This window comes from Leisingera sp. ABM4_060 (genome assembly GCF_056158765.1).
The window spans coordinates 1,456,437-1,898,686 of record NZ_JBSWTX010000001.1 but is presented as its reverse complement, the minus strand read 5'-3'; the positions used below and the strand labels follow the sequence as shown (position 1 = coordinate 1,898,686).

Genomic DNA, 442,250 nt, shown 5'->3' with positions numbered 1-442,250 from the left:
CGGAACTGAGCGCGGCGACGATCACGCCGGCCACGGCCAGCGGCGAGCAGCGCCAGGCCAGCTTGGGCTTGAGCCGCGGCGCGTTGGGGGTTTCCGGCTGGCTGGCCCTGGTCAGCGTCAGCGGCAAGAGCGCCGCGCAGCACAGCACTGCCAGCAGGTTGTAGGACACATAGACCGCAGGCGGCAGCACCGCGATGATCAGCTGCGCCGCCAGCGAGGACCCCATGTCGACAATCCGGTAGGTGCCCATGGCGCGGCCGCGGTTCTCATTGGTGACCTTGGCGTTGAGCCAGGCCTCGATCACCGTGTAGGCGCCGGCGATGCAGACGCCGGAGGCGATGCGCATCCCGGCCCAGGCATAGGGGTTTTCGGTCAGTGTATGGCCCAGGAGGCCCATGGCGCCAAGCGCGGTGCAGACCGCAAAGGCGCGGGAATGGCCGACATTGCCCATCAGCCGCGGCGCCCACCAGCAGCCGATGAAAAAGCCGACGAAATGGCCGGTGCCCAAGAGGCCGATCTGGGTGGTGGTGAAGTTCAGCACCGAGCCGGAAATGGCATCCAGCGGGCCCACGCCTCCGGAGGACAGCTGCAGCAGGATGACGGAAAGGAACAGGGCGGCAAAGGAGATGATCAGGCGCATAACGGGCCGACCATGACAGGCTGGGGCGCCATTGCCAGCCGGTTTCCGCCATTGCCGTGTCGTATTTTTGCGGGGCGGTATTTTTGCCGCGCTTCCCGGGTGCAGCACGGCCCGCCATGCAGCCTGCCGTGCCGCCCGTCATGCGGCCCATCATGCGGCCTGTCACCCAGCCTGCAGCAGGCGGGCCCGGATCGCCAGGCCCACCTGGTCTGCGACCAGCTCGGCAAAGCCGGTGGCGCCGAAGGCTGCGCGGCTGAGCCGGCCGGAGAGATGAACATCCAGTTCGCGCAGGTCATCCGGCGCGCTGCCGGGACGGCGGTAGAGCGCGGCTTGCAGGGCGAGGGGGCGGGTGATGCCGCGCAGGGTGAGGTCTCCGTTTATCCGGGCACCGCCGGAGAGCCTGCCGTCCGGTCCGAGGTGCACCCGGGTGGAGCGGAAGCGGATCTCGGGGAAGCGGCTGGTGTCGAGCACGCCAGGACCTTTCAGCGCTTCGGTGGCAAAAATCAGCCCGGTTCTGGCACCGCGGGCGTTGAGGGTGATGTCGGCCTGGCTGCGGGCCAGGTTCTGCGGGTCGATGCGGATACGGGCGGCGCGGACCGGGATCCGGCCGTGCTGCGGCTGGCCGCTGAGCCGGAAGGTGAAGCGCACCTCGGTGGCGTCCGGGTCGAGCCGGTAGCGGACCGGTGCCGCCGGCAGCTGTTGCGGCGCCAGCAAGGCTGCGGTCAGGCTGGCGAGCAGGGCCCGCCGGTGTATCCGGGTTTTGCGCATGCGGGCCTTCCTGTCCGGTTTTCTGGCTGCGGGGTGAGTTTACCCGGATTTGCGCGGCGGTCCTGTCACATTCCCGCGCGGGGTTGTGAAGCGGAGGGCTCCCGCCAGGCGCCTGCTTTTTGGCAAAAGCCTCTGCCTGTTGGGCCCGGCACCGGGCTTTGCCCGGTGCCGGGCCCAAGGCCGCTAGGGCGGTGCTGGCGCAGCCAGGGCTGCCTGCGGGCGCGGGAGAGCGCCGGGATCTGCGGGGCGGGATGAGGCCGGGGCTGCCTTCAGCGGGCGGCCTGCGGCTGCTTGGCTGACCTGCCAGCGCTGCGGTGGCAGGGTGCGGGCGCGCAGGCGCTGCAGGATCCAGCAGTTCCGGCTGCCGAGCGGGCGGGGGCCGCCCGGAGGGCTGCCGCTCCGCAGGCCGCGGGCGGGGAGATGATGGGCGGGGGCCAGGTGCCAGCGGCTTTCGATCCCCTGGGCGCCGCCCTCTCCGGGGGTCAGCAGCAGGCCCAGCGGCGCCGGGCCGAGCCTGCCGCCGGCCTCAGCAGCCAGGTGCAGCCGCCGCACCGGGGTCATCGCGGGCGGTTCCGGCAGCTCCGCCACCACCAGAGGGGCTGCGCCGCTGCGCAAGGCTTCTTCCATTGCCCAGAGCAGATCCGCAGCGGTGGCGGCATGGATGCACAGCAGGCGGGCGGGGCTGGCGCAGTCTGCCAGCCCGTCCGGGTTCAGCCGCCGGCCGTCCCGGATATTGCTCCCGGGCGGTGCAAACCACAGCACCGGCCCGGCAGCTGCCGCCTGGGCCGCGGCGGCCAGCCAGAGCGCAAAGCGGTGGCGGGCGGGGCCGCAGGCCTCATGCGTGCGGCCGTGCTCCAGCGCGATCCCTTCCATCAGGGAAAGCGCGGGGCGGGGTTTGTGGCGGCGGCGGGCGAGAAGATGAGTCGGCATGCGGGAAGATTAGCATGTTCGCCATTTGTTCTCAAATCGAAGTGTGGCAGAGAGGCGGCCTGCTGCCCGCTCCGCCCTGCTGCCGGCACAGGGTGGCTGCGGCAGGCCGGGAGACCATGCAAGGGGGGGCGTCAGGCTGGGGGCAGGCTGCTTTCCAGCAGTTGGAAGAACTCTGCCCGGGCATGCCGTTCGATCCAGGGCTTGTGGCCGCAGCGCTGCAGGAGATGGAAGCGGAGCCCGGGCAGAACCTGCCGCAGGGGCTGTTCAACACCGGCGGCGGGATGCGGGTCGCAGGCGCCATGAATGGCGGTCACCGGGCAGCGGATCTGCGCGGCCTGGCGCAGCAGGGCGCCGGAGCGGCGCATTGCGGCGGCTTCGGGCCAAACGCCTTCGAAGATGCGCCGGTCAAAGGAAACGGGCGGGCGCTTTCCGGCTGATGGCGCAAAGGCTTCGGCCTTTTCCAAGAGCTCCAGTGCCCGCGCCAGCCCCTCCGGGGTCTCCATGCCGCCGCCGTGGAACAGGGTCTCTAGCTCCCGTCCTTCCTCCGGCTGCAACCGGGCCTGCCGGGCGGCGCTGATGCCTGCGGCCTGCTCAGCCGTGAAAGGCCCGCTGCCCACCAGGACCAACCCGGAAACCTGCGCAGGATGCCGGGCCGCCAGCCGGCAGGCCAGCCAGGCGCCCCAGGAAAAGCCGATCAGAACGGCAGGGCCAGGGCAGGCGGCTTCCAACTGCTGTTTCAACTCGCGGATCTGTCCGGCAACGGAAGTTTCCGACTGCCACGGCTCCAGCACGCCCCAGCCGCGGGCGGCCAGCTCTTGCGCCACGGGCGCCATCTCCCCGGCGGCACCGGGGCCGCCATGGATCACCGCAACCCTGTAAGGGCCCGGTCCATGCCGCCTGGGCGCCGGGCAGGCCGCCGCCATCCCTTCACCCGCCGCCCGCGCTCAGCCCTCGCGCGGCACCACCGGGCCGCCCTGCTTGGCCCATTCGGTGAAGCCGCCCTCCAGATGCACAACCGGCTTCAGCCCCATCTCCATCGCGGCCTTGGCACTGAGCGCGGAGCGCCAGGCGCTGGCGCAGTAGAACACGTAAGTTTTGTCCTGGTTGAACACCGGCTTGTGGTAGGGGCTGTCCGGGTCGATCCAGAATTCCAGCATGCCCCGCGGGCAGGAGAAGGCGCCGGGGATCATGCCGGAGCGCTGCAGCTCGCGGATGTCGCGCAGGTCGATGAAGACATAATTCTCGTCCAGTGCCTTCTGCTTTGCCTCCGCGACACTCATGGTCTCGACAAGGCCGTTGGCCTCCGCCATCAGCGCCTTGACGCCCTTGGTGATGTTTTGCGGCATGGGATGTCCTTTCGATGGGTTGGGCGCAGGCTGGCCGGAAAGCGAAGCATGTGCAAGCCGCTTGCACTTTTCCGGTGCGGCTCTAGGGTCGCGGGCAAATCCGGAACGAGGGGAGCTGCGAGATGAAAATGAACCCGTTGGGGCGCACTGGCATGATGGTGTCCGAGCTGTGCCTGGGCACGATGACCTTTGGCACCCAGACGCCGGAAGACGAGGCGCACGCGCAGATCGATAGGGCGCTGGCTGGCGGCGTGAACTTCCTTGACACCGCCGAGATGTACCCGGTGAACCCGGTCAGCGCAGAGACCCTGGGCAACAGCGAGCGCATCATCGGCAATTGGAATGCGCGGACCGGGCGGCGCGGCGGCTACATTCTGGCCACCAAGCATTCCGGCGAGGGGATGCGGCATGTGCGGGACGGGGCGCCGATTTCCTCCAAGACCATCGCGCCCACCATCGAGGCCTCGCTGAAGCGGCTCAAGACGGATTACATCGACCTCTACCAGTTCCACTGGCCGAACCGGGGCAGCTACATGTTCCGGCAGAATTGGGGCTATGACCCCTCCGGCCAGAACCGCGAAGACACGCTGGCCAATATGGAGGACTGCCTGGAGGCGCTGCAGCGCGAGGTGGAGCGCGGCACCATCCGCGCCTTTGGCCTGTCGAACGAGAGCGCCTGGGGTACCGCGCAGTGGCTGCGGTTGGCGGAAGAGCGCGGCTGGCCGAGGGTGGCCTCGATCCAGAACGAATACTCGCTGGTCTGCCGGATGTATGACACCGATCTGGCGGAGCTGAGCGTCAATGAGGATGTGGGGCTGCTGGCGTTTTCGCCGCTGGGCACCGGGCTGCTCACGGGCAAGTATCAGGGCGGTGCGGTGCCGGAAGGGTCGCGCAAGGCGATCAATCCGGAACTGGGCGGGCGGCACAGCCCGCGGGTCTATGATGCCGTAGGCGCCTATCTGGAGATTGCGCAGCGCCACGGGCTGGACCCGGTGCATATGGCGCTGGCCTGGTGCCGGACGCGGCCCTTCATGGCCTCGGCGATCTTTGGCGCCACCCGCCTGGCGCAGCTGGAGCATCTGCTGCAATCGGTGGAGCTGGAGCTGAGCCAAGAAGTGCTGGACGAGATCAACGCAGCCCACCGGGCGCATCCGATGCCCTATTGATGCAAGCGGGAGGCGCTCCCGCCCGTCCTGCGGGCATTTACATGCCCTGGGCCGGTTGGGCCGGGCGCTGCTGGCGCAGCGTAGAAAAGAGTTTGCTGAGAAGCGTTCAGGGGCAGGCCTGCCCCTGAAGCGCGTTTGCAATTCTATTCAAGGGGTGCGCGCCAAGGGTGAACGGTGCTGCGCACCGCCGCTGCGCGGCCCTTGACCCGCGGTGTGCCTAATGCGCCGTCGGCCGGGCCTGTTCCTGGCGCAGGTCGCGGGCAGAGGTGCCATGTGCGGTGCGGAAGGCGCGGGCGAAACTGGATTGCGAGGTGAAGCCGGTGGCGATGGCGACATCCATCAGCGGCATGTCGGTGTCGGTGACCAGGCGGCGGGCCTCGGCCAGGCGCAGCTGCAGGTAGTGGTCCTGCGGCGTGGTGTTGAGGCGCAGGCGGAACTGCTGCTGCAGGCTGCGCGGGCTGGTGCCCAGGGTCTCGGCAATGGCGCTGAGCGGCATCGGCTCGTCCAGCGCCGCCTCCATCAGCGCATTGGCCTTGGCGGTCAGCGCGTTGTGCTTGTGGCCGCCAAGGCGGCTTTGCGGCCGCGGTTCGGATGCGGCGCCGTCGTAGAGGAACAGCCCGGCCACCCGGGAGGCAAATCCGGCGCCGTGGCGGGCGCCGATGATGTGCAGCATCATCTCGATCGCCGGGGTGGCGCCGCCGGAGGTCAGGCGGGCCTCGGAGACGGTGAAACGGTCATTGCGGACCTCAACTTCGGGGAAGCGGCTGGCGAAGTTCTCCAGGTCCTCCCAGTGGTTGGTGGCGGGGTGGCCGTCCAGCAGGCCGGCCTCGGCCATCAGCCAGGGGCCGCCGTCGATGCCTGCGATGGTGGCGCCGCTGGCGGCGATGCGGCGCAGGCCGGCCAGCAGGCTGGGGGTGGCATGGCGGGCCAGCTGGAAGCCCGCGACGATGATCAACAGCTCGCACCCCTCCAGCCGTGCCAGGGGAAACGAAGGCACGGTCAGGCCGCTGGTCAGCATCGGCGGCTCATTCGTGGCGCTGACGTAATCCCAGTCAAACGCCGCGCGGCCCGCCAGCCGGTTGGCGGCCCGCATCGGGTCCACCGCGGCCGCAAAGGACAGTGTGTTGCATTCATCCAGAACCAGCACCGCTGTCTTGAGCGGCCGGTTCTCGGGCTGAAGGATGTTTTTTGCGGATTTCATCAACTTCAATTCGCCTGGTGTAAACTGTGCCGCAAAAGGCTGCGGCAGAGTCGGTCGCAGCGCAAATCAGAATCTGGGGAGGAGCCTGGGGATAACCCATGGCAAAACCCTGTACATCGAAGGGAAAAGCGAAATGCCTCTGGAAATGAACCGGGAAGTCTTCATCACCTGTGCCGTGACCGGGTCCGGCGGCACCCAGGACCGCAGTCCGCATGTGCCGCGTTCGCCCAAGGAAATCGCCGACAGCGCCATCGCCGCGGCCAAGGCCGGCGCCGCGGTTGTGCACTGCCATGTGCGTGACCCGGAGACCGGCGTGCCGTCGCGCCGCCTGGACTATTACCGCGAGGTGACCGACCGGATCCGCGACGCCGAGGTCGATGTGGTGCTGAACCTGACCGCGGGCATGGGCGGCGATATCGTCTTTGGCGGCGTCGAAAGCCCGTTCCCGGTGAATGAGGCCGCCACCGACATGATCGGCGCCAGCGAGCGGGTGGCGCATATCGCCGAATGCCTGCCGGAGATCTGCACCCTCGATTGCGGCACCATGAACTTTGCCGAGGCCGACTATGTGATGACCAACACCCCCGGCGCGCTGCGGGCGATGGGGCAGATGATGACCGATCTGGGGGTGAAGCCCGAGATCGAGGCGTTTGACACCGGCCATCTGTGGTTTGCCAAGCAACTGGTGAAAGAGGGCATCCTCGACAGCCCGGCGCTGGTGCAGCTGTGCATGGGGGTGCCGTGGGGCGCGCCCGATGACCTCAACACCTTTATGGCGATGGTCAACAATGTGCCGGATGACTGGACCTTCTCGGCCTTCTCCTTGGGGCGCAACCAGATGGCCTATGCTGCGGCGGCGGTGCTGGCGGGCGGCAATGTGCGGGTCGGGCTGGAGGACAACCTGTGGCTCGGCAAGGGCCAGCTGGCGGAAAACTGGCAGCTGGTCGAGCGCGCCAACACCATCGTGTCGAACATGGGCGCGCGGGTGATCGGCCCCGCCGAAGTGCGCGAGAAGCTGGGGCTGACCAAGCGCGCGCCGGTGGCGAAGTAAGCGGCAGAAACGGGGGGTGCTATGCGTGCACCCCCTGTACACCCCCTGTGCACCGGTTAGGCAGCAACACGGCGATGCGTCTCCTCCCGATCAGTCTCTCCTTCTGTTTGGTGATTCAGGCCTGTTTGCCTGAGACGGAGCCTGCGGGGCCTGCGCGGGATGTGCGCGAGCAAAAGATGTGCGAGGAGCAAGGCGGGAGCTACCTGTTGCAGCATCCGCATGTTTCCTACGAATGCATCCTGCCGTTTGCCGATGCGGGAAGATCCTGCACGCGGGCTTCGGACTGCCGCGGGCAATGCATGGCTGAGACCAAAACGTGTTCGGCGCGGAATCAGCTGTTTGGAATTTGGCAAGAACTGGATGACCAAGGGAACGTCATCACGGTTGAAGGATACTAGGGTACTCAGATGACAAAGACAGCAGCAATCATCGGCGGCGGGGTTATTGGCGGCGGCTGGGCCGCGCGGTTCCTTTTGAACGGCTGGAACGTGCGGGTGTTCGATCCGGACCCGGAAGCGGAACGCAAGATCGGCGAGGTGCTGGGCAATGCGCGCCGCTCCTTGCCGGGGCTTGGCAATGTGGCGCTGCCTGCGGAAGGGCGGCTGACGTTTCACGGGACCGTTGCCGAGGCCGTGGAGGGTGCGGAGTGGATTCAGGAGAGCGTGCCGGAGCGGCTGGACCTGAAACAGAAGGTCTATGGCGAGATGCAGGCGCATTGCGCGCCGGATGCGGTGATCGGCTCGTCGACCTCGGGCTTCAAGCCGTCGCAGCTGCAGGACGGGCGCGAGGCGCCGGGGCAGATTGTGGTCACACACCCCTTCAACCCGGTTTACCTGCTGCCGCTGATCGAGCTGGTCACCACCGAAGCCAACCCGGCAGGTGTGGTTGAGCGCGCCAAGGAGATCATCTCCGGCATCGGCATGTACCCGCTGCATCTGAAGAAAGAGATCGACGCCCATGTGGCCGACCGCTTTCTGGAGGCGGTCTGGCGCGAGGCGCTGTGGCTGGTCAAGGACGGCATTGCCACCACCGAGGAGATCGACAACGCGATCCGCTACGGCTTTGGCATCCGCTGGGCGCAGATGGGGCTGTTTGACACCTACCGGGTGGCGGGCGGCGAGGCCGGCATGCGCCACTTCATGGCGCAGTTCGGGCCGTGCCTGAGCTGGCCCTGGACCAAGCTGATGGATGTGCCGGAGTTCACCGATGAGCTGGTCGACCTGATCGCAGGCCAGTCGGATGCGCAGTCGGGCCATCTGGACATCCGCGAGATGGAGCGGATCCGAGATGATAACCTGGTGGGCATGATGCGGGCGCTGGGCGCCAACAACTGGGGCGCGGGCGCGCTGCAGAACGCCCATGACACCGCCCGGATGGCCGATGCAGGCCTGCCGCGCGCGATGGATGAGCTGGAGGATCTGAGCCAGCCGGTCCTGACCCAGAACCGCGTGGTGCCGCTGGATTGGACCGATTACAACGGCCATATGAATGAGGCGCGTTATCTGGAGGCCTTCTCGGAAGCGACCGACCGGATGATGGAGATCATCGGCTGCGATGCGGAATATGTCGCCAACGGCGGCAGCTATTTCACCTTGGAGACCCATGTCCGTTACCTGGACGAGGCTTTGGCCGGCGATGCGATCCAGGTGAGAACCCAGGTGATCAAGGGCGAAGGCAAGAAGATGCACCTGTGGCATGCGATGTATGCGGGCGAGCGGCTGTTGTCGACCGGCGACACGCTGCTGGTGCATGTGGATCTGAAGACCCGCAAGTCTTCGCCGCCTGCCGCCCATATCGAAGCCAATCTGGTGAAACTGGCCGAGGCCCATGCCGCGTTGCCTGCGCCTGAGGGGCTGGGGCGTGCGACGGGAGCACCGCGATGAGCCGGGTTTTGATCACAGCCGGGGGCTCCGGCATTGGCCGCGCCATGGCAGAGGGGTTTGCGGCCGCCGGGCACCAGGTCTGGGTGACAGATGTGAATGCAGAGAGCCTGGCGGATATTCCGGCAGACTGGCGCAGCACGGTGGTGAATGTGACCGATGAAGCTGGCATGAAGGCGCTGTTTGCGGAGATCGCCGGCGTTTGGGGCGGGCTGGATGTGCTGTGTGCCAATGCCGGCATCGCCGGGCCGACTGCTCTGGTTGAGGATGTGGAACTGGCCGATTGGCGGGCCTGCGTCAGCGTCAACCTGGAAGGGGCGTTTCTGTCCGCCAAATATGCGGCACCTTTGATGAAGGCGGCGGGGGCGGGGTCGATCGTCATCACCTCGTCGACCGCGGGCCAGTACGGCTATCCGAACCGGGCGCCCTATGCGGCGGCGAAATGGGCGGTCATCGGGCTGATGAAGACGCTGGCGATGGAGCTGGGCCCCTTTGGCATCCGTGCCAACGCAATCTGCCCCGGCGCGGTGGAAGGCCCGCGGATGGAAGGGGTGCTGGAGCGCGAGGCGGCGGCCAAGGGCATGACCCGGGACGAGGTCTATGCGGGTTATGCCGCGGGTACGTCAATGGGCAGCTTTGTCGAAGCGCGCGACATTGCCAATATGGCGGTGTTCCTGGGCTCTGATGCGGCGCGTCTGGTCTCGGGCCAGGTGATCGCGGTGGATGGGCATACGGTGAACCCGGACCCGAAAGTGTGAGGCAGAGGTGTGGCGGGCGGAAGCGCCCGCCCTGCCTGAGAGGGGCAGTTTGCCCGGTGGCGGGCCACGTTTCCCGGCGCGGGAAACGTCCCGGAAAACACGTGTTTTCCGAGCCGGAATTCGCGCCGAATTCCGGCGCCCCTGGCGGAGCTGTCAGGAAATTGCCGCTCTGAGCGCCCGCAGCCGGCCGGGCAATTGCCGGGCGGTGATGTCGGCCTCGCGCACCAGGTTGTCGAAATGGCTGGTGAAGGTGGCGACCCGCTCCTTGTCGCGGAAGGCGAGGTAGTGGGTGCCCGCATAGAACACGCAGAGGAGCGGGCCGAAGACGGTGAGCGGTGAGGAATAAAGCCGCTTGGCATCGAACAGGTAGATCCGCAGGCGCGGGTAGAGCTGCTCGCAGAGGCGTTCGAACTGGGTGAGCTGTTCGAGGCGCACGTCCAGCGGCAGGCCTTCGTAATAGCCCACCGCATGGGCAAAGCTGTCGAGCTCATAAAGCGGCATGGCGATTTCATAGTCCGACGGCGACTGGCGCATCCAGGTGAGCCGGTCCTCGGAGGCGCCGATGGCCTGGTCGGCGGTGCGGCCCAGATGCGGCGAGTATTCCCATTCCAGCAGAGCGCGGGTTTTCAGCATGTCGGGCAGGGCGGCGGGCACATGGCGGATCTTGTAGCCCTGCGCCTCCTGATGCCAGTCGAAGATGCGTTCATCGACCAGCGCCCGGGGCGCCTCGGTCAGGGTGAGGCTGGAGGCCAAGAGTTCAGCCGCGCTTTCGGGGCGGTCGGAGAGGCTGAGGAGCCAGTCGGCGGAGACACCCAGGGCGCCCGCGCAGGCGCCGACCACATGGGCATTGGGCAGGCGCGCGCCCTCATCGGTCAAGAGCTGCGAGATGGTGGAGCGGTCGACGCCGATGGCGCGGGCCAGGGCGCTTTGGCTGAGGCCGCTGTCGCGCAGGGCCTTGTTCAGCCTTTGCCGGAACTGCTCGGCACGCACCCGTTTGTCGATATTTTCTATCATGGTGTGAGAAATATCACGATTGATGGATTTTGTTAACTGCATTCGGAATTCTGCACCGGTGCTTTGCAAGCTACTCTGGTTTCAAGCACTTATCCAAGAATTTCAGGAGGCAGTATGGAAACGCGCAAGCGCTCCATTGTGAAGGCGGTGATTTGGAACATCATGGGGCTGGTCTCCATGACGCTGGTGGGGCTTGCGGCCACCGGGTCTGTCAAGGCGGGCGGGGTGATGGCGCTGGTCAATACCGGCATCGGCTTCACCATCTACCTGGTCTACGAGCGGGTCTGGGCGCAGATCAACTGGGGGCGGCGCCATGTCTGAGAGCTGCCGTGACTACATGCCCCGCAGCGTCGAATGGGGCACCCTGGCGCTGATGCTGGGCTGTTATGCGGTGTGGCTGGCGGCCTTGTGGCTGCTGCCCGCTGTCAGCCTGGTGCTGGCGATTGCGGTGATGGGGCTGATGGCGGCGCTGCATTCCTCGCTCACGCATGAGGCGCTGCACGGGCATCCGTTCCGCAGCCGCTGGCTGAACGAGGCGCTGATGTTTCTGCCGCTGACGCTGTTCATTCCTTATGGCCGGTTCCGCGATACCCATCTGGACCACCACCGGGACGAGCTGCTGACCGACCCCTATGACGACCCCGAGGCCAATTTCCAGGACCCGGCGGTCTGGGCGCGGCTGCCGGCCTGGCGCCAGCGCCTGCTGCGGATCAACAACACCATGCTGGGGCGGGTGCTGATCGGGCCGGTGCTCGGGCAGATCAGCTTTATGCAAGGTGACTGGCGGCTGGCACGCGATGGCAATCACGCGATAACCCGCGACTGGATCCTGCATGCGGTTGGCCTGGTGCCGGTGATCTGGGTTGTGCTGCAATCGCCGGCGCCGTTGTGGGCTGCGGTTCTGGCCGCCTATATCGGGCTGGGGCTGATTAAGGTGCGCACCTTCCTGGAGCACCGCGCCCATGAGGATTGCCGCGGCCGCACCGTGGTGGTCGAGGACAAGGGCTTTTGGGCGCTTCTGTTCCTCAATAACAACTACCACATCGTGCATCACATGCATCCGGGCGTGCCCTGGTATGCGCTGCCGCGGCTCTACCGCGCCCGCAAGCCGGAGTTCGTGGCGGCCAATGACGGCTATGTCTACCGCAACTACCTGCAGATTTTCCGCAACTACCTGCTGCGGGCCAAGGACCCGGTGCCGCATCCGCTCTGGCAGCAGGGGGAATAAACCCGCATAAGCGGAGGCATGTTAGCCTGGATTCCCGTTTCCATCGCCGCCGCGAGTTTTCAGACCGTGCGGTTCATGCTGCAGAAAGTTCTGAGCAGCGTCACCCTGTCGCCGGGCGGAGCCACCTTCGCCCGGTTTGTCTATTCCGCGCCCTTCATTCTGGCCGGGCTGGCGGGTTATCTGGCCATGTCCGGACGTGACTTGCCGGAGCTGGGAGTGAAGTTCTGGATGTTTGCCGCCATCGGCGGCACGGCGCAGATCCTGGCAACGGTCTGCGTGGTGGCGCTGTTCAAGCAGCGCAATTTTGCGGTTGGCATCACCTTCAAGAAGACCGAAGTCATTCAGACTGCCATCGTTGGCCTGGCAGTGCTGGGCGATCCTGTCAGCCTTGGCGGCTGGGCGGCGATCCTGATCGGGCTGTCGGCAGTGCTGGTGCTGTCCAAGGCGCCCGATGCGGAGGGGGCCTGGTGGCGGCATCTGACCAACCGGGCCTCGCAGCTGGGGCTGGGCTCAGGCGTGCTGTTTGCCTTTTCCGCCGTCAGCTACCGCGGTGCGTCCTTGCAGCTGGGCGAATTGGAGCCGGTGTTCCGGGCGGCGGTGACGCTGGCCGCGGTGGTCAGCCTGCAGACGCTGTTCATGGGCCTATGGCTGGGGCTGCGGGACCGGGGCGAGATTGCCCGGGTCTGGGCGGCGCGCCGGGTGGCCATCTGGGTGGGGCTGACCAGCCTGGGCGGCTCGTTCTGCTGGTTCTGGGCCTTCAGCCTGCAGAATGCGGCCTATGTGAAGGCGGTGGGGCAGGTGGAGCTGCTGCTGTCGCTGCTGGCCTCAGTGCTGTTCTTCAAGGAGAAGGTCGCCGCCCGCGAGATTGTCGGCATGGGGCTGCTGGTGGCGTCGATCCTGGCGTTGGTGCTGGCCATCTAAGGCGCTGCGCCTGCGGCAAGCGGGCCGGAATTCGGCGCGAATTCCGGCTCGGAAAACACGTGTTTTCCGGGACGTTTCCAGCCTGGGAAACGTTACCCGTCTGCGGGCATCGGGTAGCCTTTGAGGCGCAGGAACAGGCTGGCCTCGTCATTGTTATGGAAATAGGGCACGCTTTGCGGCGGCTCTGCGTCCCGGACGCGGGCGGTGACTTCGGCCAGGACCACCTCTGTGATGAAGGGCAGATCAAATTCCCGCACCTGGCTGAGCGGGATCCATTGCAGATGCGACAGCTCATCCGAGGCTTGCGAGAAATCGTCCAGGTCGCCGGTGACCTGATCGGCATCGACCAGAAAGAACCGCGCATCAAAGCGGCGCGGGCGGCCCGGCGGGGTCAGGGCGCGGAACACGAATTGCATGGCGCGTGCTGAGGGGACATGGCCGGTGGCGGCAAAGCTCTGCCAATCCGCCGGGATGTCTCCGGCCCAGGTTCCGGGTTCCCCCAGGATCAGGCCGGTTTCCTCCCACAGCTCGCGCACTGCGGCGACGGCGAGGGCATGGTGCACGTCTGCCGGTGCCTTGTCCGCCAGGCGTTCCTGGCAAACCGGCGGGATGGGCGAGGCCAGAGGAACGTCCGCGTCGGCCGCATCCACCGCGCCGCCGGGAAACACAAACTTGTTCGGCATGAAAGCCGCCTTGGCGCCGCGCTGGCCCATCAGCACCTGCGGGTCTTCGGCCATCCGGCCGCGCATGGCGATGACGGTGGCCGCATTGCGGATGGCGGTCTTGTCGGTGGTGGTCTCGCCGTGCAGATGCGTTTCGGTCATGGTCAATCCTGCTCTTTGCTTGCTGCCTGGGGGATTGCCGGGGCCGGGGTGTCCTTGCCGAACCCGTGCATCCGCCGCGCCCATTGATAGGCGATGACGATCCCCTTCATCCGCGGCAGAAGATAGAGGGAAGAGGCCAGGCAGCCAATCGTGAAAACCGTGAACATCACCAGGGGCTCAGGCCGCCAGGAGAAATAGACCACATGCATCAGCGGCGCCATGATGTGGCCGACGATCAGGATGGTGAGGTAGGCAGGCCCGTCGTCGGCGCGCGCATGGGTCAGGTCGAGGCCGCAATGGCTGCAGCTTTCGTTCACCTTGAGATAGGAATGCAGCAGCTTGCCCTCGCCGCATTGCGGGCATTTGCAGCGCCAGCCCTTGGCCAGGGCGGGCCTGGTGGGGCGGTCGGTCTCGGCATCGGGGGGCGGTGCGGTCTGGGACTTGGTCATGGGAAATCCTGTGTGCTTGCCGTATCTTTGCGCGCTTCACGGCCGCGGCGAAAGGGGAAAGCCCGGTTTCTGCGCTTGTTTGCCGCAACGTGCGGGGCTTCGGAAAAAACTTGCGGTTTTTGCGACGGATCTGCGGAGGGGCTGCGTTTTTCCTATGCATCGGGCAGCAAGAGGCTGCCGCAGGACAAGGGAAAGATGACATGAAACACGTCAAGTTCATCGCCGTGATCGTTGCCGCAGCGGGTATGGCCGCAGGCGGTGCTGCGCTGGCCAAGGGCTATGGCCATCACGGGCCGAAGATGTCCTTTGAGGAGATTGACGCGGACGGCAGCGGCGAGGTGACCCAGGCTGAGCTGCAGGCGGCGAAGGAGGCCCGTTTTGCCAAGGCCGATACAGACGGCGACGGCAAGCTGACGCTGGAGGAAATGCAGGCGCATGCGCAGGAGCGGGCCAATGCACGGGCGGCGCGGATGCTGGAACGCTTTGACAATGACGGCGATGGCGCGTTGAGTAAGGACGAGCTGCCAGAGCCTCGCCGGGCGGGCAAGATGTTCGACCGGATGGATGCCGACGGCAGCGGCGGGATCTCGAAGGAGGAATTCGAGGAAGCGCGGATGCATCACCGCGGCAAGCACCGCCATGGGCATGGGCACGGAAACGGGCACGGGGAAGAAACGGAGCAGAACTGATCGCTGAAGCGTGCTGCATAACGCGGAAATATCGCGGCGCCGGGTCCCTGGGCGGGATCCGGCTGCCATGAGCAGGGCGGCGGCGGAGGAGGCCTCCGACGATGCGCTGCTGGTGCTCTATGCCAATGGCGACGGCCGTGCGGCGGCCGAGCTGACGGCGCGGCTGAGCCCGCGGGTCTTTGGCGTGGCGATGCGGGTGATGGGCAGCCGCGCCGAGGCCGAGGACGTCACCCAGGAGGCGATGCTGCGGCTGTGGAAGATGGCGCCGGAGTGGCGGCCGGGGGAGGCGCAGGTGTCGACCTGGCTCTACCGGGTGGCGATGAACCTGTGCATCGACCGCAAGCGCCGCGCCCGCGGCGGCCATGTGGATCTGGACGCGGTGCCGGAGCCGCCGGATCCGGCGCGCTCGGCGGCGGAGGCAATGCAGGAGGGCGCGCGCCACGATGCGCTGCAGGCGGCGCTGATGCAATTGCCGGAACGGCAGCGGCAGGCGGTGGTGCTGCGGCACCTGGAAGAACTTTCGAACCCGGAGATTGCCGGGATCATGGACATCAGCGTCGAGGCGGTGGAAAGTCTGACCGCCCGGGGCAAGCGGGCGCTGGCCGCGGCTTTGGCCGGGCGGCGCGAAGAATTGGGGTATAGCGATGGCTGACACGGACAAAGCACTGCAGGAGCTGGAAGATCTCTTTGCCGCTGCGCGCGCTGAGCGCCCCGCGGTGCCGGACCGGCTGACCGCAGCCATCCTGGACGATGCCGCGCGGGAGCAGCCCGGGACGGCGCCGGCGGCCCCGGTGCGGGAGGCAAGGCGGCCGTTCTGGCGGCAGCTGGCGGAGGCGGTCGGCGGCTGGCCTGCGGTGGGCGGGCTGGCGGCGGCCAGTGCGGCCGGTTTGTGGATCGGCATTGCGCCGCCGTCCTTTGTACCGGATCCGGCAGCTTTGGCGGGGTATGAGGACAGCAGCACCGCGGTGCCTTTTGAAAGTTTTGAGATGGCAGTGGTGCTGAGCGAGGACCTGCAATGAGTGCAGAGGGCAAACCGGGAATGAAGCTGTGGCTGAAACTGCTGCTGGCGGGCTCGCTGGCCTTGAACCTGGCGGTGATCGGCCTGGCGGCGGGGGCTGCCTGGCGGTTCTCGGACAAGGACAAGCACTGGAAGCGGCCGCCGGATGTCGGGGCGATGATCTTTCGCGAGCTGGACCGGGACACCCGCAAGGCGCTGCGCCGGGAAGCGGGCGGCGAGCATGGCAGCTATTTCAAGCGCAAGCACGCAGAGGGCGCGCGGGTGATCGAAGCGCTGCGCAGCGAGGAGTTCGATGCGGACGGCCTGCTGGCGCTTTTGCGGTCCCAGTCGGAGGCGCGCCATGCCTTCCACACCAAGGTGCAGGGGGCCTGGGTGCAAAGGCTTGACGGGATGACGCCGGAGCAGCGGGGAGAGCTGGCGGACCGCCTGGAAGAGCGGTTGCAGAACCGCGCCGGGCGCGGACGGGGCGGCAGGCGCGATTGAGGCTGAGGGCCGAAGACGGCCGCCGCAATGCCAGAAAGGCAGCCGGGTGCGGCTGCCTTCTTTCGTGAAACGGGTGGCACCAGCTGTCAGGTGGGAGCTGTCAGGCGGCCTGGAAGCATTCCTGCGCCAGGGTCACCTGATTGCGGCCGGCATCCTTGGCGTTGTAGAGCGCCTGGTCGGCCTTTTCGACCAGCGCCGCGGTGCTGTCGCTGTTGCCGCCGCCGCCCATCACCGCGCCGATGCTGATGGTGACCGTGACAGGCCCGGCAACACCGGGCACCTGGAAGGGGGTGCTGTTGATGGCGTCGCACAGGGCCGAGGCGGCGATGGCGGCTTCGATCTCGGTGGCGCCGGGCAGAACGGCCATGAATTCCTCGCCGCCGACCCGGGCCAGCAGGTCTGCCGGGCGCAGAACCGCCTGCATGCGGCGGGCGGCCTCGATCAGCACCGCGTCGCCGGCCGGATGGCCATAGAGATCGTTGATCCGCTTAAAATGGTCGAGGTCGGCCAGCATGACGGCGAATTTATCGCCGGTCTCGGAGGCGGAATGCGCCACCCGGTCCAGGAAAGGCTTGGCGTAGCGGCGGTTATAAAGGCCGGTCATCGGGTCCAGGTTGGCCGCGCGCAGGCCGTTGCGGACGCTGTCGCGCATCAGGTCCTTGCGGGCCTTCTGCTGCAGCTGGGCGGTGAGGCGCAGGGCCAGTTCCTCGACAGTGAAACCCGTTTGCAGCACGTCATGGGCGCCGCGGTCCAGCGCTTCGGCGGCGATATGGGGATCAGCCGGATTGGGCACCGCAATCACCACCGACTGCCGGGTGGCGGCGCGGGCGCGCAGATCGGCCAGCAGGCGCAGGCCGGGGCCTGCCGAAGCCTCGTTCAGCTCGATGATGATGGCGTCGGCCACCGGTGCCTGCATCAGGCCCTGGATGTCGCTGATGGCGTGGGTGTGCAACGCGTACGGCAGGCGGGCCCTGAGCTTGTCGCGCCAGGCCAGGGCGGTGCGGGGGTCCTGGGCCACAATTGCCACGGAGGCGTTGCGCAGTTCTTCGGTGCAGATGCGGTCGCAATGCGGCAGGATGAAGCCATGTGAGGCGTCGCGCTGCAGGTTCAGCTCTTCGGTGGCGTTGCGGGCGCGCAGCAGGCTGCGGATGCGGGCCTGCAGGATCACGTCGTCCACCGGCTGCTGCAGCACATCGTCGATGCCGGCGGACAGAGCCGCCAGCCGGGCCTGGGCGCCTTCCCAGTCGGAAACCGCAATCACCGGCAGATCCGCCAGCGCCTCGTCCCGGGACAGTTCGCGTTTCACGTCGCAGGCGGAGCCGTCTGGCAGGGACATGGCGGTGAGCACAAGATCGGGGGCGCATTGGCGGGCCGCCTGCAGCACTTCCGAGACGCCGCCGGCCTGGACCACATCGTAGTAGGCCGCCGCCAGCTGAACCTTCAGCATGATGCGGTTGGTGGAGACGCCGTCGATGACCAGGATGGTGCCTTGCACGCTGTATCCTTTCGCCCCTTGCAAATCTTATGCTGTAGAGTTTTGCTGAGACTGGTTAAGAAACTCTTTCGGATTTTTACTAAATTGGCCGCAATGCGGCAGGAAAGTGGGCAGTATGCGGATTTCCGCCGATGGTGCAGAGACGCTGGCGCTGAAGGCTTTGGCCTGGCTGGCGGGAAATGATGAGTTGTTACCGGTGTTTCTGGGCGCAACCGGCGCCAGCGAGGCGGACTTGCGGGCGCGGGCGGCGGAACCGGAGTTCCTGGGCTCGGTGCTCGATTTCTTAACGATGGACGATGGCTGGGTGATGCAGTTCTGCGATTCCCAGGGGCTGGCCTATGAGGTGCCCTTGCAGGCCAGGATGTCGCTTCCAGGCGGTGATCAGGTGAACTGGACTTGAGATTGCGGGCCCGCGTGCCTAGGGTCCGGCCCGAATCCAGCGGAAAAAGGACCTGCCATGCCCGTTGATGCTTTGCTGTTCGACAAGGACGGAACCCTGTTTGATTTTGCCGCCACCTGGAACGGCTGGGCTGCGGAGCTGCTGGACACTCTGGCCCAGGGGGACCAGGCCGCCAAAGCAGCGATGGCTGAAGTGATCAGCTATGACCTGGAGCGGGCGGCCTTTAATCCGGACAGCCTGGTGATTGCCTGCTCCAACGATGAGGTGGCAGCAGCGCTTGCGCCTTATGTCACGCATATGAGCCTGGCGGAGCTGACGGACTACCTGGCGGCCAGCGCCTCGGATGCGGAGCTTGCCCCGGCGGTGCCGCTGGCGGATTTCCTGGACAGCCTGCTGGCCCGCGGCAAGGTGCTGGGGGTGATGACCAACGACGCAGAAGTTTCGGCCAGGAGCCAGCTGCATCGGGCCGGCGTGCTGGACCGCTTTGCCTTTGTGGCGGGCTGCGACAGCGGCCATGGCGCAAAACCCGACCCGGACCCGCTGCTGGCCTTCTGCAAGGCGGCGGGCGTCCGTCCGGAGCGCACCGCGATGGTGGGCGACAGCCTGCATGACCTGGAAGCGGGCGCTGCTGCCGGCATGCGGCGGATCGGGGTGCTGACCGGCATGGCGCTGCGCGAGGAGCTGACACCGCATGCCGATGTGGTGCTGCCCGACATCGGCCATATCCCGGCCTGGATCGACAGCTGACCGGCACGTTCCCAGCTTGAATTTTATGCAATGCCGGCGTGCCCTCTTGCACGCCGGTTTTTTGTGCTGCTAACTGGGCATAAGTGTCTAGTGTTTGAGTTTTCCGCCGTTTCATGCGGAAAATGCGACAAAACGGGTCGGGAATGGACATTTAGCGCGGTCCGGGATTGGGCCAACTGGGTGCTCACAGCGGGAATCTTTTTTTACTGGCCAAGGGGAGGTCAACATGTCGGAAACAGGTGCGCGCAAGCGGCGCGGCGGAGGCAGGGCAGGTGCAGCGGCCCGGCGCGGCAGCGCGGCGCTGGAGCAGATGCCCTGGCAGATCCCGGTCAACATCGACCGGCCGGTCGAGCCCCTGAGCGAAGAGGGCGTGCAGGCGATCCACGAGGGCGCGATGCGGATCCTGGAGGAGATCGGTGTGGTCTTCCTGAACCCGGAAGCGCTGGAGATCTTCAAACAGGCCGGCGTCAAGGTCGAGGGCGAGCTGGTCAGGATGGACCGGGACTTTGTGATGGAGATGGTGGCCAAGGCGCCCCGCGAATTCTCGATCACCCCGCGCAACAAGGAGCGGGCGATCCCCTTGGGCGGCAATCATATCCTGTTCGGCAACGTATCCTCGCCGCCGAACTACTGGGACATGGAGCTGAACAAGAAGGTGGCGGGCAACCGGGAGCAATGCCGCAACCTGTTGAAGCTGACCCAGTATTTCAACTGTATCCACTTTGCCGGCGGCTACCCGGTGGAGCCGGTCGACATCCATGCCTCGGTCCGGCACCTGGATGTGCTCTATGACAAGCTGACCCTCACCGACAAGGCGATGCACGCATACTCGCTTGGCAAGGAGCGGGTCGAGGATGTGATGGAGATGGTGCGGATTGCCGGCGGGCTCAGCCATGAGGAATTCGACGCCCAGCCGCATATGTATACCAACATCAACTCCACCTCGCCGCTGAAGCACGACTTCCCGATGATCGACGGCTGCCTGCGGCTGGCGCGGCGCGGTCAGGCGATTGTGGTCTCGCCCTTCACGCTGGCGGGGGCGATGGCGCCGGTGACGATGGCGGGTGCTGTGGCGCAGTCGATTGCCGAGAGCCTCTGTGCGATTGCGCTGTTCCAGTATGTGCGCCCCGGGACGCCTTGTGTGATCGGCACCTTTACCTCCAACGTGGATATGAAGTCGGGCGCGCCGGCCTTTGGCACGCCGGAATACATGCGCTCGACCCAGATGACCGGGCAGATGGCGCGGTTCTACGGGCTGCCGATGCGCTCCTCGGGGGTCTGTGCAGCGAACGTGCCGGACGGGCAGGCAATCTGGGAGACTTCGAATTCGCTGTGGGCGGCGGTGCAGTCGGGCACCAATATGGTCTATCACGCGGCCGGCTGGCTGGAGGGCGGGCTGATTGCCAGCCCTGAGAAGTTCATCATGGACTGCGAGATCCTGCAGCAGATCGAACGCTACATGCAGCCGCAGATCTCGGCCACCGGGCCCGATGAGATTGCCCTGGATGCAATCAAAGAGGTGGGCAACGACGGTCATTTCTTTGGCATTCAGCACACCCAGGACCGCTATACGGAGGCCTTTTACCAGCCGTTCCTGAGCGACTGGCGCAATTATGAGGCCTGGGAAGCCGCTGGCGCCACCTGGACCGCGGAACGCGCGCATAAGATGTTCAAGGAAATCATCGCCGATTTCGAAGAGCCGCCGATGGACGCGGGCATCCGCGACGAACTGGCGGATTTCGTCGCCCGCCGCAAAGCCGAAGGCGGTGCGCCCACCGACTTCTGAGCGGGCAGGAATGCTGGAATCAGAGGTGGAAAAGCGGAGGTGCCCCCTCCGCTTTTTTGCGTGATGCGGGCGCTGTTGCACCAGTTTCAGGAAAGAAGCCGCCGGTTTGCCGGTGCAGCCAAGCGCGGTCTTGCCTCCTGCGGCGGGCCGGTCCAGTAGGGAGGGGTGCCAGCTGCCGCCCGCCGGGCAGTCTGCGGGCGCGTGCAAACTGAGTATTTGTTCATCGGAAGTGAGTGGCCAGGGGCCCGGTTGCCGGATTATGATTGCTAAACGCACATGGGCGGTTGCCGCTGCTGAGGGCGCAGAGTTCGTGCAAGAGTTAAAAATTACGAGGGAAATGCACGCGATTTTTCACGCAAGCTTGCCTTGTTGGGCCTTTCTTAACCCGCAGATGCCAAAACTGGGGCATAGGCAAAGAGGGGCCATTGCATGCACGGTCTGATCAACAGGGCGATCCAGGCTTTTGTGACCAGCACCTACGGGGTGGAGCGCTGGAACGAGATCATGGAACAAGCCGGGCTTGGGTTCACCGAGTTCGAGGCCATGCTGTTTTACACCGAAGAGCAGTCCGGCCGGATGCTGGCCGCGATGGAGGGTGTTCTGGCGCGCCCGCTGCCGGAGATGCTTGAGGATATGGGAACTTTCCTGGTGTCCAACCCGCAGGTGGAGGCGCTGCGCCGCCTGCTGCGCTTTGGCGGGGTGAATTACGTGGAATTTCTGCATTCGCTGGACGATCTGCCCGACCGGGCCCGGCTGGCGGTGTCGGACCTGCAATTGCCGGGGCTAGAGCTGGTGGAACAGGCGCCGGAACAGTTCGAGCTGATCTGCCAGCCAGGCCTGCCGGGCTATGCGCATGTTCTGATGGGGGTTTTGCGCGCTATGGCCGATGATTACGGTGATCTGGTCTTTATGGACTACAGCGGCAAACAGGATGGGGCCGAGGTGATTTCGATCACCCTGGTCGAAACCAAGTTTGCAGCCGGGCGCGAATTTGATTTGGGGGCGCATTCCTTATGATGACACTCCAGCAGCTGACCGAGATGGCGGGCGTTGTCTGCCCGATGTATGCGGTGGTCGATTCCAAGGGGCGGATTGTCTCTGCGGGGCCGACCCTGAAAAAGCTGCGGCCGCAGTTGGAGTGGGAGGGGCGCCGGTTCTTCCGGGTGTTCGACCTGTCGCGGCCGCGCTCGGTGCGCTCGGTCGAGGACCTGCAGCGCACCTCCGGCAGCAAGCTGCACCTGCAGTTCCGGGATGAGCCGCAGACCGGCCTCAAAGGCGTCTGCACGCCGCTGCCGGACGGGCGGGGCGTGTTCATCAACCTGTCCTTCGGTATTTCGGTTCTGGAGGCGGTGCGCGACTATGACCTGACCAGCGCTGATTTCTCGCCAACCGACCTCACCATCGAAATGCTGTATCTGGTGGAGGCGAAATCGGCCGCGATGGAGGCGTCGCGCCAGTTGAACACCCGCCTGCAGGGGGCCAAGATCGCGGCTGAGGAACAGGCCTTTACCGACACGCTGACGGGGTTGAAGAACCGCCGGGCGATGGATCATGTGCTGGGGCGGCTGATCAGCAGCGGCCGCGAATTTGCGCTGATGCATCTGGACCTGGACTTCTTCAAGCAGGTGAACGACACGCTGGGCCATGCGGCAGGCGATGCGGTGCTGCAGCAGGCGGCGCGGATCATGGTGGAATGCACCCGCCAGTCCGACACCGTGGCCCGCGTGGGCGGCGACGAATTTGTGATGATCCTGGAAGGGGCCATGGACACGGCCCGCCTGGCCTCCATTGCCAAGCGGCTGATCGAGCGGCTGGAGGAGCCGATTCCCTTTGGCGCCGAAACCTGCCGGATCTCCGCCAGCGCAGGCACAACCCTGTCGACCTGGCAAAAGGAGCCTGACGCCCAGCAATTGCTGAATCAGGCGGATCTGGCGCTTTACGCGGCCAAGCGTGCGGGGCGGGCGCAGCATTTCTTCTACCGTGCCGGCATGGAGGAGGAAGAGGCGGGCGGCGATGCCGCAGTGCTTCAGGCCGCTGGGCGCGGCCCGGCCCGCTGAGCAGAAGAACGCTGTTTTTCAGCACTGTCTGCATGCAGCTTTCGGGCTGCATGCCCTTGCAGCTGATCCGGCTGCACAAACCCGCACAGCGTGCGCAAGCAGCCTGTCTGCAAGGCCGCGATAGTTTCGTTTCCGGGAGAAAAGTGGCAGCCCGTAGGGGAATCGAACCCCTCTTTCCAGGTTGAAAACCTGGCGTCCTAACCGATAGACGAACGGGCCACTCTGTCTGTGAGGCGGTGTTTACTGATTGCATTGGCCGGGCGCAAGAGGGTTTTTGCAGAAATGCGAAGTTTTTCCGGGCCGTAGGATTGCTGGCTAATTCGATGAAAACGAACGAAAAAATCCGCATGACTGCGGCGAAATTCCTGGCGGTGCCTAAGCTGGAGAAGTGGCAGCCCGTAGGGGAATCGAACCCCTCTTTCCAGGTTGAAAACCTGGCGTCCTAACCGATAGACGAACGGGCCACTCAGTGCGTGAGCGGGTATTTAGTTATAAGCGCCGGAACCCGCAAGAGAAAAAATACGGTTTTGTGAAATTTCTTATCCACAGAGTGCAAGCGATTGAAATCTCAGGCTTCTGCGGCGTCTTCCAAGCGCAGTTGCGGGCTTTGGCGGCCGCCCCAGGTGTTCACTTCCAAGCGGCCGGCAAAGTGGAAGCGGGCGCCGCCATGCTCCAGCAGCTTCGGCCCCAGCGCGGTGTCGAAAGCGCCAAAGCAGATCGCATCGACGCCGCCGCCCATGCCGTCGCTGAGCGAGAGCTTCAGGTGGCTTTCGCCGACCTTCTTGGCAAAGCGCACCTGCAGGTCCGGCAGCGCATAGCGCGGGGCAGGGGCGCCGGCGCCAAAGGGGCCTGCCTGTTCGATCTGCTCGATCAGATCGACGCTGGCCGCCCCCGGCATCAGCGCGCCGTCCAGTTTCAGGTCCGCCGGGCCGCCTTGGCCGGCGCCCTGCTTGGACAGCAGTTCCGTGAGGCGTTCCATTGCCGGTTCCAGTTTGTCGCGCATCACGGTGAGCCCTGCTGCCATCTTGTGGCCGCCGCCCTTGACCAGCAAGCCCTCGGCCGCCAGCCGTTGGATCGAGGCGCCAAGATCGACGCCGGAGACGGATCTGCCGGAACCTTTGCCCTCCTCGCCGTCAAAACCGATCACGATGGCAGGCCGGTTGGCGGCTTCCTTGAGGCGCGAGGCGACGATACCGACCACGCCGGGGTGCCAGCCTTCGCCTGCGGCCCAGACCAGCGGCGCCTCCAGGCCGCGCTCTTCGGCCTGGTCCAGGGCTGCCGCGCGCACCGCGTTTTCGATGTCGCGGCGTTCGGTGTTCAGCTCGTCCAGCCGTTCGGCCAGGGCGGCGGCTTCATACGGGTTGTCGGTCGACAAGAGCCGTGCGCCCAGATCCGCCTTGCCGATCCGCCCGCCCGCATTGACCCGCGGCCCCAGCAGAAAGCCGAGGTGATAGGTGGAGGGTGCTGAATCCATGCGGCTGACATCGGACAAGGCAACCAGGCCGGGGCGCTTGCGCGCGCCCATCACCTTCAGCCCCTGGCGCACCAATGCCCGGTTGGCGCCGATCAGCGGTGCCACATCGGCCACGGTGGCCAGCGCCACCAGGTCCAGCAGCGCCATTAGGTCCGGCCCTTTGGCACCCGCCTCGCGCATTTGGCGGCCGGCCTCGACCAGCATCAGGAACACCACGCCTGCAGCGCAGAAATAGCCCAGATCGCCGCTTTCATCCTGGCGGTTGGGGTTCACCACAGCCACGCAGTCCGGCAGCGTCTCGCCGCCCAGGTGGTGGTCCAGCACGATCACATCGGCGCCTTTGGCGGCGGCGATCGGCTCGTGGCTGAGGGTGCCGCAGTCAACGCAGATGATCAGATCATGGGCTGCGGCCAGCTCCTGCATGGCGGGCACATTGGGGCCATAGCCCTCGTCGATGCGGTCGGGAATATAGAGCGTGGCCTCAAGCCCCATCTGCCGCAGCCAGACCAAGAGCAGCGCGGCAGAGCTGCCGCCGTCCACATCATAGTCGGCAAAGACCGCAATCCGCTGCTTGCGCTGCACCGCTTGCAGGAACCGCGCGGCGGCGGCTTCCATGTCTTTCATCTCGCGCGGGTCGGGCAGCAGTTCCTTCAGCTTGGGCTCCAGAAACCCTGTGGCCTCCATCGCGGGCACCCCGCGGCGGGCCAGCACCTGGCAGACCGAGCGGGGCAGGCCGGTCTGCTGCGCCATCATCTCCGACGCCCGGTCCACCTCAACCCCGGGACCCACCCAGCGGCGCCCGGTCAAGGACTGTTCAACACCCAAAAAGCTCATCATCTGCCCTCATATGCAAAGGCCGGACCCAATACGGACCCGGCCCTTCTTCTGGCTCTAAATATCCCCGCCGGAGGCAGCGGCGCAAGCCGCAGCTTGGCGCAACGCTTAGTCCTGATGCGGCGCCAGCGGCGTGCGGTAGGTCATGCGGCGCACGGAGCCGGTTTTCGAGCGCATCAAGAGGGTGGTGGTCTCCACCCAGCCCGGCTCGCGCTTGATACGCGGCAAGAGCGAGCCGCCGGTCACGCCGGTGGCGGCAAAGATCACGTCCTGGGTCACCATCTCGTCGCGGGTGTAGATGCGGTCCAGATCGGTGATGCCGGCCTTGGCGGCGCGCGCCTTTTCGTCTTCGTTGCGGAACACCAGGCGGCAAAAGATCTGGCCGCCCATGCATTTCAGCGCGGCTGCTGCCAGCACGCCTTCGGGTGCGCCGCCCTGGCCCATGTACATGTCGATGCCGGTGGTCTCGGATTCGGCGCAATGCATGACGCCGGCCACGTCGCCGTCGGTGATCAGGCGGATCGAGGCGCCGGTTTCGCGCACTTCGGCGATCATTGCCTCGTGGCGCGGGCGCTCCAGGATGCAGACGGTGATGTCGGAAGGCGCGCAGCCCTTGGCAGCGGCCAGGGCCTCGACGCGTTCGCGCGGAGACATGTCCAGCGACACCACGCCGTCCGCGTAACCCGGGCCGATCGCCAGCTTGTCCATATAGGTGTCCGGCGCGTGCAGCATCGAGCCGCGCGGGCCCATGGCGATCACGGTCAGCGCGTTCGGCATGTCCTTGGCGGTCAAGGTGGTGCCCTCCAGCGGGTCCAGGGCGATGTCGACGCCGGGGCCGTTGCCGGTGCCGACTTCCTCGCCGATATAGAGCATCGGCGCTTCGTCGCGCTCGCCTTCGCCGATCACCACCACACCGTTGATGTCCAGCAGGTTCAGCTGCTCGCGCATGGCGTTCACGGCGGCCTGGTCGGCGGCTTTTTCGTCGCCGCGGCCGATCAGCGAGGCAGAAGCCAGCGCGGCCTGTTCCGCAACGCGGGCCAGGCCCAGCGACAGCATGCGGTCATGAAAGGGCGCGTCAGAGGTGTTCGAAGTCATACCGGAAATCCTGTCTCAACGGGAAAGATGTGAATGGGCGTTTCACGCCGAATAGCGCGGGGCGGGGCTTGCTCGCAAGGGCCGATAGCGCTCGCCGCGGCAGGAAAGCCCCGCCGCAGCGCAGTATGTTGCGCATTTCCGCCGGTTGGCGCGGCTCAGAGCTCCTCGATGCGGAGCGCAACCGGATCGCCGTCGACCACATCGGTGGCGGCGAGGCCTTCGAGTGCTGCGTCCAAAGTGGCGCGGGTGCATTTGTGGGTGACGATCAGCACCGGAGCAACCGGGGCGGAATGGCCGTACTGGCGCATCCGGTCGATGGAGACGCCGGCTTCGCCCAGAACCGCGGCCACTTTGGCCAGCGCACCGGGTTTGTCCAGCAGCTCCATGCGCAGGTAGAAGGGGGCGGGCAGGCCGGTTTGTGCGGCAGGGACTTCCTGGAGGGTTTCCGCAGGCTGGCCGAAGGTTGCGATGCGCAGGCCGCGGGCCAGGTCGAGTACATCGCCCATCACCGCGCTGGCGGTCGGGCCTTCGCCTGCGCCGGGGCCGCGCAGTACCACTTGTTCAATCGAGTCGCCTTCGATCACCACCATGTTGGTGCCGCCTTCCAGCTGGCCCAGCGGCGAGTTCGCAGGCACCAGGCAGGGCGACATGCGCTGTTCCAGCCCGCGGGCGGAGCGCTGCGCCACACCCAGCAGCTTGATGCGGTAGCCCATGTCGGCGGCGGCGTGGATGTCTTCCAGCTGGATGCGCTGGATGCCTTCCAGTTCCACGTTATCAAAGGCTGGTTTGGTGCCGAATGCGATGGAGGCCAGCAGCGCCAGCTTGTGGCCTGCGTCAATGCCGCCGACGTCCAGGTTCGGATCGGCTTCGAGGTAGCCCAGGCGGCCGCATTCCTCGAACAGCGCGTTGTAGCCCTGCTCGGTGGCCTGCATCTGGGTCAGGATGTAGTTGCAGGTGCCGTTCATCACTCCCATGACGCGGGTGATCTCATTGCCGGCCAGGCCTTCGGTCAGCGATTTGATCACCGGGATGCCGCCAGCCACCGCTGCCTCGAAACGGATCACCCGGCCTGCGGCCTCGGCCTGTTCGGCCAGCGCCTGGCCGTGGATCGCCAAGAGCGCCTTGTTGGCGGTGACCACGTCCTTGCCCGCGGCCAGGGCGGCCTCGGTTGCGGCCTTGGCGGCGCCTTCATGGCCGCCCATGAGTTCAACAAACACATCCACGTCGTCGCGCACCGCCAGCGCCACCGGGTCGGTCTCCCAGGCGTAGTCCTTGAGCGAGACGCCGCGGTCCTTGTTTGCGTCGCGGGCAGAGACCGCCGAGATCACAACGGGGCGCCCGGTCCGTGCCTCCAGCAGCGCAGCATGGCGGCGGACGATCTTCACCACACCGATGCCAACCGTGCCCAAACCTGCAATCCCAAGACGAAGCGGTTCTGTCATAGCTGGAGGTCCTTTGTTCCAAAATTCTCAGCCCCGCCTTAGCCGGTTCGGCGCGGGCGTGCAACGCTGCTGCGGGGCAAGGAATGGTGATGCAGGCGGGAAAGCCGGGAACGGGTCAGAATTCGGCGTTTTTCACAGCCTCGGCGCGGCGTTTCAGCCGGGCGGCGCGGGCGTCGAGTTCGTCCTGCAGCTCGTCGCCTGCCTGTTGCGGCGGGTTCAGCGGTTGCAGTGCGGTGTCCAGCGGCAGCAGCTTGGGATAGTCCGCACCGCGCAGGTCCGGGGTCAGCCGGTCTTCCAGCTCTGGCACGCGGGTGCAGGCGGCGGTTGCCGTCATGGCCAGAAGGAGTGCGATCCGTGTCCAAATCTGCATTGAAGAGTTCCCGTTGCTTATCCTGCCGGTTTTAGGGGGTCCGGCGCCGCGGCACAATTGAATTCCCGCCGGGACGCAGGGGATTGGCTTGGCCCGGCCTTGCGGGTAAAGGGCAGGCTGGCTTTCGGGCAATCTCTCTCTTTTTTCTGAACACATGTTCAGTTACGGTCGCATCATGGCACGTACCCAAGGTTCCCATTCCGGTATCACCGGCCCCAAGATCCGCGAAGCCGCTTTGCGGCTGTTTGCGCAGCAGGGCTATGCCGCGGTCTCGATGCGCCAGATCGCCAAGGAGGTGGGGGTGCAGGCCGGGGCGCTGTACAATTACACGCCCGACAAGCAAAGCCTGCTGTTCAACCTGATGGAAACCCACATGGTGGAGCTGCAGGCAGCCTGGGACGCGGTGCCGCGGGCCGGCAGCGCGCTGGCGCGGCTGCGCGCCTTTACCGGTTTCCACATCCGCTTTCACCTGGAACGCCCGGATGCGGTCTTCATTGCCTATATGGAGCTGCGCAACCTGACGGAGGCGAATTTCACCGTCATCGAATCCCTGCGCCGCGACTATGAGAACGGCGTCGAGGGGATCCTGAAGGAAGGTGTGGAGCAGGGGGTGTTTGCCATCCCGGACACCAAGATCGCCACCCTGGCGGTGATTGCGATGCTGAACGGGGTCAACACCTGGTACCGCTCCGAAGGGCGGCTGTCGCTGGATGAGGTGGAAACCGTTTACTGGGGCATGGTGCAGAAAGCGGTCAGCGCATGAGCCTGCTGGACCTGCAAACCAGCCGGTTGCGGGCGGCTCCCTGGCAGGGGCTCGCGGACAGGGAACTGGCGGCGCTGTTTGCGCCAAAGGTGGTGCAATGGCTGCCCGCCGGGTTCCAGTCGCCGGCAGACGGCCCTGCGCGCCTGGCGTTTCTGGAAGCGGTCTCGCAGCAGGCCGAGCTGATAGCCTTGCGTAACGCGGCGGGGCAGGGGATCGGCCTGGTGATCCTGTCCTTTGCCGAAGAAGGCACCTTCACCCGGAACCTGGGTTATCTGTTTGCCGAAGCTGCCTGGGGGCAGGGGCTGGCAAGCGAGCTGATTGCTGGGCTGCAGGCCCAGTTCCGTGGCAGCGGAGTGACCCTCAGCGGCGGTGTGATGCAGGAGAACGCGGCCTCAGCCCGGGTGCTGGTGAAAGCCGGGTTTGCGCCCAAGGCAGCAGGCAGCGAGACTGTCTACAGCTGGCGCGCAGACGGCTGACGCTTGGGTCAGCTGAGCAGGCCGATCATGTCGTAATGGTCGATCTGACGGCTCAGCACCATCGGGTCCTCCTCGGGCAGCACATGCGGCTGTTCCCAGTCTTCGCCGGCAAAGGCCTGCAGCGCCTCGACGCTCTCCCAGACCATGACAACGCAGAAGGTGGCGGGTGAATCCGGTCGCGGCAGCCCGGCGGTGACCGAGACCAGCCCTGGCTGGCGGCGCACATGCGGCACCGCAGTATCGGTCAGAAAGGCCTTGAAGTCCTGGATCTTTTCGTCGCGGACGGTGGCACGGAACACCCGGATAATCATCACTCCCCCCATCGGTCTTTGGACAGGGGGAGTATAGCATATCAATGGCCCGTTTGGGCGGGCCAATCCAGTCAGTGCGCGGGCTTGATGAATGTCCCGTTGCGCAGATCGCGGAAGGCCTGGTGCAGCTCGGCCTGGGTGTTCATCACGATCGGCCCGTGCCACGCCACCGGCTCATTGATCGGGGCGCCGGAGATCAACAGGAAGCGCACGCCCTCGGGGCCCGCCTGTACGGTGATCTCGTCACCGGTGCCAAAGCGGATCAGGGTGCGGTCGCCGGACAGATCGCGAATGTTGACCTCCTGGCCTGCAACTTCCTTTTCCAGCAGCACGCCCTGGGGCGCGGAGGCATCGGCAAAAGCCGCCTCACCTTCAAACACATAGGCAAAGGCGCGGCGGTAAGTGTCGATGGGCAGGGTCTTCTTGACGCCGGCGGGCACGAAGACATCCAGATACTGCGGGTCGGCGGCAATACCGTCCACCGGGCCGCGCTTGCCCCAGAATTCACCGGTGATCACTTTCACCCGCGTGCCATCATCGTCGATCACCTCGGGGATGTCGGTACCGCGCATGTCCTGGTAGCGCGGCGCGGTCATCTTCTGGCTGGCGGGCAGGTTGCCCCAGAGCTGGAAGCCGTGCATCTGGCCCTTGGCGTTGCCCGCGGGCATCTCCTGATGCAGGATGCCGGAGCCGGCAGTCATCCATTGCACATCGCCCGCGCCCAGGGTGCCCGCATTGCCCAGCGAGTCGCTGTGCTCGACTGAGCCTGCCAGCACATAGGTGATGGTTTCGATGCCGCGGTGCGGGTGCCAGGGGAAACCGCGCAGGTAATCCTCGGGATTGTCGTTGCGGAAGTCGTCGAACAGCAGGAACGGGTCCAGCTCCGACGGGTCCTGAAAGCCGAAGGCGCGGTGCAGTTTGACCCCGGCGCCCTCGGTGTGGGGCTGGGCAGGGCGGGTCTCGATGATAGGTCTGAGGGACATGGGCCTGTCTCCTGGTTTCCGTTGCTTGCGGGTAAAATAGGATGTGCGGCGGCGCCGGAAAACCGGCTGCGGGCCACGTGTGCTGTGCGCTGGTGAACAGAGCGCCCCGCAGCCCGCAGGGCTGCCCGGCCCAACGGGACGCAGGCCGCCAAAGGCGGCAAGGACGGGCGGGAGTTCCCCCGTTGCCGGGCGCCGCGCAGGCGGGGTAGCTTAAAGGCATGACACAAGCACCTGATCTGTTGCAGCTCTTGCCGCCTGAGCGTCTGCAAGGCGCTCTCAGCCTGATCACCTACATGCTGGGTGAGGCCCGTGCCGCCAGCGATGCCGATGATGTGCTCACCCGGATGTCAGAGCTGATCCGTGCAGGCGGTGTGCCGTTGGACCGGGCCACCTCCATTGTGCCGCTGCTGCATGCTGAGGCGGTGGCCAGCGCTCGCTTCTGGGAGCGCGGCGAGGGTGCGCGCAGCTACTTGTTTCCGTTCAGCGAGGAAAGCGGCCAGGGCTATGCCCATTCCCCGGCGGCCGATGTGCACCGGACGGGCGAATGGGTGATCCTGTGGCTGCCGGACACGCCGGACGAGCGTTACGGCATCGTGCCGGAGCTGAAGGCGGACGGCTTTACCCACTATGTCATGGCGCCGGTCTTCATGCGCAGCGGCATGGCCGGCACCTTCAGCTTTGCAACGCAAGCGGCTAAGGGGTTTTCGCAGGAGGACATCACCTTTCTGCGGGCTGTGTTCCCGGCGTTGTCGGCCTGCCAGGAGATCCTCACCACCGCTCGCGCCATGCAGGAGGTGCTGCGGATCTATGTCGGCGAGGAGCCGCAGCGCAGGATCATCTCGGGCGACGTGCACCGGGGCGAGGTGATGCATATCCGTTCCGCCATCCTGTTTGCCGACATGCGCCGGTTCACAGAACTGACAGCGGGCATGAGTGCCGAGGAGGCCACCGGCCTGCTCAATGCCTATTACGACTGCATCGTGCCGCCGATTGAGGAAGCGGGCGGCGAGGTGCTGAAATTCATCGGCGACGGTGTTCTGGCGATCTTCCGCGCCGAAGGGGACGGGGTGCAGACCTGTGCTCGGGCGTTGGAGGCCTCACGCGAAGGGCTGGCGCGGGTGGCTGCCCGCTCTGGCGTGCCGGGTTTCGAGGTTGGCATTGCACTGCATTTCGGCGAGGTTGCTTTTGGCAATGTCGGCTCCGGTATGCGGCTTGACTACACGGTGATCGGACGTGACGTGAACCTGGCGGCGCGTGTGGCCGGGCTCTGCGGTTCCAAGGGGGAGGTGCTGCTGGTGTCGTCGGAGTTCAGGAAACGGGCTGGGCTTTCGGGGCGCTCACTAGGCGCGCAGAGCCTGAAGGGGCTGCAAGGCCGGGAAGAGGTGTTTGCGATCCCCGCGCGGTGAGCCCGTTCTGGGTAACCCTCACTCCACTGAGGAATTGGCGGCCTTGTTCCACCACTCGGACGGTTTGATGCGCTGACCATGTTTGCCGGCCAGCCGCAGCGCCAGCTTGCGCAAGGGGCTCAGCGCCAGCTTCAGCCACAGCCGGTTGCGCCGCTTGGAATAGTCGCGGTTGAACGGGCAGACCCGCATGCAGATGGCGCAGTCAGAGGCCATCTTGGCCCAGAAGGAGAAGCATTTCTCGGCATCCGAGGTCCATTTCCTGACGCCCTTGATGGCCGAGACATTGGCAGTGTCCGTTGACGGCGGCCCGTAAGGCAGCGCCTTCACCGGGCAGGCATCGGCGCATTTGGTGCAGATGCCGCAAAACGCCCTCACCCCCAGTGGCTGCGGCGCATCATGGGCCAGCGGCAGGTTGGTGAAGATCTTGGAAAACCGCAGGCGCGGCCCGAATTCCGGTGTGATCACCATCTGGTTGCGGGCGTATTCGCCAAGGCCTGCCTTGACCGCGTAAGGGATCACCAGGCCTGTGTCGTTCATCGACGGCACCGCCTCATACCCGAGGTTGCGGATATAGGCGGCGAGCTGCATCACGATAGAGGCCTCGTGGCTGTATTCGCGGCCTGTTGCGGCACCAGCCAGGGCAGAGGGGTAGGTGGCCACCAGTTCCTTGTCCATCTCATGGCCCAGCACGATGACGCTGTTCAGCCCTTCGGGCAGATCATGCGGCGCTTCCGACATGTCGCGGGCATCGACGCGGGACGTGTAGAGCCAGCGTTCGTCCATGTCGGTGATGCCGCAGAGGCTGGCGCCAAAGAAGTTTGCAATGCGCTTCACCTCCGCCGACATCTTGGCGGGGTCGCCGATCTCCAGCGCGTCCTTGGCCACCGGTGTGTCGGGGCGGATCGCGGCCTGGAAACCCTCGCGGATGCCTTCCTGCGCGCGGCGGCCGGAGACCACGTCGGAGATCAGCCAGGCGGCATTGCGCAGGGCAAAGTCGCGCTGGGAGAAACCGTCGCCGCGGCGCGGGGCGGCCTCCATCCGGTAGGAAGAGAAGAATTTCGCGGTGTGCTTGGATTTGACCCGCTCGTCCCAGAAGGCGCGGGTGAAGATGTCGTTGCGCTGCGAGAACCGCTCGAAATCATCGGTGACTTCGATCCCTGCGGCTGCATCGCCGTCGCGCTGAGGCGGGGTGTTCTGTGGCCAGGGCATGGGCGGACGCTATCTGCCCTTGCCAGCGCCGGCAAGGGAGATTAGCTGAACAGGGAAACGATCCAATCGCGGACCATGGCCACCTCGGCGCTGTTAGGGGCCTCGCCGGCGGCTGGCATCAGGTAGTGGCCTTGGCCCATCGGGATTTCGGCCTGCAGCACCGGTGCCAGCCGTCCTTGCAGAAGCGGCAGCTCAGCGTAGCGGTGCATCAGCATCGCCACGCCGGCGCCGGAGGCGGCCATCTCGATCGCTGCCAATGATGTGTCCACATAGAGCGGCGCGCTGCGGTCCTTCAGCGGTACGTTTTCCTGTTCTGACAGCCGCAGCCAATGGTCCTGGTAGCCGTGGATATGGATCAATGTCTGATCAAACAGCTGGTCCACCGAGTGCAGTTGTTGCGCCAACTGCGGCTGGGCCACCGGGATCACGCTTTCGGTCGAAAGCAGATGCGCGCGCCGGTCGAACCAGCCGGAGGGGCCAAGCCGCAGGTCGATGTCCACGTCCTCGTCCTGGGTGCTGTCGGCCCAAACGGCTGAAATCAGCCGGATGCGGATATGCGGGTTGGCTTGATGAAACGCGCCGAGCCGGGGGGCGATCCAGAGAACGGCGGTGGAAACCGGCGCGCGGATCGTCACTGTCCGGGTCTGCACATGGCCCAGCAGTCCGCGGGTGGAATAGGCTATGTCGGTGAGGGCCTGGGCGACCGACGGGTAATAGGCGTGCCCCAGCTCTGTCAGCTCCAGATGGCGGGCGCGGCGGATGAACAAGGTGATGCCAAAGCTTTTCTCCAGGCTGCGGACCTGATGGCTGACGGCGGCCTGGGTCAGCCCCAGCTCCTCGGCCGCGGCGGTAAAGCTTTGCAGGCGGGCGGCGGCTTCAAAGGCGCGCAGCCAGACGAGATTTGGCAGATCGGACATTTGTGTTGCAAAAAATTATGAGGTCAGACCGCGTTATTATTCGTTTTGGTTTTGGCAAAGGTCAAGCTAGCCATAATGCAACGACATACCCCGGGAGGAGACACTCGACATGGCAACGGACATGAAAGTCGGCTTTATCGGCCTTGGCAATGTTGGCGGCAAGCTGGCGGGAAGCCTGGTGCGCAACGGTTTGGATGTGACGGTGCACGATCTGGATGCGGATCTGGTGCAGTCCTTTGTGGATCGCGGCGCCAAGGCGGGCGGCAGCCCGGCACAGATGATGCAGGATTGCGATGCGGTGATCACCTGCCTGCCGAGCCCGGCGGCCTCGGACGCGGTGGTATCCGAAATGATTCCGCATGTGCAGCCCGGCAAGGTCTGGATGGAAATGTCCACCACCGACGTGGAAGAGGTGAAACGCCTCGGCGCGCTGGTGGCAGAGCGCGGCGGCGAGCCGGTCGACTGCCCGGTATCGGGCGGCTGCCACCGGGCGGGCACCGGCAATATCTCGATCTATGCAGGCTGCGAGCGCGCCACCTTTGACCGCATTCTGCCGATCCTGACCACCATGGGCCGCCGTATCCTGCATGTGGGGGAGATCGGCAACTCCTCTACCCTGAAGGTGATGACCAATTACCTGGCCAACATGAACCTGCTGGCGGTCATGGAGGCGCTGACGGTGATGAAGGCCTGCGGCATGGATCTGGGCATGACGTTCGAGGCGATCTCGATGTCCTCGGGCACGTCGTTCGCGCATGAGACCGAAAGCCAGCTGATCCTGTCCGGCTCGCGGGATGTGAACTTCACCATGGATCTGGTGATGAAGGACATCGGGTTGTTCCAGACCCTGGCCGACCGCCACAACGTGCCGCTGGAGCTGTCGCCGCTAATGATCGAGATGATGAAGGACGGTCAGCGCCGCTATGGCGAACGGGCGCAGTCCGACCGGATGATCGAACGCCTGGAAGAGGCCACCGGCCTGTCGATCACCGCGCCGGGCTTTCCGCAGGAACTGATCGACGATGAGCCGGAAGAACCCGGCTACGAGGTGGTCGTGCGCCGCGCTGCTGCGGAATAAGTTTCCCCAAACTGCACGGCTTCAAGCAGCTCCCGCATCTGCGGGGGCTGTTTTCTTTTGCGCTGCCGGTTTATGCCGGGCGGGCAAGCAATGGGAGCAGGTGATGAGCAGCGAAGTCCTGGCAGTAATCGAAGCCTCGGCGCCGCGCCGGGTCATGGGCACGGCGATGCTGGGAGCGGTTGGCTGCATCCTGGTCTATGTGTCGTTCTCGGCACCGCCCTCGCCGGCCTGGCTGGTGTTCCTGCTGGGCGTGGGCGCGGCGGCGCTGTGGCTGGCGGTGCGGATGTGGCAGGCCACGCTGCACCGGATCGAGCTGACGGCAGAAGAGCTGCGCTGCTCCAACGGGCAAGTGATCGTGAAGGTGGCGGAGATCGAAGCCATTGACCGCGGCTTCTTTGCCTTTAAGCCGTCCAACGGCTTTCTGATCCGTACAAGGGCAAGCGGTGCCCGGGCCTGGATGCCGGGGCTGTGGTGGCGTGCGGGCCGCCGGATCGGCATTGGCGGTGTGACGCCGGGATCGCAGGGCAAGGCAATGTCGGAAATCCTGGCCGCACTGCTTGCACAGCGCAGCCAGGATTTGTAGCGGGCCCCGGCCCGTTAATCGATGCCGTCTCCACCGTCATCGTGGTCGCCCGATCCGGTGGCGGTGCCTTCAAAGGCGACCAGCGGCGCAAAGCGCGGGCGGGTGAAGATGAAATTGTCCAGGTCCAGGGTCGGCAGGCCGATGTTGAAGGCCGGTTCCATCTCATTGAAGGTTTCAACAAGGATGACCCGCTCCTGATCCGGCATGTCCGGCAGCTTGCTGGACACGGTGTTGATGGTGCCGTCCGTCCAGATCGTGTTGGCTGTGCCGCGGACTGAGGACCAGTCCACATAATACTGCTCGTCACCCTCGTCCCAGCGGATCACTGATACCCGCAGGCCAAGCTGTGAGTCCGAGCGGATCAGCAGTTGGGCCATTTCGAACATGCTGTCGAGATAGTCGTCGTTGATCGCCGTGGTCTCCCGCGAGATCAGGTCGGAGATCGTGTAGGCTGCCTTGAGGTTGACGCTGTCGCGGCGGAAGGCGTCAAAGAAGGTGTAGATGGAGGCAAACAGGGCCAGCAGCAGCGGCGCGTAGAAGGCAAACTCGATGGAGACGTTGCCATCGGTGCGGCGCAGGAAGGCCTGCAGCCGGCCGGGCGGGGTGTTTGCGGGACGATTGCGTGTCAGGGCTGTCAGCATGGCTTACCTCGGTTCCTGAACAAATGCGGAAGATGCAACCAGGCTGATCCGGCCGTCGGCGTCCTTGTAAAGGCTGTCGCCCAGACCCCAGGTGGGGAAGATCGGCTTGAACTTCATGCAGGCGCGGATCAGCATCAGCTCGTTGGACTGGCCGCTGATGAAGTTGCGGACGGGCTGCACGTCCTCGATGCGGTTGACGCAGTCCGGGTCGGCGTCAATGGGGGTCCAGTTGAACGGGTCGACCTGAACCATTTCCAGCCGCAGCGAAGTGTTGCACTCCTGGATGAAGCCGGAGCGGTCGCAGACCTCGTCGCGGATGTCGTCATGCTGCTGGTCGGCGCCGGTGGACAGGCGGATGTTGCGCACGGTCTGGTCCAGTGCCCGTTCCAGCTGCGAGTGGCGCAGGTTGATCAGTCCGAGCTCCACCGTCGACATCAGGATCATGATGAAGGCGGGGACAAGGATGGCGAACTCCACAGTCGAGCTGCCGTCCTCTTGGGCCCGGAAACGGCGCAGGGCGTTGATATAGCGGCGGGTCATTGGGTCAGCCTCAGCTGGCGGATGGAGGTTGCGATCGAGGCAAAGGCGTCAGCGATCTCGAGCCCGTCCACATCGAAGTAATGGGAGTTGGAGCTGGCGCAGTCCTGCAGCACGGCGACGCCGTTGCTGGGGGCCTCGAAGCCGATGGTGTAGACGATGATCCCCTCGTCCTTGGCTGCCTGGCAGATATTGCGGGTGCGGGTGTTCTTGGTCGAGTTGCCGTAATAATCGTAGACACCGTAGTACCAAACGGACTTTGCGGAACCCAGCCAGCTGAAGATGTTTTTGTATATGTACTTCAGCGGTGTTTCCGCGAATAGGTCAGGGTAGCTGAGCTGCTCCGACTCGTTGCCTTTGTATGGGGTGTTTTTCCAACCGCTGTACCCTTGCCAGCGGTATTGGCCATAGGGCGCGTAATAGCTTGAGTAGACGTCGTCCCCGGCGTGATACCAGACATCAGTGGCACCCTCGCGGTGATCGCTTTCGACATAGTATTGCGAGGTGTTCTGGCCGTCTGTCATCAGTACCAGAACTTTGACGGTGTCGGAGTCCGTATAGGCAGACGGGCGGGCAGAAAAGTCGTTTGGCACATCCCCACCTGTGGCTAGTGCGCTAATGGCCGGACGCGCTGACGGATCCAGCAGCGCTGTGCCCCATTTCATGCCGATGTCGATCGAGGTGTTCCCCCGCGCTTCAAAAGCGTCGATGTAGTTCTTGAGCGTCGTTGCGTCTTTCTGAAACGGCAGGATTTCCCGGCTTGAGTTGTCTTCGCAGACGGGGCTGCCAACCAGCTGAGAGTCATCATCCCGCCGATCCCAGCTGGACCAGGGCGAGAAATGCATTGTCTGTTCCAGCGTTGCGGTTGTCGATAGGCTGGCCGAATTGAAATCCGAAGCGGAGAAGTTCACGCAGTTCGAATAAGAGTGGACGCGCGTTAGGCCGTATTGATTGATCAGGTTCTCCGGCACCGACACTTGGGTCGCATAAGGGATGATGGAGATCGACATTTTGCCGTCAGTGGTGTTGGCCACCATCGTGTCGACAAAATCCTTGGCTGCGATTTGGAGGTTGGTAAGACGGCTGTTGGAGCCCATCGAGCCGGATACATCCAGCACCAGCGAAATCTCGACCCCGTCGATGCTTTCCTCGGCGCGCGAGGTGGCTTTGATCGGCATGTCGCTGCCGCCGGCGAACTTCAGCAGATGGGTCGGGAAGGTGGCGTCGATTGTGGCCTGCACCTTTTTGAAGCCGAGGCCGGATTCCCACCAGGGGGCCTGGTAATAGTCCTGCAGGCCGGATTTGGTGAGATAATCCAGAACCACCGCATCGGGCGAGCTTTGCTGATCAAGGTCGGCCGCGGCCAGGGCGGCGCGGTCCAGCGTGTATTGCAGCATGGTCCGGTCGCGTTCCATCCGCATCAAATCGACGCCGATGCCGCCGACGGCCAGCATTGCAAAGAAGGTTGTGATCATCAGCTTGGCCATCATGCCGTCTTCTTCCTGGCGGAAGGCTTTTGCCTTGGCCAGGCAGCGCAGCACGAGCGGATTGCTCAGCGCTGTGGAATTCTTGTGGCGTGTACTCATCTAAATACCCCCGCCGGCTGCGGAACGGTTCAGCACGGCTTTTAGCAGCGGAATTTACACTTATTAATGCTTGGTAAAGGTGGCGGAATTGGGGCGCCATTGGGCCGAAAAAGCTTCAATTATAATGGTTTAAGTTTTCAATCCGCGTGTTTTCTGTTGTGTTGTTGTGCACATGGCGACAATCGCCTATGCGAAAGCGGCGAATTGTGAACCTTTGGCTAAAATGCGAATCTTTTCGGCTGAAAATGGTCAAAAAGGTCGCACTCCTTAATCTTCTCTGCATAGAGTGAACCCATCATCGGCAGCGAGTTGATGTTTGAGCACGGAGAGAATTTTACATGACCAGCCGCACAGAGCCGAGCTTCCGCGAGAGCGTGGACCTGATGTTTAACCGGGCCGTCAAGCTGATGGACCTGCCGCCCGGGCTGGAAGAGAAGATCCGGGTCTGCAACGCGACCTACACGGTGCGTTTCGGGGTGCGCCTGCGCGGCGCCATGCACACGTTCACCGGTTACCGCTCGGTCCATTCTGAACATATGGAACCGGTGAAGGGCGGCATCCGCTATGCCACCGGGGTGAACCAGGATGAGGTCGAGGCGCTGGCGGCGCTGATGACCTATAAATGCGCCCTGGTGGAGGCGCCGTTCGGCGGCTCCAAGGGCGGTTTGTGCATCGACCCGCGCGAGTATGAAGAGCATGAGCTGGAGCTGATCACCCGCCGCTTTGCCTATGAGCTGGCCAAGCGCGACCTGATCCACCCCTCCCAGAACGTGCCTGCGCCCGACATGGGCACCGGCGAGCGCGAGATGGCCTGGATCGCAGACCAGTACGCACGCATGAACACCACCGACATCAACGCCAAGGCCTGCGTCACCGGCAAGCCGCTGAACGCCGGCGGCATCTCGGGCCGGGTCGAGGCCACGGGCCGCGGGGTGCAATACGCGCTGCAGGAGTTCTTCCGCCATGAGGAAGACAAGGCCGCGGCGGGCCTCACCGGCAAGCTGGATGGCAAGCGGGTGATTGTGCAGGGCCTCGGCAACGTGGGCTATCACGCGGCCAAGTTCCTGTCCGAGGAAGATGGCTCGCGGATCATTGGCATCATCGAACGGGACGGCGGGTTGTTCAACGCCGATGGCCTTGACGTTGAGGCCGTGCGCAACTGGATCGTGAAGCATGGCGGCGTGTCCGGCTATCCTGACGCGCAGTACATGGAAGATGGCGCCGTGCTGCTGGAGGAGGAGTGCGACATCCTGATCCCCGCGGCGCTGGAAGGGGTGATCAACCTCTCTAATGCCGAACGCGTCAAGGCGCCGCTGATCATCGAAGCTGCAAACGGCCCGGTCACTGCCGGCGCCGATGAGATCCTGCGCAAGAAGGGCTGCGTGATCATTCCCGACATGTATGCCAACGCGGGCGGTGTGACGGTGTCCTACTTCGAGTGGGTGAAAAACCTCTCCCACATCCGCTTCGGCCGCATGCAGCGCCGCCAGGAAGAGGCGCGGCACCAGCTGGTGATCGACGAGCTGCAGCGCCTGGACGATGTGATGGGCGATACCTGGTCGATGTCGCCGAACTTCAAGGACAAGTACCTGAAGGGCGCGGGTGAGCTGGAGCTGGTGCGCTCAGGTCTCGATGACACCATGCGGGTGGCCTATCAGTCGATGCGCGAAGTCTGGCACGGCCGGGACGACGTCACCGACCTGCGCACCGCCGCCTATCTGGTGTCGATCGACAAGGTGGCCAAGAGCTATCACGCCAAGGGCCTCTGACCACCAGCAGGCACAGACAGGCATTAAGGGGCAGAGGGGAAACTCTCTGCCCCCTTTCACATGCGCGGCCCGCAATACGTCATCCGGTGTCGCAATTATTACTAGACACAAGTGACCAGTTTGTGTGAATTGCGGCAAAGCCATGCTGAACCGCCGCAAATTGAACCTTGGGGCTAGGAGCGGCAGGCGAAAGCAGTTAGCAATGCCGCCAAGGCCCGGGCCGCAGATTTTCCGGGCAGCGGAAAGCGATTTGACGGGGAGGGACGACATGCGGTTTTCGGGCTGGCGTGTGCTCAAAGAGGGGCTCACCGGAAACAAGGGGTGGAAGCCCCATTGGCGGGACCCTGAGCCCAAATCCGAATATGACGTGGTGATCATCGGCGGCGGCGGCCACGGGCTGGCGACCGCTTACTACCTGGCCAAGGAGCATGGCATCACCAATGTCGCGGTGCTGGAGAAGGGCTATCTCGGCGGCGGCAACGTGGGGCGCAACACCACCATCGTGCGCGCCAACTACTATCTGCCGGGCAACTCGGAGTTTTATTCCCACTCGCTGAAACTGTGGGAAGGGATGGAGCAGGACCTGAACTACAATGCGATGATGTCCCAGCGCGGCATCCTCAACCTGTTCCACAATGACGGCCAGCGCGATGCCGCGGTGCGCCGGGGCAATTCGATCGTCAACCAGGGCGATGATGCCGAGATCCTGAGCCGCGAGCAGGTGCGCGAATTGGCGCCGTTCCTGAATTTCGACAACAACCGCTTTCCGATCATGGGCGGGCTGATGCAGCGCCGGGCGGGCACCGCGCGCCATGACGCGGTGGCCTGGGGCTATGCCCGCGGTGCCGATATGCGCGGGGTGGATCTGATCCAGAACTGCGAAGTGACCGGCATCGACGTGGAAGGCGGCAAAGTCGTGGGAGTGCAGACCGCACGCGGCCCGATCCGCGCCAAGAAGGTGGCGCTGGCCGCTGCGGGCCGCTCCGGCCAGGTGGCGGCGATGGCAGGGCTGACGCTGCCGATCGAGAGCCATGTGCTGCAGGCCTTTGTCTCAGAAGGGCTGAAGCCGATTGTCGACCACGTGATCACCTTTGCCGAAGGGCATCTGTACATCAGCCAGTCCGACAAGGGCGGCATGGTGTTCGGCAGCTACCTGGATTTCTACAGCTCTTACGCCGCGCGGGGGAACCTGCCGATGGTGGAGCACACGATGGAGAGTTTTGTGGCCATGGTGCCGGCGCTGAGCAAGGCGCGTTTGCTGCGCAGCTGGGGCGGCATCATGGACATGACGCCGGACGGATCACCCATCATCGACCATTCGCCCATTGACGGGCTCTACCTGAATTGCGGCTGGTGTTATGGCGGCTTCAAGGCGACGCCGGGCTCGGGCCATGTTTACGCGCATCTGATCGCGACAGACCGGCCGCATGGCGCAGCCACGAAACTGAAGCTGGACCGCTTCCGCAGCGGCGTGGGCCTGATGGATGAGGAGGGGACCGGTGCGCAGCATAACCTGCATTGATTTCGCCTCTGCCGCGGCAGGGGGCGCTGCCCCCTCGGCCTTGCGGCCTCACCCCTGGAGTATTTTTGGAAAGATGAAAGGGCGCTGGTCATGAGGATCACTTGTCCGGTCTGCGGTGAGAGGGATCGCCGCGAGTTTTATTATAAAGGGGCTGCGCTGGTGCGCCCGGCGGAGGGCGCGGATCTGGATGCCTGGCATGAATATGTGCATCTGCGCGAGAACCCGGCAGGGCCGCTGGATGAGCTGTGGTATCACGAGATGGGCTGCAATTCCTGGCTGAAGGTCACCCGCAATACCGCGACCCATGAGATTCTGGACGTGCAGCTGGCCTCCGAGGCTGGCTTGGGAGGTGAGAAATGAGACTTCCCGGCAAAGGTTTGAATCAGGGCGCCAAGCCTATCACCTTTGGCTTCAATGGCCGCCACATGATGGGGCTGGAAGGCGACACGCTGGCCTCGGCGCTGCTGGCCAATGACGTGCATCTGATGGGGCGGTCGTTCAAATACCACCGCCCGCGCGGGGTGCTGACCGCGGGCAGCGAGGAGCCGAATGCGCTGGTGACCGTTGGCACCGGCGGCGAGCAGGACCCGAACATCCGCGCCACCCAGCAGGAACTGTTCGAAGGGCTGGAGGCGCGCAGCCAGAACTGCTGGCCTTCGGTTGAACGCGACGTGATGGCGGTGAACGACCTGGCGGCGCCATTCTTTGGCGCGGGGTTCTACTACAAGACCTTCATGTGGCCGGCGGCCTTCTGGGAGAAAGTATACGAGCCGATGATCCGCAATGCGGCCGGATTGGGGGCGCTGTCGGGCGAGGCGGACCGCGACACTTATGAGAAGGCCTTTGCCTTCTGTGATGTGCTGGTAATCGGCTCCGGGCCTGCGGGTTTGATGGCAGCGCTGACCGCGGGCCGTGCCGGGGCGGATGTGATCTTGTGTGAGGAAGACAGCCGCATGGGCGGGCGCCTGCTGGCGGAGCGTGAAGAGATTGGCGGCAAGCCGGGCTATGAGTGGGCCGCCGAGGTGCTGGCTGAGCTGGAGGCGATGGACAATGTGCGGCTGATGACCCGCACCGCTGTCACCGGCGCCTATGACCAGGGCACCTATGGCGCGCTGGAGCGGGTCTCGCACCATCTGCCGCGGCGGCATTCGTTGAAGGGCAGCCATCTGCCGCGCGAATGCTACTGGCGGATTGCGGCCAAACACGCGGTGCTGGCGGCAGGCGCGATCGAGCGGCCTGTGGCGTTCCGCAACAATGACCGCCCTGGCATCATGATGGCCGGCGCCGTGCGCGCCTATCTGAACCGCTGGGGCGTGGCGCCGGGCGAGCGGGTGACGCTGTTTGCCAACAACGATCAGGCACACCGGACGGCGCGGGATCTGCATGACGCAGGCGTGCATATCGCCGCCGTGATCGACAGCCGCCATGACGCGCCGGTGGACGGCCCGTATCAGGTAATCAAGGGCGCGCAGGTTTGCGGCAGTTCGGGCCGCCAGCGTGTCGAGAGCATCACCGTGCGCTCAGTGAAAGGCGAGGAGAAGATCCAGACCGACTGCCTGGCGATGTCCGGCGGCTGGAACCCTTCTGTGCACCTGACCTGCCATTTGAACAGCCGCCCGCAGTGGAACCGCGAAGCGCTGGCCTTTGTACCGACCGAGGGCGCAGTGCCTGGCATGGTTACAGCAGGCGCCTGTAACGGCACCTTCTCGACCGCTGGTGCGCTGCGCGAGGGCGCTGAGGCTGCTAGCAAGGTGCTGGAGGCGCTGGGCCTGAAATCTGGGGCTGCCGATCTGCCGGATGCCGAGGATGATCCCTACCGCATCGCTGCCCTTTGGGCGGTGCCGGGCAAGGGGCGCGCCTGGCTCGATTTCCAGAACGACGTGACCGTCAAGGATGTGAAGCAGGCGGCCACCGAGAATTTCCGCTCGGTCGAGCATATGAAGCGCTATACCACCCAAGGCATGGCGACCGATCAGGGCAAGAACTCCAACGTGGCGGCGCTGGCGGTGCTGGCGGATGCCACCGGGCGGACAATCCCCGAGACCGGCACCACCACCTTCCGCCCGCCTTTCGTGCCGGTGTCGCTGGGGGCAATGGGGGCAGGGGCCACAGATGAGGGCTTCAAGCCGCAGCGGTTCCTGACCTCGCATGGCGAGAGCGACAATCGCGGCGCGCATCAGCTGGAGGTGGGCCTGTGGTACCGGGCCGCCTATTTCCCGCAGCCGGGCGAGACCAATTGGCGCCAGTCCTGCGACCGCGAGGTGACGCTGGTGCGCAATGCGGTGGGCATCTGCGATGTGTCCACCCTGGGCAAGATCGACATCCAGGGCGCCGATGCGGGCAAGTTCCTGGATTTCCTCTACACCAACACCTTCAGCACGCTGAAGGTCGGCAAGGTCCGCTATGGGCTGATGCTGCGTGAAGACGGCTTTGTCATGGATGACGGCACGACTGCGCGGCTGGGGGAGAACCATTTTGTCATGACCACCACCACCGCCGCGGCGGGGCAGGTGATGGCGCATATGGAGTTTGTGTCCCAGGCGCTCTACCCGGAATGGGACGTGCGCTTCACCTCGGTGACAGAGCAGTGGGCGCAGTTTGCCGTCGCCGGGCCGAAGTCGCAGGAACTGCTGAACGGCCTGCTGGACGAGGATGTGAACGGCGAGACCTGGCCCTTCATGGGCTGCGGCGAGGCGACTGTGCTGGGCGTCAAGGGCCGCTTGTTCCGGATCTCCTTCTCGGGTGAGCATGCCTATGAGGTTGCGGTGCCTGCGCGCTATGGCGAGGCTCTGTTCCGCGAGCTGCTGAAGCGGGCCGAGGCGATGGGCGGCGGTGCCTATGGCATGGAGGCGCTGAATGTTCTGCGGATCGAGAAAGGGCTGATTACCCATGCCGAGATCAACGGTACCGTGACCGCCTTTGACCTGGGCCTGCAGGGGATGATGTCCAAGAAGAAGGATTTCCTGGGTAAGCCTATGTCCACCCGTGAGGGGCTGATGGCCGAAGACCGGATGCGTCTGGTGGGCCTGAAACCGGTGGGCGCGGCCAAGGAAATCACCGCAGGCGCCCATCTGTTCACGCCCGGCGACCCGGTGGAGCGGATCTATGATCAGGGTTATGTGACCTCGGCCGGCTATTCACCGACTTTGGGGCATCCGATCGGCCTGGCGTTTCTGAAGGAAGGCCCGGACCGGATCGGCGAAACCGTGCGCCTGGTCGACCATATGCGCGGTGTCGATACCCTGTGCGAGGTTGTCTCGCCTGTGTTCTTTGACCCGGAAGGAGGGCGTGCTCGTGGCTGAACTGATTGCAAAAAGCCCCTGTGAAGGGCTGGTTCCGGCAACCATCGGCGGCATGAGCCTGACCGAAGAACACCCCGGCAACATGTGGGCGGTGGCGCCTTTCAAAGGCCAGCAGGACAAGCTGAGCAAGGCGCTGGAGGCGGCCCATGGCATGGCGTTTCCGGCCCCGAACCGGGCGACCGGCAAGGCGGGCAGCCGGGCTGTCTGGTTCGGCCGGGACATGGCGCTGCTGATGGGGCCGGTGCCGGATGCCAAGCTGGCAAAACATGCAGCGCTGACCGATCAGAGCGACGCCTGGGCGGTGGTGAAACTGGAGGGCAAGGGCGCCGAGGAGGTGCTGGCGCGGCTGGTGCCTGTGGATCTGCGGAACCAGGTCTTCAAGCGCGGCCATACGGTGCGGGCGGAGCTGAAGCATATGATGGCGTCTGTCACCCGCACCGGCCCGCAGGTGTTCCAGATCATGGTGTTCCGCTCGATGGCAAAAACGCTTGTGCATGATTTGAAAACAGCCATGGAAGCCGTGGCGGCGCGGGGGTAATCTTTCGGGAATCACCAACTGATTCCCGGAGCGCATCTATGATCCGCATCGCCCTTGCAGCCGCCTTGCTGGCGGCTCCGGCCTATGCTTCTGAAACCAAAGAAGAAAGCTGCAAATACCAGGGCCAGGTCATGGCCGCGGTGCAGCAGGCGCGGCTGGACCGGGTGAAGCAGGAAGAGGTGGAGCAGGTCATTCTGGACAGCGAGCCGGAATGGCCCGAAGCCTTCTCCAACGCGATCCCGCAGCTGGCCTCCCACGTCTACGCGATGAAGCGGCGCGACCTGAAAGGCGTGGACCTTGGCGCGGCTTTCGAGGAGCAGTGCCTGCAGAACTGGGACCAGATCCAGGCGATGCAGCAGCAGCTGCAGTCGAACTGACATGTCGCTGCCGCCCGGTTTTCTGGATGAATTGCGCACCCGCATCAGCATCTCTGATGTTGTCGGGCGCAAGGTCATGTGGGACCAGCGCAAATCACAGCCGGGCAAGGGCGATTACTGGAGCCCGTGCCCGTTCCACCATGAAAAGACCGCCTCCTTTCACGTCGAGGACCGCAAGGGGTTTTATTACTGTTTCGGCTGCCACGCCAAGGGCGACGCGTTGAAGTTTGTCCAGGAGACCGAGAATGTCGGTTTCATGGAGGCGGTGGAAATCCTGGCGCAGGAAGCGGGCATGGAGATGCCCAAGCGCGACCCGCGCGCGCAGGAGAAACAGGACCGCCGGGCGCTGCTGGCAGATGTCATGGAGCAGGCGGTGCAGTTCTTCCGCCTGCAACTGAAAACCGGGGCGGCGCAGGATGCCCGCGCCTATCTGCAGCGCCGGGGGATGATGGTACAGGCGCTGGACCGCTGGGAAATCGGCTTTGCCCCGGATGGCTGGCAGAACCTGTGGGATGCTTTGCGCGGCAAGAACGTGCCAGAGGATCTGATCATCGGTGCGGGTCTGGCCAAGCCCTCGAACAAAGGCGGCAAGCCCTATGACACCTTCCGCAACCGGATCATGTTCCCGATCCGCGATGCGCGCGGCCGGGCGATTGCCTTTGGCGGCCGGGCGATGGACCCGAACGACAACGCCAAATACCTGAACTCGCCCGAGACAGAGCTGTTCGACAAGGGCCGCAGTCTTTATAACCACGGGCCTGCGCGCGCCGCCTCGGGGCGCGGTTCCACGCTGGTGGTGGCCGAAGGCTATATGGATGTGATCGCGCTGGCGGAGGGCGGTTTCCAGTCTTCGGTGGCGCCGCTCGGGACCGCAATCACTGAAAACCAGCTGCAGATGCTGTGGCGGATGTCGGATGAGCCGGTCATCGCGCTGGACGGCGACAAGGCAGGCCTGCGTGCGGCCATGCGGCTGATCGACCTGGCGCTGCCCCTGCTGGAGGCGGGCAAGTCGCTGCGCTTTGCCATCATGCCTGAGGGCAAGGACCCGGACGATATGATCCGCTCCGAAGGCCCTGAAGCGGTGCAGGCGGTGCTGGATCAGGCGATGCCGATGGTCAAACTGCTGTGGCAGCGCGAGACCGAAGGCAAGGTCTTCGACAGCCCGGAGCGCAAGGCGGCACTGGACAAAAGCCTGCGCGAGAAGATCAAGCTGATCCGCGACCCCTCGATCCGCAAACACTACGGCGAAGACGTCAAGGAGATGCGATGGCAGCTGTTCCGCGGCAGCCGTGACAGCGGCAGCTATCAGCAGCGGGGCGGCAAGGGCGGCGGCTTCCGTGACGGCGCCCGCGCGCCCTGGAAACCGGGCAAGGGCTTTGGCCCGATCCCGCAGCCGCGGGCAACCACAAGGGCCTCGCTGGTGGCGGGGGCGGATGATGAATCATTTGCATCTATGCGCGAAGCGGTGATCCTGGCCACGGCCATCACCACGCCGGATGTGATCCCGGAGTTTGAGACCAGCCTGGAGCGCTTGCACTGCGCGGACCCGGACCTGGCGGCCCTGCGCGATATGGTGCTGCGCCACGGGATCAGCGCTCCGGACCGGCTGCGGGAGGAAATTGACTGGTCTTTGGGGCCCCATGCCCTTGAAAACCTCTTTGCCCTTCGCCATGTCGCAATCATCCCCTGCCTGCGCAAACCCGGCGACACTGAACTGGCCAGCATGACCCTGGCCGAGGAGCTCGCAAAACTCGAAGCGCGGCGCGGGCTGGACGCGGAACTGGCGGAAGCCGAAGAAGATTTGGACGGGCTTGCGGATGAGGCGCTGACCTGGCGGCTGCGGCAGGCGGCTGAGGCCAAGAACAAAGCCGTGCGCAGCGAAAATGAGGACAAGGCAACCTATGACGTGGGCAAGAATGGCGCGCGGCTCAACCGGGATGAGCGCGACGCCTTCGGCGCCCTTTTGGACCGGATCGGCTTCTCCGAGAAGTAACACGCGGGGTGATTCTGCGTTTTGCTAAGGAAGAGCACAGGAAAATTGGGTAAACGGGGTGACGAATCAGATGATCGCGCTAATGATTCGCCTCAGCGAATCGACCCCCGCAGCCCCTGATATGGAGCAATGAATGGCCGCCAAAGACACCGACGACCGCAAACCTGACGATCAGGACGCCGAAATCTCGCTGGATATGAGCCAAGCCGCGGTCAAGAAGATGATCGCCGAGGCCCGCGAGAAGGGCTACATCACTTATGATCAGCTCAACCAGGTGCTGCCGCCGGATCAGGTCAATTCGGAACAGATCGAAGACGTGATGTCGATGCTCAGCGAAATGGGCATCAACATCATTGAGGACGAAGAAGCCGAAGAGGAAGAACAGAAGGGTTCGACCGAACTGGCCACCACCGAGGGCCCGCGCGAGGTTGCGCTGGCTGGTGCTCAGACCGAAAAGCTGGACCGCACCGACGACCCTGTGCGCATGTACCTGCGCGAGATGGGCTCGGTGGAGCTGTTGTCCCGTGAAGGCGAGATCGCGATTGCGAAACGCATCGAGGCGGGCCGCAACACGATGATCGCGGGCCTCTGCGAAAGCCCGCTGACCTTCCAGGCGATCACCATCTGGCACGACGAACTTCTGTCCGAGGACATTCTCCTGCGCGACGTCATCGACCTGGAGGCCACCTTTGGCAACCAGATGGATGAAGACGGCGAAGAGGAAGAGCCGGTTGTTGACACCTCCGCAGTGCAGGCGGCCAAGCCTGTCGCCAAGGAGGAAACCCAGGAGCTCGACGCCGACGGCAACCCGATTGCCAATGATGACGACGATGACGACGACGATCAGGCCAACATGTCGCTGGCCGCGATGGAAGCTGCGCTGAAAGACCGGGTGCTGGTCACCCTGGAGCGGATCTCCACCGACTTCGCCGAGCTCAGCGAAATGCAGGACAGCCGGATTTCGGCCACCCTGAACGAGGACGGCTCCTTCAGCGCGCAGGACGAGGCGCGCTATCAGTCGCTGCGCTCGGAAATCGTCGAGCTGGTGAACGGGCTGCATCTGCACAACAACCGTATCGAAGCGCTGATCGACCAGCTCTACGGCATCAACCGCCGCGTCATGCAGATCGACAGCTCGATGGTGAAGCTGGCCGACCAAGCCCGCATCAACCGCCGCGAGTTCATCGACGCCTACCGCGGCCGCGAGCTGGACCCGAACTGGCTGTCTGAGATGGGCGAAAAGCCGGGCCGCGGCTGGCAGATGTTCATTGAACGCTCCACCGACAAAGTCGAGGAACTGCGCGCCGACATGGCGCAGGTCGGCCAGTATGTCGGTCTGGATATCTCGGAATTCCGCCGCATCGTGCAGCAGGTCCAGAAGGGCGAAAAAGAAGCCCGCCAGGCCAAGAAGGAAATGGTCGAGGCCAACCTGCGCCTGGTGATTTCGATTGCCAAGAAATACACCAACCGCGGGTTGCAGTTCCTGGACCTGATCCAGGAGGGCAACATCGGCCTGATGAAGGCGGTGGACAAGTTCGAATACCGCCGCGGCTACAAGTTCTCGACCTATGCGACCTGGTGGATCCGCCAGGCCATCACCCGTTCGATTGCCGACCAGGCCCGCACCATCCGGATTCCGGTCCACATGATCGAGACCATCAACAAGCTGGTCCGCACCGGCCGCCAGATGCTGCACGAGATCGGCCGCGAGCCGACGCCGGAGGAACTGGCGGACAAGCTGCAGATGCCGCTGGAAAAGGTCCGCAAGGTGATGAAGATCGCCAAGGAGCCGATCTCGCTGGAAACCCCGATCGGGGACGAGGAAGATTCGCAGCTGGGCGATTTCATCGAGGACAAGAATGCGGTGCTGCCGCTCGACAGCGCCATTCAGGAAAACCTCAAGGAAACCACCACCCGGGTTCTGGCCTCGCTCACCCCGCGTGAGGAGAGGGTCCTGCGGATGCGTTTCGGCATCGGCATGAACACCGACCACACGCTGGAGGAAGTCGGCCAGCAGTTCAGCGTGACCCGCGAACGGATCCGCCAGATTGAGGCGAAGGCGCTCAGGAAACTGAAGCACCCCAGCCGCTCGCGCAAGCTGCGCAGCTTCCTGGACCAGTAAATTTTAGGGCGCCCCGCGGGGCGCCTTTTCATTTTGAAGAGGCAATTTTGAGGAATTTATGGCGAATAACGAATATTGGGCAAAGAGAATAATCCATGCATATGCTGAACTGAGGCAATCCAGTGAACAGGTTTTTGTCTCATATGGAGAAATGGCTGAGCTGATTGGGCGTAAGGGTGAGCACAGGCTGCTTGGCGCTCCTCTGGATTTGGTGCGCGCGATCTGTGAGCAGGCAAACTTGCCTGACGTTGCAACCGTTGTGGTGGATCAGAAGAGTTTAAGATCAGGGGAAATGAAACCCTCGCCGAAAGCCATGGACAAATACGGCGGGTGGCCCGGACTGAGATCAGAGCAGGGACGTGTTTTGGCGTACAATTGGAGTGCGGCTGAAGTTGAAGAAGTGGTCGCTTGAAGTGGTATTGAACGGTGGGAAACACTCGGCTGACACATAGCAATCTCATCGTCTTCGACGGCGAATGCGTGCTGTGTTCGCGGTTTTTCCAGTTCATGCTGCGGCATGACCGCGAGGAACGGTTTTCCTTTGCCACCGCGCAATCGCCGCTGGGGCAGCGGCTTTACCGGGAGCTTGGCCTGCCCACGGATGAGTTTGAGACCAACCTGGTGATCGTCGATGGCCGCACCCATCAGCGGCTGGATGCCTTTGCCGCCGCGATGCGGGTGCTGCCCTGGCCCTGGCGGCTGCTGTCTGTCTGCCGTTTCCTGCCAGGGTGGTTGAAGGATCCGCTCTATTTCAGCGTCGCCCGCAACCGGTACCGGCTGTTCGGCCGGTTTGGCAGCTGCATGATCCCCGGCCCCAAGGTCCGCGCCCGCTTTGCCGAGGGGGGATTGGGGGCATGAGGGACGCCTTTGGCGACATCATTGCTGCTGGAAAGCTGGACGTGCCGCCGGTGCTGATGCGGTTTCATGCGGAGCCGCCTGCACATTGCGAGGGCATCGTCACAGTCGAGGGCGGCACCCGCTGGGCCCGGCTTCTGGCCGCCCTCGCAGGCTTCCCGCCGCCGATGGCGCAAACCCGGTTCCGGCTGGACGTCACGCCGCAGGGCAGGGGTCATATCTGGCAGCGCAGTTTTGGCAATCACCGGACCCGCTCACACCTGCGCTTTGATCCGCGCAGAGGCCGGGCCTTGGAACGGTTCGGACCTGTCGAGCTGGAACTCAGTGCCAGCTTGCAGCAGGGCGCACTGCTGGTTTCGGTGGAATACGTGCGGCTGTTCGGCCTGGCTCTGCCCCGCGCGCTGTGCCCGCACAGCGCGTCGGTGGAATATGAGACGCCAGAGGGGCATCTGGGCTTTGATATCTCCGCCAGCCTGCCGCGCATTGGGCTTCTGGTGCGGTATCATGGCTATCTGGTGCTGCCAGACCTGGATCTCAGGCGTTAACCATTTGGTAACCCCGCCATTGTCCGGCCAGTGTGCAGCCCATAAAATTGCACGCATCGCCGTTTACCACTTCCGGGGGGAAGAAGATGTCTGCTCATACCGATCTGAACGAGGCGCTGCTGGCGCTGACCGGCAAGCTCCAGTCGCTGAACGACCTGGTCACGGCCAACCGGTTCATGGTCGAGGCGCTGGCGGAACAGGGCGGCACGTTGAAGCAGTTGGATGGCCCGGAGACCAAGGATTTGCTGCGCAGGCAGGCGCGGGACAGGTTTCATCCCGAAACCGGCTCCGCGCCCAATGCAGCGGCGCTGGCCATCCTGGAAGAAGTGCTCGGCCGCCAGCCGCAAAGCGCCGAGATCATCCCGTTTCCCGCACGCGCCTGAGCCTGCGTTCCACACATCTGCGAGAGGCCGGGGCAAAACCGGCTCATGCCTCTTGGAGCCCCTGCATGCAGTCCCTATGTTGAGGAGAACACAGGGATATTTTCGCATGAAAAACCTCATTTCCGCATTCGGCCTGGCCTGTCTCACCGCGCTTCCCGCCACTGCTGCAGATGCTTTTACCACCAGCCGCGGCGTACGGGTTCTGCCGGTCAACGACGTGGTCTATGAGGTGGTTCCGCGCGGGGCAGGCGGCACTTGGGACTATTGGTGCGCGGCTGCAGAATATGCCCGCCGTGAGCTGGGGGCCGGCTGGGCTGACAAATTCTACGTCGTGCGCGGGCGCGACGTCAGCGTGACCACCGGCCGCCGTTCTTCGGTCCAGTTCACTCTGTATCCGGAGCGGGCCGGCGTGCCGCCCAAAAACGGCTGGCTCTCACTGGGGTTCCGCCCCGGCGAGAGCATGTCGGTGCAGCGCGGATATGGTTACTGCGCACCAAACTCTGTGCTGTAGGCGGGGCGGGATTCAAAAGATCCGCCTTCAGGCTGCATGGGGCGGCCGCCACAGAGCTCGCGTGGTGGCATACCGCGCTTCGCTGCCGGATGTTCTTTCTGTACTGCCGCAAGGGGGAGGCGTGTCCGCCGATACCTGTCATGATGCGCCTGAAGGCGGCGGAGCGTGTTCGGGCCAGGACTTCGGCAAGCATCTGTGAAACCATACCTTTTCATCCGGTAAAGTGACAGTGGCGGTTTTGTGATGCCGCTGCACGGCAGTGTGACTGGTATGTGTTTCCGGTCTTCTTACTTTTTTCAGTACCTGCCTGGGTGGCAGGCACCACTCACAAAGACTGAAAGGGGTCTGACATGAAAACCTGGATTGCTGCCCTGTCTCTTGCCGCTGCGCTGCCAGTTGTGCTGCCGGAGCCGGCCGCGGCCTGGAATGACCGGCGGGCGGCACGTATCAACACGGTTTCGCAAGATGTTTTCGAAGTTGTTCCTGGGATCGCTTCCGGACGGATATTCTGGTGCGCTGCAGCCGATCACGCGCAGCGCACGCTCAAGGCGCCATGGAACGCCGACCTGTATATCACCCGCGGGCTGGGGCCCAGCGAAACCACCGGCAGGGTCTCCTCCGTGCAGTTCACGCTGAACGCGGATTTGGCACCGGCGGCGAGCCGTGGCAATATCAACAGCCTGGAGGCCGGCCAAAGCCTGAGCGTGCAGCGGGCTTATGATTATTGTTTCCGGCTGCCGGGCAGGCGTTGAATGCCGTCCCGCTCATGGGCTGGGCGCGGTGCAGGAAAGGAGAACAGAGATGAATTTCCGCAGATGCTTCATTGCCGGGCTGACTGGCGCTGTTCTTCTTTTGCCCGCGGCGGCCTCAGCCTGGCGGGCACTGAACCGCCATGAGGTGCTGCCGGTGTCGCAAGGCGTGTGGGAAGTGGTAAGCCGGGTCGGCTCCGGCGCGCAGGACTACTGGTGCGGGATTGGCGATTTTGCCATCCGGCAGCTGCGCGCGCCGGTCAATCAGCGCATTTATGTCTGGCGGGGCGTCGGCCCGTCGGTGAACCGCCCTGGCCGCAAGGCGGTGCAGTTTGCCTTTGGCGCACCGCCCGGCGCGGACACTTCATCGCGCCTGTCGCTGAATATCCGCGAGCCGGGTGATAACCTCATGGTCTCCTCGGCGCAGACCTATTGCTACGACTATCTGCCCGGGAAGGATCCCTTCCGCTGGTAAGCAGCCTCTGCGGTGCTGACCCTGCCCTGACTGGCTGGTGTTGCCAGGGTGGCCCTGTCTGACCCGTCTTGCCCGCCGGGGTGCTTTCGGCCACAAAGGCCTCATGCAGCATGAATTCACCATCCAGACGCGCGGCCAGGGGCTGTATGAGTTCACCCGCGAAGTGCGGGGATGGCTGGCAGAGGCCGGCAGGCAGGACGGCCTTCTGACACTTTTTGTCCGCCACACTTCCTGCTCGCTGCTGATCCAGGAAAATGCCGATCCCGAAGTGCAGACCGATCTGCAGGCCTTTTTCTCCCGCCTGGTGCCGCCCTCCAGCGACCCTTCGATGGCTTACCTGCGCCATACCTATGAGGGCCCGGACGACATGCCTGCCCATATCAAGGCAGCCATGATGCCGGTGAGCCTGTCCATTCCGGTCAGCCGCGGCGCACCGGTGCTGGGGACTTGGCAGGGCATCTACCTGTTTGAGCACCGCGACGCGCCGCACCAGCGGCGGGTGGCCGCCCATCTGGGTTGAACCTCTTTATCTAGCGGCAAAAAATCCCCTCTACCCAAATTCTGGAGGGTGGCCTATAGTTGTGGATAACCGGGCAGGCCCGGGCACTAAGAATAGGCTGACAGGATTGAGGGAGCAGGCGGATGCGCTGCCCATTTTGCGGAAATATCGACACTCAGGTCAAGGATTCACGTCCTGCCGAAGATCATGTTTCGATCCGGCGGCGCCGGTTCTGCCCGGCCTGCGGCGGCCGGTTTACCACTTATGAGCGGGTGCAGCTGCGGGATCTGGTGGTGATCAAGTCCAACGGCAAGCGCGAGGACTTTGACCGCGACAAGCTGGAACGCTCGATCCGCATCTCGATGCAGAAGCGGCCGATTGAGCCGGAGCGGATCGATCAAATGATTTCCGGCATCGTGCGGCGCTTGGAAAGCATGGGCGAGACCGATATTCCCTCCAAGCGGATCGGCGAGATCGTTATGGAGGCGCTGGCCCGGATCGACACTGTGGCTTACGTGCGCTTTGCCAGCGTTTACAAGAACTTCCAGGCGGCAGACGACTTTGAGGACTTTGTCCACGAATTGCGCCCGCCGGTGGCGCCGGAAGAATAATGGACACCGATCACCGATTTATGGCGCTGGCGCTGTCCCTGGGACGGCGCGGCCAGGGCAACTGCTGGCCGAACCCCTCGGTCGGATGTGTCATTGTGCAGGGCGCCCGGGTTGTCGGGCGCGGCTGGACCAAGCCGGGCGGGCGCCCCCACGCCGAGACCGAGGCGCTGGCCCAGGCGGGCGCGGCAGCACGTGGTGCGACGGCCTATGTGACGCTTGAACCCTGTGCCCATCACGGGAAAACGCCGCCGTGTTCCCAGGCGCTGATCGATGCAGGTGTGGTGCGGGTTGTTGCCGCCATGGAGGACAGCGACCCGCGAGTGTCCGGCCAAGGGTTTCAGATGCTGCGGGACGCGGGCATCGACGTGGTCACCGGGGTCTGGGGCGCACAGGCGGCGCGCGACCTGGCGGGTTTTTTCCTGAAGACCGAGCAGGGCCGCCCGCTGGTGACGCTCAAGCTCGCCAGCAGTTTCGACGGCCGCATCGCAACCGGCTCGGGGCAAAGCAAGTGGATCACGGGGCCTGAGGCCCGCCGCGCCGTGCATGCGATGCGGGCCCGCCATGACGCAGTGATGGTTGGCGGCGGCACCGCTCGGGCCGACGACCCTTCGCTGACGGTTCGCGATCTCGGTGTGGAACGCCAGCCGGTGCGGGTGGTGATCTCCCGCCATCTCGATCTGCCTCTGATGGGGCAGCTGGCCCGTACCGCCAGAGAGGTGCCGGTGTGGCTCTGCCACGGCCATGGGGCTGACCACGAGCGGATCCAGGCCTGGGAGGGCCTGGGCGCCAAACTGATCCCCTGCGCCTCGCATGGGGTGCAGCTGGATGCAGGCGATGTCCTGCAGCAGCTGGGGCAGGAGGGGCTGACCCGGGTGTTTTGCGAAGGCGGCAGCGCGCTGGCGGCCTCGCTCCTGGCATTTGATCTCGTGGATGAGCTGATCGGTTTCACCGCGGGCATCGGCATCGGTGCCGAAGGGCTGCCGTCAATCGGCGCACTGGGCATCGGACGGCTGGAAGAGGCGCCGCGCTTCGAATTGGTCGAAACCCGTCCCGCCGGCAAGGACATCCTGCACCGCTGGACCCGCGCGCTGCGCTGAGCGCCCGTTTCTTGGAACAGCTCCGGAGGGGGCTCCCGCCCGTCGCCGGCGCATGAAACATGCTCCGCTCCCGTTGGGCGTGGCCCGGCGCTTGCGCGCCGGGCCACGCCCAAGGCCGCCAAGGTTGCGCTGGCGAAGCCAGGGCATCCTGCGGGCGCGGGAGTGCCGCCGGTGCTGGCTCAGCGCCACAGGTGGGCGCAGCTGGCAAACAGCCCCTGCAGCTTGGAGAGCAGCCGGTTGCCAAGGCCGGGATGCGGCAGGCGGCCCTGGCGCAGCCGCAGCACCGCAACTTCTGCTGGGCAGGGGCGGCCGGTCACCGGATCGAAATAGCGCGGGTAGTCGATCAGCGCCGCATGGGCGAGCCCCAGCAGCGGCACCGGCGCCTGCCGCCAGGGCGGCACCGGCGCCAGGTCCCGTGTCAGCCCCCAGCCTGCATAAAACGGGGTGCCTGCCGTGGTCACCTTCACGCCGCGCAGCAGCGCTTCGAAACCCAGCAGAGAGGTCATGGTCCAGACTTCCTGCACCTCGCCAAGCAGCGCCATCGGATCCGCATGGGCGGCCACCGCATCGGCCAGGCCCTCTGCCGCGATCTCTCCGCTGCGCAGCCCGGCTTCCACATCCGGATGCGGCTTGTAGATGATCACCGCGTCCGGATTGGCCGCCCGCGCCGCGCGCAGCAGGTCCATGTTGGTGCGGATGCTTCCGGCGCCGCAAAGGATCGAGGCGTCATCCTCGACCTGGCCCGGCACCAGGATCCGGCGGCCCGGGGGCAGGGCAGGGCTGCTGCCGCCCAGATTGTACTTCGACACACCCGCCTGCACCAGGGACCGCACCAGGCGTTCCGCCCGCAGCTCCTGCGCCTGGGTCATCACCGCGCGGGCCGTGATCAGCTGGTCCAGATCCGACGGCTGGCGCGGATCGTAGTAGATCCCCTGCCGGTCGGTCACCAGCGACAGCGGCGGCACCAGTTCCGCCCCCAGCCCGCGCGAGCGCAGAAAGCCGTCCTCGACCCGGACCGCGCCGGCATGCGCCCTGGTGGCCTTGCTGGCCCAGACCATCCGGCTGCGGCCGCTGTCCCGCGCCCTGGCGGCGTCTTCGGTGAACAGCACCCGTTTTTCAGCGCCAAAGAACTTCTGCAAGGGTTTGCGCTTCCACAGCCGCATGCCGGAGGCCGCCCAGCCGTGCCGGTCCTGCCGCCAGGTCCGCACCTCGGCCTCCAGGTTGTCCAGCACCGTTTCCAGCCCGCATAGCTGATCGCGGAACGGATCGTACCATTTCGGGTAGAGGATCATCGCCGCCGCAAAGAGCTGCGCCCGGGTCAGCCGCCGCTGCCGCCGAGCGGGCGGCGCTTCGTCAATGCTGAGGCCCCAGCCTGCGTAGAAAGGCTGCCCGAAGACCCGCGGCTTGTGGCCCGCAAGGATCGCCTCGAACCCCAGCTGAGAGGAGACCGTGTAGACACCCACCGCGCCCTCCAGCAGCGCCCAGGGCGATACGCTGCCAGTGAACAGTTCCACACGGCCCCGGGCATCAGAGCTGGCGAAATAGCCGGCCCGGAAACCGCGAAGCGTCTCGGGGTGGGTTTTGATCAGCACCCGGGCGCCGGGATGCTCCTCCTGGGCAAAGGCCAGCATCTCCAGAAACCTGCCCCGGTCCGCGCCCGACGCCGTGACTGACGCGTCCTCCAGCGCCTGGTCGGCCACCAGCACATAGCCGGGCTCCGGTACCGGATCTTCGGGGTCAAAGGCATTGTATTTGCTGAGATGCGCCTCCTTCAGCCGGGCAATCGCATCACGTGCCCGGCGCATCAGATGCGCGTCGTCCAGCGGGTGGCTGGCCAGGAGCTGTTCCAGATCCGACGGCACCCGCGCGCCGAAATGCACGCCCGCGCGGTCCAGCAGCAGCCCGGCCGGCGGCTCGCCCGCGCGCCCTGGGTGCACCGAGCGCAGAAAGGCATCCTCTACCCGCAGCAGGCCGCAGCCGCGCCTTTCCGCCACCGCCAGACCCCTATGCGCCGTGGGGGAGGCGCCCCAGATGCCAACCAGGTCCTGCGGCTGCGGCAGCCCCAGCCGGATGCCGTACCCGGACAACTGCAGTATCCGCCGTACCCGGCGCTGGGTCAGAAACCCGCCGTTGTAAACAAAAAGCCGGGATGCTGCGCTCCCGGCTTCGTTGCCGCCCGTATTCAGGCGCATGGCAGATTAGCCACCAACCGCAGAGGAGACGCTCGACAGCGAACCCACCGGGGTCACGAGCAGCGAGATGGTCTTGGTCCACTGGGTATAGGGCGCTTCGGTGACATAGAGCGTGTCGTCGTCGCGGATCACAAAGTCGCGGGCGACAAACAGGCCGTTCGGCTGGGTCAGGTTCAGCACATAGACCAGACGCTGGGCACCGATCAGGTCGTCGCGGCCCAGCACCTGGTTGGCAATCTCGGCCGGCTCATTGCGCAGCACAAACACGCCGGTCGGATCCGACGCAGTGGAGATCAGCCCGCCCACCTGGGCAATGGCTTCCAGCGCTGACAGGTCCTGGCTTTCAAACGGCACCCGCGCCTGGGCCGAGGTTGCGCCCAAGGCGGTGAAGGACCGTGTGTCCTCCTCGACCAGGATGCGGTCGCCGCCGCGCAGGGCCACGTCCAGCTTGGGGTCGTCGAACAGATCCTGGAACCAGATCTTGCCCTTCTCACTGCCGCGGATCACGGTGACCTGGGCAATCTCGGGCTGGATTGTCACCCCGCCGGCCTGGGCCAGCATTGCGGACAGGGTGCGGGTCGGCCGCTCGATCGGGTAGACTCCCTGGGCGCCCACGGCGCCGGTCAGGCTGACGGTGGCCCCGTCGCCGGCCAGGCGGCGCACCTGCACCTGCGGGTCCGGTGTCTGGTCTTCCAGCTTCTTGGTGATGGTCTCGCGCAGCTGCTCGGGCGTGTTGCCGGAGGCGCGCAGGCGGCCTGCATAGGGCACAAAGATGTAGCCGGCGCTGTCAACCTGCACCTCCTCCAGCACGGTGGAGTTGGTGGTTTCGGCTGCCAGCAGCCCGTCATCAACGTTTTCCCAGACCGTCAGCCCCAGCACATCGCCCGGGCGGATGGTGTCGGAGGTCAGCCGGCCTGCCGTGGTGAAGCCGGAAGAAAAGCCGAGCGCCGGCACCACGGCGGTTGCGCGGGCCACCCGGTCATTGACTGAGACGATGAAGGCATCGCCTTCCCGCTGCACGGAACCGGCGAAGATCTGGCGTTTGTTGGGGCCGACCTTGGGCAGCCCGCAGGACGCCGCAAGGGTCAATGCCGCCAGCATTGCCACGGGACGCGCCCAGCGAAGGGGAACGGATTTCACTGCTCGGTCTCCTCGACCAATTATTGTTTGCCTCAAGTTTTAGGGGCAACCTAACCGGCTGGCAGGGAAAAATCCAGTCTTTGGGCAAATCTGCGTCAGGTCACCAGGCGCAACTGTTGCCGCGGTGCCGCTGTGCCCAGGCGCAGCGCGTCATAAGGATCCTCGGGCGTCAGCATCATGTCTGCCACCTGGCGCAGCAGCTGGCGGCGGCCCTCGCGGGAATAATAGCCGCCTGGCACTTGCGAGGTTTCCAGCAGGAACCGCCGGTAATCCTTGTAGGCGCGGCTGTCGGGGCGGCTGGCTGCGGCAAAGAACTCGGCCAGCGGCTGCTCTGAGACAAACTCCGGTTTGCCGTATACCGCGCGTCCGAACACCCGCAGGGGAATGCCGCGCCACAGGACCTGCTGGCCTGCAGTGGAATTGACGGTCACCGCGGTGCGCGCCTCGTTCAGAAGCTGTGCCAGCTTGCCGCCGCGCACGTAATGCACCCGCTCTGCCAGCCCGTGTTCGCGGGCCAGGCGCCGCAGCGTGCGGCGCACCTGGGCACGGCCGTCTTCCAGAGGATGCGCCTTGATCACCAGGTGATGGTGGCGCGGGGCGCCCTCGGCAAAGCCGCGGATCACCTCCTCCAGGAAGTCGCGCATGCTGTCAAAGGGCGAGTGCATCTGAAAGGAACTGTCATGCTCCAGCTGCAAAAGCGCCAGGTGGTAGGGAAAACCGCCGTGGCGGATCCGCCGCTCGGCCAGCCGCCGTTCCATCGCCTGGGCAGGCATCAGCATCAGACGTTTCAGATAGAGCCGGAATTCCTTGGTCACGGTCAGCGCCCGGTGCGGGCGGAAATTGCTGTACTTGCGGTTCCGGAACATCACGAACCAGTGGTAGAGCGCGCCGTAGAACACATGCTGGCGCATGTCGCCCCAATGCGCAGGCGGCAGCGGCGCCTCCATGTCCGAAAGCGCCAGCGCCGCTTGCATGTCGGATACGCTCATTTCCATCAGCCTGGAATGGCCGTTGGAGCCGCCGCGCTCATAAGTTACCCAAAAAGGGCGCAGATAGCCTTCCTCAAAGACATGCACCGTGATACCGCGGTTTTTTGCGGCTTCGATCGCGGTGGCATGAATGGGGCGGGTGTCGCCGTAAAGCACGATGTCGGTGATGCGGCGGCTGTCCAGCAGCCCGGCCAGCACGCCGGGCCAGCCGTCCTGGCTGCCGGTAAAGGGGATGTAGCTGTCCTTGCGGCGCCAGAAGGCCTGATCGCCTGCATTGAAGCCCACCCGTGCCACGTCGCAGCCTGCGGCCTTCAGCATCTTGCCAAGGGCCGCAAAAAACGGCCCGTGCGGACCCTGCAGAAACAGGAAGCTGCGGTGTTGGGCTGGGTGATTTGGCATGGCGGCGGCAGAATATCCTTGGCGGTCTCAAGAATTGATTAACATTTGACTGGGGCAAAACTATGGCCGCCGGGGCCTGGATGGCAAGCGGGGGCTTGTGAAGGGCGCGCGCCTTGGCTACCTCTGCCTCAGGTAAGGCATTGCACCGGCGGGGAGCGCACTCATGTTCACAGGCATCATCACTGACGTTGGCACCATCTGCGAACTGGAGCAGCAGGGTGACCTGCGGGCCCGCATCCGCACCGCTTATGACACGGCCACCATCGACATCGGCGCTTCGATCGCCTCCGATGGTGTCTGCCTGACAGTGATTGCTCTGGGCGAGGACTGGTATGATGTGCAGATCTCGGCCGAAACCGTTTCCAAGACCAATCTGGACGGCTTGACCGTGGGCAAGCGTGTGAACCTGGAACGTGCCCTGAAAGTCGGAGATGAACTGGGCGGCCATATCGTCTCCGGCCATGTGGACGGGGTCGCCGAGGTGGTGAAGATGGAAGACGAGGGCGGCAGCACCCGGGTCACCCTGCGCGCGCCGGACGCGCTGGCCCGTTTCATCGCACCCAAGGGATCGGTGGCGCTGAATGGCACCTCGCTGACGGTGAATGATGTCGACGGCTGCGATTTCGGCATCAACTTTATCCCGCACACCAAGGAAGTGACCACCTGGGGCGATGTAAGGACCGGTGACCGCATCAACCTGGAAATCGACACCCTGGCCCGCTACGTCGCGCGCCTGCACGAGGCCGGTTGATCACCCGCCCTTCCGCTTCTTTCTGGTTGAAAATACTCCGGGGTGAGGCCCGTCAGGGCCGAGGGGCAGCGCCCCTCATCCCCCCTCAGCGAGACACTCCCGCCCCCTTGATCAGCATCAAAGATGCCGCTCAAGGCGTTGGGCCGGGCGCGCCGCTGGCGCGGCGCGGATCACCACATGTCGCCGACGGTGTAACCGGCCGGGAACGGGTCGCTGGGGTCCAGCGTGTAATGGCTCAGCCCGTAGATCCAGCCCTGGCCGGAGAGCGCCGGGACGATGGCCTTGTACGGTCCCACATGGGTTTCCTCCAGGATGCGGCCCGTAAAGGTCGTGCCCAGCGGCCCGGCATTCACATAGTCCTGCCCCACGCCCAGCAGCCCGCGGGCGTGCAGCACCGCCATCTTGGCGCAGGTGCCGGTGCCGCAGGGCGAGCGGTCGAGGATGCCGCTGGCGTCCTGCGGGCGCGCCGGATCGAAGGGGCCGGTCGAGATGGTGATCGCGCCGCGCCCATGGGTTCCCTCCGCCACCGGAGCCCTCCAGAGGTTGGTGATCGTCGGCCCGGTGATTTCAGGGTTCCCGGGATGCGCCACCGGCAGCTGCTCCGCGGTGGCATGGCGGATCGCCTCGGACACCCGCACGATTTCGGCGCCATTGTCCGCGTCCAATGAAAGGCCAAGCCTTTCCGCCTCGGCCAGCACAAAGAACATGCCGCCCCAGGCCACATCCACGGTGACCGTGCCCAAGCCGGCGACTTCGACCTGTGCATCCAGATGCACCGCAAAGGCGGGCACGTTCTTGAACTCCACCCGCGTTACCTTGCCGTCCTTGCACGCGGCGCGGACCCGGATCAGCCCGGCCGGCGCCTCCAATGTCAGCTCGGTCACCGGCTCCACCATCGGCAGCATGCCGGTCTCCAAGAGCACGGTCACCACGCAGATGGTGTTGGAGCCGGACATCGGCGGGTATTCCGACTGCTCGAAGATGATGAACCCCGCATCCGCTTCCGGATGGCAGGGCGGCACGATGGCATTGCCGCAAAGGCCAGGATTGCCGCGCGGCTCGCGCAGCATTTGCAGGCGGATATCGTCATGGTTCGCCGCCATGTCCTGCATTTTCTCAAACACCGAATTGCCCCTGAGCAACGGCATGCCGCCGGTGATCACCCGGCCTGGCTCGCCCTCGGCATGAGCCTCCACCGCCTGCAGTATGCGGGATGCGCGCATCTTGGTCCTCCCAAACCCTGTTGCCTTTGGATCCTGGGATTGGATCCAATCCCACTTGTGCACGGACGCACAGGGCGCGTCCAGACCCCTTGTTGCCGTTTGCGGGACTGGCATTTGCTGCATCTGTGGGCTATCTGGCAGGGAAAGAACCCGCAGTGCCAGGCGTACTGCCTCAAGCCCATCGAAAGGCTGCCACATGAGCTTTGAAACACCGGGGCCGGTTGAAGCGCAATTGCGCGGCGCCATCAGCCCGATTGAAGAGATCATCGAAGAGGCCCGCCGGGGCCGGATGTTCATCCTGGTCGACCATGAAGACCGTGAGAACGAGGGCGACCTGGTGATCCCGGCGCAGGCTGCGGATGCGGCGGCGATCAACTTCATGGCCACTCATGGCCGCGGGTTGATCTGCCTGACCCTGCCGGCCGAGCGGATCGAGGAACTGGGCCTGCCGATGATGGCGCTGCACAACTCCTCGCGTCATGAGACCGCCTTTACCGTTTCGATCGAAGCGCGCGAAGGCGTCTCCACCGGCATCTCCGCCGCTGACCGTGCGCTGACCGTGGCCACTGCCATCGACCCCGAGAAGACCGCGGCGGATATCGCCACCCCGGGCCATGTCTTCCCGCTGCGCGCGCGCCGGGGCGGGGTGCTGGTCCGTGCCGGCCACACCGAGGCCGGCTGCGACGTGGCCCGCCTGGCAGGTCACTACCCGTCGTCAGTGATCTGCGAGATCATGAAGGAAGACGGCACCATGGCGCGTCTGCCTGATCTGGTGGATTACGCGCAGAAACATGATCTGAAGATCGGCACCATTGCCGATCTGATCGCCTACCGCTCGCGCAACGACAACCTGGTGGTCGAGACCGCGTGCAGCCAGGTCGCTTCCGAATTCGGAGGCGACTGGGAAATGCGGATCTTCACCGACCAGACACATGGCGTCGAGCATGTGGTGCTGATCAAGGGCGACATCACGGCCCCGGGCCCGGTGCTGTGCCGGACCCATGCGCTGCACGAAGCCTCCGACCTTTTGGGCCTCGGCCCGAAACCGGCGGGCGAACTGCCCAAGGCGATGGAGCTGATTGCCGCCGAGGGCAGGGGCGTTGTCTGCCTGTTCCGCGAGCCGCGCCATTCGCTTTATGCGCCCGAGGACGAAGGCCCGCGCACCATCAAACAGACCGGCCTGGGGGCGCAGATCCTCTCCAAGCTGGGCCTGCATGAGCTGGAACTGCTGACCGACTCGCCAGAAACCACTTACCTGGGCCTCGATGCCTATGGCCTTTCCATTGTGGGCACCCGCCCGATTTTGAAGGACGCTTGATATGGCTGGACATGAAACCCACTACACCCTGCCGCGCGCGGAATTCGACAAGCCGGTGAAGCTGCTGATCGTGGTGGCGCCCTACTACAAGGATATCGCCGACAATCTGGTGGCGGGCGCCGCGGCCGAGATCGAGGCCGCAGGCGGCACTTTTGAGATCGCCGAAGTCCCCGGCGCGCTGGAAGTGCCGACCGCAATTGCGATTGCTGACCGCACTTCGAATTTCGACGGCTATGTGGCGCTGGGCTGCGTGATCCGCGGCGAGACCACCCATTACGACACCGTCTGCAACGACAGCTCCCGCGCGATCCAGCTGATGGGGCTGCAGGGCCTGTGCATCGGCAACGGCATCCTGACCGTGGAAAACCGCAAGCAGGCCGAGGTGCGCGCCGATACCGCCGACCAGAACAAAGGCGGCGGCGCAGCGGCTGCGGCCTTGCATCTGATCGCACTCACGCGTAAGTGGGGCGCCCAGACCAAAGGCATCGGTTTCAAGGCGCCCACCGGGGCGTACCAGGTCGCCGGTACAGACAACGGATCCACCAGCGCATGAGCACCCAGGACAGCCGCCCCAAGGGCAACGGCAAGAATCAGATGAGATCGGCAGCGCGGCTTTACGCCGTGCAGGCGCTGTTCCAGATGGAACACAGCGGCCTTACCTTCGACAAGGTGATCGTTGAATTTGAGGACCACCGTTTTGGCGCTGTCTATGAGGGCGACGAGATGGCGGAAGGCGATACCAAGGTGTTCCGCAGCCTGGTGCGCGAGGCGGTGAACCATCAGGCGCAGATCGACCAGATGACCGACCGGGCGCTGGTCGCCAAATGGCCGATTGCCCGTATCGATCCGACCCTGCGGGCCTTGTTCCGCGCGGCCGGCTCCGAATTGGTGCAATCCAGCACCCCGCCCAAGGTGGTGATCAACGAGTTTGTCGACGTCGCCCGCGCTTTCTTTCCGGAAGGCAAGGAGCCGAAATTCGTCAACGCGGTGCTCGACCATATGGCACGCGAAGCCAAGCCGGAAGCGTTCTGAGGCATTCGGAACCGTGCTGAGAGAATACAGGCGCGCCCTCGGGCGCGCTTTTTGTGTTTAAACAAAGGTTTCGCAAAGCCTCCGGCAAATTCCGCCGATGCGGCAAACTAGCGCTGGACGGCGCTGGAAAGGCTGCTAACCTCCTCTTGAAATTCTGGAGGTCAGTGATGCCTGAACTGGTGAAGATGTACATCCGCAACGTTGTGATCGGCTTTGGGATTGCCGGCGCCTTTGTCGCCATGCTGTTGTGGTTCAACGTGATGAACCTCTGGTCTCTCGTCTCCACTTCCGATGCCGGGCTGCTGGCGGTGTTCCTCCTGTGGTTCATGCACGGCATTGTCTTTGCCGGCGTGCAGTTTGCCTGGGCGGTCATGGCGTTGGCAGAGAAAGACAACGGCCCCCGCGGCGGCACCCCGGTGGCGCATCTGCTCCAGCCGGTGCGGGTCCGGGCCGAAGCACCCTCGCAGCAGCAGCGCCAGCTGCGCCGCCGCTGATCCCTTCAAAGGCTGAAACTTCCGCCGCGCGTTCCACCCGGAAGGCGCGGTTTTTCTTTGCGGTGTGGGGAAAAGCGGCGGGACCACCAGTCAACCGTGCGGCTTTGATTCCCGAGGACCTGTATATACAGGTGGGCGCCAGGTAAACGGACCAGGATCCGGACAGAGCCAGCTCCCTCGGAATTGCTTAAGGCCACCGGAATGCTGCCTGTCACGAGAAGGGCAGAACCCGCCAAGGGCGTAAGTAAGCTGCCTGCGGCCTCATGACAAGGGGCGGGGCGCCGTGGCGCGTCAATTCCGGATAAAACCGCGGCATTGCAATTTGTTCTCCAATTGTTCACATTCGGGCCATGATGGACGATTTGCAGCCCGGACAGAAACTCGCCCGCGGAGTGTCGCGCTATTTGCGCTCTCTCGGCTATGCGCCGCTGGAGGAATTTGTGCCTGCGCGCGGCTTGCGGGTGGACGTGATGGCGCTAGGCCCCAAAGGCGAGCTGTGGGTGATCGAATGCAAGTCCAGCCGCGCCGACTTCCAGTCCGACCACAAGTGGGAAGGCTATCTGGAGTGGTGCGACCGCTATTTCTGGGCGGTGGACATGGAGTTCCCGGCCGAGCTGCTGCCCGATGGCACCGGGCTGATCATTGCCGACCCCTATGATGCCGAGATCATCCGCATGGCGCCGGAGGGCAAGCTGGCACCGGCGCGGCGCAAGAAGCTGACGCAGAAATTTGCCAGGGATGCCGCCCGCCGCTTGCAGGTCTTGCGCGACCCGCGCCCGGGCCGGGACGGGCAGCTGCTGGGCGCTGAAGAACAGGAGATCTGAACGCCGGAGAGCTCCCGCGCCTGCAGGTGCCCCGGCTGCGCCGGAGCCCCATGGCAGCCTTGGGCCGGGCAGCGCACCTGTGGTGCGCTGCGGCTGGCGGCCTGCTCAGGCGATGGCGTTCAGGGGCGGCGGCTGGTGCAGCAGTGCGATGGGGGCGCCGGGCTCCGTCGCTACGCCAATGGCGCCGCCCTGCGCGACATTGGTGAAGGTGATGCTGCCGCCGGTGTCAAAACTCAACGTCAGGGTGTCACCGTCCCGGGCCATGCTATAGGCGCTGGCGCCCATGTCCTTGAGCTGCACCACCGCATTGGCGCCCGCCGCCAGCTCCACCGTGTCATTCCCGTCTCCGCCGCTGTATTGCAGCGCCACCGTGCCGCCGTTCAGTGCGAAACGGTCATCGCCCGCCCCGCCGCGCGCGGTCAGGGTTTCCCCGACCTGCAGTTCGATCAGATCATTGCCGGTGCCGCCATCCACCTGGGCATAGCCGCTCAGTGCCTGGCGCATCTTCGCAGCGGCAGAGGCACCCGGGGCGAATGCGGCGGCAGGGGCTGCATCCGGTTCGCGCAGCGCCCGCTGCGCGGCAACCGAGATCCGGTCATCACCGGCACCGCCCTTGATGCGGGAGACAAGTGTTGCAGCCACTGCGATACTGTCGTCGCCCTTTCCGGCCCGCAGGCCGCGCAGGGTGCCCGCCTGAACGGCGATTGCATCATCGCCGCCGCCGGTACTGATATTGCGGGCGTGGCGGGCGCGGACCGAGAGCGAATCCGCATTGGCATATTGCTCCGGGCGCCGCCGCCGCCCGCCCCCGGCGCGGCCATGGTCATCCGCACGGGCTTGGTCGCGGTCCGTATGAATGCCGCGCACGATGCGCCCTTCCAGCGCAACTGCATCAGCGCCGTCGCCGGTGGCGATATGGCGGATCACATCGCCGCGCTTTTCCACCGTGTCATCGCCGGAGAGATCCGGCACTGCGTCCGGTGCCGTTTCCGGCGCCGCTTCCACCGCCCCGCCGGGCAGGCCGGTGATCAGGATCAGCGCCACCGAGTTCTGCGGCCAGGGCAGCGAAGCCAAAGCGGCAAGCGCCTTGGACATCTCGTAGATGCGTTTCTCATAATAGGAGGCTTCCGGGCTGGCCGCGCTGGCCTGGGTGACTTCCGCGGCGGGCAGGGCGGCAGGCTGCAAACTGTCTTCCGCCAGCGCTGCTGCCTGTTCCTTCAATGTCATTCCCCGCGGCGCCGGTTCCGGCTCTTCAGAGGCAGGCTCAGGCGCCGGTTCCGCCGGTGCTGCGGCCAGATCGACGGCTGCCTTTGGCGCCTGGGGCTTGTCCCAGCCTTGCGCCGCAGGCGGCTGGCCTGCGCGGGCCCGGCTGCCGTGCTGGGCATCCGCTTCTCTCTGCAATTCCTCTGCGGACAGCCCCAAGGCTGGATTGATCCCATTCAGCGTGGCACTTGCGCCGCCGGTCACGGCACTCAGCTGTGCCGAATAATAGAAGGGGATTGCTGTACTGCCGATCTGGCTCACCATGTCACTCACTCCACAAACTGGTCGAGCACAAGGGTGAGCCCAGGGGCTTTAGATAGAGATAATATGTAAAATTGAAGTTCTGAAAATTCCGCTAAAGAAGGGCGCGCATTTTCAGAAAAATCGGGGTTACTTGACGCTGCGCGCGGCCTGGGCTGCGGCGCGGATCTCGTCGGCGATCTCCTCCGCTTCCTCCGGATCAAAGTCCATCGGGATCTCGGTGCCGCCGGCTTCGATGAAAATCCGCACCATGCCCTGGTCGGTCGGGCCGATTTGCAGGTTTGCCTCGACATCGCGTTCGGTATTGATACCCATTTTGCACTCCCAAGCCGGTCAGCGGATTGCAGCCGGTGCTAGCCCGCCGCAGGCTGAAAGGCAAGCGGGCTTTGCGCTACACTGCGTCCATGACACATGTGACCCTGCGCCGATTTGCCCCGAGTGACCTGCACTGGCTGGTGGCACGCCACCAGGATCTCTATGCACGCGAGGCGGGGTTCGATGAAAGCTTCGGACCGCTGGTCGCGGACATCCTGCACAGTTTCTGCGCCAGCCACGATCCGGCCTGCGAGCATGGCTGGATGGCGGAAAGCGGCGGCGAGCGGCTGGGCACGGTGTTTTGCATGAAGAAGGATGCCGAAACCGCACAGCTGCGGCTGTTCCTGCTGACCCCCAAGGCGCGCGGCAAGGGATTGGGCAAGCGGCTCTTGCGCGAATGCATGGATTTCGCCCGCGCCGCAGGCTACCGCGGCATGATGCTGAAGACCCATGAGAGTCATCGCACGGCCTGTGCGCTCTATCAGGCGTTCGGCTGGCAGCTGAGCCAAAGCCGGCCGGTGCACAGCTATGGCCAGGACCTGATAGAGCAGACCTGGCAGCTGACTTTCCAGCCTGTGGAGGCCTGACAGGCAGCTGCAGGGGCGGCGGGAATTTGAGTTTGATTGCAAGCGCTTGTGGATAACTCTGCGCTCTTGCCAGGTGCCTGGCCATGGCGCCTGCACCGGGAAATGCCGTGCCGCGGGTTTCTGCGGCGGAAACGTAAAAAAACCTCTTGCGTGCCCTCGGGGCGTGCTATAAATGCCCCCTCAGTGCCGCCTTAGCTCAGTTGGTTAGAGCGCTGGATTGTGGATCCAGAGGTCCCCCGTTCAAGCCGGGGAGGCGGTACCATAAAATCATTGTTAATCAGTGTGTTGCGAATGACTTCTGGCCGTGCCTCTATTGCGGGGGAGCTTGTGTAGCCAATGACCGAGACCACAGTTCGTCCGGCAAACTTTGTGCAAATATTTGCATAAAGCTATTTTGAAGTCCGTCATTGATGACCTCGTTTGCGTTCAGCTTCCGCTTCACCCGGATCGCAAGGTATTCCCGGCTGTACTCATCCAGAATGTTCAATGTCCTGAAAGCCCTGCCATCATCCGTTCGGTGATGAACGAAGTCGTATGCCCAGACATGGTTGCGATACTCTGCCCTATCAGAACTTCAACCTGCCTTAACTTCACGACTATCCCTTCAGGCTTGGGTCTCTTCGTTGCCATCTATGGCTCTCCGTTTCCTAATCTTAGGAGCCGACTACTTCTTTTGGGGGCTCAAACCGTTCGCAGACGAACCTCGACGGGCTCACGCCGTGAAAGTATCACCAATGACCTGCCCCCGCTGGTCCCTCGCTCATGACGAGAGTTTGCGGGTTTGATTTTGGTAGTCGCCGGTCTCGGTCTCGGGCTTGGCAAGCGCGGCGGGCGCGGAGCCCTCAAGTAACTTAAGCGCCTGCCGCGCTTGCCTGGGTGTTTTGCTCCTCGGCGAAGAGTGCGGCCTGACGTTGTTGTAATCGTAGCGCCACAGCGCCAGCTTGCGGTGGGCATCGTCCAGGGTATCGAACAGCTCTTCATTGAGGAGTTCGTCCCGCAGGCTGCCGTTGAATGACTCGATGAAGGCATTTTGCTGCGGTTTTCCGGGGTCGATGTAATGCCAGTCCACGCCGTTCCTGTCGGCCCATCTCAGGATTGGCACCGTTCGCGTTCCGCTGCACATGCGAGACGCTGCCAGCTGATAAATGAATGCAAAGGGCTCGAATCGCCGCCGGTACTCATCACAATGCATGGCGCAATCGAGCCTTGATTTGCCGACCGTATGGAAGGTGCCGATTTCGAAAAAAGTAGAGCTGAAGCGGGCTTCGAAGCCCGCCGCAGCCTTACTTGCATCGGCAGTACAAGAGCGACTTTTTAAAGGCCGCTGTTCAGACTTTGCCTGAATTTTCAAGCTTGTTGTTCTGGCAGGTATGTTCGCGCCCGATGTGTTCGATATAAGTTATTTTGGTCATTTCATTTGTCCTGTTTGCCGGAAACCTGGATAAAGCGGGACACCCACACTGATAGCGTTCGTTTCTTGCTTGGCGATGAGGGGCTGTCCAGTCTCTCAAGACTTTGGCACCGGCGCGGCTTTACCCGCCGTTGCAGCTGTTTACTTCCTGCACATCTCTTTCAGCCTCACGCGTGTGCGCGCGGTGGCTTCTTCGGTGCCGTCATGGAAGGTGCCGAACCACTTGTCGCAGGGAACTTCCGGCTCGCCATAGTTGCACTCAAAGTACCTGTGATGCAGCTGATGGAAAAAATCCCCAACCTTCAGCCCTTTATCGCTGCCTTCTCCGGTCGTAACCGCGTCGTATCCGGCGTGCGAACTGACAGCGAGGAGCACTTTCTGCTGCAGTTGAAAGATGAAATGGATCGGGTGTGAAGCAAGTACGAGATGGATCAGGACCGAGCTCAGATAACCGATATGTTCAACCGGGTGCATCGACATGCCAGACCAAGGGCCGACATTGACGTTGCGGTGATGCAGCGCATGCACTTGGGTGTAGAGCGGACCCCAATGCAGCAGCCGGTGAATCCAGTAGAAATGGGACACGCCGTAAACCGGCAGGATGACAAACCACAGCACAAACCAGACCGGGCTGCTGGCGAACTCCATCACCGGCATGAACCCGTTGGCATAGGCCCACAAGCCAATGACTTCATAAACTGTCCAGACTGTCACGCCGCTGGCAATCGACCAGAACACATTATCGCGGAACTGGCTGTTGAAGGTAAACAGCGCACTCTTTTTGTGGAACGGACGCGTGTCATAGCGCAAATGGTTGCCCTGGCGTTTGAACGTATAGAGATAGAGATGCATCCCGCCTGCCAGCAGCACCATCAGTGCGAGGTTGCGAAAGTAGACGGCGGTCACCCAATCCACAGCAAAGGTCTGCGCAGTCTCCAGGGAAGGAGACAGATAGAACCAGGTCAAAAACGAGAGCGCTACAACAATCAGACGATCAGAAACAGGCAGCCAGGACCCCCACAGGACTTTCAAAGCGGCAAGGGGTCCACGCTTCAAATTGAAGATTGAATGATCCTGAAGGGGCAGCTCCGGATGCCAATTCCAGGTGGATTTGCGGGGCAGTGTGGCGCCGGGCGCAGCGTTTGCGGTTTCCTGTGCCATGCCGGTCATCCTTTGCTCTCGGCCCCTAGGGGGGCAGCTTCTGCCAGCCGGGCGCGGAACGCCTCAAGCTCATCGGGGTTCATCCGAACGGAGACGTCCTCATACGGAAGGGCACCGCTTCGCACGGCAGATTGGAAGGTGCTCATTGCTGCGATGCGTTCCTCCTCGATCTGCTTTTGCAGGCGCAGGACATTGCCATAAGCGCAGGCGTGGCACGGCGGGTGTGCGGTCTCGCCGCAGATGTCTTCGGAAAACAGAAAGGTGACATCACCGCCGGACCCGGATCCGATTGAGAAAGTGACCAGGCTGGTCTGCTTGTTGATCTCCTCCAGAACCTGCTGGGGAACCAATTCAACCTCGACGGTAAAAGCGCCTGCGTCTTCCATCGCGCGGAAGTGTTCCAATAGCTTCATGGCTTCGCCGGCGGTGGTGCCATAAGCGCGCAAACCGCCAATCCAAGTGCTGTAGGGCGGAACCAGGCCAACATGCCCCATGACCGGGAAATCAAGATCGGCCAGCATCTTGACCGTGTCTAGGCTGCGGGTGGTGTAGAGCGCGTCGGCGCCCTGATCCATTGCCCGCATTGCCCCTTCGAGCACGCCCTGTTCTGTCGGATGGTCTATGAGCATCAGCGCAGCAGTAACAAAGGTATTGGGCGCAGCTGCCCGGACTTCGCCCAGAGTTTGAACACGGGTAATCAGCGTATCGATCCCGGCGGCGGCAGCCCGCGCTGCCTGCCCGGCATTCATGGCCGTCACTTCTGTGAGCTGAAGCTTGCCCTTGTTGGCGCGCAGGCTTGCAACGGTCCAGTTCCGCTGCGCTGGCTGGTGGCCGAAGGTGAATATGTTGTGCATTCCTTGGGTCTTCCTGGGTGTGGTGAAGGGGCAGGCTAAACAGCCTGCACAAGTGGCCCGCACAAAATGCTGGTTGAAGCTTGCGTTCTCAAATGAAAGCTGTTGCCGTTTTGCATTCCTTGGAGGAATACAGCCGCTGCGATCAGAGCGTGGATGCCGGAGTGGAGTCTACGGGAGAGGAGCTGGTTCTGAGGGCGGGCAGCCACCGAATTGCCGGTTCAGCCAGTCTTCGAAGGGGGCCGTGTCGAACGCCGGGTGCTGGTGCGCGGGCCAGGCTAGGTGGTACTGGTCTTCAGTTTCCAGACGCTCAGCCATGTCTGACGTCAGCGCCAATGGGACAGTTTAGGCTGATTTGATAAGAGAGGGTTTCTGGCACATCGTAACCGCCAAGGAGTGGAGATGAGACAGAAACCCGGAACCAAGCAGAGCCACGGCGAGAGGGTCGTCAAGGATATCCGCCGGGCCACCCGCAAGCAGTATTCAGCGGAAGAGAAGATCAGGATCGTTCTGGACGGCCTGAAGGGCGAGGACAGTATTGCTGAGCTGTGCCGCCGCGAGGGCATTGCTCAGAGCCTCTATTACAGTTGGTCCAAGGAATTCCTCGAGGCTGGGAAGAAGCGCCTGGCGGGCGACACGGCGCGTGCAGCGACGTCGAGCGAGGTCAAGGATCTGCGAAGTGAGGCGCGCGATCTTAAAGAGGTCGTTGCCGAGCAGGCATTGGAACTGCGCCTTCTGAAAAAAAGCATACTCGGGGATGGGGGCGATGGCGAATGAGGTACCCCGCATCCGAGAAGCTGGAGATCATCCGGCTGGTGGAAGGATCGCATTTGCCAACCAAACGCACGCTGGACAAACTGGGCATCCCCAGAGCGACCTTCTACCGCTGGTATGACCGGTATCTGTCTGGCGGCCCTGAGGCGCTTGAGGACCGCCGCCCCAGGCCGCCACGGGTCTGGAACCGCATTCCCGAGGCGGTCCGGGAGAGGATCAAGGACCTGGCCCTGAAGGAAAGCGAACTGTCGCCGCGCGAATTGGCCGTGCGCTTCACTGACACGGAAAAGTATTTTGTGTCAGAGGCTTCGGTCTATCGCATCCTCAAGTCCTATGATTTGATCACCAGCCCGGCTTACGTGGTTCTGTCGGCGGCAGACGAGTTCCAGGACAAGACAACGCGTCCCAACCAGCTGTGGCAGACTGACTTCACCTATCTCAAGGTCATCGGTTGGGGTTGGTTCTACCTATCCACGATCCTGGACGATTACAGCCGCTACATCATCGCTTGGAAGCTCTGCACGACGATGAAGACGGGCGACGTGACCGACACCCTGGATCTGGCGCTGCAAGCCTCGGGCTGCAACCAGGCGAAGGTTCTGCACAAGCCACGGCTGCTATCAGACAACGGTTCCAGCTACATCTCTGGCGAGTTGGCTGACTGGCTGGAAGATCAGCAGATGCATCACGTTCGCGGTGCGCCATATCACCCGCAAACCCAGGGCAAGATCGAGCGGTGGCACCAGACCTTGAAGAACCGCGTCCTGCTGGAAAACTACTACCTACCGGGCGACCTCAGGCAGAAGATCGGCACCTTCGTCGAGCACTACAATCACCACCGTTATCACGAGAGCCTGCTGAACCTGACACCCGCTGACGTCTACTTCGGGCGAGGGCAAGCCATTCTAAAACAACGAGAAAGGATCAAACGAAAGACCATCGAAACGCGGCGCTTGCTTCACCGCAAATCCGCAGCATAATCAGACCACCAGATGAGCCAGACCCTCTCTTAGATCACGCCGCAATCTGTCCCAAAATCCCTGACAACGGACAAATTCGGACAACAAAGGTACGTTCAGATGACCAAAGTGAACTTCCCCATTCGATGCAGGTTCGTTGGAATACCCTTCATCGACAACCTCGGCACGGTTGGTAAAGTAGATCATAGACGGAGCTTCACAGGGGCCACCATCTCGACCGCCATAGGCCGCACATAGGTTCCGCTCTTGCTGGGCAGCAATTGCTCGTTCTTGTGGTGTTTCAGCCTGAACTAGCGCTTGAGCAGTCGCGGCAATTATCACAGCATTTGGTGTATTCGGATAGGAACTAAGATCTTCCAGCGCCTCAAAATCACCACCCACAAAACCATCCAAGTAAGTACGGACAATTTGCTGATCTGAAAGGACACCCGGCAATTGCGGATTCTGAGCGCTAAAATTCGCGAAATCCGTCAGTGCAGACGCGGGCGGGTTTTCGTTTGAAACTGCTTGGTTGAATGCAGCAAGAGCGCCTTCGAAGTTACCTTGATCTCTTTCAATACGGGCACGAAGATGGTCAGCCAATGGGTCCGTGCCAAGGGGTGCCAAACGAGAGAGCGTTTCCTCGACCGTTAGCTGTGTCAGGCCAACTTGAGGCAATGAGAACCCCTCATAAGACCGGTCGTACAGAGCCCCCAAGGCACGAGGGTCGGAGGTGGTGGGGTTTGCATTCAGCCATTCCGTCATCAGCTCATCGCGCGAAGATGAATCGGATTGCGCTAGCAGTATGCCAAAACTCTCACTTACAGGCTCAGGCGCAAAGGCCATTGAATTGGCGAGGCCAATGTCTGCATAGCCACCACTATTTTGATTGAGAAATTCGGACCACACAACAGCTCGTGCGGTATCCGTGATCTGTGGTTGTTGAGCAATGATTGCGCGTATGTCATTAGGTGTTAGTGTCGATATTGGTTGCGATTGGGTGACTTCTAGACCTCGCAAGATATCATCGATCGGCACATCGGGTCCAAACTGATCGATCACCTCTTGCCGCCCTGCAATTGCCGCCAACCCGTCAAGGTCGCGGTTTTGCGCGAAAATCAGTGCCTGCAATGCCGGGTCCAGCTCCGTGACCGGTCGATTGTCACGAAGCGGATCGTTTAGGTCAAAAGTGAAGTCATCATTTATTGTTGTGCTTGGTGATAGCATTGTCTCAGGCAACTCACCTGGCGGAAACAGTTCCAAAGTTTCATTTTCAATTCGGACGCCAAAGCCATTCGGTAATGCTGGGATTGCTTGTTGTGGCCTGAGCAGCTCACTACGCAGGTTGAGATCAATTCCGTAATCTGATGGCCCGACATCTTGGGCACTCAATCCGGCCGCAAACGAGACGAAGAAAACGGCAAAAACGGTCCAATAGCCATGCTTGAACATCAGAACACCATTAGAGTTAAATCAATGGTTCAAAGGATAGCTACTTGGATGAGTTTCAGTCAACGTAAGCTTTGTCCCGCTCTGCCGACCTTCTTCCTCCGAAAATGCTGCGACATGGATGAATGGCCGGTTTTGGGAAGCTGCACCGCGGCGAGGGGGACTGTGACAAAGGTCTGGTATGGGCCGACTGTGCCAAAGGCACTTGGTAGATAGGCGAAACCGTCTGCCGCAATGGTGCATGGCCTCTGCGAGCCTAGAGGGCACGCGCTACCAGTTCACCTAGCTTCCGCATCCGTAGTGCCCACGCGGTTTCAGTCATGGCTCAGACCAGATAAGGTCGGAAGCAGAGTTTCGCCGCGATCTATTCCAGCGACCACTTCCGTGGCCGAGCTTCATCAGGCCAATCCCAAAGGACCATGCAGCACATCGCGGCTCGAACATGAGACGTTTGCGGACAGTGTGCCAGAGAGCATCCAGGGCACACCCTCAGCCTGGCTGTCCCAAGTCAGGCGGCGGCCAATTAGTCCAAATGACATCGCAAAGGAAGATCCATCCCTGCTTTGACTGCAAACCAATTCCGCAGGGTTGGTTGATCAACCTGTGGCTCATTTCAGCCGTTACAGACGGAGGACATGAACCGAACAATGAGCGTGGCGAACTACGAGAGCGGCGGTCGAACCCAGAAAGAATTCCTTCATCCCGGGTCTGTGCGAGGCAAGGACGATACAGTCGATTTTGTGTTTGTTGGCATATTCCGTTATCGCGCGGCCCGCTGACTGGCTTTCCAGAATGACGGAGTTCACATCCGCTTCACCCTGCAACCGGTCAGCCAGGCTTGCCTGGGCTTTCTGGTAGGATTTTTCGACAACATTTTGCTCCATGTAATACATGATCTGCTTGTTCGGCGGCTCGTGAATATGGGCTGCGGTGATCTTTCCACCCTCGGACAGGAGGGCACGTGCTGTGGAGAGTGCCTGTTCGCTGATGCCATGTTCCAGGGACAGCGCTACGAGTATGTTGCTATACATGGTGTTCCTCTTGTGTTCAGTTTCTGGGGCTGAAGGTTCGCGGCTGCCTGTCCGGCATCCGCCGCCGGCAGGGGAACGCCCCCGGTCCGGCGGCGCAGGAATAGGTGGCCCCCTTATTTGCTGAGCAGGAGGTCGGGCAGGAAGAGCGCCAGTTCCGGGACAAAGGTCGTAAGCATCAGCGTCGGCAGCCAGGCGAAGATGATAAAGATCAGCGTCGGCCACAGCATGCGCGAGACCGGTTCGTCACAGACCTGGGCACCAAGATAGAGAAGCGGCGCCGTGGGTGGTGTGATGTTCGCCATGCCCAGGTTCACGCCGATCACGGCAGCAAAATGGATCGGGTCCATTCCGGTGCTCTGCGCGATGGGCAACAGGATCGGGGTCGCCAGAAGCAGGCCCGAGATGTCATCCATCAGCATCCCGATCAGGATCATCACGATGTTGATCATAAGCAGGATCACAATCGGGTTGTCTGAAACCGAATAAACCAGATCTTTGGCCAGTTGCGGTGCGCCTTGAGAAATCAGGTTGTCCGACACGATCAAAACCATGAAGATCATGACCATCACCACGCCGATTGTGACGCCGGAATTCTGGATGGTCTGGGCCAGCGTTTTCCAGGTCAGACCGCGGTAGAAGTAGATCGCAATCGGGATCGAATAGACCACGGCGATGCCGGCGGCTTCGGTCGGGGTCATGATACCGCCGTAGATCCCTCCCAGAATGATCAGCGGCATCATCAGCGCAGGTCCCGCCAGGCGCGCCTGGCGGCCAAAGGTGGGCAGAAAAGGCCTGGGGCGTTCTGTCAGGTTAATGCCATCGTATTTCCGCAGCATGAACTGGTTCACGACGATCAGCAGGGTGATCAGGATGAACGAGGGGATCACGGTGGACAGAAAGCATTTCAGCACGTGCTGCTGTGCCACCCAGCCATACAGGATGTGCGACGAGCTTGGCGGGATCAGAAGGCCCAGAGGGCTTGCCGCCACGATCAGAGCGGCCGACTGCCCGCCGGGATAGTTGGCCTTTTTCAGGTGCGGCATCATGATGCCGCCGATGCAGGTCAGGGTGGCGTTGGCGCTGCCGGAAATCGAGCCAAAGACCCCGCAGGCCAGGACGCCCGCAGCGCTCAGTCCGCCCTTGATATGGCCAATGAACATTTCGGCGAGTGAAACCAGAGGCGCCGCGATCCGCCCTTTTTCCATGATGCCGCCCGCAATCATGAAGAGCGGGATGGCCAGCAGAACCAGTGACCGGATTCCCGTGGACCCCGTCGGCAAATACCCTGTGATCGACTGATCACCGACCATGGCAATGAAAATCAGGACGGCCCCGAAGGCCACAAAAACGCTGACCCCAAGAAGCAGCATGGCGCAGACGATAAGAAGACTACCGGTGATGATCATTTTGCAGCCTCCTTGGCAGCAGCTGATTTGAGCGGGAGACCGAGACCCTGACGGATATGCACGTACAGATACGCGGTGGTGAACATCGCCATGAAGCCAAAGGCGATCATGATTCCGATCCGCCAGGTGACAAAGGGTATGCGCAGCACAGGGGTTGCGCGCAGCCGAGGGAACGAGAAGTCGTCAAGCAGCGAGACATAGCACGCGTACATGAGAAACAGGATCACCAGCAGCTCGACCGTCAGCACGATGAACCCGCGCCACCAGATCATCCGCGGGTTTTGGATGACGATGCCCAGAATATCCGCGTTGATATGCAGATTGCGCGCAGAGGCCAGAACAGCGCCTGCAAAGAAGCCCACGATGCTAATGCCCAACAGCCATTCTTCGTAGGCAAAAAGGTCGCCGCCAAAGCCGTATCTGATGACAACAACCGCGCCAAAGGTGAATGCCATCAGGAACCCTGACACCATTACAATCTGTCTCATGACAAATGCGATCGCCTTCATCGGGTAGCCAATGATGACCGGCAATTCGTCGGTTATTTTGTTCCGAATGCCGTGAACTTCGTTCCCGGCGGCTGGTGGTTGTTCGCTTACCGAAACGGACATCTTTCTCCCTCCCATTGTTTCGCTCAAGAACAAAAAAGGGCCAGCTGGTCTGCCGGCCCTTTTCCTGATCAGTTGTTCTTGGCTGCCAGCAGGCGGTCGATGATGTCCTGACCAACGCTTTTTGCCATCTGCGGCCAGACCGTTTCCTGAACATGCGCGGCCATCGCAGCCTGTTCTTCATCGCTCAGGCGAAGGATGGTGTAGCCCTTATCAAGCAGCTTCTGACCGAAAACCTCGTCGTTTTCGCGGTTGTAGCTGAAGAAATCATTCGACGCTTTGGTCAGGGCTGCCTGCAGCGCGTCACGCTGTGCGTCATTCAGCTTGTCCAGCGTCCGCTGCGATGCATAGAACGTTGTCAGTTCGGAGATCGAGTTGTACTCGACGAAGTGGGTGCCGACATCCGACTTGGCGAAGATGGAGTAGGTCGCGGTTTTGGTGCAGCAGATCGCACCATCGACGATACCGGCTTGAAGCGCGGGGAAGATGTCCCCCCATGCCATGGTTGTTGCCTGGTAGCCCAGTTCTTCAACCATCGACTTCACAACGCTGGACGACCAGACACGAATGTTCATGCCTTTGTCTTCAAAGCTGCTCCAGTTCTGGGGCTCTTGCGAAGCAACGATGCCGATGAACCCTTCAGGGTTCTGAGCCATCACCCGGACGCCGTATTCGTCGGTGATCTCCTGCAGGATGGTGTTGAACTCGGAATCCATGTTGAGCAGCGTATTTTCCATGTCGTCCCATCCTCCAAGCAGGAACGGCATGGACAGGAACTCAAGGCGCGGATCGGTGTCGGCGTAGATAAAAGCGGAAGCCAGATCGATGTTGCCGCGGGCGACATCTTCGAACAAGGCTTCACCGGAACCGAGCTGGTTTGCAGGGAACACGTCGATCTTCAGGCCAACATTGGCTGCTGCAACATCTGCGGCAACCTGTTCCATCATTTTTGTGCCCTGGTGGTCGATCGGGAACACGCCTGCAAAACGCAGGGTCATGTCTTCGGCGAAAGCCGCGGTCGACATCAGAGTGCTCAGCGCGCCAGCGGCCAGACCTTTGGTAATCTTGTTGAAACTCATCGGGTAGTTCTCCTCCTGTTTGACGAATATCGCCCGCACAGCGGTATGCTGTTGCGGGCGCGGATTTGCTTAAGTCAGCAAATTTCTGGGATCCTCGAAGCCGTATCCGAGGTCATCGGCCACAGCCTTGCAGGTCACCTCGCCGTAGGCCACGTTCAAGCCATTCTGCAGGTGATGGTTGTCGGCCAGCGCTTGCTGCCAGCCCTTGTTCGCAATGGCGATGGCATGCGGCAGGGTCACGTTGTTCAGCGCATAGGTCGAATTCCGGGCCACCGCGCCGGGCATATTGGCGACGCAGTAATGCACAACATCATCAACGACATAGGTCGGGTCTGCGTGTGTCGTTGCCTTGGAGGTCGCAAAGCAGCCGCCCTGGTCAATGGCAACATCCACGACCACTGCACCGGGTTTCATTTTCGCAATCAAATCACGCGAAACAAGCTTGGGTGCAGCGGCGCCGGGAATCAGAACCGCCCCGATCACGAGGTCGGCATTGGAAACCTCTTCCTCCAGCGCGGCCTGGGTTGAGTAAACCACCTTGGCGGATGCCTCAAAATGGTTTTCGAGCTTTTCCAGAACTGCCGGGTTACGGTCCAGAATGGTGACGTCAGCGTGCAGGCCAACGGCCATCTGCGCCGCGTTGAAACCGACAACACCGCCGCCGATGACAACAACCTTGCCGGGCTTCACCCCAGGCACACCGCCCAGGAGAACCCCGCGCCCGCCCTGGGCCTTTTCCAGGGCACCGGCACCGGCCTGGATCGACATCCGGCCTGCAACCTGGCTCATCGGCTTCAGGAGCGGCAGACCGCCATTGTCGTCCGTTACTGTTTCATAGGCAATGCAGACCGCGCCAGAGTTCACCAGATCTTTGGTCTGCTCCGGATCTGGAGCCAGGTGCAGATAGGTATAGAGGATCTGCCCCTCGCGCAGCATCGCACGCTCCGCTGCTTGCGGCTCCTTCACCTTTATGATCATTTCGGCGTGGGCAAACACCTCGGCTGCGTTTGTTGCGATCTCCGCACCAGCAGCACGATAAGCATCGTCATCCGCGCCAATGCCCAGGCCCGCACCGGTTTCGACCAGCACCGCATGACCGTTCGTGATCAGCTCAGCCACGCTCTCGGGCGTCAGCCCGACGCGGTATTCGTGGTTTTTAATTTCCTTGGGAACGCCGATGTACATTGTATTCACTCCAGGAAAGAGAGGCTCACTTGGCCGTTGGCATGACGAATTCAGCACCTTCCGAGATGCTTTCAGGCCAGCGCTGCATGATGGATTTCTGCTTGGTGTAGAAACGGACGCCCTCTTCGCCATAGGCGTGCATGTCGCCGAACAGGCTCTTTTTCCAGCCGCCGAAGCCATGCCACGCCATCGGCACCGGGATCGGAACGTTGACACCGACCATGCCGACCTGAACCTGTTTGCCGAACTCACGCGCGACGTTGCCGTCCCGGGTGAACAGCGACACGCCGTTGCCGAACTCGTGGTCGTTGATCAGCTGCAGGCCTTCGGCAAAGTTCGGCACGCGGACACAGGCCAAAACCGGGCCAAAGATCTCTTCTCGGTAAATCTTCATGTCCGGGGTGACGTGGTCGAACAGGGTGCCGCCCAGGAAATAGCCGCCTTCGTGCCCTTCGACGGTGTAGTCGCGGCCATCGACCAGAAGGTCGGCGCCTTCTTCGACGCCGCTATCAATATAGCCCTTGATCCGGTCGCGCGCGGCGGCGGTGACGATCGGGCCCATTTCTGCGTCCAGTTTGAGACCGTTCTTGATCTTCAGGGTCTCGGCGCGTTCTTTCAGCACCGGCATCAGCTTGTCTGCGGCATCGCCAACTAGCAGCGCAACCGAGATGGCCATGCAGCGCTCTCCGGCCGAACCATAGGCAGCGCCGATCAAGGCATCGGCTGCCTTGTTCATGTCGGCATCAGGCATCACCAGCATGTGGTTCTTGGCGCCGCCCAGGGCCTGGACGCGCTTGCCGTGGCGGGCGCCGACTTCGTAGATGTAATTGGCAATCGGGGTCGACCCGACAAAGGACACAGCCTTGACGTCGTCGTTTTCAAGAAGCGCATCCACAGCCTCTTTGTCGCCCTGCACCACGTTGAACACGCCATCGGGGAAGCCTGCCTGCTTCATCAGGTCGGCATAGAGCAGCGAAGCCGAAGGATCGGTCGGCGACGGTTTAAGAATGAAGGTATTGCCTGCGGCGATGGCGATCGGGAACATCCACATCGGCACCATGACCGGGAAATTGAAGGGCGTGATCCCGGCCACGACGCCCAGGGCCTGGCGTGTGGTCCAGTTGTCCATGCCGGTGGACACCTGCTCCGTGTAATCACCCTTAAGGAGCTGCGGGATGCCGCAGGCAAACTCGATGATATCAATGCCGCGCTCGACCTCGCCCTGGGCATCGGTGAAGACCTTGCCGTGCTCGACAGTGATGGCGCGGGCCAGGTCGTCCTTGTGCTGACGCACCAGCGCCAGGAAATTGTTCATCAGCCGGGCCCGGCGGATCGGCGGCGTGTTCGACCACGCAGGAAAGGCCGCCTTGGCCGCGGCGACCGCAGCGTTCACGGTTTCGACGGTTGCCAGGGACACATCGCCGGTGTGTTCGCCGGTTGCAGGGTTGTAGACAGCCTGGGTGTTTTCGCCGTCGGGAGCTGTGTTTTGGCCACAGATATAGTGGCCGATCGAAGCGATCGGGGCAGCATCTTTCATGATTGCAGTCCTTTGGATTTAGAGAGGAAAGGTCACGGAAGCTCAGCCAGAACTTCGCCAAGTGTCTGAACAAGCGTGTTGATTTCAGGTTCCGAGATGATCAGAGGCGGAGAAAGTGCGATGATGTCGCCGGTTACCCGGATCATGATCCCAGCGTCCCAGGCGCGTTTCATCGCCTCATAGGCTCGCTCGCCCGGCGCGCCTTCGCGCGGGGCCAGTTCGATGGCGCCGACCAGCCCCAGGTTCCGGATGTCGATGACATTGGGCAGATCCCTCAGGCTGTGGAGCTGATCCTCCCACGGTTGCGACAGCAGAGCGGCGCGGCGGAACAGGTCGTTCCGTTCGTAGCTTTCCAGCGCCGCCAGTGCGGCTGCGCAGGACACCGGGTTGGCCGAGTAGGTGTAGCCGTGGAACAATTCGATCGGCGCGTCTGCATTTTCCATGGCGGAATTGTAGATCGCGTCGGACACGATGACCGCGCCCATCGGGATGACGCCGTTTGTTAACCCTTTGGCGGTGGTGATGATGTCCGGAGTAACGCCGAAGTATTCCGACGCGGTCGATGCACCCAGCCGGCCGAAGGCGGTGATGACCTCGTCAAAGACAAGCAGGATGCCATGCCGGTCACAGATCTCGCGCAGCCGTTGCAGATACCCCTTGGGCGGCAGCAGCACTCCGGTGGACCCTGCCATCGGCTCGACGATGACGGCCGCGATGGTCGAGGCATCATGCAGCGCAACGATGCGCTCCAGATCATCGGCCAGTTCGGCGCCATGCGCGGGGCAGCCGCGGGTGAATGCGTTCTTTTCCAGATCATGAGTATGACGAAGGTGATCGGTACCGGTCAGGAGAGTGCCGAAATGCATGCGGTTTTTCACGATGCCCCCGACCGAGATGCCGCCGAAGCCGGTGCCATGATAACCGCGTTCGCGCCCGATCAGACGTGTGCGGGCGCTGTCGCCGCGCATCCGGTGGTAATGCAGCGCAATCTTGAGCGCGGTGTCGACCGACTCGGACCCCGAGTTGGTAAAGAACGCATGGCTCATCCCCTCGGGCATCATCGCCGTCAGCCTACCCGCCAGCTCGAACGCCGGTGGGTGGGCAAACTGGAAATTCGGAGCGTAATCCAGCTCGTGAACCTGCTTCTGCACTGCCTCTACAATCAGCGGATCCCGGTGGCCTGCATTAACGCACCACAACCCCGCAGTGCCGTCCATAATCCGGCGGCCGTCCGAGCTGGTGTAATACATCCCTTCGGCAGAATGGATCATGCGGGGCTCGCGAAGGAAATCACGATTGGCTGAAAACGGCATCCAGAAAGATGACATGGTATTTGACTGAACGGGCATGTCCATTCCTTGCAAGGCAGATTATCATTTGATGAGAGATACTTGCAAAGTTTCGACTTTTCGCACACCCGGCTTTGTAGGAATGTGTAAGTCATTGAAAAACTGATCGGGCCGACCTAAGGTGCTTTCGATCAGAAGCAGGAAATCACAATGGGCGACTCTTCGGCACCGGATCTGGAAACCGCAAGACGCCTGCGATTGATTCGAACCTCAAAGGGTCTCAGCCAACGCGAGATGGCCAAGCGTGCGGGGGTGGGAAGCGGTACGATTTCCCAGATCGAGAGCGGATCGACCCAGCCTTCAGTGGCATTACTTAAGAAAATTCTCGCAGGTGTGGACGTTAATCTGGGTTTTTTCTTCAGCTTCGAATTGAAGAACGAGGACAACTTTTTCTTCCCCCGCACCGGCATGCGGGATCTGGGGTCTCCGGGTGTTTCCTACTTGCTGGTCGCAGGTGAGCGGCGGAATTGAAAGCTGCAGATGCTGATTGAAGAGTACGGTGTCGGTGCAGACTCGGGCCGTGGAGCGCTGTCGCATGAGGGAGAAGAATGCGCGGTCGTAATTGAAGGGCGTCTGGAAGTTACAGTGGATGGGCAATCCAGAATTCTGGGTCCGGGTGACGCCTATTACTTTTCCAGCATCCTGCCACACCGGTTCCGCAACGCCGGGGACGAGGTTTGTAAAGTTATCAGTGCGTGTACGCCTTCATCGTTCTAGGCTGACGCGGCTGTCTGTCGACAACGATGCTACAAATTACGATTAATCCGATTTAACCAGTTAAATTGCGCGGGTCATTTATCGGACATTCATGGACTGCCCCAAATACGCAGGATCTCGGGCCGCAATGCCGCGTCACGCCGGGCACGGTCCGACAACCGGGCCGGATCAGCCCGCTGCGCCAGATGCTCGTAATACGTGGAAGGGGCAATCGGCAGGAATGAGCCATTGGAACGCCATTGGTCCGAGAGACAACGGCGAATGCAGATCGGCTCGACCCCATGCTCACCGCGATGCATGCCGATAAATGACACCATCACTTCGACCGGCGGTCGAGCTCCGCCATCGCAAAATAAGCCGATGCCTTGCGGAGGATCCCGTTCGCCTGGCGTAGCTCGCGGTTCTCCCGCTCCAGTGCCTTCATCTTGTCGGCGGCATCTTTTGGGACGCCCGCACGCTTGCCGCTGTCGACTTCTGCCTTCTTGACCCACTCATTCAGCGTATGCGCCGAACAGCCGATCTTTGCGGAGATCGACATGATCGCCTGCCAGCGGGAACTGTGCTGGCCGTTCGCCATTGGGCTCGAACCAATGGCGCCTTCAATGGCTCGCTTGTCCAGCACCAGCCGCACCGCGCGCTCGCGGACCTCAGGAGAATATTTGTTTGTTGTCTTGCTCATTGTGGCTTCATCCTACTCAGGAGTTGAAGCCTCCGGCAAATCCGGTGCGGTTCAGTCCTCAAGAGCAGTATGCGGCCGATTTAGGGGTTGTCTAATCGCTTCTGGTTTCATTACGCTCATTGCAATGATTATGAACCATACGCCAGACTGCACTCAGTTATTCTTAGGGCCGTCAGTGCAGGGTGCAAAATTGCGGCGACTAGCGCAGCAGACGCGTTGGTAGATTACTTGCTGGCTCTAGCGATTAACGCGCAACAGTCACTCCCCGCAAATGGAATTGACTAAATTGCAGTCCAATTCTCGGGTAAGGAGTGCTGACGTGCTCCCCATGGAGTTTGCATTCCTAGTTTGCTCTGTACAGTTCCCCACCAGTCGCCTTCATCTGCGACGGCCAAATGCTGCATGATGCATCAATGGCCGGTTTTGGGAAGCTGCACCGTGGCGAGGGGGACTGTGACAAAGGTCTGGTATGGGCCGCTCCTGGACCGAGCGAGAATCCACGTCCGGTGAGTACTTGGATGCATCCGAAGCCGGTCTCGAGCCCTAAGCGGCCGTCGACTGTCTGGCAGCTCTTGGCCGCTACAACATGCAGCAAATGCTGCTTAGCGGGCGCTCTCCCTTCGGGCCGCCTGCAATCTTCACAATGCCCAGTCAAAAGCACCGTTTCTGCATATGGGGTGCCAAAGTCAAATCCGCGCTTTTTTGGAGTGGTCTGGATGCAAAGCCGTGCGGAATGGCGCTGTATCTTTTGGCGCAAAATCAAGTGTCGGTCCAGTGCTCAAGCATTGCGATCACCTCTATCTCGATCACCATGTCTTTGTAGACCAGATTGGGCACCGGGATGCCGGTCGTTGCAGGTCCGGGCTCGGTGTAGGATTTGGACCGGATCAGCAGGTTTTCGTGCAGCGCTTCGGCGGAGGCGCTGCCCTGATAGAAGGTGGTGACCTTGACGACATCATCCAGAGTGGCGTCGAATTCGCCCAATACGCGGGCTACATTGTCCATGGCGATACGGGTTTGGGCGACCATGTCGCCGGGTTCCAGCACCTTGGCCTGCGTATCCAATGCCACCTGGCCACCCACATGGATAAGCCGGCCGGAGCCGACACCGTGTTTGTAGGGCAGCGCGGTGGTCCAGTTCCAATGTCCGTCGGGCCAGACATGGCGGGTGCGGCGCGCGCCGGGTGCGCAAGCGGTGGCGGCAATGCGCGTGGTCAGCCCGTCATGGGGAAAGGACGGCACGGGAATGCCGGTGGGCGCTGGGCCTGGATCCGGGAAGTAATCAGCGCGGATGCGGGCCGAGCCCTCCCAGTCTTCTGCTGTGCCGTTGCCCAGATAGAATGTGTTGACCTTGACCACATCTTGCATCCCCGCACCTGCGGCCTGAAGAGCGCGGGAGAGTTGCTCCATCATCAATCGGGTCTGCGCCAAGATATCGCCGGGATGGCTAACCGATCCGTCGGCGGCGCGGGCGGTCATGTCGCCGGTAAAGATCATACCGCCGGATGTCACCACATGCGAGAAGGACCCAGGCAGGGGCGGCAGGTCATCGAGGTGGTAATTCTGGCGGGGCAGGGCGCTGTCGTCGGGAGCACGCATAGCGACGCCTTCGATTTCGCACAGCATGTCAGGGTAGCAGAGTTCGGGCAGGTTGATCAGATTGACAACCGGCTTAACTTCACGCCCGATGATGCCGGCCAATTGGTCCAGCAACCGGGTCTCGTCAGCCGCGTCGCCGACGTAATAGACCACCAGCCGCACCAGATCGGCGAAACCTACGCCAAGGTCGGCCAGCAGATCCTGCATATAGGCCATCGAATTACGCACTTGGGCATCCAGATCGCCGATGTTGCGCACGGCTCCCTGGGAGTCCAGATCTACCTGGCCGCCACTAAAGATCATGTCGCCCGCACGCACTGCATGGTGGTGGGTCAGCTTAACCGGCCAATCCCAGTGCCCCTCGGGAAAGCTGTATCGCCTGGTCATGGGGCGCCTCCTGGATGCTCGATGCCTGTATGAGCGCAGGTAATCATGGCGCCGAAGAGCTGGCCAGTGGTTTTTGAAACGCGCATGTGCCTACGGCAGAAACTGAGGTTTGAGCCCTTTGCAGTCATTCCGGCCTGGCCTGAGTACTGCAAGCAAGAGTTGTTTCAGGACTCTCCCTCAGGGTTTGGGATACAATTCACCTAAGCAGCCGGCATCTCCTTCGCTTGCTCCTTCTCAGGGCCTACATCTGGCAGCAATATTCGGAAGCAGGCGCCGGGCCCCTCATTCGTGACAGAAATCACCCCAGACATATCCCGGATAGTACCAAAGCTGATCGACAAACCCAGGCCAGTTCCTTTGCCGGGATCCTTGGTGGTGAAAAATGGTTCGAACAGCTTGTCCAAGAATTCCTCCGGCACACCGCCGCCAGTGTCGCGGATTTCGATGACGTGGCCTTCTTCCGTGGCAAATTCAGCAGCGATGGAAATCATGCCCTCGCTTGCCCCGCTGGCTTCAATTGCATCGCGGGCATTACTGACCAGGTTAAGCAGAACTTGCTCGAAAATAACTTTCTCACCCAGCACAACCGCAGGCTCTTCGGACATCGCCACCTCTAGCGATATGTCCTGCGTATGCAGCTGTGTCCGGGCGAGAGCGGCCATTTCCTCAAGGCTGCCGCGCAGATCAAACGGTTCATTTGTGCCTTCGGCTTTGCGGCCGAACACCCGCATGTGATTGATGATCTGAGAGGCGCGCTCGGTTTGCTCGCCCATGCGGACAAGCTTGCCGCGCAGGTAGTCAAGCTCAGCCTTGCCTTTGTCGATCCGCTTGACGCAGTTGGTCGATGCCATGCGGATCACCCCAAGCGGCTGGTTGAGTTCATGAGCAATCCCTGTGGCCATTTCCCCCAGGGTCGCCAGTTTCGACGCCTGGATCAGCTGATGCTCTGAGTGGCGCAGTTCAGTTACGTCCTTGGCGGACAGCACTGTTCCAATGCCCTCTACCTTAGACTGGACGGTCAGCAGGATCCGGTCCGGCGCACGGCGGATTTCACGCGGCGTGCTCTGTTCGCGGCTAAGCTGCTCTTCAATCCAGCTTTCACGATCCTCCACGGCAGGGAAGGCGCCTTGGTCCAGCCCTTCTTTCAGGAAGCTGCGCAAAGTAAATTCTTCCGGCAGAACATCCAGCAGCGTGCGGTTGAACGATCGGAAAGCTGCATTCACGAACAGGACGGTTCCATCCATGCCGAAGATTGCAACCTGCTCGTCCACTTGGTCAAAGGCCGAAATCAGGCGCTGTTGCTCAAGCCGGGCATGCTCAATGGCCAGCATTGCTTCGCGGAAGGCAACAGTCGCACGGGCCATGTCGCCGATTTCATCTGGGCGCTCTGTGTCCGGAACCTCGATGATCTCACGCTTGCCTGCAATATCTCTCAGACACCCCACCAGCACTTCAACCCGGTCCTTCTTTTCCAAAAGCTCGTCCTGCTGGCTTTGCAAGACGTTGCGGTCATGAGCCAGGGTGCGGGCCATATTGTTGAAACAGCGCGCCGTGTCGGCCAGCTCATCCTTGCCGCGTACATGGATTTGGCAGCCTAGATTGCCGCCGGCGATGGAGCGGGCGCCTTCGCGCAACCAGTGCAGCTGGCGGGTCAGCATGGTGCCAAGCCCAAAACCGAAGACTGCTACCAGCGAAATTCCCAGGATGGCGACAATCACGTTCCAGCGCAGCGCCTGGGCAATTTCCTCTTCGACCGACAATGCTGACAGGCCAAGTTCAATGTATCCGTAGGTCGTGCCATTGACGGCAATGGGCAGATCAATGTCGATCAGATGGTCGCTGCGGGCGGAGTCAAAGTCCGCATCTCGCTGAAAAGGCATGGCCAGAGCCGCTTCGTCGCCGCCTTGCGACAGAACAACTCCGTTGGGGCTTTTGACGCGCAGGTAGGTAAGTTCTTCACTGGAGACCGCTGTGGCGATGGTTGCGTCCAATGTGGCCAGATCCGTCGAAATGACTGCGTCTGAAACTGCGTTGGCAAAAACACGCGCCGTTGCTTCGGCCCGCTGATAAAGCTGGGTGGCCGCAGAACCGCCCAAAGCAAATTGGTTGATCCCGATGAGCACCGCCATGACCGTAAGCTCGATCAGGGCGATGCCGAGAATAGTCTTCAGCCGGAAGGACATTCAGCATCTCCTTGTTTGGAAATCCCGGTGTCTTCCCGGGCCATGCCAAGTGCGCGTACGTCGTCCCAATCGCTGTCCTTGGCTTGCACAAACCCTCTCATGCCGATGCCTTTGACAAGCTCCGGATGGGTTTCCGGCAGGAGAAGCATTTCCTCCTGCACGACCTGTGCCAGCCCCTCCGCGACGCTATGATGAACGGCAATGGCATGAGGGGTGTACCCGTCAGTTTCATAGATGACCCTCAGTTGCGCACGCACCTTTGGATCCACTGCGTTCCAGGTCCGTATCACACCGCCGCCAGCCGCCATCAGCCCAGCCGCAACTGTGCGGTATACGCTATCATGGGATTTCACATAGGCCGGCGTGAACTCCACACCGCTGTTCAGCAGCGACGCCCGGTTCAGGATGCTGGCGCCAAAAGCCCCCGGTGACGGAAAGGCAATTTTCTGACCGGCAAGGCTGCCGAGGTCCGAGAAACCTGAGTCGGCCCGCACCACCATCACCCCTTTCAGGCGTTTGCCTTCCTGATGCGCAATTGCCCGATAGGCTGCCTCCTGCGAGAAGATCGTGTAGTGCATCGGGTTCATATAGGCAAAGTCAAATGCGCCGGCGGCCAAGCAGGCTTCAAACGTCGGGATATCCTTGGTGGTGCGGAACCGGAAGGACACCCCAGTGCGGATGCTCAATTCATCCAGCACAGGCCCCCACATACGGGCCAGGCGACTGGCGGACTGCTGCGGCACAATGCCGAAGGTAACTTCCGGGTTCGCGTCATTTTCGCTGGAGTGGATCGGCGAGCTTTGAGCAAAGGTCAGGGCCGCGGTGGCTGCAAGAAGCAATTTCATGCCGAACCTCCTGCGGCACGGACCCGCGCATCATGCAGTTCCTGAGTGACGTCTTGCACCCGCTTCAGCAGTTTCTGCCCGCTCATGGTGCAGTGCGGCGTTCCGATACCAACCCCGGCGCCAGCCTTGATTGCTTCGACCAGGAGGTCCGCATCCAACGGTTTCGACAGGAAGTCGACCGCGCCGATCTGCTGGGAGGATATTGCGGCGGAAGGATCGCCGCTCAGCACCACAAAATTCAGGTCCCGGTCCGGGAAACGGGCCTCGGCTCTGGAAATCAGCTGAATCCCGGTAGACGAGTTGCCGGAAGGGTCAGCAAAATGAACGTCCGTCACGACGACACCGATGAACGGGTACCATTCCAGAACTTCCAGGGCCATGTCGACACTGTCGGCAATGATGGCATTCCAGCCTTCCAGATCGACAATGTCCTGCAGTTCTTCCAGCGCTTCCTTGTCGTCATCAACAACAAGAACGGTCATCGCTTGGATGTCTTGGGGGATGTCTTGGTCGGTCATCTCACTCTCCGCTGGCTGTTAAGGTTACGAGCCAAGCATGAGGTATGTATACCGTTGCACACAATGAGTTTGAGGGTGACCTATCCGTCAGAAACCGGCAGAACTATCCTAAAGACGCGCGAACCCTACCTGTTTGAAAAGTGGTAGATTTTCCCGGGGAAGGTTAGGCCTGCCCGCTAATGATCTCAATTAAGTCATCAATATCAAGAGGTTTTGAAAAACAGGCTGCAGCCCCAAGCGCCATTGCTTCCTCTCTCGAGGATTCTGCACCATGACCGCTGACGACAACGACGGTTCCCTGATAGCTGATCTGGTTCAGGTGGCGAATCAACTCCAGCCCGCCCACCTTCGGCATTTTCAAATCAGTAACCACTGCGTCGAAGGCCGCGTTTTCAAGCTGCTGGAGCGCATCAGGAACCGACTCCGCAGTGGATACGTCAAAGTTTTCCAGCTCCAGAGACTCCTGAAGTTCTTCCCGCAGAAGGGGTTCATCGTCAACAATCAGAACGCAGGTCATAGGATGTCTCCAGCAGTTGCGCGAACAGTATGACGCAGAATTTATTAACTTGTGGATAACTCAATAGTTGTGTCTTGGTAGCAGGAGGATCATCTGATGTAGCAACTGCAGCGAACGGCCGGTTGTCCCGCAGCCGTCTCATCGGAGCCAGGCGTTGAGTGTTTGCTATGCGCCGAATGCAGTAGCATAGTCAAAACAGAAGGCCCGCGGGGCTATCATCGAACAGGTTCGCCAACCGCACATACCTTTCCATTGACGTAACGGATGCGTGACCTGTCTGCCTCCGTATGGAGAGCTCCGAGGCTCCTGCCTTTATGGAGCTTGTTACGAAGCCAGCTCTCAGCGAATGCCCTGAGTAATTTACCGCATCAAGGCCGATACAGTCAGCATGCATTTTGACGATCTTTGCAACAGCCTCGGCCGATAAGCGGCGGTGCCTCAACTTTCCGTCTTTGTTGCATGAGCGGAACACGGGCCCCTGAAGCAGTTCGATTTCGCTGCACCAAGCGTCTAGGGCCTTGATTGGACAGTAGCGTGTCCGGCCATTGGGAATTGCGATCAACCTGCCAAAACCAGCTTGGTCAGTCTTGCTTCGCTTGATCGTTATCCTAAGCCCTGCCGGAAGCCAGACAATGTCCTCAAAATCTATTGCGACCAGCTCGGACCTGCGCAACCCTCCCGCAAAACCGATCATCAATAAGGCGGCGTCGCGTTTGCCGACGGTATTCCTCGGCAGGCTATCCAGGATTTCTCTTAGATGCTCGATTAAAAGGGGTTCCACAGCCCGTTGGGGTTTTCCGTGAACCCGGGCCAATCCTCGGACAGTAGAGGAAACTAGGCGGTTTTTAACAGGGTTTGGTGTGTGCCCCAGGGTTGAATGCAGGAACGAAAGAGAGCCCAGCTGCCGTCTTATGGTAGCGACCGTGCAATTGTTCGCACGGAAGGCAATGAACGCGGCAATCTCTTCGGGGGAAGATGGGATGGAACCGCCCCAGTTTAAAAAGTTTGCGATATCGGAACTGTAGGCCCGACGAGTATTCGACGAATAGGCCGCTTCAAGCAGGTTCTCAGGTCGAGTGATCTCCGTCGAGTTTTCCACTGGCAGCTCGGGTTTCTTTCCCATGAATTTGCCTCCGATAATGGAAGGTTATCGGAGGTAATCCCGCAGGGCTTCCGCGCGGCATTCGTTCAGATGATAAAACTCCTCCCGCAAGACTGCCATGGCATCTGAAACAGCGCTGTCCGGGATACCCCATCCAATCCCCGTAGCCCGTCGTTTCAGTTCGGAACCAAGCCGCCAATCGACGTGTCGGCGCAGCTGACTGCAATCGATCCGGAACACCAGCGCCCCAACAACCTTCGACCTCGACACCGAGCCGTCCATAGCCTGTGAGAGCAGAGTCTTCATACGGGGGGATCTGCTTGCGAACTTCCTGAAGCCGGTCAATCCAACCCTCGTATGCTGACCGAGCGCCCAAACCGGAAAAGGCGTTTCAACCTGAACTCTCATAAAGCCGTCGTCATTAACTTCTGATGGCAGGGGGAGCTTTGCTCCTGCCGCGAAGATCATAGGAGCAAGAATGGAGCCGGTACGTTGCAATCCCAGCCTAGCAGTTTCGTGGACAGCGTTGCTTACTGAGCCAAGGCTGCTTGCCTCGATGGCTTCCAGCCAATTCTGCTTATTGAGCCCAGTTGCTGGCATCTCTCCCGTGCAATCGGCATTCAGAGCCAAACGATTGGCCGCAAGTAGCACCTCACCATCTGGATGTGTTCGCTCAAGCGAAGCTACCAGGTCAGGTTCGTCTGCCAATGTTGCGCGGAGACCCGATTTTTGGCTAAGTCAATGTTTTATATTGGTAAGTAAAAGCATCGCGGATCATGGAAAAGAACTGCAAAAACCGATGGTAAGGATTGTGGATCCAGTGGTCCCCCGTTCAAGCCGGGGAGGCGGTACCATCCTTCCTCAGTTTCGCGTCTTGAAATGCAGCGCCTGGAACCCTCATTTGCGTGGCGTTCTGCAAAGACGCGCCTGCACTGCCAGGTGCGTAGCCGGGCTGGCAACCTCCCGCCCCCAGCATTGCCGGGGGCAAGGATCATCAGCAGCCAGCGGTGAGCGCAGCCAAATCAATGGGTTCTGACCGTGGCCGCTGCGTGTGCCGCAGCTCCGGGACGTCTTAGCCATCGCAGCGCGGCATAGATTCAAAGAACCCCGCAGGCAGCCATTTGGCGTTGACCAGATTGTCGTTCAGCTCCGGCATGTCCGGAACCACATTGTTGAACTCCAGCACCAGGACCCCGTCCGGCGTCACTTCGATTGCCTGACCCTGCTCGGGAATGGTGATCAGGCGGTTGCCATTGGGCAGCAATTGATGTTTGCCGCGGAACTCGGTTTTGAATGGCCCGTCAAATGCAGGCAGCGCATTCACCGTCCGGCGGCTCTCCGGGTCGACCGCAAAGATCGAGGAGCGCGGCCGGTACAGGCTGTTGTTGAACACCGCAATCCGCCCGTCCGGCTCGAAATCCGGGTCATGCGGCGTCATCCAGGGGCCGCTCTGATACCATTTGACCTCCCCCGCCGGGGAAATCACCACCACCAGGTTCATGGTGTGCAGCGACAGCATCAGATCGCCTGCCTCGAACATCGGAAAGGCCGGGGCCAGCTCCGGCGATAGCTCTTCGACATCATTGGGATGAAACAGATCCAGCGCCCCGTTCCCGTTCCGGAAGGGGAACTCCGGGAACATGGAAAACACCAGTGCCGACTCAGGCGAGCGGGCGATCACGTCCTTGTCGAAGCTGATGCGGCGCAGGTCCGCGCCGGTGTAGGGGTCGAATTCCAGAATGTCCTGGATCTGATCCCGCATCGAATGGCTGCCGTACCAGGTCCACAGGCCGCCTCCGGCCGAGGGTGAAAAGGAATGGTGGAACGTTCCCTGCCGGGTCCAATGCGCCTTGCCGCAGGGGTCAAGGCGGGCCATCAGGTCCAGCTTGTCGAAACTGACCACCACCGACCCGTCCGCCAGCACCTCCATCGCATGCGGGCTGTTCTGCCGGTGCTTCGCCCGCTCCGTCAGCGCCATTTCGTCGACCGGCCAGATGTGGACCAGGCTGCCGTCCGCCGCATGCAGGAACACCGAATAGGCCTTGCGCGTATTGTCCCAGGCCATCAGCGCATAGTGGCCGGCACCCATTGCCCGGGCCGGATCATGCAGCATGGCAGGCACGCGCGCGGCGCCCTCCGGCGCCGGATGCCGCCGCCCTTCGGCAACAAATTCGCCATAGACCAGGTAGGAACGGACGATCTGCGCCGCCTGCTTGACCTGCGCGTAAGGCCAGATCTTCTTGTCATAAATGTAAAAGCCGGCAAGGGCGCTGAACAGGGCCAGCAAAACCAGCCCTGAAAGCGCCGAAATAACTGCCGGAAGGCTGAGCCGTTTTCCCATGCATGTCCCCCGAATGCTAAAAGGTTCCCAGTTGCGTGATTTTAATGTATGGTTAACAAATGTTTTTTCTATCGCGAACTTGTTACGTTCAGCCCGCCACCGCCCTCAGCCGCCGCCGTCTGCCCCGCGCAAAGGCGTCCAAGGCTGTGCAGGCATCCACTCACAAAACAAGCTTGGCCCGCGCGCTGCACCGGCGCTTTAGGTGCCCCTGCGTGAAACTCGCGCCCGCTGCCTTGGCCATGCTGTGGCTGCCCTCGGCAGCCCAGGCCTATGTCGGTCCCGGTGCCGGGCTTGGCGTCCTTGCCGTGACCCTGGCGGTTGTGCTGGGCGTGTTCCTGATCCTGGCGGGCTTCCTGTGGTATCCGCTCAAGCGCCTGTTGGGCCGCAGCAAGAGCCCGGCCGGGCAGAACACCGCCGCAGCCCCCAAGGACGAGTGAAGGCCCGCCCGTGATTGAGGCCGCCGCAACCCTGCTTGTCGCGGCCGCAGGCGTGGCGGGATTTGCCGTGGTGCTGCTGCGCTCAGGCCTGATCCCCGTTGCCCGCAGCCTGACCGGAACCCTGTCCGACGGGGTCGGGGCAATGCTCGACAACAGTCTCGGCGACAGTGCCAAGGAGCAGGCGGTGCGCGCTGCGGGCCTGTCTCTGCTGGCCGGCGCCTGGAAGATCGCCTGGCGGTTCGCGGCGGCATTGGCTGCGGTGGCACTGCCCGTGCTGCTGGCCGATCTCGCCGGGCTGGTGCCCCAGGCCGACAGCCTTGCCATGCTGCTGCATCCCGGGTTCATCATCGCTGCCACGGCGCTGGCCTTTCTGGCCGCCTGGGCATCAAGCCGCCGTTCCCGCGCAGGGCGGTCCGCGGGGGAGGCCTCCACGCAGATCACCGATTCCGGCGCCTATGGCGCAGGCAGCAGAATGGTGCATGCGCTGGCCTTTTCCGGCCCCGGCACCCAGCGGGCGCTGGCAGCGCTTGACGACCGCCTGTTTGCCCGCCGCATCGCCGCCGTGCCGGACACCCCGCCCATCTTCATCACCTCGCTGGCCCGCGGCGGCACCACTGCGCTGCTCAACGCCCTGCACGGGCTGCCGCAGGCGGCGGCGCACCGCTATTGCGACATGCCCTTCATCAGCGCGCCGCTGCTGTGGTCGAAATGCGCAGGGTCCCGCAGCGGCCAGCCCGCGCGCGAACGGGCGCATGGCGACGGCATGACCATCAGCCTGCAAAGCCCCGAGGCCTTTGACGAGATCTTCTGGCGCCTGCACTGGCCGGAAAACTACCGGGGCAGCCGGATCGCCCTGTGGCAGGCTGCGGACCGCAAGCCGGAGGCCGAAGCTTTCTTCCGCCGCCATTTCCGCAAGATAATCGCGCTGCGCCATCCCGGCAGCACCGCCTCAGACCTGCGCTACCTGTCCAAGAACAACGCCAATATCGCCCGGCTTGGCCTGCTGCCGCAGATGTTTCCCGGCTGCGGCATCATCCTGGCGCTGCGCGAACCCGCCGCCCATGCCGCCTCGCTGCACCGCCAGCACATGAATTTCAGCCGCCTGCACACACAGGACGCCTTTGTGATGCGCTACATGCGCGACATCGGCCATCTTGAGTTCGGCGCCTTGCACCAGCCCTTCGGCTTTGACCCGGAAAGCCTGGCCGCCTGGCAGCCGGAAGATCCCAATTACTGGCTTGCCTATTGGATCGCCGCCTTTGGCCACAGCCGCCGCCATGCCGGGAACCTTCTGGTGGTGACTCAGTCCGGCATGCGGGCAGCACCCAATAGGGTGATACCGGCCCTGATGGACCGCCTGGCGCTGACCGAAGGCCGCAGCCGCGATTTCTCGGTTCATTTCCGTGCCACACCGGACCCGCAGCCGGCGGAGCTGTTCGACCCGGCCCTGCTGCTGCAGGCACAGGGCGTCTACGCCGAACTGGCTGCCGGCGCCCTCGGGTCCTGACCCCAAGCTGATGCTCTTCTTTGCGACTAGCCGGGCTAGCGGCCCGGGCTTACTCCGACGCGCCGGTTGCGGTGGTCGTGGTGGTGCCTGTGCTGTTGTCGTCATCGGCGACGACCACCAGAAACAGCGCCCCCGCGGCAACCCCGGCCGCAGCGCCCGCGGACAGCCCGGTTGCAGGCAGGCTTTGCCCGGTGACCTGGGTCAATGCCTCAGCGCCCGGCGCCTGGCAGGTGACTTGCAGGGAGCCGTCCGGCAGGTAGCTGGCAGAGATCGGCGTGCCCGCGCCGCAGGCCAGCCTGCGCTGGGCTTCGTCAAGCGCCGGGTTCGCTGCCTGGCCAAAGGCTGCCTGACCAGAAAGGGTAAGCGGAATAATCAGGAATGCGCGCTGCAAGATACTGGAATACATGGAAAAACAGCCTTATGCTTGGGAACAGGTTCAGGTTAGTTAACGTCCGCGCATCGGGCAATACGGCGATAGGGCAAAAGGCGCTGATCCGCGGGATGCCGCTCAGGCGCCATGCGGCCCGCCCTCCGCGCGGCCAGGTCAATTTGAAGGGTACTGAAATGTTCAATACAGCCATCAAGTGTTTGACTGCAGGGGTTTCTTGCCTGGGGCTGGCCGCCGCGCCGGCCTTGGCGCAGGCGCCGGGCGCCATTGTCTATACGGTTGTGGTGCCGTCCGGGGAATTCGGCTCGGCGGCGTTTCTTTCGCAGCTGCTGGGAACCCTGGCCGCTGCCAAGGCCTTCTGCCGTGCCACCGGTGATTCGGCGCTGCAGGTGGATTGCCTCTCCGAACGGCTGGAGACCGCGGCGGCGGGTATCCCCGGCGGCACCGACTATGACGAGGTGCGGGGCGTGCTGCAGGACACCTCCGGCCGGCTGAAACGGCTGGCCCGCCAGAACCGGGATCCCGGGCGCGGCCGGGTCACCGTCACCAGCTCAGCCAACCCGTCCGAGCGCACCAGCAGGCCGCTCACCCCGGTCAGCGCCGCTGCGCAGGCCGAGGTGAACCGGCAAGCGGTGCTGATCCTGGAAGAAGCGGCGACAATCCTGCTGCGCAGCGCGGAAACGGCGCAGGAGCGGCAGAACCAATATGCCCAGATCGCCGAGGCGATCGATTCCAACAAGGTGCTGCTCCGGTCCTGAGCCGCCGGATCACTGTTTGATCTGGATGTCCTGACGCAGCGCGCCGCTCTCGCGGTCGAAAATCAGGATGCGGTTGTCCCGGCTGACCACCGCAATCCAGTCGCTGCCCAGGGTGACCGCTTCGGCCTCGATGCCGGCGGGCAGGGCGATTTCCGCGGGCAGGGGGGCATCACCCGCTTGCAGGCGGATGACAAGCAGCGAGATTATCACTACAAGCCCGCCAATCATCACCACGGTCAGCGTGGTCACCAGCCGCCGCAGGAACCGGATCTGCGGCGGTTCCACATTGGTTTCGGTCTCGGAAGGATCAGTCATGGGCAGCCGCCGGATTGAGTTTGTCATCGCGGAAAACCCGCCTAAGCGGCTTGATAAAGCGGTTTCGCGCGATGTGCCAGAGGCGGCGTCGCTGTCGCGCACCCGGCTGGCGCGGCTGATCGAGGAGGGCGCGCTGACGGTGGACGGCGCCGTGGTGCAGGATGCCAAGGCCCGGGTCGAGGCCGGGGCTCAGATCGCCATCGTGGTGGAAGAGGCTGAAGACAGCCACATCGGCCCCGAGGACATCCCGCTGGACATCATCTTTGAAGACGACGACCTGATCGTCATCAACAAGCCTGCGGGCATGGTGGTGCATCCGGCGCCAGGCTCGCCCTCGGGCACTTTGGTGAACGCGCTGCTGCATCACTTCGGCGGCAATCTGTCGGGCGTCGGCGGGGTCAAACGCCCCGGTATCGTGCACCGCATCGACAAGGAGACCAGCGGCCTCCTGGTGGTGGCCAAATCCGACGCCGCCCACCAGGGGCTGGCCACGCAGTTCGAAAAACACACGGTCGAGCGCTACTACCAGGCCGTCTGCTACGGTGTGCCGGACGGCAACGATCCGCGCCTGCGCGGCGTCAGGGGCGCCAGTTTCGAGCCCGGCAACATTCTCAAGCTCACCACCCAGCTGGCCCGCCACAAGACCGACCGGCAAAAACAGGCGGTGCTGTTCCAGGGCGGCCGCCACGCGGTGACCCGCGCCCGCATCTGCGAGGGGTTTGGCAATCCCGCCTGCGCCGCGCTGATCGAATGCTGGCTGGAAACCGGCCGCACCCATCAGATCCGGGTGCATATGGCCCATGCCGGCCACAGTCTGATCGGCGATCCCACCTACGGCGGCCGCCGCAAGCTGCCCGCCAAGGCGCTGAGCGAGGCCGCGCAGGCCGCGGTGCGCGCGTTCCCGCGCCAGGCGCTGCATGCGGCGGTGCTGGGGTTTGAACACCCGGTCAGCGGCGAAAACCTGCGCTTCGAGGCGCCGCTGCCGCAGGATATGGCGGATTTGCTGGCAGTTTTACGCCAGTAAATTACCAGCAAATAGGCGTGTTCTCCCCTGTGATGCAATTCACAGACGGTCCGCACCCAGCTAACATAGAAGAATTCCTTAAGCGGTCCTTGAAAAGGGCTTAGCGCTATCACATATGCGCTGATGTTAAGTCCTTATACATTTTGGGAGGGACACTTTATATGGCGAATTATGCAAACCTGCCTGCTCCGACGCCCGAAGGCGGCCTGAACCGGTACCTGCAGGAAATCCGCAAGTTTCCGCTCTTGGAGCCGGAAGAGGAATACATGCTGGCCAAGCGCTGGGTCGAGGAGCAGGACGCGCAGTCCGCCCACAAGATGGTGACCTCCCATCTGCGGCTCGCGGCCAAGATCGCCATGGGCTACCGCGGCTACGGCTTGCCGCAGGCCGAAGTGATCTCTGAGGCCAACGTCGGTCTGATGCAGGCGGTGAAACGCTTTGACCCGGAAAAGGGCTTCCGCCTGGCAACCTATGCCATGTGGTGGATCCGCGCCTCGATCCAGGAATACATCCTGCGCTCCTGGTCGCTGGTCAAGCTCGGCACCACCTCGGCGCAGAAAAAGCTGTTCTTCAACCTGCGCAAGGCGAAGGCCCGCATCGGCGCGCTGGAGGAGGGCGACCTGCGCCCCGAGAACGTTGCGCAGATTGCTCACGACCTGGGCGTGACCGAGGACGAGGTGATCTCGATGAACCGCCGTATGTCCGGCGGCGATGCTTCGCTGAATGCCACCGTCGGCTCCGAGGGCGAGGGCACCATGCAATGGCAGGACTGGCTCGAGGATGAAGATGCCGACCAGGCCGGCGATTACGAGGCCCGGGATGAGCTGGAGGCCCGCCGCGAGCTGCTGACTGCTGCGCTGGACGTGCTGAACGACCGCGAGAAGGATATTCTGACCCAGCGCCGTCTGATGGATCAGGCAGTGACGCTGGAAGAGCTCAGCACGCAGTATAATGTCAGCCGCGAACGCATCCGCCAGATCGAAGTGCGGGCGTTTGAAAAGCTACAGAAGAAGATGCGCGAGCTGGCAATGGAAAAAGGCATGCTGACCGGCGCCTGATCCGGCGGCCATGCGAAGGAATGAAAGGCGGTGCTGGGCACCGCCTTTTTTGTCATCTGGCAATGATGCTGGCTTTACGGCAGTGCTTCTGCCGTAATGTTTCGCGCGCGAAACATTGGGTCAGCGGTACTGACCTGAAAGGCTGGCGGATGCTGGCGGAAAACCTGTCTGGCACGGGCCTGGCAAATCGCTGGGTGCGCGGCGGGATAGGGGGCTGGCAGAAACGCTGGCACGGTCGCTTTAGCGCGGCTGGCTGAAATCACTCTGGGTGCTGGCGATGCTAGCTGTCTGGCTGTCCCGAAGGAGGGCTGGATCGCTGGCTGCTTGCGGCCTGGTGATTCTGGCTTGCTTGCAATTTCTGTATTCTGTTTATGCGGCCTGCGGGTGCAGGTCAATGGAAAATGTAATGAAATCAAATAGTTGATAGATTTACTCGGATATTACCGCCATGCCGGGCTGGCCAGGGCGCCGGCGCGGGATTAAACTCAGGTCTCTGGCACAGGAGGAGGAGCCATGGCAGGCGGCTGGGCGCAGGACGGCGCGGTGAATGAACAGATCGAAGCCTCGATCAATGACGAGCTGGCGCGGATGAAGGCGCAGAAACGCCCGGTGGGCGAAAGCCTCACCCATTGCGCCGAATGCGAGGAACCCATTCCGGAGAAACGCCGCATTGCTCTTCCCGGCGTCAAGCTCTGCATCGACTGCCAGCAGGAACGCGACGGCGCCCAGCAGGCGCGCGGCGGCATCAACCGGCGCGGCTCCAAGGACAGCCAGCTGAAATGACACGGGCCTAGCAGCCTCTGAATCGTCTTCCCCGCATCCCCTTTGGCTGCTATATCGGGCGCCGGGCGCACAGGCGATGGCGTCGCTGGAGAGCGGTTTGCTCTCGCCCGAAACCCACGCTCCTGTACGCCGGGACTTTCAATCGGGAGATTGAAGGCCCCGCCTTGTCTCCCAGAAAATGAGGAGGCATCCATGGCCTGGTCGCCGGAAAAAACCGAAGTCAAAAGCTGGAATGAATGGGACACGCTGCGCCATGTGATCGTGGGCCGCGCCGACGATTGCCACATCCCGCCGGAAGAGCCCGCGCTGGATGCCAAGGTGCCGGAAGACAGCGACATGCGCGGCCAGTGGGGCCGCCGCCCGCAGGAAACCATCGACCGCGCCAATGAACTGCTGGACAATTTCGCCGATCAGCTGCGCGGCCGCGGCATCCGGGTCGACCGCCCGGTCTCGATCGACCATGCGCAGCCTGTCACCACGCCGGACTTCCACACCGACAGCCAGTTCGGCTGCATGCCGCCGCGGGATGTGCTGCTGACCGTCGGCCATGAGATGCTGGAAGCGACCATGTCCTACCGCTGCCGCTGGTTCGAGTACCTGAACTACCGCCCGCTCTTGAAGCAGTATTGGGAGGAAGATCCGAACTTCCGCCACGAGGCTGCGCCCAAGCCGCGGCTGACGGATGCGGATTACCACCCGGATTACCTGAGCGACAAGATCGGCGAGGCCAAGCGGCTGGAGTGGGCGGCAGAGAAGTTCTTTGTCACCACCGAGGAAGAACCCTTGTTTGACGCGGCTGATGTGCTGCGCTTTGGCAAGGACCTGGTGGTGCAGCACGGCTTTACCACCAACCTCAAAGGTATCGAGTGGCTGCGACGCCACTTCCCGGACCACCGCGTGCACACGGTGAACTTCCCGGGTGATCCGTACCCGATCCACATCGACGCCACCTTCACGCCGCTCAGGCCCGGGCTGATCCTGAACAACCCGCAGCGCCGCCTGCCGGAGGAGCAGCGCGAGATGTTCAACAAGAACGGCTGGGACATCGTCGACGCAGCACAGCCCGCCCACAACACCCCGCCGCCGCTGTGCTATTCCTCCACCTGGCTGTCGATGAACGTGCTGGTGCTGGACCCCAAGACCGTCTGTGTGGAGAAATCCGAGGTCTATCAGGCCGAGCAGATGGACAAGCTGGGCATGGAAGTGGTCGAGGTCGAACTTCGCGACGCCTATGCCTTTGGCGGCGGCCTGCACTGCTGCACCGCGGATGTTTACCGCGACGGCGATTGTGAGGACTACTTCCCGCATCAGTAAGGCCCGTTAGGCCCCCCCCCGCGCCGTTTCCCGGCGCGGGAAACGGCTAGGAAAACACGTGTTTTCCTAGCCGGAATTTTCGCAAAATTCCGGCTGCCCGGCGAGAGCCATCCGCAGAACATATTGCGGGCCGACGATCCCATGCGTGTTGATGCCGCCGGTGTCCTCAAATCCGCCCCTGCGGTAGCAGCGGATGGCGCCAAGGTTCTGCATGTTGACCGTCAGCACAACCGCGCACCGGCCCGGATAGTGCGCAGGCAGATAGGCTTTCAGAGCGGCCACCGCAGCCGTGGCATAGCCTTTGCCCTGGTTCTCGCGATCAATCATGAATGCGCGCAGGCCCAGCTCATCCGCTGCGGCAAAGCTGTAAGTCTCATGATACAGCCGGTCGATCTTGAAGAAGCCCACCGCGCGGGAGCCGTCGAGGATGGCATGGAAATCCACGCCGTCCTCGTTGTCTGCAAACGCCTGCGCCACGGTCCCGGAGTAGCGGACCTGATCCGGTTCCACCTGGATATGGGAGACCAGATCAAACTCGCTGCGGGCAATGGGGCGCAGGGAGAGAGGCATCAGTCCTCCATCGCTTCCAGTTCATCAATGAAGCCGGAGATCATGGAGAGGCCCTTGTCCCAGAACTTGGGGTCGGTGGCATCCAGGCCGAAGGGGGCCAGCAGTTCCTTGTGGTGCTTGGAGCCGCCTGCCTTGAGCATCTCGAAATACTTGTCCTCGAAGCCCTCTCCGCCTTCCGCGTAAACCGAGTAGAGCGCGTTCACCAACCCGTCTCCGAAGGCATAGGCGTAGACGTAGAAGGGCGAGTGCACGAAGTGGGGGATATAGGCCCAGAAAGTCTCGTAGCCTTCCATGTACTCGAAGGCTTCGCCCAGCAATTCTGCCTGCACCGACATCCAGATGGCGTTGATGTCATCCGGGGTCAGCTCGCCCTCGGCGCGGGCGGCGTGCAGCTTGCATTCGAAGTCGTAGAAAGCGATCTGGCGCACAACCGTGTTGATCATGTCCTCGACCTTGCCCGCAAGCAGGACCTTGCGCTGTTCCTTGGTTTCAGCGTTATCGAGCATCTTGCGGAAGGTGAGCATCTCGCCGAACACGGACGCGGTTTCCGCCAGGGTCAGCGGGGTGGAGGAGAGCATTTCGCCCTGTTCCGCGGCCAGCACCTGGTGCACGCCATGGCCCAGCTCATGCGCCAGCGTCATCACATCGCGCGGTTTGCCCAGGTAGTTCAGCATCACATAGGGATGCACGTTGGTGACAGTGGGGTGGGCAAAGGCGCCGGGTGCCTTGCCGGGTTTCACGCCCGCATCAATCCAGCCATCCGAGAAGAACGGCGCCGCGATCTCACCCATGCGGGGATCAAAGGCGTTGTAGGCGTCCATCACCGTCTTTTCGGCGTCTGCCCAACTGACCACCGAGGTGTCCTCCAGCGGCAGCGGCGCGTTGCGGTCCCAGACCTGCATTACGTCCAGCCCCAGCCATTTGCGCTTCAGCTCATAATAGCGGTGGCTCAGTTTGGGGTAGGCGGCAACCACCGCCTCGCGCAGCGCCTCGACCACTTCGGGCTCCACATCGTTGGAGAGGTGGCGGCCGGTCTGCGGGCTGGGCATGCCGCGCCAGCGGTCGATGATTTCCTTTTCCTTGGCTTGCGTGTTGTGGACGCGGGCAAAGGTCTTGATGTTGTCGGCAAACACCCGCGCCAGCTCGCGCGCTGCGGCCTCGCGTTTGCTGCGGTCCTGTTCGGTCAGCAGGTTCAGAGTGCCTTCGATGTTCAGCTCTTCGCCGTTCACGGTGAAGGTCAGGCCCGCAATGGTCTCGTCAAACAGCTTCTCCCAGGCGTCGCCGACGATGCCGAGGTCGTGCATGAATTTCTCCAGCTCGTCCGACAGCTGGTAGGGTTTCATGGCGCGGATGCGGCGGAACACGCTGTCATAGCGCGCCAGCTCTGTATTGGCGGCCAGATGCGCGTCCATCACGCTGTCTTCGATCCGGTTCAGCTCCAGCGTGAAGAACACCAGCGGGGTGGTGGCGATGGTGACCTTTTCCTGGCAATCGGACAGGAAGGCGGCGCGGTCTGCGTCGGTGGTCAGCTGGTAATAGCGCAGGCCCGCAAAGGACATGACGCGGCCGGCGATATTGTTGATCTTCTCGTTGCGCTGCACGCAGGTCAGCAGGCCATCTGCGTCCAGATCCGCCAGCTTGCCCTCGTAATCGGCGGCGAAGGCGGCGCATTCCTCATGCAGCCAGTCCAGGTCGCGGGCCAGTTCGGGGGCGTCCTCAGACGCGTAAAGATCGCTGAGGTCCCATTCCGGCAGATTGCCAAGGCCATCGGAACCGGCAGTGGCGTTTGCGTCGCGGACGGGGAAGGGAAGCTGGAACATGGGGGCTCCTGTCATGAAAAATGCGTTGACCCAACATCTAAGGGCGGGCTTCAGGGATCACAAGCCGAGGGCCGCGGAACCGGGAGAGAATGACAGATGCGGGTAAGAGCAGGGTAAACGGTGCGTACACTGTTCAGGCAACGGGGATCAGCGGCTGTACTGCTCAAACAGGCGGCACATGCGGGAAAATACATGGGCGCGGATTTCCGGGGTTTCCATCATCACCTCGTGCTGGCCGCCTTTGACCACGTCCAGCTCGCCGCCGGGCCAGCGGGTCATGCGGTCGTGGATGGCGTCCGTGTTGACGATCTGCTCTTCAGAGCCAAGGAAGGTGATGCAGGGCAGGGCGGGCGAGGGCTGCTGCGCCAGCCAGGCGCATTCCTGCAGGCTGACGCGCAGCCATTGGATGGTGGGGCCGCCAAGCGCCAGATCGGGCTGCGCCGCGAGCTGGGCATGCATCATCATATACATCTCCGCGTCCGTGGTCAGCGTGTTGCCCTCAAACGGGGTGATCTGCACATATTGCTCCAACGCGGTGGTCGGCAGCAGCATCTCTTCCATCCGCAGATAGGGGGCGATGCTGCCCAGGAAGCTGGCAAAGGGGCGCAGCAGGGCCGGGATCTGGATGCCCCACATCGGACCGGTAAAGCAGCAGGCCCTGACGTCCAGCCCTTGCATCGCCGCCCGCAATCCAATGGCGCCGCCCATGGAATGGCCGGTCAGGAACCATGGTTTCGGCAGCTCCAGCTGTTCTGCCAGCCGGATGAGAGCCGCGACGTCTTTCTGAAAATCGGTGAACTCTTCCACATGGCCCAGCCGGCGCTCGTCCAGCATCCGGTCGGCCAGCCCCTGGCCGCGCCAGTCGACGGTTAGGGTGGCAAAGCCCCGGGAGGCGAATTCACCCGCCGCAAGCCCGTATTTCTCGATATATTCGGTACGCCCCGGGAACAGCAGGACCGTGCCCTTTGCCTCCCCCGCCGGGCGCCAGTGGCCCGCGCGGATGCGCAGGCCGTCTGATGTCTGCACCCAATGGGCCGCCCCGCCGGCCGGGCCTTGCGCAATATCCGCATACAGCGGCGCAGGCTGCAGTTCGGCCAGGGCGCCGTCCATCAGGCCAGGACCGACGCGAGTTTCATGGCGGTGCCCATGTCGCCATCCACCGACAGCTTGCCGGACATGAAGGCGGAGGTCGGGTTCAAATCGCCCTCAAGGATCGACTGGAATGTGTCGGCGTCGGCTTTCAGCGTCACATCGGTTTCTTCATCGCTGACCCGCACGCCGTCGGCATCCAGCACGATGGCGCCCAGGCCTTCGATTTCGAATTTTGCGGAAGCGTCAAACGCGCCTGCCTCCAGCTTTGCGCCCAGTGCTTCAGCCGCCTGTGCCAGAATATCGCTCATATCAGGTCCTCAATCGGTTTTGCGCGCTTATAGCACAAAGCTGTGAATTATCTGCAGCCCATACTGGAAAATGCAGCGCGCGGGATTACACTGAGGGCATCATGATGGCAAATCACCCAAAGCTCAAAGCTATCGTGGCGGCAACGGCGGCCACAGTCATGTTTTCCCTGCCCGGGCAGATTTTTGCGCAGGTTTTGTCTGCCGAGAGTTTGTTGCAGGATCTGGCTTTGTCGGAGGCGCCCGAGGCTGCGGCGATTGACCGCGAGCTGCAGGCGTTGTGGGCCAAAAGCGGCTCGCCCTCGATGGATCTGCTGCTGCGGCGCGGCACCGATGCGATGGAGCGCGGCGATTTGCAGGCCGCGGCTGAGCATCTGACCGCGCTGACCGATCACGCACCGGAGTTTGCCCGCGGCTGGTATGAGCGCGCGCGCACCTATTTTGCAATGGGGCTCTATGGCCCTTCGGTGGCTGATTTGGAACGGGCCTTGGCCTTGAACCCGAATGACTACAACGCCATCTATGCGCTGGGCGTGCTGTGGGAGCAGTTCCGGAACCCTGAACGGGCCTATCAGGCCTACCAGCGTGCCAAGGCTATACATCCGCACCACGAGGAAGTAAGCAGCGCCCTCGAACGATTGAGGCCCTTGGCTGAGGGTAAGGAACTGTAAGCCCCGGCGGGGCGGGGGCGGACATCATGGCAAGCGCATCGCGGATCGTGGCCGTTCTGGGCCCGACCAATACCGGCAAAACCCACTATGCCATCGAACGGATGCTGGGCTACCGCACCGGCGTCATGGGCTTCCCGCTGCGCCTTTTGGCGCGCGAGGTCTATGATAAGGTGGTGGCTGCCCGCGGGCCATCCGTTGTGGCGCTGGTTACGGGCGAAGAACGGATCGTGCCGCCCCGCGCGCAATACTGGATCTGCACCGTCGAGGCGATGCCCGAGGGCATGGGATGCGATTTTCTGGCCATTGACGAGATCCAGCTGTGCGCCGACCCGGAGCGCGGCCATGTCTTCACGGACCGGCTGCTGCGTGCCCGCGGCACTTCGGAAACCCTGTTCCTGGGTGCGGACACCATGCGCGGGCCGATCTCGGCACTGGTTCCAGGCGTTGAATTCGTGCGCCGCGAGCGGATGTCCGATTTGGCCTATGCAGGTTCGAAAAAGATAAGCAGGTTGCCGCCAAGAACGGCAATCGTCGGGTTTTCGGTTGATAATGTCTACGCGATTGCCGAGCTGATCCGCCGCCAGAAGGGCGGCGCGGCGGTGGTGATGGGGGCGCTCAGCCCGCGCACCCGCAATGCGCAGGTGGAGCTTTATCAGAACGGCGAGGTCGACTATCTGGTGGCCACCGACGCCATCGGCATGGGGCTGAACCTGGACATCGACCATGTGGCGTTTTCCTCGACGCGCAAGTTCGACGGCCGCCGGATGCGCGACCTGGCCGCCAATGAGCTGGCGCAGATCGCAGGCCGTGCCGGCCGCGGCATGAGCCACGGCACCTTTGGCGTTACCGGCGACGCGCGCCCCCTGGATGAGGGCACGGCATCGGCGATCATGAACCACCAGTTCACGCCGTTGAAAAAGCTGAACTGGCGCTCGGCCAACCTGCAGTTCGGCACGGTTGAGGCGCTGATCCATTCGCTCGAATCAAGCCCTTTGGACGAGAACCTGATCAAGGCGCGCGAAGCGGACGACCTGGGCGCGCTGAAAATGCTGTCGCGCGAATCCGCGGTGATCTCGCGCACCACCAACGCGCAATCGGTGCGCCTGTTGTGGGATGTCTGCCGGATTCCCGATTTCCGCGGCATCTCGCACGGTGAACATGCCTCGCTTCTGGGGGTGATTTTCGAGCATCTGCACGGCGGCGGAGTGGTCCCGGACGATTGGATGGCTCGCCAGATCAAGCGAATTGACCGCACCGACGGCAACATCGACACATTGTCGAAAAGATTGGCATTTATCCGCACGTGGACATATGTCGCGCAAAGGAATGGCTGGCTTCGTGACGAAAGCCATTGGCGCGGGGAAACCCGCGCTGTAGAAGACAGGTTGTCAGATGCGCTGCACGAGCGCTTGACTCAGAGATTTGTGGACCGGCGCACATCCGTGCTTTTGCGCCGGCTCAAGCAGAAGGAGGCCCTTTTGGCCGAAGTGAATGACAAGGGTGAAGTGACGGTCGAAGGAGAATTCGTCGGCCGTCTCGAGGGGTTCCGGTTCAGCCCGGACAAGAGCGCGCAAGGCACCGAGGCAAAGGCTCTCAAGGCGGCCTCGCTGCAGGCTTTGGCGCCGCAATTCCATCTGCGTGCGGACCGGTTCTATAACGCGCCCGATACCGAGATCGATTTTACCGAGCAGGGCGGCCTGATGTGGGGCGAGCATGCGGTGGGCAAGCTGGTGGCCGGCGCGGATGCGCTGAACCCGCAGATCGAGGTGTTTGTGGATGACGCCGCAGGCCCGGACGTCGCCCAGAAGGTCGAACGCCGCCTGCTGCATTTCATCACCCGCAAGATCAACGCGCTGTTCGAGCCGCTGTTGAATCTGCAAAAAGACGAAGAGCTGACCGGCCTGGCGCGCGGCTTTGCCTTCCGCATGGTCGAGAACCTCGGTGTGCTGCCGCGTGCCAGCGTTGCACAAGAGGTGAAGGATCTGGATCAGGACGCCCGCGGCGCGCTGCGCAAGCATGGTATCCGCTTTGGCCAGTTCACCATCTTCATGCCGCTGCTGCTGAAGCCCGCGCCGACCCGTCTGCGCCTGGTTCTGTGGTCGCTGGCCAATGGCCTGCAGGAGTTTCCCGAGGCGCCGCCCCCGGGCCTGGTCACCGTGCCGTCGGTCAAGACTGCGGCGGAGGGTTATGACACTATGTCCGGCTACCGTGCGGCAGGCGAGCGGATGATCCGCATCGACATGCTGGAGCGCCTGGCCGACATGCTGCGGGCTGAGGACAGCCGCGGCGGCTTTGAAGCCAAGGCTGACATGCTGTCGATCACCGGCATGACGCTGGAGCAGTTTGCCGATCTGATGCAGGGCCTGGGCTACAAGGCTGAGAAGGGCGAGCGCCAGAAGGTGAAGCCGGTGGCGGCTGAGCCGGAAGCGAAGCCCGCGGAAGCAGCCGAAGAAGCTCCCGCGGCGGAAGAGGCTGCGGCTGACGCACCTGCAGCGGAAGCTGCCGCAGAGGCAGCGGCGGAGGCGCCTGCTGAAGACGCGGCTGCCGAAGCTCCGGCAACTGAAGCCGAAGCCGCGCCCGCGGAAGAAGCAGCAGAAGCCAAATCCGAAGCCCCCGCTGATGCGGAACCGGAAATGGAAGTGTTCTTCACTTTCACCTGGGGCGGCAACCGCGGCGGACGCCAGGGCGGCGGCCAGCGCCAGCAGAACCGCCGTCCCCAGGGCGACGGCAAGCCTGGCGGCAAGGGCAAACCGCGCGGCGCCAAGGGCGGCGACCGCGACGGCGGCCGCGGCAAGCCGGGCCGCAAGGGCGGTCCGCGCCAGGACCAGGGGGCCAAGACCTATTCCTCGCGCCCCGCGAAGAAGGAAAAGCAGATCGATCCGGACAACCCCTTTGCCGCTGCGCTGATGGGGCTGAAACAGGGCGACTGACCCGGCCATGACCGGTGGGGCGCCCAAGATCCGCATCGACAAGTGGCTGTGGCATGCGCGGTTTTTCAAGACCCGCAGCCTGGCCGCAAAACAGGTCAGTGCGGGCCATGTGCGCCTCAATGGCAGCAAGGCACTGAAACCGGCTCAGAACGTCGCCCCCGGCGACGTTCTGACCTTCGCTCAAGGCAAAGTGATCCGCGTGGTGCGGGTCGAGGCCATCGGCGAGCGCCGCGGCCCGGCGCCGGAAGCACAGGGGCTGTACTTCGATATGACGGAAAAGCAGGAAAATGTTCCAGCCAACCCGAAATTCGAGGGAAAAGGCCGCCCGGACAAAAAAGCCCGCAGGGCGCTTGATCTTAAGCGCAATGAGGGTACCCTTTGACGGCTTGAAGACTTTGCCCGACTGGATTAGCTAGGCGCCAAACGCAAGACGGGACTCGGTACAATGACCTATGTGGTGACGGACAACTGCATCGCCTGCAAATACACCGACTGTGTCGAGGTATGCCCGGTGGACTGCTTCTATGAGGGCGAGAACACCCTGGTGATTCACCCCGACGAATGCATCGACTGCGGCGTCTGCGAACCGGAATGCCCGGCCGATGCGATCCGCCCGGACACTGAGCCGGACATGGACAAATGGGTCGAGTTCAACCGCAAATATGCTGAACTGTGGCCGGTGATCGTCTCCAAGAAGGACCCGATGCCGGGCTACGAGGAGCGCGACGGCGAAGAGGGCAAGCTGGAGAAGTATTTCTCCGAGGCGCCCGGCGAGGGGGGCTGATTCTCTTCCTCACGCGGCAATGCCGTATTTGTGCGGAAAACCGCCGTAATCTCAGGGGTTTTTACGAACCCTTGCAAGCAGGCCGCCTTTCGGGCGGCCCTTTTTTATGGTATACTTAACAGACAATAGACATAAACAATCGGAGTCCGCCCCCGGCGCACGCCTTGAGCAGTGCGTGTCTTGGGCGGTATTTCTGCGGAGATAATGTCCTGGGGGCTGGTCACGATCCACTGACCGGAACCGGGCGTTTTTTTCGCCAAAAACGCCGGAGCCGCCCGGCTGATGAGTGAGGAAGAACCTGTATGACCAAGTCGAAGAAGCTCGAATTCCGCCCCAATGATTACGTGGTCTACCCGGCGCATGGCGTTGGCCAGATCATCTCGATCGAGGAGCAGGAAGTGGCCGGCTTTGCGCTGGAGCTTTTCGTGATCACCTTCGAAAAGGACAAGATGACCCTGCGGGTGCCGACCAACAAGGCCACCGAAGTGGGCATGCGCTCCTTGAGCTCGCCGGACGTGATTGCCCAGGCGATGAAAACGCTGAAAGGCAAGGCCAAGGTGAAGCGCGCCATGTGGTCGCGCCGCGCCCAGGAGTATGAGCAGAAGATCAACTCCGGCGACCTGATCTCGATCGCCGAAGTGGTCCGCGATCTGCACCGCACCGACGATCAGCGCGAGCAGAGCTACTCCGAGCGCCAGCTCTATGAAGCAGCGCTGGAGCGGCTGACCCGCGAAGTGGCTGCTGTGTCCGGCAACGACGAGATTGCCGCAGCCAAGCAGGTGGACGAGGTGCTGACCTCCCGCGCCGCCTGATCTGCCGGAGCATTGTTTGGAAAGGCCGTGCCTCCAGGGGCGCGGCCTTTTCCGTTGCGGGTGGCCTGGCTCAGGCGCAGATGGCCAGCATCGTAAGAAGGCCCGCGATCTCAGCCACTTGCTGCGAGGCGCCCAGGATGTCTCCGGTCTGGCCGCCGATTTTGGCTTTGGCCAGCAGGCCCAGGCCCAGGGCGGCAGCACCCATCGCCAGCGCGGTGGCAAGGGCTGCAGGGCCAAGCAGCGGCAGCGACAGGGCAAGGGCCAGCAGGGCGGCCAGCCCGCAGGGCAGGGTGCCGGGGCGGCCGACGGTCTGCGACAGGCCGGCACTGCGGGCATTGGGCAGCGCTGCCATCAGCGCGGGCATCGCCGCGCGGCTCAGCATCGCCAGCGGCAGCAAGACCCAAGGGCCTGCAACCGGGAGCAATGCGGCAAGCGCGCTCCAACGCAGGCCGAACCCCAGGACCAGCGCAATCACCCCATAGGCGCCGATGCGGCTGTCCTTCATGATCTCCAGCCGCCGCGCGCGGGTGAAACCGCCCCACAACCCGTCCGCCGTGTCTGCCAGCCCGTCCTCATGCATGGCGCCGGTCAGCATCACTTGCACCGCCAGTGCCAGCCCCGCAGCCACGGGAGCCGGCAGCCCCAGGGACAGCGCCAGGGAAGCCAGCAGAGCCGCCGGCAGCGCCACCGCCAGACCCGCGAGCGGAAAGGCCCAGGCAGCCTTGGCCTGACGCTGGAAGGCGTCAGAAGGCAAGTGCGGCAGCGGCAGCCGGGTCAGCAGGACCAGTGCCAAAGCTACGTCTTTTGCCTGAATGTCGTTTTTTCGCATCTGCGGGCCTATTGGAGGGCTTGCGGCGTTGGGGCCAGCGGGTAAACAGTCTGAAACCCGCTTTATCCGCGTCACCCACTCAGATGCAACGAGGCAATGCCATGCTGCCACAGCTTTCCTCCCTTGATGATTTCCGCGCCGCACTGTCTGGCGCGCCTGCGCAGGACCAGGCGGCGCTGGATGCTGCCGCGGCGCGCAACACGCAGCTGACCAAGCCGCCGGGGGCGCTGGGGCGGCTGGAGGATCTGGCAATCTGGTACGGCGGCTGGCGCCGCAGCGGCCGGCCGGAGATCACTGCACCGCAGGTGATCGTCTTTGCCGGCAATCACGGGGTGACGGCACAGGGGGTCTCGGCCTTCCCGGCGGAAGTGACTGCGCAGATGGTGATCAACTTCGAGCATGGCGGCGCGGCGATCAACCAATTGGCCAGACTGGCCGGCGCCCGCATGGATGTGCATGCGCTGGAGCTGGACCGGCCCACGGCCGATTTCACCCAAGGACCGGCGATGAGCGAGGAAGAGCTGCTGACAGCGCTGCAGGCTGGCTGGTCGGCAGTGGATCCCAGCGCCGACCTTCTGGTGGTTGGCGAAATGGGCATTGGCAACACCACTCCGGCAGCAGCTCTGGCCTGTGCGCTTTATGGCGGCGATGCGGGGGAATGGACCGGCCGCGGCACCGGTGTCGATGATGCGGGCCTGGCCAACAAGACCCGCGTGGTGGCCGAAGGCCTCGCCCTTCATAAAGAGACGATCAAGGACGGGCTTGACGCCCTGGTCTGTCTCGGCGGGCGCGAGATTGCCGCCATGGCGGGCGCCATTGCCGCGGCGCGGATCCTGCATATTCCGGTTATCCTGGACGGTTTCATCTGCTGTGCGGCGGCCGCGTGCCTGGCGCATACGGCAGACGGGGCGCTGGACCACACGGTTGCAGGCCACCAAAGCGCTGAGGGTGCCCATCCTGCGCTGCTGCAGAAACTGGGCAAACAGCCGCTGCTGTCGCTGGGCCTGCGGCTGGGCGAAGCCTCTGGCGCGGCGCTGGCCATTCAGGTTCTGAAGGGCGCCGTTGCCTGCCACAGCGGCATGGCCACCTTTGCCGAGGCCGGGGTGACTGACGGCTGACCTGCAGCCGGCCAGGCTGCTGAAACCAAGAGCCCCGGCCTGTGCCGGGGCTTTGTTATTCGGCGGCTTCCGAGGTCTTCTTGCGCTTGCGCTCGGCCATTTCGAAAATCGCGCTTTCGATGGCTTTCTCCAGCTCCTGCGCCCGTTCGATATAGGCAGGGTTCTGACTGGCGGGCACGCCGGGGATCCAGTGCTGCGCCAGATCGCGCAGGTTGGCGCGGTCATGGGCATAGAAGGTCTGCGCCGCCTGCGCCGCCTCATATTCGCTGAGGCCCGCATTCTCCAGCACATAGCGGCCCGCACGCACCGAGGCGTCGAACATCTCGCGCACGATGTCGTCGGCGCCGGCCTTGTACAGCTCGTAGACGTGGTTGCGGTCCTTGGCGCGGGCGATGATGTGCAGGTCCGGGTAGGCGCGGCGCACATAGGTGACCATCTTGACGACGCCCTCCGGGTCGTCCAGCGCCACCACAAAAACCTTGGCCTTGGCGATGCCCGCGGCCTTCAGCAGCTCCGGCCGGGTCGGGTCGCCCAGAAAGCTTTTGACCCCGAAGCGGCGCATCAGCTGCACCGCCTCCATGTCATGGTCCAGCACCACCGTCTTGAAGCCGCTGGCTTGCACCAGGCGGTTGACGATCTGGCCGAAGCGGCCAATGCCGGCGATGATCACCGGGCCCTCTTCGTCGATCTCGTCGGGCTCAAACTCCTGCCGCGCTTCTGCCATGCGCTTGGACAGCAGGTCGTAGACGATGAAGAGGAGCGGGGTGATCAGCATCGACAGGGCGATGACCAGCAGGAGTTTTTCCTGCAAGGCTGCCGGGATGACGTTGAGCTGGGTCGAGAAGGCCAGCAGGACAAAGCCGAATTCGCCCGCCTGGGCAAGGCCGAGGGTGAATAGCCACAGATCCCGGCGCCGGAGGCCAAAGGCATGGCCGACCGCATAGAGCACGGCGCCCTTGGCAAAGATGACCAGCGCCGCGAGGCCAATCAGGTCGCCGGGGTCGGCGAGAAACTGGCGGTAGTTGATACCAGCGCCGACGGTGATGAAGAACAGCCCCAGCAGCAGCCCTTTGAAGGGGTTGAGGTCGCTTTCCATTTCGTGCCGGAATTCCGAGTTGGCCAGCACCACCCCGGCCAGAAAGGCGCCAAGCGCCGGCGAGAGGCCGACCAGCGTCATCAGGAAAGAGATCCCGACCACGATCATCAGCGCCAGCGCCGTGTACATCTCGCGCAGGTTGGAGGCGTGGATGAAGCGGAACACCGGCCGGGTGAGGTAGATGCCGGCCAGGATGATGGCGGCAATCGCGGCCAGGGTGACCAGCGCCACCGCCCAGCCGGGCAGCCCGTCGACCAGCGACAGCGAGTGATGGCCGCCGCCATGGCCTGCGCCTTCGCGGGCGATTGAGCCATCGGCGGAAAACTGCGGGATCGCATAGGTGCCCAGAAGCGGCAGGAAGGCCAGGATCGGGATCACCGCGATATCCTGGGTCAGCAGCACCGAGAAGGCGGAGCGGCCGCCGCCGGTGCGCATCAAGCCTTTTTCCGACAGGGTCTGCAGCACAATTGCGGTGGAAGACAGCGACAGCGCCAGGCCCACGGCCAGGCTGACATGCCAGGGCTGGCCCATTGCCATCGCGGCGCCCATCAGGGCGAGGGTGGAGGCAAGCACCTGCATGCCGCCCAGACCCAGGAGCTTGTGCCGCATCGCCCACAGCGCGCGCGGTTCGAGTTCGAGACCGATCAGGAACAGCATCATCACCACGCCGAACTCGGCAAAGTGGCGCAGATCCTCGGTTTCGGTGCCGGTCAGCCCCAGCACCGGGCCAATGGCGATACCCGCGGCCAGGTAACCCAGAACAGAGCCCAGCCCGAGACGTGCAGCAAGCGGTACGGCGATGACGGCGGCGCCCAGATAAATGGTTGCCTGATAAAAAAATTCTTCCATAGGCAAGTATCGCAAGCCCGCCGGTGCCTTGGCAATGGCTTTGGCGGCTGCGCCCGGCTGCAAAGGCAAAACAGCGCCTGCATTTGCGGGCGCTGCTCAGTTTCCGTTCAGAAAGGCCGGGGCGCTTACTGTTCCAGCATGCGGATTTCTTCGCTGAGCTTGCCGATCCGGTCCAGCCGCCGGGAAATCCGCTCCTGGAAGCCGCCGAGCTGATCGATGATATCGGCCAGGGTTTCACCGGAATCGGTCAGCCTGGCGCTTTCGATCTTGAGCAGCACCCGGGTTGAGCTGAGCCCCAGGAAGTGGCGGTGCATCACCTGGCAGGCGCCGGTGATGCGCGCGGCCTCCTCATCGACTTCCTTCATGCCTTGCTGGGCGCGCTGGACCTGGGACTTCACCAGGTCGCCAAGGATCTTGCGTTCCGACTCCATGTCGGCATTGCCGAGGTCGCGGCGTTCCTTTTGCAGCTGGTTGTCGCATTCGATCAGCACCCGGGCCATGCCCTCGACAAACAGGCTGCTGTTCACTGAGGATTTGATCTTGGCGAAATTGCTGTTCTTGCCCATCACATGGGCGCCGAACCAGTCCGACATCTCCCGCGACATCGAGCCGTAATTCTGCGACAGCACCGTGACCGGGCCGCCCGAGGGTTCGATCCGCGAGGCCAGCACACGCAGATTGTGGGGAATGGTGTGCATGGCGTCGAAGTCGGTGATCAGCCCTTCGGTCTCCTCGACCAGGGTCTCGGCATTGCGCAGCATGCCGGTCAGCTCCTGGATCCGGGCATCCGGCTGGTGGCCCAGCCCCTTATCGCGGGAGATCAGCTCCTGGCTGAGCGCATGTGCGGCAAACTGGTGGTAGTTTTCGAAGCCCTGGCCGTTCAGCCAGTCCAGCAAATACGCAGCGCTGTCTTCCGGGCTGAGGCCTTCGTCCTTTTCCAGCTTGAGCATTTGCGCATAAAGTCCGCGGACCTCGTCAAACAGCGCGCTGCTGGGCTTGATGCGGGCGGAGAGATAGCCATCCTGGCAGGGCACCACTACCGCAAACACCCAGTAGTACAGCCCGTCCTTGGACTTGTTCTTGACGTAAGCCCCCATGAACTCGCCGCGCTGGATGGTGTCCCAGAACAGCCAGAACACCCCCTTGGGCATGTCCTGGTGGCGGATGACCTTATGCGGTGCGCCGATCAGTTCTTCCCAAGGATAGGCGCCAACCCGGCGGAACACATAGTTCCCCGCCTGAATAACGCCGCGGTTGTCGGTCCTGGAAAAGAATACTTCGTTGAGGCCAAAGGGGGCCTCGCCGCTTGTGGGGCGTGTTTCTACTCGGCGGTCAACAAAAGACACGGGCACGTTCCATTTATAGTTACGGAAGTTGTTGCCGCATGATTACGCTCAAATCCTTCCCGGTTGGTTAAGTCGGCAGCGGTGCGTCCCGTTTTAATTGTGCCATTACGATCTGGCTTTGAACCCTGGCAACGGCGGGATGGGGCAGCAAGACGTCGTGAATGAGCGCATTCAGCGCCTCCAGCCCGGCACAGTAGACCCGCAGCAGGTAATCGGCCTCGCCGGTCATCGTCCAGGCGGAGGTGATTTCCGCCCGGCTGGCCACCAGCCGGGCGAATCCCTTGGACTGCTCGGGGCCGTGGCTGCCCAGATGCACTTGCACGAACCCTTGCACGGTCAGCCCCAGCCGGGCCGGATCCAGCCGCGCCGAATAGCCCTGAATGTAGCCCTCAGCCTCCAGCCGCTGCCGCCGCCGCCCGGCCTGGCTGGGCGAAAGATTGAGCATTTCCCCCAGCTGCTGCGCGGTCAGATGGGCGTCCTTCTGCAAGGCTGCGAGGAGTTTTGTGTCAGTCGGGTCAAGCATGCGTGAAATCTCCGTTCTTTGTAAAGAATACGCGGTGTTCACGCGCACTTCAATTGCATTGCGCGGAATTATGCGGAAACCCTGCAGGAAATATGCGGTATTCTTGATGCAAGAATTGATCTTGCCCCACCTGACCTCAAGGAGACGCGCAATGGGCCCGTTCCCGCATAACACCCCGAAATCCGAAATCACGCCGGAGAACCCGGCCGGCACCGACGGCTTTGAATTCGTGGAATTTGCCAGCCCCGACCCGGAAGAGCTGCGGGCGCTGTTCATCTGCATGGGCTATGAGCTGGTGGGCCGCCGCAAGGGCAGCCCGCTGGTGGAGCTGTGGCAGCAGGGCGATGTCACCTATATCCTGAATGCCGATCCGGACAGTTTTGCCGCCAGCTTTGTTGATGAGCACGGTCCTTGCGCGCCGGCAATGGGCTGGCGGGTGGCCGATGCGCAGCAGGCCTTTGACCATGCGGTGTCCAAAGGCGCCGAAGCCTATGACGGCCCGGGCAAGACCATGGATGTGCCAGCCATCAAGGGCATCGGCGGATCGCTGATCTATTTCATCGACCAGTATTACGACACCTCGCCCTACAACGCGGAATTCGACTGGCTGAAACAGTCCAAGCCACGCGGTGACGGGTTCTATTACCTCGACCACCTGACCCACAATGTGTTCAAGGGCAACATGGACAAGTGGTTCAAGTTTTACGGTGACTTGTTCAATTTCAAGGAGATCCGCTTCTTCGACATCCAGGGCAAGTACACCGGTTTGCTCAGCCGTGCTCTGACCTCGCCCTGCGGCCGGATCCGGATCCCGATCAACGAGGACCGGGGCGAGACCGGGCAGATTGTCTCATACCTGAAGAAATACAAGGGCGAAGGAATCCAGCATATCGCCGTCGGCACCGAGGATATCTATGCCAGTACCGATGCGATTGCCGCGAAGGGCCTGACCTTCATGCCCGGCCCCAATGATGCCTATTACGAGCTGTCCAAAGAGCGGGTGCAGGGCCATGATGAGCCGCTGGAGCGGATGAAGGAGCACGGCATCCTGATTGATGGCGAAGGTGTTGTGGATGGCGGCGAGACCCGGATCCTGCTGCAGATCTTCTCGAAAACCGTGATCGGGCCGATCTTCTTCGAGTTCATCCAGCGCAAGGGCGATGACGGCTTTGGCGAAGGCAACTTCAAGGCGCTGTTTGAATCAATCGAACGCGAGCAGATCGAAAGCGGCGAACTCAAGGCTGCCGGCTGAAGCAACTGCGCTGAAAGCATGTTTTGCACCGAGCCGGTCCTGTTCAGCAGGGCCGGCCTTTAGCCGTTGGGCATCGTCAGGGTGCGGTTGCGGCCGCTTTTCTGATATTGCAGCTGGCTTTCGCCAATGGCGATCACCCGGCCGCCGTCGATGCGGTCGCCGACCCGGACTTTCTTGTAGCGGCCCGAGGGCAGGCGGACCAGGGCGCGGCGCTCGGCTGCGGTGCCGTAGACGCCGATCAGGTTCAGCTTACGCAGGTTGATGGCGTTGCTGACCGTGGCGCGGCGGGCAACGGAGGCGGCGGTCGGGATGCTGGGGGCAGCCGCGGCAGCCGCGGCCGGTACCGCAGCGGCGGTCTGAACCTGGTTCTGCGGGTTGCGGCGGGCGCGGTCGACCAGGGCGGCAAAATTGGCGGGGCGGGTGCGCGGCACCACAGACGCGGCGATGGCCTGGGCAGTGGCGGGCTGCTGTTCGGCCTCTGCGGGTTTCAGGCTGGCGGGGCGCTGGCGCGGCCGCAATGTGGCCAGCTCGGCACGGCTGAGGCCGCCAAGCTGCGCCCTTTCAACCTGCTCCGCCAGGTCGGAGGGGCGCGCTTTGGGGCGTTTGCGGGACAGCACCTGGTTCCGGGCCACTTCCTCGGCCAGCGCTTCGGCGGCCGGGTCGCTGCGCTCCGGCGCGCGCGGCGGCACCACGCCGGGACGGCCCAGGTAGATCATGATGCCGTCGGGGTTCAGCGTGCCTTCGGGTGTTGCCTTCACCAGCCCGCGCGCGTCCAGATCAAAGGCGGCCCCTGCGGCCGCGGGCGAGGCAACCGCCTCAAGCGGGTTGTCGCTGGCAAAGCTCTCGGACTGCGGCAGCGCCACCGCATCCGGTGCCGCCCCGTTCTGGTCGATCGAGGCGGTATAAAGCGGTTCGAGACCTGTTGCGGCGGGGCTGCCTTCCAGCTCCGGAGCAACCGGCCAGACGCCCGTGGCGGCATAGCGCGCGGCCTGGGCAAGCGGGTCCAGCGGCGCTTCTTCGGCAACCGGGTCCTGCAAGCTGTCTTCCGCGGCGCCGGGCTGCAGGCTGTCCGGGTCGAGGAAAGCGGTTTCTGTGCCTTCCTCCGGCAGGTCGACCCCGTCCGCGGCAGCTTCATCTTCCACCGACGGCTCCGGGCCGGAGCTGTCTTTTCCGGCCGAAACGGTTTCTGCATCCGCGGGGGGCGCGTCCTCCAGGCCCGGATCGGGCTGATCGGCCAGCACGCTCACCTGCGGTGCAATAGCGGCGGGCTCTGTCCCGGCTGCGGGATCAGCAGCCGCCGGTGCGTCCGTTGCTGCCGGAGCCTCCGGCTGGCCGGCCGTGTCTTCCCCGCCGGTGCTGACCGGCGGCGCTGCGGACAGGCCTTGTTCCTTAACCGGAGGCTCCTCCGGATCAGCAGAAAAGAAGCCGCCATCGCCGAACACGGCCCAAACCGCGACCGTGGCCATGAACAGAAGAAGCACGGCAGTCAGGACAGCCCCCAGATACCTGGGCTTGCCTTTGGCGGTGCTGCCAGCCGCTGCGGCCTCCGGCCGGGCCGGGCCGGGGTCTTTGCGCGGGGCCGCCGGGGCCCGGGGAATATCCTGGTGCGCTGCGGCTGCGGCGGCTTCCGGCCCGGCCGGAGCAGGCGCGGGTACAGCCGTTCCCAACGGCTTTGATGGCGCCGGCACCGCTGCCGGAGCCGCCACTGGGCGCGGCGCCGCGGCCGGCTCCGAAGCCTCCTTCCCCTGGTCCGGAGCTGCCAGCTTTGCCGTGGCAGGCACAGGCCTGCTGCGGCGGCTGGAAAAACCCGCGGCTTCAATCGGTTCCGCCATTGCCGGCGGTGCAGGCGGGATTCTAACGGCCGGCTCCGCAGCCTTGGCTGCCGGCGGCTCAACCTTCGCTGCGGCCTCGGCCGCGACGACTGTCTCCAGTTCGGCGATCGGCGGGAGATCTTCTGCAGCTTCCGGTTCAATGGGGAGGGGTTGGGGTGCTTCCGTTGCTGCGGGCGCGGGAAACTGGGCCGGGCCGACGACTGCAACAGGTTTGATGTCGGGCTCAACACTGGTGCCACGGACGGCCCGGGTGGTGCCAAAGAAGGGCATGCCCTGGAAACCGCAGTTCTGCGGCACCGCGACAAAGCTCACCGGGCGGAAGCCATGCTCGGTGGCAAAGGATTCGGCCTCGTCCAGCGTCTCCAGCGCGACCGCGGCGATGTGGGTCTGCCCGCCCTCGGCGGAGATGTCGAAGGCCAGTTCCTCCACCGCGTATGGGGTGGCGCCTTCCAGTGCCTGGCGGGCGGCGGCAATCCGGTCCTCCATCGGCAGTTCGCCCGTGTCCGCGGTCAGATAGCGGATCTGGTCATTGGGCAGGATCAGCTTGCAGAACACCCCCTCTGGCGCCAGCCGCAGCCCGTCTTCGCGCATCGCTGCCAGTGCAGCGGGCAGGTCGCCGGTGTCAAACGGGGTTTCGGCAACACTGCGCCAGCCGTCCTTGGCGCGGAACAGTAGCGCGATGCCGTCAGCGGAAAGCGAAAGAGCAAAAGCCGGTTTCATGCTTTGGGTCAAACCATACAAATCCATACTGCCCGGGGCACGCGGCGTGCCCGGTGTTTTGCCGCGGACCTTAAAGCAGAAACCTGCCGGGTGAAAGGAAAAGACAGCCGCTGGGGCTTGCGGGCGGCAGTTTGCCATCCCCATCTAAGGGCCATTGCAAGAGGAGCTTTTGAGCATGAAGGCAAAGAGACTTCTGGCGGCTGCACTGCTGCTGTCGATGAGTGCGGGCGCTGCTGCTGCAAGCGAGGCTGCGGCGCCGCGTCAGATCACTGTCAGCGGCGAGAGCAGGCTGCAGGTGGCACCCGAATTGGCCACCATAACCCTGGGTGTGACCGAGGAGGCTGAGGAAGCGGCCATCGCCATGTCCGCGGTGTCGGATGCCATGGGGGCGGTCATCGCACGGCTGAAGGAGGCGGGCATCGCTGCCGAGGACATGCAGACCCGGCGGATTGCCATGCATCCGGTGTGGTCGCAGGAGCGGTCCTATGACAGCGGCGGGCGGCGTGAAATCACCGGCTTTCAAGCCTCGAATACTCTGATGGTGCGGGTGCGCGACCTGGAGAGGCTGGGGCCGGTCTTGGATACGGTGCTGACCGCTGGGGCCAATCAGTTCCAAGGGCTGTCGTTTGGCGTAGAGAATCCCTCCGCAGTTCAGGACCAGATCCGGGGTGCGGCGGTTAAGGATGCCATCCGCAAGGCGCAGCAGCTGGCAGAGGCGGCGGGCATGAAGCTGGGTCCGGTGCGCTCGATTAACGAGCACGGCAGCGGCGGTGGCCGCCCGATGATGGCGATGGAAATGGCCCGCAGCGACGCGATGCCCATCGAGGCGGGCGAGCTGACCTTCAGCCACAATGTGTCGGTTGTTTTCGACATGAGCGTGCCGGGCGGCGAATAAGCCCCGGCGGCAGGAAAAAGGCCGGGCAGCACGCCCGGCCTTTCCGTTCATCAGGCATGGGGTCAGCCGCAGGCCTTGGCCAGCGCCTGGTCCAGATCGCGGATCAGGTCGTCCGCATCCTCGATCCCGATCGACACCCTCACCACATTCGGACTGGCGCCCGCTGCTTCCTGCTGTTCCGGCGTCAGCTGGCGGTGGGTGGTCGAGGCGGAGTGGATGATCAGCGAGCGGGTATCGCCAAGATTGGCCACATGGCTGAAGATTTCCAGCGAATCCACCAGCTTGATGCAGGCCTCGTATCCGCCTTTGACGGCAAAGGTGAACAGCCCGCCGGTGCCTTTGGGGTAACAGGCCTTGGCGCGTTCGCTGTAGGGCGAGGAGGGCAGGCCCGCGTAGGTTACATAATCGATCCGGTCATCGTTCTCGAGCCAGGCAGCAATTCTCTCGGCGTTCTCGCAATGGCGCTGCATGCGCAGGGACAGGGTCTCGATGCCCAGCAGCGTGTAATGCGCGGCCTGCGGGTTCATCGTCATGCCGAGGTCGCGCAGCCCGATCGCGATGCCGTGGAAGGTAAAGGCCAGCGGGCCGAAGGTCTCGTGGAACTTGAGGCCGTGGTAGGCGTCTTCCGGTGCCGACAGCGATGGGAACTTATCATTCGCCGACCAGTCGAATTTTCCGGAATCGATAACGCAGCCGCCAGTCACCGTGCCGTTGCCGGTGAGGTACTTCGTGGTGGAATGCACCACCAGCGTCGCACCCTGGTCGATCGGGCGGCAAAGGTAGGGCGTGGCGGAGGTGTTGTCGACGATCAGCGGGATGCCTGCGGCGTCCGAGATATCGGCAAGGGCCCGGATATCAGTGACATAGCCGCCGGGGTTGGCCACGGATTCGCAGAACACAGCGCGGGTGTTTTCGTCGATGGCGGCCTTCACCGCGTCCAGGTCGTCGGTGTCGACGAACTTGGCCGACCAGCCAAAACGCTTGATGGTCTGGCTGAACTGGGTGACGGTGCCGCCGTAGAGCCGGGTGGAGGCAATCACATTGCAGCCTGGGCCCATCAGCGGGAACAGCGCCATGATCTGCGCCGCGTGGCCGGAGGAACAGCAGACCGCGCCAACGCCGCCTTCCAGCGTTGCCAGGCGTTCCTGCAGCACTGCCACGGTGGGGTTGGTCAGGCGGGAATAGATAAAGCCGACTTCCTGCAGGTTGAACAGGGCGGCGGCGTGTTCGGCGTCGCGGAACACATAAGCCGTGCTCTGGTAGATCGGGGTCTGGCGGGCGCCGGTGGCCGGGTCGGGCTTGGCGCCGGCGTGAATCTGCAAGGTATCAAAACCGTAGGACGGGGCGTCGGTCATCACTATGTCTCCCTGAAAGGTCTTTTGTCCCGCGCACCACAGCATGAAGGCGCCCGGAAGGCAATCACGTGAATGCCGCAGCCGGCGGCTCCCGCCCGTCGCTGGCCGCCTGGCGGCAGCCGCTCCCGTTGGGCATGGCGCCAGGCTGCGCCTGGCGCGCGCCGCGCCCTGCGCGGCGCTAGGCCCAACTGTGACGGATGCCCTGCAAGGGCGCCGGGAGCAGGCGGGAGACCCTGGCTGCCCATCGCTTGCGGTGCGGTTCAGCGCATCCAGAAGCCGGCCGACTTGATCCGGTTGCGGATTGCCTGCTCGCGCCGGGGCAGGTTGTCCTGGTCGAACAGAGCCCGCACCTTCTCCCCGCGGCCCTGATAGATCATGCGCTTGGCAGGTTCATGGCCTTTCAGCACCTTCTTGATCCGGTTCGGCGCCGTGATTTCATGCAGCAGCTCCACCACCCGGCCGCTTTCCCGCGCATAAAGCAGCGGAAGCAGCCGGTAATGGCAGCTGACTGCTCCGTCCAAATAACCCGCAGGCAGCGCATCGCGGCCGCCGCCGAAGGAGTGGATCACCAAGGGCAGAACGATCTGGTCCAGCCAAGGGTCCAGCGACTGGCAGACCAGTTCGGGCGGCGGGTCGTTCAGCACTGATTGCGCATAGACCAGGAACCGTTTGCCAAAGGCGCGCGGGCAGGCGCCGTAGAAGAACCCGGCGTTGAAATAGAGATAGCGCTTCCAGAACCCGGCGGGCTGGCTGAGATCGAGACTGGAGTGGAAGTCCAGCCCGAACCGGTTGTAAAGAGACTGCCAGATGCCATCGTAGCCCGGCCCGTAAAGCGTGGGTTTGGGCCAGGTGCCCTCCACCCGGAGCGATGCGGAAGGCCGGGAAAAATCAAACGGCACCTCCGGCAGCTCGCCGGTAATCAGCGTGTCGGTGTCGAAGAACACAAACGGCTCGCCCTTGGGCAGCGCCTGCAGCGCCTCGATCTTGTTGCCATAGGGATAGGCGGCGCCGAACACCTTGCTGTCGAACGGCAGGATTTCGGCATCCAGCTCCGTCAGTGCCTGCAGCACCTCCTGATTGCGGATGCTGGGGTCCTTGTCCCACAAGGGGCCCGGCTGCGGCACCGCGACGAACAGCCGCCCGGCAAAGCCCGGCGCGCAATGGCGCAGGGAGGCGGCAAACAACAGCGCCTCATACTGCAGCCGCAGGCCTGGCCGACAATCATCACGTTGAAGGGGGCTTTTGCCATAGTTTTCCCCGTTTTCCGTCTCTTCCGGGCGGATAGCACTGCCTGTTAAGGTAGCTATAAGCCGGCCAAGCGCCGTGCAACAGGCCTGGCAGCAATTTCCAAGCGCTTTGTGCTGTGCGGGACTCATTTTGCGGGAGAGAGAACATGTTTGACGTGATCCTGGCCATCATTGCCGCAACCGCCGCGCCGGAGGCAGGCCCCGGGACTGCAGACACAGCTGATGCGGCCGCACCGGCCCCGGCCGTCCAGGCGCAGCCGGTGGCGCAATCCGCTCCCGCCGGCCTGGCGGCAGAGCCGCAGGAGGCCACCGGCCGCTTTACCACCGCCACCGAGGTGAAGCCGATCCTTGCCGCCACAAAGGCCAATTGGATCCAGGTGCGCGAGTTCGACGGGCAGGACCTGCTTTATGTCACCCATCTGTGGTCCTGGCGCTGCGGGCTGGCGCAGGTCAAGCTGGGGGTGAACGGCCATGCGCTGGAAATCTGGCCGCTGCCGGACTGCCACCTGGACGAGGGCTTCCCCAACATGATCAAGGAAGAGGACGGGCTGCCCTACCGCAGCTATCCGCTTGGTTCGATCCAGCAGATCGCAGTGGAGGTCACCTATGACGACCTGAGCACCGAAGGCTACGTGTTCGGCCGCAACGGCCAGCCCTTGCCGTGACCTGAGGCAGACGGCAGGTGCCATATGTAACGGGGGCCGGGTTCGGCATGGCCATGATGGCGGGGTCTGGCGGCTGGCCTGCGGCCCAGGCCCCGCAGCCGGCCGGGGGGCTGTCTGCCCCCTCTTGCCCCGGACCGGGTCCGGAGCAATTCACCCCCGAGGATGTATTCAGCCAGGTGAAGAGGCGGGATGAAGAGGCGGGGGCGCCGCCTGGAGTCAGGGGCGCGCGCGGCCGCAAACCTGCAGCGGGCTGACCCTATGGCGTGATCAGGGTGACACCGGGTATCCGCTGGATGGTGTAGAGATCCTCCTCGTAGGTCTCGGTCATGTCGCCGACCAGCGCCTCTGTCCAGCCGGGGAAATCCAGCTCCTCTTCCAGTGCCTCTTCCCGTGCGAATTTGTCCAGAAAGGCGGCATAGACCCGCCGCCTGTGGACCCCGGTCATGTCCGGATGCGCTTCCAGATAGGCGCGCAGCCGTTCGATACCCGCAGGCTGCATGATGGCGGCCAGAAGGTCGAGCCGGCCTTTCAGAGGGGCGGCGGCCTCAAGTCCCGCCAGTTCGCGCAGCACCTGGCCCCAGATCAGCGGCAGATCCTCGTAGCACCAGACCGTGACCGGCAGCTGCGGCACCGCATCCCGCATCCGCGCCAGCAGCCCGGACCAGCGCAGCTGCAGCGGATCACACTCCTCCATGATCTTGCGCACGGTGCTGCTTGCGGATTTGGCAAACAGCGCGGGCAGAAACGTGGCCGGGTTGCGCAGCGCCATGAAAATCTCAAGCTGATCATGGGGAAACAGCGCCTGCAGCGCCTGCAGCCGCGTTTCGGCCTCCGGGTAGAAGTTCTGCTGCTGCAGCGCATGGCGCGGCGAGCCGAAGAAATGCGGGTTGGACAGAATCACCCGGCTGGCCTGGCTGTCGTCGAGGATGGCGTCCCACAGCACCTCCGGCGCGTCCTCGGCGGCGGTGCCGTTCTTCATCGCCGCCATGCAGTCTTTCAGCAGCGACCGGTAGCGGCCGGGGCCGGGTGCGGCGGTGCCGTGCAGCGCCAGGCTGCCGGCATTCTTCAGCAGGCTTTTCAGCAGCAGGTCTTCTTCGGTGGCATGGGCGCCGCAGTGGATGATGACCTGCATGAGCGGACCTGTGGTTGCGGGCGGTTGCTCCAGACCTACTGCGGCGGCGCAGCAAGGTCAAACCCGGGGCCGGCACGGGCGCCATGACCGGATCTGCCCGGGGGCGAATTGACAGCTTGTACCGGCTTGACGGTCTTTGCGGACTTTAGTACGTGTCCGGCAACAGGTTCGAAGGGAAACGGTTTTTCCTTTCGGGCCTGCCAGGGAAACGGCGGATTTTAAAGCCGGATCCTTGGGAAGCTTATGTGTGCCCCTATAGCTCAGCTGGTAGAGCAACTGATTTGTAATCAGTAGGTCCGCGGTTCGAGTCCGTGTGGGGGCACCATTTTTTCAATATAAATCAAACACTTGCAGGACTTGCTCCTTCGCGCGATATGCGCAGCTTTCAAGTCCGGAAGCATATAGGAAGCAGCGGCAAGCAGATTTCTGGCGTGTCATCTCTGCATCGCTACAGAAAACTTTTTCACAAACGAACGCTGTGGGTCAGGCGCTGTGAGGTCCTTGGTCTGTGTGAAAGGCAAGGTTCGAAAGCGGGACCCAACGGGACTTTCCGGCCATTCGCCGCAGGTGCGAAAGGGGCGACAAAGAGCGACCAGTTAGGCGCGGCCGACGGATAGTGGAAATTCGCAGCAGGTTGAACGAAAGTCCGCTTAGCCAGTTTGCCAAACTTAGCCTCGGATGAGGATATCACGACTGAAGTAACGGGTGGTGCCTGCTGGTTTCTCGCGGAGATTGCCGGAGAGGACGCAAAAAGATCCCCAAGTCAAGACTTTCCTGGGTGTTTGAGCCAATAATCCACACTCTTCGCCACTAACGAATACACACCATACTGCTACCCTCCACAGGAAAATCGACTGGACGGGTTCACCCGGTTAGTTAAGATCAACCCAAAGGAATCTTAGCTTTTGCATCGGAATGGTCCAGTTGAGCGCCGCAGGAGAATACAATTTATGAAGTTCAAGTCATTTGTCGTTAAGAACTTTAAAGGAATCCAGGAGGCAAAACTAGAGCTAGGCAGCGGCGAGGCATCTATCCACACTCTAGTTGGGTTAAATGAAAGCGGAAAAACCACCATTCTGGAAGCGATAAATATGTTCCAGCCTGACGTAGATGGTATGCACGCAATCGCTCAGCAGTCCACTGTGGATATTAGCAAAGATCAACTAATCCCCAAAAACCTAAAAGGCGATTTCACGGGGAAAATACGAATCGAGGCAACTGTTCTAGTCACTGAAAACGACTTGTCAGCTGTCGAAGATTACTGCAAAGAGACGTTTGGGCTTCAACTGGACAGGAGTGAATTTCCATCTCAGTTTCGCATTGTGACCGAGATGGTTTACGACAACTCAAAGTATGTTAAGTCAAATAGTTTGTGGAGCATATGGCCCCATCTCAAAACCAGTCGGCAAAAAAAAGTTCACGAGGTACACACATCCGTCAAAAGAGTGGCATGGCGTTGTCAACCTGCTACGATCCAGACTCCCCAGGATCATCTATTTTCCAAATTTCCTATTTGACTTTCCGGATAAGATTCTGATTTCAGGACCACTTGACGGCGCGACGGAAACCGCATCGAAGACGAACGAGTATTTTGTGCGAATAGTAGAAGACGCGATGGCCTCCCTTGACCCACCTATGGAACTGAATAAGCACATAGTTGACCGAATAACTGGAACTAAAAAAGATCACCCTTTCGCTCAGTTCATGACTTTTTGGTTTGGGTCTCCAGAGAAGGAAAGCGTCGATGATGTCTTGGAGCGTCTTGCAGGGAAAATAACGGAGGAAGTATTCGGCCGTTGGCAGCAGATACTTGGAAAAGAAATCGGAGATGCGGAAATTGAGGTTGCGTCGACCATTGAGCCTCACCCTCAAACCGGAAAAAGACAAGTATTTCTGACATTTAGAGTTAAACAAGGTCGCCCGAGATATCGTATCTCGGAAAGGTCACTCGGGTTCCGGTGGTTCTTTTGCTTTTTGCTGTTTACAAGATTTTCACGCGGAGCGTTTGACGACCAATCTGTGGTTTTCTTGTTCGACGAGCCAGCTTCAAATTTGCATAGTAAAGCTCAAGCCAAACTTCTTGATAGCTTCGAAGTTATTTCCGGTAAAAAAAATAGCATTATCTTCAGCACCCATAGCCACCATCTAGTGAACCCCTTGTGGTTGGAGAATGCACACGTTGTGACCAGTGGCCTGGATACAGAGGGGGAACTTGAAGGTAAGTTTCCTGACGCATCTAACGGCATCAGCATCTCGGTAACTCCCTATAAACGTTTCGTCGGCGAGAACGAAGAAAAAGGACACTACTTTCAACCAATTCTTGACCGATTGCAATACAGTCCGTCTTCCCTAGAGGCCAAAGACAGCGGCGTCTTAGTCGAAGGGAAATCAGACTTTTACATTTTGAGTTGGTACAAAAAGTATCATGAACCGGACCTGGCACTAAACTTCCTACCTGTGAATGGAGTAACCAATGCTTCTGCCGTTATTTCTCTTATGCTCGGGTGGACAAACAACTTTGTGTTTCTGTGCGATAGCGACAAAGAAGGCAAGGCGGCAATAAAGAGATACAAGGCGGAGCTGCCAGTAAACGCAGAGAGGTTTATTGAATACGAACACATCTTCGGAAAAGCAAAGACAGCACCAAAGGAAATTGAGGGTCTTCTGTCGACACAGATGAAAGCAAATATTTCGGATCATTTTGGCGCAAAACGCTGCTCAAAATCTCAAATTCAAAAGTACTTCTCCGCTGCCATGGTAGGCCCAGATACAGTTGAAATGGATGAAGAGAGCCTGGCCCAAATAAAAATACTCACCTCGCATTTGGCGAAGCACCTGATTGAAAACGCTTGAGCATTTTTGGACTGAACCTTCACCAAACTTCCTTTGGAGCGGAACAAAAAATGCCGCCGCAACGTCGGCAGAACTCAGGAAACCACCATTCTGAAGTGTATGAGGCGAACAAGTGGCAAGGTATTCATATGCTGGAATGTCCCGTTCTCTACGTTCTGCACCCGCGAGGGGCAACCTGCCGGCCAACGGCAGCAGTGGGCTCAGTTGGCTGCCTACTCTCATTATCGATGACTGCAAGGTCGAGCCCAGTTCAGACACAGATCGTCAACTGGTTCCTCTCGACCTCGATGCATCTCGAGCAGGACCAAAGGAAACGGTTGTTTCCCTCCATCCAATGAACGTATTGGTTGCGCACGCGGAAGGAAGCCCGACTGAGGAGCAGTAACTTTGAAGCCTACAAAGCGTCTCTATTACTTCACCCCCCCACAGCACGCTTTGGATAACCTAAAGAACAAGCACTTAAAAATATCCAGGTTCTCCAAATGCAATGACCCTTTCGAATTAGCTGCTTTCGACTTCAGCAATCGAAAAACGCGGACCCTCTTCAGGAAGTGGATCCAGGAGACAGATCTGACCACGGGAATGATATGTTTTTCTAGGTCGTGGCGAAATCCGGTGATGTGGGGACACTACGCAGGAAACCACACTGGGATTTGTTACGGATTCGATGTTCAAGTCGACCAAAGCATCCAAGAAGTTCGTTACGTTTCTGAGAGGATGTACCCAAACTCATCCCCAAGGGAGGTAATTGATAGGATCGGTGAGGATAACATTTCTGAGTTGTTCTCAACGAAGTTCATTCACTGGAGCTATGAGGAAGAAGTCCGAATGTTGCGTTCCTTCTCCAAGCCAGTGCCCGACAATGAGATACTCTATCAAGAGTTTGATGAGAGCATGAAGCTGAAGCAGGTTATTATTGGCGCAAAGTCCAAAATAGACTTCAAAGAAGTGGAGGCGCTTGTAGAAGGGGACAGTGTTGAAGTCTTCAAATCTCGCCTTGCATTCAAACGCTTTGAAGTTGTTCGGCAAAATAAGAAGTCACTGTGGTAATCCGACTGGGGCGCTGTGATCATTGCTTAGGATCAAGCAGCCATACTACAGAGAATGACCGCTTCACGCCATCAGTGTCTTTAGGAGAACCTTTCAAAGACCGCTTGGCGATGCTTCGCGTCGTGCTGCGCTTGCAGAATTCAAACTAGGCTGTGGCGGCAGCTATGGGCTCTTGATGGCCAGGGCAACGTGGGGGCCTTCTGGGGGAGCAAAGAAAGCGCCGCCCTATGGCAGCGCTTCAAGCTTGGTTTACTTGGTCTATAAGTGCGTTACTAGTCTAGGCGGGACCATCCAGAAGCATGCAGATCCTGTCACATTCCAGCATTTTCTATCATTTTCTAGCACTTTCGAGCGCCTGCATTTCCTGACATTTCCGTACATTTCAGGCTGTAAAGTGCGAGAAAAACCGTGAATTTCTGTGCATTTCAGAGAAAAACATAGCGGTTCCGCGCGTCTTCCAGTTGTTTCGCTACCTTTTCCGGGTGCAGGCGTGACCTGTGGGTCAACTCGTCCGCCGTTGTCTGGAAAAATCCGGGTAACTCTGAATACTGGACGCCGCGCAGTGCGGCCAGTGTGACCGTGCATCCGAGAACATTCCGCAGGATCATGGATATCTGCTGTTCCTTATGCACCTCTTTGAGCGGGTTTGGGTCACAACCGCTACGCATCTCCATCAGGTCGCCATTCATTTCAGAGCAGGCAAGTTCCCAAATGAGATGGTTTGGCCATCTCGCGCGGTTGCAATCCGTTGCATTAGGCTCCGTGTAGCGGACAACTTCGCCTGTTTCCCGGCAAAGGTCGCCGAAGCGGTCAAAGAACTGCGCCCAGGTGCGGATGTTCCAGCGGTCTTTCAAAAGGTCCTTGCCTGCGCGGAATTCGACACGCCAAACCCTGCTGCTGTCAGCGCATTTCGGATCGACCTCGCTTAATCCATTGCGGCGTAGTTCCATGTTCCAGATCTCCCACCAATGCGCTTTGCCTGAGTGGATGATTTCGGCCCGCTTGTCATAGACAATGACCTGCCGGTTGCGGGAACTGCCGACCGTTACGGAGGTTGTGCGGCCTGAACGGCCGTGCACGGCTTTGTCCGTTTCTTTCACAAAGTCCCTGCGGCCAGCGCTTGAGTGCATGACGAATTGCTCCGGGTTCAGTTCGAAATGCGGAGCCAGAATATCCACGCAGAAGTCAGCCCTGGAGATGCTGATGTCGTCCGCGCCATAGCGGATGCCCAAGGCCTCCGTCACCATCTCCAGGTGGGCTTTGGCGGCGCCCAATCCATTCAATGCGAGGAAGGTGGAGCCGAAGTTGACGCGGATGCCCCAGGAGTTTTTTGGGTTCGGTTTCTTGAAAAACCACGTGGCCCCGTGCGGGCCGCCGCTGGCAATAAAGCGGTAGCCATGCCCGCCGTGTGACTTAAGGTGCAAGTGGATGCCGTTGTACTCGACAAGCACGTCCTGGCGTTCCTGTTCCGCACGTTCCCTTTCAGCGTCCAGATGGTCAAACAAAACTGGGGGAATGTTGGCCTGAACCGCCAGCGTCAGCGTGTCAAAGCCCCGGTGGAGAATGGTCATGTCGGCGGGTTTTGATTGATCTGTATTTCTGGAGGGGGGTGCTACAATCACCCCCCTTTGCCCGTACTGGGTGCCAGTTGCGCCTCCGGCGGGGTAGCTAAGGTTTTGGGGCCGGGCAGAATGCCCGGCATCGATGTCATTTCGCAGCATTGACCTGCCTCCCGATCCAGATTTCAGCTCGCTCAGCGCATTTGGCAACGTTGAGCAAGTCCGCGTGGGAGAAGCTGGTAGAGCTCTGCCAGTTGCCGTCACTGGCCCTGTAGGCCCGCGTAACATCGACGGAATAGAACCCGTCATTGTCCCAGATGGCGGCTGTTATCAGGCCGAGTCTGATTTTATGGATAGGCTGGTTTGCCATGTTGTTTTCCTTTTGATGATGGTTCCTGGCAGCAGACAAAGAGAGGGCGCGAGGTGCGTTTACCCCGCGCCCTGCAAGAGCCGTCCGGCCCCAAAATCCCTTGAAGTGCTACCAACCCTTCAAGGGCAAAACTGATTGTCAGATGGGTTGCGACGTGTGGGAGACTGTTCGCTCAGCAATCCAGTCCAAAAGGTCAGCGCGCCGGTAACGGACAGAGCGCGAGGATACTTTGACGAAGCGCGGGCCGCCGCCACGATGCCGCCAGTTCTGAAGAGCGCGCACGGAATAGCACAGGATCGATGCGGCTTCGCGCTCGTCTACTAGGGTGTCGGGATCATGCCCGTTCAAGCGATTGTTGATCATTTGGTGTCCTCAGATTGCAGATGCAGTGTTTGTGAGGACAAGGTAGATGGGCGCAGAAGGCCGAAATAGACGCCGGGCCTTTTTTCTTGGGCGGGAAATGCCGGTCAGTATTTTTTTGCTGATATATTTCAGCGTTTTAGGCGGCTTGTAAAAAGTTTCTGAGTGCTGGTGAAAGGAAATGCTAGGCGGACTTTTTTGTGCGCCCCACCTTACGGATTTCGTCCACCGCCAGCAGCTTCCAAACCGCTTCAAACTTGCGTCCGAGATCATTGCGCCCAAAGTGCTCTTCGCACATCGCTCTAACATCTTCCTGACGAGCTTTTCGGCCTTCAGCTAAGCAAACCGCTCGGTACTTCAGGAACCATTCGATCATTCGCTCTTCAATCGGGGCAGCTTCGTAAGGAGTGAGCTCAGCCTCTTTGGGCTCTGCCCATGCATTAAAATCGCGGAGCTTAAAATAGGCAGGGAAACGGCGGCGGCTACCGTAGCTCTTGGGTGCAATGACATAGCTGAACCCGAAACTCATCTCGAAATAGCGGTTGTCAGCCTGCCAGTCGCCTAGCCTTATGCCGGTACCCGTTCCAAAATGGAGTAGAAGCTCCCGTTTCTCCATCGCCCGGCAGAGCAGACCCTCAACTTCGGTACGTCTAGCGTACGCCTCGGCATCTATAAAACGAGAGTCATATGCTCTTCCAAATTGGCTGAGCTTGTTTCGCGCCTGTTCCCGCTGAGCAGAAGCATCTTCTGCAGCTTGTTGAACCTGTTCCTGCTGATCAGCGTCCATACCGAAAGTATCCATCAGATGCAGATCAGTTGCCCTCTTGTTCAGCCTCTGGAACTCCTTCTCTAACTCTTCACGCTCATCCCTGAATGTTTCAGGCGCGGCTTCAGGCCACGCAAACGCTTCTTCGCCTGTCCATTCGAGCGGAAAGGTGAAACGCCCGGCCCGGTCGAACCCTTCGTTTAGGGTAATGAACTGGTCCCTATGAAAACGGAGCTTTGGAAGGTTATGACGCATATTTTGCAGTTCTGTGTGAATTCAGTTTGGGCTTTGATGCGGCTTTATCCCACGACACGCAACCCATGCGGACGACCTTCGCTCCTCTGCATGGCGCTAGCCAGACGTGATGCAATCGACCCGGCAGCTCGTTGAACTGCGTCGTCTGCGAGATGCGCGTACCGCAGTGTTGTGGACAGGTTTTTGTGTCCCATGATTTCTTTGAGCATGAATGGGTCAATCCCATTTGTGACAGCAACCGAAGCATAGGTATGCCGCAGATCGTGCAGTCGCACGTCGTGCAGACCGGCCTTTGCTCTGATCTTGCGCCACGGCTTTTGCAAATCGTTGTAGTGGCCTTCAGGACTGTCCCCCAGAATGACGTAAGGGTTTCCCTCACGGCGGGGCAAGGCGTCCAGGACTGTCTGTGCCTCTCTGGGCAGAGGAATGCGCCGTCTGCCTGTTTTGCTGTCTGGAAGCTCTAAATGTGTCGAGGTGACAAAATCCCACTGCAGCGTTTGAATTTCTTTGAGACGGCACCCTGTGAGCATCAGCAGGTAAATGGCGGCGACAACGTATTCTGAAAGCTCACCTAAATCGAGGCCCTCAAACAAGGTTTCCCCAAGCTGTGCCTGTTCGGAGTCGTTCAGGTAGCGCTTCTTTTCAACTTCGCGATACTTCTTGATCCGAGTGGCTGGGTTCGAGCCCTGCGGACGCAGGCCCCAGTCCTCGGCCACATTGAACATCTTAGACAGCAGGGCGACAGCACGATTTGCCTGATATGGAGTATCCCTTTTCTGGTGGTGGAAGTTGGCAATGTCGGCGCGGGTGATTTCGGTGATTTTAATCGGCCCCAGGGCAGGGTTGATCGTACCTCGAACGGTATTGGAATAATCGTAATGCGTGGAAGGCTTGCAATGCAGTGCAACGTGCTCCGTTAGGAACCGTTCCGCCAGTGCGGCCACTGTCAGGCTGCGCAGCTTTGCCTTACGCTCCGCAGAGGGGTCGCCGCCCCGCGCGACGTCGGCTTGTACAAGCTTTGCCTCTTTGCGTGCTTCGTCTGCCGTCAAAACTCCGTGCTGTCCAAGGTTCTTGCGCCGCGTCCTGCCACTGCTGCGGTATTGCACGAGGTAGACCTTGCGGCCAGTAGGATAGATGCGGATGCCAAACCCGGGCAATTCCTGGTCCCAAATGATCCGTTCTTTCGCCTCTGGGGCAAGCCCGTCCACGATCCGTTTTGTAAGTTTTGTCATCTCAGTTTCTTCACTCTCGCAACGTTCGATCTTAAAAATCCGGAAGCATATAGGAAGCAGTGTGCTTCGGAATATGGCGTTGAAAATGAGAGGAGAGCGTAGCGGCCGTCAATAATAATCAAGCAATAACAGTCGTTTATGGGTGGTCAGCGAAGTTTGGCGAAATCCGGAGAAATGCCCTGAGGAATTTTTGTAATCAGTAGGTCCGCGGTTCGAGTCCGTGTGGGGGCACCATTTAACCGCTTGAAATTGCGCGAAAAATATCACCTTTCAGAGCGTCTAAGATGCGTTCTCTGCAAAGTGTCTGCGTTAGTGTGTACCCTTGTTTTGCGTGTGTGCGGCCTTGCGAACGGTGTCCAGGGATTCGTATTTGGCATGCTCGGCGGTCTGCTTGACCGATGAGTGGCCAAGAAGCTGCTGGACTTCGCAGGCCTGCAAACCGTTTTTCAGCATCCGAGTCGCGTATGTGTCCCGAAGGGAGGGGCAGCCTCTTGCCGCCGCCCCCGCGCTGCTTCGGTTCATGGGCGCAGGCGGGACCAGCGTGGCCCGCGCCTGCGTTGCGGATCATCCGGCCGGGTCCGCTTTGCCGGCAGGCATGTACAGCTCGCCGCCTTCGCGGAACTTGGCGGCCATCGCCTCCATCCCCTCTTTCTGCGCCTCGGCGCGGATGTCGTGGGAAATCCGCATGGAGCAGAACTTCGGCCCGCACATGGAGCAGAAATGCGCCACTTTATGGGCCTCTTTCGGCAGCGTCTGGTCGTGGTAGTCGCGGGCGGTTTCCGGATCCAGAGCCAGGTTGAACTGATCCTCCCAGCGGAACTCGAACCGCGCCCGCGAGATCGCGTCGTCACGCCGCTGCGCCCCCGGCAGGCCCTTGGCCAGATCCGCCGCATGGGCCGCGATCTTATAGGTGATCACCCCGGTCTTCACGTCATCGCGGTCGGGCAGGCCCAGGTGCTCTTTCGGGGTCACGTAACACAGCATGGCGCAGCCGAACCAGCCGATCATCGCCGCACCGATGCCGCTGGTGATGTGGTCATAACCCGGTGCAATGTCGGTGGTCAGCGGCCCCAGCGTATAGAAGGGCGCCTCGTGGCAGCACTCCAGCTGCTTGTCCATGTTCTCCTTGATTTTGTGCATGGCGACATGGCCCGGGCCTTCGATCATCACCTGGCAATCCTTGGCCCAGGCAATCTTGGTCAGCTCCCCAAGGGTCTCCAGCTCGGCAAACTGGGCCTCGTCATTGGCATCGGCAATCGAGCCGGGGCGCAGACCGTCACCCAGCGAGAAAGCCACATCATACTTGCGGCAGATGTCGCAGATCTCGTCGAAATGCGTGTAGAGGAACGACTCCTTGTGGTGATGCAGGCACCACTGCGCAATGATCGAGCCGCCGCGCGAGACGATGCCGGTGACCCGCTTCACCGTCATCGGCACCATGTGCAGCCGCACGCCCGCATGGATGGTGAAATAGTCGACACCTTGTTCCGCCTGCTCAATCAGCGTGTCGCGGAACACTTCCCAGGTCAGGTCCTCGGCGATGCCGTTCACCTTCTCCAGCGCCTGATACAGCGGCACCGTGCCGATCGGCACCGGCGAGTTGCGCACGATCCATTCGCGGGTGTTGTGGATGTTGCGCCCCGTCGACAGGTCCATCACCGTGTCGGCGCCCCAGCGGATCGACCAGACCAGCTTGTCCACTTCCTCTTCCATCGAGGAGGTGACAGCCGAAGTGCCCATATTGGCGTTGATCTTGACCAGGAAGTTGCGGCCGATGATCATCGGCTCAGATTCCGGGTGGTTGATGTTGCTGGGGATGATGGCGCGGCCCGCAGCAACCTCGTCACGGACAAACTCCGGCGTCACGTAATCCGGGATGTTGGCGCCCCAGTCGTGGCCGTCGCGCGCGGGCGCCACAGCCTCGCGCAGCTGGTTTTCGCGGATCGCGATGAATTCCATCTCCGGTGTCACGATGCCTGCGCGGGCATAGGCCAGCTGGGTCACGGCATTGCCATCCTTGGCGCGCAGCGGGCGCGGCTTCACCGGAAATTCCGGCACCAGCCGCTCGCCGGAGGCAAAGCCGTTGTCCTCGGGCTTCACATCGCGGCCGTCGTATTCCTCGACGTCGCCGCGGTCCAGGATCCACTGGCGGCGTAAGCCGGGCAGGCCCTGGCGGATATCGGTCAGCACGTCGGGATCGGTATAGGGGCCGGAGCTGTCATAGACCGGCAGCGGCTCTTCGCCTGCGGTAGGGTGGACCGAGATCTCGCGCATCGGCACGCGGATGTCCGGAAAGCGCTCGCCTTTGACGTAAATTTTGCGGGACGCGGGCAGGCCGCCGGTGGTGATCTTGGGATTGGGGACGTTCATTTTGGTGCTCCTCGAAGCCTAAACTCAGAAAAGACACCAGATGAGGTTTGGCTTGGGAAACCGGCAGGCGGGGCCTGCTTGACCGGAGTGCGCCCGTTTTCAACGGCTGTCCCCGCGGGGACAAGAGGCCAAAAGGCGCGTCCTAGCTTCCTACGCCAGTATCAACTGGGTCAGGTTCAAAGGGTCGCGCCGCCGGCTTGGGTTGCCCCGCACCTAAACGCCTCTCAGTCCCCTTGGCGGGACTCCCCTGCGTGGCAATAGGGCTAGGGGAGGAGAGCGGTTTGCGTCAACCGGAATCTTTGCAGATTGTTTTTTGGCATTAAAATCAGATTGATATTGGACTTATTGGCGCCAGTCCGGGGCAAATCGCTGCAGCGCAGCTTTGGTGCTTGATCGCAGGTGGAAAAATTATCTATAAAATCCTGAACCGCCATCCGCGCATGGCCAACTGGTATACGAGAACAGGAGACAGCATGCTGGACGCTGCACCCATCCGCACCGACTGGACCCGCGAGGAAGCGGAAGCGATTTATAACAAGCCTTTCATGGACTTGCTGTTCCAGGCGCATACCGTGCACCGGCAGTATTTCGACCCCAACCAGGTGCAGAAATCCAAGCTGCTCAGCATCAAGACCGGCGGCTGCGCCGAGGACTGCGCCTATTGTTCGCAGTCGGCGAGGAACGGCGCGCAGCTGTCGGCCTCCAAGCTGATCGAGGTGCAGCGGGTGATTGCCGAGGCCAAGAAAGCCAAGGAAGGCGGCGCGACCCGCTATTGCATGGGCGCGGCCTGGCGCTCGCCCAAGGACCGCGACATGGCAGCACTTGAGGCGATGGTGCGGGGCGTCAAGGATCTGGGCATGGAAACCTGCATGACCCTGGGTATGCTGGACGAGGAGCAAGTGTTCCGCCTGCGCAATGCCGGTCTTGATTACTATAACCACAACATCGACACCTCGGAGCGCTATTACTCCGAGATCATCACCACCCGCACCTTTGCCGACCGCATCGACACCCTGAACCGAGTGCGTGAAGCGGGCATCAAAGTCTGCTCCGGCGGCATCGTCGGCATGGGGGAGCAGCAGCTGGACCGTATCGACATGATGCTGGCGCTGGCGACACTGGAGGTGCACCCGGATTCGGTGCCGGTCAACATGCTGATCCCGATCGCCGACACGCCGCTGGCCAATGTCGAGAAGCTGGATCCGATCGAATTTGTCCGCTCCGTGGCGCTGGCCCGCATCCTGATGCCGAAATCCCACGTGCGCCTGTCGGCAGGCCGCACCGACATGTCGGATGAGATGCAGGCAATGTGCTTCTTTGCCGGTGCCAACTCGATCTTTGTGGGCGACACGCTCTTGACCGCGGACAACCCCGAAGAGGACAAGGACCAGCAGCTGTTCGACCGTCTGGGCATCACCGCGATGGCGGCAGGCTGCGACGGCAGCCGCTGATGGCGGGCGCCTTCCCGAGGCATGAGAAATCGCTGGAAGCGCTGCGCACGCGCGGACGCTACCGGCAGCTGATGCCGCGGGACGGGCATGACTTTGCCTCCAACGACTACCTTGGGTTGGCGGGCAGCGATGCGCTGCGCGCCGCCGCCGCCGATGCGCTGGCCCGCGGGGTGCCGGTGGGGGCAGGCGGCTCGCGCCTGCTGCGCGGCAATGATGCGGAACATCAGCTGCTGGAGGCTGAGGCGGCTGCGTTTTTCGGCACTGAGGCGGCGCTGTTCATGGGCGGCGGGTTCAATGCCAATCAGGCGATTTTCTCAACCCTGCCGCAGCAGGGCGATCTGGTGCTCTATGACACGCTGGTCCACGCCAGCACCCATGACGGGATGCGGCTGGGCCGGGCGGAGACGCGCAGCTTTGCCCATGGTGACGCGGAGGGCGCGGCGCGGGTGCTGAAAGGCTGGCGCTCTGAAGGCGGCACCGGTCAGGTCTGGATCGCAGTGGAGGCAGTCTATTCGATGGATGGCGACTTGGCGCCGCTGGAGGCGCTGATGGCGCTGGCGGATGCTGAAGGCGCGGTACTGGTGGTGGACGAAGCGCATTCCACCGGCGTGTTCGGCGATCTGGGCCGCGGGCTGGCGCATGAAATCGCGCACCGTCCGAACGTCCTGTCCCTGCACACCTGCGGCAAGGCGCTGGGCGCCTCGGGCGCATTGATCTGCGGTCAACGGGTGCTGATCGAGACGCTGATCAACAAGGCGCGCGGCTTTATCTTTGCCACCGCCCCGTCTCCGCTGAACGCAGCGCTGGTGCGTGCGGCGTTGCTGGAATTGCAACAGAACCCGGGCCGCCGGGAACAGGCGTGGTTTGGGATCATCCATGCCCAGGCCGAGGCCAAACGCCTGTGCGGGCTGGAGGGGTTTCAAAGCCAGATCCTGCCAGTGGTGATTGGCGATGACAAACGCGCGATGGCGCTGGCTTCCGCCATGCAGGCCCGCGGCTACGACATCCGCGGCATCCGCCCGCCGACGGTGCCGCGCGGCACATCGCGGCTGCGGCTGTCGATCACGTTGAACACGGGGGCGGGGGTCATCACCGCGATGTTCGAAGACCTCGCCCGGGAATTGGAGAGTGCAGCATGAGCGCGCTGATCGTCACCGGAACCGACACCGGCATCGGCAAGACCATCTTTTCCGCCGGCCTGGTGCAGGCGCTTGGCGCGACCTACTGGAAGCCGGTGCAATCGGGGCTGGAGGAAGAGACCGACAGCCAGGTTGTGGCGCGCCTCTCAGCCCGTCCGGCATTGCCCGAGGGGTATCTTCTGCAACTGCCCGCCTCGCCGCATCTGTCGGCCGAGGCCGAGGGGGTGGAGATCGACCCGGACGCGCTGCCCTTGCCCGAAGTTGATGGCGTTCTGGTGGCCGAAGGCGCAGGCGGGCTGATGGTGCCGCTGAACCGCAAGGTGCTGTACCTCGACCTTTTTGCCCGCTGGGGCGCGCCGGTGATCCTCTGCGCGCGGACTCAGCTGGGGACGATCAACCACACGCTCTTGTCGCTGAAAGCCTTGCGCGATGCAGGCTGCAGCGTCGCTGGTGTTGCCTTCATCGGCGACCCCGAGCCGAAAGTGGAGGAAACCATCTGCCAGTTCGGGCAGGTGGCGCATTTGGGCCGACTGCCGGTCTTGGGCGAGCTGACCTCTGACGCTTTGGCGGTGGCCTTTCAGGCCAGCATCCGGGTGGATCTGATCAAGGAGGCCTTGGCATGAGCGCGTACAGCCTCACCCAGCTTGAATTCGACCAGCAGCACCTCTGGCATCCTTACACCAATGTCGCCAAGCCCGGACCCACCTTTGTGGTGAAGGAAAGCGAAGGGGTGCATATCACGCTGGATGACGGCACCCGTCTGATTGACGCCATGTCGTCCTGGTGGTGCATGATGCATGGGCACCGCAACCCTGCAATCACCAAGGCGATCCACGACCAGCTCGACACCCTGCCGCATGTGATGTTCGGCGGGCTGACCCATGATCCGGCGATCGACCTGGGCCGCAAGCTGCTGGAAATCACGCCGGAGAGCCTGACGCGCATCTTCTACTGCGACAGCGGTTCTGTTTCGGTCGAGGTGGCGATGAAGATGGCGGTGCAGTACCAGCACGCCGCGGGCCAGCCCGCGCGCAAGGAATTTGCCACCATCCGCTCGGGCTATCATGGCGATACCTGGAAGGCGATGAGCGTCTGCGATCCGGACACCGGCATGCACCACCTGTTCCAGGGCGCGCTGAGCGTGCAGCATTTTGTCTCCCGCCCGCCGATCCGCATCCATGAGGAGTGGGTGGACGACCCAGCACGAAACGGCCTCGGCGAGCTGCGCCAAGTGCTGGAAGCCAATGCACAAAAGATCGCGGCCTTCATCCTGGAGCCTGTGGTGCAGGGCACCGGCGGCATGTATTTCTACCACCCGGAATACTTGAACCAGGCCCGCGCGCTGTGCGACGAGCTGGGCATCCTGCTGATCTTCGACGAGATTGCCACCGGCTTTGGCCGCACCGGAGAACTCTTCGCCACCAATTTCTGCACCGTCGAGCCGGACATCATCTGCCTCGGCAAGGGGCTGACGGGCGGCCATATCTCCTTCGCCTGCACCATGACCAACGACCGCGTGGCGGAGGGCATCGGCGGCGGCAACCCCGGGCTGTTCATGCATGGGCCGACCTATATGGGCAACCCGCTGGCCTGTGCGGCGGCCAAGGCCTCTCTGGATCTGCTGACCGGGCAGGATTGGCAGGGCACTGTGGCCGCGATTGGCGAACAGATGCAGGCTGAGCTGGCGCCGGCCCGCAATCTGCCCAATGTGGCGGATGTGCGGGTGCTGGGCGCCATCGGGGTTATCGAAATGAAGCACCGGGTCTCGGCGGACGAGGCCCACGCCCGTGCCCATGAGATGGGCGTGTTCCTGCGCCCCTTCGGCACCAACATCTACACCATGCCGCCCTTCATCACATCGCCGGACCAGCTAAGCGAGATCACCGCAGGCATGCTGCGGCTGGCGCAGGAGCTGTAAGCCATGGAATTCCGCTGGCTCAAACAGGATCAGGCAGCCGAGGCCATCGTGGTCTTCGGCGGCTGGGCCGTGGGGCCGGAGGTGTTCTGGCATCTGGGCGGCCCCCAGGACATTCTGTTTGCCAGCGGTTACAGCAATTTGGACGCCGATCTGCCGGAGGACCTGTCAGGCTACGGGCGGGTCAGCCTGCTGGCCTGGTCCTTTGGCGTTGCCGCTTATGCCCATTGGCAGCAGGGGCGGCCGGATCCGTTCCAGCGCAAGGTGGCGGTCAACGGCAGCCTGCAGCCGGTGAACCGGGGTGCGGGCATCCCGCCTGCCGTGTTCCGCCGCACCGTGGAAACCCTGAGCCTCGAGAGCTACCAGAGTTTCCTGGCCCGTGCCTTTGGTGCGCCGCAGGAGGCGGCGGCGCTGGATGTGGAGGCGCGCCGGGCCGAGCTGCTGGCCGTGGAGCGGCGGGGCGATGCGCCGCAGATGCGGTTCGGCCGGGTCTGGCTGAGCTCCGGCGACAAGATCTTCCCGCCCGCCAACCTGGCGCGCGCCTGGGCCGGGCAGAATGTCACCACCATAGACGCTCCGCATGCGCCTTTTGACCGCTTCAATGACTGGGAGGCACTGTTCTGATGAAAGATGTGCTGCCTCAGGACCCGGATCAGGGCCGCATCCGCCAAAGCTTCCGCCGCGGGCTGGAGAGCTACCACCGCAATGCCTCGGTGCAGGCAGGGATTGCCGCGCGGCTGGCGCAGATGCTGCAGGAGCAGGGTGCGCCCGGGCAGTTCGGGGCGGCGCTGGAGTTCGGCTGCGGCACCGGCCATCTGACCCGTCAGCTGCTGCAGCGGTTCGCTGCGGACAGCCTGCTGCTGAATGACCTGGTGCCAGAGGCGACGCTGATCCTGAAGGATCTGCCGCAGCCACCCGCAAGGGCCCGGTTCGAGGCCGGGCCGGTCGAATCCCTGATGCTGCCGCAAGAGCTGGACCTGATCGCCTCTGCCTCTACCGTGCAGTGGATCACCGGCCTGCCTGCGCTGCTGGCGCGGCTGGCGGCGCATCTGAAGCCCGGCGGCTGGCTGGCGCTTTCTGGCTTTGGCCGCGGCCAGTTCCGCGAACTGGCGGCGCTTGGCTCCGGGGCGGCAGCGCCGGCCTATCTGGATGCGGAGGAATGGCCCGCGGTGCTGCCGGAGGGGCTGGAGCTTCTTGCAATCGAACAGCAGCCGGTAGAGTTGGAGTTCGAGGGCGCGCTGGCTTTGCTGAAGCATCTGCGTCAGACCGGGGTCAACGGCCAGGCCCGGCAGAACTGGAGCCGCCGCCGCCTGCAGGAATTCGAGACAGCCTACCGCAGGCAGTTCGGCCGCGGTGGCAAGCTGCCGCTGACCTATGATCCGGTGCTTTTGATCGCCCGCAAGGCGGGATGAGCAGAAGGCGGCATCTCACGTGCGCATTGCGCGCATGGGGAGAGTTTTAAGTTTTTTTCCATCCGTTTGCCCCGCCGTCCCGCGCTGCCGTTAATCTTTATAAACCCCCTGCTGCTATCCCGGTCACGGGGCTGCGCCCTTTGCGCGCGGCATATGGAAATACTGGCAGTACGGGAGTGACGCCATGACAATCAAAGCGTTTGCGGCAGCGCTGGCAGCGCTGGCGGTTTCGGGAGCCGTTGAAGCCGCTGACTTGGGGGACACCGGCACTCCGATCCGGCTGTCCCTGAACAATTGGACCGGCCAGCAGCTGTCGACCTATATCGCGGGCGGCATGCTGGAAGAGGCCGGCTATACCGTCGAATATGTAGAGGCCGACCAGGGCACCATGTATGAGCAGATCGCCTCAGGCGAAGTGCATGCAATGGTGGAGATCTGGACCACCAGCAACCCTGCGGATTACTTCGCCGTCCGCGACGAAGGCCGGGTCGAAGAGCTGGGCGACCTGGGGCTGGATGCGCGTAACGGCGTGGTGTTTCCACCCTATGTGGCGCAGATGTGCCCGGGCCTGCCGGATTGGACTGCGCTGCGCAACTGCGCCGGCATTTTCTCCGAGGATGGCAAGGGCAAGCGGGGCATCTATCTTGCCTACCCGGAATCCTGGGGTTCGCCGGGCGCCGACCGGATCCGGGCGCTGGATCTGCCTTTTGATGTGGTCGCAGCAAACTCCGAAGCCGCGATGATCGAAGAATTCCAGAAGGCCTACAAGGAAAGGCGCCCGGTGATCTCCACCTTCTGGGCGCCGCATTGGGCGATGTCCTCTTATGCGCTGCAGTTCGTGCGCCTGCCCAAGCCGGAACCCGCCTGCTACACGGATCCCTCCTGGGGGCCGAACCCCAAAGCCACAGGCGACTGCGATTTCTATCGCGGAGGCGTGGTCAAAGCGAGCTGGACCGGCTTCAAGGAGCGCTGGCCTGCGGCGCATGAAATCCTCAAGAACTACGAGCTGAGCATCTGGGACCAGCAGCCGCTGATCGGCCTTGTGGACGTCCGCGGCGAGACCGTGCAGGGCGCTGCCCGCGGCTGGCTGGCGGTGAACCGCGCCAAGTGGGTGCCGGTGGTCGAGGAAGCTGCTGGCAAGGGCCGCTCCTGATCCGGCCGCCGCCACCGGTGTGAACAACAGCGCTTCCGCCAGAGCGGGAGCGCTTTTCTGCGTCAGGCAGCGTCTTGAGCGCGGCTCAGGTTCAGGGCTAATCTGCGGACAGCCCGGCGGCCCGGGCAGGGTCGGGTGATTCCGGAACTTGTCTGTTTGGACAAAAACTTGAACCGTCAATCAAAATATTTCGCCATTTGCGCCGCATTTCCTCGACAAAGTGCCGCAATATGTTCCAATACTTGCATTGTCCCCGGCCACACTTGGCTCATGGGCACCAGCTGACAAGAACAAGACCGGCCGCAGGGCCAGGCAAGTGCCATGAACCGCCGGGTTCCAAAAGACGCGCCAGCCCCATCAGGGCGTGCGGCGCAAATGATAATGACAGGGAGAATTGCGATGAACTTCAAGGGATATGCGCTGGCGCTGGGCGCCGCCACGATGACGGTTGCTGCAGGGATCGCCTCGGCGGCTGAGCTGGGCGACACCAGCAAGCCGATCAAGCTGGCGGTGAACGAATGGACCGGCCAGCATGTGACCACCCATATCGCGGGCGAGATGCTGAAGGCCGCGGGTTATGACGTGGAATATGTCTCGGCCGGCATGATGAACCAGTTCCAGGCCATCGCCGATGGCGACATCCATGCGACGCTGGAAATCTGGTCCTCCAACGTGTCCGACGAATACGCCAAGAAGGTGGAAGAGGGCACCGTGGTTGAACTCGGCGATCTCGAACTGAACGCCCGCGAAGGCATTGCCTATCCGGCCCATGTGGCCGAGATCTGCCCCGGCCTGCCGGCCTGGGAGGCGCTGAAGGACTGCGCCATGCAGTTTGCCACCGCAGAAACGCTGCCGAACGGCCGCCTGGTCGACTATCCGGCCGATTGGGGCACCCCGGGTGCGGATCGCATGACGGGCCTCGAGCTGCCGTTCAAGGCCGTGCCCGCAGGCTCCGAGGCGGCGCTGATCGTCGAGCTGCGCGCCGCGACGGAGCGCAAGACACCGCTGCTGATCACCTTCTGGCAGCCGCATTGGGCGATGTCGGCCTATGATGTGCAGTTTGTCGACCTGCCGGCCGGTGAGGACGCCTGTTTCAGTGATCCGGCCTGGGGCCCGAACCCCAATGCGGTGAACGACTGCGACTTCTCGCCCTCGCGCATCTTCAAGGCCGCCTGGTCCGGCACCGCGGAAACCTGGCCCGCGGCCTTTGAGATCCTGTCCAACTACACCCTGGCCGTGGAAGACCAGCAGCCGATGATGGGCGCGGTCGACGTGGACGGCGGCAAGGTCGAGGAAGTGGTCGCCGAGTGGATGGCCGCAAACGAGGCCAAGTGGCGCCCGGTTGTCGACGCCGCCATCAAGTGAGCTGCACGCAGTGACGGGCTCTGAGACGCCTGCCATCACCTGCCGGAATGTCTGGCAGGTGTTTGGCAACAATGCAGACAGCGCTTTGAAAGAGGCGCTGGCACAACATACTTCGCCGCATAACGCGGCCGGCGAGCTGCGCCGCAAGGGGCTGATCCCGGCGGTGCAGAATGTCTCCTTCGAGGTGAAGGAGGGAGAGCTGTTTGTAATCATGGGCCTGTCGGGCTCCGGCAAGTCCACCCTGATCCGCTGCATCTCGCATCTGCTGCACGCCACTGGCGGCGAGATCCGCATCGACGGCGAGAACATCGTCGAGGCCAGCCCCAAGCGGCTGATCGAACTGCGCCGCAAGAAGCTGGGCATGGTGTTTCAGCACTTTGGCCTGTTCCCGCATATGACCGTGGCCGAAAACGTGGCCTATCCGCTGCGGGTGCAAGGGGTGAAGAAGAAACAGCGGCTGGCCAAGGCGCAGGAGGTGATCAAGCTGGTGGGTCTTGGCGGCCGCGAAACCAACTACCCGCGCGAGCTGTCGGGCGGCCAGCGCCAGCGGGTCGGCATCGCCCGTTCGCTGGTGGCGGATTGCTCGGTCTGGTTCCTGGATGAGCCCTTCTCAGCGCTCGATCCGCTGATCCGGCGGCAGCTGCAGGATGAGTTCCTGGAGATCCAGGCGAAGCTCAAGACCACCATCGTCTTCATCACCCATGACATCAACGAAGCGCTGAAGCTGGCCGACCGCATCGCCATCATGCGCGACGGCCAGGTGGTGCAGGTCGGCACCCCCGCCGACATCGTGCTGCACCCGGTCAACGACTACGTGCGCGAGTTCTCCAAGGACGTGGCCAAGGGTCAGCACGCCCGCGTTGCTTCGGTGATGCAGGCGGGTGAGCACCATGTCTACGGCGCCGACGATCCGGGCTTGCGCGAAGACATGACGCTGGATGCCGCCCTCGCACGCTGCATGGAGCTTTATGAGCCGGTGCCGGTGCGCACGCCGGAGGGAAAATTGGTGGGGGTGGTAAACCCGGCAGATCTGGCCGCCGCTTTGCAGGTGGAGCAGGGCTGATGGCGGGACTGTCAAAAGGCGCCGTCGCGGCGCTGATTGCAGCGGCGGCAGGCGCCTTGTGTCTTCTTCTGGAAAACAGCGTGCCGTGGCTGGTCAAGTTTCCTGCTGCCTGGGTGCTGCCCGCAACCGATTGGGTGGGGGCAGGGCTGGAGTGGTTCCTGGCGTTGATCAAGCCCGCCGCCCGCAGCTTCTCGGCGCTGATGTTCTACCCGATGGAAGCCGCCAACTATGTGCTGAGCAGCACCCCCTGGCCGCTGGTCATCTGCGCCACCACGGCGCTGGCCTGGATCCTGGGCGGGGTGCGTATGGCACTGATGGCGGTGGTGGGCCTCGGCTTTGTGCTGGCGTCGGGCTACTGGCCCGAAAGCATGAACACCCTGGCGCTGGTCGCCGTCTCGGTTCCCTTGGCGCTGATCATCGGCGGCGGCATCGGTATCCTTGCCAATGAATACCCCCGCATCCGCCAGCCGGTGCAGGCGGTGCTGGACATCATGCAGACAGTGCCGACTTTTGCTTATCTCACGCCGTTGCTGGTGCTGTTCGGCTTTGGCCCGGTGGTGGGTCTCATTGCCTCGGCCATCTACGCCGCGCCTCCGATGGCGCGCAACGTGCTGCTGGGCCTCGAACGGGTCGAACCCGAAATCAAGGAAGCTGCCATAATGGCCGGCGGCACACGCCTGCAGCAGTTGTTCCAATGCGAGATCCCCTCGGCCGGGCAGCAGATCATGGTGGGCGTTAACCAGTGCCTGATGGCAGCGCTGTCGATGGTGATCATCGCGGCGGTGATCGGCGGCTTTGACGACATCGGCTGGGAAGTCCTCCTCACCATGCGCAAGGCGCAATTCGGCCAAAGCCTGCTGGCGGGGTCGGTGATCGTGATCTTTGCGATCCTGATCGACCGGATGAGCGGCACTCTGACTCAGGATCGCCGCGACAAGCATGACCCGCGCGTCGCCTGGGGCATCCTGGCGCTGGGCGCAGCCGTCAGCGCAGCCTTCTGGAGCCAGGTCCAGCAGCCCGGCACCTATGCGCTGTTCAATCCGGTGGCGGACCGCGTCGACGCCGGGCTTTCGGCCTTCACGACCGCCAATGCGGACGCGCTCACCGCGCTCAAGAACAATGTGCTGTTCTACGTGCTGCTGCCGATCCGCATTGGCCTCGACCAGGCGGTGCTGCCCTTCACCTGGGGCTTTGCCTGGACACCGGCGATGAGCCTTTGGCTGTTCGCGGCAGGCGCCGCGGCCGGAGCGGTCTTTGCACTGCGCGGCCGGCTAGCGCTGGGCGTGATGCTGCTGATCGCGGCAGGTATTCTGGAAACCGGTGTTTCGCAGCTTCCGTGGCCCTTTGTGCTGGTGGGCGCGGGGGCCCTGGCCTGGGTTGCAGGCGGGCGCAATCTGGCGGTCCTGACGGTGATCCTGCTCGGCACCATCCTGCTCTCCGGCCTCTGGGAGCGGGCGCTTCTGTCGCTTTACCTCTCCGGTGCTGCGGTGTTTGCCTGCGCGGTGATGGGCGGTGCCGTGGGGCTGGCTTCGGCGGTTTCGCCCGGGGTCTGGCGCCTGGTGCGGCCGGTCTGCGACATGCTGCAGACAATCCCGCTGTTCGTGTTCCTGATCCCGGTCCTGATGGTGTTCCAGATCGGCGAGTTCTCGGCCTTCCTGGCGATCATCGCCTATGCCATCGTGCCGATGATCCGCTACACCCGGCATGGGCTGGTCTCGACCCCTGACGAGATGATCGAGGCTGCGACCGCCTCCGGCGCCACCAAGTGGCAGATGCTCAAGGACATCCGCGCGCCTTATGCGGCGCCGTCGATTCTCCTGGGGCTCAACCAGACCATCCTCTATGCCTTTGCGATGCTGGTGATTGCGGCGCTGATCGGCACCACCGGCCTGGGCCAGTCGATCTACCTGGCGCTGGGGCAGGCAGATGTGGGGCTGGGCATCTCGGCCGGTGCGGCGATGGCGATCCTTGCCTTGATCGCCGACCGCATGGTGCAGGGCTTTGCCGAGGAGCGGCGCAAGGCGCTGGGGCTTTAACCGCCCCCGAAACCACGAAAAGGGGCGCCCCAGCGGCGCCCTTTTTTGATCTGGGGCAACGTTCTACACTGCCCGTCCGCATATAGCTGCAACCAAGACTGATCTACGACTGGAGAGACGCCCATGGGCTGGCTCGAATTCACCTCTGCACTTTTGTTGTTCCTGGCCAGCCATGCGATCCCTGTGCGCCCGCCGGTGCGGCCCTGGCTGGTCGCCTGGCTGGGCCTGCGCGGCTACATCATCGGCTACAGCGTCCTGTCGCTGGCTATCCTGGCCTGGCTGATCGTGGCGGCGGAGCGGGCGCCCTTTGTCGGCATATTGCCCTATTGGGAGATCCTCCGCTGGACGCCGTTGCTGCTGATGCCGCTGGCCTGCCTGCTGGCGGTCGCGGGCATGATGCGGCGGAACCCGCTCAGCTTCGGCGGGTTGGGCCTGCGCGCCTTTGATCCGGCGGACCCCGGCATCCTGGCCGTCAGCCGCCACCCGCTGCTGGCGGCGATGGCGCTCTGGGCCGGGGCCCATCTGCTGGCCAATGGCGACCTGGCCCATGTGATCCTGTTCGGCCTGTTTGCGGGTTTTGCGGTGATGGGCATGAAGATCATCGACACCCGCAAGCAGCGGCAGCTGGGGCAGGCGGAATGGACCCGCCTCAGCCGCAACACCGCCCGTTTGAACCTGGCCCGCCTGCGCCCCTCCGTCAGCGAAGCGGTATTGGCCGCGGCGGTGTTCCTGGCGCTCTTGGCTCTGCACGCGCCCATTATCGGCTACCGCCCGCTGCCCTGGTAGGGGTTGACCCCGGCCGCCGCATGACCACCTATGAACCGACACGAGACTGGAGAGACAAACCGATGCACCTGGCCTATGTGATGACCGAAGAACGCGGCGCCACCGACCGTCTGCTGAGCGAGCTGGCCGAAAAATTGCAGGCCAAGGGCATCCGCCTGGCCGGCATCGTGCAGACCAATGTGGAATGCTACGACAAGGAGCTTTGCGACATGGATGTGCGGGTGCTGCCCGCAGGAGAAACCATCCGCATTTCGCAGTCCCTGGGCGCCGGTGCGCGCGGCTGCCGCCTGAACCCCGAGGCGCTGGAACAGGCCGTGGGGCAGGTCTCTGCATCGCTTCAATCGGACCCGGCGCCGCAGCTGCTGATCGTCAACAAATTCGGCAAGCACGAGGCCGACGGGCGCGGTATGCGCCCCATCATCGGCGAGGCGCTGGCCCTGGGCATCCCGGTGATTTCGGGCGTCAACAAGATGAATGTGGAGCCGTTCCAGGCTTTCGCTGACGGTATGGCCGTGGCCGCTGGCCCGGATCTGGATGCGCTTGCCGCCTGGGCGGAACAGGCCGTGGCCGAGACTGCCTGAACAGGAGATAGTCTTTAGAAAACAAAAGAAAGGCCCGCAAAGTTCACGCGGGCTTTTTGCGGTGCTGAACAGCGCGCGGCCTATTCAGCCTTGCTGCTGAACCACCATTGTCTATCTGCAAAAGAGAGAAAATGGTGGGCGACCCTGGAATCGAACCAGGCGTGCGTCTCCGCGAGGGAGTTACAGTCCCCTGCCACACCTTGCGGCCTGTCGCCCACTGTCAGTTGCGTGTTGCACCTGACGTGGGGGCGTGATTACTAGCAGGCCAAACGGGCGTCAACAGCAAAATCGCAAGTTTTTCAGACAGTCCGCAAATTCTTTCTGCCGGAGAGCAAAATGACCAGGAAACCCAAATGGGTCGTTGAAAAAGAACAGGCCAAACGGGCCGCCGCAGCCGAAACCGTCTGGCTGTTCGGGCTGCATGCGGTGCGCGATGCGCTGCTCAATCCGAAGCGGGAAAAACTGCGCCTGATGGTGACCCTGAATGCGCAAGCCAAGCTGGCCGATGCCATCGAGGCCTCGGGTGTCGAGGCCGAAGTCATTGACCCCCGCAAGTTCAATCCGCCAATCGACCCCCAGTCGGTGCATCAGGGCGCGGCGCTGGAGGTGAAGCCGCTGAACTGGGGCGGGCTGGCAGAGAACTGCATCGGTGCCGAGGCACCGCGGGTGCTGCTTTTGGACCGGGTGACCGACCCGCATAACGTCGGTGCCATCCTGCGCTCGGCCGAAGTGCTGGGCGCCAGCGCGGTGATCGGCACCCGTCACCACTCGGCGCCTGAAACCGGTGCGCTGGCCAAAACCGCCAGTGGTGCGCTGGAACGCCAGCCTTACCTGCGGATGCGCAACCTAGCCGACACCATCACCGAACTGCAGCAGATGGGCTTCATCGTGCTGGCGCTGGACGGCGAGGCGGAAGAGACCATCGAGACGGCGCTGGAGGGCAAGAAGCATCTTCCGGTGGCACTGGTGCTGGGCGCCGAAGGCCCGGGCCTGCGCCAGAAGACCAAGGAAACCGCCGACAAGCTGGTCAAGATCGATGCGGCAGGCGGATTTGGCTCGCTCAATGTCTCCAATGCCGCGGCCATTGCGCTTTACGCCTCCATCGCCCGCTGAACCGGTCAGCCCGCCGTCACAGGCTGATCACATCTGCGTATGTTCCCTTTGCAAGGCAGCGGGGGTCGGGCAAAGTCGGCGGGCTGCTGTAAGAAAAGAACGGAGAAACCTGTGATCCTGCGCCTGGTGCTGACGGCTGCTGCGGTGATGTTCCTGTCCCTGCCGGGCTTGGCACGGGCGGAGACGGCTGTGTTCTCCTCCCGCGGCGGCGTTGCAATCGGCGGCTTTGATCCCGTGGCCTTTTTTGTGGATGGCGTGGCCGAACAGGGGCGCCGCACCCATGCGGTGATGTGGAAGGGCGTTGTCTGGCGGTTTGCCTCCGCCCGGAACCAGGCCCGGTTCGAGGCCAACCCCCGTGCCTATGCACCGGCCTTTGGCGGCTATTGCGCCTATGCGATGTCGCAAGGCCAGCTGCATGACGGAAACCCGCAGATCTGGGCGATCGTGGACGGTGAGCTGTTTTTGATGAACAACCGCCGGGTGCACCGCCTGTGGCAGGCCGATACCGTGCAGATGATTGCGGACGGGCGCACGCATTGGCCGGTGATTCTCAGGAAATAGCGCGTCACCTCACAAAATCGAGAGGGGGGCTTTTATTTTTCTGACTGTGGCCCATATTCAATACAGACTGCGGAGTGGAACCACCGCAGATCTTTTTCACTGTCCCTCGTTCCATACCTTGCGCCCGGTTCGTCCGGGCGCATTTTTATTTGCGGGACCCGATGCCCTGAGCCGAATCCGGCTTTGCTGCGGCAGTTGCCGGGGCTAGGGTGCGCAGCATGACTGATTACAGTGACGAGCATCTGAAAGCCGTGCTGCAGCGCACCAAGGTGGTGGCTGTGGTGGGCGTCTCAATGAATTCGGTGCGCCCCAGCTATTACGTGGCGCGCTATCTGGGCCTCAAAGGCTACCGGGTGATCCCGGTGAACCCGGGCCATGCCGGCAAGATGCTGTTTGGCGAAAGGGTGCGTGCCAGTCTGACGGAAATCGATGCGCCGGTGGACATGGTCGATATCTTTCGCCGTTCCGAGGCGGTGCCGCCGATCGTGGAGGAAGCGCTGGAAGCCTTCCCCAAGCTGCAGACCATCTGGATGCAGATCGGGGTGGAGCACGCCGATGCCGCCGCCAAGGCCGAGGCGCACGGTATCACGGTGATCCAGAACCGCTGCCCCAAGATCGAATATCAGCGCCTGTTTGGAGAACTGCGCATGGGCGGCTTTGCCACCGGGATCATTTCCTCGAAACTGTGACGCCCGTGGCTGTTCGGGGCGCTCCCGCCCGCTGCTGACGCCCTGAAGGGCGTCCTGCGCGGTTGGGCCGGGCGCCGCTGCGCGGCGCAAAAGAACTTGCTGAGAAGCCCTGACGGGCAAGTCTGCCCGTCAGGGCCTGGCCAACTGTAATATTGAGAGCGCGTCAAGGGCAAGCCGCGCTGAGGCGCGGAGGCGGCGCCTCCCTTGACCCGCGGTTCTGGGTGCGGGCTTGGAGTCAGACCTCGGGGCGGCTGGCTTTCTCGGCAATGCCGCTGAGGCCCTGGCGTTCAGCCAGCACCTGCAGCACGTCGTCCAGCGCAACATCGCGGGAGGCCAGCATCACCAGGAAATGATAAAGCACATCGGCGCCTTCGGAGGCGAGCCCTGCCTTGTCATCCTTCACCGCCTCGATGATCGCCTCGATGGCTTCCTCGCCAAATTTCTCGGCGCATTTTTCCGGTCCCTTGGCCAGCAGCTTGGCGGTCCAGCTGGTGTCCGGGTCGGCGCCTTTGCGGGCCAGGATGGTGCTTTCAAGATCGTGCAGCAGGCTCATCGCAGGCCTCCTCAGTTCAGCCGCATCGGGATGCCGGCGGCGGCCATGTGTTCTTTGGCCTCCTGCACGGTGTATTCGCCGAAGTGGAAGATCGAGGCCGCCAGCACCGCCGAGGCGCCGCCCTTAGTCACACCCTCTACCAGGTGGTCCAGGGTGCCGACGCCGCCCGACGCAATCACCGGCACGTCCACCGCATCGGAAATCGCCCGGGTCAGCGGGAGGTTGAAGCCCGATTTGGTGCCGTCCCGGTCCATCGAGGTGAGCAGGATCTCGCCCGCGCCCTTGGCTGTCACAGTCCGTGCGAATTCGACCGCGTCGATGCCGGTGGGCTTGCGGCCGCCATGGGTGAAGATCTCCCAGCGGCCCGGCGCCACTGTCTTGGCGTCAATGGCGCAGACGATGCACTGGCTGCCGAACTGGTCTGCCGCTTCGGCAATCACATCCGGGTTGGCCACCGCGGCCGAGTTGAACGAGACCTTGTCAGCGCCTGCCAGCAAGAGTGCCCGCACGTCGTCCTTGGTCCGTACCCCGCCGCCCACGGTCAGCGGCACAAAGCACTGTTCAGCCGTGCGCTGCACCATGTCGAACATTGTGCCCCGGTTTTCATGGGTCGCGTGAATGTCCAGAAAGCAGATCTCATCCGCACCCGCAGCGTCATAGGCTTTGGCGCATTCCACCGGATCGCCGGCATCGCGCAGGCCGACAAAGTTGACACCCTTGACCACGCGGCCGTCGGCGACGTCGAGACAGGGGATGATACGGGTCTTCAGCATGCTGCTCTGCCTTTCAAGCTGCTTGGCCCTGTGGGTACGCAAACCGCATGAAAAGCGCAACAGATATGGCGGCCCATGGGCGTTTTGGCTCAATGCAGCAGCCATGGTACGCTGCGAGGGGATTTTCGTGAAGAATGGAGTGTTTGCCATGTCCTGTACCGCCGGTTTCCGCCTGTTCCCAGCCGTGTTGTGCGGGGCCGCCCTGGCCGCGGCGCCGGGTGCTGCCGGTGAAATGATGGACGCGGAGGCGCTGCTGGCCACCATCCCCGGTGCGACGCTGACCGGCATTTCAAATGAAGACTTTCAGACCCGCTGGGTGCAGACCTACGACGCCGGCGGGCGTTCCGGTACCGGCCATGGGCGGTTCGGGGCGCGGGAATATGTCTCGCATTGGTCTATCCGGCACGATCTGTGGTGCGAGAACTGGGGTAGCCGCGCGGGGTGCTGGCGGCTGGAACGCATCGATGCGGTGACAATCCAGCCCTATCACGGGGACACCAAGCTGCCGAATGTCTGGCAGATCGTGCAGCCCGCAGCGGCGGAGTAGAGGCTGAGGCTCAGCTCGCGCTAAAATTTTTTCTGCGCCGCCGGTAGGCAAAATCCGTTCCGGCAAAGAGCACAATCGCTGGCAGCACTGCGGTGACAAGATAGATAAATCCGAAGAACATCAGAAAAAATGCGTAGTTGCCTATGCGATTGGAGATCAGGGAGCAGTAAGGCCCGTGTTTCAGTCCTCCGGTGCAGCCCCCGAACGTATAGATGATCCAGGAACAGCAATAGAGGATCAGAAGAAGGAGGATCCAGGATCCGCCGTAGCCGGTCCAGCGGTTGGCAAATGGCGGGAGCACTGTTTGGCTTGGCAATCTGAACGCCGTGTCGTGCAATGCAAAGAGGAAGCAGAAAAGCATAGGCAGAGTTGCAAGGATGAAATGCGCGGTCAGCATCAAGTCCATCAGCAAACGTTCTCCAAATTCAGCGTCAACTAAGCGTCTTGAAACATAAGCCTGCTGGCAGAACGCGCAAGACAGGCGTTCCCGGCCCTCGAGTGCTGATATGCGCAGGCAAGTTGTTCCTGCACTGCGCAAGGGGCGCAAAGGACACCGGCCCCGCAAACTCCCGCCGATGCCGGAAACGTGACTTGATCGCAGCGCCCGGCTGGCTTGATTTCACCCCATAGTCTGACGATTTGGAGTTTTCGAGATGAAACCAACCTTTCTTTTCGCAGGAGCCATCGCCCTCATGTCCGCATTGCCCGCCGCCGCCGAGCTGATCAAGGTCCCCAGTCAGAAACCGGTCGCTGAGACCATGGACGCGCTGCAAGCTGCTGTAGAAGGGGCCGGTGCCACCGTCTTTGCCCGGGTTGACCATGCCGCCGGCGCGCAGAAGGTTGAATTGGAACTGGGCGGTTCGCAGCTGTTGATCTTTGGCAACCCCAAGCTGGGCACCCCGGCGATGCAGGCGGACCCGCGCGCTGGCCTCTATTTGCCGCTCAAGGTGCTGGCTTACGAGGATGCCGATGGCCAGGTCTGGCTGACTTACGAGGATCCGGCAGAGATGCTCTCGGGCCTGGAGGTGCCGGCAGACGCCGGGTTCCTCGCCAAGATGCAAGGCGCCCTGGGCAAGCTGACCGCGGCGGCAGCAAGGTAAGCGCTTTGCGGTGAGGGGCAGGGGGCGCTGCCCCCTCTGGGCCTTTGGCCCATTCACCCCCGGAGTATTTTGACCAGAAAGAAGCCTAGGCTTTGAGAGTGGCCAGCGCCTCGGCCAGGTCGATGGCGCCGTCATAGAGCGCGCGGCCGGAAATGGCGCCGTTAAGGGTTGCGCCGCAAGATTTCAGCGCCGTGAGATCGTCCAGCGAGGAGACGCCGCCGGAGGCGATCACAGGGATGCTGACCGCATTGGCCAGCTCCGCGGTGGCCTCGACATTCGGGCCTTTCATCGCACCGTCGCGCAGGATGTCGGTGTAGATGATGGCGGCGACGCCTGCGTCCTCAAAGCTCTTGGCGAGGTCGGTGACCATGACATCGGTTTCCTCGGCCCAGCCTTTGGTCGCGACCTTGCCGTTGCGCGCATCAATGCCGACGGCCACCTTGCCAGGGAATTCTTTTGCCGCTTCGCGCACCAGGTCCGGGTTTTCGACCGCCACGGTGCCAAGGATCACCCGCGCCAGCCCCTTGTCGATCCAGCGCGCGATGGTGGCCATGTCGCGGATGCCGCCGCCCAGCTGCGCGGGCACCTTGGTCTGTTTCAGAATCTCCTCGACCGGCGCGGCATTGACCGGCTCGCCGGCAAAGGCGCCATTGAGGTCGACCAGATGCAGCCACTCGCATCCCGCTTCGACAAACTCCAGCGCCTGGGCGGCGGGGTTGTCGTTGAACACGGTGGTCTTGTCCATCTCGCCATGCAGCAGGCGCACGGCCTGGCCGTCTTTGAGGTCAATCGCGGGGTAGAGGATCATCCGGGCGGTCCTTCGTGAAATCAAGCAGGCGGTGTTTCGCAAGGTCTTTTGCACAACGCGGGGGCAGATTGCAACGCGACCCGAAGTCAACCTTGCCTCAAGGCGCGCATCAGGGACAGGCTGCCTGAAAAACAGGGAGGAAGCGGAATGAAACACCTGATGGCGGGCGCGGCTGTTGCGCTGGGGGTCGCGGGCGCCGCGGCTGCGGACCCGGCGGCTGGCCTGTGGCAAACCGAAGCCGGCAATACCGGCGGCTATCTGCATGTGGCGCTCAGCCCCTGCGGCGCAAATCTTTGCGGTATTATTCAGGCCGCCTACAGCGCCGGCGGTGCCGAACAGGCAGGCTATGCGCACAAGGGCAAGCGGATGATCTGGGACATGGCCAGCGCGGGCGGCGGCAGCTATTCCGGCGGCAAGATCTGGGCGCCGGATTCCGGCAAGACCTATGCGTCGAAAATGTCCCTCAGCGGCAATGCGCTGACGGTGAAGGGCTGCGTCGCGGGCGGGCTGATCTGCCGCGGTCAGACCTGGTCGCGGGTCAAATAGGCTTAGAACAGCCCCAGCTGCACCGGGATCGGCGCATAGCCGCGTTTCAGCTGCCGGTCCCGGAAGCGCTCAAAGATCGCCACTGCCTCGCCATGGGCGGCGAAATAGCTGCGCTTCTGCACGCCCCCCGGGGCGTTCAGCGGTCCGGTCGACCGTTCCACGCACCAATCCCCGAACAGCGTCGGGGTCAGGCTCAGCAGGCAATAGCGGTGCTTGCCTTCGGCGTGGTCGTATTTCTCGAAGCGGATGTGCAAATGGGGGACCCCGGGGCGCGAAAAGGTCCGCCCCATATGCATGGAAGCGGACCACTTGTCCATCGCCGGACGCAGCCGGTTTTACCGGCTGGCGGCGGTGTTACACGTCGCCGGTGTATTCGCCGCGCGCCGGGTAGTTGTTGGGAATGGCAAAGTCCAGCGCCGCCACCAGCTCGGCAAAATGCGGGCGCACAAACGGCATGGTCTGCACCGCACCGTAATAGAGCGTCTGCTCCGGCGTTACCAGGAACAGCCCCGGCTCGGAGAACAGCGCGGGCTCTTCGATGCCGATCGAGGTTTTGCCGCGCGAGGTGGAGATATAAAGCCCCCATTCCTTGGCCACGGTGAGCGGCAGATCATAGCCGAACCGCAGGTCCTTGGCCTCGATTTTTTCCGCCATGGCGCGGGTGCGCTCCTCGCCGTCCGAGCTGATGGCGATGCAATTGACGCCGCGCTCGGCAAAGGCTGCGACTTTCTTTTCGAACTCTTTCAGGTAGGTGGCGCAGAGCGGGCAGTGCAGGCCGCGGTAGAAACAGACCACAGTCCCGCGCTCCGTCTGTTCCGACGACAGGTCGAACCGGCCGTGGTTCAGGGTCGGCAGTGTCAGGTCCGGTGTTTTCTGGCGGGGGATCAGCATGGGGGTGCTCCATAAGAGTGGGGTGAATGGTGGTGCTTGCCTAGAGGTATTGCGCAGTTTACTGTCTCATAAATCCGAAAAATCTGATGGAAACACCGAAACCATGGATCGCCTCACAACTTTGATGGACCGCTTTCAGCTCGCCGTGCAGGCTGCCGGGCCCGGAGAGGCCAATTTGATCGCCCTTGCAGACGCCGCAGGAGAGCCGGTCCGGATCCTCTATTGCACCCGCGGGCTGCCGCCCCGGCCGGCATCCGGGGCCGTTTTGTGGGCGGCGCGGGTAGAATGGTCGGGGCAAAGCAACCCGTTCCTGGCGGCGCTGCCCGCAGTTGTGGATTACGAAGTCTCCGGCAATGCTGAGGCGCAGGGGCTGGTGCGGCTGATGCAGGAGGAAGCGGAGGGCAAACATTGCGGCGCGCAATCGGTGATCAACCGGCTGGGCGAGGTGCTGATGGTGCGCCTCCTGCGCAACCAGATCCAGAAGGGCACGACGGAACCCGGGCTGCTGGCGGGCCTTGCCGACCCGCGCCTCAGCCGCGCCATCGTGGCAATGCATGACCATCCGGGCAGGCTGTGGACCAATGCCGACCTGGCGCAGGCGGCGGGGCTCTCGCTGTCGCGTTTTGCCGAACTCTTTGCTGCGCAAGTGGGCGAAACCCCGATGGGCTACCTGCGCCGCTGGCGGCTGATCCTGGCGCATCAGGATTTGCTGCGCGGCGACCGGGTGGAGGCGGTGGCGCGCCGCTATGCCTATGGTTCCCCTGAAGGCTTCACCCGCGCTTTCCGCAAGGCCTATGGCGTTGCTCCGGTGTCCCTGCGGACCGCCGCAGCCTAGGCACGCCCCAGGCTTCTTCTTTGCTTAAATACTCAAAGCCGAAGGCAACGGCGCGTCAGCGCCGTGCAATCACGGCTTCCAGGTCAGGAAGTTGCCGATCATCCGCAGCCCGGTGGCCTGGCTTTTCTCCGGGTGGAACTGCATGCCGACCATGGTGTCCCGGCCGATCACCGCAGTGACGTCGCCGGCATAATCCACATGCGCCAGCCGCTCTGCCGGGTTGGCGGCGCGGAAATGGTAGGAATGCACGAAATACACATGGTCGCCGGTGCTGATGCCGTCAAACACCGGGTGCTCCGCCTCGATCACCAGATCATTCCAGCCCATATGCGGCACCTTCAGCGACGCATCCGCCGGGGTGATCTTCACCACATCGCCGCCGACCCACCCCAGGCCCGGGGTCTCTTCATATTCATGGCCCGCCGTGGCCATCAGTTGCATGCCGACGCAGATGCCCAGGAAGGGGCGGCCCTTCTGCTCCACCGCCTCGGCCATGGCGTCATAGATGCCCTTGTGGCCGCGCAGCTCTGTCGCGCAGGCCGGAAAGGCGCCGTCGCCGGGCAGCACCAGCCGGTCGGCCCGCGCCACCACATCCGCGTCAGAGGTCACCACAACCTCACCCGCATCCATCTCCCGCGCCATGCGCTGAAAAGCTTTTTCGGCGGAGTGCAGATTGCCGGATTCATAGTCGATGATGGCGGTCAGCATGCTCACAGCGCCCCTTTGGTCGAGGGAATTGCATCTGCCTTGCGGGGGTCGGTTTCCACCGCCAGCCGCAGCGCACGCGCCACCGCCTTGAAGGCCGCCTCGGCAATATGGTGGCTGTTGAACCCATGCAGCTGATCGATATGCAGGGTGATGCCGCCATGGGTGCTGAGGGCCTGAAAGAACTCCCGCACCAGCTCGGTGTCGAAGGCGCCGATCTTCTGGGTGGGCAGTTCCACATTCCAGATCAGGAAGGGGCGCGCCGACAGGTCCAGCGCGCAGCGCACCTGCGCGTCATCCATCGGCAGGTGGCACTCGCCATAGCGGCGGATGCCCTTCTTGTCCCCCAGCGCCTGCACCAGCGCCTGACCCAGTGCGATGCCGGTATCCTCCACCGTGTGGTGGTCGTCGATGTGGTAGTCGCCCTTGGCGCGGATGGTCATGTCGATCAGCGAATGGCGCGCCAGCTGGTCCAGCATGTGGTCGAAAAAGCCGACGCCGGTCTGGTTGTCGTAAACCCCGGTGCCGTCGAGGTTGATCTCGACCGAGATATCGGTTTCCGCGGTTTTGCGGGTTACGCTGGCTGTACGCATCTGCGGTCTGTCCTTCGTCATGCTGCGTGGCGCTTATAGGGCGGGCAGGGGGCGCGGCTCAAGTGCGCCATTGTGCAATGGCGGCAATCTGTTGCAGCAATCCCGGACTTTGCGCCCCGCGGCAGCGCGTGCGAGCTTGGGTGCAAATTCCCATTCAGCCACAAGGGGCACCCATGTCCACCTGCGTCTTTGTCCAGATCCGCTGCAAGCCCGGCACCACCTACAAGGTGGCCGAAGAGATTGCCCTGCGCGAGATCCACTCCGAACTTTACTCGACCAGCGGCAATTTCGACCTGCTGATGAAGCTCTACATCCCCACCGGCGAAGATGTCGGCAAATACATCAACGAGCAGCTCTTGCCGATTGATGGCATCGAACGCTCGCTGACCACGATGACTTTCAAGGTCTTCTGAAGGACCAAAAACCAAGCCCCCCGCGGCGGTAAATGCCGCGAGGGGCTTTGAGGGTCCCCGGTCCCCATCGGAACTCATGACCGGAACAGGCGCACGGTCAGCGTTTCAGCAGGGAGAGATTCGCTGCAAAGCCTTCACAGGTTCAAAAGCAGAACCTGGCGGCGGTGTGTCTTGCGGAAGAGCCGGCAATGCCGGAACGGCGCGTCATTGTGAAAATCTCGGTCTGAAACAAACTGCGCCCAGTGTAGCGGATTTTGGCCGGAATTTCAGAAAAATCTGCCATCCTGCTTGCAATCGCCTTTAGTGCTTTGGTTTCAGCCGCTTAAAGGTCAACGCCCCGGCGGAACCGGGGCGTTTCACGGAAACTTGTTTGCTTCAGGCGGCCACCAGACCCTTGTCCTTGAGGTCCGCATAGGCGGCGTCGATGGCCGCCTTCATCCGTGACAGCATGTCGTCCACCTCATCCTTGGTGATGATGATCGGCGGGCACAGCGCCACCGCATTGCCGGCCACCGCCCGGATGATCAGGCCGTTTGCCTCGCAAGCTTTCTGCGCCGTTGCGCCGGCGATGCCCTTGTCGAAGCTGGCACCGGTGGTCTTGTTCGACACCAGCTCCAGCGCCGCAATCAGGCCTTTGCCGCGCACTTCGCCGACCAGCGGGTGATCGGTGAAAATCTCCCGCAACTGCGCCTGCATGTGCGCGCCCACTTCCGCGGCATGCTCAAACAGGTTGTCGCGCTCGTAGATCTCCAGCGTTTTCAGCGCCGCTGCACAGGCCGCCGGATGGCCTGAGTAGGTGTAGCCGTGGCCGAACACGCCGACCTCGTTGGTCTGGTCGATCATCGCCTCATACATGTACCCCGGAATGACGGAAGCGGAGATCGGGAAATAGGCCGAGCTCAGTTGCTTGGCGAATGTCATAAGGTCCGGCTTGATGCCCATGGTGGTGCAGCCGAAGTCCGCGCCGGTACGGCCAAAGCCGCAAATCACCTCATCGGCCCAGACCAGGATGCCATGCTTGCGCAGCAGCGCCTGCAGCTTCTCGTAATAGCCCTCCGGCGGCACGATCACACCGGACGCGCCGGTGATCGGTTCGACAATCATCGCGGCGATGGTATCGGGGTCCTCCGCCAGAATCTGCTGTTCCAGATTGTTGATGATCCGGTCGACAAATTGCTCCTCAGTCTCATTGCCCTGACGCGCGGTGTAATAGTGCGGCGAATCCGAACGCAGGATCGACAGCGCCTCCAGCGGTGCATCGAAATGCGCGAGGTTGGCGGGCAGGGAGGTCAGCGAGCCTGCCGCCACCGTCACCCCGTGATAGCCGCGCTCGCGGGTGATGATCTTGCGCTTCTCCGGCTTGCCGATGGCGTTGAAGTAATAGCGCAGCATTTTGTAGTGGGTGTCGTTGGCGTCCGAGCCGGAGTTGCCAAAAAAGATATAGGCATCCTCTACCGGCACCATCGCCTTCAGCTTGTCGGCCAATGCCATGATCGGCTCATGGGTCTTGCCGCCGAAAGTGTGCGAGAACGGCAGCCTGTGCAGCTGCTCAGTGATCGCATCCATCACCTCGGTATTGCTATAGCCCAGCGAGGTGCACCACAGGCCCGCCAGCCCTTCGATGTATTTGTTGCCGTCGGTGTCATAGACATAGATGCCTTCGCCGCGGTCCAGGCACAGCTGCTCGGTCGCGGTGAAATTGGTGGTGGGATAGATGACTGGGGCCATGGCCAAACTCCTTGCGCGAACCGCCCCTCAAATGACCTAAGGGGCGCCTTTTCCGGTAGCATTGGCCGGCTTTGCATCGCAGGTCAAAAGGAATTTGATCAAATTAGATTGGGGAAGCTGAAAAAGCGAAAAGCCGCCCCGGAGGGCGGCTTTTTCGGTTTCGAATGGAGCGGGCGATGAGATTCGAACTCACAACCCTTACCTTGGCAAGGTAATGCTCTACCCCTGAGCTACGCCCGCGCTGCCATCCGGTGAGGCGGTGAATAGGAAATCCGGGGCTGCACCGCAAGCGGAAAATGACAGGAAGGTAAAGAAAATGCCGAGGGTCCGGAGGCGGTCCGGCGGCGGCCTGAAAACTAAAAAGCCGCCCCAAAGGGCGGCCTTTTCGGTTTCGAATGGAGCGGGCGATGAGATTCGAACTCACAACCCTTACCTTGGCAAGGTAATGCTCTACCCCTGAGCTACGCCCGCGCTGCCATTCGATGAGCCGGTATGTAGGGCTTTCCCCGAAGGCCTGCAAGCGGAAAAATGAAAGCCCGCTCAAGTATCTGTGGATAAACCTAATTTTGCTTGCTCAGGAAGGTGCGCAGCCGCGCCTCCAGCGCCTCCGCATCCTTGGTCTCGCATTCCCAGACGGTCAGCACCTGCCACCCTGCACCTTCCAGCGCGGCCAGATGCTCGGCGTCGCGTTCCACATTGCGCAGCAGCTTGGGTTCCCAATAGTCCCGTCGCGAGGCGGGGATGCGCCCGTCGCGGCAGTCGTGCAGATGCCAGAAGCAGCCATGCACAAAGATCACCTTGCGCCGCGGCCCGAACACCAGGTCCGGCTTGCCGGGCAGGTCCTTGCGGTGCAGCCGGTAGCGGTAGCCCATTCCATGCACCATCCGCCGCACCAGCATTTCCGGCTTGGTATGCTTGGCGCGGATCTTGGCCATATTGGCGCTGCGCTGTTCAGGTGTCAGGCTGTCGGCCATTCCACGTGATGCCTGGATTGTTCCACCATGCGGGCATGGTAGCTGCTTTCAATCCGGCAGGAAATGAAGGCGCTGGCCGGGCAGGGCGGCAGCTCCAGTGCCTTGATCAGCTGGGCATCCTTCTGGCCCTCCAGCAGCACGATCCGCTCGCGCGCCAGAATGTCCCGGGTGCCATGGCCGCCGTCGGCGCGGATCCGGCGCATGAAGTCCTTCTGCTGGGCCACCGCCTCCACCACGTCGCGCGGCACCGGGCGGCCCTGGATCAGCCGGAACAGCCGCGCCATCCTCTCGTTGCCGGTCTCTCCCGCAAAGATCTGCTCCACCGCGGCCTCATCCGCCGTGCGCCAGAAATTGGCGGGGTAGGGCTGGTCTTTCAGCAGCCACAGGATATGCCGGAACCCCTCGGCGGAGATACTGCGCTTGGCATCCTTGTTCTGGCCGTGTGTCAGGTATTCGGGCCGTGCGATGATCAGGCCGAGGTAGCAGCGCGCCCGGACCTCATCGGCGGCGACCAGCAGGCAGGCGCAGTCAATCGCCTCGGTCGGGATCATCCAGTTGGTGCCCATGGTGTGTTTGATGTCGACATCCTGGCCCAGGATTTCGGTATCCAACCGCCCCTTGCGGAGTTTCAAGAGCGCCCGCAGCTCAATCTCGACCCTTGTGCCGATATAGGTCTTCTCGGTCTTCTCCAATTCCTCATAAGCACGCCGGCCGGTCTTGGGTGTCATGATCACATCGTCGATGCACTGGCGCAGCATCTGCGGCACATCGTATTCCAGCGCCAAGGCGCCGCCCGCACGGGTGGTGATCTCCTCTACCAGCGGGAACAGGAGGCCGAAGTCGGGATGGCCCGGCAGGACCAGGCTGTCTGGGAGCTTTTGTTTCATAGAGAGGAACTTCGTTGGATGTCCCGCCCGGCCGACAGGCCGGGCAGCGCCCAACCGCCCCCACGGGCGGGCGCTACGCTTCCGCCCGCGGTTGCGCGCTGCCCTCCGTGTGTCATGGAAGGGGGTGTTGACAGGGGGGAGGCTTTACGCCCGCACAGCATGCAGGTTCGGCTTGGCAATCGCTGCCTTCAGCTCCCGCGCCACCGCCTCTGCCACCGGCGGCGGGAAGGCGTTGCCGACCTGGCGGTAAGCATTGGTCTTGGCGCCGGTGAAATGCCACTCATCCGGAAAGCCCTGAATACGCGCCACCATCCGCACCGTCAGCCGCGGCATGTCGTTGTGGAACGGGTCCGGTGCCTCATTCGCGATGGTGCGCCCCTCGACCCCCAGCGCCGCCCAGGCGCGCCGCGCCCGGGTCGGGCCCAGATCCGGCCCGCCATGTTTCTTGGAGCCGCCAACGATGGTCGGAGCAATTTCATCTGCCTTGGCGGCCCAATCCTCCGCCCCGCGCCAGCCGCGCTCCTTCATCAGATCGATCAGCGTGGCGCCAACAGTCGGCGGGTTATGCGGCAGCGGCTCGGGCCAGTTGAACTGCCCGGCGAATTCCTTGCGCAGAGCGACAATCGCCACCCGCGGCCGCAGCTGCGGCACGCCAAAGTCAGAGGCATTCAGCAGCCGCCAGTCGGTCTCGTACCCCAGTTTCGCCAGCTGCTTCTTAAGTTTTTCCCGGTAGTCGGAGAACACCGCATCCAGAAACCCGCGCACGTTTTCGATCATCACCGCGCGGGGGCGGGTGGCATCAACGATCCCGATCGCGTCGTCGAACAGGTTGCGCTCGTCCTTCTCGCCCAGTTGCTTGCCGGCCACCGAAAACGGCGGGCAGGGCAGGCCGCCTGCCAGCAGGTCGATGCCTTTGTAATCGCCCGCAACCTCCTTGAACTTGCGCACGTCCTCTTCCAGCACGTTCCACTGGGGGCGGTTGTGGCGCAGGGTGGCACAGCAATGCTTGTCGATCTCCACCAGCGCCGTGTGGTCAAAGCCTGCCTTTTCCAGCCCAAGGGCCTGGCCGCCCGCACCTGCGCATAGTTCTACCGATGTCAGCATTCTGCTCTGCCCGTCCGTTCGCGTTCTTGCTCTGTTCCTAAGCGGTAAGGTGATTCCGCACAAGGATTTCCGCCCCGGCCAGACTATGCGTAAATGCTGAAAAGCGAAAGGCCGCCCCGAGGGACGGCCTGTTCGTTTTCCGATGGAGCGGGCGATGAGATTCGAACTCACAACCCTTACCTTGGCAAGGTAATGCTCTACCCCTGAGCTACGCCCGCGCTGCCATCCGGTGAGCGGTGGAATAGGGTCTCGGAGCGCAGGCTGCAAGCGGAAAATCATGCGATCGGCAAAAAATCTGTCAACGCCGCGACGGAATGTCCGGGCGGGGGCGTTTCATCCCCGAACAGCCGGATTTGCAATCAGAGGATTGGCGGGATGCAATTGAAAGACGGTGCCCGGATTGGCGGTCTCAGCGCGGCAATTGCCTTGGGGATGGCCCTGCAGGCCGCCCCGCAGCAGGGCGAGCGGACCGGCCGGATCGAAGACATCAAGCCGGTGCAGGTGGAAACCGCAAAACTGCCGCATGTGCCTGGGCGCCCGGTCTGAGGCTGCGCCGTTTTCTTGCAAAGAAAACGGCTCGGAAAACATGTGTTTTCCGGGACGGAGTTCGCGCCGAATTCCGTTTCCTCGCAGCCCGCGCCTATTTCGCTTCGATCTTCAGCTTCTTCATCGCTTTCAGCATCTCGGCATCGACCAGCTTCTGCAGCTTCTTGTCCTTCTCCACCGCCTTGGCCGCCATGTCGGTCAGCTGGCTCTCGCTCTCCTTGCCCGACGCCGCACTGATCACCGCGCCATAGCCCGCCTTCAGCATCTCGTCGCTGACCTTGTTGGACACTTCCGCCCACAGTTTCGCCTTCAGCGTATTGGGAATCTTGTTGTCCTTGGCCAGTTTGGCAAAGCGGTCGGGAAGGATCTTGCCTTGCAGCATGTCCTTGTTCTTATAGGCCCATTTCTTCTGGAACCCGCCCAGATTCTTGACCAGCCCGCCCAGCAGCGCCGAGTACAGCACGCTTTGAACCGCGTCGTTGAAATCCTTCTCGGTTGGCGCCTTGCCCGATTTGGCGATCTTGCCCACCACCTTGATGGCCTCGCCAATCGCCGATTTGATCACCTCCTGGCCGGAGCCCGCGATGTAGTTGGCGATGAATTTCTCCAGCTCCTTGGTTGCCATGAACGGCACCTTGGACGCGAGCCGCGGCGCCACCGCCTTGGCCATGTCATCGCAGAACCCCAGCGGGATCTTGCTGCCGATGCCGGCGGTCAGCCCGCCGATGGTGCCGTCGATCACGATAGACTGGACCGAGGACCACACCGTCACCTTCTGGCCGCTGGCGTGTTTGCCCAGCTCCTGGCTGGCGCTTTGCAGCACGCCGACGCCGGCGCCCGATACAACCGTGGCCGTTCCCACGCTCATGCCCGCGCCCGTGACCAGCACCGGCGTCGCCAGCGCCCCCACCACTGCAAAGCACACGGCTGAGCTGACCATCAGCACCGTGCCGGTGGTCTGAGCCGAGCCGGTGAATTCCTTCAAAAACCGCAACAGATCGTCGCTGAACGCATTGATCGCCTTCTCCGCTGCCGGCAGCGCCTCGTCGATCAGCTTCAGATCCTTCGACGACATCGCCCGCTCCAGCTTGCCCGCCGCGCTGATTGAGCGGGTCGCCAGCTTGTTGTCGGGCATCTTGACCGATCCCGCCTTGATGATGATCGCCTGCGCCACCGCGTTCAGCACCCCGTCCTTGATCATCGCGGTGTCGAGATAGCTCTGATAGGTTTCCAGGCAGGATTTCTGGTTCTTGATCAGCGACTTCATGTAGGGCGTCAGGTTCTTGATCACCTCCGCCTTCAGCTTGTCGTATTCCTTCTGGGTGACCAGGATCTTCTTGCCGCGGAAGGTCACCTCCAGCTTGGGCTCCTTGGCGGCTTTCTCCTCTGCCGCCACCTGCGCCTTGAACTTGGGCAGCAGCGCGGTGACGGTGCGGCCGCCCGGGTCCACCACCTGATCAGGACGTTTGAACCCGATCTTCTTCTGATAAGTCCCGATTGCCTTCAAAAGCCCCGCGTCAACCTTCTTGGAGGTGCCCAGCGGGCCGATCTTGTTGGCCTCCAGCATCCGGCGCACCAAGAGCACGTCGTCGCCGTTGTTCTTGACCGGTTTGCCTTCACTTTCACGCGGGGATTGCCCCACAGGGGCAGAGAGCTTGGGAACAGCCATCAGAAACCTCAAAACAAATCAACTGCTTTGAGTTTTGGAGCGCCGGGCCTGCAGGTCAAGTTTAAGGATAATAAAATGCTCCGGCAGGCCGGAAGCCGGCGCAGGCGCGGTTCAGCTTACCAGCCCGCCGGCAGGGGATGCTTCGACAGCAACTGTTCCATCTGTGCCCGGTTTTCCTCGTCCAAATGCGGCACCATCACCCGGGTGGTGAAATTGCCGTACAGCTCCGAGCCGGTAAACAGGCTCCAATCGCGCAGGTCTGTCCGGTCGAAATTCACAATATCGCCAAAGTGCTTGCCAGGGAGATCATTGGGTTCATTAGCCAGTCTGCCGGTCATCCCGCCATCTGCTGCAAGGGTAATTTGGTCCACCCAAATGTTCTCGTGACCATAGCTGGTTTTCAGCGCCACCTTGACCATGGCGCCGCCGGCCGCCTTGCCTTGGCTGTCGAGGACATGGGCAAAGAAGGAGTCCATAGAGCCCTGGGCCGAGGCGATAGCGGCATTCATTTCCGCATCGCTCGTTTCGAATTGAATGACCGGATCACCGGCTGCAGCAGCGGTCGCGCCAAGGGCCAGAGCGGCCGACAAAAGCAATGGCTTAATCATTTGAAACTCCCAAAAAGAAAAGCTGCGGCCAAAGGCTGGCCGCAGCTTGAACTTTAATGCTGATCCGCTGGCTTATTCCAGCTCGATCAGCAGGTCCTTGGCGTCGATCTGGCCGCCTGCGGTGACGTGGACGGCCTTGACCACCGCGTCGCGCTCGGCGTGGATGCCGGTTTCCATCTTCATCGCTTCGATGGTCAGCAGCATGTCGCCTTCATGCACCTGCTGGCCTGCCTGAACCGCCACGCTTGCCACCACACCCGGCATCGGCGCGCCGACGTGGTTTGCGTTGCCCGCTTCCGCCTTGGGGTTGGCTTGGGTCGAGGCCTTGACCAGGCGGTTCGGCACCCGGATCACGCGGGGCTGGCCGTTCAGCTCGAAGAAGACCTTCACTTCGCCCTTCTCGTCGGTCTCGCCCACCGCCTGCAGGCGGATTTCCAGGGTCTTGCCCGGGTCGATCTCAGCGGTGATCTCGTCACCCGGCTCCATGCCGTAGAAGAAGGTCTTGGTCGGCAAGCTGCGCACCGGGCCGTACTGGCGGTGACGGCCCATGTAATCCAGGAACACCTTCGGATACATCAGATAGCCGTTCAGATCCTCGTCATCGACGGCAAAGCCTTCCAGTTCTTTGCTGAGCTCCGCGCGCACCGCTTCCAGGTCGACCGGCTCCAGATGGGCGCCGGGGCGCTCGACATTCGGGGCTTCACCTTTCAGCACCTTGGAGACGATCCCTTCCGGGAAGCCGCCCGGAGGCTGGCCCAGGTTGCCGCGCATCATGTCGACAACCGAGTCCGGGAAGGCCACGTCGGTTTCCGGGTTTTCCACCTCATCGCGGGTCAGGCCCTGGCTGACCATCATCAGCGCCATGTCGCCAACCACTTTGGACGATGGCGTCACCTTGACGATATCGCCGAACATCTGGTTCACATCCGCATAGGTCTGCGCCACATCGGCCCATTTCTCTTCCAGACCTAGCGAGCGCGCCTGCGCCTTCAGGTTGGTGAACTGGCCGCCCGGCATCTCGTGCAGGTAAACCTCCGAAGCCGGGGCTGCGAGGCCCGATTCAAAGGCCGCATACTGGCCGCGCACCTGCTCCCAGTAGCCGGAGATCTCGCGCACCTTGGCGATGTCGATACCAGTGTCGCGGTCGGTGTTGCGCAGGCCCTCGACGATCGAGCCCAGGCAGGGCTGCGAGGTGCCGCCCGAGAAGGCGTCCATCGCCGCATCCACTGCGTCGACACCCGCATCCGCGGCGGCCAGGATGGTGGCGCCGGCAATGCCGGAGGTGTCATGGGTGTGGAAGTGGACCGGCAGGCCGACCTCTTCCTTCAGCGCCTTGATCAGCACCCGCGCTGAGGCCGGCTTCAGCAGGCCCGCCATGTCCTTCAGACCCAGGATATGGGCGCCAGCGGCCTCCATTTCCTTGGCCATGCCGACATAATATTTCAGGTCGTACTTGGAGCGGTTCGGATCCAGGATGTCGCCGGTATAGCAGACGGTGCCTTCGCAGACCTTGCCGCTCTCGACCACCGCATCCATGGCGACGCGCATGTTCTCGACCCAGTTCAGCGAGTTGAAGACGCGGAACACATCAACACCAGTCTCTGCCGCCTGGCGCACGAACTCCTGCACCACATTGTCCGGATAGTTGGTGTAGCCCACCCCGTTAGAGGCGCGCAGCAGCATCTGGGTCATCAGGTTCGGCATCCGCTCGCGCAGGTCGCGCAGGCGCTGCCAGGGGCATTCCTGCAGGAAGCGGTAGGCCACATCGAACGTCGCACCGCCCCAGCATTCAACCGAGAACAGCTGGTTCAGATGCTGGGCATAGGCCGGCGCCACCTTGATCATGTCGATCGAGCGCATCCGGGTGGCCAGCAGCGACTGGTGGCCGTCGCGCATGGTGGTGTCGGTCAGCAGCAGCTGGCGCTGCGCCTTCATCCAGTCGGCAACAGCCTGTGCGCCCTTCTGCTCCAGCAGATTGCGGGTGCCATAGGGCAGGTTGCCCGGCTCCGCGTGCGGCGCGCGCGGCTCTTTCAGGTCGGCAGCGGGGGCTGCGCGGCCTTCGGTCTCCGGATGGCCGTTCACGGTGATGTCGGCGATATAGGTCAGCACCTTGGTGCCGCGGTCGCGGCGTTTCTTGAAGCTGAACAGGTCCGGGGTCTCGTCGATGAATTTGGTAGTGTATTCATTCGACAGGAAGGTCGGGTGCTTCAGCAGGTTCTCAACGAACGCGATGTTGGTGCTGACACCGCGCACCCGGAATTCGCGCAGCGCGCGGTCCATGCGGGCAATCGCCTTCTCGGGCGTCGGCGCCCAGGCGGTCACTTTGGTCAGCAGCGAGTCATAATACCGGGTGATCACGCCGCCCGCATATGCGGTGCCGCCGTCCAGGCGGATGCCCATGCCGGTGGCCGAGCGGTAGGCAGTGATGCGGCCGTAATCCGGGATGAAGTTGTTCAGCGGATCCTCGGTGGTGACACGCGTCTGCAGCGCGTGGCCATTGAGGCGGATGTCGGCCTGGCTGGCTTTGCCGGTGGCTTCGGCAATCGGTTTGCCCTCGGCGATCAGGATCTGCGCCTGCACGATGTCGATGCCGGTGACCTCTTCGGTCACGGTATGCTCCACCTGCACCCGCGGGTTCACTTCGATGAAGTAGAACTTGCCCGATTCCATATCCATCAGGAATTCGACGGTGCCCGCGCATTCATAGTTCACATGCTGGCAGATCTTGCGGCCCAGGTCGCACAGCTCGGCCCGCTGCTCTTCGCTCAGATAGGGGGCAGGGGCGCGCTCAACCACTTTCTGGTTGCGGCGTTGAACCGAGCAGTCACGCTCCCACAGGTGATAGATCTCGCCGTGCTTGTCGCCCAGGATCTGCACCTCGACGTGGCGGGCACGGGTGATCATCTTTTCCAGATAACCCTCGCCGTTGCCAAAGGCGGCTTCCGCCTCGCGGCGGCCTTCCAGAACCTTCTCCTCAACCTCGTCTTCGCCCAGGATCGGGCGCATGCCGCGGCCGCCGCCGCCCCAGGAGGCTTTCAGCATCAAGGGGTAGCCGATTTCGGCGGCTTCCTTGCGGATCGCCTCCATGTCGTCGCCCAGCACCTCGGTGGCCGGGATCACCGGCACGCCGGCCGCAATCGCCACTTTCCGCGCCGAGGCCTTGTCGCCAAGCGCCCGCATGGTTTCCGCCTTGGGGCCGATGAAGGTGATGCCGTTGCGCGCGCAAGCATCGACAAAGTCCGGGTTTTCGGACAGCAGGCCGTAACCGGGGTGGATCGCATCGGCGCCGCTTTCCAATGCGACGCGGATGATTTCGTCGATCGACAGATAGGCCGCAACAGGCCCCATGCCTTCGCCGATCCGGTAGGCTTCATCCGCCTTGAACCGGTGCAGGCCGAGCTTGTCTTCCTCGGCATAGACGGCGACGGTGCGTTTGCCCATTTCGTTGGCAGCGCGCATCACGCGGATCGCAATCTCACCTCGGTTGGCAATCAGGATCTTTTTGAAGTCGGTCATTTCACCCTCGGGGTCCGTGCAAGTTGGTGCAGTGTTAGGCGGATAATAACGGCAGAGACAACCGTAGTTCTGGGTAGAACCGGCATGATTGCGCTCTCATGCGGCCTGTTTTCGGCTTTTTGTTACGGGTCCGGGCGGGATTTTCGGCCATCCGTAACGAAATTTTATTGCTTTGACTTCCGCCGCTTCCGGCCCCCGGGGCGCTTTGCCTGAACCGATGCGCGCGGGGCTATTCTTTTGCCATCAGGCCGTATGGCGCCCGCGCTGCTATCCTTAGGAACAGGCTGAAAGATGTCCGTTTGCCCGGCCGCCGCCCGGGGCAGTTGCAAAGGAGACCTTGAATGCACCGTATTATCTATGTGAGCCAGGCCGCCCGCCCCATGTCCAGCCCGGAGCTGGCCAGAATTGTCGAACGCGCCCAGGCCTCCAACCAGGCCGCAGACCTCACCGGAATCCTGGTGGGCCACAAGGGATGGTTCCTGCAGGTGATCGAGGGGCCAGCCCAGGCGCTGGCCGCCATTTTCCAGCGGATCCAGTCCGACAAGCGGCACGGCAATATCCGGGTTTTGGTCAGTGAACCGGCCGGCGCCCGCGCTTTCCCGGCCTGGCGGATGGCGTTTTCAGAGCCGCAAACCCTGCCGGAGCCGGCGCGCAAGCACGTGTTCTCGCTGCAGGACCTGATCCCGATCAACAGCCCCGACCGCGGGGATGAATCCACAGTGCGGCAGGTGGTGCGCGACTTTCTCGCGGCCTTCGACCGGCTTGAGCGGACTGCCTGAGCCTAGACGCTGCGCGGTGTCAGTTCGCGCAAGGCGGCCAGGTCCGCAGTGCCCAGCTGGCTCATGTTGGCCTGCATGTCCTTGGCCAGCATGCCGCACAGATGCGCCGGGCCGGCTGCGCCCAGGGCAGCCAGCGCATAATGGAAGGCGCGGCCCAGCATGATGAAATCCGCTCCCAGCGCCAGCGCCCGCAGAATATCCAGCCCGCCCTCGATGCCGCTGTCGAACACCAGCGGCAGGTCCGCCGCCGCGCGGATTTCCGGCAGCAGGTCAATTGCCGCCGGGCAGCCGTCGAACTGGCGGCCGCCATGGTTGGAGACCCAGATGGCATCCGCGCCGGTCTCCTGCAGCCTGCGGGCATCCTCTGCGCGCAGCACGCCTTTGACAATGAAGCGGCCCTCCCAGTTCCGGCGCAGCCACTCCACATAGGTCCAATCGGGCGAGGTGCGCAGCAGATAGCCGATGTGGGCGGTGGGCGGCAGGTTGGCCTGCGGCGCAGTCAGGTATTTGTCCAGCGTGCGCATCCGCGGCATTCCTTGCCGTGCCATCCCCAGCGCCCAGGCCGGGCGCCGGGCGATCTGCGCCAGCAGCCGCGGGGTCAGGCGCGGCGGCTGGGTGAGGCCGGACCGCGTTTGCCGCTCCCGGCGCGAGGCAGCCGGCACATCCACCGTCAGCACCAGTGTCCTGAACCCGGCATCCCGGGCCCGCGCCAGCAGATCGGCGCGCATCCCTTCGTCCTTGGGCGGGTACAGCTGGAACCAGGCGTCTTTGCCCAGGTGCGGTGCCAGGTCCTCGGGCGCCTGGCTGGCGACGGTCGAGAGGCAGAAGGGGATGCCTGCTGCGGCGGCACTGCGGGCCAGGATGGCTTCGGCATCCGGCCAGATCAGCCCGGACATGCCCACCGGCGCGATGCCGAAGGGCAGGGCGTGGCGGCTGCCCAGGAAGCTGCACGCCAGCTCAGGCGCCATCTCGCCATGCAGGACCGACGGCAGCAGGCCGATCCGGTCCAGGCCTGCGCGGTTGCGCGCCCGGGCCGCCTCCGCCCCGGTGCCGCTGTCCAGGTAATCCCAGACAAACTGCGGCAGCCGCGCCTTGGCGCGGCGTTTCAGATCGTCGAGACCGGGGTAGCGCTGATGCAGATCCATCCGCGCATTTGGGCGGGCAGGGCGGCAAATGTCCAGCCCCCGCGCAGTGTTAGCGGCCCATGCGCCCGGGCCTTACCCGGCCGCGCGCCGGTCCTGCGGGGCCGCCTGGGGTGCGCTGCTATCCTCCGCACCGCCGCGGTCCTTGCCGCGGCTGGCCACGCAGACCTGGTTGCGCCCCTTGGCCTTGGCCGCATACAGCGCCTCATCCGCGACCCGCAGCAGATCCTGCGGCAGCAGCCCATGCGCCGGGTAATGCGCCACCCCGGCCGAGATGGTGATGCCCGGCAGGTTCTTTTCGCCGTAACGCACGGTCACTTCCTCAATCGACTGGCGCAGCAGTTCAGCCCGGGTCAGCGCATCCTCCGGCGTGATGCCCGGCAGGATCAGGGTGAACTCCTCGCCGCCGGGCCGGCAGGCAACCTCGTCGCCGTCGCAGGCCTGCTCCAGCGCGGTGCTGACCGCGCGCAGCACCATGTCGCCGGCGTCATGGCCGTGATTGTCGTTGAATTTCTTGAAGTGGTCGACGTCGATGGCAACCACGCTCAGCCGGTTGCAGTTCAGCTCGCTGTTGTTGAGGAACTTGCGCAGGCTGTCGTTCATGTGGCGGCGGTTGAACAGCCCGGTCAGCGGGTCGCGCACCGACTGCTCATGCAGCTGGTCGCGCATCCGCACATTGGCAATCGCCATGCTGATCTGCTCGGCGCACATCTGCGCCAGCGGCTTGCAGGTGGCAAAATCCCCGGCCCGCGCCGGCCGTGCCCGCAGATGCATCAGCCCGACCGTTTCGCCATGGGCCAGGATCGGGAAGCAGAAATAGGACCGCCCGTCATGCGGGGCAGCGTGGTTGCAGGTGAACTCCACCTCCGAGGCGCCGTATTCATAGGTGCGGCCGCGGCGCAGCCCCCAGCACTCGTCCGGCTGGATATGGTCCTTCATCTCGCCGCCGTTCCAGCTGACGCAGCCGTCCAGCACATCGCGGGAGTTGGAGAACACATAGATGCTGCCTTCCGCATCCGGCAGCAGGTGGCTCATGAATTCCGACACCATCTTGAACAGCTCGTCCAGCGTGCGGCAGGACTGCAGCCATTCGTTCAACTCGCCCAAAAGCTTGACCTCGCGCGCCAGCTGCATCTGGCTGGCCATGACCTCCTGGTCCTTGGCCGCCCGCGCCTTCAGCTGGTTCATCCGCATGCGGTTGGTCCGCAGCACCACCAGCACCGCAATCGCCATCGCCAGCATCGCGACCGACGTCAGAACCACCAGCGATATGCGGGCCCTGTCGACGAAGGTTTCCCGCAAATCGGTGATGTCCGTGTAAAAATCGATGGCCCCGTCGAAATGCCCGTTGTGCATCAGCGGCATATAGACCCGCGCCACCTCCCGGGTCAGGGTGCTGTCAAACCCGCTGCTTTGCAGGGGAAACCCGTCGACGTCATAGGCGGGGAGCGTTTCATGCATGTAATAAACATGCCCGCGCGCCACCTGGGTCGAGAAGAATTCATTGCTGTCGAACTCGCCGATCTCGTCATAGCGCGTGGACCAGAACACCTCTCCCGCGCTGGTCAGAAGACGGAACCGGAACACGTCCGATTCCTCGGGCACCAGGGCAAGCTCGCGGGCATCCTCAGGCTCAATGGCGCCGGTTTCGAACGATTCTTCGCCATGTTTCATATGCAGCATCACCCGCCGCTGCCAATGCTCCGCCTGTTTGCGGATATCCGCCTCCAGCATCCGGTCGACGATCGGCTCCGGCACGGCAAAAACCGCCCAGCCAGAGGCGGCCGCGGCAATGATCAGCACGAAGATCAATGTCATGCTGCGGATCTTGTCTGCGATGGTGGACCTGAGGCCTGGGGTCATGCGGGGTGCCTGCTCAATTGAGTTTCGCTGCGATGATGCAGCCTTCTGATTGTGCCAGAGAGAAATTTCGGTACCGTTAACCTGACGCAATAGACCGGAAAGATTGATTAAAATGCTGCCGGCCTGCCCTGCCGCGCCATCCCTGGGGCGAGGCCGGAAATTGCCGGAACAGACTGTGAACGTCCTCTTTCCGCCGGGCTTGAATCAGGTTAGGATCGCCGTCATGAGCAGTTTCGACGAAATGGACGCCTTTGAGGGCGCATCGCTGTCGTCCCGCGCCATGGCAGCGCGGCCGATGCCCTATCTGGACACGCTGAACCCGGCGCAGCGCGAGGCGGTGGAATGCCTCGATGGCCCGGTTCTGATGCTGGCAGGCGCCGGCACCGGCAAAACCAAGGCGCTGACCACCCGCATCGTGCATCTCCTCAGCACCGGCCGCGCCCGCCCGAATGAGATCCTGTCGGTGACCTTCACCAACAAGGCGGCCCGGGAGATGAAAGAGCGGGTTGGCGGCATGCTTGGCCAGGCGGTCGAGGGGATGCCCTGGCTCGGCACCTTCCACTCGATCTGCGTGAAGCTCTTGCGCCGCCACGCCGAACTGGCGGGGCTGAAGTCGAACTTCACGATTCTGGACACCGACGACCAGATCCGCCTGCTGAAACAGCTGATCCAGGCTGCGGGTGTCGACGACAAACGCTGGCCAGCGCGGATGCTGGCGAACATTATTGACGACTGGAAAAACCGCGCCCTGACGCCCGAGAAGGTGCCCGCAGGCGATGCCAGCGCCTATAACAGCCGCGGCACCGAGTTCTACGCTTTGTATCAGACCCGCCTGCGCGAGCTGAACGCGGTGGATTTCGGCGACCTGCTCCTGCACATGGTGACGATTTTCCAGAACCATCCGGACGTGCTGGAGCAATACCAGCGCTGGTTCCGCTACATCATGGTGGACGAATACCAGGATACCAACGTTGCCCAGTATCTCTGGCTGCGGCTCCTGGCAGGCGCGCATAAGAATGTCTGCTGCGTCGGCGACGACGATCAGTCGATCTATGGCTGGCGCGGCGCCGAGGTCGGCAACATCCTGCGGTTCGAAAAGGATTTCCCTGGCGCCATGGTGGTGCGGCTGGAGCAGAACTACCGCTCCACCGGCCATATCCTGGCGGCAGCTTCCAACGTCATCCGCGGCAATGCCGGCCGCCTGGGCAAGGAGCTGTGGACCGATGCCGGCGATGGCGAGAAGGTCCGCCTGATCGGCCATTGGGACGGCGAGGAAGAGGCCCGCTGGATCGGCGAGGAAATCGAGGCGATGCAGCGCGGCACCCGCGGCCAGGCACCTATCGGCCTCAACAGCATGGCGATCCTGGTCCGTGCCTCGCACCAGATGCGCGCGTTTGAGGACCGCTTCCTGACCATCGGCCTGCCATACCGGGTGATCGGCGGTCCGCGCTTCTATGAGCGGATGGAGATCCGCGATGCCATGGCCTATTTCCGGGTTGTGGTCTCCCCCGACGACGACCTGGCATTTGAACGCATCGTCAACACCCCCAAGCGCGGCCTTGGCGACAAGGCGCAGCAGACCATCCAGGGCATTGCCCGCGAGCACGGTGTCTCCCTGGTCGAAGGCGCCCGGCTGGCGGTCGAGTTGGGCCAGATCAAGGGTAAGGGCGGCGGCGCCCTGCGTCAGCTGGTTGAGGGCATTGCCCGCTGGGGCCACATGGCCGGCGACGCGGACATGACCCATATGGAACTGGCCGAGATCATCCTGGATGAGAGCGGCTACACCACCATGTGGCAGAACGACAAAAATCCGGATTCGCCCGGCCGCCTGGAAAACCTCAAAGAGCTGGTGAAGGCGCTGGAGTTCTTCGAGAACCTGCAAGGCTTCCTCGAGCACGTCAGCCTGGTGATGGACAATGACAAGCAGGACGCAGACGAGAAGGTCTCGATCATGACCCTGCACGCCGCCAAGGGCCTGGAGTTCCCCGCGGTGTTCCTGCCGGGCTGGGAGGACGGTCTGTTCCCCTCGCAGCGCTCGATGGATGAAAGCGGCCAGAAAGGTCTCGAGGAGGAGCGCCGCCTTGCCTATGTCGGCATCACAAGGGCAGAGGAGATCTGCACCATCTCCTTTGCCGGCAACCGCCGGGTGTTCGGCCAATGGCAGTCGCAGCTGCCCTCCCGCTTCATTGACGAGCTGCCAGAGGAGCACGTCGAGGTGCTGACCCCGCCGGGCCTCTACGGCGGCGGCTACGGTGCTGCGGCGCCCGGGGCAGGGCAGGTGAAATCCACCATCGACGAGCGCGTGGCGCAGGCCGATGGCTACAATTCCCCCGGCTGGAAAAGGATGCAGGCGCGCGCCGGGCAATACGGGCTTTCCCAGCCCAAGGAGAGCAAGCATTCGGTGATCGACCTCACCGCCACCTCCAGCTTCACCCTGGGTGAGCGGGTGTTCCACCAGAAGTTCGGCTATGGCGCCATCATTGGCATTGAGGGCGACAAGCTGGAGGTGGATTTCGAGAAGGCCGGGGCCAAGAAAGTGGTGGCCAAATTCGTGACTGCCACCGACGACGTGCCGTTCTGAAGTCTTGTATCACGCCGGTTTGACCGGCGGATCGGATCGCTGCGCGATCCGATCCGGGCGCGGGCGCCGCGGGCAGCTCTGCTGCCCGCGGCGCCCGCGCCACCCCCTCCTTCAGAAGTTTGCGTGAAGAAGCGGGGCGAAGGCTGCGCCGTCAACGCAGTGCAATCATCGCAATGCCCGCAGCTATCAGCACCGCCCAGCCCAGGCGGCTGAGACCGCGCGGCTCCTTCAGCACCAGCGCCGCCAGGATTACCGAGACCGGGATCGACACCTGCCGCACCGCACTGACCGCGGCAGCCTCCGCCCCCAGTTGGAACACCCGCAGGATCAAGAGGTAGGAAAGATAGGAGCTCAGGCCTGCGAACAGGATGCGCCAGGGGTTCTCTGCCCAGCCGCGCACCACGCCCAGCAATGGCGCCGATCGCCCCCGGTCCTCCCAGGCGCGCAAGGCGCCCATTGCCAGCGTCACCAGGATGTAGGTCCAGAACAGAAACGGCGCGCTGGCGGCGCCCTGCATCGCTGCCGCATCGGAGATCGAATAGGCGGCGGATCCAAGCATCGCCGTCACAGCCATCGCAAAGGCGCGCGGATCATCCAGCAGCCGCCCCTTGCCCTTCTGGATCATCAGCCCGGCCCAGATGATCAGCCCCATCCCCAGCAAGGCCGCACCGCTATAGCTGCGGTCCAGCATCAGCCAGCTGAACGCGGCGATCGCCAAGGGTGAGGAACGCACGATCGGGTAATAGGCTGAGACATTCCCGCGCCGCAGCGCCGACAGCGTGCCGTAATAGTAAACCGTCAGACCCAGCGCCGAGGTCAGAACCATCGGCCACACGTCAGAGGGCAGGGCAGGGCTGTGCCCTGCCAGCGCCATATGAATGCTGGCAAACACCACCCATGACAGGCACACGCCGGTGTAGCTGGACACCGGATGCGCCACGCCTTTCAGCGTCAGATCCCGAAGCGGGTGGGTGACTGCCGACAGCAGTACTAGCAGAATCCAGAGCAGTTCCACTTAGGAGGCAGCCCCCTGGCCTGGCCGGTCCAAATAAGCGTCGAAATGCACCGTCACCTGATCATCGCTCACCTGCACCACGCCATAGGCCATCGGTTCGACGCTGTAGTCGCCTCCGGCCCGTTCCGGCACCAGCGGGATCTGGTGGTTGGTGCTGGGCAGCGAGGTAAAGCTGTAGCCGCGCCAGTTCACATAGGTCATCCGGTGGATGTGGCCGTAGAAGATGTGGCGGATATTCCGCCCCTTCTTGAGTGCCGCGTGAAACGCTTCCGGATCCCGCAGTTTGATCTCGTCCACATAAGGCAGGCCGATGTCAAACGGCGGATGGTGCAGGAACAGGAACACCGGCGCATCGCCCGCCGCTTCCAGCTCCTCTTCCAGCCAGGCCAGCCGCTCTGCGCACAACTCGCCGTCATGCACGCCTGGGCCCCCGGTCAGCGTGTCGAGGAACAGGAACCGCGCACCGCCCGCCGTATGGCTGTGCTGCACAAACCCGCCGCCGTCGCGGGGATGGTCCGCAAAGACGCTCAGGAAATTCTCCCGTACATCATGATTGCCCAGCATCAGAAAGACCGGCAGAGGAAACGCCGCCAGCTGCTCCTGCAGCCAGCCATAGGCTGCGGGGGCACCCTCATCCGCCAGATCGCCGGAGATCACGCAGAACGCGGCGTCCCGGTGCCACTCGGCAATATCCGCCAGCACCCGCATCAGATTAGCGGCCGGATCGCTGCCGTGCAGCGCCGCGCCGGGGCGGGTTAGATGAATATCGGTGAGGTGGATGAACTTCATGGCGCTATCCTGCAAAGCCTGCTGTCCGTCCGGACATAAAACCAGCCTGACATGCCATCCGATAACAGGAAACCGGCACCGGCGTTGCAAGAGCGCGACAATTTTTGACCATGCAAACAAAAACGGCGGCGCCCAGGGAGGAGGAGGGGCGCCGCCGTTCTGTCAAACACCGGAATTCAGGGAGGAGGAGATCCCGGTGATTTAAGCCCGGCTTTGAGGCCGGTATAGGGTGCGGCGGCATCAGGGAGGAGGAGGATGCCGCCGCGTAAGACAGGCTCTTCAAGGGAGGAGGAGAAAGAGCCTGATCTCTATCAGTTGTTTTCGTAAGCCGCCTGATAGGCGACGCGCTTGATTTCCGAGCGGTTCAGGCCCAGGTCCGCCAGCTCGCGGCCCGACAGCGCCGACAGCTCGTTGACGGTCTGGCGGTACAGGCGGTAGCGGACAAACTTGACCAGCAGCGCATCCAGGAAGCCCACCGGGGATGCCACGTTCACCGCGGAGATCTGATGTGCTGCTGCCATGGGTCCGTTCCTTCGTCTTACCGTCTCGTCCTGCGCCTCATCAGCGCTTGCTTGAGGGGTAATTTAGGGATCCCGCGGCTGGGTGCAATCCCGTGCTTCGTCATTGCTGCTATGCAGCATTTGCATGGGTGCGGATCTTGTATCTTAATGATAAGTGACAATATTTTCCGCACCTCCTTAATCACTTGTATAATTTTGCGGCACCGGCACGCGCGCAGCGGATGGCGGCGCGGGCTTCTGTTGACGGCAGCACAGGCCCCTGTTCCGGCCGGGTGCCTGCGGCAATCCTGCATGGCGGGTTCCAAGGCGGGAAAGTGCTGCATATATATGTGCCGGAACACAGGCAGGAGAGCAGCCATGGCAGCCACAAAGGAACAGATTCACGCGGCATTGGAGCGCCTCGCCCTGCCGGACGGCGGCACTTTGGTATCGCGCGATATGCTGCGCGCCCTGCGCATCGAGGGCAGCAAGGTGAGCTTTGTGATCGAGGCGCCCAGCCCCGAGATCGCCAAGCTGATGGAACCCCTGCGCAAGGCCGCCGAGGCGGCGGTTCTGTCCTTGGAAGGCGTCGAAACCGTCTCCGCCGCGCTGACCGCCCATGCGCCGCAGCAGCCTGCGCCCAGCCTCAAGGTCGGCGGCCATCCGAAACCGCAGGCGGAGCCGCTGAAACCGGCAGGCGTCAAGCGTATCCTGGCGATTGCCTCCGGCAAGGGCGGGGTGGGGAAATCCACCGTGTCTTCGAACCTCGCGGTGGCGCTGGCGAAACAGGGCCGCAAGGTCGGCCTCTTGGACGCCGACATCTATGGCCCCTCCCAGCCCCGCATGATGGGCGCCAGGGGCCGCCCCGCCAGCCCTGACGGCAAGATCATCGAGCCGCTGCACGCCCATGGCGTCACCCTGATGTCGATCGGCTTCATGGTGGATGATGCCAAGGCGGTGGTCTGGCGCGGCCCGATGCTGATGGGGGCGCTGCAGCAGATGCTGGGGCAGGTGAACTGGGGCGAGCTGGACGTGCTGCTCGTCGATCTGCCGCCCGGCACCGGCGACGTGCAGCTGACCCTTTGCACCAAGGCAGAGCTCTCTGGCGCCATTGTTGTCTCCACCCCGCAGGATGTGGCGCTCTTGGATGCGCGCAAGGCGATGGACATGTTCAACACCCTGAAGACCCCGGTGCTGGGGCTGATCGAGAATATGTCCTTCTTCACTTGCCCGGATTGCGGCGGCGAGCATCACATCTTCGGCCATGGCGGTGTCGCGGCTGAGGCCGAGACCCTGGGCCTGCCGCTCCTGGGCGCTTTGCCGATCGACTTGGAAACCCGTCTGGCCGGCGACAGCGGCACCCCCATTGCGGCGGGCGAGGGGCCCATGGCCCAGGCCTATGCCCGCATCGCCGAGGGGTTGGTCAAGGGCGGCATGGCCTGAGGCCTCCGGACGGCCTCAAAAGCAGCCCTGTATAATATGTGTGCAGGCCCGCCGCTTTGGCGGGTCTTTTCCGTTCCGCGGCCCTGCGGATGGGCGCCGATGGGAAAGCGGCCGGATTTGGGACCGGATGGGACCTGCGGCCAGGCGCGGGATCTCATGGGACGTCCGGGAATTCACGGGACAGCCGGGAATTCATGGGCGCCATGGGAAATTATGGCCCAAACCCCGCAGCTCACCCCTTGAAGTTGCGAATCACCGGGTGTTGAAACGGTGTTAGCGGGCATTTCCGGTGCTGGCGTGGGGAGTGTTGCGGGAACGTAGGGGGAACTTTTGCCGGGTTAGGGAGTTTTTCGGCGGAATCACGGGAAACTATGGGAAAAAATTTGCAGGTGCAACTCGCATCTACATCTAGTGTCTGACCTGAAACTGATCACAACTGGTCCGGATTCTTGCCCTGATTTTGCCCCGAATCTCCCTCGAATCCTCGGAATCCCTGTCAAGGATTCGGCGGCTTCCCGCAAAAAACAGTTGCAGGACCATCAATTCCCATAGTATCCCTAATTCATCGAATGAGACGAGGGACGGGGCGCCAAACGACCCCAAGCCAAACTAAAAGAGCAGGTTTCATACAGGCCTTCGCTTTCATCGACCAAAGAGATCCGGCGCGCGGGCGAGCAGACATCCCCCCAGGTGGCGCGCGCAGTCGGACATCCCGCAAAGCGGGCCAAGGCGGCGGGTTGATCAGTGGCAGCAGATCAACCCGCCCCTTTTCATTCTGGGGGACGGATTAACGCGAGGGACACGCGAAAAGGACGGTAACTTGGGCCGCAGGTTCAGAGGCGAAAGCCACCATAAGGTGGACACAAAGGGGCGGGTCTCGATTCCGGCCTCCTTTCGCCGTGTGCTCGAGGCCGCCGATCCCAACTGGCAGCCCGGCCAGAACCCGGAACTGGTGATCGTCTACGGCGACAAGCGCCGCAACTTCCTGGAATGCTATACTATCGAGGCGATCGAGGAGGTCGACGCCAAGATCGACCAGCTCCCGCGCGGCTCGATGCAGCGCAAGATGCTGCAGCGGATGTTCCACGGCCAGTCCTTTCCGACCAATGTCGACGAGACCGGCCGCCTGGTTCTGCCCGCCAAGCTGCGCCAGAAAATCGACCTCGATGCCGAGGCCTTCTTCATCGCCGCGGGCGACACCTTCCAGATCTGGAAGCCCGAGACCTACGAGGAAGAAGAGCTGGCCAAGGCCGAAGAGTGGATGGAAGACCTGCCCGAGGACTTCGATCCGATGGAATTCCTAGACGGCGCTGGGGGCGCTTAAACAATGACCCAGGACCACCAAGCTGCCAATGGTCCCCACATCCCGGTTCTTCTCCGCCCGCTGCTTGCCGCCGTGGCGCCCGTTTCGGGCCGCTGGCTGGATGGCACCTTTGGCGCGGGCGGCTACACCCGCGGCCTGCTGGAGGCCGGCGCCGATCAAGTCACCGGCGTTGACCGCGACCCGCTGGCTTTCGAGCTCGCCAAACCCTGGGCAGGGGACTACGGCGAACGCCTGATCCTGCAGCCCGGTGTGTTCTCCCGCATGGATGAATATGCGCAAGGCTTGGACGGCGTGGTGCTGGACCTTGGCGTCTCCTCAATGCAGCTGGACCTGGCCGAGCGCGGCTTTTCCTTCATGAAAGACGGCCCGCTGGACATGCGCATGTCGCAGTCCGGTCCGTCTGCTGCCGATCTGATCGCCGAGCTGACCGAGGCGCAGATTGCCGACATCCTGTTCCACTACGGCGAGGAACGCGCGAGCCGCCGCATCGCCAAGGCGATTGTCAAGGAACGCACGATCGAGCCGATCACCACCACCCTGCGTCTCGCAGGCATCATCGAGAGCTGCCTGCCGCGCCCCAAGCCCGGCCAGTCGCATCCGGCGACCCGCAGCTTCCAGGGCCTGCGTATCGCGGTGAACGCGGAATATGACGAGCTGTTCGAGGGCCTTCTGGCTGCTGAGCGCGCGCTGAAACCCGGCGGGCTGCTGGCGGTGGTTACTTTCCACTCGGTCGAGGACCGCATGGTCAAACGCTTCTTCCAGCACCGCGCAGGCAAGACCGGCCGCGCCAACCGCTGGGCGCCCGAACAGGAGGAAACCCCCTCGCAGTTCGAACTGGTCACCCGCAAGGCCGTTGGCCCGGATGATCAGGAACTGGCCGAAAACCCGCGCGCCCGTTCCGCGCGCCTGAGGGTCGGGCGCCGCACTGACGCCGCGCCGGGGCCGATCTCGGCCAAGGAACTGGGAATGCCGCAGCTGAAAGAGGCGCGCAAATGAAGACTTTGCTGTATATCGCAACCTGTCTTGCCGTCTTTGGCCTGGCTTTCTGGGCCTACCGCGAAAACTACGCCACCCAGCAGGTGCTGAAGGAAACCCGCCAGCTGCAGCGCCAAATCGGCGCCGCGCAGGTCCGCCTGGGCGTGCTGCGCGCCGAATGGGCTTATCTCAACCGCCCGCAGCGCCTGCGCGAGCTGGCAGAGATCAACTTCGAAAGCCTCGGCCTGCTGCCGCTGCGCCCCGACCAGTTCGGCCGCGTGGATGAGGTCTCCTACCCGGCGCCGCCGGAACTGGAGATCACCAACGGCGTTGAGGTCTCCGGCCTGAACGCGGAGGACTACCCATGATCCGCACCCCCCTCCGCCCGCTGGCCCGCATCCTGCACGCGCGTGCGAGCGGTGAAAATCCGGATGCGATCGAACGGGAAAACATCTCCCTGCGCCATCAGGAAATGCAGGTTCAGGCCCGCCAGCGCTCCGAAGGGCGGCTGCTGGTGCTTGGCCTGTTCTTTGTCTTTGCCTTCGGAACCATTGCCGCGCGCATGGGAACAACAGCGGTGTCAGAGCCGGCCGAACCGGTGGCCAGCGTCCCTGGCAGCGCCATCGCCGCGCAGCGCGCCGACATCGTCGACCGCAACGGCAGCCTGCTGGCAACGAATTTCGAGACCCATTCGCTTTATGCCCAGCCGCCGCAGATGATCGATCCGGTGGGGGCTGCCGAAAAGCTGGTGCAGATATTCCCGGACCTCGACCTGGAACAGCTGACCAAGGATTTCACCGGCAAGCGCAAGTTCCTGTGGGTGAAGAAGAAAATCAGCCCTGAGCAGCTCCAGGCGGTGCATGACATCGGTGATCCCGGCCTCTTGTTCGGCCCCCGCGAAATGCGGCTCTATCCCAATGGCAGCCTCGCCGCCCATGTGCTGGGCGGCGCCGGTTTCGGCAAGGAAGGCGTGAACGCCGCCGAGGTGATCGGCGTCGCCGGTGTCGAGCGCCAGTTCGATGGCTACCTGCGCGACCCGGCCAATGCGGGCAAGCCGCTGCAATTGTCGCTCGACCTCACTGTGCAGGCCGCAGCCGAGCAGGTGCTTTACGGCGGCATGAAGCTGATGAACGCCAAGGGCGCCACCTCGATCCTGATGGACGCCCACACGGGCGAGGTGATCTCGGTGGTCTCCTTCCCGGATTTCGACCCGAACGACCGGCCGCGCCCGCCCACCTCCGGCTTTGACCCGTCGGCCAGCCCGCTGTTCAACCGCGCGGTGCAGGGGGTGTATGAGCTTGGCTCCACCTTCAAGATCTTCACTGCCGCCCAGGCGATGGATCTCGGCCTGGTCAACGCCGATACCGTGATCGACACCCGGGGCCCGCTGCGCTGGGGCCGCTTTGCGATCCGCGATTTCCGCAACTACGGAAACGAAATGTCGGTAACTAAAATTATCGTCAAATCTTCCAACATCGGCACTGCGCGGCTGGCACAGCAGATCGGGGTGGAGCGGCAGAAAAGCTTCCTCGAAACGATGGGGATGCTGGAGCCGACACCGTTTGAAATCTCTGAGGCCGCAGGCGGCAAGCCGCTCTTGCCCGCTAACTGGTCAGAGCTGTCTGCAATGACCATCTCTTACGGCCACGGCATTTCCACCACGCCGATGCATCTGGCGGCGGGCTATGCCGCGGTGGCCAACGGCGGCCGCTACGTGGCGCCGACGATTCTGAAGCAGAACGGCCCGCAGCTGGGCCAGCGGGTGATGAGCGAGGCCTCCGCCGCCGCCGCGCGCAAGATGTTGCGCAAGGTGGTCAGCGAGGGCACCGCGTCCTTTGCCGAGGTCGAGGGCTATCAGGTGGGCGGCAAGACCGGCACCGCCGACAAGCCCAAGCCCCGCGGCGGCTATTACGATGACAAGGTGATCGCCACTTTTGCCTCTATTTTCCCGGCACATGACCCGAAATACGTGCTGATCGTGACGCTGGACGAACCCTCCATCATCGCCCATGGCGAAGAGCGCCGCACCGCCGGCTGGACCGCCACCCCGGTGGCGGCGGAAATGATCGGCCGCGTCGCGCCGCTGTTGGGCCTGCGTCCGCAAGTTGAACCCCCAGAGGTGACTGGTATAACCCTCACTTCGAACTGAACCAGGGAACTGAACCAGGCAGAGGGCCGCCATGAGCAGCAGACCAGACCAGCCCCAGAACCAATTGAGACTGAGTCAACTGGGGCTGACCGCCCGCGGCGGCGCCGATCCGCAGATCAGCGGCTTGGCGGTGGACAGCCGCGAGGTGCGCGAGGGGTATCTGTTTGCAGCCCTTCCCGGCAGCCAGGTGCATGGCGCCAAGTTCATCCCCGGCGCTTTGGAGAAAGGCGCCACCGCGGTGCTGACCGATGCTGCGGGGGCCGAGATTGCCGCGACAGTATTGGGCGAAAGCCACGCAGCACTTGTGGTGGTTGAGGACCCGCGCCAGACGCTGGCCTATGCCGCCGCCCTGTGGTTCGGCGCCCAGCCGCAGACCGTGGTGGCGGTGACCGGCACCAACGGCAAGACCTCGGTCGCGACTTTCGTGCGCCAGATCTGGGCTGAACTGGGCCATCAGGCCGTCAACATGGGCACCACCGGCATCGAAGGCGCCTGGGCCTATCCGCTGGCCCATACCACGCCCGAACCCATCACCCTGCATCGTGCATTGGCCGAGGCCAGTGCCGCAGGCGTCACCCATGCGGCGATGGAGGCCTCTTCCCACGGCCTTGACCAGCGCCGTCTGGACGGGGTGCAGCTGGCCGCCGCCGGCTTTACCAATTTCACCCAGGACCATCTGGACTATCACGAGACGTTTGAGGCCTATTTCGCCGCCAAGGCGGGCCTGTTCCGCCGGGTGCTGCCGGAGGAGGGCGTCGCGGTCATCAACATGAACGATCCCCGCGGTGCCGAAATGCGCGCCGTCGCCGCCGCCCGCGGGCAGGAGGTGATCAGCGTTGGCCGCGGCCTTGGCGATCTGAGCCTTCTGGGCTTGCGCTATGACGGCACCGGGCAGGACCTGCGCTTCTCCTGGCATGACAAGCCGTATCAGGTGCGGCTGAACCTCATTGGCGGTTTCCAGGCGGAAAACGTGCTCTTGGCTTGCGGGCTGGTGATTGCCGGCGGCGAAGACCCGGAGCGGGTGTTTGAAACCCTGCCGCATCTCACCACCGTGCGCGGGCGGATGCAGCTGGCGGCGGAGCGGGACAACGGCTCGGCGGTCTTTGTCGACTACGCCCATACGCCCGATGCGGTAGCCAGCGCCATCAAGGCGCTGCGCCCGCATGTGCTGGGCCGCCTTGTTGCGATCGTCGGCGCCGGCGGCGACCGCGACACAACCAAGCGGCCCTTGATGGGGCAGGCGGCGCATGAAAATGCCGATGTGGTGATTGTCACCGACGACAACCCGCGCAGCGAAGACCCGGCCATCATCCGCGCCGCGGTCAAAGGCGGCGCGCCGGACTGTATCGAGATCGGCGACCGCGCCGAGGCGATCCTGCGCGGCGCTGACATGCTGGGCGCAGGCGATGCGCTGATTGTCTGCGGCAAGGGCCATGAGACCGGCCAATCCGTGGGCGATACGGTGCTGCCCTTTGATGATGTGGAACAGGCCAGCATTGCCGTGGCCGCGCTGGACGGGAGGCTCGCATGACGCTTTGGACCGCATCCGAGGCCGCCGCCGCCACCGGCGGCAAGGCGCAGGGCGACTGGGCTGTCACCGGCATGTCCATCGACACCCGCACCCTTGAGCCCGGCGACATGTTTGTCGCGCTGAAGGCTGCCCGCGACGGCCATGACTTTGTGGCGCAGGCCTTGGAGAAGGGCGCGGGCGCCGCGCTGGTTTCCCGGATTCCTGAGGGCGTCTCGGACGATGCGCCCTTGCTGATTGTTGACGACGTGCAAGTGGGGCTGGAGGCCCTGGGCCGGGCGTCACGTGCCCGCACCGATGCCAAGGTTGTTGCGGTGACCGGCTCGGTCGGCAAGACCTCGACCAAGGAAATGCTGGCGCGGATGCTGTCGGATCAGGGCCGCACCCATGCCGCGGTGGCCAGCTACAACAACCACTGGGGCGTGCCGCTGACATTGGCGCGAATGCCGCGCGATACGGAATTTGCGGTGATCGAGATCGGCATGAACCACCCGGGCGAGATCGCGCCGCTGGCCAAACAGGCGCGCCCGCATGTGGCGATGGTGACCACGGTAGCGGCGGTGCATCTGGAAGCCTTTGACAACGTCGAAGGCATCGCGGCTGAGAAGGCCGCGATCATGGAAGGGCTGGAGCCCGGCGGCGTGGCGGTGCTGAACGCCGACATTGCCGAGGCGCATGTGCTGCGCGGCGTGGCTACGGATCTGGGGGTAACGGCCCGCTGGTTCGGCGAGAGCGCTGGGGATTTCACACTGCACTCAGCTGGGATCGAAGGCGAGGAAACCGTTGCACGCGCCACCGCAAGCGGCCGGGAGGTTGAGCTGCATATTCAATCCCTTGGCGCCCATTTTGCGATGAATGCCCTGGGCGCGCTGGCCTGTATCGAGGCGCTTGGTGCAGACGTCGCGAAAGCAGTGGAAAGCCTGGCGCTGTGGTCGCCGGTCAAGGGCCGCGGCGTGCGCGAGACGGTCCGGCTGGCGGGCGGGGACATCACCCTGCTGGACGACAGCTATAACGCCAACCCGACCTCGATGGCTGCGGCGCTGGAGGTTCTTGCCGCAACGCCAGGCGAAGGCCGCAGGATCGCCTTTCTGGGCGACATGGGTGAGCTGGGGTCGGAGGAGCTGCAATTGCACGCGGGGCTGGCGGATCTGGACGCGGTTGCCGGCGTGGACAGGATCCACTGTGTCGGGCCGCTGATGCAGGCGCTGCATGGCGCGCTGCCCGCAGAAAAGCGCGGCGGCTGGCATGAGACGGCGGCGGCGGCCTTGCCGGATCTGGCGCAGCAAATCCAAGGCGGCGACATCGTGCTGGCCAAAGGCTCCAACAGCATGGGTCTGGCCAAGATTGTTGACGGCATCCGCGAAATGGGCCACTCCGGCCCCAAATCTTGAATAACCCATAAGGATCGGGGGAAGGGCACAATGCTCTATTGGCTGACCGCTTTGTCGGACGGAGGGGATGTTTTCAACCTCTTCCGCTATATCACTTTCCGTGCAGGCGGCGCCTTCATGACCGCGCTGATTTTCGGCTTCCTGTTCGGCAAGCCGCTGATCAACGTGCTGCGCCGCCGCCAGGGCAAGGGCCAGCCGATCCGCGACGACGGGCCGGAGGGGCATTTCTCCAAGGCGGGCACCCCCACCATGGGCGGGCTCTTGATTGTTGGCGCGCTGCTGACCGCGACACTGCTCTGGGCGCGCTGGGACAACCCCTTTGTCTGGCTGGTGCTGTTTGTGACCATGGCCTACGGCCTCATTGGCTTTGCCGATGACTATGCCAAGGTCTCCAAGCAGAACACCAAGGGGGTGCCGGGCAAGGTGCGGCTGCTGCTGGGCGTGCTGATTGCGGTGACTGCGTCGCTCTGGGCTGCGGCCTATCACCCGGAGCCGTTGCAGCACCAGCTGGCGCTGCCGGTGTTCAAGGATACGCTGATCAATCTCGGCCTGTTCTACGTGCCGTTCTCGATCTGTGTGATCGTGGGCGCCGCCAATGCGGTGAACTTGACCGACGGGCTGGACGGGCTGGCGATCATGCCCTCGATGATTGCGGCCGGAACGCTGGGCGTTATCGCCTATGCGGTGGGGCGGGTCGACTTCACCGAATACCTGGACGTGCATTACGTGCCCGGCACCGGTGAGATCCTGATCTTCACCGCGGCGCTGTTCGGCGCGGGCCTGGGGTTCCTGTGGTATAACGCGCCGCCTGCGGCGGTGTTCATGGGCGACACCGGCTCGCTGGCTTTGGGCGGGGCGCTGGGGGCGATTGCGGTGGCCACCAAGCACGAGCTGGTGCTGGCGATTGTCGGCGGGCTGTTTGTGGTCGAGGCGCTGAGCGTGATCATCCAGGTCCTGTACTTCAAACGCACCGGCAAACGGGTGTTCCTGATGGCGCCGATCCATCACCACTATGAGAAGAAGGGCTGGGCGGAACCGACCATCGTGATCCGCTTCTGGATCATCTCGCTGATCCTGGCGATGATTGGCCTGGCGACGCTGAAGGTGCGCTGAGCCACGCCGGCCGGCCGCCGCGCCATGTCAGTGGCGGGACGGTGCGAACTCTTGGATGATTGGAACCGCTCGGGGCTGAGGCTCTGGGCGGTTTTTCGTTGATAAGGAAGGCGGCGCCGCCAAGGGAGCGGAGCACCGGATGGCTGTTGTCAGCAGCCATGCCCGTCTATCGGCCTTTTGCGGACCCGCCCTGCACCCGATGAAGAGGTGGTCTTTGGGGGCCGGTCTCCTGGTCTTGGTGTTGCAACGGGGGGAGATTAGCGCAGAGATATGAAGCCCAGGTGTGGGCAGCGTACGCTGGCTGCGCAACGGGCGCGCTCCCGCCAATTTCGCCAGGCTGCGCCTGCCTGCCAATTGTTGGGCGCGGCACGGGCCATGCGGCCCGTGCGGGGCGGCTTCTTGCAGGCGGGGCAGCTCCTGTGCAAAGTGCCGCCGGAAGTGGTTCAGCAAGATGAGGGCAGGCGATGATCCCGGTCAAAGGATATGAGGGCGCCAAGGTGGCGGTGCTGGGGCTGGGGCGCTCGGGGCTGGCGACGGCGCGCAGCCTTCGCGCAGGCGGGGCCGAGGCCATATGCTGGGACGACAACGCGGCCGCGCGGGAGGCGGCGGAGGCGGAAGGGTTCGCTTGCCGTGATCTCCATAAGGGCGGTGCGTTTGGGGGTGTGGCGGCGCTGATCACCTCGCCCGGGATTCCGCATCTTTACCCCAGGCCGAACCCGGTGATCCGCGCGGCACTCCTGGCCGGGGTGCCGGTGGACAATGATATTGGCCTGTTCTTCCGCTCCTTTGCCGATGCCGCGTGGCAGATGCATGACCAGCCGCCGCGGGTGGTGGCGGTGACCGGCTCCAACGGCAAATCGACCACGGTGGCGCTGCTGCATCACATCCTGCAGGAGGCGGGCCGTGAGAGCCAGCTGGCGGGCAATATCGGCCGCGGTGTTCTGGACATCGGCCCGCCGGGCGACGGCGGCGTGGTGGTGCTGGAGCTGTCGAGCTATCAGACCGAACTGGCGCGCGCTTTGACGCCGGATGTGGCGGTGTTCACCAACCTCTCGCCCGATCATCTGGACCGGCATGGCGGCATGGGCGGCTATTTCGCGGCCAAGCGGCGGCTGTTTGCCGAGGGCGGCCCGGACCGGGCTGTCATTGGCATCGACGAGGAGGAGGGGCTGTTTCTGGCAGGCCAGCTGTCGGAAGGCCTGGGCGATGACCGGGTGATCCGGATTTCCACTGCGCAAAAGCTGACCGGGCCGGGCTGGCAGGTCTTTGCCAGGAAGGGGTTTCTGAGCGAGTACCGCAAGGGGCGGCAGGCGGCCTCAATTGATCTTCGCGGCATGACCGGCCTGCCCGGGGCGCATAACCACCAGAACGCCTGCGCGGCTTATGCGGCGGCGCGCTCCCTGGGGCTGGCGCCGCGGCTGATCGGCGAGGCGATGGCCACGTTCCCCGGCCTGCCGCACCGCAGCCAGACCATCGCGGAGGCCGGCGGCGTGCGGTATGTGAATGACAGCAAGGCCACCAATCTGGACAGCGCGGCAAAGGCGCTGGGGGCGTTCAGGAACATCCGCTGGATCTGCGGCGGGCTGGAAAAGGACGGCGGGCTGGAGGCGCTGCAGGGACAGACCGGCAATGTGGTGAAGGCCTATGTCATTGGCCGCGAGGCGGCAGGATTTGCGCTGCAATTGGATGTAGAGGCGGAGGTCTGTACCACTATGGCGGCGGCGGTGGAGCGTGCGGTGGCAGAAGCTGAGGACGGCGACACCGTGCTGCTGGCGCCGGCCGCGGCGAGCTTCGATCAATATGACAATTTTGAACAGCGCGGTGATGATTTCACGGCGGAGGTGAAAAAGCGGCTGGGGTAGGCGGGGCTTCAGGCTCACCCAAGCGGAAAATCCGCCTCTGACCCGCTTTCGCAGGATCTTTGCCTGCCGGAGCCATCCCCCGGGCGCAAGCAGAATGGCCGTCTCCCCGCCGGGGCGGGGCCCCTCGGCAATTCTGCTTGCCCCCGGGCGCTGCCCCCGGCTGTTCAAGCTCAAGCGAAGGCGGCTCCGAAGCGGAAAACCCTGAGGGTCAGAGGGGCGGGCGGCTCAGGTGCTGGCGGCGATGGCACTGCCTGCGGCATGGCCCGAGGCCCAGGCCCATTGGAAGTTGTAGCCGCCAAGCCAGCCGGTGACATCCACCGCCTCGCCAATGGCGTAAAGCCCGGGAGCGGCTTTCGCCTCCATGGTCTTGGAGGAGAGGCCATCGGTGCAGATGCCGCCGAGGGTGACTTCCGCCGTGCGGTAGCCCTCAGTGCCCGCGGGCAGCAGGCGCCAGGTCTGCAGCGCCTCGCTTAAGCCTTGCAGCGCCGCGTCGGACTGGTCGGCGAGGCGGCCCTTGAGATCCAGGTCCGGTTTCAGGAAATCCACCAGTTTGCCGGGCAGGTGGCGGGCAAGTTCGGTGGTCAGGTCGCGGCGGCCCTCGGCCTGGCGCTGGTCGCGCAAGAGATCGTAAAGGGGTGTTTCGGGGATCAGGTTCACCGTGATCTCCTCGCCCTCGCGCCAGTAGGAGGAGAGCTGCAGCACCGCAGGCCCTGAGAGGCCGCGGTGGGTGAACAGGAGCGCCTCGTCGAAGCTGGTGCGCGCGTTTGACAGGCGCGCGGGCAGGGAGACCCCGGCCAGCGGCTGGAACCGGCCATCGGGGAAGGTGAAGGGCACCAGGCCTGCGCGGGTTTCGGTGACGTCCAGCCCGAACTGGCGGGCGAGATCGTAGGCAAGGCCGGTGGCGCCCATCTTGGGGATCGACTTGCCGCCGGTCGCCAGCACCAGGTTGCGGCAGGTGACGGTGTGCGCCTTGCCTTCGCGCAGGAGTTTGACGCGGTAGCCGCCTGCGGCTTGCTCCACCGCCTCGATGGAGGTGTGCAGCCAGAGGTCTGCGCCGGCCTGGTGCATCTCTTCCACCAGCATGGCGATGATCTGTTTGGAGGAGCCGTCGCAGAACAGCTGGCCCAGGGTCTTCTCGTGCCAGGCGATGCCGTGGCGGTCCACCAGCCCGATGAAATCCCATTGGGTATAACGCGCCAGCGCCGATTTGCAGAAATGCGGGTTGGCGGAGAGGTAGTTCCCCGCCTCCGCATACATATTGGTGAAATTGCAGCGGCCGCCGCCGGAGATGCGGATCTTCTCGCCCGGCGCCTTGGCGTGGTCGATCACCAAAGTGCTGCCGCCCGAGTAGCGCGCGCACATCATGCCGGCCGCACCGGCGCCGAGAATCAGAGTGTTTACCTGCATGGCGCGCATCGACCACGGAACGGGGATTGGCGCAAGAGTGTTGCGGGCAGGCGCGGACCTGCCGGCGGCGGCCCGCGGGCAGCGGCATCCTGCCTGTCAAGACGGCCCGCTGCCCCGGCGGTGGTTTTCCGCCGAACTGTGTTCTTTTTCTGGCGCGAAGGCTCACGATTTGTTACAGTTTCAGGGAGACCCCGAAAACGGGGCGGAGCGAGGCATATAGTGGCGGTATTCCCATGACTGAGATGGTCTATGGCGCGGTTCCTGTGCAGGCAGGGGAACCGATTCTCCCGAAATGGTGGCGGACGCTGGATAAATGGACGATGTCCTGCATCCTGATGCTGTTCGTGATCGGTTTGCTGCTGGGGCTCGCCGCCTCGGTGCCGCTGGCGGAGAGGAACGGGTTCGGCAATTTCCACTATGTGCAGCGGCAGGCAGTGTTTGGCCTGACGGCGCTGGCGGCGATGCTGATCACCTCGGTGATGTCGCCCACGCTGGTGCGGCGGCTGGCGGTGCTGGGCTTTGCCGTGGCCTTTGTCGCCTTGGCGTTTCTGCCGATCTTTGGCACCGATTTCGGCAAAGGGGCGGTGCGCTGGTATTCGCTTGGGTTTGCTTCTCTGCAACCGTCAGAGTTCCTGAAGCCGGGCTTCATTGTTGTCGCCGCGTGGATGATTGCCGCCAGCCAGCAGATCAATGGCCCGCCGGGCACGCTGATGTCTTTCGGCCTGTGCATGGCGGTGGTCATGATGCTGGTTTTGCAGCCGGATTTCGGTCAGGCCAGCCTGATCCTGTTCGGCTGGGGGGTGATGTATTTCGTGGCAGGCGCGCCGATGCTTTTGCTGGTGTGCATGGCCGCCGTGGTCGTGATGGGCGGTATCTTTGCCTATAACAGCTCAGAGCATTTTGCCCGCCGCATCGACGGCTTTCTGAACCCGGATGTCGATCCGACCACTCAGCTGGGCTACGCCACCAATGCGATCCGCGAGGGCGGTTTGTTTGGCGTTGGCGTCGGCGAGGGGCAGGTGAAATGGTCGCTGCCCGATGCCCATACCGATTTCATCGTGGCCGTGGCTGCCGAGGAATACGGGCTGGTGCTGGTGGTGGTGCTGATAGCGCTTTACGCCTCGATCGTGGTGCGTTCGCTGTTCCGGCTGATGCGGGAGCGCGATACATTTATCCGTCTGGCGGGCACCGGACTGGTGTGCATGTTCGGGGTGCAGGCGATGATCAATATGGGCGTTGCAGTGCGTCTTTTGCCTGCCAAGGGCATGACGCTGCCGTTTGTGAGCTACGGCGGATCCTCGCTGATTGCCACCGGCATCGCGGTGGGTATGCTGCTGGCCTTTACCCGGACCCGGCCGCAGGGCGGGATCGCCGACTACCTGAACGGCCGCGGCCGCTGAGAGATGTGAAAGAGACCCCCTGGGATGGCACAGAAACTGCTCTTGATGGCGGCGGGCGGCACCGGCGGCCACATGTTTCCGGCGCAATCGCTGGCCGAGATGATGCTGGCCCGCGGCTGGCGGGTGAAGCTGTCAACGGACGCGCGCGGGGCGCGCTACACCGGCGGCTTTCCGGACGCGGTTGAGATTTCCGAAGTGTCTTCGGCCACCTTTGCCCGCGGCGGCCTGCTGGCCAAGGCGCTGGTGGGGCCGAAGATTGCCGGCGGCGTTCTGTCGATGATGATGCAGATGCGGCGCGAGCGGCCGGATGCGGTGATCGGCTTTGGCGGCTACCCGTCGATCCCGGCGCTGGGCGCGGCGACGCTCTTGAAACTGCCGCGGATGATTCATGAGCAGAACGGGGTGCTTGGCCGGGTCAATCAGATCTTTGCCAAACGGGTGGCAGGTGTTGCCTGCGGCACCTGGCCAACCACGCTGCCGGATGGTGTGCCGCATGAGCATGTGGGCAACCCGGTGCGCGGCGCGGTGATGGAGCGGGCAGGGGCCGGCTATATCCCGCCGGGCGATTACCCGATGTCGATCCTGGTGATGGGCGGCAGCCAGGGCGCGCGCATCCTGTCGGATGTGGTGCCGGGAGCCGTCGCGGCCCTGCCCGAGGCGATGCGCCAGCACCTGCGGGTGTCGCATCAGGCGCGCAGCGAAGATCTGGAACGGGTCAGCGCCTTTTACGCAGAACACGGTATCGGCGCTGATGTGCAGACCTTTTTCACCGACGTGCCCACGCGCATGTCGGAGGCGCAGCTGGTGATCTCGCGCTCGGGTGCCTCTTCGGTGGCGGATATCTCGGTTATCGGGCGGCCCTCGATCCTGATCCCCTTTGCTGCCGCTGCCGGCGACCATCAGACCGCCAACGCCCGCGGGCTGGTGGATGCCAATGCCGCGGTGATGATCCCGGAAAGCGCCCTTGATGTTCCGGCGCTGGCAGAGCATATGGGCGCGATTCTGAGTAACCCGCAGGCTGCCGCCCAGATGGCAACCGCTGCACTGAGCGCCGGAGTTCCCGATGCTGCCGAACGTCTGGCGGCACTGGTGGAGCAGCTGGCCGAGGAAGGATAAACGTTATGAACCCTGCAACCAAACTGCCCGGTGACGTCGGCCCGATCCATTTCGTGGGGATCGGAGGCATCGGCATGTCGGGTATTGCCGAGGTGCTGTTGAACCTTGGCTACATGGTGCAGGGATCGGATCTGAAATCCTCCAAGATCACCAAGCGGCTGGAAGAGCTGGGCGCGCGGATTTTCGTGGGCCAGAAGGCAGAGAACCTGGAGGAAGCCGCGGTTGTGGTGATCTCTTCCGCGATCAAGCCGGGCAACCCGGAACTGGACGAGGCGCGCCTGCGCGGGCTGCCGGTGGTGCGCCGGGCCGACATGCTGGCGGAGCTGATGCGGCTGAAATCCAACGTCGCCATCGCCGGCACCCATGGCAAGACCACCACCACAACGATGATGGCAGAGCTGATGGTGGCGGGCGGCTTTGACCCGACCATCATCAACGGCGGCATCATTCACGCCTATGGCTCCAACGCGCGGATGGGGCAGGGCGAATGGATGGTGGTCGAGGCGGATGAGAGCGACGGATCGTTCAACCGGCTGCCCGCGACCATTGCCGTGGTGACCAATATCGACCCCGAGCATATGGAGCACTGGGGCGACTTCGACACTTTGCGCGACGGATTCCTGGAGTTTGTCTCCAACATTCCGTTTTACGGCATTGCGGTTTGCTGCACCGACCACCCGGAAGTGCAAGCGCTGATCGGGCGGATTTCGGACCGCCGGGTCGTGACCTATGGGTTCAACGCCCAGGCCGATGTGCGCGCGGTGAACCTGACCTACAAGGCCGGTGTCGCCCATTTCGACGTGCATCTGCAAGCCGAGGACCGGGTGATCGAAGGCTGCACCCTGCCGATGCCCGGAGACCATAATGTCTCGAATGCGCTGTCCGCGGTTGCCGTCGCCCGCCATCTGGGCATGAACAGCACCGAGATCCGCGAGGCTTTGGCAGCCTTTGGCGGGGTGAACCGGCGCTTTACCAAGGTGGGCGAAGTGGACGGCGTCACCATTATCGACGATTACGGCCACCACCCGGTGGAGATTGCCGCGGTGCTGAAGGCGGCGCGCCAGGCCTGCGAGGGCCGGGTGATCGCGGTGCATCAGCCGCACCGCTACACCCGCCTGTCCAGCCTGTTTGACGATTTCTGCGCCTGTTTCAACGAGGCCGATGTGGTGGCCATAGCCGAGGTCTTTGCTGCCGGCGAAGAGCCGATCGAGGGCGCCAGCCGCGATGATCTGGTGGCGGGGCTGATCCGCCACGGCCACCGCCATGCCCGCGCCATCCTGAGCGAGGATGACCTGGAGCGCCTGGTGCGCGAGCAGGCCCGGCCCGGCGACATGGTGGTCTGCCTTGGCGCCGGCACCATCAGCACCTGGGCCAACGGTTTGCCGGAGCGGCTGCAGAAATGAGTGGTGCGGGCTGGGCAGGGGGCGCTGCCCCCCGCCGCCCTTGGCGGCGCCCCCCGGGATATTTCCGGCCAGAAGAAGCTTACGGGCTGAGGGGCGAGAAATGACGCTTTCCCTCACCCTTGCTGCCGTCTGGGCGCTGGCGGCCAATGTGCTGGCGATGATCCCCAGCCGCGACAACCATTGGCGGCGTGCCTATGTGCTGATTGCGCTGGGCATTCCGCTTTTGGGTTTTGTCACCTATGAGAACGGCCCCTGGTGGGGGCTGGCGGTGCTGCTGGCGGGCATGTCTGTGCTGCGCTGGCCGGTGATCTACCTGGGCCGCTGGATCCGGCGCAGCCTGAGCCGCTGAGCTGCCATCCGCGGCGGATGGCCTTCGGCGTTTCCTAAAAGGCGCTACTTCCCGTTAACCGGGCATTTTCGTTATCCTGTTATGGCTATGGGGGTCTTGAGCGGTTTTCTGCCGCCGGGGCGGATTTTCGTGAGTGGGCGGCGGCTGAGGATGGGTCCTGGCGGCCGGGGTGGTTGGTTTTCTGCCGGAGGCAGGCTGTGGTTGCGATTTCTTTGATTTGGCTGGTTTTCGGCCTGGTATGGCTGCTGGCCGCATATTATCTGGGCCGCTTCCGGCGCCGCCGGGTGATGCTGGGGCTGATGCTGTGCTGGCTGCTGGTGCTGTGCGGGCTCTGGCTCGTCCTGTGCGATGAGGATCATGTCCACAGCAGCCGCGAAAACGCGATGTCCCTTTATTTCAGCGGCCATCTTGTTTACGGACTGTGCGCGTTCATAGGCTGGAACTTGGGGCAGAAACGACGATGGCGGCGCAAAATCAAATCAGTCTTCCGGCGGCGCGCGGGCGGCTCACCGGGGGCAAACCGCTCGCGGAGCTGACCTGGCTGCGCGTTGGCGGCCCGGCGGACCACCTGTTTCAGCCTGCCGATACCGCGGATCTGGCCGCGTTCCTGGGGCAGTTGGATCCGGTGGTGCAGGTGTTTCCGATGGGGGTTGGCTCCAATCTGATCGTGCGCGACGGCGGCCTGCGGGCCGTGGTGGTGCGGCTGGGACGCGGGTTCAACACTATCGAGACAAATGGCGATACGGTGACGGCGGGGGCCGCGGCGCTGGATGCGCATGTGGCCAGGCGCGCGGCGGATGCGGGCATTGACCTCACCTTCCTGCGCACCATTCCCGGCTCGATCGGCGGCGCGGTGCGGATGAACGCGGGCTGCTACGGCAGCTATACCGCGGATGTGTTTGTCTCGGCCACGATTGTGACGCGGGACGGGGAGATCCGTGAGATTTCCGCCGAAGAGCTGGATTTTCAATACCGCCAGACCGCTTTTCCGGAGGGTGCGGTTCTGGTCTCGGCCACGCTGCGCGGACCCAGGGGCGATCCGGCGGAGCTGCATGCGCGGATGGAGGCGCAGCTGCAAAAACGCGACGAGACCCAGCCGACCCGCGACCGCTCGGCCGGCTCCACCTTCCGCAATCCGGCCGGGTTCTCCTCGACCGGGCAGGAAGATGATGTGCATGATCTCAAGGCCTGGAAGGTGATCGACAATGCCGGCATGCGCGGTGCGCGGCGCGGCGGCGCCCAGATGAGCGAGAAACATTCCAACTTCCTGATCAACACCGGTGGCGCAACTGCCGCAGATCTGGAGGGATTGGGCGAGGAGGTGCGGAAAAAGGTTTACGCCAATTCCGGCATCACGCTAGAGTGGGAAATCATGCGGATTGGTGATCCGCTTCCCGAATAACTGGAATTCCTCAGCGCTGACAAAGGCTTCTTGGGCCGCAGCTTGACGGAGGCCTGTGCGCCATCCAGGGTCCGGGCGGCGGCAATTGTTAAACGTGGTAAAGGCATCGTTAACACCCCGGTAATCATTTGGGCGTTAGGGTGCCAAAGAGGCGGCAATGATCTGCCGGTTAAAGGGGCGCAGCCCCAGACGGATACAGGGGCCTGGTGCTCCGCAAAAATCAGCCGGGATCAGCCCGGTGCAAAGAGATAAGGCGGGCTCTGCGAGGGGCTCCAAAAACCAGGGGCGCAAAGCCCCGCATATTGAGGCGCGTGTGGTGAGTCAGTCGAGCAGGGCACTCCCGAAAGTCGCAGTGCTGATGGGCGGACCATCGGCCGAGCGCGAGGTATCGCTGTCCAGCGGCCGCGAATGCGCGGCTGCTTTGCGCGGCGAGGGGTTTGAGGTTGTCGAGGTGGACGCAGGCCAGGACCTGTGCGCGCGCCTTCAGGAGATCAAGCCGGATGTGGTGTTCAACGCCCTGCACGGGCGCTGGGGCGAGGACGGCTGCGTGCAGGGCATGCTCGAGTGGCTGCAGATCCCCTATACCCACTCCGGGGTGCTGGCCTCGGCGCTGGCGATGGACAAGCAGCGCTCCAAGGAAGTGTTCAAGGCCGCAGGCCTGCCGGTGTGCGACAGCGGCATTTTTCCCAAGGATGATGTGAGCGCAGGCCATGTGATGGCGCCGCCTTATGTGGTGAAGCCCAATAACGAGGGCTCCAGCGTCGGCATCTATATCGTGCATGAGGCCGCCAACGGCCCGCCGCAGCTGGCGCCGGAGATGCCTGCCGAGGTGATGGTCGAGACATTCGCACCTGGGCGCGAGCTGACCACCACGGTGATCGGGGACAAGGCGCTGACGGTGACCGATATCCTGACCGACGGCTGGTATGATTATGATGCCAAGTACAAGCCCGGCGGCTCGCGCCATGTGCTGCCGGCGGATCTGCCGCGGGAAATCTTCGACCTTTGCCTGGACTATGCGCTGAAGGCGCATGAGGTGCTGGGCTGCCGCGGTGTCAGCCGCACTGATTTCCGCTGGGATGAGGCCCGCGGCGCAAACGGCCTGATCATCCTGGAGACCAACACCCAGCCCGGCATGACGCCGACGTCGCTGGTGCCGGAACAGGCGGACCATTGCGGCATGAGTTTCGGCCAGCTTTGCGCCTGGATGGTGGAGGACGCCTCATGCAATCGCTGAAGGACCGGTTCCGGCGCCGCGGCGAGGAGCGCGCTGATCCGGCGCCGTCGCGGCTGAAGTACCGGCTGCAGCGCTGGATGCTGACGCCGGGCATCCGCTTTGGCCTGCGGTTCGGCGTGCCGTTCTGCCTGATCTTTGCGGCCGGCAGCGCCTATCTGGCGGATGAAGGGCGGCGCGACGCGCTGCAGGGGCTGGTCAACGATGCCCGCGCGGCCATCGAGGAGCGGCCCGAGTTCATGGTCAATGTGATGGCGGTTGACGGGGCCGGCGCCAGCGTGGCGCAGGACATCCGCGAAGTGATGCCGCTGGAGTTTCCGGTCAGCTCTTTCGATCTGGACCTGGAGCAGATCCGCGACGTGATCACCGGGCTGGATCCGGTGAAGAAGGCCAGCGTGCGGATCCGCCCGGGCGGCATCCTGCAGGTGGATGTGGAAGAGCGTGAACCGGCGCTGATCTGGCGCAGCCGCGAAGGCCTGGCGCTGTTGGATGAAAACGGCATTCACGTGGCCGAGCTGGGCCGCCGCAGCCTGCATCCCGATTTGCCGCTGATTGCCGGCGCGGGGGCGGACGGCGAGGCGGCCGAGGCGCTGCGCCTGTTTGCGGCGGCGCGGCCGCTGGGCGCGCGGTTGCGCGGGCTGGTCCGGGTCGGCGAGCGGCGCTGGGATGTGGTGCTGGACCGCAAGCAGCGGATCATGCTGCCGGCGGACAACCCGGTGCCCGCACTGGAGCGGGTGCTGGCGGTGAGTGAAGTGCAGGATTTGCTGGAACGCGATGTGGCAGCGGTGGATATGCGCCTGGCTGGGCGCCCGACTATCCGCATGACCGAAAACTCAGTGGAAAACTGGTGGCGGATCCGGCAGCTGAACGGGGGCGGGCAGTAACAATGACAGATCTTTATCAGTCGCAGCGGGCGATGCGGCAGATGCGGCGCCAGGCGATGCAGCGCGGCGTGGTGGCCATTCTGGATGTGGGCAGCTCCAAGATTGCCTGCCTGGTGCTGCGGTTCGACGGAACCGGCCGCCTGAGCGAGGACGGCTCGATCGGGGCCTTGGCCGGGCAATCCGGGTTCCGGGTGATCGGCGCCGCCACCACGCGCTCGCGCGGGGTGCAGTTCGGCGAGATCAATGCCATGCAGGAGACCGAACGGGCGATCCGCACTGCGGTGCAGGCGGCGCAGAAGATGGCCGAGGTGCGGGTCGATCACGTAATCGCCTGTTTCTCGGGCGCCAATCCGCGGTCCTATGGCCTCGATTCCAAGCTGGAGCTGGAGGGGCAGGTTGTCTCCGAGAATGAGGTGGCGCAGGTGCTGGCCTCCTGCACGGTGCCGGAATACGGCGCGGGCCGCGAGGTGCTGCATGCGCAGCCGGTGAACTTTGCCCTCGACAACCGGTCGGGGCTGGGTGATCCGCGCGGCCAGATGGGGCAGACCCTGGCGGTCGACATGCATATGCTGACGGTGGATGCCATCGCGGTGCAGAACCTGGTGCGCTGCATTCAGCGCTGCGACCTGGAGCTGGCGGGGATTGCGTCTTCGGCCTATGCCTCGGGGTTTTCCTCGCTGGTCGAGGATGAGCAGGAGCTGGGTGCGGCCTGTATCGACATGGGCGGCGGCTCCACCTCGATTTCGGTCTTTATGAAGAAACACATGATCTATGCCGACGCGGTGCGTCTGGGCGGCGATCACATCACCAGCGACATTTCGATGGGGCTGGGGGTGCCCTTGGCCAATGCGGAGCGGATCAAGACCTTCTGCGGCGGGGTGCATGCCACCGGTGCCGATGACCGGGACATGATCGACATCGGCGGCGATACCGGCGACTGGGAGCATGACCGCCGCACCGTCAGCCGGGCGGAGCTGATCGGCATCATGCGCCCCCGGGTTGAGGAAATCCTGGAAGAGGTGCGGGCGCGGCTGGATGCGGCGGGGTTTGAATACCTGCCCAGCCAGCAGATCGTGCTGACCGGCGGCTCCAGCCAGATCATGGGGCTGGACGGCTTGGCGAGCCGGATCCTGGGCCAGCAGGTGCGGCTGGGGCGGCCCTTGCGCGTCCATGGCCTGCCGCAATCGGCAACCGGGCCGGGCTTTGCCTCAGCCGTGGGCCTGTGCCTGTTTGCCGCCCATCCGCAGGATGAGTGGTGGGACTTCGACATGCCCGCCAGCCGCCATCCGGCGGGCACTTTGGGCCGCGCGGTGCGCTGGTTCCGCGACAACTGGTAAGCCTGAAATCAATTCCGCCCCGGCGGCGAAAGAGGGCGTGACAGCGTCCTTATGACCCGTTAGGTTGTTCTTAACGTCCGCGGAAAACGCGGCGAGTCAGAAGGCCGGGCAGTGGCCGCCACTCAAATCGAAGACCTCCTCCGCGGCTGTGGTTTTGCGGATGGCGGAGCTTTGTTGTGTGTGGCTTGTGCTGTATCCCCAATATCTGCTAGGGACGGCGAAATACCGCGTGTTAACCTCAGAATGAGGCCTTATTTTGTGGCGTTTGGCGCTTTTTTGGATGACGCAACATCCTCTGCGCGGTAGGATTATGTGAATAGGACAGGAATAAGCCCTTTGCGGGAAGGGCGGGTAACACAGGCGGTATGAGCATGACGTTGAATCTTTCGATGCCCGGGCAGGAAGAATTGAAGCCGAAGATCACGGTGTTTGGTGTCGGCGGGGCCGGCGGCAACGCCGTCAACAACATGATCGAAAAGGAATTGGACGGCGTTGAATTCGTCGTGGCCAATACCGACGCGCAGGCGCTGCAGCAAAGCGCGGCCAAGAGCCGTATCCAGCTGGGTGTGAAAGTCACCGAAGGCCTGGGCGCAGGCGCCCGCCCGCAGGTGGGCTCGGCCGCGGCTGAGGAAAGCATCGAACAGATCGTCGATCACCTGGCCGGCGCGCATATGTGCTTTATCACCGCGGGCATGGGCGGCGGCACCGGCACCGGTGCGGCGCCGATCATCGCGCAGGCCGCGCGCGAGCTGGGCGTGCTGACCGTTGGCGTTGTCACCAAGCCGTTCCAGTTCGAAGGGCTGAAGCGGATGCGCCAGGCCGAGGCAGGCGTCGAAAGCCTGCAGCGCGTGGTCGACACGCTGATCATCATTCCGAACCAGAACCTGTTCCGTCTTGCCAATGAGAAGACCACCTTTACCGAGGCGTTCTCGATGGCGGACGACGTGCTGTACCAGGGTGTCAAAGGCGTGACCGACCTGATGGTGCGCCCGGGCCTGATCAACCTCGACTTTGCCGACGTCCGCGCCGTGATGGACGAGATGGGCAAGGCGATGATGGGCACCGGCGAGGGCGAGGGCGAGGACCGCGCGGTGCAGGCCGCCGAGAAGGCGATTGCCAACCCGCTCCTGGACGAAATCAGCCTCAAGGGCGCCAAGGGCGTGCTGATCAACATCACCGGCAGCCACAACCTGACCCTGTTCGAGCTGGACGAGGCCGCCAACCGCATCCGCGAGGAAGTGGATCCGGACGCCAATATCATCGTCGGTTCGACCCTGGATACCGGCATGGAAGGCAAGATGCGGGTGTCCGTCGTGGCCACCGGCATCGATGCAACCGACGTGAACACCGAAATGCCGGTGCCGCGCCGTCCGATGTCGGCGCCGCTGCGCCAGACCGTGACTGTCGAGGAAACCCGCGCCGCCACGCCGCTGGAGCTGGAAACCCCGGTTGAAGCGCCCGCCGCAGCAGTTGAGGCCGCACCGGCCCCGGCAGCCGAGGTCGCAGAGACCGCGCCCGCGCTGGAAGAGCCGTCGCTGTTTGCCGAGATGAACACCGAGCAGGCCGCCGCGCAGGAGCAGGCTGAGGACATCTTTGAAGCGGTTGAGCCGATGGGCGACGACGGCCTGCCGCCGCCCGCCTACCAGCCGCAGGTGCCGGAATTCCGCCCGCAGGCAGATGCGGTGGATGCGCAGCCGGAGGCCTCCTTTGTGGCGCCCAAGGCACCCGCACCCGGCACCCCGTCGCCGCAGGCGCTGGAACGTCTGCAGGCCGCAGCCCAGCGTGTGCAGGCACCGCAGGCTCAGCAGCCGCGCCCGGCAGCCGCGGCCCCTGCCGCACCGGCACCGCAACAGCAGCAGCAGGCCCAGCAGCCCGAAGGCCAGCGCCGTTTCGGCCTCAATTCGCTGATCCACCGGATGACTGGCAGCAATGAAGCCCCGGCCGCCAAACAGCCGCCGCAGGCGGTGCGCCAGCAGCCCGCGATGCAGGCGCCGGCCCCGGCTGCCCAGCCGCAGCAGGCCCAGGCACAGCAGGCGGATCCCGACCAGGAGCGCATCGAAATCCCCGCTTTCCTGCGCCGCCAGGCGAATTGAGGGTTCACAAAACCGATTGGAAAGGCCGCCTTCGGGCGGCTTTTTCTTTTTGAAAACCATGGATTTAGGCAGTTCTGAGCGGTGTTTTGCCTATCTGTTACAGCCATGTTTCAATCCGTTACAAAGATTGAGTTGTGCCTGAATTCGCAAAACCTTAACTCTCATCCGCAACACGGCCCCTGAGGCCGGAAACAGTGAAACGAGGCGCAACGTGCAGAATACGCTCAAGGCATCGGTGGCATTCGAAGGGGTCGGCCTGCATTCCGGCAAGCCCGCACGCATGGTTCTGATCCCGGCTCCGGCGGGGCACGGCATCGTCTTCAAGCGCACCGATATCGCATTGGGCAACACTGTGCTTCCCGCCCGCTGGGACCTGGTCGAGCGCAGCCCGCTGTGCACCCGCCTGGTCAACGAAGCCGGTGTCAGCGTCTCTACCATCGAACATATCATGGCGGCCCTGGCAGGCTGCGGCGTGCACAATGCGCTGATCGAGATCGACGGGCCGGAAGTGCCGATCGCTGACGGCTCCTCGGCGCCGTTTGTGCGCGGCATCATGAAGTACGGTGTGCAGCGCCAGGGTGCTCCGATCACGGCTTTTGAAGTGCTGAAGCCGGTGACGGTGGAACGGGACGGCGCCCGCGCCACCCTGCTGCCGTCCGACCGGCTGACCATCGAATTCCACATCGACTTTGCCGAGGCCGCCATCGGCCGTCAGAGCAAGGTCCTGGACATGCGCAACGGCACCTTTGCGCGTGAGCTGTGCGACAGCCGCACCTTCTGCCGCCAGGCGGATGTTGAAACCATGCAGGCCAATGGCCTCGCTCTCGGCGGTGTGCCGGGCGAGAACGCGATCGTGTTCGACGGAGAGCGGGTCGAAAGCGGCGCAGGGCTGCGCCACATGGATGAGCCTGTACGCCACAAGATGCTGGATGCGCTTGGTGATCTGGCGCTGGCCGGGGGGCCGGTCTTGGGGCGTTACGTTGGCGAGCGCGCGGGGCACGCGCTGACCAACACCTTGCTGCGTGCCTTGTTTGCAGAGCCGGGTGCGGTCCGGGCCGTCGCCTGCGATGCAGCGATGACCGCACGGCTGCCGGGACAGGGGCTGATCTGGTCGGAAATCCCGGCCGAGCAGCGCCGCGTGGCATAAGGCAGAGACCATAGAACGAGCGGACAGACTGGCCCGGGACCTTTGTGTCCCGGGTCTTTTCCTGTGTGCCCCTCCGGCAGGGGGCGGCTGGCCTTGACCAGCCCGATCTTTCTCTGCCATGTGAACGCGGAAGTGGCAAAAGGCGTTTTGCGCCCCAATTGAATATGCTAGAGACGGCATAACCGGGGCGCACACCCGTAAGGCAATGACGGTGAGGTTAGGCACTATGAACGGCATCAGGGCAGGAGCCAAAACCCTCGGCGCAATCCTTCTGATGGCGGCCCTTGCGGGCTGCGGCGGGGATGGCGGCGCCGTCAAGCGGGGCGAGTCGCTGGAAGCTTTCTCTCCGGAACAGATCTATGAGCGCGGCGAGTTCGAACTGGCCAACAGCCGCCCCAAGGACGCGGCCTATTATTTCGCCGAGATCGAGCGCCTCTACCCCTATTCCGAATGGGCCAAGCAGGCAGTGATCATGCAGGCCTTTGCCCATCATGGCACCAAGGATTACGAGAACAGCCGCGCCGCTGCGCAGCGGTTCATCGACTTCTACCCGGCGGATGAGGATGCGGCCTATGCCCAGTATCTGCTGGCGCTGAGCTATTACGACCAGATCGACGAAGTGGGCCGCGACCAGGGGCTGACCTTCCAGGCGCTGCAGGCGCTGCGCACGGTGATCGAGGTCTATCCGGACAGCGAATATGCCAATTCGGCGATCCTGAAATTCGACCTGGCCTTCGACCATCTGGCGGGCAAGGAGATGGAAATCGGCCGGTATTACCTGCGCCGCGGCCATTATCCCTCGGCGATCAACCGCTTCCGGGTGGTGGTGGAAGAATTCCAGACCACCAGCCACACCGCCGAGGCGCTGCACCGCCTGGTCGAGGCCTATCTGTCGCTGGGCCTGACCGGCGAAGCGCAGACCGCCGCTGCGATCCTGGGCCACAACTTCCAATCCACCGAATGGTATGAGGACAGCTACCGGCTGCTGACCGCCAATGGGCTGAAGCCCAAGGACCGCGGCAACAACTGGCTGAGCCAGATCTACCGGCAGACGGTCAAGGGGCAGTGGCTGTAACGGCGCTGCGGCACGGGAGCAGGGTAATGGAACTGGGCGATGCTGCGCGCGCTTGATATCCGGGACATCCTGATCATTGATCACCTGGAGCTGAATTTTCAGCCCGGGCTCAATGTGCTGACCGGCGAGACCGGGGCGGGCAAGTCGATCCTGCTGGACTCCCTGGGCTTTGTGCTGGGCTGGCGGGGCCGTGCCGAGCTGGTGCGCCAGGGCGCCAAACAGGGCGAGGTGCTGGCGGAGTTCGAACTGGGCGAGGGCCATCCCGCCCATGCGATCCTCGAGGAAGCCGGGCTGCCGGGCGGCGATGAGCTGATCTTGCGCCGGGTGAACACTGCCGAAGGACGTAAGACGGCTTGGGTCAACGACCGGCGCTGCTCGGGCGAGGTCTTGCGGGCATTGTCGGAGACCCTGGTAGAACTGCATGGCCAGCATGACGACCGCGGTTTGCTGAACCCGCGCGGCCATATGGCGCTGCTGGATCAATATGCGGATGTGCAGGGCTTGCTGGGTGACGTGCGCGGCGGCTGGGCTGCGGCTGCCAAGGCACGCAAGACGGTGGAGGCCACCCGGGCGGCGCTGGAGGCTGTGCGGGCGGAGGAGGAGTTTCTGCGCCACGCGGTGGGCGAGCTGGACAAGCTGGACCCGCAGCAGGGCGAGGATGAGGCGCTGGACACCCGCCGCCGCCAGATGCAGGCGGCGGAACGCATCCGCGGCGACATCGCCCGCGCCCATGCGCTGCTGAGCGAAGGCGCCGAGGGCGCCATGGGCGAGGCGCAGCGCTGGCTTGAGGGTGTTGCGGGCCAGGAAGACGATACCGGGCTGGAGGAACCGCTGGCCGCGCTGTCCCGCGCGATGATCGAGCTGGGCGACGCTCAGGACGGGGTCGAGCGGGTGCTGGGCGCGCTGGAGTTCAACCCGGGCGAGCTGGAAGACTGCGAAGAGCGGCTGTTTGCGATCCGGGGCCTGGCGCGCAAACACGATGTGCAGCCGGATGAGCTGGGGGAATACGCCGGGACCCTGCGCGCCAAGCTGGCGGCGCTGGATGCGGGCGACCAGAACCTGGCGGACCAGGAAGCAGCGCTGAAGGCGGCGGAGGCGGGGTATATGCAGGCCGCCAAGCAGCTGGGCGCGGTGCGCCGCCAGGCAGCGGCTGCGCTGGACAAGGCGGTGATGGCAGAGCTGGCGCCGCTGAAGATGGAGCGCGCGGTGTTTGAAACCCGCATCACCACTGCTGAACCGGGGCCTGAGGGCATGGATGCGGTGGCCTTTACCGTCGCCACCAACCCGGGCGCGCCGGCCGGTGCTTTGAACAAGATCGCCTCGGGCGGCGAGCTGAGCCGGTTTCTGCTGGCGCTGAAGGTCTGCCTGCGCGGCGAAGACGTCAGCAAGACATTGATTTTCGACGAGATCGACCGCGGTGTCGGCGGCGCTACGGCGGATGCGGTGGGCCGCCGCTTGCGCAGCCTTGCGGGCAGCGGCCAGGTGCTGGTGGTGACCCATTCGCCGCAGGTGGCAGCGCTTGGCGGCCATCATTGGCAGGTGCGCAAGCAGGTGGTCGACGGCATGACCCTGTCGCAGGTGGTGCCGCTGGCCGAGGGCGAGCGGGTGGATGAGCTTGCCCGGATGGTGTCAGGTGATACCATCACCGACGAGGCCCGTGCAGCGGCCCGTGCCTTGCTGGCCGGCTAGCCTGCTTAAAAACGGACCCGGAATCCGGGCCCGGGTGAGGGTTCCTTAACTGGCTTTATGGCAGCTTTACGCCATTGAAAACAAACGACCCGCTGGCAGGCTATGGTAGAAGAAATCCGTTCGTCCCTTTCCGCAATGCTTGTCCAGTGGCTGGCGGGCCTGAAGGATGTCTGGCGGGTGCTGCGCCACCGCGGGCCCAGCCAGTTCCAATTCTGGCTGATCGCCCTGGCCATCGGCATTGCTGCAGGTTTTGCCGCGCTGTTCTTCCGCAAGGGCATCACCGCGCTGCAGGGCTGGATCTATGGCGCGCCGGATGTGCACTACCTGCATTCCTTTGCCCAAGGCCTGCCCTGGTACACGCTGGTGGCCATCGCCGCCGGCGGCGGGCTGGTGGTGGGGCTGATCCTGGACCGCTTTACCCCCGATGGACGGGTGCGCTCGGTCGCTGATGTGATCGAGGGTGCCGCGCTGAACAACGGACGGGTCGAGCATAAGGAGGGGCTGGCCTCGGCGCTGGCGTCTTTCATCACGCTGTCGACCGGCGGCTCGACGGGGCGGGAGGGGCCGGTGGTGCATATGGCCGGCGTGATCTCCACCTGGGTGAGCAACCGGATCAATGCCGACGGCATCACCGGGCGCGACCTGTTGGGCTGTGCGGTGGCAGCAGGGGTCTCGGCCAGCTTCAACGCGCCGATTGCGGGCGCGCTGTTTGCGATGGAGGTGGTGCTGCGGCATTTCTCGGTCAATGCCTTTGCGCCGATTGTGGTGGCCTCGGTGGCGGGCACCGTGATCAACCGGCTGGAATACGGCGATGTCACCGAATTCACCCTGAACACGCCCGGCGCGCTGCAATTCTATGTGGAACTGCCTGCCTTCCTGATCCTCGGGCTGATCTGCGGCCTGGTGGCGGTGGCGCTGATGAAGGCGATCTTTTTCGCCGACAAGGTGGGCAACACGGTGCAGCAGCGCCTGCATCTGCCACGCTGGCTGCGCCCGGCGGTGTCCGGCGCCATGCTGGGTGTGATTGCGGTCTGGTATCCGCATATCATCGGCGTCGGCTATGAAACCACGGTGCTGGCGCTCACTGGCGGGCTGCTCTTGGGGCAGGCGGTGGTCTTTACCGCGGTCAAGACCGCGGCTGTCGCCATCACCATGGGCGGGCGCATGGGCGGCGGCGTGTTCTCGCCCTCGCTGATGGTCGGGGCGCTGACCGGGCTGGCGTTCGGCCTGATTGCCACCGCGGTGCTGCCGGATGTGTCCGGCACCCATACGCTTTATGCTTTTGCCGGCATGGGCGCTGTGGCCGCCGCAGTTCTGGGCGCGCCGATTTCCACCACGCTGATTGTGTTCGAACTGACCGGCGACTGGCAGATCGGCCTTGCGGTGATGGTGTCGGTGTCGATGTCCACCGCGCTGGCCTCGCGGCTGGTGGACCGGTCGTTCTTCCTCACCCAGCTGGAAAAGCGCAATATCCACTGTGCTGCCGGCCCCCAGGCCTATCTGCTGTCCTTGATCCGGGCAGGCGCTGTGATGCGGCCGATGGGCGACAGCCGCTGCGCCACGCTGGAGGAATGCCGCGCGTTGCACGGTGAGGGACTGTGCATCCGCGCCTCCGCCTCGCTGGAGGCGGCGATGCCGGTGTTTGAACGCGCGGATGTGCCCTATCTGCCCGTGATGATGGAGGAGGGCGGCACCGAGGAAATCATCGGCGCGCTGTATCACGTGGATGCGCTGAAGGCCTATAACCGGGCGCTGGCCGCCACCGCAGCAGAGGAACACCGCTGAACCCGGCGGCGGCAAATTACCGCCGAAGGGGGAAAATTCAGGAAATCTCCCCTGACCTGTGAGAAATCCGCTACAGGTGCCGGAGTGCGGTAAAGAGATTATTAAGAATTTAGTTGCCCTGCAGTAACGGCTGTCTCAACACTATGTGAGCGACATAGCAAGACTTACTCACTTCGGTTGGAAAATCATGCGCAATTTCGAAATCGGCCCAAAAGAGGCTGGTACGAACATGAAGGCGGACGAGCGGGCAAACGAGCGGGCGGCACTGGAAGCGGCGATCAACTACGCGATCCAATGCGCCCGGGAAACGGATGTATTGGGCGCAGGCGATGCGCTGGAGGAAGCCAGGCTGAACCTCAGCCGCGCAGTGCTTACCTGATCCGGTCTCTTACCCCAGGACGATGGCTGGCATCCGGTTGAGGTGCCTGGCGGGCATTCTATGCCTGCTGCCCGATCCGGTGCTGCCGGACCCCGGGCTGCTGTCACCCTGAAACGCAAGACACCGGCGCCCAAGCGCCGGTGCCTGTTCAGTCCGGGTCCTTAGCTTTCATCTGACGCCGCGCCGGCAGTGCAAGCGGTCAGACCTGTTCCACCTTCACGGAATCGCTCAGCACAAAGGCCAGATGGCCTTTGATTTTGGCCACTGCCTCGATCGGGTCCTCATAGCTCCAGGCGGCGTTTTCGGTCACCGAGGATTTGTTGGCGATCGAATAATAGCTGGCGTCGCCCTTGTGCGGGCAATGGGTGGTCTTGCCGGTCTTGTCGAAGAAAGCCATTGCCAGGTCTTCGCGCGGGAAATAGATGACCGGATCCAGATCGCCCTCCGACAGCTCCAGTGCATTGGAGGTTTCCCCCAATACGGCGCCGCCGGAGCGGACAGTCCAGGTGCCTTCGGCCTTGCGGATACGGATAGTGGTCATGCGTGTTTTCCCATTCTCTTCGGTCTTGTCGTCTTTTGCTCAGTCTATGTAACAGCCTAGGTAACAAAGGCGTGTCATAACGGGGCGGTTGCGGCATCAAGCCACGCCTTTGCGGCGGGGCTGAGCTGCGCTGCGGTCTTTTCGGCCACCTCTTGGTGGTAGGCGTTCAGCCAGTCCCTTTCGCAGGGCGTCAGCATTGCCACGTTTACCAGCCGCCGGTCAATGGGGGCAAAGGTCAGCGTGCGCCAGCAGAGCATGTCGCGCTCCGGGTCGCTGGCCGCCAGCGCCGGGGCTTCTTCCACGACGATCAGGTTCTCGATGCGGATGCCAAAGGCGCCCTCGCGGTAGTAGCCGGGCTCATTCGACAGGATCATGCCGGGCTCAAACGGCACATGGCTGGTGCGGGCCAGGCGCTGCGGGCCTTCATGCACACTCAGGTAGGCGCCGACGCCATGGCCAAGCCCGTGATTGAAGTCCTGGCCCGCAAGCCACAGCGGCATCCGGCCGATCGCCTCGATGTCGCGGCCTGCCAGCCCTTTGGGCCAGCGCAGGCGGGACATGGCAATCATGCCCTGCAGCACCCGGGTGTAGGCGTCGCGTTCCTCAGCGCCCGGCGTGCCGATGGCGATGGTGCGGGTGATGTCGGTGGTGCCGTCCAGATACTGGCCGCCGCTGTCCAGCACCAGCAGGTGGCCGTCCTCCAGCCTGGTGTCGGTCTCCTCGGTCACCCGGTAGTGCATGACGGCGCCGTTCTCGCCGGTGCCTGCGATGGTTTCAAAGCTGATGTCGCGCAGCGCCGGGTCCTGGCGGCGGAACTCTTCAAGCTTTTTAACCACATCTATCTCGGTGAGGGTGCCGGGCGCCTGGGCATCGAGCCAGGCCAAGAGTTCGATCACTGCGGCGCCATCGCGCAGATGCGCTGCGGCGCTGCCTGCGATCTCAGCCGCGTTCTTGCGCGCCTTGGGCAGGGCGCAGGGGTCGCCCGCGGGCACAAGCCGGTCCCCCAGCGCATCGGCCACGATTTGCGGCACGGTGCCATTGTCGGCAGCCACAGAACCGTTGAGGGCGGCGGCGGCCTGCAGAAAGCCTTCAGGCGCGTGCAGCGTGACCGAGGGGCCGAAATGGCCCTCAAGCCCTGCGCGTTTCTCTGCCGCCATGAACAGATCCACCCGGGCGTCCTCATGCAGGATGGCAAATCCATGCGCCACCGGGTTGCGCGCCACGTCGCCGCCGCGGATGTTGAGCAGCCACATGATGCTGTCAGGCAGGGTGATGACGGCCGCCGCCTGGCCTGCCTCCTGCAGGTCCTTGGCGAGGCGGGTGCATTTGTCCGCGGCGCTTTCGCCAGCATATTCAATGGGGTGGGCGGCCACTGGCTGCATCGGCGGTGGCGGCTGATCTGCCCAGATCCGGTCCACCAGGTTTTCGCATTGCACCAGGGTGATGCCGCTACCCTTCAATTCGCGGGTGAGCGCGGTGATCTGACCTGCGGCATGCAGCCAGGGATCGAATCCCACCTTGCCGCCTTGCGGCAGCTGTTCCTTCAGCCAGCCCGCCAGCTGCACCTCGGGCCAGGGAACGGGCGTGTAATCAGATGCCACCTGCCGTTTCACCTGGGTGCGGTAGCGGCCGTCGATGAAGACGCCGGCGATGTCCTTGAGCACGGCGCAAAAGCCGGCCGAGCCGGTAAAGCCGGTGAGCCAGCCCAGGCGCTCGTCGCGCGGCGCCACATATTCGCCCTGATGCGCGTCGGCGCGCGGCACCAGGAAGCCGTCGAGGCTCTCGGCAGCCAGTTCCTTGCGCAGCGCGGCCAGCCGCGGCGGGCCTTGCTCCGGGCGCGCGGTCACGTCGAAGGTTTGATACATGAGGCAACTCTCCTGCTTGACGGGCGGGGCGGCTGGGGGCGGCGGCCCCGGGCGGCGGCAAAGAAAAGGCGCGGAAAGCTCCGCGCGCCCCTTCTTGTCCCAAATCGCCCCGCGGCTGGCAAGCCCGGCGGCCGGAGAAAGGTAAAGACCTCGCGGCACGAAGGCAAAGGGAGGACGGCAGCAGAGGGGGGGCGGGCTCCCGCCCAGGCTTGGGGCATCAAAGATGCCCGGCGCCCGGTTGGGCCCAGCACCGGAGGCCCTGGCCTCCGGTGCCGCCGCGCGCGTCAGCGCGCGGCCATGCCCAAGGCTGCGGGCGGCATCTTTGATGCAGGCCGAAGGCGCGGGAGCGCCCCTTGGCCCAGGTTCGGCCTGCTGGCGTCAGCCGGCGCGTTTTATGCCCATGACACGGGCGCGGGCGCGCGGGTCGCTGTCAAACAGGGCGGCCAGCTGTTCGGTCATTGCGCCGGCCAGCTGCTCCACATCGGTGATCGTCACCGCGCGCTGGTAGTAGCGGGTGACGTTGTGGCCGATGCCAATGGCCAAAAGCTCCACCTGCTTCTTCTTCTCCACCATCGCAATCACGTCGCGCAGGTGTTTCTCCAGATAGTTCGCCGGGTTCACCGAGAGTGTCGAATTATCCACCGGCGCACCATCGGAGATCACCATCAGGATCTTGCGCGCCTCCTGCCGGTGCACCATGCGGCGGTGCGCCCATTCCAGCGCCTCGCCGTCGATGTTTTCCTTCAAGAGCCCCTCTTTCATCATCAGGCCCAGATTGGCGCGGGTGCGGCGCATCGGGGCATCGGCGCCCTTGTAGATGATGTGGCGCAGATCATTCAGGCGGCCGGGCTGCTGCGGGCGGCCCTCGTTCAGCCAGGCCTCGCGCGCCATACCGCCCTTCCAGGCGCGGGTGGTGAAGCCGAGGATTTCGACCTTCACGTTGCAGCGCTCCAGGGTGCGGGCAAGAACGTCGGCGCAGATCGCCGCGATGGAGATCGGGCGGCCGCGCATCGAGCCCGAGTTGTCCAAGAGCAGTGTCACCACGGTGTCGCGGAATTCGGTGTCTTTTTCGACCTTGAACGACAAGGGCGTGGTCGGATTGGCCACCACCCGCGCCAGGCGGCCTGCATCTAGGATGCCTTCCTCGCGGTCAAACTCCCAGGAGCGGTTCTGCTGCGCCTGCAGACGGCGCTGCAGCTTGTTCGCCAGTCGCGAAACCGCGCCTTTCAGCGGCTCCAGCTGCTGGTCGAGATAGGCGCGCAGACGCTCCAGTTCGGCGGGCTCCGCCAGATCCTCGGCGTTGATTTCCTCGTCATGGGTGTCCAGGAACACCTTGTAATCCGGGTCGGCATCCGAGACCGGCGGCGGCGCGGGCGGCTCCAGCGGCGCCTCGCCGTCGGGCATCTCCACATCCTCGGCCAGCTCCTCGTCAGCCATCTCATCCATCGAGACCTGGGCCTGGCTCTCGTCCTGCTGCTGCTCCTGGCTCTGCTCGGGGGAGGCGTCGGCCTGTTCCTCTTCCGAGTCGTCCTGGCCGGTGCTGTCCGGGTCCTGCTGCTCCTCGGCGTTGTCCTCGGCTTCGTCGTTTGCGTCGTCGTCCAGCTCGTCCGGGTCATCGCCCAGCTGGTCGCCGTAGCCAAGGTCGGAGATCACCTGCCGCGCCAGCTTGGCGAATGCGGCCTGGTCGGCAATGGTTTCGTCCAGGTTTTCCAGCGTGCCGCCGGCCTGGGATTCGATGAAGCCGCGCCACAGCTCCATGATGTTGCCGGCACCCTCGGGCAGCTCGCGCCCGGTGGCCAGATGGCGCACCAGAAAACCCGCGGCAGCGGCCAGCGGCGCCTCGGAGGAGGACTTCATCTGGTCATAGCCGCGGCGGATCGACTCGTTGCGGATCTTGACGTCGATGTTCGATGCAGTGCCGGGCATGTGGCGTGCGCCCATCGCCTCGCAGCGGGCAGTTTCCATCGCCTCATAGAGGTCGCGGGCCATTTCACCCTGCGGCACATACTTTGCGTGGGTGGCGTCGTCGTGGAACTTGTGGCGCAGCGCCAGCGCGTCCGCGGTGCCGCGGGCCAGCAGCACTTCCTCGCGGGTCATCCGGCGGGAGACTTGCGGCAGCCGCATGGTGTCGCCCGACAGGCCCGAGGGATCGACCGTGTAGCTGACCGACAGCTCCGGGTCGTCGGCCATCACCTTGGTGGCCTCAGTCAGGGCCTTCTTGAACGGATCGGCTGGGTTGTCGTTTGGCTTTTTCATGGTCGCACCTTATCCGCTTGTCAGCATCGCCTTAGCCTCCGGTAAAGTCCAGTGGGCGGGCTGCGGTTAGGGCAGCGCCCGTCCCGGCGGGGCAGGAAGCGAAGCGCCCGCCCCGTGGGGGGCGGGTCGGGCGCTGCCCGGCCTTTCGGCCGGGCGGCACGTCAAAATCAGCCCAGCGAAACGCTGGCGGCGCTTTCCGGCAGCTCTTCGTCAAAGCAGCGCTGGTAGAACTCGGCCACGGTCTGGCGCTCCAGCTCGTCGCATTTGTTCAGGAACGACAGGCGGAAGGCATAGCCCACGTTGCGGAAGATCTCGGCGTTCTGGGCCCAGTTGATCACGGTCCGCGGCGACATCACGGTCGACAGATCGCCGTTCATGAAGGCGGTGCGGGTGAGGTCGGCAACGGTGACCATCTGGCTGATGGTCTTGCGGCCTGCCTCGGTGTTGTAATGCGGCGCCTTCGACAGGATGATCGCTGCTTCGGCGTCGTGGCTCAGGTAGTTCAGGGTCGAGACCAGCGACCAGCGGTCCATCTGGGCCTGGTTGATCTGCTGGGTGCCGTGATAGAGGCCGGTGGTGTCGCCCAGGCCAACGGTGTTGGCGGTGGCAAACAGGCGGAAGAACGGGTTCGGAGTGATGATCTCGTTCTGGTCCAAGAGGGTCAGCTTGCCGTCGTGTTCAAGAACACGCTGGATCACAAACATCACGTCGGCGCGGCCCGCGTCGTATTCGTCGAACACGATCGCAACCGGGTTGCGCAAGGCCCAGGGCAGAATGCCCTCGTGGAATTCAGTCACCTGCTTGCCGTCGCGCAGCTTGATCGCGTCCTTGCCGATCAGGTCGATCCGGGAGATGTGGCTGTCGAGGTTCACACGCACGGAGGGCCAGTTCAGGCGGGCGGCGACCTGTTCGATATGGGTCGATTTACCGGTGCCGTGGTAGCCTTGGATCATCACGCGGCGGTTGTGGCTGAAACCTGCCAGGATGGCCAATGTGGTTTCCGGGTCGAACTTGTAGGTCGGGTCCATTGCCGGCACCCGGTCGGAGCCCTCGGCAAAGCCCTTGACCGTCATGTCGGTGTCGATCCCGAACACATCGCGCACCGAAACCGCCTCGGTCGGTTTCGCATTCATGTCCACAAAGCCGTCGGTCATCCCAGTCGATCCTTATCCCGTTTCCCTGCGTTCAGGGTCCAATCCGCGCGATTGGTGCCCGATCTGGCGTCCGCGTGCAAGGGAAAGTCGCGCCTCAATCCAGCTGAAGATGCGATTGAACCGGAACTGGACAGGCGGCGGGGGGCTGGCAACGAAACTGCGCCCCCGGCCGGGCAGCAGGGGGCGCGTATCGCCGGCTCTTGTCAAGCTTCGGGGGGGTAGGCTGCGGCCGGCTCATAACTGCCTAGCCGGCGGCGGCAGGCTGCGTCAAAGCAGAATGTTCGGAAATGTAAATTTTCGGCAAAAGACCGCCCATGGCCGCGGCGGCCGGGTCGGCAATGCAGCAGCGGGGGCAAGCGGCATCAGGCCGCCAGCGCGGCCGCACCGAACTCCAGCCCGGTGAGCATGGTGATCTCCCGGCGCATATTCTGTGGCAGGTTTTCGGGCTTGGCGTAGGCCAGGCAGATCTTGTCAAAGGCGCGGAAGCGGATCGGCATCGCGCCGGCCACCTCGGCCGCGTCGAACAACTGGCTGGCGCGGGCCCGGGCAATGGTGTCCTGCAAGGCCGCTTCAGGGCCTTCGAGGATGAAATGCACAAGATCCCCGTCGCGGATCATCAAGCCGGTGACACCGCCGCTGCGGCACTGCGGCCGGGTCTGGCTGATGAATTTGCCAATGTCCTGGTGCGAGAGGCCGGCGGCGGGGGTGGCGGCGAGGATGAGGCGGTTCATGATCTGTCTCCTTTGCAGGGCGGGCGGCGGCTGTGAGCGTGAACAGTTTCGATAAGTTCAATCTACACGGGTTCCGCGCTTCCGGCTTGCCTGCAAAAGGATAGGAATGGCTCCGCAGCCGGGGCAAAGGCGCAGGCGGCTATCCCAAAGGATAGACCGCTGGCTGTCCGGGGCAGCCGGCCGGCTGCCGGCAGCGCGGGCGTCAGGCGCCGGCCGCCGGGGCGGAGTGGCGGTCCGGGCTTGCGGCAAGCTCCGCGCCCAGCCCGTGCAGCAGGGCGCGGACCGCGTCCTCCGCCTGAGCGCGGGACTTCTTGCTGCGCAACTTGCGGGCCAGTGCCGAGCCGCGGGCGGCGGCCTCCTGCACCAGCAGCAGCAGGGCTATTTCGCGCAGGTGGTGCAGCACCTGTTCCGCATCGTCCCCGGGCGGCAGGCCCTGCAGCAGATCGGGTGCGGCGCATTCCGCGAGAATCTCCTTGAGGGCAGGCCCGTGTTTCGAGGCCTCGGCCCGGGCGATGCAGACCTCGCTCATGGCGGCCATTTCCGCCAGAAAGCTGGTGGCCGGAAGGCGGGCGGATTGCTGCGAATAGCCAGCCTGCCGCGCAACCTGGATCTCCTGCGCGGCCGGGTCGAAAGACAGCACAAGCCCGTCAAGCGCCACTTCGGCCGCGGCCGGCAGCCCTGCGGCGCCGCGCAGGCACAGCGCTTCGGCAAACAGCACTAGCTGCACCAGCCCCTCCGGCGGCACATCGCAGGAAATACGTTCGATGCCGCTGCGGCCGGCAGGTTTGAGTTTGAGCGCGAGACGGGCACTGCCGTCCTCCCGCGCCTCCATCGAAAAGATCTTGGCTGGCATGGCGCGAGTTAGCTGCAAACCGCAGGCGCCTGCAAGCGGATGGCGGCGGCCGCTGCAGGGCTGGGCGGCTCTGTGCCGGTGCCGGTCGGAGAGAGGCCTGTTTCCGGCTGGCGCAGAACCCCGGGCAGAAGGCTGGCAGGCCGCCCCGGTCTCTGCTGTGAGTGAATTGGCTCAGCCGGAGCCCGGAACGGCGTGCGGGCTGATGCGGGGCAAACCCGTTGCTAGGCGAAAATATCCCGCACGATTTCAGGCAGATGCGGATGGGAGGCCAGCAGGGGGCTCCATTCGGCCAGTCTCTTCAGTTTCTCCGGGGGCGGGGTGTCGAAGTCCTCCGGCCTGGTGAAGCCGATGCCTTCCAGCATCCGGCGGAAGGACTGTTGCTTGCGGGGGCTAAGCTCCCATTCATCGCGGAAGGCAACCGCGTTTGCCTCGTTGGTTACCTGCGCGCCGGTTGCCGTGTTTATGGTTGTGTAGGCTTCATCGTAGTTCGCGGCCATTGCGCTGGCGTAAACCGTGATCTCGATGTTCAGCTCACCGCGTTTGTATTGGGCCCGGCGGTGCGCCAGCAGGTCTGCGCGGGCGGCGGCTTCCTCTTCTTCCGTCATCGGCGGCACTGACCGCGGAACGGAACCGTCCCGGGCCGCAAGCTCCAGATACTCCGGCGAATTGGTCAGCTCAGAAACCTTTTTCATGGCGTCAATCTGCCTGTCGACGCCGCGGGTGATGACCCGGTCAACCAGTTCCTCGCGGGTCATCTGCACCTTGTCGGTGCCAAAGGTCCAGGATTTGACCAATGTTCCCAAGCCTCTCGTTGCACGGTTGGTCAGAAACTGAAGCCGGTCCAGCAGCCTGCTTGCATCCAGGGTTTCCTGCGAAGCCTGCCTGCCGGGGCCATCATGCGCCGAAAGCTGTTCCAATTTCACCGTTTCCAGCGATGCCTCCAGCTCCTGCCGCTGCTTTGCCGTCATTCCCTTGCTCAAATCGTCAACCAGGAAGTCAAAGACGTTCTGCTTCAGCGCCGCCTGCTCGGTTTCAATGATCGATTGTATCAGGTCCAGCGCCGCCTGGGTCTGCGGCGGCAGAGTGAGCGTGAGGGCCATAGGCGGGGCATAGCCCGGAGCGGACAGGGTTTGTCCCGGCTGGTAGCGGCTTGCCTGATCCTGAAGCGGCGCCCCGCCCGTCCCGGCCGCGGCGGACGGCTGAAACAGCGCCGCTGTGTAGGACGGTGTCTGTGTGCTGACCTGCATGGCTCACCCCTTCATGGCTCAAACATCCATGGGTTGAGCATGGCAGTCAGAAATTAAGCCCTGCTTTGCGCTGCCGTGAACCCAAGGTGAAATCGCCCGGGCACAGCGCAGCCCGGCAAAGAAAAAGGGCGGCTGCCCGCCGCCCTCTGCCATTTCTGCTGGCTGCGCTTACTTGAAGCTCTTGCTGTCCTTGATCTGGTCCCAGGCCCACATGACTTCCTGCAGCTGCTCCTCCTGGCTGCGGTCGCCGCCGTTCATGTCGGGGTGCAGTACCTTGATCAGCTTCTTGTAGGCCTTGCGGATATCGGCCTTGGACCAGTCGTCCTTGGCCTCCAGAATCTCGACCGCGCGGCGCTCGGTCGGCGGCAGGCGGCGGCCCGCCTTGGCGCTGCGGCCCGGGTTCTGGGTCGCATTGGCGCCCAGCACCTGATGCGGATCCTCGATGCCCAGCCGTGCCCAGGCGCGCGCCTCGGGGTCGCCCATCGGCTTGGTCTCGCGCTCCCAGACCTTGTCCTTGGAGCGCTGGGCGTTCATTTCCGCCTCGGTGGTGCCTTCGAAGAAGTTCCACTGGTTGTTGTATTCGCGCACGTGCTCCTGGCAGAACCAATAGAAGTCATCCAGCACATCCGGCGCTTTGGGGGCGCGGAACTTGCCGGCCTCCTCGCAGCCGTCCTTGTCGCAGATGCGCTGGGAGGTTTCGGAGGCGCCGGTGGCCGCCCGGCGCCCGCGCGGGTTCTTCTTTTTCGCGGAGCGGACGGACATATCAAAGCCAAAAGGATCGGACTTGCTCATGGGGGTGCACCTTCTAGACGCATCTGTTCGACTCGGAGGCAGCAGTTTAATCTAAGGCGCGCCAGATTGAAGAGGGCGCAGGAAAAATTTCTGGGGATGAGCGGAAAATGAGCGTGAAAGACGAAATCGAAGCGGCGCTGCAAGAGGCCTTTGCGCCCGCAGCGCTGGAGGTTGTGAACGAAAGCGGCAAGCACGCGGGCCACGCCGGCGACGACGGCTCGGGCGAGAGCCATTTTGCCGTGATGATCCGCGCCGAGGCCTTTCAAGGCATGAACCGGGTGGCGCAGCACCGGGCGGTGCACAAGGCGCTGGGCGGCATCGTAGCGCGCATCCACGCGCTGGCGCTGGATATTGGCGTCTGAATAGATGCGGGGGAGGCTCAGTCCTCCCCGTCGCCTTTCTGCGCGGCGCGCTGTTTCAGCGCGGCGGTCATGCCGGAGACCGGGCTCAGCTCCTCGACACCGTCGTCGGCCTGCATTTTCGCGGCGCCGGGGCCGGGCACCTGGGCTGCATCCGGCGGCGCCTGCGGGTCGCCCGCAGCCGCGGTCAGCGGCGGCTCGCTGTGGCGGAACTCGGGCGCTGGGGCCGGGGCCTCCGCCGGGGCCGCGGCAGGCTGGGCCGCAGCGACGGAGCGGCGGAACACCATGACGTTGCGCCAATTGGTGGTGGAGCCGGTCAGGCCGGACCGCTCCTCGCTCGGCAGCAGCTCTGCCCGCTGGAACTCCCAGCCCTCGGCGGCCATCTCGTTCAGCAGGATCTCAACCGAATTGGCAAAGCGCGCCTCCGGGGTCTTCACGCCCTTGGCTTTGGTGCCTTTGGCGGGGGCGGGGACAACTTTGTACTCGTAGGCTGGCATGCGGGCTCTCCTGTCTCAGGGGCAGGTTTAGCGGATAAGGAGGAGGGGTCAAGGCGCGGGTTGTGGCGGTAGGCGGGGTGCTGCAGGGTGCCGCCATTGTTGTGGCAAAAAAATGGGGAAGAAATTGGTTCAGCCAGTCACGGGTGCACAGATAGGGATTCGCGCCAAGGAAGTTATTCAAGCGGGCGAAGAGCTCTACCTTGCCGTCGCCTACTGGAGCGGTGGTACGGCGAAGTTTCTGGGGGTCTCTGCGCGGGAAAATGTCAATGTGGTTCTCGACGTGCAAAGCGGTGGTACTCAACCAACAGAACTAAGAGCGCTTATGGGGTGTCCCGGCGTGACGGTTAAGGTTTTGGATGGATTACATGCCAAGATATTCGCGTCCAGATCCAAAGCCCTGGTTGGCTCCGCGAATGCTTCCCTGCGGGGATTACACTTCGGAGGCAGTGGAAACCATGAAGCATGTGCATATTTCGACAAGCCAAAGCATGCGAAACCGTTCTTCGAATTGGCCAAGTCAATGTTTGGTCAAGGCGTGGAGGCAACCGAGGACCATGTCCGCATCTGTGAGGAACGGTTCGGGAAGGCGCCGGTCAGCGAGCAAGAGTTCGGGGAGCCAGAAAAGCTGTCCCTCTACGAAACTTTGACTCAGCAACCGCATGTGCTCCGCAATATGCCGGTTCTAGTTACAACGGCAACTGTTCCCCCGAGTGTGGTGCGCGAAGACTATAAAAAACAACGCGAAGATCTTGGCCCCGAGGCAGCGGAAAAAGAATACGATAAGACCAAATGGGAATACTTCGGTTGGAAGTTGAACGAAAAATACCGGGAGAAAGCTTGCCTGGCTTTTCACGTGGGAGAGCAGGGGGGATTATATGTAAATTTGGTCCGGCCTTCTTCTTATGAGGCCGAAGGCGCTACCTTTGCCAAAATCCTTTGCTGGGAAGAAGTTGAAGGTTTGAAATACAAGGCCGGTGGAATGCGACGCATTGTGAACACGGGAAAAGTCCACCAGGACTTGATCAGAGCGCTAAAGGAGCTTGCCAGCTTTGGTGAAGAAGATTTCGAAAACTGGTTTGTAAGCTGCAACGAGCTTGCGAACAGGGTGAAGAGTTCCGGGCGGGCGTAACGCTGGTTCGCCAAGAGCCGCAGGCTGCGTATGTTCCGCCCGGCGGCACGCCGGGCATTGCCCGGCCGCCCCCATGGGCGGGCACTTCGTTTCCGCCCGCGGCCGGGCAATGCCCTCAGTGATTGGCCGCCACCCGGTGCACAGGGGGTGTACAGGCGGTGCACGCATGTCACACCCGGATTAGACATGAAAAAAGGGCGCCGCAGGGGCGCCCTTTTGCAATCCAATTTTCCGCTGATCAGCCGCCCAGTTTCTTGGCAACCAGCTCGTTCACCGCCTTGGGGTTGGCCTTGCCGCCGGTGGCTTTCATCACCTGGCCGACAAACCAGCCAGCCAGTTTCGGGTTCACCTTGGCCTTCTCCACCTGCGCCGGGTTGGCGGCGATGATTTCGTCCAGGGCGGTCTCGATGGCGCCGGTGTCGGTCACCTGTTTCATGCCGCGTTCTTCGACGATCTGCGCCGGGTCGCCGCCTTCGGTATAGACGATCTCGAACAGGTCCTTGGCGATCTTGCCGGAGATCGCGTCGGAGGCAATCAGGTCGATGATGCCGCCCAGCTGCGCCGGGGAGACCGGGAAGTCGGTGATCGCGTGGTCTTCTTTCTTCAGACGGCCGAACAGCTCGTTGATGACCCAGTTGGCAGCCAGCTTGCCCGAGCGGCCCTTGGCGGTTTCCTCAAAGAAGGCCGCCGATTCCACATCCGCGGTCAGCACTGACGCGTCATAGTCGCTGAGGCCGAAGTCACTGATGAACCGCGCCTTTTTCTGGTCCGGCAGCTCCGGCAGATTGGCGGCGATACCGTCCACCCAGGCCTGCTCGATTTCCAGCGGCAAGAGGTCGGGATCGGGGAAATAGCGGTAGTCATGCGCTTCTTCCTTGGAGCGCATGGAGCGGGTTTCGCCCTTGTCCGGATCATAGAGGCGGGTTTCCTGGTCGATCTTCCCGCCGGCCTCGATGATGGCGATCTGGCGGCGTGCCTCGACCTCGATCGCCTGCTGGATGAAGCGCATGGAGTTCATGTTCTTGATTTCGCAGCGGGTGCCGAGGTGGGAGAAGTCCTGGGTTTCCTGGTACTTCTCATACTGGCCCGGCAGGCAGACCGAGACGTTGACGTCGGCGCGCAGGTTGCCGTTCTGCATGTTGCCGTCGCAGGTGCCCAGATACTGCATGATCTGGCGCAGCTTGGCGATATAGGCGGCAGCTTCTTCCGGCCCGCGGATGTCGGGGCGCGAGACGATTTCCATCAGGCAGACGCCGGTGCGGTTCAGGTCGACAAAAGACATGTTGGGGTCCATGTCGTGGATCGATTTGCCCGCGTCCTGCTCCATGTGGATCCGTTCGACCCGCACGTTGCGCGCGGTGCCGTCGCCCAGTTCCACCAGCACTTCGCCTTCGCCCACAATGGGGTGATAAAGCTGGGAAATCTGGTAGCCCTGCGGCAGGTCGGGATAGAAATAGTTCTTGCGGTCAAAGGCCGACCACAGGTTGATATCGGCCTTCAGGCCCAACCCGGTGCGCACCGCCTGTTCCACGCAGTATTCGTTGATCACCGGCAGCATGCCGGGCATCGCCGCGTCGACCATGGCCACATTGGAATTCGGCTCGGCGCCGAACTTGGTAGAGGCGCCGGAGAACAGTTTGGCATTGGAGCTGACCTGGGCATGCACCTCCATGCCGATGACCAGTTCCCAGTCATGCTTGGCGCCCGCGATCACCTTGGGCTTGGGGAGTTCATATGTCAGGTCGAGCATGGTTTTCCGCCGTATCCGAATGTCTGTGTCTGGCAAGCGTTCTAGGCTTGTGCGGGCAGAGGGGCAAGGGGGCAGGCGCCGGAGAAAGCTCTGAGCCGTGCCGAACGTCCCTATTTTGCGCGGGCTGAAAGCCCGGGCAGCGCCCGTCCGCCCCCCCTGGGCGGGCGCTACGCTTCCGCCCGCGGACGGGCGCTGCCCTTCGCGATGGTTCGCTTGGTGCTGATTCAGCCTCTTGGCGATGCGCGCGGGCAGGGGTAGAACTGGCAGCCCGAGCAGAATATCAGGAGGCCGCCTTGGACACATCCGCCCGTATCAGCCAGACCATTGCCGGTGAAATCAGCGCCAGCGCGAAACAGGTAAGCGCCGCAGTGGCGCTGCTGGATGAAGGCGCCACGGTGCCCTTTGTCGCGCGCTACCGGAAAGAGGCGACCGGGGGCTTGGACGACAGCCAGCTGCGCACCCTGGCGGAGCGGCTGGAATACTTGCGTGAGCTGGAGAAGCGGCGGGGGGCGATCCTCGAGTCGGTGAAGTCCCAGGACAAGCTGACTGAGGATCTGGCGGCCTCGATCGCCAGGGCGGAGACCAAGGCGCAGCTGGAGGACATTTATCTGCCCTACAAGCCCAAGCGGCGCACCAAGGCGATGATTGCGCGCGAAAACGGGCTGGAGCCGCTGGCGGAGGCCATTCTGGCCAACCGCAGCGCCGATCCGGAGAAACTGGCGGAGGGGTATATCACCGAGGCCGTGGCCACTGTGAAGGACGCGCTGAACGGAGCGCGGGATATTCTGACCGAGCGGCTGACGGAGAATGCGGATCTGCTGGGCCGGCTGCGGGCGTTTCTGCAGCACGAAGCCGTGGTCACCGCCAAGGTGGTTGAAGGCAAGGAGCAGGAAGGCGCCAAGTTTTCGGACTATTTTGCCCATAGCGAGCGCTGGGCGGATGTGCCCTCGCACCGCGCACTTGCGATGCTGCGCGGCTCTAACGAAGGGGTGCTGACGCTGGATGTCGGGCCGGAGCCGGAAGAGGGCACGGCGCGGGCCGAGGCGATGGTCGCGGCGGTGCTGGGTGCGGGCGGCCAAGGCCCGGGCGATAAATGGCTGCGCAAGGTGGCGGGCTGGGCCTGGCGGGTGAAGCTGTCGCTGTCGATGATGCTGGAACTGATGGGCGATCTGCGCGGCCGTGCACAGGAAGACGCCATTCAGGTGTTTGCGCGCAATTTGAAGGACTTGCTCTTTGCTGCGCCAGCCGGTGCGCGGCCGACTCTCGGGCTGGACCCGGGCATCCGCACCGGCGTCAAGGCGGCAGTGGTTGATGCAACCGGGAAACTGGTGGCCACCGAGACCTTGTACCCGTTCCAGCCGAAGAACGATCTGCGCGGCGCGCAGGTGTCGATTGTGAAGCTGATCGCCGAACATGGGGTAGAGCTGATCGCCATCGGCAATGGCACCGCCAGCCGCGAGACCGAGAAGATGGTGGCGGAGGTGCTGAAGCATCTGCCGGCCAAACTGAAGGCACCCACCAAGGTGGTGGTGTCTGAGGCCGGCGCCTCGGTCTATTCGGCGTCCGAACTGGCCGCAAAGGAGTTCCCGGATCTGGATGTGAGCTTGCGCGGGGCGGTGTCGATTGCGCGGCGCCTGCAGGATCCGCTGGCGGAGCTGGTCAAGATCGAACCCAAAAGCATCGGTGTGGGTCAGTACCAGCACGATGTGGACCAGCACAAGCTGTCGAAATCGCTGGAGGCGGTGATCGAGGATGTGGTGAACGCGGTGGGCGTCGACCTCAATATGGCCTCCGCGCCGCTGTTGAGTCATGTTTCCGGCCTTGGCCCCGGCCTGGCGGAGGCGATTGTGGCGCACCGGGATGTGAACGGAGCGTTCAAATCGCGCCGGGAGCTTCTGAAGGTCGCGCGGCTTGGCCCCAAGGCGTTTGAGCAATGCGCGGGCTTTCTGCGTATTCGCGACGGCAAGGAGCCGCTGGATGCGTCCTCGGTCCACCCCGAAAGCTACGGCGTGGCGCGCAGGATCGTGGCCGCCTGCGGGCGCGATATCCGCCAGATCATGGGCGATGAGGCCGCGCTGAAAGGCTTGCGGGCAGAGGAGTTTGCGGGCGGCGATGTTGGCCTGCCCACCGTGCGCGACATTTTTCAGGAATTGGAAAAACCGGGCCGCGACCCGCGCCCGTCCTTCGTGACGGCGTCTTTCAAGGATGGGGTGGAGGAGATCACCGACCTGAAGCCCGGCATGGTGCTGGAAGGCACGGTCACCAATGTGGCCGCCTTTGGTGCCTTTGTGGATATCGGTGTGCATCAGGACGGTCTGGTGCATGTGAGCCAGCTGGCCGACCGGTTTGTGAAGGACCCGCATGAGGTGGTGAAGACTGGTCAGGTGGTCAAGGTCACGGTGACCGAGGTGGATGTGCCCCGCAAGCGTATTGGCCTCACCATGAAGAAGGACGGCGGTGCGTCCGCCAAGGAAGAGCGCAACGCGCGCGGCCCTGCCAAAGGCGCGGGCCCGCATCGCGGCGGCAAGCCGGGCGGGCCGCAGGGCGGCAAGGGCGGCCGGGGCAAGATGCCTGCCGGACCCAAGGGCGGCAAGCAGGGCAGCCAGGGGGCAGGTCAAGGCACCGGCGCGCTGGGCGCGGCCTTGATGGATGCGTTCAAGAAGAAATGACAAGACGGGGCCTCGGCCCCGTTCCTGCTGCCCGGGCTGAACTCAGGCCGGGCTGAACTGCAGGCCTTGCTTGGTAAAGGCAACCTTCTGGCCGCCCTCAATCTCCTCGCGGAACTGCCCGGCGATAGCCTGCAGCGCGCCAGCATGGCCGCGGGCAGCAAAGCGGCTGAGCGAGGTGACGCGGGCGCTGTTGTCGAACCCTTCGGCGGCATGGGCCCAGACCAGCGGATGCAGTTCCTTCAGGTGGTCGCGGATCAGCCAATCCGCAGCTTCTGCAATCTTCAGCCGCGGCACGTCGGCTTGCAGGTTCTGTCCCAGGCCCTTGCGCAGGGTGACGGTGCAATAGGCGGCCAGGAGGTTGATCATCTCCTGCGAGGGATTGGCGGCAACGATGTCCTTGAGCCCGTCCAGAAAGAAGCGGGTGTCGACCCGGGCGCAGGCCTGGTCGTCGACGGTGATGGCGTCGAAATAGACCCAAGTGTAGCCGCCCGCACCCCAGATGCCGTCTGTGCGCGAAGCGGTGCGGCGGGCCTCCAGCTCCAGCGCGGCAAAAGAGCCGGACCAGCGCGGCAGCATATGGGTGCCAAGGGTGCGCATGTGGCGGTGATTGCTTGGGGCAAGGTCGATCAGGGCGCCGAACTCGTCGGCGACCCGCAGCGCTTCGCCATTGTGCCCGGCCAGCAGCGAGCATTGGGCGCCTTTGAGGAAAGGGCTGTTGCGGCTGACGTCCGCCAGCGGCTGCAGCAAGGCGGCAGCACGGTCGAAATGGGCGGCGCAGCGGCGCTGGCTGGACGGGTCCGCCGCCTGGGTCTTGCCCGGTGCGCGCCAGGCCCAGCCGATGTCGATATGCGCGAGCGCCACCAGCGCGGTCAGATAGGGGTTGTGGCGGTGTTCGGCGCGCAGGGCTTCAAAAGCCATCAGCCCGCGGATCAGGCTGCGGCTGCTGGCGTCTTCCTGCTCGGCCAGAGCATGTTCGGTGGCGTTCACCACGTCGGCGCGGGCGCCATAGGCGATCAGGTCGGCAACGGGCAGGCCGCAGCGGGTGGCGGTGCGCGCCTCATCCGCCGCACGGATCTGGCGGGACAGGTCCTCCCATCGCTCCTGGCGGGCCAGAAACTGGCCCCGGTTCTGGGCATCGGCGTTTTCCGGGTCGTCTTCGGTACTGCAGACGGGGATCGACAGGCTGTCCTCCAGCGGCCGGGTCAGCAGCGCTTCGGCCGGGGTCGGAGAGGGGGCAGGTTCCGGACGCGCAGCGGGCCGGAGGCGGTTGGAAACCTTGCCGGAAATCCGGGACAGGAGATCCCGCGCCTGTCGAGACGGTGTGAGCATTCGTGCTTCCTGATAAGTGGCAGCTTATTGTTGTTCACAGTTTCGTCAGGCAATGGGGCGCAAAGATGGCGGCACTGGGGAAGTTCCGGTCCCAAGGCGGATTAATGCCTGCTTTGCGGGAGGGGCTCAGAAGGCCGTGAAGTGATGCCGTTGGGTCAGGACCCCGCGCTTCTGGAATTCGCCATCCAGTTCGCCGTGGGGCGGGGTGGCTTCCTGAGGCAGCCGGATGCGCTGGCCGCTGCGCAGGATCAGGGTGGCGCGCACCGAGAAGTCCCAGCGGGTGTCAAACCGCACCTTGTTCAGCTCGCCCAGGTCCGCACTGCCGGTCAGGCTGCCAGTGAACCATTCGATGCGGGTGCCGGAAATGCTGAGGCCTGCCAAGGGGTTGCGGATCAGATCTGCGAGCGCGGGCAGCACCGGCAGGGCCAGCAGCAGAACCAGCCACCAGGCGGCCTGCAACAGCAGCCACAAGACCAGCAGCGCTGCCAGCCAGCCGCCGGTAGCGAGCATCGCGGCCGGCGTGCGGCCCCGGCGGGAGAAGCTGTAGTCTTCCGCCGGGGTCAAGGTTTCAGGTGTCTCAGGCATCCAGGATCCTTGTGACCATTTCATTGGTGTCGCGGCTGAGGCCTTCTGCGCCGGCGATCCGCGTCAGCTGCGCGCGGATCAGCGCCTGCCGGTCGCTGCCATAGCGCTTCCAGGTCTGGAAGGCGGCGCACATGCGGGCAGTGGTCTGCGGGTTAAGCTTGTCCAGCGCAATCAGGTTGCCGGCCAGCAGCTGATAGCCTTCGCCGCTGGCATGGTGGAAGCCCGCGTGGTTGCCTGCCAGCGCCCCCATCACCGCGCGGAAGCGGTTGGGGTTCTTCATGTCAAACAGCGCGTGCCGGGTGAGGTCTGCGGCGGTGGCAGCCGTCTTTTCTGGCGCGGAGCAGGCGATTTGCAGCGCAAACCATTTGTCCATCACCAGCCGGTCGTCCTGCCATTGGTCAAAGAACGCCTGGCTTTGCGCCTCGCCCTTCTCAGCCTTCATCAGCGCAGCCAGGGCGGCATATTGCTGGGTCATGTTGTCCGCGGCTTCATACTGGCGCGCGGCCTGCTCGCCGCCGTCCAGCCGGGTCAGCAGCGACAGGATGCGGCCATTGAGGGCACGTTTTCCGGCCCCTTCGGCATCGGGCGAGTAGGGGCCTTCGACGGTGGTCGCCGCATAAAGCCGGGGCAGGCTGGTTTCCAGCTGCTGCGCCAGGACCTGGGTAAAAGTCTCCGCCGCGTCATAAATCTTTTGCGGATCAGGGGTGAAGCCCCGGTCATGCAGGCTCTGGGCAATGTCGGCCTGGCTGGGCGGTGACAGCACCAGAGCGCGGAAGGCCGGGTCCTGACCGTCGTCACGCACCAGTTTCTCCAGCGCGTCCAGATAGGCCGCATCCGGTGCGGCGCCATCCAGCACCATCGCCACGCGGGTTTCCTTGGCCAGCGCGTTGCCCGCCTCCCAGCGGTTGAAGGGATCGGTGTCATGGGCCAGCAAAAAGGCGCGTTCGGCGTTGGTGGTCTCGCGCTCCAGGATCACCGGGGCGGAGAACTCGCGCAGGATCGAGGGGACGGGTTTGGAGGCGAGGCCTTTATATGTGAAGCTCTGCTTGGCCTCGGTGAGTTCCAGCACTTGCGTTGAGTGGACCTCATCGCCGTTGGGTGACAGCAACCCCACCGCCATCGGGATCACCCGCGGCGCCTTGTCCGGTTGGCCGGGGGTGGGCGGTGTCGATTGTTCGAACGTCAGGGTATAGGTGCCGTCGGCATAGTCTTCAGTGACCTTGACCCGCGGGGTGCCCGCCTGGCTGTACCACAGTTTGAATTGCTGCAGATCGCGCCCGGTTGCGTCCTCGAACACCCTCAGCCAGTCCTCGATGGTGCAGGCCTGGCCGTCGTGGCGCTCAAAGTAGAGCTTCAGCGCCTTGTAGTAGTTTTCATCGCCGACAAGCCGTTTCAGCATACCGATCACCTCGGCGCCTTTTTCATAGACGGTGGCGGTGTAGAAGTTGTTGATCTCCTGGAACTGTTCCGGGCGCGGCGGATGGGCGAGGGGGCCGTTGTCCTCAGGGAACTGGCGGGCGCGAAGCGTAATCACATCGTCGATCCGCTTCACCGGTTCCGAGCGCATGTCGGCGGTGAACTGCGCGTCGCGGAAAACCGTCAGCCCTTCCTTGAGGCACAGCTGGAACCAGTCACGGCAGGTGATCCGGTTCCCGGTCCAGTTGTGGAAGTATTCATGGGCGATAATCGCCTCAATACGTTCGAAATTTGCATCTGTGGAGGTTTCAGGCGATGCCAGAACGCAGGAGGAGTTGAAAATGTTCAACCCCTTGTTCTCCATCGCACCCATGTTGAAGTCGTCCACGGCGACAATGTTGAACAGCTCCAGGTCGTATTCCAGGCCGTAGACGTCCTCGTCCCATTTCATCGACTTCTTCAGCGCCTCCATGCCGAAGGCGCATTTGTTTTCATCCCCGGGGCGGACCCAGATGTTCAGCTCCACCTCCTTGCCGGACTTGGTGGTGAAGCTGCCGGGATGGTTCACCAGATCGCCCGCCACCAGCGCAAACAGATAGGCCGGTTTCGGCCAGGGGTCATGCCATTCGGCCCAGCCTTCTCCCGCGCCCGTGGGGTTGCCGTTGGACAGCATCACCGGCTCGTCGCCCTCAATCCGCACAGTGAAAGTGGACATCACATCGGGGCGGTCCGGGTAATAGGTGATCTTGCGGAAACCCTCGGCCTCGCATTGGGTGCAATACATGCGGTTCGACATGTAAAGCCCCTCCAGCGCGGTATTGCCGGCCGGATTGATCTCCACCTCGGCTTCCCAGGTAAAGGGGGCGCTGGGCACATCGCATTTGAGGCCGCCATCGACCAGCTCTGGCGTCACGGCCCCGCCGTCGATTTTGGCGGAGATCAGCTGCAGCTCCTCGCCGTGCAGAAAGAAGGTCTTGTCCGCCGCATCCGCCTTGGGTGCAAAGCGGATCTTGCTGAGCACCCGGGTGGTTTCCGGTGTCAGGCGGAAGGTCAGGTGAACGCTTTCGACGTCAAACCCAAAGGGGGTGTAGTCTTTCAGATAGAAGGTCTGGGGCGTGTCTTTGGCCATTCTCGCTCTCCTCTGCACTGCTTCTTTCAGGTGTAGCGGACAGGGGCGGGACTGCAAGCGGAATGGCGGCGCAGGGCCAGTAACCGGAAAAATCCGCAGCACTTTCTTGAAAAACAAGAAATTGAGTTCGGTTTCACAAGGTGCCTGGTTTGTTGCCGATCGGAAACTTTTGTTCTAGATGGATCGGCATACAGTGGTGTACCGCCGAAAGGAACAAAACATGAGCCGGGTCGAGAAACAGGGAATTCAGGTGGCGCCGGAGCTGGCGGAGTTTATCGAGAAGCAGGCGCTGCCGGGCACCGGCGTCGATGCGGATGCGTTCTGGCAGGGCCTGGCGGAACTGGTGAATGGCTTTGGCCCGGAGAACCGGGCGCTTCTGGCAAAACGCGAGGAGATCCAGGCGAAGATCGACGCCTGGCATATCGCCAACCGCGATAAACCGCATGACCATGAGGGCTATAAGGCGTTTTTGGAGGACATTGGCTATCTGCTGCCCGAGGGAGCGGATTTTGAGATCGAAACGCAGAATGTTGATCCCGAGATTGCCCAGGTGCCGGGGCCGCAGCTGGTGGTGCCAATCACCAATGCCCGTTACGCGCTGAACGCGGCCAACGCGCGCTGGGGCAGCCTGTATGACGGGTTCTATGGCACCGATGCAATGGGCTCTGCTGCGCCTGCGGGCGGCTATGACCGGGGCCGCGGCGCGCGGGTTGTGGCGCGGGCGCGGGTCTTCCTGGACGAGGCCTTCCCGATTGAGGGCGCCAGCCACGCGGATGTGCGCCGCTATCACGTGCAGGACGGCCAGCTGCTGATCGACGATTTGCCGCTGGCGCAGCCGGAGAAATTCGCAGGCTACCGCGGCAACCCCAAGGCGCCGGATTCGGTGCTCTTGCGCAACAATGGCCTGCATGTGGAACTGGTTTTTGACCGCGCCCACGCCATCGGCGCCCGCGACCAGGCCGGGCTGGCGGATGTGCGGCTGGAAAGCGCGATGTCGGCGATCATGGACTGCGAGGATTCGGTTGCTTGCGTCGATGCCGAGGACAAGGTGCTGGCTTATTCCAACTGGCTGGGCCTGATGAAGGGCGATCTGGAGGCGGTTCTGGACAAGGGCGGCAAGACCATTACCCGCCGCCTGAACCCGGATTTCGGCTTTACTGCGCCAAATGGCACGCAGTTGACGATCAAAGGGCGCGCCCTGTTGTGGGTGCGCAATGTGGGTCATCTGATGACCAACCCGGCGGTGCTGGATGGCGATGGCAAGGAGGCCTTTGAAGGTCTGCTGGATGCGCTGATCACCGTGATGATCGCCATGCACGACCTGAAACGGGACAGCGGCAACTCCGCCCATGGCTCGGTCTATGTGGTGAAACCCAAGATGCACGGGCCGGAAGAAGTGGCATTCGCTGACCGGATCTTTGCCAAGGTTGAGGACATCCTGGGCCTGCCGCGCCACACCGTGAAAATCGGGATCATGGATGAGGAGCGCCGGACCTCGGTCAACCTCAAGGAATGCATCCGCGCCGCCAAGCACCGGGTGGCCTTCATCAATACCGGCTTCCTGGACCGCACCGGCGACGAGATCCACACCTCGATGGAGGCCGGGCCCTTCAGCCGCAAGGACTTCATCAAGCGCAAGGCCTGGATCGGGGCCTATGAAAACCTGAACGTGGATATCGGCCTGGAGTGCGGGCTGTCAGGGAGGGCGCAGATCGGCAAGGGCATGTGGGCGATGCCCGACATGATGGCGGCGATGATCGAGCAGAAGATCGAGCATCCGAAGTCCGGCGCCAACTGCGCCTGGGTGCCAAGCCCGACCGCGGCAACGCTGCATGCGCTGCACTACCACAAGGTGGATGTGCTGGCGGTGCAGGAACGGCTCAAATCCGGCGGCCGCCGCGCCCATGTGGATGGAATCCTGGAAATCCCGTTGGCCACCTACCGCAAATGGACCCCGCGCCAGATCGCCCGCGAAGTGGACAACAATGCGCAGGGGATCCTGGGCTATGTGGTGCGCTGGGTCGATCAGGGTGTGGGCTGCTCCAAGGTGCCGGACATCAACGACGTCGGCCTGATGGAGGACCGCGCCACCTGCCGGATCTCCGCCCAGCACATCGCCAACTGGCTGCATCACGGGGTGGTCAGCGAAGAGGAAGTCCTGGGGAGCTTGCGCAAGATGGCCAAGGTGGTGGATGAACAAAACCGCGGCGACAACAGCTACCGGTCAATGGCGCCGGGCTTTGACACCATTGCCTTCCAGGCGGCGTGCGATCTTGTGTTCAAGGGGCGGGTGCAGCCCTCGGGTTATACCGAGCCGGTGCTGCATGCGCGGCGGCTGGAACTGAAGGCGGCCGGGTGACATAGAGAAGGGGCGAGGGGCCGGCCCCTCGCGCTCCCCGGAGTATTTCCGGAAAGATGAAAGGGACGGGACATGAGTATTTCTTTGCGCCGGGCGCGCACGATTATCCGCAAGGCGCTGGAAAAGGGCCGTGAGATGGAGCTGAAGCCGCTGTCGGTGGCGGTGCTGGATGCCGGCGGCCATGTGCAGGCCTTTGAGCGCGAGGACGGCGCCGCGCCGGGCCGGTTTGCGATTGCCCATGGCAAGGCTTACGGCGCGGTGATGCTGGGCATGGCCGGATCGGCGCAGATGGCGCGGGCGGAAGCCCAGGCCTATTTCATGGCCGCGGTCAATGGCGTCTACGGCGGCCAGGTGGTGCCGGTGCCGGGCGGCGTCCTGGTCCGCGACAAGAAGGGTGCGGTGATCGGCGCGGTTGGCGTTACCGGTGATACCTCGGACAATGACGCGGTTGCCGCTATGGCGGGCATTGAGGCCGTGGGGCTGGCCGGCGAGATCTGACCGGCGAAATCCGGCCCGGCAAACCTGACCCGCGCCGGACCGGAATGCACTCTGTGCTGCGCTGGGCGCGCGGTGGTTCATACACACTCCCTGCCGGGCCGCCCGGCGGGGATTTTGCAGTCTGTGCGCCCGTGAACAGTTTGTTGCGCCGCTTCCGCTGTTGAACCCGGCTGGGGGCAGGGCTAGGTTTTCCTTCAGGAAATGGATGTACGAGTGGATTATGGCGCGACCCAAAGTTGGCATTATCGGCAATTCCTACCTGATCAATGATCAGTACCCGGTTCATGCGGGCGGCACGATGAATTCCGAAGCGATTGCCGAGGTGGCCGGCTGCATGCCGCTGATGATCCCTTCGGACCCGCGTTTTGTCACCGTGGACGAACTGCTGGAGACCTTTGACGGCTTTCTGCTGACCGGCGGCCGGCCAAATGTGCACCCGCATGAATACGGCGAGGCCGAGACCGAGGCGCATGGCGCCTTTGACCGGGCCCGCGATGCGATCACGCTCCCGCTGATCCGCGCCTGCGTCGAGCGCGGCCAGCCGTTTCTGGGCATCTGCCGCGGTTTTCAGGAGGTGAACGTGGCGATGGGCGGGTCCCTGTACCCCGAAATCCGCGACCTGCCGGGGCGGATGAACCACCGGATGCCGCCGGATGGCACGCTGGAAGAGAAGTTCGCGCTGCGCCATACGGTCAAGTTCAACCCGGGCGGGGTGTTCCACCGCCTGTTCGGGGCCGAAGAGGTGATGACCAATACGCTGCATGGCCAGGGCATCAAACGGCCGGGCGCGCGGGTGGTGGTGGACGGCCAGGCGCCCGACGGCACCCCGGAAGCGGTTTATATCAAGGATGCGCCGGGCTTTACCCTGTCGGTGCAATGGCACCCGGAGTGGGAGGCCGCAGCCGATCCGGTGTCGCGGCCGCTGTTCGAGGCCTTTGGCGCCGCCGTGCAGGCCTGGGCCGCGGGCGGCCCGCGGGCGGGCCTGCAAAAGAAGTCGGCATAGGTTTCATTCATGACAGATGAAGGTGCAGGCAGCGCTGCCTTGCGTCAGGGGCCGTTCACTGTCCGGTGCGGCAGGGCTGAAGATGCGGCAGCGCTGGCGGGTGTGTTTCACTCGGCCGTGCATGCCATTGCCAGCCGCCACTATACGCCGGAGCAGATTGCCGCCTGGTGTCCGGAGGTTCCGCCGGCGGAGCTGTTCCGGCAGCGGGTTTGCGATGGCCGCAAGCTGTGGGTGGCCGCGGATGAGGCGGATGTTGCTGCCGCCTTCATCGACCTGGAGCAAGACGGCCATATCGACATGCTGTTCTGCCACCCGCGGGCTGCGGGTCAGGGTGTTGCGGCAGCCTTGTGCCGGCAGTTGGAGGCCGCGGCGCTGGCGCAAGGGCTGGGGCAGCTTCATGTGAATGCCAGCGAGGCCGCGCGCGGGTTCTTTGAGCGGCAGGGTTTCGCCGTTGAACGGCGGCGCGAGGTGGAGCGCCGGGGCGTGACGCTTCACAACTACCGCATGGTGAAATCCCTGATCTGAGAAATTGCGGCCCGCCGCCAGGGACAGGCCGCAGTCTTGGTCAGATCAGCAGATCAAACGCATGCATCAGCGGCAGCTGCCGTGCCCGCTTGCCGGTGAGGTCAAACAGCGCATTGGCCAGCGCCGGTGCCGCGGGCGGGGTGCCGGGCTCGCCTGCGCCGCCCATTTGGGCCTGGGCCTCCAGCACCCGGACCTCGGTCTGCGGCATCGTGTGCATGCGCAAGGCGTCATAGTCGGGGAAGTTACCCTGTTCCGCCGCGCCGTTCGAGAAGGTGATTTCGCCAAAGCAGGCCGCCGACAGGCCATAGGCCATGCCGCCGAACATTTGCGCCTTGACGATCTCCGGGTCGATGGCCCGGCCCATGTCGCAAGCGATCCAGGCCTTAGCGATGCGGATGGCACCGTCTTCCTCGACCACTTCGATCACCTCGGCCACCGGCGTGCCGAAGCTGTAGCACATGGCGACGCCGCGGCCGGTGCCCTCAGGCGTTTGGCCAGTCCAGCCGGACATCTCCTTTACCGCTTCCAGCACACCCGCAGCGGGGGCCCATTCGCGCCGGGCAAGGTCCAGGCGGAATTCCATCGGGTCGGTGCCAGCCGCATGGGCCAGCTCATCGATGAAGCTTTCGACAAAGAAGGCGTTGAAGCTGTTGCCGACCGAGCGCCAGAAGCCGACCGGGATCTGCACATCCGACAGATGGCCCGCCATGCGGAAGTTCGGGATTGCATAGGGCGGGTTGTAGAACCCTTCCACATGCACCTTGTCGGGGCCGGAGGGGGTAAAGCCAGCCAGCCGCTGCATCGCCTGATGGGTCGGCGAGGCTGCCGCCACCTTGCCATCCAGAAGCATGGCCCGGCCGTCCTTCACCGCGCCGCGCATCCGGGCCATGGCGCCGGGGCGGTACATGTTGTGGCGCATGTCTTCCTCGCGGCTCCAGGTAAGCTGCACCGGCACGCCGGGCATTTCCTTGGCAACACGGGTGGCCAGCACCGCATAGTCGAATTCCACCCGGCGCCCGAATCCGCCGCCCAGATAGGTGGTGCGGATGTCCACCTGTTCACTGTCCAGCCCCGCCTCGGCCGCGCAATGCGACTGGGTAAAAGTAGGCATCTGATTGCCGCACCAGACGGTCAGCTTGTCCCGCTCCAAGAGCGCGGTGGCGTTCATCGGCTCCATCGTGGCATGGGCCAGATAGGGAACCTGGTAGTCCGCGGTGAATTCCGTTGCGCCTTCGGGCAGCTGGTCCGCATCGCCATCATCGCGCATGACCGAGTTGGGTTCCTCGTCAAAAGCTTCGGCAATGCGGGCAAAGATCTGACCGGTTTCCGGCGGATAGGGGGCGTCTTCCCATTCCACCTCAACCGCCTCTACCGCCTGCATGGCCAGCCAGGTGTTGCTGGCCACCACGGCGATACCGGGGCCCATGTCGATCACCTTTTCAACGCCGGCCATGATCTGCGCCGCTGTGGCGTCAAAGCTCTTCATGCCGCCGCCCTGGCGCGGGTTCATCCGCAGCGCGGCAAACTTCATCCCCGGCAGCCGCACGTCGATGCCGAATTCCGCGGTGCCGGTGGCCTTCTCCACCATGTCGAGGCGCGGCTGGGATTTGCCGATCAGCCGCCAGTCGCTGCCCGGGCGCAGCTCTGCCTCTATTGGCTCCAATCCGGCAGCCTCAGCCGCCAGATCGCCATAGCGAATTGCGGTTCCGTCCGGTGCAATCACCGCGCCTTTGGTGGTGCTCAGCTGGCTGCGGCTGATGCCAAGCCGCTCTGCCGCCGCCTGTTTCAGCGTCTCCCGGGCCGAGGCACCGGCCAGCCGCATCCGCTTGAATCCGTCCTTCATCGAGGTTGACCCGCCGGTGCCATGCAGGCTCAGCACCTTGCCCAAGTGTCCCAGCGCCTCGCCGATGGAATGCTTGAAATTGCTGGTGTCATAACCCTTGCTCGGCAGCGCATCCGCCATGAAGGCAGAGTTGTAATAGGCCTTGGCAGCAGGCCCGTGCAGGACACGCACCTGGTCCAGCTCCACGTCCAGCTCTTCGGCGATCAGCGCCGCCCAGCTGGTTTTCACCCCCTGTCCCATCTCGGCGCGCGGCGCAAACAGGGTGACGCCGTTCTGGTCGATCAGCACGAAAGGGTTTAGCGCGGCCTCCCCGTCGCCCGGCTGCAGCGGATTGGGGGCAGGCCGGCTGACGTAATAGGTGCCAAAAGCCACGCCGCCGACGATGGCGGCAGAGCCGATCAGGAACGTGCGGCGGGCGATTTTTGCAATGCTGGCCATGGTTTACGCCTCCTGCAACGCCTTGGCGGCGGCATGGATGGCCGCACGGATCCGGGGGTAGGTGCCGCAGCGGCAGAGGTTGCCCTGCATCGCCTCGTCGATCTCGGCATCGGAGGGGGCGGGGTTCTCCGCCAGCAGGCCCGCCGCCTGCATGATCTGGCCGGACTGGCAATAGCCGCATTGCGCCACTTGATGCTCGACCCAGGCCTTTTGGATGGCTGCCATGGCGTCCGGCGTGCCGAGGCCCTCAATGGTGGTCACCTCGCCCCAGACATCCGACAGCGCCACCTGGCAGGAACGCACCGCTTCGCCATCGATATGCACTGTGCAGGCGCCGCAGGCCGCGACGCCGCAGCCGAATTTTGTGCCCGTGAGGCCCACTTCATCGCGCAGCACCCACAACAGGGGCACCTCATCCGGCAGCTCTACCTGATGGCTCTTTCCATTGATGCGTAGCGTGGTGGACATGGCAGTGCCTTCCTGGGCTGTGTCGTTGTGACAAAAATAGGCAAATATGTCAGGGTGTCAATTGACATTTTTTACAACAGGTGTCAGAAGCGGTTTTATGAACATGGCAGGCATAGATCCGAAGCAGCAGGCGGTCCTCACAGCCGCCTGGACGGCGTTTTCAACGTACGGATTCCGCAAGACCTCGATGGATGACATCGCCAAGGGCGCGGGCATGTCGCGGCCGGCGGTCTATCTGCATTTCAAGAACAAGGAGGCGATCTTCTGCGCTCTTGTGCAGGGCTATTATGCCCGCGCCCAGGCCGAAATTGCCGCGGCACTGGCGGCGGAGGGGGGCTTGCAGTCAAGACTGGCGGCTGCCTTTGCAGGCCACGGCGGCGAAGCGATGGCAAGCATGATGTCCTCGCCGCATGGGATGGAACTGCTGGAAACCTCGATGAGCGTGGCAGGCGAAACCATCATCAAGGGCGAGGCCGCGCTGAGCGCGCTTTATGCCAACTGGCTGACAGCTGAGGCAGAGGCCGGCCGCGTGAAACTGCCAGGACCGCCTGAGGATCTGGCGCGGGTGATCTGCGCCTGCCTCAAGGGGATCAAGAAGTCGGCGGCAGGATATGCCGCCTACCAGGCGGATGTTTCCAGCTACGCCGCCCTCTGCGCCCAGGCGCTTGAACCCTGATCGCCAGGCTCGCCGCGCCGCAGGCGCGGCGCCGGACCCAACGGGAAGAAAGGGGCCCCGCCCCTTGATGACGGGCGGGAGCACTCCCTGTTCTGCAGGAACTCAAAGCTCGGTGCGCAGGTGCCACAGCTCGGGGAACAGCTCCACTTCCAGCATCCGTTTCAGGTAACTCACCCCGCCGGTGCCGCCGGTGCCGCGCTTGAAGCCGATCACGCGCTCCACCGTGGTCACATGGTTGAATCGCCAGCGGCGGAAGTAGTCCTCGAAATCCACCAGCTTCTCGGCCAGCTCATAGAGCTCCCAGTGGGTTTCGGTATCGCGGTAGACCTGGGTCCAGGCCGCGGTCACCGCCTCATGCGGCTGATAGGCCGTGCTGACGTCCCGGTTCAGAACCTCTTCCGGCAGCGCCACGCTTTGCGACAGCACTTTTAGCGCCACGTCATAAAGCGACGGCTGCGCCAGTTCCGCCTCCAGCAGCGCCAGAATGTCCGGCCGGTGCGCGTGCGGCCGCAGCATCGCCTTGTTGCGGTTGCCCAGCATGAACTCGATCTGCCGGTACTGATGCGACTGAAAGCCGGAGCTTTGGCCCAGTTCATCGCGGAAGGCGGTGTAATCCGACGGTGTCATCGTGCGCAGCACATCCCAGGCGGAATTGAGCTGCTCAAAGATCCGTGCAACCCGGGCCAGCATCTTGAAGGCCTGGTGTGCCCTGCCGCTTTGCAGCCGTTCGCGCGCGGCAGTTAGCTCATGGATGGCCAGCCGCATCCACAGCTCAGAGGTCTGGTGCTGGATGATGAACAGCATCTCGTCATGGGTATTGGTCCATGTCTTCTGCGCGTTCAGCAGCATGTCGAGCGACAGGTAATCGCCATAGGACATGCGCCCGTCAAAGGACATCTGGGCGCCGTCTTCGGCGGGATCATAGGGTTTGCTCATCGGATCGTTCCTTTTCCTAAAGTCAGTATATGTCAGGGAAAGGAATGCGTCCTCCGGTTCAGGGTGCCGCATTGGGCCAGGCGGCGCCACAGCGCGACCCAGCCCGCCGGGCGGCACAACGGTACGTGATATGCAGAGCGCAGATGCATCAGGTGACGGCTGCGCGCTGCTTGTATTCGGCACGGTCCCACAGGGTGTTGGTCATGACATCCTGCATGATTTCAACTGCGGCCCGCACGTCGCCCTCATCGATGTACAGCGGCGTGAAGCCGAACCGCATGATGTCCGGGGCGCGGAAATCTCCGATCACGCCGCGCGCGATCAGTGCCTGCATGGCGGCATAGCCCTCGTGGAACTTGAAGGATACCTGGCTGCCGCGCTGGGCGGCGTCACGCGGGGAGGCGAGTTCCAGGTCCGGGCATTTGGCCTCAACTTCGGTGATGAACAGGTCACAGAGTTCCATGGACTTGGCGCGCACAGCATCCATATCCGCCATGTCCCAGATGTCCATCGCTGCTTCCAGCGAGGTGAGCTGGATAACGGGAGGGGTGCCGACGCGCATCCGGTCGATGCCGCGGCCCGGGCGGTAGTCGAGGTCAAAGGCAAACGGCGCCTCATGCCCCAGCCAGCCAGACAAGGCGGGCCGGGCGGTCTCTGCATGACGGGGCGACACATAGATGAAGGCTGGCGCGCCGGGCCCGCCATTGAGGTATTTGTAGCTGCAGCCGACTGCAAAATCGGCCTCGCAGCCTGCCAGGTCCACCGGCAGCGCACCTGCGGAATGGGCCAGATCCCAGACCGTCAGCACGCCCATTGCATGGGCCTTGGCGGTCAGCGCCTTCATGCCGTGCTTGCGGCCGGTGCGGTAGTCCACCTCGGTGATCATCAGCACCGCGATGTCCTCGGTGATATTCTCTTCCACCGCTTCCGGGTCCACCACCCGCAGCTCATACTCCGGTCCCAGCGATTTCAGCAGCCCGTCCGCGATATAAAGATCGGAGGGGAAGTTGCCGTTGTCCGACAGAACCACCTTGCGGCCGGGGTTCAGCTCCAGCGCCGAGGCGACGGCCTGATAAACCTTGATCGACAGCGTGTCACCCATGATCACATGGCCGGGCTCAGCGCCGATCAGGCGGCCGACGCGGTCGCCCAGATCCTTGGATTTCTGCATCCAGCCGGCCTTGTTCCAGCCGGTGATCAGCATCTGCCCCCATTCATCCTGCATCATCCTGCCGACCCGCTCAGTGGCGGCGCGGGGCAGGGGCCCCAGTGAGTTGCCGTCCAGATAGATCACCCCTTCGGGCAGGTCGAACATCGCCTTGGTCGCGGCAAAATCGGTCATCGGAGCCTCGCGTCTGATGGGTATTTTAAGCTTGAAGCTTTCAATTTCGTACTGGATCAGACTGCGTCTGTCTAGAGGTGCCGGGTTCAGTCCTGCCGGGAAGCGGGCTGAGGATCGGGGATGCCGAATTCGGCCCGCTTCTTCTTGGACAGCTTCGCAGTCACCATTTGATAAGACAGGGTGATCTGTTCCTTCAACTCAGCGTCCGACAGGCCGTCGTCGTCATACTGCTGCAGCCATTTCATGCCGCGCGAGGCCAGATAGGGCGCCGGGCGGACGCCGGGGCGCTCTTGCAGAACTTCATAGGCGATCTCGCCCGCTTTGAAGGTGAAAGCGTCCTGGCCATCAGACCAGCCGCAGACCGCAAACAGCTTGCCGCCTGCTTTCCAGACGTCCGAGTTGCCCCACTGCACCACATGCTCTGCTGCTGGAAAAGTGGCGCAGAACGTGTTGAATTCCTTTCGGTTCATCAGGTTTGCCCTCCGGCAATTTCAATGCATTGGCCGTTGACCGAGCCTGAGCCAGGCCCGCACAGCCAAAGCGCCGCGGCGGCGACCTCGGCGGGTTCGATCAGCCGCTTGTGGCGGTTGGCGTTGACCATCACATCCAGCGCCTCCACCGCGCTGAGCCCGGCGCGCTGGGCGATAGAGGTGATGTTGCGCTCGACGATGGGCGTGTCGACATAGCCGGGGCACAGCGCGTTGAAGGTGAACGGCGTGCCCAGATAATCCTCGCTCAGCGCCCGGGTCAGGCCAACCAGCCCGTGCTTGCTGGCCGTGTAACAGGCGCCGCCTTTCAGCCCCCGCAGCCCGGCGATGGAGGAGACGGTGATGACCCGCCCCCAATCGGTCTGCCGCATCGACGCAAAACACTCGCGGATGGTCAGAAAGGCGCCGTCCAGGTTGGTCGCCATCACGTCGCGCCAGAACGCCATCGAGGTCTTGTGCAGCGCGGCGCCCTCGGCAATGCCTGCATTGGCGACGCAGATCTGGATGGGGCCGCGGGCCTCCACCGCGGCGGCAACCTTGGCCGCCACGTCGTCCTCGTCACGCACATCCATGACCAGCGGGTGCAGCCCGTCTGTTGCGGCCCCCTCCAGCACCTCCTGCCTGCGTCCGGTGATGGTGACTTGGGCGCCTTCAGCAGCCAGAGCCTGCGCAATGGCCTGCCCGATACCGGTGCCGCCGCCTGTGACCAGCGCGTGTTTGCCTTGCAAGCTCATAACCTCGCCTCCCTGTTTGCGGATCAGCCTAGCCGGGCAGGGGCCTCTGGCAACCCCGCCGTGCCGTCACGCCGCAGATTGAAGGCGTTTACAGTTATATTCGCATGTGTGAATGTTGCAGCAAATGATCCGGGAGAGATGTGATGAAACCCCTTGCCGCCCTTGCCTTGCTGTTGCCATTCGCCGCCTTTGCCAGCGAGGACATTGCCGACCAATACCCGCAATCCGAGCTTTATTCCAAGCCGGTTGAGGTTATACCGAATGTGTTCTCGGCCATTGGAGCCACGGCACCGCCGACTTATGAAAATGCAGGCCATAACAACAACTTGTCCTTCATCGTAACATCCGAAGGCGTGGTGGTGGTGAATGCCGGCGCCTCCGATGCGCTGGCGCAAGCCTTGCATGACGAGATCAAGCAGGTAACCGATCAGCCGGTGGTGCTGGTGATCAACGAAAACGGCCAGGGCCACGCGATGCTGGGCAACGGATACTGGCGCGACCAAGGCGTCGATGTGCTGGCCCATGCCGAGGCGATTGCCGAGACGCAGGAAAACAGCGACATGATCCTGCAGTGGATGCGCGGCTACAACAAGGACCGGGCGGGGGAGACCCGTGTTGAGCACGCCAATATGTCTTTTGAAGACCGCTATGACCTGAGCCTCGGCGGGGTAGAAATGCAGGTGCTGCACCTTGGCCCGGCGCATGACCCCGGCGATATTCAGGTCTGGATCCCGGCGTGGGATCTGCTGATTGCAGGCGACATCGCCTTTCACGAACGGATGCTGCCGGTTTTCCCGCACACCTGCACCAAATGCTGGATCGAGACCTGGCAGGACAAGCTGGAACCGCTGGCGCCGGCCTATGTCATCCCCGGCCACGGCCACCCGACCAATTTGCCGCAGGTGCGCCGCTACACGCTCGACTACCTGACCGATTTGCGGGCCAAGATCGGCGCCCATATCGAGGCGGGCGGAGACCTCGCAAGCGCTTATTATGTTGATCAGGCGCGCTGGAAGGGCCTGGACACATTCGAGGAACTGGCGACCAAGAACGCAGGCCGCGTGTTCGAGGAAATGGAGTGGGAATAAGGCCCTGCGCCCTCAGTACACATAAATATACTTAGGCTTTCGGGGGATTTTGTGCAGGATCATGCCGCAAGCCGGGACAAATTCGCCGTAAATGCGGCATCGGGGGCAATTTGTCCTTAATTTCCAGTCTTGGTTCAAGAGGTCTGGACGGCCCGGCTGGATGAGGAAAAACTGCCCGCGATGTGCGTGATTTCAGGACATATTTTGCCGGAGAACCGGGTGTGATGCGGTGGCTGGACGTACCGCCGGCCTGGCTGGCGGGTTTTGTGCTGACTGCCTGGCTGCAGGCAAAACATGCCGCATTCGGGCTGTCCTTCGGTGGCGCCTGGGCGGATTTCCTGGGCGGCCTCCTGCTGGGAGGCGGCATTCTTCTGGCACTGCTCGCCATCACCGAAATGCGGCGGCAAAAGACCACCGTGATCCCGCATCAAACACCCAGCCGCCTGGTGCAATCGGGCATCTTCAGCCGCTCGCGCAATCCGATCTACCTGGGCGATGTGCTGATCCTCGCGGGCCTCATTCTGTGGTTCGATGCGGTGCTGTCGCTGCCTTTGATCCCGGTCTTCCTGTGGCTGCTGGAGAAGCGGTTCGTAATCCCGGAAGAGGACCGGATGCGGCGCAATTTCCGGGCCGATTGGGCGCGGTATGAGCAGAAAGTGCGCCGCTGGCTATGATCTGGACGCGGCATTGCGGCATAAAATTGCGGCAATGCAGCAAAATCCTTGCGCAACAATATTGCGCGATGTAATAGAAATCATTGCGATCCGTACCTGAGCACTGCTGGCACGGGCAAGACGAGGGGGACCAAAAGGGTGAAAATAGGAACACCAAAAGAAACATTTGCAGGTGAGAACCGGGTCGGCATGACGCCGGATTTTGCCAAGCAGCTGCAGAAACTCGGCTACGATTGCGCGATCGAGACCGGGGCAGGCGCAGCGGCAGGCTTTTCCGATGCGGCCTATGAGGCGGCAGGCGTCGAGGTCATCAAGACCCCGGCGGCGCTGTGGAAAGCCTCCGACATTGTCGCCAAGGTGCGCCAGCCGGATGCGACCGAGCTGAAGCGGCTCACCAAGGGCAAGACGCTGATCTCCTTCTTCAACCCGGCGGGCAATGAAGAAGGCATGGAGCTGGCCAAATCCAAGGGCGCCAATGTGATCGCCATGGAAATGGTGCCGCGGATCTCCCGCGCCCAGAAGATGGACGCGCTCAGCTCCATGGCCAATATCGCGGGCTACCGCGCGGTCATTGAGGCGGGCAACAACTTCGGCCGCTTCTTCACCGGCCAGATCACCGCGGCGGGCAAGGTGCCTCCCGCGAAAGTTCTGGTGGTGGGCGCCGGCGTGGCGGGTCTGGCCGCAATTGGCACGTCCACCAGCCTGGGCGCCGTCACTTATGCCTTCGACGTGCGCCCGGAAGTGGCCGAACAGGTCGAGTCGATGGGCGCCGAGTTCGTCTATCTCGACTTCGAGGAAGAACAGCAGGACGGCGCCGCCACCGGCGGCTATGCCTCTGTTTCCAGCCCGGAATTCCGCGAGGCGCAGCTCGCCAAATTCCGCGAACTGGCGCCGGAGGTGGACATTGTCATCACCACCGCGCTGATCCCCAATCGCGAAGCGCCGGAGCTGTGGACCGAAGATATGGTTGCCGCGATGAAGCCGGGCTCGGTCATCGTGGACCTCGCGGCAGAGAAGGGCGGCAACTGCAAGCTGACCGTCGCGGATGAGAAGATCGTCACCGAAAACGGCGTCACCATCATCGGCTACACCGACTTCCCGTCCCGCATGGCGGCGCAATCTTCGTCGCTGTACGCGACCAATATCCGCCACATGATGGCTGACCTCACGCCGGAAAAAGACGGCCAGGTCAACCACGACATGGAGGACGATGTGATCCGCGGCGCCACCGTGGCGTTTGAGGGGGAGATCACCTTCCCGCCGCCGCCGCCGAAAGTGCAGGCGATTGCGGCGAAGCCCAAGGAGACGGTGCCGGAACTGACCCCGGAGGAAAAACGGGCGCAGGAAATTGAAGCCTTCAAGGCGCAGACCAAAAGCCAGGTCACCATGCTGGCAGGCGGCGGCGCTCTCTTGCTGCTGGTGGGCCTGTTTGCCCCGGCCAGCTTCATGCAGCATTTCATCGTCTTTGCGCTGTCGTGCTTTGTCGGCTTCCAGGTCATCTGGGGCGTCGCACACTCGCTGCATACGCCGCTGATGGCGGTCACCAATGCGATCTCCTCGATTATCATCCTGGGTGCCTTGATGCAGATCGGCTCGGGTTCCTTCCTGGTGATCCTCCTGGCCGCACTCAGCGTCTTCATGGCCGGGATCAATATCTTCGGCGGCTTCCTCGTCACCCGGCGCATGCTTGCCATGTTCCAGAAATCTTGAATTGGGGGACGGACTTATGATTGGTTTCACCACCGCCGCCTATGTTGTTGCGGCTGTTCTCTTCATCCTGTCCCTCGGGGGCCTCTCGAACCAGGAAAGCGCCAAACGCGCGGTCTGGTACGGCATCGCAGGCATGGGGCTGGCGGTCTTCGCCACCCTGATCGGCCCCGGCTCCGGCCTGTGGCTGCTGTCGCTGATCCTGATCGCCGGCGGCGGCATCATCGGCACCTATGTGGCCAAGAAGGTGCAGATGACCGAAATGCCGCAGCTGGTTGCGGCGATGCACTCGCTGGTCGGCCTGGCGGCGGTCTTCGTGGGCTTCATCGCCCATTTCGAGATCGGCAACGTGGCGGCGGCTGCAAGCACCGATGATCTCGGCGCCTTTGCCAAGCTGATCGCCAAGAAGAGCCCGGCAGAAATCGCCTTCCTGCGCGTGGAACTCTTCCTCGGTATCTTCATCGGCGCCATCACCTTCACCGGCTCGGTGATTGCCTTCGGCAAGCTGGCGGGCAAGGTCACCTCGGCGGCGACCAAGCTGCCGGGCGGCCATATGCTGAACGCTGGCGCTGCGGGGCTCTCGTTCCTCTGCCTGATCTGGTATTTCAACACCGGCGGCTTCCTGCCGCTCATGCTGATGACCCTGGCAGCCCTCTTCATCGGCTACCACCTGATCATGGGCATCGGCGGCGCCGACATGCCCGTCGTGGTCTCGATGCTGAACAGCTACTCGGGCTGGGCCGCGGCGGCGATCGGCTTCTCCCTGGGCAATGACCTCCTGATCGTGGTCGGCGCGCTGGTCGGCTCCTCCGGTGCGATCCTCAGCTACATCATGTGCAAGGCGATGAACCGCTCCTTTGTCAGCGTGATCCTGGGCGGCTTCGGCGGCACCACCGGTCCGGCGATGGAAGTGGAAGGCGAGCAGATCGCCATCGACGCCGACGGTGTCTCTGCCGCGCTGGAAGACGCTGACTCAGTGATCATCATCCCCGGCTACGGCATGGCGGTGGCCCAGGCGCAGCAGAATGTCGCCGAACTCACCCGCCGCCTGCGCGCCAAGGGCAAGGACGTGCGCTTTGCCATCCACCCGGTTGCAGGCCGCCTGCCGGGCCATATGAACGTGCTCCTGGCCGAGGCCAAGGTGCCCTATGACATCGTCCTGGAAATGGATGAGATCAACGAGGACTTCCCGGAAACCGACGTGGCGATCGTCATCGGCTCCAACGACATCGTCAACCCGGCGGCGCAGGAAGATCCCAATTCGCCGATCGCCGGCATGCCGGTGCTGGAATGCTGGAAGGCGAAACAGGTGTTCGTCTCCAAGCGCGGCCAGGGCACCGGCTACTCCGGCATCGAGAACCCGCTGTTCTTCAAGGACAATACCCGCATGTTCTACGGTGATGCAAAAGCAAGCCTCGACACATTGCTGGGCATGATCCAGTAAGCAGACCGGCAGAACTCAGGAAAGGCGCTCCACCCCGGGGCGCCTTTTTCGTTGCTGCTTCTTTCTGGTGAAAAATACTCCGGGGGAGGCCCGCGAGGGCCGGGGGCAGAGCCCCCTTGCACCCTTGCCTCTGTATACCATCGCATCCCCTTAACGTATTGAAATAAAACATTTCTGTACATGTTTCCCCCAGGTCTTTATGGTTGCCGTCATTGCCCCGGAGACCACCATGCCCCCGATCCAGGACCATCCCCTGCGCTATCAGCTCACCAATGAGCTGCACGCGCGCCCCTTTCCCGCCATGTCCAGCCCCTGCACGGTGGTCTACCTTGCGGTGAAACAGCCGAACGAGGCTGAGCACCGTGACCGGATGCGCGATCTCGATCACCTGACGGAGCTCTTGGACCGGCATGGCGCGCCGCATCCCAAGCCCGGTGCCACCCACCACATGGCGCAGATCGGCCGCCATATGCTGAAATGGGAGCAGCACAGCGAGTTCGTCAGCTACACCGCCTATTGCAACACGCTCAGCGCCCGCGCCTTTGATCCGGCGGATTTCGAGGTGTTCCCGGCGGACTGGCTGGAGCAGGCGCCGGGGCAGCGGATCACCTCGGCGATGATCCGGGTGCAGCCAAGGCCCGAGGGCGAAAGCCTGAAGCCCATCCTGCATGATTGGCTGGTGCCGGAAAGCCTGGCGGTGAGTCAGGTATTGAGCGGCAGCGCGGTTGTAGGCGGCGACTTCCGCATCGATCCGGCAGGCCATATGCGCTTTGCCGTCTTCACCTCACCCGGCACCGGCCACAACCGGATCGGCCGGATCGTGCAGCGCCTGTGCGAGATCGAAACCTACCGGGCGATGGCGATGCTGGGATTTTCCCGCGCCCGCGGCCTCACCCCCACGATCAGCGGGCTGGACACCCATCTGAGCGAGATGATGGCGGAGATGACCGGCGGCTCCGCGCCGGCCGAGCAGACCCTGTCGCAGCTGCTGACGGTCTCGGCGGAACTGGAGGCGATGGCAGCCCGCTCTGCCTTCCGCTTCAGCGCCACCGGCGCCTATGACGCGCTGGTCAACCAGCGTGTCAGCCTGCTGCGGGAGGAGCGGCACAAGGGCTTCCAGACGCTGGAGGAGTTCATGCTGCGCCGGTTCGAGCCGGCCATGCGCACGGTGAAATCCACTGAAAAACGGCTGGAGGCCCTGGCAAACCGCGCCCGCCGGGCAGGGGAGCTCTTGCGGACCCGGGTGGATGTGGAGCGTTCGGCGCAGAACCAGGCACTGCTCGCGAGCATGGACCGCCGCGCCGATCTGGCGCTCCGGCTGCAGCACACGGTGGAGGGGCTGTCGGTGGTGGCGATCAGCTATTATGCGGTGTCGCTGGCGGCTTATGCGCTCTATCCGCTGACTGCAGCGTTGGACATCAGCAAGGGCACGCTGACGGCGCTGATCACTCTGCCGGTTGTTGGCCTGGTCTGGCTGGGTGTTCGGCGGATCCGGAAAAAGCTGCACTAAGGGCTGCGTTCATGCCTAGCCCGCCAATGGCTATGGCAGCCAGTGCCAGCAGGGCGGCAACGCTGAGCGTGGGAATGCCTGCGAGGCCCGCCCCTACGGTGCAGCCGCCTGCCAGTACGCCGCCAACACCCATCAGCACCGCACCGGTCAGGTAACGGCCGGTCTGGCGCGGGCTTTCAAAGCTCTGCCACTGGAACCCGCCGTTCAGCAGTGCCGCCGCCAGCGCGCCAAGCAGCACACCGCCAAACAGCCCGGGGCCAAAGCCAGCCGGGATGGAGGTGGAGGCAATGGCAAAGAACAGCGTGTCTGCGGCAGGCGCAGTGAAAGAAAGGCTCTGCATCGGGATCACGTCGAATTCATCATAAAGCACAAATCCGGTGCCAACCCAGGCCAGCGGCACCAGCAGCCCGATCAGCGCACCGCCTGCCAGCATCGCAAGGCCATTGCCGGAGCGCAGGGCGAGGAGCAAAGCCGCAGCCGCAATGACGGCGCTCCACAGCAGCGCGCCGCCGGGCAGGGCCGCGAGGGAAGTGTTCTCTGCCATCGGCAGCGTGACCGAGCCAAGCGCGGTGCGCACCGGCGCCAGCACGCCCTTGAGCGTGGCATGGGCCACGATGGCAAAGACCGCGATGACCAGAAGGGCGCGCAGGTTGCCGCTGCCGCTCAGCACCAAGAGGCGGGAGGCGCAGCCGCGGGTCAGAATCATGCCTGCGCCGAACATCAGCCCTCCCAGAACGATGGCGAGAACAGGGAGATCCCCGGCAAGCAGACGGTGCTCCGCGAAGCTGACCCAGCCCATGTCCACAGCTGCTTGGGTGCCGATGACAGCAACCGCCAGGGCCATGGCCCAGACACCGGCGGCCAGGCGGCGGTCATCGCCAATCAGGGTGCGGCGGAAGCAGAAGCGGGTCAGCTGTGCCAGCGCACCGAACAGGATGCCGATGCCCAGGGCGAACCAGACGGATACCTCCTGCGGGGTGGTCTCTTCAAAGCCAAATGTTTCGAACATTGCAGTCACCAGGCGGAAAAGCGGAATATTTTCCCGAAATGACGCCTGCCGGCGCTTTGGGCAAGCCTGTTCGGCTGCGGGTTGCGCCGTGGGCTCGGGAAAGTGTTCTGAAATTTTAACCAAAGGCCGATGGTTTGTTTTGCGTACCCGTGCCCGGAAAAACAAATTGGCCGCCCGGGGCAGGGCGGCCAATAGTCATGTTTTTATTTGAATATGTGCGGGGGTTCCGCCTCAGCGCCCCCGGATCCGCGAGTCCAGCGCGTCGCGCAGACCGTCGCCCAGGTAATTCACGCTCAGCACCGTCAGCGAGATCGCCATGCCGGGCCAGAACACCCGTTCGGGGTGCTGCTGCAGATAGTCGGTGGCATCAAACAGCAGCCGGCCCCAGGTCGGGAAATCCGGCGGGAAGCCAAGGCCGAGGAAGGAGAGCGACGACTCGGTGATGATCGCCGTGGCAATGCCCAGGGTGGCCGAGACCATGATCGGCGACAGCACGTTGGGCAGGATATGCCGGGTGATCAGGCTGCTGTTGGTGGTGCCGATGGAGCGCGCCGCCATCACGAACTCGCGCTCCTTCAGCGCCAGCACATCGCCGCGCACGATCCGCGCCGTGGGCATCCAGCTGGTTACCCCGATGGACACCACGATCAGGATGAAGATCCCTTGCTCCGGGCCAAACGCCGCATTCAGCGGCTCACGGAACAGCAGCATCATCACCAAGAGCAGCGGCAAGAGCGGCAGCGCCAGGAATAGGTCGGTGAGGCGCATCAGCGGCCCGTCGAGTTTCTTGAAGAAGCCGGCCATCACCCCGATGAAGGAACCCAGGAACAGCGCCAGCAGCATCGCCGTCAGACCGACAGAGACTGAGGTCGCGCCGCCGGCCATCATCCGGGCCAGCATGTCGCGGCCCAATTGGTCGGTGCCAAAGGGATGCTCCCAGCTGGGGCCCTGGTTGCGGTGGCGGATGTTGATCTGGGTGGCCTCAAGCTCCCAAAAGAACGGACCCAGGTAGACCGCAAGGATGATGAACAGGAACAAGGCCCCGCCCATCAGCGCGCCGCGGTGCGACTTGAACTGGTCCCAGACGTCCAGCCACTGGCTGCGCGGCGGCTTGGCGGGTTGCGGATTGCTAAGCTCAGTCATAGCGGATCCTCGGGTCAAGAATGCCGTACAGCACGTCGGCGATCAGGTTGAACAGCACGATCAGCACCGCAAAGATGAAGGTCAGCGTCTGCACCATCGGCAGGTCGTTGGCCTGAATGGCGCCGATCAGCAATTGGCCGATGCCGTTCACCTTGAACACCTGCTCGGTGATGATGGCGCCGCCGAAGATCGAGGGGATGCCAAGCGCGATCACAGTGACCACCGGGATCATCGAGTTCCTGAGCACATGGACCATGACCACCACATACTCGCTGAGGCCCTTGGCCCGGGCAGTGCGCACGTAATCCTGGTTAAGGTTATCCAGCATCGACGCCCGCATGAAACGGCTTAGCTGCGCGGTGATCTGCAGCGCCAGCACCATCACCGGCATGATCATCTGCTTCAGCTGGTAGACAAAGGCGTCCCAGCTGTCGACCACATGGGTGGTGTCATAGATCGACGGGAACCAGCCCAGCTGCACCGAGAAGATCACGATCACCAAGACGCCCGAAAAGAACGGCGGCACCGAAAAGCCGACCATCGACACAAATGTCCCCAGCTGGTCGAACCAGCTGTACTGGCGGTAGGCGGAATAGATGCCGATCGGCAGCGCGATCAGGATGGCAACTACATAGGCGGTGCCGACCACCCACAGGGTCTGCGGAATGCGTTGGATCACGATGTCCATGACCGGCGAACGGGTCTGCCAGGAGATCACCCGCAAATCGCCTGCGGAGAAGGAGGTGCCCAGGTAGTGGTCGATCAGCACCTGCGGCTCGATCCAGAAGAACTGCACGATCCACTTCCAGAAGCGGATATGCATGGGCTGGCCGAGGCCAAGCGCCTCGCGCATCTTCTCTTTGACTTCAGGGGGAACGGTCAGGGGAACCTGCGCCATCGGATCGCCGGGGGCGAGCTCCAGCAGCAGGAAGATCACGAGGCTGATGAACAGCAGTGTCGGAACTGCCAGCACCAGCCGCCGGATTGTAAAGGTCAGCATCGGGTAAGCGCCTTTGCAACTTGTAGTGAGTTCGGAGCGGGTGAGGGGGCCTCAGATCCATTTCTTGCGGGGGCGGTAAAACGTAACCGTTGCTGAATGGCAAGAGGCCCCGGCGTAACGCCAGGGCCCCGGTGAGGCAAGCTCCGCTTACTTGATACGGTACCAGTCTGCCGCGTTCCACAGCTCGCTGTCCCAGACGTTCAGGTGAACGCCGCCCAGGGTGTTGGAATGTGCCGACAGCCGGCCGCGGTGGACCAGCGGGATCATGCCGCCGTTTTCGACCATGATGTCATTCAGGCGGCGGCCGATCTCAGCGCGCGCGTCCAGACCGGCAGTCTTGGTCAGCTCGGCATGCAGCGCGTCGAATTCCTCGTTGCAGAAGCGCGAGATGTTCTCACCCTGCCACTGCGACTCGGGTTTGGGCGCCTTGTCGCACAGACCGTTGGCCAGATAGGCCTGCGGATCGGTGCCGTCGAAGTTGTTGGCATACATTTCAACGTCCGCATAGAACTTCTGGAAGGTGTCGGGCGAGCCCGGGTCGCCGCCAAAGAACACGGATGCGTTGACGTTGCGCAGCTCGGTCTCAATACCGATCTGGCTCCACCATTCCTTGATCAGCGCCTGGAAGTCCTGACGCACGGCGTTGGTCGAGGTCTGGTACAGGATCTTCATCGGCTGGCCGTCCGGGGTTTCCCGCACGCCGTCGCCATTGCTGTCCTTGTAGCCGGCTTCCTCCAGCATCGCCTTGGCGCCTTCGATGTCCTGAGTGGAGCAGTCAAAGGTGTCGGATGCAAAGGCCGCGGGTGCAGGCACCCAGTTGCAGCCGACCTTGCCCGCCTTGCCATAACCGATTTCCACCAGCAGCGGCCGGTCGATGGCCATCGACATTGCCTTGTAAACCGCCGGGTCCTTCAGGAACGGGTGCGGATGCTTGGCGGTGGCACGCTCGCCTTCCGGCAGCTCCGGCGACGGGTTGGTCTGGTTCAGCATGATGCGTTCCACCAGAGAGCCGAAGCCCGCAACCGGCTTGCCCTTGCCGCCTGCTTCCATCTGGGCGATCACTTCCGGCGCCAGCTGCAGGTTCCAGGCATAGTCGAACTCGCCGGTTTCCATCACTGCGCGGCCGGCCGCAGTTGCGTCGCCGCCGCCTTTGAACAGCACCTTGGCAAAGGCCGGCTTGGCCGGGTCGCGGTAGTTCTGGTTGGCCGACATGGTGATCACGTCGTTCGGCTTGAACTCATCCACCACAAAGGGTCCGGTGCCGATCGGGCCAAAGTTGGCCTCGGTGCATTCCGGCGCGCGGGCGCCCATGCAGTTTTCAAACTGGGCCTTTTGCAGGATCGGGCTTTCACCGCCGGTGAACGGGCCGTAGGGGAAGGGGGTCGGCTTGTCGAAAGTGACTTTGACGGTCAAATCGTCGACCAGCTCGACAGAGCTCACGCCCTCGAACTTGGTCAGCTGCGCGCAGCCGCCCTCGGGATGCATGCAGTAGTCGGCGGTGAATTTCACGTCATGCGCGGTGAAATCGCTGCCATCGGACCATTTGATGCCCGGGGCGATCTTCCAGGTGATCGAGGTCAGATCCTCGCTGACGCCGCCGTTTTCCACGGTGGGGATTTCGGCCGCCAGGTAGGGCACCATCTTGCCTTCGGGGTCATAGCGGGCCAGCGGTTCGATCACCAGCGAGGCAGATTGGATGTCCTTGGTGCCGCCGGACAGGAACGGGTTCAGGATCGACGGCGCCTGCCAGTAAATGATGTTGACCTGGCCATCCGAGCCGCGCTCGGCAAATGCCGCCGGCGCCAGGGCGGTGGCAGCCACGGCCCCCATCAAAAGGGATTTGAGTTTCATCACACTCTCCTTGTCGGACACGTTTCGTGTCTTTTTGTCAGCCCGGGCACCGGGGCCCGGAAATTTGCCGCATCGCTGCGGATCGGTAGCAATTGCGCCTGCAGGCAGCACGGGTAACGCAAAAAATTAAGCAGTCTTAACATTTTGCCGGACGCACCGGCGCACGGCGCGCTGCAGGCAGCTACTAAAGTTATCGAAAACCAGTTCCCCGGAAATTGCAAATTCCAATTTTGGAATCCTTATGCATTATTTGCATGAGCTTTTTTGTGCGAAGTAGCGTTTACTCCGCAGGGCCGGGGCCCGTTCCCCGTGCAGGCTCGGAAAATGACAGATAAGGAAGCCGCCATGCTGGACACCGCAATTGCGTCCATCAGAAACCTGCGTGTGGAGTTTCAGACCAAGGACGGCCCGGTTGTCGGCGTCGAGGATGTCTCGTTTGAGGTGAGCCCGGGCGAGACCGTCTGCATCGTCGGCGAATCCGGCTCCGGCAAATCGGTCTCCTCGCTGTCCTTGATGCGGCTGGTGGAATTCGGCGGCGGCGAGATTGCCGGCGGCGAGCTGATCTTCAACCGCCGCGAAGGCGGCGAGACCAACCTGGCCGCCTCCGAGCAGGAGATGATGAAGCAGATCCGCGGCAATGAGATCGGCATGATCTTTCAGGAGCCGATGACCGCGCTCAATCCGGTGTTCACCGTCGGCCGCCAGCTGACCGAAGGCCTGCGCATCCACAAGAAGATGTCCCAGTCTCAGGCCGAAGAACGCGCGCTGGAGCTGCTGCGCCAGGTCCGCATCCCGGAACCGGAACGGCGGCTGAAGCAGTATCCGCATGAACTCTCAGGCGGCATGCGCCAACGCGTGGTGATCGCCATGGCGATGGCTTGCGAGCCGCGGCTGCTGATTGCGGATGAACCCACAACCGCGCTCGATGTGACCATTCAGGCCGAAATCCTGGCGCTGATGGACCGTCTGAAGCGCGAGACCGGTACCGCAGTGATGTTCATCACCCACGACATGGCGGTGGTCGCCCAGATGGCCGACCGCGTCGTCGTCATGTTCCGCGGCAACAAGGTCGAGGAAGGCACCGTCGAGGAGATCTTCGAAAACCCCAAGCACGACTACACCAAGGCGCTGCTGGCCGCGGTGCCGAAACTGGGTGAGATGCGCGGCAAGCACTTCCCCGAGCCGATGAAACTGATGGGTGTTGAGAACCAGAAGATCGAACCGATCAAGGGCACCGATGAGGTGCTGCTGGACGTCAAGAACCTGACCACGCGCTTCCCGGTCAAGGGCGGCCTGCTGCGCCGCACCATCTCCAACGTGCACGCGGTCGAGGACGTCTCCTTCAAGGTCTTCAAAGGCCAGACCCTGTCGCTGGTCGGCAAATCCGGCTGCGGCAAATCCTCGGCCGGCCGCTCGATCCTGCGGCTGGTGGAACCGCAGTCCGGCGAGGTCAATTTCGAAGGCCGCAACGTGCTGGGCTTCAATGCCTCCGAAATGCACAAGGCGCGCCAGGACATGCAGATGATCTTCCAGGATCCCTTTGCCTCCTTGAACCCGCAGATGCAGCTGATCGACCAGGTGGCGGAACCCTTGCGCAACTACGGCCTCGCCTCCGGCTCCGAACTGCACGACCGCGTCGCCAGCCTGTTTGACCGCGTGCACCTGCCGCGCAGCTTCATGCGCCGTTACCCGCACGAGATGTCCGGCGGCCAGCGTCAGCGGATTGCCATCGCCCGTGCGCTGGCCCTGAACCCCAAGCTGATCGTCGCGGACGAGGCGGTGTCGGCGCTCGACGTCTCGGTGCAGGCGCAGGTCTTGAACCTGATGATGGAGCTGCAGGCGGAACTGGGCCTCTCCTTCCTGTTCATCAGCCACAACATGGCGGTGGTGGAGCGTGTCAGCCATCAGGTCGGGGTCATGTACCTGGGCCGCATCGTCGAAATCGGCCCGCGCGAACGCGTCTTCGAGAACCCGCTGCACGCCTATACCCAGGCGCTGATGAAAGCGGTCCCCATCGCCGACCCGCGCCAGCGCAAGTCCGAGAAAGAGCTGAACTTCAAACCGATCCCGTCGCCGATCCATGAGGTGGGCTACCAGCCCGAACCCTCGGAATACCTGGAGCTGGAGCCCGGCCATTTTGTCCTGACCACCGACAGCGGGTACTGAAGATATGGCCAGACCGGCGTACGTGCTTACTCTATGGAAAAGCTACTATGAAAAGGGTTTCTTCAATCTCGGAGTGGAAATCGAGGATCAGATTACTTCCGAAGACAGTGCGGAGATAAGATTGAACCTCGAGAGTGCGGGGCTAATCATTGGAAGAATGACAAGACGTGCCAACCTAAACGGCACACCGCGAATTCACGGCGGCGCGCGCCTAAGAGATTGGTTTTTAGCAAACTTCTCAATGAAGGAGCGCGTCTTGGTTGAAATCCTGTCTGAAACCGAAGTGCGCCTATCCCCAATCGGAGAGTCTTGATGGCCGCCAAACTGACCCCGCTGGAGATCATGCAACGCCTGGTCTCCTTCCCGACCGTGAGCCGGGACACCAACCTGCCGCTGGTGGACTGGGTGCAGGAATACCTGTCGTCCCACGGTATCGAAAGCCACCGCTGGGTGGACCCGGACCAGCCGCACAAGGCCGCCGTCTTTGCCCACGTGGGGCCTTGGCACGAGGGCGCCGTGGTGCTGTCAGGCCATACCGATGTGGTGCCGGTGGACGGCCAGCCCTGGGAAAGTGATCCCTTCACCGTGGTCGAGAAAGACAGCAAGTATTTCGGCCGCGGCACCTGCGACATGAAGGGCTTTGACGCGCTGGCGATCTGGGCGCTGGTCGAGGCGCATACCCGAGGCGTAAAACGCCCGCTGCAGCTGGCGCTGAGTTTCGACGAGGAAACCGGCTGCACCGGAGCGCCGCCGATGATCGAGGCAATGCAGCCGGTCTTGCCCAAAGGCGCGGCGGTGATTGTGGGCGAGCCGTCGATGATGAAGGCGGTCACGGGGCACAAGGGCGGCACCGGCTATGCCACGCATCTGGAAGGGTTCGAGGTGCATTCCTCCCTCATGCACACCGGCGTCAGCGCGATCATGCAGGGAGCGAAACTGATCGACTGGGCCAACCAGCAAAACGCCGCGAATATGGCGAAACAGCCGGGCGAAGTGCAGGCCATGTTCACCCCGCCTTGGACCACCTGCCACGTTGGCATGATCGAAGGCGGCACCGCCCACAACATCACCGCCAAGGACTGCCGCTTCATGATGGATTTCCGCGTCGTGCCGGGTGAGGACGCGGCGGAGTGGGAGGCGGCCTACCTGGCGAAGGCCCGCGAAGTGGAGGCCGGGATGCAGGCCGTGCATCCGGAAGCCCGCATCCATATTGAAAAGAGCTTCGACGTCCCCGGCCTGGTGCCGGAACAGGAGGGCGAGGCCGAAGCGCTGGTGCGGCTTTTGACCGGCGACAACGGCAGCCATGTGGTCAGCTACGGCACCGAGGCAGGCCAGTTCCAGCAGGCAGGCTACTCAGCCGTGATCTGCGGCCCCGGCGACATCGCCCAGGCGCATCAGCCGAACGAATACATCACGGTGGCGCAGTTCAACGCCGGGCACGGCTTTATGCGTAGGCTGGTGGAAAAGCTGCAGGCCTAAGGCCGGGACCTTGAAACCGGGGCTGCCATGCTCAGATTGATGCTGAAGGTGCACCGGGGGGTGCACAGGCGGTGCACAGGGGGTGCACGCCCGGTGCCGGCCCCCAAGCACGTTCCGCGGCGTCGCCGGCGCCCCGGATACTTGCGAAGATAAGTTTTTTGGCGGACAGTCTGCCGCAACGGAACCCGCCGGGGAGGAACCCATGCCGATCAAGAACCGTTTGGCCGAGATGCACGGCGAAATAACAACATGGCGCCGTCATCTGCACGAGAACCCCGAGCTGATGTACGAAGTGCATGAGACCGCCGCTTTTGTGGTGGATCGGCTGAAGGAATTCGGCATCACCGACATCACCACCGGTGTCGGCCAGACCGGCGTGGTGGCGGTGATCGAGGGCAAGACCAACACCTCAGGCCGCGCCATCGGGTTGCGCGCCGACATGGACGCGCTGCCGATCCCGGAGGCCTCGGGCGTAGACTATGCCTCCAAAACCCCGGGCGTAATGCACGCCTGCGGCCATGACGGCCATACCTCGATGCTGCTGGGGGCCGCCAAGTACCTTGCAGAAACACGGAATTTCGACGGCAAAGCGGTGCTGATCTTTCAGCCGGCCGAGGAGGGCGGCGCCGGCGGCAAGGCCATGTGCGACGACGGGCTGATGGACCGCTGGGGCATTCAGGAGGTCTATGGCCTGCACAATATGCCGGGCCTGCCGGTGGGCGAATTTGCTATCCGCCCCGGCGCGCTGATGGCGTCGTCAGATGAGTTCAATATCACCGTGACCGGCAAGGGCGGCCATGCGGCGGCGCCTCATGACGCGATCGACACCACGCTGGTGGCCTCGCAGATCGTGGTGTCGCTGCACTCGATCGTCTCGCGCAACGTGGACCCGGTCAAGCGGGTGGTGCTGACCGTCGGCACCTTTGAAACCGACAGCACCGCGTCGAACGTAATCGCCCACACGGCCAAGCTGCAGGGCACCGTCCGTACGCTGGAACCGGAGTGCCGCACCCAGGCCGAGGGCTGGGTGCGCCGGGTTGTGGAAAGCACCGCAGCGGCCTTTGGTGCCACGGCGGAGGTGGAATGGGTTCCTGGCTATCCCGTTACAATCAATGACGAAACCGGCGCCGCCCATGCGGTTGAGGCGGCTGAAGCAGTTGCCGCCAAAGTGACTGCGGACACCCCGCCGATCATGCCCTCCGAAGATTTCGCCTATATGCTGGAGGAGCGCCCGGGCGCCTATATCTTCCTTGGCAACGGCGACACCGAAATGTGCCACCACCCGGCCTATGTCTTTGACGATGACGCGATCCCCTTGGGATGCAGCTGGTTTGCCGAGCTGGTGGAGCGAAGAATGCCCGCGGCCTGAGGGCGCGGGAGAGATAACCCCCGAAGGAGTGAGAAATGCCGGTCAAGAACCGCTTTGCCGAACTGCAGGATGAAATCACCACCTGGCGCCGTGACATCCACGAAAACCCCGAAATCCTGTTCGAAACCCACCGCACCAGCGCGCTGGTGGCTCAGAAGCTGCAGGCGTTCGGCTGCGACGAGGTGGTGACCGGCATCGGCCGCACCGGTGTGGTCGGCGTGATCAAGGGCAAGGCGGACAGCTCCGGCAAGGTGATCGGGCTGCGCGCCGACATGGACGCGCTGCCGATCCATGAGCAGACCGGGCTGGACTATGCCTCCAAGACCCCCGGCGCGATGCACGCCTGCGGCCACGACGGCCATACCGCGATGCTGCTGGGGGCTGCCAAGTACCTGTCCGAGACCCGCAATTTCGACGGCACCGTGGTGGTGATCTTCCAGCCCGCCGAAGAAGGCGGCGGCGGCGCCAAGGTGATGTGCGACGATGGTCTGATGGACCGCTGGGGCGTGCAGGAGGTCTACGGGTTGCACAACTGGCCGGGCCAGCCGCTGGGCTCCTTTGCGATCCGCCCCGGCTCCTTCTTTGCCGCCACTGATCAGTTCGACATCACGTTCGAGGGCCGCGGCGGCCATGCGGCCAAGCCGCATGAAACCGTGGATACTACCGTTCTGGCGGCGCAAGCGGTGCTGGCGCTGCAGACCATCGCGTCGCGCAATGCCGATCCGGTGCATCAGATCGTGGTTTCCGTGACCTCGTTTGAGACGTCGTCCAAGGCGTTCAACGTGATCCCGCAAAAGGTGCAGATCAAAGGCACCGTGCGCACCATGTCCAAAGAGATGCGCGATCTGGCGGAGAAACGGATCAACGAGGTGTGCACCGGCATCGCCGCGACCTTCGGCGGCACTGCCGGTATCACCTACCACCGCGGCTACCCGGTGATGGTGAACCACGAGGAGCAGACCGAATTTGCAGCCAAGGTTGCGGAGAGCGTCTCCGGCTCCTGCGAGGATGCGCCGCTGGTGATGGGCGGCGAGGACTTTGCATTCATGCTGGAAGAACGTCCCGGCGCCTATATCCTGATGGGCAATGGCGACACCGCGATGGTGCATCACCCGGAGTACAACTTCAACGACGATGCCATTCCGGCGGGCTGCAGCTGGTGGGCGGAGATCGTCGAACAGCGGATGCCTGCGGCTTGAAGCGACCGGGGGAGGGGGCTGTCTGCCCCCTCTTGAGCCTTTGGCTCAATTCACCCCCGAGAGTATTTCAGACCAGAAAGAAGCGGGGCCGGGTTTCACGTTGGCGCGGGGTTAGTGCTCCAGAAGCTCGCGGTAGATAGTGACCAGGGTCTCGGCCTCTTTTTCCAGCGCGAAATTTGTCATGGCGTGTTTGCGGGCGGCCTTTGACCAATCCGCCAGCCGGCCTTCCGCGGACAGGACTTCGTTGATCGCGTCCACCATCTGCCTGGTTTCGCCCGGATCGATCAGCAGGCCGGTTTCATTCGGTGCGATCAGTTCCTCGAAAGCGCCGACGCGGGTGGCGACAGCGGGCACGCCGCAGGACATGGCTTCGAGCGGGGTGAGGCCGAAGCCTTCCCAGCGCTGCGGCGCCACGTAGAGGTCTAAAGCCTGATACCAGCGGGACACTTCCCAGACCGGAACCTCGGGCGGAAACAGCAGCCGGTCTGACAGGCTTGCAGCCTCAACCTTGCCACGCAGCTCTCTTTCAAATGCCACGTGTTTGTCGGTGGCGCGGCCCATGACCAAGCCTACTGCCTTGGGGTGCGCTTTCAGCACTTCCAGCATGGCGCCGACAAAGACGTCAGTGCCTTTCTGAGCCCGGATCCGGCCATAGCAGCCGATCAGGATGGCGTCTTCGGGCAAGCCCAGTTCCCGGCGCAGCGCCGGTTTGTCGGCGGGCGGTGTGAATTCTTCGGTGTTGATCCCGTGATGCACCACCTGCACCGGCTTCTCCAGATAGGCGGCACCTTTGGCGGACGTGGCAATCACCCGGTCCATTTGCGAGATCAGCCATTTGGTATAGCCAGAGTGATGGCGCTGCGAGGCGGAGGTGAACAGCAGTTTCAACCGCTTGCCCAGCAGGTATTTCAGCGCCAGCCCGCCGAGCATTTCCACGTTGCGCCGGGCGTGCCAGACGCGGGCGCCGGCAGGGCCGTTGCGGTTCATGGAAATCAATTGGGCGGCCGACAGATGCGGCATATCCCCGGGCAGGCCGCTGCCTGCGGTGGCGATGGCGATCTGCTGACGCTGCAAGGGCACAAGGCGCACGATTGTGGAAGTGACGCCGGACAGGCGGCGTTTGAAGTTCGGCGCGATGACTTCGATCTCATTGGCGTCAACCTGTGCCATCACGGTCTCCTATCGGACAGAAGCGCCAGCAGGGCGCCCACCGTCTTGTCCATCTGATCCGACTGCCGGGACATGAACTGCGCGGCGGCTGTGCGGGCGGCTTCAAACCCCTTGGGCTGGTTCAGCCACTGTGAAACCTGATCCGCCAGTTCACTGGCCGAGCGGACCTCTGCCGCGGCGCCAAGGGCGGTCAGCTCGGCGTAGGTCTCGGCGAAATTGTAATGCCCGGTGCCGCTGATAACGGCGGCACCTGCCTGCATCGGCTCAAACGGGTTGTGGCCGCCGATTTCGCGTAAGGAACCGCCAAGAAACACCAGCGGGCTGAGCGCGTACCAGGTGCCAACCTCGCCCAGGGTGTCGGCCAGGTAAACCTGCGAGGTTGTGCCCGGCATCACGCCTTTGCTGCGGCGGGCGCAGCTGAGGCCAGCCTTCTTGATCAGGGTTTCGACCGCATCGCCGCGTTCCGGGTGCCGCGGAGCGAGCAGCAGGCAGAGGTCTGGGTGCTGTTTCAGCAGCGCCTTGTGGGCCTCCAGCACGGTTTCCTCCTCACCTTCGTGGGTGGAAGAGGCGACCCAGACGGCGCGGTCGCCGATGCTGGCGCGCACCTTTTCAAGGGCGTCCTGATCAACAGGAAGTGGAGCGGAGGCCGCCTTGAGGTTGCTGCCCGGGCGGATGCGGTCCGGGTTGGCGCCCATGCCCTGCAGGTTTGCAGCGGTTTTCTGGTTCTGGGTCACCAGTAAATCAAACTGGTCCAGTATATAGCGTGCGGTATCCGGGCGTTTCCTCCAGCCCGCGACCGAACGGTCCGACAGCCGGGCGTTCAGCAGCACCAGCGGGCAGCCTGCCTTGCGGGCGCGCACCAGCATTTGCGGCCACAGCTCGCTTTCCACAAACACCCCTAGGTCCGGGCGCCAATGGGCCAGGAACCGCGCCACGGCGGCTGCGGTGTCCAGCGGCGGGAACTGGTGGCGGCAGCGCGGCGGCATCCGCTTGGCGATCAGTTCTGCCGAGGTCGGGGTGCCGGAGGTAATCAGGAATTCCGCCTCTGGCGCCTGTTCGCCCATGCGGGCAATCAAGGTCAGCACCGACAAGCTCTCGCCCACGGAGGCCGCATGAAACCAGATCAGCTGCCCGGCGGGGCGGGGCAGGGAGGCATGTCCCAGGCGTTCGCGCACGCGCTCCTCAGGCAGGCCGTAATCGCGCAGCTTGGCCGCGACCTTGCGCCAGGCAAAGGGCGCAATCAGGGCGCTGGCCCCGCAATAGAGGGAATAGAGCAGCGTCGGGCGCGCAGGAGTGCTGGCCATGATCAGCCGCCGGTGTGGCTCATATGGCGGCTCATCTGGCCGCCGACTTCCTGCCGGGAATAGTCGAAGTCATGGCCGCGCGGCTTGTCGCCGATGGCGGCGCGGATGGCAGCCTCCAGCACGCCGGCGCCTTCCTCGTTGGCGCGCAGCGGCGCGCGCAGGTCGGCTTTGCCCTCCTGGCCGAGACAGGTGTAGATCTCGCCGGTGCAGGTGACCCGCACCCGGTTGCAGCTTTCGCAGAAGTTATGGGAGAGCGGTGTGATGAAGCCGATCTTCTGGCCGGTTTCCTCCAGCCGCACGTAACGCGCCGGGCCGCCTGTGCGCTCGGCCAGGTCGGTGACGGTATAGTGGTTTTCGTACTCTGCCCGCACCTCCTCCAGCGACCAGTACTGGCCGATGCGCTGCATGGCATCGAAGTCATCGCCCATCGGCATCACTTCGATCCAGGTGAGGTCGAGGCCGCGTTCAGCACACCAGGCGGTGATCTGCGGCAGTTCTTCCTCGTTGAACCCTTTCAGCGCCACGGCGTTGATCTTGACACGCAGGCCTGCTTTCTGTGCCGCATCGATGCCTTTCAGCACCTGCGGCAGGCGGCCCCAGCGGGTGACGTCTGCGAACTTCTGCTCGTCCAGCGTATCAAGCGAGATATTCACCCGGCGCACCCCGGCGGCGTAGAGGTCATCGGCGTATTTCACCAGCTGCGAGCCGTTGGTGGTCAGCGTCAGTTCCTTGAGGGCGCCGCTGTCCAGATGGCGGCTCATCGCCTGGAAAAAGCTGATGATGCCGCGGCGCACCAGCGGTTCGCCGCCGGTGATGCGCAGCTTCTCCACGCCGAGGCGGATGAAGGTGGAGCAGAGCCGGTCCAGTTCCTCCAGCGTCAAGAGGTCCTTCTTGGGCAGAAAAGTCATGTTCTCCGACATGCAATAGACGCAGCGGAAGTCGCAGCGGTCGGTGACCGAGAGGCGCAAATAGGTGATTGCGCGGGCGAAGGGATCGATAAGCGGAGCCGTCATGCCTCCTAGGTAAAGCCGGCCGCGGCCCACGGCAAGGGGGGCGGGGCTTTTACGTCTGGCAAAGCGCACGCCTCGCGGCTAGGGTCGCGGCATGCGTATGACAGTCCTTTCCCTTGCTTCGATTTCCCTGCTGGCGGCCTGCAACGGCATTCAGCTCAACTCTGCAATTCTTGGCGGCCAAGGCGGGAGCGGCGCTGCGGCGCCGCAGGAGCCGGTGCTGGAACCGGTTCCCGGCGTGGACACGGTTGAGGCGGAGCCGCTGGCGCCTTCGTCTCCCTCTGCGCCGTCCTTCCGCGGCTCTGCCACTACGGTGGCCTCATTGGGCGATCCGTCGCTGCCGGGCCTGTGGATGGAGACACCCCTGGTTGCGGCCGAGCAGCAGGCGCTGATCCGCACCAGCCGCAACACGCAAGTGGTGCTGACGCTGAAACCGATTCCCGGAGCCGAGACCGGCGGCAGCCGCCTGTCGATTGGTGCGATGCGGGCACTGGGCCTGCCGCTGACGGAGTTGGCCGAGGTGCAGGTGCTGCCCGCGGGCTGATGTCTTCCTGACGGGGAGTGCAGCGCCCGCCTGCTTGGGCGGGACGGGCGCTGCCCGGCTTCGCCGGGCGGGCTTGTGGCGGCCTTAGGCGTCTTGCAGGTATTTGGCCGCTTCCTTGCGGGCAAAACTCTTCATGTCCGGCCCATGTTCCGCCAGAAACGCACGGGTGCGGTCCGCGTCGTGCTTGCTGAGGTCGCGCAGCCACCAGGCGATAGCCTTCTGGATGAACCAGTCCCGGTCCGGTACATAAGACGCCGCCCAGCCGAGGATGCGTTCGCGGACGTTCCGGTCTGCCGGTTTCAGATTGTTCATCTTGGCCCAGGGCAGGGTGGCGACCAGGGCGGCGCGGCGGGACCACATGTGGCCCGATTGCGTCCAGGCCTCCACCGTGTCCAGCCTTTCGGGGGCTGCCAGCAGCCGTTTCGAGACGGCAGAGCAAGCGTGGTCAGCTATCGCCCAGCTGTCAAATTGCGGCACCCAGGATTGCAGCAGCATCCAGACCTCAGCGTCTTCCTTGATCCGGGCCTGGGTCAGCAGTTTGGCGGCAGCGATGCGGGCCTCGAAGATATCCGTTTCCCACAGGGCGCGGGCCAGTTCCACGCGCTCGGCAAGGCTCAAAGACTGGCGCCAGGTTTTGGTGAGATCGTTGGTGGCCGGGTTGGGCACACCCAGCACTTCGCGGCTTTGCTTGTGATAGGCTGCCATCTGGTCTGCCCGGCCGGGTTCGACCCGGGCTTTAAGCTGCTCAAGATGGCTGTCCAGCAGAGGCGTTCCTGCCACGGAGGTCACACCGGCACCCCGGTGGGTTTGCCGTCAATGGTGGTCTGGTTCTTCTCTTCCCAATAGGCGCGGATGTCTGCGTCCGACTTGTTGTCGACCCATTTCTGCATGGTGTCGCGGTCGGACTGAAACTCCATGAAGGGCACCGCATAGCCGCAGGAGGTCTGCACCAGATCGACCGAAACGTCAAAGATCTGCCGGGCGCTGCGGTGGGCAGGGAACAGGGCGGCCAGCTCGTCCCAGCCGTCATCGCCCGCATGCAGCACCTTGGCGGTGCCATAGGTGCGCAGGATCATCGGGCGGGTGGTGAAGGAGCACCACATCAGGGTGATGCGGTTCACCTCCAGCAGGTGACCCGCAGTCTCGTTGCCGCTGCCGGTCAGGTTCATCCAGGCAATCCGGTCCGGCCCCAGCACCCGCAGCGAGTCCATCCCCTTGGGCGAGATGTTCACCCGGCCTTCAGGGCCCGCGGAGCCGGTGAAGAACATATGCTGCTCTTCAATGAAATTCCGGTGCGCCTCTTCGATCTGCGGGAACTGCTTTGCCATCAATCACTCCACTGTAACGGATTTTGCCAAATTCCTTGGCTGGTCCACATCGGTGCCCTTGGCCACCGCCGTGTGATAAGCCAAAAGCTGCGCCGGGATTGCGTAAAGGATCGGGGTCAGCGCTTCCTTCACCCGCGGCATGCGGATGGCGCACCAGACGTCCTCGCCGGCCTCGTCGATGCCATCCTGATCGGAGATCATCAGCACCTTGCCCTTGCGCGCCAGAACCTCCTGCATGTTGGAGACGGATTTGTCGAACAGCGTGTCCTTGGGGCTGAGCACAACCACCGGCATATGTTTGTCGATCAGTGCGATGGGACCGTGCTTCAGCTCGCCGCTCGCATAAGCCTCCGCGTGGATGTAGCTGATTTCCTTGAGTTTCAGCGCGCCTTCCAGCGCCAGCGGAAACATCAGGCCGCGGCCCAGGAACAACACGTCTCGGGCCTCGCTGACCTTTTGGGCCGCAACCCTGATCGCTTCGTTCTGCTCCAGCGCGGCTGACAGCACATTGGGCAACCCGCGGATCGCGGTGGCGTAGCCGGCCATGTCCTCCGGGCTCAGGTGGCCGCGGTCGCAAGCGGCTTTCAGCGCCAGGGACAAAAGCACCGTCAGCTGGCAGGTGAAGGCCTTGGTTGACGCGACGCCGATTTCCGGCCCGGCGTAAATCGGCAGCGCCAGATCGCTTTCCCGCGCGATGGAGCTTTCCGGCACGTTCACGACCGACAGGATCTTGTCCGCCTTCTCCTGGCAGTAGCGCAGGGCGGCAAGGGTGTCGGCGGTCTCGCCCGATTGGGACACGAACAGCGCCAGGGTCTTGCCCGGGATCGGCGGCTCGCGGTAGCGGAACTCCGAGGCGATATCGACCTCAACCGGCAGGCGGGCGATCTGTTCGAACCAGTATTTGGCAGTCAGACAGGCGTAATAGGCGGTGCCGCAGGCGACCATGGTCAGCCGTTCAACCTGCCCGAAGTCCACATCGCCGGGCAGGTGCACCGCGTCTTCCTCAACCGGCAGATAGTGGCGGATCGCCTCGGCAATCACATGCGGCTGCTCGGCGATTTCCTTGGCCATGAAATGCTTGTGCCCGGCCTTGTCGACCTGGGTGGCGTCGATCTGGATGGTTTTGGTCTCGCGGTTGACCAGGGCGCCATCGGCGTTGCGGATTTCGGCGCCTTGGCGGGAGACGACGGCGCGGTCGCCTTCCTCCAGATAGGTGATCCGGTCGGTGAGCGGAGCCAGCGCGATGGCATCGGAGCCCACGAACATCTCGCCGTTGCCGTGACCGATGGCCAGAGGCGAGCCCTTGCGGGCGGCGACGATCAAGTCTTCCTGGCCGTCAAACAGGAAGGCCAGCGCAAAGGCGCCCTCCAGCTGATCCAGTGTCTTGTAGGCGGCATCCACCGGGGATAGCCCTTCCTGCAGGTAGCGCTCGGTCATCAGGGCGACGGTTTCGGTGTCGGTCTCGGTGCGGAACTCCATACCGCAGTCCAGCAGTTCGGCGCGCAGTTCCTTGTAGTTCTCGATAATGCCGTTGTGCACCACTGCCACCGCGCCCGCGCGGTGCGGGTGGGCATTGCTGACCGAAGGCGCGCCATGGGTGGCCCAGCGGGTGTGGCCGATGCCGGATTTGCCGGCCAGCGGTTCATGCACCAGAAGGTCGGAGAGGTTCACCAGCTTGCCCACCGCGCGGCGGCGGCGCAGCTCGCCCTTGTTCACGGTGGCGATGCCTGCGCTGTCATAGCCGCGGTATTCCAGCCGCTTCAGCGCCTCGACCAGGATCGGGGCGGCCTCGTGATTACCCAGTACGCCGACAATTCCGCACATCACTTGGCTCCCTTCTGCAGGCGGGCCTTCTTGGCGCGCAGCATATCCATCAGCTTGCGCGCGCGGCCCGGTTTGTTGCTTTGCTCGGCGCGGGCAATGGCCAGGTCGCCGTCATCGACATTTTTGGTGACGACTGCACCGGTGGCCGTCATTGCCTCGTGGCCGACCCGGACCGGTGCCACCAGCATGGTGTTGGAGCCGATAAAGGCCCGTGCGCCGATCTCGGTGCGGTGTTTCATCACCCCGTCATAGTTGCAGGTAATTGTGCCCGCGCCAATGTTGGTTTCCTCACCCACCGAAGCATCGCCGATGTAACTGAGGTGGTTGACCTTGGCGCCCTCGGCGATCTCGGCGTTCTTGATCTCGACGAAGTTGCCGATGTGGGTGTTTTCGGCCAGCTCAGCACCTGGGCGCAGGCGGGCATAGGGCCCGACCGTGGCGCCGCGGCTGACATGGCAGCCCTCCAGATGCGAAAACGCGCGGATCAGCGCGCCGCTTTCCACCGTGACACCGGGGCCAAAAACCACATTGGGTTCGATCACGGTGTCGCGGCCGATGATGGTGTCGAATGCGAGATACACGGTTTCCGGCGCCATCAGGGTGACACCCAGGTCCAGCAGTTCTGCCCGGGCGCGGGTCTGGAACAGCGCATCTGCCTGCGCCAGCTCAGCGCGGGAGTTGATGCCCAGCGTCTCGGCCTCGTCGCAGGAGACCGCAGTGACGGATTTGCCTTCTTTACGGGCCAGTTCCACCAGATCGGTCAGGTAATACTCGCCCGAGGCATTTTCATTGCTGACCTTGGTGATCAGATCGAACATCGTCTGAGCATCACAGGCCATCAGCCCGGAATTGCAGAAGGAAATGGCGCGCTCGGCGTCAGAGGCGTCTTTGAACTCGACAATCCGCTCCAGACTGTCGCCGTCCATCACCAGGCGGCCATACCGGCCTGGATCGGCGGCCTCGAACCCCAGGATGACCAGATCGGCGCGTTGGCGGGCCTCGACCATGCGTTCCAGGGTGTCCGCGCTGACAAACGGGGTGTCGCCGTACAGAACAACGGCATCGCCCTCGAACCCGTCCAGCGCCGCCCGCGCCTGATCCACGGCGTGAGCGGTGCCCAGCTGCTCCTCCTGCAAGACGGTTTCCGCCGTCTCGTCAATGGCGGCGACGGCTTTTTGCACCGCCTCAGCTCCGTGCCCGGCCACCACGATCGTGCGTTCCGGCTCCAGCGCCCGGCCTGCGGCCATGGCATGCTCCAGCATGGGGGCCTGTGCGATCGGGTGCAGGACTTTGGGAAGGTCGGAGTTCATCCGCGTGCCTTTTCCGGCCGCCAGGATGACAAGGGCAATGCTCATAATCGCTTTTCTCTTTGTCTTTTTAGCGCTCCCGTTTTATCCGCTGAGGGGCGGGGCGCAAGGGACAGCGCCATCAAACAAGGTTGCGGGCTGCAACATGCGGTGGCGGAATACCGCCGGGAAGGGGCGCAAATGCGAACAGTGATCTTCGATCTGGACGGAACTTTGGCTGATACATCCGGCGATCTGCTGGCCGCGGCCAATGCCTGTTTCCGCCAGATGGGGCTGGGCGATGTGCTGACCCATCCCGAAGATGCAGGCATCGCCCTGCGCGGCGGCCGCAACATGCTGACAGCGGGTCTGAAGCGGGCCGGGCAGTTCGATCAGGCAACTGTTGATGAGTTCTACCCGGTGCTGCTGGAGGCTTACCGCGACGCCATTGATCACCATACCGTGATGTATCCCGGCGCGATGGAGGCCGTCGAGGCCTTGAAATCTGCGGGTTTCGGGGTCGGCATCTGCACCAACAAGCCGGAAGGTCTGGCGGAACAGCTGATGCGCAGCCTTGGTGTGCGGGATGCCTTTGCTTCGCTGGTTGGGGCGGACACGCTGCCGGTGCGCAAACCTGATCCTGAGCCGCTGTTCGAGGCCGCCCGCCGCGCGGGCGGCGATCCGGCCCGCACCCTGCTGGTTGGCGACAGCGACACCGACCGTAATACTTCGGCCGCGGCCGGCGTGCCGTCGGTGCTGGTGACCTTCGGGCCTTCCGGTGCGGATATGGAAGCCCTGAAGCCCGAAGCGCTGCTTGACCGTTTCGAGGATCTGCTGGCGCTCGCCGATCGCCTGATTGCGTGATTCCGCAACTAAGCTTCGAGATTTCAGGCCCTGCCGCTTGCCTCTTGACCCTTGCCGGGCGGCGGATCACAAACGCAGCATGAGCGAGACATTTTCCGGGTCATTCACCCAGCAGGAACCCATCCCCGAAGACGCCATCGAGGCCGCGCTGGCGGTGCTCCGCCACGGTCGGCTGCACCGCTATAACGTGGCGGAGGGCGAAGACGGTGAAACCGCGCTGCTGGAACAGGAGTTCGCGGCGCAAATGGGCGCGAAGTACTGCCTGGCAGTGGCGTCGGGCGGCTATGCGCTGGCAACCTCGCTGCGCGCGGTCGGAGTAAAGCCTGGCGGCAGGGTGCTGACCAATGCCTTCACGCTGGCACCGGTTCCGGGATCCATTGCCTCGGTCGGGGCGGAGCCGGTGTTTGTCGGGGTGACCGAAGACCTGACTATCGATCTGGATGATCTGGCTGCAAAGGCGGATCAGGCCAAGGTGCTGATGCTGTCCCACATGCGCGGGCATCTGTGCGACATGGACCGGCTGATGGAGATCTGCGACGGCGCCGGTATCACCGTGATCGAGGATTGCGCCCATACCATGGGGGCGTCCTGGAACGAAGTGCTCTCGGGCAAGCATGGCGCGGTGGGCTGCTACTCCTGCCAGACCTACAAGCACGTTAATTCGGGCGAGGGCGGGCTGCTCATCACCGATGATGAGGAGATCGCCGCCCGCGCCATCATGATGTCCGGCTCTTACATGCTGTATGGCCGCCACTTGGCGGGGCCGGGCCCGGAAGTGTTTGAGCGGGTGAAATATGAAACCCCCAATATCTCGGGCCGCATGGACAACCTGCGTGCCGCCATCCTGCGGCCGCAGCTGCGCGATCTGGATACCCAGGTGGCGCGCTGGAACGAGCGTTACCGCACTGTTGAAGATGGCCTGCGCGGCACGCCCGGCCTGACGGTGGTGGAGCGCCCCGTGCAGGAGGTCTACGTGGGGTCTTCCATCCAGTTTCTTCTGCTGGATTGGAGTGAGGAGGCGGTCCAGGAGGCCGTGCGCCGCTGTGGCGCGCGCGGGGTGGAGCTCAAATGGTTCGGCACGCCAGAGCCGGTCGCCTTCACCTCCCGCTATGACAGCTGGCGTTATGCGGAGACGCCGCGCCTGCCTAAAAGCGACCGGGTGCTGGCCGGTATCATCGACATGCGGGTGCCGCTGACCTTCAGCCTGGAAGACTGTGCCCAGATCGCCCGCATCATCCGGGCTGAGGTTTCCGCCGTTTTTCAGGGGGCATAGATCCCGCCTTTCAGCCAGCCGGAATTCTGCAAGAATTCCGGCCCGGAGATCCTATGATTTCCGTCCCGTTTTCCGCACCGGAAAACGGGTTTTCTTTGTTCTGGACGTTCGGAAAATTCGACGCTGCGTCCGTGGCTGCCGGACCGCCATTGACCCGAATCGCGGGCTCCTCTATTGAATTGAACAAGTGTTCATATAATCGCTGTTCCCGGGAGGATTTGCGGGATGTTCAATGCAAGCATGACTTTTGACCTAGGCGAAGACGTCAACGCCCTGCGCGACGCGGTGCACCGCTGGGCGCAGGAGCGCGTCAAGCCGATGGCGCAGGAGATCGACCAGAACAACGAATTTCCGGCCGAGCTGTGGCCGGAGATGGGAGAGCTGGGCCTTCTGGGCATCACCGTGCCGGAAGAATTCGGCGGCGCGGGCATGTCCTACCTGGCGCATACGGTCGCGATTGAGGAAATCGCCCGTGCCAGCGCCTCGGTCTCGCTGTCCTATGGGGCGCATTCCAATCTCTGCGTCAATCAGATCAAGCTGAACGGCAACGCGGAGCAAAAGGCGAAATACCTGCCGCGGCTGATCTCCGGCGAACACGTCGGTGCGCTGGCGATGTCCGAGGCGGGCGCAGGGTCGGACGTGGTCTCGATGAGCTTGCGTGCCGAAAAGCGCAATGATCACTTCCGGCTGAACGGCAACAAGTACTGGATCACCAACGGGCCTGACGCCGATACTCTGGTGGTCTATGCCAAGACCGATCCGGAAGCAGGTTCCAAAGGCATCACTGCCTTCCTGATCGAAAAGGAGATGACGGGGTTCACCACTTCCAGGCACTTCGACAAGCTGGGCATGCGCGGCTCCAACACGGCCGAACTGATCTTTGAGGATGTCGAAGTGCCGTTTGAGAACGTGCTGGGTGAAGAGGGCAAGGGCGTGCGCGTGCTGATGTCCGGCCTCGATTACGAGCGTGTGGTACTGGCCGGGATCGGCACCGGCATCATGGCCTCCTGCATGGATGAAATGATGCCCTACATGGCGGAGCGCAGGCAGTTCGGCCAGCCGATCGGGAACTTCCAGCTGATGCAGGCCAAGATTGCTGACATGTACACTGCAATGAACTCGGCCCGGGCCTATGTCTACGAGGTGGCGAAATCCTGCGACAAGGGTACGGTGACCCGCCAGGACGCCGCGGCCTGCTGTCTTTATGCGTCCGAAGTGGCGATGACCCAGGCCCATCAGGCGGTTCAGGCCTTTGGCGGTGCGGGCTATCTCTCTGACAACCCTGTGGGGCGCATCTTCCGCGACGCCAAGCTGATGGAGATCGGTGCCGGCACCAGCGAGATCCGCCGCATGCTGATCGGCCGCGAGCTGATGGGCACCATGTAGGCAAATGAAAACCCGCACCCCGGCAGAGGCGCGGGTTCAAGAGCCGGTCCGGCAGAGACTAGGAAAACTGCAGGACCGGAACCGGATCAGAAGGGATCAGAAACGGTGCACGTAGGCGACGTTCAGAACAACCGGATCGATCTCGGCGGTGCCGATGCCTGCGCCGTTCAGGGTGGCGTCGCTGTCGATGTCCATCCAGCGGACGTTGAAGCGCAGCGCACCCTGGTCGGAAATCTGGTAGTCGGCGCCTGCGTTGACGGCAATACCGAAGCTGTCGTCCAGCTCAAGCGTGCCAAGCGCGGTCTCTTCCTCGAAGAAAGTGGTGTAGTTCAGGCCGAGGCCAAGGAACGGCTTGATCTTGCCTGCGGTCGGGAAGTGGTAGTTGACCGAGATGGTCGGCGGCAGCTGTTTGGCCTTGGCGGCAAAGGCGCCGTTCAGGTTGATGTCATGAGAGAACGGCGAGGCGGCCAGCAGCTCGATACCCCAGTTGTCGCGGAAGAAGTACTCGACGGTCAGCGACAGCGCGGTGCCGTCGCCGATGTCGGCGGCCATGCCGGCCAGAGTGCCGTTGCCGGACTTGGGGTTCACATTGGCGATACCGGCGCCGACGGTCCAGTCGCCCTGCTGCTGCGCCAGCGCGGGGGCGGCCAGGGCGGCGAGGGCCGAAGTCAGTGCCAGAGCGGAAACCATGCGTTTCATGGGGTGCGTCCCTTTTTTTATGTTTGCCCGGCAGTGGTGCCCGCGGAAGCGCCCGGAAACCCTGATCTGGATCAAGAGTGCGCCTGTCTACCCGTTGAAAATGCAATGAAAAAACGCATGCCTGGTATGCGTTGCGGGAATGTCTAAACATGCATGACTCACGTAACATTCCGGGGCTGCGTGCTGATGGAAGCTGGGATTTGCCGAAGCAACTGAACATGGCATCCCAATGCCTGGCGCAGCCGCCGGAGGCCGTGGCCCTGATCGATATGACAGGCCCGGAGCGGCGGGACATCACCTATGGCGCGCTGGCAGAGATGGCGGACGGGCTTGCCCGCTACCTGCTGCAGCGCATCCAGCCGGGCGACCGTGTCGGAGTGCTGCTCAGCCAGTCTCCCTGGTGCGCCGCGGCGCATCTGGCGATCTGGAAGGCAGGCGGCATCTCGGTGCCCCTGTTCACGCTGTTCAAACGCGATGCGTTGGCCTCCCGTGCCGGCGACGCAGGCGTGCGCTTTGTCTTTACGGACGCGGAGGGCGCAGAACTGCTGGGCGATCTTGCCGAGGCCGTGATGGCAGACAGTGCCGGAACCGAAGGCGGCCCGGTGCCGTTCGCCGACACCGTACCGGACACCCCAGCGGTGCTGATCTACACCTCCGGCACCACTGGCAGCCCCAAGGGCGCCTTGCACGGCCACAGGGTGCTGACCGGCCACCTGCCGGGGGTTTCCATCAGCCACGATCACCTGGGGCAGGAGGGCGACTGCCTCTGGACCCCGGCTGACTGGGCCTGGATCGGCGGGCTGTTCGATGTGCTGATGCCGGGCCTGGCGCTGGGCGTGCCGGTGGTTGCGGCACGATTGGACAAGTTCACGCCCGAAGCCTGCGCTGACCTGATCGAACAGGCTGGTGTGCGCAATGTGTTTTTCCCGCCGACCGCGCTCAGGATGCTGAAGGCAGCGGGGCAGGGGCTCCGCGGTCTGCGCTCTGTTGCCAGCGGCGGAGAGCCCCTGGGCGCCGAGATGCTCGCCTGGGGCCGGCGGCAGCTGGGGGTGACCATCAACGAATTCTACGGCCAGACCGAGTGCAATATGGTGGCCTCGTCCTGTGCTGCCGATTTCGAGCCGCGTCCGGGCTGTATCGGCAAAGCGGTGCCGGGGCATGAACTGGCGGTGATCGATGAGGCAGGTAACAAGACGGAGGGCGAAGGCGATGTCGCCATCCGCCGCGGCTCTGCTTCGATGCTGCTGGAGTACTGGAACCGGTCCGAAGAGACCGCTGCCAAATTCCGCGGCGATTGGCTGGTCACTGGCGACCGCGGCATCTGGGAGGGCGATTACCTGCGGTTTGTGGGCCGTGAGGATGATGTGATCACCTCGGGCGGCTACCGCATCGGACCGGCGGAGATCGAGGATTGCCTGCTGACTTATCCGGCGGTGGCGACGGTGGGTGTTGTTGGCAAACCCGATCCGCTGCGCACAGAAATCGTCAAAGCCTATGTGGTGCTGAAAGCCGGTTCAGAGGCATCGGAAAAGGAACTGCAGGACTACGTCAAAGATCGCCTCGCCCATTATTCCTACCCGCGTGAGGTGGCGTTTTTGGAGGAACTACCGATGACGGTGACCGGCAAAGTGATCCGCAAGGCGCTGAAGGCGCTGGCTGCGGGGGAGGGGGCGTGATGACAGCCCCCATTTGCCGGGTCTGGTCAAGTTCAAGCCCTGACGTTCCGCATGTCAGCCAAGGCCACAACCTGATAGGAATCAGAATAAAGAAGTCTGCCGGGCGCTGCCGAGCGGAGGACAGCGACGTCAATGCCGTTTTCCTGCAGGAGCCAAGCCAGGTAGCGCGTTCGGCTGACGTGCATTTCTGCGCTGGATCGGAACCAGCAAACGCCGCTGCGTTCCCCAACGCGGCCAGGGCGGTAGTAAAAGCTGTCCAGAGCCTCAAGATTGGCGTTGAACCAGTCAAGTTCCCGGCGCACCTCGTTATGGTGCCAGGTCTTGATCTCGTCCGGAGTGTCGTACCAGAAGTCCAGAGCAGCCTGAAAAACACCCCGGTTCACACGGGCTCCGCCGTCCCGCGTGCGGGTCGCAAATCGGATGTACATGGAAAATCACCGCGCAGCGAGCGGGCCTTTCTTTGCGTCAAAATGAAAAAGGGAAGACATGCGCCTTCAGGCCAGCGGCCTGGCGGGCGTGTCAGCCTTTTGGAACGGCAAAGAAAAACATTGGCATACTCCGAAAGGTTTGGCGGATACCAAGGCCTTAACACGAAACGGTGCCGGTCTCATGCCGGCGATCAGCAACAGTTTGTTTCCACTAAGGGTAGTGTGGCATGAAACTCACATCCAAGGCGATGCCCTCTTCGGACGGCTTCAAGCAGAACCGCGCGGCGCATCTGGACGCGCTGGCGCAGATCAGCGAGGCGGCAGAGGCTGCGCGCATGTGTGGTGGCGAGAAATCCCGCGCCCGCCACGAAAGCCGCGGCAAGATGCTGCCGCGCCGCCGGGTGGCGAATTTGCTGGACCCCGGCTCGCCGTTCCTGGAGATCGGCGCGACCGCAGCGCACGCGATGTATGACGGAGCGGCTCCCGCGGCAGGGGTGATCGCGGGCATCGGCCGGGTGCAGGGGCAGGAAGTCATGGTGGTTTGCAATGACGCCACCGTGAAGGGCGGCACCTATTACCCGATGACGGTCAAGAAACACCTGCGGGCGCAGGAGATTGCCGAGGAAAACCGCCTGCCTTGCATCTATCTGGTCGATAGCGGCGGCGCGAACCTGCCCAATCAGGATGAGGTCTTCCCCGACCGCGACCATTTCGGGCGCATCTTCTACAATCAGGCGCGGATGTCGGCTAAGGGGATCCCCCAGATTGCCGTGGTCATGGGCTCCTGCACCGCGGGCGGCGCCTATGTGCCGGCGATGTCCGACGTCACCATCATCGTGAAGGAGCAGGGCACCATCTTTCTGGCCGGCCCGCCGCTGGTGAAGGCCGCCACGGGCGAGGTCGTCAGCGCCGAGGATCTTGGCGGCGGCGACGTGCATACGCGCCTCTCTGGCGTGGCGGATTACCTGGCCGAGGATGATGCCCATGCGCTGGCGCTGGCCCGGCGCGCGGTGCAGTCGCTGAACATCACCAAGCCGCTGACGGTGAACTGGGCCAGCCCGGAAGAGCCGGCTTACGACCCTGAGGAAATCCTCGGTGTGGTTCCAGGAGACCTGCGCACGCCTTATGACATCCGCGAGGTGATCGCACGGCTGGTCGACGGTTCCCGCTTTGACGAATTCAAGCCGCGCTTTGGCGAAACTCTGGTGACCGGCTTTGCCCACCTCAAGGGCTGCCCCATCGGCATCATCGCCAACAACGGGGTGCTGTTCTCCGAAGCCGCCCAGAAAGGGGCGCATTTCGTGGAACTGTGCAGCCAGCGCAAGATCCCGCTGCTGTTTCTGCAGAACATCACCGGCTTCATGGTGGGCCGCAAATATGAAAACGAGGGCATCGCCCGCCATGGCGCCAAGATGGTGACGGCGGTGGCCACCACCAATGTACCCAAGATCACCATGCTGGTCGGCGGCTCCTTTGGTGCCGGCAACTACGGCATGTCGGGCCGCGCCTACTCCCCGCGCTTCCTGTGGACCTGGCCGAATTCCCGCATCTCGGTTATGGGCGGCGAACAGGCCGCGGGCGTGCTGGCAACGGTGAAACGCGATGCCATCGAACGTCAGGGCGGCAGCTGGAGCGCTGACGAAGAAGCCGAATTCAAACGCCCCACTATCGAGATGTTCGAGGAGCAGAGCCACCCGCTCTATGCCTCCGCGCGTCTTTGGGACGACGGCATCATCGACCCGCGCAAAAGCCGCGACGTGCTGGCGCTGTCGCTGAGCGCGGCTCTGAATGCTCCGATCGAAGACACGCGCTTTGGCGTCTTCCGGATGTAAGATCCGGTCTTCATCTGGCTGAAAATATCCCGGGGGTCCGGGGGCTGGCCCCCGGCACCGCTGCTGCAAAAGAGGATACCCTCGATGTTTGACAAAATCCTGATTGCCAACCGCGGAGAAATTGCCTGCCGCGTGATGGAAACCGCCCGTGCCATGGGGGTGCGGACCGTTGCTGTCTACTCCGACGCCGATGCCGCTTCAAAACATGTGGCGCTGGCAGATGAGGCGGTTCATATCGGCGGCGCGGCCCCGGCCGCGTCGTATTTGCTGGGCGACCGTATCATCGGGGCCGCGAGAGCCACCGGTGCACAGGCCATTCACCCGGGCTATGGTTTTCTGTCCGAGAACCCCGAGTTTGTGGATGCGGTGGAGGCGGCAGGGCTCACCTTCATTGGCCCTTCGGCGGAGGCGATCCGCAAGATGGGCCTCAAGGACGCCGCCAAGGCGCTGATGGAAGAGGCCGGCGTGCCGGTGGTGCCGGGCTATCACGGCACCAACCAGGACCCAGAGTTCCTGGCCGGCGAGGCGGAGAAGATCGGCTATCCGGTGCTGATCAAGGCGGTTGCCGGCGGCGGCGGCAAGGGGATGCGGCTGGTTGAAGCGCCCGGTGACTTCGCGGACGCCCTGAAAAGCGCGCAGGGCGAGGCGACCACCGCATTCGGCAACCCGGATGTGCTGATCGAAAAATACATCCAGCAGCCTCGGCACATCGAGGTGCAGGTCTTTGGCGACGGCGAAACCGCGGTGCATCTGTTCGAACGCGACTGCTCCCTGCAGCGCCGCCATCAGAAGGTGATCGAGGAAGCGCCCGCACCGGGCATGACTGCGGAAATGCGCGAGGCGATGGGCCAGGCCGGCGTGCGCGCGGCGGAGGCCATCGGCTACAAGGGCGCAGGCACGGTTGAGTTCATCGTCGACGGCTCTGACGGGCTGCGCCCCGACGGGTTCTGGTTCATGGAAATGAACACCCGCCTGCAGGTGGAGCATCCGGTCACGGAGCTGATCACCGGCGTTGATCTGGTGGAATGGCAGCTGCGCGTTGCGTCGGGCGAGAGCCTGCCAGCCAAGCAGGAAGACCTCACCATCACCGGCCACGCCTTTGAGGCGCGGCTTTATGCGGAGGACGTGCCCAAGGGCTTCCTGCCGGCAACCGGCACGCTGACGCATCTGTCCTTCCCGGATGAGGCCCGCGCCGACAGCGGTGTGCGGGCTGGGGACACCATCAGCCCCTGGTACGACCCGATGATCGCCAAGGTGATCGTGCATGGCTCCACCCGCAAGGTGGCGCTGTCGCGGCTGGCCCGCGCGCTGGAGGAAACGCAAGTTGGCGGCACCGTCACCAACCTGGCCTTCCTCGGCGCCTTGGCGGCGCATGAGGGATTTGCAAGCGGCGAGGTGGACACCGGCCTGATTGCCCGCGATCTGAACGCGCTGACCGCTGCACCGGAAGTCGAACTGCGTCACAAGGCGGCGGCCGGCATGGTAGCGCTGAATCTGGTCGAGGCTTCTCCAGACACCGGCTTTACCCTATGGGCGCCGTTGCACCGGGCTGTCACCCTGTCCCATGCAGGCGAGGAGTTCACCGCCGATGTGCAGGTGGACGGGGTGAACCGGCAGCTCTGGACCGTTGAAGGCGAAACCGTTGTTGCGATGCGCAGCCAGGGCCAGTGGCGCATTGATGAGCGCCGGATGCCCGCGGTGTCGCAGTCGGGAACGCTGATCACCGTGCATGATGCCTATGGGCTGGAATTCACCGCGATTGACCCGCTGGACCGCGATGCGGCCGCGGGCGGCGACAGCAATGTGATCGAGGCGCCGATGCCGGGCCTCGTGAAGGCGGTCTTTGCCGAAGCAGGCCAAGCGGTGAAAGAGGGCGACCGGCTTGCGATTCTGGAAGCGATGAAGATGGAGCATTCGCTGCTGGCGGCCCGCGACGGTGTGGTGGCTGAGGTTCTGGCCTCTGCTGGCGATCAGGTCGAGGCGGGTGCTGCGCTGGTGCGGCTGGAGGAGGACGGCAGCTGACCGCGCGCCTGCGGCAGCTGCCGGGATTTGAGTATTTGGGACCAGAAAGAAGCAGGAGGCCCGGACATGGGTGAACGTGCCGAGATTTTCGAAGTCGGCCCGCGCGACGGGCTGCAGAATGAAAAACGGGAGATTCCGGTTGCGGAAAAGGTTGCGCTGACGGATTGCCTGAGCCGGGCCGGGTTCAAGCGGATCGAAGTGGCCAGCTTTGTATCGCCCAAATGGGTGCCGCAGATGGCGGGCAGCGCTGAAGTGCTGGCCGGGATCACCCGCGCGTCCGGTGTGCGCTATGCAGCGCTGACCCCCAACATGCGCGGTTATGAAGACGCGGTCGCTGCCAAGGCGGATGAGATCGCGGTCTTTGCGTCTGCCTCCGAAGGGTTCTCCAAAGCCAATATCAACGCCAGTATCGAGGAAAGCATCACCCGCTTCCTGCCCATTCTGGAGGCCGCCAAGGGGATTGGGCTGCCGGTCAGGGGCTATGTCTCCTGTGTGGCCGACTGTCCCTATGACGGGGCCACGCCGCCGGAAAAGGTGGCCGAGGTGGCCGAACGGCTGCACGCGCTCGGCTGTTACGAGATCTCGCTGGGCGACACCATTGGCCAGGGTACTCCGGAGGCGATCAGCGCGATGCTGAAGGTTGTCACCGCACGGGTGCCTGCGGCCAAGCTGGCGGGGCATTACCACGACACCGCAGGCCGGGCGCTGGACAATATCGAGGCCTCGCTGGCGCAGGGCGTACGGGTGTTCGATGCGGCCGTGGGCGGGCTTGGCGGCTGCCCCTATGCGCCCGGGGCAGCGGGCAATGTGGCAACGGAAGCGGTGCATAAGCGCTTGACGGAGCTGGGCTATGATACCGGCCTGAATGCGGATGTGCTGGAAGAAGCCGCGGCCCTGGCCCGGTCGATGCGCGGCCTGCAGTAAGATTTCAGCGGAGATATAGAATGTTTGAGACAATCACCCTGGAGACCGACGCCCGCGGCGTCTGCACCCTGACCTTGAACCGGGCGGAGAAGCACAACGCGATGTCCGGCCAGATGCTGCAGGAGCTGACGCTGGCGGCAAAGCGGCTGGCCGGGGACGAGACCGTTCGCGTGGTGGTGCTGACCGGTGCCGGCAAAAGTTTCTGCGCGGGCGGCGACCTTGCTTGGATGCGGGCGCAGATGGATGCGGATGCCGAAACCCGCGCGCGTGAGGCACGGGTGCTGGCGGAAATGCTGATGGCGCTCAACACTCTCCCGAAACCCTTGATCGGCGCGGTACAGGGGAATGCCTTTGGCGGCGGGGTCGGAATGGCGTCGGTTTGCGACGTAGCCATTGGTGCGGATCACCTGAAGATGGGCCTGACCGAAACAAAACTGGGACTGATTCCCGCCACCATCGGCCCCTACGTCATCGCCCGCATGGGCGAAGCCAAGGCGAGGCGGGTGTTCATGTCGGCCCGCTTGTTCGGCGCATCGGAAGCGGTGGAGCTGGGATTGCTGGCCAAAGCGGTGCCCGCGGACCAGCTGGCCGAAGCCATCGAGGCGGAAGTTGCCCCCTACCTGAATTGCGCCCCCGGCGCGGTTGCCGCGGCCAAGAAACTGGCCCGCGATCTGGGGCCGCGGCTGGACGGCAGCGTGATTGACCATACAATCAAGGCGCTTGTGGAGCGCTGGGAAGGGCCGGAAGCCGGCGAAGGGATTGCCGCGTTCTTTGAAAAGCGCAAACCGGTCTGGCAAGACTGAAAACCGGCATTTTTGACTCCTGTTTCGGCGGCGGCTGCAGTTTCCCCTGCGGCCGCTTTTCTTATGAAATTACTAAGAAATTACATGCATGTTGCGGCAGTGCTTTTTCCTGTCACAAACCCTTGTCGATTAACCTTGCCTTAGTTGACGCTGTGAGGGCGGGGGGGTATGCACGAGGCAAATCAACACGCCAATTGACGTCGCGCGGGAAACCGCCGGGGAAAGGAGCTGCTCTTGGAAGAGATGTTGAGGGAATACCTGCCGATCCTGGTCTTTCTGGCCGTCGCGGCAGGTTTGGGGATTGTCCTCATCCTGGCAGCCGTTGTGCTGGCGGTCCGCAACCCGGACCCGGAGAAGGTCAGCGCCTATGAATGCGGTTTCAACGCCTTCGATGATGCCCGTATGAAATTTGATGTCCGGTTCTACCTGGTGTCGATTCTCTTCATCATTTTCGACCTGGAAATTGCCTTCCTGTTTCCCTGGGCCGTCGGTTTCAAGGACATCAGCGACACCGGCTTCTGGTCGATGATGGTGTTCCTGGGCGTGCTGACCATTGGCTTCGCCTATGAGTGGAAGAAAGGGGCGCTGGAATGGCAGTGATGACCGGACCCAACACGGCGGGCGTGGACAAGGAAGTTGTCACCCGGGCCATCAATGCCGAGCTTCAGGACAAGGGTTTCCTGCTCACATCGGCTGAGGACATCATCAACTGGGCCCGCACCGGCTCGCTGCACTGGATGACCTTTGGTCTGGCCTGCTGCGCGGTGGAGATGATGCACACCTCGATGCCGCGCTATGACGCCGAACGCTTTGGCATCGCGCCGCGCGCCTCGCCGCGCCAGTCGGACGTGATGATCGTTGCCGGCACCCTGACCAACAAGATGGCACCGGCCCTGCGCAAGGTCTACGACCAGATGCCCGAGCCGCGCTACGTGATCTCGATGGGCTCCTGCGCCAACGGCGGCGGCTATTACCACTACAGCTATTCGGTGGTGCGCGGCTGCGACCGGGTTGTGCCGGTCGATGTTTATGTGCCGGGCTGCCCGCCAACCGCCGAGGCGCTGCTTTACGGCCTGATGCAGCTGCAGCGCAAGATCCGCCGCACCGGCACCCTGGTGCGCTAAGGAGGGGCGGAGAAGATATGACTGAAGCACTGCAAGAGCTTGGCGCCCAGATCGAAGCCAAACGCCCCGATTGTGTGGTGGCCTGGGATGTGTCCTTTGATGAACTGAACATCGACGTCACACCCTCGAACATCGCCGGTCTGGTGGAGTTCCTGAAATCGGACCCGAACTGCAAGTTTTCAACCCTGGTGGACATCACCGCGGTGGATTACCCCGAGCGCGGCAAGCGGTTCGACGTGGTCTACCACTTCCTGTCGATGTACCGGAACCAGCGCATCCGCCTGCGCGCCGCCGTGCGCGAGGATGAGATGGTGCCGTCGATCGTCGATGTGCACCCCTCGGCCAACTGGTTCGAGCGCGAAGTCTACGACATGTTCGGCATTCTGTTCTCCGGCCACCCGGATCTGCGCCGGATCCTCACCGACTACGGCTTCCGCGGCTACCCGCTGCGCAAGGATTTCCCGACCACCGGCTACACCGAGGTCCGTTATGACGAGGCGCAAAAGCGCGTGGTCTATGAGCCGGTGAAGCTGGTGCAGGAATACCGCCAGTTCGACTTCATGTCCCCGTGGGAGGGTGCCGAATACATCCTGCCCGGCGACGAGAAGGAGGGGGCGTGATGAGTTTTTGGTCTGCATTGGCCCACAATGTTCAAGCCTCCGACAAAATTCTGCTTTCCATCGCTGGGTTATCTGCAGGCCTCGGCTTGGTTGCTCCTTTCCGGACGGCAATGAAAGTTTCGGTTGGGGGCGTCTCGGCTCTGGGCGCCTTGTTCACAATCGTGATGGCTTCGGCTGGTGGTTTCATTTGGACTGCAATGAATGGGATGGCTGGGAAGCACGTCGGCGTTGAAGTCGGTTTTAGTGTAACTATGGCAGAGCTCTTTCCCTTGTTTGTGGTCGCTGTCGCACTGGCTGCAGCTGGTGCAGCCGCGGGAAGCACTGCACGTCAAGGAGCGCTGGCTGTCGTCAAAAAGCACGGCAGCAAATCCGGGGAGAACCAGAAATGATGGACGGCTCCAAATTTGACGACGGCAGCGTTGACGCGCTGAGCGGCGAGCAGAAGATCCGCAACTTCAACATCAACTTCGGCCCGCAGCACCCTGCGGCGCATGGGGTTCTGCGTCTGGTGCTGGAGCTTGACGGCGAGATCGTCGAGCGCTGCGACCCGCACATTGGCCTGCTGCACCGCGGCACCGAAAAGCTGATGGAAAGCCGCACCTACCTGCAGAACCTGCCGTATTTCGACCGCCTCGACTACGTGGCGCCGATGAACCAGGAACACGCCTGGTGCTTGGCCATCGAAAAGCTGACCGGTGTGGAGGTGCCCCGCCGCGGCCAGCTGATCCGGGTGCTCTACTCGGAAATCGGCCGCATCCTGAACCATCTGCTGAACGTCACCACGCAGGCGATGGACGTGGGCGCGCTGACCCCGCCGCTCTGGGGTTTTGAAGAGCGCGAAAAGCTGATGATCTTCTACGAGCGGGCCTGCGGCGCGCGCCTGCACGCGGCCTACTTCCGCCCCGGCGGCGTGCATCAGGACCTGCCCGACCAGCTGATCGACGATATTGAGGAATGGGCGATCGAATTCCCCCGCGTCCTCGACGATATCGACGGCCTCCTGACCGAAAACCGGATCTTCAAGCAGCGCAACTGCGACATTGGAGTGGTGACGGAGAAAGACATCCTGGAATACGGCTTCTCGGGTGTCATGGTGCGCGGCTCCGGCCTCGCCTGGGACCTGCGCCGCGCGCAGCCCTATGAATGCTACGACGAGTTTGAGTTCCAGATCCCCGTCGGCAAAAACGGCGACTGCTATGACCGCTACCTGTGCCGGATGGAAGAGATGCGCCAGTCGCTGTCGATCATCCGCCAGTCGATCCACAAGCTGCGCGAAGCCACCGGCGACGTGCTGGCCCGCGGCAAGCTGACCCCGCCCAAGCGCGGCGACATGAAGACCTCGATGGAAAGCCTGATCCACCACTTCAAGCTTTACACCGAAGGCTTCCACGTCCCGGCAGGCGAAGTCTACGCCGCCGTCGAGGCGCCCAAGGGCGAGTTCGGCGTTTATCTGGTGGCGGACGGCAGCAACAAACCCTACCGCTCCAAGATCCGCGCGCCGGGCTTCCTGCACCTGCAGGCGATGGACCACGTTGCCAAGGGCCACCAGCTGGCCGACGTCGCCGCCATCATCGGCACCATGGACGTTGTGTTCGGGGAGATTGACCGTTGAGGCTGGTTGGCGCGCTTCTTCTGTCAGTGCTTGGTTCAACTGCTTCCTCTCAGGAAGTGGGCGGTCAAGGTGAGGCTGAGGGCGTAGCGCAGTACCTTGTGGAAGCGGCAACGTCACCAGAATTCCAAGAGTTTCATTGCCGTGGCCTTTTGGACCGGGCTGAAATGGAAGTGGCTCGCGTTTTGAACGACTTAGACTACAGTTTGGTGCTTTCCGCCCGCGGAAAAGGCGGTGCCATCGGCAATGTTGAATGCCATCTCTCTTCGTCGAGAACGGTAACTAAAACCTATGAAGGTGTGAAAGACTGATGCTTCGCAGACTGCACCACGACCAACCCGACAGCTTTGCCTTCACCCCGGCCAACCAGGCCTGGGCCGAGGCGCAGATCACCAAATATCCCGAGGGCCGCCAGGCTTCCGCGGTCATTCCGCTGCTGTGGCGTGCGCAGGAGCAGGAAGGCTGGGTCACCAAGCCCGCGATTGAGCATATCGCCGACATGCTCGGCATGGCCTATATCCGGGTGCTGGAGGTCTGTTCCTTCTACTTCATGTTCCAGATGCAACCCACGGGTTCTGTTGCCAATATCCAGATCTGCGGTACCACGTCCTGCATGATCTGCGGCGCCGAGGATCTGGTGGCTGTCTGCAAGGAAAAGATCGCCGGGAAACCGCACACCCTGTCGGCGGACGGCAAATTCACCTGGGAAGAGGTCGAGTGCCTGGGCGCCTGCACCAATGCTCCGATGGCGCAGATCGGCAAGGACTACTACGAAGACCTGACCGTCGAGAGCTTTACCAAGCTGCTGGATGATCTGGCGGCCGGCAAGGTTGTCGCACCGGGCCCGCAGAACGGCCGTTACGCGGCGGAGCCGAAATCCGGCCTCACCTCGCTGACCGAGTTCGACAGCGGCAAGACGCAGTACAATGCAAGCGTGCAACTGGCGATGGACATCAAGGATGGCGTCAAGCGCATCCAGGGCGATGAAGTTCCGCTGCTGACCCCTTGGGTCGGCAAGGACGGTGTGGTAGCTGGCCGAGCCGCGGCGGATGCGCCGCCCAAGGCGCCGGAAGCTGCCCCGATGCCTGCGGCCAAACAGGCCGAAGCAGCCAAGAAGGCACCGGTCACCAAATCCGATGCGGTGGAATCCGCTTCGCCGGAAGGTGCTGCAGCAAGGGTCACCGAGGAAAGCCAGCCGGAGACCCTGAAGGAAGCCCGCGGCGGCCTGCCGGATGACTTGAAACTGCTCAAGGGCGTCGGCCCGAAACTGGAAGAAAAGCTCAACGAGCTGGGGTTCTTCCATTTCGAGCAGATCGCCGACTGGACCGAGGCCGAGGTGGCCTGGGTTGATGCGCGCCTCAAGTTCAAGGGCCGGATCGAACGCGACGGCTGGATCGAACAGGCCAAGCGGCTGCAGGTGGGCGATGAAACCGAATTCGCCAAACGGGCCAAGGACGAAGGCCTTTACGAAGAAGAAGACTGATAAGGGGCGGCCCAGCGGGGCTGTTCCTGGGTGATAGGGAACGGATGAGCAAGGAACAGGACCAGGCCATTGCAGCAAAGGGCCGGCACATCGCGCTTGTGATTGCCGGGACCATCAGCCTGTGGGTCGTGCTGTCGCTGTTCATCGGCCCCATGCTGGGGCTGCCGGGGCGCTTTGCGCTGCTGTTCGACTTCGCCGCGCTGGCAGGCATGATCTATGCCCTGGTCAACATATTTCAACTCTGGCGCATGCGCCAAAACAGCCAAAGGTAGGCACTTATGCTGAAGGATCAGGACCGGATCTTTACCAACCTCTACGGCATGCACGAACGCACCCTGGCGGGCGCCAAGGCGCGCGGCCATTGGGACGGCACCGCAGGGCTGATCGAAAAGGGCCGCGACTGGATCATTCAGACCATGAAGGACAGCGGCCTGCGCGGCCGCGGCGGCGCGGGCTTCCCCACCGGCCTCAAGTGGTCCTTCATGCCCAAGGAAAGCGACGGCCGCCCGGCATACCTGGTGATCAACGCAGATGAATCCGAGCCGGGCACCTGCAAGGACCGGGAAATCATGCGCCACGATCCGCACACGCTGATCGAAGGCGCGCTGATCGCCTCCTTCGCGATGAACGCGCATACCTGCTACATCTACCTGCGCGGCGAATACATCCGCGAGCGCGAGGCGCTGCAGGCTGCCATCGACGAAGCCTACGACCAGGGCCTCCTGGGCAAAAACGCCGCCGGCTCCGGCTGGGACTTCGATGTTTTCCTGCATCACGGGGCAGGGGCCTATATCTGCGGCGAGGAAACCGCCCTGATCGAGTCCCTGGAAGGCAAGAAGGGCATGCCCCGGATGAAGCCGCCGTTCCCGGCGGGCGCCGGCCTTTATGGCTGCCCGACCACCGTGAACAACGTGGAGAGCATCGCAGTTGTGCCCACCATCCTGCGCCGCGGCGCCGACTGGTTTGCGGGCTTTGGCCGCCAGAACAACGCTGGCACCAAGCTGTTTGCGATCTCCGGCCACGTCAACAACCCCTGTGTTGTTGAGGAGGCAATGTCGATCGGGTTCGAGGAGCTGATCGAAAAGCACTGCGGCGGCATCCGCGGCGGCTGGGACAACCTGCTGGCGGTGATCCCCGGCGGCTCCTCTGTTCCTTGCGTGCGCGGCGAGAACATGCGCGATGCAATCATGGACTTCGACTACCTGCGCGGCGAACTGGGTTCGGGCCTCGGCACCGCGGCGGTGATCGTGATGGACAAGCAGACCGACATCATCAAGGCAATCTGGCGCCTGTCCAAGTTCTACAAGCACGAAAGCTGCGGCCAGTGCACCCCCTGCCGCGAAGGCACCGGCTGGATGATGCGCGTCATGGACCGCCTGGTGAAGGGCGAGGCCGAACTGGAAGAGATCGACATGCTGTGGGACGTGACCAAGCAGGTCGAGGGCCACACCATCTGCGCCCTCGGCGACGCGGCGGCCTGGCCGATCCAGGGCCTGATCAAGAACTTCCGCGAGGAGATCGAAGACCGCATCAAGGCCCAGAAAACCGGCCGCATGGGCGCGATGGCGGCGGAGTAACCAGAGATGGAAGCTTTCGCCGCATATTCCCATGCTCTGGCTGCGCTGGTGATCTTTACCCTGATCATCCTGGCGCTGTCGCCGTTCTCGGCGCTGGCCAAACAGAAGGCAGGCCTCGCCCCGGGTGCCACGCCGGATGAGGATTATGCGGAGAAGGCCTACCGGCTGAACCGGGCCTATCTGAACGGCTGCGAGACCCTGCCAGCCTTCCTGACCGTGACGCTGGCGGCCATCCTGGCGGGGGCGATGCCGTTTTGGGTGAACTTCCTGGCGTCGCTGGCGCTGGTGTCGCGGGTGGTCATGATCCTGATCCACCTGCGCGGTTCCGGTAAACCGCATGGCGGCTTGCGGTCCGTGTTTTACGTGATCGGCTGGTCCTGCATGGGCGGCTTGGCACTTTTTGCTTTGGCAGCAGTGTTTTGAGCATTTTGAAGACATATCAACTGACGGGCCCGGCCAAGGGGCGCCGTAACGGGACTGCGGGAATGAAGCTCCTTCCTCTTGCCAGCATGCTGACCATGGCCGTTCTGGCCGCTTGCGGCAGCGCAACCAACAACCGCCCGCTCTATGACGGGGTGGCGTTCAAGGCAAAGGCCAAGCCGGTTGACAAAAAGACCAGCCGGGCTGTGTTCCAGGTTGAGATCAAAGGCGCGGACCGCTCTGTCCGCGGCGCGCGTGAGGCGGCCGCCCACGCTGGCACGACCTACTGCGTCACGAACTACGGCTCCTCAAACATTGCCTGGCTGGTTGACCCGGCCGACGAGGAAGCGCAGCTGACCCTCACCGATGGCCGCGCCAGCTTCCAGGGAACCTGCACCCCGTGAGCGGAATTCCGGCATATCTGGGCCGAAAGGCCGGTCTGCTATTGAATAGCAGCACTGTGCGCCTGCGCAGTGGGGCCTCCATACTGAAGGAGATCCCTGCCATGCGTGCCCTGATTGCCGCTGTCCTGTCCGTTTCTGTAGCCCTGCCTGCTGCGGCGCTTGCCAAACCGTCGCTGCGCGAGGTGCAGGAAATCGAAGACCCGCTGTTTGCCGTCGCTGTTGCCAAGGAAGTGTCCGATCACTGCGACCGCATCTCTCCGCGTTATCTGAAAGGGCTGGGTGAGTTGCGCAGGCTCAAGGCGCGGGCGAATGAACTGGGCTACACCGACGCGGAAATCCGCGCCTACATCGACTCAGATGCCGAGAAGGCCCGCATGCGCGCCAAGGGCGAAAAGCTGCTGGCCCAGAATGGCGTCTCATACGAACAACCGGAAACCTTCTGCGCCTACGGCCGCGCGGAAATCGAGAAGAAAAGCGCGATCGGCGTGTTACTGAGGGCGAAATAGACCATGTCTGACCTCCGCAAGATCAACATTGACGGAACCGAGATCGAGGTGGATGGGGCAATGACCCTGATCCAGGCCTGCGAGGAGGCCGGTGTCGAGATCCCGCGCTTCTGCTATCACGAGCGGCTTTCGATTGCCGGCAACTGCCGCATGTGCCTGGTTGAGGTCGTCGGCGGCCCGCCCAAACCCGCTGCTTCCTGCGCGATGCAGGTGCGCGACTTGCGCCCCGGTCCCGAAGGCCAGGCACCGCAGGTGAAAACCAACTCGCCGATGGTCAAAAAGGCCCGCGAAGGCGTGATGGAATTCATGCTGATCAACCACCCGCTGGATTGCCCGATCTGCGACCAGGGCGGCGAGTGCGATCTGCAGGACCAGGCGATGGCTTATGGCATCTCCGCGACCCGCTTCAAAGAAGCCAAGCGTGCGGTGGATGATCTGGACCTCGGCCCGCTGGTCTCCACCACCATGACCCGCTGCATTTCCTGCACCCGCTGCGTGCGCTTCACGACTGAGGTTGCGGGCATCACCCAGATGGGCCAAACGGGCCGTGGCGAGGATGCGGAGATCACCTCCTATCTGAACCAGACTCTGCAATCGAACCTGCAGGGCAATATCATCGACCTGTGCCCGGTTGGCGCGCTGACGTCGAAGCCTTACGCCTTTACCGCCCGTCCGTGGGAACTGACCAAGACCGAAACCATCGACGTGATGGACGCGCTTGGCTCGAACATCCGCGTGGATACCAAGGGCCGCGAAGTGATGCGCATCCTGCCGCGCAACCATGACGGCGTGAACGAGGAATGGATCAGTGACAAGACCCGCTTTGTCTGGGACGGGCTGCGCCGCCAGCGCTTGGACCGCCCCTATGTGCGTGTCGATGGCAAGCTGAAGCCTGCAACTTGGGGCGAGGCGCTGTCTGCGGCTGCTAGTGCCATGAAGGGCAAGAAGGTCGCGGGCCTGATCGGCGATCTGGTCCCGGTTGAGGCAGCCTTTGCCTTGAAGCAGCTGGTCGAAGGCCTGGGCGGTAAGGTGGAATGCCGCACTGACAACGCCCGTCTGCCGATTGACAACCGTGCGGGCTATGCCGGCACCGCCACTGTCGAGGACATCGACAGCGCCAAGTTCATCCAGCTGATCGGCACCAACCCGCGCGATGAAGCGCCGGTGCTGAACGCCCGCATCCGCAAGGCCTGGCTGAACGGCGCGCAGGTGGGGCTGGTTGGCCAGCCCGTGGACCTGACTTATGAATATGCCCATGTCGGCACCGGCCGTGCCGCGCTGGAAAGCCTGCTGGGCCGCGAATACGGCGCCGTCAAGGATGCGCCTTCCGTGGTGATCGTGGGGCAGGGTGCCCTGCGCGAAGCCGATGGTCTGGCGGTTCTGGCCGCGGCGCAGAAGCTGGCCGAAGACACCGGTTCCAAGCTCATGGTCCTGCACACAGCCGCCTCCCGCGTGGGCGCGATGGACATCGGCGCTGTGACCGAGGGCGGCATGGAGGCAGCCATCGACGGGGCAGAGGTGATCTACAACCTCGGCGCGGACGAGGTGGAAATCGACGCGGGCGCATTCGTGATCTATCAGGGCTCCCACGGCGACCGCGGCGCGCACCGCGCGGACGTGATCCTGCCGGGTGCCGCCTACACCGAAGAAAACGGGTTGTTCGTGAATACGGAAGGCCGTCCGCAACTGGCCATGCGCGCCAGCTTTGCACCGGGTGAGGCCAAGGAAAACTGGGCCATCCTGCGCGCGCTCAGCGCCGAAGCAGATGCCCAGCTGGGCTACGACTTGCTGGCGCAGCTGCGTCAGGCGCTGGTTGCAGAGGTTCCGCATCTGGCGCAGATCGACGAAGTGGCCGAAAAGGACGGCGCGCCGCTGGAGCAGGACAAACTCGGCAACGCCGATTTCCTGCCCGCGATCAAGGACTTCTACCTGACCAATCCGATTGCCCGCGCATCGCAACTGATGGCGGAACTGTCGGCAGGTGTGAAAGCCCGCGGAAACGAGGCAATGGCCGCCGAATGACCCGTTTCGCCCTCATAACACCCTTTCTGCTGGCTGCCTGCGCGATGGCGCCCGGCAGCGAAGGAGAGCGGCCCGCCCCGGTGTACGAAGGGGTGGAAACCAGCCTGCTGGAGGGCGATCTGGTGCAATTTCACGTGTCCATGCGCGGTCCGCGCAGCGAAGGCGACCTTGATGACTATGCGGAATGCGCCGCCGCGCAATACGCGCTGATCCGGGGCTACGGATTTGCGCGTCAGGTGCGCACAACATTGACACAGGCAGGGGGCAGCCGGACCGCGGATGCGGTTTATCTGATTTCGCCCTCTCTTCCGCGCGGCCTGCGCACCATCGACGCCGAAGTCGTGGTCGCGGATTGCGCGGCGAACGGAATACCCACGGTGTGAGGACCTATGGCTGATTTCTTTAACACTCCAGGCGGCATCGCTGTTCTGATCCTGGCGCAAGTGCTTGCAGTTGTTGCCTTTGTGATGATCTCACTGCTGTTCCTCGTCTACGGGGACCGCAAGATCTGGGCCGCGGTCCAGATGCGCCGGGGCCCGAACGTGGTGGGCGTTTACGGCCTGCTGCAATCGGTGGCTGACGCGCTGAAATACGTCGTTAAAGAGGTGGTGATCCCGGCCGGCGCCGACCGCACCGTCTTTATCCTGGCGCCGATGACCTCCTTCGTGCTGGCGATGATCGCCTGGGCGGTGATCCCCTTCAATGACGGCTGGGTCCTCTCCGACATCAACGTCGCCATCCTCTATGTCTTCGCGGTCTCCTCGCTTGAGGTTTATGGCGTGATCATGGGCGGCTGGGCGTCGAACTCGAAATACCCGTTCCTGGGCTCGCTGCGCTCCGCCGCGCAGATGATCTCCTACGAGGTTTCCATCGGCCTGATCATCATCGGTGTAATCATCTCCACTGGATCGATGAACTTCGGCGACATCGTGCGCGCGCAGGACGGCGATCTGGGCCTCTTGAACTGGTACTGGATCCCGCATTTCCCGATGGTCTTCCTGTTCTTCATCTCGGCGCTGGCGGAAACTAACCGCCCGCCGTTTGACCTGCCGGAAGCGGAATCGGAACTGGTTGCGGGCTACCAGGTGGAATACTCGGCCACCCCGTTCCTGCTGTTCATGGCCGGCGAATACATCGCCATCTTCCTGATGTGCGCGCTGACCACACTGCTGTTCTTCGGCGGCTGGCTGTCCCCGATCCCGGGCCTGCCCGATGGCGTCCTGTGGATGGTCGGCAAAATGGCGTTCTTCTTCTTCCTCTTCGCAATGGTAAAGGCGATCACCCCGCGCTACCGCTACGACCAGTTGATGCGCCTGGGCTGGAAAGTGTTCCTGCCGTTCTCGCTGGCCTGGGTGGTCTTCGTGTCCTTTGCCGCAAAATTTGACTGGTTCTGGGGCATTTTCGCCCGCTGGACCATGGGAGGCTAACTGATGGCGAACATCGACTACACACGCGCCGCCAAATACTTCCTGCTGCAGGATTTCTGGGTCGGCTTCAAACTGGGGCTGAAGTATTTCTTCGCCCCCAAGGCCACCCTGAACTACCCGCACGAGAAGGGCCCGCTGTCGCCCCGTTTCCGCGGCGAGCACGCGCTGCGCCGTTATCCCAACGGCGAGGAGCGCTGCATTGCCTGCAAGCTGTGCGAGGCGGTCTGCCCGGCGCAGGCGATCACCATCGACGCGGAACCGCGCGAGGACGGCAGCCGCCGCACCACGCGCTATGACATCGACATGACCAAATGCATCTATTGCGGCTTCTGCCAGGAAGCCTGCCCGGTGGACGCGATTGTCGAAGGCCCGAATTTCGAGTTCGCCACCGAGACCCGCGAGGAGCTGTTCTACGACAAGGAAAAACTCCTGGCCAACGGCGAGCGCTGGGAAGCCGAGATCGCCCGCAACCTGGAAATCGACGCGCCGTACCGATGAGCGATCCCAAGAACCCTTTTGAGGCCATGATGGCCCGGATGCAGGAACAAGCCCAGGAGATGGCAAAGGCGCTGAACCCGGCGCTGGAGAGCTTTTCTCCGAAAGGGTTCGAGGCCCTGTGGCCGACCATGCCCAAAGAGGTCATGGAAATGATGTTCGGCAACACCGTCAACAAGGACGGGCTGGATGCCAAGACCCGGCTGCTGCTGACACTGGCCGGGCTGACGATGCAGGGCGCACAGGCTGATTCAGCCGTGCGCCAGACCGTGCGCCACGCCCTTGCGGCCGGCGCCAAGAAACAAGAGATCGTGGAAACGATCGGACAGATGTCGGTCTTTGCCGGCATTCCGGCCATGAACCGGGCGCTGGATCTGGCGCAAGAGGCCATGGACGACAAAAGGGACGATGAGACATGAGCGTTTTTGCCTTCTACCTCTTCGCCATCAGCGCCATCACCGGCGGGCTGTTCACCGTGATCAGCCGCCAGCCGGTGCATTCGGTCCTGTGGCTGATCCTGGCCTTCCTTTCTTCGGCCGGGCTGTTTGTGCTTCTGGGGGCGGAGTTCGTCGCCATGCTGCTGGTCATCGTCTACGTGGGGGCAGTCGCGGTGCTGTTCCTGTTTGTGGTGATGATGCTGGACGTGGACTTTGCCGAGCTGAAGGCCGAGATGGCGCGCTACATGCCGCTGGCGCTGCTCATTGGCCTGGTCATCCTGATGCAGTTTGTGATGGCCTTCGGCGTCTGGGAAACCGCCCACAAGGCGCCTGAGCTGCTGGCCAACCCGGTGCCCGCCGACCGCCACAACACCGAGGCCCTGGGCCTCATCATCTATGATCAATATTTCCTTCTGTTCCAGCTGGCAGGCCTGATCCTGCTGGTGGCGATGATCGGCGCCATTGTGCTGACCCTGCGCCACCGCCAGGACGTCAAGCGCCAGGACGTGGTTGCTCAGATGATGCGCGACCCGGCCGCCGCGATGGAGCTCAAGGATGTGAAACCGGGGCAGGGGCTGTGAGCACATGATCGGACTTGAACATTATCTGACCGTCGCGGCGACGCTGTTCGTCATCGGCATCTTCGGGCTCTTCCTGAACCGCAAGAACGTGATCATCCTCTTGATGAGCATCGAACTGATGCTCCTGGCGGTGAACATCAACCTGGTCGCATTCTCCAGCTTCCTGGGCGATCTCGTGGGGCAGGTCTTTACCCTGTTTGTGCTGACCGTGGCCGCCGCCGAGGCCGCCATCGGCCTGGCGATCCTGGTCTGTTTCTTCCGCAACCGCGGCACCATCGCCGTCGAAGACGTCAACGTGATGAAGGGCTAAAGAAACATGGAAACCATCCTCCTCTTTGCCCCGCTGGTGGGTGCGATCATCTGCGGCTTCGGCCACAAGATGATCGGCGAGAAAGCCGCCACCGTGACCGCCACGGCGCTGCTGTTCCTGGCGGCGCTGCTCAGCTGGATCACCTTCCTGACCTTCGACGGGCAGACCGAGACCATCCAAATCCTGCGCTGGATTGAAAGCGGCACTCTGTCGACCGACTGGGCGATCCGCCTGGACCGGCTGACCGCGATCATGCTGATCGTGATCACCACGGTGTCCTCGCTCGTGCACCTCTACTCCTTCGGCTATATGGATCATGACCCGCAGTGGAAAGAGGGCGAGAGCTACAAGCCGCGCTTCTTTGCCTATCTGTCGTTCTTCACCTTTGCGATGCTGATGCTGGTGACCTCGGACAACCTGGTGCAGATGTTCTTCGGCTGGGAAGGCGTCGGCGTTGCCTCCTACCTGCTGATCGGCTTCTATTACCGCAAGCCCACCGCCAATGCGGCGGCGATGAAAGCCTTCATCGTCAACCGCGTCGGCGATTTCGGCTTTGCGCTGGGGATCTTCGGGCTGTTCTTCCTGACCGACAGCATCAACCTGTCTGACATCTTTGCGGCGGCCCCCACGCTGGCGGAAACCCAGGTCTCCTTCCTGTGGACGGAATGGAACGCGGCGAACCTGCTGGCCTTCCTGCTGTTTGTCGGCGCCATGGGCAAATCGGCGCAGCTGATCCTGCACACCTGGCTGCCGGACGCGATGGAAGGCCCGACCCCGGTGTCGGCGCTGATCCACGCGGCAACCATGGTGACCGCGGGCGTGTTCCTGGTCTGCCGCATGTCGCCGCTGATGGAGTTCGCGCCCGAGGCCGCCGCCTTCATCACCGTGCTGGGTGCTGCGACCGCGTTCTTCGCGGCCACCGTCGGCCTGGTGCAGAATGACATCAAGCGCGTGATCGCCTATTCGACCTGCTCGCAGCTGGGCTACATGTTCGTCGCGGCTGGCGTCGGCATGTATTCCGCAGCGATGTTCCACCTGTTTACCCACGCCTTCTTCAAGGCGATGCTGTTCCTTGGCGCCGGTTCGGTGATCCACGCGATGCACCACGAGCAGGACATGCGGAACTACGGCGCGCTGCGCAAGAAGATCCCCTATACCTTCTGGGCGATGATGATCGGCACGCTGGCCATTACCGGCGTCGGCATTCCGCTCAGCGGCTGGGTTGGTTTTGCGGGCTTCGTCTCCAAGGACGCGATCATCGAAAGCGCCTATGCAGGCGGCTCTATGTTCGGTTTCTGGGCACTGGTGATTGCAGCCTTCATGACCTCTTTCTACTCCTGGCGCCTGATCTTCCTCACCTTCTATGGCGAGGCGCGCGGCGACAAGCACACCCATGACCATGCGCACGAGAGCCCCTGGACCATGCTGTTGCCTCTTGGCGTTCTGTCGCTCGGAGCCATCTTCTCAGGCATGCTGTGGTACAGCAGCTTCTTCGGCCACGCCGATCAGGTCGGCAAGTTCTACGGCATCCCGGTGGCGGAGGCCGCAGCGGAAGCGCATGGCGAAGACACAGGCCACGGTGAAGAAGCCGCCCATGGCAGCGAAGGCGAGCATCACTATGTGTTTGCCGGCAAGCCGGGCGAGGGCGCGCTGTACATCGCACCGGACAACCACATCCTGGAGGATGCCCATGCGGCGCCGAAATGGGTGAAGCTGTCGCCGTTTGCTGCCATGGTCGGCGGTCTGATACTGGCACTGTGGTTCTACATCTGGAACCCGTCGCTGCCGAAACGCCTGGCCGAGCAGCAGCGCCCGCTGTATCTGTTCCTGCTGAACAAATGGTACTTTGACGAGATCTACAACGTGATCTTCGTGAAACCGGCCGTGGCCATTGGCCGCTTCTTCTGGAAACGCGGCGATGGCAACACCATTGACGGCTTCCTCAACGGCCTGGCCATGGGCGTCGTGCCCTTCTTCACCCGTCTCGCCGGACGCGCACAGTCCGGGTACATCTTCACTTATGCCTTCTGGATGGTGCTGGGCATTGCCGCCCTGGTCACCTGGATGTCGATCGGCGGAGGAGCGCACTGATGGACAATATTCTTCTGTCGGCCGTCACATTTATCCCGGCATTGGCAGCTCTGCTGTTGGTCGTGTTCATGCGAGGTGATGATAAGGCTGCGCAGCGCAATGCGAAATTTGCGGCACTTTTTGCCACCACAGCCACCTTTCTGGTGAGCATCGGAATCTATACTCAGTTCGATCCGGCCAACACTGGCTTTCAAATGGTTCACGAGAAAGAGTGGATCTTTGGCCTGAAATACAAGATGGGCGTCGACGGCATCTCGGTGCTGTTTGTGCTGCTGACCACCTTCATCATGCCGCTGACCATCCTGGCCAGCTGGTCGGTCACCGACCGGGTGAAGGAATACATGGTGGCCTTCCTGCTGCTGGAGACCCTGATGCTGGGTGTCTTCATGGCGCTGGACCTGGTGCTGTTCTACCTGTTCTTCGAGGCTGGCCTCATTCCGATGTTCCTGATCATCGGCATCTGGGGCGGCAAGGAGCGGATCTACGCCTCCTTCAAATTCTTCCTCTACACCTTCTTCGGCTCGGTTCTGATGCTGGTGGCGATGGTCTTCATGTATGTGGATGCCGGCACCACCGATATCGAGACCCTGCTGACCCACAGCTTCTCGGCCGCGTCCTTTGACGTGCTGGGGCTGCATATTGTGGGCGGCGCGCAGACGCTGATGTTCCTGGCCTTCTTTGCCTCCTTCGCGGTGAAGATGCCGATGTGGCCGGTGCACACCTGGCTGCCGGATGCCCACGTGCAGGCGCCGACCGCGGGTTCCGTGGTGCTGGCGGCGATCCTGCTGAAAATGGGCGGATACGGCTTCCTGCGTTTCAGCCTGCCGATGTTCCCGGTCGGCGCCGATGTGATGACTGATGTGGTCCTGTGGATGTCTGCCATCGCCGTGGTCTACACCTCGCTGGTGGCGATGGTGCAGGAGGACATGAAGAAGTTGATCGCCTATTCCTCGGTTGCGCACATGGGCTTTGTCACCATGGGCATCTTTGCCGCCAACCAGCAGGGCATCGATGGCGCCATCTTCCAGATGCTGTCGCACGGCTTCATCTCCGCCGCGCTGTTCCTCTGCGTCGGCGTCATCTATGACCGCATGCACACTCGCGACATCGACGCCTACGGCGGGTTGGTGATCCGGATGCCTGCCTATGCGCTGGTCTTCATGTTCTTCACCATGGGCAACGTCGGCCTGCCGGGCACGAGCGGATTCGTCGGCGAATTCCTGACCCTGATGGGCGCCTTCCAGAAAAACACCTGGGTCACCGCAGTGGCGGCAACCGGCGTGATCTTCTCGGCCGGCTACGCGCTGTGGCTCTACCGCCGGGTGGTCTTCGGCGACCTGATCAAGGGCAGCCTGATGGGCATCAAGGACATGTCCGCGCGCGAGCGCTTCGTCTTTGCACCGCTGGTCGTGATGACCCTGTTGCTGGGTGTCTACCCATCGCTGGTCACCGACATCATCAGCCCCTCGACCGAGGCGCTGATTGCTAACTTCAACCAGTCTCTGGCTGCTGCGGACACTGCGCCCGCCGCGACCCAGATTGCTTCGCACTAAGGGAGCATCAGGCAGATGATCCAAGCTGATCTTACTGTAATCCTGCCAGAGATCGTTCTGGCGCTTTACGCCATGGGCGCGCTGATCGGCGCGGTCTACACCGGCAAGGACAAGCTGGCGGTGCCGCTGGTCTGGAGCACCGCAGCCCTGCTGGCGGTGATCGCGATCTGGATCGGCACCTCCGGCGCCGGCACCCAGACCGCCTTCAACGGCATGTTCATCGACGACGGCTTCTCGCGCTTTGCCAAGGTGGCGCTGCTGCTGGGCGCCGCCGCGGTGCTGCTGGTCGGCCAGGACTATATGGCACGCCGGGGCATGCTGAGGTTCGAATACCCGATCCTGGTGGCGCTGGCGGCCGTCGGCATGATGATGATGGTCTCCGCAGGCGACCTGATGGCACTGTACATGGGGCTGGAGCTGCAGTCGCTGTCGCTTTACGTTGTGGCCGCCATGCGCCGCGACAGTGTCAAATCGACCGAGGCGGGCCTCAAGTACTTTGTGCTGGGCGCGCTGTCCTCGGGCCTGCTGCTGTACGGTGCCTCGCTGGTCTACGGCTTTGCCGGCACCACCCAGTTCGCGGGCATCATCCAGGTGGCCGAACAGGGGCACATGTCCATCGGCATGCTGTTCGGCCTCGTGTTCATGATCTCCGGCATGGCGTTCAAGGTTTCGGCGGTTCCCTTCCACATGTGGACCCCCGACGTCTATGAGGGCGCGCCGACCCCGGTCACCGCTTTCTTTGCCACCGCGCCGAAAGTGGCCGCGATGGGCCTGTTCGCCCGCGTTCTGTTTGACGCTTTCGGCGGCGCCATCTCTGACTGGCAGCAGATCATCGTGGTGCTGTCGGTGCTGTCGATGTTCCTGGGCGCCATTGCGGCGATCGGCCAGCGCGATATCAAACGCCTGATGGCCTTCTCGTCGATTGCCCACATGGGCTATGCGATGATCGGCCTGGCCGCGGGCACCGAAGCCGGCGTCACCGCCATGCTGGTGTACCTCGCAATCTACGTCACCATGAACATCGGTACCTTCTCTTTCATCCTGATGCTGGAGAAAGACGGCAAACCGGTGACCGACATCCTGGCCCTGAACCAGTTCGCGTCGCGCGAACCGGGCAAGGCGCTGGCGGTGCTGATCCTGATGTTCTCGCTGGCAGGTGTGCCGCCGATGCTTGGCTTCTTTGCCAAGCTGGGTGTCTGGAAAGCCGGTGTGGACGCGGGCCTGTTCGGCCTGGTCGTGGCCTCTGCCATCGCTTCGGTCATCGGTGCGTTCTACTACATCCGCATCGTCTTCTATATGTACTTTGGCACTGGCGAGGATGATGTCGAGGCAAAGGGCTCACCGGTCCTGACCGCCGCCCTGATGGCCTCCGCTGCGATGATGCTGGTGGGCGTGGTCTATCAGTTCGGCATTGACGGCGCCGCCGCTGCAGCCGCAGCAACCCTTGTAAATTGATCTGCTTTTCAGCAGGCTAAGGAGGCCCGGTCTTGCGACCGGGCCTTTTCGCACTTAAGGAGCGCGCATGAGCTGGCCAGCAGGATACGGAAAACGGGTGCTTGCCGAGGTCGACAGCACCCTCAACGAGGCCGCCCGCATCGCCGATGATCTGGCAGGCCCGGAATGGATTCTGGCGCTGCGCCAGACCCAGGGGCGCGGCCGCCGCGGCCGCGACTGGAAAGACCCCAAAGGCAACTTTGCCGCCACCCTGGTGATGCGCCCCGAAGGTGCCCCGGATCAGGCAGCCCTGCGCAGCTTTGTGGCGGCCCTGGCGGTTTATGATGCCTGCGTCGCGGTCACAGGCCGAAGCGAGGGTCTGTCGCTCAAATGGCCCAATGACGTGCTGATGAAGGGCGGCAAGCTGGCCGGCATCCTGCTGGAGAGCGCCGGCCGCGGGCAGGGGGTCAATCACCTGTTTGTCGGCATCGGCGTCAACCTGGTGGAAACCCCAATGCAGGAGTGGCTGGAACCCGGCGCCGTCTACCCGGTGTCGCTGATGGCGGAAACCGGCGTGCAGGTCGATCCGGAAACCTTCCTGGAAGCCGTGGCCAAGGCCTTTGCCCGCTACGAGCAGCAGTTCGCGACCTACGGGTTCGAGCCGATCCGCACCGCCTGGCTGGACCGCGCCGCCAAGCTGGGCGAGGTGATCACCGCCCGCACCGCTGCGTCAGAGACCGAAGGCACCTTTGAAACGGTGGACGCCAGCGGCAACCTTGTCCTAAACACCGCCAAGGGCCGCGTCAGTATTCCTGCCGCGGACATCTATTTCTAGGAAGGGGCAGCGATGCTTCTGGCAGTTGACTGCGGCAATACAAATACGGTCTTCTCGATCTATGACGGTGAGAAGTTCATCGGCCTGTGGCGCACCGCGACCGAATGGCAGCGCACGGCGGATCAGTATTACGTCTGGCTCAGCACCCTGATGAAACTGCAGGGGATTGAGGCCAACATCACCGATATGATCATCTCCTCGACTGTGCCGCGGGTGGTGTTCAACCTGCGTGTGCTGGCCGACCGCTACTTTAACACCCGGCCCCTGGTGGTGGGCAAACCTGGCTGTCTGCTGCCGGTTGCCGTGCGCGTGGACGAGGGCACGGCTGTTGGTCCCGACCGGCTGGTCAACACCGTCTCGGGTTTTGACCAGCACGGCGGCAACCTGATCGTGGTGGATTTCGGCACCGCCACCACCTTCGACGTGGTGGCCGAGGATGGCGCCTATATCGGCGGCGTCATTGCCCCGGGGGTGAACCTCAGCCTCGAAGCCCTGCATCAGGCAGCCGCCGCGCTGCCGCATGTGGATATTTCCAAACCCGGCAATGTCATCGGCACCAACACCGTTGCCTGCATGCAGGCCGGCGTGTTCTGGGGCTATGTCGGCCTCGTCCGCGAGATCTGCACCCAGATCAAGGCAGAGCGCGGCGTGCCGATGAAAGTGATCTCGACAGGCGGGCTGGCGCCATTATTCCAGCAATCTGCCGATCTGTTTGATGCCTTTGAGGACGACCTCACCATGCATGGCCTGCAGATCATCCATAAATACAATAAGGAAAACGGAACTGACGTATGAGCAGTGAAAGATTGATCTACCTGCCCCTCGGCGGGGCGGGTGAAATAGGCATGAATGCCTATGTTTACGGCTATGGGGCCCAGGACAAGGAACGCCTGGTCCTTGTCGACCTGGGCGTGACCTTCCCCGATATGGACACCACCCCCGGCGTCGACCTGATCATGCCTGACATCACCTGGCTGAAAGAGCGCGCGGACCGGCTGGAGGGGATCTTCATCACCCACGGCCACGAGGACCACATCGGCGCCATCGCGCACATGTATTCCAGCCTGAACGTGCCCATCTATGCGCGCGCCTTCACCGCCAACCTGGCGCGCCGCAAGATGGAGGAGGCGGGCCACGATCCGGCCAACGTCCATACGGTCGAGGCTTGGCCGGAAGTCACCAAGCTTGGCCCCTTCACCGTCGGCGTGGCCCCGATGAGCCATTCGATCCCCGAAAGCGGCGCTCTGGTGATCGACAGCCCGGCAGGCCGGGTGGTGCATACCGGCGACTTCAAGCTGGACCCGGCTCCGCTGGTGGGCGAACCCTTTGACCCGGAGATGTGGGCGGAGATTGCCAAGGGTGGCATCCAGGCGCTGGTCTGCGATTCCACCAATGTGTTCTCGCAGCATCCGGGCCGCTCGGAATCCGAGCTGCCGGAGGAGATCACCAAACTGATTGCCGAGGCCAAGGGCATGGTGGCGGCCACCACCTTTGCCTCCAACGTGGCGCGGGTGAAAACCCTGGCCGAGGCCGGTGCGCGCGCCGGGCGCTCGGTGGTCCTGCTGGGCCGGGCCATGCGCCGGATGATCGAGGCGGCGACCGAGACCGGCGTGCTGCTGGACTTCCCCAAGGTGGTGAGCCCTGAGGATGCGGGCGACATCCCGCGCGACAACCTGATGCTGATCACCACCGGCAGCCAGGGCGAGCGCCGCGCCGCCACCGCCCAGCTGGCGCGCGGCAAGTACCGCGGGCTTGAGCTGAAAGAGGGGGACACTTTCCTGTTCTCCTCCAAGACCATTCCGGGCAACGAGAAGGGCGTCATTCGCATCATCAACCAATTCTCCGAGAAGGGCGTGGATGTGGTCGATGACAGCTCTGGCCTGTATCACGTCTCGGGCCACGCCAATGGTCCGGACCTGGAGGTGGTTCACAACCTGCTGAAGCCGAAGATGCTGATCCCGATGCACGGCGAGCACCGCCACTTGCGCCAGCACGCCCGCCTGGGCGAGGCCAAGGGCATCCCCAGTGCGGTTGTTGTGAACGGTATGATGATGGATCTGTCCGGCGATGCCCCGAAGGTGACCGAATGGATCGAGACCGGGCGCACCTATCTGGACGGTTCGGTCAAATACGGCGCGATGGACGGCATCGTGCGCGACCGCATCCGCATGGCGCTGAATGGCCATGTGGTGGTGACGGTGATCCTGGACGAGGATGACGAGCCGCTGGGCGAGCCCTGGTGCGACCTCAAAGGCCTGGCCGAGACCGGCACCTCCAACGCGGCGCTGGTCGAGGTTCTGGAAGAGGACCTGAACCAGTTCCTGATGCGGGCAGGTGCCAAGACCCTGCGTGATGACGACAAGCTGGAGCAGGAGCTGCGCCGCATCACCCGTCAGACGGCACAAGCCGAAATTGGCAAGAAGCCCGAGGTCACGGTAATCGTCAGCCGCATGCGCTGACGCCGGCCGGGCAGGGCGGCACTCCCGCCCGGCCCAAGCTGCATCAACAGATGCAGCAGGCCCGTTGGGCCCGGCGCCGCGCGCCCTGCGGGCCCGCGGCGCGGCTGCGAACCTCCTCAGCCAGAACGAAAAACGCCGCGGCCTTTGAGGCTCGCGGCGTTTTCTTTTCTGTCACGGTACCGCAAGAACGCGGCTGCGGCCTCAGCCGTGCAGCGGGCGGGCGCAGGCCGGGCGCGAAAGCAGTTTGAAAGGCGCCAGGAAGACCGCGCGGAACAGGCGGCGGGTAAAGCTGGCAAAGGCCTCGGCGCGCAGCTCATGGGCGCGGGCTTCGATGGCCTGGAACTGGGCAATGGTCAGGGTGTTGGTGTCGTTGGTCATGGCGTGGCCCATCTTGAATGGCGCGTTTCAGTGTTGCCCTTGCAATACGCCGTTCTGCGCGGATTTACGCCCGCCAAGATCGAAGACCCGTTATGCTGCAAGTGCAAAGGTCGCCATGCTGCGAGTGCACTGGCCCTGAACCTGAACGAAACAGGCCGCCCCCAAGGGGGGCGGCCTGCGCAAATGCTGCTGCTGCGCCGGTCAGCTGGCGCGGCGTTCGGCAAAGCTGAGCGCGATGAAGCTGGGCAGATGGTCGCCCATGCCGACCACAACCTTGTCGTCGCGTTTGTTGTACTTGCCGCGGCCGCCGGAGGAGCGCTCGCGCTCAGGCTTTTGGGCAGGCTTCTGCGCGGGCTTGTCGTCCTTGCGGCTCTCTGCCTCGGGCTTGGCAGCGCGCGGGGCGCGTTCCTTCTTCGGTTCCGGCTTGACCGGGTTGTCCAGGCGCGGAATGTCCTTCTGGATCAGCTTCTCCACCGCATCCATCGCCTTTTCATCGCGCACCGAGCAGATGGTGATCGCCTTGCCCTCGCGGCCGGCCCGGCCGGTGCGGCCGATCCGGTGAACATAGTCCTCGGCATGGCCGGGCACGTCGAAATTGATCACATGGCTGACGCTGGGCACGTCCAGACCGCGCGCGGCCACATCCGAGGCCACCAGGATGCGCAGGGATCCCTCACGGAAACCGTCAAGCGTTTTGGTCCGCTGGCTCTGGTCCAGGTCGCCATGGATCGCGGCGGCGTCATAGCCGTATTTCTTCAGCGATTTCGCGCAGATATCCACGTCCGTTTTGCGGTTGCAGAAGATGATGCCATTGGTGAGCTTGTCGCCCTCGGCATCAATCAGCGCCCGCAGCACTTTGCGTTTCTCGCTGCCTTCGCGGTCGCGGCGCGAGGGTTTGAACTGCACAACCGCCTGTTCGATGGTCTCCGACGCGGTGGCCTGGCGGGCCACTTCGATGCGGGCCGGGGCCGACAGGAAGGTGTTGGTGATCCGCTCGATCTCCGGCGCCATGGTGGCGGAGAAGAACAGCGTCTGGCGGGTGAAGGGCGTCAGCGAGAAGATGCGCTCGATGTCCGGGATGAAGCCCATATCGAGCATTCGGTCGGCCTCGTCCACCACCATGATTTGCACGCCAGTCAGCAGCAGTTTGCCGCGCTCGAAATGGTCCAGCAGGCGGCCAGGAGTGGCGATCAGCACGTCGACGCCCTTGTCGATCAGCGCGTCCTGCTCCTTGAAGGAGACCCCGCCGATCAGCAGCGCCTTGGTGAGCTTTACATGCTTGGCATAGGTGTCGAAGTTCTCGGCCACCTGCGCCGCCAGCTCACGGGTCGGGCACAGCACGAGGCTGCGCGGCATCCGGGCCCGGGCGCGGCCGCGGGCCAGCATGGTGATCATCGGCAGCGTGAAGGACGCGGTCTTGCCGGTGCCGGTCTGGGCGATTCCCAGAACATCGCGCCCCTCAAGCGCAGGCGGAATTGCTCCGGCCTGGATTGGGGTGGGGTTTTCATATCCCGCTTCCTCAATGGCTTTGAGGACCTTGGGATTAAGGTTCAGATCGGTGAATTTTGTCATCTGTATCCGTCATTGCGGACACTGACCTGGCCCGCGCGTGTGTGTTGCAGCCGGTTCCGCAAATGGTCATGCGGCTTGGCAGCTTCCGGCTCGTGGAGCGGCATAGCAAAATCCCGAGCGATCGTCAATTAATGCCCGGTTTTCCAGTATTTTGAGCTCCAGTGCGTGCAAAATGGAAACAATTCAGCGGAAATCCGGGAAGTGTTGCTGCCGCTTGGCTTCCAGGTCCAGCTGCCGGATCTTCAGCAGTCCCTCTGCCTGCAGCCGGCTCCGCAGGCCGGGGCTGTCGGCGCAGACCTCGTCGAAAAAACCGCGCAGGCCGGCCTCTCCCTGTTCCGCCTCAAGGGCGCTGAGCAGTTCATGGGCGGTGAGCCCGCCTGCCGCGCGCGGCCGGACGGGCTTGAGGTCAGGGCGGTAGGAGCCTTTTTGCAGCCGGTAGCGGTAATGGCCCAGCCAGCTGTGCCAGTCGCGGGCGTGCAGGTGGCAGAGATCCATACCTGCAAGTTCCGCTTTCCCCGGATTCGCAACCTTGCCGAGATAGGCGTGGTGAATACGCAGCTCCAGCCCTTCGATCCCGGTGCGGCTGAACAGCTTGCCCTGGACATGGCTCAGGAAGCCGCCGTTCAGATGCTCGCCGAATTGCGGGTAGATCCGCTCAGCACTGGCGCGGCCGGATGGCGGCACATACCCCTTGAAGGCGGTGCCATCGCCCCCAGCCAGGGCTTCGGCCGGGCGCACCCGGGCGCACACCGCATCCGGCGGCAATGCCGCGAGCTCTGCCGCAGGCAGGGCGGCGGACCACAGAAATTCATCCACGTCGCAATGCAAAAGCCAATCCACGTCCCGCGCCTGCCGCTGGTAGGCGCGGGTTGCGTTGACGGTCTGGCGCACCTGGTGCTTGACCGGACGCCGCCCGTGCTTTTGCCAATAAGCATCATCGCAGTTGAGCACCCGGATCTTCGGATGCGACTTCAACAGCGGGTAGGCATCGGGGCAGGGCGCGTCCAGATAGATGAACAGCCGGTGCGCCCCAAGCTCCAGATAATGAGCGGCAAAACTCAGAATGTCCCCGGCCTCAGCCTTGATTGTGCTGACGAGACCCCATTTGACCGGGCTATTGCGCATCTGGCTGAAGCCTTTCCTTATGGCTCTGGGTGCGGCCAATGATGCTGCGCGGATCGCTCATCCCCTTGTGCAGCATCCGCAGGCCCAAAGGCTGCCGGACCGGTTCGCTTACCGCCGCATGGCTCCAGGCGCGGGGCGGCATAGAGATGTCCAGGTCCGGTGCACCCGCTGCCGCCCGGCTGCGCAGGGTTTTCAGGCCGCGGCCAGCCAGCGGCGGAGCCGGCAGTGTACCGCCAAGCGGTGCCGCGCGCCTTGCCGGCCGCCGCATCAAAGCGAAAAACCCGCCAGGGCCGTTTTCTTGTTCAAGATCCATGGCGGGTTTCAAAAATCTGGAGTGTCCAAGGGAAAGGCTGTTACGCCATCATTTCCTTGGTCGCGGTCAGATTCAAGTCCGGATAGTCGCGCACCACCCGGTCGATGTCCCATTGCAGCCGGGTCAGAAAGACGATGTCGCCGTCGTGGTCATGGGCGATGTGCTGCTTGTTGGCGTTGATGAACTTCTCCACCGCCGCCTTGCCGCCACTGACCCAGCGGGCCGAGGTGAACTGGCTGGCCTCGAACCGCACCGGCAGGCCGTATTCCATCTCGATCCGGCTGGCGAGCACTTCGAACTGCAGCGCGCCGACCACGCCGACAATAAAGCCCGAGCCGATCGAAGGTTTGAACACCTTGGCCGCGCCTTCCTCGGCAAACTGCATCAGCGCCTTCTCCAGGTGCTTGGCCTTCATCGGATCGCCCGCCCGCACGCCCTGCAGCAGTTCCGGCGCGAACGACGGAATGCCGGTCACCTTCAGCGCCTCGCCCTCGGTCAGCGTATCACCAATGCGCAATTGCCCGTGGTTCGGAATGCCGATGATGTCGCCGGCCCAGGCCTCCTCCGCCAGCTCCCGGTCGGAGGCCAGGAACAGCACCGGGTTGGACACTGCCATCGGCTTCTTGGTGCGCACATGCGTCAGCTTCATGCCGCGTTTGAAATGGCCCGACGCCATCCGCACAAAGGCCACCCGGTCGCGGTGCTTGGGGTCCATATTTGCCTGAACTTTAAAGACAAATCCGGCGACCTTCTTTTCCTCCGGTGCCACCGCACGGGGGGAGGCGGACTGCGGCTGCGGCTCGGGGCCGTAGGCGCCGATGCCGTCCATCAGTTCCTTGACGCCGAAGGAGTTGATTGCGGAGCCGAACCAGATCGGGGTCATGTGCCCCTCCAATACCGCCTGCGGGTCGAGTGCCGGCAGCAGTTCGCGGGCCATTTCGACCTCTTCCAACAGCTTCTCCAGCAGGTGCTCCGGCACGTGTTCGGCCAGCTTGGGGTCGTCCAAGCCGTTGATTTCAATGCTTTCCGCCACTTTGTTGCGGTCGGCGCGGTCCATCAGCTCCAGCCGGTCGCGCAGCATGTCGTAGCAGCCGATGAAATCGCGGCCCACCCCGATGGGCCAGGCCGCCGGGGTCACGTCGATCGCCAGGTTCTCCTGGATTTCGTCAATAATTTCAAAGGTGTCCCGGCTCTCGCGGTCCATCTTGTTACAGAAGGTCAGGATCGGCAGATCGCGCAGGCGGCAGACCTCGAACAGCTTCTGGGTCTGGCTTTCGACACCCTTGGCGCCGTCGATCACCATCACCGCCGCATCCACCGCCGTGAGGGTGCGGTAGGTGTCCTCGGAGAAATCGCTGTGACCCGGCGTGTCCACCAGGTTGAAGCGGAAGCCGCTGAAATCAAACGACATTGCCGAGGCCGAGACAGAGATTCCGCGGTCCTTTTCCATCTGCATGAAGTCCGAGCGCGTGCGCCGCGCCTCGCCCTTGGCGCGCACCTGGCCGGCCATCTGAATCGCGCCGCCATAGAGCAGGAACTTTTCAGTCAGCGTGGTCTTGCCGGCGTCCGGGTGCGAGATGATCGCAAAGGTCCGGCGGCGGGCAATTTCGGGCGGCAGTTCGGGGCGGTTGGTGACGGTATCGAGCATGAGCGCGCGTATAGCAGGAATGCCGCAGGAGGCAAGGAAAACGGCGGGTGCCGGGCGTGCACCGCCTGTGCACCCCTTGTGCACCGGGCGGGTGCCAATCCGCGGATTTTCCGGCTGTCCCCGCGGGGACAGGTGCGGCGGACGGGGCGGCCGGGGGGCCGGTGGGCGCAATCGCCCACCCTACGGTGTTGCGTGTTCACCGTACGCCCCGTTGGCTGGGAATTAACCCGGGCAGGGCAGGCTGGTGATCAGCGCGGGAGTGCCGCCCCGCCATGCAACCGCCGCCAAGGGACCTGTAACCTCCGCCCAAGGGATATGTGCCGATGCCCAGCAAGCAATATTACCACAATGAAATGCAGCTGGAGCTGGACGAGCTGCAAGAGAAGCTGCGCCGCGACTGGCTGGACAAGAGCCTGCCGGACGACTGGGACGGTATCCTGAGCTGGGAGCGTCTGGACAAGCCCAAGACCCGGGTCACGGTCCGGCTGGACACGGATATGGTGAAATGGTTCCGCAAGCTGGGCCCGAACTATGGCCGCCGCCTCAACTCGATCCTGCGGATCTACTGGCTGGCGCTGCTGGCGGGGCATATCCAGGCCCATGACAAGGACAATACGATTTTGCGTATTGCCGCCCGGGCGCGGGAGCTGCAGCAGGATCTGCAGCGGCGCGGGGTGGGGGAGCGGTGAGCAGTACTCCAATAATGACTACAGATAGCTGTTGTTGATGAAACACTGGGATCGTGAAGTTTGCCTGAAGTGCTGGAGGGCAAGTTGTGAGGTGTTCACATGATATGCACGTGGTGGTTTAGTCGTTTTGTCGTCGGGAGCGTGATTCGGAGTATTCCTCACGTGCCCTTTTTTAACTCTACTAAGGGCTGCAGAGCACTTGCCGGATCCTACTGAAATTCAAGCTGCTGTTAACTTGGCCATTGAGCACGTTCTTTCTACAGGTTTGGATGACATTGCCAAACCGCCAACGTTTCTAAGTTCGGTTGAGCTTGCAACTATAAGTGATCATAATGAAGATTTTCGCAGGGAAGCTACTCGCCAGACGCTTAGCTTTTTGAGGACTGCAAACCTTCGGAATGTAGGTATTGGCAATCCCCAATACTATATGGTCCCCAAGGATGAGCATACGTTAAGGCGAGTTGCTTGGATCGATCCCTTTGACTTGGTGAAGTATCTTTCGGTCTCATTGTTGCTGTTTCCACAAATTGAAGCATCACGCCCGCCCAGAGAGCTAAATGTTGTTCACTCGCACCGTAAGTCGCCCAACGGTGCTTGTGTTTTCGACGTCGACTTTGGGTACGATTCATTTAGGCGGGCATCGAGTGAGATTTCGCGACGGAGAATGGGCGAGTGGAAGATCATAACGGATATTTCAAATTTCTTTGACAGAATTGGTAATCATCCATTGGAAAACCATTTGGGTGATTGCGGCTGTGATCCGGAAATGACTGTGTTGGCACGAGAGATTCTCTTTCAGTGGTCTGGAGATCGAAGAAGTTTTGGAGTTCCAGTGGGATCGGATGCGAGTAGAATACTGTCGGAGGCAGCATTGATTGCGGTGGATCGCCAACTGGAGCAAAACGGAATTGAGTATGTCAGATACGTGGATGATTATCGGCTTTTCGCCTCAAGTCGCGCGGAGGCGTACGATACAGTCAGAATTTTGAGTGAGCTTCTCGCAGAAGAGGGGCTGACTTTAAATAATAAGAAAACACGTATCTTCCAGATTTAAGATTATCACGAGGCAAGGGAGAGCCTTGAACAGGGTATCAACGCATCTCACGAGCGAATAGATGAAAATGAGCGTGTTGAAATTCAACGCCGTATCCAAGTGAGTGGTAGAACTTCTATTTCTCGGTTCTATCGGCACCCTGGAGTCGAAGCATTGCGGCGGTTAGAGTCACTTAGATACGAAGATGTCGTTTCGCAAGTTTCTTCCTCACAAGGTGCGGAGAAGGAAGATGCGATACGGACAGCAGTTAAGTATTTTATCTATGTTAGGCAGGATGTCGAAATCTTAGAGATCCTCATAAGGGAGAAGATAACCTCAATTTTTTACGTCGTAGATGCGCTTGTAAAAGATGAAGAGAGGATAAGCCCTTATGTAAAAGAGAGAGCTAGAGACACTCTTCTGGAGGGGTTAGGGGTGGAGCAATGTAGTTATCCTTTTCAGATTCCTCTTTTGCGGCTGTGCGCTACGCAAGGGTACAACGATGGAACTTTAGCAAATGCAATTGCCGACAGGCAAAGGCAACTTGACAACCCGCAGTTCTTTAGAGAAGCAATTTTGTTAGGTTTTCAGCAGATGGAGCGACAGAAGGTTAGGCGATTGGCCACTGAGGTTTTTCGCAATGTCTCTCCTCCGCTGCAAAGGGCAATAACTTTTGCAGTTAAGAATTACAGTCGTATGACTGACGCCGAAAAGAACCCATTGCTGCGCAATATCAGGCAGTCGTCACAAGACTGGTTCGTTGGCAGAATTTAAATCTGCTTACCTACCGCAGCGACGCCCGCTTCAAGAGCCCCACCGCGTCAGGCCGGTCCAAGAGCGAGCGGCTCACGTCCAGCCCGTGGGTGCCGCTCTTGTGGGAGGGGGGCAGGGCGCCAGGCTCGGTTCCTGCGCGGGCGGTCCAGAAATCCTCGGGGAGAACCGGCCGTGTGACGGGGTCGAGGAAGGTGCTCTCGGCGGCGATGCCCTCGGCGTAGATGATGTGGTGGCGGTCGAACAGGATCTGGAAGTAATCGGCAAAGCCGCCGTCCAGCACCACCACCGAATGGCCGTTCACCAGGTCGCGGGCGCGGACCAGGATTTCGGGGGCGCCGGCGCCGATCTCATCCGAGCGCTGATAGACCATGAGGCGGTGGGCGGGGCTGACGATCAGGTCGTTGGCGTTGTTCAGGGCGCCCTTGCGGATCAGGATCGGGGCGAGGTCGCCGACGGCGCGCAGGGTGGACTGGCCGACCCAGCGCACCTCCTGGATGCCGTCGTCGCGGGTCAGGACGCGGTCGCCTGCGCGCATCTCCTCGATCGGGCGCTGCGCGCCGGTGGCCAGCGTGATGCGGGTGCCGCGGGTGAAGGAGACGCAGGCGGATTGCGCCAGTTTGCGCCGGGCGGGCTCGCGCTCCGCCTTGACCAGGGTGTAGGGCATCTGCGGCCGCAAGGGGGCCAGCGGCACCAGGAAGACGCCGGCGATCATGCCGTCCTCGTCGACCTCGACCATCACCAGGGTTTCGGTGTTGGGGCCGCTGTCGGGCATCAGGGTGAGCAGGCAATCCAGATGCAGCGCGGCGCCGGGGGTGCCGAGTGCGGTGTTGTCCGCGATGCTGAAGCTGCCGTCGTGATGGGCGGCGATCGCCAGGCGCCGGGGCGGTTCGGCCAGGGCCAGCATGTAGATGTCATCCAGCACCAGATCCTCGAGCACCCCCATCGGGTCGCCCATGTTGGCGCCGTATTCAACGCAGAACTGTTCGGCGCGGAAGGCTTGGACGGAGGCGAGGCTGGCGGTCAATGTCGGTCTCATGGGCGGCGGCTGGTTGATTCCATATGTGGGCCCGCGGCGGCGGGCGTCCAATAGAAATGGCGTGAGAATGTGGCACAAAGGGGGAGGGAAGGCGCTGTTTTTCCGGCAGGTTCACGGTTGCGGCAGGCGGGGAAGGGGCGGGCAGGGGCGGGCGGAGGGGCTGGCCATCCGCGCGCGTGCAGTGCAAGCTCCGCGCAAATGGAGAAGATTCCCGAGGGAGGACAAGATGGATCTGGGTATTTCGGGCAAGCGCGCGCTGGTCTGTGCCAGCAGCAAGGGGCTGGGCCTTGGCTGCGCCGAGGCGCTGGCGGAGGCGGGTGTGAACCTGGTGATGAACGCGCGCGGGGCGGAGGCGCTGGAGGCGTCTGCGCAGGCGGTCCGCGACGCCTATGGTGTCGATGTGGTGACGGTGGCTGCGGATGTGACCACCGAAGAGGGCCAGCGCCAGGTGCTGGCGGCCGCTGAGGGCGTGGACATCCTGGTCAACAATGCCGGCGGGCCGCCGCCGGGCATGTGGACCGACTGGGACCGCGCCGATTTCATCAAGGCGCTGGACGCCAACATGCTGACCCCGATTGCGCTGATCAAGGCGCTGGTGCCGGGCATGATGGAGCGCGGCTGGGGCCGGGTGGTCAACATCACCTCGCAATCGGTGAAGGCGCCGATCCCGGTGCTGGGTCTGTCGAACTCGGCGCGTGCGGGGCTGACGGGCTATGTGGCGGGCACCGCGCGGCAGGTGGCGGGCAAGGGCGTGACCATCAACAACATCCTGCCGGGCATTCATGCCACCGACCGGGCCGTCTCGCTGGATACCGGGGTGAGCCAGGCGCAGGGGATTTCGATGGAAGAGGCCAAGGCGCAGCGCTGTGCCGGTATTCCGGCGGGCCGTTACGGCACCCGTCAGGAATTTGGCGCCACTTGTGCGTTCCTGTGCTCGCAGCACGCGGGCTTTATTGTCGGCCAGAACATCCTGCTGGATGGCGGCGGCGTCAATTCGACGATGTAAGGGGGGCGGCATGGCTTCGGGATTTTCCCTGAAAGACCAGTTGTTCAACCGCGATAAGGTCCGCTATCTGGCGGGCCTTTTTGCTGCGGCTGAGGCTGGGTTTGACGCTTCGGAATTTGAAGAACAGGTGATGGCAGAACTGCCGGCGCTGGAGCTGAAGCAGCGGATCACGCTGATTGCCGAAGTGCTGGCGCGTCATCTGCCGGAGGCGCTGCCGGATGCGGCCCCGGTGCTGCTGAAGGCGCTGCCGCCGCCGCTGGATCCGGGCAAGACGGATGATGATTTCGGCGATTTCATCTTTGCACCCCTGGGGGAGTATGTCGCTGCGCGGGGCGTTGAGGCGCATTGCGATTTGTCGCTGGACCTCTTGGAGGAGATCACCCAGCGGTTTTCGATGGAATGGGCGATCCGCCCGTTTTTGAACCGCTGGCCTGACGAGGTGCTGGCGCGGATGCAGGGCTGGGCCGGGCATTCCAGCTATCACGTGCGCCGGCTGGTCAGCGAGGGCACACGGCCGCGGCTGCCCTGGGGCGAGGCCGTGGGGCTGTCGCTGGATCAGCCTTTGCCGCTGCTGGATCGTCTGCACGGCGACGGCACCCGATATGTCACCCGCTCGGTCGCCAACCATCTGAACGACATTGCCAAGAAGGACCCGGATCTGGTGATGGACCGGCTGGAGAGCTGGCGGGCCGCCGGGCAGCAGCAGAAGAAGGAGCTGGAGTGGATGACCTCCCACGCCCTGCGCGGGCTGGTGAAGGCCGGGCATCCGCGGGCGATGGCGATGCTGGGCTATGACCCGGAGCTGGCGCTGGAGGCACGGATCGAGGTGCCAAAGGCGGTGCGGATCGGCGCGGCGCTGGATCTGTCCTGCCGCCTGGAAGGGGCTGCGGGGGCGCCGGTGCTGGTGGATTATATCCTGCATTTCCAGCGCCCTGGCGGCAAGACCTCGGCCAAGGTGTTCAAGCTGAAACAGGCGAAACTCACCGGCGGCAAGCTGGAGCTGGGCAAGACGCACAAGCTGAAGGGGGATGCGACCACCTTTAAGCTGGTGCCGGGGCCGCACCGGATTGAGCTGATGGTGAACGGCAAGGTGCGGGCCGAGGCGGCGTTTGAGCTGCTGGCTGAGGGGTAGTTCCCAAGCAGTGCAATCTTGCCGGCGCGGAGCAATGAACTGAGGGCAGCGCCCTCCCGTGGGGAGGGTCGGGCGCTGCCCGGCGTTCCGCCGGGCGGGAGGCCATAGTGTTTCGATGGTTCCCCCACACTCCTTCACAGTTGCGTCAGACCGCCTGCTGCCCCGATTGCCGCACCATCTGCGCGCCGCTATCCCAATGGCTCAGACCCATCAGGAAAGGCGGCTCTCATGAAACATGAAAACGTGCAGAACTATTACGGCGAGGTGCTGCAAGGCAGCGATGATTTGCAAACCAACGCCTGCTGCACGCCGGACGACATGCCGGATCATGTGAAGGCGGTGCTGTCGAAAATCCATGACGAGGTGCTGACCCGCTATTACGGCTGCGGGCTGATTGCGCCGGAAGCGCTGGAAGGCGCGCGCATTCTTGATTTGGGCTGCGGTGCGGGGCGCGATGTTTATGCGCTGTCGGCGCTGGTGGGCGAGCATGGCAAGGTGGTGGGCGTCGACATGACCCCGGCGCAGCTGGAGGTGGCGCGGCGCCATCAGGACTATCACGCCGAGGCGTTTGGCTATGCGCAATCTAATGTAGAGTTCCACCACGGCTATATCGAGAAACTGGAGGAGCTGGACTTGGAGCCGGGCTCGTTCGACATCATCGTTTCCAACTGCGTGATCAACCTGGCCACCGACAAGGGCGCGGTGCTGCGCGGGGCGCATCATCTGCTGAAAGAGGGCGGGGAGATGTATTTCTCCGACGTCTATGCCGACCGGCGGGTGCCGCAGGCGATGGCGGAGGATGAGGTGCTGTATGGCGAGTGCCTGTCCGGGGCGCTTTACTGGAACGACTTTTTGTCGATTGCCAAAGAGGCCGGTTTCAAGGACCCGCGGATGGTGACTTCGCGTCTGCTGACGATTGAAAACCCGGTGCTGGAGAAACGCGTGCAGCCGCTGAAGTTCCTGTCGGCCACCTACAGGCTGTTCAAGCTGCCCGCCCTGGAGCCGGCCTGCGAGGATTACGGCCAGGCGGTGATCTATAAGGGCACCATCGAGCACGCGCCGCATGTGTTTGCGCTGGATGACCACCATATCATCGAGGCAGGCAAGGTGTTTCCGGTCTGCGGCAACACCTGGATGATGCTGCAGGACAGCCGGCTGGCGCCGCATTTCGAGTTCATCGGTGATTTTGACACCCACTACGGGATTTTCACGGGGTGCGGCGGCAATTCGCCCTTCAACGGGCTGGAGCAGGACGGCGCGGCTGCGGGCTGCTGCTGACGGGCCTTTCACCTGACACCTTTCCGCCCGGCCGCGGGGGGCGTAGCGCCCGCCTGCGCGGCGGGGCGGGCGCTGCCCGGCGGGGCGCCGGGCGGTCCCGTGTCGCCGGCGGCCTGAGCGCTTGCAGCCGGGGGGCGGGGTTGCTATCCCGGCGGGACCCCAAGCGTTTTCATCGGAAACAGCCCCGAGGCCTCATGAACACTGCCCCTGCCGAGATGCTCAGCACTATGGCCGCGCCGCGGCTGGAGATCCGCAACATCAAGCGGCATTTCGAGGGCCGTGCGGTGGTGGATGATGTCTCCTTGCAGATCCAGGCGGGGCAGGTGACCTGCCTCTTGGGACCCTCGGGCTGCGGCAAGTCCACCACGCTGCGGATGATTGCCGGGGTGGAGATGCAGGATTTGGGCGAGATTTATGTGGATGGCAAGCTGATCTGCGACACCGTGTTCCGGGTGCCGCCGGAGCGGCGGGAGATCGGGCTGATGTTCCAGGACTTTGCCCTGTTTCCGCATCTGAGCGTTGCTGACAATGTCGGCTTTGGCCTGAAGGGCAGCCGGGACGAAAAGCGGGCGCGGGTTGAGGAGCTGCTGAACCGGGTGTCGCTGAAGCGCTTTATCGACGGCTACCCGCATCAGCTGTCGGGCGGCGAGCAGCAGCGGGTGGCGCTGGCCCGCGCGATTGCGCCCCGGCCGCGGATCATGCTGATGGATGAACCGTTTTCGGGTCTTGATAACCGGCTGCGCGACGGCATCCGCGACGAGACACTGAGCCTGCTGAAGGAAGAAGACACCGCGGTGCTGCTGGTGACGCATGAGCCGGAAGAGGCGATGCGGATGGCCGATGAGATCGCGCTGATGCGCGGCGGCAGGATCGTGCAGCAGGGGGCGCCCTACAATGTCTATACCCACCCGGTGGACAAGGCGGCTGTGTCCTTCTTCAGCGATGTGAACGTGCTGAAGGCCGAGGTGAACGGGGCGCTGGCGAAGACGGCATTCGGTGAGTTCCTGGCGCCCGGGGTGGCGGATGGCACGGCGGTGGAAATCGTGTTCCGGCCGCAGCATCTGCGCATCGATTTCGACCGCGGCGGCAAGGGGCCGCTGCCCACCCCCAGCGACGGGGTTGCGGCGCGCGCGGTGGTGGAGCGTGCGCGCTTTCTGGGCAGCGAGAGCCTGGTGGAGTTCCGGATGGAGTTTGACGGTTCGATCCTGAAAGCCACGGTGCCCAATGTCTTCCTGCCGGAAAAGGGCCGGGCGATGTGGCTGACGGTGCGGCGCAACCGCTGTTTTGTCTTTCCTGCCTGAGGCTTGACGGGCATTGTGGCCTCTGGAGACCAGGAGGTGCAGATGCAGGACGGCTATGAAATCCGGGCTTTGCCGCCCGGGGAGACCGGGACCGCGGTGGAATGGGCCGCGCAGGAGGGCTGGAACCCCGGCCGCCGGGACGCGGGCTGTTTTGGCTCTGTGGATCCTGAAGGGTTCTGGGGCGGGTTCCTGGACGGGCAGATGATTGCCTGCATTTCGGTGGTGAATTACGGCGGGGCGTTTGCCTTCCTCGGCTTCTATATCGTGGCGCCGGAGCACCGGGGGCAGGGCTATGGCTATGCGCTGTGGCAAAAGGCCTTGGAGCATGCAGAGGGACGGGTTGTCGGGCTGGACGGGGTGGTGGACCAGCAGGAGAATTACCGCCGTTCGGGCTTTGAGCTGGCGTACCGCAATATCCGCTTTGGCGGGCTGCCTTCCGGCGGTCTGGAAGGGGCACCGGAGTTCGATGTTCGGGTTCTGACGGCCCCCGCGGCGGAGCTGGAGGCGCTGGATGCCCGGGTGTTTCCGGCGCCGCGCCGGGCCTTCTGGCAGCAGTGGCTGGGGGCAGAGGGGCATCACTCCTTTGCCGCGTACCGGGATGGAAACCTGGCAGGCTTCGCCACCCTGCGGCCCTGCCGCAACGGCTATAAGATCGGGCCGCTGGTTGCGCTGTCGCATACCGCGGCAGAGGCGGTTCTGGCGCGGCTGCTGCAAGAGCTGCCTGCGGGGCAGGAGGTTTTCCTGGATGTGCCGGAGCCCCATGCCGGGGCGGTGGGGATGGCCCGGGCGCTGGGGCTGGCGCCGGTGTTTGAGACCGCCCGGATGTACCGCGGGGCGGCGCCGCAGCTGGAGCTGGATCTGATTTACGGCGTCACCAGTTTCGAGCTGGGATAGGGCGCTGCCCTGCCGCTTGTGTGAAAGCGGCCTTTAAGGAAAGGGGCGCTGCCCCCGCCGCCTTTGGCGGCTCCCCCGGGATATTTTCAGCCAGAAGAAACAAGGATCTGTCAGCTCCCGTATGGGTCGTAGTCCTGCAGCCGCTTGCCGGGTTCGTCGACGAAAAGCTCGGGCAGGGCGGAGGCGTCTTCGATCAGGTCGACGCGGAAGACGCGGAAGGCTTCGCGGGCCTCGCACCAGGCGGTGAGGGTCCAGACCCGGCCCCAGTATTCCATGTGCAGGGGGCGGATTTTCCGCTTTGTAAGGGTGCCGTCGATGCGGCGGTAGCTGAGCTGCAGTTTCTGGCGCGCTTTGATGGCGGCGCGCAGGCTGGGCATATGCGCCAGGGCGCGGGCGGCGTCCGAGAACGGGTAGACCGCGAATTTCCAGGCATCCGCCTCGGCAATGGTTTGCTCCGGCAGCACCGCGTCGATTTTGGCAGCCAGCGATTGCGCCGCGGATTTGAGCTCCGGGTCGGCGGCCTCAGCGACGATCGCCATGCCGAGGTTCAGCGCCTCCAGCTCCTCTGGCGTCAGGGTCAGGGGCGGCAGGCTGATCTGCTCGCGCACCATATAGCCGACGCCGCGCTCGCCCTCGACCGGCACGCCGGAGGCCGTGAGCGTGTCCATGTCGCGGTAAATGGTGCGGGTGGAGACCTCCAGCCTCTCGGCGATGTCCTGGGCACGGTGCAGCTTCCCGTCGCGCAGGATCTGGATGATTTCGAAAAGGCGGTCGGTGCGGCGCATGGGGCTAGCCTTGGCGCGGGGGAGGGGGGAGGTCAAGGGCTGCGCCCGGGGTCAGCCGGGCGCAGCCTGCGGGTCAGGGGGCCATCTGCCACAGGACCTCTTCGTGGCGCATGTTTGCGCAGTCAGGAGCGATTGCCGCCATCACCTCGGGCGAGAAATCCTGCTGCATGAAGGTCTGCGCCGCCTTTTTTGCCGTCGCCATGTCCTTCCAGACCACGTAGTCGGTCCAGCTGCCGTCTTCGCCCTGGCTCAGCTGACGGGTGACAAAGCCGTCTTGCGCGCGCACGAAGCTTTCGGTGCGCTGCATCAGGGCGGTGAAATCCGCGGGCCTCACCCCGTCTGCCAGTTTGAAGGTCACGATCTCGGCCACATGTTTGTTCATCACGTTTCTCCTTTGGTGCTGTGATGGGCTGGATTTACCGCCCTTCAACTGACATAAACCTGTCAGTTGGGTGCGGGGCGCTGGCAAAAACTGCGGATTCTGCCCGGCTGAGGGGCCTTGCATGGGGGGAAGCGCTTCCGCTTGGGCGGGCCTGCGCGCTACACCCGGTGCAACGGAATAGACCGGCGCCCGGCATGGGTGCTGGGGCAAGTGAGGAGTATGAAAAATGATGCAACCGATGTTGATCCAAAACGTAGGTCCGATGGGCATTCTGCTGATCGCTGTCGTCGTCCTGGTCCTGTTTGGCCGCGGCAAGATTTCCTCGCTGATGGGCGAGGTGGGCAAGGGCATCACCTCCTTCAAGAAGGGCATCAACGAAGGCGCCAAGGAGCTGGAAGAGGACGCCGCTGCCGAGGCCAAGGACGTCACGCCCGAGTCTGACAAAGACAAGGCGTAAGGCCCTATGTTCGATCTTGGGTGGACCGAACTGCTGGTCATCGGCGTTGTTGCGCTGATCGTCGTCGGCCCCAAGGACCTGCCGGTGCTGTTCCGCAATGTGGGACGGTTCGTGGGCAAGGCCAAGGGCATGGCGCGCGAGTTCAGCCGGGCGATGCATGACGCGGCGGATGAGGCCGGGGTCAATGATGTTGCCAAGGGGCTGAAGGCGGCTGCCAACCCGGTGGGCACCGCCATGGACGGGGTCAAGCAGGCGGCGCAGGAGATGGCGACGTCGATCGACCCCACCAAATACGACCCCGAAAGCGAGACCGGCAAGCTGGCCGCGGAACGCGCTGAAAATGCCAGGAAGATCCAGGCATCGAGTGCGCGGGCGGCGGCGGAACGCAAGGCGCGCGAGGCTGAGGAGGCGCTGGCCAAGGCGGAAGAATATGAGGCTGCGCTGGCGCCGGCGGCGCCGAAAGCGGAAGATGAGGCCAAATCATGAGCAAGACGGATGAGATTGACGACTCAACCGCGCCGCTGATCGAGCATCTGGCCGAGCTGCGCAACCGGCTGATCCATTCGGTTGCCGCCTTTGTTGTCGGCATGGTGATCTGTTTCACGGTGGCGACGCCGGTGTTCAACTTCCTTACCGCGCCTTTGTGCCAGGTGCTGGCCGAGGGCGGCCAGGACTGTGCGCTGATCTTTATCAGCCCGCAGGAAGGTTTCTTTGTCGCGATCAAGATTTCCTTCCTGGGCGGCTTTATCCTGGCGTTTCCCTATATCGGGTTCCAGATGTGGCGGTTTGTGGCGCCGGGGCTGTACAAGAGCGAGAAGGGGGCGTTTCTGCCGTTCCTGGTGGCCTCGCCCTTCATGTTCCTGCTGGGGGCGAGCTTTGCCTTCTATGTGGTCACCCCGCTGGCCTATGACTTCTTCCTGGGCTTCCAGCAATTCGGGGCCGGCGGCGAGGCGGTCACCGGCGAGGAGGTGAACCAGGGGCTGAGCGTGGTGTTCCAGGGCTCGGCGCAGGAGTATCTGAACCTCACGATCAAGTTCATCGTCGCCTTTGGACTGTGCTTTCAGCTGCCGGTGCTGCTGACGCTGATGGGCAAGGCCGGGCTGGTGAGTTCCGAAGGCCTGGGCGCGGTGCGCAAATACGCGGTGGTGGCGATCCTGGTGCTGGCCGCACTTGTGACGCCGCCGGATGTGATCACCCAGATCATCCTGTTTGTGGTGGTTTACGGGCTGTATGAGATCTCGATCTTCCTGGTGGCCCGTGTCGAGAAAAAGCGCGAGGCGCAGCTGCGGGCGGATGGCTATTATGACGATGAAGACGGGATGGACGCCCACCCGGAGGATCCGCTGATGGCCGAGTTCGATGCCGAGGACGGCAAGGACAAATAGGCCGGAGACGGTATGAAATGAGAAAGGCGCGCCTTAGGGCGCGCTTTTTTTGGTGTCTGACCAGGAGCAGGGAGGCCGCTGGGGTTGCAGTCAGCTGCTGTGTGCCGCGCTGATAATCCGCCGCATCAAGTCCAGGAACTGTTCTCTTTCCTGGTTCGACAGGGGGGCAAGGGAGTGTTCGTTCTGATCATTGGCGGCCTTGTAGGCGTTGTCCCGCGGGGCCAGTCCTTTTGCGGTCAGCCAGATTTGCTGCGACCGTGCGTCTGCCGGGTGTTTCTTTCTGACAATCAGCCCGTCCCGTTCCATGCGGTTCAGGGTATTGGCCAGGGTTGCCTGTTCCAGCGCCAGTTTTTCCAGGAGTTCGCGCTGGGTGACACCGTCCCTGACCCAAAGCTCCAGCAATACGGGGAATTGCCCGATGGTGATGCCAAGCGGAGTGATGCGCTCCTGCAGGCCGGCGGCAAACAGGCGGGCGGTGTGGTTGACCAGATAGCCGGCGGAGTTTTCTTTTTCGAATTTCATGGTTTTGATCTGCACTTGAATAGCATGCTATGCAATGATACATAGCATGCTATGTTAATTGAAAGGAGCCGACATGCCCGGACTTGCAGAATTGGACGCCGCCGTCACACTTGCCGATCAGATGAGCGCCGAAGAGGGGCCGGTTGTCCTGATGAACCTGTTCACCATTGATCCGTCTGATGAGGAGGCCTTGCTGAAGGCTTGGGCGTATGACGCTGATTTCATGAAGGCGCAGCCCGGCTATATCTCCACCCAGATGCACAAGGGGCTCGCGGGCAGTGCCACTTACGTGAATTATGCCGTCTGGCAGGATGTCCAGAGCTTCCGTGCGGCCTTCACGAACCCTGAGTTTCAACGCCGGATTGCCAAGTATCCAGAGAGCGCCGTCGCCCGGCCGCATTTGTTCCGCAAACTGGCAGTTGCCAACCATTGCGTTGCCTAATGGGGGGCAGGTTGCCATGAAACAGAAAATTCACGCAGCTGCCGGTGCCGCGGCCTTCCTGATCATCCTGACGTTTTGGACCTCGACGGTGCTGAGCGAGGCCTTTGGGACGCCGGAGACCATTGCGCTTGTCAAATCCAGGATCCTTTTGGGGATGTTTGCCTTGATACCGGCGATGGCCATTGCCGGAGGTTCTGGCATGGCAATCGGGCGCCGGCGCAAGGATGCACCGGCCCGGTCGAAGAAAAAACGCATGCCACTGATCGCCGCAAATGGGTTGCTGATCCTGCTGCCGGCAGCCGTTTTCCTGGAGGCGCGGGCAAGTGCCGGAAACTTTGATGGTGCCTTCATCTTTGTGCAGGGGGTTGAGCTGATTGCAGGTGCGTTGAACCTGACCATGATGGGTTTGAACATCCGGGATGGCCGCAGAATGGCGGCGCAACGTAAAAGCCGGGCCTAACCTTGCGGCCTTTCGGGGGGCAGGCCTGTAACTGGCCCCCTTGCCGGCCCCTCCTGAACATGCTTTGAAATCCGTCAGCTAACCGACGGAGGCACCCCATGGACCAGATCGCATTGACCCGCATTGCCGAGGCGCTGGAGCGGATGTCTCCGGCGCCGTTGGAGACCCCTGATTTCAACGCGGCCTCTGCCTTTGTCTGGCATGTGGGGCCGGAGCGGCTGGAGCCGGTGGAGAGCGTCAACCGGGTGGATCTGGAGCTGCTGGTGGGCATCAGCCGCGCGCGCGATACGCTCTTGGAGAACACCCGCCGGTTTGCGCAGGGCTTTGCCGCCAACAACGCGCTGCTGTGGGGCGCGCGGGGGATGGGGAAGTCGAGCCTGGTGAAGGCCGTGCATGGCGCGCTGGCCGGCGATCATCCGCAGCTGAAACTGGTGGAGCTGCAGCGTGAGGATCTGCCTTCGGTGGCGCGGCTTCTGAACCATCTGCGCGGCTCGGCGCACCGGTTCATCCTGTTTTGCGACGACCTGTCCTTCAGCCATGACGACCAGCATTACAAGAGCCTCAAGGCGGTGCTGGATGGCGGGATCGAGGGGCGGCCGGAGAATGTGGTGTTTTATGCCACTTCCAACCGCCGCCATCTGATGCCGCGGGACATGATCGAGAATGAACGCTCCAGCGCCATCAACCCGTCGGAAGCGGTGGAGGAGAAAGTGTCTCTGTCCGACCGGTTCGGGCTGTGGCTGGGCTTCCACGCTTGCGATCAGGATGAATACCTGGCGATGATCGAGGGCTATTGCGCGGCTTACGGCGTCGAGGTGGCGGCGGAGGATCTGCGCGCCGAAGCGGTTGAATGGCAGGCGACCCGCGGCGCGCGCTCAGGCCGGGTGGCCTGGCAGTTCTTCACCGATCTGGCGGGGCGGCACGGGGTGGCCTTGCGCTGAATTGCAGCCCAAGGCCGGCTTGGCGCCAACGGCATCGGGAGGGGGCGCTGCCCCCGCCGCCTGCGGCGGCTCCCCCGGAGTATTTTCGGCCAGAAAGAAGCCGGAACGGCGGCGCTGGACAGCCGGGCCTGCATTTGAGCCCGGGGCGGGCGGCGGCTGCAATCGGGGGCAATCTGCCAGCAGCCTGCTGCCGCCGCCGCGGGTTCAGGTCAGTTCAGATAGGTCAGCGGGTCGATGCTTTCGAAGCCGTCGCGGACCTCGAAATGGACATAGGCGTCGTCGCCCTCGCGCAGCGAGGCGATGCGCTGGCCGCGGACCACGCTTTCGCCTTTCTTCACGGTGATATTGCCGACGTTCTGATAGACGGTCAGCAGTTTCTGGCTGTGGCGGATCACCACGATCGGCACGTTGTTGGAATCCTTGGTGATGGCGGCCACGGTGCCCGCTTCGGCGGCATTCACCGGGGCACCGGCGGCGGCGGCGATGTCGATGCCGTCATTGCGGCCCTTGGAATAGGTCTTGATGATCTTGCCCTGCACCGGGTAGGCCATGGCGGCATTGCTGGAGCGGCTGGGTTCCGGCAGCTCCGGCTTGGGCAGGGTCTCGGCTGCCGGGGCTTCTGCAGCCGGGGCGACCTCTTCGTCCGGCAGCGGCTGGCTGGCACTGGGCGGCACCGGGGTGGCGCTGCCGGTGCCCGGTTCGGTCACCGCCACCGGGGCGGCGGCGGCAGGCGCCAGCTCCGGCGCGGGGTCTTGCTTCAGCGGGATCAGCAGGTACTGGCCTTCGCGCACGCCGAAGTCGCTGCCCAGGCCGTTCCATTCGGCCAGTGATTTCACCGGCACCTGGTAGAGCCGCGAGATGGTATAGGCGGTCTCGCCGCGCTTCACCTTGTGGCGCACCGGTTCCGGGCCGTCCTGCACCACCGCGGGCTTGGGCTGCGGCACCGGCTGGATGGCGGTGGGGGTGACCGAGCCCGGGTTGGGGGAGGTCAGCGGCGCGGTGTCGATGGCCTGGCCCGCCAGGGTGGCGATATCCACCGAGCCGGGGGATGCGCTGCCATCGGCGGGCAGGCTGTCGGGGGCGCGGCGCGGCAGGGCCAGAACCTCGCCCTGGCGCATCCGGTCGCCGGATTGCATGCCGTTGAAACGGGCCACTTCCTCTGGCGGCAGGCCGATGCGGGCGGCGACGTCGGAGACGGTGTCGCCGCGCCGCGCCACTGCCACCTGATAGGAGGGGTAGGTGATCAGCCCGCGCCCGTCGGGCGAGGGGCGGTTCGAGGTGGCCGACTGCGCCGCCCCGGCGGTGTTGAAGGCGCCGATCTGGCCGCGCAGGTCATAGTCCAGCGGGCTTTGGCAGGCGGCCAGCACCCCGGCCAGTGCTCCGGCCAGCGGCAAAGCCGCGAGCAGCCGGGCCCGCGGCAGCATCTTACGGGGCAGGCCGCGGAATACGGTCCGGGCGGGGGTGGTCCGGGTCATCTTGCTCTCCTCAAAACACGCGTCCCCTTTTTCGCGGGGATTTGCTCGCGTCAATCACTATAGCCCATAGATCCGGGCGGGCGGCTGAAATCCGCCGCCAGTGTAGGGTTTGCACCGGGCAATTTCAATTCGCAGCGGGCAGTGGCTAGGTCTCTTTGCCCAGGCCTTCGAGCAGCGGCACAAAGCGCACCGGGCGCAGCTCGTCATAGTCGAGCCCGTCTTCGGTCTTGCGCACCCGGATCAGCGTCTGCACATGGTCGGACTGGCCGACCGGAAGCACCATGATGCCGCCGGTTTTGAGCTGCGCCAGCAGGGGGCCGGGCGGGTCTTCGGCGGCTGCCGTCACGATGATGCGGTCAAAGGGGGCCTGCTCGGTCAGCCCGTGGCTGCCGTCGCCCACCAGCGAGGTCACATTGGCCAGCTGCAGCTGGTCGAACACCGCCCGCGCCTCGCGCACCAGCCGGGCGTGGCGGTCGATGGTATAGACCCGGCGCGCCAGTTTCGACAGGATCGCGGCCTGGTAGCCGGAGCCGGTGCCGACCTCCAGCACGGTGTCGCGCGGGCTGACCTGCAGCGCCTGGGTCATCATGCCGACCACCGAGGGCTGCGAGATGGTCTGGCCGCAGGAGATCGGCAGCGGCACGTCCTCATAGGCGCGTTCGGAGAAGATGCCGCGCACGAACAGGCCGCGGTCGATCTCCTCAATCGCTTCCAGCACCTTCTGGTCCGTTACCCCGCGCGAACGCACCGAGTAGACGAACTGCATCTTGGTTTCCGGATCGGGGCCGTTCATTGCAGCGCTCACTTAGCCGTCCATTCGGCCGCCTTCAGCGCGTCCATGGCGTCGCGGGCGGTGAGGTCGGCGCGCATCGGGGTGACCGAGATATAGCCGTCCATGTTGAGCGCGGCGTCAGAGCCGGGGAGGGTCTGCACCTGCTGGTCGCCGCCGCGGATCCACAGGTAGCGGCGGCCGGCGGGCGACAGTTTCGGCTCGGCGGCGAAATGGCTGCCGCGGCGGAAGCCCTGGGTGGCCACCCGGGTGCCCTTGACGCCGGATGCGGGCTGCGGCGGGAAGTTGATGTTGTAAAACAGCCGGTAGTCCTGGCTGTCCTGCGGCATGGTGGCGAGGATCTTCTTCACCAGGGCCGCACCATGCACTGCCGCAGCCTCAAACGGATTGGCCGTATCCCGGTTGGCAGGTCCGTAATACTGCGACAGCGCCATGGCCGGCACGCCTTGCAGCGCGGCTTCCATGGCGGCGCCCAGGGTGCCGGAGTAAAGCGCGTTTTCGGCCGAGTTGTTGCCGCGGTTCACGCCCGACAGCACCAGATCTGGGCGTTTGTCCTGCATCACCACATGCAGGCCGGCCAGCACGCAGTCGGCGGGCGAGCCTTCGGCGGCAAAGCGGCGGACATCCAGCTGGCTGAGCATGGTGGGGCGGGTGTAGCTGATGCAATGGCCGACACCGGATTGCTCAAACGCGGGCGCTACGGTCCAGACCTCGCCTTGGGGGCCTGCGACGTCCCGGGCGATGGCCTCGAGGATGGTGAGCCCTTCGGCGCTGATGCCGTCGTCATTGGTGATCAGAATGCGCATGGGGGTGCTGCCTGCCGTTTTCAACCGTGTTCCGGATTGAATAGGACTTGCACGGAAAGGGGGCAAGCCTTTCGCCAAAACCTGAAGGCAAGACGGTAAAAGCGGGCAGGGAGGCAACAGGCCGCCGTGGCAGGGACGGGCTCCCGCGCCTTGGGGCTGCATCAAAGATGCCGTCCCAAGCCTTGGGCCGGGCGCCGCGCCGGGGGGCGCGGCGGGGGCCGTCAGCGGGGGTCAGCCTGCCAGGATCTGCGGCAGCAGGCGCGCGGCCTCGTCCTGGATCGGGGTCAGGGCCTCGCGGTCCTCGCCCGGGTGGAAGCGGGCGCGCAGGGCGGTGGCCATCGGCTGGGGTTCGAGAATGCGGACCTGCGGGCCGGTGCGTTCGGATTCGGCCTGCCAGCTGCGGGCCAGGGCCATCTGCGCGGCCTTAGTGGCGCCATAGGTGCCGTAGAATTTTTCGCCTGCCTTGGGGTCGTCGAAGAACACCGCGCGGCCCTGCTGGCCCAGCAAGGGCGCCACATAGGGGATCAGCACCGAAGGCGCGGTGGCGTTGATGGCCATCGCCTTGGTCCAGTCCTTGGCCGCCACCGAGGGGGCCGGGCAGAGGGCGGTTGCATGGATGGCGGTGTGCAGCCACAGGTCCAGCTTGCCCCAGCGGTCATGGATGCCGCGGCAGAGCGTGGCCATCGCCTCCGGCACGGTGATGTCCATCGGCGCCAGGGTGGCGGAGCCGCCGGCCGCCTTGATCCGGTCGTCCAGCTCTTCCAGCGCGCCGGTGGTGCGGGCGACGGCGACGATGTGATGGGTGGGCGCAAGCGCTTCGGCGAGGGCACTGCCAAGACCGCGCGAGGCGCCGGTGATAAGAGCGATTTTATCTGTCATGGCCGCCTTCATGGGCCGCGGGGGCAGGCAGGTCAAGGGGGCGCGGAACGGGCCATCGGGCGTGCAAGAGTTTTCTGAAAACTCTTGCCAAATTTTTTCTCAAAAAATTTGCTCCCGGCGCTGCCGCAGGCGGGCGGCTCAGCTGCCCGGCATCGCCAGGCGCTTGGTTTCGCCGCCTGCGTTCAGCACCAGCCCCTGCGCGTCGATTGCCACCACCCGGCCCGCCGGCAGGCGGCTGCCGCGGGTTACCTTGCGGGTGCGGCCCGAGGGCAGGCGCACCAGCGCGGTCAGGCTGTCCTCGGGGCCGAACAGCCCCAAAAGGCTCAGGTTGCCGCGGTTCACCGCGTTGCCCTGCGTGGCCAGCCCCGCCACCTTGGCAGAGGTGCTGTCAGCCGGTTTTGAATTTGCCATTGTCTGCATCCCCAATAGGTCCCGGCGTATCTGGGCCGCGGGGCCTGCCGCTTCAAGGCGGCTTGGGAGCCGCAGCGGGGCGATCGGCGGGAAGCCGCGGGCCGGATGCCGGCAATGGGTGGAAAGGCGCTGCCGGAGGTCTCCTCAGGCCGCCCGGGGGCCTGCCTCAGGCGTCGAACACCAGAGAGGGCAGGTCGTGGCCGTAGGCATAAAGCAGCTCCAGCAGCTCCTCCAGCGAGGCGCCGTCCTTTTGCAGCGGGTAGAGCGGGTGGTTCTGCTCGCTCACCTTCAGCTCGGGGTATTGGCCGCCGGGGCGCATCTCCAGCATGCAGCCCGCGGGCATCGGCATGTCCGGCGGGATCGCATTGGCCAGCCAGGCCGGCCGGTCGCCGAGCTTTTCGGTCTCGCGCATCTCGAACAGATCCAGATAGGCGTCGAAGTCATCGCGCCCCAAGCTGGCCCAGGTGCCGAGGATGAACTCTTCGCCGCGGCTGCCCGCCAGCGGCACCGCCAGCACCGCGCGGATAAAGCGCAGATCGCCGAGGCGGCAGAAATCATCGGTCAGGATGTCGCCGCGGGTGGCCAGGACGGCAGAGTTGTCCTCAACCTCCATGTCCTCGGGGCAGATGTCGGGCCGGTCGCAGGACAGGCTGAGCAGCTGCGCAAAGGTGGCGCCGCAGCAGCGGCACTGGCGCGGGGAAGTCAGCATGCGGGCGAGATGCGGGTCCAAGGGGCGGCCTTTCGTCGAAAAGCATAGGAAAAGGCGCGGGCCATCACGGCCAGCGCCTTTCCGATGCACAGTTGGCGGCCCTCATACGCGCAAGCCGCCGGAAGTTCAAACCCCTCCCTGCGCGGGAGGCGGGCGGGATCAGCCCGCGGCCAGCTTGGAGGCGTTCCAGGAGGCGCCCGGGGCCGGCATGTCCTTGATCTTGGCGCTGACCCGGCTGCTGTTTTCCAGCGCGTCCAGATACTCGCCGGTGACGCCGGTGATGTAATTGCCGTCAAAGCAGGAGCAATCAAAGCCCTGGATGTCCGGGTTGCCTTCCTGGGCCGCCCAGATCAGGTCTTCGAGCTTTTGGTAGAACAGCGCGTCCGCCCCCAGCTCCTCGCGGATTTCCTCGACGCTGAGGCCGTTTGCGATCAGCTCATGCTTGGTGGGCATGTCGATGCCATAGACGTTGGGGTAGACCACCGGCGGCGAGGCGGAGGCGATATAGACCTTTTTGGCACCGGCCTCGCGGCACATCTGCACGATCTTCTTGATGGTGTTGCCGCGCACGATGGAGTTGTCGATCAGCAGCACATTGCGGTCCTTGAACTCCAGCGGAATGGCATTGAGCTTGCGGCGCACCGACTTCTGCCGCTCTGCCTGGCCCGGCATGATGAAGGTGCGGCCCACATAGCGGTTCTTGACCAGCCCCTCGCGGTAGCGGATGCCGGTGGTGTTGGCCACTTCCAGCGCCACGGGGCGCGCCGAATTGGGCACCGGAATGATGCTGTCGATTTCCAGGCCCGAGTCCTGGATCTGCTTGGCCAGCGCCTGGCCCATGCGCAGCTGGGTCTTGTAGACCGAGACGCCGTCCATCATCGAATCGGGGCGCGCCAGGTAGACATATTCGAAGATGCAGGGGGTGAGCTTGCCCTCGACCGCCTGGAAGGTGTGCATATTGCCGTCGAGATCCACCAGGATCGCTTCGCCCGGCTTCACGTCGCGGATCTTTTCAAAGCCGTTGATGCCAAAGGCCACGTCTTCGGAGGCAAAGCAGAAATCCTCGCCGCCGCTGTCCGCCGGGCGCTTGCCGACCGACAAGGGGCGGATGCCGTGGGTGTCGCGGAAGGCCAGCATGCCGACACCGGCGATCATGCAGATCACCGAATAGGCGCCCTGGACCCGTTCCATGGTCATCTTGACGCCGGCAAAGATGTTGCGGACAGGCTCGGCGTTGCCGTTCACCTTGATCGCATCGGCGACCTTGTCGGCCAGCACGTTCAGCAGGATTTCCGAGTCGGAGGTGGTGCGCAGATGGCGGCTGTATTTGCCGGTCACCTTTTCGCGCTGCTCGGCGGTGTTGGTGATATTTCCGTTGTGCACCAGGTAGATGCCGTAAGGCGCATTGACGAAGAACGGCTGCGCCTCTGCGGCGCTGAGGGAGCCTGCGGTGGGGTAGCGCACATGGCCCATGCCGACACGGCCGGTCAGGGTTTCGGCGTCGGCGGGCCCGAACACATCCTTGACCAGCCCGTTGGCCTTGCGCTCGCGGAAGAACTCGCCGGTGTAGGTGACAATCCCCGAGGCGTCCTGGCCGCGGTGCTGCAGCATCAGAAGGCCGTCATAAATCTCCGCAAAGACATCCGTGTCCCGGCTTGCGATCCCCAAAATCCCGCACATTGGCTGGCTCCAATCCCACTTAGGCTTTGCTGTTCGGTTGCTGATGGAAGCGGCTCGGCTGGCAGTCTAGCGCATTTTCCCATGCGCGCGCCAACCGGGAGGCCTTGGGTCCGCCATGGCCGTGTCGCTGGAAACGGGCCGGGGCCGGGGGGCCATCTGCGTGCACGGCTGCGCGCGCGAGGCGCGTCGGTCCATGTCCACGATGGCAGGCGGGCAGCGTCTGCAGCAGCGGCAAGGCGGTGAGGCTCCGAATCCGTTTCCTGTTCCGGCCCTCACATAGAGGCTTTCTTGCGATCTGTCATCAAAGGATCACAAATCCTTGCTGGACCGCGGATCCCAGGGCTTGCCTTGGGTTTCAGGGCAAGGGGAGAGCATTGCGGTGAGCGCCTGCCCGGGTGGGCGCGTACGCGCCCGCCGTGGGGCGGGCAGGCGCGTGCCCGCCGCTGGCGCGACGGGCGGGGACAGGCTGCAAATCGCAGTAAATGCGGGCAGCGGGGCAAACTTGAGGCCAAATAGCCAAGGCCTCCCGTGAGGTCGCAAAACCGGGCTGCGCTCAGAGTGTTCTGGAGGCGCCAAAGCCCCGGCGTCAGTCTTCCAGCGCTTCGATCATCTCGACGCGGGTGGCGTGGCGGCCGCCTTCGAAGTCTGCGTTCAGGAAGGCATCGACGATCTCCAGCGCCAGGCCTTCACCCACCACGCGAGCGCCGATCGACAGCATGTTGGCGTTGTTGTGCTGGCGGATCATCGCCGCTGAAAACGTGTCTGAACACACCCCGCAGCGGATGCCCTTGACCTTGTTGGCGGCCATCATGATGCCCTGGCCGGTGCCGCACAGAATAATGCCCAGCCCGCAGTCGCCAGAGGCCACCAGCCGTGCCGCTGCCTCGCCGTGCTTGGGGTAGTGGGTGCTTTCGGGGCTGGTGGGGCCGATGTCCTGCACCTCCCAGCCGTTGGCCGTGATATGGGCGGCAACCGCCTGGCGCAGCGCAATGGCGGCGTGGTCGCTGGAGAGGGCAATGCGTTTGCTGGCAGTCATGGCGAAGATGTCCTGTTCATGGGGGGCGGGGCAATCCGGCCCCGGGATCAAGTCACTCCCGCTCCTCATAATCCAGGCGGCGGCAAGTTAACATAGGCGGCGCCGGTTTTCCTGCATCGGCGCAGCCCGGCAAAATGTCCCGGCAGTGTGGTTCAGCTTGCCGCAGCCTGGCGGCGGGATTGGCGCCGCTTGACCACCTCGCGGTGCAGGATGAACAAGCCGCCGCCAACGATCAGGGCGCTTCCGAGGATGGTCTGGCTGCCGGGGATGTCGCCCCAGAACAGCCAGCCCCACAGCACCGCAACCGGCAATGAGCTGTATTCAAAGGGCGCGATGGCGCTGGCCTCGCCCAGCCGGTAGGCCTGGCTGATGCAGTAGAATCCGGCAGCGGCGATCAGGCCGACCGCCACGATCAGCCCGGTCTGCGCAAGGTCCGGAACGGTCCAGGCGCGGAACAGGTACTGGGCGCTGGGGTGGTCGAACCGGTCCAGCCAGCCGCTGCCGAAACCCAGCCCCAAGGCACCGCTGAGGGCAACAAAGGTGAGCATCGAATAAAAGGTCATCCGCAGGGCGCTCTCGGTCGGGCCCAGGACCCGCGCCAGCAGGCTCTGGGCGCTGTAGGCGCAGGCCGAGACCACGGCCAGGATCATCGCCGGCTCAATGCCATCCGCGCTGGGCTGCGCCACAAACACCACCCCGGTGAATCCGGTGCAGATCGCCAGCCAGCTGCGCCAGCCCACGGTCTCGCCCAAGAGAGGGATCGAGAACATCACCACAAACAGGGGCGCGGTGTAGTAAAGCGGCATCGCATCCGCCAGCGGCAGCACCGCCAGCGCCATGGAAAAGGTGGTGAAACAGACAAACCCGGCCAGCCCCCGCAGGCAGGAGAGCGCCAGCCTGCGCGTCGCAAAGGCCTGCCAGCCGCCGCTGAGGTAAAGGCCGAGGCCGACCAGCGCCAGCGTCACCAGCCCGCGCAGGAAGATCACCTCCTGCACCGCCATCTGGCTGCTGAACACCTTCATGATCACGTCCTGCAGCGAAAACACCGTGAGGCCCAGGACCAGCAGGAGGATCCCCTTGAGGGTGGTGTCGTCTGTGCGGTGGCTGCTCAACTGGATTGCCTTTCGGATTGGCCCTGCGGCGGGCGCTGCTACGGCGCCGCCCAATCGGGGCGCCTTGCGAAGACACTAGGATTCCGGGGCTGGTCTGGCTGAAATGGAAGCGACAGGCCAGATCCCGGAATCGGCGGCAGCGGGGCGGAGGGCAGCCGGCTTGTGCTGCGCGCGGCTATGCGGTGCCCCGCGATGATTTTTAATGGAAGGTTTGCGGCCCGTGGAAAACACCGTGCTGACTGCGGCTCCCTCCAGTGGTACCCGGAAGGCATGCCGCCCAGTTTTGCAATTCGCCGTCTCGACCCGAAGTCCTGCCTGCTCCAGGTTTTGGCAGCGGAGGCCCGCCTGGAGGGATTCCGGTTCGTGGACCGGATGATCGCTGAAGCGGACGCAGGCAGGGCCTGCTTTCAGAATACGGGCGAGCGTTTCTGCGGTGTCTTTCAGGGCACTGCGCTGGTTGCCTGCGGTGGCATCAGCCGGGACCCGTACACGGCTGAGCCCATGGGGCGCCTCCGGCATTTGTATGTTCTAAGGGCAGCGAGACGCAGCGGCATCGCCACCCTGCTTGTTTCAAATCTGCTGGAACAGGGCCTGAGGGATTTTCAAGCGATCCGGCTGCGGACATCCAGCGCCGAGGCCGGCCGGTTCTATGAAACGCTGGGTTTTTGCAGAACCGGCGCGAAGGACGCCACGCATATCATTGCGGCGGTCTCAGCCCGCCCGCTTCAGCTTCCCGGTGCCTTGTAGGCGCTGGCGATCTGGCCGGCTTTCCTTTGCATGGCCTCGAACTCCGCCGCGGTGAAAGCGCGCTGGGTTTGCAGGTTGCTGACCGAGCCGCTGGCGCCGACGGCAATCAGCCCGGCCAGCAGGCTGGAGACGTCATCAATGTTCACATTGATCACGAAATCGCTGCCGCCGGTGGTCAGGTAGAAGCTTTCCAGCGAGCCGCCGGCCGCCTCCACCAGCACGCGGGCCGCCGCCTCGCGGTCGCTGGGGCTTTCGACCATCGCCTTCATGGAAGATGCTGTGTAATTCCCGGTCACGATAAACCTTGGCATTGATACTCTCCCTGGAGGTGGAAAAGCGGGCCGCCAGCGGCGGAATGCCGCCCGGTCAGCCCCGCAGGTTCCCCCAATTCAGGATTGTATCACATTTCCGTCAGCTTGGCTGTTGCAACCAGGCCCGGCCGCTGCGCCGGCGGCTGTGCGCAAAAGGAAAGGCCCGCACGAAGGCGGGCCCGAGGGGGGGAGGGATTTCGTTGGGTCAGGCCGCCAGAATGCGGTCCAGCAGGTTGTCCAGGGCGTTGGGCAGGCGGGCATCCTCTTCGCCCATGCCGGTTTCGGCCAGGGCGCGGCCTTCGTCGCTGGCCAGCACCTGGCGGGTTTCGGACAGGGACAGCTGGTGGAAGGCAAAGTCTTCGGCGCCGTTTGCTTCGGGGCCGCCGGCGGGCAGCAGCATGCCGCTTTCGGCCCAGACCAGCTCTTCTTCTTCAAATTCGAAATGGATGCGGCCCAGGCGCTCCGGTGCGGCCGGAGCAATGCCCTTGTAGCCGGACAGCGCGATCAGCTTGGTGACAACAACCGGCAGCCCGAACAGGCGCTCGGCGGTTTCCATCTCCAGCACCACTTTCTGGTCCGAAGGCAGCATCAGGTCGGTGTCATTTCCCAAAGCGCCGGCGGGAACATGCATGCAAGTGGTCAGGCGCGGCACCGCGTGTTTGACCGACTTTACCTCTTGGGCACCGCCGTCAAATGTGAACACCATGTCGCCGGGTTTCACGTCACGGGCCTGTTTGAAGCCCTCTTCGGTCTCCACCAGGGTTGCGGGCAGGAAGCCGCCGCTGCGCAGGCGGTTGCGCTTCGGTGCCGGTGCAGGCTTCAGCGATTGCGGCAGCGGATTGGTCAGCAGCAGCACATCAACCGGCAGGAAGTCGGCGAAATCTGTGGTGTGATCGAGCTGCATCGTGTTGCCCCTTCTAAGCGTCTTTGGCCCGGCGTTCTGCCGTTGAAGCCATCAAGCCGCCGAATTGGGACCAAATTGGGGCGGGCTTGCGTCCCATTTCGGGATGGGGCGGATTTTTCGGGACAAAACCCGCCTTTTGAGCAGGATTGTTAACCCTTTGTGCGGGCCGGATGAGGATTTGTTAAGATTTTCCGCGGTTTTTGCGCTGGCTGAATATCCCGCTCGAATCGCGATTCTTTTTGGTTAACAAAGGGTTAATCGGCAATTCCCTTGTTAACCGTTGCCGCGCTCTTCCTGTGGATAACTGCGTGAACGCTTTGAATTCAAAGCAAAACGGGCGCCCGTTGGGCGCCCGTGTGCTCAGCTTTTGGTGGTAAACCCTATGAATTACTGGCTGCAGGCGCCGATCAGCGCCTCATATTGCGCGGTAACCCAGCCCAGGGCCTGCTCCGGGTTGCGCTCTTCGATCTTGCCGATCAGGCGCTCGAACACCTCTGCCGAGCGGCTTTCGTCAACAATGGTAAAGGCCTGCCCGGTCATCACCACGTTGTAGAGGAAGAAGGCAATTGCCACCAAAAGGATGCCGCGCAGCACGCCAAAGAAGAACCCCGCGCCCTGATCCAGCCCGCCAAGCGCCGAGCGCTGCACCAGGGTGGAAAACAGCGGCGTGAAAAACGAGACCACGATCAGCGCCAGTGCAAACACCGCGGCAAAGGCGGCGATGATCGACAATTCGCAGCTGTCGGCAATGAATTCGCCGACCACCGGGATCTCCGCCATCAGCGGCTCGACCTGCGGCGCAAAGATAAAGGCGAGGACACCGGCGGCAATCCAGCCGGCAATGGCCATGGCCTCGCGCACAAAGCCGCGCGAATAGGCCAGCAGCGCCGACACCACGATGACCAGGGCCACGACCCCGTCGATGATTGTGAAACCTTCCATGTCCCTCGCCCGTTGCCTGCGATTTCAAATTTTGGCGACTTTAGCCGGCCCCGAAGAATTCGCCAACAAAACCGGCCAGATCGCTGGACTTTCGCAAGTTCAGGCCGTTCACGGACACGGTTTTGCTGCCGCCAGGGGCAATCGCCGCCGTGAAACCAAGTTTTTGCGCCTCTTTCAACCGGTTTTCGGTCTGCGAGGCGGGGCGCAGGGCACCGGATAGCGAAATTTCTCCGAAAACCGCGGTATCGGCGGGCAGGGCAACGTCTTCCCGCGCACTCAGCAGCGCCGCGGCGACGGCCAGATCGGCGGCCGGTTCCGAGATCTTCATGCCGCCCGCCACGTTCAGATAGACATCCAAACCGGCAAAGGGGATGCCGCAGCGCGCCTCCAGCACCGCCAGGATCATCGCCAGCCGCGATGAATCCCAGCCCACCACGGCGCGCCTTGGCTGCGAATGGGGCGAGGGCGCGATCAGCGCCTGCATCTCGACCAATACCGGCCGTGTGCCTTCGATACCGGCAAAGACCACAGATCCGGGCGAGGGCTCGCCGCGTTCGGACAGAAACAGGGCCGAGGGGTTGATCACTTCGCTAAGGCCGCCGCCGGTCATCTCGAAGACGCCGATCTCATCGGCCGGGCCAAAGCGGTTCTTGACCGCGCGCAGGATGCGGAACTGATGGCCGCGCTCGCCCTCGAAATACAAGACGGTGTCGACCATATGCTCGACCACCCGGGGGCCCGCGATCTGGCCCTCCTTGGTGACATGGCCGACCATGATCACCGAAATCCCGTGCCGCTTGGCAAAGGTGGTCAGCTCATGCGCGGCAGCGCGCACCTGGCTGACAGAGCCGGGTGCGCTGTCGACGTGGTCGGCCCACATGGTCTGGATCGAGTCAATAATGGCCAGCTGCGGCTTCTCCGCTTCCAGTGTGGTCAGGATATCGCGCAGGTTGGTCTCGGCGGCCAGCTGCACCGGCGCATCCGCCAGCCCCAGCCGCTGCGCCCGCATCCGCACCTGCGCCGAGGCCTCCTCGCCGCTGACATAGACGGTCTTGAGCCCGGCATGGGCAAACCGCGCCGCCGCCTGCAACAGCAAGGTGGATTTGCCGATCCCCGGATCGCCGCCCACCAGGATCGCCGAGGCCGGCACCAGCCCGCCGCCCAGCACCCGGTCCAGTTCCGCCACACCGCAGCAGGTCCGCGGCGGCGGGGTTTCCCTGGCCGACAGATCTGTCAGCTGGATGGTGCGCCCGCGCTTGACGCCCAGCGACTTCTTGGCGGGGCCCGAGGACAGCCCCTGATCCTCGCTGATGGTGTTCCACTCGCCGCAGCCCTCGCAGCGGCCCGACCATTTCGAAAAGCTGGCTCCGCAGGCGGAGCAGGAGAAAGATGTTTTTGCCATAAGGGATCACTGGCAGATGTTTCCCTTTTGTTCAAGGGGGCTGTGCTTGCGGCGCCGGCAGATGCGAGGCTCTGCCTCGCGCTCCGGAGTATTTGTGACCAAAAAGAAGCGGCTTCTTTCTGGTTTCAAATACTCCGGGGGAGGCCCGTCAGGGCCGGGGGCAGAGCCCCTTTAGCGCTGGCTGCGTGCAGTGAGCAGGCCCAGAACCAGCGAGGCAATGATGCAAGCGGTGAACATGTAGAGCCCCCAGGCGGTCTCGATCGTGGCCAGGCCAATGCCCTTGGCGAGCGTGATATAGAGCGCGATGAGGAAGATGTCGGCCATCGCCAGCTTGCCCAGCACATGCAGCACCGGCTGTACCTTGGCGTCCAACAGGTCCCACTGCACCAGCGCCAGGCCGATGGTCTTGAGGTAGGGGGCAAAGATCGCAAAGAAGGTGACAATCAGCGCCAGCGCCGCGTCGCTGCCCCAAAGGCTTTGCAGGCCGGTGATCACCGAGATTTCGCTGAGCCCGAATATGGGCAGCAGCCCGGCCCGCATCAAGGGCGCAAACCAGGCGACGGGGTAGAGGATCAAGAGCGACAGGGTGAGGAGGCGGAGGGTCATTTGACAGTGTCTTCCTTTGCGGGCGCCGGGACAGGGGGGCTCTGCCCCCGCCGCGCAGGGCGCGGCTCCCCCGGGATATTTGCAGCCAGAAGAAGAGGGGCAAGCCTGGGGTGAGCCTTAGCGCACCGCCTCGATCGGCCCCTCCGCGCGGCCGTGGATGAATTGCTCCATATAGGGATCGCCCGACTGGTCCATTTCGGCCACCGGGCCGGTCCATTGGATCACCCCGCCGTGCAGCATCGCCACATTGTCGGCAATGGCGCGGACCGAGGTCATGTCGTGGGTGATGGTCATGGCGGTGGCGCCCATTTCCACCACGATCTCGCGAATGAGGTCGTTGATCACACCCGACATGATCGGGTCGAGGCCGGTGGTGGGCTCGTCGAAAAAGATGATCTCGGGCTCTGCGGCAATGGCGCGGGCGAGGCCGACGCGTTTCTGCATGCCGCCCGACAGCTCTGCCGGGTAGCGGTCGGCGACATTGGCCTTGAGGCCGACGCGGCGCAGCTTTTCGATGGCGATCTCGCGGGCTTCTTCGGCCGGGCGTTTCAGGTGGCCGCGCAGCAGGCGGAAGGCGACGTTCTGCCAGACAGGCAAGCTGTCAAACAGGGCCGCACCCTGGAACAGCATGCCGAAACGGGCCAGGAATTTGTCCCGGTCGCCGGAGCCGGACGGGCGGCCGTCGACATAGATCTCACCCGAATCCGGCTGGATCAGGCCCAGGATGCTTTTCAGCGCCACCGACTTGCCGGTGCCGGAGCCGCCGATGATCACCATCGAGGTGCCTTTGGGGATTTCCAGGTTCATGCCGTTCAGCACAGCATTGTCGCCAAAGGCTTTGCGGACGTTCTCCATGCGGATCATAGCGAGAAAAACACCCCTGTCAGAATGAAGTTAGCGGCGAGGATCAGCACCGCGGCGGATTCGACCGAGCCCTTGGTGGCGCGGCCCACGCCCTGGGCGCCGCGGCCCGATTGCATGCCGTAATAGCAGCCCATCAGGGCGGCGATGGTGCCGAAGGCGGCGCCTTTGGTCAGCGAGGAGATGATGTCGTGCGCCTCCAGGAAGTCGACGGTGTTCTTGAGGTAGGCCGCGGCGTTGAAGCCGAGGTTCTGCACCGCAACCGTATAGCCGCCCATGATGCCGATGATGTCGCCGACACCGACCAGCACCGGCACCGTGATCAGCGCCGCCAGAACGCGGGGCGCCACCAGGTATTTCATCGGGTGGGTCGACAGCGTGACCAGCGCGTCGATTTGCTCTGTCACCTTCATGGTGGCGATTTCAGCGGCGATGGAGGAGGTCACCCGCGCGGCAATCATCAGCCCGACCAGCACCGGGCCAAGTTCGCGCACCATGCCGATGGCGACGATTTGCGGCACCACCGCTTCGGCGTTGAATCGGGCGCCGCCTGCGTAGATCTGCAGCGCCAGCGCGCCGCCGGTGAAGATCGCGGTGAGGCCCACAACCGGCAGCGACAGCCAGCCGATGTTCAACAGCGCCTGGAAGAACTCGCGCGGGTAATAGGGCGGGCGGATCATGTGGCTGAACGCGCCAAGCGCAAACAGCGCCGCGCGGCCGACGGCGGCCAGCCCGGTGAGGGCCGTGCGGCCCAGCCGGGCCAGGAGGGTAATCGGGTTCATCCCTGATAGGTCCGTGCGTAGCGGTGTCCGGTGGAAGTCAGGATCTCATAGCCGATGGTGCCGGCCGCTTCGGCCAGCATGTCGACGGTCTGCCGCTCGTTGAGGATGGCCAGCGCCTGCGGCACCTCTGCCAGACCGGTGACATCGACGGTGATCAGATCCATCGAGACGCGGCCGACGACGGGGCAGGGGGTCTCGCCCGCAAAGACCTGAATGCCGCCATTGCCGATTGCCCGGTGCAGCCCGTCGGCATACCCGGCGGCGACGGTGGCGATGCGGCTGGGGCGCTTGGCGACCCAGGCGTTGCCGTAACCGGCACTTTCGCCCGGCGCCAGGTCGCGGGTCTGAATGACCGGCAGGTCCAGATGCACCACCGGCACCGCGTCGGTGAACGGCAGCCCGCCATAGAGGCCGACACCGGGGCGGCAGAGGTCGAAATGATAGTCCTTGCCCAAGAGCATGCCGCCGGTGGCGGCCAGCGAGCGGGGTATCTCCAGCCCGGCGGTCATCTCGCGGAAGGCCTGCAGCTGCTGCGCGTTCATCGGATGCGACGGCTCATCGGCGCAGGCGAGATGCGACATCAAGAGAACCGGGTTCTGGCCCAGGGCGATCTCTGCCACCGCGGCCCATTCGCCGGGTTCCATGCCCAGCCGGTTCATGCCGCTGTCCAGCTGCACCCCGAACGGGTGGCCCGGCAGGGTCTCAAAGTGGCGCAGCATCTGGTCCAGCGAGTTCAGCATCGGCGTCAGCTGGAAGTCCTTCAGCAGCTTGGTGTCGCCCTCCATATGGCCGGAAAACACCGAGATGCCGGGACCCGGCCCCAGCGCACGGCGCAGCGCGCCGCCTTCCTCGGCCGCGGCCACAAAGAAATTGCGCGCGCCCGCCTTGGCCAGCGCCTTGCCCACGCGGCCTGCATCCAGGCCGTACCCGTTCGCCTTCACCACCGCTGCGGTCTCGCAAGCAGTCAGCGCATCCAGATTCCGCCAGTTGGTGACCAGCGCATCCAGGTTGATTGTCAGTTTTGCCGTGCTCATGCGGTGTTCATGACATGGACAGGCCGCAGGTCAAGTGGGAAAGGCGGCGGGGCAGGCTCACAGGCGAAAAAATGGTTGTGGTTTCGCGCAGTGCCCGCCAGTTTAATCGGCACGGCCTGCAAGCGGTTTGGATAAGAGCGTCGATGGATTGGCTTTGGGAACTCTTTGGCAGCATCCGTTTCCAGGTTTTGCCGTTTTCGGTCGCGGCCGGTGCGGCGGGCTGGTTTCTGCGGCTGCGCTATGTCGAAATGACAGCCCGCAAGCGGCTGGTGCGGGCGCTGTTTGCCGAAATCGATTTCAACACGCGCGACATGGAGACCTTCCGCAAGGTGTCTCCCACCCGCGACGTGCTGTTTGCGGCGCTCAGCACAAACCCGGAGCTGGTGCCGCATGTCACCGATGCCCGCCATACCGAGGTTTACCGCACCCATATCAGCAGCCTGCATTTCATTCCCGGCGATCTGTTGCATCAGGCGATCGACTACTACGGGATCCTGGAAAAGATCCGGGCGCAGGTCGAGGGGCTGAACTATGACAGCTACAAGACGCTGTCGCTGGGCGGCCGGGTGCAGGCGGTGGACTTGATCCGCAGATCAAGCGCCGATGCGGAAACCAGCGGTAAAGCGCTGATGATGGCCTTCAAACTGGCCTTTCCCAAGCTGAAATTGTCGCGGTACAAGGCACCGCACAGGAGCTGACCCGCGGCCCGGCCCGGCGGCCCGGGCGGTGCGGCGGTCAAACGATGATCGGATCAGGACCCAGTTTCATACATATTCTCCCAAATGGCCGGACAATCCGGTCTGTGCAGGCAGCATAAAGCGCCGGACGGCACGCAGCAAGGCTGAGTTTTGGCCGCCGGCGCCATAGATGTGCACGCATTCGCTTAATTTCAAGTGAACACAGCGTGCGGAGGAGCGGTGTGCACCTTCTGTTTCAGTGCTCCTCGTAGCCCTGCTGCCAGGCTTTGGCGAGGTTGCCGAAGCGGGTGAACTGCGCCTCAAAGCTCAGCTCTACCGTGCCGATGGGGCCGTGACGCTGCTTGCCGACGATCACCTCGGCCTTGGCGTGCAGGCGTTCCATCGCCTCTTTCCACTCTTCCATTTTCTCCAGCTCGTGGTCGCCGGGCTTTTCCCGTTCTTTATAGTATTCCTCGCGGAACACGAACATCACCACGTCGGCGTCCTGTTCGATCGAGCCCGATTCCCGAAGGTCCGACAGCTGCGGCCGTTTATCATCGCGGCTTTCCACCTGGCGCGACAGCTGGGACAGGGCGATCACCGGGATGTTCAGCTCTTTCGCAACCGCCTTCATCCCCATCGAGATTTCGGCGATCTCGTTCACCCGGTTGTCCGACATGCCGCGGCAAAGCTGCAGATAGTCGACCACCAACAGGTCCAAACCATGCGTCCGTTTCAGACGCCGCGCCCGCGCCGCCAGCTGCGAGATCGGAATCGCGGGGGTGTCGTCGATGAACAGCGGGCAGCTTTCCAGATCCTTCGCCGCTTGCACAAAGCGGCGGAATTCGCCCTCTGTCATGTCGCCCTGGCGGATCTTGTGCGAGGAGATTTCAGAGGCTTCCGCCAAAATACGGCCCGCCAGCTGCTCGGCGCTCATCTCGAGGCTGAAGAAGCCCACCACGCCGCCGTCCACGGCGCCTTCGCTGCCATCGGGTTTCACCCCGCGCTTGTAGGCCTTGGCGACGTTGAAGGCGATGTTGGTCGCCAGCGAGGTTTTCCCCATAGAGGGGCGGCCTGCGAGAATGAGGAGGTCCGAGGGATGCAGGCCGCCAAGTTGCTTGTCGAGGTCCACCAGCCCTGTCGAGATGCCGGCCATGCCGCCGCCCCGCTGGTAAGCCTCGTTGGTCACATTGACCGCTTCTGTGACGGCCTTGAGGAACGATTTGAAACCGCTTTCCGTCTGGCCCTGCTCTGCCAGCTGGTAAAGCGACTGCTCCGCCTCAACAATCTGCTCTTTTGGTTCCGACGCCACGTCGACGCGGCGCGCCTTGTCTGCAATGCTCTGGCCCAGGGCGATCAGCTCGCGCCGGATCGCCAGGTCATAGATCATCTGCGCGTAGTCCCGCACCGCAAAGGCGGAGATCGACGCGCCGGCAAGCTTGGCCAGATAGGCCGGCCCGCCCAGTTCCTTCAGCCCTTCGTGGTCTTCCAGAAACGCCTTCAGCGTCACCGGCGAGGCCAGCGCGTTCTTGGAAATGCGCGCTGCGGCCACCTCATAGATCCGGGCATGCACCGGATCGTAGAAATGCGACGAGTCGATGATCAGCGCGATCTTGTCGTAGACCTCGTTGTTGGTCAGGATCGCGCCCAGAAGCTGCTGCTCCGCCTCAACCGAATGCGGCAGCTCATTGTCAGGCACCGCCTGGTCTGCCTGAGCGGCCCCCGGCATCTGGTCCGGCATCGGGGCCGGCGGAGGCATATCGCCGTCGAAAGGGGTAATCTCGTTCATCACTGCTCTCGTCGTTAGGCCAGCCTTATACGGCGGGGGCGGGATTTCTCCTATCTGGGAATCTCTGTGGATTCCCTGTGGATATCCGCGCCGGGGCTGTGGGCTGTTTACCGCAAAAGGCCAGCAAACCTGTCCTATGCAGACTATATGATGCGGGGACTTCTGGGAAGACCCCTAGATCTGCGCGCAGCCCGGTGCGGGAAATGATTCGGGACAGGCTTTTCCACAGCCCGCCCCGTAACGCTTTACCTTGCGTTAGGCGGAATTGCGCGCATGCCGCGGCCAGCGGCGGAAAGATGGGCGGATTGCCCGCCCCGCGGAGGGGGCAGGAGGGGCGTTTCCGCCCCGTGCCCGGTCAGGCCTTGTGCGCCTCCTGCCAGGCGCGCGGATCCTTCAGGAAGTTTTCCACCTCGGCCAGGGTCTCTTCGCTGAAGCTTTTCTGCGCCTTGGCTTCGGCCAGAACATCCCACCAGGTGCACAGGTAATGCAGCTCAACCCCGTGGTCGCCCAGGCGTTTGGTGGTTTCGGGGAAGATGTCGTAGTAGAAGATCACCGCGGTATGGCCGCAAGAGGCGCCGGTCTCGCGGATCGCATCCACAAAGGACAGTTTCGAGCCGCCGTCGGTGGTCATGTCTTCCACCAGCAGCACGCGCTGAACCTCGGTCATCACCCCTTCGATGCGGGCATTGCGGCCGTAACCCTTGGGTTTTTTGCGCACATAGGTCATCGGCAGCGCCATCCGCTCGGCCACCAGCGCGCCAAAGGGGATGCCGGCGGTTTCGCCGCCCGCAATATTGTCAAACGCCTCAAACCCCGCATTGCGCATCACGGTCACCGTCAGGAAGTCCATCAGCGTGGTGCGGATGCGCGGGAAGGAGATAAGCTTGCGGCAGTCGATGTAGCTGGGCGAGGGCAGTCCGGAGGCCAGCGTATAGGGCTCATCCGTATTGAAGTTCACCGCGCCGATTTCCAGCAGCATCCGGGCCGACAGCCGGGCGATTTCTTCTTTGGACGGGTAGGAAGTCGGGATCATGCGGGCATCCTTTGCGGCAGCGGTTTTGCTGTCCATAAACCGGAATGCTGCCGGTTTGAAGCCCTGGCTTCGGGGAGCAGGAGCCTGCTCCCCGGCTTTTTCAGACCCGCCCGGGCGATCAGAAGATAAAGTCGTTCCCCGACAAATCGCCGGCGGCGATGCCGTCAAGGGTGATCGAGTTGCCGTTACCGTCGCTGATCACTGCATCTCCGTCCGAATTGGAGGACAGATGATTGTTTTTCAGATCCTTGAAATGCTTGATGCTGCCGATGTCGGACAGATCGATTTTTTCTTTGGAGCCGGCGGTTTGGAAATCGCCGATTGTGTCGTTCCCGAAATTGCCTTTGAAGATAAAACGGTCCGCTCCGGCTTCGCCAAACAGATCGTCATTACCTGCGTCACCGAGAATTCTGTCGTTGCCGCCGCCGCCAAGGATCAAGTCGTTGCCGCCCTTGCCGGAGAGGGTGTCACTCCCGCTCAGACCCGTCAGCCGGTTGCCGCTGCCGTTGCCCAGAAGCTCGTCCGCGCTTTCGGAGCCGCGGGCGCGTTCGATGCTTGTCAGAGTGTCCCGGTCGCCGAACCCGTCAATGGCGAAGCCCTTTGCCAAGTCAACCTTGACGCCATCGGTGCCGCCGAAACGTTCATCCCGGTCATAGCGGACTTCGTCTTTGCCATTGCCTCCCTTCAGAGTGTCCTTGCCTTCCAAGCCCCGGAACACGTTGTTCTTGCCGTTCCCGGTGAACTTGTCAGCATGGGCGGAACCGCGCAGCATTTCGATGCTTTTCAAAGTGTCGGTCTTGCCCCAGCCGTCGGTCGCGCTGCCGGTCTTCAGATTGGCAATGACGCCGTTGGGATCGTTGGTAAAGGCAACCTGGTCATAATCGCCGCCGCCGCCGTCATAGGTGTCGCGGCCGTTGGAGCTGGTGAAATAGTCGTCGCCCGCAAAGCCTTTGAAAGTATCGCGCCCGCGAGTGCCCCAGAATTCATCGTCTTCAGTCGAGGAGACGCCGTCGATAGACGACCAGCGGATATCCTTGCCGGCGCCGAATTTGCCCGTCGGATCGGTCAGATTGGTGATTAAGTCGTCGAGGCTTTCCCAGGCGGATACCGACTTCAGGTTCGGCAGCGGCGCGCCGTCCAGAGCAAAGTAATATTCGGTATCGGTGTTGTCGCCGGTCTCCAGGCTCAGGATCAGCACGGTGGTGGTGCCGCCCGACCAGGTCACTTTGGTGATCAGCGTCTCTTCCGACCGGACGTGGCCCGCATCATCCAGGTTGAGCCCGCCGACGATCACCTGCTGAATGTTGTCCTTTACGTCGATGATCGCCACGCCGTCGTCATCACGCCCGTCGATTGTATAAGAGAAAGTGGATTTGGAGGACGAAACGATAACCGAAATATCGGCGGGTTTTACCTTGGTGGCGTTTCCATTCTTATAGTCGACCTGTGTGCCGCTAAGTGTAAAAGTCGTCATACCTTGCCCTTTACCGGAAAAATTCCAGCCAGAAATGCTGGCGGAAATGAATGGCCCAGTAAATGATAGAGGCCACTGATTCCCGGCAAGGGCGAGGTTAAGATCGTTAAGAGATAGTTAACAAGTGTGGCTATTCCGCACTCCAGTGAACAGGGAAGCCCGGATCAAACACCGTCACCGGGCCGTCGCCGGTTTCGATCTTCTTGGGGAATTCCACGGCCGCGTCCGACTTGGTCAGCGTCAGCGTCTCATTGCTGACCGGCAGGCGGTAGAACGCCGGGCCATGTTCCGAGGCAAAACCCGCCAGCTTGTCCAGCGCGCCTTCTTCCTCGAACACATGCGCCAGGAGGGACATGGTGTTGGTGGCGGTGAAACAGCCGGCACAGCCGCATTCGCTGAGCTTGTTGGGGTCGGTATGCGGCGCCGAGTCGGTGCCCAGGAAATAGCGCTTGTCGCCCGAGACAGCAGCGGCGCGCAGGGCAAGGCGGTGCTCCTCGCGCTTGGCCACCGGCAGGCAGTAGTAATGCGGCTTGATGCCGCCTGCCAGGATGTGATTGCGGTTGATGATCAGGTGGTGCGTGGTGATCGTCGCGCCCAGGTCCCCGCCTTCCGAACTGCCCTGGCTGGCCACGTAATCGGCGGCGTTTTTGGTGGTGATATGCTCCATCACCACCCGCAGGCCGGGGGTGGCCTTGCGGATCGGATCCAGCACCCGGTCGATGAACACCGCCTCGCGGTCGAAGATGTCGATGTGGTTATCGGTGACCTCGCCATGGGTGCAGAGCGGCAGGCCGATCTCAGCCATCCTCTCCAGCACCGGGCGGACATTGTCGAAATTGGTCACTCCCGAGGCCGAGTTGGTGGTGGCCCCCGCCGGGTAGAGCTTCACTGCCTTCACCAGCCCGCTGGCATGCGCCGCGGCGACGTCTTCGGGATCGGTGTCCTCGGTCAGGTAAAGCGTCATCAGGGGCTCGAACGCCATGCCCCCGGGCAGCGCCGCCAGAATGCGCTCGCGGTAGGCGGCGGCCTGATCGCCGCGCACCACCGGCGGCACCAGGTTCGGCATGATGATGGCGCGGCCGAAATGGCGGGCGGTTTCGGGCAGCACGGCCTGCAGCATGGCGCCGTCGCGCAGATGCAGATGCCAGTCGTCAGGGCGGGGGATGGTCAGCGTGTCGGTCATGCAGCCCGCCTAGCATAAGGCAGGGCAGAAAAGAAGAAGCTGATTGCGCGCGGATGGCCCGGGCCGCTCAGACCTTGGCCGGGAAATTGAACTCGCCGTCTTCGGCGCGTTTTTCCAGCTCGGTCAGACGGCGGCGGAACCGCGGTGCCCGCATCCGCTCGGTCACGTTGCGGCACAGAAGCGCCATCAGGAACGGGCGGTCGTCCCGCTCCAGCCGGCTCAGCAGGTTGCGCAGGAAGAAGGAGTTGTTGCGGCGGCTGCGGAACATCTTGTGGAACGCCGCGCTGGTCAGCTTGCGGCTGCCGGCCAGCGACAGGATGTGATAGAGCATCTCCATCTCGATCAGCCGGGTCTGCACCGCATCGCCCATATGCAGGGCGCGCAGCCGGGTCACATTCTTGCGGGCAAACAGCGACGCATGCATGGCATCCAGCTGCTCCTTCGGGTCGTAGATCACATAGGCCTGATCGGCGGCATCCAGCATGTCCGGCGCATAGCCGTAGCGGTCGGTGAACGACAGCCGCCGCATCTCGGCAAAACGGTCGTCCCATTCGGTCATCCGCGGATCCAGCGTCGCCTGCGGCTGCACCGCCACCACCACCGCACCGGGGGAGGCCACCGAATAGGCCGCCGCCGCATAGCCGCAAGGGCCCGCGCCGTAAAAGATCACATTGTCGAACTCGTCGAAAAATCCGTCATCGATCAGCTGGTCGAAGAAGCCATAGATGCGCCCCTCGCGGAACCAGGTGTCGCCGTCCGAGACCACGCACATATGCGACCAGCCCAGGTTCTTCACCAGGTCGAACCCCAGCGGCTGCGCCTGATCCGACAGGTTGTGGATGCCCTGGATGGTCTCGAAGGTCACCAGCAATGTGTTGCCCTGGTCGATGAAGGTGGCGAAATGCTTGTCGCCGAGCGGCTGGTACATGCCATGCTCTTCGGCCAGCGCCGCCATCCGGGCCTTCCACTGGGCAGGCTTCAGCCCGGAAAGGTCTTCATCCAGAGTTTCAAGTCCGTCCTGCATGCCTGCTATCCTCTATGCCCCCATAGGTCCGGGTGCTGATTGCATTTACAGTTAGGTGAGAAATAAGGCCAAATTTGGAAAAACCTATGCCTCATTGCGGCAGTGCGGCGTTCATTCGGCGGCTGTTTGCCGGCCCGGGCCGGGGGGTCAGCTGCCGCCCTCCGGCGCAGGCGCTGCGTCCGGATCCTGAGTTGCGAAACTGCGCAGCAGCTGCGCCGCCGCCGGGCTGACGGGCCGGGCAGGCGGTGTCATCAGCAGGCGGGCAAACAAGGCGCGGCAGGGCTCCTTGCGCATCAGCTCGGCAAAGCGCGCATGGCGCCACTCCGCCGCCCTGGCATGCAGCCGGGCCAGCTTCGGGTCCGCCATCAGCTCTGCCTGCAGCCCGGCGCGGGCGGCGTCATAGCGCGAGATCGAGGTGTCCATATCGGTGCCGTAGTTGCGCTCAGTCCAGTAATCCATGCCCAGCTCCGCCTGCCGGTTGACCCGTCCGCGGTCGGCTTTCAGCACATAGCTCTCCATCGCCCCCAGCGGGTAATGGTTCAGCTGCGCCAGCCGGCTGTTGGGCCGGCCGTAGTCGGAAAACAGCCGCCGGGTCTTGAAGTCTTCCCCCAGCGCGCGGCCCTCGCAGTCGAACCAGCGGAACCCCACCAGCCGCGCCGCATCGCGCACGTCGCGCGGCCGGTGCACGCCGCATTTGCGGTAGGTGCCGTCATTGCGGTAAAGCGTCTTGAACATCACCGCCCGCCACGGCCAATGCACCACCTCCGGCGCGCAGCGGGTGAATTGCGCAGTGACCGGCGCATCCTCATAGCGCACGATGCCGCCATTGCCGAACAGCCGCCAGGTCAGGGTGACGGCATCCGCCTCCGGCAAAGCTGCCAGCAGATCCGCCACCGTGCCAGCGCCGGTCTTGATGCAGAGAAATTCGTCTATATCCAGCACCATGACCCAGTCTGCCGCCTTCATCAGCGGATGCTTGTCGGCCCGCTTCAGCGCGGTGAACTGGATGCCGCCCTTGTCATACGGCCCCTCATTGCGCAGGTGGGTCAGCTGCCCCATCTCCTCCAGCCGGTCCAGCATCCTGGCAGTGCCATCCTGGCAGTTGTTGGAGAACACCAGGAAATCGGTGAAGCCAGCGGCCCGGTGATGGGCCAGCCATTCCAGCAGGAACGCGCCTTCGTTGCGCACGCAGAGAACCGCCAGCACCCGCATCAGCCCTGGTGCTCCCGGACCTGGCGGCGGAGGGTTTCCAGCTGTTTCTGCGCGTCGTGCATATGCGGTGTCTCTCTTTTGCCGGCCCCGCGCCGGTGGCGCAGCCTTCCTGAGAACGAGTTTTACCCGGCGCACCGGTTTATACAACTCTTCCCAAGGGCGTCACGATTGGCTGCGCCCGCCCCGCCGCCGCCCCGCCGCCGCAGCGTCGCAGCCCGGCATGGCTTGACCGGCGCCGCCCCGCATGGCCTGTTGGCAGGCAAACAGGAGGCCCGCCCATGCAGCCGCAATCCATCGATCAGGTGCAAACCATGCTCTCGGCCCAGGGCTATGTCTGCGGCCGGGCGCTGGCCACGGTGGTGTTCCTCTCCTTGAAACTGGGCCGGCCGCTGTTCCTCGAGGGCGAAGCGGGCACCGGCAAGACAGAGATCGCCAAGGCGCTGGCCGCCTGCCTGGGGCGCCGCCTGATCCGGCTGCAATGCTATGAAGGCCTGGATGCCGCCAGCGCCGTCTACGAATGGAACTTCGCCGCCCAGATGGTTGCCATCCGCACCGCTGAGGCCGCAGGCGAAGCCGACCGGGCCGCCCTGCAATCAGAGCTCTTCTCCGCGGAGTATCTGGTCGAACGGCCGCTGTTGCAAGCCATGCGGCCCGATGAAAACGGCGCCCCGGTGCTGCTGATCGACGAGCTGGACCGCACCGACGAACCCTTTGAGGCCTTCCTCTTGGAAGCGCTCTCAGATTTTCAGGTCACCATCCCCGAGCTTGGCACCATCCAGGCGCCGGAGCCGCCGGTTGTGGTGCTCACCTCCAACCGCACCCGGGAGGTGCATGACGCCCTGAAACGCCGCTGCCTCTATCACTGGGTGGACTACCCCGATTTCACCCGCGAGATTGAAATCCTCCAGGCCCGCGCCCCCGAGGCCAGCCGGCAGCTCAGCCGCGAAATCGTCGCCTTCGTGCAGGCTTTGCGCACCGAGGACCTGTTCAAGAAACCGGGTGTCGCCGAAACCATTGACTGGGCCAATTGCCTTTTGGCGCTGGACGTGATCGCCCTCAGCCCCGAGGTGATCGCCGACACGCTGGGCGCCATCCTCAAATACCAGGACGACATCGCCCGCCTGCACGGCTCCGAGGCCAAGCGTATTCTCGACCAGGCCCGCGCCAGCCTCGACGCCGCCTGATGCTTCTTTCTGGTCAGAAAATACTCCGGGGGTATGGGGGCAGCGCCCCCATCAAGGCATATGCCTGACACCCCGCCGCTGACCCTGCCAGACCACCCCAAACTGGTCCGGAACCTCACCCATTTCGCCCGCGCTTTGCGCAAGGCCGGGCTGCCCGTTGGCCCGGGCCGGGTACTGGACGCGGTCCAGGCGGTGGCGGCGGCAGGCTTTACCAGCCGGCAGGACTTCTATTGGGCCCTGCACGCCTGTTTCGTCACCAAGCCGGAACAGCGGGTTGTGTTCGCCCAGGTCTTCCGCCTGTTCTGGCGCGACCCGCGCTATCTGGAGCACATGATGGCCGCGATGCTGCCCGCGATCCGCGGCGTGCAGGAGGAGCGCGCCGCCAAGCCGGCAGAAAAACGCGCGGCTGAGGCGCTGCTGGACGGGATGCAGAAACCGCCGGGGACGCCGGAAAGCCCAGAGGACGGTACCGAAATCGAGGTCGACTCCACCCTCACCATGTCGGCAGAGGAACGCCTGCGCAGCCTCGATTTCGAACAGATGAGCACCGCCGAGATCGCCGCCGCCAAGCGCATTCTGGCGCAGCTCGCACTGCCGGTGACGCCAATCCAGTCCCGCCGCCTGATGGCCGCGCCCAAGGGGCAGCGGGCCGACTGGCGCCGGACCTTGCGCAATGCTGCGCGCCAAGGCGGCGACCTGCAGCAGATCGCCCGCGCCAAGCGCCGCATCCGCTGGCCCAATCTGGTGGTGCTCTGCGACATTTCCGGCTCGATGAGCCAGTACAGCCGCATCATCCTGCATTTTCTGCACGCCGCCGCCAATGCCAAGGGGCAGGGCTGGGCGCAGGTGCATGGCTTCACCTTCGGCACCCGCCTCACCAATATCACCCGCCACCTCAAACAGCGCGATGTGGATGCCGCCCTGGCCGCCGCCGGCGCTGAGGCGCAGGATTGGGAGGGCGGCACCCGCATCGGCGACTGCCTGCACGCCTTCAACCGCGACTGGTCGCGCCGGGTGATGGGGCAGGGGGCGGTGGTGCTGTTGATCACCGACGGGCTGGACCGCGGCGACCCGGAAGGGCTGGAGCGCGAAATGCAGCGCTTGCAGCTGTCATCGCGCCGGCTGATCTGGCTTAACCCCCTGCTGCGCTGGGACGGTTTTGCCCCCAAGGCCCAGGGCATCCGCGCCATGCTGCCCTATGCCGACAGCTTCCGCGCGGGCCATTCCATCGCCTCGCTGCAAGACCTGGCGCGGGTGATCTCCAGCCCCCATGACGCAGGCGAGAAGGCGCGGCTGATGGCGCTGCTCTGAGGCGGCATTAATAGAATTCCAAAAATGGAATGTGAGTTGATCTGGATCAACCCGGTCCCCTGCGCTTCGTGGTATTCCAAAAATGGAATGTAACGTGCGAAAGGAGCAAACATGCCACTCAACTGGAAAGCCGGGGGGCTCCTGCTGGGGCTGGTGTTCTTCCTGGCGGTGCTGCTGGTCAAACCGATCGGCGTATCCACGCAATTCGTGATCCTGAACGGAATTGCCGCAGATGCGGTGTCCCCGGATCTGGTGACGCAGACCGCCGAAGGATACACCTCCACCAACGCCTATCTGGCGAAATCGGATGGCAAATATGCCAAGGCCGTGGCCAGTCCGCTGAACTACAGCTTTGTCTTTGTGCTGGCGATGGCGCTGGGCGGGCTCTTGTCAGCCAAGCTGCGCGGCGGCATCGCCAAGGGGGACCGCAGCATCCCCGCCCTGTGGCGCGCCAATTTCGGAGACTGCAAGGTCAAACGCTATGCTGCGGCCTTCTTCGGCGGGTTCATCGTGCTTTATGGCGCGCGGCTGGCGGGCGGCTGCACCTCCGGCCACATGATGTCCGGCATGATGCAGACCGCATTGTCGGGCTACATCTTTGCCGCCGGTGCCTTTGCCGCAGCCATCCCCGTGTCCCTCATCATGTTCAAACAGGAGGCCTGAGCCATGACCACCATCATCCTGGCAATCGTGATCGGCGCTGCCTTTGGCGCGGTGCTGGACCGGATCGGGGCCGCCAACCCCACGGTGATCGGCAAGATGCTGAACCTCACCAATGTGAACCTGGCGAAATCCATCCTGCTGGCGATCGGCACCGGTTCGGTGCTGATGTTCGGCGGCCAGATGGCGGGGCTGGTTGATGTCGGCCACATGTCGGTCAAGACCGCCTATGCCGGTGTTTTCCTCGGCGGACTGCTGCTGGGCGCGGGTTGGGCCATTGCGGGCTATTGCCCCGGCACCGGCGTTGTGGCCGCAGCGACCGGGCGTAAAGACGCGCTGTTCTTTATCGCGGGCGGCCTCTTGGGTGCGGCTGCCTATATGGCCACCTATCCGGCCTGGAAGGCCAGCGGCCTGCTGGACAAGATCGCAGGCGGCAAGGTGACGCTCGGCACCGTTCCCGGCGCCAGGTATGAGGGGCTGATGGCACTGCCCGGCGACCTTTTGGGGATTGTGCTGGGCCTTGGCTTCATCGCGCTGGCCTTTGCCCTGCCGGAACGGCTGGTGCCGCAGAAGGCTGCCGCGCAGCCGGCGGAGTAAGCCGCGCCAAGGGCAGAGGGAGCGCCCGCCGCGGGGGACGGCGGGCGTTTTCCTGTGTTGTGGGGCGGCTTCCGGCTTGAAACTTCCCGTGCCAGCGCCGAGGTTTAGGGGCAAGCGCCGCCCAAGCGGCCGGGGAGGACGCAAGATGCAGCAGCACAGAACCCAATTCGAAAACGCGCCGGAAACTGCGCTGGACTGGCACCGCGCAGGCAGGGGTGCGGCTCTTGCCACAGTGGTGCAGACCTGGGGCTCGGCGCCGCGGCGCACGGGCTCGCAGCTGGCGGTCTCCGATGACGGGCAGATCGAAGGTTCCGTCTCCGGCGGCTGCGTCGAAGGCGCGGTGGTCATGGAAGCGCTGGAGGCGCTGAAGGACGGCAAGCACCGGCTGCTGGAATTCGGCGTCAGCGACGCGGACGCCTTTGCCGTCGGTCTTGCCTGCGGCGGCACCATCAAGGTGCTGGTGGAACCGATCGGCTCCGCATTGCCCGAGGCGCTGCTGCAGGACCTGGTGCAGGCCCGAGCCAGCCGCACCCCCGTGGCTTATGAAGTGAACCTGGCGACCGGCACCCGCCGCCTGGCGCGCGAAGGTTACCCGGACCGGATGCGCATGGACCGCTCCGGGCTGGAGGAGGACGGCGAGACCTTTGTGGCCGTCCACAACCCGCCGCTGCGGCTGGTCTGCGTCGGCGCGGTGCACATTACGCAAGCCCTGGTGCCGATGGCGCGGATTGCCGGTTATGACCCGGTGATCATCGACCCGCGCGCCGCATTCGCCTCCCCCGAACGCTTCCCCGGCGAGACGCTGATGGACGACTGGCCGGATGAGGCAGTTGAACAACTCGGCCTCGACACCCGCACCGCGCTGGTGCTGCTGACACACGATCCGAAACTGGACGACCCGGCTTTGCAAGCCGCACTCAAGGCAGATGTGTTCTATATCGGCGCGCTGGGCAGCAAGAAGACCCACGCTGCCCGCGCCGCGCGGATGCAAGAGGCTGGTTTCTCTGAAGACCAGATCAACCGCATCCACGGCCCTATCGGCCTCGATGTCGGCGCGGCGGGTCCGGCGGAAATCGCCGTCTCCATCCTGGCGGAAATGACCGCCGTGCTGCGCGGCAAACAGCCATGAGGTTCGGCCCGGTCCCCCTCAAGGACGCCGAAGGCGCAATCCTTGCCCACTCCTTGCAGGGCGCCTCCCGCAAGATCGCCAAGGGCACGGAGCTGAGCGCGGATGACCTCGCGGACCTCGCCGCCGCGGGCCATGACACCCTGACCGTCGCCCGGCTCGACCCCGCCGACCTGCATGAGGATGCCGCGGCCCAGGCGCTTGCAAACGCGCTGATCCCGGATCCGAACGCGCAGGGCATCCGGATCTCGGGCGCGGGCACCGGGCGGGTGAACCTTTATGCCGCGGGCGCCGGGCTGGTGCGGCTGGACAGGGACAGGCTGGAGGCGGTGAATGCGGTTGATCCGATGATCACCGTTGCCACCGTGCCGGACTATCACCGCGCCGATGCGGGGGGCATGCTGGCGACGATCAAGATCATCTCATACGGGGTGTCAGGTGATGCCATCCGCCGCGCAAGCGCAGGGGCAGGGGACGCCATCCGGGTGCTGCCGCCGGTGTTCGCCTCTGCCACGCTGATCGAAACTGCCGTGAGTGCGGACACTCCGCCGGACAAGGGGCGTGCGGCAATGGCAGGCCGCCTGCACCGGATGGGGATCACGCTGTCGCCGCGCGTGGTGGTGCCGCACCGGGAGGATGCGCTGGCAGAGGCCATCACCCAGGCGCCAGGGCAGCTGGTGCTGGTGCTGACCGGCTCTGCCACTTCCGACCCGCTGGATGTGGCCCCCCAGGCGGTGCGGCAGGCCGGCGGCACCGTCACCCGTTTCGGCATGCCGGTGGACCCCGGCAACCTGTTGTTTCTGGGCTGCTTTCAGGACAAGCCGGTGATCGGACTGCCGGGCTGCGCCCGCTCTCCGGCGCTCAATGGTGCCGACTGGGTGCTGGAACGGGTGATCTGCGGCATCCCCGTCAGTGCCCGGGACATCGCCGCGATGGGGGTCGGCGGCCTGTTGAAAGAGATCCCGACCCGCCCGATGCCGCGCCGCGATGCAGAAGGCTGAGCGCTGCCCCGCAGCATCGCGCGGGCCCCGAATTTGTGACGTTGGGTCACAACCTTAGGTAAGTTCTGCTGACGCACATTTTACCGCCGCAAGAGGCCCGAAAGGGCTTCGCGGATGGCCGGAGCCGTGGTTAACTCTGACCAGCCAGACAAAAATCAAGCTAAGGGAGGGTACTATGGCCAAGGTCTCAATGACCGTGAATGGCAAGGCTGCCAGCGGCGAAGCCGAGGGGCGCACGCTTCTATCATCATTCCTGCGCGAGGAACTGGGCCTCACCGGCACCCATGTGGGCTGCGATACCAGCCAGTGCGGTGCCTGCGTGGTGCATGTGGACGGCAAGGCGGTGAAGGCCTGCACCATGCTGGCGCTGGAGGCGGATGGCGCAGAGGTTGCCACCATCGAAGGGCAGGCCAATGCCGATGGCTCGCTCAACGTGATCCAGCAGGCGTTCCAGGACCATCACGGTCTGCAATGCGGCTTCTGCACGCCGGGCATGGTGATGTCGGCGGCAGCCCTGCTGAAAGACAACCCCAAGCCCAGCGAGGCTGAAATCCGCGAATACCTGGAAGGCAACCTGTGCCGCTGCACCGGCTACCACAATATCGTCAAGGCGATCATGGCGGCCTCGGGCCAGGATGTCTCTGCCATCGCGGCCGAGTGACACCGCACGACCCCAGGCCGGCACGCGGCCTGAGCTGAACAAGGAGTAAGTGACCAAGAGGTGCGCCCCGAGGCAGCACCCTCCAGGGAGGAAGATCCAGACATGCCCAAAGATAACGGCATCGGCGCCAGCCCCAAGCGGCGCGAGGACGTGCGGTTCCTGACAGGAGCCGGCAATTATACCGACGACATCAACGTGCACGGCCAGGCCCATGTGCATTTCCTGCGCGCGGATGTGGCCCATGCAACCATCAATTCCATCGACACTTCCGCGGCTGAGGCGATGCCCGGCGTGGTGAAGATCTTCACCGGCGCCGATTTTGCCGAGGTCGGCGGCATCCCCTGCGGCTGGGGCGTGACCGACCGCCACGGCAACCCGCAGCAGGAGCCGCGCCATCCGATCATTGCCGACGGCACCATCCGCCACGTGGGCGAGATCGTCGCCGCCGTGGTCGCCGACACGCTGGAACAGGCCCGCGATGCGGCTGAGGCCATCGAGCTGGACCTGGGCGACAAGCCCGCAGTGGTCGATATGGCAGCCGCACTGGCCGAGGGCAGCACCAAAGTGCATGAGGATCTGACCTCAAACCTTTGTTATGACTGGGTGTTCGGCAATGATGACGATGCCGCCGTGCAGGCCGCCTTTGACAGTGCTGCCCATGTCACTACGCTGGATCTGGTCAACAACCGGCTGGTCGCCAACCCGATGGAGCCGCGCGTGGCCATTGGCGAGTACAGCCGCGGCACTGATGAATACACGCTCCACACCACCAGCCAGAACCCGCATGTGATCCGCCTGCTGATGTGCGCATTCGTGCTGGGCCTGCCCGAGCACAAGGTGCGGGTGGTGGCCCCGGATGTGGGCGGCGGCTTCGGCTCCAAGATCTTCCACTACGCTGAGGAGGCGTTCTGCACCCATGCCGCCAAGGCCTGCGGGCGGGCGGTGAAATGGACCTCGACCCGGTCGGAGGCGTTTATCTCCGACGCCCATGGCCGCGATCATGTGACGAAAATCGAGCTGGCACTGGACGCGGACAACAATTTCACCGCGCTGCGCACCAATACGATGGCCAATATGGGCGCGTATCTCTCGACCTTCTCGACCTCGGTGCCGAGCTACCTGCATGGCACGCTGATGGCCGGCAACTACAAGACGCCCATCGTGCAGGTGAACGTCAAGACCGTCTTCACCAACACCGTCCCGGTGGATGCCTACCGCGGTGCCGGCCGGCCCGAGGCGACCTTCCAGCTGGAGCGCGTCATCGACAAGGCTGCGCGTGAGCTGGGCGCCGACCCGATTGCCTTGCGCCGCCAGAACTTCATCAGTGAGTTCCCCTATGAAACCCCGATGGCGCTGACCTATGACACCGGTGATTACGTGGCGACGATGGACAAGCTGGAGCAGGTCGCCGATGTGGCGGGCTTTGCCGCCCGCCGCGCCGAGAGCGAGAAAAACGGCAAGCTGCGCGGCTTTGGCATCAACTGCTATATCGAGGCCTGCGGCATCGCCCCCTCCAACATCGTTGGCATGCTGGGCGCGCGCGCCGGCCTTTATGATGCTGCTACCGTGCGGGTGAACGCGACCGGCACCATCAGCGTCTTTGTCGGCGCCCATAGCCACGGGCAGGGGCATGAAACCTCCTTCCCGCAGGTGGTGGCCGATATGATCGGCATTGATGAGAGCATGGTCGATATCGTGCATGGCGACACTGGCCGGGTGCCGTTTGGCATGGGCACCTATGGCTCGCGCTCCATCGCGGTCTGCGGTTCGGCCATGGTGCGGGCAACCGAAAAGATCATCACCAAGGCCAAGAAGATCGCCGCCCATCTGATGGAGGCCTCGGACGCCGATATCGAGCTGAAGGACGGCCAATTCACCGTGGCGGGCACCGACAAGTCGGTGGCCTGGGGCGATGTGACCCTGACGGCTTATGTGCCCCACAACTACCCGCTGGAGGAGCTGGAGCCGGGGCTGGAGGAAACCGCGTTCTATGATCCGGCCAACTTCACCTATCCGGCCGGCGCCTATGCCTGCGAGGTGGAGGTGGATCCGGACACTGGCAAGGTCAGTATCGAGCGCTTCTCGGCGGCGGATGATTTCGGCAATATCATCAACCCGATGATCGTTGACGGCCAGGTGCATGGCGGGCTGGGGCAGGGTATCGGCCAGGCTTTGCTGGAGAATGCCGCCTATGATGCGGATGGCCAGCTGTTGTCGGCCTCCTTCATGGATTACGCGATGCCGCGGGCTGATGATGTGCCGTTCTATCAGGTGGACCATTCCTGCCAGACCCCCTGCACCCATAACCCCTTGGGGGTGAAGGGCTGCGGCGAGGCCGGCGCCATCGGTTCGCCGCCGGCGGTGGTCAATGCGGTGATCGACGCGCTGCAGTCGGGCGGCAAGGATGTGGCCCATATCGACATGCCGCTGTCGCCTGCGCGGGTCTGGGCGGCGATGAATGGATGAGGTGTTCGCGGGGGCGCTGCCCCCGCATCCCCGGGATATTTCCAGCCAGAAGAAGAGCCTGAACGCTCTTTGGAAAGGAAAAGAAGATGTATGAATTCGAGTTCGAGAAACCCTCAACCGTCGCCGAGGCCGTGGCCGCGCTGGCGGATGAGGACGCGCAGGCGCTGGGCGGCGGGCAGACGCTGATCCCGACGCTGAAGCAGCGGCTGGCGATGCCGTCGAAACTGGTGAGCCTTGCGGGCATTCCGCAGCTGAAGGAGCTGAGCGACAACGGCGGCATGCTGACCATCGGCGGCGCGGTGACCCATGCCGAAGTGGCAGAAGCGGCAGGCGGCGCCTATCCGGCGCTGGCGGAGCTGGCCAGCCATATCGGTGATCCGGCGGTCCGCAACCGCGGCACCATTGGCGGCTCGCTGGCCAATAACGACCCGGCGGCCTGCTATCCGGCGGCGGTGCTGGGGAGCGGCGCCACCATCGTCACCAACCGGCGCGAGATCACGGCTGACGACTATTTCCGCGGCCTGTTCGAGACCGCGCTGGAAGAGGGTGAGATCATCACCGCGGTACGCCTGCCGGTGCCGGACAAGGCCAATTACCAGAAGTTCCTGCAGCCCGCTTCGCGCTTTGCGCTGGTAGGGGTGTTTGTAGCGAAATATGCGGCGGGCGTGCGGGTGGCTGTCACCGGCGCCTCGGAGGAGGGCGTGTTCCGCTGGCATGAGGCCGAGGCGGCGCTGGATGCCAGCTTCGCGCCGGATGCGCTGGAGGGGCTGAGTGTGGATGCCGGCGGCATGATCGGCGATCTGCACGGCTCCAAGGAATACCGCGCCCATCTGGTGGGTGTCATGGCAAAACGGGCGGTGGCCGCGGCCGGCTGAGCCGCCTGCGTCAGTGCTTCAGGTAGCTGGACATCTCTTCCAGCAGGGTCTGTGTCTTGCCCGACAGCTCGCGGATTTCGGTGGCGATGACGGCAAAGCCCTTGCCCATCTCGCCGATCCGCGCCGCCTCGATCGAGGCGTTGAAGGAGATGAACTTGATGTTGCGGCCGACGCTTTCGGCACTGGCGATGGTGGCGCGCATGGTTTCGTCGCGCGATTCTTCGCGCATCTGCTGCGCCGCCCGCAGGGTCTCGACCATCTGCTTGAGGAAGCCCGAGATCACCGGCTCCAGCCGGTAGAGGCAGAGGCCTGCGAGGTCCGGGATCCTTGCGGCCTCCTCCAGCATGTCCTTGCCGGGTTCGGCCACTGCCCGGTAGAGCGGCGCCAGTATCTCCAGGCAGCTGCGGCGTTTGGCGTCCAGATCCTCCGGCAGGCTGTAGCCGCAGTCCTGCAGCAGTTCCGTCAGGCCGGTGCCGAGCATGGTATAGGCCGCAATGATGCGCTGCGCCGAAAGATCAAGCACCGCCTTTGGGTCGGTTTCGGGGCCGCCGCCTGCCGGACCGGCCTGGTTCTGCACCAGCGCCAGCAGTGACAGCGCTGCAATGCGGCTGGGGCCGATGGCCATGAATGCGGTGTTCTGAACGTCGGTCAAACTCTTCATTGCGGTGCCTTGAATTAGGGGTGCCTCCGTTCTAGCGGCGAGGCGTTAAGGCAGCGCTAACCGCGATTGGATTGCGCAAAAGAAAAGCCCCGCGGGCGGCGGCCTGCGGGGCTGAACATTGGATGGCAGAAAGGCTTACTTCTTGGCCAGCGGGCCGATCATCATGATCATCTGGCGGCCTTCCATCTTCGGCATGTTCTCGACCTTGCCGAGCTCCTTGATGTCTTCGGCCACCCGCTCAAGCAGTTCGCGGCCCAGGTTCTGGTGCGCCATCTCGCGGCCCCGGAAGCGCAGGGTGACCTTCACCTTGTCGCCGTTCTCCAGGAACTTGTAGACGTTGCGCATCTTCACTTCGTAGTCATGGGTGTCCGTATTGGGGCGGAACTTGACCTCTTTGACCTCGATGATCTTCTGCTTCTTGCGGGCTTCGCTCTCGCGCTTCTGCTGTTCGTACTTGAACTTGCCGAAGTCCATGATCTTGCACACCGGCGGGGTGGCATTGGGCGAGATTTCAACCAGATCCAATCCGGCTTCTGCCGCCATGTCCATGGCCTTGGCGGGGTGAACAACCCCGACGTTTTCGCCATCGGCGCCGATCAGGCGGATTTCGGAGGCACGGATTTTTTCGTTGACGCGCGGGCCGGTGTCGCGTTGCGGCGGCGCGTTATGAGGTCTGCGGGCTATGACTGCGATCCTTCTGTCATTGCAAAAAGTGCGGGAACGCTACTGCCCCCGCGCGAGTGATTTAAGACTTAAGCCGGGTATGGCGGCAGGAAAGCCGCTTTTCAAGGCCGCATGTTGCGAAACTCCCTTGAAATCCGCAGTGCGGCGGCATTGGCAGAGCGGGCGCAAAGCCATGAAATGACGGGATTCCGGCAGGGTTCCGCCGCCGCGGGCGGCTTTGGCGGCGTGCTCCCGCCCGTGACGCGTCCGGGTGAAACTTCCCCCTTGAGACCTGCCTCCCGCGGCCTCATTTGGCAGGCAGGCGCACAAAGCGTGCGGCCCGGCCCGGGAGCGGCCGGAACATGGAAGGAACGCATTATGAAACAGCTATTGATCCTGATCGTCCTGGGGGCTGCTGCGGTGGGCGGCTATCTCCTGCTGAACACCCCTGCGCCGCAGGACAGCGCGCCGGAAGCGCCGCAGGCGGAAGGCGGCGAAAGCAGCACCGCACCGGAGGCGGCTGAGGAAAGCGCGGCTCCGGCTGAGCAGGCTTTGGAAGAGGCGGCAGAAGCTGTGGAAGAGGCCGTGGAGAACGGTGCCGAGGCTGTGAACAGCGCGGCAGAGGCTGCGGCGGATGCGGTTGAGGGCGCAGTGGACGGCGCCGCGGATGCGGCTGCGGGTGCTGTGGAGGGCGCAACCGATGCGGCCGGCGCCGCGGCAGAGGCCGCAGAGGGTGCGGTTGACGCGGTCCAGGACACCGCCGGTGCAGCTGCCGAGGCCGCGGCTGATGCCGCCGGAGACGCCGCGGCGGCCGCGGGCAATGCGGTGGACGGGGCTGCGGATGCGGCCTCGGGCACGGTTGATGCGGTGCAGGACAGCGCAGCGGATGCGGTGTCTGACGCGGTGGAAGGCGCCACCGGCACCGTCGAGGGCCTGCTGGAGCCGTCCGGGGATGCGGCAACCGGCACCACCGCCGGCAGCAACTGATCACGCTCCGCTAAAAAGCAGCCTTGGAAATGATCAGGGCCCGGCTGCCGGTTTTCCGGCGGCCGGGCCCTTTTGTCTTTGCCGGCCCGGTTAATGCGGCCGTGCCTGCGCTTGCTGTGCGAGGCGGGCGATTTGCTCCAGCGGGTTTGAACTGCCGGCCAAAGACGCGGAGGCGGCGGCGGCCTGCATTGCAGGCTGCGGTTCTGCCTGCGGCTGCGGTTTTGCCTGGGCTTGCGCCTGCTCCGGCGGCAGGGGCTGCTGCGGCGGCGCCAGGAAGGCCAGGAAGGTCTCCCAGCCGGCGCTGCTGCCGCCCTGTTTGCGGGCCCGGTGGATCTGCAGCTGCGCCACTGCCACCAGATCAATCGGCTTGCTGCCGTCAAAGGCGGTGCCGGTGATGCCGGCCAGATGGCCGCGGAATTTCTCGCCCATCGAGTTCAGAAGCAGCATCGGTGCGGTCACCGGCTGGCCGGCCTGCACCAGGGCGTCAAACATCTCGTCGATGCCATGGCCGGTGATGCTGCGGGCATCATAGCGCGCTTTGACGGCGGCAATCTTCTCCGGGATCGAGGGCTGAACCTGACCGGGGCGGGATTGAAAGCCTGCAACCGCGGCCCGCACCCGGGCTTTGCCGGATTCGGTTCTGACGGACATGAAGACGGGCGACTGCCCGGAGGCCAGTTCATTCTGCATTGGGCTTGCTCCATTCTGGATACTTGCAAACCGGATTACAGAATCATCCCCAACAAAAGATAAACGGGAGGCCGAAACCTCCCGCTTTTTGTAAAATTGCCGGCAGAATTTTAGTCGAGGAAGGCTTTTTCCACGACAAAATGCAGCGGTTTTGAATTGGCGCCTTCTTCCAGCCCATAGGTGTTCTCAAACAGATCCTTGAGCTCCAGATTGAACGCCAGGTTGCCGCAGATCATCGCGCGGTCGGTGTCCGGGTTCAGCGGCGGCACGCCAAGATCGGCAAAGGCCTCGCCCGAGCGCATCAGGTCGGTGATGCGGCCCATCTTGGGGCTCTCTTCGCGGGTGGTGGTCGGGTAGTATTTGATCTTCTTCCAGAAGCCTTCGCCGATCACCTCGTTCAAGAGCTCGTCGTCTTTCAGGCTTTCGATCAGCTCCCGGCCATAAGTCAGCTCACCGGCGGTGCGGCAAGTGTGGGTGATGATGACCTCGTCGTAATCCTCATAGGTCTGCGGCTCGCGCAAGAGCGAGGCGAACGGCGCAAAGCCGGTGCCGGTGGCAAAGAACCAGATCCGCTTGCCCGGCAGCAGCGCGTCATGCACCAGGGTGCCAACGGGCTTGGGGCGCAGGATGATCTCGTCGCCCGGCTGGATGTGCTGCAGGCGCGAGGTCAGCGGGCCGTCCTCGACCTTGATTGAGTAGAATTCCATTTCCTCATCCCAGGACGGCGAGGCAATGGAATAGGCGCGCAGCAAGGGCTTTACCTTGCCGGTCTTGGGGTCGGGGTCGTTCATCAGGCCGATCATCACAAACTCGCCCGAGCGGAACCGCAGGGAGGCCGGACGGGTCACCTTGAAGGAGAACAGCTTGTCGGTCCAGTGCTTGACCTCAGTCACGGTCTGGGCATCGGGCAGCGCCGGTACGGCTTTGGCCGGCTTGGGATCAGTTGCAGTATCGGTCACGGCGGTCATCTCATTCATCGCTTGCACTGCCGGAGGAGTAAGCCGGCACCTCTGATTAATCGTTGATCGAAGTCAGGAAAACCCTTGTTTTATGAAACCGGCCCCGCGTTTTTTTGAAACGGGACCGGTCGTCATAGGGGTATTCCCGGGGTTCAGGGGGCTGGCTTAGCGGGCAGCGGTGCTGCCGCGCAGGCGGGCCTGGTAGCTGTGGTCCTGCCAGTTGGCACGGGCAAGCCATTGGTCTTCGGGCTGGCGGGCGGCCAGCTCGTCAGTCAGTTCCACCTCGTCAAAGCCGGAGCGGCGGGCCATGGCATACTGATCGGCGATCACATGGCCAAAGGCGCGCAGGCGGCCTTCATAGCCTTTCAGCCGCAGCTGGCGGGCCAGGGTAAAGCCGCGCCCGTCGGCAAAGCTGGGGAAGCTGATGCGGACCAGCTCAACGCCGCTCAGGTCAGCGGCGTCCTCAGCCAGGTTGGCATCAGAGGCAAGCTCAAGCACATTGCTGCCTTCAAAGCCGCCTTCCCAGTCGTCCTGGGCAAATCCGGTGTCGGTCACAATTACAGTCATCTTACTCACGCTCCTGTGCGCACAAACTGGCCGTCCACCACGTGGATGCCGCATTCTTCTTTGTTCTCGCCGCGCCACCGGCCGGCACGCGGGTCTTCGCCTTCCTTGACCGGGCTGGTGCAGGGCGCACAGCCGATCGAAGGGTAGCCCTTGGCCACCAGCGGATGGCGGGGCAGGCGGTTTTCATCCATATAGGCGCGCACGTCTTCCGGCGCCCAATGGGCCAGCGGGTTGATCTTGAGCCGCCCGGTGCCTTCTTCGACCTCGAAGAACTCCAGCGCCGCACGGGTACCGGACTGGAACCGCTTGCGCCCCGTAATCCAGCCGTCGTAATTCGCCAGCGCCTTCTGCAGCGGCACCGTCTTGCGCAGGGTGCAGCAGGCGTCCTTGTCGCTGAACTTGAGGGCCCCGTAGGGGTCCTTTTCGGCGATGTCGTCGGCGCGGATGATGCGCACATTGCGCAGGCCCAGGCGTTCGCTCACCTCCTGCTGATAGATCAGCGTCTCGGTGAACAGCAGCTCGGTGTCCACGAACACAACCGGGGTCATCGGGTCGATGATCGCGGCCATATGCAAGAGCACCACGGATTCCGCGCCGAAAGAGGAGACCAGGGCGATGTGCCCTGCGTCCTGCAATGCGCCCTCCATCACCGAGGTGGCCGAATGGTGGCGGAAGCGCGCATTCAGCGCCTCCGCCTTGGCGGCCAGCTCCCGGTCCCGGAGAAGCTCTGCTTCTCCGGCGGGCTTGTTTCCGGCTGTCTGGAACATCAGATCAGGCGACTTTCTTTGCGGCCTCGGGGTAGAGCGCGGCCTTGAAGGGGTCCATGCCAACCCGGCGGTAGGTCTCGATAAAGGTCTCCTCGGCGTGCTCGCGCACCGTGAGGTAAGTCTCCACGATCCGCTCCACCGCAGGCACGATCTCGTCATAGGCAAAACCGGGGCCGGTGCGGGTGCCGATGGCGGCGTTTTCCGAGGCGTCGCCGCCCAGGGTGATCTGGTAGTTCTCGACGCCGGCGCGGTCCAGGCCCAGGATGCCGATGTGGCCCACATGGTGGTGGCCGCAGGCGTTGATGCAGCCCGAGATCTTGATCTGCAAATGACCGATGTCATGCTCCAGCTTCAGCTCGTCAAAGCGGGTGGCAATCTCCTGCGCCACGGGAATCGAGCGCGCGGTGGCCAGGTTGCAGTAGTCCATGCCGGGGCAGGCGATGATGTCCGAGATCAGGCCCAGGTTGGCAGTGGCCAGCCCGTGTTCCTTCAGCTTGGCGTGGATCGCGGGCAGGTCCGATTTGTGGACATGCGGCAGGATCACGTTCTGCTGGTGGCTGATGCGCAGCTCGCCATAGCCATACTGTTCGGCCAGGTCCGCCATCACGCGGATCTGCTCAGCGCTTGCGTCGCCCGGGGTTGCGCCATGCGCCTTGATCGAGATGGTGGCGATGGCGTGGCCTTCGGCGCGGTGCTGGTCCAGGTTGGTGTCGGCCCAGGCACGGAACACCGGGTCGTTTTCGTATGCGGTGTCAAACGCCTCGGTGGAACCCGAGCGGAACTCCGGCGCGGTGAAATGCGCCTTGATCTCTTCCAGCAGCTGCTGGTCGGTGCCATCGTACTGGCCGCGGATGGTCAGGAAGGCTTCCTCGGTCATCGCGCGGTAGGTGTCGATGCCGTTCTCGGAGACGGTGATCTTGATGCGCGCCTTGTACTTGTTGTCGCGGCGGCCCAGCACGTTGTAGACGGTCAGAACCGACTCCAGATAGGGCAGCAGATCCGCCTGCGGCAGGAACTCGCGCAGGGTCTTGCCGATCATCGGGGTACGGCCCAAGCCGCCGCCAACGATGACCTTGAAGCCGATTTGGCCGTCCTGCTCAACCACCTGCAGGCCCACGTCATGCGCCTTGATCACGGCACGGTCGGTGTCGCTGCCGGTGATGGCGATCTTGAACTTGCGGCCCAGGAACTGGAATTCCGGGTGGTCGGTGGACCACTGGCGGATCAGCTCGGCATAGGGGCGCGGGTCGGCGGCTTCTTCCGCGGCGGCGCCGGCAAAGTGGTCGGCGGTGGTGTTGCGGATGGTGTTGCCCGAGGTCTGGATGGCGTGCAGGCCAACCTTGCCCAGCGCGTCCAGCATGTCCGGCAGGTCGCGCAGCTTCGGCCAGTTGTACTGGATGTTCTGGCGGGTGGTGAAATGGCCGTAGCCGCGGTCCCACTTCTCGGCCAGCAGCGCCAGGGCGCGCATCTGGTCGGGGTTCAGGGTGCCATAGGGGATCGCGACCCGCAGCATATAGGCGTGCAGCTGCAGATAGACGCCGTTCATCAGGCGCAGGGGGCGGAATTCTTCCTCGGTAAGGGAGCCGTCGATGCGGCGCTCGACCTGGGCGCGGAACTGGGCGTTGCGTTCAGCCAGGAAGGCTTCGTCAAACTCGTTGTACTTATACATCTGCGCGCGCCTCTTGCTTGCCGTGGAAGTAGTTGGAGGGACCGGTGCGGCGGAACTCCTCGCGGAAATGGGTCGGTTCGGGGCCGTTCGGGCCTGCCTTGGCGTCGGCCAGATAGGCGCCAACGATCTTGATGTTCTGCTTCTCGGCTTCGATCAGGCGCAGCTGAGCGTCGGCCTCATCGGTGATCAGCTCGGCCTCGGACATGTGCCGGGTCCAGGTGTCCTGAGCGGTGAAATAGATCACGTCGCCTTCGAGCAGGTCGTTGGCAGTGATGACTTTGGGCGTAAAAGCGCGGGCCATTATGCAAGCTCCGTTTTGAGATCGTTCAGGGCAGAAACCGCTTTGCGCGGCGCAAGGCCCAGGAATGTAAGGGCAGGGCCGTCAAAACCAGCCGCATCCAAGTCGGCGGGCAGGCGGTCCAGATTGGTTTCCAGCACCCGCTGTTCCGGGCGCGAGGCGTTTTCGACGATGGTCACCGGCGTTGCGCGGCCGGCGCCATGCATGATCAGGCGGCCCTGCACAAAGCGGGCAGATTTCTTGCCCATATAGACAGCGGCCACTTCCCCGGGGCGCGCAAGTGCTGCCCAGTCATGATCGGCAAAGCCTTTCATGTCGTGGCCGGTCAGGAACCGGACCGAGGAGTTGCGGCCGCGCTGGGTGAGGCTCTGGCCGATGCCGGCCACAGCTGCGGAGGCCGCGGTGATGCCGGGGATGATCTGGCTGGCGATGCCGGCCGCTTCAAGGGCGGTCAGCTCTTCATCCAGACGGGCAAAGATGGTGGGATCGCCGGCCTTCAGCCGCAGCACCTTCTTGCCGGCCTTGGCATGGGCCACCAGGCGCGCGCAGATCTCTTCCTGCGAGACTTGCGGGCCGAAACCCTCCTTGCCGACATTCTCCAGCACCGCCTGCGGGCCGGCCAGCGCCATGATCTCCTCGCTGACCAGGCGGTCATAGAGGATCACGTCAGCCTCCTGCAGCGCGCGCAGGGCTTTGACGGTCAGCAGATCCGGGTCGCCGGGGCCGGAGCCCGCAAAGGCAACCTGGCCCGCAACCATACAAGCCTTGCCGCCGCGGGTGTGAGCGGTGGCATTGGCGGCATGTGTCATCGGTGCGGACATTCCGGAATCCCTCTCCAAGGTGGTTTGACTTGGGGGTAGATATAGGAAATATTCCCGGTATTGCGCTATATGGGCAGGTAAATAAGAACATTGGTTCCGCAAGGGGCAAAACCCGGGCCGATGGTCCTCTTGAACAGGAGAAAACAGGAATGACGGTGCGGATCGACGGCACGGACAGGAAAATTCTGGCTGAACTGCAGCGCGACGCCAGCCAGTCGCTGGACGAAATCGCCCGCCGGGTGGGCTCTTCCAAGACACCGGTGTGGAATTGCATCCGCAAGCTCAAGGAGGCCGGGGTGATCGGCCAGCAAACGGTACTGCTGGACGCGGATTCACTGGGGTTTGAGGCCTGTTTCTTTGTCCTGATCCGCACCTCCGAGCATGAGGCGGACTGGCAGGCCAAGTTCCTGAAAGCGCTGCGCGACCGCCCCGAGGTGCAGGAGGCGCACCGGCTGGCAGGCGACATCGACTATATCCTCAAGGTGCGGGTGCAGAACGCCCGGGCCTATGACGTCTTCTACCAGGCGCTGATTTCCGAGGTGAAAGTGCACAATGTGACCGCGCTTTTGTCGATGGAAGAGATCAAATCGACAACGATGCTGCCGCTGCAGGCCTAGGATTTTGAGTATTTAGGACCAGAAAGAGGCACGTGTGCGCCAGGAGCCGAGGGCGGGGGCCTTTGCTGGAAAAAATGGACGTTTTTTGCGCAAGGCGCTTCTGACCCCTTGGGGGGGGCGAAAGATGCAGCAGGAGCGGTGTCTGCCCGGCAGTGCAGGCTTTGGGGTGCGGTCAGAGGGGAGGGCGCAGCAGCAGGTGCCGCCCGTCTTCCAGCCGCCAGGGGGAGGTTTCCCCGGCGGCGGTTTCCGGCGTCACGCCAATATCCGCCAAAAGGTGCGGAGAGATTTCGCTCAGCCGCTCCAGATCGCAGCGCGGCACCTGCACCTCTTGCCGCAGTGCGGATAGGCATGGGTGAGTTTTCCTCGATCCCCAAAGCCCTGTGATCCAACGGAAGACACGGCTGGCCAAAGAAGCGGAGGGCTGTGCTCCCGCGTGTCTGAATTCAGTAACCATGGCAGTTCCTCCAATCTGGAGGACAGATGTACCGCCCGCCGGGGCTTGCGCGCAAACCAGTTAAAATGCACCATGGATCAGAAAAACTGATCCATGGTGAGATGATGCGCCTGCCGCCCCTCAATGCCTTGCGTGCCTTCGAGGCCGCCGCCCGCCACCAGGGTTACATCGCCGCGGCGGACGAGCTGTTCGTGACCCGCGGCGCCGTCAGCCGCCAGATCAAGATCCTGGAAGAGCACATCGGCGTGCAGCTGTTCCACCGCCACGCCCGCGGGGTGGAACTGACGGCGGCGGGGCAGCGGCTCTTGCCGGTGCTGACCGAGGCCTTTGCGATGATGCAGCAGGAGGTGGACCGGATCGCCGCGGACGCCGCCGAGCTGCGGGTGATCTGCCCGCCGACCCTGTCGCTGCGCTGGCTGCTGCCGCAGCTGGAGGCGTTCCGCGCCGCGCATCCGGAGATCACCCTGCGGCTGGCCACCGATTTCTACGGCAGCAAGGGGTTTGAACGGGCGGAATACGATCTGGGCATTTCGCTGGAGAACATTCCCGGGCGGCCTGCGGATATCGAGGTGATGCCGCTGTTCGGCATGATCCTCTCGCCGGCCTGCGCCCCGTCGCTGCTGCCCGCGCTGGCGGAGGGGCCGGCGGCGCTGGCGGGTCTCAGGCTGCTGCACGAAACCCCGCGCCGCGAGGACTGGGCAACCTGGCTGCGGCATTTCGGGGTGGAGGGGGTGGAGCCTGCCGGCGGCGAAGTCTTTCCCAACCTTGACATGGCCACCCGCGCGGCGGTGATCGGGGCCGGGGTGGTGATGGCGGATCTGGTTCTGTGCCGCGATGAGCTGGCCCGCGGCGATCTGGTGCTGCCGTTCCCGGAGATGACCTGCACCACCCCGGCCGGGGCCTATGCGCTGATCGGAGAGCGGCAGAAGTGGCACGACCCCAAGGTGGCCGCCTTCCGGGACTGGCTGCTGAACAGCTCCGCCATGGCTGCGGCTCAGATGCTGCCGGAGCGGCATGCGGACAGGTAAGGCAGGGGGCGCTGCCCCCTCGGCGCCAAGGCGCCTCACCCCCGGAGTATTTTTGGCAAGATGAAAGAGGAGGAGCCGCGCCGCGTCAGCGGCGCCGGGCCCAACCGGGCAAAGGGATCTTTGATCCCTGCGGCGCGGGCGGGAGCTTGCCGGTTTTATTTTTGCGTCACAAGCAGTTCAGAGAGGCCGTGGAAGTGGTAGCTGTTGGCATATACCGGCTCTGCTGCCAGTTTCAGCTGCGGGCAGCGGGTGAACAGGACCTGCAGGGCGATCTGCATTTCCAGCCGCGCCAGCGGCGCGCCGGCGCAGAAATGCAGGCCGCCGCCGAAGCTTTTGTTCACCTTGGGCGGGCGGGCCGGATTGAAGCGGTGCGGCTGGTCCAGCGCTTTCGGGTCGCGGTTGGCTGCCCCCAGCAGCAAGGCCACCTGATCGCCGCGCTGGAAGGTGTGGCCAAAGACCTCGGCCTCTTCATAGGCGTAGCGGGTGAACATGTGCAGCGGCGGGTCATAGCGCAGGATTTCCTCGACCAGCCCATCGATGCCGTCCGGTGCCAGCCAGAACGGGTCCCAGCCGTGCTGCAGCATCGTCTTGACGCCGTTGCCCAGGGCATGCACCGAGGCCTCGTGGCCTGCGTTCAGCAGCAGGATGCAGGTGCCGATGAGCTCATCCGTGGACAGTTTGCCGCCTTCTGCCCCGGCTGCGATCAGCCGGGAGATCAGGTCATCGCGGGGATCAGTGCGGCGTTCCTCGATATAGCCGCGCAGGAAATCCGAAAACGCCTGTGCCGCCTGGGCTGCGGCATGTTCGGTGTCTTCCGTGCGGAGGGCCTGGTACATCGCCACCATCCGGTGCGACCAGTCCAGCAGCTGCGGCGCCATGTCTTCGGGCACCCCCAGCAGGCGGCAGATGGTGATCACGGGCACCTGGGTGCAATAGGCGTCCAGCAGGTCGAAGGGCCGGTCCGGGAAGGCGTCGATCAGCTGATGGCACAGCGCCGTGATGCCCGGCTCCAGCGCGGCGATCCCGCGGGAGGTGAAGGCGTGCAGCACCAGTTTGCGCAGCCGGGTGTGGCGGGGCGGCTCCGCTTCCAGCATCGAATGCGCCTCCGCCGCCAGGAAGGGGGCAAGATGGGCGGGGCCGGGTTTGCGCATTTCCTCCGGCATTTCGCGGCCGAAGCGGCGGTCGCGCAGCAGCATATGCACCGCCGTGTGGCCGAAGGCGGCGACCATGCCGTAATCCTGCCAGTAGTGCAGCTGGCCTTGTTCCTGCGCCTTTGCATAGAAGGGATAGGGGTTTTGCACGAAACCGGGGTCGGCGGGGGACTGGGTCAAGGTCTTCATGGTGCTGATCTTGCCGTTGCGGCTGGCCAATGCAAGGGGCGCGCTGTTAACGTGGCACCATGAAAACACAGAGATTTCTCCGCTTCAGCCTGCCGGCCGGGTTCCTGCTGGCGGTGGCGGCGCTGGCGCTGGCGGTCTGGTCCTATGGCTACCGGCAGGCTTTGGACAGCCTGGCCGAGCGCAGCGCCGCGGACCTGGCGCTGGCCTCGGACCGGGTCAGCAGCCAGTTGCAGATCTACCAGGAGCTGGCGGTGCTGACCGCCGGGCATCCGGTGCTGGAGGACCTCTCCACTGCCGCGGCGCGGGAACGGGCGGCGGCGCTGCTGCGCGCGGTGGCGGACAAGACCGCGGCGCTGGACGTGTTCTTTGCCGGTGCCGATGGGGCGGTGCTGGCGGCCGCGGAAGGGGTGCAGGGGGCCAGCGTGGCGCAGGAAGGCTATTTCCGCCGCGCCAAGCAGGGCGCCCTGGGCACCGGCCACGGGGTTTTGCAGCCCGAGGGCAAGCGTGCCTATTTCTACGCCGCCCCGGCCTTTGCCGCCGATGGCAGCGTGCGCGGCGCCTTGGTGGTGGTGGCCGATGTGGCGGATGTGGAACAGACTTGGCGGGGCTCGCTGCCGGCGGTGTTTTTCACCGGGGCGTCGGGGGAGGTCTTTATTGCCAACCGCTCGGAACTGCTGTTCTGGCGGCAGGGCGAGGGCAGCCCGGAGGTGATGCGCCGGGAAATCCATGGCGGGCATGAGATCTGGTCGCTGCAGGGCAGCCCCTATCTGCCGCGGCGGGCCCTGCATCTGGCGGTGCAGCTGCCGGTCATAGGCATGACCGGAGAGATTCTTGTGGATGTGGCGCCGGCCCGGCGGATTGCGGCCTTGCAGGCGGCGGCGCTGGCGGCGGTGTGCCTGGCCTTTGGCGCGATACTGTTTTTTGTGATGGAGCGGCGGCGCACCCTGGCGGAGGCCAATACGGTGCTGGAGAGCCGGGTGGCGGCGCGGACCAAGGCGCTGTCGGCGGCCAATGCGCGGCTGCGCCGGGAAGTGCGGGAACGGATGGAGGCGGAGGCCGCCTTGAAACAGGCGCAGCAAGAGCTGGTGCAGGCGGGCAAGCTGTCGGCGCTGGGGCAGATGTCGGCGGGCATCAGCCATGAGCTGAACCAGCCCTTGATGGCGATCCAGCAATATGCCGAGAACGGGTCTGCTTTTCTGGAGCGCGGCAAGGCAGAGCGGACCGGCGAGAACCTCGGCCGGATTGCCGATATGGCAGCGCGGATGGCGCGGATCATCAAGAACCTGCGCGCCTTTGCCCGCAATGAAAGCGAGCCGGTGGGGCGGGTCGATCTGATCAAGGTGCTGGAGGATGCGGTGGAGCTGACCCAGGCGCGGCTGCGCGCCTGTTCCGTGCGCCTGGACTGGGCGCCGCAGCCGCGGGGAGAGGTCTTTGTGCGCGGCGGCGAGGTGCGCTTGACCCAGGTCTTTGTCAATCTGATCAACAATGCCGCGGATGCGATGCTGGACCAGGAGGACCGGCTGATCCGGATTGCGGTGCGGGGGGGCGCGCCGCTGGCGGTGACGGTGGGCGACATCGGCCCCGGGCTGAAGGAGCCGGAGAAGGTCTTTGATCCGTTTTACTCGACCAAGGCGGTGGGCAGCTCGGAAGGCATGGGGCTGGGGTTGTCGATTTCCTACGGATTGGTGCAGAGCTTTGGCGGCAATATCCGCGGCGCCAACACCGCGGAAGGGGCGGAGTTCACGGTGGAGCTGGAGCCCTGGGGCGCAGCAGGCGAAAGGGAAGATGCCGCATGACACGCAAGGTGCTGCTGGTCGATGATGATGCCGATCTGCGCGCGGCGCTGGCGCAGACGCTGGAGCTGAACGATCTGGAGGTGGTGGTCTGCGGCTCTTTCGTGGCGGCCAAGGATCATATCACGCCGGGCTTTGACGGCATTATTGTCTCGGACATCCGGATGCCGGGGCGGGACGGGTTTCACCTGCTGGAGTATGCCCGCGGCGCCGATGAGGAGCTGCCGGTGGTGCTGCTGACCGGCGAGGGCGATATTCCGATGGCGGTGAAGGCAATGTCGCAGGGGGCCTTTGACTTTCTGGAGAAACCCTGCGCGCCTGCGGATTTCCTGGCGGTGCTGGAGCGGGCCTTGAAAACCCGGGCGCTGGTCTTGGAGAACCGGCGGCTGAAGCGGCAGCTGGAGAGCGGCGACCCGGCGGCGCGGCTGCTGTTTGGAGGTTCGCCGCAAGCCGAGGAGATGCGGCGGCGGGTCAGGGCGGTGGCGCCGACGGGCGCGGAAGTGCTGGTCACCGGCGCGCCTGGCAGCGGCATTTCCAAGGTGGCGGAGGTCATTCATCTGATGTCGCCGGCCGGGCAGGGGCCGTTTGTGAAACGGCCTGCCGCCGGGCTGGCAGCGGAGGCAGTTGCGGAGCGGTGCCGGGAGGCGGCGGGCGGGTCGCTGTTCCTGGATGAGGTGCAGGCGCTGCCGGAGCCTGCGCAATATGCGCTGCTGGAGCATCTGGAGCAGGGCAATGGCACAAGGGTCATCGCAGGCACCAGCGGCGATCTCGCAGCACGGGTGCAGGCGGGCGGCTTCAATCCGGACCTGTTTTACCGGCTGGATGTGATGCGGGTGCGGATCCCCTCGCTGGCGGAACGGCCGGGTGACATTCCGGTGCTGTTCCGCCATTACGTGGCGCAGGCCGCCGAACAGGCGGGGGTTGAGCCGCCGGAGATTGCGCAGGAGCATCTGGCGGCGCTGATGGCGCAGGACTGGCCGGGCAATGCGCGTTCGCTGATGTCGGCGGCGATGCGGTTTGTGCTGGGCATGCCGGAGGAGGCGGCGCAGTCGGCGGGCTTGGGTCTGGCCGAGCAGATGGCGCAGGTGGAGCGGTCGCTGCTGATCGCCGCACTGGGGCGGCAGAACGGGCGCGCGGCTGCGGCCGCCGAAGCCCTGAAGCTGCCGCGCAAGACGTTTTATGACAAGCTGGCGCGCTATGGCATCCGGCCCGAGGATTACCGCCGCTGAGGGGCGGAAGGTCTGTTCCGGCCAATCTTGCCGGGTCATGAGGAGGCGGCGCCGCCTGCTGCCCGGTCAGGGCAAGGGGGCGGAGAGAGGATGGGGGTGGTTAGGCCCCATGCCCGCTGAAAGCCTTCGTATGGGGCGCCCCTGCACCCAATGAGGAGGTGGTCTTGGGGGCCCTGCGGTCTCCTGGCGGTGCGGGGTGTCAGCCCGCACCATTTTGTCGCGACGGGCAGGAGTATTGCAGAGCCGGGTTAAGGCGGCGCAAGCGGGGCGGGCGCTGGCTGCGCGGCTGGCGCAACACCCTGGCGGGCGGTGGGACAGGCGGGGGCGGATGCCTCCGGCGGGAGTATTTTGGCAAAGAAGAAGCGGCCGATTCCCTTCTGGACGTGTAAGGCGCTAACAATTGTGCGGATTTCCGCACAGATGGAAAAGCGGCCTGTGCGGGATTTCGCACAGGTCCTGCCGCAGGCTGGCGGGCGGAGCGGGGCGGGCTTTGCAAGCGGCGGAAAAATAACGGGAAATTTCGCTCCTTTATGATTCTCGAATCACTTCTTGAGCGGTGCCCCGCGAGTCCCGATGCTGCTGGCAGTCTTCAACTCTGCGCTGAGGAGCGCAGCGAATTCCCTGGGAGGAGAGATCATGAAATTCCTGACCACTGCCGCAACAGCCTTGGCCCTGGCCGTGACCGCAGGGGCTGCATCCGCGGCCTGTGACGATGGTGAAATCGTGGTGAAGTTCAGCCATGTCACCAACACCGACAAGCACCCGAAGGGGATTGCCGCGTCGCTGCTGGAGCAACGGGTGAACGAAGAGATGGACGGCACCATGTGCATGGAGGTCTATCCGAACTCGACGCTGTACAACGACAACAAGGTGCTGGAAGCGATGCTGCAGGGCGATGTGCAGCTGGCCGCGCCCTCGCTGTCGAAGTTCGAGAAGTTCACCAAGCAGTTCCGCCTGTTCGACTTGCCGTTCATGTTCAAGAACATCGAGGCGGTGGATGCGTTCCAGGCCTCTGAAACCGGCCAGGAGATGCTGGACTCGATGCAGCGCCGCGGATTGCAGGGGCTGGCTTACTGGCACAACGGCATGAAGCAGATGTCGGCGAACAAGCCGCTGGTGGAGCCCGCGGATGCCAACGGGCTGAAATTCCGGGTGCAGTCCTCGGACGTGCTGGTGGCGCAGATGGAAGCGATTGGCGGCAGCCCGCAGAAAATGGCGTTCTCTGAAGTGTACGGCGCGCTGCAGCAGGGGGTTGTCGACGGGCAGGAGAACACCTGGTCCAACATCTACGGCAAGAAGTTCTTTGAGGTGCAGGACGGCGTCACTGAGACCAACCACGGCGCGCTGGACTATCTGGTGGTGACGAGCGTGGACTGGCTGGACAGTCTGGACCCGGCAGTGCGCGACCAGTTCCTGACCATCCTGTCGGAAGTGACCGCAGTGCGGAATGCTGAATCCACCAAGGTGAACGGCGAGGCGCGGCAGGCGATCATCGACGCCGGCGGCGTGGTGCGCGAACTGACCCCTGAGCAGCGCGCGGCCTGGGTCGAGGCGATGAAGCCGGTGTGGGAGAAATTTGCAGGCGACGTCGGCCAAGAGAAGATCGACGCCGCGCAAACCATCAACGCAGGCCTGTAATCCGGGCCTTCCCGGGGTGCCTGTGCAGGCGCCCCGTTTTGAGCAGGCGGCGTGGGGATCCGCCGCCTGCTTTTCTTTTTCCGCTGACAATTTGGGGGAACTGCCATGACGGGGTCCAGAACCGGCCCAATCGGGTTTATCCATGCACTCGAAGAAACCCTGATCGCGCTCCTCCTGGGGCTGATGACGGCCATTACATTTGCCAATGTGATTGCGCGGTTTGTGTTCAATTCCAACATTCTGTGGGCGCTGGAGCTGACCGTGTTCTTGTTTGCCTGGCTGGTGCTTTTGGGGGCGTCTTATGCCGTCAAGGTGCATGCGCATCTGGGGGTCGATGCTGTGATCAACATGCTGGGTGCGCCTGCGCGCCGGGCGGTGGGGCTGTTTGCCGTTGGCTGCTGCATTGTGTTTTCGCTGCTTCTGCTCAAAGGGGCATATGACTATTGGGCGGTGTTTGCCGACCTGCCGCCCACCTCGGGGCGGTGGTTTCCAGCCGGGTTCGACATGAAGGCGCGCAGCCAGAGCTTCTATGAGGTGCAGGACGTGCCGATGGTGAGCTACCTGAAGTTCCTGGAAGATCTGATCAATTATGGCGAGGCTTACGAGAAGCTGCCCAAGGTGGTGCCTTACCTGGTGCTGCCGGTGTCGATGCTGCTTCTGGTGTTCCGCTTTATTCAGGCGGCCTTGCAGATTTTCCGCGGCGAGGCGGACCGGCTGGTGGCCAGCCACGAGGTCGAGGACGAGATCGCCGAAGTGCAGGCGCAGCGCGGGGAGCATGACTGATGGAAGTGGTTATTCTCTTTGCGATGGTGATCGGGCTTTTGCTGGTCGGGGTGCCGATTGCGGTGTCGCTGGGCCTCAGCTCCACCATTTTCCTGCTGATCTATTCCGACAGCTCACTGGCGAGCGTGGCAGGCACGCTGTTTGAAGCCTTTGAGGGCCATTTCACCCTGCTGGCGATCCCGTTCTTCATTCTGGCCTCGTCCTTCATGACGACGGGCGGCGTGGCGCGGCGGATCATCCGGTTTTCCATCGCCTGCGTCGGGCACCTGCCGGGCGGGCTGGCGATCGCCGGTGTCTTTGCCTGCATGCTGTTTGCCGCTTTGTCGGGGTCTTCGCCTGCGACCGTGGTGGCAATCGGTTCGATTGTGATCGCGGGCATGCGGCAGGTTGGGTACTCCAAGGAGTTTGCAGCGGGCGTGATCTGCAACGCAGGCACGCTGGGCATCCTGATCCCGCCGTCGATTGTGATGGTGGTCTATGCGGCGGCAGTTGAGGTCTCGGTGGGGCGGATGTTCCTGGCCGGTGTCATTCCGGGGCTGATGGCGGGGCTGATGCTGATGGTCACCATCTATGTGATGGCCAAGGTCAAGAACCTGCCCAAGGGCGAGTGGAAAGGCTGGGGTGAGGTTCTCACCTCGGCGCGCGAGGCCGGCTGGGGACTGTTCCTGATCGTGATCATCCTGGGCGGCATTTATGGCGGTATCTTCACGCCGACCGAGGCTGCGGCGGTGGCGGCGGTCTATGCCTTCTTCATCGCGAGTTTTGTCTACAAGGACATGGGGCCGCTGTCGAATGGCGAGGGTGCGGCCAAGACTTCGCTGCTGAAGAAGCCCTATGCGCTGCTGACCGCTTTCTTCCATGGCGACACCAAGCACACGCTGTTTGAGGCCGGCAAGCTGACGGTCACCCTGTTGTTCGTGATCGCCAATGCGCTGATCCTGAAACATGTGCTGACCGATGAGCAGGTACCGCAGCATATCGCCAACGCAATGCTGTCGGCGGGGTTCGGCCCGGTGATGTTCCTGGTGGTGGTGAACGTGATCCTGCTGATCGGCGGCCAGTTCATGGAGCCTTCGGGCCTCTTGGTGATTGTGGCGCCGCTGGTGTTCCCGATTGCCATCGAGCTGGGCATCGACCCGATCCATCTTGGGATCATCATGGTGGTGAACATGGAAATCGGCATGATTACCCCGCCGGTTGGGCTCAACCTCTTTGTGACCTCCGGCGTGGCGGGCATGCCGATGATGGGGGTGGTGCGGGCGGCACTGCCGTTCCTGGCGGTCTTGTTCGTGTTCCTGATCCTGATCACCTATGTGCCGTGGCTCTCGACTGTGCTGCCAAACGCGGTGATGGGGCCGGAGATCATAACGAAGTAAGGTCTGAAAGAAAGAAACGCCCCGGGACACCGGGGCGTTTTCCGTTCCAGGGAAGGGGCGCTGCCCCTCTTGGCCCTGGCGGGCCAATTCACCCCGGAGTATTTCGGACCAGAAAGAAGCGCGAAAGAAATCCGCTGCTTCTTTCTGGTCTTAAATACTCAAACGGCCGCAGGCCGGCGCCGCAAGGCGCGTCTCAGCTGGCCTCAAGTGACGCGATGATGGGGGAGAAATCCGCCGCCTTGAGGCTGGCGCCGCCTACAAGCGCGCCGTCGACGTCAGCGACGGCGAAGATGTCTGCGGCATTGGAAGGCTTGACCGAGCCGCCGTAGAGCAGGCGGATGCTCTCTGCGGTCTCTGCCCCGAAACGGGCGGTGAGTTCGGCGCGCAGGAAGCCGTGGACCTCGGCGATCTGGTCCAGCGTCGGGACTTTGCCGGTGCCGATGGCCCAGACCGGTTCATAGGCGATCACGGTGTTTACGCCGGTGGCGGCGGCGGGCACGGAGCCTGCGAGCTGGCTGCCCGCGATCTTGAGGGTGTCGCCGGCCTCGCGTTCCGCCAGGGTTTCGCCGATGCAGATCACCGCGGTGAGGTTTTCGGCAATGGCGGCTTCCGCCTTGGCGCAGACCTGGGCGTTGGTTTCGCCATGATCGGCGCGGCGTTCGGAATGGCCGAGGATCACGGCAGAGGCGCCGGCATCTTTCAGCATGGCAGCCGACAGATCGCCGGTATGGGCGCCCGACGCATTGGCGTGGCAATCCTGGCCGCCGATGGCAACGGCGCTGCCCTTTGCGGTCTCCGCGGCGCGCGACAGCAGGGTTGCGGGGGGGCAGATCAGGATGTCTGCGGCAGGGCTGGCATGGCTTTCGGCCAGCGCCGCCAGTTCCGCCAGGCTTGCGCCGGTGCCGTTCATCTTCCAATTGCCTGCTGCCAGTTTCCGCCGCATGGGGGGTGCCTCCGATCCGCGTCATTTGGCGTGACTGGTAGCACTGGCGGCAGGGCGGCGCAATTCGCTTGAGGGGGAATTGGGGGGTATTGGAGCGGGCCGCAAAAAAGGCGGGGAAAGCCCCGCCTGCTGTCTTCTTTGCGATGCCCCTGCGGCGGCCGGGTCAGGCGCCGGGTGCTTCCTTGAAGGAAATCAACTCGCCGCAGCCGCAGGCCTCGGCGACGTTGGGGTTGTTGAACTTGAAGCCGCTTTCCAGCAGCGTCACCTCATAGTCGATCTCGGTGCCGAACAGGAACATCTGCGCCATCGGCGCGATCAGGATGCGGGCGCCGTCCTGCTCCACCACCTCGTCGTTGGTGGCGGGCGCATCGACATATTCCATGGTGTATTCCATGCCCGCGCAGCCGCCTTTCTTGACGCCGATGCGCAGGCCCGCGTGGCCGTCCTTGGCCATCAGCCTGGCGATCTGCGCCGCCGCCTTGGGCGTCATGGTCACGGCCTGTTTGCCGGGAATGCCGAACATGGGTTTCTCCTTACACTCCCCATCTATCTAGGACGGGCACCGGGGCGCCTCAACCCCGCATCGCTGCGGAATCGGGGCCAGACAGCAGAATAACATAAATCTTTGATGCGGAAATTAAAGAGGCTGCCAGCGGTGCGGGGAGGCGGCCCTCTTTTACCGGCGTTCCGGCCGGGTGTGCGGTCAGAGCCCCATGCAGTTCGCGTAGTAGGTGACGGTGGCGGGCCAGTCGGAGAAGACGCCTTCGACGCCCACGTCCTGCGCCAGCACGTCCAAGAGCTGGTAATACATGCCGTCGCCGGTGGTGGCCTCTGCGACCGGCTGAAAGTACCAGCCGCCGCCATCCGCCAGCGGGCCGGAGCGTTCCAGGGTCCAGGTGAACAGCTTGAGGCCCGCGGATTTGGCCGCTTTGGCATAGGCCGAAGGCACGATCCGGCCGTCTTCGAGGGTGACCAGCATCCACATCGGCGGGGCGAGGTAGTTGACGCCCCTGGCGTGCAGCGCCGCAAAGTCATGCGGGAAGGTTTCCGGGTTGTTCGCGTCAAAACTCTCCTGCCGGTAGCTGCTGTCCAGCAGCACCGCCTGTTTGCCGAAGGCGGGTTCGTGTTCGATCCAGTAGAGCACATCGGCGAGGTGGAAGCTTTGCACCCAGACCTCCGCAGGCGGAATGCCGGCGGCCTTGTATTCATCAATCAGTTTCTGGGCGTAATCTTCTTGCGTGAAGCCGTTGAAGGGCATCGCCACGGCGGGACTTTTCAGCTCAGGGGTGAACTTGGCGCCCAAGGATTTGAACAGGGTAATCGAGTCCGCATGGCTCATGCTGGTGGCATTGCCGGCATAGAGGGTGGTGCGCCAGTCTGCGGTGCCGCCCTGATAGGCCTTAGCCGTTGCTGCGGTTCTGTCGGCGCTGTCCATTTTGGGCCGCAGGCGGCGGAACTCGGCCAGGGTGATCTCGGAGGTGCGGCATTCGGCTGTCGCCGGTGCATCGCCGTCCGCAGGGGTGAAGGGCTGGATGCAGGTGGCGGCCAGATCCGTGGTCAGGATATTGGTGGTGGTATGCAGGCCGTTCTGGGCGTGGCGGCAGACCAGCTCCAGATCCCTGGTGAAGGTCACGTCGCATTCCAGCAGGCCTGCGCCCATCTGCGCCGCGGCCCGGTTGCCCTCGGCGCTATGTTCCGGAAACATCAGCGGCGCGCCGCGGTGGCCGATGGAGAAATCCGTGCGCGCGGGTGGCTGGCCGGCACAGGACTGCAGTTTGTCCTTCAGCGGGCCTTCGGGCATCTGGCTGATCAAATAGGCCGGGCGCGGGCCGTAGCTGAGCGCGGGCAGCTCTGCCGGGCTTGCGGCGGGGCACAGGAACAGGGCTGCGGCGAGCAGCAGGGCAAGGCGCATGGGGCGGCTCCGGTTTTGGCTGCCGCACTTTAGGCTTGCAAGGCGCCACAAGAAAAGGCCCCCGCGGTTGCAGGGGCCGAAATCAGTCTGTGCTGCCGGGCTTACATGAACCCCAGTTCCAGCCGGGCCTCGTCGGACATCATCTCCATGCCCCAGGGCGGCTCCCAGGTGAGCTCGACATCGACGCTCTTGACGCCGTCCACAGGCGACACCGCATCGACGATCCAGCCCGGCATCTCGCCTGCCACCGGGCAGCCCGGCGCGGTCAGGGTCATGATGATCCTGACGTCGTTGTCGTCGTTGATGTCGATCGTGTAGATCAGTCCCAGCTCGTAGATGTTCACCGGGATTTCCGGGTCATAGACGGTGCGGCAGGCATCGGTCACGGCCTCGTACAGCGGGTGGCTGACGGAGGAGGGCGCGATCAGCGGTGCGCCTTCAAGAGGTTCGGAGGGGTTGGTCATGGTGATCCCGGTCTGATATTCCGACCGTTTATATAGGAAAACCCCGGCCCGGCGTCCAGAGGCGGCGGCAGGGCAGAGGCGCATGTTCTGTCTGCCAGCCGCTGCGGGATCATTTGATCTGCACGGGTTTGCGCGCTAAGTTGTGGTTCCCCCAAGATGTTTTGCAATGCTGCCCGGGCGCAGCGGGCCGGGCGGTGTCCTGGCCAAGCTGCGGGCTCCGGCAGGAGTCTGGAGGAGACATGCCGAAACCAACCGTCCTGCAACCCTTTGCGGCTGCCGCGGTCTTTGCGCTGGCGGCGGTGCTGGGGCAGGCAGCCGGGGCGCAGGATCAGGGCGCCTGGCAGTGGCAGATCACCCCCTTTGCCCTGGCGCCGTCGATCGAGGGGACAACGGAACTGGGCAGTGCAGGAGGCGACGTTTCCATCGACGCAGGCGATGTGTTCGATCAGCTGCGCGCCGGCGGCATGCTGCAATTCGAGGGGGCGCATGCCAGCAATTTCGGGTTCCGGCTGCGCTATGGCGTGCTGGATTCGGACAGCACCGGGTCAAGCGGCGGGACAGCGGTGCCGCTGCGCTATGACCAGACCCTGGGCGAGGCGGTGGTGACCTACCGCTTTGGCGGCAGCCGCAACCGGTTCGAGCTGTTCGGGGGCTTGCGCCATTGGGACGTGGACACGGTAGCGGAGCTGCCGGGCGGCACGCTGCAACAGGGCGGCAGCTGGACCGACCCGATCGCCGGCCTGCGCTGGCAGCGCCGCCTGTCGGATGAATTCTCGGTGCTGCTGGAAGGGGACGCCGGGTTTGCCGGAGACTCCGAGGAAAGCTGGTCGGCGCTGGGCGGCCTGGTCTATGACCGCTGGGAAAACGCTTCGATCTACCTGCTCTACCGCGGGCTGGGGGTGGAGTATCAGGAGGGCACCCGCGGCACCGCTGGCTTCTTCCGCCATGATGCGGTGACGCACGGGCTTCTGGCCGGGGTGGGGTTCAGGTTCTGACGCTGGCGTGCCGCTGCCGGATTATGCGCCTGCGGCGCATGCCTGCGGCGCGAGTATTTGGGACCAGAAAGAAGCGGCAGGCCCCAAAAAGGCGGCAGGCCCTGTGTGCTTCTTTCTGGTTGAAAATACTCCGGGGGTTTGGGGGCTGGCCCCCAATTGACAGAGGGTTTGGGGGCTGGCACCGATTGGCTGGCTGGTAAGGCTGCCGCGCCCTTCTGCATCTCAGTCGTTGATATCGTGGTTGAATGTTTTCACCTGGCCCTTGGGCAGGGCGAAGTAACGTCTCAGCAGCAGCCAGGCGGCCAGAGAGATGCCTGCAAAGATCAGCAGCAGCAGCGGCAGGCCCCAGGCGGCGCCGGTGGTCAGCAGCATCAGGCCCACGAGCCCGGCGCCGATGGCAAAGCCGAGGAAGACAAAGCCCGGCACCAGCACCTCGAGAATGGCCAGCACCAGCGCCGCGGCGCACCAGACCCACCAGAGTGTCCAGATTTGACTCTCCATCACAGGCGTCCCTTCAGCAGCTTGAAGGCGTCGCCAAAGGCCTCCATTGCGTGGGCCGGCAGGACGATGGTCTGCTTGCCGTCGCCATTGCCAAGCGCATTCAGCGCCTCAACCTGTTTCAGTGCCACCTGGTATTGCGCGGCCTCGATGCCGTGCTCACGGATCGCCTTGGCAACGACCTGAGTCGCATAGGCTTCGGCCTGGGCCTGCACCCGGCGGGCCTTGGCGGCCTGTTCAGCGGCGTAAAGCTCGGCGTCGGCGGCCAGCTCGACCGCGCGTTTCTGGCCTTCGGCCTCGGTCACCTGGGCGCGGCGGGCGCGTTCGGCGTTCAGCTGCTGCAGCATCGCGTCGCGGGTGGCCTGGTCGAGGTTCACATCCAGGATCTCGGCCCGGGTCACTTCGATGCCCCAGTCATCGACGGCGGTTTCCACCGCCTCCTGAATGCGGGAGATCAGCTGGGCGCGGTTCGACTGCACCTCGTCCAGGTCCATCTTGCCGATTTCGGCGCGCACGATGCCGGCCACGGTGGTGGCAATGGCGCCGTCGACGTCGCGGATCCGGTAGACGGTCTTTTCCGGCTCCAGGATGCGGTAGAACACCGAGGTGTCGATCTGCACCAGCACGTTGTCCTTGGTGATCGCGTCCTGGGTGGCATTGGGCAGCTGGCGCTCCAGGATCGAGATCTTGTGGCGGGCCACGTCCAGCAGCGGCACGATGAAGTTGATGCCGGGCCCCAGGACCGAATGCAGGCGGCCAAACCGTTCGACCACATATTTTTCCGACTGCGGCACGATCTTGATGCCCTTGAAGATAATGATGACCAGCAGCACCGCCCCGAGAATGTAAAGGAGGTTGCTGGAGAGAAGCTCCAGGATGAGGTCTTCGTTCATGAAAAGGTCCTTTGCTTGCTCAATGGGTGCGGGCAGTTCGCCGCCGGCGGGCGGCAGAGCCGGGGCGGCTGGTTCCGCTGCGGCCGGTTCCGGGGCCGATAGGGGCTGCTCTGCCTGGGCCGGCGGGCCGGAAGGCGTGGCCTGGCCGCCGGGTGTCTTGGTTTTGTTCACTGCGCGGCCGCATTGTGTGCAATGGTATACATTTAGGTCTTCGTGCGCTGATTTCAATATCTGTATGGCGTCAGGCGCAGGCGGCTGGCAAGTCCCGCAGGGTTGTATTGCCTGAGGATTTCAGGCAAATGCTGCGGGTTTGCGTCAGTTCGCCGCCGCCAATGGCCAAAACCCGAAGGACCTGTCATGACCGCCCCGTTCTCATTTGACCTGAAAGCCACCGATGGCAAGGCCCGCACCGGGGTGATCAGCACGCCGCGCGGCGAGATCCGGACCCCGGCCTTCATGCCGGTGGGCACGGCTGCGACAGTCAAGGCGATGATGCCGGAGAGCGTGCGGGCGACCGGCGCGGATATCCTGTTGGGCAATACTTACCACCTGATGCTGCGGCCGACGGCAGAGCGGATCGACCGCCTGGGAGGCTTGCACAAGTTCATGAACTGGGAGCGCCCGATCCTGACCAACTCGGGCGGGTTTCAGGTGATGTCGCTGGCGGGCTTGCGCAAGCTCACCGAGAAGGGCGTGACCTTCAAAAGCCACATCGACGGCTCCAAGCATGAACTGACGCCGGAACGCTCGATGGAGATCCAGCGCTTGCTGGGCTCGGACATCGTGATGTGTTTCGACGAATGCCCGGCGCTGCCGGCTGACCGTAACCGGATTGCAGAGAGCATGCGCCTATCGATGCGCTGGGCGCAGCGGTCGCGCGAGGCCTTTGGCGACCGGCCGGGGCATGCGCTGTTCGGCATCATGCAGGGCGGGCTGGAAGCTGATCTGCGCGAGGAAAGCGCCGAGGCGCTGAAAACCATCGGTTTCGAGGGCTATGCAGTCGGCGGCCTGGCGGTGGGCGAGGGGCAGGAGGCGATGTTCGGCTGCCTCGATTATGCCCCCGGCTATCTGCCCGAGGATAAGCCGCGTTATCTGATGGGGGTGGGCAAGCCGGACGACATCGTCGGCGCCGTGGCACGCGGCATCGACATGATGGACTGCGTGCTGCCGTCGCGGTCAGGCCGCACCGGGCAGGCGTTCACCCGCCACGGGGTGGTGAATATCAAGAACGCCCGCCATCAGGACGACCCGCGGCCGCTGGATGAGCAGTGCAGCTGCCCGGCGTGCTCGAACTATTCGCGCGCCTATCTGCACCATGTGTTCCGCAGCAACGAGATGATCTCGGGCATGCTGCTGACCTGGCACAACCTGCATTACTTCCAGGACATCATGGCAGGCATGCGCGAGGCGATTGCGGCGGGGACGTTCGAGGCCTGGCAGAAGAATTTTCACGACACCCGCGCGCAAGGGGATATTGAGCGGCTGTAAGCCTGGCGGTCCGGCCCTTGCGGCGTGCCGTCTGCGGGGCGCTGCGTGCTTTTTGCGTGGTGTAAGGGAAAGGCAATACTCTTATGGTTGTCTAAGCGGGTTATGTTGTCTGTAAAGGTGCCCGTGAATGCCCAGTTACACCATGAGTATGATCTACCTCGGCAACCTGGCTGAGCTGGATACTGTGGATGGCAATGGCACTGCGGAAAACCAGGCGGCCTTGCTGGGCAGCTATTACGGGCCCGGGGATGCGGCGGCCAATCATATTGTCGATGTGACCGCCACCGACAATGACTCCGATGGCGCCATCGAGAGCAATGACACCGCCGGCACCGAGACCGTAACCTACGATCTGGGGTCGGGCCCGGTTGCCACCCAGTATGACGCGGTTTTCGATGTTGATGTGACAGTGGATTTCCTGACCGACGGGGTGCCCGATTACACCGGGGTGGGCGGCATCGTGCAGACCGAGACCGGTGACGTCTTCCTGGTGATGATCGACGATGATGCCGGGCTGGGGGCCAATGACCTGGATGATTATCCGATCTCGTCGATTACCATCAACTCGGTGTCCAGCTACGGGCATGCGCAGAACGCCGGCGCCAGCGACGGGCAAAGTTTTGTGCCCTGTTTTGCCTCCGGAACGCTGATCCGCACCGGACGCGGCGAGGTGCCGGTGGAGCAGCTGCGGCCGGGCGACCGGGTGGAGACGCTGGACAATGGCTTGCAGGAGGTGGTCTGGACCGGGCGCAACCGGCTGAGCCGGGCGCAGCTGCTGCGGGCGCCGCATCTGTCTCCGGTTCATATTGCGGCGGGCGCGCTGGGCGGCGGCTATCCGCACCGCGATCTGATCCTGTCGCCGCAGCACCGGCTGCTGCTGCATTCGCCGGTGGCCGCCCGGATGTTCGGCGAGGCGGAAGTGCTGGCGGCATGCGGCCGGGCCGAGGGGCTGCCGGGCATCCGCCGCTTTGTGCCGGGGCTGGGGGTGCAGTATCACCACATACTATTCGCGGAACACCAGGTGATCCGGGCGGAAGGCGCCCCTTGCGAGAGCCTCTATCTGGGACCGGAGGGTCTGAAAGGGCTGAGCCCTGCTGCCCGGCAGGAGGTGTGCCGGCTGCTGCCGGGAGCCGTGCGTGCCGGCGGGGTGGCGCCGGCCCGGATGCTGCCGGACAAGCAGGCGCGGCTGCGCCGCCTGGTGCAGCGCCACCAGTGGAACGGCAGGCCGCTGCTGGCCTCTGGGACGGTTTGAAACCTGCGTCCAGGGAAAACCGGAAAAAGTGATCCTCGCCACCGAATCTTTACCTCATTCGTGCCTTGTGATCCGGGACGGCTGCAGGCAAGGTGTGCCCCAGCCTTGAAGGCGGCCGGTTGAAAACCGGCGGCCGCTGCACCAGATAAAGACCTCCAATGAGGAGACGGGCCACAGCTGCCGGATGCCGGGGCCGGACCGTCTTGCCAAACCAAAGGACCGAGTATGCAAGAGCCACTCAATTCCTCCTACCCCGTACTGCCGCTGCGCGACATCGTGGTCTTCCCCCACATGATCGTGCCGCTGTTCGTGGGCCGGGAAAAATCGGTGCGCGCCCTGGAAGAGGTGATGGCGGATGACAAGCAGATCCTGCTGTCCAGCCAGATCGACCCTTCCGAGGACGATCCGGACACCGATAGCATCTACACCATGGGTGTGCTGGCCAATGTGCTGCAGCTCCTGAAGCTGCCCGATGGCACCGTCAAAGTGCTGGTCGAGGGCCAGACCCGGGTGAAGATCACCGAATTCCTGGAGAACGACAATTTCTTCGAGGCCAAGGCCGAGGAGCTGACCGAGATTCCGGGCGACATCACCACCACCGAGGCGCTGGTGCGCACCGTGGGCGATGAGTTCGAGCGTTATGCCAAGGTGCGCAAGAACATCCCCGAGGAAGCGCTGTCTGCCGTCGGCGAGACCGCCGAGCCGGCCAAGCTGGCCGACCTGGTGGCAGGTCATCTGGGCATTGAGGTGGACCGCAAGCAGGAGCTGCTGGAAACGCTCTCCGTCAGCGAACGGCTGGAGAAGGTCTATGGCCTGATGCAGGGTGAAATGTCGGTCCTGCAGGTCGAGAAGAAGATCAAGACCCGCGTCAAGAGCCAGATGGAGAAGACCCAGCGCGAATATTATCTGAATGAGCAGATGAAGGCCATTCAGAAGGAGCTGGGCGACGGCGAAGAGGGCGCTGGCGAGATCGCCGAGCTGGAAGAGAAGATCGCCGCCACCAAACTGTCGAAAGAGGCGCGCGAGAAGGCCGATGCGGAGCTGAAGAAGCTCAAGAACATGTCGCCGATGTCGGCTGAAGCGACCGTGGTGCGCAACTATCTCGACTGGATGCTGTCGATCCCGTGGGGCAACAAGTCCCGCGTCAAGAAAGACCTGAACAAGGCGCAGGAGATCCTGGATGCGGATCACTATGGGCTGGAGAAGGTCAAGGAGCGGATCGTCGAATACCTGGCGGTGCAGCAGCGCTCGGTCAAGCTGAAGGGGCCGATCCTCTGCCTCGTCGGTCCTCCGGGCGTGGGTAAGACCAGCTTGGGCAAATCGGTTGCCAAGGCCACGGGCCGCGAGTTCATCCGCATTTCGCTGGGCGGCGTGCGCGACGAGTCCGAGATCCGGGGCCACCGCCGCACCTATATCGGCTCGATGCCCGGCAAGATCATCCAGGCGCTGAAGAAGGCCAAGACCACCAACCCGCTGATCCTGCTCGACGAGATTGACAAGATGGGCCAGGATTTCCGCGGCGATCCCGCCTCGGCGATGCTGGAGGTGCTGGATCCGGAACAGAACAACACCTTCATGGATCACTACCTGGAGGTGGAATACGACCTCTCGAACGTGATGTTCCTGACCACCTCGAACAGCTACAACATGCCGGGGCCGCTGCTGGACCGCATGGAGATCATTCCGCTGTCGGGTTACACCGAGGACGAAAAGCGCGAGATCGCCAAGCAGCACCTGATCTCCAAGCAGGTGAAGAACCACGGGCTGAAAGCCAAGGAGTTCGAGCTGACCGAGGACGCGGTGACAGAGATGATCCGCACCTACACCCGCGAGGCCGGCGTGCGGAACCTGGAGCGCGAGATCGCCAAGGTGGCGCGCAAATCGCTGACCAAGATCGTCAAGAAAGAGGCCGACAGCGTGACTGTCACGGCTGAGAATCTGGATGATTTCCTGGGCGTGCCGAAGTTCCGCTTTGGCCTGGCGGAGAAGGAAGATCAGGTCGGCGTCGTAACCGGGCTGGCCTATACGTCCGTGGGCGGTGAGCTGTTGTCGATCGAGGCGCTGCGGCTGCCGGGCAAGGGCCGGATGAAGACCACCGGCAAGCTGGGCGACGTGATGAAGGAGTCGATTGAGGCGGCGTCTTCCTACGTGCGTTCGGTGTCGCCGAAACTGGGCATCAAGCCGCCGCGGTTCGACAATTGGGACATCCACGTGCACGTGCCGGAAGGTGCCACGCCCAAGGACGGCCCCTCGGCCGGTCTGGCGATGGTCACCTCTATCGTGTCGGTGCTGACCCAGATCCCGGTGCGCAAGGACATTGCGATGACCGGCGAGGTCACCCTGCGCGGCAATGCGCTGGCCATTGGCGGGCTGAAGGAAAAGCTGCTGGCGGCGCTGCGCGGCGGCATCAAGACGGTGCTGATCCCGCAGGAGAACGAAAAGGACCTGCCGGATATTCCGGACAACGTGAAAGAGGGGCTGGAGATCATCCCCGTCAGCCACGTGTCGGAAGTTCTGAACCACGCGCTGGTGTCGCAGCCGGATCCCATCGAATGGGATGAGGAGGCCGAAGAGGCTGCGGCCGCCAAGGCGGCGCTGAAAGGGTCCGAAAAGGGGGCGGGCGCGACTGCCCACTGACCTGCCGCCCGCAAGGGCGCAAGCCTCACAGCCCCGGGGATGTCCCGGGTGAAATCAAGACGCCTGCCAGGATTTTCCTGGCAGGCGTTTGATTTTTAAAGCTATTCACGGCGTGGCGGAGGGCGTGCTGTTGCGCTGTTCTGTTCAGGCCTTGCCTGGCCCCGGAACCCGCCGGGCGGCAGGCCGCCGGCTGACGTCTCTGAAGTCCGGTGCAGGGGCTGCACGCATGGAAAGCGCGCGTTTGCTGCGCAGGGCAGAACATCTTTTGGAGGGGGAGGGATGGTGGGTCGTGAGAGGCTCGAACTCCCGACATCTTCGGTGTAAACGAAGCGCTCTACCAACTGAGCTAACGACCCGATGAGCGGGGATTTAGACAATGCCGCCGGGCTGCGCAAGAGGAAAAAGCAGATTTTTTCCGCCGCGGCGGCGATCACTGCAAAACGGTTTCTGTCCCGTTTTTCAGCACATAGACACAGCCCTGGCCATTGGGCAGTTCCGCCATCTGGCTGCGGCTCAGGCCGCAGATGATGCCGCGCATCACTTGCCCCAGCAGGCCATGCGCCACCACAACCGACGGGCCCGGCAGAGACAGCATGAAGTCGAGAATGCGGCCATGGAAACTGGCGTAGCCCTCGCCGCCCGGTGCCTCGCAGAACAGGTCCAGAGCGTGCGGGTTGGCGGCGTGGATCCCGGGGTGCTGCCGGGCAACATCGTCCCAGGTCATCCCCTGGAAAGCGCCGGCATAGGCCTCGGCCAGGCGGGCATCGGTCACGAAGGGGGCGCCGCTCAGGGCGATATCGGCGGTCTGCTGGGCGCGGCCCAGGGGCGAGGCGAAGCAGGCCGGGCCCAGGGCAAGCGCCGGGCGCATCAGTTCAGCCTGCTTGCGGGCGTGGGCGATCCCCAGCGGTGTCAGCGGTGATTCCAGCTGCCCCTGGATGCGGCGCTCGGCGTTCCATTCGGTCTGCCCGTGGCGCAGCAGCCAGATCTTTGGAAATTGCATGTGATGCCCCCTGCCTGAGTGATGGGGAATTGGTAGCGGCAAGCAGGCCGGACCGGAACCCCGGAAAGCGCCTTTCCTTCATCGGGGGCGGCCAGGCGGGGTTGCCGCATCAACAAACCGTAAAATCTCCGGGGCGGCGAAAGAACCCGCTAAGTCCTTTGACCGGGACATATTTTCGCCATGTTAACTCTTCATTACCCGCGGTGCATTACAACTTCAGAAAGTTTTCTCATGCCGATTACAACTGAGTATGACCTGGAAGATGTGTTTGACTGGGCTGAGCGTGTTACCGTGGAGGGCACGCATGATACCTACACCTCCAAGGATGTTTACACCCTGTTCGATGATGGCCACACCGAGCACGAAGAATACCGCAATGACGTGCTGATCCGGTTCGAATTGACCGATCCCGAAGATGCCCTGCCGATCCAGACGCTTTCGGTCAAATACAACGCTGCCGGGGAAATCACGGATTCCGAAAAACTGGATGATGATCACCAGCGCGAGATCATCAACTACCACAACGGCGCACCGGAAACGATCCAACTAATCGACGAAAGCCCCGCAAACGGCGGGTTCGGGCTTCATCCCTGGAGCTCCATTGTCAGGATCTGGGATGAAAACGGCGAATTCGCGCAGCGTCTGACCGAATATGACAACGGCGTCTTCAAGGAGGAAAGCTTTGAGGCGGGGGTCCGGCTATCCATGACCCAAACGGATCATTTTGGGGCAAAGACTTGGACGCGGATCGACAGCTTTTATGACGCTGACGGGGAGCTGGCGGAGAGGCATACGGCCTATGATGACGGCATCTTCAAGGCCGAGGAGTTCGACAGCGGCAACCGCACGCTGACCTATCAGCACGACGCGGAGAACGTGACGGCCTGGGACCGCATCGATACCTTCTATGGCCCGGATGGCGAAATGGCCGAACGCGTGACCTTCTATGACAACGGCATCATCAAGGCGGAGCAGTTCGAGGATGGCACCCGCACCATGACGTCCCAATTCGACGAAGGGAATGTGGCGGCCTGGGACAGTATCGACGTCTTCTTTGATCCGGAGGGCGGCCTGGCCGAACGCGTTACCTTTTATGACGATGGCATCATCAAGGCGGAACAGTTCGAGGTTGGCACCCGCAGGATGACGTCCCAGTTCGACGAGGGCAACGTGGCTGCCTGGGACACTATTGACACTTTCTTTGGTCCGGACGGCAGCCTGGCCGAACGCGTGACCTTCTATGATGACGGTATCATCAAGGCGGAACAGTTCGAGGACGGCGCCCGCACGATGACGTCCCAATTTGACGAGGGCAACGTGGAGGCCTGGGACAGCATCGAGACGTTCTTTGGCCCGGACGGCGCGCTGGCCGAACGTGTCACCTTCTATGATGACGGCATCATCAAGGAGGAGCAGTTCGAAGATGGCGCCCGCAGGATGACGTCCAAATCCGACGAGGGCAACGCGGCCGCCTGGGACAGCATCGAAAGCTATTTTACCCCCGAAGGGGAACTGGACCTGCGCTTGACCCTGTTTGACAACGGCACTTTCAAGCGGGAGGAATTTCAGGACGGCGTGCGGAAATCGACCTATCAATCCGACCCCTACAACGCCGGCGGGGAAGAGTGGGAGACGATCGAAACCGCGTTTGATGCAAACGGCCGCCTGGAGGAGCGGATCACCGAATTCGACAATGGGATCCTGAAGACCGAGACCTTTGAATATGGTGTCCGCGAGGCTGCCTTCCTGGACGACCGGGAAGATGCCGCCGATTGGACAAGCATCGCCACCTTCTATGACGCGGACGGCCGGCTGGCTGAGCGCGATACTATCTATGACAACGGCATTGCCAAGACTGAATACTTCGAGGACGGGGTGCGCACGGCGACCTACAAGGGGGACACCGCAAACGTCGAAGACTGGCAGGAAATCCAGAGCTTTTACGGCCCGCACGGCATGCTGCAGGACCGCGTCACCCAGTTCGACAATGGTGTCTGGACCCGCGATCAGTATGAAGATGGTTCCCGTAGTTTCAGCGAGAAGGTGGACACTGCCGATGAATTCGAGTGGAACAGCATCGCCTCAGCCTATGAAGGGGGCAAACTGGTGCTGCGGCAGACACTTCAGGATGACAGCGACGTACTGCTTGACCTCTACCAGAACCAGCAGCGCACCGCGCGGCTTGAGGTGGACCGGGACGGCAGCGATCCGTGGGAGGTGAAGCTCATCGAATTTGGCGCGGAGGGCAGCCTGACCTCGACCTACGATTCGATTGCCGATGTGCCGGAGGCCTTCCAGGTCTATCTGGATACTGCGGTTCCGTCGGTCTGACATCACGCAATAGCAGGGCCGGGCGGGCGAACCGCCCGGCAAATGCCGCCTGGCAAAGGTGGCGCGGAGGCGTGCGGACAGGGCTGCCGCCGGGCTTGTCACGGCAGCAGCCGGGGGACGGTTTGCAAGGAGGCCCTGAAAAAGCGGAGATCCTGAAAAAACATCCTGAAAAAAACAACGGGCGCTCAACCAGTTCTGGGAGCGCCCGTTTCAGCATGCCACCATGGGCTGCCTGAATGATGGTGGGTGATAAGAGATTTGAACTCCTGACATCTTCGATGTGAACGAAGCGCTCTACCACTGAGCTAATCACCCGTGAGGCAGGCTTTTAACGGCCTGCTGCGGCCTCCGCAAGAGGGTCCGCCGAAGATTCTTTGCCTTCCTCCGCTTTTTCTGTCCCGGTGTCTGCCGCGGCTTCCGGCTGGCGCAGTTTACAGACAAACACCTTGCCGTTGCTGCGTTCCTGGCTGCGGTTGATGCGCAGCTTGCCAAAGGGTTTGAGGTTCAGCTCGCGGCCTTCGGCAACCGCTTCGCCCAGCAGCGCCAGCACCGCCTCGACCACCGGTTTGGCATCGCGTTTCTTGATGCCCGAACGTTCCACTGCCTGTTCCACCAGTTCCTTCTTGCCCAGCTCCGGCGCGGAGACCACCGGTTTGGCGGTTTCGACAACAACCGGTTCCGGGGCGGCAGGCGCCTTGGCGGCGGGATCGGCCTCCGGTGCCTTTGGCTGCGGCGCTTTGGCGGCTGCCGGTTTCTTGGCGGATGCGGTCAGTGTGCCTGTCTTGCGGGAGGTGGATTTGCGCGTGCTTGTCTTGCGCGCGGATGTACTGCTTTTGCTTGTTGCTCGTGCCATGCTGTGCCCCATTTGCCCGTTATCTCCCTGCTCCGGCGGATCGGCCGGCGACCCTATGAAGGAGCCGCAGCAGGCCGGGCAGGCGTGTCCTGTGTTTGCAGCTTAACACATTTCTGCCTGATCCGTGAACCGGTTAGCAGGCGGGCAGCGCGTCGCGGCGGATCATCGTGCGTAAAGTGAAGCTGGAGCGGGTGTTGCGGATGCCCGGCACCCGCATCAGCCGGTCCTCCAGAAACCGGTCGAAATCGGGCAGGTCCTCGGCCACCACCCGCAGCAGGATGTCCCGTGTTCCGGTCATCAGATAGCATTCCATCACCTGGTCGAACTGCCGCACCGCAGTTTCAAAGGCGCTGAGCGCTTCGGTCGACTGCCGGTCCAGTTCCACTGCCACAAAGATGGTGACCGGCAGACCCAGCTTGGCCTGGTCGACCCGGGCCGAGTAGCCGCAGATGACGCCGCTTTCCTCCAGGTTGGCCACCCGGCGGGCGCAGGGGGTCGGCGACAGGCCAACCATCTCGGAGAGTTCCGAGATCTTCAGCCGCCCGTTGCGCTGGAGTGCGGCCACGATCTTGCGGTCGATGGAGTCCATGGAGTTTTTCCCTGCTGCTGCAGTCCTCTGTAGAGGATATCGCTAAATCCTGTCTGATTGGCAAAGGTTTTTGGTGAAAACCGGCGCGGCTGCGCTCTTATTATTGGGGCAAGTTGAGGAGGATCGATCAGATGACAGTGACAGCCGTGGCGTCAGGCACCCACGAAGAGATCTACCGTGTCGAGGAGGCCTCGGTTGGCCTGCTGGGCTTTATTGCGGTGCATTCCACGCGCCTGGGGCCTGCGGCCGGCGGCTTGCGGATGCGCCCCTATGCCAGCGAGGCGGAGGCGCTGACCGATGTCGAGCGGCTGAGCGAAGGCATGACCTACAAGAATGCCGCGGCGGGGCTGCCGCTGGGCGGCGGCAAGGCGGTGATCATCGGGGATCCTGCCACGCAGAAGACGCCGGAGCTGCTGCGCGCCTTTGCCCGGGCGATCCAATCGCTGGAGGGCCGCTACATCACTGCCGAGGATATGGGGATGACCCCCGCGGACATGGGCATCCTGGCGGAGGAAACCGCCTTTGTTGCCGGGCTGGCCGATGGCGCCTTTGCCAGCGGAGACCCGTCGCCGGTTACTGCGCGCGGCATTTTCAACGCCATCCGCACGGCCCGCGCCCACAAGCATGGCAGCGCCGCGCTGGCGGGGGTGACCGTGGCAGTGCAAGGGCTTGGCCATGTCGGCTGGCATCTTTGCCGGTTTCTGCATGAGGCCGGCGCACGCCTGGTGGTGACGGATGTCGACACGGCGCGAATGGACAGGGCGGTTGCGGAATTCGGCGCGAGAGCGGTGCCGCTGGAGCAGATCTATGCGGCTCCAGCGGATGTGTTTGCTCCTTGCGCGGTTGGCGGCATCCTGAATGCCGGGACCATTCCGCAGTTGCAGGCGGATATCGTTGCAGGCGGCGCTAACAACCAGCTGGCCACACCGGCAGATGGCGCTGCGCTGCACCGGCGCGGCATTCTGTACGCGCCGGATTTTGTCGCCAATGGCGGCGGTATCATCAATGTGACCACGGAAATCCTGCAGATCGCGGACCGTGAGGGGTTTGTTGCCGAAAAACTGGAGGCGCTGGATGCCACCATGGCGGCTATCCTAAACCAGGCCAAGGCAGAGAACGCGGCGCCGGATGCGGTTGCCGTGGCCGCGGTGCAGGCCAAGATGGCGCAACGGGCAGCCTGACGGGGCCTGGCCCGCCGGACCGGAACGGTCCGGCGCCACGCCCAACGGGTGCGGATGCGCCCTGGTGCATCCGGCGGCGGGCGGGAGATCTTCCCTGCCGGCCGCCTTTGCAAATGAGGGGCATTGGGCGCGGCGTGCAGAGAGCCGGCGGATAGTGTTTCCAGTTGCAGCCGCTGCCCCTGACCGCGAATCCGGGAAGCGCCCGGCCAGGGCTTCCCCGCCAATTGAAGGGCGGGCCAGGGCGCTGCACCGGCCTTGCCGCAGGTGCCGGATGGCTGAACCTCGCAGGGGCTGCCCGTCTATCCCTCCCGGGAAGGGGCGGGGCGGACCCGGTGCCGCGCTCAAGGGTTATTTCTCCGCTTTTCCAGCGCCTTATCCGCTGGAGACATTTTTTTTCCGGGAAAGTTCCGAAAAAGGCAAAACACCGCTTGACGGTTCCAGGGGCTGAGAATATTACAGCCCAACATTCAGCGGCGGCGCTGGATGAGCAGCGGGCGGTTGTAGCTCAGTTGGTTAGAGTACCGGCCTGTCACGCCGGGGGTCGCGGGTTCGAGCCCCGTCAACCGCGCCACTGCTGCGCCTCATCCTGAGGTCAAACAGGATCCGCCCCGGAGGGGACTTGGACCGGAGACGGTCCGCCGCAAGGCGAAAATGCGGTTGTAGCTCAGTTGGTTAGAGTACCGGCCTGTCACGCCGGGGGTCGCGGGTTCGAGCCCCGTCAACCGCGCCACTTTCGCCCGCCGCCCTGACGTTTCAGGGTCCGCTCCGGATGGGGACCATAGCCGAAAGGCCCATGCGCGGTTGTAGCTCAGTTGGTTAGAGTACCGGCCTGTCACGCCGGGGGTCGCGGGTTCGAGCCCCGTCAACCGCGCCACTTTCCCAATCCTGATCCAGTCCCGGCTTCAGATCCGCTGGAGCAAGGCACTGGTGCCGTCTATGGGCGCCGCCTGTACCTGCTCTATCGGTGTGTCCTGGCTGAAGGTATTGAGCCAGCCCGTGGCATAGCGCTCCCAAAGCGACGAAATCAGCATGGCTTTCCATTCTGTGCTGCCTGCCGGCCGGTAGGCTGCATGGTACGTCAGCAGCACGGCGCCTTTCGTGATGATGCGCAGGCGGCTTTGGCTGAGGTGGAAGCCGGTCATCACCGGCCCGTCGCGCAGCTGGCCGCAATGGCCCGCCTTGTCCGAGAAGCCGCTGGGATAGACGCCGAGAAAATCTTCCGACAGCATGCGCCCGTCGGCTTCGGGATCGCCGTGGACAAGCGCCTCCCAGACCCGGGTTTCGAGCGCCAGGATTTCGGCTATCAGCGGACCGCTTGTCTGTATTTCTGCTGCCATGGCCGCAGCCTGCCGCAAAGCGTCAGCCGGGGCAAGCCGCAGTGCAGCCCGCGTGTCAGAGCGCCGGCGGTACCGGCTCTGCCTCGGTGTCGTGCCGCCAGCCGGTGAGATCCGCGTCCACCCAGGCCTTGAGGCGGGCCAGGTCGGGCTTGGGGTTGGCCTCGAGGTAGCGCAGCAGCACACGTGTGCCGTGCTGGTAACCGGCGCGGTAGCTTTCCTCGGGGTCTGTCTGGGTGCCTTCAAATCCGGGCGGCCGTTTGAACCTGCTTTGTACCATTGACTGTCTCCATACATGGGCCGCGGCGGGGCGGCGGTGTCCGGAGCGAGTATTGGGCGGCTGGGATAATCAATCCTTAACCGAGGGCGGGCGGGGCCGTAAAATCGGCGTGGATACGGTGTTTTGCCGCGGCGCTGCGCGTCAGGAGGGTGGTGCCCCGCACTGCTTCCCGCTTGCCGTGCGGGAATGGGATTGGGCGGGGAATCGCGGCCCCGCCCGGTGCTGAGAGGCCGGCGTGCAGCCGGGGGGCTCCCGCGCCTTGGCGCGGCATCAAAGATGCAGCGCCAAGCCTTGGGCCCGGCGCCGCGCCTGCGGCACGGCGCCGGGGCGTCAAGCCCGTTGGGAAGATGGCCTGTTTCTAAGGCCCGATGCCGGGGCGGCCAGCGTGAACGGGCGGTTCTTTGCAGATCCTCCGCCCGGCTGAAGCGTTACTTCTGCGACAGGGCGTTCAGGATGCGGGCCCAGGAGCGGATGCCCTTGTGGAAGCTCTTGAGGTCGTATTTCTCGTTCGGCGAGTGGATCGCGTCGTCGTCATTGGCAAAGCCGATCAGCATCGCATCCATGTTCAGAATCGACTTGAAGTAGCCGGCAATCGGGATTGAGCCGCCCATGCCGCAGAACACCGCTTCGCGCTCCCATTCGTCCGACAGCGCGCCGCGGGCGGCTTCGAACTCGGGGCGGGCGGTGTCCATGACTGAGGCTGGCGAGCCTTCGGAATCGGCGTTCCAGGCCACGGCGGCATCCTGCGGCAGGCGGTCTTCGACGTGTTTGCGGATCTTGCCGCGCAGGGCGTCCGGGTCCATGTCGCCAACCAGGCGGCAGGTGATCTTGCAATGCGCCTGGGACGGGATCACGGTCTTGGAACCGGCGCCATTATAGCCGCCCCACAGCCCGTTCACCTCCAGCGTCGGCCGCGCCCAGACCTGTTCCAGAACCGAATAGCCGGCCTCGCCATGGGGCTGGCTGTAGCCGACGGCGGCGAGGAATTCCTTGTCGTCAAAGCCGCAGCCCTGCCATTGGCGCAGCTGGTCGGCAGGGACCTCGTGCACGCCTTCGTAGAAGCCGTCGATGGCGACCTTGCCGGTCTCACTGTCATAGAAGCTGTCGACAATGGTGGAGATGGCGCGCAGCGGGTTCAGGGCCGGGCCGCCGTAGTAGCCGGAGTGCAGGTCGATCTTGGGGCAGGTGAGGGTGAATTCCTCTTTCAGCATGCCGCGCAGCTGCGAAGCGATCGAGGGCACCCCGCGCGACACCATGGCGGTGTCGCAGATCAGCGCGAGATCCGCCTTCAGCTCTGCGGCATTGGCTTCCATGAAGGGGATCAGCGAGGGCGAGCCCGATTCCTCTTCGCCCTCGAAGAAGAAGGTGATGCGGCAGGGCAGGGAGCCGTGCACGGCTTTCCAGGCGCGGCAGGCTTCGACAAAGGTCATCAGCTGGCCCTTGTCGTCCGAGGAGCCGCGGCCGCGGATCACGGTGCCGATCGGGGTTTCTTCCAGCTGCGGCTCGAACGGCGGGTTGTCCCACAGGTCCAGCGGGTCGACCGGCTGCACGTCGTAGTGGCCGTAAAACAGCACATGCGGCGCGCCGGTGTTTTCCTCGCCCACATGGCCCACGACCATCGGGTGGCCAGGGGTGGCGCGCTTTTCCGCCTTGATGCCAATGGCCTGCAGGTCGGCGACCAGCCAGTCGGCGGCCTTGGCGCAGTCTTCCTTGTAGGCGGGGTCGGTGGAAATCGACTGGATCCGCAGCAGGTCCATCAGCCGTTCGGTGGCGGTGTCCAGCTCTGCGTCGATCCGGTCCAGAACATCGTTCAATGCCATGTGTTGCTCTCCAGCTATGCGGTGAGGCCCGGGGAAAGGCCGATTTGCCGCGGACCCTAGCAGCGCGGTAAGGCAGGGGCCAGAGGGGCAGCGGGCGCCGTTCCGTTGAATTTGGCCTGTTCCGGGTTTCCGATCCTGCGCATTTGTGACCGGACGGCGCGGCAAATAGGACGCAAACGGGGTTTGACTTGGCGCAGGCGTTCTTGCCGGGGGATTGTTTAAGTTCTATTTGACCTGCATCAATGTTGCGCACCCCGCACGGCGCGTAATCAGTTGATCGGAAGGGGCGCCTGCGGTAGTCAATTCGGCAACGTGAATGTGGCCGCATCGGCAGAAGGCCGTGCCCTTTACACAGCCCGCGTGCCCTGGGGGGACGCTTGAAGCCATGGAGATGCCGGTGGACTATACCGCGAAACTGGACGCAGCAATTGCCAGCCTGCACGAAGAGGGCCGTTACCGGACCTTCATCGATATTGAGCGCAAGAAGGGCCACTTTCCGCATGCGGTCTGGACGCGGCCCGACGGCACCAAGCAGGATATCACCGTCTGGTGCGGCAATGACTATCTGGGCATGGGGCAGAACCCGGTTGTGCTGGACGCGATGCATGATGCCATCGACTCGACCGGCGCTGGCTCGGGCGGCACCCGCAACATCTCGGGCACAACGGTCTACCACAAGCAGCTGGAGGCTGAGCTCGCCGATCTGCACGGCAAGGAAGCTTCGCTGCTGTTCACCTCGGCCTATATCGCCAATGATGCGACGCTGAGCACGCTGCCCAAGCTGTTCCCGGGCCTCATTATCTATTCCGATGCGCTGAACCATGCTTCGATGATCGAAGGCGTGCGCCGCAACGGCGGTGCCAAGCGTATCTTCCGCCACAATGACGTGGCACATCTGCGTGAACTGCTGGAAGCCGACGATCCCAAGGCGCCCAAACTGATCGCCTTTGAATCGGTCTATTCGATGGACGGCGACTTTGGTCCGATCGAAGAAATCTGCGACCTGGCGGAGGAATTCGGCGCGCTGACCTATATCGACGAGGTGCACGCGGTCGGCATGTACGGCCCCCGCGGCGGCGGCGTCACCGAGCGCGACCGCCTGGCGCACCGCATCGACATCATCAACGGCACCCTGGCCAAGGCCTATGGCGTGATGGGCGGCTATATCGCGGCCTCGGCCAAGATGTGCGACGCGATCCGCTCTTATGCGCCGGGTTTCATCTTCACCACCTCGCTGGCACCGTCGGTGGCGGCAGGGGCGGCGGCCTCGGTGGCCTATCTGAAAGGCGCGCAGGATCTGCGCGACAAGCATCAGGACCAGGCCAAGGTGCTGAAGCTGCGCCTGAAAGGCCTGGGCCTGCCGATCATCGACCACGGCAGCCACATTGTGCCGGTGATCGTCGGCAACCCGGTCCATACCAAGGTGCTGTCCGACCACCTGCTCGAGGACTACGGCATCTATGTGCAGCCGATCAATTTCCCGACCGTGCCGCGCGGCACCGAGCGGCTGCGGTTTACGCCCTCGCCGGTGCATGGCCCCAAGGAAATCGATGCGCTGGTCCACGCGATGGACGCATTGTGGTCGCATTGTGCGCTGAATCGTGCCGAACTTGCCGGGTAACATACTGATCAGTGTAAATTTACTCTGAGTGTGTTACGCTGTTGTCAATCAATGAGTGGATTTGAGTCGCATCTGTGATTCTTTCAACACTCTGAACAGGTTGCGGCAGGCAAATATGGGACGGCAGGCATGATCGGGCGGTTTACCCGCAAGCATGAAGAGCGTGGCGAAACCGTTGAACCCAAGGGGTTCGACGATTTCGAGCTGAAGCTCGGCGACGTGATGCGCGGCGAGCGGGCGACGATGGGCAAATCGCTGCTCGACGTCCAGCGCGAGCTGCGGATCAAGGCCTCTTACATCGCTGCCATCGAAAACTCGGACCCGTCCGCCTTTGACACACCCGGCTTCATTGCCGGGTATGTGCGTTCTTATGCCCGCTACCTGAACATGGATCCGGAGCAGGCGTTCCAGGATTTCTGCACCGAAAGCGGGTTCACCGTGGCCCACGGCATGTCGGCCGAAGCCTCGAGCCGCAGCAAGCCCGGCAGCGCGCCGGCGGCGGCAACGGGCCTGGGCGGAGACGCCTTTGCCTCGCCCAATACACCTTTCATTCCGGCTCCGGCTGGGATCCTCAGCCAGATCGAACTGCGTGCAGTGGGGTCGATGATGGTGCTGGCGGCGCTGATCGGCGGTATCGGCTATGGCGGCTGGTCGGTGCTGAAGGAAATCCAGCAGGTGCAATTTGCGCCCGTCGACCAGACCCCGGCGGTGCTGGCGGATCTCGATCCGCTGAACAGCGCGGTGCTGGAGGTTGCAGAAGGTGCCGCAGATCCTGCGGCTGAGGCGCTGGACCGGCTGTACCGTCCGCAGGCGCTGGATGTGCCGGTGCTGGTGGCGCGTGATGCACCGATCTCCACCTTGGACCCCTCGGCGCTGGGCAATTTTGCAGCGCCCGAACTGCCAAGCGTTCTGCTGACCGACGCCAGTCTCTCCTACGAGGAAGACGCGTTGCAGCAGGTGCCGCAGGTGGTGGCAGAGGTTGAGCCGGGCGTTGAAATGGTGGCGGTGCGGCCCTCCTGGGTGCAAGTCACTGCCGCCGACGGCAGCGTGATCCTGGAAACCATCATGGATGCGGGCCAGCGTTTCGAGGTGCCGCTGACCGAGGATGCGCCGCGGCTGCGCACCGGCGAAAGCAGTGCTATCTACTTCGCCGTGAATGGCGAGCATTTTGGCCCGGTTGGCGAGCGCGGCCAGGTGTCCAAGAACATCGATCTGTCGATGGACGCGATCACCGGCCGGTTTGAGCTGGCCGATCTGGCCGATGGCCGCAATCAGGCGCTGGCCACTCTGGTGGCAGAGCTGCAGGCGGAACCGCCCGCCGAATAACTCACAGAATAACACCCAGTGAAACCGGGCTATGCGGCCGGCTGCCATTGCAGCGCGGCCTGCCAGCGCGTATCTAGCTGCTAACAGGATCCAGCCGGGACACCCGCTTCATGTCGATGAACCACATCCGCCCCTGGCGCCATATCGAGCGCCGCAAAAGCCGCCAGATCCACGTCGGCAATGTCGCCATTGGCGGCGATGCTCCGATTGCGGTGCAGACCATGACCAACACGCTGACCACCGATGTAGCGGCAACGGTTGCGCAGGTGCAGGCCGCGGCGGAGGCAGGGGCTGATCTGGTGCGGATCTCGGTGCCGGATGAGGCGTCCTCCAAAGCGCTGAAGGAGATCGTGCGCGAAAGCCCGGTGCCGATCGTTGCCGACATCCATTTCCACTACAAGCGCGGCATCGAGGCCGCCGAAGCGGGTGCAGCCTGCCTGCGCATCAACCCCGGCAACATCGGTGATGAAAAACGCGTCGCCGAGGTGATCAAGGCCGCCCGCGACCACAATTGCTCGATCCGGATCGGCGTCAATGCGGGCTCCCTGGAAAAGCACCTTCTGGACAAATACGGCGAGCCCTGCCCGGAGGCGATGGTGGAGAGCGGCCTCGACCATATCCGCATTCTGCAGGACCACGACTTCCACGAATTCAAGATTTCGGTGAAAGCGTCGGATGTCTTCATGTCCGCCGCCGCCTACCAGCAGCTGGCGGAAGCCACCGACGCGCCGATCCACCTTGGCATCACCGAGGCGGGCGGCTTTGTTTCCGGCACCATCAAATCGGCGATCGGCCTGGGCCAGCTGTTGTGGATGGGCATCGGCGACACCCTGCGCGTCAGCCTCTCTGCCGATCCGGTCGAAGAGGTCAAAGTCGGTTTCGAAATCCTCAAATCCCTCGGCCTGCGCCACCGCGGTGTCAACATCATCTCCTGCCCCTCCTGCGCGCGGCAGGGCTTTGACGTGATCAAGACGGTGGAAACCCTGGAAAAGCGCCTGGAGCACGTGAAGACCCCGATGAGCCTGAGCATTATCGGCTGCGTGGTGAACGGCCCGGGCGAGGCGCTGATGACCGATGTCGGCTTTACCGGCGGCGGCGCCGGCTCCGGCATGGTCTACCTGGCAGGCAAGGCCAGCCACAAGATGTCCAACGAACAGATGGTCGATCACATCGTCGAAGAGGTCGAGAAAAAGGCCGCCCAGATTGAGGCGGCCCAGGATGCAGCGGAGTAAGCTGTTCCAAACTCCTTGCAGCTTCTTTCTGGTTAAAAATACTCCGGGGTCCGGGGCAGCGCCCCGGTTCTACCTTTGCCGCTCAATCCATCAGCTGCGCTGATCGCGGATCTCGGCAACCATGATCTCCATCTGATCGGCGGGCAGGTAGCCGCGCAGCAACTCGTTGCCCAGCACGAAGGTCGGGGTGCCGGAGATGGCCATTTTCTGCGCCAGGGCCCGGGTCTGGCGCAGCTCGGCAGTGACTTCTTCGCTGTCCATCCTGGTAAAGATCGCATCGGCATCCAGACCCAGACCATCGGCGAGGCGGCGCAGGGCTACCTCGTTGGGCTCGGCGCCAAAGTCGATCAGCGCGTCATGCACCTGCTTGTAGGCGTCGTCTCCGGCCACATGCTTGGCCGCCACGGCAAAGCGCGAGGACAGCACCGAGGCCTCGCCCAGGATCGGGAATTCCTTGATCACCAGGCGGATATTGCCGTCGCTTTCCAGGAGCTTGGCCACTTCCGGCGCGGCGCGGCGGCAGTAGCCGCAACGGTAGTCCATGAACTCCACCAGGGTGATGTCGCCGTCCGGGTTGCCGCCAACCCAGGAGTAGCCGTCGTTCACCAGCTCCTCCAGGTTGTCGGCCACCAGAACGTCATCGCGCGCTGCTTCGGCCTGCTGCTGGCGCTGTTCCAGCAGGTCCACCGCTTCCAGGATCAGTTCCGGATTGGCGAGCAGGTAGCTGCGCACCTCTTGGCCGAAGGCTTCGCGCTCGGCCTCGGACATCGCGCTGATGTCAAAGGCCTGGGCCGGGGCGCCCAGCAGGGCGAGGGCGGCGGCGGCCGCTGCGGCAGCGCGGGTGAAAGGCTTCATTTTCGTCTCTTCCTTTTCTCAGCTTGTTCATAGGCCGTCAGCACATCCTGCGCGCGGCGCGCAGCAGGCGAGCCTGCAGGCAGCAGGGCAATGGCCCGTTTGGCATGAATTCCGGCGTCATCCAGACGCCCTTGCAAGGCATAGCGTTCGGCAGTGACCAGCGAGGCCAGGCCGCGCTGCCCGGTCTTGGCATAGGCCAGCGACATGTCCCGCAGCAGCACCGTGTTGCGGAAGTCGATGTCGCGGGCCTTTTCCATGGTTTTCAGCGCCGCCTTGGGCTGCCCCGCGGCCAGTTGCGCGCGCCCATAGCCGGCCAGCACCAGCGGGTCGCGCGGCGCCAGGCTGACGGCCTTGGCATAGGCGGCCAGTGCAGCGGACCACTGGCGGTTCTCGATCAGGATTTGGCCCTTCATCTCGTGATAGAACGGGTCGGAGGGGCGGGCGGCCAGCGCGCCGTTGATCGCGCGCAGGGCCTTCTTCAAGTTTCTCTGACGATGATAGGCGGCCGCCTCCCGCATCTGCCGCACGTCTTTGTACTGCTCCTCGCGCACCCGCCGCAGGGTCCATTTCGGCGCCCGGGTGAACCCGGAGAGCTTGCCGCGCACCCGGGCAAACCAGTAATTGGCCTCGGCGCTGGCCTGCCCTTTGTCGCCATGGGCGGCCAGATAGGCCTGGGCGGCGCGGATGCGGTCGCGGCTTAAGGGGTGGGAACGGGTATAGGGGTCCTGGCTGCCTGCGCTCAGGACTTCCTGCCCGGCAAAGGCGCGGTGCAGGTCGACCAGGCCCTGCGGGCTGATGCCGGCCCGGTTCAGGTAATCCGCAGCCGAGCGGTCGGCGGAACTCTCCTCGGCTCTTGTATGGGCCAGAAATCCGCGCAGGGCTGAGCTTTGCGTGCCGATGGCGATCCCGCCTGCGGCTTCGCTGGCACCGGCTGCAGCCGCCAGCACCGCCAGCGCCACGCCAAGGCCCGCGGCGCTGTTGGCAGAGCGCAGGTTCTGCATCCGCCGCGCCAGATGGCCATTGGTGATATGGGCGGCCTCATGGGCAATCACCGCCTGCAGCATCTCCGGTGACGTAACCTTCAGGATCAGCCCGTAATGTACGAAAATCGTTCGGGAATCCACGACAAACGCGTTGAAGGAAGAATTGTTCACCAGCAGGATCCGGACCCGGTTTGCGTTGAGGCCCGCGGCCCGCAGCACCGGGGCTGCCAGCTTGTTCAGCCCGTGTTCAATATCCGGATCGCGCAGCAGCGAAATCGACATTGCCTGCGCGGCGCTTCCCGCGATGGCAAACAGCGCGCAAAGCAACAGAGCCGGGATTGACGCCAGCCGGAAGAAACGGTCAAAACTCATGCGCGCACCATGGGAGATCAGCATGCGAAACTCAACCCGGTCAGAGGTCGATCCCTTCATTGTGATGGATGTGATGGAGGCGGCCCGCAAGGCCGAAGAGGCCGGACGCCACGTCATCCACATGGAGGTCGGGCAGCCCTCGACCGGCGCGCCCTCGGGAGCGCTGAAGGCGCTGGCGTCTTCGCTGGAGGACAATGCGCTGGGGTATACGGTGGCCCTGGGTCTGCCCGCTCTGCGCAAGCGGATCGCGCAGATGTATGGCGAATGGTACAATGTCGATCTGAACCCGGAGCGGGTGATTGTGACGCCGGGCTCCTCCGGCGCTTTCCTGCTGAGCTTCACGGCGCTGTTTGATAGCGGCGACCGGGTTGGCATCGGCGCTCCGGGCTATCCCTCCTACCGGCAGATCCTGAAAGCGCTGGGGCTGACCCCGGTCGACATCCAGACCGCACCGGAAAACCGGTTGCAGCCGGTGGCGGCGGATCTGAAAGGGCAGGACCTGGCCGGGCTGATGGTGGCTTCGCCTGCCAACCCCACGGGGACAATGCTGGATCATGCCGCGATGGGCGCACTGATTGATGCGGCGCGGGGCGAAGGGGCCAGTTTCATCTCAGACGAGATTTATCACGGGCTGGAATACGAGGCGAAGGCCGTCACCGCGCTGGAGCTGACGGATGAGTGTTACGTGATCAATTCCTTCTCCAAGTTCTTCTCGATGACCGGCTGGCGGGTGGGCTGGATGGTTGTCCCTGAGGATCACGTGCGGGTCGTGGAGCGCATTGCCCAGAACATGTTCATCTGTGCACCGCACGCGAGCCAGGTGGCGGCGCTGGCCGCGATGGACTGCGAAGAGGAGTTGCGCGGGAACCTGGCGGTCTACGCCAAGAACCGCCAGCTGATGCTGGACGGGTTGCCTAAGGCCGGGTTCAGCAGGATCGCGCCGCCGGACGGGGCGTTTTACGTCTATGCCGATGTTTCGGACTTGACCACGGACAGCCGCAGCTTTGCCGCGGAAATCCTTGAAAAAGCTGGTGTTGCGGTGACGCCGGGGCTGGATTTCGATCCGGTGCGCGGCGCCACGACGCTGCGGTTTTCCTATGCGCGTTCCACTGCGGATATCGAGGAAGGCCTGGCGCGGCTCACCCGGTTCATGGCGGAGCGCGGCTGAACGCAGAACGCGGATTTCCAATGCCGCGCAAATTGCATAGTCTGCCCGCCAAAAGACCAAGAGGCGTGGCATGGGCAGACTGTTCAAACTTACCGCACTGATCTGGATGCTGGCCGCAGGCGCCTGGGCGCAGGGCTTCAGCGGCTTGGCCCGTATTGATGCGGGGGCCAGCCAGGTTACTGATGCCGGGCAGGGGGCCGAGGTCTCGCTGGGCCTCAGCCAGGGGGTGCCGTTCCGGTTGTTCACCCTGGACGGGCCGCCGCGGCTGGTGCTGGATTTCCAGGAGGTGGACTGGACCGGGCTGACGCCGGAGGCGCTGTTGCAGGGCGAACAGGTTTCTGCCGCGCAATTCGGCACCTATGTGCCGGGCTGGTCGCGGCTGGTGCTGGAACTGTCGGCACCGATGAAGGTGGCCAGGGCAGCAATGACGGTGGACCAGGTGACCGCGGCGGCGCGGCTGATGGTGTCGCTGCAGCCTGCCACGGCAGAAGAGTTTGCCGCCAAGGCCGGCGCCCCGAAGGATCCGCGCTGGGACCTGCCTGCACCGGAAACCGTGCAGGGCCGCGGCGAGCGCGATGAAAACGCACCCTTGCTGGTGATGCTCGACCCGGGCCATGGCGGCATAGATCCGGGCGCCGAACGGGATCACCACAGCGGCCATGTGGTTGAGAAACACCTGATGCTGCAGTTCGCGCGGGAGCTGGGCGAGGTGCTGATCCGCTCGGGCCAGTTCACGGTGCAAATGACCCGCGATGACGACTACTTCGTCTCGCTGGAGCGCCGCATCGCGCTGGCGCATCAGGCCGGGGCGGATGTGTTCATCTCGCTGCATGCCGACACGATTTCCGAGGGCCGGGCGCATGGCTCTACGGTTTACACACTGTCCAAGGAAGCCTCGGACGTCGCGTCTGAGAAGCTGGCGGAGCGGCATCTGCGCGGCGATCTGCTGTCGGGCACCGATCTCAGCCAGGCGGACGACCGGGTGACCGGCGTCATGCTGGATCTGGCGCGGCAGGAAACCCAGCCGCGCACCGATGCGCTGGCGGCGGCGCTGATCGAGGGTCTGCGCGCGCAGGGCCGGCCGATCAACAACCGCCCGCTGCGCTCGGCCGGGTTTTCGGTGCTGAAGTCGGCGGATATTCCCTCGGTCCTTGTGGAAATCGGCTTTCTGTCCAGCAAGCGCGACCTTGAGAATCTGGTCGACCCGGGCTGGCGCGCCAAAGCGGCGCGCGGCATTCTGAACGGGCTGATTGCCTGGCGCATCGAAGACGATGCCCGGCGGGCGCTGGTGCGGCAGTAAGGGGCAGGGATGAAACTGATCTGGATGTCCGATCTGCACTTTGAAGCCGCCGGGCTGGTGCTGGGCCATGACCCCCGGGTGCGTCTGCAAGCGGCGGTGGATTTTATCGCCGCGCACCATGCTGAGGCTGCCGCCTGCCTGATTACCGGTGACCTGGTGGAAACCGGAACTCTTCAGAATTACAACGCGTTGCAAGGGTTTGTTAACGAATTGTCGATGCCGGTTCTGCCACTGACGGGCAATCACGATGACCGCGCGGCCTTGCGTGAGGTGCTGCCCTTGCCGGAAGGCGCGATGCCGGGCTTTGTTCAGTACCGGGCGGACTTTGGGGATCTCGCCGTGCTCTGTCTGGACACGCTGATTCCGGGAGAAGATGCGGGGGTCCTGTGCCCGGAGCGCATGGGCTGGCTGCAAACGGAGTTGAAAGCTCTGGGCGGACGGCCCGCAATTGTGGCCATGCACCACCCGCCGATGAAACTGGGGCTGCCGATGCTGGACCCGGACAATTTGCAGAACGGCGAAGACCTGCTTGAGCTGCTGGCAGGCTTCCCCAATGTGCTGCATCTGCTGGCGGGCCATGTGCACCGGCCCTGTTCCGGCACGGTGTGCGGTATTCCCTTTACCACTGCAAAATCCGTGCTGTACCAGGCGCCGCCGCCGCGGCCTGCATGGAACTGGGACAGCTTCCAGCCCGCCGCCGAGGCACCGGCGCTGACGGTGCTGGAATACGGCAAAAACGGCCTGACCCTGCAGCAATGCCAGTTTTGTGACTACGCCCATGGCGGCCCCGCCGCGTAAGACCCGGCATCAAGCGGGGAAATGTGCTAGGATTCTCCCGTCCCGCCCGGCATATATTCGCTGTTTCCTGTTTTGACCCCGGGGGCCGCCGCACCTATATAGGCGGCACCTCGCGAGAAAGGCCAAACCCGTGCTCAGGTTCATACTCTCCTTCTTTGGTTCCATCTTCAGCACCATCACCCTTGGGGTGGCGATGGTGGCGCTGACCGTGGGAGCGGTGTTCTGGATCTACGGCCGTGACCTGCCGAGCCATGAATCGCTGGCCCAGTACCAGCCGCCGACCATCAGCCGGATCTATTCGGGCGAGGGCCATCTGATTGACGAGTTCGCCAAGGAGCGCCGCCTGTTCACCCCGTCGGCTGAGATCCCGGATCTGGTGAAACAGGCCTTCATCTCGGCCGAGGACAAGAATTTCTACCTGCACAAGGGCTATGACGCCCGCGGCATCGCCGCTGCGGCGGTTGAGGCGGTGCAGTCGCGCGGCCAGAACGTGCGCGGCGCCTCGACCATCACTCAGCAGGTGATGAAGAACTTCCTTCTGTCCGGCGACCGCCGGGCTGAGCGCAAGATCAAGGAGATCATCCTTGCCACACGGCTGGAGGAGACGCTCGACAAGGAACGGATCCTGGAACTGTACCTGAACGAGATCTTCCTGGGCCAGAATTCCTATGGTGTGACGGCGGCCGCGCAGACCTATTTCAACAAGACCCTGGGTGAACTGGCCCCGCATGAGGCGGCAACTCTGGCCGCGATGCCCAAGGCGCCCTCGGACTATCACCCGGTGCGCCGCAAGGAGCGCCTGCTGGCGCGCCGCAACTATGTGCTGCGGGAGATGCGCGAGAACGGCTATATCTCGGATGATGTCTATGAGGTCGAGGTAGCGCAGCCGCTGCGTTCGGTGCAGAACGGTGACTTCGAGGGCTTCCGCACCGCGCTGCCGCCGCGGGACTACTTCACGGATGAAATCCGCCGCCAGCTGACCCAGGACTTCGGCGAGGGGGAGTTCTTTACCGGCGGTTTTACCGTGCGTGCGACCATCGACCACGAAATGCAGGCCGAGGCGGCGCTGGCAATGCGCGGCGGCTTGCAGAAATATGACCGCTCCCGCGGGATCTGGCGCGGCACCGGTGTGACGCTGGAGGAGGCGCAGCTGGCCGATGAAGCCACGTGGCGCGAAGCGCTGGCGGCTGCCGATGTGTCGCGCGACATTGATCTGGGCGGCAAGTGGTATCCGGCCGTTGCCCTGGAGGTTGGCGACCAGTCCCTGACCGTGGGTGTCGAGGGCACTGAGGGCACCGGCACCGTGCCCCGGTCCGATATCAAGTGGATGAAGGGCAGCTTCAGGGACAACATCAGCCGCGGCGACGTGGTGCTGGTGCGGGCCGAGGAAAAGAACGGCGAATTCAGCCACTGGTCGCTGCGGCAGGTGCCGGAGGTGCAGGGCGGCTTTGTGGCGATGGACGTGAACTCGGGCCGGGTCCTGGCGATGCAGGGGGGCTTTTCCTACCAGCATTCGGTGTTCAACCGCGCGACACAGGCGCTGCGCCAGCCGGGCTCCAGCTTCAAACCGTTCGTTTATGCGGCGGCGCTCGACAGCGGCTACAGCCCGGCAACCATCGTGGTCGACGCTCCGATCGAGATCAACACGCCCCAGGGCCTGTGGCGGCCGAAGAACTCCACCAACAAGTTCTATGGCCCGACACCTTTGCGCACCGGTATCGAAATGAGCCGGAACCTGATGACCATCCGCCTGGCGCAGGAGGTCGGGATGCCGGTGGTTGCAGGCTATGCCGAACGCTTTGGTGTTTATGACAACATGGGCGCCTTCCTGGCCAACTCGCTGGGGGCGGAAGAAACCACGCTGTACAAAATGGTGGCGTCCTACGCGATGTTTGCCAATGGCGGCGAGCGGGTGCAGCCGACACTGGTGGATCGGGTGCAGGACCGTTTTGGCAACACCATCTACCGCCATGACGACCGCGATTGCGTCGACTGCGCCGACCCGAACCTGATCCCCGGCCAGGCGCCGCGGATTGTCACTGACCGCGAGCAGGTGATGGATCCGATCACCGCTTATCAGCTCACATCGATGATGAAGGGCGTGGTGGACCGCGGCACTGCTTCCAGCGTCATCAACCTGCCGGTTCCGGCCGCAGGCAAGACCGGCACCACCAACGATTCGCGCGATGTCTGGTTCGTGGGATTCACTTCGAACATCGTGGCGGGCTGCTACATGGGCTTTGACCAGCCCCGGCCGATGGGCCGCGGCGCCTATGGCGGCACCATGTGCGGGCCGGTGTTCCAGCAGTTCATGACCAAGGCGACCGAGAAATTCGGCGGCGGCCCCTTCAATGTGCCGGAAGGCGGCCATTTCATCAAGATCGACCGTTACACCGGTGCGCGGCTGCCCGATGATGCTTCTGGCCCCTATGTGGTGGCTGAATATTTCCGCGATGGGTTCGAGCCGATCTTCGGGCTGACCTATGACGGCGGCTTTGCCATGGGGTCGAACCTGCCGCTGATCGAAGAGGTGCAGGAATCGGGACGCAAAGTGGTGACCTCCAGCGGCGGCACCGCCGTGCTGGGGCCCAAGGCCACCTTTGGCACCATCAGCTCCGGCGGGCTTTACTGAGCGAGGAACACGGCCTCGTGGCGCGCCATGCATTGGCGTGCGGTGGCGCCGTAAGTTCCTGCACACCAGCGCAGGCCGGGCATGATCCGGAACAATTCTTCGCGCACCGGTTCGTCCAGAGCCGAGACCGCCTGGGCACCGGGGTGGAAGCTTTCGGAAGGGGCGCCCTCGGCATAGATGATCTCATGCCGGTCGAACAGGATATGGACATAGGTGACCATGCCGCCGGTCTGCTGGCGGATTGAGGTTCCGTTGACCAGGTGGAGCGCTGAGACCAGAACCTCCCTGTCGCCGGACAGCAGAGCCGCTGCCGATCCTGTGTAGAGCATCCGGTGCTGCGGGGAGACCAGCAGGTCGTGCTCGGCCCCGAACATGCCGGCCGGAAGCCGCACCGGTGCCAGGCTGCCCTCGGCCGGGACGGTGGAGCGGCTGATCCAGCGTACCGGCTGCAGGCCGTTGTCGCGGGTGATCACCAGATCGCCCGGCTGCAGCGTTTCGATAGGGCGCAGGCCGGCGGTGGTGGCGATCCGCGTGCCGGCTGCAAAGCAGATGATGTGTTCGATGCCGGAGAAGCTGACCACGCTGCCGTCCAGCAGCGTCGCGGTGCCGGTCAGGCTGCCGCCGGTATTGTCGGTGATGTTCAGCGTGCCCTTGTCGAGCTGGCCGTTGAAATCCAGGGTATCGCCGCTGTCGTGGCCGCCGCCGGCGACCGTTATGTTGTTGGCGCCGCTGTCGCCGGTGTCGACGATGGTGAAATAGTCGTCGCCATCGCCGCCTGAGGCGGAATCGCCTTCGCCGACGGTCAGGCTGTCATCGCCCTCGCCGCCCTCCAGCGTGTCGGCGCCGCTGCCGCCGGCCAGCGTATCATCACCGCCCTGGCCATAGATCACGTCGTCGCCATCTCCGCCCGAGATGCTGTCATTTCCGTCTGCCGGTGTTTCCGGCGGCACCGTGAAGGTGATGTCGGTGACCACGTAGTCGGAGCCATCCGTGCCATCGGTCTGCAGGTTCGCCGACAGCACCAGCTGGTCGAAATCACCATAGCCGTTGATATCGACGGTGCCGGTGCTGCTGCCGGCGACGTCCTCGGTAAAGTCGCCCTGGGCGACCAGCACGCCATCCTTGTAGATGGCCCAATGCCCCTCTTCTCCGAAACCGTCGGTATAGAGGTGCTTGAAAGAGAAGCTGAGGTCGTCAATGTCCTGGTCGAAATCGACGATGATTTCTTCGGAAATGCCGGTGGCCTTGTCATAGCCGATCTGCTGATCGACGCCGCCGCTGTCGGAATCCGAAATCGCACCCGCAACCCCGAAACCGCCGTCGTAATAGTCGATATTGGCGGCACTGGCATTGCCGGCCAGATCCCTGGCAGTGACGGTGAAGCCGCTGGTGGTATCGGTGACATTGCTGTCGTCGATGCTTTGCTGCGAGTCAGACAGCCCGGCTTCGCTGCTGCTGTCGCCATAGATGGTGTCATCGCCGGCGCCGCCTTCCAGGCTGTCTGCGCCTTCGCCGCCGAAAATCAGATCGTCATCGGCGCCGGCATCCACCGTGTCATCGCCTGCGCCGGCCTCCACCGTGTCCTGGTTGCCGGAGGCGCCGCCGCCATTGCCATTGTCGACCTGATCGCCGTCGCCGTCAGTGTAGCTGCTGTCGATGGTGTCAGCGCCGCTGGTGCCATCCACCGCGCCGTCGGTGTCAGAATAGGCGGGCGGGTTGTCGGCGGAGGCAGAGCTGAACGAGTCGGGCGGGCCGAGGTCCGGAACAAAATAGACATTGCCGTTGGTGGCCAGGTAGTAGACGCCTGTCTCCACCTCGTTGGTGTAAGGTGTGCCGCCATGCGAACCGGTCCAGCTCCAGTTGCCGGCGCCCAGGTTTTGATCTGTGGTGAAAGAGGAATAGGTGGACGTGATCGTATCGCCGTGATCGAGCGACCCGTCTCCAAGCTGGACAAGATATCCGCTGGGCATCTTCCCTACTCTCCAGTTTCCCCAGCAACCGTCATTTGGCGGCCGCTCCGGGATTGAGGATTAAGCAGGCAGTGTTAAAGCCGCGTGTTCGCGGAGTGTTCGCAGGGCGGAAAGTGCTGGGCATTTTAATCGGTTTCTCTGCAACGCCTGTGCCAAGGGTACCGGGGTTGGCGGCTTGCCCGCGGCGCACGGGTGGTTTATCACCCAGGCCTGAGCTCAGAATGCAAGGACACCCCATGCGCGCGGAAACCCAGAACATCGTGTCGGATATCGAAAAATCGCTGGAGCTGCTGGCCCAGCGGATGAATTGGGAAACCGCCGAGTTCCGCCTGGAGGAATTCAACGCGCGGGTCGAGGATCCGAACCTGTGGGACGACCCGGAGGCGGCGCAGAAACTGATGCGCGAGCGTCAGGCGCTGGTTGATTCCATCGGCACCTACAAGGGCATCAAGCAGGACCTCTCCGACAACATCGAGCTGATTGAACTCGGCGAGATGGAAGAGGACGAAGATGTCGTAAAGGACGCCGAGGCGGCGCTGAGCGCGCTCAAGGACAAGGCGGCCGAGAAGGAACTGGAAGCGCTGCTGGACGGTGAGGCGGACGCCAATGACACCTTCCTCGAAATCAACGCAGGCGCCGGCGGCACCGAAAGCTGCGATTGGGCCTCGATGCTGGCGCGGATGTATGTGCGCTGGGCCGAGAAGAAGGGCTACAAGGTCGAACTGCAGTCCGAGAGCGCGGGCGACGAGGCGGGCATCAAATCCGCCGCCTACAAGATCTCCGGCCACAATGCCTATGGCTGGCTGAAGTCCGAGAGCGGCGTGCACCGGCTGGTGCGGATCTCGCCCTATGACTCGGCGGCCAAGCGCCACACGTCCTTCAGTTCGGTCTGGGTTTACCCGGTGGTGGACGACAATATCGAGATTGACGTGAACCCTGCGGACATCCGTATCGACACCTACCGCTCTTCAGGGGCGGGCGGCCAGCACGTCAACACCACCGACTCGGCGGTGCGGATCACCCACATCCCGACCGGCATCGTGGTGACCTCCTCCGAGAAATCGCAGCACCAAAACCGCGACATCGCCATGAAGGCGCTGAAATCACGGCTGTACCAGCAGGAGCTGGACCGCCGCAACGCCGAGATCAACGCCGCGCACGAATCCAAGGGCGACGCCGGCTGGGGCAACCAGATCCGGTCCTATGTGCTGCAGCCCTACCAGATGGTGAAAGACCTGCGCACCAGCCACGAGACCTCGGACACTAAGGGCGTGCTGGATGGCGACCTGGACGGGTTCATGGCGGCGACCCTGGCAATGAACGTCTCCGGCAAGAGCCGGGCGGACGCCCAGGGCGAGGACTAATCCCGGCGCGGCCAGACGCCGGACAGACGGACAAAGAGACAGGGCGGCCATTTCGGCTGCCCTTTTTTGTGCCGCCCGTCCGCCCCCGGGCGATGCCGGTAAACATGCATGCCCAAAGCATTTTATTACGGCTGCAATGACGCTAGGTTCAAATGGCACATTTTTGATGCCGCTTTTTCAAGGGACCTAAAGCCAGCGCCGGGGAGGACAGACCGTCATGAACACCGAAAAGCCCTTTGGAGTGCCGCCGCTGCAGCCGGTCTCAGCCGGGATGCTGTTAGAAGCGCTGCGCCGGGGCTGGGCCGACTTCCGCAGGAAACCGGTCTATGGGCTGTTCTTTGCCGGCTTCTATGTGCTGGCGGGCTGGGCGATGGCCTGGGTGACTGTGCGGACCGGCACCACCTACTGGCTGGTGCTGGCGGCCATCGGCTTTCCGCTGATCGGCCCCTTTGCCGCGGTAGGGCTTTATGAGGTGTCGCACCGGCTGGAGCAGGGCAGGGGGATCGCCGTGGGCCGGATCCTGGGCGTGGTGCTGCAGCAGAGCCGCCGCCAGCTGCCGTCGGTCTGCGCCATCATCATCGTGGTGTTCCTGTTCTGGTTCTTCCTGGGCCACATGATCTTTGCGCTGTTCCTGGGCCATGCCACGATGACCAATATCTCCAGTTCGGCCGAGGTGTTCCTGACAGCCAACGGGCTGACCATGCTGGCGGTGGGCACTGCTGTCGGGGCGCTGTTTGCGCTGCTGCTTTACATGATCACGGTAATTTCGCTGCCCTTGCTGCTGGACCGGGAGGTGGATTTCGTGACCGCGATGATCACCAGCTTTCAGTATGTGCAGCAGAATTTTGCAGTGATGATCCTTTGGGCGGCCTTCATTGCCGCCGTCACTTTTGCCGCCCTGCTGCCCTGGTTCCTGGGCCTGTTCCTGGTGCTGCCTCTGCTGGGCCACGCCACCTGGCACATCTACCGGCTGGCTGCCGCTGAGTAGCGTCAGCGGAAGGGTTGGTCCGTCTGCAGCAGGCGGCGGTGAAAGGGCAGCAGCGCGTCTTCATCGGCAAAGCCTGCGCTGCGGGCGGCCTCCAGCACCTGTTTGGTGTCGCGCCCCAGATGCTCGTAGACCATCCGTGTGACGCGTTCGCCGGTCTGGCTTTCGCGCACGGTGCGGGCCACGTAGCCGGACCAGAAATTGTTCTCAAGCGAGGCCACCCGCGCCAGGTAGTTGAAGGAATAGGTCATTGCCTTGCGCCGGGCGATGACAAAGGCCACCCCGTCTTCGTGGCCGCTGACATAGCCGCGGAATTCGCGCACACCGGGGCTGGCAGACAGGCCCTGGTTGCGCATCGCCTCCTTGGCTTCAAACCCTTTGATATAGGTGACACCGGCTTCGCGGAACACAAAGACCAGGCCGATGACGAACTTGTCCTCATTGATGAAACTGCGGCGGGTGAAGCGGTAAAACCCGGACGGGAAAAACTCCTCGCTCAGCTGCTGCACACCGCGGCCCAGGAAATCCGCCAGAAAGGCGCCGTTTACTACCTGGCCTGCTTTTGACAGCTTTTCCACCGGATCCAGCAGAATGCGTGCATCGACTTCAAAGAAACGGCAGATGCGGTCCAGAACGTCGGGGCGGGGAAAGCTCTCGCCGGACAGGTAGCGGTTGAATTGGGTCCGGTTAATCCCCAACTGGCGCGACAATTCCGAAACGGAGGGATATTGCCGGGACAGCTGACGCAAGTTTGCGCCAAACATGTTCCTCAAATCAGCTGGCGAGCGGCTTTGATTGTTCATCTATGCCTCTGGTGGTTGGCAATTTTCGGTATTTTTGCGTTGCTTGCGGGCGGTTTGTGCCAGTATCCGTCAGCCCTGCCGCAAGGGGCGCCTCCGGATAGCGTCAGCATTGGCGCTATTTCACGTCAGCAAGCTATCGGAACTGACACAAATTGCAATAGGCCGGCACGGATTTAGTCATGTTGGCGTCACATCAATTGTTTCAGAATTACAGAGCGGCAATGCGAGGATTGGTATGATTGGAGTCGTTTTATGGAGTGATGAGCCCCTGAACAAAGCCGTCATCTGGTGCGATGATCAGGGTGATCTTGCTTTCTACACAAACGGGGCAGGGAACGGTTTCCAGGAGTTGAATGCCGGAGACTGGGTTGAATTCGATATAACCTTGAGCGGTAATTTCAGGATTGCCGAGAATCTTTCGGTGCTGATGGAAAATGGCAGCCCGGAACTGGCAGACCGGCTGTCCGCGGCTGCGGGCTGCGGCGGCGCACCTGCGGCAGGCGCGCAGGAGGGGGCCACAGTGGTGCCTTTTCCACTGCAGGCAGCAAAAAAGCGGCGCGCATCCGCACCGCTTCAGGCCAGCCAGGGATAAGGAAACTGCCGGCCGCCAGGGCCGGCAGAAATATCAGTTGCCGCGCAGCAGTGCGGCAACACCTGTCCGGGCAATCTCGGTCAGACCCAGCGGGCGCATCAGATCGGCAAAGGCGTCGATCTTGTCCGGCGCGCCGGTGATCTCAAACACAAAGCTGTTCAGGGTGCTGTCGACCACATTGGCGCGGAAGATATCCGCCAGCCGCAGTGCCTCGACCCGCTTTTCGCCTTCCCCGGCCACTTTCAAAATCGCCAGTTCACGCTCAACCGAGTCGCCTTCGACGGTCAGGTCATGCACGTCGTGCACCGAGACGATCCGGCCCAGCTGCGCCTTGATCTGCTCGATCACCTGCGGCGTGCCGGTGGTGACGATGGTGATGCGCGACAGGTGGCCGGTGTGGTCGACCTCGGCCACGGTCAGGCTTTCGATGTTGTAGCCGCGGCCCGAGAACAGGCCGATGACGCGGGCTAGAACACCAGGTTCGTTTTCCACCAGAACCGCAATCGTGTGCCGTTCCTGCACGTCCGAAAACGTCGGGCGCAGGTTATAGGCGGAGTGGCGGGTGGAGCCTTTTTTGATATGCAGGGCAGACATCAGACGTCGTCCTTTCGTTTGTCGGTGCCAAAAGTTTTTTGAAAACTTTTGGCAAAATTCTTCTCAAGAATTTTGCGGCGCGGCCGCGGTTAAACCAGCTCAGTTACACCAGCACTGCGCCGCCGGCCTGGATGACGCCCTGCGTCTCCGCCTCGCCCAGCAGCATTTCATTATGCGCCTTGCCCGAGGGGATCATCGGGAAGCAGTTCTCGTGCTTCTCGACCAGGCAGTCAAAGATCACCGGCCCCTCGTATTCGATCATCTCCATGATCGCATCGTCCAGGTCCGCAGGATCGCTGACCATGATGCCCTTGGCGCCGAAGGCCTCGGCGAGCTTCACGAAATCGGGCAATGCTTCGGACCAGGAGTGGCTGTAGCGCTCACCATGCAGCAGTTCCTGCCACTGGCGCACCATGCCCAGGCGCTCGTTGTTGAGGATGAATTGTTTCACCGGCAGGCGGAACTGCACCGCGGTGCCCATTTCCTGCATGTTCATCAGCCAGGAGGCCTCGCCCGCGACGTTGATAACCAGCGCGTCAGGGTGCGCCATCTGCACGCCGATCGAGGCCGGGAAGCCATAGCCCATGGTGCCGAGGCCGCCGGAAGTCATCCAGCGGTTCGGGTCTTCAAAGCCCAGGTACTGCGCCGCCCACATCTGGTGCTGGCCGACCTCGGTGGTGACATAGCGGTCGTGGCCCTTGGTCAGCTCTTCCAGCCGCTGCAGCGCGTATTGCGGCTTGATGGTCTTTTCCGAGTTCTTGAAGGACAGGCAGTTGACCGCGCGCCAGTCGTCGATCTGGGCGTGCCATTTGGCCAGAGCCTCGCGGTTCACCTTGCGGCCGCGCGCCTTCCAGACCTTCAGTACGTCTTCCAGAACATGGGCCACGTCGCCGACAATCGGGATATCGACCCGGATCACCTTGTTGATCGAGGAGGGGTCGATGTCGATATGGGCTTTCTTCGAATTCGGGCTGAAGGCATCCAGACGGCCGGTGATCCGGTCGTCAAAACGGGCGCCGATGTTGATCATCAGGTCGCAGCCGTGCATCGCCAGATTGGCCTCGTACAGCCCGTGCATGCCCAGCATGCCGATCCAGTTCTTGCCCGAGGCCGGATAGGCGCCCAGGCCCATCAGGGTGGAGGTGACCGGGATACCGGTGGCATCGACCAGCTCGCGCAGCAGCTGGCTGGCCGCATTGCCCGAGTTGATGACGCCGCCGCCGGTGTAGAACACCGGGCGTTCGGCAGCTTCGATGGCGGCGACCAGCTCGGTGATCTCCTCCATGTCGCCCTTGACCTGCGGCTGGTAGTGCGAGGCGGCCGGTTTCGGGCCGTTGTATTCGCCGGTGGCAAACTGCACGTCTTTCGGGATGTCGATCAGCACCGGGCCGGGGCGGCCGGAGGTTGCGACATGAAAGGCTTCATGCAGGGTGCCTGCCAGGCTGTCGGTGTCCTTGACCAGCCAGTTGTGCTTGGTGCAGGGGCGGGTGATGCCAACAGTGTCGGCTTCCTGAAAGGCGTCCGAACCGATCATGAAAGTCGGCACCTGGCCGGTCAGAACCACCAGCGGGATCGAGTCCAGCAAAGCGTCGGTGAGGCCGGTCACCGCATTGGTGGCGCCGGGGCCGGAGGTCACCAGCACAACGCCCGGCTTGCCGGTGGAGCGGGCATAGCCTTCGGCGGCGTGCACCGCGCCCTGTTCGTGGCGCACCAGCACGTGGCGGATGTCATTTTGCAGAAAGATCTCGTCATAAATCGGCAGCACGGCGCCGCCTGGGTATCCGAAGACTACGTCCACACCCTGGTCCTTCAGGGCTTGGACAACCATCTTTGCGCCGGTCATTTCACGTGTCATCTGCTTTTTGCTCCAATTGGCGGCATCGTCCGTTTCGCATAAAAAAAGCCCCCGATTTTCATTCGGAGGCGCATGGGTTCGATTATGGTCTACCGTTACCGGCCCATGCGCTTGGTTCCTACGATTACGACTAGTGCGTTCACGTCACTGGCTCCTTTTTGCGTTGCAGCGGACATTATGAGGGCTGGACAGGGGCGTCAACAGGGAAAGGTGTCTAAAAAACCCTATTGGGGGACATTTTCTTGCTCAAATCCCGGGGTGCGGCGAAATTTCCGCGAAAATGCCGGGTCACAGAGTTGCGAAATCGTTCAAAACCGGCATCCCGCTGTCCTGTTTGTGTCAGATCGGCGCGTTTCCCGCAGGCAAGCTCATCAAAAAAGAGATTGCAGGGAAGGACATTGAATGGCGCATCTGACTGACTTGGTGGACCTGGGCCGTTACCCGATCGACCGGCCAAGCTCCAAGGCTTATGAACGGCTGATCACGGACTTGCAGCGGGATCTGTCGGAAGACGGCTGTGCGGTGCTGCCAGGGTTTGTGCACGCGGAAGGCGTGGCACGGCTGGTTGCCGAAGCGGACACGGTTGCCGGCAAGGGGCACAAATCTTTCAGCCGCACCAATGCTTATTTCTCCAAGGATGACAGCACCTTGCCCGAAAGCCACCCGGTGCGGCAGTTTTACGACCGCTCCAACGCCTTCATTCCGGCGGATAATTTCGGGCCCGGCAGCCCGCTGCGCTCGATCTACGAGTTTCCGGGCTTCATGCCTTTCATCCGCACCGCACTGGGAGAGCCCGAGGACCGGTTCTACCGCTATGACGATCCGCTGGCGGATGTGATCATCAACATGGTGGAGGAAGGGCAGGGGTTCCCCTGGCATTTCGACACCAACAATTACACGGTGACCTTGGCCATCCAGAACGGTGAGGCTGGCGGCGATTTCGAATATGTGCCGATGCTGCGCACGCCAACGGATGAAAACTACAGCGGCGTGGAGCGGGTGCTGGCCGGCAATTCGCCGATGGTGCGCAAGCTGGTGCTGCAGCCGGGCGATCTGCAGATCTTCCGCGGCCGCTATTCGCTGCACCGGGTGGCGCCGGTGGAAGGGCCGCGCAGGCGTTATGTCGGCATCTTTTCCTTTGTCGAAAAGGAGGGCATGTGCGGCGGGGTGGAGCGCACCAGGCAGCTTTATGGCCGGGTGCTGCCGCGCCATTACGAGCGGGAAGGCCTGCGGGCTGACGCACTCAGGGACTGACGGGGCGGTGCCCTGCGCGGCTGGACCTTAAGCCTCGCTTCGGGCTAATCGTTTGACAGACGCCAGTTTCAGGATTCCTGATTGTGCCCAAAGTCATTATCCATTTGCGAAGCCCGCGCGCGCTGGAAGATCTGTCGCGTGATTTTCTGGCGCTTTATGATTACATTGACCGGATGCTTGGTGACTGCGGTATCCAGGTTGAAACACGTGTAATGAACCGGGATATCAAGGAGGGCACCCGTCATACAGGCGACCGGCGGTTTGAGGATGGAAACCTGCACATCCTCGACGACCGGCACCTGCAGATGCCCAATGTACTGAACGGATCCATGGCCTATTTAGCGGGGTTCTGGCATCTGGCCCCGCAAGGCGTGCGCTGTTTCAGCCCGATTGGCGGCCGGCCGTTCCGTCCTGACATGGTCCCGTACAAATACGCCGCGCAGTTTTATAGCAAGCTCCAGTCGAAATGGAGGGACGCACGCAAAACCCGCTATTCGTCGTCCGGAGAGCGGCAGTGCATTCCCGAGGGCTGTATTTCAGTGTTCTTCCAGGGCTCTTACCCGCATTTGACGGGGGCGACGGATTTTAGAGACATTTCCATGCTGCAGGATGTGCTGCAAGGGGCAGGGGACCGTCCGGTGCTGGTCAAGCTGCACCCCAGGCTGGCGGATATTGCTGCCATGGCCGATCTGGCGGAGATCATGGCGCAGGACAGCCGCATCGTGGTCAGCGATGCCAATCTGCACGACATTCTGGCCGCCAGCTGTGTGACGGTTTCAATCAATTCCTCTGTGGCCATCGAAGGCTTCCTGCACCGCACACCGGCTATTCTGTACGGTCAATCCGACTTTCACCATATGGCTGAGACCATTACCGGCCCTGGCCAGTTTGCAGCGGCGCTGGAACGCGCCCTGGTCCGCACCGGCGGCTATGCGCAATTCCTGACCTGGTATTTCCGCAAGAACTGCCTCGAAATCGGCACGCCGGGCCTGGAACAGAAGATTTGGGAGATTTTCGCCGACGCGGGCTTCCCGCGGGAGCGCTTCGCGGCTGGCTAGCGGGCCAGGCGCCGCAAGACCGGGCGTCATTGCGGCGCCCGGTCTGCCGGGCACTGGCTTGCGGCAACGCCGAGGATCATTCCGTCAGCGCATTGTGCCCGAAATAGAGGAACTCCTTGTCCATGCTCTGCACATCTGCCGCCGCCAGGGTGAGCGAGGCGCTGTCCAGCATCTTAAAGCTTTTCTGGTCCTGCACCCAAGTATCCGCAGGCTGCAGGGTCGACAGCGTATAGGTCGTGGTCTCGGACAGGTAATGGGTGGGGATCACCACCTTAGGGTTTATCCGTTCTACCAGCGCATTGGCCTGCTCATAGGACAAGATGTGCTCGGAAGCGTCCACCGGCAGGGTCAGCACGTCGATGCGTCCAATGGCGTCCCAGAAACCGTCCGCCGGGTCGGGCCGGTTGTCGCCCCAGATCAGCGTACGGATGCCGCCGGTTTCCACCACATAAGTCACCATATCCATGTGGCCGGGGTTGTTGGGCGGGCAGGCGTCAACGCCAAATTCGGCCAGCGCGTCGGTCCAGGGGTACCAGCCCGGCGCCACGCAGGCGTGCTTGTCGGCGTAGCCGGTGATCTTGAGGTCGGCGAATTCAAACGTGCCCACCATCCGGTCCAGAACCATGGTCGATTGCGGCCGGTCGATGGCGTCGTGGTCGAAATGGGTGTGGGTGGACATGGTGATATCCACCAGCGTCTCCGGGAACTTCTGTTTGAACCACAGCCCCCAGGCGCCGGAGGGGTCATCGCGCCACGGGTCGAACAGGATCGAGGCGCCGCCGGGCGAGGTGATCTTGATTGCGCAATGGCCGTAGAAATCGATCTTCACCTCGCCATCACCAAAGGCGGACATGTTTTGCAGGTCGATCACATGGTTGTTGTTGCCCGGCTGCAGCCAGTCGGTGGATTGTGCTTGGGCACTGGTTGAGCCCAACAGACTGGCTGCCGACCCGACGCCCGCAGCGCCTGCCGCTGCAAAGAAACTGCGCCGCGACAGGCCCGGTGCCAGATCATCCTTGCGCCCGTCCAGCCGGGCCGGTTTCAGGTTCTTCTTTTGCTCATCCATGGTTCGCGTCTCCCTGTTCTGGTTCTGGCCGCCCTGCGGGGCAGCGCTGTAAACAGGCTAGGCAGGCCGGGGCGTCAGGGGTGCCCCGGAAGATTATGGGGGGAATATGGGGGCGCTCCCCATAATGGCGGCGCAGGCCGCAACGGCGGGTCCTTGCTGCGGGGGAATTCCCGGCCTTGGCGCGGGGGACGCTTTCTGGCAGCCTGAACATCAAGAAACCCCGGATGAACCGGGTCAGAACAGCAACCACCAGAACGGGCAGCGGCATGAGCATCACACGGCGGCATTTTGGATTTGGCCTCGCGGCATTGGGCCTGACGGCCTGCAGCAGCACGGTGCCGGCAAGCGGCAGTTCCGGCTCGCCCGGCCTGCCGGCAGACCTGCGGCCCGCACCGAACGCAGGCTATGACGCATGGGTGGCGGCGTTCCGGACCCGCGCTGAGGCAAAGGGCATTTCCTCCGCGACCCTGCGTGCGGCTTTCCGCGGTGCGGGATACCTGCCGGGGGTCGTCAAACGCGACCGCAACCAGACCGAATTCAAACGCACACTGGAGGATTACCTCTCCATCGCCGTCTCGGACGAACGCCTCAGCAAGGGCCGCGCAGCCTTTGCCCGTCATGGCACCACCTTGCGGGCGCTGGAGCGGACCTATGGCGTTGATGCGGAAATCATCTGTGCGGTCTGGGGGCTGGAGAGCTTCTATGGCGAACGCCGCGGCAATGTGCCGGTGATCTCGGCCACCTCGACACTGGCCTACGACGGACGGCGTGGGGCGTTTTTTGAAAAACAGCTGCTGGCGGCGCTGAAGATCCTGCAAAACGGTGACATTACCCCTGCGCGGATGACGGGCAGCTGGGCTGGTGCGATGGGGCACACCCAGTTCATTCCAACCTCCTACCAGGCCTTTGCGGTGGATTTCACTGGCGATGGCCGCCGTGACATCTGGTCCGAAGACCCTTCGGATGCGCTGGCCTCGACCGCCGCCTACCTGCAAAGAAACGGCTGGACCCGCGGCGTGAAATGGGGCGGCGAGGCCGGGGCGCCCGGCACCCCTCCGGGCCGCAGCCTGCAGCCGCAGCCGGGCGGGCCGGTGTTTATCGTTACCGGCAACTTCAATGCCATCAAGCGCTACAACAATTCGGATGCTTACGCGATCGGGGTGGGCCATCTGGCCGACCGTATCGCAGGCGGCGGACCGCTGCGTGCCAGCTTCCCGCCGGACAAATACGGGCTGACCAAGGACGACCGTATCCTGCTGCAAAAGCGGCTGACCGCCCGCGGGTTCGACACTGGCGGCGCTGACGGGGTGCTGGGGCCAAAAAGCCGCGCCGCTATCAGCGCCTACCAGTCCAGCCGTGGCCTGCCTGCCACCAGCGAGCCGTCCAAGGCGCTGCTGAACAGTCTGAAATAGCGGCTATTCCGCCGAACTCAGCGCAATCAGGTGCTGGCGCAGGTTCTCGCGGCGGCTGAGGCCCAGTTTCTGGCGGATGTTGTTGCGGTGGAAGTCGATGGTGCTGGTCTCGCGCCCCAGAGTGGCGGCGATCTCCTTGGTGGTGCGGCCCATCATGATCAGCTGCATGATTTCGGTCTCGGCAGGTGTCAACTGCTCCAGCGTTTCTGTCAGCTTGGAGGACAGGGTTGAGGTGATGTTCTTGAGGTTATCCTCGACCATCATGAGGTAGGCGCTCTGCAACTCGCGGCCGGCATCCAGATGGCGCAGTTTGGCGACATAGGGCAGCACCATGCCCTTGATCTGCTGCACGATCTGCTGCTCGGTCTCGTGGCGCGACGCCTCGACATTGTCGATCAGCACCCGCAGCGCGGTATTGGCATCCTCCAATGCCTTGGTGCGGCGTTTGATGGTGTCTTCCCGCGCGCGCACCGTCTCGCGCAGCTCAGCCTGGGCCTGTTTGCGCTGGGCCACCTCCAGCAGCAGCGCCAGATCGCCCTCGACCACCCGGCAGAACTCCTGCAAACCCTTGCGGAACATCAGCGCGCGCTTGTTGCGCCGGGTGTCGAGCACGCAGATGGTGCCGTAGACCTCGCCATCGGGCCATTTGATCGGATAACCGATATAAAAGGACATGGCGTGCTCCATGTCCTCATTATCCTGCCAGCGCGGTTCGCATTGGGCGTCCTCGACCACCAGCTCGCCGTCGTTTTCAAAGACCCCGAAACAATAGAGCTTTTCGTTCAGATGGTATTTACGGCCCGGGTAGTAGGGGTTGTTTTCGGCCGCGTTCGAAACCTTGACCCGGTGGTCCTTGTCTACCGTTGCCATGATCAGCGCGGCCGGCACATCGGTCAGCTCCGCCACCAGATCCACCACCCGCTGCCACTTGGCCTGGGTTTCCGGCGGGATCGGGGGCTTGGCGAAAGTCATGGCGCGTCTCCTTGGCCCGGGAGGCTAGGGCAGGGAGGCCAAACCGCAAAGAAAATTCTCGCAGCGCGGATCAGAACCCGGCGCCGGTGCCCTGCAGCACGCCATGCTCCAGCGCATAACGGGTAAGGCCGGCGGTGGAGGAAATGCCCAGTTTGCGCTTGATGTTCTTGCGATGGGTCTCGACGGTTCTGACCGAGATATCAAGCGTTTGCGCGACTTCCTTGTTGGATTTGCCCTGCGCCAGCTCCAGCAGGATCGTCTGCTCCCGGCCAGTAAGCGCCTCGCGGGCGTCGCCGCCCTTGGGCTTCAGCGAGCCGGCCGCGCCGGTGCAAAGATAGGTCTGGCCTTCCATCACAGCGTCGATGGCCTGTTTGATCTCATCCGTGGGCACGTCCTTGAGCACATAGCCCATGGCGCCGTGGCTGAGCGCGGTGGAGATATATTCGGCGCTGTCATGCATCGACAGGATCAGGATGCGGGTGCCGGGGTGCTGCTCCAGGATAATCTCGGTGGCGCTGAGGCCGCCGAGCTTGGGCATGTTCAGATCCATCAGCACCACATCGGGCGCCAGCGTGCCCATTTGATCGACAGCGTCCTGGCCGTCGGTCAGCGAGCCGACCACCTCAATATCATCATAGCTTTCCAGGATCGACTGGATGCCTTCGGCCACCATCGGGTGGTCATCCACGATCAGAACTTTCACCGGATCAGCCATCATTCCCCCAATGCAGCTTTCCTTTGCCGAGCGCCGCTGCTGCCTTCGTTCAAGGCAGCTGAACCGGCGTTCCCTCTTCGCCAGGCGGCAACAGGTGGCTGAGGGGCAGGCTGGCCTCGATCACCGTGCCGCTTTGGGTGCCACGTGATGACAGAATGCGTAAGGTTCCGTCAAGCTGTTCGATCCGCTCCTGCATATTGCGCAGGCCGATTCCCGGGCCGGAGCGGGCATTACGCGGCGGCAATCCGCGGCCGTCATCGGTGATCCGCATGGTGGCGCCGCGCTTGTGGCCGCGCAGGTCGATGCTGACCTTGGTGGCCTCGGCATGCCGCTCGATGTTGGTCAGCGCCTCCTGCGCGATGCGGTAAAGCGCAATCTTGGAGTCCTGGTCCAGGCGGTTGCGGAAAACCACGGTGGAGAATTCCGTCTCGATGCCCGTGCGGGCGGCGAAATCATCGGTCAGCGCTTTCAGCGCGGGCCCCAGGCCCAGGTCGTCCAGCACGCCCGGGCGCAGGTCGCGGCTGATCCGCCGCACCTCGGTGATGGCCGTCAGCAGGTTCTCGGTGCCTTTCTCCAGCGGCGCCTGCGCCGCCTCGCTGTCGCCGCGCGACAACCTCCGCCTTGTATTGTCCAGCGCATAGCGCACCCCGACCAAGAGCTGGCTGATGCCGTCATGCAGCTCGCGCGCCACCCGGCCGCGTTCCTCCTCCTGCGCGTCGAACACCCGCTGGGTCAGCTCTTTCAGCTTGGCATCGGCCAGCCGCCGCTCGCGGATGTTCAGGAACATGCCGGAGGCAAAGACCAGCACCAGCGACACCAGGGTGATGCCGCCGATATAAAAGAAGGTGCGCTGCACCCGTGCCTCGACCTCGGCGCGCGAGGCCGCCACGGTGGCCAGCACATCGTCAATGAAAACGCCGGTGCCGATCGCCCACTGCCAGTCCTGCAGGCCCAGCACATAGGCGATCATCTGCGCCTCTTCGCCGGTAGAGGGCTTCTCCCAGGTGAAACTGTGCCATCCGGCCCCGTCGCGGGCCAGGCGGATGAACTCATCCACCACCGGTACACCGGCGCTGTCCGTCAGTCCGGCCCAGTTGCGATTGATGAATTCCGTCTGCCGCGGGCTCACCAGATTGGTGCCGTCGTAGTCGTAGACAAAGAAGAACCCGTCCTTGCCATAAATCATCGCCGCAAGGATCTGGGTGACCTGCTCCTTGGCCGCGGCATCATCCGGGGCGGCAAGGCCGTAAATATGGGCAAAGCCATTGCGCGCCTGGGTCACGTAGTTGCGCAGCTCCGCCTTCTTGGCCTCCAAGAGCTGCAACTCCAGCGCCTGGATCTCGCGTTCCGCCAGGGCGCGCGACTGATAGCCCACCAGCACGGCAATCGCGGTGCCCGCCACAATCAGCGGCAGCGTCATCAGAAGCGAAAGTTTCTGCGCGTAGGTGGGGCGCAGAAAGGTGTCGAGCAGGCGCATGCGCGGGGTCCCGGAATTGGTCAGATTCTTGTACCGAATCATGGCGCGGCCGCCCAGAAGAATCAGAGCGGCAGCGCAGGATTGCGCCCTGGGCGTGTGCGCCGCTTTGCCGCTTCGCGCCTGAAATGCGTGATGTTTGCGGGCAAACCCGGCAAAAACGTCCCGTTCTACGCAGTACTAGGTATTCACATAAAATTCATCGCCGCTAGGCTGGCCCCACTCGAACCGATCCGCCCGGAGGGCAAATCCCCGGGCATCCGATTTATAATGGGAGGAGTAATTTATGGATCGCCGTTCTTTCTTGAGAACTTCCGCGCTGGGCGGGACCGCAGCAGCAGCCAGCACCCTGGCCGCACCGGCCTATGCCCAGGGCAAGCGCACCCTGACCATGGTCACCACCTGGGGCCGCGGCCTGGCAGGCGTGCATGACTCTGCGCAGTTCATTGCCGACACCATCACCGCCATGTCCGATGGCGACCTGACCATCGACCTGAAGGCCGCAGGCGAACTGGTTGGCGCGTTCGAAGTGTTCGACGCCGTGACCGCGGGCCAGGCCGACATGTACCACGCCGCTGACTACTACTTTGTCAGCCAGCACCCGGGCTATGCCTATTTCACTGCGGTGCCCTTCGGCATGACCCCGCAGGAGCTGGTGAACTGGTACTACCACGGCGAAGGCCACGCGCTGCATGACGAGCTGGGCCAGATCTTCGGCCTGAAGTCCTTCATCGGCGGCAACACCGGCCCGCAGGCCGGCGGCTGGTTCAACAAGGAAATCAACGGCCCCGAAGACTTCAACGGCCTCAAGTTCCGGATGCCGGGCCTGGGCGGCAAGGCGCTGGGCAAGCTGGGCGCTTCTGTTCAGAACATCCCGGGCTCCGAAGTGTACCAGGCGCTGTCCTCCGGCGCGATCGACGGCACCGAGTGGATCGGCCCCTGGGCGGACGAAAAGGCCGGTTTCCAGGAAATCACCAAGACCTACTACACCGCAGGCTTCCACGAGCCGGGCGCGGCGCTGTCGGTTGCCACCAACCGTGACGTCTTCGAAAGCCTGTCGCCGGCGCATCAGAAGATCATCGAAACCGCAGCCGGTGCCGGCCACCAGTGGAGCCTGGCGCAGTTCATGAACAACAACGGTGCAGCGCTGCAGCGCCTGCAGTCCGGCGGCGTGAAGACCCTGGAATTCCCGGACAGCGTCTGGGATGCCTTCGGCGCCGCAACCAAGGAAACCCTGGATGAGTTCATGGGCGACGAGCTGTTCGCAAAGATCCGCGGCAGCGTCGAAACCTCGATGAAAGCCTCCTCGGGCTGGCTGACCAAGTCCGAAGGCGCCTATCGCGCGCAGCGCGACCGCGTTCTGGGCTGATCCGCCTTTTGGCATCCATCGGATCCTCCGCGCGTGACGCGGGGGATCCACATGCAGTTGCAAACAGCGCGGGACGGCCGGCAGACGCCGCGTGCCCAACCCAGCGCAGCAGCTTCGCAGCAATCTTCCCGGGGGAAACATGCAGGAAGAGAGTGGCATCACCTTCTTTGGCGCAATCTGGGGCGGGCTTGTCTGGCTGGTCCAGAACCTCGCCGGCGCCTTCTACAATTTCGGCTACGCCATCACCCACCCGCAGCTCTGGCTCGACTGGTCCGACAAGGCCTCGGTCATGCGCTTTGTCTACTATGGCGGCTCGGTCGAGTTCTTCTTTGTCGTCTTCACCACCTTCCTGGTGCTGACCGGCATCGGGCTATACTTCCGCGGCTTCATGTGGGGCATGGTGCGCGGGCTTGAGGGGCTGGCCAACACCGTTGGCCGTTTTTTTGCCTGGGCGGGGCTTCTGATGGTCCTGCAGCAGATCATCATCGTCTTCATGCAGCGCGTCTTTGCGCGGCCCGACATCAGCTTCGGCTTCGGCATCCCGTTCAGCCAGGACATCAGCTGGTTTGCTGAAGAACTGAAGTTTTACAACGCCTTGGTGGTCTGCCTTTGTGTGACCTACACCTTTGTGCAGGGCGGCCATGTGCGCGTTGACCTGATCTATTCCGGCATCAGCTTCCGCGCCAAGAAGGTCGTGGACATGGTGGGCTCGCTCTTGTTCATGATGCCCGCTGCGGTGCTGACGTGGATGTACGGCTGGTTCTTCCTGTGGCGCCATCTGATCGTGCCGAAACCCTCGGCCTCGGACAGCCTGGACCGGCTGGTGATGAAGTCCCGCGCCCTGCGCTGGAACGTGGAGACCATCGGTTTCAGCCCCAACGGCTTCAACGCCTACTTCCTGTTCAAGATCCTGCTGGTGCTGTTTGCGGGCCTCGTGTTCCTGCACGCCATCGCTTTCTTCTACCGCTCGTTCCTCGAGTTCGTCGAAGGCCAGGGCAGTGAAAACAAATACCTCGACAAGGACAGCCTTGGAGAGGGTGAAGAAGCCTACGAAGGCACGCACTAAAGGGACGTCGGAAACATGCTATTTGGACTTGATGGCGTCGAGATCGGCCTGCTCATCGTATTCTTCTGCCTCTTCGGAGGCATCCTCTCCGGCTTCCCGGTGGCCTTTGCCATCGGCGGTGCCGGGATCATCTCCTTCGGGATCATCGCCGCGCTGGACAGTGCCGGCATCCTGATCCACCAGGCGATTGATACCTCCTCGCAGGCCTACCGCGATCTGCTGAATTCGGGCATCCGGCCGGACAAGGTCTCGGTTTTCCGGTATCCGGATTTGCCAAGACTGGCGGAACCTGTGTTCGCGCAGGGCTGGGAAGTGGCGCTGGACCGCAACATCTCCTTCATCGTCAACCGGATGAACGAGCGGGTGCTGGCGGGTGCGTCGATTGAAACCCTGCTGGCGGTGCTGATGTTCGTGCTGATGGGCATCACCCTGGAGCGCTCCAAGATCGCCAACGACCTCCTGACCACCATGGCGCGTGTCTTTGGCCCGCTGCCGGGCGGCCTGGCGGTGTCGATTGTGGTTGTGGGCGCCTTCCTGGCGGCCTCCACCGGCATTGTCGGCGCCACGGTGGTCACCATGGGCCTGCTGGCTCTGCCCACAATGCTGCGCAACAACTACTCGCCGGAACTGGCGACCGGTGTGATTGCCGCCTCGGGCACCCTGGGGCAGATCATCCCGCCGTCGATTGTGATCGTTCTTCTGGGTACTCTGGCGGGCGACCTCTATTCCACCGCACAGGAAACCCGCGCGATGGAGGCGGGCTGTTCCGACGCGCTCACCTATCTGGGCGAACCTGCGGTGGTTTCGGTCGGCACCCTGTTCCAGGCGGCGCTGCTGCCGGGCATCCTGCTGGCGTTGCTCTATGCGATCTATGCCTTTGGCTATGCGCTACTGAACCCGCATAAGGCCCCGGCCGTCACCATCGAAGGCGGCACCGGCGAGGTGATCACCCGCAACGAAGGCCTGATCTGGTTCCTGGGCGTGCCGGCTGCGCTGATCGGCGGCGCGGTGCTCTTGTCGAGCTTCAATGTGATCGGCAGCCAGAACATCACCGTCTCGGCCTTCTCGGACGCTGGAGAAACCGCATCCCTGCGCACCAATGTCGGTGCCGAGTGCAAGGCCTCGATGATCGACCTGCACGGGCAGGACGCCTGGGACGCCGCGGTGGCGGAACAGGACGCCATTGACGCCGCAGGCGGTGTGACCCTGGCCCAGAAGCTGAGCGAGGAAGAGATCGTTGCAGCCCGTGACGCCAAGATCGCTGCCGCAGCACCCATCGGCACAGGCATCACCGTGATCATGGTTCTGCTGGGCCTGGTGCTGGCCTTCGGCCGCGGTGTGGCGCCGTCGCGCGATGCCAAACCGCTGATCCTGGGCTCCATCGGCATCCTGCTCATTGCCTTGGTGGATCTGGTGGCGATTGCGCCGACCACTTCCTCCGGTGCCACCGTGCTGTGGATCGCGCTGCCGGTGCTGCTGGCGCTGTGGGGCTGCCGCGAGGCGGCAGCGCGCTGCGCCAGGAACGATCTGATCCGGGTGGTGTTCCCGCCGCTGGTCTTGATCGTTGCGGTGCTGGGCTCGATCCTGGGCGGCATCACCAACCCGACGCCCGCCGCGGCGCTGGGGGCAGGCGGTGCCATTATGCTGGCGGCCTACCGCAAGCTGCAGGACGAAGGCAAATCGGGCAAGCTCATCATCTGGTCCACCTTCGCCGTCATGCTGTGCATCCTGATCGGCATGAACTTCGACCTGCGGGTGAACCAGGGCGGGGTGAGCGTCGAGAGCTGGATCGCCTTCTTTGCCGCTTATGCCACTTACCTGTTTGCGCTGTTCGGCCTGCTTTACGGCTGCTGGGTGCTGTTCAAGTCGGGTGTGCTGACCCCGGTTGTGCGGGAAACCGCTAAGGTGACCTCGATGGTCTTCACCATCCTGATCGGCTCGCAGCTCTTGAACCTGGTGGTGATCTCCTTTGGCGGCGAGCACTATATCCAGCAGTTCCTGAAGAGCTTCGACAACGAGATGACGGTGTTCATCATCGTGATGATCGTGCTGTTCATCCTGGGCTTCGTGCTGGACTTCCTGGAGATCATCTACATCGTGATCCCGATTGTGGGACCGGTGATCTATGGCGGCTCGTTTGATCCGAAATGGGTGACCATCATGGTGGCGGTGAACCTGCAGACCTCCTTCCTGACACCGCCCTTCGGCTTTGCGCTGTTCTACTTGCGCGGGGTCGCTCCGAAGGAGGTGACCACCGGCCATATCTACCGCGGGATCGTGCCCTTTGTGCTGATCCAGGTGGTGGGTATCGGCATCCTGTGGATGTTCCCGGCGATCGTGACCATCGTGCCGGCGCTGATCCCGAACTGACCGGGATCAGGGGATGCAAACGGAAAAGGGGCCCTGGCGGGCCCCTTTGCTTTTGCCGCGGGGGAGGGGCGCTGCCCCTCTGCGCCCTTGGCGCATTCACCCCGGAGTATTTTCAACCAGAAAGAAGCGGCCGCTCAGGCGAATTGGATCAGGTCCCAGCGATTGCCGAAAGGGTCACGCCAGACGGCGACGGTGCCGTAGGGCTCGCAGCGGGGCTCCTCTTCGAAGGTGACGCCCTGGGCCAGCATGGCGGCGTGGTCGCGGGCAAAATCATCAGTGGCAAGGAACAGCCCGACGCGGCCGCCGAACTGGTTGCCGATGGCTGCCTGCTGGTCCGGCCCTTCGGCGCGGGCCAGGATCAGGCTGCCCTGATCCGCGCCGGGCGGCAGGATGCGCACCCAGCGTTTGCGGCCCTGGTCAATGTCCTCAGCCAGCTGCCAGCCGAGCCGGGTGCAGTAGAAGGCGATGGCGGCATCGTAGTCCGGCACCACCAGGGACACAGCGTGCAGGTACTGCATCAGCGCTGGCGGTGAATAGGCTGCTCGGGCAGCTGGATATTGGCGACCTGCTCGGCAATCGGGTCGGTCGACAGCGGATGGCTGGCGGTCTCGAACTCCGACGGATCGGTCATCCGCTTCCACGCGCTTTGGTGATAGATCTCGAGGCCTGAGAACTTGGCCTTGTAGCCCATTTTGGCGCTGCCCGGGACCCAATAGCCCAAGTAAACATAGGGCAGTCCGGCTTCGCGTGCGATCTGGATGTGGTCGAGGATCATGAAAGTGCCGAGCGAGTTTTGCGGCTGGTCCGGGGCATAGAAGGAATAGACCATGCTGAGCCCGTCTTCCAGCACGTCGGTGAGCGATACCGCTGTCAGGCCGCTGGAGCCGGGTTCGGCATATTCCACCACCCGGCTGCGCACCGGGGTTTCCTCGATCATGGCGGCGTATTCGAACACATCCATATCGGCCATGCCGCCATCGGCATGGCGGCTGTCCAGATAGCTGCGGAACAGGGCAAACTGATCTTCGGTCGCCCAGGGCGAGGTCGCCCGCCGCTCCAGATGGGCGTTGCGTTTCAGGGTGCGTTTCTGACTGCGGGTGGGGGTGAAGGCGGAGACGTCGATCCGCGCCGAGAGGCAGGCCGAGCATTCCGAGCAGGACGGCCGGTACAGCACATTCTGCGAGCGCCGGAACCCCTGCTGGCTGAGGCTGTTGTTCAGCTGCTCCACCCCGTCGCCCTGCAGCGCGGTGAACAGTTTCCGCTCCATCCGGTCGGCCAGATAGGGGCAGGGCTGCGGCGCGGTCACATAAAACTGCGGTGCAATCGGAAGGGTATGGCGCATCAGAACTCTTCGGCAGTTTCGCGGAACAGGCAAACGGGTGGCGGTTACCGGATGATGATAGCGCCGCCGCAGCGGTGCGCCAAGTGGCGTTATTGGAAATGGATTAACAGGGCCTTGCCCCGCACCGGGGCAAGGCGGGGGCAGTCTCAGGCCCGCCGGTTCAGCATCACGGTGCCGAGGAAATGGTCGGTCAGCCCCTGGCCGCGCGATGAGGTTAGCATCAGGATGACGGAGATCACCTGCAGGACCGGCAGCGCCAGCGACAGTGTGTAACCCGCGGTGTGCAGCGCCGCCAGGCCGCTGTCCAGGCGCCGGCCGGATCCGTCGCGCAGCTCGATCCCGGCGAAGCGCATGCCCCAGGTGGCGGAGCCGTTTGCAATCGTCACCGTCCGGTAGGCAAATCCCACCGCCAGATACAGCAACGGCCAGATCAGGAGGCCGGTGAAGGCGGTCAGCACCACGGCACCGGCGCTGAGGCCAAAGATCAGGGCACTGTCGATGATCCAGGCCACCAGCCGCTTGGCCGGCACGGAGGCATAGAATTCCGCCTGGTAGTCAGGATCGGGCAGGGCGGTCATGAACGGGGTCCTTTGCTGAAGAGAATGAGGGAAGCCCCGCCCGGACGGAGGGGCGGGGCAGCCGGAGGCGCAGGGGTCAGTGGCGCTTGGGTTCGCCGCCGTCCTGATCATCCTCCGGATCTTCGCCGGAGGCCGCCGCACGGGCGCGCTCGTCCATGAATTCGTCGAATTCCGCCTTGTCCTTGGCTTCGCGCAGCCGCTGCAGGAAGGCCTCGAAGTCATGCTGTTCCTGTTCCAGGCGGCGCAGGGTGTCGGCTTTGTAGGCGTCAAAGGCGCTGTTGCCCGACGGATTCATTGCCGAGAATCCGTGATGCGCCCAGGCTTTGCGTTTGTGGCTGCGGCAGGATTTGCTGAACATGCGTTTGCTCCAGATCATGTAGAAAAGAAGGGCGAGGCCAACCGGCCAGAAGAACACGAACCCCAGGACCATTGCGGCGATCCAGGCGCCTTTGCCTTTGCTGTCCAGCCAGGCTTCGCTGCGGGAAAACCAGCCCTGTACCGGGGTGTGGGGGGCGGTTTGGGTGAAACTCGTCATCGGGGTCCTCCTGGTTGCGGGTGAATGTAAATCTCTTTCACATGACTGCATATCGGAACCCGGGCAGGTGCTTTCAAGCCTTCATGTAAATCTTTTTCACATTTTCTGCGCGGCAACAGGGAGAGGGGGGCGGAGCCGCTCTTTGTATGTCTGTAGCGGGTTGTAGCGGGACACTTCCCGTTTCAGTGCGGGACACTTCCCGTTGCAGCAACTCATTTTTTGAATTTCCCTGATTTTCAAGCACAAAACCGGGGTTCTGCCAGCCCGTGCACCGCCGGATTTTGGGACACTTCGGATTGCAGCGCGGGACACTTCCCGTTGCAAATTGCCAAGTTCCGCCGCCCGAACCGTTAAAAAGCGCCGGGCGGCAGAGGGTTTTAAAGGCTCCTTAAACGGGATTTGCACGGTTTTTGAAGGTGCCGGAGCAGGGGAGCCTAGGCATTGACCATGGCCTTGTTCCGTCCAGCACAGGCCGCTAGCCGCTCATGCGCTGTCCGGTAGATCTCCGGCACCAGCTCACAGCCATAGAAAGGACGGGCAGAATTGAGGGCGGAGACGCCCATGGTGCCGCTGCCCATGAATTTGGCCAAAACCAATGGCCCCGGTACTCATTGCCAGCATCCCAAATTCCATCTATCCGGCGGGCATGCTGGTGATCCAAATCGAGTGCGCCTGCGGGCACTATTAAGACATCAGTGACGAGCGGGCGATTGAGCGCTGGAAGCGGATGGAGAAGATGCACCAGGAACACGGGCACCACACCTACAAGGCGGCAGCGGGTGCGCTGAAAAGGCTGGACGCGTAGCTCTAACAGGTTGTCCAAAACACGCAAAAGAAACCAAATAAACAAAACCTAATTTGAGATCTTGCACATGCATGGAATTAGAAGAATTTCCTCCGCAGCTTGTCAGTTGAAGATGTACTTCGACGAGACCTACCTTTCTAGTGGCACTGGTTTTTTCTGGAGCAAAGGCGAGCGCTGCTATCTGATTACTAACTGGCACAACGTTTCGGGAAAAAACCCAGAGACAGGAGAGCACCTTAGCAAAACTCTTGCGGAACCCAACCGCATAAGAGCGAATTTCTACCTCCAAGAGAAAGATGCAGTAGTTTCGACAGATATGACGCTTTGGTGGAAGCTGGATCAATCTAGCGATTGGCTCCAACACCCTTCTGGGCCACAGATTGATGTCGTGGCACTTGAGATACCCATGCCCAACCCAGAAGATCAGGCTCAGTTCACCTTTATCAATGAAACTGGAAATTATGGCTTCATACCCCAGGTAGCCGACGACGTTTTCATACTCGGATACCCTCTCGGTGTTAATGTAGTTGATTTGCCGATTTGGAAACGTGGAAGTATCGCCTCCGAGCCCCACCTCGACTTTGAAGATAAACCATTGATGCTTGTAGATACCGCAGGCAATAAAGGTATGTCGGGAGCACCTGTGATCTCCCACAAGAGCGAAGGCTATTTGGCGAACGGTCTCTTTCAAATGGCCGGTGGCATAAGTAATGACTTCTTGGGAATCTACTCTGGCCGTCTTTCTCCAAAGGGGGATCTAGATGCTCAACTTGGTAGAGTGTGGAAGGCCCGAGTAATCGATGAAATCCTAGAAGCGCAGGTTTACTTCGACCCATCGAAGTAGCCACATAGAAACCAAGACCCCGAAACGACAAAAGCCCCGGCAATCACCGGGGCATTCTTTTTTCTGCAAAGCAGGTTCTATTCGTCCAGGATGTCCACTCGCGAAATCGCCTTGGCCCACGCATGAACCGCGGCCAGATCCGCGCCAGTCGGCGCAACATCCCAGGCAAACGCCCCGGTGTGCGAGCCGTTGGAATAGCGGTTCGTCTGCCCTATGCGGCCCCCCCAGGCCAGTCCGGTGCCGCCATAGGTGAAGGCGTTGGCAGAACCTTGCCGCTGCGCTACCCCATCCACATAGAGGCCGGAGCTGTCCACGAAGTTAGCAAAGAGGTTGTGGCCGCTGCCGGTGCTCAGCCAGTAGGGTTCATACTCTTGCGGCGTGCCGAGGTTGTATTCCGTGGCCGACCCTGGCGCATAGCCGAGGTTCCCGCCCTCCGCGAATACCGCCAACGTGTTCTGCGCACCTGCCAGCATCACGGGGTTGCCCGCGTCATTGATGCGGCCCACGGCAAGCAGCGCACCGGCTGCCAGCGTCGTATAGCTGGTGTCCTTTAGCAGAATGCTGTTGCTGTCATCGCCCCAGGCCAGGCGCTTGCCCTGGGTGAGAATATCGCCGCTGGACACAAGCAGCGCCTGGCCCGTGCCCTCCGGCACCATTTCAGCCCCGCTGCCCATCTGGTCATAGAAAGCAGTGACATAGGCATCCCCGCTGCCCGCGTGCGCCTCAATCGCTGCAATATCCGGGTAGCCATCAGCATCAAAGCCAATATCGGTTTCCGTGCTGCCATTGTGGAGCTTGAAGGCGTTGCCGGGATATCCCGAGCGCCAGCGATAGAAGCCAAAGGCGCGCTGCGGCTGATTGGTGAGGCCGTCGATCCAGTCCACCCACTCATGCGGCGCCAATTCCTGCGCCTTGGCCTTGGCGACTGCCGGGCCGCATTTTGTTCCGAGAAGCCGGTAACCTGCGTTGTTGTTGTGAATGCCCTCTGCCGGGTGCTGGTTGCCCTCCTGACCCTCGACAAAGACCACGCCCGGCAGGATCTGCGCCAGGTACTGGTTCACCGCCACGATCTTTTCCCGCGATACTGCACCCTGGTACGTCCACTCTGGCGGGCCGCCATACAACACCCACGGGGCACTCGGCGCCCCCCAAGCTGCCCGGATATCCTCAATGCAGCGCTTTGCCTTGTCAGTCAGATCTGACCACGCGCCGCCTGTGTCGTTTTCGTTGCAGGGATGCCCAAAGAAGATTGGCGGCATGATAGCTTGGCCTTGGAAGCTGGCCGCCGCCGCAGTCTCCAGTGCGGTTTTCCAATTGCCGGAGGTGTGGGCCTTGTACAGGGCGCCGGAAACCTCTGTCTGCGGCGCAGTGCCGCCAATATCCCAGGCGGCGCCCGTGCCGTCAGGATCCCAGGGGCCGGAGCCGGGGGTGGCATCCGCCCCGTTGTAAATACCCCGCCCGCCGACTGCGGTAGGAACGACCACATAAGAGAGCGCTGGGTTTTGATCAGCCAGGTGCTTTGCGAAATTGATGGCGGGCGTGGTGCTTTGCGTGTTCAGGCCGCCCGGCCGGGGAATGCCGGTGCCCACATCGATCAGGCCGATACTGCCATCAGCGGGATAGAGGAAATGAATGCGGTTGTCCTCATCCTGCACTGCGTCAAGCGTGGCACCTTCACTATCGTCGCCCCCTATGGAGTTAGACGCGCCGCTTATGACGATAGGCTGAACTGCAGGCAGGCTTGCGCTTTCGGTTCCCCCGAAGGGCGAGGCCAGAGCGAAGTTTCTGAAAGGATTACGCATGATCCACCAGAACAGTTGATTTGGGGCCGCGGCGGCCCTTTGCCCATACGCGGCTTCCGGAGCCGACGCTGATCTTGGACAGATCAAGCTGTTCCCGCCCGGCGCCGCCCGGATAGATCCAGCCCCTGGCGTTGGCGCCGGGTGTATCCGTGCCGTCGCGCCGGAGTTCGATTTCACCCTCGAGCACCTGAAAGCTGATCTGGGTGACGTCGTCGTTGGTCAGCTCAATCCAGGCGCCCTTGGGGACGTCAACGGGGTCTTGTTCCCTGGCCATAGTCTTCTCCTGTTGGTTAAGGGGGTAAAAAGGGCGTGGAGGCTGCTGGTTCACTCCGGGCGGGCGGCAGAATTCCAACCGTTGCAGATCCCGTTCATGTGCCGCACAACGTCCTCCGGCTGGGTGCCGCGGTACTCTCTGTCAATGGTGACGACGACACAGGAACCGGGGACTTGCCAGGCGCACCCCCTCTGCTTTCGCGTCACCTTCAGATCAGAACCGTTGTTCTCAAGGAGCTGTTTGCACAGTTTCACGACCTGTTTTTGCGGCACTTGAAACAGGGTTAAATGGCCCTTGTAGGGGTGATCGTACTCCGCGGGCGGGTTCCAAACTGTCCTTTCCTGATCCTGCGAGGCGTGGACAGGAAGGGCAGAAGCGAGACTTCAGAATCGTGGCGGCCTTGCAAATGAATGCAGTCTTCATCGAAACATCCTTGTGGTTGGTTTTCTCTCGGAATCCAGCGCTCTAGGGGGCATTTCAAATTTGCGCTGAGGGCTGGGTGGTCTTCGTCCTATCAAAGTAAGAATCACCCTTTGATTGTGCAAGTCATATTGATTCGTTTTTAACGGGCCAATGGCTGTCATCAGTGAAGTCGCTGGCCAACGGCTCGGCATCCTTGAGGCGCCGTGCCGCGAAAATATGGGCCTGCTTATGTGCCAGGGCGGCCTGGCTGAAGGCAAAGCAAGTGGGCGCGTCCATCGGGACGTAAGCGTTGTTCTTGCTCAGCCAGACAAAGTCAGCCTCCGGATCTGCCCACCTCAGGTTTCCGGCCGCTGCGCCCAAAGCCATTGCCACGCCTGCACTGGCACCGGCTCCAGTGATGTTGGTTACACTGTCCGGGTCGAAGTCGAACCGGTGTCCCAGAAATGTAAAACCAGCGCTGATGCGGCGGTCGCGCTCGGCGTGAATGGCTTGTACCAGCCGCTCGCGGATCCGCTCCTGGTTCTGTCCGAATTCAGGCATCTGTCACCTTTATTTCTCCAATGAAGTCCTGAAAGGGGAAGGCGCCGCGCAGGGTCACGGCATACCGGCCGGGGTCGGTCAGGATCAGCTCATCCGTCAGCGGAAGATCGGCCACCATGGTTTCGCCGTCCTCATTCTGCAGGATTAGATGCGCGCCGGACGGGCACCAGGCGAGGTCCACCGCCAGGGGCGCTGCCCCTTCTTGGCCTTCCAGCCCGCTTTTGGGGCGCGGCACCAGAGCAAGGGTCTGCGGGTCCACCATCTCCGCTTCAGGCTTCACCTCTCGCGGCTGAAGCAGAAACAGGACCTCACCGGGAAAGGCAAATCCTTGGACCCTGTGCGGGCGCATCAAGGCACATTGAAGGATCTCGCCGGTCCCGCCGTCATAAGCCACCACATTGTAGAGACCCCGGCTTACGGGGGCGCCTGTGTCTGTACCGGCAATCATTTGTAGAACTCCAGAATATCAACCGTGTGCTCGCGCATATCGAAGCCAAACTGGAAGGAGCCGCTCAAATCGCCCCGGTAAATGAAGACTTCAAACTTGATTGTGTCGCCAGCGCTGTAATCGGTCCCGAGTTCCAAAAGTACGTCCGGGCGGTCATACATCAGTGGCATGCTCATGGCGTGGGTTTTGTAGAAGGAATAGTTGTTGGATGGTACCAGCCACCCCAATGCTTCCGAATTCTCGACTTTGACCTTGATCCCGGCCACCATGTTGTAGGCGCGGATAGACCCATTCGCCCAATCCCAGAACGACATGCCCATGCGGACAGATGGTTGGATCAGCAGCTTTTCGGGCGGGTTCGAAGAAGGCACGTTGTAGGTCAGCGTTGCACTGCTGACTTTATGCATGTTGGCTGTCCCGTTGGCCGCAAACTCGACGTTCATATTGTGTGTTGCAGTGGAACGGGTGCCGGATCCGTAGGCAACCGAAGTGCTATCGGTGGCAGACAGGCGCACCAGCTCGGTCACGGCGCCCGTGGCCAGGTTCAGGCGGCCGACAGCAAGCTCTGCAATCACACCTTTTGCTGCGGTGATACTGTTCGCGACCAGCCGCCCGCCGTCGATATAGGTGTTGGTGCCGGGAGAATAGGGCGACAGGGCCGCGCCCTCGGCGGCCTCTGCAAACATCGGTTGGAAGATATGGATGTCCTGCACGCCGTTGTCATTTGCGGTCTCGATAAGGCGAATATCGGGAACCGCATAGGCAGCATCATCCGGCGCTTTCTTTACATCGCCGTACCGTGTCCAGGTCTGCGGCGGCTGGTCACCGGGCGACGTTGCCTGGGTTTCATCCGCAACTTCCCGGTAACCGCTGCCGATTTCATCGGTCTTGGTTCCGTCTTCCTTGTACCAGTAGATCCGCATGCTGACGCGGGCACGGCGGATGGATAGCGCAGCGGAGAACTCATAGTAGGCGCCCGCTTCAACCGGATAGCCGATGCCCGGAGTTCCGTCATTCTCAACTGGCTTGAACCCGACTCCGACATTGCCATCGGCGGAAATCGAGCCGATGAGGGTTTGCAGCCTCAGTGTCGGGTAGAACGTTGTGGAATAAGAGCCGTCCTTGCGGACGCTGACAGTTCCGGTGGAGCCAATCGCGTTATTGGTGAAAGGGTCGGCGCCAACCAGGCCCTGGGTGAAATCAGGGTTCTCCAGGCGGTTCTTGCCGATGCCGATCAGCAGCCGGTTGGTGGCCAGCGACTGCTCGGCGATAACTGCGCCCAGCAGCTCCACCAGGCCGCCGCCGCTGCCATCGGGGTTGCTGAAGCTGGTGAGCCGCAGCCCTGCGATATTGCCGTCGTTGGTTTCCGCGGTCAGACCAGCAAAGGCCTGGGCGAAACCGTCCAGATCCGCCTTTGCCGCTTGGAACTCGGTGACCTTGGCCGAGGTGCCGTTTGCGTTCACTTGCAACTGGGAAAACAGGGTGGCCAATGCGGTTCCGGCGAGTTCGTCAATCGCCACGGCCTTGATGTCTTCCAGGGTGGCGGCGAGCGCGTCAGTGGTTGCCTTCAGCGCTGTCCGGAGCGCATTCACGCCCGCCAAAGCTTCGGTAACGTCGGTGATGTAGATCGAGCCGATCCGCAGGATGCCGTTATGCGCCTGGCCCCGGTTCTGGCGCACATGGAAATAGATTTTGTTGGCTCCGGCGCTACTGACCGGATCAACCACCTTATAGTCGGAGGACGTCAGACCGTAGCTGTCCAGCGCCGCCTGATCCGTGGAGAAATAGACCGTGAACTCCTGCACGCCGTCAGCAACCGCCAGCGGGTCGGCAACCGTCAGCTGGATATTGCTCTGCAGCATGCTGACGCCCCTCTGGGTGGTCCCGCTGATCGAGACCCGGGCGCCGCCGCTGGTGCCGTCATCCACGCATTTTGCCAGCACCGAAACCTTGTAGACCCGCCCGGCCTTGAAGTCCGCGGGAAAGGCCGGCCCAAGCACGGGGTTGGCGTTGGATGCGAATTCCCAGCACTCGCCAAAGTCAGGGTCATCGGACAGGAAGACCCCGTCGCTGGCGGTGACGGCGGGCTTGGTCAGCCCGGAAGCCGAGGAGGTGCCCTTGAGCGTCCACAAAGCCGCTGGCGGGCGCAGCACAGACCCGCCTATCGGGGCAATATCCGCCTCGTTCCTGGTGCGGATATCATCCAGGCTTTGCTGCAGCGTGGCGCCGGAATAACCGTTCAGAAGCCCATTGATATCTGCCCGGGCGGCGGCGGCGTCCTCCAGCGCGGTTGTGGCATCGGCCGCCGCAGCATCGGCGGCGTCCTGGGCGCCGTCGATGATATCGGTGATTTCCTCGGAAAGATCATCCGGCTGGACCTGGAACACGGGCGTGGTGACAGGCAGCCAGGCAGTCCAAGTGGTGCTCCTGGTTCTGGCGAGAGCCCGGGCTCGCACCTCGTATTCGGTACCGCCCCGCATCGGCTCCAGACGGAACGAGCCAAGCTCTACGTCGCCCGTGCTGGCGCTGAAGCGCTCATCGTCGCCGTCCTTCACCCGGGCCTGAAACGATACCCCGTCCGTGGTATTGGCCAAAGCAGGGTGCCACTCTGCGCGGATGCCCGCGCTCCGGACCACGCCATGGACGTCCTTGATTGCTACGCCGGTCACGCCAAAGCCTGGCACCCCGGCATCCTCAATGGAAACCGGCCCGGTGACCTGCACGGTATCGGGGATTTCCAGCGTCAGATCGGGGTCAAAGTCGTTGTGGTCCCACTCGCGCAGGCTGACCGACACATTCAGCGTGAGCAGGTCAAAGGCCATTTCGGTGATGGTGAAGGTCTTGTTGTCGTAGCCGTACCAGTCTGACGTGAACCGGGTTTTCAGAAGCGGGCGCAGATTGGAATATTCTGGCGGCAGCGGCAGCCGGTGGGTCCGGAAACGGCGGTTCTCCTTCAGCAGCGCATTGCCGAGCTGGCGGGCCTGCTGGGCGTTGAAGACCATCGGCAGGTTCAGGTCGAAAACCCGCTCGCCGCCGTCTTCCGCCTCCCAGTCCGGCTTTGTCAACGTGATCGGCGCGGCCGCATTCCACAGCGCATTCGGAGAGGTGTGGGTGATGGTGACCGCATTGAAGGTGTTTTCGAGGCCGGGGAAAGGGTCGTGCTGCCAGCCTTCAGAGACCAGCAAGTCGCCTTCGCTCAGGTCGGCCGCGATTGTGTCCACGGAACCGACCAGCGGATACCAGTAGCCGCCCAGCTCAAGGATCTCGGCATTTGCCGCGGCAAAGACTTCCTCCAGGAAATCAACAGGTGCCTCTTCAAAGCGGACTTCCATACCGCCGCGAAACTGGGGCCGGTTGCCGTTGCCGACGCCGAGGTCGCAGGCGTCCATTGCGGCAGCCCATTCGGTATAGGGCAGGTCTTCGGCCGGAAAACCGCCGCCCCAGACGCTGCCGCAGGGCAACGTCAGCCCCCGCATGACGTTATAGGCGATGACCATCAGGTTCTCGGTAGGCTGCCAGGTGGCCGGATCGCTCCAGCGTTGGGCGCCGTTGCCCCCGGCCGTGCCGTCCTGGCGGGGGTCATAGAGGCTGGGCCCGTCGAGTTCGAAACGCACCTCGGGGCGGCCGTTCGGAAAGGTCTCCTGGTGGGCCTCGAAGGTCAGGACGGCATAAGGAATACCGGTCAGAATGTGGTCATTGGTCCAGGGTCGCTCAGGATCTTCGCCGAAGATTTCCACCAGTCGGCTGTCCGCGCCGGTTTGGGTGCCGTCATAAAAGCGGATCCAGGCGCGGTTGTGGCCGTCGATGGCTTTGCTCAGGAGCGAATACCCATACAGCGGATCCCAGACGGTGCTGATTTCCGTGTATTCCCCGTCGATGATCAGGCGGCGCAGATTGGCGCCCGGCAGATCGCCCACCTCCACCACATAGGTCAGGGTGGACAGGTTTGGCCCGTAGCTGTTCTGGTAGTCCAAGTGGCCCGAAGTGGCGAACCGGCCGAGCACGGTTCCCTGGGGGTCCGTGCCGCCTGAGGTTGTCGCCGGGGTTTGAATGCCGGGGCTGCGCTGTTTGCGCTGCTTGAACCTCTGGACCAGCTTGGAAATACCTGTGGAAATCAGCGTCCGCAGGGCCAGAGCGGTGATTGCCTTGATGGTGACAGCAGCTTTGAAGGCGGCACCGGCGGCGGCTATAAATGCACCTACAGCGGCAGCATTTGCAGGCTGGCTCAGGATCAGCAGAAACAGCAGGGCATAGCTAAGCAGGTTCATGGCCGGAACACCCTCTCGGCCCGGTCAAGGCGGGTGTAGTCAAGTTCCGTGAGGCCCAGGACATGGATCTGCGGCCCGCCGATGATCCCCAGCGCAATGCGGCCGTCTTCGCGGAGCGCGGCGACGTCGCCAAGCTGGGAGGACCGCCAGTCCGGAACCTCCTGCAGATGGGCTGCAGCCAGGGCGTCCAGATCCTGATATCCGGCCGCCTGCAGCTTGGCCCGGCCTTCTTCCAGGCTGCTGTATTGCCCGCGCCAAGCGCTGGCCAGGTCTGTGCCGGTACAGCGTTCCACCCAGCCTGCAATGAAGAACGCGCAATCCAGGCGGGACGGGCGCAGCACGCGGTAGCTGGCCCGGATGCCGCTCAAGTAGTCCAGAAGACATTCGGCCCGGTTCTGCATCAGCCGCCCCATCTCGTCGCCCATTCCCCGGCTGTGAGGTATTCCCGGCCGCGGTCATTGGGGTTGCGGCGGCGCAGTTCGGCGTCGGAGCGTTTGAGGGGCAGGCCCTGTGTCAGCTTGCGGGCAGGGGAGACCAGGACAAGCTGGGTATGGCTGGGCTGGTCTTTGGCGCCCAGCTCCTCCGGGGCCTGGTTTAAAACCCCTTTAAACCGGCGGACCGGGGGCGGCATCAGGTTGCCGGTGTCAATGTCGAAGACGGCGGAATGGATCTGCACCTCTGCATGGCGCGGCTCAAACTCCTGCAGGAGCTGTTTCACCTCATCCAGCATCGGTGGCAGTTTGACTCTGAACTGGCGCACCTGGAACCCTGGCGACGCGATGACCGGCGGCACGTCGATAACGCTGCCCGCGCCGTAGTAGGTGCGGATCCCGCCGTCGATCAGGAATTCGCGGTGATCGTCGCCGGTCCAGAACCCAAGGGTTTCCGGTGCGCCTGTTGTCCGGCTCCGGGCCTGAAACCAGAGAAGCACCTGGGCATGCGTGCCGCGGCGTTCTTCAAGCTGCAGTTGGGCTTCTGCGGAATAGCTCATTGTTACCTCAGCGTCTGCAGCCAGGAGAATGATCCGCCCTCGGTCACCTTCCCGCGGCCTGCTCCGTAGTCGGAGGTGGTGAGGATGGCTTTCAGCACCGGGTCGCCCAGCGTGACTTCGGTGCCAGGCGCAGCGCCGGGCCGGATAAACGGGGTCACCTCGATGTCGGCGGCAATCCCGGCCCCGGACGCCACGGCGCCGGTCACAACCCGGTGGTAGGCGTAGCGGGTCGGGCTGGAACCATATGTGAAGCCCAGAAGGTCGCCGCGGCTGATCTCATAGTTCTGAGGCAGGCCCGAAAGGCTCAGTTCCCGGTTGTTCCCTTTCAGGCTGTTAATGACGGGCACCGCGCTACCCAGGATCAGCTTTTGCGGATCAGCAATCGGGTAGAGCTGGCGCGGGTCTGACAGCCGGAAGGAGGCGCCGGGTTCGTCAAGGAGGGACAGGCAGGCTTCGACTGCCGCAATGGCGTTATGGTGGTCCATGTCCAGGACAATGCGGCCGGTCCACAGGCGGCTGCCCTGGGCATGTTTGATAACTTCCCCGCCATAGGTTTCGGAAATGGTGCTGGCCGCCGCCGGGCGGGAAGTGAAGTGTTTGATGGGCAGCGTACTGAAAAACTTGCTGCGTGTGAGGGGCCAGGTCAGTGCCATGTTCAAACCTTGTATGGATCTTCAAGAGTGTTTTTCACCGTGGCGCGGGCTGGCCCCCGGTCGTAGTCCTGGATCAGCTCGATGCCGATGTCCGAGGCGCGCTGATCAACCACGGCTTCGAACATCGAAGACGGCAGAATGCGCAAGGTGACAATCCGCGGCCCCAGCGTACTGGCGGTATTTAAGGCGGCTGTGCCCGGGGTTTCGGCAGGGACAAACCCGCCTGCGAACCCCGGAATTTCCACCCCGTCGTTCATCGCCTGAAGGATCGGCCGGTAGCGGCGGGTGGCTTTGCCGTTCATGACAGCTTCGCCAGCGGAAAGCCAAGACAGAACCTTGTCATCCCGGTTGCCGCCGTCGCCGTAAACCATCGTGGTTGGAACCCGGCCGTCGGCAAATCCAAGGAGCCCCGAAAGAAATTCACCGAATGGGTCGGCGCCACCGCCCGAGCTGCTACCGTTGCCAAATATGCCGCCGCCGCTGCCAAGAATGCCCGCCAGGGGGCCTTTCCCGAACAAAACGGCCTCGGCCGCCGCCAGGGCAATCGCCTCCCTGACCCGGTCCCAGGCCGCTTTCGCGTTGTCGCCCTCAGACGTCAGAGCTTCGCCCAGGTCCTGACCGGTCGCCTTCAGCCAGTCGGCGGCTTCTTTGGTTTGATCTAGCGCCTTCTGCTCTTCCAGGCGTTCCCGGATGATTGCCTCAACGGCTTTGCGCTCGGCGTCGGTTGCATCCTTCAAAACCTCCCGGTGCCGGATCATCTCCTGCATGACCGGGTCGGTTTCCTTCAGAATGTCCAGACGCTCCCGCTCGCGCGCGATCAGCCGTTCTATTGCCTTGCGCTCGGCGTCCGTTTGGCTGCCGCCCCGGCGGGACTTCCGGGGGTTTGGCGGCAGGTCCACGCTTGGCAGGCCCTGGTCGCGGTAAACGTAATCTGAGTTCCCGGCTCCGGCGCCTTCTCCGCGCGGGTCGTTGAAATCAGGGTTGGCGCGGATGCGGCCCAGGATTTCTTTGCCCTGGGCTTCCAGCAGGTTGGTTTTGAGGCGGTGGGCCTCATCGGCCGCCAGGGTGATATTGCCCGCCATGTCCGCATCGGCCACACCGTTGGCGGCATCCCAGGCGGCCATCAGCTCGGCCTTCAGCTCCTCGGAAATCTCCTGGGCGTCCACTTGCTGCTGATAGGCGCGGCGCTCGGCCTCTAGGCGCAGCTCCGCGGCCTGGACACTGCCTTCGCCGTGGGTTGCGATGGCTTCCTGCAGCGCGGCTTCTGTCTGAAGCTGGGCAATGGTGTTGCGCGCGGCGGTTTCAATCTTCACCCGCTCGTCCAGATAGGCCTTGGCCTCGGTCCGGAGGTTCTGCCACAGCTCGCTGCCGGTGGACTGCAACTCCTGCCAGGGTGCCTGGATGCGTCCGGCAAAGACTTCCAGGTCCCGGATGACCGCCGACAGCCCGTTGTAGAACTCCCGCTGACTGCTGTTCAGCCCGTCCAGGCCGCCAGCCGCCTCAAGGAGCATCTCCCGCACATCCAGCGCCGCGGCCAACCGTTTGGCCGGCTCTTCGCTGCTGTTGAGGAG

The 442,250-nt window shown here is 63.4% G+C and carries 422 protein-coding genes, 14 tRNA genes, 4 pseudogenes, 1 riboswitch and 1 other annotated feature (2 of these 442 cut by a window edge); of the genes and pseudogenes, 228 read left to right on the top strand and 212 right to left on the bottom strand.

Going from position 1 to position 442,250, the window contains the following annotated elements; all coding sequences use genetic code 11:
• From ACXAEH_RS09435 to ACXAEH_RS09415, 5 genes are all read right to left on the bottom strand, one after another.
• Positions 1-640 carry the 5' portion of an MFS transporter gene (locus ACXAEH_RS09435; RefSeq protein WP_475032257.1) on the bottom strand. It extends 584 nt beyond the left edge of the window, so the window shows 640 of its 1,224 coding nt (coding positions 1-640); the start codon lies at positions 638-640; its stop codon lies off the left edge, out of view.
• A gap of 162 nt (positions 641-802) precedes the next feature.
• Entirely contained in the window at positions 803-1,408 is a 606-nt protein-coding gene (locus ACXAEH_RS09430) for a YceI family protein (RefSeq protein ID WP_475032255.1), read from the bottom strand.
• Between the two features lie 183 nt (positions 1,409-1,591).
• The gene (locus tag ACXAEH_RS09425; protein WP_475032253.1) at positions 1,592-2,338 is read right to left on the bottom strand and encodes a hypothetical protein; all 747 of its coding nucleotides are present in this window, start codon (positions 2,336-2,338) and stop codon (positions 1,592-1,594) included.
• 131 nt (positions 2,339-2,469) lie between these two features.
• Positions 2,470-3,162: an alpha/beta fold hydrolase gene (locus tag ACXAEH_RS09420; RefSeq protein WP_475032251.1), complete on the bottom strand. Its 693-nt coding sequence runs from the start codon at positions 3,160-3,162 to the stop codon at positions 2,470-2,472.
• 120 nt (positions 3,163-3,282) lie between these two features.
• Positions 3,283-3,684, bottom strand: a complete 402-nt coding sequence (locus ACXAEH_RS09415) for a rhodanese-like domain-containing protein (protein WP_475032249.1) — start codon at positions 3,682-3,684, stop codon at positions 3,283-3,285.
• A 122-nt stretch (positions 3,685-3,806) separates the two neighbouring features.
• Here ACXAEH_RS09415 and ACXAEH_RS09410 point away from each other — a divergent pair, with 122 nt between their 5' ends.
• On the top strand, positions 3,807-4,850 hold the full coding sequence (locus tag ACXAEH_RS09410; RefSeq protein ID WP_475032248.1) for an aldo/keto reductase: 1,044 nt from the start codon (positions 3,807-3,809) through the stop codon (positions 4,848-4,850).
• Between the two features lie 217 nt (positions 4,851-5,067).
• On the opposite strand, the gene ACXAEH_RS09405 is transcribed toward ACXAEH_RS09410, so the two are convergent.
• A complete protein-coding gene (locus tag ACXAEH_RS09405; RefSeq protein ID WP_475032246.1) occupies positions 5,068-6,051 on the bottom strand; it encodes a GlxA family transcriptional regulator in 984 nt (327 codons plus the stop codon).
• Positions 6,052-6,184: 133 nt separating this feature from the next.
• On the opposite strand from ACXAEH_RS09405, the gene bcoG reads away from it, so the two are divergent.
• The 3 genes from bcoG to ACXAEH_RS09390 all read left to right on the top strand — a co-directional run bounded on the left by bcoG (position 6,185) and on the right by ACXAEH_RS09390 (position 9,740).
• Positions 6,185-7,102 (top strand): 3-dehydrocarnitine:acetyl-CoA trimethylamine transferase BcoG, encoded by a 918-nt coding sequence (gene bcoG, locus ACXAEH_RS09400; RefSeq protein WP_475032244.1) that lies wholly within the window; start codon positions 6,185-6,187, stop codon positions 7,100-7,102.
• A 407-nt stretch (positions 7,103-7,509) separates the two neighbouring features.
• Positions 7,510-8,985 (top strand): carnitine 3-dehydrogenase, encoded by a 1,476-nt coding sequence (locus ACXAEH_RS09395; RefSeq protein ID WP_475032242.1) that lies wholly within the window; start codon positions 7,510-7,512, stop codon positions 8,983-8,985.
• Entirely contained in the window at positions 8,982-9,740 is a 759-nt protein-coding gene (locus ACXAEH_RS09390) for an SDR family oxidoreductase (protein WP_475032240.1), read from the top strand. The genes ACXAEH_RS09395 and ACXAEH_RS09390 overlap by 4 nt, the downstream gene beginning before the upstream one ends.
• Before the next feature lie 153 nt (positions 9,741-9,893).
• Here ACXAEH_RS09390 and ACXAEH_RS09385 read toward each other — a convergent pair whose 3' ends face one another.
• Positions 9,894-10,754 carry a helix-turn-helix domain-containing protein gene (locus ACXAEH_RS09385; protein WP_475032238.1) on the bottom strand — a complete coding sequence of 287 codons (861 nt, stop codon included), beginning with the start codon at positions 10,752-10,754 and terminating at the stop codon, positions 9,894-9,896.
• Positions 10,755-10,868: 114 nt separating this feature from the next.
• On the opposite strand from ACXAEH_RS09385, the gene ACXAEH_RS09380 reads away from it, so the two are divergent.
• Genes ACXAEH_RS09380 through ACXAEH_RS09370 form a run of 3 tightly spaced genes read left to right on the top strand, consistent with a single transcriptional unit; the run spans position 10,869 to position 12,903 of the window.
• On the top strand, positions 10,869-11,075 hold the full coding sequence (locus ACXAEH_RS09380) for a DUF2061 domain-containing protein (RefSeq protein WP_039134240.1): 207 nt from the start codon (positions 10,869-10,871) through the stop codon (positions 11,073-11,075).
• Positions 11,068-11,982 carry a fatty acid desaturase gene (locus ACXAEH_RS09375; protein ID WP_475032236.1) on the top strand — a complete coding sequence of 305 codons (915 nt, stop codon included), beginning with the start codon at positions 11,068-11,070 and terminating at the stop codon, positions 11,980-11,982. The genes ACXAEH_RS09380 and ACXAEH_RS09375 overlap by 8 nt, the downstream gene beginning before the upstream one ends.
• Before the next feature lie 18 nt (positions 11,983-12,000).
• On the top strand, positions 12,001-12,903 hold the full coding sequence (locus tag ACXAEH_RS09370) for an EamA family transporter (RefSeq protein WP_475032234.1): 903 nt from the start codon (positions 12,001-12,003) through the stop codon (positions 12,901-12,903).
• Positions 12,904-12,995: 92 nt separating this feature from the next.
• On the opposite strand, the gene ACXAEH_RS09365 is transcribed toward ACXAEH_RS09370, so the two are convergent.
• A complete protein-coding gene (locus tag ACXAEH_RS09365; protein ID WP_475032233.1) occupies positions 12,996-13,727 on the bottom strand; it encodes an NUDIX hydrolase in 732 nt (243 codons plus the stop codon).
• Positions 13,728-13,729: 2 nt separating this feature from the next.
• Positions 13,730-14,176, bottom strand: coding sequence for a DUF983 domain-containing protein (locus ACXAEH_RS09360; RefSeq protein ID WP_475032232.1), 447 nt, complete (start codon positions 14,174-14,176; stop codon positions 13,730-13,732).
• A gap of 200 nt (positions 14,177-14,376) precedes the next feature.
• On the opposite strand from ACXAEH_RS09360, the gene ACXAEH_RS09355 reads away from it, so the two are divergent.
• From ACXAEH_RS09355 to ACXAEH_RS09340, 4 genes are all read left to right on the top strand, one after another.
• A complete protein-coding gene (locus tag ACXAEH_RS09355) occupies positions 14,377-14,865 on the top strand; it encodes an EF-hand domain-containing protein (RefSeq protein ID WP_475032230.1) in 489 nt (162 codons plus the stop codon).
• Between the two features lie 67 nt (positions 14,866-14,932).
• Positions 14,933-15,517: an RNA polymerase sigma factor gene (locus ACXAEH_RS09350; RefSeq protein WP_475032229.1), complete on the top strand. Its 585-nt coding sequence runs from the start codon at positions 14,933-14,935 to the stop codon at positions 15,515-15,517.
• Positions 15,510-15,884 (top strand): hypothetical protein, encoded by a 375-nt coding sequence (locus ACXAEH_RS09345; RefSeq protein ID WP_475032228.1) that lies wholly within the window; start codon positions 15,510-15,512, stop codon positions 15,882-15,884. The genes ACXAEH_RS09350 and ACXAEH_RS09345 overlap by 8 nt, the downstream gene beginning before the upstream one ends.
• Complete coding sequence (locus ACXAEH_RS09340) at positions 15,881-16,366, top strand: periplasmic heavy metal sensor (protein ID WP_475032226.1); 486 nt, start codon at positions 15,881-15,883, stop codon at positions 16,364-16,366. The genes ACXAEH_RS09345 and ACXAEH_RS09340 overlap by 4 nt, the downstream gene beginning before the upstream one ends.
• A gap of 100 nt (positions 16,367-16,466) precedes the next feature.
• On the opposite strand, the gene ACXAEH_RS09335 is transcribed toward ACXAEH_RS09340, so the two are convergent.
• The gene (locus ACXAEH_RS09335) at positions 16,467-17,861 is read right to left on the bottom strand and encodes a diguanylate cyclase (protein WP_475032225.1); all 1,395 of its coding nucleotides are present in this window, start codon (positions 17,859-17,861) and stop codon (positions 16,467-16,469) included.
• Between the two features lie 115 nt (positions 17,862-17,976).
• Here ACXAEH_RS09335 and ACXAEH_RS09330 point away from each other — a divergent pair, with 115 nt between their 5' ends.
• From ACXAEH_RS09330 to ACXAEH_RS09310, 5 genes are all read left to right on the top strand, one after another.
• A complete protein-coding gene (locus tag ACXAEH_RS09330; protein ID WP_475032223.1) occupies positions 17,977-18,261 on the top strand; it encodes a DUF3572 domain-containing protein in 285 nt (94 codons plus the stop codon).
• Positions 18,262-18,318: 57 nt separating this feature from the next.
• The gene (locus ACXAEH_RS09325; protein WP_475032221.1) at positions 18,319-19,008 is read left to right on the top strand and encodes an HAD family hydrolase; all 690 of its coding nucleotides are present in this window, start codon (positions 18,319-18,321) and stop codon (positions 19,006-19,008) included.
• Between the two features lie 226 nt (positions 19,009-19,234).
• Positions 19,235-20,794 (top strand): trimethylamine methyltransferase family protein, encoded by a 1,560-nt coding sequence (locus tag ACXAEH_RS09320; protein ID WP_475032219.1) that lies wholly within the window; start codon positions 19,235-19,237, stop codon positions 20,792-20,794.
• Between the two features lie 429 nt (positions 20,795-21,223).
• Entirely contained in the window at positions 21,224-21,811 is a 588-nt protein-coding gene (locus tag ACXAEH_RS09315; RefSeq protein ID WP_475032217.1) for a heme NO-binding domain-containing protein, read from the top strand.
• Positions 21,808-22,851 carry a diguanylate cyclase domain-containing protein gene (locus ACXAEH_RS09310; protein ID WP_475032216.1) on the top strand — a complete coding sequence of 348 codons (1,044 nt, stop codon included), beginning with the start codon at positions 21,808-21,810 and terminating at the stop codon, positions 22,849-22,851. Before ACXAEH_RS09315 ends, ACXAEH_RS09310 begins: the two co-directional genes overlap by 4 nt.
• A 144-nt stretch (positions 22,852-22,995) precedes the next feature.
• On the opposite strand, the gene ACXAEH_RS09305 is transcribed toward ACXAEH_RS09310, so the two are convergent.
• The 6 genes from ACXAEH_RS09305 to ACXAEH_RS09280 form a co-directional block, all read right to left on the bottom strand.
• Positions 22,996-23,070, bottom strand: a tRNA-Glu gene (locus tag ACXAEH_RS09305).
• Positions 23,071-23,240: 170 nt separating this feature from the next.
• Positions 23,241-23,315, bottom strand: a tRNA-Glu gene (locus tag ACXAEH_RS09300).
• 104 nt (positions 23,316-23,419) lie between these two features.
• A complete protein-coding gene (gene recJ / locus ACXAEH_RS09295) occupies positions 23,420-25,159 on the bottom strand; it encodes a single-stranded-DNA-specific exonuclease RecJ (protein WP_475032214.1) in 1,740 nt (579 codons plus the stop codon).
• A 108-nt stretch (positions 25,160-25,267) separates the two neighbouring features.
• Positions 25,268-26,254, bottom strand: coding sequence for a class II fructose-bisphosphatase (gene glpX / locus ACXAEH_RS09290; RefSeq protein WP_475032213.1), 987 nt, complete (start codon positions 26,252-26,254; stop codon positions 25,268-25,270).
• Between the two features lie 155 nt (positions 26,255-26,409).
• Positions 26,410-27,696 (bottom strand): homoserine dehydrogenase, encoded by a 1,287-nt coding sequence (locus tag ACXAEH_RS09285; protein WP_475032212.1) that lies wholly within the window; start codon positions 27,694-27,696, stop codon positions 26,410-26,412.
• A gap of 115 nt (positions 27,697-27,811) precedes the next feature.
• Positions 27,812-28,066, bottom strand: a complete 255-nt coding sequence (locus ACXAEH_RS09280) for a hypothetical protein (RefSeq protein WP_475032210.1) — start codon at positions 28,064-28,066, stop codon at positions 27,812-27,814.
• A 175-nt stretch (positions 28,067-28,241) separates the two neighbouring features.
• Here ACXAEH_RS09280 and ACXAEH_RS09275 point away from each other — a divergent pair, with 175 nt between their 5' ends.
• Both ACXAEH_RS09275 and ACXAEH_RS09270 read left to right on the top strand, forming a co-directional pair.
• A complete protein-coding gene (locus tag ACXAEH_RS09275; protein WP_475032209.1) occupies positions 28,242-28,829 on the top strand; it encodes a TetR/AcrR family transcriptional regulator in 588 nt (195 codons plus the stop codon).
• Complete coding sequence (locus ACXAEH_RS09270) at positions 28,826-29,305, top strand: GNAT family N-acetyltransferase (RefSeq protein ID WP_475032208.1); 480 nt, start codon at positions 28,826-28,828, stop codon at positions 29,303-29,305. The genes ACXAEH_RS09275 and ACXAEH_RS09270 overlap by 4 nt, the downstream gene beginning before the upstream one ends.
• Before the next feature lie 8 nt (positions 29,306-29,313).
• Here the strand turns inward: ACXAEH_RS09270 and ACXAEH_RS09265 are convergent, their stop codons facing one another.
• Positions 29,314-29,616 carry an antibiotic biosynthesis monooxygenase family protein gene (locus tag ACXAEH_RS09265; protein WP_475032206.1) on the bottom strand — a complete coding sequence of 101 codons (303 nt, stop codon included), beginning with the start codon at positions 29,614-29,616 and terminating at the stop codon, positions 29,314-29,316.
• A gap of 71 nt (positions 29,617-29,687) precedes the next feature.
• Positions 29,688-30,599 carry a pirin family protein gene (locus ACXAEH_RS09260; RefSeq protein WP_475032204.1) on the bottom strand — a complete coding sequence of 304 codons (912 nt, stop codon included), beginning with the start codon at positions 30,597-30,599 and terminating at the stop codon, positions 29,688-29,690.
• Between the two features lie 218 nt (positions 30,600-30,817).
• On the opposite strand from ACXAEH_RS09260, the gene ACXAEH_RS09255 reads away from it, so the two are divergent.
• Positions 30,818-32,005, top strand: coding sequence for an adenylate/guanylate cyclase domain-containing protein (locus tag ACXAEH_RS09255; RefSeq protein WP_475032202.1), 1,188 nt, complete (start codon positions 30,818-30,820; stop codon positions 32,003-32,005).
• Between the two features lie 18 nt (positions 32,006-32,023).
• On the opposite strand, the gene ACXAEH_RS09250 is transcribed toward ACXAEH_RS09255, so the two are convergent.
• Both ACXAEH_RS09250 and ACXAEH_RS09245 read right to left on the bottom strand, forming a co-directional pair.
• Positions 32,024-33,214, bottom strand: coding sequence for a reductive dehalogenase (locus tag ACXAEH_RS09250; protein WP_475032199.1), 1,191 nt, complete (start codon positions 33,212-33,214; stop codon positions 32,024-32,026).
• A 41-nt stretch (positions 33,215-33,255) separates the two neighbouring features.
• On the bottom strand, positions 33,256-34,131 hold the full coding sequence (locus ACXAEH_RS09245) for a LysR family transcriptional regulator (RefSeq protein WP_475032197.1): 876 nt from the start codon (positions 34,129-34,131) through the stop codon (positions 33,256-33,258).
• A 121-nt stretch (positions 34,132-34,252) separates the two neighbouring features.
• Between ACXAEH_RS09245 and ACXAEH_RS09240 the strand changes: the two genes are divergently transcribed.
• Together ACXAEH_RS09240 and ACXAEH_RS09235 are read left to right on the top strand one after the other, a co-directional pair.
• Positions 34,253-35,209 (top strand): NAD(P)-dependent oxidoreductase, encoded by a 957-nt coding sequence (locus ACXAEH_RS09240; RefSeq protein ID WP_475035552.1) that lies wholly within the window; start codon positions 34,253-34,255, stop codon positions 35,207-35,209.
• A 103-nt stretch (positions 35,210-35,312) separates the two neighbouring features.
• The gene (locus ACXAEH_RS09235) at positions 35,313-35,792 is read left to right on the top strand and encodes a hypothetical protein (RefSeq protein WP_475032195.1); all 480 of its coding nucleotides are present in this window, start codon (positions 35,313-35,315) and stop codon (positions 35,790-35,792) included.
• Positions 35,793-35,806: 14 nt separating this feature from the next.
• On the opposite strand, the gene ACXAEH_RS09230 is transcribed toward ACXAEH_RS09235, so the two are convergent.
• From ACXAEH_RS09230 to ACXAEH_RS09220, 3 genes are read right to left on the bottom strand one after another with little or no spacing between them, the layout of a single operon-like run.
• A complete protein-coding gene (locus ACXAEH_RS09230) occupies positions 35,807-36,433 on the bottom strand; it encodes a TadE/TadG family type IV pilus assembly protein (RefSeq protein ID WP_475032192.1) in 627 nt (208 codons plus the stop codon).
• A gap of 3 nt (positions 36,434-36,436) precedes the next feature.
• On the bottom strand, positions 36,437-36,973 hold the full coding sequence (locus tag ACXAEH_RS09225) for a TadE/TadG family type IV pilus assembly protein (RefSeq protein ID WP_475032190.1): 537 nt from the start codon (positions 36,971-36,973) through the stop codon (positions 36,437-36,439).
• Positions 36,970-38,556, bottom strand: coding sequence for a pilus assembly protein TadG-related protein (locus ACXAEH_RS09220; RefSeq protein WP_475032188.1), 1,587 nt, complete (start codon positions 38,554-38,556; stop codon positions 36,970-36,972). Before ACXAEH_RS09220 ends, ACXAEH_RS09225 begins: the two co-directional genes overlap by 4 nt.
• 338 nt (positions 38,557-38,894) lie before the next feature.
• On the opposite strand from ACXAEH_RS09220, the gene ACXAEH_RS09215 reads away from it, so the two are divergent.
• The 18 genes from ACXAEH_RS09215 to ribD all read left to right on the top strand — a co-directional run bounded on the left by ACXAEH_RS09215 (position 38,895) and on the right by ribD (position 55,904).
• A complete protein-coding gene (locus tag ACXAEH_RS09215; protein WP_475032186.1) occupies positions 38,895-40,325 on the top strand; it encodes a Glu/Leu/Phe/Val family dehydrogenase in 1,431 nt (476 codons plus the stop codon).
• 268 nt (positions 40,326-40,593) lie between these two features.
• A complete protein-coding gene (locus tag ACXAEH_RS09210; protein WP_475032184.1) occupies positions 40,594-41,847 on the top strand; it encodes a sarcosine oxidase subunit beta family protein in 1,254 nt (417 codons plus the stop codon).
• Between the two features lie 90 nt (positions 41,848-41,937).
• Positions 41,938-42,207 (top strand): sarcosine oxidase subunit delta, encoded by a 270-nt coding sequence (locus ACXAEH_RS09205; RefSeq protein WP_475032182.1) that lies wholly within the window; start codon positions 41,938-41,940, stop codon positions 42,205-42,207.
• Positions 42,204-45,149 carry a sarcosine oxidase subunit alpha family protein gene (locus ACXAEH_RS09200; RefSeq protein ID WP_475032181.1) on the top strand — a complete coding sequence of 982 codons (2,946 nt, stop codon included), beginning with the start codon at positions 42,204-42,206 and terminating at the stop codon, positions 45,147-45,149. Before ACXAEH_RS09205 ends, ACXAEH_RS09200 begins: the two co-directional genes overlap by 4 nt.
• Positions 45,142-45,687, top strand: coding sequence for a sarcosine oxidase subunit gamma (locus tag ACXAEH_RS09195; RefSeq protein ID WP_475032180.1), 546 nt, complete (start codon positions 45,142-45,144; stop codon positions 45,685-45,687). Before ACXAEH_RS09200 ends, ACXAEH_RS09195 begins: the two co-directional genes overlap by 8 nt.
• A gap of 38 nt (positions 45,688-45,725) precedes the next feature.
• A complete protein-coding gene (locus ACXAEH_RS09190; protein ID WP_475032178.1) occupies positions 45,726-46,064 on the top strand; it encodes a hypothetical protein in 339 nt (112 codons plus the stop codon).
• 1 nt (position 46,065) lies between these two features.
• On the top strand, positions 46,066-48,057 hold the full coding sequence (gene dnaG, locus ACXAEH_RS09185) for a DNA primase (RefSeq protein ID WP_475032177.1): 1,992 nt from the start codon (positions 46,066-46,068) through the stop codon (positions 48,055-48,057).
• 133 nt (positions 48,058-48,190) lie between these two features.
• A complete protein-coding gene (gene rpoD, locus ACXAEH_RS09180; protein WP_475032176.1) occupies positions 48,191-50,179 on the top strand; it encodes an RNA polymerase sigma factor RpoD in 1,989 nt (662 codons plus the stop codon).
• A gap of 58 nt (positions 50,180-50,237) precedes the next feature.
• A complete protein-coding gene (locus ACXAEH_RS09175; RefSeq protein ID WP_475032174.1) occupies positions 50,238-50,591 on the top strand; it encodes a hypothetical protein in 354 nt (117 codons plus the stop codon).
• A 14-nt stretch (positions 50,592-50,605) separates the two neighbouring features.
• Positions 50,606-51,037 carry a thiol-disulfide oxidoreductase DCC family protein gene (locus ACXAEH_RS09170; RefSeq protein WP_475032173.1) on the top strand — a complete coding sequence of 144 codons (432 nt, stop codon included), beginning with the start codon at positions 50,606-50,608 and terminating at the stop codon, positions 51,035-51,037.
• Positions 51,034-51,579 carry a DUF4166 domain-containing protein gene (locus tag ACXAEH_RS09165; protein WP_475032172.1) on the top strand — a complete coding sequence of 182 codons (546 nt, stop codon included), beginning with the start codon at positions 51,034-51,036 and terminating at the stop codon, positions 51,577-51,579. The genes ACXAEH_RS09170 and ACXAEH_RS09165 overlap by 4 nt, the downstream gene beginning before the upstream one ends.
• An 86-nt stretch (positions 51,580-51,665) precedes the next feature.
• Positions 51,666-51,962 (top strand): hypothetical protein, encoded by a 297-nt coding sequence (locus ACXAEH_RS09160; protein ID WP_475032171.1) that lies wholly within the window; start codon positions 51,666-51,668, stop codon positions 51,960-51,962.
• A gap of 106 nt (positions 51,963-52,068) precedes the next feature.
• A complete protein-coding gene (locus ACXAEH_RS09155; protein WP_475032169.1) occupies positions 52,069-52,473 on the top strand; it encodes a hypothetical protein in 405 nt (134 codons plus the stop codon).
• 350 nt (positions 52,474-52,823) lie between these two features.
• The gene (locus ACXAEH_RS09150) at positions 52,824-53,225 is read left to right on the top strand and encodes a hypothetical protein (protein WP_475032167.1); all 402 of its coding nucleotides are present in this window, start codon (positions 52,824-52,826) and stop codon (positions 53,223-53,225) included.
• 49 nt (positions 53,226-53,274) lie between these two features.
• Positions 53,275-53,697: a hypothetical protein gene (locus tag ACXAEH_RS09145; protein WP_475032166.1), complete on the top strand. Its 423-nt coding sequence runs from the start codon at positions 53,275-53,277 to the stop codon at positions 53,695-53,697.
• Positions 53,698-53,800: 103 nt separating this feature from the next.
• On the top strand, positions 53,801-54,217 hold the full coding sequence (locus ACXAEH_RS09140; RefSeq protein WP_475032165.1) for a secondary thiamine-phosphate synthase enzyme YjbQ: 417 nt from the start codon (positions 53,801-53,803) through the stop codon (positions 54,215-54,217).
• A 122-nt stretch (positions 54,218-54,339) separates the two neighbouring features.
• A complete protein-coding gene (gene nrdR, locus ACXAEH_RS09135; RefSeq protein WP_475032164.1) occupies positions 54,340-54,807 on the top strand; it encodes a transcriptional regulator NrdR in 468 nt (155 codons plus the stop codon).
• A complete protein-coding gene (gene ribD / locus ACXAEH_RS09130; RefSeq protein ID WP_475032162.1) occupies positions 54,807-55,904 on the top strand; it encodes a bifunctional diaminohydroxyphosphoribosylaminopyrimidine deaminase/5-amino-6-(5-phosphoribosylamino)uracil reductase RibD in 1,098 nt (365 codons plus the stop codon). The genes nrdR and ribD overlap by 1 nt, the downstream gene beginning before the upstream one ends.
• Before the next feature lie 179 nt (positions 55,905-56,083).
• Here ribD and ACXAEH_RS09125 read toward each other — a convergent pair whose 3' ends face one another.
• The 3 genes from ACXAEH_RS09125 to ACXAEH_RS09115 all read right to left on the bottom strand — a co-directional run bounded on the left by ACXAEH_RS09125 (position 56,084) and on the right by ACXAEH_RS09115 (position 60,624).
• Positions 56,084-58,096 (bottom strand): capsular polysaccharide biosynthesis protein, encoded by a 2,013-nt coding sequence (locus tag ACXAEH_RS09125; protein ID WP_475032161.1) that lies wholly within the window; start codon positions 58,094-58,096, stop codon positions 56,084-56,086.
• Between the two features lie 6 nt (positions 58,097-58,102).
• Complete coding sequence (locus ACXAEH_RS09120; protein ID WP_475032160.1) at positions 58,103-59,236, bottom strand: polysaccharide biosynthesis/export family protein; 1,134 nt, start codon at positions 59,234-59,236, stop codon at positions 58,103-58,105.
• A gap of 95 nt (positions 59,237-59,331) precedes the next feature.
• Positions 59,332-60,624, bottom strand: coding sequence for a capsule biosynthesis protein (locus ACXAEH_RS09115; protein WP_475032158.1), 1,293 nt, complete (start codon positions 60,622-60,624; stop codon positions 59,332-59,334).
• A gap of 163 nt (positions 60,625-60,787) precedes the next feature.
• Between ACXAEH_RS09115 and ACXAEH_RS09110 the strand changes: the two genes are divergently transcribed.
• Positions 60,788-61,375: a riboflavin synthase gene (locus ACXAEH_RS09110; protein ID WP_475032157.1), complete on the top strand. Its 588-nt coding sequence runs from the start codon at positions 60,788-60,790 to the stop codon at positions 61,373-61,375.
• Between the two features lie 170 nt (positions 61,376-61,545).
• On the opposite strand, the gene ACXAEH_RS09105 is transcribed toward ACXAEH_RS09110, so the two are convergent.
• Entirely contained in the window at positions 61,546-62,598 is a 1,053-nt protein-coding gene (locus ACXAEH_RS09105; protein WP_475032156.1) for a proline racemase family protein, read from the bottom strand.
• Between the two features lie 196 nt (positions 62,599-62,794).
• On the opposite strand from ACXAEH_RS09105, the gene ribB reads away from it, so the two are divergent.
• The 5 genes from ribB to ACXAEH_RS09080 all read left to right on the top strand — a co-directional run bounded on the left by ribB (position 62,795) and on the right by ACXAEH_RS09080 (position 66,266).
• Positions 62,795-63,916: a 3,4-dihydroxy-2-butanone-4-phosphate synthase gene (gene ribB / locus ACXAEH_RS09100; protein ID WP_475032154.1), complete on the top strand. Its 1,122-nt coding sequence runs from the start codon at positions 62,795-62,797 to the stop codon at positions 63,914-63,916.
• A 1-nt stretch (position 63,917) separates the two neighbouring features.
• On the top strand, positions 63,918-64,469 hold the full coding sequence (locus tag ACXAEH_RS09095; protein ID WP_475032152.1) for a 6,7-dimethyl-8-ribityllumazine synthase: 552 nt from the start codon (positions 63,918-63,920) through the stop codon (positions 64,467-64,469).
• Positions 64,466-64,948 (top strand): transcription antitermination factor NusB, encoded by a 483-nt coding sequence (gene nusB, locus ACXAEH_RS09090; RefSeq protein WP_475032151.1) that lies wholly within the window; start codon positions 64,466-64,468, stop codon positions 64,946-64,948. The genes ACXAEH_RS09095 and nusB overlap by 4 nt, the downstream gene beginning before the upstream one ends.
• Before the next feature lie 167 nt (positions 64,949-65,115).
• Positions 65,116-65,442 carry a hypothetical protein gene (locus ACXAEH_RS09085; protein ID WP_475032150.1) on the top strand — a complete coding sequence of 109 codons (327 nt, stop codon included), beginning with the start codon at positions 65,116-65,118 and terminating at the stop codon, positions 65,440-65,442.
• Positions 65,443-65,792: 350 nt separating this feature from the next.
• Complete coding sequence (locus ACXAEH_RS09080) at positions 65,793-66,266, top strand: MmcB family DNA repair protein (RefSeq protein ID WP_475032148.1); 474 nt, start codon at positions 65,793-65,795, stop codon at positions 66,264-66,266.
• Between the two features lie 105 nt (positions 66,267-66,371).
• On the opposite strand, the gene ACXAEH_RS09075 is transcribed toward ACXAEH_RS09080, so the two are convergent.
• Positions 66,372-67,793 carry a hypothetical protein gene (locus ACXAEH_RS09075; RefSeq protein WP_475032146.1) on the bottom strand — a complete coding sequence of 474 codons (1,422 nt, stop codon included), beginning with the start codon at positions 67,791-67,793 and terminating at the stop codon, positions 66,372-66,374.
• 126 nt (positions 67,794-67,919) lie between these two features.
• A complete protein-coding gene (locus ACXAEH_RS09070; RefSeq protein WP_039129471.1) occupies positions 67,920-68,105 on the bottom strand; it encodes a DUF6324 family protein in 186 nt (61 codons plus the stop codon).
• 53 nt (positions 68,106-68,158) lie between these two features.
• Between ACXAEH_RS09070 and ACXAEH_RS09065 the strand changes: the two genes are divergently transcribed.
• Positions 68,159-68,692 (top strand): N-acetyltransferase family protein, encoded by a 534-nt coding sequence (locus ACXAEH_RS09065; protein WP_475035551.1) that lies wholly within the window; start codon positions 68,159-68,161, stop codon positions 68,690-68,692.
• Between the two features lie 185 nt (positions 68,693-68,877).
• Positions 68,878-68,954 (top strand) — tRNA-His (locus ACXAEH_RS09060).
• Between the two features lie 120 nt (positions 68,955-69,074).
• On the opposite strand, the pseudogene ACXAEH_RS09055 reads toward ACXAEH_RS09060, so the two are convergent.
• The 4 genes and pseudogenes from ACXAEH_RS09055 to ACXAEH_RS09040 all read right to left on the bottom strand — a co-directional run.
• Positions 69,075-69,257, bottom strand: a pseudogene (locus tag ACXAEH_RS09055) (IS3 family transposase); the annotation flags it as partial.
• A 195-nt stretch (positions 69,258-69,452) separates the two neighbouring features.
• Positions 69,453-69,788 (bottom strand): annotated as a pseudogene (locus ACXAEH_RS09050) (integrase core domain-containing protein); the annotation flags it as partial.
• A gap of 456 nt (positions 69,789-70,244) precedes the next feature.
• A complete protein-coding gene (locus ACXAEH_RS09045) occupies positions 70,245-71,264 on the bottom strand; it encodes a sterol desaturase family protein (protein WP_475032145.1) in 1,020 nt (339 codons plus the stop codon).
• Between the two features lie 5 nt (positions 71,265-71,269).
• Positions 71,270-72,118: a 3-methyl-2-oxobutanoate hydroxymethyltransferase gene (locus ACXAEH_RS09040; protein WP_475032143.1), complete on the bottom strand. Its 849-nt coding sequence runs from the start codon at positions 72,116-72,118 to the stop codon at positions 71,270-71,272.
• A gap of 399 nt (positions 72,119-72,517) precedes the next feature.
• Here ACXAEH_RS09040 and ACXAEH_RS09035 point away from each other — a divergent pair.
• Positions 72,518-73,869 (top strand): IS3 family transposase gene (locus ACXAEH_RS09035; protein ID WP_475031037.1). Its coding sequence is split into 2 segments (ribosomal slippage): positions 72,518-72,854 and positions 72,854-73,869, totalling 1,353 coding nucleotides; the frame shifts between segments, so codons are not numbered across the junction.
• On the opposite strand, the gene ACXAEH_RS09030 is transcribed toward ACXAEH_RS09035, so the two are convergent.
• From ACXAEH_RS09030 to aptA, 9 genes are all read right to left on the bottom strand, one after another.
• Positions 73,870-75,300: a hypothetical protein gene (locus tag ACXAEH_RS09030; RefSeq protein WP_475032141.1), complete on the bottom strand. Its 1,431-nt coding sequence runs from the start codon at positions 75,298-75,300 to the stop codon at positions 73,870-73,872. It abuts the gene before it with no gap.
• 395 nt (positions 75,301-75,695) lie between these two features.
• Positions 75,696-75,836, bottom strand: a complete 141-nt coding sequence (locus ACXAEH_RS09025; protein ID WP_475032140.1) for a hypothetical protein — start codon at positions 75,834-75,836, stop codon at positions 75,696-75,698.
• Between the two features lie 81 nt (positions 75,837-75,917).
• Positions 75,918-76,328: a universal stress protein gene (locus ACXAEH_RS09020; protein WP_475032138.1), complete on the bottom strand. Its 411-nt coding sequence runs from the start codon at positions 76,326-76,328 to the stop codon at positions 75,918-75,920.
• A gap of 113 nt (positions 76,329-76,441) precedes the next feature.
• On the bottom strand, positions 76,442-77,734 hold the full coding sequence (locus ACXAEH_RS09015) for a TRAP transporter large permease (protein ID WP_475032137.1): 1,293 nt from the start codon (positions 77,732-77,734) through the stop codon (positions 76,442-76,444).
• A complete protein-coding gene (locus tag ACXAEH_RS09010) occupies positions 77,731-78,345 on the bottom strand; it encodes a TRAP transporter small permease (RefSeq protein WP_175392960.1) in 615 nt (204 codons plus the stop codon). The genes ACXAEH_RS09015 and ACXAEH_RS09010 overlap by 4 nt, the downstream gene beginning before the upstream one ends.
• Positions 78,346-78,413: 68 nt before the next feature.
• Positions 78,414-79,421, bottom strand: coding sequence for a TRAP transporter substrate-binding protein DctP (dctP, locus tag ACXAEH_RS09005; protein ID WP_226430763.1), 1,008 nt, complete (start codon positions 79,419-79,421; stop codon positions 78,414-78,416).
• 69 nt (positions 79,422-79,490) lie between these two features.
• Complete coding sequence (gene ald, locus ACXAEH_RS09000; RefSeq protein WP_475032135.1) at positions 79,491-80,606, bottom strand: alanine dehydrogenase; 1,116 nt, start codon at positions 80,604-80,606, stop codon at positions 79,491-79,493.
• A gap of 25 nt (positions 80,607-80,631) precedes the next feature.
• Positions 80,632-82,143 (bottom strand): CoA-acylating methylmalonate-semialdehyde dehydrogenase, encoded by a 1,512-nt coding sequence (locus ACXAEH_RS08995; protein ID WP_475032134.1) that lies wholly within the window; start codon positions 82,141-82,143, stop codon positions 80,632-80,634.
• Between the two features lie 32 nt (positions 82,144-82,175).
• Positions 82,176-83,498 (bottom strand): omega-aminotransferase AptA, encoded by a 1,323-nt coding sequence (aptA, locus tag ACXAEH_RS08990; protein ID WP_475032133.1) that lies wholly within the window; start codon positions 83,496-83,498, stop codon positions 82,176-82,178.
• Between the two features lie 144 nt (positions 83,499-83,642).
• Here aptA and ACXAEH_RS08985 point away from each other — a divergent pair, with 144 nt between their 5' ends.
• Positions 83,643-83,963 (top strand): helix-turn-helix domain-containing protein, encoded by a 321-nt coding sequence (locus ACXAEH_RS08985; protein WP_475032131.1) that lies wholly within the window; start codon positions 83,643-83,645, stop codon positions 83,961-83,963.
• Positions 83,964-83,972: 9 nt separating this feature from the next.
• Positions 83,973-84,209 carry a cupin domain-containing protein gene (locus ACXAEH_RS08980; RefSeq protein ID WP_475032130.1) on the top strand — a complete coding sequence of 79 codons (237 nt, stop codon included), beginning with the start codon at positions 83,973-83,975 and terminating at the stop codon, positions 84,207-84,209.
• Positions 84,210-84,310: 101 nt separating this feature from the next.
• Here ACXAEH_RS08980 and ACXAEH_RS08975 read toward each other — a convergent pair.
• From ACXAEH_RS08975 to ACXAEH_RS08935, 9 genes and pseudogenes are all read right to left on the bottom strand, one after another.
• A pseudogene (locus ACXAEH_RS08975) lies at positions 84,311-84,888 on the bottom strand (transposase); the annotation flags it as partial.
• Positions 84,413-84,568: a sequence feature (AL1L pseudoknot), on the bottom strand. Its footprint overlaps the pseudogene before it by 156 nt.
• Before the next feature lie 759 nt (positions 84,889-85,647).
• A complete protein-coding gene (locus tag ACXAEH_RS08970; protein WP_475032129.1) occupies positions 85,648-86,874 on the bottom strand; it encodes a RidA family protein in 1,227 nt (408 codons plus the stop codon).
• Between the two features lie 200 nt (positions 86,875-87,074).
• Positions 87,075-89,057: an ATP-binding protein gene (locus tag ACXAEH_RS08965; RefSeq protein WP_475032127.1), complete on the bottom strand. Its 1,983-nt coding sequence runs from the start codon at positions 89,055-89,057 to the stop codon at positions 87,075-87,077.
• Positions 89,042-89,902, bottom strand: a complete 861-nt coding sequence (locus ACXAEH_RS08960; protein ID WP_475032126.1) for a phosphate/phosphite/phosphonate ABC transporter substrate-binding protein — start codon at positions 89,900-89,902, stop codon at positions 89,042-89,044. The genes ACXAEH_RS08965 and ACXAEH_RS08960 overlap by 16 nt, the downstream gene beginning before the upstream one ends.
• On the bottom strand, positions 89,899-90,420 hold the full coding sequence (locus ACXAEH_RS08955) for a response regulator (protein ID WP_475032124.1): 522 nt from the start codon (positions 90,418-90,420) through the stop codon (positions 89,899-89,901). The genes ACXAEH_RS08960 and ACXAEH_RS08955 overlap by 4 nt, the downstream gene beginning before the upstream one ends.
• Before the next feature lie 163 nt (positions 90,421-90,583).
• Entirely contained in the window at positions 90,584-90,937 is a 354-nt protein-coding gene (locus ACXAEH_RS08950) for a response regulator (protein WP_475032122.1), read from the bottom strand.
• A gap of 190 nt (positions 90,938-91,127) precedes the next feature.
• A complete protein-coding gene (locus ACXAEH_RS08945) occupies positions 91,128-92,060 on the bottom strand; it encodes a tyrosine-type recombinase/integrase (RefSeq protein WP_475032120.1) in 933 nt (310 codons plus the stop codon).
• A gap of 24 nt (positions 92,061-92,084) precedes the next feature.
• Positions 92,085-92,747: a hypothetical protein gene (locus ACXAEH_RS08940; protein WP_475032119.1), complete on the bottom strand. Its 663-nt coding sequence runs from the start codon at positions 92,745-92,747 to the stop codon at positions 92,085-92,087.
• Between the two features lie 364 nt (positions 92,748-93,111).
• Positions 93,112-94,380: an arylsulfotransferase family protein gene (locus ACXAEH_RS08935; RefSeq protein ID WP_475032117.1), complete on the bottom strand. Its 1,269-nt coding sequence runs from the start codon at positions 94,378-94,380 to the stop codon at positions 93,112-93,114.
• Positions 94,381-94,592: 212 nt separating this feature from the next.
• On the opposite strand from ACXAEH_RS08935, the gene ACXAEH_RS08930 reads away from it, so the two are divergent.
• Entirely contained in the window at positions 94,593-94,817 is a 225-nt protein-coding gene (locus ACXAEH_RS08930) for a hypothetical protein (RefSeq protein WP_475032115.1), read from the top strand.
• A 10-nt stretch (positions 94,818-94,827) separates the two neighbouring features.
• Positions 94,828-96,324: a sulfotransferase gene (locus tag ACXAEH_RS08925; RefSeq protein WP_475032114.1), complete on the top strand. Its 1,497-nt coding sequence runs from the start codon at positions 94,828-94,830 to the stop codon at positions 96,322-96,324.
• A 49-nt stretch (positions 96,325-96,373) separates the two neighbouring features.
• Here the strand turns inward: ACXAEH_RS08925 and ACXAEH_RS08920 are convergent, their stop codons facing one another.
• The gene (locus tag ACXAEH_RS08920; RefSeq protein ID WP_475032112.1) at positions 96,374-96,730 is read right to left on the bottom strand and encodes a hypothetical protein; all 357 of its coding nucleotides are present in this window, start codon (positions 96,728-96,730) and stop codon (positions 96,374-96,376) included.
• 158 nt (positions 96,731-96,888) lie between these two features.
• On the opposite strand from ACXAEH_RS08920, the gene ACXAEH_RS08915 reads away from it, so the two are divergent.
• Positions 96,889-97,470 carry a hypothetical protein gene (locus ACXAEH_RS08915; protein ID WP_475032110.1) on the top strand — a complete coding sequence of 194 codons (582 nt, stop codon included), beginning with the start codon at positions 96,889-96,891 and terminating at the stop codon, positions 97,468-97,470.
• Between the two features lie 9 nt (positions 97,471-97,479).
• On the opposite strand, the gene ACXAEH_RS08910 is transcribed toward ACXAEH_RS08915, so the two are convergent.
• Positions 97,480-97,785 carry a DUF6476 family protein gene (locus tag ACXAEH_RS08910; protein WP_475032108.1) on the bottom strand — a complete coding sequence of 102 codons (306 nt, stop codon included), beginning with the start codon at positions 97,783-97,785 and terminating at the stop codon, positions 97,480-97,482.
• On the opposite strand from ACXAEH_RS08910, the gene ACXAEH_RS08905 reads away from it, so the two are divergent.
• The 4 genes from ACXAEH_RS08905 (at position 97,784) to ACXAEH_RS08890 (ending at position 101,964) form a co-directional block, all read left to right on the top strand.
• On the top strand, positions 97,784-98,809 hold the full coding sequence (locus ACXAEH_RS08905; protein WP_475032106.1) for an RluA family pseudouridine synthase: 1,026 nt from the start codon (positions 97,784-97,786) through the stop codon (positions 98,807-98,809). The genes ACXAEH_RS08910 and ACXAEH_RS08905 overlap by 2 nt on opposite strands.
• Positions 98,810-98,970: 161 nt before the next feature.
• A complete protein-coding gene (rpoH, locus tag ACXAEH_RS08900) occupies positions 98,971-99,867 on the top strand; it encodes an RNA polymerase sigma factor RpoH (protein WP_475032105.1) in 897 nt (298 codons plus the stop codon).
• 513 nt (positions 99,868-100,380) lie between these two features.
• Positions 100,381-100,650, top strand: coding sequence for a DksA/TraR family C4-type zinc finger protein (locus ACXAEH_RS08895; RefSeq protein ID WP_475032103.1), 270 nt, complete (start codon positions 100,381-100,383; stop codon positions 100,648-100,650).
• 192 nt (positions 100,651-100,842) lie between these two features.
• Positions 100,843-101,964, top strand: coding sequence for a serine/threonine protein kinase (locus ACXAEH_RS08890; RefSeq protein ID WP_475032101.1), 1,122 nt, complete (start codon positions 100,843-100,845; stop codon positions 101,962-101,964).
• 66 nt (positions 101,965-102,030) lie between these two features.
• Here ACXAEH_RS08890 and ACXAEH_RS08885 read toward each other — a convergent pair whose 3' ends face one another.
• The 4 genes from ACXAEH_RS08885 to ACXAEH_RS08870 all read right to left on the bottom strand — a co-directional run bounded on the left by ACXAEH_RS08885 (position 102,031) and on the right by ACXAEH_RS08870 (position 105,754).
• Positions 102,031-102,534 (bottom strand): GNAT family N-acetyltransferase, encoded by a 504-nt coding sequence (locus ACXAEH_RS08885; RefSeq protein WP_475032099.1) that lies wholly within the window; start codon positions 102,532-102,534, stop codon positions 102,031-102,033.
• Entirely contained in the window at positions 102,534-104,354 is a 1,821-nt protein-coding gene (locus ACXAEH_RS08880; RefSeq protein WP_475032096.1) for a M3 family oligoendopeptidase, read from the bottom strand. The genes ACXAEH_RS08885 and ACXAEH_RS08880 overlap by 1 nt, the downstream gene beginning before the upstream one ends.
• Before the next feature lie 147 nt (positions 104,355-104,501).
• Positions 104,502-105,464 carry an alpha/beta fold hydrolase gene (locus ACXAEH_RS08875; protein ID WP_475032094.1) on the bottom strand — a complete coding sequence of 321 codons (963 nt, stop codon included), beginning with the start codon at positions 105,462-105,464 and terminating at the stop codon, positions 104,502-104,504.
• Positions 105,464-105,754 (bottom strand): SCP2 sterol-binding domain-containing protein, encoded by a 291-nt coding sequence (locus ACXAEH_RS08870; protein ID WP_475032092.1) that lies wholly within the window; start codon positions 105,752-105,754, stop codon positions 105,464-105,466. The genes ACXAEH_RS08875 and ACXAEH_RS08870 overlap by 1 nt, the downstream gene beginning before the upstream one ends.
• Before the next feature lie 101 nt (positions 105,755-105,855).
• On the opposite strand from ACXAEH_RS08870, the gene ACXAEH_RS08865 reads away from it, so the two are divergent.
• From ACXAEH_RS08865 to ACXAEH_RS08845, 5 genes are all read left to right on the top strand, one after another.
• Positions 105,856-106,422: a tetratricopeptide repeat protein gene (locus ACXAEH_RS08865; protein ID WP_475032091.1), complete on the top strand. Its 567-nt coding sequence runs from the start codon at positions 105,856-105,858 to the stop codon at positions 106,420-106,422.
• A 26-nt stretch (positions 106,423-106,448) separates the two neighbouring features.
• Positions 106,449-109,352: a helicase-related protein gene (locus tag ACXAEH_RS08860; RefSeq protein ID WP_475032090.1), complete on the top strand. Its 2,904-nt coding sequence runs from the start codon at positions 106,449-106,451 to the stop codon at positions 109,350-109,352.
• Positions 109,353-109,359: 7 nt separating this feature from the next.
• Positions 109,360-109,734: an RNA-binding S4 domain-containing protein gene (locus ACXAEH_RS08855; protein WP_475032089.1), complete on the top strand. Its 375-nt coding sequence runs from the start codon at positions 109,360-109,362 to the stop codon at positions 109,732-109,734.
• Between the two features lie 63 nt (positions 109,735-109,797).
• Positions 109,798-110,136, top strand: a complete 339-nt coding sequence (fdxA, locus tag ACXAEH_RS08850; protein ID WP_475032088.1) for a ferredoxin FdxA — start codon at positions 109,798-109,800, stop codon at positions 110,134-110,136.
• 302 nt (positions 110,137-110,438) lie between these two features.
• Positions 110,439-110,948, top strand: a complete 510-nt coding sequence (locus tag ACXAEH_RS08845) for a CarD family transcriptional regulator (protein ID WP_019294694.1) — start codon at positions 110,439-110,441, stop codon at positions 110,946-110,948.
• A 70-nt stretch (positions 110,949-111,018) separates the two neighbouring features.
• On the opposite strand, the gene cobS (ACXAEH_RS08840) is transcribed toward ACXAEH_RS08845, so the two are convergent.
• Entirely contained in the window at positions 111,019-111,777 is a 759-nt protein-coding gene (cobS, locus tag ACXAEH_RS08840; RefSeq protein WP_475032087.1) for an adenosylcobinamide-GDP ribazoletransferase, read from the bottom strand.
• A 101-nt stretch (positions 111,778-111,878) separates the two neighbouring features.
• Between cobS (ACXAEH_RS08840) and cobT (ACXAEH_RS08835) the strand changes: the two genes are divergently transcribed.
• Positions 111,879-112,895 carry a nicotinate-nucleotide--dimethylbenzimidazole phosphoribosyltransferase gene (gene cobT, locus ACXAEH_RS08835; protein ID WP_475032086.1) on the top strand — a complete coding sequence of 339 codons (1,017 nt, stop codon included), beginning with the start codon at positions 111,879-111,881 and terminating at the stop codon, positions 112,893-112,895.
• A gap of 55 nt (positions 112,896-112,950) precedes the next feature.
• On the opposite strand, the gene ACXAEH_RS08830 is transcribed toward cobT (ACXAEH_RS08835), so the two are convergent.
• The 3 genes from ACXAEH_RS08830 to ACXAEH_RS08820 all read right to left on the bottom strand — a co-directional run bounded on the left by ACXAEH_RS08830 (position 112,951) and on the right by ACXAEH_RS08820 (position 116,709).
• Complete coding sequence (locus ACXAEH_RS08830) at positions 112,951-114,840, bottom strand: monovalent cation:proton antiporter-2 (CPA2) family protein (RefSeq protein WP_475032085.1); 1,890 nt, start codon at positions 114,838-114,840, stop codon at positions 112,951-112,953.
• 125 nt (positions 114,841-114,965) lie between these two features.
• On the bottom strand, positions 114,966-116,186 hold the full coding sequence (locus tag ACXAEH_RS08825) for a PAS domain-containing protein (protein ID WP_475032084.1): 1,221 nt from the start codon (positions 116,184-116,186) through the stop codon (positions 114,966-114,968).
• Between the two features lie 67 nt (positions 116,187-116,253).
• A complete protein-coding gene (locus ACXAEH_RS08820) occupies positions 116,254-116,709 on the bottom strand; it encodes an Lrp/AsnC family transcriptional regulator (protein WP_475032083.1) in 456 nt (151 codons plus the stop codon).
• A 151-nt stretch (positions 116,710-116,860) separates the two neighbouring features.
• Here ACXAEH_RS08820 and hppD point away from each other — a divergent pair, with 151 nt between their 5' ends.
• Positions 116,861-117,961, top strand: a complete 1,101-nt coding sequence (gene hppD, locus ACXAEH_RS08815) for a 4-hydroxyphenylpyruvate dioxygenase (RefSeq protein WP_475032082.1) — start codon at positions 116,861-116,863, stop codon at positions 117,959-117,961.
• A 59-nt stretch (positions 117,962-118,020) separates the two neighbouring features.
• On the opposite strand, the gene ACXAEH_RS08810 is transcribed toward hppD, so the two are convergent.
• Complete coding sequence (locus ACXAEH_RS08810) at positions 118,021-120,513, bottom strand: hypothetical protein (protein ID WP_475032081.1); 2,493 nt, start codon at positions 120,511-120,513, stop codon at positions 118,021-118,023.
• A 175-nt stretch (positions 120,514-120,688) separates the two neighbouring features.
• Here ACXAEH_RS08810 and ACXAEH_RS08805 point away from each other — a divergent pair, with 175 nt between their 5' ends.
• Positions 120,689-121,408 carry an SIMPL domain-containing protein gene (locus ACXAEH_RS08805; RefSeq protein WP_475032080.1) on the top strand — a complete coding sequence of 240 codons (720 nt, stop codon included), beginning with the start codon at positions 120,689-120,691 and terminating at the stop codon, positions 121,406-121,408.
• A 62-nt stretch (positions 121,409-121,470) separates the two neighbouring features.
• Here the strand turns inward: ACXAEH_RS08805 and ACXAEH_RS08800 are convergent, their stop codons facing one another.
• Positions 121,471-122,763, bottom strand: coding sequence for an O-acetylhomoserine aminocarboxypropyltransferase/cysteine synthase family protein (locus ACXAEH_RS08800; protein WP_475032079.1), 1,293 nt, complete (start codon positions 122,761-122,763; stop codon positions 121,471-121,473).
• A 260-nt stretch (positions 122,764-123,023) separates the two neighbouring features.
• Positions 123,024-124,012 (bottom strand): annotated as a pseudogene (locus ACXAEH_RS08795) (hypothetical protein).
• A 144-nt stretch (positions 124,013-124,156) separates the two neighbouring features.
• Here ACXAEH_RS08795 and ACXAEH_RS08790 point away from each other — a divergent pair.
• Complete coding sequence (locus ACXAEH_RS08790; protein WP_475032078.1) at positions 124,157-124,675, top strand: hypothetical protein; 519 nt, start codon at positions 124,157-124,159, stop codon at positions 124,673-124,675.
• Positions 124,676-124,931: 256 nt separating this feature from the next.
• Here the strand turns inward: ACXAEH_RS08790 and ACXAEH_RS08785 are convergent, their stop codons facing one another.
• Positions 124,932-125,807 (bottom strand): hypothetical protein, encoded by an 876-nt coding sequence (locus ACXAEH_RS08785; protein WP_475032077.1) that lies wholly within the window; start codon positions 125,805-125,807, stop codon positions 124,932-124,934.
• Between the two features lie 249 nt (positions 125,808-126,056).
• On the opposite strand from ACXAEH_RS08785, the gene ACXAEH_RS08780 reads away from it, so the two are divergent.
• From ACXAEH_RS08780 to ACXAEH_RS08765, 4 genes are all read left to right on the top strand, one after another.
• A tRNA-Thr gene (locus ACXAEH_RS08780) sits at positions 126,057-126,132 on the top strand.
• Positions 126,133-126,757: 625 nt separating this feature from the next.
• Positions 126,758-127,324 (top strand): AAA family ATPase, encoded by a 567-nt coding sequence (locus ACXAEH_RS08775; protein ID WP_475032076.1) that lies wholly within the window; start codon positions 126,758-126,760, stop codon positions 127,322-127,324.
• Between the two features lie 118 nt (positions 127,325-127,442).
• A complete protein-coding gene (locus ACXAEH_RS08770; RefSeq protein ID WP_475032075.1) occupies positions 127,443-128,660 on the top strand; it encodes an ATP-dependent nuclease in 1,218 nt (405 codons plus the stop codon).
• Positions 128,661-129,047: 387 nt separating this feature from the next.
• Positions 129,048-129,710: a DUF2971 domain-containing protein gene (locus ACXAEH_RS08765; RefSeq protein WP_475032074.1), complete on the top strand. Its 663-nt coding sequence runs from the start codon at positions 129,048-129,050 to the stop codon at positions 129,708-129,710.
• A gap of 425 nt (positions 129,711-130,135) precedes the next feature.
• Here ACXAEH_RS08765 and ACXAEH_RS08760 read toward each other — a convergent pair whose 3' ends face one another.
• From ACXAEH_RS08760 to thiC, 6 genes are all read right to left on the bottom strand, one after another.
• Complete coding sequence (locus ACXAEH_RS08760) at positions 130,136-131,281, bottom strand: hypothetical protein (protein WP_475032073.1); 1,146 nt, start codon at positions 131,279-131,281, stop codon at positions 130,136-130,138.
• A gap of 136 nt (positions 131,282-131,417) precedes the next feature.
• Positions 131,418-131,639 carry a hypothetical protein gene (locus tag ACXAEH_RS08755; protein WP_475032072.1) on the bottom strand — a complete coding sequence of 74 codons (222 nt, stop codon included), beginning with the start codon at positions 131,637-131,639 and terminating at the stop codon, positions 131,418-131,420.
• Between the two features lie 138 nt (positions 131,640-131,777).
• Complete coding sequence (locus ACXAEH_RS08750) at positions 131,778-132,002, bottom strand: helix-turn-helix transcriptional regulator (protein WP_475032071.1); 225 nt, start codon at positions 132,000-132,002, stop codon at positions 131,778-131,780.
• Positions 132,003-132,183: 181 nt separating this feature from the next.
• A complete protein-coding gene (locus tag ACXAEH_RS08745) occupies positions 132,184-133,020 on the bottom strand; it encodes a hypothetical protein (protein WP_475032070.1) in 837 nt (278 codons plus the stop codon).
• A gap of 44 nt (positions 133,021-133,064) precedes the next feature.
• Positions 133,065-134,252, bottom strand: a complete 1,188-nt coding sequence (locus ACXAEH_RS08740; protein ID WP_475032069.1) for a tyrosine-type recombinase/integrase — start codon at positions 134,250-134,252, stop codon at positions 133,065-133,067.
• 564 nt (positions 134,253-134,816) lie between these two features.
• Positions 134,817-136,622: a phosphomethylpyrimidine synthase ThiC gene (gene thiC, locus ACXAEH_RS08735; RefSeq protein ID WP_475032068.1), complete on the bottom strand. Its 1,806-nt coding sequence runs from the start codon at positions 136,620-136,622 to the stop codon at positions 134,817-134,819.
• A 130-nt stretch (positions 136,623-136,752) separates the two neighbouring features.
• Positions 136,753-136,881, bottom strand: a riboswitch (TPP riboswitch).
• 214 nt (positions 136,882-137,095) lie between these two features.
• Between thiC and bioB the strand changes: the two genes are divergently transcribed.
• The 12 genes from bioB to ACXAEH_RS08675 all read left to right on the top strand — a co-directional run bounded on the left by bioB (position 137,096) and on the right by ACXAEH_RS08675 (position 149,523).
• Positions 137,096-138,073, top strand: coding sequence for a biotin synthase BioB (gene bioB, locus ACXAEH_RS08730; protein WP_475032067.1), 978 nt, complete (start codon positions 137,096-137,098; stop codon positions 138,071-138,073).
• The gene (locus ACXAEH_RS08725; RefSeq protein ID WP_475032066.1) at positions 138,073-139,212 is read left to right on the top strand and encodes an 8-amino-7-oxononanoate synthase; all 1,140 of its coding nucleotides are present in this window, start codon (positions 138,073-138,075) and stop codon (positions 139,210-139,212) included. Before bioB ends, ACXAEH_RS08725 begins: the two co-directional genes overlap by 1 nt.
• The gene (gene bioD / locus ACXAEH_RS08720) at positions 139,209-139,835 is read left to right on the top strand and encodes a dethiobiotin synthase (protein ID WP_475032065.1); all 627 of its coding nucleotides are present in this window, start codon (positions 139,209-139,211) and stop codon (positions 139,833-139,835) included. The genes ACXAEH_RS08725 and bioD overlap by 4 nt, the downstream gene beginning before the upstream one ends.
• Positions 139,832-141,130 (top strand): adenosylmethionine--8-amino-7-oxononanoate transaminase, encoded by a 1,299-nt coding sequence (gene bioA / locus ACXAEH_RS08715; protein ID WP_475032064.1) that lies wholly within the window; start codon positions 139,832-139,834, stop codon positions 141,128-141,130. The genes bioD and bioA overlap by 4 nt, the downstream gene beginning before the upstream one ends.
• 3 nt (positions 141,131-141,133) lie before the next feature.
• Positions 141,134-141,751, top strand: coding sequence for a pimeloyl-ACP methyl esterase BioG family protein (locus tag ACXAEH_RS08710; RefSeq protein WP_475032063.1), 618 nt, complete (start codon positions 141,134-141,136; stop codon positions 141,749-141,751).
• Positions 141,751-142,539 (top strand): malonyl-ACP O-methyltransferase BioC, encoded by a 789-nt coding sequence (gene bioC / locus ACXAEH_RS08705; RefSeq protein ID WP_475032062.1) that lies wholly within the window; start codon positions 141,751-141,753, stop codon positions 142,537-142,539. Before ACXAEH_RS08710 ends, bioC begins: the two co-directional genes overlap by 1 nt.
• Before the next feature lie 184 nt (positions 142,540-142,723).
• On the top strand, positions 142,724-143,692 hold the full coding sequence (locus tag ACXAEH_RS08700) for an ABC transporter substrate-binding protein (RefSeq protein ID WP_475032060.1): 969 nt from the start codon (positions 142,724-142,726) through the stop codon (positions 143,690-143,692).
• A 399-nt stretch (positions 143,693-144,091) separates the two neighbouring features.
• The gene (locus tag ACXAEH_RS08695; protein ID WP_475032059.1) at positions 144,092-145,057 is read left to right on the top strand and encodes an ABC transporter substrate-binding protein; all 966 of its coding nucleotides are present in this window, start codon (positions 144,092-144,094) and stop codon (positions 145,055-145,057) included.
• Positions 145,058-145,067: 10 nt separating this feature from the next.
• A complete protein-coding gene (locus tag ACXAEH_RS08690; RefSeq protein WP_475032058.1) occupies positions 145,068-146,120 on the top strand; it encodes a quaternary amine ABC transporter ATP-binding protein in 1,053 nt (350 codons plus the stop codon).
• The gene (locus ACXAEH_RS08685; RefSeq protein WP_475032057.1) at positions 146,120-148,156 is read left to right on the top strand and encodes an ABC transporter permease; all 2,037 of its coding nucleotides are present in this window, start codon (positions 146,120-146,122) and stop codon (positions 148,154-148,156) included. Before ACXAEH_RS08690 ends, ACXAEH_RS08685 begins: the two co-directional genes overlap by 1 nt.
• A 123-nt stretch (positions 148,157-148,279) precedes the next feature.
• A complete protein-coding gene (locus ACXAEH_RS08680) occupies positions 148,280-148,942 on the top strand; it encodes an NnrU family protein (protein WP_475032056.1) in 663 nt (220 codons plus the stop codon).
• A gap of 62 nt (positions 148,943-149,004) precedes the next feature.
• Entirely contained in the window at positions 149,005-149,523 is a 519-nt protein-coding gene (locus ACXAEH_RS08675; RefSeq protein ID WP_475035549.1) for a DUF2478 domain-containing protein, read from the top strand.
• Between the two features lie 132 nt (positions 149,524-149,655).
• Here ACXAEH_RS08675 and ACXAEH_RS08670 read toward each other — a convergent pair.
• A tRNA-Tyr gene (locus ACXAEH_RS08670) sits at positions 149,656-149,739 on the bottom strand.
• Positions 149,740-149,859: 120 nt separating this feature from the next.
• On the opposite strand from ACXAEH_RS08670, the gene rlmB reads away from it, so the two are divergent.
• The 3 genes from rlmB to ACXAEH_RS08655 all read left to right on the top strand — a co-directional run bounded on the left by rlmB (position 149,860) and on the right by ACXAEH_RS08655 (position 151,886).
• The gene (gene rlmB, locus ACXAEH_RS08665) at positions 149,860-150,636 is read left to right on the top strand and encodes a 23S rRNA (guanosine(2251)-2'-O)-methyltransferase RlmB (RefSeq protein ID WP_475032055.1); all 777 of its coding nucleotides are present in this window, start codon (positions 149,860-149,862) and stop codon (positions 150,634-150,636) included.
• Between the two features lie 111 nt (positions 150,637-150,747).
• Positions 150,748-151,197, top strand: a complete 450-nt coding sequence (locus tag ACXAEH_RS08660) for a YHS domain-containing (seleno)protein (protein ID WP_475032054.1) — start codon at positions 150,748-150,750, stop codon at positions 151,195-151,197.
• Between the two features lie 218 nt (positions 151,198-151,415).
• On the top strand, positions 151,416-151,886 hold the full coding sequence (locus ACXAEH_RS08655; protein WP_475032053.1) for a CoA-binding protein: 471 nt from the start codon (positions 151,416-151,418) through the stop codon (positions 151,884-151,886).
• A 235-nt stretch (positions 151,887-152,121) separates the two neighbouring features.
• Here the strand turns inward: ACXAEH_RS08655 and ACXAEH_RS08650 are convergent, their stop codons facing one another.
• Together ACXAEH_RS08650 and hisF are read right to left on the bottom strand one after the other, a co-directional pair.
• Positions 152,122-152,439 (bottom strand): phosphoribosyl-ATP diphosphatase, encoded by a 318-nt coding sequence (locus ACXAEH_RS08650; protein WP_475032052.1) that lies wholly within the window; start codon positions 152,437-152,439, stop codon positions 152,122-152,124.
• Between the two features lie 11 nt (positions 152,440-152,450).
• Entirely contained in the window at positions 152,451-153,212 is a 762-nt protein-coding gene (hisF, locus tag ACXAEH_RS08645) for an imidazole glycerol phosphate synthase subunit HisF (RefSeq protein ID WP_475032051.1), read from the bottom strand.
• A 148-nt stretch (positions 153,213-153,360) separates the two neighbouring features.
• Between hisF and ACXAEH_RS08640 the strand changes: the two genes are divergently transcribed.
• Positions 153,361-153,759 carry a hypothetical protein gene (locus ACXAEH_RS08640; RefSeq protein WP_475032050.1) on the top strand — a complete coding sequence of 133 codons (399 nt, stop codon included), beginning with the start codon at positions 153,361-153,363 and terminating at the stop codon, positions 153,757-153,759.
• Positions 153,760-153,769: 10 nt separating this feature from the next.
• Here the strand turns inward: ACXAEH_RS08640 and ACXAEH_RS08635 are convergent, their stop codons facing one another.
• Positions 153,770-154,165 carry a hypothetical protein gene (locus tag ACXAEH_RS08635; protein WP_475032049.1) on the bottom strand — a complete coding sequence of 132 codons (396 nt, stop codon included), beginning with the start codon at positions 154,163-154,165 and terminating at the stop codon, positions 153,770-153,772.
• A gap of 286 nt (positions 154,166-154,451) precedes the next feature.
• On the opposite strand from ACXAEH_RS08635, the gene ACXAEH_RS08630 reads away from it, so the two are divergent.
• Positions 154,452-154,859 carry a DUF302 domain-containing protein gene (locus ACXAEH_RS08630; protein WP_475032048.1) on the top strand — a complete coding sequence of 136 codons (408 nt, stop codon included), beginning with the start codon at positions 154,452-154,454 and terminating at the stop codon, positions 154,857-154,859.
• 85 nt (positions 154,860-154,944) lie between these two features.
• Here the strand turns inward: ACXAEH_RS08630 and hisA are convergent, their stop codons facing one another.
• The gene (hisA, locus tag ACXAEH_RS08625; RefSeq protein WP_475032047.1) at positions 154,945-155,667 is read right to left on the bottom strand and encodes a 1-(5-phosphoribosyl)-5-[(5-phosphoribosylamino)methylideneamino]imidazole-4-carboxamide isomerase; all 723 of its coding nucleotides are present in this window, start codon (positions 155,665-155,667) and stop codon (positions 154,945-154,947) included.
• A 147-nt stretch (positions 155,668-155,814) separates the two neighbouring features.
• Between hisA and ACXAEH_RS08620 the strand changes: the two genes are divergently transcribed.
• Positions 155,815-156,213, top strand: coding sequence for a DUF2147 domain-containing protein (locus tag ACXAEH_RS08620; RefSeq protein WP_475032046.1), 399 nt, complete (start codon positions 155,815-155,817; stop codon positions 156,211-156,213).
• A gap of 2 nt (positions 156,214-156,215) precedes the next feature.
• Here ACXAEH_RS08620 and ACXAEH_RS08615 read toward each other — a convergent pair whose 3' ends face one another.
• Both ACXAEH_RS08615 and ACXAEH_RS08610 read right to left on the bottom strand, forming a co-directional pair.
• On the bottom strand, positions 156,216-156,467 hold the full coding sequence (locus ACXAEH_RS08615; protein WP_475035547.1) for a WGR domain-containing protein: 252 nt from the start codon (positions 156,465-156,467) through the stop codon (positions 156,216-156,218).
• A 100-nt stretch (positions 156,468-156,567) separates the two neighbouring features.
• Positions 156,568-157,104: a peroxiredoxin-like family protein gene (locus ACXAEH_RS08610; RefSeq protein WP_475032045.1), complete on the bottom strand. Its 537-nt coding sequence runs from the start codon at positions 157,102-157,104 to the stop codon at positions 156,568-156,570.
• A gap of 103 nt (positions 157,105-157,207) precedes the next feature.
• Here ACXAEH_RS08610 and ACXAEH_RS08605 point away from each other — a divergent pair, with 103 nt between their 5' ends.
• A complete protein-coding gene (locus ACXAEH_RS08605) occupies positions 157,208-157,939 on the top strand; it encodes a helix-turn-helix transcriptional regulator (protein ID WP_475032044.1) in 732 nt (243 codons plus the stop codon).
• A 69-nt stretch (positions 157,940-158,008) separates the two neighbouring features.
• Here the strand turns inward: ACXAEH_RS08605 and hisH are convergent, their stop codons facing one another.
• A complete protein-coding gene (gene hisH / locus ACXAEH_RS08600) occupies positions 158,009-158,647 on the bottom strand; it encodes an imidazole glycerol phosphate synthase subunit HisH (RefSeq protein ID WP_475032043.1) in 639 nt (212 codons plus the stop codon).
• A gap of 2 nt (positions 158,648-158,649) precedes the next feature.
• Positions 158,650-159,237 (bottom strand): imidazoleglycerol-phosphate dehydratase HisB, encoded by a 588-nt coding sequence (hisB, locus tag ACXAEH_RS08595; protein WP_039134642.1) that lies wholly within the window; start codon positions 159,235-159,237, stop codon positions 158,650-158,652.
• 173 nt (positions 159,238-159,410) lie between these two features.
• Here hisB and ACXAEH_RS08590 point away from each other — a divergent pair, with 173 nt between their 5' ends.
• Entirely contained in the window at positions 159,411-159,650 is a 240-nt protein-coding gene (locus ACXAEH_RS08590) for an Lrp/AsnC family transcriptional regulator (RefSeq protein WP_039134640.1), read from the top strand.
• Positions 159,651-159,792: 142 nt separating this feature from the next.
• Here the strand turns inward: ACXAEH_RS08590 and ACXAEH_RS08585 are convergent, their stop codons facing one another.
• From ACXAEH_RS08585 to ACXAEH_RS08550, 8 genes are all read right to left on the bottom strand, one after another.
• Positions 159,793-159,933 (bottom strand): hypothetical protein, encoded by a 141-nt coding sequence (locus ACXAEH_RS08585; RefSeq protein ID WP_475032042.1) that lies wholly within the window; start codon positions 159,931-159,933, stop codon positions 159,793-159,795.
• 92 nt (positions 159,934-160,025) lie between these two features.
• On the bottom strand, positions 160,026-161,378 hold the full coding sequence (locus ACXAEH_RS08580) for an aminotransferase (protein ID WP_475032041.1): 1,353 nt from the start codon (positions 161,376-161,378) through the stop codon (positions 160,026-160,028).
• Between the two features lie 165 nt (positions 161,379-161,543).
• Positions 161,544-161,618, bottom strand: a tRNA-Gly gene (locus tag ACXAEH_RS08575).
• 156 nt (positions 161,619-161,774) lie between these two features.
• Positions 161,775-161,849 (bottom strand) — tRNA-Gly (locus ACXAEH_RS08570).
• 89 nt (positions 161,850-161,938) lie between these two features.
• The gene (locus ACXAEH_RS08565; RefSeq protein ID WP_475032040.1) at positions 161,939-162,352 is read right to left on the bottom strand and encodes a very short patch repair endonuclease; all 414 of its coding nucleotides are present in this window, start codon (positions 162,350-162,352) and stop codon (positions 161,939-161,941) included.
• Entirely contained in the window at positions 162,337-163,239 is a 903-nt protein-coding gene (locus tag ACXAEH_RS08560) for a NaeI family type II restriction endonuclease (protein ID WP_475032039.1), read from the bottom strand. Before ACXAEH_RS08560 ends, ACXAEH_RS08565 begins: the two co-directional genes overlap by 16 nt.
• A gap of 144 nt (positions 163,240-163,383) precedes the next feature.
• Positions 163,384-164,343 carry a DNA cytosine methyltransferase gene (locus tag ACXAEH_RS08555; RefSeq protein WP_475032038.1) on the bottom strand — a complete coding sequence of 320 codons (960 nt, stop codon included), beginning with the start codon at positions 164,341-164,343 and terminating at the stop codon, positions 163,384-163,386.
• Between the two features lie 143 nt (positions 164,344-164,486).
• Positions 164,487-164,561 (bottom strand) — tRNA-Gly (locus tag ACXAEH_RS08550).
• Between the two features lie 157 nt (positions 164,562-164,718).
• Between ACXAEH_RS08550 and ACXAEH_RS08545 the strand changes: the two genes are divergently transcribed.
• The gene (locus ACXAEH_RS08545) at positions 164,719-164,889 is read left to right on the top strand and encodes a hypothetical protein (protein WP_475032037.1); all 171 of its coding nucleotides are present in this window, start codon (positions 164,719-164,721) and stop codon (positions 164,887-164,889) included.
• Positions 164,890-164,983: 94 nt separating this feature from the next.
• On the opposite strand, the gene ACXAEH_RS08540 is transcribed toward ACXAEH_RS08545, so the two are convergent.
• From ACXAEH_RS08540 to ACXAEH_RS08530, 3 genes are all read right to left on the bottom strand, one after another.
• Positions 164,984-166,558, bottom strand: a complete 1,575-nt coding sequence (locus ACXAEH_RS08540) for a hypothetical protein (protein WP_475032036.1) — start codon at positions 166,556-166,558, stop codon at positions 164,984-164,986.
• Between the two features lie 116 nt (positions 166,559-166,674).
• The gene (locus tag ACXAEH_RS08535) at positions 166,675-167,166 is read right to left on the bottom strand and encodes a DUF2314 domain-containing protein (RefSeq protein ID WP_475032035.1); all 492 of its coding nucleotides are present in this window, start codon (positions 167,164-167,166) and stop codon (positions 166,675-166,677) included.
• Between the two features lie 72 nt (positions 167,167-167,238).
• Positions 167,239-170,682, bottom strand: coding sequence for a pyruvate carboxylase (locus tag ACXAEH_RS08530; RefSeq protein WP_475032034.1), 3,444 nt, complete (start codon positions 170,680-170,682; stop codon positions 167,239-167,241).
• Positions 170,683-171,023: 341 nt separating this feature from the next.
• Between ACXAEH_RS08530 and ACXAEH_RS08525 the strand changes: the two genes are divergently transcribed.
• Positions 171,024-171,461, top strand: a complete 438-nt coding sequence (locus ACXAEH_RS08525; protein ID WP_475032033.1) for a BLUF domain-containing protein — start codon at positions 171,024-171,026, stop codon at positions 171,459-171,461.
• A 2-nt stretch (positions 171,462-171,463) separates the two neighbouring features.
• Here ACXAEH_RS08525 and ACXAEH_RS08520 read toward each other — a convergent pair whose 3' ends face one another.
• Together ACXAEH_RS08520 and ACXAEH_RS08515 are read right to left on the bottom strand one after the other, a co-directional pair.
• Positions 171,464-172,606: an alpha-hydroxy acid oxidase gene (locus tag ACXAEH_RS08520; protein ID WP_475032032.1), complete on the bottom strand. Its 1,143-nt coding sequence runs from the start codon at positions 172,604-172,606 to the stop codon at positions 171,464-171,466.
• Between the two features lie 72 nt (positions 172,607-172,678).
• Positions 172,679-174,466 (bottom strand): sensor domain-containing diguanylate cyclase, encoded by a 1,788-nt coding sequence (locus ACXAEH_RS08515; RefSeq protein ID WP_475032031.1) that lies wholly within the window; start codon positions 174,464-174,466, stop codon positions 172,679-172,681.
• A gap of 223 nt (positions 174,467-174,689) precedes the next feature.
• Between ACXAEH_RS08515 and ACXAEH_RS08510 the strand changes: the two genes are divergently transcribed.
• Positions 174,690-177,047, top strand: a complete 2,358-nt coding sequence (locus ACXAEH_RS08510) for an ATP-dependent helicase (protein ID WP_475032030.1) — start codon at positions 174,690-174,692, stop codon at positions 177,045-177,047.
• A gap of 151 nt (positions 177,048-177,198) precedes the next feature.
• On the opposite strand, the gene ACXAEH_RS08505 is transcribed toward ACXAEH_RS08510, so the two are convergent.
• The 3 genes from ACXAEH_RS08505 to ACXAEH_RS08495 form a co-directional block, all read right to left on the bottom strand.
• A complete protein-coding gene (locus ACXAEH_RS08505) occupies positions 177,199-178,062 on the bottom strand; it encodes an EamA family transporter (RefSeq protein ID WP_475032029.1) in 864 nt (287 codons plus the stop codon).
• A complete protein-coding gene (locus ACXAEH_RS08500; protein WP_475032028.1) occupies positions 178,063-178,851 on the bottom strand; it encodes a phosphodiesterase in 789 nt (262 codons plus the stop codon).
• A 311-nt stretch (positions 178,852-179,162) separates the two neighbouring features.
• The gene (locus tag ACXAEH_RS08495; protein WP_475032027.1) at positions 179,163-179,372 is read right to left on the bottom strand and encodes a DUF1127 domain-containing protein; all 210 of its coding nucleotides are present in this window, start codon (positions 179,370-179,372) and stop codon (positions 179,163-179,165) included.
• A 357-nt stretch (positions 179,373-179,729) separates the two neighbouring features.
• Here ACXAEH_RS08495 and ACXAEH_RS08490 point away from each other — a divergent pair, with 357 nt between their 5' ends.
• The 9 genes from ACXAEH_RS08490 to murD all read left to right on the top strand — a co-directional run bounded on the left by ACXAEH_RS08490 (position 179,730) and on the right by murD (position 191,136).
• Positions 179,730-180,794 carry an Mrp/NBP35 family ATP-binding protein gene (locus ACXAEH_RS08490; RefSeq protein ID WP_475032026.1) on the top strand — a complete coding sequence of 355 codons (1,065 nt, stop codon included), beginning with the start codon at positions 179,730-179,732 and terminating at the stop codon, positions 180,792-180,794.
• An 856-nt stretch (positions 180,795-181,650) separates the two neighbouring features.
• A complete protein-coding gene (gene mraZ / locus ACXAEH_RS08485; RefSeq protein WP_039167216.1) occupies positions 181,651-182,118 on the top strand; it encodes a division/cell wall cluster transcriptional repressor MraZ in 468 nt (155 codons plus the stop codon).
• Positions 182,119-182,121: 3 nt separating this feature from the next.
• Positions 182,122-183,114, top strand: a complete 993-nt coding sequence (gene rsmH / locus ACXAEH_RS08480; RefSeq protein ID WP_475032025.1) for a 16S rRNA (cytosine(1402)-N(4))-methyltransferase RsmH — start codon at positions 182,122-182,124, stop codon at positions 183,112-183,114.
• Positions 183,111-183,461: a cell division protein FtsL gene (ftsL, locus tag ACXAEH_RS08475; protein ID WP_475032024.1), complete on the top strand. Its 351-nt coding sequence runs from the start codon at positions 183,111-183,113 to the stop codon at positions 183,459-183,461. The genes rsmH and ftsL overlap by 4 nt, the downstream gene beginning before the upstream one ends.
• Positions 183,458-185,242, top strand: a complete 1,785-nt coding sequence (locus ACXAEH_RS08470; RefSeq protein ID WP_475032023.1) for a peptidoglycan D,D-transpeptidase FtsI family protein — start codon at positions 183,458-183,460, stop codon at positions 185,240-185,242. The genes ftsL and ACXAEH_RS08470 overlap by 4 nt, the downstream gene beginning before the upstream one ends.
• A 31-nt stretch (positions 185,243-185,273) precedes the next feature.
• Positions 185,274-186,773 (top strand): UDP-N-acetylmuramoyl-L-alanyl-D-glutamate--2,6-diaminopimelate ligase, encoded by a 1,500-nt coding sequence (locus ACXAEH_RS08465; RefSeq protein ID WP_475032022.1) that lies wholly within the window; start codon positions 185,274-185,276, stop codon positions 186,771-186,773.
• Positions 186,770-188,161 carry a UDP-N-acetylmuramoyl-tripeptide--D-alanyl-D-alanine ligase gene (locus tag ACXAEH_RS08460; RefSeq protein ID WP_475032020.1) on the top strand — a complete coding sequence of 464 codons (1,392 nt, stop codon included), beginning with the start codon at positions 186,770-186,772 and terminating at the stop codon, positions 188,159-188,161. The genes ACXAEH_RS08465 and ACXAEH_RS08460 overlap by 4 nt, the downstream gene beginning before the upstream one ends.
• A gap of 30 nt (positions 188,162-188,191) precedes the next feature.
• Positions 188,192-189,274 (top strand): phospho-N-acetylmuramoyl-pentapeptide-transferase, encoded by a 1,083-nt coding sequence (gene mraY, locus ACXAEH_RS08455; protein ID WP_475032019.1) that lies wholly within the window; start codon positions 188,192-188,194, stop codon positions 189,272-189,274.
• A gap of 464 nt (positions 189,275-189,738) precedes the next feature.
• Complete coding sequence (gene murD, locus ACXAEH_RS08450) at positions 189,739-191,136, top strand: UDP-N-acetylmuramoyl-L-alanine--D-glutamate ligase (protein WP_475032018.1); 1,398 nt, start codon at positions 189,739-189,741, stop codon at positions 191,134-191,136.
• A gap of 225 nt (positions 191,137-191,361) precedes the next feature.
• Here the strand turns inward: murD and ACXAEH_RS08445 are convergent, their stop codons facing one another.
• Complete coding sequence (locus ACXAEH_RS08445) at positions 191,362-192,543, bottom strand: BaiN/RdsA family NAD(P)/FAD-dependent oxidoreductase (RefSeq protein WP_475032017.1); 1,182 nt, start codon at positions 192,541-192,543, stop codon at positions 191,362-191,364.
• Between the two features lie 233 nt (positions 192,544-192,776).
• Here ACXAEH_RS08445 and ftsW point away from each other — a divergent pair, with 233 nt between their 5' ends.
• The 15 genes from ftsW (at position 192,777) to ACXAEH_RS08370 (ending at position 209,836) form a co-directional block, all read left to right on the top strand.
• Positions 192,777-193,943, top strand: a complete 1,167-nt coding sequence (gene ftsW, locus ACXAEH_RS08440; protein ID WP_475032016.1) for a putative lipid II flippase FtsW — start codon at positions 192,777-192,779, stop codon at positions 193,941-193,943.
• Between the two features lie 24 nt (positions 193,944-193,967).
• Entirely contained in the window at positions 193,968-195,059 is a 1,092-nt protein-coding gene (locus ACXAEH_RS08435) for a UDP-N-acetylglucosamine--N-acetylmuramyl-(pentapeptide) pyrophosphoryl-undecaprenol N-acetylglucosamine transferase (RefSeq protein WP_475032015.1), read from the top strand.
• Between the two features lie 5 nt (positions 195,060-195,064).
• Positions 195,065-196,462: a UDP-N-acetylmuramate--L-alanine ligase gene (gene murC, locus ACXAEH_RS08430; RefSeq protein WP_475032014.1), complete on the top strand. Its 1,398-nt coding sequence runs from the start codon at positions 195,065-195,067 to the stop codon at positions 196,460-196,462.
• A 100-nt stretch (positions 196,463-196,562) separates the two neighbouring features.
• The gene (locus ACXAEH_RS08425; RefSeq protein ID WP_475032012.1) at positions 196,563-196,811 is read left to right on the top strand and encodes a DUF2484 family protein; all 249 of its coding nucleotides are present in this window, start codon (positions 196,563-196,565) and stop codon (positions 196,809-196,811) included.
• Positions 196,812-197,008: 197 nt separating this feature from the next.
• Positions 197,009-197,347 carry a hypothetical protein gene (locus tag ACXAEH_RS08420; RefSeq protein ID WP_475032011.1) on the top strand — a complete coding sequence of 113 codons (339 nt, stop codon included), beginning with the start codon at positions 197,009-197,011 and terminating at the stop codon, positions 197,345-197,347.
• Complete coding sequence (murB, locus tag ACXAEH_RS08415) at positions 197,272-198,213, top strand: UDP-N-acetylmuramate dehydrogenase (RefSeq protein WP_475032010.1); 942 nt, start codon at positions 197,272-197,274, stop codon at positions 198,211-198,213. Before ACXAEH_RS08420 ends, murB begins: the two co-directional genes overlap by 76 nt.
• 358 nt (positions 198,214-198,571) lie before the next feature.
• Positions 198,572-199,450 (top strand): D-alanine--D-alanine ligase, encoded by an 879-nt coding sequence (locus ACXAEH_RS08410; RefSeq protein ID WP_475032009.1) that lies wholly within the window; start codon positions 198,572-198,574, stop codon positions 199,448-199,450.
• Positions 199,438-200,331, top strand: coding sequence for a cell division protein FtsQ/DivIB (locus ACXAEH_RS08405; protein ID WP_475032008.1), 894 nt, complete (start codon positions 199,438-199,440; stop codon positions 200,329-200,331). The genes ACXAEH_RS08410 and ACXAEH_RS08405 overlap by 13 nt, the downstream gene beginning before the upstream one ends.
• A gap of 2 nt (positions 200,332-200,333) precedes the next feature.
• A complete protein-coding gene (gene ftsA, locus ACXAEH_RS08400; protein ID WP_475032007.1) occupies positions 200,334-201,668 on the top strand; it encodes a cell division protein FtsA in 1,335 nt (444 codons plus the stop codon).
• 371 nt (positions 201,669-202,039) lie between these two features.
• Complete coding sequence (gene ftsZ, locus ACXAEH_RS08395; protein WP_475032006.1) at positions 202,040-203,761, top strand: cell division protein FtsZ; 1,722 nt, start codon at positions 202,040-202,042, stop codon at positions 203,759-203,761.
• Between the two features lie 211 nt (positions 203,762-203,972).
• Positions 203,973-204,908, top strand: a complete 936-nt coding sequence (gene lpxC / locus ACXAEH_RS08390; protein ID WP_475032005.1) for a UDP-3-O-acyl-N-acetylglucosamine deacetylase — start codon at positions 203,973-203,975, stop codon at positions 204,906-204,908.
• Positions 204,909-205,134: 226 nt separating this feature from the next.
• The gene (locus ACXAEH_RS08385) at positions 205,135-205,983 is read left to right on the top strand and encodes an outer membrane protein assembly factor BamD (protein ID WP_475032004.1); all 849 of its coding nucleotides are present in this window, start codon (positions 205,135-205,137) and stop codon (positions 205,981-205,983) included.
• 39 nt (positions 205,984-206,022) lie between these two features.
• Positions 206,023-207,672 carry a DNA repair protein RecN gene (gene recN, locus ACXAEH_RS08380; RefSeq protein ID WP_475032003.1) on the top strand — a complete coding sequence of 550 codons (1,650 nt, stop codon included), beginning with the start codon at positions 206,023-206,025 and terminating at the stop codon, positions 207,670-207,672.
• Between the two features lie 102 nt (positions 207,673-207,774).
• Complete coding sequence (locus tag ACXAEH_RS08375; RefSeq protein ID WP_475032002.1) at positions 207,775-209,457, top strand: chloride channel protein; 1,683 nt, start codon at positions 207,775-207,777, stop codon at positions 209,455-209,457.
• A 187-nt stretch (positions 209,458-209,644) separates the two neighbouring features.
• Positions 209,645-209,836, top strand: a complete 192-nt coding sequence (locus ACXAEH_RS08370; protein WP_475032001.1) for a hypothetical protein — start codon at positions 209,645-209,647, stop codon at positions 209,834-209,836.
• A gap of 199 nt (positions 209,837-210,035) precedes the next feature.
• Here the strand turns inward: ACXAEH_RS08370 and ACXAEH_RS08365 are convergent, their stop codons facing one another.
• From ACXAEH_RS08365 to ACXAEH_RS08330, 8 genes are all read right to left on the bottom strand, one after another.
• Positions 210,036-210,377 carry a DUF427 domain-containing protein gene (locus tag ACXAEH_RS08365; RefSeq protein ID WP_475032000.1) on the bottom strand — a complete coding sequence of 114 codons (342 nt, stop codon included), beginning with the start codon at positions 210,375-210,377 and terminating at the stop codon, positions 210,036-210,038.
• A gap of 74 nt (positions 210,378-210,451) precedes the next feature.
• A complete protein-coding gene (locus tag ACXAEH_RS08360; RefSeq protein ID WP_475031999.1) occupies positions 210,452-212,242 on the bottom strand; it encodes an aminopeptidase P family protein in 1,791 nt (596 codons plus the stop codon).
• 378 nt (positions 212,243-212,620) lie between these two features.
• Entirely contained in the window at positions 212,621-214,498 is a 1,878-nt protein-coding gene (cobT, locus tag ACXAEH_RS08355) for a cobaltochelatase subunit CobT (protein WP_475031998.1), read from the bottom strand.
• A 167-nt stretch (positions 214,499-214,665) separates the two neighbouring features.
• Positions 214,666-215,652 carry a cobaltochelatase subunit CobS gene (cobS, locus tag ACXAEH_RS08350; protein ID WP_475031997.1) on the bottom strand — a complete coding sequence of 329 codons (987 nt, stop codon included), beginning with the start codon at positions 215,650-215,652 and terminating at the stop codon, positions 214,666-214,668.
• Between the two features lie 362 nt (positions 215,653-216,014).
• The gene (locus ACXAEH_RS08345) at positions 216,015-216,383 is read right to left on the bottom strand and encodes a BLUF domain-containing protein (RefSeq protein WP_475031996.1); all 369 of its coding nucleotides are present in this window, start codon (positions 216,381-216,383) and stop codon (positions 216,015-216,017) included.
• A 202-nt stretch (positions 216,384-216,585) separates the two neighbouring features.
• Positions 216,586-217,236 (bottom strand): hypothetical protein, encoded by a 651-nt coding sequence (locus ACXAEH_RS08340; RefSeq protein WP_475031995.1) that lies wholly within the window; start codon positions 217,234-217,236, stop codon positions 216,586-216,588.
• 221 nt (positions 217,237-217,457) lie between these two features.
• The gene (locus ACXAEH_RS08335; RefSeq protein ID WP_475031994.1) at positions 217,458-218,483 is read right to left on the bottom strand and encodes a hypothetical protein; all 1,026 of its coding nucleotides are present in this window, start codon (positions 218,481-218,483) and stop codon (positions 217,458-217,460) included.
• A gap of 168 nt (positions 218,484-218,651) precedes the next feature.
• Positions 218,652-219,275 carry a DnaJ domain-containing protein gene (locus ACXAEH_RS08330; protein WP_475031993.1) on the bottom strand — a complete coding sequence of 208 codons (624 nt, stop codon included), beginning with the start codon at positions 219,273-219,275 and terminating at the stop codon, positions 218,652-218,654.
• A 107-nt stretch (positions 219,276-219,382) separates the two neighbouring features.
• Between ACXAEH_RS08330 and ACXAEH_RS08325 the strand changes: the two genes are divergently transcribed.
• Complete coding sequence (locus ACXAEH_RS08325; RefSeq protein ID WP_475031992.1) at positions 219,383-219,637, top strand: BolA family protein; 255 nt, start codon at positions 219,383-219,385, stop codon at positions 219,635-219,637.
• Between the two features lie 17 nt (positions 219,638-219,654).
• Here ACXAEH_RS08325 and ACXAEH_RS08320 read toward each other — a convergent pair whose 3' ends face one another.
• Entirely contained in the window at positions 219,655-220,131 is a 477-nt protein-coding gene (locus ACXAEH_RS08320; RefSeq protein ID WP_475031991.1) for a DUF4177 domain-containing protein, read from the bottom strand.
• Between the two features lie 112 nt (positions 220,132-220,243).
• Here ACXAEH_RS08320 and ACXAEH_RS08315 point away from each other — a divergent pair, with 112 nt between their 5' ends.
• Complete coding sequence (locus ACXAEH_RS08315; RefSeq protein ID WP_475031990.1) at positions 220,244-221,260, top strand: phospholipase D family protein; 1,017 nt, start codon at positions 220,244-220,246, stop codon at positions 221,258-221,260.
• Between the two features lie 238 nt (positions 221,261-221,498).
• Here the strand turns inward: ACXAEH_RS08315 and gatB are convergent, their stop codons facing one another.
• Positions 221,499-223,010 carry an Asp-tRNA(Asn)/Glu-tRNA(Gln) amidotransferase subunit GatB gene (gene gatB, locus ACXAEH_RS08310; RefSeq protein ID WP_475031989.1) on the bottom strand — a complete coding sequence of 504 codons (1,512 nt, stop codon included), beginning with the start codon at positions 223,008-223,010 and terminating at the stop codon, positions 221,499-221,501.
• 293 nt (positions 223,011-223,303) lie between these two features.
• On the opposite strand from gatB, the gene ACXAEH_RS08305 reads away from it, so the two are divergent.
• A complete protein-coding gene (locus tag ACXAEH_RS08305) occupies positions 223,304-225,679 on the top strand; it encodes a Tex family protein (protein ID WP_475031988.1) in 2,376 nt (791 codons plus the stop codon).
• A gap of 42 nt (positions 225,680-225,721) precedes the next feature.
• Here ACXAEH_RS08305 and ACXAEH_RS08300 read toward each other — a convergent pair whose 3' ends face one another.
• The 3 genes from ACXAEH_RS08300 to pepN form a co-directional block, all read right to left on the bottom strand.
• Positions 225,722-227,008: a hypothetical protein gene (locus ACXAEH_RS08300; protein WP_475031987.1), complete on the bottom strand. Its 1,287-nt coding sequence runs from the start codon at positions 227,006-227,008 to the stop codon at positions 225,722-225,724.
• Positions 227,009-227,134: 126 nt separating this feature from the next.
• Complete coding sequence (locus tag ACXAEH_RS08295; protein WP_475031986.1) at positions 227,135-227,593, bottom strand: hypothetical protein; 459 nt, start codon at positions 227,591-227,593, stop codon at positions 227,135-227,137.
• Positions 227,586-230,138 (bottom strand): aminopeptidase N, encoded by a 2,553-nt coding sequence (gene pepN / locus ACXAEH_RS08290; RefSeq protein ID WP_475031985.1) that lies wholly within the window; start codon positions 230,136-230,138, stop codon positions 227,586-227,588. The genes ACXAEH_RS08295 and pepN overlap by 8 nt, the downstream gene beginning before the upstream one ends.
• A gap of 220 nt (positions 230,139-230,358) precedes the next feature.
• Here pepN and ACXAEH_RS08285 point away from each other — a divergent pair, with 220 nt between their 5' ends.
• From ACXAEH_RS08285 to ACXAEH_RS08270, 4 genes are all read left to right on the top strand, one after another.
• On the top strand, positions 230,359-232,497 hold the full coding sequence (locus ACXAEH_RS08285; protein WP_475031984.1) for a malate synthase G: 2,139 nt from the start codon (positions 230,359-230,361) through the stop codon (positions 232,495-232,497).
• Between the two features lie 72 nt (positions 232,498-232,569).
• On the top strand, positions 232,570-232,995 hold the full coding sequence (locus ACXAEH_RS08280) for a GlcG/HbpS family heme-binding protein (RefSeq protein ID WP_475031983.1): 426 nt from the start codon (positions 232,570-232,572) through the stop codon (positions 232,993-232,995).
• A gap of 220 nt (positions 232,996-233,215) precedes the next feature.
• On the top strand, positions 233,216-233,998 hold the full coding sequence (locus ACXAEH_RS08275; protein WP_475031982.1) for a gamma-glutamyl-gamma-aminobutyrate hydrolase family protein: 783 nt from the start codon (positions 233,216-233,218) through the stop codon (positions 233,996-233,998).
• A gap of 9 nt (positions 233,999-234,007) precedes the next feature.
• Positions 234,008-234,523 (top strand): GNAT family N-acetyltransferase, encoded by a 516-nt coding sequence (locus tag ACXAEH_RS08270; protein WP_475031981.1) that lies wholly within the window; start codon positions 234,008-234,010, stop codon positions 234,521-234,523.
• A gap of 40 nt (positions 234,524-234,563) precedes the next feature.
• Here ACXAEH_RS08270 and ACXAEH_RS08265 read toward each other — a convergent pair whose 3' ends face one another.
• Positions 234,564-236,804, bottom strand: a complete 2,241-nt coding sequence (locus tag ACXAEH_RS08265) for a xanthine dehydrogenase family protein molybdopterin-binding subunit (protein WP_475031980.1) — start codon at positions 236,802-236,804, stop codon at positions 234,564-234,566.
• A gap of 3 nt (positions 236,805-236,807) precedes the next feature.
• Entirely contained in the window at positions 236,808-237,272 is a 465-nt protein-coding gene (locus ACXAEH_RS08260; protein WP_475031979.1) for a (2Fe-2S)-binding protein, read from the bottom strand.
• 103 nt (positions 237,273-237,375) lie between these two features.
• Between ACXAEH_RS08260 and ACXAEH_RS08255 the strand changes: the two genes are divergently transcribed.
• Entirely contained in the window at positions 237,376-237,948 is a 573-nt protein-coding gene (locus tag ACXAEH_RS08255; RefSeq protein ID WP_475031978.1) for a TetR/AcrR family transcriptional regulator, read from the top strand.
• Between the two features lie 102 nt (positions 237,949-238,050).
• On the opposite strand, the gene kynA is transcribed toward ACXAEH_RS08255, so the two are convergent.
• The 4 genes from kynA to ACXAEH_RS08235 form a co-directional block, all read right to left on the bottom strand.
• On the bottom strand, positions 238,051-238,884 hold the full coding sequence (gene kynA / locus ACXAEH_RS08250; protein WP_475031977.1) for a tryptophan 2,3-dioxygenase: 834 nt from the start codon (positions 238,882-238,884) through the stop codon (positions 238,051-238,053).
• 148 nt (positions 238,885-239,032) lie between these two features.
• Positions 239,033-240,226: a kynureninase gene (kynU, locus tag ACXAEH_RS08245; protein ID WP_475031976.1), complete on the bottom strand. Its 1,194-nt coding sequence runs from the start codon at positions 240,224-240,226 to the stop codon at positions 239,033-239,035.
• A gap of 86 nt (positions 240,227-240,312) precedes the next feature.
• Positions 240,313-240,696, bottom strand: a complete 384-nt coding sequence (locus tag ACXAEH_RS08240; RefSeq protein WP_475031975.1) for an MmcQ/YjbR family DNA-binding protein — start codon at positions 240,694-240,696, stop codon at positions 240,313-240,315.
• Positions 240,696-241,448: an SDR family NAD(P)-dependent oxidoreductase gene (locus tag ACXAEH_RS08235; protein ID WP_475031974.1), complete on the bottom strand. Its 753-nt coding sequence runs from the start codon at positions 241,446-241,448 to the stop codon at positions 240,696-240,698. Before ACXAEH_RS08235 ends, ACXAEH_RS08240 begins: the two co-directional genes overlap by 1 nt.
• Before the next feature lie 143 nt (positions 241,449-241,591).
• On the opposite strand from ACXAEH_RS08235, the gene ACXAEH_RS08230 reads away from it, so the two are divergent.
• From ACXAEH_RS08230 to ACXAEH_RS08215, 4 genes are all read left to right on the top strand, one after another.
• On the top strand, positions 241,592-242,536 hold the full coding sequence (locus ACXAEH_RS08230) for an MBL fold metallo-hydrolase (RefSeq protein ID WP_475031973.1): 945 nt from the start codon (positions 241,592-241,594) through the stop codon (positions 242,534-242,536).
• Between the two features lie 224 nt (positions 242,537-242,760).
• Positions 242,761-243,210, top strand: a complete 450-nt coding sequence (locus ACXAEH_RS08225) for a methyltransferase family protein (protein ID WP_475031972.1) — start codon at positions 242,761-242,763, stop codon at positions 243,208-243,210.
• A gap of 138 nt (positions 243,211-243,348) precedes the next feature.
• The gene (locus ACXAEH_RS08220) at positions 243,349-244,920 is read left to right on the top strand and encodes a Re/Si-specific NAD(P)(+) transhydrogenase subunit alpha (RefSeq protein WP_475031971.1); all 1,572 of its coding nucleotides are present in this window, start codon (positions 243,349-243,351) and stop codon (positions 244,918-244,920) included.
• Between the two features lie 16 nt (positions 244,921-244,936).
• Positions 244,937-246,361, top strand: a complete 1,425-nt coding sequence (locus ACXAEH_RS08215; protein WP_475031970.1) for an NAD(P)(+) transhydrogenase (Re/Si-specific) subunit beta — start codon at positions 244,937-244,939, stop codon at positions 246,359-246,361.
• A 513-nt stretch (positions 246,362-246,874) separates the two neighbouring features.
• On the opposite strand, the gene ACXAEH_RS08210 is transcribed toward ACXAEH_RS08215, so the two are convergent.
• Complete coding sequence (locus tag ACXAEH_RS08210) at positions 246,875-247,024, bottom strand: hypothetical protein (RefSeq protein WP_475031969.1); 150 nt, start codon at positions 247,022-247,024, stop codon at positions 246,875-246,877.
• A gap of 183 nt (positions 247,025-247,207) precedes the next feature.
• Positions 247,208-247,411 carry a hypothetical protein gene (locus ACXAEH_RS08205; protein WP_475031968.1) on the bottom strand — a complete coding sequence of 68 codons (204 nt, stop codon included), beginning with the start codon at positions 247,409-247,411 and terminating at the stop codon, positions 247,208-247,210.
• Positions 247,412-247,413: 2 nt separating this feature from the next.
• On the opposite strand from ACXAEH_RS08205, the gene ACXAEH_RS08200 reads away from it, so the two are divergent.
• Both ACXAEH_RS08200 and ACXAEH_RS08195 read left to right on the top strand, forming a co-directional pair.
• A tRNA-OTHER gene (locus tag ACXAEH_RS08200) sits at positions 247,414-247,527 on the top strand.
• On the top strand, positions 247,497-247,871 hold the full coding sequence (locus tag ACXAEH_RS08195; protein WP_475031967.1) for a DUF3422 family protein: 375 nt from the start codon (positions 247,497-247,499) through the stop codon (positions 247,869-247,871). Before ACXAEH_RS08200 ends, ACXAEH_RS08195 begins: the two co-directional genes overlap by 31 nt.
• Here ACXAEH_RS08195 and ACXAEH_RS08190 read toward each other — a convergent pair.
• The 4 genes from ACXAEH_RS08190 to ACXAEH_RS08175 all read right to left on the bottom strand — a co-directional run bounded on the left by ACXAEH_RS08190 (position 247,807) and on the right by ACXAEH_RS08175 (position 252,874).
• Positions 247,807-248,880 carry a YeeE/YedE family protein gene (locus ACXAEH_RS08190; protein WP_475031966.1) on the bottom strand — a complete coding sequence of 358 codons (1,074 nt, stop codon included), beginning with the start codon at positions 248,878-248,880 and terminating at the stop codon, positions 247,807-247,809. The two genes, ACXAEH_RS08195 and ACXAEH_RS08190, sit on opposite strands and share 65 nt — an antisense overlap.
• Before the next feature lie 231 nt (positions 248,881-249,111).
• Positions 249,112-250,023 carry an ABC transporter permease gene (locus tag ACXAEH_RS08185; RefSeq protein ID WP_475031965.1) on the bottom strand — a complete coding sequence of 304 codons (912 nt, stop codon included), beginning with the start codon at positions 250,021-250,023 and terminating at the stop codon, positions 249,112-249,114.
• A complete protein-coding gene (locus tag ACXAEH_RS08180; RefSeq protein ID WP_039129736.1) occupies positions 250,016-251,023 on the bottom strand; it encodes an ABC transporter permease in 1,008 nt (335 codons plus the stop codon). Before ACXAEH_RS08180 ends, ACXAEH_RS08185 begins: the two co-directional genes overlap by 8 nt.
• A 147-nt stretch (positions 251,024-251,170) precedes the next feature.
• On the bottom strand, positions 251,171-252,874 hold the full coding sequence (locus ACXAEH_RS08175; RefSeq protein WP_475031964.1) for a peptide ABC transporter substrate-binding protein: 1,704 nt from the start codon (positions 252,872-252,874) through the stop codon (positions 251,171-251,173).
• A gap of 345 nt (positions 252,875-253,219) precedes the next feature.
• Here ACXAEH_RS08175 and ACXAEH_RS08170 point away from each other — a divergent pair, with 345 nt between their 5' ends.
• From ACXAEH_RS08170 to ACXAEH_RS08155, 4 genes are all read left to right on the top strand, one after another.
• Positions 253,220-255,040 (top strand): ABC transporter ATP-binding protein, encoded by a 1,821-nt coding sequence (locus tag ACXAEH_RS08170; RefSeq protein ID WP_475035545.1) that lies wholly within the window; start codon positions 253,220-253,222, stop codon positions 255,038-255,040.
• A gap of 312 nt (positions 255,041-255,352) precedes the next feature.
• A complete protein-coding gene (argE, locus tag ACXAEH_RS08165) occupies positions 255,353-256,519 on the top strand; it encodes an acetylornithine deacetylase (RefSeq protein WP_475031963.1) in 1,167 nt (388 codons plus the stop codon).
• A gap of 202 nt (positions 256,520-256,721) precedes the next feature.
• Complete coding sequence (locus ACXAEH_RS08160) at positions 256,722-257,888, top strand: M20 aminoacylase family protein (protein WP_475031962.1); 1,167 nt, start codon at positions 256,722-256,724, stop codon at positions 257,886-257,888.
• A 35-nt stretch (positions 257,889-257,923) separates the two neighbouring features.
• The gene (locus tag ACXAEH_RS08155) at positions 257,924-259,087 is read left to right on the top strand and encodes a M20 aminoacylase family protein (RefSeq protein ID WP_475031961.1); all 1,164 of its coding nucleotides are present in this window, start codon (positions 257,924-257,926) and stop codon (positions 259,085-259,087) included.
• Positions 259,088-259,198: 111 nt separating this feature from the next.
• Here ACXAEH_RS08155 and ACXAEH_RS08150 read toward each other — a convergent pair whose 3' ends face one another.
• Genes ACXAEH_RS08150 through moaA form a run of 3 tightly spaced genes read right to left on the bottom strand, consistent with a single transcriptional unit; the run spans position 259,199 to position 262,574 of the window.
• Positions 259,199-260,257, bottom strand: coding sequence for a glycosyltransferase family 4 protein (locus ACXAEH_RS08150; RefSeq protein ID WP_475031960.1), 1,059 nt, complete (start codon positions 260,255-260,257; stop codon positions 259,199-259,201).
• Entirely contained in the window at positions 260,257-261,561 is a 1,305-nt protein-coding gene (locus ACXAEH_RS08145) for a 3-deoxy-D-manno-octulosonic acid transferase (protein WP_475031959.1), read from the bottom strand. Before ACXAEH_RS08145 ends, ACXAEH_RS08150 begins: the two co-directional genes overlap by 1 nt.
• A gap of 2 nt (positions 261,562-261,563) precedes the next feature.
• Positions 261,564-262,574 carry a GTP 3',8-cyclase MoaA gene (gene moaA, locus ACXAEH_RS08140; protein WP_475031958.1) on the bottom strand — a complete coding sequence of 337 codons (1,011 nt, stop codon included), beginning with the start codon at positions 262,572-262,574 and terminating at the stop codon, positions 261,564-261,566.
• A 91-nt stretch (positions 262,575-262,665) separates the two neighbouring features.
• Between moaA and ACXAEH_RS08135 the strand changes: the two genes are divergently transcribed.
• Positions 262,666-263,115 carry a hypothetical protein gene (locus ACXAEH_RS08135; protein ID WP_475031957.1) on the top strand — a complete coding sequence of 150 codons (450 nt, stop codon included), beginning with the start codon at positions 262,666-262,668 and terminating at the stop codon, positions 263,113-263,115.
• 84 nt (positions 263,116-263,199) lie between these two features.
• Here the strand turns inward: ACXAEH_RS08135 and ACXAEH_RS08130 are convergent, their stop codons facing one another.
• From ACXAEH_RS08130 to glmU, 4 genes are read right to left on the bottom strand one after another with little or no spacing between them, the layout of a single operon-like run.
• Positions 263,200-263,895, bottom strand: a complete 696-nt coding sequence (locus tag ACXAEH_RS08130) for a DNA alkylation repair protein (RefSeq protein ID WP_475031956.1) — start codon at positions 263,893-263,895, stop codon at positions 263,200-263,202.
• A gap of 5 nt (positions 263,896-263,900) precedes the next feature.
• Positions 263,901-264,443 (bottom strand): pyridoxamine 5'-phosphate oxidase family protein, encoded by a 543-nt coding sequence (locus ACXAEH_RS08125; protein WP_475031955.1) that lies wholly within the window; start codon positions 264,441-264,443, stop codon positions 263,901-263,903.
• A 3-nt stretch (positions 264,444-264,446) separates the two neighbouring features.
• Complete coding sequence (glmS, locus tag ACXAEH_RS08120; RefSeq protein WP_475031954.1) at positions 264,447-266,267, bottom strand: glutamine--fructose-6-phosphate transaminase (isomerizing); 1,821 nt, start codon at positions 266,265-266,267, stop codon at positions 264,447-264,449.
• Complete coding sequence (gene glmU / locus ACXAEH_RS08115) at positions 266,267-267,622, bottom strand: bifunctional UDP-N-acetylglucosamine diphosphorylase/glucosamine-1-phosphate N-acetyltransferase GlmU (protein WP_475031953.1); 1,356 nt, start codon at positions 267,620-267,622, stop codon at positions 266,267-266,269. Before glmU ends, glmS begins: the two co-directional genes overlap by 1 nt.
• Before the next feature lie 132 nt (positions 267,623-267,754).
• On the opposite strand from glmU, the gene ACXAEH_RS08110 reads away from it, so the two are divergent.
• The 3 genes from ACXAEH_RS08110 (at position 267,755) to ACXAEH_RS08100 (ending at position 271,076) form a co-directional block, all read left to right on the top strand.
• Positions 267,755-268,417, top strand: coding sequence for an HAD-IA family hydrolase (locus tag ACXAEH_RS08110; protein ID WP_475031952.1), 663 nt, complete (start codon positions 267,755-267,757; stop codon positions 268,415-268,417).
• A 79-nt stretch (positions 268,418-268,496) separates the two neighbouring features.
• Positions 268,497-269,690, top strand: a complete 1,194-nt coding sequence (locus ACXAEH_RS08105) for a DegT/DnrJ/EryC1/StrS family aminotransferase (RefSeq protein WP_475031951.1) — start codon at positions 268,497-268,499, stop codon at positions 269,688-269,690.
• Positions 269,691-269,915: 225 nt separating this feature from the next.
• Positions 269,916-271,076, top strand: a complete 1,161-nt coding sequence (locus tag ACXAEH_RS08100) for an isovaleryl-CoA dehydrogenase (RefSeq protein WP_475031950.1) — start codon at positions 269,916-269,918, stop codon at positions 271,074-271,076.
• Positions 271,077-271,172: 96 nt separating this feature from the next.
• On the opposite strand, the gene ACXAEH_RS08095 is transcribed toward ACXAEH_RS08100, so the two are convergent.
• Positions 271,173-271,775, bottom strand: a complete 603-nt coding sequence (locus ACXAEH_RS08095; protein ID WP_475031949.1) for an OmpW/AlkL family protein — start codon at positions 271,773-271,775, stop codon at positions 271,173-271,175.
• A 149-nt stretch (positions 271,776-271,924) separates the two neighbouring features.
• Between ACXAEH_RS08095 and ACXAEH_RS08090 the strand changes: the two genes are divergently transcribed.
• A complete protein-coding gene (locus ACXAEH_RS08090) occupies positions 271,925-273,451 on the top strand; it encodes an AMP-binding protein (protein WP_475031948.1) in 1,527 nt (508 codons plus the stop codon).
• 32 nt (positions 273,452-273,483) lie between these two features.
• On the opposite strand, the gene ACXAEH_RS08085 is transcribed toward ACXAEH_RS08090, so the two are convergent.
• Positions 273,484-273,879 (bottom strand): hypothetical protein, encoded by a 396-nt coding sequence (locus ACXAEH_RS08085; protein ID WP_475031947.1) that lies wholly within the window; start codon positions 273,877-273,879, stop codon positions 273,484-273,486.
• 227 nt (positions 273,880-274,106) lie between these two features.
• Between ACXAEH_RS08085 and ACXAEH_RS08080 the strand changes: the two genes are divergently transcribed.
• From ACXAEH_RS08080 to ACXAEH_RS07940, 29 genes are all read left to right on the top strand, one after another.
• Positions 274,107-275,711: a carboxyl transferase domain-containing protein gene (locus tag ACXAEH_RS08080; RefSeq protein ID WP_475031946.1), complete on the top strand. Its 1,605-nt coding sequence runs from the start codon at positions 274,107-274,109 to the stop codon at positions 275,709-275,711.
• An 84-nt stretch (positions 275,712-275,795) separates the two neighbouring features.
• Positions 275,796-277,733, top strand: coding sequence for an acetyl/propionyl/methylcrotonyl-CoA carboxylase subunit alpha (locus tag ACXAEH_RS08075; protein WP_475031945.1), 1,938 nt, complete (start codon positions 275,796-275,798; stop codon positions 277,731-277,733).
• Between the two features lie 66 nt (positions 277,734-277,799).
• On the top strand, positions 277,800-278,657 hold the full coding sequence (locus ACXAEH_RS08070; RefSeq protein WP_475031944.1) for a hydroxymethylglutaryl-CoA lyase: 858 nt from the start codon (positions 277,800-277,802) through the stop codon (positions 278,655-278,657).
• Positions 278,658-278,677: 20 nt separating this feature from the next.
• Entirely contained in the window at positions 278,678-279,460 is a 783-nt protein-coding gene (locus ACXAEH_RS08065; protein ID WP_475031943.1) for a crotonase/enoyl-CoA hydratase family protein, read from the top strand.
• Between the two features lie 234 nt (positions 279,461-279,694).
• Positions 279,695-280,060 (top strand): NADH-quinone oxidoreductase subunit A, encoded by a 366-nt coding sequence (locus ACXAEH_RS08060; RefSeq protein ID WP_024090668.1) that lies wholly within the window; start codon positions 279,695-279,697, stop codon positions 280,058-280,060.
• The gene (locus ACXAEH_RS08055; RefSeq protein WP_019295997.1) at positions 280,051-280,584 is read left to right on the top strand and encodes a NuoB/complex I 20 kDa subunit family protein; all 534 of its coding nucleotides are present in this window, start codon (positions 280,051-280,053) and stop codon (positions 280,582-280,584) included. The genes ACXAEH_RS08060 and ACXAEH_RS08055 overlap by 10 nt, the downstream gene beginning before the upstream one ends.
• 17 nt (positions 280,585-280,601) lie before the next feature.
• Positions 280,602-281,204, top strand: a complete 603-nt coding sequence (locus tag ACXAEH_RS08050; RefSeq protein ID WP_475031942.1) for an NADH-quinone oxidoreductase subunit C — start codon at positions 280,602-280,604, stop codon at positions 281,202-281,204.
• Positions 281,204-281,593 carry a hypothetical protein gene (locus tag ACXAEH_RS08045; protein WP_475031941.1) on the top strand — a complete coding sequence of 130 codons (390 nt, stop codon included), beginning with the start codon at positions 281,204-281,206 and terminating at the stop codon, positions 281,591-281,593. Before ACXAEH_RS08050 ends, ACXAEH_RS08045 begins: the two co-directional genes overlap by 1 nt.
• A complete protein-coding gene (locus ACXAEH_RS08040) occupies positions 281,593-282,816 on the top strand; it encodes an NADH-quinone oxidoreductase subunit D (RefSeq protein ID WP_475031940.1) in 1,224 nt (407 codons plus the stop codon). The genes ACXAEH_RS08045 and ACXAEH_RS08040 overlap by 1 nt, the downstream gene beginning before the upstream one ends.
• Complete coding sequence (locus tag ACXAEH_RS08035) at positions 282,813-283,124, top strand: hypothetical protein (protein ID WP_475031939.1); 312 nt, start codon at positions 282,813-282,815, stop codon at positions 283,122-283,124. The genes ACXAEH_RS08040 and ACXAEH_RS08035 overlap by 4 nt, the downstream gene beginning before the upstream one ends.
• Complete coding sequence (locus ACXAEH_RS08030; RefSeq protein ID WP_475031938.1) at positions 283,124-284,296, top strand: NADH-quinone oxidoreductase subunit E; 1,173 nt, start codon at positions 283,124-283,126, stop codon at positions 284,294-284,296. The genes ACXAEH_RS08035 and ACXAEH_RS08030 overlap by 1 nt, the downstream gene beginning before the upstream one ends.
• Before the next feature lie 44 nt (positions 284,297-284,340).
• Positions 284,341-284,568, top strand: coding sequence for a DUF5337 domain-containing protein (locus ACXAEH_RS08025; protein WP_039125924.1), 228 nt, complete (start codon positions 284,341-284,343; stop codon positions 284,566-284,568).
• A 6-nt stretch (positions 284,569-284,574) separates the two neighbouring features.
• Positions 284,575-285,873: an NADH-quinone oxidoreductase subunit NuoF gene (nuoF, locus tag ACXAEH_RS08020; protein ID WP_475031937.1), complete on the top strand. Its 1,299-nt coding sequence runs from the start codon at positions 284,575-284,577 to the stop codon at positions 285,871-285,873.
• A 6-nt stretch (positions 285,874-285,879) separates the two neighbouring features.
• Positions 285,880-286,296 carry an MAPEG family protein gene (locus ACXAEH_RS08015; protein WP_475031936.1) on the top strand — a complete coding sequence of 139 codons (417 nt, stop codon included), beginning with the start codon at positions 285,880-285,882 and terminating at the stop codon, positions 286,294-286,296.
• A 62-nt stretch (positions 286,297-286,358) separates the two neighbouring features.
• Positions 286,359-286,697, top strand: a complete 339-nt coding sequence (locus ACXAEH_RS08010; protein ID WP_475031935.1) for a hypothetical protein — start codon at positions 286,359-286,361, stop codon at positions 286,695-286,697.
• Between the two features lie 101 nt (positions 286,698-286,798).
• Positions 286,799-287,203 (top strand): DUF5333 domain-containing protein, encoded by a 405-nt coding sequence (locus ACXAEH_RS08005; RefSeq protein WP_475031934.1) that lies wholly within the window; start codon positions 286,799-286,801, stop codon positions 287,201-287,203.
• Positions 287,204-287,206: 3 nt separating this feature from the next.
• Entirely contained in the window at positions 287,207-289,225 is a 2,019-nt protein-coding gene (nuoG, locus tag ACXAEH_RS08000; RefSeq protein ID WP_475031933.1) for an NADH-quinone oxidoreductase subunit NuoG, read from the top strand.
• Complete coding sequence (locus ACXAEH_RS07995) at positions 289,222-289,608, top strand: hypothetical protein (protein ID WP_475031932.1); 387 nt, start codon at positions 289,222-289,224, stop codon at positions 289,606-289,608. The genes nuoG and ACXAEH_RS07995 overlap by 4 nt, the downstream gene beginning before the upstream one ends.
• A 6-nt stretch (positions 289,609-289,614) precedes the next feature.
• Positions 289,615-290,652, top strand: a complete 1,038-nt coding sequence (nuoH, locus tag ACXAEH_RS07990) for an NADH-quinone oxidoreductase subunit NuoH (RefSeq protein ID WP_475031931.1) — start codon at positions 289,615-289,617, stop codon at positions 290,650-290,652.
• Positions 290,653-290,655: 3 nt separating this feature from the next.
• A complete protein-coding gene (gene nuoI / locus ACXAEH_RS07985) occupies positions 290,656-291,150 on the top strand; it encodes an NADH-quinone oxidoreductase subunit NuoI (RefSeq protein WP_039163235.1) in 495 nt (164 codons plus the stop codon).
• Entirely contained in the window at positions 291,147-291,566 is a 420-nt protein-coding gene (locus ACXAEH_RS07980) for a carboxymuconolactone decarboxylase family protein (RefSeq protein WP_475031930.1), read from the top strand. The genes nuoI and ACXAEH_RS07980 overlap by 4 nt, the downstream gene beginning before the upstream one ends.
• Positions 291,563-292,165, top strand: a complete 603-nt coding sequence (locus ACXAEH_RS07975; RefSeq protein WP_475031929.1) for an NADH-quinone oxidoreductase subunit J — start codon at positions 291,563-291,565, stop codon at positions 292,163-292,165. The genes ACXAEH_RS07980 and ACXAEH_RS07975 overlap by 4 nt, the downstream gene beginning before the upstream one ends.
• A gap of 4 nt (positions 292,166-292,169) precedes the next feature.
• Complete coding sequence (gene nuoK, locus ACXAEH_RS07970) at positions 292,170-292,475, top strand: NADH-quinone oxidoreductase subunit NuoK (protein ID WP_008553673.1); 306 nt, start codon at positions 292,170-292,172, stop codon at positions 292,473-292,475.
• A 6-nt stretch (positions 292,476-292,481) separates the two neighbouring features.
• The gene (gene nuoL / locus ACXAEH_RS07965; protein WP_475031928.1) at positions 292,482-294,566 is read left to right on the top strand and encodes an NADH-quinone oxidoreductase subunit L; all 2,085 of its coding nucleotides are present in this window, start codon (positions 292,482-292,484) and stop codon (positions 294,564-294,566) included.
• Positions 294,566-296,119, top strand: a complete 1,554-nt coding sequence (locus tag ACXAEH_RS07960; RefSeq protein WP_475031927.1) for an NADH-quinone oxidoreductase subunit M — start codon at positions 294,566-294,568, stop codon at positions 296,117-296,119. The genes nuoL and ACXAEH_RS07960 overlap by 1 nt, the downstream gene beginning before the upstream one ends.
• Before the next feature lie 15 nt (positions 296,120-296,134).
• On the top strand, positions 296,135-297,574 hold the full coding sequence (nuoN, locus tag ACXAEH_RS07955) for an NADH-quinone oxidoreductase subunit NuoN (RefSeq protein WP_475031926.1): 1,440 nt from the start codon (positions 296,135-296,137) through the stop codon (positions 297,572-297,574).
• 67 nt (positions 297,575-297,641) lie between these two features.
• A complete protein-coding gene (locus ACXAEH_RS07950; protein ID WP_475031925.1) occupies positions 297,642-298,388 on the top strand; it encodes a biotin--[acetyl-CoA-carboxylase] ligase in 747 nt (248 codons plus the stop codon).
• A gap of 12 nt (positions 298,389-298,400) precedes the next feature.
• Entirely contained in the window at positions 298,401-299,183 is a 783-nt protein-coding gene (locus tag ACXAEH_RS07945) for a type III pantothenate kinase (RefSeq protein WP_475031924.1), read from the top strand.
• The gene (locus tag ACXAEH_RS07940; protein WP_475031923.1) at positions 299,180-300,847 is read left to right on the top strand and encodes a ribonuclease J; all 1,668 of its coding nucleotides are present in this window, start codon (positions 299,180-299,182) and stop codon (positions 300,845-300,847) included. The genes ACXAEH_RS07945 and ACXAEH_RS07940 overlap by 4 nt, the downstream gene beginning before the upstream one ends.
• A gap of 201 nt (positions 300,848-301,048) precedes the next feature.
• Here the strand turns inward: ACXAEH_RS07940 and ACXAEH_RS07935 are convergent, their stop codons facing one another.
• The 5 genes from ACXAEH_RS07935 to ACXAEH_RS07915 all read right to left on the bottom strand — a co-directional run bounded on the left by ACXAEH_RS07935 (position 301,049) and on the right by ACXAEH_RS07915 (position 305,883).
• The gene (locus ACXAEH_RS07935; protein ID WP_475031922.1) at positions 301,049-301,225 is read right to left on the bottom strand and encodes an RSP_7527 family protein; all 177 of its coding nucleotides are present in this window, start codon (positions 301,223-301,225) and stop codon (positions 301,049-301,051) included.
• 201 nt (positions 301,226-301,426) lie between these two features.
• The gene (locus ACXAEH_RS07930; protein ID WP_475031921.1) at positions 301,427-302,797 is read right to left on the bottom strand and encodes a DEAD/DEAH box helicase; all 1,371 of its coding nucleotides are present in this window, start codon (positions 302,795-302,797) and stop codon (positions 301,427-301,429) included.
• A gap of 183 nt (positions 302,798-302,980) precedes the next feature.
• The gene (locus ACXAEH_RS07925) at positions 302,981-303,922 is read right to left on the bottom strand and encodes a glycosyltransferase family 2 protein (RefSeq protein ID WP_475031920.1); all 942 of its coding nucleotides are present in this window, start codon (positions 303,920-303,922) and stop codon (positions 302,981-302,983) included.
• On the bottom strand, positions 303,912-304,235 hold the full coding sequence (locus ACXAEH_RS07920; RefSeq protein ID WP_475031919.1) for a hypothetical protein: 324 nt from the start codon (positions 304,233-304,235) through the stop codon (positions 303,912-303,914). Before ACXAEH_RS07920 ends, ACXAEH_RS07925 begins: the two co-directional genes overlap by 11 nt.
• A 40-nt stretch (positions 304,236-304,275) precedes the next feature.
• Positions 304,276-305,883 carry a peptide chain release factor 3 gene (locus tag ACXAEH_RS07915; protein ID WP_475031918.1) on the bottom strand — a complete coding sequence of 536 codons (1,608 nt, stop codon included), beginning with the start codon at positions 305,881-305,883 and terminating at the stop codon, positions 304,276-304,278.
• Positions 305,884-306,206: 323 nt separating this feature from the next.
• On the opposite strand from ACXAEH_RS07915, the gene ACXAEH_RS07910 reads away from it, so the two are divergent.
• From ACXAEH_RS07910 to ACXAEH_RS07900, 3 genes are all read left to right on the top strand, one after another.
• Positions 306,207-306,572 carry a BrnA antitoxin family protein gene (locus tag ACXAEH_RS07910; RefSeq protein WP_475031917.1) on the top strand — a complete coding sequence of 122 codons (366 nt, stop codon included), beginning with the start codon at positions 306,207-306,209 and terminating at the stop codon, positions 306,570-306,572.
• A gap of 199 nt (positions 306,573-306,771) precedes the next feature.
• Positions 306,772-307,626 (top strand): RNA-directed DNA polymerase, encoded by an 855-nt coding sequence (locus tag ACXAEH_RS07905; protein WP_475031916.1) that lies wholly within the window; start codon positions 306,772-306,774, stop codon positions 307,624-307,626.
• A gap of 99 nt (positions 307,627-307,725) precedes the next feature.
• Positions 307,726-308,379 carry a hypothetical protein gene (locus tag ACXAEH_RS07900; protein ID WP_475031915.1) on the top strand — a complete coding sequence of 218 codons (654 nt, stop codon included), beginning with the start codon at positions 307,726-307,728 and terminating at the stop codon, positions 308,377-308,379.
• A 10-nt stretch (positions 308,380-308,389) separates the two neighbouring features.
• Here the strand turns inward: ACXAEH_RS07900 and ACXAEH_RS07895 are convergent, their stop codons facing one another.
• Positions 308,390-309,415 carry a Hint domain-containing protein gene (locus tag ACXAEH_RS07895; protein WP_475031914.1) on the bottom strand — a complete coding sequence of 342 codons (1,026 nt, stop codon included), beginning with the start codon at positions 309,413-309,415 and terminating at the stop codon, positions 308,390-308,392.
• A gap of 226 nt (positions 309,416-309,641) precedes the next feature.
• Here ACXAEH_RS07895 and ACXAEH_RS07890 point away from each other — a divergent pair, with 226 nt between their 5' ends.
• The 5 genes from ACXAEH_RS07890 (at position 309,642) to ACXAEH_RS07870 (ending at position 315,026) form a co-directional block, all read left to right on the top strand.
• Positions 309,642-310,421, top strand: a complete 780-nt coding sequence (locus ACXAEH_RS07890; RefSeq protein WP_475031913.1) for an SDR family oxidoreductase — start codon at positions 309,642-309,644, stop codon at positions 310,419-310,421.
• A 10-nt stretch (positions 310,422-310,431) separates the two neighbouring features.
• On the top strand, positions 310,432-311,553 hold the full coding sequence (locus ACXAEH_RS07885; protein WP_475031911.1) for a hypothetical protein: 1,122 nt from the start codon (positions 310,432-310,434) through the stop codon (positions 311,551-311,553).
• A gap of 228 nt (positions 311,554-311,781) precedes the next feature.
• Complete coding sequence (locus ACXAEH_RS07880) at positions 311,782-312,831, top strand: methyltransferase domain-containing protein (protein WP_475031910.1); 1,050 nt, start codon at positions 311,782-311,784, stop codon at positions 312,829-312,831.
• Between the two features lie 194 nt (positions 312,832-313,025).
• Positions 313,026-314,132 carry an ABC transporter ATP-binding protein gene (locus tag ACXAEH_RS07875; protein WP_475031909.1) on the top strand — a complete coding sequence of 369 codons (1,107 nt, stop codon included), beginning with the start codon at positions 313,026-313,028 and terminating at the stop codon, positions 314,130-314,132.
• A 42-nt stretch (positions 314,133-314,174) separates the two neighbouring features.
• Positions 314,175-315,026 (top strand): GNAT family N-acetyltransferase, encoded by an 852-nt coding sequence (locus ACXAEH_RS07870; protein ID WP_475031908.1) that lies wholly within the window; start codon positions 314,175-314,177, stop codon positions 315,024-315,026.
• A gap of 110 nt (positions 315,027-315,136) precedes the next feature.
• Here the strand turns inward: ACXAEH_RS07870 and ACXAEH_RS07865 are convergent, their stop codons facing one another.
• Positions 315,137-315,811: a helix-turn-helix transcriptional regulator gene (locus tag ACXAEH_RS07865; RefSeq protein ID WP_475031907.1), complete on the bottom strand. Its 675-nt coding sequence runs from the start codon at positions 315,809-315,811 to the stop codon at positions 315,137-315,139.
• A gap of 73 nt (positions 315,812-315,884) precedes the next feature.
• Positions 315,885-316,193 (bottom strand): hypothetical protein, encoded by a 309-nt coding sequence (locus ACXAEH_RS07860; RefSeq protein WP_475031906.1) that lies wholly within the window; start codon positions 316,191-316,193, stop codon positions 315,885-315,887.
• A gap of 226 nt (positions 316,194-316,419) precedes the next feature.
• Between ACXAEH_RS07860 and ACXAEH_RS07855 the strand changes: the two genes are divergently transcribed.
• Genes ACXAEH_RS07855 through tatC form a run of 3 tightly spaced genes read left to right on the top strand, consistent with a single transcriptional unit; the run spans position 316,420 to position 318,035 of the window.
• Entirely contained in the window at positions 316,420-316,650 is a 231-nt protein-coding gene (locus ACXAEH_RS07855) for a twin-arginine translocase TatA/TatE family subunit (protein ID WP_475031905.1), read from the top strand.
• Between the two features lie 6 nt (positions 316,651-316,656).
• A complete protein-coding gene (tatB, locus tag ACXAEH_RS07850) occupies positions 316,657-317,136 on the top strand; it encodes a Sec-independent protein translocase protein TatB (protein ID WP_475031903.1) in 480 nt (159 codons plus the stop codon).
• Positions 317,133-318,035 carry a twin-arginine translocase subunit TatC gene (tatC, locus tag ACXAEH_RS07845; RefSeq protein ID WP_475031901.1) on the top strand — a complete coding sequence of 301 codons (903 nt, stop codon included), beginning with the start codon at positions 317,133-317,135 and terminating at the stop codon, positions 318,033-318,035. The genes tatB and tatC overlap by 4 nt, the downstream gene beginning before the upstream one ends.
• A gap of 90 nt (positions 318,036-318,125) precedes the next feature.
• On the opposite strand, the gene ACXAEH_RS07840 is transcribed toward tatC, so the two are convergent.
• Positions 318,126-318,557: a MarR family winged helix-turn-helix transcriptional regulator gene (locus ACXAEH_RS07840; RefSeq protein ID WP_475031900.1), complete on the bottom strand. Its 432-nt coding sequence runs from the start codon at positions 318,555-318,557 to the stop codon at positions 318,126-318,128.
• A 73-nt stretch (positions 318,558-318,630) separates the two neighbouring features.
• Here ACXAEH_RS07840 and ACXAEH_RS07835 point away from each other — a divergent pair, with 73 nt between their 5' ends.
• From ACXAEH_RS07835 to ACXAEH_RS07825, 3 genes are all read left to right on the top strand, one after another.
• Positions 318,631-318,999: an antibiotic biosynthesis monooxygenase family protein gene (locus ACXAEH_RS07835; RefSeq protein ID WP_475031899.1), complete on the top strand. Its 369-nt coding sequence runs from the start codon at positions 318,631-318,633 to the stop codon at positions 318,997-318,999.
• Between the two features lie 16 nt (positions 319,000-319,015).
• Positions 319,016-319,459, top strand: a complete 444-nt coding sequence (locus tag ACXAEH_RS07830) for a hypothetical protein (RefSeq protein WP_475031898.1) — start codon at positions 319,016-319,018, stop codon at positions 319,457-319,459.
• 98 nt (positions 319,460-319,557) lie between these two features.
• Positions 319,558-320,400: an ATP-binding protein gene (locus ACXAEH_RS07825; RefSeq protein ID WP_475031897.1), complete on the top strand. Its 843-nt coding sequence runs from the start codon at positions 319,558-319,560 to the stop codon at positions 320,398-320,400.
• Between the two features lie 209 nt (positions 320,401-320,609).
• Here the strand turns inward: ACXAEH_RS07825 and ACXAEH_RS07820 are convergent, their stop codons facing one another.
• From ACXAEH_RS07820 to ACXAEH_RS07780, 9 genes are all read right to left on the bottom strand, one after another.
• On the bottom strand, positions 320,610-321,875 hold the full coding sequence (locus tag ACXAEH_RS07820) for a LysM peptidoglycan-binding domain-containing protein (RefSeq protein WP_475031896.1): 1,266 nt from the start codon (positions 321,873-321,875) through the stop codon (positions 320,610-320,612).
• A 145-nt stretch (positions 321,876-322,020) separates the two neighbouring features.
• Positions 322,021-322,668 (bottom strand): protein-L-isoaspartate(D-aspartate) O-methyltransferase, encoded by a 648-nt coding sequence (locus ACXAEH_RS07815; protein ID WP_475035543.1) that lies wholly within the window; start codon positions 322,666-322,668, stop codon positions 322,021-322,023.
• Positions 322,669-322,676: 8 nt separating this feature from the next.
• Positions 322,677-323,471 (bottom strand): 5'/3'-nucleotidase SurE, encoded by a 795-nt coding sequence (surE, locus tag ACXAEH_RS07810; RefSeq protein ID WP_475031895.1) that lies wholly within the window; start codon positions 323,469-323,471, stop codon positions 322,677-322,679.
• 231 nt (positions 323,472-323,702) lie between these two features.
• Positions 323,703-324,350 carry an SDR family NAD(P)-dependent oxidoreductase gene (locus ACXAEH_RS07805; protein WP_475031894.1) on the bottom strand — a complete coding sequence of 216 codons (648 nt, stop codon included), beginning with the start codon at positions 324,348-324,350 and terminating at the stop codon, positions 323,703-323,705.
• A gap of 138 nt (positions 324,351-324,488) precedes the next feature.
• Positions 324,489-324,761, bottom strand: a complete 273-nt coding sequence (locus ACXAEH_RS07800) for a hypothetical protein (RefSeq protein ID WP_475031893.1) — start codon at positions 324,759-324,761, stop codon at positions 324,489-324,491.
• A gap of 166 nt (positions 324,762-324,927) precedes the next feature.
• A complete protein-coding gene (locus ACXAEH_RS07795; protein WP_475031892.1) occupies positions 324,928-325,470 on the bottom strand; it encodes a DUF2199 domain-containing protein in 543 nt (180 codons plus the stop codon).
• Between the two features lie 159 nt (positions 325,471-325,629).
• Positions 325,630-327,150 (bottom strand): amidophosphoribosyltransferase, encoded by a 1,521-nt coding sequence (gene purF, locus ACXAEH_RS07790; RefSeq protein ID WP_475031891.1) that lies wholly within the window; start codon positions 327,148-327,150, stop codon positions 325,630-325,632.
• A 586-nt stretch (positions 327,151-327,736) separates the two neighbouring features.
• The gene (gene rpiB / locus ACXAEH_RS07785; protein ID WP_475031890.1) at positions 327,737-328,186 is read right to left on the bottom strand and encodes a ribose 5-phosphate isomerase B; all 450 of its coding nucleotides are present in this window, start codon (positions 328,184-328,186) and stop codon (positions 327,737-327,739) included.
• A 152-nt stretch (positions 328,187-328,338) separates the two neighbouring features.
• Complete coding sequence (locus ACXAEH_RS07780) at positions 328,339-329,298, bottom strand: DMT family transporter (RefSeq protein ID WP_475031889.1); 960 nt, start codon at positions 329,296-329,298, stop codon at positions 328,339-328,341.
• A gap of 372 nt (positions 329,299-329,670) precedes the next feature.
• On the opposite strand from ACXAEH_RS07780, the gene ACXAEH_RS07775 reads away from it, so the two are divergent.
• Entirely contained in the window at positions 329,671-330,045 is a 375-nt protein-coding gene (locus tag ACXAEH_RS07775; RefSeq protein ID WP_475035542.1) for a GNAT family N-acetyltransferase, read from the top strand.
• Here the strand turns inward: ACXAEH_RS07775 and ACXAEH_RS07770 are convergent.
• The 8 genes from ACXAEH_RS07770 to alr form a co-directional block, all read right to left on the bottom strand.
• Positions 330,024-330,356, bottom strand: a complete 333-nt coding sequence (locus ACXAEH_RS07770) for a GYD domain-containing protein (protein WP_475031888.1) — start codon at positions 330,354-330,356, stop codon at positions 330,024-330,026. The two genes, ACXAEH_RS07775 and ACXAEH_RS07770, sit on opposite strands and share 22 nt — an antisense overlap.
• Positions 330,357-330,561: 205 nt before the next feature.
• Positions 330,562-331,260 (bottom strand): Hint domain-containing protein, encoded by a 699-nt coding sequence (locus tag ACXAEH_RS07765; RefSeq protein ID WP_475031887.1) that lies wholly within the window; start codon positions 331,258-331,260, stop codon positions 330,562-330,564.
• Positions 331,261-331,647: 387 nt separating this feature from the next.
• Entirely contained in the window at positions 331,648-332,202 is a 555-nt protein-coding gene (locus tag ACXAEH_RS07760) for a CvpA family protein (RefSeq protein ID WP_475031886.1), read from the bottom strand.
• Between the two features lie 40 nt (positions 332,203-332,242).
• Complete coding sequence (radA, locus tag ACXAEH_RS07755) at positions 332,243-333,604, bottom strand: DNA repair protein RadA (RefSeq protein WP_475031885.1); 1,362 nt, start codon at positions 333,602-333,604, stop codon at positions 332,243-332,245.
• A gap of 171 nt (positions 333,605-333,775) precedes the next feature.
• Entirely contained in the window at positions 333,776-334,210 is a 435-nt protein-coding gene (locus ACXAEH_RS07750; protein WP_475031884.1) for a paraquat-inducible protein A, read from the bottom strand.
• A gap of 117 nt (positions 334,211-334,327) precedes the next feature.
• Entirely contained in the window at positions 334,328-335,074 is a 747-nt protein-coding gene (locus ACXAEH_RS07745; RefSeq protein WP_475031883.1) for an ABC transporter ATP-binding protein, read from the bottom strand.
• Positions 335,071-335,853, bottom strand: a complete 783-nt coding sequence (locus tag ACXAEH_RS07740) for an MlaE family ABC transporter permease (protein ID WP_475031882.1) — start codon at positions 335,851-335,853, stop codon at positions 335,071-335,073. Before ACXAEH_RS07740 ends, ACXAEH_RS07745 begins: the two co-directional genes overlap by 4 nt.
• Entirely contained in the window at positions 335,850-336,887 is a 1,038-nt protein-coding gene (gene alr, locus ACXAEH_RS07735; RefSeq protein WP_475031881.1) for an alanine racemase, read from the bottom strand. Before alr ends, ACXAEH_RS07740 begins: the two co-directional genes overlap by 4 nt.
• A gap of 143 nt (positions 336,888-337,030) precedes the next feature.
• Here alr and ACXAEH_RS07730 point away from each other — a divergent pair, with 143 nt between their 5' ends.
• Positions 337,031-337,585 carry a hypothetical protein gene (locus tag ACXAEH_RS07730; RefSeq protein WP_475031880.1) on the top strand — a complete coding sequence of 185 codons (555 nt, stop codon included), beginning with the start codon at positions 337,031-337,033 and terminating at the stop codon, positions 337,583-337,585.
• Between the two features lie 235 nt (positions 337,586-337,820).
• Here the strand turns inward: ACXAEH_RS07730 and ACXAEH_RS07725 are convergent, their stop codons facing one another.
• The 6 genes from ACXAEH_RS07725 to ACXAEH_RS07700 form a co-directional block, all read right to left on the bottom strand.
• Complete coding sequence (locus ACXAEH_RS07725) at positions 337,821-339,353, bottom strand: replicative DNA helicase (RefSeq protein ID WP_475031878.1); 1,533 nt, start codon at positions 339,351-339,353, stop codon at positions 337,821-337,823.
• A 355-nt stretch (positions 339,354-339,708) separates the two neighbouring features.
• Positions 339,709-340,386: an orotate phosphoribosyltransferase gene (locus tag ACXAEH_RS07720; protein ID WP_475035541.1), complete on the bottom strand. Its 678-nt coding sequence runs from the start codon at positions 340,384-340,386 to the stop codon at positions 339,709-339,711.
• Between the two features lie 118 nt (positions 340,387-340,504).
• The gene (locus ACXAEH_RS07715) at positions 340,505-341,860 is read right to left on the bottom strand and encodes a calcium-binding protein (protein WP_475031877.1); all 1,356 of its coding nucleotides are present in this window, start codon (positions 341,858-341,860) and stop codon (positions 340,505-340,507) included.
• Between the two features lie 130 nt (positions 341,861-341,990).
• Positions 341,991-343,043, bottom strand: a complete 1,053-nt coding sequence (gene pyrC, locus ACXAEH_RS07710) for a dihydroorotase (RefSeq protein WP_475031876.1) — start codon at positions 343,041-343,043, stop codon at positions 341,991-341,993.
• 67 nt (positions 343,044-343,110) lie between these two features.
• On the bottom strand, positions 343,111-344,067 hold the full coding sequence (locus ACXAEH_RS07705; RefSeq protein ID WP_475031875.1) for a phosphoadenosine phosphosulfate reductase: 957 nt from the start codon (positions 344,065-344,067) through the stop codon (positions 343,111-343,113).
• A gap of 147 nt (positions 344,068-344,214) precedes the next feature.
• Positions 344,215-345,279 carry a glycosyltransferase family 2 protein gene (locus ACXAEH_RS07700; RefSeq protein ID WP_475031874.1) on the bottom strand — a complete coding sequence of 355 codons (1,065 nt, stop codon included), beginning with the start codon at positions 345,277-345,279 and terminating at the stop codon, positions 344,215-344,217.
• 278 nt (positions 345,280-345,557) lie between these two features.
• Here ACXAEH_RS07700 and ACXAEH_RS07695 point away from each other — a divergent pair, with 278 nt between their 5' ends.
• The 9 genes from ACXAEH_RS07695 (at position 345,558) to ACXAEH_RS07655 (ending at position 355,160) form a co-directional block, all read left to right on the top strand.
• Complete coding sequence (locus ACXAEH_RS07695) at positions 345,558-346,463, top strand: AAA family ATPase (RefSeq protein WP_475031873.1); 906 nt, start codon at positions 345,558-345,560, stop codon at positions 346,461-346,463.
• 60 nt (positions 346,464-346,523) lie between these two features.
• Positions 346,524-347,774, top strand: a complete 1,251-nt coding sequence (locus ACXAEH_RS07690; RefSeq protein WP_475031872.1) for a vWA domain-containing protein — start codon at positions 346,524-346,526, stop codon at positions 347,772-347,774.
• Positions 347,775-347,885: 111 nt separating this feature from the next.
• Positions 347,886-348,437 (top strand): YeeE/YedE thiosulfate transporter family protein, encoded by a 552-nt coding sequence (locus tag ACXAEH_RS07685; protein WP_475031871.1) that lies wholly within the window; start codon positions 347,886-347,888, stop codon positions 348,435-348,437.
• A gap of 3 nt (positions 348,438-348,440) precedes the next feature.
• The gene (locus ACXAEH_RS07680) at positions 348,441-349,031 is read left to right on the top strand and encodes a YeeE/YedE thiosulfate transporter family protein (protein WP_475031870.1); all 591 of its coding nucleotides are present in this window, start codon (positions 348,441-348,443) and stop codon (positions 349,029-349,031) included.
• A 145-nt stretch (positions 349,032-349,176) separates the two neighbouring features.
• On the top strand, positions 349,177-350,160 hold the full coding sequence (locus ACXAEH_RS07675) for an XdhC family protein (protein WP_475031869.1): 984 nt from the start codon (positions 349,177-349,179) through the stop codon (positions 350,158-350,160).
• Positions 350,157-351,158, top strand: a complete 1,002-nt coding sequence (locus ACXAEH_RS07670; RefSeq protein WP_475031868.1) for a molybdopterin-binding protein — start codon at positions 350,157-350,159, stop codon at positions 351,156-351,158. Before ACXAEH_RS07675 ends, ACXAEH_RS07670 begins: the two co-directional genes overlap by 4 nt.
• 175 nt (positions 351,159-351,333) lie before the next feature.
• Positions 351,334-351,819 (top strand): (2Fe-2S)-binding protein, encoded by a 486-nt coding sequence (locus tag ACXAEH_RS07665; RefSeq protein WP_475031867.1) that lies wholly within the window; start codon positions 351,334-351,336, stop codon positions 351,817-351,819.
• 102 nt (positions 351,820-351,921) lie between these two features.
• Positions 351,922-354,285, top strand: coding sequence for a xanthine dehydrogenase family protein molybdopterin-binding subunit (locus ACXAEH_RS07660; RefSeq protein WP_475031866.1), 2,364 nt, complete (start codon positions 351,922-351,924; stop codon positions 354,283-354,285).
• 86 nt (positions 354,286-354,371) lie between these two features.
• The gene (locus tag ACXAEH_RS07655) at positions 354,372-355,160 is read left to right on the top strand and encodes an FAD binding domain-containing protein (RefSeq protein ID WP_475031865.1); all 789 of its coding nucleotides are present in this window, start codon (positions 354,372-354,374) and stop codon (positions 355,158-355,160) included.
• 10 nt (positions 355,161-355,170) lie between these two features.
• On the opposite strand, the gene ACXAEH_RS07650 is transcribed toward ACXAEH_RS07655, so the two are convergent.
• Entirely contained in the window at positions 355,171-355,821 is a 651-nt protein-coding gene (locus tag ACXAEH_RS07650) for a methyl-accepting chemotaxis protein (RefSeq protein WP_475031864.1), read from the bottom strand.
• Between the two features lie 135 nt (positions 355,822-355,956).
• A complete protein-coding gene (gene infC, locus ACXAEH_RS07645; protein WP_475035539.1) occupies positions 355,957-356,418 on the bottom strand; it encodes a translation initiation factor IF-3 in 462 nt (153 codons plus the stop codon).
• A 444-nt stretch (positions 356,419-356,862) separates the two neighbouring features.
• On the opposite strand from infC, the gene ACXAEH_RS07640 reads away from it, so the two are divergent.
• Positions 356,863-357,471 carry a hypothetical protein gene (locus tag ACXAEH_RS07640; RefSeq protein WP_475031863.1) on the top strand — a complete coding sequence of 203 codons (609 nt, stop codon included), beginning with the start codon at positions 356,863-356,865 and terminating at the stop codon, positions 357,469-357,471.
• 90 nt (positions 357,472-357,561) lie between these two features.
• On the opposite strand, the gene ACXAEH_RS07635 is transcribed toward ACXAEH_RS07640, so the two are convergent.
• The 7 genes from ACXAEH_RS07635 to cobA form a co-directional block, all read right to left on the bottom strand.
• Positions 357,562-358,161, bottom strand: coding sequence for a hypothetical protein (locus ACXAEH_RS07635; protein WP_475031862.1), 600 nt, complete (start codon positions 358,159-358,161; stop codon positions 357,562-357,564).
• A gap of 110 nt (positions 358,162-358,271) precedes the next feature.
• Positions 358,272-359,138, bottom strand: a complete 867-nt coding sequence (locus ACXAEH_RS07630; RefSeq protein WP_475031861.1) for a ferredoxin--NADP reductase — start codon at positions 359,136-359,138, stop codon at positions 358,272-358,274.
• 147 nt (positions 359,139-359,285) lie between these two features.
• Complete coding sequence (locus ACXAEH_RS07625) at positions 359,286-359,687, bottom strand: DUF934 domain-containing protein (RefSeq protein ID WP_039163140.1); 402 nt, start codon at positions 359,685-359,687, stop codon at positions 359,286-359,288.
• Between the two features lie 5 nt (positions 359,688-359,692).
• On the bottom strand, positions 359,693-360,454 hold the full coding sequence (locus tag ACXAEH_RS07620; protein WP_475031860.1) for a phosphoadenylyl-sulfate reductase: 762 nt from the start codon (positions 360,452-360,454) through the stop codon (positions 359,693-359,695).
• Positions 360,455-360,458: 4 nt separating this feature from the next.
• Positions 360,459-362,123, bottom strand: coding sequence for a nitrite/sulfite reductase (locus tag ACXAEH_RS07615; RefSeq protein WP_475031859.1), 1,665 nt, complete (start codon positions 362,121-362,123; stop codon positions 360,459-360,461).
• Positions 362,116-362,424, bottom strand: coding sequence for a DUF2849 domain-containing protein (locus ACXAEH_RS07610; RefSeq protein ID WP_475031858.1), 309 nt, complete (start codon positions 362,422-362,424; stop codon positions 362,116-362,118). The genes ACXAEH_RS07615 and ACXAEH_RS07610 overlap by 8 nt, the downstream gene beginning before the upstream one ends.
• Positions 362,424-363,179, bottom strand: coding sequence for a uroporphyrinogen-III C-methyltransferase (gene cobA, locus ACXAEH_RS07605; RefSeq protein WP_475035537.1), 756 nt, complete (start codon positions 363,177-363,179; stop codon positions 362,424-362,426). Before cobA ends, ACXAEH_RS07610 begins: the two co-directional genes overlap by 1 nt.
• A gap of 212 nt (positions 363,180-363,391) precedes the next feature.
• Here cobA and ACXAEH_RS07600 point away from each other — a divergent pair, with 212 nt between their 5' ends.
• Positions 363,392-363,859 (top strand): Lrp/AsnC family transcriptional regulator, encoded by a 468-nt coding sequence (locus tag ACXAEH_RS07600; protein ID WP_475031857.1) that lies wholly within the window; start codon positions 363,392-363,394, stop codon positions 363,857-363,859.
• A gap of 172 nt (positions 363,860-364,031) precedes the next feature.
• On the opposite strand, the gene ACXAEH_RS07595 is transcribed toward ACXAEH_RS07600, so the two are convergent.
• Complete coding sequence (locus ACXAEH_RS07595; RefSeq protein WP_475031856.1) at positions 364,032-364,178, bottom strand: hypothetical protein; 147 nt, start codon at positions 364,176-364,178, stop codon at positions 364,032-364,034.
• Positions 364,179-364,378: 200 nt separating this feature from the next.
• On the opposite strand from ACXAEH_RS07595, the gene ACXAEH_RS07590 reads away from it, so the two are divergent.
• Positions 364,379-365,341 carry a LysR substrate-binding domain-containing protein gene (locus ACXAEH_RS07590; RefSeq protein WP_475031855.1) on the top strand — a complete coding sequence of 321 codons (963 nt, stop codon included), beginning with the start codon at positions 364,379-364,381 and terminating at the stop codon, positions 365,339-365,341.
• A 155-nt stretch (positions 365,342-365,496) separates the two neighbouring features.
• Here ACXAEH_RS07590 and ACXAEH_RS07585 read toward each other — a convergent pair whose 3' ends face one another.
• Positions 365,497-366,681, bottom strand: coding sequence for a cytochrome P450 (locus ACXAEH_RS07585; protein WP_475031853.1), 1,185 nt, complete (start codon positions 366,679-366,681; stop codon positions 365,497-365,499).
• A gap of 59 nt (positions 366,682-366,740) precedes the next feature.
• On the opposite strand from ACXAEH_RS07585, the gene ACXAEH_RS07580 reads away from it, so the two are divergent.
• The 5 genes from ACXAEH_RS07580 (at position 366,741) to ACXAEH_RS07560 (ending at position 373,500) form a co-directional block, all read left to right on the top strand.
• Positions 366,741-368,477, top strand: coding sequence for a sensor histidine kinase (locus ACXAEH_RS07580; RefSeq protein WP_475031852.1), 1,737 nt, complete (start codon positions 366,741-366,743; stop codon positions 368,475-368,477).
• Positions 368,474-369,703 carry a sigma-54-dependent transcriptional regulator gene (locus tag ACXAEH_RS07575; protein WP_475031851.1) on the top strand — a complete coding sequence of 410 codons (1,230 nt, stop codon included), beginning with the start codon at positions 368,474-368,476 and terminating at the stop codon, positions 369,701-369,703. Before ACXAEH_RS07580 ends, ACXAEH_RS07575 begins: the two co-directional genes overlap by 4 nt.
• Positions 369,704-370,339: 636 nt before the next feature.
• The gene (locus ACXAEH_RS07570) at positions 370,340-371,341 is read left to right on the top strand and encodes a DctP family TRAP transporter solute-binding subunit (protein WP_475031850.1); all 1,002 of its coding nucleotides are present in this window, start codon (positions 370,340-370,342) and stop codon (positions 371,339-371,341) included.
• A 105-nt stretch (positions 371,342-371,446) separates the two neighbouring features.
• Positions 371,447-372,124, top strand: coding sequence for a TRAP transporter small permease (locus ACXAEH_RS07565; protein ID WP_475031849.1), 678 nt, complete (start codon positions 371,447-371,449; stop codon positions 372,122-372,124).
• A complete protein-coding gene (locus tag ACXAEH_RS07560; protein ID WP_475031848.1) occupies positions 372,124-373,500 on the top strand; it encodes a TRAP transporter large permease in 1,377 nt (458 codons plus the stop codon). Before ACXAEH_RS07565 ends, ACXAEH_RS07560 begins: the two co-directional genes overlap by 1 nt.
• Before the next feature lie 193 nt (positions 373,501-373,693).
• On the opposite strand, the gene tpiA is transcribed toward ACXAEH_RS07560, so the two are convergent.
• The 4 genes from tpiA to ACXAEH_RS07540 all read right to left on the bottom strand — a co-directional run bounded on the left by tpiA (position 373,694) and on the right by ACXAEH_RS07540 (position 376,819).
• On the bottom strand, positions 373,694-374,443 hold the full coding sequence (gene tpiA / locus ACXAEH_RS07555; protein ID WP_475031847.1) for a triose-phosphate isomerase: 750 nt from the start codon (positions 374,441-374,443) through the stop codon (positions 373,694-373,696).
• Between the two features lie 163 nt (positions 374,444-374,606).
• A complete protein-coding gene (locus tag ACXAEH_RS07550) occupies positions 374,607-374,966 on the bottom strand; it encodes a HesB/IscA family protein (RefSeq protein WP_475031846.1) in 360 nt (119 codons plus the stop codon).
• A 180-nt stretch (positions 374,967-375,146) separates the two neighbouring features.
• Positions 375,147-376,355 (bottom strand): glycerophosphodiester phosphodiesterase family protein, encoded by a 1,209-nt coding sequence (locus ACXAEH_RS07545; protein ID WP_475031845.1) that lies wholly within the window; start codon positions 376,353-376,355, stop codon positions 375,147-375,149.
• 101 nt (positions 376,356-376,456) lie between these two features.
• The gene (locus ACXAEH_RS07540) at positions 376,457-376,819 is read right to left on the bottom strand and encodes an SUF system Fe-S cluster assembly protein (protein ID WP_475031844.1); all 363 of its coding nucleotides are present in this window, start codon (positions 376,817-376,819) and stop codon (positions 376,457-376,459) included.
• Positions 376,820-377,058: 239 nt separating this feature from the next.
• Here ACXAEH_RS07540 and ACXAEH_RS07535 point away from each other — a divergent pair, with 239 nt between their 5' ends.
• A complete protein-coding gene (locus tag ACXAEH_RS07535; protein ID WP_475031843.1) occupies positions 377,059-377,814 on the top strand; it encodes a hypothetical protein in 756 nt (251 codons plus the stop codon).
• A gap of 222 nt (positions 377,815-378,036) precedes the next feature.
• Here the strand turns inward: ACXAEH_RS07535 and ACXAEH_RS07530 are convergent, their stop codons facing one another.
• Entirely contained in the window at positions 378,037-378,315 is a 279-nt protein-coding gene (locus ACXAEH_RS07530) for an NfeD family protein (RefSeq protein ID WP_475031842.1), read from the bottom strand.
• Positions 378,315-379,205 carry an SPFH domain-containing protein gene (locus ACXAEH_RS07525; protein ID WP_039125938.1) on the bottom strand — a complete coding sequence of 297 codons (891 nt, stop codon included), beginning with the start codon at positions 379,203-379,205 and terminating at the stop codon, positions 378,315-378,317. Before ACXAEH_RS07525 ends, ACXAEH_RS07530 begins: the two co-directional genes overlap by 1 nt.
• A 357-nt stretch (positions 379,206-379,562) precedes the next feature.
• On the opposite strand from ACXAEH_RS07525, the gene tgt reads away from it, so the two are divergent.
• The 3 genes from tgt (at position 379,563) to lon (ending at position 384,582) form a co-directional block, all read left to right on the top strand.
• Positions 379,563-380,693, top strand: a complete 1,131-nt coding sequence (gene tgt, locus ACXAEH_RS07520; RefSeq protein WP_475031841.1) for a tRNA guanosine(34) transglycosylase Tgt — start codon at positions 379,563-379,565, stop codon at positions 380,691-380,693.
• Positions 380,694-380,820: 127 nt separating this feature from the next.
• Positions 380,821-381,945, top strand: coding sequence for a Hint domain-containing protein (locus ACXAEH_RS07515; RefSeq protein ID WP_475031840.1), 1,125 nt, complete (start codon positions 380,821-380,823; stop codon positions 381,943-381,945).
• A gap of 225 nt (positions 381,946-382,170) precedes the next feature.
• Entirely contained in the window at positions 382,171-384,582 is a 2,412-nt protein-coding gene (gene lon, locus ACXAEH_RS07510) for an endopeptidase La (protein WP_475031839.1), read from the top strand.
• A gap of 280 nt (positions 384,583-384,862) precedes the next feature.
• On the opposite strand, the gene ACXAEH_RS07505 is transcribed toward lon, so the two are convergent.
• Positions 384,863-384,938 (bottom strand) — tRNA-Val (locus tag ACXAEH_RS07505).
• Positions 384,939-385,012: 74 nt separating this feature from the next.
• Positions 385,013-385,582, bottom strand: a complete 570-nt coding sequence (locus tag ACXAEH_RS07500) for a histidine phosphatase family protein (RefSeq protein ID WP_475031838.1) — start codon at positions 385,580-385,582, stop codon at positions 385,013-385,015.
• Between the two features lie 231 nt (positions 385,583-385,813).
• On the opposite strand from ACXAEH_RS07500, the gene ACXAEH_RS07495 reads away from it, so the two are divergent.
• Positions 385,814-387,913: a hypothetical protein gene (locus ACXAEH_RS07495; RefSeq protein WP_475031837.1), complete on the top strand. Its 2,100-nt coding sequence runs from the start codon at positions 385,814-385,816 to the stop codon at positions 387,911-387,913.
• 240 nt (positions 387,914-388,153) lie between these two features.
• On the opposite strand, the gene ACXAEH_RS07490 is transcribed toward ACXAEH_RS07495, so the two are convergent.
• The 3 genes from ACXAEH_RS07490 to ACXAEH_RS07480 all read right to left on the bottom strand — a co-directional run bounded on the left by ACXAEH_RS07490 (position 388,154) and on the right by ACXAEH_RS07480 (position 389,355).
• Positions 388,154-388,228, bottom strand: a tRNA-Val gene (locus tag ACXAEH_RS07490).
• A gap of 13 nt (positions 388,229-388,241) precedes the next feature.
• The gene (locus ACXAEH_RS07485) at positions 388,242-388,766 is read right to left on the bottom strand and encodes an HU family DNA-binding protein (protein WP_475031836.1); all 525 of its coding nucleotides are present in this window, start codon (positions 388,764-388,766) and stop codon (positions 388,242-388,244) included.
• Between the two features lie 133 nt (positions 388,767-388,899).
• Positions 388,900-389,355 (bottom strand): Lrp/AsnC family transcriptional regulator, encoded by a 456-nt coding sequence (locus ACXAEH_RS07480; RefSeq protein WP_475031835.1) that lies wholly within the window; start codon positions 389,353-389,355, stop codon positions 388,900-388,902.
• 131 nt (positions 389,356-389,486) lie between these two features.
• Between ACXAEH_RS07480 and ACXAEH_RS07475 the strand changes: the two genes are divergently transcribed.
• From ACXAEH_RS07475 to ACXAEH_RS07460, 4 genes are all read left to right on the top strand, one after another.
• Positions 389,487-390,536 (top strand): Glu/Leu/Phe/Val family dehydrogenase, encoded by a 1,050-nt coding sequence (locus ACXAEH_RS07475; protein WP_475031834.1) that lies wholly within the window; start codon positions 389,487-389,489, stop codon positions 390,534-390,536.
• A 494-nt stretch (positions 390,537-391,030) separates the two neighbouring features.
• Positions 391,031-391,107: transfer RNA gene (locus tag ACXAEH_RS07470), tRNA-Asp, on the top strand.
• Positions 391,108-391,189: 82 nt separating this feature from the next.
• Positions 391,190-391,266: transfer RNA gene (locus ACXAEH_RS07465), tRNA-Asp, on the top strand.
• 67 nt (positions 391,267-391,333) lie between these two features.
• Positions 391,334-391,410, top strand: a tRNA-Asp gene (locus tag ACXAEH_RS07460).
• Positions 391,411-391,438: 28 nt separating this feature from the next.
• On the opposite strand, the gene ACXAEH_RS07455 is transcribed toward ACXAEH_RS07460, so the two are convergent.
• The 3 genes from ACXAEH_RS07455 to ACXAEH_RS07445 form a co-directional block, all read right to left on the bottom strand.
• Positions 391,439-391,873, bottom strand: coding sequence for a DUF4440 domain-containing protein (locus ACXAEH_RS07455; RefSeq protein ID WP_475031833.1), 435 nt, complete (start codon positions 391,871-391,873; stop codon positions 391,439-391,441).
• A 55-nt stretch (positions 391,874-391,928) separates the two neighbouring features.
• The gene (locus ACXAEH_RS07450) at positions 391,929-392,150 is read right to left on the bottom strand and encodes a hypothetical protein (protein ID WP_475031831.1); all 222 of its coding nucleotides are present in this window, start codon (positions 392,148-392,150) and stop codon (positions 391,929-391,931) included.
• A 428-nt stretch (positions 392,151-392,578) separates the two neighbouring features.
• Positions 392,579-393,970: a M20/M25/M40 family metallo-hydrolase gene (locus tag ACXAEH_RS07445; RefSeq protein WP_475031830.1), complete on the bottom strand. Its 1,392-nt coding sequence runs from the start codon at positions 393,968-393,970 to the stop codon at positions 392,579-392,581.
• 385 nt (positions 393,971-394,355) lie between these two features.
• Between ACXAEH_RS07445 and hemA the strand changes: the two genes are divergently transcribed.
• The 3 genes from hemA (at position 394,356) to ispG (ending at position 398,149) form a co-directional block, all read left to right on the top strand.
• Complete coding sequence (gene hemA, locus ACXAEH_RS07440; RefSeq protein WP_475031829.1) at positions 394,356-395,591, top strand: 5-aminolevulinate synthase; 1,236 nt, start codon at positions 394,356-394,358, stop codon at positions 395,589-395,591.
• 129 nt (positions 395,592-395,720) lie between these two features.
• Positions 395,721-396,917 carry a helix-turn-helix domain-containing protein gene (locus tag ACXAEH_RS07435; RefSeq protein ID WP_475031828.1) on the top strand — a complete coding sequence of 399 codons (1,197 nt, stop codon included), beginning with the start codon at positions 395,721-395,723 and terminating at the stop codon, positions 396,915-396,917.
• Between the two features lie 110 nt (positions 396,918-397,027).
• Positions 397,028-398,149 carry a flavodoxin-dependent (E)-4-hydroxy-3-methylbut-2-enyl-diphosphate synthase gene (gene ispG / locus ACXAEH_RS07430; RefSeq protein ID WP_475031827.1) on the top strand — a complete coding sequence of 374 codons (1,122 nt, stop codon included), beginning with the start codon at positions 397,028-397,030 and terminating at the stop codon, positions 398,147-398,149.
• 90 nt (positions 398,150-398,239) lie between these two features.
• Here the strand turns inward: ispG and ACXAEH_RS07425 are convergent, their stop codons facing one another.
• Positions 398,240-399,004 (bottom strand): DsbA family protein, encoded by a 765-nt coding sequence (locus ACXAEH_RS07425; RefSeq protein WP_475031826.1) that lies wholly within the window; start codon positions 399,002-399,004, stop codon positions 398,240-398,242.
• The gene (locus ACXAEH_RS07420) at positions 399,001-400,383 is read right to left on the bottom strand and encodes a M48 family metalloprotease (protein ID WP_475031825.1); all 1,383 of its coding nucleotides are present in this window, start codon (positions 400,381-400,383) and stop codon (positions 399,001-399,003) included. Before ACXAEH_RS07420 ends, ACXAEH_RS07425 begins: the two co-directional genes overlap by 4 nt.
• On the opposite strand from ACXAEH_RS07420, the gene ACXAEH_RS07415 reads away from it, so the two are divergent.
• The 4 genes from ACXAEH_RS07415 (at position 400,382) to ACXAEH_RS07400 (ending at position 406,257) form a co-directional block, all read left to right on the top strand.
• Positions 400,382-401,527, top strand: coding sequence for a pyridoxal phosphate-dependent aminotransferase (locus tag ACXAEH_RS07415; protein ID WP_475031824.1), 1,146 nt, complete (start codon positions 400,382-400,384; stop codon positions 401,525-401,527). The genes ACXAEH_RS07420 and ACXAEH_RS07415 overlap by 2 nt on opposite strands.
• 70 nt (positions 401,528-401,597) lie before the next feature.
• Positions 401,598-402,827, top strand: a complete 1,230-nt coding sequence (locus ACXAEH_RS07410) for an N-acetylmuramoyl-L-alanine amidase (RefSeq protein WP_475031823.1) — start codon at positions 401,598-401,600, stop codon at positions 402,825-402,827.
• A 9-nt stretch (positions 402,828-402,836) separates the two neighbouring features.
• Complete coding sequence (locus tag ACXAEH_RS07405; RefSeq protein WP_475031822.1) at positions 402,837-403,625, top strand: phosphodiesterase; 789 nt, start codon at positions 402,837-402,839, stop codon at positions 403,623-403,625.
• 130 nt (positions 403,626-403,755) lie between these two features.
• Complete coding sequence (locus ACXAEH_RS07400) at positions 403,756-406,257, top strand: penicillin-binding protein 1A (protein WP_475031821.1); 2,502 nt, start codon at positions 403,756-403,758, stop codon at positions 406,255-406,257.
• Here the strand turns inward: ACXAEH_RS07400 and ACXAEH_RS07395 are convergent.
• Positions 406,251-408,227: a Hint domain-containing protein gene (locus ACXAEH_RS07395; RefSeq protein ID WP_475031820.1), complete on the bottom strand. Its 1,977-nt coding sequence runs from the start codon at positions 408,225-408,227 to the stop codon at positions 406,251-406,253. The two genes, ACXAEH_RS07400 and ACXAEH_RS07395, sit on opposite strands and share 7 nt — an antisense overlap.
• A 236-nt stretch (positions 408,228-408,463) precedes the next feature.
• On the opposite strand from ACXAEH_RS07395, the gene prfB reads away from it, so the two are divergent.
• Positions 408,464-409,591, top strand: a complete 1,128-nt coding sequence (gene prfB, locus ACXAEH_RS07390) for a peptide chain release factor 2 (RefSeq protein ID WP_475031819.1) — start codon at positions 408,464-408,466, stop codon at positions 409,589-409,591.
• A 217-nt stretch (positions 409,592-409,808) separates the two neighbouring features.
• Entirely contained in the window at positions 409,809-410,579 is a 771-nt protein-coding gene (locus ACXAEH_RS07385; protein ID WP_475031817.1) for a DUF2189 domain-containing protein, read from the top strand.
• 2 nt (positions 410,580-410,581) lie between these two features.
• Here ACXAEH_RS07385 and ACXAEH_RS07380 read toward each other — a convergent pair whose 3' ends face one another.
• A complete protein-coding gene (locus ACXAEH_RS07380; RefSeq protein WP_475031816.1) occupies positions 410,582-411,379 on the bottom strand; it encodes a helix-turn-helix domain-containing protein in 798 nt (265 codons plus the stop codon).
• Between ACXAEH_RS07380 and ACXAEH_RS07375 the strand changes: the two genes are divergently transcribed.
• Positions 411,372-411,971, top strand: a complete 600-nt coding sequence (locus ACXAEH_RS07375; RefSeq protein ID WP_475031815.1) for a S1 domain-containing protein — start codon at positions 411,372-411,374, stop codon at positions 411,969-411,971. The two genes, ACXAEH_RS07380 and ACXAEH_RS07375, sit on opposite strands and share 8 nt — an antisense overlap.
• A 33-nt stretch (positions 411,972-412,004) precedes the next feature.
• Here ACXAEH_RS07375 and ilvN read toward each other — a convergent pair whose 3' ends face one another.
• Together ilvN and ACXAEH_RS07365 are read right to left on the bottom strand one after the other, a co-directional pair.
• Complete coding sequence (ilvN, locus tag ACXAEH_RS07370; RefSeq protein ID WP_475031814.1) at positions 412,005-412,565, bottom strand: acetolactate synthase small subunit; 561 nt, start codon at positions 412,563-412,565, stop codon at positions 412,005-412,007.
• Between the two features lie 103 nt (positions 412,566-412,668).
• Complete coding sequence (locus ACXAEH_RS07365; protein ID WP_475031813.1) at positions 412,669-414,420, bottom strand: acetolactate synthase 3 large subunit; 1,752 nt, start codon at positions 414,418-414,420, stop codon at positions 412,669-412,671.
• 402 nt (positions 414,421-414,822) lie between these two features.
• Between ACXAEH_RS07365 and ACXAEH_RS07360 the strand changes: the two genes are divergently transcribed.
• Together ACXAEH_RS07360 and ACXAEH_RS07355 are read left to right on the top strand one after the other, a co-directional pair.
• Positions 414,823-415,674 carry a HalD/BesD family halogenase gene (locus tag ACXAEH_RS07360; protein ID WP_475031812.1) on the top strand — a complete coding sequence of 284 codons (852 nt, stop codon included), beginning with the start codon at positions 414,823-414,825 and terminating at the stop codon, positions 415,672-415,674.
• 83 nt (positions 415,675-415,757) lie between these two features.
• Entirely contained in the window at positions 415,758-416,732 is a 975-nt protein-coding gene (locus ACXAEH_RS07355) for a hypothetical protein (protein ID WP_475031811.1), read from the top strand.
• A gap of 76 nt (positions 416,733-416,808) precedes the next feature.
• Here ACXAEH_RS07355 and ACXAEH_RS07350 read toward each other — a convergent pair whose 3' ends face one another.
• Positions 416,809-417,798 carry an MBL fold metallo-hydrolase gene (locus ACXAEH_RS07350; RefSeq protein WP_475031810.1) on the bottom strand — a complete coding sequence of 330 codons (990 nt, stop codon included), beginning with the start codon at positions 417,796-417,798 and terminating at the stop codon, positions 416,809-416,811.
• A 266-nt stretch (positions 417,799-418,064) separates the two neighbouring features.
• On the opposite strand from ACXAEH_RS07350, the gene ACXAEH_RS07345 reads away from it, so the two are divergent.
• Positions 418,065-419,210: a lytic murein transglycosylase gene (locus ACXAEH_RS07345; RefSeq protein ID WP_475031809.1), complete on the top strand. Its 1,146-nt coding sequence runs from the start codon at positions 418,065-418,067 to the stop codon at positions 419,208-419,210.
• Between the two features lie 3 nt (positions 419,211-419,213).
• Here ACXAEH_RS07345 and ACXAEH_RS07340 read toward each other — a convergent pair whose 3' ends face one another.
• From ACXAEH_RS07340 to ACXAEH_RS07330, 3 genes are all read right to left on the bottom strand, one after another.
• A complete protein-coding gene (locus ACXAEH_RS07340; protein WP_475031808.1) occupies positions 419,214-420,182 on the bottom strand; it encodes a LuxR C-terminal-related transcriptional regulator in 969 nt (322 codons plus the stop codon).
• Between the two features lie 70 nt (positions 420,183-420,252).
• Positions 420,253-420,897 carry a response regulator transcription factor gene (locus ACXAEH_RS07335; protein ID WP_475031807.1) on the bottom strand — a complete coding sequence of 215 codons (645 nt, stop codon included), beginning with the start codon at positions 420,895-420,897 and terminating at the stop codon, positions 420,253-420,255.
• Between the two features lie 49 nt (positions 420,898-420,946).
• Positions 420,947-422,374, bottom strand: a complete 1,428-nt coding sequence (locus tag ACXAEH_RS07330; protein ID WP_475031806.1) for a cache domain-containing protein — start codon at positions 422,372-422,374, stop codon at positions 420,947-420,949.
• A 283-nt stretch (positions 422,375-422,657) separates the two neighbouring features.
• On the opposite strand from ACXAEH_RS07330, the gene ACXAEH_RS07325 reads away from it, so the two are divergent.
• The 3 genes from ACXAEH_RS07325 (at position 422,658) to ACXAEH_RS07315 (ending at position 427,176) form a co-directional block, all read left to right on the top strand.
• Entirely contained in the window at positions 422,658-423,740 is a 1,083-nt protein-coding gene (locus tag ACXAEH_RS07325; RefSeq protein ID WP_475031805.1) for a TRAP transporter substrate-binding protein, read from the top strand.
• Between the two features lie 139 nt (positions 423,741-423,879).
• Entirely contained in the window at positions 423,880-424,806 is a 927-nt protein-coding gene (locus ACXAEH_RS07320; protein WP_475031804.1) for a TRAP transporter small permease subunit, read from the top strand.
• Positions 424,807-424,821: 15 nt separating this feature from the next.
• The gene (locus tag ACXAEH_RS07315; RefSeq protein ID WP_475031803.1) at positions 424,822-427,176 is read left to right on the top strand and encodes a TRAP transporter large permease; all 2,355 of its coding nucleotides are present in this window, start codon (positions 424,822-424,824) and stop codon (positions 427,174-427,176) included.
• Positions 427,177-427,310: 134 nt separating this feature from the next.
• On the opposite strand, the gene ACXAEH_RS07310 is transcribed toward ACXAEH_RS07315, so the two are convergent.
• From ACXAEH_RS07310 to ACXAEH_RS07290, 5 genes are all read right to left on the bottom strand, one after another.
• The gene (locus ACXAEH_RS07310) at positions 427,311-427,694 is read right to left on the bottom strand and encodes a VOC family protein (RefSeq protein ID WP_475031802.1); all 384 of its coding nucleotides are present in this window, start codon (positions 427,692-427,694) and stop codon (positions 427,311-427,313) included.
• Positions 427,694-428,518, bottom strand: a complete 825-nt coding sequence (locus ACXAEH_RS07305; protein WP_475031801.1) for an arginyltransferase — start codon at positions 428,516-428,518, stop codon at positions 427,694-427,696. Before ACXAEH_RS07305 ends, ACXAEH_RS07310 begins: the two co-directional genes overlap by 1 nt.
• Positions 428,519-428,664: 146 nt before the next feature.
• Positions 428,665-429,096 carry an RDD family protein gene (locus ACXAEH_RS07300; RefSeq protein ID WP_475031800.1) on the bottom strand — a complete coding sequence of 144 codons (432 nt, stop codon included), beginning with the start codon at positions 429,094-429,096 and terminating at the stop codon, positions 428,665-428,667.
• Positions 429,097-429,172: 76 nt separating this feature from the next.
• A complete protein-coding gene (locus tag ACXAEH_RS07295; protein WP_475031799.1) occupies positions 429,173-429,631 on the bottom strand; it encodes a DUF2852 domain-containing protein in 459 nt (152 codons plus the stop codon).
• 434 nt (positions 429,632-430,065) lie between these two features.
• The gene (locus tag ACXAEH_RS07290) at positions 430,066-430,221 is read right to left on the bottom strand and encodes a hypothetical protein (RefSeq protein WP_475031798.1); all 156 of its coding nucleotides are present in this window, start codon (positions 430,219-430,221) and stop codon (positions 430,066-430,068) included.
• A gap of 327 nt (positions 430,222-430,548) precedes the next feature.
• Here ACXAEH_RS07290 and ACXAEH_RS07285 point away from each other — a divergent pair, with 327 nt between their 5' ends.
• The gene (locus tag ACXAEH_RS07285; RefSeq protein WP_475031797.1) at positions 430,549-431,280 is read left to right on the top strand and encodes a S1 family peptidase; all 732 of its coding nucleotides are present in this window, start codon (positions 430,549-430,551) and stop codon (positions 431,278-431,280) included.
• Between the two features lie 77 nt (positions 431,281-431,357).
• On the opposite strand, the gene ACXAEH_RS07280 is transcribed toward ACXAEH_RS07285, so the two are convergent.
• The 9 genes from ACXAEH_RS07280 to ACXAEH_RS07240 form a co-directional block, all read right to left on the bottom strand.
• Entirely contained in the window at positions 431,358-433,082 is a 1,725-nt protein-coding gene (locus ACXAEH_RS07280) for a hypothetical protein (protein WP_475031796.1), read from the bottom strand.
• Positions 433,075-433,356, bottom strand: coding sequence for a hypothetical protein (locus ACXAEH_RS07275; RefSeq protein WP_475031795.1), 282 nt, complete (start codon positions 433,354-433,356; stop codon positions 433,075-433,077). Before ACXAEH_RS07275 ends, ACXAEH_RS07280 begins: the two co-directional genes overlap by 8 nt.
• 546 nt (positions 433,357-433,902) lie before the next feature.
• Complete coding sequence (locus ACXAEH_RS07270; protein ID WP_475031794.1) at positions 433,903-434,319, bottom strand: DUF4376 domain-containing protein; 417 nt, start codon at positions 434,317-434,319, stop codon at positions 433,903-433,905.
• Entirely contained in the window at positions 434,312-434,767 is a 456-nt protein-coding gene (locus ACXAEH_RS07265; RefSeq protein WP_475031793.1) for a hypothetical protein, read from the bottom strand. The genes ACXAEH_RS07270 and ACXAEH_RS07265 overlap by 8 nt, the downstream gene beginning before the upstream one ends.
• A complete protein-coding gene (locus ACXAEH_RS07260; protein WP_475031792.1) occupies positions 434,764-439,035 on the bottom strand; it encodes a phage tail protein in 4,272 nt (1,423 codons plus the stop codon). Before ACXAEH_RS07260 ends, ACXAEH_RS07265 begins: the two co-directional genes overlap by 4 nt.
• Positions 439,032-439,460 (bottom strand): DUF6950 family protein, encoded by a 429-nt coding sequence (locus tag ACXAEH_RS07255; RefSeq protein ID WP_475031791.1) that lies wholly within the window; start codon positions 439,458-439,460, stop codon positions 439,032-439,034. The genes ACXAEH_RS07260 and ACXAEH_RS07255 overlap by 4 nt, the downstream gene beginning before the upstream one ends.
• Complete coding sequence (locus tag ACXAEH_RS07250) at positions 439,436-440,026, bottom strand: hypothetical protein (protein ID WP_475031790.1); 591 nt, start codon at positions 440,024-440,026, stop codon at positions 439,436-439,438. Before ACXAEH_RS07250 ends, ACXAEH_RS07255 begins: the two co-directional genes overlap by 25 nt.
• Before the next feature lie 2 nt (positions 440,027-440,028).
• A complete protein-coding gene (locus tag ACXAEH_RS07245) occupies positions 440,029-440,679 on the bottom strand; it encodes a hypothetical protein (protein ID WP_475031789.1) in 651 nt (216 codons plus the stop codon).
• A gap of 2 nt (positions 440,680-440,681) precedes the next feature.
• A protein-coding gene (locus ACXAEH_RS07240; RefSeq protein ID WP_475031787.1) for a phage tail length tape measure family protein crosses the window boundary here: on the bottom strand, positions 440,682-442,250 show its 3' portion. 855 nt of this gene lie beyond the right edge of the window; 1,569 of the gene's 2,424 nt are visible here — the last part of the coding sequence; its start codon lies beyond the right edge, outside the window — the gene reads right to left on this strand; the stop codon is at positions 440,682-440,684.

Excerpts from the sequence above, each read along its gene's own strand:
- ACXAEH_RS09430 (WP_475032255.1), bottom strand. The coding sequence starts at position 1,408 with ATGCGCAAAACCCGGATACACCGGCGGGCCCTGCTCGCCAGCCTGACC.
- ACXAEH_RS09425 (WP_475032253.1), bottom strand. The coding sequence starts at position 2,338 with ATGCCGACTCATCTTCTCGCCCGCCGCCGCCACAAACCCCGCCCCGCG.
- ACXAEH_RS09415 (WP_475032249.1), bottom strand. The coding sequence starts at position 3,684 with ATGCCGCAAAACATCACCAAGGGCGTCAAGGCGCTGATGGCGGAGGCC.
- ACXAEH_RS09410 (WP_475032248.1), top strand. The coding sequence starts at position 3,807 with ATGAAAATGAACCCGTTGGGGCGCACTGGCATGATGGTGTCCGAGCTG.
- ACXAEH_RS09405 (WP_475032246.1), bottom strand. The coding sequence starts at position 6,051 with ATGAAATCCGCAAAAAACATCCTTCAGCCCGAGAACCGGCCGCTCAAG.
- bcoG (WP_475032244.1), top strand. The coding sequence starts at position 6,185 with ATGCCTCTGGAAATGAACCGGGAAGTCTTCATCACCTGTGCCGTGACC.
- ACXAEH_RS09395 (WP_475032242.1), top strand. The coding sequence starts at position 7,510 with ATGACAAAGACAGCAGCAATCATCGGCGGCGGGGTTATTGGCGGCGGC.
- ACXAEH_RS09390 (WP_475032240.1), top strand. The coding sequence starts at position 8,982 with ATGAGCCGGGTTTTGATCACAGCCGGGGGCTCCGGCATTGGCCGCGCC.
- ACXAEH_RS09385 (WP_475032238.1), bottom strand. The coding sequence starts at position 10,754 with ATGATAGAAAATATCGACAAACGGGTGCGTGCCGAGCAGTTCCGGCAA.
- ACXAEH_RS09380 (WP_039134240.1), top strand. The coding sequence starts at position 10,869 with ATGGAAACGCGCAAGCGCTCCATTGTGAAGGCGGTGATTTGGAACATC.
- ACXAEH_RS09375 (WP_475032236.1), top strand. The coding sequence starts at position 11,068 with ATGTCTGAGAGCTGCCGTGACTACATGCCCCGCAGCGTCGAATGGGGC.
- ACXAEH_RS09370 (WP_475032234.1), top strand. The coding sequence starts at position 12,001 with ATGTTAGCCTGGATTCCCGTTTCCATCGCCGCCGCGAGTTTTCAGACC.
- ACXAEH_RS09365 (WP_475032233.1), bottom strand. The coding sequence starts at position 13,727 with ATGACCGAAACGCATCTGCACGGCGAGACCACCACCGACAAGACCGCC.
- ACXAEH_RS09360 (WP_475032232.1), bottom strand. The coding sequence starts at position 14,176 with ATGACCAAGTCCCAGACCGCACCGCCCCCCGATGCCGAGACCGACCGC.
- ACXAEH_RS09355 (WP_475032230.1), top strand. The coding sequence starts at position 14,377 with ATGAAACACGTCAAGTTCATCGCCGTGATCGTTGCCGCAGCGGGTATG.
- ACXAEH_RS09350 (WP_475032229.1), top strand. The coding sequence starts at position 14,933 with ATGAGCAGGGCGGCGGCGGAGGAGGCCTCCGACGATGCGCTGCTGGTG.
- ACXAEH_RS09345 (WP_475032228.1), top strand. The coding sequence starts at position 15,510 with ATGGCTGACACGGACAAAGCACTGCAGGAGCTGGAAGATCTCTTTGCC.
- ACXAEH_RS09340 (WP_475032226.1), top strand. The coding sequence starts at position 15,881 with ATGAGTGCAGAGGGCAAACCGGGAATGAAGCTGTGGCTGAAACTGCTG.
- ACXAEH_RS09330 (WP_475032223.1), top strand. The coding sequence starts at position 17,977 with ATGCGGATTTCCGCCGATGGTGCAGAGACGCTGGCGCTGAAGGCTTTG.
- ACXAEH_RS09325 (WP_475032221.1), top strand. The coding sequence starts at position 18,319 with ATGCCCGTTGATGCTTTGCTGTTCGACAAGGACGGAACCCTGTTTGAT.
- ACXAEH_RS09320 (WP_475032219.1), top strand. The coding sequence starts at position 19,235 with ATGTCGGAAACAGGTGCGCGCAAGCGGCGCGGCGGAGGCAGGGCAGGT.
- ACXAEH_RS09315 (WP_475032217.1), top strand. The coding sequence starts at position 21,224 with ATGCACGGTCTGATCAACAGGGCGATCCAGGCTTTTGTGACCAGCACC.
- ACXAEH_RS09310 (WP_475032216.1), top strand. The coding sequence starts at position 21,808 with ATGATGACACTCCAGCAGCTGACCGAGATGGCGGGCGTTGTCTGCCCG.
- recJ (WP_475032214.1), bottom strand. The coding sequence starts at position 25,159 with ATGAGCTTTTTGGGTGTTGAACAGTCCTTGACCGGGCGCCGCTGGGTG.
- glpX (WP_475032213.1), bottom strand. The coding sequence starts at position 26,254 with ATGACTTCGAACACCTCTGACGCGCCCTTTCATGACCGCATGCTGTCG.
- ACXAEH_RS09285 (WP_475032212.1), bottom strand. The coding sequence starts at position 27,696 with ATGACAGAACCGCTTCGTCTTGGGATTGCAGGTTTGGGCACGGTTGGC.
- ACXAEH_RS09280 (WP_475032210.1), bottom strand. The coding sequence starts at position 28,066 with ATGCAGATTTGGACACGGATCGCACTCCTTCTGGCCATGACGGCAACC.
- ACXAEH_RS09275 (WP_475032209.1), top strand. The coding sequence starts at position 28,242 with ATGGCACGTACCCAAGGTTCCCATTCCGGTATCACCGGCCCCAAGATC.
- ACXAEH_RS09270 (WP_475032208.1), top strand. The coding sequence starts at position 28,826 with ATGAGCCTGCTGGACCTGCAAACCAGCCGGTTGCGGGCGGCTCCCTGG.
- ACXAEH_RS09265 (WP_475032206.1), bottom strand. The coding sequence starts at position 29,616 with ATGATTATCCGGGTGTTCCGTGCCACCGTCCGCGACGAAAAGATCCAG.
- ACXAEH_RS09260 (WP_475032204.1), bottom strand. The coding sequence starts at position 30,599 with ATGTCCCTCAGACCTATCATCGAGACCCGCCCTGCCCAGCCCCACACC.
- ACXAEH_RS09255 (WP_475032202.1), top strand. The coding sequence starts at position 30,818 with ATGACACAAGCACCTGATCTGTTGCAGCTCTTGCCGCCTGAGCGTCTG.
- ACXAEH_RS09250 (WP_475032199.1), bottom strand. The coding sequence starts at position 33,214 with ATGCCCTGGCCACAGAACACCCCGCCTCAGCGCGACGGCGATGCAGCC.
- ACXAEH_RS09245 (WP_475032197.1), bottom strand. The coding sequence starts at position 34,131 with ATGTCCGATCTGCCAAATCTCGTCTGGCTGCGCGCCTTTGAAGCCGCC.
- ACXAEH_RS09240 (WP_475035552.1), top strand. The coding sequence starts at position 34,253 with ATGAAAGTCGGCTTTATCGGCCTTGGCAATGTTGGCGGCAAGCTGGCG.
- ACXAEH_RS09235 (WP_475032195.1), top strand. The coding sequence starts at position 35,313 with ATGAGCAGCGAAGTCCTGGCAGTAATCGAAGCCTCGGCGCCGCGCCGG.
- ACXAEH_RS09230 (WP_475032192.1), bottom strand. The coding sequence starts at position 36,433 with ATGCTGACAGCCCTGACACGCAATCGTCCCGCAAACACCCCGCCCGGC.
- ACXAEH_RS09225 (WP_475032190.1), bottom strand. The coding sequence starts at position 36,973 with ATGACCCGCCGCTATATCAACGCCCTGCGCCGTTTCCGGGCCCAAGAG.
- ACXAEH_RS09220 (WP_475032188.1), bottom strand. The coding sequence starts at position 38,556 with ATGAGTACACGCCACAAGAATTCCACAGCGCTGAGCAATCCGCTCGTG.
- ACXAEH_RS09215 (WP_475032186.1), top strand. The coding sequence starts at position 38,895 with ATGACCAGCCGCACAGAGCCGAGCTTCCGCGAGAGCGTGGACCTGATG.
- ACXAEH_RS09210 (WP_475032184.1), top strand. The coding sequence starts at position 40,594 with ATGCGGTTTTCGGGCTGGCGTGTGCTCAAAGAGGGGCTCACCGGAAAC.
- ACXAEH_RS09205 (WP_475032182.1), top strand. The coding sequence starts at position 41,938 with ATGAGGATCACTTGTCCGGTCTGCGGTGAGAGGGATCGCCGCGAGTTT.
- ACXAEH_RS09200 (WP_475032181.1), top strand. The coding sequence starts at position 42,204 with ATGAGACTTCCCGGCAAAGGTTTGAATCAGGGCGCCAAGCCTATCACC.
- ACXAEH_RS09190 (WP_475032178.1), top strand. The coding sequence starts at position 45,726 with ATGATCCGCATCGCCCTTGCAGCCGCCTTGCTGGCGGCTCCGGCCTAT.
- dnaG (WP_475032177.1), top strand. The coding sequence starts at position 46,066 with ATGTCGCTGCCGCCCGGTTTTCTGGATGAATTGCGCACCCGCATCAGC.
- rpoD (WP_475032176.1), top strand. The coding sequence starts at position 48,191 with ATGGCCGCCAAAGACACCGACGACCGCAAACCTGACGATCAGGACGCC.
- ACXAEH_RS09175 (WP_475032174.1), top strand. The coding sequence starts at position 50,238 with ATGGCGAATAACGAATATTGGGCAAAGAGAATAATCCATGCATATGCT.
- ACXAEH_RS09165 (WP_475032172.1), top strand. The coding sequence starts at position 51,034 with ATGAGGGACGCCTTTGGCGACATCATTGCTGCTGGAAAGCTGGACGTG.
- ACXAEH_RS09160 (WP_475032171.1), top strand. The coding sequence starts at position 51,666 with ATGTCTGCTCATACCGATCTGAACGAGGCGCTGCTGGCGCTGACCGGC.
- ACXAEH_RS09155 (WP_475032169.1), top strand. The coding sequence starts at position 52,069 with ATGAAAAACCTCATTTCCGCATTCGGCCTGGCCTGTCTCACCGCGCTT.
- ACXAEH_RS09150 (WP_475032167.1), top strand. The coding sequence starts at position 52,824 with ATGAAAACCTGGATTGCTGCCCTGTCTCTTGCCGCTGCGCTGCCAGTT.
- ACXAEH_RS09145 (WP_475032166.1), top strand. The coding sequence starts at position 53,275 with ATGAATTTCCGCAGATGCTTCATTGCCGGGCTGACTGGCGCTGTTCTT.
- ACXAEH_RS09140 (WP_475032165.1), top strand. The coding sequence starts at position 53,801 with ATGCAGCATGAATTCACCATCCAGACGCGCGGCCAGGGGCTGTATGAG.
- nrdR (WP_475032164.1), top strand. The coding sequence starts at position 54,340 with ATGCGCTGCCCATTTTGCGGAAATATCGACACTCAGGTCAAGGATTCA.
- ribD (WP_475032162.1), top strand. The coding sequence starts at position 54,807 with ATGGACACCGATCACCGATTTATGGCGCTGGCGCTGTCCCTGGGACGG.
- ACXAEH_RS09125 (WP_475032161.1), bottom strand. The coding sequence starts at position 58,096 with ATGCGCCTGAATACGGGCGGCAACGAAGCCGGGAGCGCAGCATCCCGG.
- ACXAEH_RS09115 (WP_475032158.1), bottom strand. The coding sequence starts at position 60,624 with ATGCCAAATCACCCAGCCCAACACCGCAGCTTCCTGTTTCTGCAGGGT.
- ACXAEH_RS09110 (WP_475032157.1), top strand. The coding sequence starts at position 60,788 with ATGTTCACAGGCATCATCACTGACGTTGGCACCATCTGCGAACTGGAG.
- ACXAEH_RS09105 (WP_475032156.1), bottom strand. The coding sequence starts at position 62,598 with ATGCGCGCATCCCGCATACTGCAGGCGGTGGAGGCTCATGCCGAGGGC.
- ribB (WP_475032154.1), top strand. The coding sequence starts at position 62,795 with ATGAGCTTTGAAACACCGGGGCCGGTTGAAGCGCAATTGCGCGGCGCC.
- ACXAEH_RS09095 (WP_475032152.1), top strand. The coding sequence starts at position 63,918 with ATGGCTGGACATGAAACCCACTACACCCTGCCGCGCGCGGAATTCGAC.
- nusB (WP_475032151.1), top strand. The coding sequence starts at position 64,466 with ATGAGCACCCAGGACAGCCGCCCCAAGGGCAACGGCAAGAATCAGATG.
- ACXAEH_RS09085 (WP_475032150.1), top strand. The coding sequence starts at position 65,116 with ATGCCTGAACTGGTGAAGATGTACATCCGCAACGTTGTGATCGGCTTT.
- ACXAEH_RS09080 (WP_475032148.1), top strand. The coding sequence starts at position 65,793 with ATGATGGACGATTTGCAGCCCGGACAGAAACTCGCCCGCGGAGTGTCG.
- ACXAEH_RS09075 (WP_475032146.1), bottom strand. The coding sequence starts at position 67,793 with ATGGTGAGCCAGATCGGCAGTACAGCAATCCCCTTCTATTATTCGGCA.
- ACXAEH_RS09070 (WP_039129471.1), bottom strand. The coding sequence starts at position 68,105 with ATGGGTATCAATACCGAACGCGATGTCGAGGCAAACCTGCAAATCGGC.
- ACXAEH_RS09045 (WP_475032145.1), bottom strand. The coding sequence starts at position 71,264 with ATGGCACAGGAAACCGCAAACGCTGCGCCCGGCGCCACACTGCCCCGC.
- ACXAEH_RS09040 (WP_475032143.1), bottom strand. The coding sequence starts at position 72,118 with ATGCACAACATATTCACCTTCGGCCACCAGCCAGCGCAGCGGAACTGG.
- ACXAEH_RS09030 (WP_475032141.1), bottom strand. The coding sequence starts at position 75,300 with ATGTTCAAGCATGGCTATTGGACCGTTTTTGCCGTTTTCTTCGTCTCG.
- ACXAEH_RS09025 (WP_475032140.1), bottom strand. The coding sequence starts at position 75,836 with ATGTCATTTGGACTAATTGGCCGCCGCCTGACTTGGGACAGCCAGGCT.
- ACXAEH_RS09020 (WP_475032138.1), bottom strand. The coding sequence starts at position 76,328 with ATGTATAGCAACATACTCGTAGCGCTGTCCCTGGAACATGGCATCAGC.
- ACXAEH_RS09015 (WP_475032137.1), bottom strand. The coding sequence starts at position 77,734 with ATGATCATCACCGGTAGTCTTCTTATCGTCTGCGCCATGCTGCTTCTT.
- ACXAEH_RS09010 (WP_175392960.1), bottom strand. The coding sequence starts at position 78,345 with ATGTCCGTTTCGGTAAGCGAACAACCACCAGCCGCCGGGAACGAAGTT.
- dctP (WP_226430763.1), bottom strand. The coding sequence starts at position 79,421 with ATGAGTTTCAACAAGATTACCAAAGGTCTGGCCGCTGGCGCGCTGAGC.
- ald (WP_475032135.1), bottom strand. The coding sequence starts at position 80,606 with ATGTACATCGGCGTTCCCAAGGAAATTAAAAACCACGAATACCGCGTC.
- ACXAEH_RS08995 (WP_475032134.1), bottom strand. The coding sequence starts at position 82,143 with ATGAAAGATGCTGCCCCGATCGCTTCGATCGGCCACTATATCTGTGGC.
- aptA (WP_475032133.1), bottom strand. The coding sequence starts at position 83,498 with ATGGACATGCCCGTTCAGTCAAATACCATGTCATCTTTCTGGATGCCG.
- ACXAEH_RS08985 (WP_475032131.1), top strand. The coding sequence starts at position 83,643 with ATGGGCGACTCTTCGGCACCGGATCTGGAAACCGCAAGACGCCTGCGA.
- ACXAEH_RS08980 (WP_475032130.1), top strand. The coding sequence starts at position 83,973 with ATGCTGATTGAAGAGTACGGTGTCGGTGCAGACTCGGGCCGTGGAGCG.
- ACXAEH_RS08970 (WP_475032129.1), bottom strand. The coding sequence starts at position 86,874 with ATGACCAGGCGATACAGCTTTCCCGAGGGGCACTGGGATTGGCCGGTT.
- ACXAEH_RS08965 (WP_475032127.1), bottom strand. The coding sequence starts at position 89,057 with ATGTCCTTCCGGCTGAAGACTATTCTCGGCATCGCCCTGATCGAGCTT.
- ACXAEH_RS08960 (WP_475032126.1), bottom strand. The coding sequence starts at position 89,902 with ATGAAATTGCTTCTTGCAGCCACCGCGGCCCTGACCTTTGCTCAAAGC.
- ACXAEH_RS08955 (WP_475032124.1), bottom strand. The coding sequence starts at position 90,420 with ATGACCGACCAAGACATCCCCCAAGACATCCAAGCGATGACCGTTCTT.
- ACXAEH_RS08950 (WP_475032122.1), bottom strand. The coding sequence starts at position 90,937 with ATGACCTGCGTTCTGATTGTTGACGATGAACCCCTTCTGCGGGAAGAA.
- ACXAEH_RS08945 (WP_475032120.1), bottom strand. The coding sequence starts at position 92,060 with ATGGGAAAGAAACCCGAGCTGCCAGTGGAAAACTCGACGGAGATCACT.
- ACXAEH_RS08935 (WP_475032117.1), bottom strand. The coding sequence starts at position 94,380 with ATGGGAAAACGGCTCAGCCTTCCGGCAGTTATTTCGGCGCTTTCAGGG.
- ACXAEH_RS08920 (WP_475032112.1), bottom strand. The coding sequence starts at position 96,730 with ATGTATTCCAGTATCTTGCAGCGCGCATTCCTGATTATTCCGCTTACC.
- ACXAEH_RS08915 (WP_475032110.1), top strand. The coding sequence starts at position 96,889 with ATGTTCAATACAGCCATCAAGTGTTTGACTGCAGGGGTTTCTTGCCTG.
- ACXAEH_RS08905 (WP_475032106.1), top strand. The coding sequence starts at position 97,784 with ATGGGCAGCCGCCGGATTGAGTTTGTCATCGCGGAAAACCCGCCTAAG.
- ACXAEH_RS08910 (WP_475032108.1), bottom strand. The coding sequence starts at position 97,785 with ATGACTGATCCTTCCGAGACCGAAACCAATGTGGAACCGCCGCAGATC.
- rpoH (WP_475032105.1), top strand. The coding sequence starts at position 98,971 with ATGGCGAATTATGCAAACCTGCCTGCTCCGACGCCCGAAGGCGGCCTG.
- ACXAEH_RS08895 (WP_475032103.1), top strand. The coding sequence starts at position 100,381 with ATGGCAGGCGGCTGGGCGCAGGACGGCGCGGTGAATGAACAGATCGAA.
- ACXAEH_RS08890 (WP_475032101.1), top strand. The coding sequence starts at position 100,843 with ATGGCCTGGTCGCCGGAAAAAACCGAAGTCAAAAGCTGGAATGAATGG.
- ACXAEH_RS08885 (WP_475032099.1), bottom strand. The coding sequence starts at position 102,534 with ATGCCTCTCTCCCTGCGCCCCATTGCCCGCAGCGAGTTTGATCTGGTC.
- ACXAEH_RS08880 (WP_475032096.1), bottom strand. The coding sequence starts at position 104,354 with ATGTTCCAGCTTCCCTTCCCCGTCCGCGACGCAAACGCCACTGCCGGT.
- ACXAEH_RS08875 (WP_475032094.1), bottom strand. The coding sequence starts at position 105,464 with ATGGACGGCGCCCTGGCCGAACTGCAGCCTGCGCCGCTGTATGCGGAT.
- ACXAEH_RS08870 (WP_475032092.1), bottom strand. The coding sequence starts at position 105,754 with ATGAGCGATATTCTGGCACAGGCGGCTGAAGCACTGGGCGCAAAGCTG.
- ACXAEH_RS08865 (WP_475032091.1), top strand. The coding sequence starts at position 105,856 with ATGATGGCAAATCACCCAAAGCTCAAAGCTATCGTGGCGGCAACGGCG.
- ACXAEH_RS08860 (WP_475032090.1), top strand. The coding sequence starts at position 106,449 with ATGGCAAGCGCATCGCGGATCGTGGCCGTTCTGGGCCCGACCAATACC.
- ACXAEH_RS08855 (WP_475032089.1), top strand. The coding sequence starts at position 109,360 with ATGACCGGTGGGGCGCCCAAGATCCGCATCGACAAGTGGCTGTGGCAT.
- fdxA (WP_475032088.1), top strand. The coding sequence starts at position 109,798 with ATGACCTATGTGGTGACGGACAACTGCATCGCCTGCAAATACACCGAC.
- ACXAEH_RS08845 (WP_019294694.1), top strand. The coding sequence starts at position 110,439 with ATGACCAAGTCGAAGAAGCTCGAATTCCGCCCCAATGATTACGTGGTC.
- cobS (WP_475032087.1), bottom strand. The coding sequence starts at position 111,777 with ATGCGAAAAAACGACATTCAGGCAAAAGACGTAGCTTTGGCACTGGTC.
- cobT (WP_475032086.1), top strand. The coding sequence starts at position 111,879 with ATGCTGCCACAGCTTTCCTCCCTTGATGATTTCCGCGCCGCACTGTCT.
- ACXAEH_RS08830 (WP_475032085.1), bottom strand. The coding sequence starts at position 114,840 with ATGGAAGAATTTTTTTATCAGGCAACCATTTATCTGGGCGCCGCCGTC.
- ACXAEH_RS08820 (WP_475032083.1), bottom strand. The coding sequence starts at position 116,709 with ATGCTTGACCCGACTGACACAAAACTCCTCGCAGCCTTGCAGAAGGAC.
- hppD (WP_475032082.1), top strand. The coding sequence starts at position 116,861 with ATGGGCCCGTTCCCGCATAACACCCCGAAATCCGAAATCACGCCGGAG.
- ACXAEH_RS08810 (WP_475032081.1), bottom strand. The coding sequence starts at position 120,513 with ATGAAACCGGCTTTTGCTCTTTCGCTTTCCGCTGACGGCATCGCGCTA.
- ACXAEH_RS08805 (WP_475032080.1), top strand. The coding sequence starts at position 120,689 with ATGAAGGCAAAGAGACTTCTGGCGGCTGCACTGCTGCTGTCGATGAGT.
- ACXAEH_RS08800 (WP_475032079.1), bottom strand. The coding sequence starts at position 122,763 with ATGACCGACGCCCCGTCCTACGGTTTTGATACCTTGCAGATTCACGCC.
- ACXAEH_RS08790 (WP_475032078.1), top strand. The coding sequence starts at position 124,157 with ATGTTTGACGTGATCCTGGCCATCATTGCCGCAACCGCCGCGCCGGAG.
- ACXAEH_RS08785 (WP_475032077.1), bottom strand. The coding sequence starts at position 125,807 with ATGCAGGTCATCATCCACTGCGGCGCCCATGCCACCGAAGAAGACCTG.
- ACXAEH_RS08775 (WP_475032076.1), top strand. The coding sequence starts at position 126,758 with ATGAAGTTCAAGTCATTTGTCGTTAAGAACTTTAAAGGAATCCAGGAG.
- ACXAEH_RS08770 (WP_475032075.1), top strand. The coding sequence starts at position 127,443 with ATGGAACTGAATAAGCACATAGTTGACCGAATAACTGGAACTAAAAAA.
- ACXAEH_RS08760 (WP_475032073.1), bottom strand. The coding sequence starts at position 131,281 with ATGACCATTCTCCACCGGGGCTTTGACACGCTGACGCTGGCGGTTCAG.
- ACXAEH_RS08755 (WP_475032072.1), bottom strand. The coding sequence starts at position 131,639 with ATGGCAAACCAGCCTATCCATAAAATCAGACTCGGCCTGATAACAGCC.
- ACXAEH_RS08750 (WP_475032071.1), bottom strand. The coding sequence starts at position 132,002 with ATGATCAACAATCGCTTGAACGGGCATGATCCCGACACCCTAGTAGAC.
- ACXAEH_RS08745 (WP_475032070.1), bottom strand. The coding sequence starts at position 133,020 with ATGCGTCATAACCTTCCAAAGCTCCGTTTTCATAGGGACCAGTTCATT.
- ACXAEH_RS08740 (WP_475032069.1), bottom strand. The coding sequence starts at position 134,252 with ATGACAAAACTTACAAAACGGATCGTGGACGGGCTTGCCCCAGAGGCG.
- thiC (WP_475032068.1), bottom strand. The coding sequence starts at position 136,622 with ATGAACGTCCCCAATCCCAAGATCACCACCGGCGGCCTGCCCGCGTCC.
- bioB (WP_475032067.1), top strand. The coding sequence starts at position 137,096 with ATGCTGGACGCTGCACCCATCCGCACCGACTGGACCCGCGAGGAAGCG.
- ACXAEH_RS08725 (WP_475032066.1), top strand. The coding sequence starts at position 138,073 with ATGGCGGGCGCCTTCCCGAGGCATGAGAAATCGCTGGAAGCGCTGCGC.
- bioD (WP_475032065.1), top strand. The coding sequence starts at position 139,209 with ATGAGCGCGCTGATCGTCACCGGAACCGACACCGGCATCGGCAAGACC.
- bioA (WP_475032064.1), top strand. The coding sequence starts at position 139,832 with ATGAGCGCGTACAGCCTCACCCAGCTTGAATTCGACCAGCAGCACCTC.
- ACXAEH_RS08710 (WP_475032063.1), top strand. The coding sequence starts at position 141,134 with ATGGAATTCCGCTGGCTCAAACAGGATCAGGCAGCCGAGGCCATCGTG.
- bioC (WP_475032062.1), top strand. The coding sequence starts at position 141,751 with ATGAAAGATGTGCTGCCTCAGGACCCGGATCAGGGCCGCATCCGCCAA.
- ACXAEH_RS08700 (WP_475032060.1), top strand. The coding sequence starts at position 142,724 with ATGACAATCAAAGCGTTTGCGGCAGCGCTGGCAGCGCTGGCGGTTTCG.
- ACXAEH_RS08695 (WP_475032059.1), top strand. The coding sequence starts at position 144,092 with ATGAACTTCAAGGGATATGCGCTGGCGCTGGGCGCCGCCACGATGACG.
- ACXAEH_RS08685 (WP_475032057.1), top strand. The coding sequence starts at position 146,120 with ATGGCGGGACTGTCAAAAGGCGCCGTCGCGGCGCTGATTGCAGCGGCG.
- ACXAEH_RS08680 (WP_475032056.1), top strand. The coding sequence starts at position 148,280 with ATGGGCTGGCTCGAATTCACCTCTGCACTTTTGTTGTTCCTGGCCAGC.
- ACXAEH_RS08675 (WP_475035549.1), top strand. The coding sequence starts at position 149,005 with ATGCACCTGGCCTATGTGATGACCGAAGAACGCGGCGCCACCGACCGT.
- rlmB (WP_475032055.1), top strand. The coding sequence starts at position 149,860 with ATGACCAGGAAACCCAAATGGGTCGTTGAAAAAGAACAGGCCAAACGG.
- ACXAEH_RS08655 (WP_475032053.1), top strand. The coding sequence starts at position 151,416 with ATGACTGATTACAGTGACGAGCATCTGAAAGCCGTGCTGCAGCGCACC.
- ACXAEH_RS08650 (WP_475032052.1), bottom strand. The coding sequence starts at position 152,439 with ATGAGCCTGCTGCACGATCTTGAAAGCACCATCCTGGCCCGCAAAGGC.
- hisF (WP_475032051.1), bottom strand. The coding sequence starts at position 153,212 with ATGCTGAAGACCCGTATCATCCCCTGTCTCGACGTCGCCGACGGCCGC.
- ACXAEH_RS08640 (WP_475032050.1), top strand. The coding sequence starts at position 153,361 with ATGTCCTGTACCGCCGGTTTCCGCCTGTTCCCAGCCGTGTTGTGCGGG.
- ACXAEH_RS08635 (WP_475032049.1), bottom strand. The coding sequence starts at position 154,165 with ATGGACTTGATGCTGACCGCGCATTTCATCCTTGCAACTCTGCCTATG.
- ACXAEH_RS08630 (WP_475032048.1), top strand. The coding sequence starts at position 154,452 with ATGTCCGCATTGCCCGCCGCCGCCGAGCTGATCAAGGTCCCCAGTCAG.
- hisA (WP_475032047.1), bottom strand. The coding sequence starts at position 155,667 with ATGATCCTCTACCCCGCGATTGACCTCAAAGACGGCCAGGCCGTGCGC.
- ACXAEH_RS08620 (WP_475032046.1), top strand. The coding sequence starts at position 155,815 with ATGAAACACCTGATGGCGGGCGCGGCTGTTGCGCTGGGGGTCGCGGGC.
- ACXAEH_RS08610 (WP_475032045.1), bottom strand. The coding sequence starts at position 157,104 with ATGCTGATCCCCCGCCAGAAAACACCGGACCTGACACTGCCGACCCTG.
- ACXAEH_RS08605 (WP_475032044.1), top strand. The coding sequence starts at position 157,208 with ATGGATCGCCTCACAACTTTGATGGACCGCTTTCAGCTCGCCGTGCAG.
- hisH (WP_475032043.1), bottom strand. The coding sequence starts at position 158,647 with ATGCTGACCGCCATCATCGACTATGAATCCGGCAATCTGCACTCCGCC.
- hisB (WP_039134642.1), bottom strand. The coding sequence starts at position 159,237 with ATGCGTACAGCCAGCGTAACCCGCAAAACCGCGGAAACCGATATCTCG.
- ACXAEH_RS08590 (WP_039134640.1), top strand. The coding sequence starts at position 159,411 with ATGTCCACCTGCGTCTTTGTCCAGATCCGCTGCAAGCCCGGCACCACC.
- ACXAEH_RS08585 (WP_475032042.1), bottom strand. The coding sequence starts at position 159,933 with ATGGCAGATTTTTCTGAAATTCCGGCCAAAATCCGCTACACTGGGCGC.
- ACXAEH_RS08580 (WP_475032041.1), bottom strand. The coding sequence starts at position 161,378 with ATGGCCCCAGTCATCTATCCCACCACCAATTTCACCGCGACCGAGCAG.
- ACXAEH_RS08565 (WP_475032040.1), bottom strand. The coding sequence starts at position 162,352 with ATGGCCGACAGCCTGACACCTGAACAGCGCAGCGCCAATATGGCCAAG.
- ACXAEH_RS08560 (WP_475032039.1), bottom strand. The coding sequence starts at position 163,239 with ATGAAACAAAAGCTCCCAGACAGCCTGGTCCTGCCGGGCCATCCCGAC.
- ACXAEH_RS08555 (WP_475032038.1), bottom strand. The coding sequence starts at position 164,343 with ATGCTGACATCGGTAGAACTATGCGCAGGTGCGGGCGGCCAGGCCCTT.
- ACXAEH_RS08545 (WP_475032037.1), top strand. The coding sequence starts at position 164,719 with ATGCAATTGAAAGACGGTGCCCGGATTGGCGGTCTCAGCGCGGCAATT.
- ACXAEH_RS08540 (WP_475032036.1), bottom strand. The coding sequence starts at position 166,558 with ATGGCTGTTCCCAAGCTCTCTGCCCCTGTGGGGCAATCCCCGCGTGAA.
- ACXAEH_RS08535 (WP_475032035.1), bottom strand. The coding sequence starts at position 167,166 with ATGATTAAGCCATTGCTTTTGTCGGCCGCTCTGGCCCTTGGCGCGACC.
- ACXAEH_RS08530 (WP_475032034.1), bottom strand. The coding sequence starts at position 170,682 with ATGACCGACTTCAAAAAGATCCTGATTGCCAACCGAGGTGAGATTGCG.
- ACXAEH_RS08525 (WP_475032033.1), top strand. The coding sequence starts at position 171,024 with ATGCACCGTATTATCTATGTGAGCCAGGCCGCCCGCCCCATGTCCAGC.
- ACXAEH_RS08520 (WP_475032032.1), bottom strand. The coding sequence starts at position 172,606 with ATGGATCTGCATCAGCGCTACCCCGGTCTCGACGATCTGAAACGCCGC.
- ACXAEH_RS08515 (WP_475032031.1), bottom strand. The coding sequence starts at position 174,466 with ATGACCCCAGGCCTCAGGTCCACCATCGCAGACAAGATCCGCAGCATG.
- ACXAEH_RS08510 (WP_475032030.1), top strand. The coding sequence starts at position 174,690 with ATGAGCAGTTTCGACGAAATGGACGCCTTTGAGGGCGCATCGCTGTCG.
- ACXAEH_RS08500 (WP_475032028.1), bottom strand. The coding sequence starts at position 178,851 with ATGAAGTTCATCCACCTCACCGATATTCATCTAACCCGCCCCGGCGCG.
- ACXAEH_RS08495 (WP_475032027.1), bottom strand. The coding sequence starts at position 179,372 with ATGGCAGCAGCACATCAGATCTCCGCGGTGAACGTGGCATCCCCGGTG.
- ACXAEH_RS08490 (WP_475032026.1), top strand. The coding sequence starts at position 179,730 with ATGGCAGCCACAAAGGAACAGATTCACGCGGCATTGGAGCGCCTCGCC.
- rsmH (WP_475032025.1), top strand. The coding sequence starts at position 182,122 with ATGACCCAGGACCACCAAGCTGCCAATGGTCCCCACATCCCGGTTCTT.
- ftsL (WP_475032024.1), top strand. The coding sequence starts at position 183,111 with ATGAAGACTTTGCTGTATATCGCAACCTGTCTTGCCGTCTTTGGCCTG.
- ACXAEH_RS08470 (WP_475032023.1), top strand. The coding sequence starts at position 183,458 with ATGATCCGCACCCCCCTCCGCCCGCTGGCCCGCATCCTGCACGCGCGT.
- ACXAEH_RS08465 (WP_475032022.1), top strand. The coding sequence starts at position 185,274 with ATGAGCAGCAGACCAGACCAGCCCCAGAACCAATTGAGACTGAGTCAA.
- ACXAEH_RS08460 (WP_475032020.1), top strand. The coding sequence starts at position 186,770 with ATGACGCTTTGGACCGCATCCGAGGCCGCCGCCGCCACCGGCGGCAAG.
- mraY (WP_475032019.1), top strand. The coding sequence starts at position 188,192 with ATGCTCTATTGGCTGACCGCTTTGTCGGACGGAGGGGATGTTTTCAAC.
- murD (WP_475032018.1), top strand. The coding sequence starts at position 189,739 with ATGATCCCGGTCAAAGGATATGAGGGCGCCAAGGTGGCGGTGCTGGGG.
- ACXAEH_RS08445 (WP_475032017.1), bottom strand. The coding sequence starts at position 192,543 with ATGCAGGTAAACACTCTGATTCTCGGCGCCGGTGCGGCCGGCATGATG.
- ftsW (WP_475032016.1), top strand. The coding sequence starts at position 192,777 with ATGACTGAGATGGTCTATGGCGCGGTTCCTGTGCAGGCAGGGGAACCG.
- ACXAEH_RS08435 (WP_475032015.1), top strand. The coding sequence starts at position 193,968 with ATGGCACAGAAACTGCTCTTGATGGCGGCGGGCGGCACCGGCGGCCAC.
- murC (WP_475032014.1), top strand. The coding sequence starts at position 195,065 with ATGAACCCTGCAACCAAACTGCCCGGTGACGTCGGCCCGATCCATTTC.
- ACXAEH_RS08425 (WP_475032012.1), top strand. The coding sequence starts at position 196,563 with ATGACGCTTTCCCTCACCCTTGCTGCCGTCTGGGCGCTGGCGGCCAAT.
- murB (WP_475032010.1), top strand. The coding sequence starts at position 197,272 with ATGGCGGCGCAAAATCAAATCAGTCTTCCGGCGGCGCGCGGGCGGCTC.
- ACXAEH_RS08410 (WP_475032009.1), top strand. The coding sequence starts at position 198,572 with ATGGGCGGACCATCGGCCGAGCGCGAGGTATCGCTGTCCAGCGGCCGC.
- ACXAEH_RS08405 (WP_475032008.1), top strand. The coding sequence starts at position 199,438 with ATGCAATCGCTGAAGGACCGGTTCCGGCGCCGCGGCGAGGAGCGCGCT.
- ftsA (WP_475032007.1), top strand. The coding sequence starts at position 200,334 with ATGACAGATCTTTATCAGTCGCAGCGGGCGATGCGGCAGATGCGGCGC.
- ftsZ (WP_475032006.1), top strand. The coding sequence starts at position 202,040 with ATGACGTTGAATCTTTCGATGCCCGGGCAGGAAGAATTGAAGCCGAAG.
- ACXAEH_RS08385 (WP_475032004.1), top strand. The coding sequence starts at position 205,135 with ATGAACGGCATCAGGGCAGGAGCCAAAACCCTCGGCGCAATCCTTCTG.
- recN (WP_475032003.1), top strand. The coding sequence starts at position 206,023 with ATGCTGCGCGCGCTTGATATCCGGGACATCCTGATCATTGATCACCTG.
- ACXAEH_RS08375 (WP_475032002.1), top strand. The coding sequence starts at position 207,775 with ATGGTAGAAGAAATCCGTTCGTCCCTTTCCGCAATGCTTGTCCAGTGG.
- ACXAEH_RS08370 (WP_475032001.1), top strand. The coding sequence starts at position 209,645 with ATGCGCAATTTCGAAATCGGCCCAAAAGAGGCTGGTACGAACATGAAG.
- ACXAEH_RS08365 (WP_475032000.1), bottom strand. The coding sequence starts at position 210,377 with ATGACCACTATCCGTATCCGCAAGGCCGAAGGCACCTGGACTGTCCGC.
- ACXAEH_RS08360 (WP_475031999.1), bottom strand. The coding sequence starts at position 212,242 with ATGTATCAAACCTTCGACGTGACCGCGCGCCCGGAGCAAGGCCCGCCG.
- cobT (WP_475031998.1), bottom strand. The coding sequence starts at position 214,498 with ATGAAAAAGCCAAACGACAACCCAGCCGATCCGTTCAAGAAGGCCCTG.
- cobS (WP_475031997.1), bottom strand. The coding sequence starts at position 215,652 with ATGACCGACGGCTTTGTGGACATGAATGCGAAACCGACCGAGGCGGTT.
- ACXAEH_RS08345 (WP_475031996.1), bottom strand. The coding sequence starts at position 216,383 with ATGAACCGCCTCATCCTCGCCGCCACCCCCGCCGCCGGCCTCTCGCAC.
- ACXAEH_RS08340 (WP_475031995.1), bottom strand. The coding sequence starts at position 217,236 with ATGCCAGCCAAGATCTTTTCGATGGAGGCGCGGGAGGACGGCAGTGCC.
- ACXAEH_RS08335 (WP_475031994.1), bottom strand. The coding sequence starts at position 218,483 with ATGCAGGTCAGCACACAGACACCGTCCTACACAGCGGCGCTGTTTCAG.
- ACXAEH_RS08330 (WP_475031993.1), bottom strand. The coding sequence starts at position 219,275 with ATGAGCAAGTCCGATCCTTTTGGCTTTGATATGTCCGTCCGCTCCGCG.
- ACXAEH_RS08325 (WP_475031992.1), top strand. The coding sequence starts at position 219,383 with ATGAGCGTGAAAGACGAAATCGAAGCGGCGCTGCAAGAGGCCTTTGCG.
- ACXAEH_RS08320 (WP_475031991.1), bottom strand. The coding sequence starts at position 220,131 with ATGCCAGCCTACGAGTACAAAGTTGTCCCCGCCCCCGCCAAAGGCACC.
- ACXAEH_RS08315 (WP_475031990.1), top strand. The coding sequence starts at position 220,244 with ATGGGGAAGAAATTGGTTCAGCCAGTCACGGGTGCACAGATAGGGATT.
- gatB (WP_475031989.1), bottom strand. The coding sequence starts at position 223,010 with ATGCTCGACCTGACATATGAACTCCCCAAGCCCAAGGTGATCGCGGGC.
- ACXAEH_RS08300 (WP_475031987.1), bottom strand. The coding sequence starts at position 227,008 with ATGCTCACACCGTCTCGACAGGCGCGGGATCTCCTGTCCCGGATTTCC.
- ACXAEH_RS08295 (WP_475031986.1), bottom strand. The coding sequence starts at position 227,593 with ATGCCTGAGACACCTGAAACCTTGACCCCGGCGGAAGACTACAGCTTC.
- pepN (WP_475031985.1), bottom strand. The coding sequence starts at position 230,138 with ATGGCCAAAGACACGCCCCAGACCTTCTATCTGAAAGACTACACCCCC.
- ACXAEH_RS08285 (WP_475031984.1), top strand. The coding sequence starts at position 230,359 with ATGAGCCGGGTCGAGAAACAGGGAATTCAGGTGGCGCCGGAGCTGGCG.
- ACXAEH_RS08280 (WP_475031983.1), top strand. The coding sequence starts at position 232,570 with ATGAGTATTTCTTTGCGCCGGGCGCGCACGATTATCCGCAAGGCGCTG.
- ACXAEH_RS08275 (WP_475031982.1), top strand. The coding sequence starts at position 233,216 with ATGGCGCGACCCAAAGTTGGCATTATCGGCAATTCCTACCTGATCAAT.
- ACXAEH_RS08270 (WP_475031981.1), top strand. The coding sequence starts at position 234,008 with ATGACAGATGAAGGTGCAGGCAGCGCTGCCTTGCGTCAGGGGCCGTTC.
- ACXAEH_RS08265 (WP_475031980.1), bottom strand. The coding sequence starts at position 236,804 with ATGGCCAGCATTGCAAAAATCGCCCGCCGCACGTTCCTGATCGGCTCT.
- ACXAEH_RS08260 (WP_475031979.1), bottom strand. The coding sequence starts at position 237,272 with ATGTCCACCACGCTACGCATCAATGGAAAGAGCCATCAGGTAGAGCTG.
- ACXAEH_RS08255 (WP_475031978.1), top strand. The coding sequence starts at position 237,376 with ATGGCAGGCATAGATCCGAAGCAGCAGGCGGTCCTCACAGCCGCCTGG.
- kynA (WP_475031977.1), bottom strand. The coding sequence starts at position 238,884 with ATGAGCAAACCCTATGATCCCGCCGAAGACGGCGCCCAGATGTCCTTT.
- kynU (WP_475031976.1), bottom strand. The coding sequence starts at position 240,226 with ATGACCGATTTTGCCGCGACCAAGGCGATGTTCGACCTGCCCGAAGGG.
- ACXAEH_RS08240 (WP_475031975.1), bottom strand. The coding sequence starts at position 240,696 with ATGAACCGAAAGGAATTCAACACGTTCTGCGCCACTTTTCCAGCAGCA.
- ACXAEH_RS08235 (WP_475031974.1), bottom strand. The coding sequence starts at position 241,448 with ATGAGCTTGCAAGGCAAACACGCGCTGGTCACAGGCGGCGGCACCGGT.
- ACXAEH_RS08230 (WP_475031973.1), top strand. The coding sequence starts at position 241,592 with ATGAAACCCCTTGCCGCCCTTGCCTTGCTGTTGCCATTCGCCGCCTTT.
- ACXAEH_RS08225 (WP_475031972.1), top strand. The coding sequence starts at position 242,761 with ATGCGGTGGCTGGACGTACCGCCGGCCTGGCTGGCGGGTTTTGTGCTG.
- ACXAEH_RS08215 (WP_475031970.1), top strand. The coding sequence starts at position 244,937 with ATGATTGGTTTCACCACCGCCGCCTATGTTGTTGCGGCTGTTCTCTTC.
- ACXAEH_RS08210 (WP_475031969.1), bottom strand. The coding sequence starts at position 247,024 with ATGGGCTTCAGGCTTTCGCCCTCGGGCCTTGGCTGCACCCGGATCATC.
- ACXAEH_RS08195 (WP_475031967.1), top strand. The coding sequence starts at position 247,497 with ATGCTGCGCCGGTTCGAGCCGGCCATGCGCACGGTGAAATCCACTGAA.
- ACXAEH_RS08190 (WP_475031966.1), bottom strand. The coding sequence starts at position 248,880 with ATGTTCGAAACATTTGGCTTTGAAGAGACCACCCCGCAGGAGGTATCC.
- ACXAEH_RS08185 (WP_475031965.1), bottom strand. The coding sequence starts at position 250,023 with ATGACTGAGCTTAGCAATCCGCAACCCGCCAAGCCGCCGCGCAGCCAG.
- ACXAEH_RS08180 (WP_039129736.1), bottom strand. The coding sequence starts at position 251,023 with ATGCTGACCTTTACAATCCGGCGGCTGGTGCTGGCAGTTCCGACACTG.
- ACXAEH_RS08175 (WP_475031964.1), bottom strand. The coding sequence starts at position 252,874 with ATGAAACTCAAATCCCTTTTGATGGGGGCCGTGGCTGCCACCGCCCTG.
- ACXAEH_RS08170 (WP_475035545.1), top strand. The coding sequence starts at position 253,220 with ATGCTGGACACCGCAATTGCGTCCATCAGAAACCTGCGTGTGGAGTTT.
- argE (WP_475031963.1), top strand. The coding sequence starts at position 255,353 with ATGGCCGCCAAACTGACCCCGCTGGAGATCATGCAACGCCTGGTCTCC.
- ACXAEH_RS08160 (WP_475031962.1), top strand. The coding sequence starts at position 256,722 with ATGCCGATCAAGAACCGTTTGGCCGAGATGCACGGCGAAATAACAACA.
- ACXAEH_RS08155 (WP_475031961.1), top strand. The coding sequence starts at position 257,924 with ATGCCGGTCAAGAACCGCTTTGCCGAACTGCAGGATGAAATCACCACC.
- ACXAEH_RS08150 (WP_475031960.1), bottom strand. The coding sequence starts at position 260,257 with ATGGCACAGGTTGACGCCAATGAGATCGAAGTCATCGCGCCGAACTTC.
- ACXAEH_RS08145 (WP_475031959.1), bottom strand. The coding sequence starts at position 261,561 with ATGGCCAGCACTCCTGCGCGCCCGACGCTGCTCTATTCCCTCTATTGC.
- moaA (WP_475031958.1), bottom strand. The coding sequence starts at position 262,574 with ATGACGGCTCCGCTTATCGATCCCTTCGCCCGCGCAATCACCTATTTG.
- ACXAEH_RS08135 (WP_475031957.1), top strand. The coding sequence starts at position 262,666 with ATGCGTATGACAGTCCTTTCCCTTGCTTCGATTTCCCTGCTGGCGGCC.
- ACXAEH_RS08125 (WP_475031955.1), bottom strand. The coding sequence starts at position 264,443 with ATGGCAAAGCAGTTCCCGCAGATCGAAGAGGCGCACCGGAATTTCATT.
- glmS (WP_475031954.1), bottom strand. The coding sequence starts at position 266,267 with ATGTGCGGAATTGTCGGCGTACTGGGTAATCACGAGGCCGCCCCGATC.
- glmU (WP_475031953.1), bottom strand. The coding sequence starts at position 267,622 with ATGAGCATTGCCCTTGTCATCCTGGCGGCCGGAAAAGGCACGCGGATG.
- ACXAEH_RS08110 (WP_475031952.1), top strand. The coding sequence starts at position 267,755 with ATGCGAACAGTGATCTTCGATCTGGACGGAACTTTGGCTGATACATCC.
- ACXAEH_RS08105 (WP_475031951.1), top strand. The coding sequence starts at position 268,497 with ATGAGCGAGACATTTTCCGGGTCATTCACCCAGCAGGAACCCATCCCC.
- ACXAEH_RS08100 (WP_475031950.1), top strand. The coding sequence starts at position 269,916 with ATGTTCAATGCAAGCATGACTTTTGACCTAGGCGAAGACGTCAACGCC.
- ACXAEH_RS08095 (WP_475031949.1), bottom strand. The coding sequence starts at position 271,775 with ATGAAACGCATGGTTTCCGCTCTGGCACTGACTTCGGCCCTCGCCGCC.
- ACXAEH_RS08090 (WP_475031948.1), top strand. The coding sequence starts at position 271,925 with ATGCATGACTCACGTAACATTCCGGGGCTGCGTGCTGATGGAAGCTGG.
- ACXAEH_RS08085 (WP_475031947.1), bottom strand. The coding sequence starts at position 273,879 with ATGTACATCCGATTTGCGACCCGCACGCGGGACGGCGGAGCCCGTGTG.
- ACXAEH_RS08080 (WP_475031946.1), top strand. The coding sequence starts at position 274,107 with ATGAAACTCACATCCAAGGCGATGCCCTCTTCGGACGGCTTCAAGCAG.
- ACXAEH_RS08075 (WP_475031945.1), top strand. The coding sequence starts at position 275,796 with ATGTTTGACAAAATCCTGATTGCCAACCGCGGAGAAATTGCCTGCCGC.
- ACXAEH_RS08070 (WP_475031944.1), top strand. The coding sequence starts at position 277,800 with ATGGGTGAACGTGCCGAGATTTTCGAAGTCGGCCCGCGCGACGGGCTG.
- ACXAEH_RS08065 (WP_475031943.1), top strand. The coding sequence starts at position 278,678 with ATGTTTGAGACAATCACCCTGGAGACCGACGCCCGCGGCGTCTGCACC.
- ACXAEH_RS08055 (WP_019295997.1), top strand. The coding sequence starts at position 280,051 with ATGGCAGTGATGACCGGACCCAACACGGCGGGCGTGGACAAGGAAGTT.
- ACXAEH_RS08050 (WP_475031942.1), top strand. The coding sequence starts at position 280,602 with ATGACTGAAGCACTGCAAGAGCTTGGCGCCCAGATCGAAGCCAAACGC.
- ACXAEH_RS08045 (WP_475031941.1), top strand. The coding sequence starts at position 281,204 with ATGAGTTTTTGGTCTGCATTGGCCCACAATGTTCAAGCCTCCGACAAA.
- ACXAEH_RS08040 (WP_475031940.1), top strand. The coding sequence starts at position 281,593 with ATGGACGGCTCCAAATTTGACGACGGCAGCGTTGACGCGCTGAGCGGC.
- ACXAEH_RS08030 (WP_475031938.1), top strand. The coding sequence starts at position 283,124 with ATGCTTCGCAGACTGCACCACGACCAACCCGACAGCTTTGCCTTCACC.
- ACXAEH_RS08025 (WP_039125924.1), top strand. The coding sequence starts at position 284,341 with ATGAGCAAGGAACAGGACCAGGCCATTGCAGCAAAGGGCCGGCACATC.
- nuoF (WP_475031937.1), top strand. The coding sequence starts at position 284,575 with ATGCTGAAGGATCAGGACCGGATCTTTACCAACCTCTACGGCATGCAC.
- ACXAEH_RS08015 (WP_475031936.1), top strand. The coding sequence starts at position 285,880 with ATGGAAGCTTTCGCCGCATATTCCCATGCTCTGGCTGCGCTGGTGATC.
- ACXAEH_RS08010 (WP_475031935.1), top strand. The coding sequence starts at position 286,359 with ATGAAGCTCCTTCCTCTTGCCAGCATGCTGACCATGGCCGTTCTGGCC.
- ACXAEH_RS08005 (WP_475031934.1), top strand. The coding sequence starts at position 286,799 with ATGCGTGCCCTGATTGCCGCTGTCCTGTCCGTTTCTGTAGCCCTGCCT.
- nuoG (WP_475031933.1), top strand. The coding sequence starts at position 287,207 with ATGTCTGACCTCCGCAAGATCAACATTGACGGAACCGAGATCGAGGTG.
- ACXAEH_RS07995 (WP_475031932.1), top strand. The coding sequence starts at position 289,222 with ATGACCCGTTTCGCCCTCATAACACCCTTTCTGCTGGCTGCCTGCGCG.
- nuoH (WP_475031931.1), top strand. The coding sequence starts at position 289,615 with ATGGCTGATTTCTTTAACACTCCAGGCGGCATCGCTGTTCTGATCCTG.
- nuoI (WP_039163235.1), top strand. The coding sequence starts at position 290,656 with ATGGCGAACATCGACTACACACGCGCCGCCAAATACTTCCTGCTGCAG.
- ACXAEH_RS07980 (WP_475031930.1), top strand. The coding sequence starts at position 291,147 with ATGAGCGATCCCAAGAACCCTTTTGAGGCCATGATGGCCCGGATGCAG.
- ACXAEH_RS07975 (WP_475031929.1), top strand. The coding sequence starts at position 291,563 with ATGAGCGTTTTTGCCTTCTACCTCTTCGCCATCAGCGCCATCACCGGC.
- nuoK (WP_008553673.1), top strand. The coding sequence starts at position 292,170 with ATGATCGGACTTGAACATTATCTGACCGTCGCGGCGACGCTGTTCGTC.
- nuoL (WP_475031928.1), top strand. The coding sequence starts at position 292,482 with ATGGAAACCATCCTCCTCTTTGCCCCGCTGGTGGGTGCGATCATCTGC.
- ACXAEH_RS07960 (WP_475031927.1), top strand. The coding sequence starts at position 294,566 with ATGGACAATATTCTTCTGTCGGCCGTCACATTTATCCCGGCATTGGCA.
- nuoN (WP_475031926.1), top strand. The coding sequence starts at position 296,135 with ATGATCCAAGCTGATCTTACTGTAATCCTGCCAGAGATCGTTCTGGCG.
- ACXAEH_RS07950 (WP_475031925.1), top strand. The coding sequence starts at position 297,642 with ATGAGCTGGCCAGCAGGATACGGAAAACGGGTGCTTGCCGAGGTCGAC.
- ACXAEH_RS07945 (WP_475031924.1), top strand. The coding sequence starts at position 298,401 with ATGCTTCTGGCAGTTGACTGCGGCAATACAAATACGGTCTTCTCGATC.
- ACXAEH_RS07940 (WP_475031923.1), top strand. The coding sequence starts at position 299,180 with ATGAGCAGTGAAAGATTGATCTACCTGCCCCTCGGCGGGGCGGGTGAA.
- ACXAEH_RS07935 (WP_475031922.1), bottom strand. The coding sequence starts at position 301,225 with ATGACCAACGACACCAACACCCTGACCATTGCCCAGTTCCAGGCCATC.
- ACXAEH_RS07930 (WP_475031921.1), bottom strand. The coding sequence starts at position 302,797 with ATGACAAAATTCACCGATCTGAACCTTAATCCCAAGGTCCTCAAAGCC.
- ACXAEH_RS07925 (WP_475031920.1), bottom strand. The coding sequence starts at position 303,922 with ATGCGCAATAGCCCGGTCAAATGGGGTCTCGTCAGCACAATCAAGGCT.
- ACXAEH_RS07920 (WP_475031919.1), bottom strand. The coding sequence starts at position 304,235 with ATGGATCTTGAACAAGAAAACGGCCCTGGCGGGTTTTTCGCTTTGATG.
- ACXAEH_RS07915 (WP_475031918.1), bottom strand. The coding sequence starts at position 305,883 with ATGCTCGATACCGTCACCAACCGCCCCGAACTGCCGCCCGAAATTGCC.
- ACXAEH_RS07910 (WP_475031917.1), top strand. The coding sequence starts at position 306,207 with ATGCCCAGCAAGCAATATTACCACAATGAAATGCAGCTGGAGCTGGAC.
- ACXAEH_RS07895 (WP_475031914.1), bottom strand. The coding sequence starts at position 309,415 with ATGAGACCGACATTGACCGCCAGCCTCGCCTCCGTCCAAGCCTTCCGC.
- ACXAEH_RS07890 (WP_475031913.1), top strand. The coding sequence starts at position 309,642 with ATGGATCTGGGTATTTCGGGCAAGCGCGCGCTGGTCTGTGCCAGCAGC.
- ACXAEH_RS07885 (WP_475031911.1), top strand. The coding sequence starts at position 310,432 with ATGGCTTCGGGATTTTCCCTGAAAGACCAGTTGTTCAACCGCGATAAG.
- ACXAEH_RS07880 (WP_475031910.1), top strand. The coding sequence starts at position 311,782 with ATGAAACATGAAAACGTGCAGAACTATTACGGCGAGGTGCTGCAAGGC.
- ACXAEH_RS07875 (WP_475031909.1), top strand. The coding sequence starts at position 313,026 with ATGAACACTGCCCCTGCCGAGATGCTCAGCACTATGGCCGCGCCGCGG.
- ACXAEH_RS07870 (WP_475031908.1), top strand. The coding sequence starts at position 314,175 with ATGCAGGACGGCTATGAAATCCGGGCTTTGCCGCCCGGGGAGACCGGG.
- ACXAEH_RS07865 (WP_475031907.1), bottom strand. The coding sequence starts at position 315,811 with ATGCGCCGCACCGACCGCCTTTTCGAAATCATCCAGATCCTGCGCGAC.
- ACXAEH_RS07860 (WP_475031906.1), bottom strand. The coding sequence starts at position 316,193 with ATGAACAAACATGTGGCCGAGATCGTGACCTTCAAACTGGCAGACGGG.
- ACXAEH_RS07855 (WP_475031905.1), top strand. The coding sequence starts at position 316,420 with ATGATGCAACCGATGTTGATCCAAAACGTAGGTCCGATGGGCATTCTG.
- tatB (WP_475031903.1), top strand. The coding sequence starts at position 316,657 with ATGTTCGATCTTGGGTGGACCGAACTGCTGGTCATCGGCGTTGTTGCG.
- tatC (WP_475031901.1), top strand. The coding sequence starts at position 317,133 with ATGAGCAAGACGGATGAGATTGACGACTCAACCGCGCCGCTGATCGAG.
- ACXAEH_RS07840 (WP_475031900.1), bottom strand. The coding sequence starts at position 318,557 with ATGAAATTCGAAAAAGAAAACTCCGCCGGCTATCTGGTCAACCACACC.
- ACXAEH_RS07835 (WP_475031899.1), top strand. The coding sequence starts at position 318,631 with ATGCCCGGACTTGCAGAATTGGACGCCGCCGTCACACTTGCCGATCAG.
- ACXAEH_RS07830 (WP_475031898.1), top strand. The coding sequence starts at position 319,016 with ATGAAACAGAAAATTCACGCAGCTGCCGGTGCCGCGGCCTTCCTGATC.
- ACXAEH_RS07825 (WP_475031897.1), top strand. The coding sequence starts at position 319,558 with ATGGACCAGATCGCATTGACCCGCATTGCCGAGGCGCTGGAGCGGATG.
- ACXAEH_RS07820 (WP_475031896.1), bottom strand. The coding sequence starts at position 321,875 with ATGACCCGGACCACCCCCGCCCGGACCGTATTCCGCGGCCTGCCCCGT.
- ACXAEH_RS07815 (WP_475035543.1), bottom strand. The coding sequence starts at position 322,668 with ATGAACGGCCCCGATCCGGAAACCAAGATGCAGTTCGTCTACTCGGTG.
- surE (WP_475031895.1), bottom strand. The coding sequence starts at position 323,471 with ATGCGCATTCTGATCACCAATGACGACGGCATCAGCGCCGAAGGGCTC.
- ACXAEH_RS07805 (WP_475031894.1), bottom strand. The coding sequence starts at position 324,350 with ATGACAGATAAAATCGCTCTTATCACCGGCGCCTCGCGCGGTCTTGGC.
- ACXAEH_RS07800 (WP_475031893.1), bottom strand. The coding sequence starts at position 324,761 with ATGGCAAATTCAAAACCGGCTGACAGCACCTCTGCCAAGGTGGCGGGG.
- ACXAEH_RS07795 (WP_475031892.1), bottom strand. The coding sequence starts at position 325,470 with ATGCTGACTTCCCCGCGCCAGTGCCGCTGCTGCGGCGCCACCTTTGCG.
- purF (WP_475031891.1), bottom strand. The coding sequence starts at position 327,150 with ATGTGCGGGATTTTGGGGATCGCAAGCCGGGACACGGATGTCTTTGCG.
- rpiB (WP_475031890.1), bottom strand. The coding sequence starts at position 328,186 with ATGACTGCCAGCAAACGCATTGCCCTCTCCAGCGACCACGCCGCCATT.
- ACXAEH_RS07775 (WP_475035542.1), top strand. The coding sequence starts at position 329,671 with ATGATCGCTGAAGCGGACGCAGGCAGGGCCTGCTTTCAGAATACGGGC.
- ACXAEH_RS07770 (WP_475031888.1), bottom strand. The coding sequence starts at position 330,356 with ATGCCAAGGTTTATCGTGACCGGGAATTACACAGCATCTTCCATGAAG.
- ACXAEH_RS07765 (WP_475031887.1), bottom strand. The coding sequence starts at position 331,260 with ATGCAGCTCGATCACACCACAGATTTCGCCGACTTCCTGCCGGTTGAT.
- ACXAEH_RS07760 (WP_475031886.1), bottom strand. The coding sequence starts at position 332,202 with ATGGAAGGTTTCACAATCATCGACGGGGTCGTGGCCCTGGTCATCGTG.
- radA (WP_475031885.1), bottom strand. The coding sequence starts at position 333,604 with ATGGCAAAAACATCTTTCTCCTGCTCCGCCTGCGGAGCCAGCTTTTCG.
- ACXAEH_RS07750 (WP_475031884.1), bottom strand. The coding sequence starts at position 334,210 with ATGACCCTCCGCCTCCTCACCCTGTCGCTCTTGATCCTCTACCCCGTC.
- ACXAEH_RS07745 (WP_475031883.1), bottom strand. The coding sequence starts at position 335,074 with ATGATCCGCATGGAGAACGTCCGCAAAGCCTTTGGCGACAATGCTGTG.
- ACXAEH_RS07740 (WP_475031882.1), bottom strand. The coding sequence starts at position 335,853 with ATGAACCCGATTACCCTCCTGGCCCGGCTGGGCCGCACGGCCCTCACC.
- alr (WP_475031881.1), bottom strand. The coding sequence starts at position 336,887 with ATGAGCACGGCAAAACTGACAATCAACCTGGATGCGCTGGTCACCAAC.
- ACXAEH_RS07730 (WP_475031880.1), top strand. The coding sequence starts at position 337,031 with ATGGATTGGCTTTGGGAACTCTTTGGCAGCATCCGTTTCCAGGTTTTG.
- ACXAEH_RS07725 (WP_475031878.1), bottom strand. The coding sequence starts at position 339,353 with ATGAACGAGATTACCCCTTTCGACGGCGATATGCCTCCGCCGGCCCCG.
- ACXAEH_RS07720 (WP_475035541.1), bottom strand. The coding sequence starts at position 340,386 with ATGATCCCGACTTCCTACCCGTCCAAAGAAGAAATCGCCCGGCTGTCG.
- ACXAEH_RS07715 (WP_475031877.1), bottom strand. The coding sequence starts at position 341,860 with ATGACGACTTTTACACTTAGCGGCACACAGGTCGACTATAAGAATGGA.
- pyrC (WP_475031876.1), bottom strand. The coding sequence starts at position 343,043 with ATGACCGACACGCTGACCATCCCCCGCCCTGACGACTGGCATCTGCAT.
- ACXAEH_RS07705 (WP_475031875.1), bottom strand. The coding sequence starts at position 344,067 with ATGCAGGACGGACTTGAAACTCTGGATGAAGACCTTTCCGGGCTGAAG.
- ACXAEH_RS07700 (WP_475031874.1), bottom strand. The coding sequence starts at position 345,279 with ATGCGGGTGCTGGCGGTTCTCTGCGTGCGCAACGAAGGCGCGTTCCTG.
- ACXAEH_RS07695 (WP_475031873.1), top strand. The coding sequence starts at position 345,558 with ATGCAGCCGCAATCCATCGATCAGGTGCAAACCATGCTCTCGGCCCAG.
- ACXAEH_RS07690 (WP_475031872.1), top strand. The coding sequence starts at position 346,524 with ATGCCTGACACCCCGCCGCTGACCCTGCCAGACCACCCCAAACTGGTC.
- ACXAEH_RS07685 (WP_475031871.1), top strand. The coding sequence starts at position 347,886 with ATGCCACTCAACTGGAAAGCCGGGGGGCTCCTGCTGGGGCTGGTGTTC.
- ACXAEH_RS07680 (WP_475031870.1), top strand. The coding sequence starts at position 348,441 with ATGACCACCATCATCCTGGCAATCGTGATCGGCGCTGCCTTTGGCGCG.
- ACXAEH_RS07675 (WP_475031869.1), top strand. The coding sequence starts at position 349,177 with ATGCAGCAGCACAGAACCCAATTCGAAAACGCGCCGGAAACTGCGCTG.
- ACXAEH_RS07670 (WP_475031868.1), top strand. The coding sequence starts at position 350,157 with ATGAGGTTCGGCCCGGTCCCCCTCAAGGACGCCGAAGGCGCAATCCTT.
- ACXAEH_RS07665 (WP_475031867.1), top strand. The coding sequence starts at position 351,334 with ATGGCCAAGGTCTCAATGACCGTGAATGGCAAGGCTGCCAGCGGCGAA.
- ACXAEH_RS07660 (WP_475031866.1), top strand. The coding sequence starts at position 351,922 with ATGCCCAAAGATAACGGCATCGGCGCCAGCCCCAAGCGGCGCGAGGAC.
- ACXAEH_RS07655 (WP_475031865.1), top strand. The coding sequence starts at position 354,372 with ATGTATGAATTCGAGTTCGAGAAACCCTCAACCGTCGCCGAGGCCGTG.
- ACXAEH_RS07650 (WP_475031864.1), bottom strand. The coding sequence starts at position 355,821 with ATGAAGAGTTTGACCGACGTTCAGAACACCGCATTCATGGCCATCGGC.
- ACXAEH_RS07640 (WP_475031863.1), top strand. The coding sequence starts at position 356,863 with ATGAAACAGCTATTGATCCTGATCGTCCTGGGGGCTGCTGCGGTGGGC.
- ACXAEH_RS07635 (WP_475031862.1), bottom strand. The coding sequence starts at position 358,161 with ATGCAGAATGAACTGGCCTCCGGGCAGTCGCCCGTCTTCATGTCCGTC.
- ACXAEH_RS07630 (WP_475031861.1), bottom strand. The coding sequence starts at position 359,138 with ATGAATGAGATGACCGCCGTGACCGATACTGCAACTGATCCCAAGCCG.
- ACXAEH_RS07625 (WP_039163140.1), bottom strand. The coding sequence starts at position 359,687 with ATGACTGTAATTGTGACCGACACCGGATTTGCCCAGGACGACTGGGAA.
- ACXAEH_RS07620 (WP_475031860.1), bottom strand. The coding sequence starts at position 360,454 with ATGTTCCAGACAGCCGGAAACAAGCCCGCCGGAGAAGCAGAGCTTCTC.
- ACXAEH_RS07615 (WP_475031859.1), bottom strand. The coding sequence starts at position 362,123 with ATGTATAAGTACAACGAGTTTGACGAAGCCTTCCTGGCTGAACGCAAC.
- ACXAEH_RS07610 (WP_475031858.1), bottom strand. The coding sequence starts at position 362,424 with ATGGCCCGCGCTTTTACGCCCAAAGTCATCACTGCCAACGACCTGCTC.
- cobA (WP_475035537.1), bottom strand. The coding sequence starts at position 363,179 with ATGGTTGCGGGCCAGGTTGCCTTTGCGGGCTCCGGCCCCGGCGACCCG.
- ACXAEH_RS07600 (WP_475031857.1), top strand. The coding sequence starts at position 363,392 with ATGACGGTGCGGATCGACGGCACGGACAGGAAAATTCTGGCTGAACTG.
- ACXAEH_RS07590 (WP_475031855.1), top strand. The coding sequence starts at position 364,379 with ATGCACCATGGATCAGAAAAACTGATCCATGGTGAGATGATGCGCCTG.
- ACXAEH_RS07585 (WP_475031853.1), bottom strand. The coding sequence starts at position 366,681 with ATGAAGACCTTGACCCAGTCCCCCGCCGACCCCGGTTTCGTGCAAAAC.
- ACXAEH_RS07580 (WP_475031852.1), top strand. The coding sequence starts at position 366,741 with ATGAAAACACAGAGATTTCTCCGCTTCAGCCTGCCGGCCGGGTTCCTG.
- ACXAEH_RS07575 (WP_475031851.1), top strand. The coding sequence starts at position 368,474 with ATGACACGCAAGGTGCTGCTGGTCGATGATGATGCCGATCTGCGCGCG.
- ACXAEH_RS07570 (WP_475031850.1), top strand. The coding sequence starts at position 370,340 with ATGAAATTCCTGACCACTGCCGCAACAGCCTTGGCCCTGGCCGTGACC.
- ACXAEH_RS07565 (WP_475031849.1), top strand. The coding sequence starts at position 371,447 with ATGACGGGGTCCAGAACCGGCCCAATCGGGTTTATCCATGCACTCGAA.
- ACXAEH_RS07560 (WP_475031848.1), top strand. The coding sequence starts at position 372,124 with ATGGAAGTGGTTATTCTCTTTGCGATGGTGATCGGGCTTTTGCTGGTC.
- tpiA (WP_475031847.1), bottom strand. The coding sequence starts at position 374,443 with ATGCGGCGGAAACTGGCAGCAGGCAATTGGAAGATGAACGGCACCGGC.
- ACXAEH_RS07550 (WP_475031846.1), bottom strand. The coding sequence starts at position 374,966 with ATGTTCGGCATTCCCGGCAAACAGGCCGTGACCATGACGCCCAAGGCG.
- ACXAEH_RS07545 (WP_475031845.1), bottom strand. The coding sequence starts at position 376,355 with ATGCGCCTTGCCCTGCTGCTCGCCGCAGCCCTGTTCCTGTGCCCCGCC.
- ACXAEH_RS07540 (WP_475031844.1), bottom strand. The coding sequence starts at position 376,819 with ATGACCAACCCCTCCGAACCTCTTGAAGGCGCACCGCTGATCGCGCCC.
- ACXAEH_RS07535 (WP_475031843.1), top strand. The coding sequence starts at position 377,059 with ATGCCGAAACCAACCGTCCTGCAACCCTTTGCGGCTGCCGCGGTCTTT.
- ACXAEH_RS07530 (WP_475031842.1), bottom strand. The coding sequence starts at position 378,315 with ATGGAGAGTCAAATCTGGACACTCTGGTGGGTCTGGTGCGCCGCGGCG.
- ACXAEH_RS07525 (WP_039125938.1), bottom strand. The coding sequence starts at position 379,205 with ATGAACGAAGACCTCATCCTGGAGCTTCTCTCCAGCAACCTCCTTTAC.
- tgt (WP_475031841.1), top strand. The coding sequence starts at position 379,563 with ATGACCGCCCCGTTCTCATTTGACCTGAAAGCCACCGATGGCAAGGCC.
- ACXAEH_RS07515 (WP_475031840.1), top strand. The coding sequence starts at position 380,821 with ATGCCCAGTTACACCATGAGTATGATCTACCTCGGCAACCTGGCTGAG.
- lon (WP_475031839.1), top strand. The coding sequence starts at position 382,171 with ATGCAAGAGCCACTCAATTCCTCCTACCCCGTACTGCCGCTGCGCGAC.
- ACXAEH_RS07500 (WP_475031838.1), bottom strand. The coding sequence starts at position 385,582 with ATGCAATTTCCAAAGATCTGGCTGCTGCGCCACGGGCAGACCGAATGG.
- ACXAEH_RS07495 (WP_475031837.1), top strand. The coding sequence starts at position 385,814 with ATGCCGATTACAACTGAGTATGACCTGGAAGATGTGTTTGACTGGGCT.
- ACXAEH_RS07485 (WP_475031836.1), bottom strand. The coding sequence starts at position 388,766 with ATGGCACGAGCAACAAGCAAAAGCAGTACATCCGCGCGCAAGACAAGC.
- ACXAEH_RS07480 (WP_475031835.1), bottom strand. The coding sequence starts at position 389,355 with ATGGACTCCATCGACCGCAAGATCGTGGCCGCACTCCAGCGCAACGGG.
- ACXAEH_RS07475 (WP_475031834.1), top strand. The coding sequence starts at position 389,487 with ATGACAGTGACAGCCGTGGCGTCAGGCACCCACGAAGAGATCTACCGT.
- ACXAEH_RS07455 (WP_475031833.1), bottom strand. The coding sequence starts at position 391,873 with ATGGCAGCAGAAATACAGACAAGCGGTCCGCTGATAGCCGAAATCCTG.
- ACXAEH_RS07450 (WP_475031831.1), bottom strand. The coding sequence starts at position 392,150 with ATGGTACAAAGCAGGTTCAAACGGCCGCCCGGATTTGAAGGCACCCAG.
- ACXAEH_RS07445 (WP_475031830.1), bottom strand. The coding sequence starts at position 393,970 with ATGGCATTGAACGATGTTCTGGACCGGATCGACGCAGAGCTGGACACC.
- hemA (WP_475031829.1), top strand. The coding sequence starts at position 394,356 with ATGGAGATGCCGGTGGACTATACCGCGAAACTGGACGCAGCAATTGCC.
- ACXAEH_RS07435 (WP_475031828.1), top strand. The coding sequence starts at position 395,721 with ATGATCGGGCGGTTTACCCGCAAGCATGAAGAGCGTGGCGAAACCGTT.
- ispG (WP_475031827.1), top strand. The coding sequence starts at position 397,028 with ATGTCGATGAACCACATCCGCCCCTGGCGCCATATCGAGCGCCGCAAA.
- ACXAEH_RS07425 (WP_475031826.1), bottom strand. The coding sequence starts at position 399,004 with ATGAAGCCTTTCACCCGCGCTGCCGCAGCGGCCGCCGCCGCCCTCGCC.
- ACXAEH_RS07415 (WP_475031824.1), top strand. The coding sequence starts at position 400,382 with ATGCGAAACTCAACCCGGTCAGAGGTCGATCCCTTCATTGTGATGGAT.
- ACXAEH_RS07420 (WP_475031825.1), bottom strand. The coding sequence starts at position 400,383 with ATGCTGATCTCCCATGGTGCGCGCATGAGTTTTGACCGTTTCTTCCGG.
- ACXAEH_RS07410 (WP_475031823.1), top strand. The coding sequence starts at position 401,598 with ATGGGCAGACTGTTCAAACTTACCGCACTGATCTGGATGCTGGCCGCA.
- ACXAEH_RS07405 (WP_475031822.1), top strand. The coding sequence starts at position 402,837 with ATGAAACTGATCTGGATGTCCGATCTGCACTTTGAAGCCGCCGGGCTG.
- ACXAEH_RS07395 (WP_475031820.1), bottom strand. The coding sequence starts at position 408,227 with ATGCCCAGCGGATATCTTGTCCAGCTTGGAGACGGGTCGCTCGATCAC.
- prfB (WP_475031819.1), top strand. The coding sequence starts at position 408,464 with ATGCGCGCGGAAACCCAGAACATCGTGTCGGATATCGAAAAATCGCTG.
- ACXAEH_RS07385 (WP_475031817.1), top strand. The coding sequence starts at position 409,809 with ATGAACACCGAAAAGCCCTTTGGAGTGCCGCCGCTGCAGCCGGTCTCA.
- ACXAEH_RS07380 (WP_475031816.1), bottom strand. The coding sequence starts at position 411,379 with ATGAACAATCAAAGCCGCTCGCCAGCTGATTTGAGGAACATGTTTGGC.
- ilvN (WP_475031814.1), bottom strand. The coding sequence starts at position 412,565 with ATGTCTGCCCTGCATATCAAAAAAGGCTCCACCCGCCACTCCGCCTAT.
- ACXAEH_RS07365 (WP_475031813.1), bottom strand. The coding sequence starts at position 414,420 with ATGACACGTGAAATGACCGGCGCAAAGATGGTTGTCCAAGCCCTGAAG.
- ACXAEH_RS07360 (WP_475031812.1), top strand. The coding sequence starts at position 414,823 with ATGGCGCATCTGACTGACTTGGTGGACCTGGGCCGTTACCCGATCGAC.
- ACXAEH_RS07350 (WP_475031810.1), bottom strand. The coding sequence starts at position 417,798 with ATGGATGAGCAAAAGAAGAACCTGAAACCGGCCCGGCTGGACGGGCGC.
- ACXAEH_RS07345 (WP_475031809.1), top strand. The coding sequence starts at position 418,065 with ATGAGCATCACACGGCGGCATTTTGGATTTGGCCTCGCGGCATTGGGC.
- ACXAEH_RS07340 (WP_475031808.1), bottom strand. The coding sequence starts at position 420,182 with ATGACTTTCGCCAAGCCCCCGATCCCGCCGGAAACCCAGGCCAAGTGG.
- ACXAEH_RS07335 (WP_475031807.1), bottom strand. The coding sequence starts at position 420,897 with ATGGCTGATCCGGTGAAAGTTCTGATCGTGGATGACCACCCGATGGTG.
- ACXAEH_RS07330 (WP_475031806.1), bottom strand. The coding sequence starts at position 422,374 with ATGCGCCTGCTCGACACCTTTCTGCGCCCCACCTACGCGCAGAAACTT.
- ACXAEH_RS07325 (WP_475031805.1), top strand. The coding sequence starts at position 422,658 with ATGGATCGCCGTTCTTTCTTGAGAACTTCCGCGCTGGGCGGGACCGCA.
- ACXAEH_RS07320 (WP_475031804.1), top strand. The coding sequence starts at position 423,880 with ATGCAGGAAGAGAGTGGCATCACCTTCTTTGGCGCAATCTGGGGCGGG.
- ACXAEH_RS07315 (WP_475031803.1), top strand. The coding sequence starts at position 424,822 with ATGCTATTTGGACTTGATGGCGTCGAGATCGGCCTGCTCATCGTATTC.
- ACXAEH_RS07310 (WP_475031802.1), bottom strand. The coding sequence starts at position 427,694 with ATGCAGTACCTGCACGCTGTGTCCCTGGTGGTGCCGGACTACGATGCC.
- ACXAEH_RS07305 (WP_475031801.1), bottom strand. The coding sequence starts at position 428,518 with ATGCGCCATACCCTTCCGATTGCACCGCAGTTTTATGTGACCGCGCCG.
- ACXAEH_RS07300 (WP_475031800.1), bottom strand. The coding sequence starts at position 429,096 with ATGACCGCCCTGCCCGATCCTGACTACCAGGCGGAATTCTATGCCTCC.
- ACXAEH_RS07295 (WP_475031799.1), bottom strand. The coding sequence starts at position 429,631 with ATGACGAGTTTCACCCAAACCGCCCCCCACACCCCGGTACAGGGCTGG.
- ACXAEH_RS07285 (WP_475031797.1), top strand. The coding sequence starts at position 430,549 with ATGTACTTCGACGAGACCTACCTTTCTAGTGGCACTGGTTTTTTCTGG.
- ACXAEH_RS07280 (WP_475031796.1), bottom strand. The coding sequence starts at position 433,082 with ATGCGTAATCCTTTCAGAAACTTCGCTCTGGCCTCGCCCTTCGGGGGA.
- ACXAEH_RS07275 (WP_475031795.1), bottom strand. The coding sequence starts at position 433,356 with ATGGCCAGGGAACAAGACCCCGTTGACGTCCCCAAGGGCGCCTGGATT.
- ACXAEH_RS07270 (WP_475031794.1), bottom strand. The coding sequence starts at position 434,319 with ATGCCTGAATTCGGACAGAACCAGGAGCGGATCCGCGAGCGGCTGGTA.
- ACXAEH_RS07265 (WP_475031793.1), bottom strand. The coding sequence starts at position 434,767 with ATGATTGCCGGTACAGACACAGGCGCCCCCGTAAGCCGGGGTCTCTAC.
- ACXAEH_RS07260 (WP_475031792.1), bottom strand. The coding sequence starts at position 439,035 with ATGAACCTGCTTAGCTATGCCCTGCTGTTTCTGCTGATCCTGAGCCAG.
- ACXAEH_RS07255 (WP_475031791.1), bottom strand. The coding sequence starts at position 439,460 with ATGGGCGACGAGATGGGGCGGCTGATGCAGAACCGGGCCGAATGTCTT.
- ACXAEH_RS07250 (WP_475031790.1), bottom strand. The coding sequence starts at position 440,026 with ATGAGCTATTCCGCAGAAGCCCAACTGCAGCTTGAAGAACGCCGCGGC.
- ACXAEH_RS07245 (WP_475031789.1), bottom strand. The coding sequence starts at position 440,679 with ATGGCACTGACCTGGCCCCTCACACGCAGCAAGTTTTTCAGTACGCTG.